The sequence below is a fragment of the Rhizobium sp. CFBP 13726 genome (assembly GCF_014841925.1).
Classification (GTDB): Bacteria; Pseudomonadota; Alphaproteobacteria; order Rhizobiales; family Rhizobiaceae; genus Neorhizobium; species Neorhizobium soli.
Genome location: NZ_JACYUU010000002.1, coordinates 902,715 through 1,360,001 on the forward strand (window position 1 = coordinate 902,715; position 457,287 = coordinate 1,360,001).

421 protein-coding genes, 2 tRNA genes, 4 pseudogenes and 2 riboswitches (2 of these 429 running past the window's edge) are annotated in these 457,287 nt (G+C 61.2%); of the genes and pseudogenes, 160 read left to right on the forward strand and 267 right to left on the reverse strand.

All coding sequences use genetic code 11. From position 1 onward, the window contains the following. The 13 genes from IFT66_RS11575 to IFT66_RS11635 all read right to left on the reverse strand — a co-directional run. On the reverse strand, window positions 1-307 hold the start of the coding sequence (locus IFT66_RS11575) for a substrate-binding domain-containing protein (protein WP_192077674.1). The gene continues 659 nt to the left of window position 1, outside the view; the window shows 307 of its 966 coding nt (coding positions 1-307); it begins with the start codon at window positions 305-307; its stop codon lies off the left edge, out of view. Between the two features lie 228 nt (window positions 308-535). Beyond that, window positions 536-1,534, reverse strand: a complete 999-nt coding sequence (locus IFT66_RS11580; RefSeq protein WP_192077675.1) for an ABC transporter permease — start codon at window positions 1,532-1,534, stop codon at window positions 536-538. Further along, a complete protein-coding gene (locus IFT66_RS11585; protein WP_192077676.1) occupies window positions 1,531-3,060 on the reverse strand; it encodes a sugar ABC transporter ATP-binding protein in 1,530 nt (509 codons plus the stop codon). Before IFT66_RS11585 ends, IFT66_RS11580 begins: the two co-directional genes overlap by 4 nt. A gap of 191 nt (window positions 3,061-3,251) precedes the next feature. Next, window positions 3,252-4,343, reverse strand: a complete 1,092-nt coding sequence (pqqE, locus tag IFT66_RS11590) for a pyrroloquinoline quinone biosynthesis protein PqqE (protein WP_342344774.1) — start codon at window positions 4,341-4,343, stop codon at window positions 3,252-3,254. A gap of 74 nt (window positions 4,344-4,417) precedes the next feature. Then, on the reverse strand, window positions 4,418-4,717 hold the full coding sequence (gene pqqD, locus IFT66_RS11595; protein WP_113111905.1) for a pyrroloquinoline quinone biosynthesis peptide chaperone PqqD: 300 nt from the start codon (window positions 4,715-4,717) through the stop codon (window positions 4,418-4,420). Continuing rightward, a complete protein-coding gene (gene pqqC / locus IFT66_RS11600) occupies window positions 4,714-5,538 on the reverse strand; it encodes a pyrroloquinoline-quinone synthase PqqC (RefSeq protein ID WP_192077677.1) in 825 nt (274 codons plus the stop codon). Before pqqC ends, pqqD begins: the two co-directional genes overlap by 4 nt. Next, window positions 5,510-6,427, reverse strand: coding sequence for a pyrroloquinoline quinone biosynthesis protein PqqB (gene pqqB, locus IFT66_RS11605; RefSeq protein WP_249406425.1), 918 nt, complete (start codon window positions 6,425-6,427; stop codon window positions 5,510-5,512). The genes pqqC and pqqB overlap by 29 nt, the downstream gene beginning before the upstream one ends. Before the next feature lie 20 nt (window positions 6,428-6,447). Further along, the gene (pqqA, locus tag IFT66_RS11610) at window positions 6,448-6,543 is read right to left on the reverse strand and encodes a pyrroloquinoline quinone precursor peptide PqqA (RefSeq protein WP_062461193.1); all 96 of its coding nucleotides are present in this window, start codon (window positions 6,541-6,543) and stop codon (window positions 6,448-6,450) included. 215 nt (window positions 6,544-6,758) lie between these two features. Beyond that, window positions 6,759-8,069 (reverse strand): xylose isomerase, encoded by a 1,311-nt coding sequence (xylA, locus tag IFT66_RS11615; RefSeq protein WP_062461195.1) that lies wholly within the window; start codon window positions 8,067-8,069, stop codon window positions 6,759-6,761. A 133-nt stretch (window positions 8,070-8,202) separates the two neighbouring features. Continuing rightward, window positions 8,203-9,657, reverse strand: coding sequence for a xylulokinase (gene xylB, locus IFT66_RS11620; protein WP_192077679.1), 1,455 nt, complete (start codon window positions 9,655-9,657; stop codon window positions 8,203-8,205). Between the two features lie 97 nt (window positions 9,658-9,754). Further along, a complete protein-coding gene (locus IFT66_RS11625) occupies window positions 9,755-10,780 on the reverse strand; it encodes a LacI family DNA-binding transcriptional regulator (RefSeq protein WP_192077680.1) in 1,026 nt (341 codons plus the stop codon). A 158-nt stretch (window positions 10,781-10,938) separates the two neighbouring features. Continuing rightward, complete coding sequence (locus tag IFT66_RS11630; protein ID WP_092659696.1) at window positions 10,939-12,552, reverse strand: DHA2 family efflux MFS transporter permease subunit; 1,614 nt, start codon at window positions 12,550-12,552, stop codon at window positions 10,939-10,941. A gap of 58 nt (window positions 12,553-12,610) precedes the next feature. Next, the gene (locus tag IFT66_RS11635; protein ID WP_192077681.1) at window positions 12,611-13,810 is read right to left on the reverse strand and encodes an HlyD family secretion protein; all 1,200 of its coding nucleotides are present in this window, start codon (window positions 13,808-13,810) and stop codon (window positions 12,611-12,613) included. A gap of 134 nt (window positions 13,811-13,944) precedes the next feature. Here IFT66_RS11635 and IFT66_RS11640 point away from each other — a divergent pair, with 134 nt between their 5' ends. Together IFT66_RS11640 and IFT66_RS11645 are read left to right on the forward strand one after the other, a co-directional pair. Continuing rightward, window positions 13,945-14,649: a TetR/AcrR family transcriptional regulator gene (locus tag IFT66_RS11640; RefSeq protein WP_062461212.1), complete on the forward strand. Its 705-nt coding sequence runs from the start codon at window positions 13,945-13,947 to the stop codon at window positions 14,647-14,649. 98 nt (window positions 14,650-14,747) lie between these two features. Continuing rightward, window positions 14,748-15,509 (forward strand): TerC family protein, encoded by a 762-nt coding sequence (locus IFT66_RS11645; RefSeq protein ID WP_062461215.1) that lies wholly within the window; start codon window positions 14,748-14,750, stop codon window positions 15,507-15,509. Between the two features lie 83 nt (window positions 15,510-15,592). Here the strand turns inward: IFT66_RS11645 and IFT66_RS11650 are convergent, their stop codons facing one another. Next, on the reverse strand, window positions 15,593-16,135 hold the full coding sequence (locus tag IFT66_RS11650) for a glutathione peroxidase (protein ID WP_192077682.1): 543 nt from the start codon (window positions 16,133-16,135) through the stop codon (window positions 15,593-15,595). Between the two features lie 240 nt (window positions 16,136-16,375). On the opposite strand from IFT66_RS11650, the gene IFT66_RS11655 reads away from it, so the two are divergent. The 3 genes from IFT66_RS11655 (at window position 16,376) to lysS (ending at window position 21,489) form a co-directional block, all read left to right on the forward strand. Beyond that, window positions 16,376-18,148, forward strand: a complete 1,773-nt coding sequence (locus IFT66_RS11655) for an SLC13 family permease (protein WP_113111912.1) — start codon at window positions 16,376-16,378, stop codon at window positions 18,146-18,148. 177 nt (window positions 18,149-18,325) lie between these two features. Beyond that, on the forward strand, window positions 18,326-19,783 hold the full coding sequence (gene gltX / locus IFT66_RS11660) for a glutamate--tRNA ligase (protein ID WP_092659691.1): 1,458 nt from the start codon (window positions 18,326-18,328) through the stop codon (window positions 19,781-19,783). 206 nt (window positions 19,784-19,989) lie between these two features. Then, window positions 19,990-21,489 carry a lysine--tRNA ligase gene (lysS, locus tag IFT66_RS11665; protein ID WP_192077683.1) on the forward strand — a complete coding sequence of 500 codons (1,500 nt, stop codon included), beginning with the start codon at window positions 19,990-19,992 and terminating at the stop codon, window positions 21,487-21,489. 441 nt (window positions 21,490-21,930) lie between these two features. Here the strand turns inward: lysS and IFT66_RS11670 are convergent, their stop codons facing one another. The 3 genes from IFT66_RS11670 to tal form a co-directional block, all read right to left on the reverse strand. Beyond that, on the reverse strand, window positions 21,931-23,373 hold the full coding sequence (locus IFT66_RS11670; protein WP_192077684.1) for a hypothetical protein: 1,443 nt from the start codon (window positions 23,371-23,373) through the stop codon (window positions 21,931-21,933). 246 nt (window positions 23,374-23,619) lie between these two features. Further along, on the reverse strand, window positions 23,620-25,326 hold the full coding sequence (locus tag IFT66_RS11675) for a methyl-accepting chemotaxis protein (RefSeq protein WP_192077685.1): 1,707 nt from the start codon (window positions 25,324-25,326) through the stop codon (window positions 23,620-23,622). A gap of 152 nt (window positions 25,327-25,478) precedes the next feature. Continuing rightward, a complete protein-coding gene (gene tal, locus IFT66_RS11680; RefSeq protein WP_113111915.1) occupies window positions 25,479-26,444 on the reverse strand; it encodes a transaldolase in 966 nt (321 codons plus the stop codon). A 173-nt stretch (window positions 26,445-26,617) separates the two neighbouring features. Here tal and IFT66_RS11685 point away from each other — a divergent pair, with 173 nt between their 5' ends. Then, on the forward strand, window positions 26,618-27,601 hold the full coding sequence (locus IFT66_RS11685; protein WP_192077686.1) for a sugar-binding transcriptional regulator: 984 nt from the start codon (window positions 26,618-26,620) through the stop codon (window positions 27,599-27,601). Here the strand turns inward: IFT66_RS11685 and IFT66_RS11690 are convergent. From IFT66_RS11690 to IFT66_RS11710, 5 genes are all read right to left on the reverse strand, one after another. Beyond that, window positions 27,598-27,969 (reverse strand): type II toxin-antitoxin system RelE/ParE family toxin, encoded by a 372-nt coding sequence (locus tag IFT66_RS11690; protein WP_192077687.1) that lies wholly within the window; start codon window positions 27,967-27,969, stop codon window positions 27,598-27,600. The two genes, IFT66_RS11685 and IFT66_RS11690, sit on opposite strands and share 4 nt — an antisense overlap. Next, window positions 27,911-28,105: a ribbon-helix-helix domain-containing protein gene (locus IFT66_RS23935; protein ID WP_348271499.1), complete on the reverse strand. Its 195-nt coding sequence runs from the start codon at window positions 28,103-28,105 to the stop codon at window positions 27,911-27,913. The genes IFT66_RS11690 and IFT66_RS23935 overlap by 59 nt, the downstream gene beginning before the upstream one ends. Before the next feature lie 54 nt (window positions 28,106-28,159). Continuing rightward, window positions 28,160-28,768 carry a dual specificity protein phosphatase family protein gene (locus IFT66_RS11700; RefSeq protein ID WP_244476232.1) on the reverse strand — a complete coding sequence of 203 codons (609 nt, stop codon included), beginning with the start codon at window positions 28,766-28,768 and terminating at the stop codon, window positions 28,160-28,162. A 94-nt stretch (window positions 28,769-28,862) separates the two neighbouring features. Then, window positions 28,863-29,759 carry a methylated-DNA--[protein]-cysteine S-methyltransferase gene (locus IFT66_RS11705; protein ID WP_192077688.1) on the reverse strand — a complete coding sequence of 299 codons (897 nt, stop codon included), beginning with the start codon at window positions 29,757-29,759 and terminating at the stop codon, window positions 28,863-28,865. A 66-nt stretch (window positions 29,760-29,825) separates the two neighbouring features. After that, window positions 29,826-30,323, reverse strand: a complete 498-nt coding sequence (locus IFT66_RS11710; RefSeq protein ID WP_113167014.1) for a DUF2244 domain-containing protein — start codon at window positions 30,321-30,323, stop codon at window positions 29,826-29,828. Between the two features lie 21 nt (window positions 30,324-30,344). Here IFT66_RS11710 and nth point away from each other — a divergent pair, with 21 nt between their 5' ends. Then, window positions 30,345-31,115: an endonuclease III gene (gene nth / locus IFT66_RS11715; protein WP_192077689.1), complete on the forward strand. Its 771-nt coding sequence runs from the start codon at window positions 30,345-30,347 to the stop codon at window positions 31,113-31,115. Here the strand turns inward: nth and IFT66_RS11720 are convergent. After that, on the reverse strand, window positions 31,097-31,825 hold the full coding sequence (locus IFT66_RS11720; RefSeq protein ID WP_192077690.1) for a sulfate transporter family protein: 729 nt from the start codon (window positions 31,823-31,825) through the stop codon (window positions 31,097-31,099). The two genes, nth and IFT66_RS11720, sit on opposite strands and share 19 nt — an antisense overlap. Before the next feature lie 139 nt (window positions 31,826-31,964). Between IFT66_RS11720 and IFT66_RS11725 the strand changes: the two genes are divergently transcribed. Then, a complete protein-coding gene (locus IFT66_RS11725; RefSeq protein WP_192077691.1) occupies window positions 31,965-32,615 on the forward strand; it encodes an NAD(P)H-binding protein in 651 nt (216 codons plus the stop codon). Window positions 32,616-32,623: 8 nt separating this feature from the next. Here the strand turns inward: IFT66_RS11725 and IFT66_RS11730 are convergent, their stop codons facing one another. The 13 genes from IFT66_RS11730 to IFT66_RS11790 form a co-directional block, all read right to left on the reverse strand. Beyond that, window positions 32,624-34,216, reverse strand: coding sequence for an FGGY-family carbohydrate kinase (locus IFT66_RS11730; RefSeq protein ID WP_192077692.1), 1,593 nt, complete (start codon window positions 34,214-34,216; stop codon window positions 32,624-32,626). A gap of 73 nt (window positions 34,217-34,289) precedes the next feature. After that, window positions 34,290-35,000, reverse strand: a complete 711-nt coding sequence (locus tag IFT66_RS11735) for an HAD-IA family hydrolase (RefSeq protein ID WP_192077967.1) — start codon at window positions 34,998-35,000, stop codon at window positions 34,290-34,292. Window positions 35,001-35,019: 19 nt separating this feature from the next. Continuing rightward, the gene (locus IFT66_RS11740) at window positions 35,020-36,504 is read right to left on the reverse strand and encodes a mannitol dehydrogenase family protein (RefSeq protein WP_192077693.1); all 1,485 of its coding nucleotides are present in this window, start codon (window positions 36,502-36,504) and stop codon (window positions 35,020-35,022) included. A 45-nt stretch (window positions 36,505-36,549) separates the two neighbouring features. Next, on the reverse strand, window positions 36,550-37,554 hold the full coding sequence (locus IFT66_RS11745; RefSeq protein WP_062461262.1) for an ABC transporter ATP-binding protein: 1,005 nt from the start codon (window positions 37,552-37,554) through the stop codon (window positions 36,550-36,552). Window positions 37,555-37,565: 11 nt separating this feature from the next. Continuing rightward, on the reverse strand, window positions 37,566-38,390 hold the full coding sequence (locus IFT66_RS11750; protein ID WP_192077694.1) for a carbohydrate ABC transporter permease: 825 nt from the start codon (window positions 38,388-38,390) through the stop codon (window positions 37,566-37,568). A gap of 11 nt (window positions 38,391-38,401) precedes the next feature. Then, entirely contained in the window at window positions 38,402-39,274 is an 873-nt protein-coding gene (locus IFT66_RS11755; protein ID WP_062461269.1) for a carbohydrate ABC transporter permease, read from the reverse strand. A 177-nt stretch (window positions 39,275-39,451) separates the two neighbouring features. Continuing rightward, a complete protein-coding gene (locus IFT66_RS11760) occupies window positions 39,452-40,768 on the reverse strand; it encodes an ABC transporter substrate-binding protein (RefSeq protein ID WP_113111925.1) in 1,317 nt (438 codons plus the stop codon). Window positions 40,769-40,921: 153 nt separating this feature from the next. Continuing rightward, on the reverse strand, window positions 40,922-41,875 hold the full coding sequence (locus tag IFT66_RS11765; RefSeq protein ID WP_062461275.1) for a sugar-binding transcriptional regulator: 954 nt from the start codon (window positions 41,873-41,875) through the stop codon (window positions 40,922-40,924). A 74-nt stretch (window positions 41,876-41,949) separates the two neighbouring features. Then, window positions 41,950-42,396, reverse strand: a complete 447-nt coding sequence (locus IFT66_RS11770) for a type II toxin-antitoxin system PemK/MazF family toxin (protein ID WP_113167286.1) — start codon at window positions 42,394-42,396, stop codon at window positions 41,950-41,952. Between the two features lie 9 nt (window positions 42,397-42,405). Further along, complete coding sequence (locus IFT66_RS11775) at window positions 42,406-42,663, reverse strand: type II toxin-antitoxin system Phd/YefM family antitoxin (RefSeq protein ID WP_192077695.1); 258 nt, start codon at window positions 42,661-42,663, stop codon at window positions 42,406-42,408. Window positions 42,664-42,675: 12 nt separating this feature from the next. Then, window positions 42,676-42,870 carry a hypothetical protein gene (locus IFT66_RS11780; protein ID WP_192077992.1) on the reverse strand — a complete coding sequence of 65 codons (195 nt, stop codon included), beginning with the start codon at window positions 42,868-42,870 and terminating at the stop codon, window positions 42,676-42,678. A 99-nt stretch (window positions 42,871-42,969) separates the two neighbouring features. Further along, window positions 42,970-44,817: an ABC transporter ATP-binding protein gene (locus IFT66_RS11785; RefSeq protein WP_192077696.1), complete on the reverse strand. Its 1,848-nt coding sequence runs from the start codon at window positions 44,815-44,817 to the stop codon at window positions 42,970-42,972. A 76-nt stretch (window positions 44,818-44,893) separates the two neighbouring features. Further along, window positions 44,894-46,057 carry a M20 aminoacylase family protein gene (locus tag IFT66_RS11790; protein WP_192077697.1) on the reverse strand — a complete coding sequence of 388 codons (1,164 nt, stop codon included), beginning with the start codon at window positions 46,055-46,057 and terminating at the stop codon, window positions 44,894-44,896. 321 nt (window positions 46,058-46,378) lie between these two features. Here IFT66_RS11790 and IFT66_RS11795 point away from each other — a divergent pair, with 321 nt between their 5' ends. From IFT66_RS11795 to IFT66_RS11805, 3 genes are all read left to right on the forward strand, one after another. Further along, a complete protein-coding gene (locus IFT66_RS11795; RefSeq protein WP_192077698.1) occupies window positions 46,379-48,088 on the forward strand; it encodes a peptide ABC transporter substrate-binding protein in 1,710 nt (569 codons plus the stop codon). 170 nt (window positions 48,089-48,258) lie between these two features. Next, window positions 48,259-49,269, forward strand: coding sequence for an ABC transporter permease (locus IFT66_RS11800; protein WP_062582030.1), 1,011 nt, complete (start codon window positions 48,259-48,261; stop codon window positions 49,267-49,269). Then, window positions 49,262-50,188: an ABC transporter permease gene (locus IFT66_RS11805; RefSeq protein ID WP_092659653.1), complete on the forward strand. Its 927-nt coding sequence runs from the start codon at window positions 49,262-49,264 to the stop codon at window positions 50,186-50,188. Before IFT66_RS11800 ends, IFT66_RS11805 begins: the two co-directional genes overlap by 8 nt. A 414-nt stretch (window positions 50,189-50,602) precedes the next feature. Here the strand turns inward: IFT66_RS11805 and IFT66_RS11810 are convergent, their stop codons facing one another. Together IFT66_RS11810 and IFT66_RS11815 are read right to left on the reverse strand one after the other, a co-directional pair. Next, a complete protein-coding gene (locus IFT66_RS11810) occupies window positions 50,603-51,544 on the reverse strand; it encodes an HWE histidine kinase domain-containing protein (protein ID WP_244474087.1) in 942 nt (313 codons plus the stop codon). Window positions 51,545-51,925: 381 nt separating this feature from the next. Further along, window positions 51,926-52,720: a response regulator gene (locus tag IFT66_RS11815; RefSeq protein ID WP_062461304.1), complete on the reverse strand. Its 795-nt coding sequence runs from the start codon at window positions 52,718-52,720 to the stop codon at window positions 51,926-51,928. A 168-nt stretch (window positions 52,721-52,888) separates the two neighbouring features. Here IFT66_RS11815 and IFT66_RS11820 point away from each other — a divergent pair, with 168 nt between their 5' ends. Both IFT66_RS11820 and IFT66_RS11825 read left to right on the forward strand, forming a co-directional pair. Further along, complete coding sequence (locus IFT66_RS11820) at window positions 52,889-53,071, forward strand: NepR family anti-sigma factor (protein WP_062461941.1); 183 nt, start codon at window positions 52,889-52,891, stop codon at window positions 53,069-53,071. Then, window positions 53,068-53,634 (forward strand): RNA polymerase sigma factor, encoded by a 567-nt coding sequence (locus IFT66_RS11825; protein WP_062461307.1) that lies wholly within the window; start codon window positions 53,068-53,070, stop codon window positions 53,632-53,634. Before IFT66_RS11820 ends, IFT66_RS11825 begins: the two co-directional genes overlap by 4 nt. Window positions 53,635-53,871: 237 nt before the next feature. On the opposite strand, the gene IFT66_RS11830 is transcribed toward IFT66_RS11825, so the two are convergent. The 21 genes from IFT66_RS11830 to IFT66_RS11930 form a co-directional block, all read right to left on the reverse strand. Beyond that, entirely contained in the window at window positions 53,872-54,321 is a 450-nt protein-coding gene (locus IFT66_RS11830) for a hypothetical protein (RefSeq protein ID WP_062461309.1), read from the reverse strand. A 2-nt stretch (window positions 54,322-54,323) separates the two neighbouring features. Beyond that, window positions 54,324-54,674 carry a DUF883 family protein gene (locus IFT66_RS11835; protein WP_062461311.1) on the reverse strand — a complete coding sequence of 117 codons (351 nt, stop codon included), beginning with the start codon at window positions 54,672-54,674 and terminating at the stop codon, window positions 54,324-54,326. Between the two features lie 256 nt (window positions 54,675-54,930). Further along, window positions 54,931-56,328 (reverse strand): amidase, encoded by a 1,398-nt coding sequence (locus IFT66_RS11840; RefSeq protein WP_192077699.1) that lies wholly within the window; start codon window positions 56,326-56,328, stop codon window positions 54,931-54,933. Between the two features lie 32 nt (window positions 56,329-56,360). After that, a complete protein-coding gene (locus tag IFT66_RS11845) occupies window positions 56,361-57,179 on the reverse strand; it encodes an ABC transporter permease (RefSeq protein ID WP_192077700.1) in 819 nt (272 codons plus the stop codon). Next, complete coding sequence (locus tag IFT66_RS11850; RefSeq protein ID WP_192077701.1) at window positions 57,176-58,126, reverse strand: ABC transporter permease; 951 nt, start codon at window positions 58,124-58,126, stop codon at window positions 57,176-57,178. The genes IFT66_RS11845 and IFT66_RS11850 overlap by 4 nt, the downstream gene beginning before the upstream one ends. Before the next feature lie 282 nt (window positions 58,127-58,408). Beyond that, window positions 58,409-59,935, reverse strand: a complete 1,527-nt coding sequence (locus IFT66_RS11855) for an ABC transporter substrate-binding protein (RefSeq protein WP_192077702.1) — start codon at window positions 59,933-59,935, stop codon at window positions 58,409-58,411. A gap of 90 nt (window positions 59,936-60,025) precedes the next feature. Next, entirely contained in the window at window positions 60,026-60,775 is a 750-nt protein-coding gene (locus IFT66_RS11860) for an ABC transporter ATP-binding protein (RefSeq protein ID WP_192077703.1), read from the reverse strand. Continuing rightward, window positions 60,772-61,620, reverse strand: coding sequence for an ABC transporter ATP-binding protein (locus IFT66_RS11865; protein WP_192077968.1), 849 nt, complete (start codon window positions 61,618-61,620; stop codon window positions 60,772-60,774). Before IFT66_RS11865 ends, IFT66_RS11860 begins: the two co-directional genes overlap by 4 nt. Before the next feature lie 40 nt (window positions 61,621-61,660). Then, entirely contained in the window at window positions 61,661-62,590 is a 930-nt protein-coding gene (locus tag IFT66_RS11870) for an ABC transporter permease (protein ID WP_062582012.1), read from the reverse strand. Next, complete coding sequence (locus IFT66_RS11875; RefSeq protein ID WP_430256745.1) at window positions 62,587-63,627, reverse strand: ABC transporter permease; 1,041 nt, start codon at window positions 63,625-63,627, stop codon at window positions 62,587-62,589. Before IFT66_RS11875 ends, IFT66_RS11870 begins: the two co-directional genes overlap by 4 nt. Window positions 63,628-63,670: 43 nt before the next feature. Next, window positions 63,671-65,329: an ABC transporter substrate-binding protein gene (locus IFT66_RS11880; RefSeq protein ID WP_192077704.1), complete on the reverse strand. Its 1,659-nt coding sequence runs from the start codon at window positions 65,327-65,329 to the stop codon at window positions 63,671-63,673. Between the two features lie 67 nt (window positions 65,330-65,396). Beyond that, a complete protein-coding gene (locus tag IFT66_RS11885) occupies window positions 65,397-66,446 on the reverse strand; it encodes a dipeptidase (RefSeq protein WP_184654465.1) in 1,050 nt (349 codons plus the stop codon). 245 nt (window positions 66,447-66,691) lie between these two features. Then, window positions 66,692-67,369, reverse strand: coding sequence for a phosphoribosyltransferase (locus IFT66_RS11890; protein ID WP_192077705.1), 678 nt, complete (start codon window positions 67,367-67,369; stop codon window positions 66,692-66,694). Between the two features lie 9 nt (window positions 67,370-67,378). Next, complete coding sequence (locus IFT66_RS11895) at window positions 67,379-69,178, reverse strand: adenine deaminase (RefSeq protein ID WP_192077706.1); 1,800 nt, start codon at window positions 69,176-69,178, stop codon at window positions 67,379-67,381. Further along, window positions 69,175-70,107, reverse strand: a complete 933-nt coding sequence (locus IFT66_RS11900) for a nucleoside hydrolase (RefSeq protein WP_192077707.1) — start codon at window positions 70,105-70,107, stop codon at window positions 69,175-69,177. Before IFT66_RS11900 ends, IFT66_RS11895 begins: the two co-directional genes overlap by 4 nt. 12 nt (window positions 70,108-70,119) lie before the next feature. Continuing rightward, the gene (locus IFT66_RS11905; protein ID WP_192077708.1) at window positions 70,120-71,157 is read right to left on the reverse strand and encodes an ABC transporter ATP-binding protein; all 1,038 of its coding nucleotides are present in this window, start codon (window positions 71,155-71,157) and stop codon (window positions 70,120-70,122) included. Next, a complete protein-coding gene (locus IFT66_RS11910) occupies window positions 71,150-71,932 on the reverse strand; it encodes an ABC transporter permease (RefSeq protein WP_192077709.1) in 783 nt (260 codons plus the stop codon). Before IFT66_RS11910 ends, IFT66_RS11905 begins: the two co-directional genes overlap by 8 nt. Next, window positions 71,929-72,774, reverse strand: coding sequence for an ABC transporter permease (locus IFT66_RS11915; protein WP_192077710.1), 846 nt, complete (start codon window positions 72,772-72,774; stop codon window positions 71,929-71,931). The genes IFT66_RS11910 and IFT66_RS11915 overlap by 4 nt, the downstream gene beginning before the upstream one ends. Before the next feature lie 129 nt (window positions 72,775-72,903). Beyond that, the gene (locus IFT66_RS11920) at window positions 72,904-73,926 is read right to left on the reverse strand and encodes an ABC transporter substrate-binding protein (protein WP_192077711.1); all 1,023 of its coding nucleotides are present in this window, start codon (window positions 73,924-73,926) and stop codon (window positions 72,904-72,906) included. After that, window positions 73,923-75,002, reverse strand: coding sequence for a LacI family DNA-binding transcriptional regulator (locus tag IFT66_RS11925; RefSeq protein WP_062461364.1), 1,080 nt, complete (start codon window positions 75,000-75,002; stop codon window positions 73,923-73,925). The genes IFT66_RS11920 and IFT66_RS11925 overlap by 4 nt, the downstream gene beginning before the upstream one ends. Window positions 75,003-75,214: 212 nt before the next feature. Then, window positions 75,215-75,664, reverse strand: coding sequence for an Rrf2 family transcriptional regulator (locus tag IFT66_RS11930; RefSeq protein WP_062461367.1), 450 nt, complete (start codon window positions 75,662-75,664; stop codon window positions 75,215-75,217). Between the two features lie 129 nt (window positions 75,665-75,793). Between IFT66_RS11930 and IFT66_RS11935 the strand changes: the two genes are divergently transcribed. Next, a complete protein-coding gene (locus IFT66_RS11935) occupies window positions 75,794-76,717 on the forward strand; it encodes an NAD(P)/FAD-dependent oxidoreductase (protein WP_192077712.1) in 924 nt (307 codons plus the stop codon). 70 nt (window positions 76,718-76,787) lie between these two features. On the opposite strand, the gene IFT66_RS11940 is transcribed toward IFT66_RS11935, so the two are convergent. Continuing rightward, on the reverse strand, window positions 76,788-77,705 hold the full coding sequence (locus IFT66_RS11940; protein ID WP_192077713.1) for a LysR family transcriptional regulator: 918 nt from the start codon (window positions 77,703-77,705) through the stop codon (window positions 76,788-76,790). 110 nt (window positions 77,706-77,815) lie between these two features. On the opposite strand from IFT66_RS11940, the gene IFT66_RS11945 reads away from it, so the two are divergent. Then, entirely contained in the window at window positions 77,816-78,991 is a 1,176-nt protein-coding gene (locus IFT66_RS11945) for an acyl-CoA dehydrogenase (protein WP_192077714.1), read from the forward strand. A 253-nt stretch (window positions 78,992-79,244) separates the two neighbouring features. Here IFT66_RS11945 and IFT66_RS11950 read toward each other — a convergent pair whose 3' ends face one another. From IFT66_RS11950 to IFT66_RS11960, 3 genes are read right to left on the reverse strand one after another with little or no spacing between them, the layout of a single operon-like run. Next, window positions 79,245-79,634, reverse strand: coding sequence for a limonene-1,2-epoxide hydrolase family protein (locus IFT66_RS11950; protein ID WP_192077715.1), 390 nt, complete (start codon window positions 79,632-79,634; stop codon window positions 79,245-79,247). A 48-nt stretch (window positions 79,635-79,682) separates the two neighbouring features. Further along, complete coding sequence (locus tag IFT66_RS11955) at window positions 79,683-80,285, reverse strand: NADPH-dependent F420 reductase (protein ID WP_113112319.1); 603 nt, start codon at window positions 80,283-80,285, stop codon at window positions 79,683-79,685. A gap of 29 nt (window positions 80,286-80,314) precedes the next feature. After that, entirely contained in the window at window positions 80,315-81,073 is a 759-nt protein-coding gene (locus tag IFT66_RS11960; RefSeq protein ID WP_192077716.1) for an SDR family oxidoreductase, read from the reverse strand. A gap of 109 nt (window positions 81,074-81,182) precedes the next feature. Between IFT66_RS11960 and IFT66_RS11965 the strand changes: the two genes are divergently transcribed. Together IFT66_RS11965 and IFT66_RS23735 are read left to right on the forward strand one after the other, a co-directional pair. Then, window positions 81,183-82,109, forward strand: coding sequence for a LysR family transcriptional regulator (locus IFT66_RS11965; protein WP_192077717.1), 927 nt, complete (start codon window positions 81,183-81,185; stop codon window positions 82,107-82,109). 223 nt (window positions 82,110-82,332) lie between these two features. Then, on the forward strand, window positions 82,333-82,458 hold the full coding sequence (locus IFT66_RS23735) for a hypothetical protein (protein WP_274604813.1): 126 nt from the start codon (window positions 82,333-82,335) through the stop codon (window positions 82,456-82,458). 136 nt (window positions 82,459-82,594) lie between these two features. On the opposite strand, the gene IFT66_RS11970 is transcribed toward IFT66_RS23735, so the two are convergent. Continuing rightward, window positions 82,595-83,332, reverse strand: a complete 738-nt coding sequence (locus IFT66_RS11970; RefSeq protein WP_192077718.1) for an SDR family oxidoreductase — start codon at window positions 83,330-83,332, stop codon at window positions 82,595-82,597. Between the two features lie 94 nt (window positions 83,333-83,426). Here IFT66_RS11970 and IFT66_RS11975 point away from each other — a divergent pair, with 94 nt between their 5' ends. From IFT66_RS11975 to IFT66_RS11985, 3 genes and pseudogenes are all read left to right on the forward strand, one after another. Next, a complete protein-coding gene (locus IFT66_RS11975; protein WP_192077969.1) occupies window positions 83,427-84,332 on the forward strand; it encodes an AraC family transcriptional regulator in 906 nt (301 codons plus the stop codon). Between the two features lie 228 nt (window positions 84,333-84,560). After that, window positions 84,561-84,728, forward strand: a pseudogene (locus IFT66_RS11980) (acyl-CoA dehydrogenase); the annotation flags it as partial. A 233-nt stretch (window positions 84,729-84,961) separates the two neighbouring features. Next, complete coding sequence (locus tag IFT66_RS11985) at window positions 84,962-85,387, forward strand: winged helix-turn-helix transcriptional regulator (RefSeq protein ID WP_062456648.1); 426 nt, start codon at window positions 84,962-84,964, stop codon at window positions 85,385-85,387. Window positions 85,388-85,536: 149 nt separating this feature from the next. On the opposite strand, the gene IFT66_RS11990 is transcribed toward IFT66_RS11985, so the two are convergent. Then, on the reverse strand, window positions 85,537-86,481 hold the full coding sequence (locus IFT66_RS11990; protein ID WP_192077719.1) for an aromatic alcohol reductase: 945 nt from the start codon (window positions 86,479-86,481) through the stop codon (window positions 85,537-85,539). 283 nt (window positions 86,482-86,764) lie between these two features. Here IFT66_RS11990 and IFT66_RS11995 point away from each other — a divergent pair, with 283 nt between their 5' ends. Together IFT66_RS11995 and IFT66_RS12000 are read left to right on the forward strand one after the other, a co-directional pair. Beyond that, window positions 86,765-87,361, forward strand: coding sequence for a cupin domain-containing protein (locus tag IFT66_RS11995; protein ID WP_192077720.1), 597 nt, complete (start codon window positions 86,765-86,767; stop codon window positions 87,359-87,361). A gap of 195 nt (window positions 87,362-87,556) precedes the next feature. After that, the gene (locus IFT66_RS12000; RefSeq protein ID WP_192077721.1) at window positions 87,557-88,993 is read left to right on the forward strand and encodes an NAD-dependent succinate-semialdehyde dehydrogenase; all 1,437 of its coding nucleotides are present in this window, start codon (window positions 87,557-87,559) and stop codon (window positions 88,991-88,993) included. 105 nt (window positions 88,994-89,098) lie between these two features. Here the strand turns inward: IFT66_RS12000 and IFT66_RS12005 are convergent, their stop codons facing one another. After that, on the reverse strand, window positions 89,099-89,563 hold the full coding sequence (locus IFT66_RS12005; protein WP_192077722.1) for a hypothetical protein: 465 nt from the start codon (window positions 89,561-89,563) through the stop codon (window positions 89,099-89,101). A gap of 345 nt (window positions 89,564-89,908) precedes the next feature. Next, window positions 89,909-90,280, reverse strand: a complete 372-nt coding sequence (locus IFT66_RS12010) for a VOC family protein (protein ID WP_192077723.1) — start codon at window positions 90,278-90,280, stop codon at window positions 89,909-89,911. Window positions 90,281-90,352: 72 nt separating this feature from the next. Between IFT66_RS12010 and IFT66_RS12015 the strand changes: the two genes are divergently transcribed. Continuing rightward, window positions 90,353-90,799, forward strand: coding sequence for a MarR family winged helix-turn-helix transcriptional regulator (locus IFT66_RS12015; protein ID WP_174197024.1), 447 nt, complete (start codon window positions 90,353-90,355; stop codon window positions 90,797-90,799). Between the two features lie 71 nt (window positions 90,800-90,870). Here the strand turns inward: IFT66_RS12015 and IFT66_RS12020 are convergent, their stop codons facing one another. Further along, window positions 90,871-91,770 (reverse strand): AraC family transcriptional regulator, encoded by a 900-nt coding sequence (locus tag IFT66_RS12020; protein WP_249406426.1) that lies wholly within the window; start codon window positions 91,768-91,770, stop codon window positions 90,871-90,873. Window positions 91,771-91,839: 69 nt separating this feature from the next. On the opposite strand from IFT66_RS12020, the gene IFT66_RS12025 reads away from it, so the two are divergent. Then, complete coding sequence (locus IFT66_RS12025) at window positions 91,840-92,691, forward strand: SDR family oxidoreductase (protein WP_342344765.1); 852 nt, start codon at window positions 91,840-91,842, stop codon at window positions 92,689-92,691. Between the two features lie 69 nt (window positions 92,692-92,760). Here IFT66_RS12025 and IFT66_RS12030 read toward each other — a convergent pair whose 3' ends face one another. After that, on the reverse strand, window positions 92,761-94,782 hold the full coding sequence (locus IFT66_RS12030) for a DEAD/DEAH box helicase (RefSeq protein WP_192077725.1): 2,022 nt from the start codon (window positions 94,780-94,782) through the stop codon (window positions 92,761-92,763). A 440-nt stretch (window positions 94,783-95,222) separates the two neighbouring features. Between IFT66_RS12030 and IFT66_RS12035 the strand changes: the two genes are divergently transcribed. Then, the gene (locus tag IFT66_RS12035) at window positions 95,223-95,804 is read left to right on the forward strand and encodes a DUF1349 domain-containing protein (RefSeq protein WP_192077726.1); all 582 of its coding nucleotides are present in this window, start codon (window positions 95,223-95,225) and stop codon (window positions 95,802-95,804) included. Window positions 95,805-95,816: 12 nt separating this feature from the next. On the opposite strand, the gene IFT66_RS23550 is transcribed toward IFT66_RS12035, so the two are convergent. The 9 genes from IFT66_RS23550 to IFT66_RS12080 all read right to left on the reverse strand — a co-directional run bounded on the left by IFT66_RS23550 (window position 95,817) and on the right by IFT66_RS12080 (window position 107,335). After that, window positions 95,817-96,293 (reverse strand): hypothetical protein, encoded by a 477-nt coding sequence (locus IFT66_RS23550; RefSeq protein ID WP_249406427.1) that lies wholly within the window; start codon window positions 96,291-96,293, stop codon window positions 95,817-95,819. A 225-nt stretch (window positions 96,294-96,518) separates the two neighbouring features. Next, entirely contained in the window at window positions 96,519-97,538 is a 1,020-nt protein-coding gene (locus tag IFT66_RS12045; protein WP_192077727.1) for a sulfate/molybdate ABC transporter ATP-binding protein, read from the reverse strand. Next, window positions 97,535-98,413: a sulfate ABC transporter permease subunit CysW gene (gene cysW / locus IFT66_RS12050; RefSeq protein WP_192077728.1), complete on the reverse strand. Its 879-nt coding sequence runs from the start codon at window positions 98,411-98,413 to the stop codon at window positions 97,535-97,537. The genes IFT66_RS12045 and cysW overlap by 4 nt, the downstream gene beginning before the upstream one ends. 4 nt (window positions 98,414-98,417) lie before the next feature. Further along, window positions 98,418-99,242, reverse strand: a complete 825-nt coding sequence (gene cysT, locus IFT66_RS12055) for a sulfate ABC transporter permease subunit CysT (protein WP_192077729.1) — start codon at window positions 99,240-99,242, stop codon at window positions 98,418-98,420. A 261-nt stretch (window positions 99,243-99,503) separates the two neighbouring features. Continuing rightward, window positions 99,504-100,487: a thiosulfate ABC transporter substrate-binding protein CysP gene (cysP, locus tag IFT66_RS12060; protein WP_192077730.1), complete on the reverse strand. Its 984-nt coding sequence runs from the start codon at window positions 100,485-100,487 to the stop codon at window positions 99,504-99,506. 557 nt (window positions 100,488-101,044) lie between these two features. Continuing rightward, window positions 101,045-102,130 (reverse strand): enoyl-CoA hydratase/isomerase family protein, encoded by a 1,086-nt coding sequence (locus IFT66_RS12065; protein WP_199864808.1) that lies wholly within the window; start codon window positions 102,128-102,130, stop codon window positions 101,045-101,047. A gap of 178 nt (window positions 102,131-102,308) precedes the next feature. Continuing rightward, the gene (locus tag IFT66_RS12070) at window positions 102,309-105,488 is read right to left on the reverse strand and encodes an efflux RND transporter permease subunit (RefSeq protein WP_192077731.1); all 3,180 of its coding nucleotides are present in this window, start codon (window positions 105,486-105,488) and stop codon (window positions 102,309-102,311) included. A gap of 25 nt (window positions 105,489-105,513) precedes the next feature. Beyond that, on the reverse strand, window positions 105,514-106,683 hold the full coding sequence (locus tag IFT66_RS12075) for an efflux RND transporter periplasmic adaptor subunit (RefSeq protein ID WP_092659558.1): 1,170 nt from the start codon (window positions 106,681-106,683) through the stop codon (window positions 105,514-105,516). Between the two features lie 49 nt (window positions 106,684-106,732). Next, window positions 106,733-107,335, reverse strand: a complete 603-nt coding sequence (locus IFT66_RS12080; protein ID WP_062461428.1) for a TetR/AcrR family transcriptional regulator — start codon at window positions 107,333-107,335, stop codon at window positions 106,733-106,735. Between the two features lie 167 nt (window positions 107,336-107,502). Between IFT66_RS12080 and IFT66_RS12085 the strand changes: the two genes are divergently transcribed. Continuing rightward, complete coding sequence (locus IFT66_RS12085; protein ID WP_342344766.1) at window positions 107,503-109,461, forward strand: hybrid sensor histidine kinase/response regulator; 1,959 nt, start codon at window positions 107,503-107,505, stop codon at window positions 109,459-109,461. Between the two features lie 109 nt (window positions 109,462-109,570). Then, window positions 109,571-109,855 (forward strand): BON domain-containing protein, encoded by a 285-nt coding sequence (locus IFT66_RS12090; RefSeq protein ID WP_062461431.1) that lies wholly within the window; start codon window positions 109,571-109,573, stop codon window positions 109,853-109,855. A gap of 63 nt (window positions 109,856-109,918) precedes the next feature. On the opposite strand, the pseudogene IFT66_RS12095 reads toward IFT66_RS12090, so the two are convergent. Further along, window positions 109,919-112,226 (reverse strand): annotated as a pseudogene (locus IFT66_RS12095) (glucose/quinate/shikimate family membrane-bound PQQ-dependent dehydrogenase); the annotation flags it as partial. Between the two features lie 221 nt (window positions 112,227-112,447). Between IFT66_RS12095 and IFT66_RS12100 the strand changes: the two are divergent. After that, a complete protein-coding gene (locus tag IFT66_RS12100) occupies window positions 112,448-113,176 on the forward strand; it encodes a glutathione S-transferase (RefSeq protein ID WP_192077732.1) in 729 nt (242 codons plus the stop codon). Between the two features lie 160 nt (window positions 113,177-113,336). On the opposite strand, the gene IFT66_RS12105 is transcribed toward IFT66_RS12100, so the two are convergent. Next, on the reverse strand, window positions 113,337-113,801 hold the full coding sequence (locus IFT66_RS12105; protein ID WP_430251871.1) for a sigma-70 family RNA polymerase sigma factor: 465 nt from the start codon (window positions 113,799-113,801) through the stop codon (window positions 113,337-113,339). A 246-nt stretch (window positions 113,802-114,047) separates the two neighbouring features. Here IFT66_RS12105 and IFT66_RS12110 point away from each other — a divergent pair, with 246 nt between their 5' ends. The 3 genes from IFT66_RS12110 (at window position 114,048) to IFT66_RS12120 (ending at window position 115,310) form a co-directional block, all read left to right on the forward strand. Continuing rightward, window positions 114,048-114,269 (forward strand): hypothetical protein, encoded by a 222-nt coding sequence (locus IFT66_RS12110; protein ID WP_192077993.1) that lies wholly within the window; start codon window positions 114,048-114,050, stop codon window positions 114,267-114,269. Window positions 114,270-114,463: 194 nt separating this feature from the next. Continuing rightward, window positions 114,464-114,643 carry a hypothetical protein gene (locus IFT66_RS12115; RefSeq protein ID WP_062461446.1) on the forward strand — a complete coding sequence of 60 codons (180 nt, stop codon included), beginning with the start codon at window positions 114,464-114,466 and terminating at the stop codon, window positions 114,641-114,643. Window positions 114,644-114,809: 166 nt separating this feature from the next. Further along, window positions 114,810-115,310 carry a YciE/YciF ferroxidase family protein gene (locus tag IFT66_RS12120; RefSeq protein WP_062461448.1) on the forward strand — a complete coding sequence of 167 codons (501 nt, stop codon included), beginning with the start codon at window positions 114,810-114,812 and terminating at the stop codon, window positions 115,308-115,310. Window positions 115,311-115,523: 213 nt separating this feature from the next. Here IFT66_RS12120 and IFT66_RS12125 read toward each other — a convergent pair whose 3' ends face one another. Beyond that, window positions 115,524-115,763, reverse strand: a complete 240-nt coding sequence (locus IFT66_RS12125; RefSeq protein ID WP_139283771.1) for a hypothetical protein — start codon at window positions 115,761-115,763, stop codon at window positions 115,524-115,526. 165 nt (window positions 115,764-115,928) lie between these two features. On the opposite strand from IFT66_RS12125, the gene IFT66_RS12130 reads away from it, so the two are divergent. Beyond that, window positions 115,929-116,294: a DUF2934 domain-containing protein gene (locus tag IFT66_RS12130; protein ID WP_062461451.1), complete on the forward strand. Its 366-nt coding sequence runs from the start codon at window positions 115,929-115,931 to the stop codon at window positions 116,292-116,294. 379 nt (window positions 116,295-116,673) lie between these two features. Beyond that, window positions 116,674-118,149, forward strand: a complete 1,476-nt coding sequence (glgA, locus tag IFT66_RS12135; protein WP_062461454.1) for a glycogen synthase GlgA — start codon at window positions 116,674-116,676, stop codon at window positions 118,147-118,149. An 89-nt stretch (window positions 118,150-118,238) separates the two neighbouring features. Here glgA and IFT66_RS12140 read toward each other — a convergent pair whose 3' ends face one another. Together IFT66_RS12140 and glgX are read right to left on the reverse strand one after the other, a co-directional pair. Next, entirely contained in the window at window positions 118,239-118,943 is a 705-nt protein-coding gene (locus IFT66_RS12140; RefSeq protein ID WP_192077733.1) for an SDR family oxidoreductase, read from the reverse strand. Window positions 118,944-119,117: 174 nt separating this feature from the next. Next, complete coding sequence (glgX, locus tag IFT66_RS12145) at window positions 119,118-121,193, reverse strand: glycogen debranching protein GlgX (protein WP_062461460.1); 2,076 nt, start codon at window positions 121,191-121,193, stop codon at window positions 119,118-119,120. Window positions 121,194-121,381: 188 nt separating this feature from the next. On the opposite strand from glgX, the gene IFT66_RS12150 reads away from it, so the two are divergent. Next, complete coding sequence (locus IFT66_RS12150; RefSeq protein WP_192077734.1) at window positions 121,382-121,648, forward strand: hypothetical protein; 267 nt, start codon at window positions 121,382-121,384, stop codon at window positions 121,646-121,648. Window positions 121,649-122,312: 664 nt separating this feature from the next. Then, window positions 122,313-122,873, forward strand: a complete 561-nt coding sequence (locus IFT66_RS12155; protein WP_062461469.1) for a type 1 glutamine amidotransferase domain-containing protein — start codon at window positions 122,313-122,315, stop codon at window positions 122,871-122,873. 110 nt (window positions 122,874-122,983) lie between these two features. Here IFT66_RS12155 and IFT66_RS12160 read toward each other — a convergent pair whose 3' ends face one another. The 7 genes and pseudogenes from IFT66_RS12160 to IFT66_RS12190 form a co-directional block, all read right to left on the reverse strand. Next, window positions 122,984-124,009, reverse strand: coding sequence for a DNA topoisomerase IB (locus tag IFT66_RS12160; protein WP_062461960.1), 1,026 nt, complete (start codon window positions 124,007-124,009; stop codon window positions 122,984-122,986). Window positions 124,010-124,094: 85 nt separating this feature from the next. Next, window positions 124,095-125,815 (reverse strand): annotated as a pseudogene (locus tag IFT66_RS12165) (HWE histidine kinase domain-containing protein). 175 nt (window positions 125,816-125,990) lie between these two features. Then, window positions 125,991-127,874, reverse strand: coding sequence for a malto-oligosyltrehalose trehalohydrolase (gene treZ / locus IFT66_RS12170; RefSeq protein WP_192077735.1), 1,884 nt, complete (start codon window positions 127,872-127,874; stop codon window positions 125,991-125,993). 134 nt (window positions 127,875-128,008) lie between these two features. Then, entirely contained in the window at window positions 128,009-129,100 is a 1,092-nt protein-coding gene (locus IFT66_RS12175) for an ABC transporter ATP-binding protein (protein WP_192077736.1), read from the reverse strand. A gap of 6 nt (window positions 129,101-129,106) precedes the next feature. Then, on the reverse strand, window positions 129,107-129,988 hold the full coding sequence (locus tag IFT66_RS12180; protein ID WP_062461481.1) for a carbohydrate ABC transporter permease: 882 nt from the start codon (window positions 129,986-129,988) through the stop codon (window positions 129,107-129,109). Next, entirely contained in the window at window positions 129,985-130,911 is a 927-nt protein-coding gene (locus IFT66_RS12185) for a carbohydrate ABC transporter permease (protein ID WP_082471979.1), read from the reverse strand. Before IFT66_RS12185 ends, IFT66_RS12180 begins: the two co-directional genes overlap by 4 nt. 163 nt (window positions 130,912-131,074) lie before the next feature. Beyond that, the gene (locus tag IFT66_RS12190) at window positions 131,075-132,331 is read right to left on the reverse strand and encodes an ABC transporter substrate-binding protein (RefSeq protein ID WP_062581941.1); all 1,257 of its coding nucleotides are present in this window, start codon (window positions 132,329-132,331) and stop codon (window positions 131,075-131,077) included. A 248-nt stretch (window positions 132,332-132,579) separates the two neighbouring features. On the opposite strand from IFT66_RS12190, the gene IFT66_RS12195 reads away from it, so the two are divergent. Beyond that, window positions 132,580-133,668: a LacI family transcriptional regulator gene (locus tag IFT66_RS12195; protein ID WP_113111850.1), complete on the forward strand. Its 1,089-nt coding sequence runs from the start codon at window positions 132,580-132,582 to the stop codon at window positions 133,666-133,668. 285 nt (window positions 133,669-133,953) lie between these two features. Here the strand turns inward: IFT66_RS12195 and IFT66_RS12200 are convergent, their stop codons facing one another. From IFT66_RS12200 to IFT66_RS12220, 5 genes are all read right to left on the reverse strand, one after another. After that, window positions 133,954-135,459: a tripartite tricarboxylate transporter permease gene (locus IFT66_RS12200; protein ID WP_062581938.1), complete on the reverse strand. Its 1,506-nt coding sequence runs from the start codon at window positions 135,457-135,459 to the stop codon at window positions 133,954-133,956. A 12-nt stretch (window positions 135,460-135,471) separates the two neighbouring features. Beyond that, window positions 135,472-135,933 (reverse strand): tripartite tricarboxylate transporter TctB family protein, encoded by a 462-nt coding sequence (locus IFT66_RS12205; protein ID WP_062461489.1) that lies wholly within the window; start codon window positions 135,931-135,933, stop codon window positions 135,472-135,474. A 258-nt stretch (window positions 135,934-136,191) separates the two neighbouring features. Continuing rightward, window positions 136,192-137,175, reverse strand: a complete 984-nt coding sequence (locus IFT66_RS12210) for a tripartite tricarboxylate transporter substrate-binding protein (RefSeq protein WP_062461492.1) — start codon at window positions 137,173-137,175, stop codon at window positions 136,192-136,194. 231 nt (window positions 137,176-137,406) lie between these two features. Next, complete coding sequence (locus tag IFT66_RS12215) at window positions 137,407-138,795, reverse strand: sigma 54-interacting transcriptional regulator (RefSeq protein WP_174197044.1); 1,389 nt, start codon at window positions 138,793-138,795, stop codon at window positions 137,407-137,409. Next, the gene (locus IFT66_RS12220; protein WP_446737883.1) at window positions 138,792-140,633 is read right to left on the reverse strand and encodes a sensor histidine kinase; all 1,842 of its coding nucleotides are present in this window, start codon (window positions 140,631-140,633) and stop codon (window positions 138,792-138,794) included. Before IFT66_RS12220 ends, IFT66_RS12215 begins: the two co-directional genes overlap by 4 nt. 129 nt (window positions 140,634-140,762) lie before the next feature. Here IFT66_RS12220 and IFT66_RS12225 point away from each other — a divergent pair, with 129 nt between their 5' ends. The 3 genes from IFT66_RS12225 (at window position 140,763) to IFT66_RS12235 (ending at window position 143,064) form a co-directional block, all read left to right on the forward strand. Next, window positions 140,763-141,239, forward strand: coding sequence for a DUF4126 family protein (locus tag IFT66_RS12225; RefSeq protein ID WP_062461499.1), 477 nt, complete (start codon window positions 140,763-140,765; stop codon window positions 141,237-141,239). Window positions 141,240-141,252: 13 nt separating this feature from the next. Continuing rightward, a complete protein-coding gene (locus IFT66_RS12230; protein WP_342344775.1) occupies window positions 141,253-142,632 on the forward strand; it encodes an FAD-containing oxidoreductase in 1,380 nt (459 codons plus the stop codon). Between the two features lie 210 nt (window positions 142,633-142,842). Continuing rightward, window positions 142,843-143,064 (forward strand): hypothetical protein, encoded by a 222-nt coding sequence (locus IFT66_RS12235; protein WP_062461504.1) that lies wholly within the window; start codon window positions 142,843-142,845, stop codon window positions 143,062-143,064. Between the two features lie 14 nt (window positions 143,065-143,078). Here IFT66_RS12235 and IFT66_RS12240 read toward each other — a convergent pair whose 3' ends face one another. After that, window positions 143,079-143,585 carry a ferritin-like domain-containing protein gene (locus IFT66_RS12240; protein WP_062461507.1) on the reverse strand — a complete coding sequence of 169 codons (507 nt, stop codon included), beginning with the start codon at window positions 143,583-143,585 and terminating at the stop codon, window positions 143,079-143,081. Window positions 143,586-143,738: 153 nt separating this feature from the next. Here IFT66_RS12240 and IFT66_RS12245 point away from each other — a divergent pair, with 153 nt between their 5' ends. After that, window positions 143,739-145,277, forward strand: coding sequence for a phospholipase D-like domain-containing protein (locus tag IFT66_RS12245; RefSeq protein ID WP_062583051.1), 1,539 nt, complete (start codon window positions 143,739-143,741; stop codon window positions 145,275-145,277). Here the strand turns inward: IFT66_RS12245 and IFT66_RS12250 are convergent. Then, on the reverse strand, window positions 145,248-146,198 hold the full coding sequence (locus IFT66_RS12250; protein WP_192077738.1) for a lysylphosphatidylglycerol synthase domain-containing protein: 951 nt from the start codon (window positions 146,196-146,198) through the stop codon (window positions 145,248-145,250). The genes IFT66_RS12245 and IFT66_RS12250 overlap by 30 nt on opposite strands. Before the next feature lie 61 nt (window positions 146,199-146,259). Here IFT66_RS12250 and IFT66_RS12255 point away from each other — a divergent pair, with 61 nt between their 5' ends. Next, window positions 146,260-147,033 carry an endonuclease/exonuclease/phosphatase family protein gene (locus IFT66_RS12255; protein WP_192077739.1) on the forward strand — a complete coding sequence of 258 codons (774 nt, stop codon included), beginning with the start codon at window positions 146,260-146,262 and terminating at the stop codon, window positions 147,031-147,033. Here the strand turns inward: IFT66_RS12255 and IFT66_RS12260 are convergent. Together IFT66_RS12260 and IFT66_RS12265 are read right to left on the reverse strand one after the other, a co-directional pair. Continuing rightward, complete coding sequence (locus IFT66_RS12260; RefSeq protein WP_342344767.1) at window positions 147,030-147,854, reverse strand: phosphoribosyltransferase; 825 nt, start codon at window positions 147,852-147,854, stop codon at window positions 147,030-147,032. The genes IFT66_RS12255 and IFT66_RS12260 overlap by 4 nt on opposite strands. 142 nt (window positions 147,855-147,996) lie before the next feature. Next, on the reverse strand, window positions 147,997-148,551 hold the full coding sequence (locus IFT66_RS12265; RefSeq protein WP_192077740.1) for a helix-turn-helix domain-containing protein: 555 nt from the start codon (window positions 148,549-148,551) through the stop codon (window positions 147,997-147,999). A gap of 95 nt (window positions 148,552-148,646) precedes the next feature. Between IFT66_RS12265 and IFT66_RS12270 the strand changes: the two genes are divergently transcribed. Together IFT66_RS12270 and IFT66_RS12275 are read left to right on the forward strand one after the other, a co-directional pair. Then, entirely contained in the window at window positions 148,647-150,011 is a 1,365-nt protein-coding gene (locus IFT66_RS12270; RefSeq protein WP_199864810.1) for an LLM class flavin-dependent oxidoreductase, read from the forward strand. 88 nt (window positions 150,012-150,099) lie between these two features. Beyond that, the gene (locus IFT66_RS12275) at window positions 150,100-151,302 is read left to right on the forward strand and encodes a pyridoxal phosphate-dependent aminotransferase (protein WP_192077741.1); all 1,203 of its coding nucleotides are present in this window, start codon (window positions 150,100-150,102) and stop codon (window positions 151,300-151,302) included. Window positions 151,303-151,334: 32 nt separating this feature from the next. Here IFT66_RS12275 and IFT66_RS12280 read toward each other — a convergent pair whose 3' ends face one another. Further along, window positions 151,335-151,640, reverse strand: coding sequence for a hypothetical protein (locus IFT66_RS12280; RefSeq protein WP_192077742.1), 306 nt, complete (start codon window positions 151,638-151,640; stop codon window positions 151,335-151,337). Window positions 151,641-151,719: 79 nt separating this feature from the next. Beyond that, window positions 151,720-152,097 (reverse strand): winged helix-turn-helix transcriptional regulator, encoded by a 378-nt coding sequence (locus tag IFT66_RS12285; RefSeq protein WP_192077743.1) that lies wholly within the window; start codon window positions 152,095-152,097, stop codon window positions 151,720-151,722. Window positions 152,098-152,205: 108 nt separating this feature from the next. Here IFT66_RS12285 and IFT66_RS12290 point away from each other — a divergent pair, with 108 nt between their 5' ends. Further along, a complete protein-coding gene (locus IFT66_RS12290) occupies window positions 152,206-153,267 on the forward strand; it encodes an SDR family oxidoreductase (RefSeq protein WP_062581917.1) in 1,062 nt (353 codons plus the stop codon). Between the two features lie 51 nt (window positions 153,268-153,318). Here the strand turns inward: IFT66_RS12290 and alaE are convergent, their stop codons facing one another. The 3 genes from alaE to IFT66_RS12305 all read right to left on the reverse strand — a co-directional run bounded on the left by alaE (window position 153,319) and on the right by IFT66_RS12305 (window position 156,338). Further along, window positions 153,319-153,783 (reverse strand): L-alanine exporter AlaE, encoded by a 465-nt coding sequence (alaE, locus tag IFT66_RS12295; protein ID WP_113111843.1) that lies wholly within the window; start codon window positions 153,781-153,783, stop codon window positions 153,319-153,321. A gap of 75 nt (window positions 153,784-153,858) precedes the next feature. After that, window positions 153,859-155,115 (reverse strand): DUF763 domain-containing protein, encoded by a 1,257-nt coding sequence (locus IFT66_RS12300; protein WP_192077744.1) that lies wholly within the window; start codon window positions 155,113-155,115, stop codon window positions 153,859-153,861. Window positions 155,116-155,141: 26 nt separating this feature from the next. Continuing rightward, window positions 155,142-156,338: an aminotransferase gene (locus tag IFT66_RS12305; protein WP_192077745.1), complete on the reverse strand. Its 1,197-nt coding sequence runs from the start codon at window positions 156,336-156,338 to the stop codon at window positions 155,142-155,144. Window positions 156,339-156,428: 90 nt separating this feature from the next. Here IFT66_RS12305 and IFT66_RS12310 point away from each other — a divergent pair, with 90 nt between their 5' ends. Continuing rightward, window positions 156,429-157,088 carry a sulfite oxidase-like oxidoreductase gene (locus IFT66_RS12310; protein WP_192077746.1) on the forward strand — a complete coding sequence of 220 codons (660 nt, stop codon included), beginning with the start codon at window positions 156,429-156,431 and terminating at the stop codon, window positions 157,086-157,088. A 457-nt stretch (window positions 157,089-157,545) separates the two neighbouring features. Here the strand turns inward: IFT66_RS12310 and IFT66_RS12315 are convergent, their stop codons facing one another. The 3 genes from IFT66_RS12315 to IFT66_RS12325 are packed head-to-tail and all read right to left on the reverse strand — an operon-like array spanning window position 157,546 to window position 161,328. After that, a complete protein-coding gene (locus IFT66_RS12315) occupies window positions 157,546-159,837 on the reverse strand; it encodes a xanthine dehydrogenase family protein molybdopterin-binding subunit (protein WP_192077747.1) in 2,292 nt (763 codons plus the stop codon). Further along, on the reverse strand, window positions 159,834-160,832 hold the full coding sequence (locus tag IFT66_RS12320; RefSeq protein WP_192077748.1) for an FAD binding domain-containing protein: 999 nt from the start codon (window positions 160,830-160,832) through the stop codon (window positions 159,834-159,836). The genes IFT66_RS12315 and IFT66_RS12320 overlap by 4 nt, the downstream gene beginning before the upstream one ends. After that, entirely contained in the window at window positions 160,825-161,328 is a 504-nt protein-coding gene (locus tag IFT66_RS12325) for a (2Fe-2S)-binding protein (protein ID WP_192077749.1), read from the reverse strand. The genes IFT66_RS12320 and IFT66_RS12325 overlap by 8 nt, the downstream gene beginning before the upstream one ends. 263 nt (window positions 161,329-161,591) lie before the next feature. Here IFT66_RS12325 and IFT66_RS12330 point away from each other — a divergent pair, with 263 nt between their 5' ends. From IFT66_RS12330 to IFT66_RS12340, 3 genes are all read left to right on the forward strand, one after another. Then, window positions 161,592-162,239: a TetR/AcrR family transcriptional regulator gene (locus IFT66_RS12330; protein WP_192077750.1), complete on the forward strand. Its 648-nt coding sequence runs from the start codon at window positions 161,592-161,594 to the stop codon at window positions 162,237-162,239. A gap of 79 nt (window positions 162,240-162,318) precedes the next feature. Continuing rightward, a complete protein-coding gene (locus IFT66_RS12335; RefSeq protein ID WP_192077751.1) occupies window positions 162,319-163,425 on the forward strand; it encodes a carbohydrate kinase in 1,107 nt (368 codons plus the stop codon). Window positions 163,426-163,520: 95 nt separating this feature from the next. Beyond that, window positions 163,521-164,444 carry a pseudouridine-5'-phosphate glycosidase gene (locus IFT66_RS12340; protein ID WP_192077752.1) on the forward strand — a complete coding sequence of 308 codons (924 nt, stop codon included), beginning with the start codon at window positions 163,521-163,523 and terminating at the stop codon, window positions 164,442-164,444. Between the two features lie 101 nt (window positions 164,445-164,545). Here the strand turns inward: IFT66_RS12340 and IFT66_RS12345 are convergent, their stop codons facing one another. Next, window positions 164,546-165,148 (reverse strand): DUF2026 family protein, encoded by a 603-nt coding sequence (locus IFT66_RS12345; protein WP_192077753.1) that lies wholly within the window; start codon window positions 165,146-165,148, stop codon window positions 164,546-164,548. A 210-nt stretch (window positions 165,149-165,358) separates the two neighbouring features. Here IFT66_RS12345 and IFT66_RS12350 point away from each other — a divergent pair, with 210 nt between their 5' ends. Further along, on the forward strand, window positions 165,359-166,000 hold the full coding sequence (locus IFT66_RS12350) for a SatD family protein (RefSeq protein ID WP_113111834.1): 642 nt from the start codon (window positions 165,359-165,361) through the stop codon (window positions 165,998-166,000). Next, complete coding sequence (locus tag IFT66_RS12355) at window positions 165,997-166,401, forward strand: hypothetical protein (RefSeq protein WP_062581889.1); 405 nt, start codon at window positions 165,997-165,999, stop codon at window positions 166,399-166,401. The genes IFT66_RS12350 and IFT66_RS12355 overlap by 4 nt, the downstream gene beginning before the upstream one ends. Window positions 166,402-166,437: 36 nt before the next feature. Here IFT66_RS12355 and IFT66_RS12360 read toward each other — a convergent pair whose 3' ends face one another. The 11 genes from IFT66_RS12360 to IFT66_RS12410 all read right to left on the reverse strand — a co-directional run bounded on the left by IFT66_RS12360 (window position 166,438) and on the right by IFT66_RS12410 (window position 181,249). Then, window positions 166,438-167,811, reverse strand: coding sequence for a M20/M25/M40 family metallo-hydrolase (locus IFT66_RS12360; RefSeq protein ID WP_192077754.1), 1,374 nt, complete (start codon window positions 167,809-167,811; stop codon window positions 166,438-166,440). A gap of 10 nt (window positions 167,812-167,821) precedes the next feature. Next, window positions 167,822-169,624, reverse strand: a complete 1,803-nt coding sequence (locus IFT66_RS12365; protein ID WP_192077755.1) for an adenine deaminase — start codon at window positions 169,622-169,624, stop codon at window positions 167,822-167,824. A gap of 174 nt (window positions 169,625-169,798) precedes the next feature. Beyond that, entirely contained in the window at window positions 169,799-172,138 is a 2,340-nt protein-coding gene (locus IFT66_RS12370; protein WP_192077756.1) for a Wzz/FepE/Etk N-terminal domain-containing protein, read from the reverse strand. A 93-nt stretch (window positions 172,139-172,231) separates the two neighbouring features. Then, entirely contained in the window at window positions 172,232-173,134 is a 903-nt protein-coding gene (locus IFT66_RS12375) for a UTP--glucose-1-phosphate uridylyltransferase (protein ID WP_062461568.1), read from the reverse strand. A 47-nt stretch (window positions 173,135-173,181) separates the two neighbouring features. Next, window positions 173,182-174,144, reverse strand: coding sequence for a glycosyltransferase family 2 protein (locus IFT66_RS12380; RefSeq protein ID WP_192077757.1), 963 nt, complete (start codon window positions 174,142-174,144; stop codon window positions 173,182-173,184). Next, window positions 174,141-175,073 carry a glycosyltransferase family 2 protein gene (locus tag IFT66_RS12385; RefSeq protein WP_192077758.1) on the reverse strand — a complete coding sequence of 311 codons (933 nt, stop codon included), beginning with the start codon at window positions 175,071-175,073 and terminating at the stop codon, window positions 174,141-174,143. The genes IFT66_RS12380 and IFT66_RS12385 overlap by 4 nt, the downstream gene beginning before the upstream one ends. Beyond that, the gene (locus tag IFT66_RS12390) at window positions 175,070-176,089 is read right to left on the reverse strand and encodes a glycosyltransferase family 2 protein (RefSeq protein ID WP_062461576.1); all 1,020 of its coding nucleotides are present in this window, start codon (window positions 176,087-176,089) and stop codon (window positions 175,070-175,072) included. The genes IFT66_RS12385 and IFT66_RS12390 overlap by 4 nt, the downstream gene beginning before the upstream one ends. A gap of 13 nt (window positions 176,090-176,102) precedes the next feature. Next, window positions 176,103-177,296: a glycosyltransferase gene (locus IFT66_RS12395; RefSeq protein ID WP_192077759.1), complete on the reverse strand. Its 1,194-nt coding sequence runs from the start codon at window positions 177,294-177,296 to the stop codon at window positions 176,103-176,105. A 22-nt stretch (window positions 177,297-177,318) separates the two neighbouring features. Next, complete coding sequence (gene exoK / locus IFT66_RS12400) at window positions 177,319-178,224, reverse strand: endo-1,3-1,4-beta-glycanase ExoK (RefSeq protein ID WP_192077760.1); 906 nt, start codon at window positions 178,222-178,224, stop codon at window positions 177,319-177,321. Next, complete coding sequence (locus tag IFT66_RS12405; protein ID WP_244476238.1) at window positions 178,221-179,375, reverse strand: acyltransferase family protein; 1,155 nt, start codon at window positions 179,373-179,375, stop codon at window positions 178,221-178,223. The genes exoK and IFT66_RS12405 overlap by 4 nt, the downstream gene beginning before the upstream one ends. 389 nt (window positions 179,376-179,764) lie before the next feature. Next, window positions 179,765-181,249 (reverse strand): lipopolysaccharide biosynthesis protein, encoded by a 1,485-nt coding sequence (locus tag IFT66_RS12410; protein ID WP_062461581.1) that lies wholly within the window; start codon window positions 181,247-181,249, stop codon window positions 179,765-179,767. Between the two features lie 109 nt (window positions 181,250-181,358). Between IFT66_RS12410 and IFT66_RS12415 the strand changes: the two genes are divergently transcribed. Continuing rightward, window positions 181,359-182,342: a glycosyltransferase family 2 protein gene (locus IFT66_RS12415; RefSeq protein WP_192077761.1), complete on the forward strand. Its 984-nt coding sequence runs from the start codon at window positions 181,359-181,361 to the stop codon at window positions 182,340-182,342. 45 nt (window positions 182,343-182,387) lie between these two features. Beyond that, on the forward strand, window positions 182,388-183,350 hold the full coding sequence (locus IFT66_RS12420; RefSeq protein WP_192077762.1) for a polysaccharide pyruvyl transferase family protein: 963 nt from the start codon (window positions 182,388-182,390) through the stop codon (window positions 183,348-183,350). Here the strand turns inward: IFT66_RS12420 and IFT66_RS12425 are convergent. Beyond that, window positions 183,341-184,372 (reverse strand): glycosyltransferase family 2 protein, encoded by a 1,032-nt coding sequence (locus IFT66_RS12425; protein ID WP_192077763.1) that lies wholly within the window; start codon window positions 184,370-184,372, stop codon window positions 183,341-183,343. The genes IFT66_RS12420 and IFT66_RS12425 overlap by 10 nt on opposite strands. Before the next feature lie 102 nt (window positions 184,373-184,474). After that, window positions 184,475-184,756, reverse strand: a complete 282-nt coding sequence (locus tag IFT66_RS23740; RefSeq protein ID WP_192077977.1) for an exopolysaccharide production repressor protein — start codon at window positions 184,754-184,756, stop codon at window positions 184,475-184,477. Window positions 184,757-185,498: 742 nt separating this feature from the next. Between IFT66_RS23740 and IFT66_RS12435 the strand changes: the two genes are divergently transcribed. From IFT66_RS12435 to IFT66_RS12450, 4 genes are all read left to right on the forward strand, one after another. Further along, window positions 185,499-186,179 (forward strand): sugar transferase, encoded by a 681-nt coding sequence (locus tag IFT66_RS12435; RefSeq protein ID WP_192077764.1) that lies wholly within the window; start codon window positions 185,499-185,501, stop codon window positions 186,177-186,179. Window positions 186,180-186,330: 151 nt separating this feature from the next. Next, entirely contained in the window at window positions 186,331-187,698 is a 1,368-nt protein-coding gene (locus tag IFT66_RS12440) for a polysaccharide biosynthesis/export family protein (RefSeq protein ID WP_082471974.1), read from the forward strand. A gap of 10 nt (window positions 187,699-187,708) precedes the next feature. Continuing rightward, the gene (locus IFT66_RS12445; RefSeq protein WP_174197073.1) at window positions 187,709-189,022 is read left to right on the forward strand and encodes an O-antigen ligase family protein; all 1,314 of its coding nucleotides are present in this window, start codon (window positions 187,709-187,711) and stop codon (window positions 189,020-189,022) included. A gap of 34 nt (window positions 189,023-189,056) precedes the next feature. Continuing rightward, window positions 189,057-190,082: an acyltransferase family protein gene (locus IFT66_RS12450; protein WP_192077765.1), complete on the forward strand. Its 1,026-nt coding sequence runs from the start codon at window positions 189,057-189,059 to the stop codon at window positions 190,080-190,082. A 33-nt stretch (window positions 190,083-190,115) separates the two neighbouring features. On the opposite strand, the gene IFT66_RS12455 is transcribed toward IFT66_RS12450, so the two are convergent. The 3 genes from IFT66_RS12455 to IFT66_RS12465 all read right to left on the reverse strand — a co-directional run bounded on the left by IFT66_RS12455 (window position 190,116) and on the right by IFT66_RS12465 (window position 193,156). Next, window positions 190,116-190,271, reverse strand: a complete 156-nt coding sequence (locus IFT66_RS12455; RefSeq protein WP_092659468.1) for a hypothetical protein — start codon at window positions 190,269-190,271, stop codon at window positions 190,116-190,118. Window positions 190,272-190,312: 41 nt separating this feature from the next. Further along, a complete protein-coding gene (locus tag IFT66_RS12460) occupies window positions 190,313-191,008 on the reverse strand; it encodes a superoxide dismutase (protein WP_062581865.1) in 696 nt (231 codons plus the stop codon). 102 nt (window positions 191,009-191,110) lie between these two features. Further along, window positions 191,111-193,156 (reverse strand): NAD(+) synthase, encoded by a 2,046-nt coding sequence (locus tag IFT66_RS12465; protein WP_192077766.1) that lies wholly within the window; start codon window positions 193,154-193,156, stop codon window positions 191,111-191,113. 275 nt (window positions 193,157-193,431) lie between these two features. Between IFT66_RS12465 and IFT66_RS12470 the strand changes: the two genes are divergently transcribed. Then, on the forward strand, window positions 193,432-193,650 hold the full coding sequence (locus IFT66_RS12470; protein ID WP_062461605.1) for a hypothetical protein: 219 nt from the start codon (window positions 193,432-193,434) through the stop codon (window positions 193,648-193,650). Window positions 193,651-193,674: 24 nt separating this feature from the next. Beyond that, complete coding sequence (locus IFT66_RS12475; protein ID WP_192077767.1) at window positions 193,675-194,325, forward strand: hypothetical protein; 651 nt, start codon at window positions 193,675-193,677, stop codon at window positions 194,323-194,325. A 5-nt stretch (window positions 194,326-194,330) separates the two neighbouring features. On the opposite strand, the gene minE is transcribed toward IFT66_RS12475, so the two are convergent. From minE to IFT66_RS12510, 7 genes are all read right to left on the reverse strand, one after another. Beyond that, on the reverse strand, window positions 194,331-194,594 hold the full coding sequence (minE, locus tag IFT66_RS12480) for a cell division topological specificity factor MinE (protein ID WP_062461607.1): 264 nt from the start codon (window positions 194,592-194,594) through the stop codon (window positions 194,331-194,333). Then, window positions 194,591-195,406, reverse strand: coding sequence for a septum site-determining protein MinD (gene minD / locus IFT66_RS12485; RefSeq protein WP_062461610.1), 816 nt, complete (start codon window positions 195,404-195,406; stop codon window positions 194,591-194,593). Before minD ends, minE begins: the two co-directional genes overlap by 4 nt. Window positions 195,407-195,459: 53 nt before the next feature. Further along, entirely contained in the window at window positions 195,460-196,263 is an 804-nt protein-coding gene (minC, locus tag IFT66_RS12490; RefSeq protein WP_062461613.1) for a septum site-determining protein MinC, read from the reverse strand. 91 nt (window positions 196,264-196,354) lie between these two features. Continuing rightward, on the reverse strand, window positions 196,355-198,007 hold the full coding sequence (locus IFT66_RS12495; RefSeq protein ID WP_192077768.1) for a urocanate hydratase: 1,653 nt from the start codon (window positions 198,005-198,007) through the stop codon (window positions 196,355-196,357). Window positions 198,008-198,337: 330 nt separating this feature from the next. Beyond that, window positions 198,338-199,426 carry a DUF917 domain-containing protein gene (locus tag IFT66_RS12500; RefSeq protein ID WP_192077769.1) on the reverse strand — a complete coding sequence of 363 codons (1,089 nt, stop codon included), beginning with the start codon at window positions 199,424-199,426 and terminating at the stop codon, window positions 198,338-198,340. 12 nt (window positions 199,427-199,438) lie between these two features. Beyond that, the gene (locus tag IFT66_RS12505; protein ID WP_192077770.1) at window positions 199,439-200,677 is read right to left on the reverse strand and encodes a Zn-dependent hydrolase; all 1,239 of its coding nucleotides are present in this window, start codon (window positions 200,675-200,677) and stop codon (window positions 199,439-199,441) included. A 4-nt stretch (window positions 200,678-200,681) separates the two neighbouring features. Then, on the reverse strand, window positions 200,682-202,058 hold the full coding sequence (locus tag IFT66_RS12510) for a dihydroorotase (RefSeq protein ID WP_192077771.1): 1,377 nt from the start codon (window positions 202,056-202,058) through the stop codon (window positions 200,682-200,684). Between the two features lie 173 nt (window positions 202,059-202,231). On the opposite strand from IFT66_RS12510, the gene IFT66_RS12515 reads away from it, so the two are divergent. Next, window positions 202,232-203,446 carry a LysR family transcriptional regulator gene (locus IFT66_RS12515; protein WP_192077772.1) on the forward strand — a complete coding sequence of 405 codons (1,215 nt, stop codon included), beginning with the start codon at window positions 202,232-202,234 and terminating at the stop codon, window positions 203,444-203,446. Here the strand turns inward: IFT66_RS12515 and IFT66_RS12520 are convergent. Then, a complete protein-coding gene (locus IFT66_RS12520) occupies window positions 203,418-204,737 on the reverse strand; it encodes an Nramp family divalent metal transporter (RefSeq protein ID WP_062581848.1) in 1,320 nt (439 codons plus the stop codon). The two genes, IFT66_RS12515 and IFT66_RS12520, sit on opposite strands and share 29 nt — an antisense overlap. A gap of 222 nt (window positions 204,738-204,959) precedes the next feature. Between IFT66_RS12520 and tsaA the strand changes: the two genes are divergently transcribed. Beyond that, window positions 204,960-205,487: a tRNA (N6-threonylcarbamoyladenosine(37)-N6)-methyltransferase TrmO gene (gene tsaA / locus IFT66_RS12525; protein ID WP_192077773.1), complete on the forward strand. Its 528-nt coding sequence runs from the start codon at window positions 204,960-204,962 to the stop codon at window positions 205,485-205,487. Between the two features lie 3 nt (window positions 205,488-205,490). On the opposite strand, the gene speB is transcribed toward tsaA, so the two are convergent. The 6 genes from speB to argH (IFT66_RS12555) all read right to left on the reverse strand — a co-directional run bounded on the left by speB (window position 205,491) and on the right by argH (IFT66_RS12555) (window position 211,581). Next, window positions 205,491-206,543, reverse strand: coding sequence for an agmatinase (speB, locus tag IFT66_RS12530; RefSeq protein ID WP_192077774.1), 1,053 nt, complete (start codon window positions 206,541-206,543; stop codon window positions 205,491-205,493). A gap of 21 nt (window positions 206,544-206,564) precedes the next feature. Continuing rightward, window positions 206,565-207,443, reverse strand: a complete 879-nt coding sequence (locus IFT66_RS12535; RefSeq protein WP_192077775.1) for a polysaccharide deacetylase family protein — start codon at window positions 207,441-207,443, stop codon at window positions 206,565-206,567. 145 nt (window positions 207,444-207,588) lie between these two features. Then, window positions 207,589-208,422: an ABC transporter substrate-binding protein gene (locus tag IFT66_RS12540; protein WP_192077776.1), complete on the reverse strand. Its 834-nt coding sequence runs from the start codon at window positions 208,420-208,422 to the stop codon at window positions 207,589-207,591. 50 nt (window positions 208,423-208,472) lie between these two features. After that, window positions 208,473-209,243, reverse strand: coding sequence for an amino acid ABC transporter ATP-binding protein (locus IFT66_RS12545; RefSeq protein WP_062581839.1), 771 nt, complete (start codon window positions 209,241-209,243; stop codon window positions 208,473-208,475). A gap of 8 nt (window positions 209,244-209,251) precedes the next feature. After that, the gene (locus IFT66_RS12550) at window positions 209,252-210,124 is read right to left on the reverse strand and encodes an amino acid ABC transporter permease (protein ID WP_192077777.1); all 873 of its coding nucleotides are present in this window, start codon (window positions 210,122-210,124) and stop codon (window positions 209,252-209,254) included. Continuing rightward, a complete protein-coding gene (gene argH / locus IFT66_RS12555; protein ID WP_192077778.1) occupies window positions 210,121-211,581 on the reverse strand; it encodes an argininosuccinate lyase in 1,461 nt (486 codons plus the stop codon). Before argH (IFT66_RS12555) ends, IFT66_RS12550 begins: the two co-directional genes overlap by 4 nt. A gap of 159 nt (window positions 211,582-211,740) precedes the next feature. Here argH (IFT66_RS12555) and IFT66_RS12560 point away from each other — a divergent pair, with 159 nt between their 5' ends. Both IFT66_RS12560 and IFT66_RS12565 read left to right on the forward strand, forming a co-directional pair. Further along, window positions 211,741-212,646 carry a LysR substrate-binding domain-containing protein gene (locus tag IFT66_RS12560; protein WP_192077779.1) on the forward strand — a complete coding sequence of 302 codons (906 nt, stop codon included), beginning with the start codon at window positions 211,741-211,743 and terminating at the stop codon, window positions 212,644-212,646. Window positions 212,647-212,874: 228 nt separating this feature from the next. Then, entirely contained in the window at window positions 212,875-214,308 is a 1,434-nt protein-coding gene (locus IFT66_RS12565; protein WP_192077780.1) for a family 16 glycosylhydrolase, read from the forward strand. Here the strand turns inward: IFT66_RS12565 and IFT66_RS12570 are convergent. Further along, on the reverse strand, window positions 214,239-215,231 hold the full coding sequence (locus IFT66_RS12570) for a hydrogen peroxide-inducible genes activator (RefSeq protein ID WP_192077781.1): 993 nt from the start codon (window positions 215,229-215,231) through the stop codon (window positions 214,239-214,241). The genes IFT66_RS12565 and IFT66_RS12570 overlap by 70 nt on opposite strands. A gap of 138 nt (window positions 215,232-215,369) precedes the next feature. Between IFT66_RS12570 and katG the strand changes: the two genes are divergently transcribed. Next, window positions 215,370-217,574 (forward strand): catalase/peroxidase HPI, encoded by a 2,205-nt coding sequence (gene katG, locus IFT66_RS12575; protein ID WP_192077782.1) that lies wholly within the window; start codon window positions 215,370-215,372, stop codon window positions 217,572-217,574. A gap of 54 nt (window positions 217,575-217,628) precedes the next feature. On the opposite strand, the gene IFT66_RS12580 is transcribed toward katG, so the two are convergent. Genes IFT66_RS12580 through coxB form a run of 5 tightly spaced genes read right to left on the reverse strand, consistent with a single transcriptional unit; the run spans window position 217,629 to window position 223,276 of the window. Then, window positions 217,629-218,681 carry a c-type cytochrome gene (locus IFT66_RS12580; protein ID WP_249406429.1) on the reverse strand — a complete coding sequence of 351 codons (1,053 nt, stop codon included), beginning with the start codon at window positions 218,679-218,681 and terminating at the stop codon, window positions 217,629-217,631. After that, a complete protein-coding gene (locus IFT66_RS12585) occupies window positions 218,678-219,319 on the reverse strand; it encodes a cytochrome c oxidase assembly protein (RefSeq protein ID WP_192077783.1) in 642 nt (213 codons plus the stop codon). The genes IFT66_RS12580 and IFT66_RS12585 overlap by 4 nt, the downstream gene beginning before the upstream one ends. After that, complete coding sequence (locus IFT66_RS12590) at window positions 219,316-219,699, reverse strand: hypothetical protein (protein WP_062461668.1); 384 nt, start codon at window positions 219,697-219,699, stop codon at window positions 219,316-219,318. Before IFT66_RS12590 ends, IFT66_RS12585 begins: the two co-directional genes overlap by 4 nt. After that, window positions 219,696-222,212, reverse strand: a complete 2,517-nt coding sequence (gene ctaD / locus IFT66_RS12595; protein ID WP_192077784.1) for a cytochrome c oxidase subunit I — start codon at window positions 222,210-222,212, stop codon at window positions 219,696-219,698. Before ctaD ends, IFT66_RS12590 begins: the two co-directional genes overlap by 4 nt. Further along, a complete protein-coding gene (coxB, locus tag IFT66_RS12600) occupies window positions 222,209-223,276 on the reverse strand; it encodes a cytochrome c oxidase subunit II (protein WP_192077785.1) in 1,068 nt (355 codons plus the stop codon). Before coxB ends, ctaD begins: the two co-directional genes overlap by 4 nt. A gap of 217 nt (window positions 223,277-223,493) precedes the next feature. Between coxB and ku (IFT66_RS12605) the strand changes: the two genes are divergently transcribed. Both ku (IFT66_RS12605) and ku (IFT66_RS12610) read left to right on the forward strand, forming a co-directional pair. After that, window positions 223,494-224,411, forward strand: coding sequence for a non-homologous end joining protein Ku (gene ku / locus IFT66_RS12605; protein WP_192077786.1), 918 nt, complete (start codon window positions 223,494-223,496; stop codon window positions 224,409-224,411). Window positions 224,412-224,425: 14 nt separating this feature from the next. Then, the gene (ku, locus tag IFT66_RS12610) at window positions 224,426-225,232 is read left to right on the forward strand and encodes a non-homologous end joining protein Ku (RefSeq protein ID WP_192077787.1); all 807 of its coding nucleotides are present in this window, start codon (window positions 224,426-224,428) and stop codon (window positions 225,230-225,232) included. Window positions 225,233-225,598: 366 nt separating this feature from the next. Here ku (IFT66_RS12610) and ligD read toward each other — a convergent pair whose 3' ends face one another. Then, window positions 225,599-228,283, reverse strand: a complete 2,685-nt coding sequence (ligD, locus tag IFT66_RS12615; protein WP_192077788.1) for a DNA ligase D — start codon at window positions 228,281-228,283, stop codon at window positions 225,599-225,601. Window positions 228,284-228,436: 153 nt separating this feature from the next. Between ligD and IFT66_RS12620 the strand changes: the two genes are divergently transcribed. Further along, on the forward strand, window positions 228,437-228,871 hold the full coding sequence (locus IFT66_RS12620; RefSeq protein ID WP_192077789.1) for a winged helix-turn-helix transcriptional regulator: 435 nt from the start codon (window positions 228,437-228,439) through the stop codon (window positions 228,869-228,871). Window positions 228,872-228,910: 39 nt separating this feature from the next. Here the strand turns inward: IFT66_RS12620 and IFT66_RS12625 are convergent, their stop codons facing one another. Beyond that, entirely contained in the window at window positions 228,911-229,660 is a 750-nt protein-coding gene (locus IFT66_RS12625) for an SDR family oxidoreductase (RefSeq protein ID WP_192077790.1), read from the reverse strand. 219 nt (window positions 229,661-229,879) lie between these two features. Between IFT66_RS12625 and IFT66_RS12630 the strand changes: the two genes are divergently transcribed. After that, entirely contained in the window at window positions 229,880-230,389 is a 510-nt protein-coding gene (locus IFT66_RS12630) for a disulfide bond formation protein B (protein WP_192077979.1), read from the forward strand. A 10-nt stretch (window positions 230,390-230,399) separates the two neighbouring features. Here IFT66_RS12630 and IFT66_RS12635 read toward each other — a convergent pair whose 3' ends face one another. Both IFT66_RS12635 and IFT66_RS12640 read right to left on the reverse strand, forming a co-directional pair. Continuing rightward, window positions 230,400-230,957 carry an HNH endonuclease gene (locus IFT66_RS12635; RefSeq protein WP_062461688.1) on the reverse strand — a complete coding sequence of 186 codons (558 nt, stop codon included), beginning with the start codon at window positions 230,955-230,957 and terminating at the stop codon, window positions 230,400-230,402. 101 nt (window positions 230,958-231,058) lie between these two features. Further along, window positions 231,059-231,712 carry a DNA-3-methyladenine glycosylase family protein gene (locus IFT66_RS12640; RefSeq protein ID WP_192077791.1) on the reverse strand — a complete coding sequence of 218 codons (654 nt, stop codon included), beginning with the start codon at window positions 231,710-231,712 and terminating at the stop codon, window positions 231,059-231,061. 33 nt (window positions 231,713-231,745) lie between these two features. On the opposite strand from IFT66_RS12640, the gene gluQRS reads away from it, so the two are divergent. Then, window positions 231,746-232,645: a tRNA glutamyl-Q(34) synthetase GluQRS gene (gluQRS, locus tag IFT66_RS12645; RefSeq protein WP_174197098.1), complete on the forward strand. Its 900-nt coding sequence runs from the start codon at window positions 231,746-231,748 to the stop codon at window positions 232,643-232,645. Here gluQRS and IFT66_RS12650 read toward each other — a convergent pair. Further along, entirely contained in the window at window positions 232,568-233,548 is a 981-nt protein-coding gene (locus tag IFT66_RS12650; protein WP_244476240.1) for a YihY/virulence factor BrkB family protein, read from the reverse strand. The two genes, gluQRS and IFT66_RS12650, sit on opposite strands and share 78 nt — an antisense overlap. Window positions 233,549-233,657: 109 nt before the next feature. Between IFT66_RS12650 and IFT66_RS12655 the strand changes: the two genes are divergently transcribed. From IFT66_RS12655 to IFT66_RS12685, 7 genes are all read left to right on the forward strand, one after another. Then, window positions 233,658-234,491, forward strand: coding sequence for an SDR family oxidoreductase (locus IFT66_RS12655; protein WP_192077792.1), 834 nt, complete (start codon window positions 233,658-233,660; stop codon window positions 234,489-234,491). Between the two features lie 28 nt (window positions 234,492-234,519). After that, window positions 234,520-234,723 carry a twin transmembrane helix small protein gene (locus IFT66_RS12660; RefSeq protein WP_062461700.1) on the forward strand — a complete coding sequence of 68 codons (204 nt, stop codon included), beginning with the start codon at window positions 234,520-234,522 and terminating at the stop codon, window positions 234,721-234,723. 33 nt (window positions 234,724-234,756) lie between these two features. Then, the gene (locus IFT66_RS12665; RefSeq protein ID WP_062461703.1) at window positions 234,757-235,329 is read left to right on the forward strand and encodes a cob(I)yrinic acid a,c-diamide adenosyltransferase; all 573 of its coding nucleotides are present in this window, start codon (window positions 234,757-234,759) and stop codon (window positions 235,327-235,329) included. 48 nt (window positions 235,330-235,377) lie between these two features. Beyond that, window positions 235,378-236,124 (forward strand): rhomboid family intramembrane serine protease, encoded by a 747-nt coding sequence (locus tag IFT66_RS12670; protein ID WP_192077793.1) that lies wholly within the window; start codon window positions 235,378-235,380, stop codon window positions 236,122-236,124. A gap of 140 nt (window positions 236,125-236,264) precedes the next feature. Next, the gene (locus tag IFT66_RS12675; protein ID WP_062461709.1) at window positions 236,265-237,011 is read left to right on the forward strand and encodes an electron transfer flavoprotein subunit beta/FixA family protein; all 747 of its coding nucleotides are present in this window, start codon (window positions 236,265-236,267) and stop codon (window positions 237,009-237,011) included. A gap of 18 nt (window positions 237,012-237,029) precedes the next feature. Further along, window positions 237,030-237,959 (forward strand): electron transfer flavoprotein subunit alpha/FixB family protein, encoded by a 930-nt coding sequence (locus IFT66_RS12680; protein ID WP_192077794.1) that lies wholly within the window; start codon window positions 237,030-237,032, stop codon window positions 237,957-237,959. Between the two features lie 180 nt (window positions 237,960-238,139). Continuing rightward, window positions 238,140-239,009, forward strand: a complete 870-nt coding sequence (locus tag IFT66_RS12685) for a 3-hydroxybutyryl-CoA dehydrogenase (RefSeq protein ID WP_249406430.1) — start codon at window positions 238,140-238,142, stop codon at window positions 239,007-239,009. A gap of 93 nt (window positions 239,010-239,102) precedes the next feature. Here the strand turns inward: IFT66_RS12685 and tlpA are convergent, their stop codons facing one another. Beyond that, the gene (tlpA, locus tag IFT66_RS12690) at window positions 239,103-239,795 is read right to left on the reverse strand and encodes a thiol:disulfide interchange protein TlpA (RefSeq protein WP_192077796.1); all 693 of its coding nucleotides are present in this window, start codon (window positions 239,793-239,795) and stop codon (window positions 239,103-239,105) included. Window positions 239,796-239,817: 22 nt separating this feature from the next. On the opposite strand from tlpA, the gene argH (IFT66_RS12695) reads away from it, so the two are divergent. The 4 genes from argH (IFT66_RS12695) (at window position 239,818) to IFT66_RS12710 (ending at window position 245,766) form a co-directional block, all read left to right on the forward strand. After that, window positions 239,818-241,218: an argininosuccinate lyase gene (argH, locus tag IFT66_RS12695; protein ID WP_192077797.1), complete on the forward strand. Its 1,401-nt coding sequence runs from the start codon at window positions 239,818-239,820 to the stop codon at window positions 241,216-241,218. 92 nt (window positions 241,219-241,310) lie between these two features. Next, window positions 241,311-241,517: an LPS translocon maturation chaperone LptM gene (lptM, locus tag IFT66_RS12700; RefSeq protein ID WP_062581790.1), complete on the forward strand. Its 207-nt coding sequence runs from the start codon at window positions 241,311-241,313 to the stop codon at window positions 241,515-241,517. Between the two features lie 33 nt (window positions 241,518-241,550). Further along, on the forward strand, window positions 241,551-242,819 hold the full coding sequence (gene lysA, locus IFT66_RS12705) for a diaminopimelate decarboxylase (RefSeq protein ID WP_192077798.1): 1,269 nt from the start codon (window positions 241,551-241,553) through the stop codon (window positions 242,817-242,819). A gap of 136 nt (window positions 242,820-242,955) precedes the next feature. Further along, entirely contained in the window at window positions 242,956-245,766 is a 2,811-nt protein-coding gene (locus tag IFT66_RS12710) for a TIGR02302 family protein (RefSeq protein ID WP_192077799.1), read from the forward strand. A 16-nt stretch (window positions 245,767-245,782) separates the two neighbouring features. On the opposite strand, the gene IFT66_RS12715 is transcribed toward IFT66_RS12710, so the two are convergent. From IFT66_RS12715 to IFT66_RS12725, 3 genes are all read right to left on the reverse strand, one after another. Further along, a complete protein-coding gene (locus tag IFT66_RS12715; RefSeq protein WP_192077800.1) occupies window positions 245,783-246,160 on the reverse strand; it encodes a response regulator in 378 nt (125 codons plus the stop codon). A 155-nt stretch (window positions 246,161-246,315) separates the two neighbouring features. After that, window positions 246,316-246,858, reverse strand: coding sequence for a hypoxanthine phosphoribosyltransferase (gene hpt, locus IFT66_RS12720; protein ID WP_192077801.1), 543 nt, complete (start codon window positions 246,856-246,858; stop codon window positions 246,316-246,318). Between the two features lie 41 nt (window positions 246,859-246,899). Next, the gene (locus IFT66_RS12725; protein ID WP_192077802.1) at window positions 246,900-247,601 is read right to left on the reverse strand and encodes a hypothetical protein; all 702 of its coding nucleotides are present in this window, start codon (window positions 247,599-247,601) and stop codon (window positions 246,900-246,902) included. 207 nt (window positions 247,602-247,808) lie between these two features. On the opposite strand from IFT66_RS12725, the gene ftsE reads away from it, so the two are divergent. The 4 genes from ftsE (at window position 247,809) to IFT66_RS12745 (ending at window position 251,222) form a co-directional block, all read left to right on the forward strand. After that, the gene (gene ftsE, locus IFT66_RS12730) at window positions 247,809-248,468 is read left to right on the forward strand and encodes a cell division ATP-binding protein FtsE (protein WP_062461741.1); all 660 of its coding nucleotides are present in this window, start codon (window positions 247,809-247,811) and stop codon (window positions 248,466-248,468) included. Then, a complete protein-coding gene (locus IFT66_RS12735) occupies window positions 248,461-249,537 on the forward strand; it encodes a cell division protein FtsX (protein WP_430257767.1) in 1,077 nt (358 codons plus the stop codon). The genes ftsE and IFT66_RS12735 overlap by 8 nt, the downstream gene beginning before the upstream one ends. Before the next feature lie 73 nt (window positions 249,538-249,610). Beyond that, complete coding sequence (locus IFT66_RS12740) at window positions 249,611-250,345, forward strand: YdcF family protein (protein WP_062581780.1); 735 nt, start codon at window positions 249,611-249,613, stop codon at window positions 250,343-250,345. Between the two features lie 82 nt (window positions 250,346-250,427). Further along, window positions 250,428-251,222 (forward strand): lysophospholipid acyltransferase family protein, encoded by a 795-nt coding sequence (locus IFT66_RS12745; RefSeq protein WP_062581778.1) that lies wholly within the window; start codon window positions 250,428-250,430, stop codon window positions 251,220-251,222. A 10-nt stretch (window positions 251,223-251,232) separates the two neighbouring features. Here IFT66_RS12745 and IFT66_RS12750 read toward each other — a convergent pair whose 3' ends face one another. Continuing rightward, window positions 251,233-251,751 carry a gamma-glutamylcyclotransferase gene (locus tag IFT66_RS12750; RefSeq protein ID WP_062583033.1) on the reverse strand — a complete coding sequence of 173 codons (519 nt, stop codon included), beginning with the start codon at window positions 251,749-251,751 and terminating at the stop codon, window positions 251,233-251,235. Window positions 251,752-251,804: 53 nt separating this feature from the next. Between IFT66_RS12750 and IFT66_RS12755 the strand changes: the two genes are divergently transcribed. Beyond that, window positions 251,805-252,809: a DUF2125 domain-containing protein gene (locus IFT66_RS12755; protein ID WP_062581776.1), complete on the forward strand. Its 1,005-nt coding sequence runs from the start codon at window positions 251,805-251,807 to the stop codon at window positions 252,807-252,809. A 15-nt stretch (window positions 252,810-252,824) separates the two neighbouring features. On the opposite strand, the gene IFT66_RS12760 is transcribed toward IFT66_RS12755, so the two are convergent. The 3 genes from IFT66_RS12760 to IFT66_RS12770 form a co-directional block, all read right to left on the reverse strand. Then, window positions 252,825-253,754 (reverse strand): prephenate/arogenate dehydrogenase family protein, encoded by a 930-nt coding sequence (locus IFT66_RS12760; protein WP_113111787.1) that lies wholly within the window; start codon window positions 253,752-253,754, stop codon window positions 252,825-252,827. Between the two features lie 19 nt (window positions 253,755-253,773). Then, window positions 253,774-254,877, reverse strand: a complete 1,104-nt coding sequence (hisC, locus tag IFT66_RS12765; protein ID WP_192077803.1) for a histidinol-phosphate transaminase — start codon at window positions 254,875-254,877, stop codon at window positions 253,774-253,776. A gap of 80 nt (window positions 254,878-254,957) precedes the next feature. Continuing rightward, the gene (locus tag IFT66_RS12770) at window positions 254,958-255,719 is read right to left on the reverse strand and encodes a class I SAM-dependent methyltransferase (protein ID WP_113111785.1); all 762 of its coding nucleotides are present in this window, start codon (window positions 255,717-255,719) and stop codon (window positions 254,958-254,960) included. Between the two features lie 88 nt (window positions 255,720-255,807). On the opposite strand from IFT66_RS12770, the gene gloB reads away from it, so the two are divergent. Continuing rightward, on the forward strand, window positions 255,808-256,578 hold the full coding sequence (gene gloB / locus IFT66_RS12775; RefSeq protein WP_192077804.1) for a hydroxyacylglutathione hydrolase: 771 nt from the start codon (window positions 255,808-255,810) through the stop codon (window positions 256,576-256,578). Window positions 256,579-256,582: 4 nt separating this feature from the next. After that, window positions 256,583-256,999, forward strand: a complete 417-nt coding sequence (locus IFT66_RS12780) for a cupin domain-containing protein (RefSeq protein WP_192077805.1) — start codon at window positions 256,583-256,585, stop codon at window positions 256,997-256,999. A gap of 21 nt (window positions 257,000-257,020) precedes the next feature. Here the strand turns inward: IFT66_RS12780 and IFT66_RS23745 are convergent, their stop codons facing one another. From IFT66_RS23745 to IFT66_RS12790, 3 genes are all read right to left on the reverse strand, one after another. Beyond that, window positions 257,021-257,146, reverse strand: coding sequence for a hypothetical protein (locus IFT66_RS23745; RefSeq protein WP_274604815.1), 126 nt, complete (start codon window positions 257,144-257,146; stop codon window positions 257,021-257,023). A 227-nt stretch (window positions 257,147-257,373) separates the two neighbouring features. After that, window positions 257,374-258,261 (reverse strand): aromatic amino acid exporter YddG, encoded by an 888-nt coding sequence (gene yddG / locus IFT66_RS12785; RefSeq protein WP_113111781.1) that lies wholly within the window; start codon window positions 258,259-258,261, stop codon window positions 257,374-257,376. A 28-nt stretch (window positions 258,262-258,289) separates the two neighbouring features. Next, window positions 258,290-259,066 (reverse strand): DUF3108 domain-containing protein, encoded by a 777-nt coding sequence (locus tag IFT66_RS12790; protein ID WP_192077806.1) that lies wholly within the window; start codon window positions 259,064-259,066, stop codon window positions 258,290-258,292. Window positions 259,067-259,322: 256 nt separating this feature from the next. Between IFT66_RS12790 and rpmB the strand changes: the two genes are divergently transcribed. Together rpmB and IFT66_RS12800 are read left to right on the forward strand one after the other, a co-directional pair. Beyond that, window positions 259,323-259,625: a 50S ribosomal protein L28 gene (gene rpmB / locus IFT66_RS12795; protein WP_192077807.1), complete on the forward strand. Its 303-nt coding sequence runs from the start codon at window positions 259,323-259,325 to the stop codon at window positions 259,623-259,625. Between the two features lie 107 nt (window positions 259,626-259,732). Next, the gene (locus IFT66_RS12800; RefSeq protein WP_192077808.1) at window positions 259,733-260,374 is read left to right on the forward strand and encodes a queuosine precursor transporter; all 642 of its coding nucleotides are present in this window, start codon (window positions 259,733-259,735) and stop codon (window positions 260,372-260,374) included. 35 nt (window positions 260,375-260,409) lie between these two features. On the opposite strand, the gene IFT66_RS12805 is transcribed toward IFT66_RS12800, so the two are convergent. From IFT66_RS12805 to IFT66_RS12820, 4 genes are all read right to left on the reverse strand, one after another. Further along, window positions 260,410-261,369 (reverse strand): esterase-like activity of phytase family protein, encoded by a 960-nt coding sequence (locus tag IFT66_RS12805; protein WP_192077809.1) that lies wholly within the window; start codon window positions 261,367-261,369, stop codon window positions 260,410-260,412. A 44-nt stretch (window positions 261,370-261,413) separates the two neighbouring features. Further along, the gene (gene cobT / locus IFT66_RS12810; protein ID WP_192077810.1) at window positions 261,414-263,330 is read right to left on the reverse strand and encodes a cobaltochelatase subunit CobT; all 1,917 of its coding nucleotides are present in this window, start codon (window positions 263,328-263,330) and stop codon (window positions 261,414-261,416) included. A 52-nt stretch (window positions 263,331-263,382) separates the two neighbouring features. Then, the gene (cobS, locus tag IFT66_RS12815; RefSeq protein WP_062583028.1) at window positions 263,383-264,375 is read right to left on the reverse strand and encodes a cobaltochelatase subunit CobS; all 993 of its coding nucleotides are present in this window, start codon (window positions 264,373-264,375) and stop codon (window positions 263,383-263,385) included. Window positions 264,376-264,437: 62 nt separating this feature from the next. Continuing rightward, the gene (locus IFT66_RS12820; RefSeq protein ID WP_174197116.1) at window positions 264,438-265,085 is read right to left on the reverse strand and encodes a J domain-containing protein; all 648 of its coding nucleotides are present in this window, start codon (window positions 265,083-265,085) and stop codon (window positions 264,438-264,440) included. A 116-nt stretch (window positions 265,086-265,201) separates the two neighbouring features. Here IFT66_RS12820 and IFT66_RS12825 point away from each other — a divergent pair, with 116 nt between their 5' ends. Further along, window positions 265,202-265,483, forward strand: coding sequence for a BolA family protein (locus IFT66_RS12825; RefSeq protein WP_092659377.1), 282 nt, complete (start codon window positions 265,202-265,204; stop codon window positions 265,481-265,483). A 7-nt stretch (window positions 265,484-265,490) separates the two neighbouring features. Here the strand turns inward: IFT66_RS12825 and IFT66_RS12830 are convergent. The 3 genes and pseudogenes from IFT66_RS12830 to IFT66_RS12840 form a co-directional block, all read right to left on the reverse strand. Next, window positions 265,491-266,354: pseudogene (locus IFT66_RS12830) on the reverse strand (transporter associated domain-containing protein); the annotation flags it as partial. Between the two features lie 20 nt (window positions 266,355-266,374). Further along, window positions 266,375-267,505: a 3-dehydroquinate synthase gene (aroB, locus tag IFT66_RS12835; protein ID WP_192077812.1), complete on the reverse strand. Its 1,131-nt coding sequence runs from the start codon at window positions 267,503-267,505 to the stop codon at window positions 266,375-266,377. Continuing rightward, window positions 267,502-268,107: a shikimate kinase gene (locus tag IFT66_RS12840; protein ID WP_192077813.1), complete on the reverse strand. Its 606-nt coding sequence runs from the start codon at window positions 268,105-268,107 to the stop codon at window positions 267,502-267,504. The genes aroB and IFT66_RS12840 overlap by 4 nt, the downstream gene beginning before the upstream one ends. Before the next feature lie 145 nt (window positions 268,108-268,252). On the opposite strand from IFT66_RS12840, the gene IFT66_RS12845 reads away from it, so the two are divergent. The 5 genes from IFT66_RS12845 (at window position 268,253) to IFT66_RS12865 (ending at window position 272,202) form a co-directional block, all read left to right on the forward strand. After that, complete coding sequence (locus IFT66_RS12845; protein WP_092660944.1) at window positions 268,253-268,411, forward strand: hypothetical protein; 159 nt, start codon at window positions 268,253-268,255, stop codon at window positions 268,409-268,411. A 26-nt stretch (window positions 268,412-268,437) separates the two neighbouring features. After that, window positions 268,438-269,379 carry a site-specific tyrosine recombinase XerD gene (xerD, locus tag IFT66_RS12850; RefSeq protein WP_062461803.1) on the forward strand — a complete coding sequence of 314 codons (942 nt, stop codon included), beginning with the start codon at window positions 268,438-268,440 and terminating at the stop codon, window positions 269,377-269,379. 64 nt (window positions 269,380-269,443) lie between these two features. Continuing rightward, a complete protein-coding gene (locus tag IFT66_RS12855) occupies window positions 269,444-270,397 on the forward strand; it encodes an acetyl-CoA carboxylase carboxyltransferase subunit alpha (RefSeq protein ID WP_092659372.1) in 954 nt (317 codons plus the stop codon). Window positions 270,398-270,601: 204 nt separating this feature from the next. Further along, complete coding sequence (locus tag IFT66_RS12860) at window positions 270,602-271,960, forward strand: L,D-transpeptidase family protein (RefSeq protein ID WP_192077814.1); 1,359 nt, start codon at window positions 270,602-270,604, stop codon at window positions 271,958-271,960. 5 nt (window positions 271,961-271,965) lie between these two features. Beyond that, complete coding sequence (locus IFT66_RS12865; protein ID WP_342344768.1) at window positions 271,966-272,202, forward strand: sulfurtransferase TusA family protein; 237 nt, start codon at window positions 271,966-271,968, stop codon at window positions 272,200-272,202. A gap of 46 nt (window positions 272,203-272,248) precedes the next feature. Here the strand turns inward: IFT66_RS12865 and IFT66_RS12870 are convergent, their stop codons facing one another. Together IFT66_RS12870 and IFT66_RS12875 are read right to left on the reverse strand one after the other, a co-directional pair. Continuing rightward, window positions 272,249-273,418, reverse strand: coding sequence for a CobW family GTP-binding protein (locus IFT66_RS12870; protein WP_192077815.1), 1,170 nt, complete (start codon window positions 273,416-273,418; stop codon window positions 272,249-272,251). 30 nt (window positions 273,419-273,448) lie between these two features. Then, window positions 273,449-274,543, reverse strand: a complete 1,095-nt coding sequence (locus IFT66_RS12875; protein WP_446737885.1) for a D-alanyl-D-alanine carboxypeptidase family protein — start codon at window positions 274,541-274,543, stop codon at window positions 273,449-273,451. Between the two features lie 169 nt (window positions 274,544-274,712). Here IFT66_RS12875 and IFT66_RS12880 point away from each other — a divergent pair, with 169 nt between their 5' ends. Next, on the forward strand, window positions 274,713-275,903 hold the full coding sequence (locus IFT66_RS12880) for a M20 aminoacylase family protein (RefSeq protein WP_192077817.1): 1,191 nt from the start codon (window positions 274,713-274,715) through the stop codon (window positions 275,901-275,903). A 55-nt stretch (window positions 275,904-275,958) separates the two neighbouring features. Further along, window positions 275,959-276,035: transfer RNA gene (locus tag IFT66_RS12885), tRNA-Arg, on the forward strand. A 341-nt stretch (window positions 276,036-276,376) separates the two neighbouring features. On the opposite strand, the gene IFT66_RS12890 is transcribed toward IFT66_RS12885, so the two are convergent. The 3 genes from IFT66_RS12890 to IFT66_RS12900 form a co-directional block, all read right to left on the reverse strand. Next, entirely contained in the window at window positions 276,377-276,754 is a 378-nt protein-coding gene (locus IFT66_RS12890; RefSeq protein WP_062461818.1) for a DUF982 domain-containing protein, read from the reverse strand. A gap of 377 nt (window positions 276,755-277,131) precedes the next feature. Further along, window positions 277,132-277,668: a DUF2937 family protein gene (locus IFT66_RS12895; protein ID WP_092659360.1), complete on the reverse strand. Its 537-nt coding sequence runs from the start codon at window positions 277,666-277,668 to the stop codon at window positions 277,132-277,134. A gap of 148 nt (window positions 277,669-277,816) precedes the next feature. Next, entirely contained in the window at window positions 277,817-279,049 is a 1,233-nt protein-coding gene (locus IFT66_RS12900; protein WP_192077818.1) for an FAD-dependent oxidoreductase, read from the reverse strand. Between the two features lie 100 nt (window positions 279,050-279,149). Here IFT66_RS12900 and dxr point away from each other — a divergent pair, with 100 nt between their 5' ends. After that, complete coding sequence (dxr, locus tag IFT66_RS12905) at window positions 279,150-280,334, forward strand: 1-deoxy-D-xylulose-5-phosphate reductoisomerase (RefSeq protein ID WP_113111747.1); 1,185 nt, start codon at window positions 279,150-279,152, stop codon at window positions 280,332-280,334. A gap of 123 nt (window positions 280,335-280,457) precedes the next feature. On the opposite strand, the gene hemA is transcribed toward dxr, so the two are convergent. Next, window positions 280,458-281,672: a 5-aminolevulinate synthase gene (hemA, locus tag IFT66_RS12910; protein WP_062581729.1), complete on the reverse strand. Its 1,215-nt coding sequence runs from the start codon at window positions 281,670-281,672 to the stop codon at window positions 280,458-280,460. A gap of 466 nt (window positions 281,673-282,138) precedes the next feature. Here hemA and IFT66_RS12915 point away from each other — a divergent pair, with 466 nt between their 5' ends. The 5 genes from IFT66_RS12915 (at window position 282,139) to IFT66_RS12935 (ending at window position 291,765) form a co-directional block, all read left to right on the forward strand. Continuing rightward, window positions 282,139-282,402, forward strand: a complete 264-nt coding sequence (locus tag IFT66_RS12915; protein ID WP_062462576.1) for a glycine zipper domain-containing protein — start codon at window positions 282,139-282,141, stop codon at window positions 282,400-282,402. A 183-nt stretch (window positions 282,403-282,585) separates the two neighbouring features. Beyond that, a complete protein-coding gene (locus IFT66_RS12920) occupies window positions 282,586-284,511 on the forward strand; it encodes an autotransporter assembly complex protein TamA (protein ID WP_192077819.1) in 1,926 nt (641 codons plus the stop codon). 17 nt (window positions 284,512-284,528) lie between these two features. Continuing rightward, window positions 284,529-289,019 carry a translocation/assembly module TamB domain-containing protein gene (locus IFT66_RS12925; RefSeq protein ID WP_192077820.1) on the forward strand — a complete coding sequence of 1,497 codons (4,491 nt, stop codon included), beginning with the start codon at window positions 284,529-284,531 and terminating at the stop codon, window positions 289,017-289,019. 295 nt (window positions 289,020-289,314) lie between these two features. Next, on the forward strand, window positions 289,315-289,794 hold the full coding sequence (locus tag IFT66_RS12930) for a chemotaxis protein CheW (RefSeq protein WP_062462566.1): 480 nt from the start codon (window positions 289,315-289,317) through the stop codon (window positions 289,792-289,794). A gap of 213 nt (window positions 289,795-290,007) precedes the next feature. Next, window positions 290,008-291,765, forward strand: coding sequence for a methyl-accepting chemotaxis protein (locus tag IFT66_RS12935; protein WP_184654580.1), 1,758 nt, complete (start codon window positions 290,008-290,010; stop codon window positions 291,763-291,765). A gap of 46 nt (window positions 291,766-291,811) precedes the next feature. Here IFT66_RS12935 and fdhD read toward each other — a convergent pair whose 3' ends face one another. From fdhD to IFT66_RS12960, 5 genes are all read right to left on the reverse strand, one after another. Then, window positions 291,812-292,645 carry a formate dehydrogenase accessory sulfurtransferase FdhD gene (fdhD, locus tag IFT66_RS12940; RefSeq protein WP_192077821.1) on the reverse strand — a complete coding sequence of 278 codons (834 nt, stop codon included), beginning with the start codon at window positions 292,643-292,645 and terminating at the stop codon, window positions 291,812-291,814. Continuing rightward, window positions 292,645-293,529, reverse strand: a complete 885-nt coding sequence (locus IFT66_RS12945; RefSeq protein ID WP_192077981.1) for a LysR family transcriptional regulator — start codon at window positions 293,527-293,529, stop codon at window positions 292,645-292,647. Before IFT66_RS12945 ends, fdhD begins: the two co-directional genes overlap by 1 nt. Before the next feature lie 195 nt (window positions 293,530-293,724). Next, a complete protein-coding gene (locus IFT66_RS12950) occupies window positions 293,725-294,849 on the reverse strand; it encodes a mandelate racemase/muconate lactonizing enzyme family protein (protein WP_192077822.1) in 1,125 nt (374 codons plus the stop codon). 170 nt (window positions 294,850-295,019) lie between these two features. After that, on the reverse strand, window positions 295,020-296,519 hold the full coding sequence (locus IFT66_RS12955; RefSeq protein ID WP_192077823.1) for an aldehyde dehydrogenase family protein: 1,500 nt from the start codon (window positions 296,517-296,519) through the stop codon (window positions 295,020-295,022). 16 nt (window positions 296,520-296,535) lie between these two features. Further along, on the reverse strand, window positions 296,536-297,681 hold the full coding sequence (locus IFT66_RS12960; protein WP_192077824.1) for an iron-containing alcohol dehydrogenase: 1,146 nt from the start codon (window positions 297,679-297,681) through the stop codon (window positions 296,536-296,538). A gap of 111 nt (window positions 297,682-297,792) precedes the next feature. Between IFT66_RS12960 and IFT66_RS12965 the strand changes: the two genes are divergently transcribed. Beyond that, window positions 297,793-298,689, forward strand: coding sequence for a LysR substrate-binding domain-containing protein (locus IFT66_RS12965; protein WP_174197128.1), 897 nt, complete (start codon window positions 297,793-297,795; stop codon window positions 298,687-298,689). A gap of 73 nt (window positions 298,690-298,762) precedes the next feature. On the opposite strand, the gene IFT66_RS12970 is transcribed toward IFT66_RS12965, so the two are convergent. The 7 genes from IFT66_RS12970 to IFT66_RS13000 all read right to left on the reverse strand — a co-directional run bounded on the left by IFT66_RS12970 (window position 298,763) and on the right by IFT66_RS13000 (window position 306,642). Then, complete coding sequence (locus IFT66_RS12970; protein WP_062462547.1) at window positions 298,763-299,170, reverse strand: F0F1 ATP synthase subunit epsilon; 408 nt, start codon at window positions 299,168-299,170, stop codon at window positions 298,763-298,765. Between the two features lie 74 nt (window positions 299,171-299,244). Continuing rightward, a complete protein-coding gene (gene atpD / locus IFT66_RS12975) occupies window positions 299,245-300,675 on the reverse strand; it encodes a F0F1 ATP synthase subunit beta (RefSeq protein WP_062581713.1) in 1,431 nt (476 codons plus the stop codon). 23 nt (window positions 300,676-300,698) lie between these two features. Next, window positions 300,699-301,586, reverse strand: coding sequence for a F0F1 ATP synthase subunit gamma (locus IFT66_RS12980; RefSeq protein ID WP_062581712.1), 888 nt, complete (start codon window positions 301,584-301,586; stop codon window positions 300,699-300,701). Between the two features lie 29 nt (window positions 301,587-301,615). After that, window positions 301,616-303,145 (reverse strand): F0F1 ATP synthase subunit alpha, encoded by a 1,530-nt coding sequence (gene atpA / locus IFT66_RS12985; RefSeq protein WP_192077825.1) that lies wholly within the window; start codon window positions 303,143-303,145, stop codon window positions 301,616-301,618. After that, the gene (locus IFT66_RS12990) at window positions 303,145-303,711 is read right to left on the reverse strand and encodes a F0F1 ATP synthase subunit delta (protein ID WP_113111740.1); all 567 of its coding nucleotides are present in this window, start codon (window positions 303,709-303,711) and stop codon (window positions 303,145-303,147) included. The genes atpA and IFT66_RS12990 overlap by 1 nt, the downstream gene beginning before the upstream one ends. A 261-nt stretch (window positions 303,712-303,972) precedes the next feature. Next, window positions 303,973-304,356: an AGROH133_08824 family phage infection protein gene (locus IFT66_RS12995; RefSeq protein WP_062462528.1), complete on the reverse strand. Its 384-nt coding sequence runs from the start codon at window positions 304,354-304,356 to the stop codon at window positions 303,973-303,975. Between the two features lie 66 nt (window positions 304,357-304,422). Beyond that, window positions 304,423-306,642: a primosomal protein N' gene (locus IFT66_RS13000; RefSeq protein ID WP_192077826.1), complete on the reverse strand. Its 2,220-nt coding sequence runs from the start codon at window positions 306,640-306,642 to the stop codon at window positions 304,423-304,425. A 148-nt stretch (window positions 306,643-306,790) separates the two neighbouring features. Between IFT66_RS13000 and IFT66_RS13005 the strand changes: the two genes are divergently transcribed. After that, the gene (locus IFT66_RS13005) at window positions 306,791-307,789 is read left to right on the forward strand and encodes a hypothetical protein (RefSeq protein ID WP_207105885.1); all 999 of its coding nucleotides are present in this window, start codon (window positions 306,791-306,793) and stop codon (window positions 307,787-307,789) included. On the opposite strand, the gene IFT66_RS13010 is transcribed toward IFT66_RS13005, so the two are convergent. Then, entirely contained in the window at window positions 307,745-308,689 is a 945-nt protein-coding gene (locus IFT66_RS13010) for a GNAT family N-acetyltransferase (RefSeq protein WP_192077828.1), read from the reverse strand. The genes IFT66_RS13005 and IFT66_RS13010 overlap by 45 nt on opposite strands. A gap of 139 nt (window positions 308,690-308,828) precedes the next feature. Between IFT66_RS13010 and IFT66_RS13015 the strand changes: the two genes are divergently transcribed. Continuing rightward, window positions 308,829-309,764 (forward strand): tyrosine recombinase XerC, encoded by a 936-nt coding sequence (locus IFT66_RS13015; RefSeq protein WP_192077829.1) that lies wholly within the window; start codon window positions 308,829-308,831, stop codon window positions 309,762-309,764. 78 nt (window positions 309,765-309,842) lie between these two features. Next, window positions 309,843-310,913: a TraB/GumN family protein gene (locus tag IFT66_RS13020; RefSeq protein ID WP_192077830.1), complete on the forward strand. Its 1,071-nt coding sequence runs from the start codon at window positions 309,843-309,845 to the stop codon at window positions 310,911-310,913. Between the two features lie 92 nt (window positions 310,914-311,005). Here the strand turns inward: IFT66_RS13020 and lpdA are convergent, their stop codons facing one another. From lpdA to sdhC, 13 genes are all read right to left on the reverse strand, one after another. Then, on the reverse strand, window positions 311,006-312,412 hold the full coding sequence (lpdA, locus tag IFT66_RS13025) for a dihydrolipoyl dehydrogenase (protein ID WP_192077831.1): 1,407 nt from the start codon (window positions 312,410-312,412) through the stop codon (window positions 311,006-311,008). A 31-nt stretch (window positions 312,413-312,443) separates the two neighbouring features. Beyond that, window positions 312,444-312,857, reverse strand: a complete 414-nt coding sequence (locus IFT66_RS13030) for an MAPEG family protein (protein WP_192077832.1) — start codon at window positions 312,855-312,857, stop codon at window positions 312,444-312,446. 15 nt (window positions 312,858-312,872) lie between these two features. Next, window positions 312,873-314,129 carry a 2-oxoglutarate dehydrogenase complex dihydrolipoyllysine-residue succinyltransferase gene (gene odhB, locus IFT66_RS13035; RefSeq protein WP_192077833.1) on the reverse strand — a complete coding sequence of 419 codons (1,257 nt, stop codon included), beginning with the start codon at window positions 314,127-314,129 and terminating at the stop codon, window positions 312,873-312,875. A gap of 61 nt (window positions 314,130-314,190) precedes the next feature. Further along, window positions 314,191-317,190, reverse strand: a complete 3,000-nt coding sequence (locus IFT66_RS13040; protein ID WP_062581691.1) for a 2-oxoglutarate dehydrogenase E1 component — start codon at window positions 317,188-317,190, stop codon at window positions 314,191-314,193. A 243-nt stretch (window positions 317,191-317,433) separates the two neighbouring features. Further along, complete coding sequence (gene sucD / locus IFT66_RS13045; RefSeq protein ID WP_174197137.1) at window positions 317,434-318,336, reverse strand: succinate--CoA ligase subunit alpha; 903 nt, start codon at window positions 318,334-318,336, stop codon at window positions 317,434-317,436. 15 nt (window positions 318,337-318,351) lie between these two features. Continuing rightward, entirely contained in the window at window positions 318,352-319,545 is a 1,194-nt protein-coding gene (gene sucC, locus IFT66_RS13050; RefSeq protein ID WP_113111732.1) for an ADP-forming succinate--CoA ligase subunit beta, read from the reverse strand. Between the two features lie 34 nt (window positions 319,546-319,579). Further along, on the reverse strand, window positions 319,580-320,542 hold the full coding sequence (gene mdh, locus IFT66_RS13055) for a malate dehydrogenase (RefSeq protein ID WP_062462492.1): 963 nt from the start codon (window positions 320,540-320,542) through the stop codon (window positions 319,580-319,582). Between the two features lie 173 nt (window positions 320,543-320,715). Next, window positions 320,716-321,879, reverse strand: coding sequence for a cell division protein ZapE (zapE, locus tag IFT66_RS13060; protein WP_062462489.1), 1,164 nt, complete (start codon window positions 321,877-321,879; stop codon window positions 320,716-320,718). Window positions 321,880-321,900: 21 nt separating this feature from the next. Next, window positions 321,901-322,440, reverse strand: coding sequence for a protease inhibitor Inh/omp19 family protein (locus IFT66_RS13065; protein WP_062581681.1), 540 nt, complete (start codon window positions 322,438-322,440; stop codon window positions 321,901-321,903). A 201-nt stretch (window positions 322,441-322,641) separates the two neighbouring features. After that, window positions 322,642-323,421, reverse strand: coding sequence for a succinate dehydrogenase iron-sulfur subunit (locus tag IFT66_RS13070; protein ID WP_062462483.1), 780 nt, complete (start codon window positions 323,419-323,421; stop codon window positions 322,642-322,644). Window positions 323,422-323,438: 17 nt separating this feature from the next. Further along, window positions 323,439-325,292, reverse strand: coding sequence for a succinate dehydrogenase flavoprotein subunit (sdhA, locus tag IFT66_RS13075; RefSeq protein WP_113111731.1), 1,854 nt, complete (start codon window positions 325,290-325,292; stop codon window positions 323,439-323,441). Between the two features lie 6 nt (window positions 325,293-325,298). After that, the gene (gene sdhD, locus IFT66_RS13080) at window positions 325,299-325,679 is read right to left on the reverse strand and encodes a succinate dehydrogenase, hydrophobic membrane anchor protein (RefSeq protein ID WP_062462477.1); all 381 of its coding nucleotides are present in this window, start codon (window positions 325,677-325,679) and stop codon (window positions 325,299-325,301) included. Window positions 325,680-325,691: 12 nt separating this feature from the next. Then, window positions 325,692-326,084: a succinate dehydrogenase, cytochrome b556 subunit gene (gene sdhC / locus IFT66_RS13085; RefSeq protein ID WP_062462475.1), complete on the reverse strand. Its 393-nt coding sequence runs from the start codon at window positions 326,082-326,084 to the stop codon at window positions 325,692-325,694. A gap of 285 nt (window positions 326,085-326,369) precedes the next feature. Between sdhC and IFT66_RS13090 the strand changes: the two genes are divergently transcribed. Then, window positions 326,370-326,864, forward strand: a complete 495-nt coding sequence (locus IFT66_RS13090; RefSeq protein WP_192077834.1) for a hypothetical protein — start codon at window positions 326,370-326,372, stop codon at window positions 326,862-326,864. A gap of 5 nt (window positions 326,865-326,869) precedes the next feature. On the opposite strand, the gene IFT66_RS13095 is transcribed toward IFT66_RS13090, so the two are convergent. Genes IFT66_RS13095 through tsaD form a run of 5 tightly spaced genes read right to left on the reverse strand, consistent with a single transcriptional unit; the run spans window position 326,870 to window position 330,379 of the window. Then, window positions 326,870-327,514, reverse strand: coding sequence for a class I SAM-dependent methyltransferase (locus IFT66_RS13095; RefSeq protein WP_192077835.1), 645 nt, complete (start codon window positions 327,512-327,514; stop codon window positions 326,870-326,872). A 7-nt stretch (window positions 327,515-327,521) separates the two neighbouring features. After that, window positions 327,522-327,962: an EVE domain-containing protein gene (locus tag IFT66_RS13100; RefSeq protein ID WP_062462467.1), complete on the reverse strand. Its 441-nt coding sequence runs from the start codon at window positions 327,960-327,962 to the stop codon at window positions 327,522-327,524. Between the two features lie 7 nt (window positions 327,963-327,969). Beyond that, a complete protein-coding gene (locus tag IFT66_RS13105; RefSeq protein ID WP_062462464.1) occupies window positions 327,970-328,263 on the reverse strand; it encodes a YciI-like protein in 294 nt (97 codons plus the stop codon). A 20-nt stretch (window positions 328,264-328,283) separates the two neighbouring features. Next, window positions 328,284-329,285: an NAD(P)H-dependent glycerol-3-phosphate dehydrogenase gene (locus IFT66_RS13110; protein ID WP_446737887.1), complete on the reverse strand. Its 1,002-nt coding sequence runs from the start codon at window positions 329,283-329,285 to the stop codon at window positions 328,284-328,286. Next, complete coding sequence (gene tsaD / locus IFT66_RS13115; RefSeq protein WP_192077836.1) at window positions 329,282-330,379, reverse strand: tRNA (adenosine(37)-N6)-threonylcarbamoyltransferase complex transferase subunit TsaD; 1,098 nt, start codon at window positions 330,377-330,379, stop codon at window positions 329,282-329,284. The genes IFT66_RS13110 and tsaD overlap by 4 nt, the downstream gene beginning before the upstream one ends. A 66-nt stretch (window positions 330,380-330,445) precedes the next feature. Here tsaD and hemC point away from each other — a divergent pair, with 66 nt between their 5' ends. The 6 genes from hemC (at window position 330,446) to IFT66_RS13145 (ending at window position 336,486) form a co-directional block, all read left to right on the forward strand. Beyond that, a complete protein-coding gene (hemC, locus tag IFT66_RS13120; protein ID WP_192077837.1) occupies window positions 330,446-331,375 on the forward strand; it encodes a hydroxymethylbilane synthase in 930 nt (309 codons plus the stop codon). Window positions 331,376-331,379: 4 nt separating this feature from the next. Next, window positions 331,380-332,093, forward strand: coding sequence for a uroporphyrinogen-III synthase (locus IFT66_RS13125; protein WP_192077838.1), 714 nt, complete (start codon window positions 331,380-331,382; stop codon window positions 332,091-332,093). 83 nt (window positions 332,094-332,176) lie between these two features. After that, a complete protein-coding gene (locus tag IFT66_RS13130) occupies window positions 332,177-333,544 on the forward strand; it encodes a COG4223 family protein (RefSeq protein WP_249406432.1) in 1,368 nt (455 codons plus the stop codon). 21 nt (window positions 333,545-333,565) lie between these two features. Next, entirely contained in the window at window positions 333,566-335,191 is a 1,626-nt protein-coding gene (locus tag IFT66_RS13135; RefSeq protein WP_192077840.1) for a heme biosynthesis protein HemY, read from the forward strand. 27 nt (window positions 335,192-335,218) lie between these two features. After that, a complete protein-coding gene (locus IFT66_RS13140; RefSeq protein ID WP_192077841.1) occupies window positions 335,219-335,713 on the forward strand; it encodes a tellurite resistance TerB family protein in 495 nt (164 codons plus the stop codon). A 5-nt stretch (window positions 335,714-335,718) separates the two neighbouring features. Beyond that, window positions 335,719-336,486 (forward strand): glutamine amidotransferase, encoded by a 768-nt coding sequence (locus IFT66_RS13145; protein ID WP_192077842.1) that lies wholly within the window; start codon window positions 335,719-335,721, stop codon window positions 336,484-336,486. 1 nt (window position 336,487) lies between these two features. Here IFT66_RS13145 and IFT66_RS13150 read toward each other — a convergent pair whose 3' ends face one another. After that, window positions 336,488-337,723, reverse strand: a complete 1,236-nt coding sequence (locus tag IFT66_RS13150) for an MFS transporter (protein WP_192077843.1) — start codon at window positions 337,721-337,723, stop codon at window positions 336,488-336,490. Window positions 337,724-337,865: 142 nt separating this feature from the next. On the opposite strand from IFT66_RS13150, the gene IFT66_RS13155 reads away from it, so the two are divergent. Next, window positions 337,866-338,159, forward strand: a complete 294-nt coding sequence (locus IFT66_RS13155) for a YggT family protein (protein ID WP_062462428.1) — start codon at window positions 337,866-337,868, stop codon at window positions 338,157-338,159. 147 nt (window positions 338,160-338,306) lie between these two features. Here the strand turns inward: IFT66_RS13155 and ppa are convergent, their stop codons facing one another. The 4 genes from ppa to IFT66_RS13175 form a co-directional block, all read right to left on the reverse strand. Further along, complete coding sequence (gene ppa, locus IFT66_RS13160; RefSeq protein ID WP_062462425.1) at window positions 338,307-338,840, reverse strand: inorganic diphosphatase; 534 nt, start codon at window positions 338,838-338,840, stop codon at window positions 338,307-338,309. 115 nt (window positions 338,841-338,955) lie between these two features. Next, the gene (locus IFT66_RS13165) at window positions 338,956-339,462 is read right to left on the reverse strand and encodes a GNAT family N-acetyltransferase (RefSeq protein WP_062462422.1); all 507 of its coding nucleotides are present in this window, start codon (window positions 339,460-339,462) and stop codon (window positions 338,956-338,958) included. A 199-nt stretch (window positions 339,463-339,661) separates the two neighbouring features. Then, window positions 339,662-341,485, reverse strand: coding sequence for a translational GTPase TypA (gene typA / locus IFT66_RS13170; protein WP_192077844.1), 1,824 nt, complete (start codon window positions 341,483-341,485; stop codon window positions 339,662-339,664). A gap of 150 nt (window positions 341,486-341,635) precedes the next feature. After that, window positions 341,636-343,726, reverse strand: a complete 2,091-nt coding sequence (locus tag IFT66_RS13175; protein ID WP_192077845.1) for a M3 family metallopeptidase — start codon at window positions 343,724-343,726, stop codon at window positions 341,636-341,638. A gap of 188 nt (window positions 343,727-343,914) precedes the next feature. Here IFT66_RS13175 and IFT66_RS13180 point away from each other — a divergent pair, with 188 nt between their 5' ends. Further along, window positions 343,915-344,418 carry a MarR family winged helix-turn-helix transcriptional regulator gene (locus IFT66_RS13180; RefSeq protein WP_192077846.1) on the forward strand — a complete coding sequence of 168 codons (504 nt, stop codon included), beginning with the start codon at window positions 343,915-343,917 and terminating at the stop codon, window positions 344,416-344,418. 37 nt (window positions 344,419-344,455) lie between these two features. Then, window positions 344,456-345,631 carry a multidrug effflux MFS transporter gene (locus IFT66_RS13185; RefSeq protein WP_192077983.1) on the forward strand — a complete coding sequence of 392 codons (1,176 nt, stop codon included), beginning with the start codon at window positions 344,456-344,458 and terminating at the stop codon, window positions 345,629-345,631. Between the two features lie 56 nt (window positions 345,632-345,687). On the opposite strand, the gene IFT66_RS13190 is transcribed toward IFT66_RS13185, so the two are convergent. From IFT66_RS13190 to IFT66_RS13200, 3 genes are all read right to left on the reverse strand, one after another. Further along, on the reverse strand, window positions 345,688-346,911 hold the full coding sequence (locus IFT66_RS13190) for an argininosuccinate synthase (RefSeq protein ID WP_062581647.1): 1,224 nt from the start codon (window positions 346,909-346,911) through the stop codon (window positions 345,688-345,690). A 111-nt stretch (window positions 346,912-347,022) separates the two neighbouring features. Next, window positions 347,023-347,325, reverse strand: coding sequence for a type II toxin-antitoxin system RelE/ParE family toxin (locus IFT66_RS13195; protein WP_192077847.1), 303 nt, complete (start codon window positions 347,323-347,325; stop codon window positions 347,023-347,025). Then, window positions 347,315-347,566, reverse strand: a complete 252-nt coding sequence (locus IFT66_RS13200; RefSeq protein WP_249406433.1) for a type II toxin-antitoxin system ParD family antitoxin — start codon at window positions 347,564-347,566, stop codon at window positions 347,315-347,317. Before IFT66_RS13200 ends, IFT66_RS13195 begins: the two co-directional genes overlap by 11 nt. A gap of 150 nt (window positions 347,567-347,716) precedes the next feature. Here IFT66_RS13200 and IFT66_RS13205 point away from each other — a divergent pair, with 150 nt between their 5' ends. After that, window positions 347,717-348,574 (forward strand): SDR family NAD(P)-dependent oxidoreductase, encoded by an 858-nt coding sequence (locus IFT66_RS13205; protein WP_192077848.1) that lies wholly within the window; start codon window positions 347,717-347,719, stop codon window positions 348,572-348,574. A gap of 71 nt (window positions 348,575-348,645) precedes the next feature. After that, complete coding sequence (locus tag IFT66_RS13210) at window positions 348,646-349,287, forward strand: LysE family translocator (protein WP_062462396.1); 642 nt, start codon at window positions 348,646-348,648, stop codon at window positions 349,285-349,287. 55 nt (window positions 349,288-349,342) lie between these two features. Here the strand turns inward: IFT66_RS13210 and IFT66_RS13215 are convergent, their stop codons facing one another. The 3 genes from IFT66_RS13215 to IFT66_RS13225 all read right to left on the reverse strand — a co-directional run bounded on the left by IFT66_RS13215 (window position 349,343) and on the right by IFT66_RS13225 (window position 352,723). After that, a complete protein-coding gene (locus IFT66_RS13215) occupies window positions 349,343-350,413 on the reverse strand; it encodes a hypothetical protein (protein WP_342344770.1) in 1,071 nt (356 codons plus the stop codon). A 306-nt stretch (window positions 350,414-350,719) separates the two neighbouring features. Beyond that, window positions 350,720-351,958, reverse strand: coding sequence for a 23S rRNA (adenine(2503)-C(2))-methyltransferase RlmN (rlmN, locus tag IFT66_RS13220; protein WP_192077849.1), 1,239 nt, complete (start codon window positions 351,956-351,958; stop codon window positions 350,720-350,722). A 237-nt stretch (window positions 351,959-352,195) separates the two neighbouring features. Then, on the reverse strand, window positions 352,196-352,723 hold the full coding sequence (locus tag IFT66_RS13225; protein WP_062462391.1) for an invasion associated locus B family protein: 528 nt from the start codon (window positions 352,721-352,723) through the stop codon (window positions 352,196-352,198). Between the two features lie 417 nt (window positions 352,724-353,140). Here IFT66_RS13225 and IFT66_RS13230 point away from each other — a divergent pair, with 417 nt between their 5' ends. Continuing rightward, window positions 353,141-353,704, forward strand: coding sequence for a sigma-70 family RNA polymerase sigma factor (locus IFT66_RS13230; RefSeq protein ID WP_062462388.1), 564 nt, complete (start codon window positions 353,141-353,143; stop codon window positions 353,702-353,704). Window positions 353,705-353,722: 18 nt separating this feature from the next. Here the strand turns inward: IFT66_RS13230 and IFT66_RS13235 are convergent, their stop codons facing one another. From IFT66_RS13235 to IFT66_RS13250, 4 genes are all read right to left on the reverse strand, one after another. Further along, window positions 353,723-354,124 (reverse strand): YkvA family protein, encoded by a 402-nt coding sequence (locus IFT66_RS13235; RefSeq protein ID WP_062462639.1) that lies wholly within the window; start codon window positions 354,122-354,124, stop codon window positions 353,723-353,725. Between the two features lie 64 nt (window positions 354,125-354,188). Next, window positions 354,189-354,506: a 4a-hydroxytetrahydrobiopterin dehydratase gene (locus IFT66_RS13240; protein ID WP_092660928.1), complete on the reverse strand. Its 318-nt coding sequence runs from the start codon at window positions 354,504-354,506 to the stop codon at window positions 354,189-354,191. Window positions 354,507-354,526: 20 nt separating this feature from the next. Then, complete coding sequence (gene thpR, locus IFT66_RS13245; protein ID WP_092659293.1) at window positions 354,527-355,114, reverse strand: RNA 2',3'-cyclic phosphodiesterase; 588 nt, start codon at window positions 355,112-355,114, stop codon at window positions 354,527-354,529. A gap of 66 nt (window positions 355,115-355,180) precedes the next feature. Continuing rightward, window positions 355,181-355,831, reverse strand: a complete 651-nt coding sequence (locus IFT66_RS13250; protein ID WP_192077850.1) for an arylesterase — start codon at window positions 355,829-355,831, stop codon at window positions 355,181-355,183. Window positions 355,832-355,906: 75 nt separating this feature from the next. Between IFT66_RS13250 and IFT66_RS13255 the strand changes: the two genes are divergently transcribed. The 4 genes from IFT66_RS13255 (at window position 355,907) to IFT66_RS13270 (ending at window position 360,741) form a co-directional block, all read left to right on the forward strand. Further along, on the forward strand, window positions 355,907-356,617 hold the full coding sequence (locus IFT66_RS13255) for an ABC transporter ATP-binding protein (protein ID WP_113111718.1): 711 nt from the start codon (window positions 355,907-355,909) through the stop codon (window positions 356,615-356,617). Next, complete coding sequence (locus tag IFT66_RS13260) at window positions 356,614-359,157, forward strand: ABC transporter permease (RefSeq protein WP_192077851.1); 2,544 nt, start codon at window positions 356,614-356,616, stop codon at window positions 359,155-359,157. Before IFT66_RS13255 ends, IFT66_RS13260 begins: the two co-directional genes overlap by 4 nt. Before the next feature lie 156 nt (window positions 359,158-359,313). Continuing rightward, a complete protein-coding gene (locus IFT66_RS13265) occupies window positions 359,314-360,060 on the forward strand; it encodes a Bax inhibitor-1/YccA family protein (protein WP_062581634.1) in 747 nt (248 codons plus the stop codon). A gap of 123 nt (window positions 360,061-360,183) precedes the next feature. Beyond that, window positions 360,184-360,741, forward strand: a complete 558-nt coding sequence (locus IFT66_RS13270; protein WP_192077852.1) for a GNAT family N-acetyltransferase — start codon at window positions 360,184-360,186, stop codon at window positions 360,739-360,741. A 6-nt stretch (window positions 360,742-360,747) separates the two neighbouring features. On the opposite strand, the gene IFT66_RS13275 is transcribed toward IFT66_RS13270, so the two are convergent. The 4 genes from IFT66_RS13275 to acnA form a co-directional block, all read right to left on the reverse strand. Continuing rightward, on the reverse strand, window positions 360,748-361,137 hold the full coding sequence (locus IFT66_RS13275; protein ID WP_062462366.1) for a DUF2794 domain-containing protein: 390 nt from the start codon (window positions 361,135-361,137) through the stop codon (window positions 360,748-360,750). Between the two features lie 326 nt (window positions 361,138-361,463). Continuing rightward, a complete protein-coding gene (locus IFT66_RS13280; RefSeq protein WP_062462362.1) occupies window positions 361,464-362,231 on the reverse strand; it encodes a DUF1223 domain-containing protein in 768 nt (255 codons plus the stop codon). A 177-nt stretch (window positions 362,232-362,408) separates the two neighbouring features. Beyond that, window positions 362,409-363,146, reverse strand: a complete 738-nt coding sequence (locus IFT66_RS13285) for a sulfite exporter TauE/SafE family protein (protein ID WP_062462359.1) — start codon at window positions 363,144-363,146, stop codon at window positions 362,409-362,411. 226 nt (window positions 363,147-363,372) lie between these two features. Further along, window positions 363,373-366,066 carry an aconitate hydratase AcnA gene (acnA, locus tag IFT66_RS13290; protein WP_192077853.1) on the reverse strand — a complete coding sequence of 898 codons (2,694 nt, stop codon included), beginning with the start codon at window positions 366,064-366,066 and terminating at the stop codon, window positions 363,373-363,375. A gap of 281 nt (window positions 366,067-366,347) precedes the next feature. Between acnA and ccmA the strand changes: the two genes are divergently transcribed. Genes ccmA through IFT66_RS13315 form a run of 5 tightly spaced genes read left to right on the forward strand, consistent with a single transcriptional unit; the run spans window position 366,348 to window position 369,261 of the window. Beyond that, a complete protein-coding gene (gene ccmA, locus IFT66_RS13295) occupies window positions 366,348-366,992 on the forward strand; it encodes a heme ABC exporter ATP-binding protein CcmA (protein WP_192077854.1) in 645 nt (214 codons plus the stop codon). Further along, complete coding sequence (ccmB, locus tag IFT66_RS13300) at window positions 366,992-367,651, forward strand: heme exporter protein CcmB (protein ID WP_192077855.1); 660 nt, start codon at window positions 366,992-366,994, stop codon at window positions 367,649-367,651. Before ccmA ends, ccmB begins: the two co-directional genes overlap by 1 nt. A 41-nt stretch (window positions 367,652-367,692) precedes the next feature. Next, on the forward strand, window positions 367,693-368,463 hold the full coding sequence (locus IFT66_RS13305) for a heme ABC transporter permease (RefSeq protein WP_446737891.1): 771 nt from the start codon (window positions 367,693-367,695) through the stop codon (window positions 368,461-368,463). Between the two features lies 1 nt (window position 368,464). Next, a complete protein-coding gene (ccmD, locus tag IFT66_RS13310; protein ID WP_192077856.1) occupies window positions 368,465-368,650 on the forward strand; it encodes a heme exporter protein CcmD in 186 nt (61 codons plus the stop codon). After that, window positions 368,647-369,261 (forward strand): DsbE family thiol:disulfide interchange protein, encoded by a 615-nt coding sequence (locus IFT66_RS13315; RefSeq protein ID WP_192077857.1) that lies wholly within the window; start codon window positions 368,647-368,649, stop codon window positions 369,259-369,261. Before ccmD ends, IFT66_RS13315 begins: the two co-directional genes overlap by 4 nt. Window positions 369,262-369,297: 36 nt before the next feature. Here IFT66_RS13315 and IFT66_RS13320 read toward each other — a convergent pair whose 3' ends face one another. From IFT66_RS13320 to IFT66_RS13350, 7 genes are all read right to left on the reverse strand, one after another. Beyond that, window positions 369,298-369,873, reverse strand: a complete 576-nt coding sequence (locus IFT66_RS13320) for a DUF2585 domain-containing protein (RefSeq protein WP_446737903.1) — start codon at window positions 369,871-369,873, stop codon at window positions 369,298-369,300. 8 nt (window positions 369,874-369,881) lie between these two features. Continuing rightward, entirely contained in the window at window positions 369,882-370,532 is a 651-nt protein-coding gene (locus IFT66_RS13325) for a septation protein A (protein WP_192077859.1), read from the reverse strand. Window positions 370,533-370,587: 55 nt separating this feature from the next. Then, a complete protein-coding gene (ftsY, locus tag IFT66_RS13330; protein ID WP_192077860.1) occupies window positions 370,588-371,964 on the reverse strand; it encodes a signal recognition particle-docking protein FtsY in 1,377 nt (458 codons plus the stop codon). A 16-nt stretch (window positions 371,965-371,980) separates the two neighbouring features. Next, window positions 371,981-373,267, reverse strand: coding sequence for a tRNA (N(6)-L-threonylcarbamoyladenosine(37)-C(2))-methylthiotransferase MtaB (gene mtaB, locus IFT66_RS13335; protein WP_192077861.1), 1,287 nt, complete (start codon window positions 373,265-373,267; stop codon window positions 371,981-371,983). Beyond that, the gene (dapF, locus tag IFT66_RS13340) at window positions 373,264-374,184 is read right to left on the reverse strand and encodes a diaminopimelate epimerase (protein WP_192077862.1); all 921 of its coding nucleotides are present in this window, start codon (window positions 374,182-374,184) and stop codon (window positions 373,264-373,266) included. Before dapF ends, mtaB begins: the two co-directional genes overlap by 4 nt. A 112-nt stretch (window positions 374,185-374,296) precedes the next feature. Then, the gene (locus IFT66_RS13345; RefSeq protein WP_092659269.1) at window positions 374,297-374,884 is read right to left on the reverse strand and encodes a biliverdin-producing heme oxygenase; all 588 of its coding nucleotides are present in this window, start codon (window positions 374,882-374,884) and stop codon (window positions 374,297-374,299) included. Between the two features lie 63 nt (window positions 374,885-374,947). After that, window positions 374,948-376,021, reverse strand: coding sequence for an MBL fold metallo-hydrolase (locus IFT66_RS13350; protein ID WP_192077863.1), 1,074 nt, complete (start codon window positions 376,019-376,021; stop codon window positions 374,948-374,950). Between the two features lie 406 nt (window positions 376,022-376,427). On the opposite strand from IFT66_RS13350, the gene ffh reads away from it, so the two are divergent. From ffh to trmD, 5 genes are all read left to right on the forward strand, one after another. Next, window positions 376,428-378,005, forward strand: a complete 1,578-nt coding sequence (gene ffh / locus IFT66_RS13355; protein ID WP_113165678.1) for a signal recognition particle protein — start codon at window positions 376,428-376,430, stop codon at window positions 378,003-378,005. A 12-nt stretch (window positions 378,006-378,017) separates the two neighbouring features. Continuing rightward, a complete protein-coding gene (locus tag IFT66_RS13360; RefSeq protein WP_062462309.1) occupies window positions 378,018-378,332 on the forward strand; it encodes a chorismate mutase in 315 nt (104 codons plus the stop codon). Between the two features lie 57 nt (window positions 378,333-378,389). Continuing rightward, window positions 378,390-378,755, forward strand: coding sequence for a 30S ribosomal protein S16 (gene rpsP / locus IFT66_RS13365; protein WP_062462306.1), 366 nt, complete (start codon window positions 378,390-378,392; stop codon window positions 378,753-378,755). A 131-nt stretch (window positions 378,756-378,886) separates the two neighbouring features. Then, complete coding sequence (gene rimM, locus IFT66_RS13370) at window positions 378,887-379,453, forward strand: ribosome maturation factor RimM (RefSeq protein ID WP_192077864.1); 567 nt, start codon at window positions 378,887-378,889, stop codon at window positions 379,451-379,453. A 5-nt stretch (window positions 379,454-379,458) separates the two neighbouring features. After that, window positions 379,459-380,139 (forward strand): tRNA (guanosine(37)-N1)-methyltransferase TrmD, encoded by a 681-nt coding sequence (gene trmD / locus IFT66_RS13375; RefSeq protein ID WP_092660922.1) that lies wholly within the window; start codon window positions 379,459-379,461, stop codon window positions 380,137-380,139. On the opposite strand, the gene IFT66_RS13380 is transcribed toward trmD, so the two are convergent. Next, window positions 380,136-380,882 (reverse strand): sulfite exporter TauE/SafE family protein, encoded by a 747-nt coding sequence (locus IFT66_RS13380; RefSeq protein ID WP_062462303.1) that lies wholly within the window; start codon window positions 380,880-380,882, stop codon window positions 380,136-380,138. The genes trmD and IFT66_RS13380 overlap by 4 nt on opposite strands. 270 nt (window positions 380,883-381,152) lie before the next feature. Here IFT66_RS13380 and rplS point away from each other — a divergent pair, with 270 nt between their 5' ends. From rplS to IFT66_RS13395, 3 genes are all read left to right on the forward strand, one after another. Then, the gene (gene rplS, locus IFT66_RS13385) at window positions 381,153-381,689 is read left to right on the forward strand and encodes a 50S ribosomal protein L19 (RefSeq protein ID WP_062462300.1); all 537 of its coding nucleotides are present in this window, start codon (window positions 381,153-381,155) and stop codon (window positions 381,687-381,689) included. Window positions 381,690-381,893: 204 nt separating this feature from the next. Then, window positions 381,894-382,691 (forward strand): transporter substrate-binding domain-containing protein, encoded by a 798-nt coding sequence (locus IFT66_RS13390; protein WP_192077865.1) that lies wholly within the window; start codon window positions 381,894-381,896, stop codon window positions 382,689-382,691. A gap of 40 nt (window positions 382,692-382,731) precedes the next feature. Further along, complete coding sequence (locus tag IFT66_RS13395; protein ID WP_113111702.1) at window positions 382,732-383,568, forward strand: amino acid ABC transporter permease; 837 nt, start codon at window positions 382,732-382,734, stop codon at window positions 383,566-383,568. Between the two features lie 25 nt (window positions 383,569-383,593). Here IFT66_RS13395 and IFT66_RS13400 read toward each other — a convergent pair whose 3' ends face one another. Beyond that, window positions 383,594-384,622, reverse strand: a complete 1,029-nt coding sequence (locus IFT66_RS13400; RefSeq protein WP_062462292.1) for a sensor domain-containing diguanylate cyclase — start codon at window positions 384,620-384,622, stop codon at window positions 383,594-383,596. Window positions 384,623-384,951: 329 nt separating this feature from the next. Here IFT66_RS13400 and leuC point away from each other — a divergent pair, with 329 nt between their 5' ends. After that, window positions 384,952-386,361: a 3-isopropylmalate dehydratase large subunit gene (leuC, locus tag IFT66_RS13405; protein ID WP_174197170.1), complete on the forward strand. Its 1,410-nt coding sequence runs from the start codon at window positions 384,952-384,954 to the stop codon at window positions 386,359-386,361. A gap of 211 nt (window positions 386,362-386,572) precedes the next feature. Next, a complete protein-coding gene (locus IFT66_RS13410) occupies window positions 386,573-387,403 on the forward strand; it encodes an EamA family transporter (protein ID WP_192077866.1) in 831 nt (276 codons plus the stop codon). 15 nt (window positions 387,404-387,418) lie between these two features. On the opposite strand, the gene IFT66_RS13415 is transcribed toward IFT66_RS13410, so the two are convergent. Beyond that, the gene (locus tag IFT66_RS13415) at window positions 387,419-387,970 is read right to left on the reverse strand and encodes a L,D-transpeptidase family protein (protein ID WP_192077987.1); all 552 of its coding nucleotides are present in this window, start codon (window positions 387,968-387,970) and stop codon (window positions 387,419-387,421) included. 123 nt (window positions 387,971-388,093) lie between these two features. Between IFT66_RS13415 and IFT66_RS13420 the strand changes: the two genes are divergently transcribed. After that, on the forward strand, window positions 388,094-388,774 hold the full coding sequence (locus IFT66_RS13420; protein WP_062462280.1) for a response regulator transcription factor: 681 nt from the start codon (window positions 388,094-388,096) through the stop codon (window positions 388,772-388,774). 24 nt (window positions 388,775-388,798) lie between these two features. Beyond that, window positions 388,799-389,254: a cyclic nucleotide-binding domain-containing protein gene (locus tag IFT66_RS13425; RefSeq protein ID WP_062581597.1), complete on the forward strand. Its 456-nt coding sequence runs from the start codon at window positions 388,799-388,801 to the stop codon at window positions 389,252-389,254. Between the two features lie 12 nt (window positions 389,255-389,266). On the opposite strand, the gene IFT66_RS13430 is transcribed toward IFT66_RS13425, so the two are convergent. The 6 genes from IFT66_RS13430 to tesB form a co-directional block, all read right to left on the reverse strand. Continuing rightward, window positions 389,267-390,070, reverse strand: a complete 804-nt coding sequence (locus IFT66_RS13430) for an exodeoxyribonuclease III (protein ID WP_192077867.1) — start codon at window positions 390,068-390,070, stop codon at window positions 389,267-389,269. Between the two features lie 111 nt (window positions 390,071-390,181). Further along, complete coding sequence (locus IFT66_RS13435) at window positions 390,182-390,841, reverse strand: outer membrane lipoprotein carrier protein LolA (RefSeq protein WP_062581593.1); 660 nt, start codon at window positions 390,839-390,841, stop codon at window positions 390,182-390,184. A 93-nt stretch (window positions 390,842-390,934) separates the two neighbouring features. After that, window positions 390,935-393,619 carry an FtsK/SpoIIIE family DNA translocase gene (locus IFT66_RS13440; protein WP_192077868.1) on the reverse strand — a complete coding sequence of 895 codons (2,685 nt, stop codon included), beginning with the start codon at window positions 393,617-393,619 and terminating at the stop codon, window positions 390,935-390,937. Between the two features lie 224 nt (window positions 393,620-393,843). Beyond that, a complete protein-coding gene (locus IFT66_RS13445; RefSeq protein WP_192077869.1) occupies window positions 393,844-395,205 on the reverse strand; it encodes an ammonium transporter in 1,362 nt (453 codons plus the stop codon). A 28-nt stretch (window positions 395,206-395,233) separates the two neighbouring features. Continuing rightward, complete coding sequence (locus IFT66_RS13450; RefSeq protein WP_062462263.1) at window positions 395,234-395,584, reverse strand: P-II family nitrogen regulator; 351 nt, start codon at window positions 395,582-395,584, stop codon at window positions 395,234-395,236. A gap of 210 nt (window positions 395,585-395,794) precedes the next feature. Further along, entirely contained in the window at window positions 395,795-396,682 is an 888-nt protein-coding gene (gene tesB, locus IFT66_RS13455; RefSeq protein WP_062581589.1) for an acyl-CoA thioesterase II, read from the reverse strand. Window positions 396,683-396,796: 114 nt separating this feature from the next. On the opposite strand from tesB, the gene IFT66_RS13460 reads away from it, so the two are divergent. Next, a complete protein-coding gene (locus IFT66_RS13460) occupies window positions 396,797-398,011 on the forward strand; it encodes a ubiquinone biosynthesis hydroxylase (protein ID WP_192077870.1) in 1,215 nt (404 codons plus the stop codon). Window positions 398,012-398,037: 26 nt separating this feature from the next. Here the strand turns inward: IFT66_RS13460 and IFT66_RS13465 are convergent, their stop codons facing one another. From IFT66_RS13465 to IFT66_RS13480, 4 genes are all read right to left on the reverse strand, one after another. Next, complete coding sequence (locus IFT66_RS13465) at window positions 398,038-398,226, reverse strand: Trm112 family protein (protein ID WP_062462256.1); 189 nt, start codon at window positions 398,224-398,226, stop codon at window positions 398,038-398,040. A 14-nt stretch (window positions 398,227-398,240) separates the two neighbouring features. Further along, the gene (locus tag IFT66_RS13470) at window positions 398,241-398,915 is read right to left on the reverse strand and encodes an LON peptidase substrate-binding domain-containing protein (RefSeq protein WP_062462253.1); all 675 of its coding nucleotides are present in this window, start codon (window positions 398,913-398,915) and stop codon (window positions 398,241-398,243) included. 162 nt (window positions 398,916-399,077) lie between these two features. Further along, window positions 399,078-400,091, reverse strand: coding sequence for a thioredoxin (gene trxA / locus IFT66_RS13475; protein ID WP_192077871.1), 1,014 nt, complete (start codon window positions 400,089-400,091; stop codon window positions 399,078-399,080). Between the two features lie 81 nt (window positions 400,092-400,172). Next, window positions 400,173-400,670 carry a prolyl-tRNA synthetase associated domain-containing protein gene (locus IFT66_RS13480; protein WP_062462247.1) on the reverse strand — a complete coding sequence of 166 codons (498 nt, stop codon included), beginning with the start codon at window positions 400,668-400,670 and terminating at the stop codon, window positions 400,173-400,175. 50 nt (window positions 400,671-400,720) lie between these two features. Between IFT66_RS13480 and IFT66_RS13485 the strand changes: the two genes are divergently transcribed. Both IFT66_RS13485 and IFT66_RS13490 read left to right on the forward strand, forming a co-directional pair. Beyond that, complete coding sequence (locus IFT66_RS13485) at window positions 400,721-400,933, forward strand: hypothetical protein (protein WP_162734794.1); 213 nt, start codon at window positions 400,721-400,723, stop codon at window positions 400,931-400,933. Beyond that, window positions 400,934-401,008 (forward strand) — tRNA-Gly (locus IFT66_RS13490). It abuts the gene before it with no gap. Window positions 401,009-401,136: 128 nt separating this feature from the next. On the opposite strand, the gene IFT66_RS13495 is transcribed toward IFT66_RS13490, so the two are convergent. Next, the gene (locus IFT66_RS13495; protein WP_192077872.1) at window positions 401,137-402,159 is read right to left on the reverse strand and encodes an aldose epimerase family protein; all 1,023 of its coding nucleotides are present in this window, start codon (window positions 402,157-402,159) and stop codon (window positions 401,137-401,139) included. A 121-nt stretch (window positions 402,160-402,280) separates the two neighbouring features. Then, entirely contained in the window at window positions 402,281-403,204 is a 924-nt protein-coding gene (gene metA / locus IFT66_RS13500) for a homoserine O-acetyltransferase MetA (RefSeq protein WP_192077873.1), read from the reverse strand. 62 nt (window positions 403,205-403,266) lie between these two features. Next, window positions 403,267-403,344, reverse strand: a riboswitch (SAM riboswitch). Window positions 403,345-403,462: 118 nt separating this feature from the next. Here metA and IFT66_RS13505 point away from each other — a divergent pair. From IFT66_RS13505 to IFT66_RS13535, 7 genes are all read left to right on the forward strand, one after another. Beyond that, window positions 403,463-404,113 (forward strand): thiamine diphosphokinase, encoded by a 651-nt coding sequence (locus tag IFT66_RS13505; protein ID WP_192077874.1) that lies wholly within the window; start codon window positions 403,463-403,465, stop codon window positions 404,111-404,113. A gap of 7 nt (window positions 404,114-404,120) precedes the next feature. After that, on the forward strand, window positions 404,121-405,935 hold the full coding sequence (locus tag IFT66_RS13510) for an ABC-F family ATP-binding cassette domain-containing protein (protein ID WP_192077875.1): 1,815 nt from the start codon (window positions 404,121-404,123) through the stop codon (window positions 405,933-405,935). Between the two features lie 168 nt (window positions 405,936-406,103). Beyond that, window positions 406,104-406,577, forward strand: a complete 474-nt coding sequence (locus tag IFT66_RS13515) for a response regulator (protein ID WP_062462225.1) — start codon at window positions 406,104-406,106, stop codon at window positions 406,575-406,577. Between the two features lie 167 nt (window positions 406,578-406,744). Next, window positions 406,745-406,852: riboswitch (TPP riboswitch) on the forward strand. 42 nt (window positions 406,853-406,894) lie between these two features. Next, entirely contained in the window at window positions 406,895-407,917 is a 1,023-nt protein-coding gene (gene thiB, locus IFT66_RS13520) for a thiamine ABC transporter substrate binding subunit (RefSeq protein ID WP_192077876.1), read from the forward strand. 15 nt (window positions 407,918-407,932) lie between these two features. Then, the gene (locus IFT66_RS13525) at window positions 407,933-409,555 is read left to right on the forward strand and encodes a thiamine/thiamine pyrophosphate ABC transporter permease ThiP (RefSeq protein ID WP_192077877.1); all 1,623 of its coding nucleotides are present in this window, start codon (window positions 407,933-407,935) and stop codon (window positions 409,553-409,555) included. Next, on the forward strand, window positions 409,548-410,222 hold the full coding sequence (locus IFT66_RS13530) for a thiamine ABC transporter ATP-binding protein (protein WP_192077878.1): 675 nt from the start codon (window positions 409,548-409,550) through the stop codon (window positions 410,220-410,222). Before IFT66_RS13525 ends, IFT66_RS13530 begins: the two co-directional genes overlap by 8 nt. Window positions 410,223-410,435: 213 nt before the next feature. Next, window positions 410,436-411,950 carry a M48 family metalloprotease gene (locus IFT66_RS13535; RefSeq protein ID WP_113165693.1) on the forward strand — a complete coding sequence of 505 codons (1,515 nt, stop codon included), beginning with the start codon at window positions 410,436-410,438 and terminating at the stop codon, window positions 411,948-411,950. A gap of 105 nt (window positions 411,951-412,055) precedes the next feature. On the opposite strand, the gene IFT66_RS13540 is transcribed toward IFT66_RS13535, so the two are convergent. The 5 genes from IFT66_RS13540 to IFT66_RS13560 all read right to left on the reverse strand — a co-directional run bounded on the left by IFT66_RS13540 (window position 412,056) and on the right by IFT66_RS13560 (window position 418,321). Continuing rightward, window positions 412,056-412,919: an RNA polymerase factor sigma-32 gene (locus IFT66_RS13540; protein WP_062462213.1), complete on the reverse strand. Its 864-nt coding sequence runs from the start codon at window positions 412,917-412,919 to the stop codon at window positions 412,056-412,058. A gap of 298 nt (window positions 412,920-413,217) precedes the next feature. Further along, window positions 413,218-413,793 (reverse strand): CarD family transcriptional regulator, encoded by a 576-nt coding sequence (locus IFT66_RS13545; protein WP_062462212.1) that lies wholly within the window; start codon window positions 413,791-413,793, stop codon window positions 413,218-413,220. Window positions 413,794-414,178: 385 nt separating this feature from the next. Beyond that, a complete protein-coding gene (gene fdxA, locus IFT66_RS13550; RefSeq protein ID WP_062462209.1) occupies window positions 414,179-414,517 on the reverse strand; it encodes a ferredoxin FdxA in 339 nt (112 codons plus the stop codon). Window positions 414,518-414,699: 182 nt separating this feature from the next. Continuing rightward, window positions 414,700-415,107, reverse strand: a complete 408-nt coding sequence (locus tag IFT66_RS13555) for an RNA-binding S4 domain-containing protein (RefSeq protein ID WP_192077879.1) — start codon at window positions 415,105-415,107, stop codon at window positions 414,700-414,702. A 4-nt stretch (window positions 415,108-415,111) separates the two neighbouring features. Beyond that, window positions 415,112-418,321: a helicase-related protein gene (locus tag IFT66_RS13560; RefSeq protein WP_192077988.1), complete on the reverse strand. Its 3,210-nt coding sequence runs from the start codon at window positions 418,319-418,321 to the stop codon at window positions 415,112-415,114. A gap of 375 nt (window positions 418,322-418,696) precedes the next feature. Here IFT66_RS13560 and IFT66_RS13565 point away from each other — a divergent pair, with 375 nt between their 5' ends. Beyond that, on the forward strand, window positions 418,697-418,852 hold the full coding sequence (locus IFT66_RS13565; protein ID WP_082471964.1) for a DUF3309 family protein: 156 nt from the start codon (window positions 418,697-418,699) through the stop codon (window positions 418,850-418,852). A 40-nt stretch (window positions 418,853-418,892) separates the two neighbouring features. Continuing rightward, window positions 418,893-419,147 carry a glycine zipper domain-containing protein gene (locus tag IFT66_RS13570; RefSeq protein ID WP_062462199.1) on the forward strand — a complete coding sequence of 85 codons (255 nt, stop codon included), beginning with the start codon at window positions 418,893-418,895 and terminating at the stop codon, window positions 419,145-419,147. Window positions 419,148-419,210: 63 nt separating this feature from the next. Here IFT66_RS13570 and phbB read toward each other — a convergent pair whose 3' ends face one another. Next, window positions 419,211-419,939: a beta-ketoacyl-ACP reductase gene (gene phbB / locus IFT66_RS13575; RefSeq protein WP_192077880.1), complete on the reverse strand. Its 729-nt coding sequence runs from the start codon at window positions 419,937-419,939 to the stop codon at window positions 419,211-419,213. An 81-nt stretch (window positions 419,940-420,020) separates the two neighbouring features. Beyond that, window positions 420,021-421,202, reverse strand: a complete 1,182-nt coding sequence (locus IFT66_RS13580; RefSeq protein WP_192077881.1) for an acetyl-CoA C-acetyltransferase — start codon at window positions 421,200-421,202, stop codon at window positions 420,021-420,023. Window positions 421,203-421,432: 230 nt separating this feature from the next. Here IFT66_RS13580 and phaR point away from each other — a divergent pair, with 230 nt between their 5' ends. Then, window positions 421,433-422,029: a polyhydroxyalkanoate synthesis repressor PhaR gene (phaR, locus tag IFT66_RS13585; protein WP_174197184.1), complete on the forward strand. Its 597-nt coding sequence runs from the start codon at window positions 421,433-421,435 to the stop codon at window positions 422,027-422,029. A gap of 91 nt (window positions 422,030-422,120) precedes the next feature. Here phaR and rpmF read toward each other — a convergent pair whose 3' ends face one another. The 4 genes from rpmF to mtgA form a co-directional block, all read right to left on the reverse strand. Next, window positions 422,121-422,306, reverse strand: coding sequence for a 50S ribosomal protein L32 (gene rpmF / locus IFT66_RS13590; protein WP_062462189.1), 186 nt, complete (start codon window positions 422,304-422,306; stop codon window positions 422,121-422,123). Window positions 422,307-422,474: 168 nt separating this feature from the next. Continuing rightward, window positions 422,475-423,122, reverse strand: coding sequence for a glutathione S-transferase family protein (locus IFT66_RS13595; protein WP_192077882.1), 648 nt, complete (start codon window positions 423,120-423,122; stop codon window positions 422,475-422,477). A gap of 14 nt (window positions 423,123-423,136) precedes the next feature. Further along, on the reverse strand, window positions 423,137-423,859 hold the full coding sequence (locus tag IFT66_RS13600; protein ID WP_092659218.1) for a DUF1868 domain-containing protein: 723 nt from the start codon (window positions 423,857-423,859) through the stop codon (window positions 423,137-423,139). Window positions 423,860-423,970: 111 nt separating this feature from the next. Next, complete coding sequence (gene mtgA, locus IFT66_RS13605) at window positions 423,971-424,717, reverse strand: monofunctional biosynthetic peptidoglycan transglycosylase (protein ID WP_174197186.1); 747 nt, start codon at window positions 424,715-424,717, stop codon at window positions 423,971-423,973. Between the two features lie 131 nt (window positions 424,718-424,848). Here mtgA and IFT66_RS13610 point away from each other — a divergent pair, with 131 nt between their 5' ends. Next, entirely contained in the window at window positions 424,849-425,763 is a 915-nt protein-coding gene (locus IFT66_RS13610) for a polyprenyl synthetase family protein (RefSeq protein ID WP_192077883.1), read from the forward strand. Window positions 425,764-425,812: 49 nt separating this feature from the next. Beyond that, the gene (locus IFT66_RS13615; protein WP_192077884.1) at window positions 425,813-426,454 is read left to right on the forward strand and encodes a LysE family translocator; all 642 of its coding nucleotides are present in this window, start codon (window positions 425,813-425,815) and stop codon (window positions 426,452-426,454) included. Window positions 426,455-426,479: 25 nt separating this feature from the next. On the opposite strand, the gene IFT66_RS13620 is transcribed toward IFT66_RS13615, so the two are convergent. From IFT66_RS13620 to IFT66_RS13630, 3 genes are all read right to left on the reverse strand, one after another. Next, entirely contained in the window at window positions 426,480-427,139 is a 660-nt protein-coding gene (locus IFT66_RS13620) for an OmpA family protein (protein ID WP_113111677.1), read from the reverse strand. 114 nt (window positions 427,140-427,253) lie between these two features. Then, window positions 427,254-428,504: a flavodoxin-dependent (E)-4-hydroxy-3-methylbut-2-enyl-diphosphate synthase gene (gene ispG, locus IFT66_RS13625; RefSeq protein WP_192077885.1), complete on the reverse strand. Its 1,251-nt coding sequence runs from the start codon at window positions 428,502-428,504 to the stop codon at window positions 427,254-427,256. 105 nt (window positions 428,505-428,609) lie between these two features. Further along, a complete protein-coding gene (locus IFT66_RS13630; RefSeq protein WP_174197189.1) occupies window positions 428,610-429,803 on the reverse strand; it encodes an MFS transporter in 1,194 nt (397 codons plus the stop codon). 219 nt (window positions 429,804-430,022) lie between these two features. Here IFT66_RS13630 and IFT66_RS13635 point away from each other — a divergent pair, with 219 nt between their 5' ends. Next, complete coding sequence (locus tag IFT66_RS13635; protein ID WP_192077886.1) at window positions 430,023-430,934, forward strand: DMT family transporter; 912 nt, start codon at window positions 430,023-430,025, stop codon at window positions 430,932-430,934. A 20-nt stretch (window positions 430,935-430,954) separates the two neighbouring features. Here IFT66_RS13635 and pyc read toward each other — a convergent pair whose 3' ends face one another. Both pyc and IFT66_RS13645 read right to left on the reverse strand, forming a co-directional pair. Continuing rightward, window positions 430,955-434,416: a pyruvate carboxylase gene (pyc, locus tag IFT66_RS13640; protein ID WP_192077887.1), complete on the reverse strand. Its 3,462-nt coding sequence runs from the start codon at window positions 434,414-434,416 to the stop codon at window positions 430,955-430,957. A 100-nt stretch (window positions 434,417-434,516) separates the two neighbouring features. Continuing rightward, complete coding sequence (locus IFT66_RS13645; protein ID WP_062462620.1) at window positions 434,517-435,254, reverse strand: helix-turn-helix transcriptional regulator; 738 nt, start codon at window positions 435,252-435,254, stop codon at window positions 434,517-434,519. Window positions 435,255-435,569: 315 nt separating this feature from the next. Between IFT66_RS13645 and IFT66_RS13650 the strand changes: the two genes are divergently transcribed. Then, on the forward strand, window positions 435,570-437,345 hold the full coding sequence (locus IFT66_RS13650) for a glucan ABC transporter ATP-binding protein/ permease (RefSeq protein ID WP_062581549.1): 1,776 nt from the start codon (window positions 435,570-435,572) through the stop codon (window positions 437,343-437,345). A 380-nt stretch (window positions 437,346-437,725) separates the two neighbouring features. Here IFT66_RS13650 and IFT66_RS13655 read toward each other — a convergent pair whose 3' ends face one another. After that, window positions 437,726-446,221: a GH36-type glycosyl hydrolase domain-containing protein gene (locus tag IFT66_RS13655; RefSeq protein ID WP_192077888.1), complete on the reverse strand. Its 8,496-nt coding sequence runs from the start codon at window positions 446,219-446,221 to the stop codon at window positions 437,726-437,728. A gap of 261 nt (window positions 446,222-446,482) precedes the next feature. Between IFT66_RS13655 and IFT66_RS13660 the strand changes: the two genes are divergently transcribed. Next, entirely contained in the window at window positions 446,483-447,652 is a 1,170-nt protein-coding gene (locus IFT66_RS13660; RefSeq protein ID WP_244631498.1) for a M20 aminoacylase family protein, read from the forward strand. Window positions 447,653-448,036: 384 nt separating this feature from the next. Here the strand turns inward: IFT66_RS13660 and IFT66_RS13665 are convergent, their stop codons facing one another. The 5 genes from IFT66_RS13665 to IFT66_RS13685 all read right to left on the reverse strand — a co-directional run bounded on the left by IFT66_RS13665 (window position 448,037) and on the right by IFT66_RS13685 (window position 454,386). Then, the gene (locus tag IFT66_RS13665) at window positions 448,037-449,011 is read right to left on the reverse strand and encodes a threonine ammonia-lyase (RefSeq protein ID WP_184654653.1); all 975 of its coding nucleotides are present in this window, start codon (window positions 449,009-449,011) and stop codon (window positions 448,037-448,039) included. An 88-nt stretch (window positions 449,012-449,099) separates the two neighbouring features. Beyond that, the gene (locus IFT66_RS13670) at window positions 449,100-449,912 is read right to left on the reverse strand and encodes an endonuclease/exonuclease/phosphatase family protein (protein WP_192077889.1); all 813 of its coding nucleotides are present in this window, start codon (window positions 449,910-449,912) and stop codon (window positions 449,100-449,102) included. A gap of 25 nt (window positions 449,913-449,937) precedes the next feature. Continuing rightward, window positions 449,938-451,398, reverse strand: a complete 1,461-nt coding sequence (locus tag IFT66_RS13675) for a phospholipase D-like domain-containing protein (RefSeq protein ID WP_062462148.1) — start codon at window positions 451,396-451,398, stop codon at window positions 449,938-449,940. 72 nt (window positions 451,399-451,470) lie between these two features. Further along, the gene (locus IFT66_RS13680; protein WP_192077890.1) at window positions 451,471-452,826 is read right to left on the reverse strand and encodes an aminotransferase; all 1,356 of its coding nucleotides are present in this window, start codon (window positions 452,824-452,826) and stop codon (window positions 451,471-451,473) included. A gap of 126 nt (window positions 452,827-452,952) precedes the next feature. Further along, a complete protein-coding gene (locus IFT66_RS13685; protein WP_192077891.1) occupies window positions 452,953-454,386 on the reverse strand; it encodes a M20 family metallopeptidase in 1,434 nt (477 codons plus the stop codon). Window positions 454,387-454,883: 497 nt separating this feature from the next. On the opposite strand from IFT66_RS13685, the gene IFT66_RS13690 reads away from it, so the two are divergent. Together IFT66_RS13690 and IFT66_RS13695 are read left to right on the forward strand one after the other, a co-directional pair. After that, window positions 454,884-456,479, forward strand: a complete 1,596-nt coding sequence (locus IFT66_RS13690) for an ABC transporter substrate-binding protein (protein ID WP_192077892.1) — start codon at window positions 454,884-454,886, stop codon at window positions 456,477-456,479. 156 nt (window positions 456,480-456,635) lie between these two features. Continuing rightward, window positions 456,636-457,287 carry the 5' portion of an ABC transporter permease subunit gene (locus IFT66_RS13695; RefSeq protein WP_062462141.1) on the forward strand. Its footprint extends 353 nt past the window's final position, so the window shows 652 of its 1,005 coding nt (coding positions 1-652); its start codon is at window positions 456,636-456,638; its stop codon lies beyond the right edge, outside the window.

Below are 457,287 nucleotides of genomic sequence, written 5' to 3' on the forward strand. Positions count from 1 at the left end.
CCGGATCGCTCGGCAGGATGACGAGCGCATCGATGCCCTGTACCGCGAGATCCTGCACTGCGTTTGCCTGGCTCGCCGGATCCGCCGAAGTCTTCACGATGATGGTGAGCCCCTTGTGCTCGGCCATCAGAAGTTTCGCGACGCGTTCGGCATGGAACACCACGCCAGCCGTCCAGCCATGGTCGGCCGCCGGAATGGACACGCCGATCGTGACCTTCTTCGCCTCCTGTGCAAGCCCGAGGCTTGGTGCGGCGGCAACCGACGCTGCAAGACCTGCAACGCCGAGACCGAATGTTCTTCTATGCATGTTCTCTCTCCCAGAGTTTAAGGGGTCATCCTCCCGAAACCGGACCCGCCCCAGAGGCCCGGCCAAACCATTGGTCTCAGCGACCCGAAACCCCTCCCCGCCCTCCCCACAAGGGGGCGGGCTTAATCCAGCAGCTATCGCCAACACTCGATCGAGGCAGGCGACTGCGGCAAGTCTTCTCCCCCTTGTGGGAGATGGCCGGCAGGCCGGAGGGGATCCCGTAACCTCTTACTTTCGCATCAGCGACCTCTGCACCAGCATGGCGATGATGATGATCGCGCCCTGGATCGCCCCGATCAGATACTCCGACACGAAGTTCGACAGGATCATGATGTTGCCGACGATTTCCAGAATGAAGGCGCCGCAGATCGTGCCCCAGATGCGACCCACCCCGCCCCGAAGTGCCGTCCCGCCGACGACGACCGCGGTGATCGCCTGCAACTCCCACAGGATGCCTGTCGTCGCGGAAGTCGATCCCAGCCGCGGCACGTAGATCATGACAGCAACAGCCACGCAGAGCCCCTGCACCACATAGGCGATGGTGCGCACCTTGTTGACGGAGATGCCCGAATAGCGCGCCACTTCCTCGTTCGACCCGACGGCGATCACGTGCCGGCCGTAGCGGGTGCGGTAGAGCACGAAGGCTGCAAGTGCCGCCGTCACGAAGATCACGATGATCGGGATCGGCACGCCGAACACGTCGCCGAAATAGACCGGCCGGTAAAGCTGCTGCAACTGCCGGTCCTTGAGCGTGATCGCGCCGCCCTGGGAAAGCCAGGTCGTCAGGCCGCGATAGATGCCCATCGTGCCGAGCGTCGCGATAAACGGCTCGATCCGCCCGAGCGTGGTGATAAGCCCGTTCGCCAGCCCGCAGGCAGCCCCCAGAACCAGCGCCACCGCCATGCCGGCCATCAGCATCAGCATCGGATCTGCAATCACGCCGGAATTCATGAACAGGATCATCAGGCTCGCGACAAAGGCGACCATCGCTCCGACCGAGAGATCCAGTCCCCCGGCCGAAATCACATAGGTCGCCCCAAGCGCGATCACCGCGATAAAGGCGCTGCGGGTGATGACATTGGTGAGGTTGGCCAGCGACACGAAATTCGGGTTGGCGAAATAGCCGAGCACCAGAAGCAGCGCCAGCGCCACAAACGGCGCGATGGCCGCCATGTCCAAGTCGCGCGAAGTCTTCGGCGCCTTCGTCTCGGTTACGACCGCACTCATGCCGCCTCCCCCGCGCCGACATTGACACCGGTTGCAAGCTGGACGATCTCGTTTTCCGTCATGTGGTCTCCCTGAACTTCGCCGACGATCCGGCCGCCGCGCATCACCAGGATGCGGTCGCAGATGCCGATCAGCTCCGGCATTTCGGAAGAGACGACGATGATCGAGCGCCCTTCCGCAGCCAGAGCGGCGATGAATTTGTAGATCTGTTCCTTGTTGCCGATATCGATGCCGCGCGTCGGCTCGTCGATGATGACGACCTGCGGATCGAGCAGCATCATCTTGGCAAGCAGCAGCTTCTGCTGGTTGCCGCCGGAAAGCTGTCCCGCGAGGATCGTCTTCGTGCCGGTGCGAATGTCGAAATCCTCGATCGCCTTGTCGAGCGCCTGCGCTTCCCGCTTGCGATCGATCTGCAGGCCGCGGATGAACTTGCCGAGCGAGGCGAGCGTCAGGTTTACGGTGAGGTCCTTGGTCAAGAGCAAGCCCTTGCCCTTGCGATCCTCGGAGAGATAGGCGACGCCCGCCTTGAGGCTCGAATGTACGTCGGTAAACTGAACCGGCCGGCCCCGCAGCGTCACCTTGCCCTTGGCCGGTCGAAGCCCGACAAGCCCTTCCATGAGCTCCGTGCGACCGGCGCCGATCAGTCCGGCAAAGCCGAGGATTTCGCCCTTGTGCAGGGTGAAACCGGCATTGCGGGCATAGCCCGGCACGTCGAAGCCTTTAACCTCGAGCACCGTTTCGGGCGCGATGGCCGCCTGCCGGTCCGGATAGAGCTTTGCCACGTCGCGACCCACCATCAGCCGCGCCATGTCGGCCGGTTCCAGCTCGCTTGTCGGGTGCGAAGCGACCAGCCGCCCGTCGCGCAGCACCGTCACGCGGTCGGCGATCTCCTTTACCTCCGGCAGCCGGTGCGAGATGTAGAGCACGCCGACGCCCTTGGCGCGGATATCGGTGATGACCTTCAACAGCGCTTCGGTTTCGTGCGGCGTCAGCGAAGCCGTCGGTTCGTCGAAGATGACGATGCGATGCGGCACCAGCAGGACCCGCGCGATCTGCACCAGCTGGCGCTGCGCGATCGAAAGCCGCGAGACGATGGTCTCGGGATCGATATCGGCGCCCAGATCGCGGATCGCCTCTGCGGCGCCCGTGTTCATCGCACGGTCGTCAAGCGCGATGCCCTTTCGAACCTCGCGTCCGAGATAGATGTTCTGCGACACCGTCAGATCCGGTGCGAGAAGGATCTCCTGATGCACCAGCACGATGCCGTGTTTTTCCGCATGGACCGGCCCCGAAAAGCTGACGACCTGTCCGTCGATCGCAAGTTCGCCGCTTGTCGGCTGATGGTTGCCGGCAAGGATCTTCATCAATGTGGATTTGCCGGCGCCGTTTTCGCCGATGATCGCGTGGACCTCTCCGGCACGAACAGTGAGCTCGATATCCTTGAGGACTTCGACAATGCCGAACGTCTTTGAAAGGCCGCGCGCATCGAGCAGAGGCGCAGCCGTATGCCCGGGCGCATCAACCATGCACCGGCCTCAAAATCAGAAGCGTCGTGAAGCAGCCGCAACGCGGCACGCCCACAACACCTGCCTCCTCGCAAGTGGTGTGATGCACTGAAATTCCTCCCTGAATTTCAGGCTATCGAAGAATTTGAGGTACGTAAAGCAGTTTCAGCTCATGAGCTTCGTTCACATTCGCGACACCACCGGAAGTGGCGTTAGCGGCCGCGATAGACGAATTCAGGGGGCTCGGCGCGGCTGTCGATTTCCGCCTGCTCGACCAGAAGGCCCCGCAGCGGCGACAGGATGCAGACCGGGTCGGTGGTGGCGGCATCGCCGGCGAGAGCCATCGCCTGGCAGCGGCAACCGCCGAAATCGACGCCCTTGCGATCGCAGGACCGGCAGAGGTCCGGCATCCAGCTATCGCCCCTGTAGGCGTTGAAGGCCTGGCTGTCATACCAGATGTCGGTCAGCGACATGTCGCGCACAGTCTCGAAGTTGAGCGACGGAATGCTTTCGGCCGCATGGCAGGGCAGAACCTTGCCCGATGGCGTCACATTGAGGCCGGTGCGTCCCCAGCCGCCCATGCAGGCCTTCGGAAAGGTCGAATGGTGATCGGCCGGCACATAATCGATGACGATGATGCCTTCCAGCCGTTTGCGGGCTTCTTCGACGAACGCATTGGCGTGCAGCACCTGTTCCTTGGTCGGCATCAGCGCCTTGCGGTTCTTCTCGGCCCAGCCGTGAAACTGCACGGTGGCAATCTCGATGCGGCGCGCGCCGAGTTCGACGGCGAGATCGAGCATGGCGCCCAGCTCGTCCATGTTCTGCTTGTGGCAGACGGCATTGACGGTGAGCGGAATGCCGGCCGCATGCGTCCACTCGGCCACCGCAATCTTGCGATCGTAACCGCCTTTGTAACCACCCACCTTGTCGGCCAGAACAGGCGTCGCGCCCTGGATCGAGAGCTGCAGATGGTCGAGCCCGGCTGCGGACAGCTCGGCGATGCGCTTCTCGTTGAGGCCGATGCCGGACGTGATCAGGTTGGTATAGAGCCCGGCCTTGGCGGCAGCCGCCGTCAGCTCCACCAGATCGCGCCGCGATGCCGGTTCGCCGCCCGAGAGATGCAGGTGCAGCACGCCAAGCGCTGCTGCCTCCTGAAACACCCGGATCCATTCCTGCGTGGAAAGCTCGGTGCTGATCCCTTCGAGCTCCAGCGGATTGGAGCAATAGGGGCAGGCCAGCGGACAGCGATGCGTCAGCTCCGCAAGCATGGCGATCGGTGCCGGGACACGGATACGACCCGTCACGCCGTCCCGGTCGGTCCATTCGCTCGTTCTGTCGGTGGTCTTCGCACTTGTCCGCGCAATGCTGACATGCTCGTTCACGATTTCAACTCCAGCATGCGCCGCTTGGAAAACTCGTCGACGAAAGCAATCACGTCGACCAGGATCTGCTCCTTGGGCGCTTCGAATTTTACGGAGAATTCCTGCGCGATCGCATCGAGATCACGCTCGCCGTCGAGCGCGTTGACGATCATCACAGCGATCTCGTCAAGCGCCAGCGCCCGTTCCGGCGCAAGCAGAACCGTCTGGCCGCGCACGGGGTCTTCGCGAAGCCGCACACCGCGGGCAAGCTTCGCAATCGTCTGCGCCGTCACAGTGACTGCTGAAGGTTCGCTCATTCCGCAGCTCCCCGCACAGGCTCTCTCAGGGCAGGCTGATCGAGAGCGCCGATGACGCCCTCCTTGCCATCCCATCCACCCGGCGGCAACAGGGCGGGAGAGACATAAGCGCTCTGCAACGCATCAAGCTGCGCCCACAGAACATCGGTCTTGAAGGTCAGCGCGGCCGCGGCCGCATCCTGCTTTTCCAGCGTGTCGGCATGGTCGAGCACGTAGTTGAGCCCGAACTCGACATCGACCGGCGCCTCGTCGAGCCGCTTGCGGAAATAGGAGAGCGCGTCTTCATTGGCAAACGCATAGTGCTCGAGCAGACCGGCGATGCGGTTCTTGTGGATCGTCGGCGCAAAAAGCTCGGTTAGCGAAGCGGCAACGGCGTCGAGCATCGGCATGTCGCGCACGAAACGCACATAGGCATCGCAGGCAAACCGCGTGCCCGGCAGAACGCCGCGGTTAGACGCAACGTAATCCGGATCGAGCCCGACGGCTTCGGCAAGCTTCAGCCAGCGCCGGATACCGCCGCCCTCTTCGCGGCCGCCGTCGTGATCCTCGATCCGCTTGCGCCAGGCGCGCCGGATCGAAATGTCTTCGCAGCGCGACATGAAGGCGGCATCCTTCAGCGGAATACGGCTCTGGTAGTAAAAGCGGTTGATCACCCAGGCGCGCACCTGCGTCATCGAGCATCCGCCACCATGCAGCATGCCGTGAAACGGATGCTTGTCGTGATAGCGCGCAGCACCGATGGCGCGCAGCCGGGCTTCAAAATCGGTTCTGTTCAGGGCAACATTCTGTGCTTCAGGCAAGTTCGATCTCCATGCCGTCATGGCCGACTTCGAAGCCGGCGTCTGTGACCGCGCCCCGCTCCGGGCCTTGGCGCCAGATCGGGTTCGTATTGTTGATATGGACATAGACCATGCGGCCTATGCCAAGTTTCGACAGCGCTTCGAGGCTGCCGCCGCCCCCGGCGTCGTCGCCAGTAATCGGCATGTGCCCCATTCTCTGGCCGGTCTTGATGCCGGTGCCGACGCGGATCATCTCGTCGTCGGTAAACACGGTGCCGTCGAAGAACACGAGGTCGGCGCCGCTTATGCGCTCGCAAAGCCAGTCCGGAAGCGTCGCACAGCCCGGAATATAGTAGGCGCGCTTGCCGTTTGCCACGAACTCGACGCCGATTGTCTGCTCGCCTTCGAGACCAAGCTCAGGTTCGCCATCCTCGAGAAACAAGGCGACCTTTCCGGGCACTGCAAAGATGCGCGCCTCAAGCCCATCGAGCGGTGAAAAATCCTCGTCGAGACGGATCGTCTTGCGCGCCACGAAATCAGGATCCAGGACTCGGAAGACCGGGCTCGCATCGAGAACGGAGCCGATCGCGGCCGTCGAAAACAGTGAAAACGCCTGCTTCTCGCGTATCGTCAGGAGACCGCCGATATGATCCACATCGGCATTGGTGATGACGACGCTTTGGATCGGGCTGTGGCGGAGGGCTTTCGGATGAAGATGCGGCGTCTGCTGGATTTGCTGGCGAATATCCGGCGAGGCGTTGAAGATCGCCCAGGTCTCTCCGTCAATACTGACGGCGAGAGACGACTGCGTCTGCGGCAGGATCCCCGAAGACGGATCGCGGGCGGCGGCGCAGTTGGAACAATTGCAGTTCCACTGCGGTAATCCGCCGCCGGCTGCAGAGCCGAGCACCAGAAACCGGAGACCGGTCATGGGTCCCGTGCTCGTCATGATTAAAACAGAACCGGCTCGCTGCCGTCTGCAGGTGCGTAACGGTTGATTTCCATTCCGCAGCTTACTTCGACAAACTTAGGTGCAGTCCACTTCATGTCATTCTCCTTCGTGTCGTTGGAGGCCTTTGCCGACCGCTTTCGCGACCGAGGCCTCGGCAGAACTCACGTTTGAAAGGGTCGCAGGATGATCCCGTTCGCCAAGCCTTAACATAAGCACGGGATCAAACGTTTCCAGCCCCGAAATGTTGCGCTGAAGGTCAGCATTTCGGGGCCGTTCACAGCTTTGTCACAGCACGATGGGGTAGCGTTGATCAGACGTAGCGGTTTATCACGTTTTCGAGATATTCCTGGCGTCCGGACTTCGGCTCGGGATTGATCCCTTCCTTCTCGACGCGGGCAGCGATTTCGTCGAGCTTGTACTCGCCGCGCAGCATCTTTTGCGCCTCCGGGCTGTCCCACTTTTCGTAGCGCGCATCGAGCGGCGTCTTCAGTGCACCGTCGTCGATCATCTTCGCCGCTGCCTTCAGGCCACGGGCGCAGCAATCCATACCGCCGATATGACCGATCAGCAGATCTGCCGGATCGAGCGACTGGCGACGCAGCTTGGAATCGAAGTTGGTGCCGCCGTTCTTGAACCCGCCACCGGCGAGAACGTGATAATAGGCCAGCGCCATTTCCGGCACGTTGTTCGGGAACTGGTCCGTATCCCAGCCGGACTGGTAGTCGTTGCGGTTCATATCGATCGAGCCGAAAATGCCGAACGTGTTCGCCATGGCGATTTCATGCTCGAAGGAATGGCCGGCAAGAACCGCATGGCCCTGCTCGATATTGACCTTCACTTCCTTGTCTAGCCCGTGTTTCTGCAGGAAGGCATAGACGGTGGAAACGTCGTAGTCGTACTGGTGCTTGGTCGGCTCCTGCGGCTTCGGCTCGATCAGGATCGTGCCTTCAAAACCGATCTTGTACTTGTATTCGACGACGAGGTTGAGGAAGCGGCCCATCTGGTCCAGCTCGCGGGTGAAATCGGTGTTGAGGATCGTCTCGTAACCCTCGCGACCGCCCCACAGGACATAGTTCGCACCGCCGAGACGCTTGGTGGCGTCCAGGCAGGTTTTGACGGTCGCCGCCGAGAAGGCGAAAACGTCGGGATCGGGATTGGTGGCAGCGCCGGACATATAGCGGCGATGCGAAAACAGGTTCGCCGTGCCCCATAGAAGCTTCACGCCGGTGTCGGCCTGCTTCTTTTCGAAGTAGTCGACGATCTCGTTGAGGTTCTTCGTGTTTTCCGCAAAGTTTGCGCCTTCCGGGCGCACGTCCGCATCGTGGAAGCAGTAATAGGGCGAACCGAGCAGATCGAAGAATTCGAACGCCACGTCGGCCTTCAGCTTGGCCGCCTGCATGCTGTCGTCGAACCACGGACGCTCGAATGTCTGGCCGCCGAAGGGATCGCCGCCCGGCCATGTGAACGTGTGCCAATAGGCAACGGCAAACCGCAGATGCTCTTCCATCCGCTTGCCGCCGACCATCTCGTCCGGATTGTAGTGCCGGAATGCCAGCGGATTGGTGCTGTCAGGACCTTCGTACTTGATCTTGGTGATATCGCCGAAAAAGCCTGTGCTCATGGTGGTTTCCTCCTTGGTAGAAACTTGGTTCTGGTAAGTGCGCCATGGTGAGGTACGTACCTCACTGTAGCCGGTAAAGCGTGGTTCGAGTTGCCCGACTTGGGGGGAGGAGATGTCTCCTCCCCTTTGCCGGTTAGTTCATCAAGCCGCGAATTGCAGGATAGGCAGCCCGGTAGCGCTGGTATGCCGCCTCATAGGCGTCGTGAAGGCCGGCTTCCGGTTCGATCACCGCTTCCGTTTTCGGAGCGGAGCAGACCGCAACCGGATCGGCACCGGTCGCCGCGATCAGCCCGAGCCGGGCCGCGCCGAAGGCCGCACCGAAATCGCCGTCGGCCGGAATATCCACGGGAACGCCGAGCGAAGTGGCAATCGACGACAGCCAGTAACGCGAGCGCGAACCGCCGCCGATTGCAGTGACGCGGGAGATCGAGGTTCCCGCGGCTTTCAGCGCTTCGAGATTGTCGCGGATCGCAAAGGTCACCCCTTCCAGCACCGCCTGGGTCAGCACCGCACGGCTGCTCTCATGTTCGAGCCCGAGAAATCCGCCGCGGATGACGGCATCGTTATGCGGCGTGCGCTCGCCGGAAAGGTAGGGCAAGAAGGTGACGCCGGTCGGGGCCTTGAGGCCTTCACCGAGTTCGGCAACCAGATCGGCAGCAGGCTTGCCGGACACTTTCGAATGCCAGTTGAGCGCATCCGTCGCCGACAGGATGACGCCCATCTGGTGCCAGGTCTTCGGCAGCGCGTGGCAGAACGCATGCACGGCACTTTCCGGCTTCGGCAGATAGGAAGCATTGGCGGCAAACAGCACGCCGGATGTTCCCAGCGAGACGAACGCATTTCCCTCGGCGACCGTCCCCATGCCGCAGGCCGATGCCGCATTGTCGCCGGCACCGCCGGCCACGACCACATCGCCGGCAATCCCCCATTTCGACTTCAGCTCGCCCCGCAGGCGACCGGCTTCCTCGGTGCCCTCGACCAGCGACGGCATCTGATCCTCGGTAAGATCGGTCGCTGCCAAGAGTTCCGATGACCACTTGCGCGCGCCTGTATCGAGCCAGGACGTGCCGGCCGAATCGGACATTTCGGAAATGTGCTCACCCGTCAGCCACAGCCGCAGGTAATCCTTGGGCAGCAGGACCTTGGCGACCTTCGCAAAAATCTCGGGCTCGTTGTTCTTCACCCAGGCAAGCTTCGGCGCAGTAAAGCCCGGAAAAACGATATTGCCGGTGATGGCCCGGAAACGCGGATCCGCATCGAGCGCTGCCGCCTCCTTAAACGAGCGTGTGTCGTTCCACAAAATGCAGGGCCGCAGCACCTTGTCGTCGGCATCGAGCAAGGTCGCACCATGCATCTGGCCGGAAAGGCCGATGCCTTTGACTGCGGCAAGCTCCTTGGGAAACTTCGCCTTCAGCCCGTCGATCGCCTCTTCGCAGGCGCGGATCCAGTGAGCCGGCTCCTGTTCCGACCAACCCGAATGCGGGCGCGATACGTCGAGCGTCCCGTTCCCCGAGCCGATGATCGTCTGATCGCCGTCGATCAGCATCGCCTTGACGCCGGAAGTGCCCAGATCGAGACCGAGATACATGCTTGCCTTCTCCTGTTGCTGCCGCGTTTCGGCAGATCTTTGTTTCGTCACACGTCGTGTTCGGTCCGCTTGAAATGGTCCGGAGCACGATTGCCCGTCAGGGCAGGTTATCCTTCAAGAATATGTCGATACGAATGCGCTCCTGTGCGGCGATCACGGGAAGCCCGTCCGCCTTCGCCTTCAGCACCCTTATGGCGCTGCGCACTTCATGGCCCGCATCCTGGTTCAGCACCGCATCGACGACACCGTCGGCAAGCGCTGCCCGCGTCGATCGCGTCAGCTCATGCGCGATAATCACAGGTCTGCGTGCTTCCGGCAGGCTGCGCACAGCCTTCAGGATGCCGCGATTGCCGGCGCCGAGGCTGTAGAGCCCGCTCACATCCGGATAGCGGCGAAACAGACCCGTCACCAGGTCCTCGGCAATAGCAGGATCGTCGCGCGCTTCGATCACCGGAAGGATCGCAAGCCGCGGAAAATCCTCCGATAGCACAGACAAAAACCCCTCCAGCCGCTCGCGGTGATCGCGCACCAGCATCGATCCGGCAACCATCGCCACCCGCCCGTCGCGACCGCTGAGAAACCTTCCGAGGAGATTGGCCGCCGTGCGCCCGGCCGCGTGGTTGTCGACCCCGGCAAAGTGGTGCCGCTGCGAGCCCGGCAGATCGGACACCAGCGTCACGACGGCAATGCCCGCCTCCCGCAACCGTGCGACCGCTGCCTGAACTTCGGTGCTTTCCACCGCCACGAACGCGACGCCGTCAGGCCTGTCGGCAAGCACGCCGTCCAGCATGGTCGACAAGGCCTGCCCGTCGAAAGGCGGCACGTCGACGACGCGGATACGAGTTCGTTCGGCGCCGGAGCGACCAACCGCCTGCTCCACCTCTTCGCGCAAGCCGATCATGAACGAGTTGTCGTTCTCAGGCAGAACGAAGGTGAAGGCGTAAGTCCGTCCCTTGGCAAGGTTCGCCGCCGCCACGTCGCGCACGTAGCCGAGGACGGCGATCGCCTCCTCGACCTTCTCCTGGGTGATGCGCCGCACGCCCGGCCGACCGTTCAGCACACGGTCGACGGTCGCCAGGCTGACGCCGGCGCTACGCGCGATATCGTGTACGGTTGGCTTCATGCGGTCCTCCGCCGATCTTCGTAACGAAGTTTTTGAGGTACGTAAATCAGATTTATTTCATCACGCTCCGCCTTGCGAATCGCAAAGGGGCCGCCGCGGATTGCGACGACCCCTCTGCAGGCGGTGGTTCTTTGAAATCTTAAGCGCGAAGTCCGCGATCAGTGGCCGCTGCCACCCCCACCGCCCTGGGGTGCTGGCTTTTCGATGGCGGCAACGCCGAGGATCATCATCGCAAACAGCACGGTCAGGATCAGGAAAACGTCCGAGAACGACATCACCACGGCCTGCTTGGTCACCAGCTGCACCATCTGCCGGATCGCGCCGGTCGCGCCATCTAGACCGTAGGTGTTCAGATTGGACGCCATCGAGTCGAGCTGGTCGGAAGCGATCCGGTTGCCCCAGTCGAGATGCTCGCGCAGCCGCTCGTAATGCACGTCCTGGCGGTTGGACAAAAGCGTGCTGATGATCGCAAGCCCCACCGCGCCACCAAGGTTGCGGGTCAGGTTGAACAGGCCGGACGCCCCCCGGATGCGGGCCGGAGACAAAGTGCCAAGCGCGATATTATTGATCGGCACCATGCACATCATCAGGCCAAAACCGCGCAGGATCTGCGGGATCAGAAGCTCGTAGAAGTCCCAATCGGCGGTGATGCCGGTCATGATATAGGTGCCGGAGGCAAAGCTGATGAAACCGATCACCATCATCGCTCTCAGGTCCATCTTGGTCGACAGCTTGCCTGCGATCGGCGCCGTGACGAACATGGCAAGACCCGAGACGAACATGGTCTCGCCGATCATCTGGCTGTCGTAACCGCGGATGCGGCTGAGATAGACCGGGTAGATATAGGTGAGCCCGTAGAGCCCGATACCCATCACGAAGGAGAAGATCGAGCCGAACGCGAAGTTCCGGTTCGTAAACGCCGTCAGGTCCACGACGGGAAATTCCGAGGTAAAGGCGCGATAGAAGAAGACCAGGCAGCCAAGCCCCGATGCGATGGCACCGATGACGATCATGTGGTCGTTGAACCAGTCGTTGGAATTGCCCTCTTCCAACACATATTCGAGGCCGCCGAGGAACACGCCCATCGCGGCAAGGCCCCACCAGTCGAACTTCTTGAACAGCGACAGTTCCGGCTTGTCGAAATCGATGAACCGCCAGGTCAGGATCGTCACGAAGATGCCGGGAATGATGTTGACCAGGAACAGCCAGTGCCACGAAAACGCGTTCGAGAGATAACCGCCGACCGTTGGTCCGATCGTGGGCGCAAGCGTCGCGATCAGCCCGATGATCGGCGAGACGAACGCCCGCTTCGATGGCGGGAAAATGGTGAAGGCTGCCGCAAACACAGACGGAATCATACCGCCGCCGATAAAGCCCTGGATCGCGCGGTAGACGATCATCTGGTCGATATTGGATGCGGTCGCCGCAAGCGCGCTCGCAGCCGTAAAGCCGGCAGCCGAGAACGCAAACAGATAGCGCGTCGAGACGATGCGCGCCAAGGTGCCAGAAAGCGGGATCATGATGACTTCGGCGATCAGATACGACGTCTGCACCCAGCCGATCTCGTCCGAACCGGCCGAAAGACCCGCCTGAATTTCAGACAGCGACGCAGACACGATCTGGATGTCGAGGATCGACATGAACATGCCGACGACCATCGCGAAAAACGCGATCAGCCGGCCGGTCGGCATCTTCTCGTCCACCTTGGGAGCAGACGATGCCTGTGCCGCGGACGATATCGATCCTGCAGTTGTCGTTGCGCTCCCAGCCATGGGACCACCTCCGCCCCGATGGGGCTGTTAGGCCAAAGCCCAGTTACGTCTTAAGGTGTTACTTCTTGGGTGCGGTGCGGATGTCGACGTCGACGACAACGCTCAGACCCGCCCTGAGACGACCGCTGTCGAGCGCATCCTGCGGCAGGGCGATCCTGACCGGAACGCGCTGGATGATCTTGGTAAAGTTGCCCGTCGCGTTTTCCGGCGGCAGCAGCGAGAATACCGAGCCGGAAGCCGGCGCAAGCGATTCTACCGTCCCGATGATCGGCTCCTCGCTATAGGCATCTACATGCACTTCCACCTTGGAGCCGATCTCCAGATGCTGGATCTGCGTTTCCTTGAAATTGGCGTCGATATAGAGCTGGCGCGTCGGCACCAGCGCCATCAGCCGCTGTCCCGGCGAAACGAGATCGCCTTCCTGCACCGAGCGATTGCCGACAATCCCGTCATAGGGCGCCTTCAGAACGGTAAAGGACAAGTCGCGGGCCGCTTTGTCGCGCTGCAGTTCCAGCGTCCGGACCTGGCCTTCGGCTTCCTTGCGCTGCGCTTCAAGAATGGTGATGTTGGCTTCTGCCGACTTGATCGACGCATCGCCGCCGACAAGGTTGGCCTTGGCCTGATCGAGCGCAATCGTGGCGCTGTCGAGATCGGCGGTCGTGCCGACCGACTTGGCGGCAAGCTCGGTCTGGCGCTTGAGCGTGATCTCGGCACCGCGGACCGCTGCCTGCAGTGCAACCTTGGAGGCCTGCGCCTGGGCAAGGGTTGCCTGCGCACCTTCGACCTGTGCATCGATGCGAGTCAGCGACAGCTTTCCGGTTTCGATGGCGGCATTGGCCTGATCAAGCGCGTTCTGGTAATCGCCATTGTCGAGCGTCGCCAGCACATCGCCGGCCTTGACCTGCTGGTTGGCGGCAACATTCACCTTGGAAACGAAGGCTGTGACCTTTGGGGAAATCGTGGCAATATCGCCTTCGATATAGGCATCGTCCGTCGACACCATGAACCGGCCCGTCGTCCACCACTGATATCCATACCAGCCGCCACCGGCGAGCAGCGCCAGCACGATGATCGGCAGGATAAGGCCACGCTTGCTCTTCTTTGCCGGTGCGTCGGCCTTGGCTTCGGGCGATGGCGTTGCAACAGGTGCCGCAGGTTTCTCGGCAGCCGGCGACGCGTCGTCGCGCGCCGTGTCATCGGCATTCACATCTTCGTTTTTTACGGTGCGCAGCGCGCCGGCATTCTTGGAGGCCGTCATTGTCGTAACCATCTTTGAAAAGCGAAAACCGATCGAACCGATCAGTTCGGAGCGTTGACATAAAGCCTTCGATCACACATATCAAGACCACATCGAACCAATCGGTTCGAAAAAAACCGGAATGCTGAATTATAATGCCGAAACCGTTAAAGAGATCCGCGCCGCGAGACACGTCCCCCCGCACTGCAGGGCGTTTTGCTGCGGGCGAGGATCCAGCCAAGCGCAGCCAGATTATGGAAGGCGCGACGCGGGTTTTCATGAAGCTTGGTTTCGAAGCCGCAAGCATGAACGACATCACGCGCGAGGCCGGCGTTTCGAAGGGAACGATCTACGTCTACTTCCAGAACAAGGAAGATCTGTTCGTCGCCATGGTGGAACAGGAGCGCGCCGCCTTCCTCGCCACTGTTCGGTCCGTTCTGTCGACCAACGGCAATGTGGAAAAGAGCCTCTACGATTTTGGCGTCTCGTTCCTCAGCCACATGACGGAAGAGAAAATCATCACCGCGATGCGCACCGTGCTTGGCGTCCGCGAGCGTATGCCGGACCTGTGTCGGCGCTTTTTCCGCGGACCCGAAAATCTGCGCACCGTGATGCGCGACTTTCTCGCCCTCCACGTCGAGGCCGGCAGGCTGAATATCGACGATATCGAACTTGCCGCAGGCCAGTATATCGACCTCGTCAGCGGCGGCTATTTCAAGGTTCGTCTGTTCGGGTCGATGGAAGACGCCCCGTCAGACGAGGAAATCCACCGGACCATCCAAGGTGCAGTCCGCGTTTTCATGGCGGCCTATGGTTGTCATAACAAACCCGTGATCGATAATGGGGCTGATTCCGCCTGATTCTGGTCGGTCCATATTCAACCTACTCTTGTTTTTAATGGGTCGATCCCCAAATGCGGCGGGAAATTGCGCCCTTTGATTGAAAACAGGAGAGATGGATGGACATTGCAGCGCTGGTAGCAGACCCGACGGCCTGGGTAGCGCTCGTTACACTTGTGGTCATGGAAGTGGTGCTTGGCATCGACAACCTGATCTTCATCTCCATCCTCACCAACAAGCTGCCACCTGAGCATCGGGAAAAGGCACGCAAGATCGGTATCGGCCTGGCGCTGGTCATGCGTCTTGGTCTGCTCGGCACCGTTGCCTGGATCGTTCAGCTTACCAATCCGGTCTTTGAAGCCTTCGGTCACCCCTTCTCCTGGAAGGACATGATCCTGATCGCCGGTGGTCTGTTCCTCGTTTACAAGGCGACCAAGGAAATCCACCATTCCGTGGATGTGGTCGACAACAAGGAAGACATGGTCGGCGCCGGCAAGGAAGTCGTGCAGATGAGCTTCAGCGCCGCCATCGTGCAGATCCTGATCCTCGACCTGGTTTTCTCGATCGACAGCATCATCACCGCAGTCGGCATGACGCCGCATCTGCCGATCATGATCGTGGCCGTCGTCGCCGCTGTCACCGTGATGCTTCTGGCAGCAACCCCGCTCGCCAACTTCATCGAGAGAAACCCGACCATCGTCATGCTGGCTCTCGCCTTCCTGCTGATGATCGGCGGCACCTTGATCGTCGAAGGTTTTGGCGTGCACGTTCCGAAGGGCTATATCTACGCCGCCATGGCCTTCTCGGCCGGCGTCGAGGCCCTCAACATGTTCGCGAAGGGCGCCCGCGCCAAGAAAAAGGCCTCCGGTACGCTGCATTGACGTTGCCACAAACATCGACACGCAAAGGGCGCCCGCGAGGCGCCCTTTTTTTGTGTTCAGTCCAAACGCCTGGTCCCGGCGGATCACCGCTCGGACAGTTCCCGGTCCAGCGCTTCGAGCAGCCGGTTATCGTCTGCGGTCACGTCAGGCGCGAAGCGTGCCTTGATCCGACCATCGCGTCCGATCAGAAACTTTTCGAAATTCCAGACGATCTCGCCATCTTTGATGTCCATGCCGCGGCCGCGCAGGCGCGCCTTCATCGGACCGTCGCCGGTGGTGGGCACCGGATCTGCGGTCAGCGCCTTGTAGAGCGGATGCTTGGCATCGCCCTTGACGGAAATCTTTGAGAAGATCGGAAACTTCACGTCATAGGTCAGCTGGCAGAATTCGACGATTTCCGTATCCGAGCCGGGCTCCTGCCCCATGAAGTCGTTGGCCGGAAAGGCTGCTATGACAAAGCCCCTGTCCCGCTTTTGCTCGTAGAGTTTTTCCATCCCTTCATACTGCGTGGTCAGGCCGCATTTGGACGCGACGTTGACCACCAGCATGACTTTTCCACGGTATTCGGCAAGCGTCGTGTTCCGGCCGTCGGCAAGCTTGACGGGGATGGCAAGGATATCGGTCATGACGGCTCCGGGGGCTTTGGCGCAGGGGAATTGGCGCAAACAACTGCAGTTGATATCGTCTACTTATGCGTCCACCACGGTTTGTCCAGCAGACACGCCCTGAGCGGCGATAGACGCCTTTTGCGAAACGTCATCAGACTTTGCAACATTTGTGGCACTGGGGCATTCTAGGGCACGATCTTATCACCACGCCGATCATCGCCTCTCGCTGCATCCCATTTCCAGCGCCCCCGGAGCCACATGACAACCCAGCAGATCCTTGCCTTTTCCGTCATCGCCGTGATGATGGCCGTCTTCATCTGGGATCGCTTCCGCTACGATGTGGTCGCCTGCTGTGCGCTCGTCGTGGCGGTGACGGTGGGGATCGTTCCGGTCGACCAGGCGTTTTCCGGCTTCTCGGATGATATCGTCATCATCGTCGGCAGCGCGCTGGTCGTTTCGGCAGGCGTTGCCCGCTCCGGCATCGTCGACATGGCGATCAAGAAGTTCTTCCCCAACCTCAACACGCTGCATACCCAGCTGGCACTGCTGATGATCGTCGTCGCCGTGCTGTCGGCCTTCATCAAGAATATCGGCGCGCTTGCCATCATGATGCCGGTAGCGTTCCAGTTCGCCCGCAAATCCGGCGCCTCGCCGTCGAAATACCTGATGCCGATGGCTTTCGCCGCTCTGCTCGGTGGCCTGATGACGCAGATCGGCACCTCGCCCAATATCGTCGTGTCGCGGATCCGCCAGGAACTGACCGGCGAATCCTTCACGATGTTCGACTTTACCCCGATGGGTGCGATTCTCGCCTTTGTCGGTATTACTTTTCTTCTGTTCTTCCACTGGTTGGTGCCCAGCCGCACAAAGCAGAACGATTCCCTCGAGGAAGCAGTCGAGATCACCAACTATACGTCCGAGGTGATGATTACCCCGCTGTCGACTGTTCTTGAAAAAACGGTCGCCGAGCTGTTGAAGATCGGCGATGGCGAGGTGATTGCCAATGCCGTCCTGCGCGGTCCATCGCGCATGGCGCCGTTCCCGGACCTCATCCTGCGTGAAAACGATGTCGTGCTGCTCGAAGGCCCGTCAAAGGCGCTCGACCGGATGGTCTCCGGCGGCAGGCTGCAGCTCTCCGGCAAGCCGCTGATGGAAAACGGACAGGCCCAGGCCGATGTCATCTCCATCGAGGCGATCATCACCCAGGATTCCCCGCTCAAGGGGCTTTCCGCCAAGGAACTGGCGCTCTCCTACACCCGTGGCGTCAATCTTCTGGCAATCAGTCGGCATGGCGAACGCCTCAAGCAGCGTCTTGGCACCATCACCCTGATGGCCGGCGACGTGATCGTGTTGCAGGGCAGCCGCAAGAACATGCCGACGGTGATGCAGGACTTCTCGCTCTTGCCGCTCGCTCAGCGCGAAGTGCTGCTCGGCACGCGGAGGCAGGCCTTCATTCCACTGATCATCCTGGCACTGGCGATGGGCACGACGGCCGTCGGGCTTGCCCCTGTGCCGGTCGCTTTCTTCGCGGCCGCTCTCGGTATGGTGGTTTTCCGCGCCATTCCGCTGACCGATTTCTACAAATCCGTTGATGGCCCGATCCTCGTCATGCTGGCGGCGCTCATCCCGGTTTCGGATTCTCTGCGAACCTCCGGCGGTAGCGAACTGATCGCCGGATGGCTCGGCCAAGCGGCGGCGACCTTGCCCGCCTGGGGCGCGATCGGCCTGATCCTCGTCACCGCCATGGCCGTCACCCCCTTCCTCAACAACGCAGCAACCGTGCTGGTCATGGGGCCGATCGCCGCAAGCTTTGCCACCAATCTCGGCTTTCGCCCCGAGCCCTTCCTGATGGCGGTGGCGATCGGCGCCGGCTGCGATTTCCTCACCCCCGTCGGCCACCAGTGCAACACACTGGTGTTCGGCCCGGGGGGCTACAAGTTCTCCGATTATCCGCGGCTTGGCCTGCCTTTGTCGTTCCTGATCATCGTCGTCAGCGTCCCGGCCCTCCTCTATATCTGGCCGGTGAATTAGTCCTCCCCGCGCTCAACGGACCCAGGCTTACCCCGCCCCTCAATGAGGGACGGGGTGGCGGCCGTTTTCGCCAAAAACCTTGACGCTCCCGCCTGAATATGGCCTAAGCCTGCGCCAATCCCTATTCAAAGGCACAGGCTTTGCGCAGCCATGCGCGCCGTGGAAAGAGCAGTATCCATGATCAATCCGACCCCTCGCGTCCGCATCGCCCCATCGCCCACCGGCGAGCCCCATGTCGGCACCGCTTATATCGCCCTCTTCAACTACCTGTTCGCGAAAAAGCACGGCGGCGAATTCATCCTGCGCATCGAAGATACCGACGCGACCCGCTCGACGCTCGAATACGAGCAGAAGGTGCTGGACGCGCTGAAATGGACCGGGCTTACCTGGGCGGAAGGTCCAGATATCGGCGGTCCCTACGGCCCCTACCGTCAGTCGGACCGCAAGGACATGTACTGGCCGCACGCCCAGGACCTGCTAGACAAGGGCCACGCCTTCCGCTGCTTCTGCACGCCGGAGCGTCTGGAGCAGATGCGCGAAGGCCAGCGCGCCGCCGGCAAGCCGCCGAAGTATGACGGTCTCTGCCTGAAATACTCGGCCGAGGAAGTCACCGAAAAGATGGCGGCCGGCGAACAGTCCGTCGTGCGTATGAAGATCCCGACCGAAGGTTCGTGCGATTTCACAGACGGCGTCTATGGCGATGTCTCGATCCCGTGGGATTCGGTCGACATGCAGGTCCTGATCAAGGGCGACGGCATGCCGACCTATCATATGGCCAACGTCATCGACGACCATCTGATGAAGATCACCCATGTGGCGCGCGGCGAAGAGTGGCTGGCATCGGTTCCCAAGCACATTCTTCTCTATCGCTATTTCGGCTGGGAAGCGCCTGTCTTCATGCATCTCTCCCTCATGAGAAATGCCGACAAGTCGAAACTGTCCAAGCGCAAGAACCCGACCTCGATCAGCTATTACTCGGCGCTCGGCTACCTGCCGGAAGCCCTGATGAACTTCCTCGGCCTGTTCTTCGTGCAGATCGCAGAAGGCGAAGAGCTTCTAACCATGGATGAGATGATCAGCAGCTTCGATCCGGAAGCCCTGTCCAAGGCCGGCGCCATCTTCGACCTGCAGAAGCTGGACTGGGTCAACGGCCGCTGGCTGCGCGAAAAGCTGTCGCCGGAAGAGTTCGTGTCGCGCACGCTCGAATGGGCGATGGAAAATCAGCGCCTGATCGAGGGTCTGAAGCACTCGCAGAGCCGCGTTTCCAAGCTCGGCGACCTACCGAACCTCGCAGGCTTCCTGCTCGCCGCCGACGTCAACCTGACACCGGCCTCGTTTGCGGGTCTCAAGACCTCGCCGGAAGACACGCTTGCCATCATCACCATGGTCCAGGCCGACATCGAGAAGATGATCGAGTGGAACGTCGAGGCGATCGATGCCGAACTGCGCTCTGTTGCCGACAAGCTCGAAAAGAAGCTGCGCGTCGTCACCCCGCCGCTGTTCATCGCCATGTCCGGCTCGCAGCGATCGCTGCCGCTGTTCGATAGCATGGCAATCCTCGGCCGCTCGGTCGTGCGCCAACGCCTGAAGATCGCCGCCGCCGTGGTGTCATCCATGGTGGGTGCGCAGAAGTAACAACTGCGGAGGCGAGGTCTCACCTTCGCCTCGCTCATTCCTGTGCTTGTCACAGAAATCCAGCCACGGCGCGTCTGCGCCGTGAAAGAATGAAAAGAGTATTCCGCGCCCAAATACTTGGCCGCACTGGATTCCTGTGACAAGCACAGGAATGAGGGATACGGAAGCGAAGCTCGCCGCGGCAGCGCCGTTACAGGAATAAAACCATGACCGAGAACACCAAGACCGAAACCGCCCTCTCCTCCGACGCCACAGAAGTGCGCGCCCAGAAACTGGCAAAGCTGCGCGAAACCGTCGGCGACGTCTATCCGGCGCATTTCCACCGCACCATGACCAATGCGGAACTGGCGGAAAAGTACAAGGATCTCGAGGCCGACGTCGAAACCACCGATGTCGTCACGGTTGCCGGCCGCGTCTTTTCCTCGCGCAATTCCGGAATGTTCATGGATATCCATGACGCCGGCGGCAAGATCCAGATCTTCTCCCACAAGGACGTGACGCCCGAGGAAGCCCGGGCGATGCTGGCGTTGATCGATCTCGGCGACATCATCGGCGTCACAGGCATCGTGCGCCGCACCAAGCGCGGCGAACTGTCGATCAGCGCCCGCGAAATCACCATGCTGACGAAGTCGCTTTTGCCGATGCCGGAAAAGTGGAACGGCATTGCCGATGTCGAAATCCGCTACCGCAAGCGCCACCTCGACATCCTCAGCAACGAGGAAAGCAAGCTTCGCTTCCAGCAGCGCTCGAAGATCGTGTCGGGCATTCGCCGCTTCATGGAAGACGACGGCTTCATGGAAGTCGAAACGCCGATGCTGCATTCCGTCTATGGCGGTGCCACGGCCGAACCCTTCAAGACCCACCACAACACGCTGAAGCTCGACATGTACCTGCGCATCGCGCCGGAACTGTTCTTGAAGCGCACGCTGGTGTCGGGCCTCACCGACAAGGTGTTCGAGATCAACCGCAACTTCCGCAACGAAGGCGTCTCCACCCGGCACAATCCTGAATTCACCATGATGGAATGCTACTGGGCCTATGCCGACTACGAGGACATCATGGACCTCGTCGAACGCCTGTTCGCCGACCTTGCCATGAAGATCCACGGCTCGACCGAGTTCGCCTATGGCGACAAGCAACTGTCGTTCAAGGGCCCGTTCAAGCGCGTGCCGATGCCAGACGCCGTCAAGGAAGTCACCGGCATCGACTTCCTCGCCATGAAGACCGACGAGGAAGCCCGCACTGCAGCCAAGGCCGCCGGCTTCGAAGTCGAGAAGGACTGGACCTGGGGCGAATGCCTCGCCTTCATCTTCGAGGAAAAGGTCGAGGCCACGCTGATCCAGCCGAGCCACGTCACCCATTTCCCGAAGGACATCTCGCCCTTTGCCAAGGAAGTCCCGGGCGAACCGCGCCTCGTTGAACGTTTCGAGACCTATTGCAACGCCTGGGAACTGGGCAATGCCTTCTCGGAACTGAACGACCCTGAAGAGCAGCGCAAGCGCATGGTCGAGCAGCTCGAGCAGGCCCATGCCCGCGGCGAGAAGGACAAGCAGCTCGACGACGAATTCCTCGACGCCATCGACCAGGGCATGCCCCCCGCCGGCGGCCTCGGCATCGGCGTCGACCGCCTGATCATGCTGCTCACCAACGCCCCGTCCATCCGCGACGTCATCCTCTTCCCGGCCCGCCGCGCCAAGGCGGATTGATCAGACAGACCTGCTCCTCTCCCCTGAAACAGGGAGAGGGTCAGACTGCCGACAAACGCTGAATAAGCTTGTTTGGCGAGAGGGACACCACACTCTCCCTCATCCCCGCCCTTGTGGCGGGGAGCCAGCGACACGACGTCCGTCGGGTCAAAGACTCTCTCAGCTCAAGGACTTGAGCTGACGGGATCCCCGCCAAAAGGGCGAGGATGAGGGGAGGTTGCGAACCGCATCGGTTCCAAAGTGACATCAAGAGTTGTTTGATAAAACCATTGTCAGCAGCCTGACTCCTCTCCCTGAAACGGGCAGAGGATTAGTGGATCTTCTCGCAAGTTCCGACCATACGCAGCAACAGCCAACATGCTGTCCCCGCCCCGCCGCGCCAACGGGGCTCGATGGCACGGGCCTCTCTGGACGATGGAGCAACCGGCAGGTTGCTTTTTTTTAGGGCTTGCTGGCCGAACCAGCCTGTTGCGCCCGCAGCTTCTCAAGCCACGCGGCACCGGCCGCATCCGCGGCATTGGACCCGCCTGCTGCCGCGCCCGGCTGATCCGACTCGACCGTAGCGGCTGGTTCAGCGGCCTTGTCGTCATGCACGGCGTCGGCAACCGAAGGCCCGCCGGAACGGATCTCGTCGTTGCCATCCTGCTTCGACCAGCGCTTGCCGCCCTCGGCAGAGGTGCGGGGCTCTGGCGCGGGCTCGGTCTTTGGCGAAGCCGGCTCTGCCGAGGCTTCGTCATGTGTGGCATCCGGCGCCGCGTCCGGAGCCTTGTCACTGGAACCGAAGAGCATCTCCTTCATGGAAGAGACAAAACTCTTCTCTTCGGTCGGTGCAGGTGTTTCTGCCGGCGCAGAGACAGGCTCGCCCTTTGCGGCGTGCTCTTTCGAACCGTCGGCTGTGTCATCCGCCGCTGCGGCTGGAGCTGGTGCATGACCATCCTGCTTCGCGTCGATTGGATGCTCGCCGCCTTGCGGTGCAGCGTGCCCCTCGCCGTCCGGCGCATGCGCGGCCGCAGCAGGCGCTGCTTCCTCTTTCGAACCGAAGAGCATGCCGGTGACCGAACTCAGGAGACCGCCGCTTTCCTTCGCGGCAGGTTCCTCGCCATGGCCCGCGGCCGCGGCCTCACCATGTCCTTCGGCGGGCGCGCTGCCGTGCTCCGCTGCCGGCGCCTCTCCTTCAGCTGCAGGTGCGTCATGCCCACCGGAGGCTTCGCCATGTCCCGCTGGTTCATGCCCCTTGGCAGGCTTCTTGTCATGCCCCGTGGCCGCGCCGTGTCCTCCCGCAGCTGCAGCCTCGGCCGCGGCGATCGCCACCGGGTCGATACAGTCGGTCTTGTCGGTGAGACTTGCTTCGAGATGCTCGATATCGGCGAGCGGCATATCGATGCGCTGGCCGTAATACTCGCCCTTGGATGTCGCAGCACCCTCGACATAGAACGCGGAATAGGGTTCCCGCGCCGCGCCGTCAGGTGCCTTGGAAACATCTGGAATGTAGACGACCTGCGCGCCGATCATGCGACCGCGCATTTCGGCGCGGTCCTTCGGACCCGCCTTGTCGACCATCGCCACCTGGACGATGTCGGCCTTTTCCTTTTCCTGGATGGATTTTGCCACGCGCAACGCGGTGCGGATGCGTGCCATGCCGTCACCAACGCCATCCGCCGAGGCGACCTCGTCGGCATTCACATAGCGGCGCACCCAGGTGCGTCCGTCGCGCTTGGTCGTGAACGTCTGCAACACAGAACAGGTCAGGCCGTTGAGATCCGCGTAGGACGGGCCGAAAAGCTTTTCCTTGCCCACGAACACGGCCGCCGCGCCGCTGCCGGCGCAGAGCACGGAAACACCGCCGACGACCGCGAGCAGCTTCTTCGATAGCCGGATCTTCACGCGCCGAACTCCGGCATCTTCACCCCATCACGCACAACAAGACATGGAATACTCAAGCCGCAGTCTGCGCTACTCTGATTGAAGAAGCTTTAAGCCTGGGCTTTTCCTTCGCCCAACGCCTGTCCCGGAATGAGGCTCACGAGGCGCATCCACGCGACGGCCGGCCCATCGCCCATCATGCCTGACCTTCAGACGACAAAAGGCCCGCATGACGCGGGCCTCTCCACCGGTCCGCTCGCTGTTGCGTCAGGCGGCCCTGCGGCCGCCGCCGGCACGCGGTGAACCCGTTTCGCGCATTTCGCCGCGCCTGTTGAGCTTGAAATGTCCGACCAGTTCCGACAACAGAGCCGCGCCGCTTGCAAGCTGGCGGCTGATGCCGGTCGTGTGCTCCACCATCGCCGCGTTCTGCTGCGTCATCCGGTCGAGCTGCGAAACCGTCTGGTTGATGTCGGACAGGCCACCCGACTGTTCCTGCGCCGCAGTGGCCAGCGACTGGACATTCTGGTCGATCGAGGCGACAAAACGTTCGATTTCGTGCAGCGCGGCGCCCGTCGCGTCGACAAGGCGCACGCCCTCCGTGACCTGCCGGCCGGAATTCTCGATCAGTCCCTTGATCTCCTTGGCGGCTTTGGCGGAACGCTGCGCCAGTTCACGCACCTCCTGTGCCACAACCGCAAAGCCCTTGCCCGCCTCGCCCGCACGGGCCGCCTCGACGCCAGCATTGAGCGCCAGAAGATTGGTCTGGAACGCGATCTCGTCGATCACGCTGATGATCTTGGTAATCTCGGACGATGCGCCTTCGATCCGCTTCATCGCCGTGATGGTTTCCTGCACCACGCAGGAGGACGTGGTCGCAGATTGCAGCGCGCCCTTGACCAGCTTGCGGGTTTCCTCCGCATTGGTGTTGGAGGACCTTACCGTCTCCGTCACCTGCTCCAGCGCCGCCGTGGTTTCTCGAAGCGACGCTGCCTGCTCCTTGGTGCGGGCGGACAGCTGGTCGGCCGCCACCTGCATGTCTTGGCTGCTGTCGTTGAGGCTGGAAGTCTGCTGCAGGACCCCCATCAGCGTCTGTTGGAACGCCCCGATCGAGGCGTTGAAGTCCCGGCGCAGCGGCTCGAATTCCACGATGAAGGGCGTATCCAGCGTCTGCTGGATATTGCAATCGGCGAGACGTGCAAGTCCGGTGCCGAGATCGTTGACCACCCTTACCCGTTCGCTCACATCCGTTGCGAACTTGACGACCTTGAACACCCGGCCGCTGTCGTCGATGATCGGGTTGTAGGATGCCTGGATATAGATCTTCTCGCCGGTCTTGGTGATGCGGGTGAACTGATCGGCCGAAAAGGTGCCGCGTCCGAGCTTCCTCCAGAACTCCTGATAGTCCGACGAGCGCGCATAGTCGGGTTCGCAGAAGATAGAATGGTGCTTGCCGACGATCTCATCGAGACGGTAGCCGACGGCGGCACAGAAATTGTCGTTGGCGTTGAGAATCTCGCCTGTCGGCGAAAATTCGATGATCGCCTGCGCCCGCGACAGTGCCTCAAGCTTGCCCCGGTCCTCGAGCGCCCGCTTGCGCGCTTCCGTGATGTCGGTCGCAAACTTCACGACCTTGTAAGGCTTGCCGCCTTTCAGAATCGGATTGTAGGTGGCTTCGATCCAGATCTCGCGGTTGCCTTTGCCCACGCGTTTGTATTTGCCCTGATCGAACGCGCCTGTGGAAAGCCGTGCCCAGAACGCCGCGTAATCCGAGGAAGCTGCATCGGCCGGATCGACGAACATGCTGTGATGCCTGCCGACGATCTCGTCCAGGCGGTAGCCGAGCGCATTGCAGAAGTTTTCGTTGGCATCGAGTATAATGCCCTTCAGGTCGAATTCGATGATCGCCTGCGACCGGTTGAGGGCCTTGATCACGGCGGCGTTGGACAAGATACGGCCAAAAGAAATCCCAGCCATCGATGCGCTCCAGCTTCAAAGTGATTTGTAGGCTGAAAGATCTAGGAGTTCCGGCTAAACGTTCGGTTAACCCTGTGCCTCGGCCGTGCACATTAGGAAAACGAAAAAGACCCGCACGAGGCGGGCCTTCTCATTGGAAAACGTTGAGGAAATCAGGCCGCGGCGCGGACCAGTTCCTTCTTCACGAGCTCGCGGAGCGCGCCGAGATCCTTGTTGAACGCCCGGATACCGTCCGAAAGCTTTTCGGTCGCCATCTGGTCTTCGTTGAGCATCCAGCGGAAGGTCTTTTCGTCCATCTTGATCGGCGCGGCCGGCTCGAACTTTTCAGGCGAAAGCTTGCGCTCCAGCGTGCCTTCCGCCTTGTCGAGCTCGTCGAGCAGGTTCGGCGAAATCGTCAGGCGGTCGCAACCGGCAAGAGCTTCGATCTCGCCGACATTGCGGAACGAGGCGCCCATGACGATCGTCGAGATGCCGTTCGCCTTGTAGTAATTGTAGATCGAACGCACCGAGACGACGCCCGGATCGGTCTCGGACGTGTAGTCTTCACCGGTCGACTTCTTGTACCAATCGAGAATGCGCCCAACGAAAGGTGAGATCAGGAACGCCTTGGCGTCCGCGCAGGCAACGGCCTGGGCATGGCTGAACAGAAGCGTCAGATTGCAGTCGATGCCTTCGGCCTGCAGGACTTCGGCAGCCTTGATGCCTTCCCAGGTGGAGGCAAGCTTGATCAGGATGCGTTCGCGCTCGATGCCGCGATCCTTGTAGGCTGCAATGATCTTGTGCGCCTTGGTAATCGAACCTTCGGTATCGAAGGAAAGGTCGGCGTCGACTTCGGTCGAAACGCGGCCGGGGACAATTCCAGCAAGCGCCGCGCCTACGTCGATGGCGAGCTTGTCAGCCACGGCAACCGTGATCGCGTCGTCGCTGCCGCCCTGTTTGCGGCCCCAGGCAACCGTTTCCTGGAACGTGTCGGCAAATGCCGGCGAACCGATCGCCTTTAGAACGATCGACGGGTTGGTGGTGCAATCGACCGGCTTGAGGCGGGTCACCGCCTCGATGTCGCCCGTGTCGGCGACGACCGTTGTCATGGAACGAAGCTGCTCTAGTTTCGACGTCATCCGAATAAATCCTTGTTAAGCGAATACAAACGCTCGGGGCGTCGTATGGTTTCTGGATCGCTGTTGACCGGATAACAACCCTTCAGGGTAAAGAAGTCAAGACATTTGTCCTTCACAATTGACATATGTTTCACGTCAGCCCTATGGTCCTGAATGAAAAAGGACATCAGAATTTGGCCAAGCTGAGACGCGATACCCACACCGCATATTCGGAAGCGTCCTCCCTGCGGCTTCGCGCTGCCTGGCTCTACTACAACCAGGGCCTGACGCAGAAGGAGGTAGCCGAGCGGCTCGGCATCAGTCGCTCGACCGTCATCCGCCTTCTCGACGAGGCAATGAAACGCTCCGAAGTGCAGATCTGGATCTCGGAAGGCATCGACACCTGCGTCGAGCTGGCGACCAAGCTGGAACGCGCCTACGGACTGGATGAGGCGGTCGTGGTGCCCGCCCCGCGCGACAACAGCGCCGATGCACTGGCCGGCGCCGTCGGTCTGGCGCTCGGCCAGTTCCTGTCGGAAGCAATCCAGAACGACATGACGATCGGCGTCGGCTGGGGCCGCACGATGACGGCAGCGCTTTCGAGCTTCCGCCCGCCCCGTCGCGAACGCTGCAAGGTCGTCTCGCTGCTCGGCGGCATCGTCGCTGTCCACCAGACCAACCCGATCGACTTCACCTGGCGCTTTGCCGGCCAGCTGGGCGCCGAATGCTTCATGTTCCTCGCCCCGCTTCTGGTCGACAGCGTCGCCACCAAGCGGGCGCTGATCGACAAATGCGGCCTCGATGCCGTCTATGACCTCGCCGAGAATCTCGATCTCGCCGTCGTCAGCTGCGGTGATATCGGCCCGCATTCGACCTCGCTGTCGGAAGGCTTCATTTCAGCCACCGAACTCGAGCGGCTGATCGCCGCCGGCTGCGTCTGCGACACGATGTTCAATTTCCTCGACGAGGAAGGCCGGTCCGTCGATCAGAAGCTCAACGAGCGGGTCATGTCCGTCGACCTCGATACGCTCGCCAAGGCAAAACACATCGTCCTCTCCTCCGGCGGCACACACCGCGCCATCGCCATCCGCGCCACCATCCGCCGCATCGGCTGCAACACCCTCATCACCGACGAAACCGCCGCAGTGGAACTGCTGCGGCTGGCGGAAGCGGATTAGGACGGGCCTGCCTCATCGCCGAATGCGGGCGGGAGATGCCTGTCGGGATCGACAGCGTCATGAAGCACGCGACCGATCCCGATAAGCGACGGCTTAAGATACCGATAGAGAATGAAGGGGCGAAGCTGCACGACCAGTCCGCTTGCGTGCTTAGCCCTCGTCCGGCTATGCCTGAGATGGAAGCTGCGTATGCCTGCCCCAAGCTCCGCCCTATCGATTGAGTCCGGCCGGGTCGGGTCTTGCGACAAATCGCGAAAGGCAGTCACGAGAAGCTGTTCGTCACGGCGCCTTGCGCCGCGTCCGAAGTTCTCATCCGTATAGGCAATGATCTTGGTGATGTCGGCCTGGGCAGATAAGCCGCAGTGCATCGCCCACGATTTCGCTGGCGTTCTGATAGCGTCCCGTTTCCAGAAGCCGCGCGATCACCTGCTGGTGGTGCTCTGTCAGAACGACGTTGCATGTTGGCATGTTGGCTCCTTGGAACTGGCCGAGATCCCAGCGCATTGGGCACGACCCGCCAACTGCCGGCAGAGTTTCCCAGCCTCGGCCGCAACGACGTCAGAGATCGATATCCGTTGTCAGCAATGCAATCCTGTCGCGCCAGGAATGGTGCTCGAGCCGCTCCCATGTCCTGTCCATGGCATAGGCCGACGAGATGACCGGAATGCCGATATGGCCGAAGTACAGGGAAAGCTGGCGCTCGGCGATCTCTTCGGACATGCCGGCAATCTCGCTGCTGTAAAGTCCGGCGGCAAGGCCGGTGCGGTCGGAACCCGAGCGGCAATGGATCAGGATCGGCTTCGGTGCGTCCCGCATCATCGTGACAAGCCGGTCCGCCTCCGCTTCGCTCAACTGCCTGGAAGCCGACATCCGGAAATCGAGATGCGTCAGGCCAAGCCTTTTTGCGGCGGAGACCTCCTCGGCATACCATCCGGCCTTGTCGTCCTCGCCGCGCAAGTTGACGATGGTGCGGATGCCGTAGGTCTTTGCATAGGTCTCGATATCGGCGGCACCCGGCTGGGCAGACCGGTAGAGCTCGCCGTCGATCACCGTATGGAAATTGCCGCTGAGCTGCAGATACCCGAGATAGGCCCCCAAACCCAGAGCGGCAGCGAAAATCGCCGAGGCTCCCATGCGAAACCAGCTTCTGACGCGTGACTGTTCCATGCTGCCGTCCGTTGAAGTGCAGGATGGCAATCATTTCGGCCTGTTTGCTGACACGCACCTGAAGGACGGCAGGTTGTCGGGCGGACTGTGCGGCTCAGGCGTTGCCTGTCTCCCAGCCCAGGATCGCCCGCTTGCGGGTCAGACCCCAGTGATACCCGGTCAAAGCCCCGTTCTTCGCCACAGCCCGGTGGCAGGGCACGACGAAGGAGATCGGGTTGGCGCCGATTGCGGCACCCACTGCCCGGCTTGCCGTCGGCTGGCCGATATCGGAGGCGACGGCGGAATAGGTGACCGCCTTGCCGAACGGGATCTTCAACAGGCTTTGCCACACCTTGAGCTGAAAATCGGTCCCGATCAGAACGACGTTGAGCGGCCGGTCCGCAGACCATTGGCCCCGGTTGAAGATGCGGCCGATATAAGGCGCCGTCGCTTCTTTGTCCTCGACATAGGCGGCATTCGGCCAGCGCCTCACCATGTCCTCGAAGGCCGGTTTTTCGCCGCCGAGATCGGAGAACGCTAGTCCCGAAAGCCCACGCTCCGTCGCCATGACCAGCGCCATGCCGAATGGCGACGGATGGAACCCGTAGCGGATCGTCAGACCCGCGCCCCTTCCCTTCCATTCGCCCGGCGACATCGCCTCATGGGTCACGAACAGATCGTGCAGGCGGCCGGGTCCCGAGAGACCGAGTTCATAGGACGTCTCCAGAAGCGGCAGACCTTCCTGGCCAAGCAGCCGCTTGGCATGATCGAGCGTCACCGCCTGCAGGAACGCCTTGGGCGATAGGCCCGCCCAACGGGTGAACACCTTTTGCAGCTGCGTCGGCGACTGGCCAAGTTCGGCCGCGATCGTTTCGAGCGAAGGCTGCGCGCGATAATCGAGCGTCAGCATCTCGATGACACGCCGCACGGTTTCATAGTCGGAGCCATCAGGCGTCACGTCGATGCCGGGTGCGGACATGTCGGGCCTGGAAAGCGAAGCAAGAGCGTTCATGGCAATCTCCCTGTGCCCTATAGATGCACGCTCGATCCCATCAGAGCCACCCGTTTCTTGTCGGGGTCACAATCGTCTTGTGACGGTCGCCAGCGCGCCCCGAAATGCCCTCGCAAAGCTCTCACGATCGTCCGGGTTCAGAAAGGAACCGATTTCGGTCTGCCGTCCCTCACCCGAGACCTGCATCGCCGTAATCCCAAATTCCTCGTGCCTGCTGACGTTGAATCGCGCCCAAAACGGGTTGTAGCGATGCTCCACCATCCGCCCCGTTGGTGAAAATTTCCGGATCGACAGATTGGTCCTCGACACCGTGACTTCCTCGCGCTGCCGGCCGGAACGGTAGCTGAGTTTCAGCGCGCCATAGAGAAGCAGGAAATCAAAACCGAGGAACAGCCCGATCGGCCAGGCGCCGGTCGCCAGGAAGAAAAGGCCGTAGAACAGGCAGACGGCACCCGATATCGACAGCACGACGAAAAACCCGCGTCGGCCAAGCGACCGATAGGGCGTCAGTTCGGCTGCAAAGACCGGTTTCTCATCGATCGGCTGCGCGTTGATTTCCGTCATGGGGCGAGACTATACAGTGTCATGGCCCTTGCGAAAATCAAATCCACGAAAACCCCGGCGACAAAAAGCAGCACCACCAAAGGCCGGAAGCCGAAGCGCTTCAAGCCCGCCTATACGCCTGACGAAATGGTGGAGATCTTCCGCCGCTTCTCGGTGCAGCGGCCGGAGCCGAAGGGCGAGCTCGAGCACGTGAACCCGTTTACGCTCGTCGTTGCCGTGGCGCTGTCGGCGCAGGCAACCGATATCGGCGTCAACAGGGCGACCCGCGAACTGTTCAAGATTGCCGACACGCCGGAAAAGATGCTGGCGCTCGGCGAGGACGGCGTGATCGCCCATATCAGGACGATCGGCCTCTACCGCAACAAGGCCAAGAACGTCATCGCGCTCTGTCGCATGCTGATCGACGAGTTCGGATCCGAGGTGCCAAGCACGCGCGAGGACCTGGTGCGCCTGCCGGGCGTCGGCCGCAAGACGGCCAATGTGGTGATGTCCATGGCCTTCGGCATCCCGACGCTTGCCGTCGACACGCATGTGTTTCGCATCGGCAACCGCTGCCTGATGGCGCCCGGTAAAACGCCGGATGAGGTCGAGGAGCAGTTCCTGAAGGTCATTCCCGACCAGTATCTGTTCCACGCCCATCACTGGCTGATCCTGCACGGCCGCTATACCTGCAAGGCCCGCAAGCCCGAATGCGAGCACTGCGTCATCGCCGACCTCTGTCGGTCGCCCGAAAAGACCTGTCCCATCCCAGCACCGCTGGTCGAGCTACCGCCTCAGGTGATCGGCGTCTGAAGCCGGAAGGACGGGTCGCGCTTCGATACCTTCTTGTGCAGATGCACCATCAGCCCGGCCGCAAACAGCGGCGTCAGCAGGTTGACGAAGGGGATCGCCAGGAAGCCGGCGATCAGCAGGCCCGCCATGAACACGGTTGAGGAATGCTTCGAGCGGAACGCCCGCGCCTCGGCGGGAGGGCGGAACCGCATCGCGGCGAACTCGAAGAATTCCCGTCCCAGCAGATACCCGTTCACCAGGAAGAACGCAATCAGGTTGACGCCGGGAATGAACAGCAAAAGCAGCGCGATAATATTGCCGATGATCACGATGCCGAGAAACTGGATCGACCCCAGGATCGCCTGACCGAGCGGCATTTCCCGGCCCGGCACGTCATCGGGATAGTCGCGCTTTTCGATCACCGCCGCCACGTCGTCGAGAAACAGGCCGGCAATCAGCGCAGTGATCGGCGCGATCAGCAGAGCCAGCACCAGCGCCAGTCCGATGCCGGCCGCGATCGCCGCAAACAGCGTCAGCCATCCCGTCCAATCAGGCACATCCGGAAAAAAGGCGGCAAACCACGGCCAGAGGTAGAGAGCGAAGAGCTCGCGCAAGCCGAACCACAACCCGATCAGGATCAGGAATGTCAGCCCCAGCGTCTTCCAGAAGGCCGATCTCGTCTCGGGCGCAAACAGGTTGATCAGCGATAGGCGTGCGGCGTCGAGGATCATCGGCGTCTCCAGGTTAGGCTCGCAGCATGTAGGTCAACCATCGCCCGGGAACAAGCGCCGGTGGATATAGGAATCCGGCTGCGAGGAACGTATACTCACGGCATACACCCGCACCGACGTGGTAGTGACGGAGATCCGCATGACAAGCCTGCTGCTCCTTGGCGCGACCGGACTGGTCGGCGGCCACGTCCTCGAACTGGCGCTCAAGGACGACCGGGTCACCCGCGTCATCGCGCCCACCCGCCGGCCGCTGCCTCCGACCGCCTTGCCCGCCCATCCGAAGCTCGAAAATCCCATCACCGATCTCAGCCGCGGCCTTCCCGAGGCGGACTGGTGGGCCGTCGATGCGGTCATTTCGGCGCTCGGCACCACCCGGGCAAAGGCGGGATCGGACGAGGCCTTCCGTCTGGTGGATTACGCCACGCCTCTCGGTGCGGCCCGGCGCGCGCATGAACGAGGTGCAACCCGTTTCTCGCTCGTCTCGTCCACCGGCGCCAATTCGAAGTCCAGCCTGCTTTACCTGCGCACCAAGGGCGAGCTTGAAGATGCCATCCGCGCCATCGGCTTTTCCACGCTCACCATCGTCAGGCCCGGCCTTTTGGGTGGCGACCGCAGCGAATTCCGGCTCGGCGAACGGCTTGCCAGCATCGCGCTGAAGATCGCCCATCCCATCCTGCCGCGACGGCTGCGCATCAGCCCGGCCCATGTGGTGGCAAAAGTTCTGCTGGATGCGGCAATCGGCGGTGAAAAGGGAGAGCGCATCGTCGAGGCGGATCAGCTTTCGGGATGAGTTGCAGCTTAGTCCAGCGACCGCAGCTCTTCGCGGTGACGGATCATCGCGAGGAACCGCCGGTAGTCGCGCTCATAAAGGTCTCGTCCCGTGCTGGGTAGCCGCTCGCTGCCACCGCTGTTCATCGCATGTCCGGCATCAAGCAACGAGCCATGCAGACCGCCCGCAACCGCGGCAGCCATGGCCGTTCCGAGCAGAACCGCATCGCGGTTGTGCGGGATGACCACCTTGCAGCCCGTGACATCCGCATAGAGTTCCACCAGCAGCGGGTTGTTCACATGCCCGCCGGTCACGTGCAGCGTCTCGAACCGGTAACCAAAGTCAGCCATCGCATCGAGAATATGACGGATGCCGAGCGCGATCGACACGCAGGTCCGCCAATAGCGGCGGCAAAGCCCGTCGAAGGACGTATCGAGCGTCAATCCGCTGATGACGCCGGTCGCATGCGGGTCCGCAAGCGGCGACCGGTTGCCGTGAAAATCCGGCAGAATGTGCAGATCCGGCGCGATCTCCTCGCCGCCCGCCGCCGCACGCATCTCGCCGACTCGGGCGATGATTCTCTCATGCAGATCGGTGGTCGGCTCGCCGCCGGCTGCGTGCATCATGACGATATGATCGAGCAGAGCGCCCGCCGCCGACTGTCCGCCCTCGACCAGCCAATGGTCGGGCAGTACCGCCTCGTAATACGGGCCCCAAAGGCTGCGACCGGGTTTCGGCTCCCTGGTGAAGGCGACGATGCAGCTCGATGTACCTCCGATCAGCGCAACGCTCGTCTCCAGCGACGAGCCTGGAAAGCTTTTCGCCCCAACACCGCCAAGCACGCCATAGGCACCCGCGTAAGCGTCGATCATTCCCGGCGCGACCTGAACGCTGGTATCGAGGCCAAGTTCGGCCGCCGCCTTTTCGCTGAGCGGTCCGATCGAGCCGCCGACACCGATCGTATCGTCCGGCAGACCGCCCTTCTCAATAAGGTCGTCGAGCCCGGCAAGCGCCAGATAATCCGCGCTCCAGCCCGGCGTCTCATGCGCCAGGTAATTCCATTTGGCCGTCAGCGTGCAGCGCGAACGCGACGCGGAACCTGTGGCTTTCCAGGTCAGGAAATCGGCAAGATCGAAGAAATAACCGGCCCGGCTCCAGCTGTCTGGAAGGTTCTGCTTCAGCCACATCAGCTTGGGCATTTCCATTTCCGGCGAGATCGATCCCCCGGCGAAATCGAGCACCGCATGGCCGCTTCTTGACAGCGTCTCCGCCTGACTGATCGCCCGGTGGTCGTGCCAGACAATCGTATCCTGATGCGCGTTGCCGCTGACAGATACGCTCAGCGGTGCGCCGTCGCGGTCCCTCGCCACAAGCGAGCAAGTCGCGTCAAAGCCGATGGCCCCCACCTGGGATGCAGAAATCCCAGCCTCGGCCAACGCCGCTTTCACGGAGATGCAGGTTGCGGACCAGATGTCTTCGGAGGAATGTTCGGCGTGCTTATCCCGTGGGCGGAACATCAGGATCGGATGTTTGGATTTCGCAATCAGCGTTCCGTCGCGGCCGAACACGCCGGCACGGGCGCTTGCCGTGCCGATATCGACCGCAACGAGAAAATCACGCATCCCGATTTGTTTCCTGTCCCTGTAAGTCGCGCAGACTGTCCCCGTCGCGTCCCGCCAGCCTGAAAGCCGAGCTTCAGGTGTTCGCGGAAACCGAACCGTTGCGATCCTCGATATATTTTTGGACAAGGTGGAGCAAATCCGGCATCGCGTCAAACACGACGTCGGGCGATAGCGCCTCGATCCGGTCACGGTATCCGGAAGTGTGGGTGTGCGATCCGCCGGTAAAGGCGAATGACGCCATGCCCGCCCGCTGGGCCGCCTCGATGCCCGCGGGGCTGTCTTCAATGACGATGCAATCTTCCGGCGCGAACCCCATTTCGCTTGCTGCCATCAGAAAGAGGTCCGGCGCGGGCTTGCCGTTCTTCACCATTGTGGCGCTAAAGATATGGGGATCGAGCTTGTCGATCAGGCCGGTGATCGTCAGCGACAGCCGGATGCGGTCGGGATTGCTGGAGGATGCGACGCAGGCTTGAAGCCCGAGCGCCTCGAGCGTTTCGGCGATGCCGGGGATCGGCTTCAGCTCGGCCTTGAACAGGCTGTAGAGATCGGTGCGCATACCCTCGAGAAATTCCGGCCCGGTGTGGAAACCGTATTCCTCGTCCATGACCTGGCGCATGGTCGCCAGGCTGCGGCCGAGGAAGCGCTCATAGGCTTCCTCCTCGGCCATTTCGATACCGTGGCGGTTGAGCGCAGCCACCAGAACCCGCACCGACAACGGCTCGCTGTCGACAAGGACGCCGTCGCAATCGAAGATCACGAGATGGCGTGGTTTGATTGCGCTAATTCCCGTCACGGTGTTCACCTCAATCCTTGACGAGCTGGTCGTCGAGATAGAGCTGCAGCGTCTTGGCCGTGCCCTCTGTCCATAGCGTCTTCAGCGCATGCGCAAACCGCTTGCGGAACAGATCCGAGGAAGAGACCTCGCCGAAGATCTCGTCGAACACCAGGAACGCGTTAGGATCGTCCTTGGCCTTGATCGCTGCGGCCTGCAGTTTTTCGGCACTCGTATCATTGAACACGATCTGGCGACCGCTGTCCGACGTGCCCGCAAAATAACGGCACCACAGCGCCGACACAAGCGACAGGCCGACGATATCGAGGCCCTGGTCCAGCCGGTCGCGGGTCGATGGCAGGATGAACTTCGGCTGGCGGTTGGAACCGTCCTGCGCCAGCCGCGGAATGGTGTCGCCGATCTTCGGGTTGAGGAAGCGGTGCTCGATCAGGTCGAAATAGTCGTCGAGGCTCGTATCTGGAACCGGCGGCACGATCGGGATGATCTCTTCCTTCTCGAGCTTTGCAAGGAAGGCCCGGATCAGCGGATGCTCCATTGCCTCGTGCACGAAATGGATGTCCAGCAACTCGCCGGGATAAGCGATCGTCGCATGGCCGCCGTTGAGGATGCGCAGCTTCATCAGCTCGTAGGGCGCGACGTCGGGCACGAACTGAACGCCGACTTCTTCAAGCGCCGGACGGCCGAGCGGGAAATGATCTTCCATCACCCACTGCTTGAACTCTTCGCAGAATACCGGCCAGTTATCGTCGATATTGTAGTCATTCTTGAGGATATCGACTTCGCGCGGACCGGTGGCCGGCGTGATGCGGTCGACCATCGAATTCGGGAAGGCGACATTGTCGTGGATCCAGGTCGCAAAATCCGGATCCGACAGCTTGGCGAGACCAACGACGGTGTTTTCCGTCACGTGGCCGTTGCCCGGAATGTTGTCGCAGGACATGATCGTGAACGGCGCAAGGCCGCGCGAACGGCGAAGCTTGAGGCCGGCAAGGATCAGCCCGAACACCGTCTTCGGCGCATCAGGGTTGCTGCCGTCTTCCACCATAGCCGGATGGGCCGGGTTGAAATGGCCGGACGCGTCGATGAAATAGCCGCCCTCGGTGATCGTCATGGAGACGATGCGGATGGTCGGATCGGCCAGCTTCTCGATCAGCGCCTGCTTGTCGTCAGGCGCAATGATGTCGATCATCGGCGCGGTCACGCGGGCACCGGTCTTGTTGTTGTCCTGCTCCACGACGGTGGTGAGGAAATCCTGCGCCTTCAGCTTGTCGCGCATGGCGGCATCGGACGGCATCACGCCGGCGCCGATGATGGCCCAGTCGTGGCCCTTGCCGATGTTGAACAGGTCGTCCAGGTAGATCGCCTGGTGGGCGCGGTGGAAGTTGCCGACGCCGAAATGCACGATGCCGGGGGAGAGCGTCTTCGGATCGTAGGTGGGCACGCCAGCGGTCGCTGCGGCATCCTTGAGAGTTGCCAACGAAAGCTTCACAGTCATTTTCTCATACTCCGATTGGCCTGCTGTTCAGGCCTTTGGGATCATTCAGGCCCGGATCGCAAGACCCTTGTCGTCGAAGCGATGCAGTTTGGTTTCATCCGGCGTCAGGTAGACCGTGTCGCCGTAGCTCGCGCCGAACTCGCCGCCGGCACGCGCCGTGATCGGGCCGATACCATCGACGTCGAGATGCAGGAACGTGTCGGCGCCCAGATGTTCGGCAACCGAAACCCGGCCTTTCCACAGACCGCTGTCCTTGGAAAGCCCGATATGTTCGGGACGAACGCCCACGGTCTTGCCGTTTTTCGCCTTGGCGTAGTCACCTTCCAGCAGGTTCATCTTCGGCGAACCGATAAAGCCCGCGACAAACAAATTACGCGGCGACTTGTAGAGCTCCAGCGGCGAACCGACCTGCTCGATATTGCCGCGGTTGAGCACCACGATCTTGTCGGCCATGGTCATGGCTTCGATCTGGTCGTGGGTAACGTAGACCATCGTGGTCTTCAGCTGGTTGTGCAGGTCGCTGATCTCCAGACGCATCGTGCCGCGCAGTGCCGCATCGAGGTTGGAGAGCGGCTCGTCGAACAGGAAGGCCGAAGGTTCGCGCACGATCGCACGGCCGATGGCCACGCGCTGGCGCTGGCCGCCCGACAGCTGACCGGGGCGACGCTCGAGATAATCGGTGAGGTTGAGGATGTGCGCCGCATCGGCGACCTTCTTGTCGATCGCCGACTGTTCCATCTTCGCCATCTTGAGCGGGAAAGCGATGTTCTTGCGCACGCTCATATGCGGATACAGCGCATAGGACTGGAACACCATCGCAAGGCCGCGTTCGGCCGGAGCGGCGTCCGTCACGTCGCGACCGTCGATCTTGATCTGGCCGCCGGTCACGTCTTCAAGCCCCGCAATGAGACGCAGAAGCGTGGACTTGCCGCAACCCGAAGGTCCGACGAACACGACGAACTCGCCGTCGTTGATTTCGAGATCGATCGACGGAATGACCTTGGCTTCGCCGAACGTCTTCGAGACTTTGGAAAGAGTAATGCTGCCCATAAGAGTGATCCTTACTTAACCGCGCCAAACGTGAGGCCGCGAACGAGTTGCTTCTGGCTGAACCAGCCGAGGATGAGGATCGGCGCGATGGCCATGGTCGAGGCCGCCGAAAGCTTTGCCCAGAACAGACCCTGCGGCGAGGAGAAGGAGGCGATGAAGGCCGTCAGCGGAGCCGCGTTTGTCGTGGTCAGCTGGATCGTCCAGAACGCTTCGTTCCAGGCAAGGATGACGTTGAGGAGCAGCGTCGAGGCGATGCCGGGAACCGCCATCGGCGTCAGCACGTAGACGATTTCCTTCCACAGGTTGGCGCCGTCCATCCGTGCCGCTTCCAGGATTTCGCCCGGAATTTCGCGGAAGTATGTGTAGAGCATCCACACCACGATCGGCAGGTTGATCAGCGTCAGCATGATGGTGAGGCCGATGCGGCTGTCGAGCAGGCCGAAGTTGCGGAACAGGATGAAGATTGGCAGCAGCACCGCCACGGCCGGCATCATCTTGGTCGACAGCATCCACATCAGGATGTCCTTGGTACGCTTGCCGGGCGCGAACGCCATCGCCCAGGCCCCGGGGATCGCGATGATCAGCGCGAGGATGGTGGAGCCGACCGACAGGATCACCGAGTTCATGAACGGCTTGAAATAGTCGCGCTGCGTCTGCACCGTGATGTAGTTCTCAAGCGTGCCCGATGGGATCAGGCTGAAGCCGGCGATCGCTTCCTGCTCCGTCTTCAGGCTGGTGATCAGCGCGTAGAGGATGGGGAAGAAGATCAGGAGTGCGACGACCCAGGCCAGGATTGTCCAGCCGATCTTCGCTCCGGTTGTTACTTTGCGAGCCATGATCGTTCCTCCTACTTGTCCAGGTTCTTGCCGACGGCGCGCATCAGGAAGAAGGCGACGATGTTGGCAAGCACGACGGCGATGATACCACCCGCTGCACCCCCGCCGACGTCATAGCCGAGACGTGCAGTGCGGTAGATGAGGAAGGTGAGGTTGGTGGACGCATAGCCCGGACCGCCATTGGTGGTGACCAGGATTTCAGCGTAGATGCCGAGCAGGAAGATCGTCTGGATCAGGATGACGACCGTGATCGCGCGCGAAAGATGCGGCAGCGTCAGGTAGATGAAGCGGTTGAAGAAGTTGGCGCCATCCATTTCGGCTGCTTCGCGCTGCTCGCTGTCGAGCGACTGAAGCGCCGTCAAAAGGATAAGCGTCGCAAACGGCAACCATTGCCAAGCGACGATGATGATCACCGCAAACAGCGGATACTGGGCAAACCAGTCGATCGGCTGAACCCCGAAGAACCGCGCGAGATCCGCCAGCACGCCGTAGCCCGGATGCATGATCATGTTCTTCCAGATCAAGGCCGCCACCGGCGGCATCACGAAGAACGGCGAGATCACCAGAATGCGCACGATACCCTGGCCGAAGATCGGCTGGTCGAGCAGAAGCGCGATCGCGACACCGCCGATGACGGTAATGCCGAGCACGCCGAGCACCAGCAGCATCGTGTTCCAGATCGACTGGAAGAAGGCCGGATCGGTGTAGAAATACTGGTAATTGAAGAAGCCTGCGAAGCTCACGTTCTGCGGCGTCAGCAGGTTGTAGTTCTGGAACGAGTAGTACAGCGTCATTGCGAGCGGTACGGCCATCCAGACCAAAAGAACGATGACGGAGGGCGCCATCATCAGGCGTGCCAACGTCTTGGTATTTTGCGTTGCCATCTTTGAGGCCCCTCCCCGGAGGTAAGCGCGCCGCACGCGGCCAGAGGAGGACGCGAAGGCATGATCTTGTTTTTATAGGGTAGCGTGCTGGAACAGCGAGATGCAGTTCAGCATCCAATCGTCATCCTGTGATCTGCTGCCCGGCACGGATGCCGGACAGCAGTGTCTTGACCAAGCTTACTTGATGTAACCGGCGCGGGTCATGTCGCGGGTTGCCGTTGCCTGAGCGGCGGCAAGCGCGTCATCGACCGTGGACTGGCCGGCGACAACAGCCGAGAACAACTGACCGACCGTGGTGCCGAGAGCCTGGAATTCAGGGATCGCGACGAACTGGCCACCGGTATAAGGCACCGGCTTGACGGTTGGCTTGGTGATGTCGGCAGCGTCCATGGCAGCAAGCGTCGGAGCTGCGAAGGCGGCGGCCTTCTGGTAGTCCGCGTTCTTGTAGAGCGAGGTGCGCGTGCCCGGAGGAACGTTGGCCCAGCCTTCCTTGGCAGCAACAAGCGTCGTGTATTCCTTGCTGGTTGCCCAGGAGATGAACTTCTGAGCCGATTCAGCCTTCTTGGACGATGCCGGAACGGCAAGGTTCCAGGACCAGAGCCAGTTGCCGTGGTTGGCGACGCCTTCCTTGCTTGGGAAGAGCGCATAACCGACCTTGTCGGCAACTTTGGAGTCCTTAGGGTTCGACACGAACGATGCAGCGACGGTCGCGTCGATCCACATGCCGCATTTGCCCTGCTGGAACAGCGTCAGGTTTTCGTTGAAGCCGTTGGAAGAAGCGCCCGACGGGCCGGAATTCTTCATCATGTCGGCGTAGAAGGTAAGTGCTGCCTTCCATTCCGGCTGATCGAACTGCGGCTTCCAGTTTTCGTCGAACCAGCGTCCGCCGAACGAGTTGGTCAGCGCCGAAACGAAGGCCATGTTCTCGCCCCAGCCGGCCTTGCCACGAAGGCACATGCCGCTGATGTCGGCCTTGCGGTCGGTCATCTTCTTGGCAGCGTCAGCGATGAATTCCCAGGTCGGGGTTTCCGGCATTTTCAGGCCGGCTTTTTCGAACAGGTCCTTGCGGTACATGATCATGGCGGATTCGCCGTAGAACGGTGCCGCATAGAGCTTGTTTTCAACCGAAAGACCACCGCGGATCGCCGGCAGCAGGTCGTCCATGTCGTACTTGTCGCCGAGACCTTCGAGCGGCAGAAGCCACTTCTGCTTGGCCCAGATCGGAACTTCGTAGTTGCCGATCGTGACGATGTCGTACTGGCCGCCACCGGCCGCGATATCCGTCGTCACGCGTTCGCGCAGGACGTTTTCTTCGAGCGTGACCCACTCGACCTGGATGTCCGGGTTCGCCTTGGTGAACTCGGACGTCAGGCCCTGCATGCGGACCATGTCGCCGTTGTTGACTGTCGCAATGGTGAGGGTTTCGGCAGATGCAGTCGTGGCCACAAAGGCCAGAGCTGAGCAGGCGCCCAGCAGAATAGTTTTCATAGTCATATCTTCCTCCCGAGAAGATGGAATGCGAGCATTCGCTTTGCTCATGGGCAATTACCCACATAAAGCTAGCGCAAGTCAATGGGAATTCATCGCTGCGATGCAACCGAAAGCGACAATTCACTGAAATTTCAGGCAGAATTCTATCTGCCGCGCTTAAGCAGTAAGCAGATACCGCGCTGCGGCCTCGTCGGTGATGATGCCGTTGAGCAGTCCGCCTTTCAGGGCTGCGCGCATGGCGACCCACTTCTTCTTGCCTTGGGCAATGCCAATGACACAGCAGGTCTCGCGCGACGGGATCGGCACGGAGGCCACCCGGCCGTTGACGGCACTGTCGAGCAACTCACCCTGCTGATCGTAAATCCAGCCGCAAATTTCACCCGCGGCACCGCGATCCACCAGCGACACCATTTCGTCGCGATCCAGAAATCCGTCGACGCAAAGCGGCGCATCGACGCCGAGTTCGCCGATCCCGACAAAGGTGACGTCGGCTTGTGCCCCGAGCGCAAGTGTCGAGCGCACGAGCGCCTGGTCATGCAGCGTGTCGCGCTCCTCGATGGAGGCACAAAGGACCGGCAGCGGCATGGGAAAATGCCGCGCCTTGATGGCATCGGCCATCGAGAAGATGACGTTGTAATAGGCGGCCGACCCGTCCGGCCCGATATTGCCGGTCAGCGACACGATACGGTGCTGCGGGCATTCCATCGGCGGCAGCTGATCGACAGCGGCTTTCAGCGTCCGACCTGTCCCGACGGCGATGATGATCGGATCCGGCCGTTTCAGCCAGCGCTCGATCTCGCCCGCCCCGGCTTCGGCAATGCCGACGGTGGACGAGCTGCCGCCCGGATCGCTTGGCACGATTTCCGCATGCTTGAGATCGTATTTCTTGCGCAGCCCTTCAGCGAGTTCGAGACAGGCGGAGATCGGATGGTCGAGCCGGACCTTGATCAACCGCTCGGCAACCGCAAGCGACACGAGCCGCTGGGCCGACTGGCGGGAAATGCCCATGGCATTGGCGATCTCGTCCTGGGTCCTCCCCGCGACGTAATAGAGCCAGCCCGCGCGCGCAGCATCGTCGAGCCGGCCTTGGGTGTCACTCCGCTTAGCCATGGCAGTAAATCTCCTCTGGTCGATTTGCTGACATGTTTTTTGAGGGGCTGTCAAATGGCGATGGGGAAGGAGTGTCATTCCTCCGCTTTGACGGCGACGTCGCGATTGACCGCTTTCGCCCGTCCATCGCGAATTGATTGACGTATTCCGTCAAGAACATCGATCATCATGGCTTTCGGAAGAAAGCCGTAGGCGAAGCCCTGGCCTCGTCCGACCGGCCGCACGTCTGGCCCAGGCCATGTGAATACGTTGAGATCGTCTGTTTTCACCCAGGAAGGTTGCGCGTCTAGGCCAAGACGCCGTTTGGTTTCTGGTGGCAGCTCAACCGCATACTTCATATCTGTCGGCGGGCTGTGCGTGATCGGCGCGACATATAAGAGTAACCGACCTGCTTCAGATCTGACCGCCAGCACAACAGCGCAGGGCCGATCTTTTCCCTCCTCCTGCCCACGGAGGACCTCGTTCCGCCACAGATAAGCGTACCGAATAACAAGACCTGGGCGGGGCTCTGAAGTCAGCAGAGCCCTCCTTTACTTGTATTCATGATCGAACCGAGCTGTTTCTTCCGGAATTTCAACCAAATCCAGGGCGGCAATGACCTCGTCTGGCAATTCCCATGGATAAACGGCTTGCCTGTCATCATAAACCTTGAGCCGTTTGTATTCTTCAGCAGACATGATGACGACGCTGTCCTCGCCCTTCTTCTCTATCGAGACGGGCTCACGCTGCGCCAGATCGAGATAACGCTCGAAGTCATCCTGCAACTGGCTGGCTGTGATCGTGACCATGTACGATCTGTCCTATTGTTTGTTTTTCATATCGGCTTGCACTCGAATCCTGCTGGCGACATAGGCAATTGCCTGATCCGGCGAAAAACCCTCCCGATCGAACATTTCGAACATGGCTAAGTCGTCAGCGTCGAGAGGGTTACCCTCGATCATCTGCAAATGCGCTGCTTCCAGTGTCCGCTGGCGGATATCATCCCTGTCGCTCATGCAGCCATCATACTGCAGATCGCGAAATCCGACAAATGATAGATGCGAGGCGGCGCCCCAGTTGGCGCCGCCTTCGCGTTCGTTCCGGGCCGTCCGACGTCAGGCCACCTGCACGACGTGGCCTGCGCCGACTTCGCGATATTCCCGCACCGGCGGCACGAAATCGACCGATCTGATCGGGCTCTTGATCTCTTCGGTGGAAAGGTTGCGCTTGATCCGGCGTCGCGAGGGATCCGGCACCGGCACCGCCGACATCAGCTTCTTCGTGTAGGGATGCTGCGGGTTTTCAAACACCGCCGCGCGCGGGCCGATCTCGACGATTTCGCCCAGATACATCACCGCCACCCGGTGGCTCACGCGCTCCACCACGGCCATGTCGTGGGAGATGAACAGGAAGGCGAGGTTGAGAGACTGTTGCAGGTCGAGCAGTAGATTGCAGACCTGCGCCTTGATCGACACGTCCAGCGCCGACACCGCTTCGTCGGCAACGATCACCTTCGGATCGAGCATCAAAGCTCTGGCGATCGCGATGCGCTGCCGCTGGCCGCCGGAAAATTCGTGCGGAAAGCGCCGCATCATGTCGGCCGAAAGTCCGACCTTTTCGAGAAGGTTCGCCGCCTTTTCGCGCGCCTGTGCCTTGGTGCCGAGCTTGTGTTCGATAAACGGTTCGGCGACGGCAGACCCCACGCTCATGCGGGGGTTGAGCGAGGCGAACGGATCCTGGAACACCATCTGGATCGACCGGCGCATGGTTCGAAGCGCATGCTGGTCGAGGCTCATCACGTCGTAGCCGTCCACCTGAACGGTACCGCTGGTCGGCGTGATCAGCCGCGTCACGGATCGTCCGGTGGTCGACTTGCCGCAACCGGATTCACCCACCAGCGCAAGCGTTTCGCCGGCATAGAGATCGAACGAGACCTTTTCCACCGCATGCACTGCCCCGGACTTGCGTCCGAGAAGGCCGGAATGGATGTCGAACCGCGTCGTCAGGTCCTTCACGTCGAGGATCGGCGTCTTGCCCTTGGCAACCGTGTCGAACACTTCGCCCAGAACCTGCTGTTCGCCTGTGTTGACATCGATCAGCGGAAACCGCATCGGCAGCTTGCTCTGCCCCATCGAGCCCAGCCGCGGCACGGCCGAAAGAAGCGCTCGCGTGTAGGCATGCTGGCCGCGGTGGAAAATATCGCCGGTCTGGCCGGTTTCCACCGCATCGCCACGGAACATCACGATCGTCCGGTCAGCCACTTCCGCCACAACGCCCATGTCATGGGTGATGAACAGGACAGACATGCCCTCTTCTTCCTGCAGCATCTTGATGAGGTCGAGGATCTGCCCCTGGATCGTCACGTCCAGCGCCGTCGTCGGCTCGTCGGCAATCAGAAGCTTCGGCTTGGCCGCAAGCGCCATGGCGATCATCACGCGCTGGCGCATGCCGCCGGAAAACTGGTGCGGGTATTCGTCGAAACGGCTCTTGGCGTTGGGGATGCGAACCTTCTCGAGAAGCCGTATCACCTCCGCCTTTGCCTCGGCCTTGGAGATGTTGGTGTGAACCGTCAGCGCCTCTGCGATCTGCTTTCCAATCGGGAAGATCGGATTGAGCGAGGTCATCGGCTCCTGGAAGATCATCGAGATGTCGTTGCCGCGCACCCGCCGCATCTCCTCCTCCGGCAGGGCCAGAAGCTCCTTGCCCTGAAGAAAAACCTGCCCCTCGATCCGGCTCGAATTCTTCTGCAACAGCCGCATGATCGACAGCGACGTCACCGATTTGCCGGAGCCGCTTTCGCCCACGATCGCAACCGTCTCGCGCGGTGCCACATCAAACGAGATGTTGCGCACAACCGTCTTCCATTCGTCGTTCACCTTGAACGACGTCGTCAGGTTCTTCACAGACAGGACCGGAGTGACCGATCCGCCAGACTGTTCCATCGCAGGTCCGGAAAGCAGCATGCATGTTTCCTTGATTTGGGCGGCCCCGTCGCGACTGGTGGCGGCATCGCGAGGGGCCGGTCGGAAGAGGATACGATCAGGCGGCGAGCGCCGTCTCGGCAAGCGAAACCCAGTAGCTCACGCCGTAGGGAATGGCCTCGTCGTTAAAGTCGTAGGCCGCGTTGTGAAGATTGGCGGTATCGCCATTGCCGAGGAAGATGAAGGCCCCCGGCCGCTGCTCCAGCATGTAGGAAAAGTCTTCAGCGCCCATATGCGGTGCTGCATTGGCTTCGACCTTGCCCTGGCCCGCCACTTTCGAGGCGATCCCGACGGCAAAATCGGTCTCGTTGTCATGGTTGAAGGTGACCGGATAGCCGCGATTGTAGACGACCTCGGCCGTAGCACCATGTGCGATTGCGGTTGCCTCAGCCACTTCCTTCAGGCGCTTTTCGGCAAAGTCGCGGGTTTCCGGCAGCAGCGTGCGCACGGTACCGGCCAGCGTCACGAAGGCCGGGATGACGTTGCTCGCCTGGCCGCCATGGATGGAAGCGACGGTGACGACGAGGGATTTGAGCGGATCCGTCTCGCGCGAAACGACCGACTGTAGCGCGATCACCACGTGCGACGCGGTCAGTACCGGGTCGATCGAAAGATGCGGCTGGGCGGCATGGCTGCCACGGCCGGAAATGGTGATCTCGAAAGTATCGGCCGCCGCCATGATGCCGCCCTTGCGGATCGAGAAACTGCCGACCGGGAGCGCCGGTGCATTGTGCATGCCGTAGACTTCCTTGATGGAAAACTTGTCCATCATGCCGTCCTCGATCATGGCAAGCGCGCCCGCGCCGCCTTCTTCGGCGGGCTGGAAGATGACAGCAACCGACCCTTTGAAATTGCGGGTTTCGGAAAGATACTGCGCAGCACCCAGAAGCATTGCGGTATGTCCGTCATGGCCGCAGGAATGCGCCTTGCCCGGTGTTTTCGAAGCCCACGGCACGCCCGATGTCTCAAGAATCGGCAGCGCATCCATGTCGGCACGGAAGCCGATAACCGGGCCATCGCCCTGGCTGCCCTTGATGATGCCGACGACGCCCGTCTTGCCGATGCCGCTCTCAACCACGTCGCAACCGAAGGCTTTCAGCTTCTCGGCAACGAAGGCGGATGTGTAGTGAACGTCGTAGAGAAGCTCCGGATTCTCGTGCAGATGGCGTCTCCATTCTGCAACCTGATCCTGCATTTCGGCGACGCGATTGATGACAGGCATTTGGACAATCCTTTAGATTTCTTAGCATTTCTGGTCTCGAAGGCTTGGATATTGCGACGGCTTCGTTTGAATTTGCAAGCGTCAATTTTCGCCCTTGAACACAAAATAGGCCTATGCTTAGATGGCTCAAAATTTGATCACCTCGGCATATTGCGGGTATCAAATGTAATATACGACTTACTTTTCAGGAGGATGCGGGAATTCTAATCTGCGACGCGCCAGGGAAGACAGGGCGCCATGCAGCTCGACGGCATCGACACCGGCAAACGGGCGATCCGGGCACTAAAATCGAGACAAATCAACATCAAGGGGAATAGCAGCATGAAGAAGTTGAAGCACCTATTGGTCGGCACGGTGGCCGTGCTCGCCCTGGGTGGCACCGCAGCCCACGCCGAGCGCGGCACCGACGGAGACCTGAAGGCCCTGTTCTGGCAGGCGGTTTCCACGCTGAATCCGTATCTTTCGGCCGGCACGAAGGAAGTCTATGCGTCCTCGATCGTGATTGAGCCCCTCGCCCGCTACGACGAGAAGGGTGAACTGGTTCCGTGGCTCGTGACCGAGATCCCAACGGTTGAAAACGGCGGCGTGGCAAAAGACCTTCTCAGCATGACCTGGAAGATCAAGCCGGGCGTCAAATGGTCCGACGGCACGGCGTTTACCGCTGAAGACGTGATCTTCACCTGGAAATACTGCACGGCGCCGGATGGCGGCTGCGCCCAGGCGGCTCAGTACGAAGGCGTCAAGAACGTCGAGGCGATCGACCCGAACACCGTCAAGATCACCTTTACCGAGCCGAAGCCCTACCCCTATTCGGCTTTTGTGGGCGCCCAGTCGCCGGTCATCCAGGCCAAGCAGTTCAAGGATTGCGTCGGCGCCAAGGCTCCCGGCTGCACGGCCGCCAACTTCGGTCCGATCGGCACCGGCGCCTTCATGGTCGCCGATTTCAAGCCGAACGACGTCATCACCTTCAAGGCCAACCCGAACTACCGCGATCCGGCAAAGCCAGCCTTCGCGTCGATCACCCTGAAGGGTGGCGGCGACGCTGCCTCTGCTGCCCGCGCCGTGCTTGAAACCGGCGAATACGATTACGCCTGGAATGCCCAGGTCGAGCCTGAAGTGCTGCAGACCATGCTCGCTGCCGGCAAGGGCCGTCTTGAAATCTCGTTCGGCACCCAGGTCGAGCGTATCAACCTCAACCACTTCAATGCAGATCCTTCGCTGGGCGCCAAGCGCTCCACCAAGGAAGCCGGCCCGCATCCGTCGCTCAAGGATCCGGCCGTTCGCCGTGCACTGTCGCTTGCCATCGACCGCGACATCATCGTCGAGGCCGGCTACGGCCAGTCCGGCAGGGCCACCTGCAACATCCTGCCCGCTCCGGAAGTCGTTGCTTCCACCAAGAACGACAGCTGGTGCCTGAAGCAGGATATCGAGGGCGCCAACAAGCTGCTCGAAGATGCCGGCTGGAAGAAGGGTGCTGACGGCATCCGCGCCAAGGATGGCGTACGCCTTTCCTACCTCTACTCCACCTCGACCAACTCGGTTCGCCAGGCGACCCAGGAACTGGTAAAGGCGATGTGGGCGGAAATCGGCGTTGATGCGGAACTCCGCAACGCGTCTGCCTCCGTCTTCTTCGGTGGCGACCCGGCAAGCCCGGACACGTTCCAGAAGTTCTATGCCGACGTTGAAATGTACACCAACAACTTCGATGGCACCGATCCTGAAAAGTACATGGCGGAATGGCTGTGCGACAAGATCCCCGGCCCGGCAAACGGCTGGCAGGGGCAGAACATCCCGCGCTACTGCAACCCTGACTACGACAAGCTGGTCAGCGAACTGTCCAGAACCGCCGATCTCGACAAGCGCGCAGCAATCGCCAAGCAGCTCAACGACATGCTGACCGAGGAAGGCGCACATATCGCGCTCGTCCACCGCGGTGACCAGTCGTCCTTCGCGCTCACGCTCGACGGCATCAAGATGAACTCCTGGGACAGCCAGGTCTGGAACATCGCAGACTGGTCGCGCAAGAAGTAAGGAGACAGCCGGCAACCCTCAGCGGTTGCCGGCGCTCTGTCTCACTCTTCGTATGGCATGATCTTCCCGGGGCTCATCGGCCCGGGAAAATCTGATGCGGCACATCAGGACTTCGCGCCCTATCACCGCATTCTGCGGCATGATCCGGCGTCGTCTGGAGAAATTCGTACATGTTCACATACACGTTGCGACGATTGTTCTTCGCAATACCGACCCTGCTGATCATCAGCTTCGTCATCTTCGCGCTGCTCGATCTGGCACCAAACGATCCGACTGGCGACCTGCCCCTGACGATCCCGCCGGAAGTCCGCGCACAGATCCGTGCCTCGCTCGGCATGGATCAGCCCTTCCTCCTGCGCTATCTCTACTGGCTGCAGCAGTTCTTCATCAACGAGCCGCTGAATATTCTCGAACGTCTGACAGGCTGGCAGTTCGGCGATGGTCAGCGCATGCGTGTCCTGTCCTGGGCAACCCGGAGCCCTGTCGTCGACCTCATTGTGCAGCGCCTGCCGCAGACGCTCTGGGTCGTTGGCCTCGCCTATCTGTTCGGCATTCTGATCGCCGTTCCGATCGGCGTCATCTCCGCCTACAAGCAGTATTCGATCTTCGACCAGGTCGGCACGTTCGTATCGATGGTTGGCTATTCTGTGCCCACATTCTTCACCGGTGTGCTGTTGATCGTTATCTTCTCGTCCTACCTGCAATGGTTCCCATCGGTCTACGACACCAATCTGCAGGTCACGAGCTTTGCCACCTTCGTCGCGCAGGCAAAGCAGATGGCAATGCCGGTGGCGGTTCTGGCGCTTTACAACGCGTCGCAGATCACCCGCTTCGTGCGCGCATCCATGCTCGACAACCTGCATCAGGATTATGTCCGCACCGCCCGCGCCAAGGGCGTCAAGGAAAACGTCGTGCTGCTCGTCCACGTTCTGCGCAACAGCCTGATCCCGGTCGTGACGGTGATTGCGCTCGGCGTACCCACGATCTTCTCCGGCGCCATCATCACCGAACAGATCTTCCGCGTGAACGGGCTGGGCCAATTGCTGATCGTCGCCGTCCAGGGCGCCGATATTCCTCTCGTTCAGACACTGACCTTCATCTTCGCGGTGCTGATCGTACTCTTCAACCTAATCGCCGACGTTCTCTACGGCATTCTTGACCCGAGGATCCGGTATGACTGACGCGACAATCGCAAACCCCGCACCCGCCAGGGCGTCATCCCCAACACGCTCCGCGATGGCCGACATGTGGCGGCAGTTCCGAGCGCATAAGGGCGGCGTCGCCGGCCTCATCGTCTTCACCTTCATCGTTCTGGCTGTCTATGTCGGCCCCTATATCCACAGGGTCGCGCCCAACCAGCTGAACATCCGCGAGAAGAACCAGTGGCCGTCGCTGGCGCATCCGTTCGGAACCGATAATCTCGGCAAGGACATGCTGGCCCAGGTTCTGGCCGGCGGCCGCATCTCGCTTGCGGTCGGCATCACCGCCATGCTGCTCGCGCTCTTCCTTGGCACGCTGGTGGGGGTCCTCTCGGGCTACTTCCGCAGGCTGGATGGGCCGTTGATGCGGTTGACGGACCTGTTCCTGGCCCTGCCGCTTCTGCCGCTTCTGCTCGTGATCCTGCTTCTGTTCCGCGATACGCTGCGCGCAGCCTTCGGACCGGAGACCGGCATCTTCATCCTGATCGTGGTCGTCATCGGCGTCACGAGCTGGATGCACACGGCACGTATCGTGCGTGGCGATGTGCTTGCGGTCAAAAGCCAGGAATTCATCCTGGCGGCGAAATCGAGCGGCATGCGGGAATACCGGATCGTGCTTCGGCATATTCTGCCCAACGTCCTGTCCTCGATCATGGTGTCTGCGACGCTCGGCATTGCCTCGGCCATCATCACGGAATCGTCGCTGTCCTTCCTCGGCCTCGGCTTCCCGTCGGATTTCCCGACCTGGGGACGATTGCTGTTTGACGGCGCCAACTTCCTGCAGCTGACGCCATCACGCGTGCTATGGCCAGGCCTTGCGATTTCTGCAACGGTTCTGAGCGTCAACTACATGGGCGATGCAATCCGCGATGCGCTCGATCCAAGAACCCTGAAGCGCTGATTTCAACGCTCCAGATACGACCCGGAACGGCGGCGAAAGCCGCCGTTTCCCGTTGCGTCGTCCGCTCTCATTTTTTCTTCGATTTTTTGAAAATCTGCCGGAACCTAATTCCCGGACGCCCGTTCTACTGATGTCTGAAGGCGACCCCCCGTCCCCCGCCCTACAAAGAGCCTTCGGACATACTCTTCAATCCCCCTCGAAGAGAAGAACTGGCTCGGCTCCCTAGTGGAACCGAGCCAGCTCCGTTTTGGGCAGCCGCTATCGCCGGCACGACTTGTTCCCTTGTGACGTGAAAACATTGCGCCGAGCAACGAGCCCCGCATGGGGCTATCCCGGTGGCTCGACATTCGCGAACAGCCCGATGCTTCGATCATCGGGCCTTCGCGTCATGTGAGGAATTGGTAGGCCCGACCTTCAGTCGCTGGCGCCTTCGAGCGGAAAGCTCAGGCGGTACTGTATGCGATCGTTGGAGATCACATATCGTGCCTTTCCGTTGACGGACGCAGGTACCACCCGTTCGAGAACCGTGCTGCCGAAATGCGATCGCATCCCATCCTCGCTGACGTCGACGCTGTCGTTTTCTATCAACGCCTCGTCCCAGACGATCTCAAGAACGTCATGCCCATCCACGTGCACCCGGTTGGCCGCCACTTCGATCGGCAGGCGGCTGCGCATGACGGAGCCGTGACTGACGGCGTTGACCACCAGCTCGTGCAGCGCCAGCCCCACATGCAGCGATGCATTGGGCGTCAGCAGGACGTTGTCACCGCCCATGCGGACGAGATGCTTGTTGTCGGGAAGATACTTTTCGGTCTGTTGTTGAACCAGATCGAACAGATAGGCGCCGCGCCAACTCGAATCGGTGATCAGGTCCTGACTCTGCGACAGCGAATAGAGCCGCCCCCGGAACTTGTGCAGGAAAAGATCGAGCGACCCTGAATAGCGCGCCGTCTGCAGCGCGATGCTCTGGATGATCGCAAGCAGGTTCTTGGAGCGGTGACTGACTTCGCGCAGCAAGGCCCGGAGCAACCGCTCACGATGCCGCTCTTCCGAACGGTCATTGATCGTGGTGACCAGATGCAGGTTCCCGCCTTCGACGCCGACGGCCTGGACGCGGAATTCGAAGACCTGGTCCGAACCCGCCGTGACCTCGATATGGCCTTTGCGGCCAAGCTCGGTCATTTCCGATTTCAGCGTGTGGAGTTTCGCAGCCACGTCGTCGCCGAACAGGCTTGCATCGCTTGGCGCGTCCACGCCTTGAAGCGACCAGACCTGAGGCAGGTTGGCAACGAGAAGGTAATTCTGCTGGGTGTCCTGGATAATGATGCATGCGCCGAGATCAATCAGCGCTGGCATGAAAAACTCACGCAACTTGTCATCACTCTGACCAGCTTGCTGCCATGTCAGCGGATGCGTCACTTGGTAAACTCCGTTGCGACTTCCAGGCGAACGGAAGTCTGAATATAGACTTCCGCAACTCATTCAAGTTCAAAATCTTATAAAGTGTCGGTCTTGTCGAAACAACCCAACCCTTTGGTAATCCTTAGCTCTAACGAGACGTACCAACCAGGCCAAATCTCTTTTTCAATATCCGCAGGTAAGTATCCCACGGACGCCTTAAATCAAGGGAAGACATCGCTCGGCATCATAACGGGAAAGCAAGCGGGGCGTTCCGATATCCCAGAACGCCTCTCTTTGGGGTTTGTTCCTGCCTAAAATCGATCGATGGCAGATAGATCAGGCAGCAGCCTTAACCGCGTCATTGAAGAACAAGGCCTGGCTGATCAGAGCCTTCACCATATCCGGATTGAAAGGCTTGGTGACGAGGAAAGCAGGCTCAGGCCGCTCGCCGGTCAGCAGACGCTCCGGGAATGCCGTGATGAAGATCACAGGGACATTGGAGGACTTCAGGATCTCGTTGACCGCGTCGATGCCGGAGCTTCCGTCCGCCAGCTGGATATCGGCGAGAACCATCTTCGGCTGCGATGTCTGGAACAGCGATACCGCTTCCTTGTGGGTACGGGCGATACCCGTGACGCGGTGACCAAGGTCCTGTACCATCTGCTCGATGTCGAGCGCGATCAGCGGCTCGTCTTCGATGATCATGATATCGGTCGCGACCTGGCGGGAAATTTCGCGCGAGGCTTCATCGAGAAGCTTGTTCACTTCACCAACGCTGATATCGAGAACCTCAGCCGCTTCCTCGATCGTGAAGCCTTCGACCGAAATCAGAAGGAAGGCATGACGGGACTGCGACGGAAGGTTCGAAAGGTTAGCCGCTGCGCGCTGTTCCCAAGCAAACGGCGAGTCGATCGGCCGGATCTCGATTGAAGTGGAACCAAAAATTGCGACAAACAGTTTGTAAAGCGATACACGATCCTTAGACGACTCCGGAAAGATGGAGACGTCCGCGATCAGGGCCTCGAGGACCGCCGCGACATAGGCGTCTCCCGATGTCTGCGATCCGGTAACGGCCCGCGCATAGCGGCGCAGATATGGAAGATGAGACGCAACGCGTGAGGTCAGTGACATAAAAAAATACTCCCCGGGACCCAATGAGGGCAATTGACGGACTAATAACGTGGGTACTTAAAAAAAGTTCCGCAAGGGTGGAACTTTTTTTCGATCCGCGAATTGTGAGGTGACGATATCGAACAGGCCATTTGAGTGATGAGTGACGACAACACAAAAAAAGATGACATGACAACAAGCCAATCTCAAGAAGCAAGGCCTGGGTCAGTGTCTCCCAACGCCTCGATCTCTCGCAAACTGCGTGAATTTTATGACGCAGTCCAGGAGGAGGGTATCCCCGATCGCTTCCTCGATCTGCTCGAACGGCTCGACCATGCCGAGCGCAACGCCAAGTCGGTGGATGCGAAATGAGCAAGGAAGAAGACAACGACGATCGCATTTTTAAGCGCGACCTTTTGGCATCGCTGCCGAACCTGCGCGCTTTTGCCGTCTCGCTGACCGGTCGTCACGACAAGGCCGATGACCTTGTCCAGGACACGATCATGAAGGCGTGGGCGAACCAGAAGAGCTTTACGGCCGGCACCAACATGCGGGCCTGGCTGTTCACGATCCTGCGCAACGAATTCTACAGCCAGATGCGCAAGCGTGGCCGCGAAGTGCAAGACAGCGACGGCCTGTTCTCCGAACGCTTTTCCGTGCACCCCGAACAGTACGGTCGCCTCGACCTGCAGGACTTTCGTGCAGCGCTCGACAAGCTCCCGGACGATCAGCGCGAAGCGATTGTTCTCGTCGGCGCAGCAGGCTTTGCCTATGAGGAAGCGGCGGAGATCTGCGGTTGCGCCGTCGGCACGATCAAGAGCCGTGTCTCGCGCGCTCGTACCCGCTTGCAGGAGCTGCTTGGCGTATCCGGCGAGGTCGATTATGGCCCGGATGCCGGTGACGCAGCCATCACGTCCCGCGCCTTCGGCGGCTGAGGGTTCGGCGAACTGCATGTAAACTCATAGACGCCGCCTTCACGGGCGGCGTTTTTGTGTGTTTCGCGTAGCGCCAGACAACTGCCCTTCCCCGTGTTTGCAGTATTTTGCATAGCACAGGTCCATTCGCTCCGCGCGAGCGTCGACCAGAGCCTCATGACAATCCGACAAGACACAAAAAAAGCTGCCGGAATTTGTCCGGCAGCTCGATGATCGAAAGACGAGTAACGGCTGGTGTTACTCTCCAGGATTTGTAAAGCGACGACGCGTCCTGCCACCGCTCAGGGCGAGGAAGCCGAGGCCCCCCGCGATCGATGCAAACATCAGGGGCTTCGACTTCAGAAGAAGCGGAACCGCTGTGAGTGCTGCCGTCAAAGCCAGCGTCTTGCCGCTATTGGCGGCCACTGCCTGCTTCTTGCGCTTGACTTCCGCTCTCGCGGTGAGCGTCACCGAAAGGTAGAAAATCACGGCCAGCAGCAGTGCGCCGCCTGCAACCACCAGAAGCGCTATGGGAAGGCCCCAGAACTGCGACAGATGAACGGCAAGTGCCGCAACGCCCAGCACATAGGCCGTCAGCACGAAAAGTGCAGCCAACCCATACAGCATGATGTTGCGCTTCAGCCGCTCCGTAAATGCCGCGATATCCATCGCGGCAAACGAAGCGATAAGGGGACCAAGGCCCATCATCTTTAGCGACGCGACAGAAGAGCGAAGACGAAGCCAACGCCGGCTGCGATCGCGATCGACTGGATCGGTGCCTTGCGGATCTTCGCTTCCAGGTCGCGCTCGAACGAGATCGCCTGCTCGCGGGCAGCTTCAACCATCTGCATGGACGCATCGGTCGCATCGGATGCGGCGCGACGGGCCTTGCCCTTCACTTCACTCGCCGTGCTGCTGCCGACGGCGCCGACGGTCTTGGCAAGCGACGAGATATCTTCGCGGAGCTGCTGCAGCTGCGCTTCGATGTCAGACGTCGTAGCAGCACCGGCGGCGGTGCGAGCGCGGGCAATTTCGGCATTCGTGGAAGTAGCTGCGGCCATGGAGATCTCCTGTTTCTACGGATCTTGGCGCCGCGCGGAAGGCGCGGGCTTTGCGGAAAGGTTCAAACGACATGCAAACTGTGAGGTTTGGCGAAGATCGGGATATCAGGCCCGGTCATGTTCGAAAGGTTGCCTCTCGCACATCATACTCCACCAGACGCAAAGTGCACGCATTCGTCTGCCAAAATGAAACGCGGCGAAACCGTGAAGGTTCCATCGCCGATTTTTGCGCTCGGACCGTCACTCGATGCGCAGATCAGGGCGTAAGTCTCGGGTCTGGCCAGTTGGTCACGCCGCCGGTCCACTGCTCAAACGCATGCGACAGCTTCAGAACGAGCAAGTCTGCGAACCGGGGCCCGACGATCTGCAGCCCGATTGGCATTCCGCTGCGGGAGAAACCGCAGTTGATCGAGGCGGCCGGCTGCTCCGACATGTTCCACGGCACCGTGTAGCCGATATGCTCGAACGGTTTCAAGGGATCGTTGGTCGGCGATGCCCAGTCGGCCGGATAGGAGACGATTGGGTTGGTCGGCGACAAAACCGCATCGACGCCGGAGAAGAGTCTCGCACAGGCCTTGCGCATCTCGATCGTCTGGTTGAAACCGCGCACCGCCTCGACGCCGGAAACCGAAGCCCCGCCCTTTGCCCATTCGAAGATGTAGGGCAGGATCTGCGCCTTGCGCTCGTCCGGCATCGCCTCGATATCGCCCCAGAACCGCGCCCGCCAGAAACTGTCGAGCCCGTCCAGCATCGTCCGCGTCATGACGGGCGCAACCTCCACGATCTCGGCCCCCGCCGCCTCGAACCGCTTTGCCGCAGCCGTCACCGCCGCGCGGACCTCGTCGTCGAGAGAGATCCCGATGCCCGCATCCAGCATAAGCCCGATCTTCATCCCCTTGACGTCGATGTCGAGATCCACCCAGTCGAAGGCGTTGGGCGGCAGCGATGTCGCGTCGCGCCAGTCGGGGCGCGACAGGGTCGCCATGGCGATCGCACTGTCTTCCACCGTCCGCGTCATCGGCCCGGCACAGCGCCCGACAAAGAACGGATCGACCGGAATGCGGCCCTGGCTGGGCTTGAAGCCGAAAAGCCCCGTCCAGCCGGCCGGCAGCCGGATCGAACCGCCGATATCGGTGCCGATATGCAGGGGTCCGAAGCTCGAAGCCGCAGCAGACGCGGCGCCGGCGCTGGATCCGCCCGGGTTCTGCGTCAGGTCCCAGGGATTGCGGCTTAAGGGGTGAAAGCTGGAAAGCCCTGACGACAGCATGCCGTAATCGGGACATGTGGTCTTTGCGAAGATCACCGCGCCGTCCTCGCGCAGCCGTGCAGCGGCCGGCGCATCGCTGGCCGCCGCCGTCAGCTCCGTCGCGGCGGTCCCGAGCGGCACCGGATGCCCTTTCGTGGCGATCAGTTCCTTGATCGTCACCGGAATGCCGTCGAGCATCCCAAGCGTCTCGCCCTTCGCCCAGCGCTCGGTGGAGGCTTTCGCCTGTTGCCGTGCGCTTTCCGGATCGTAGAGGTAGAGCGCCTGAACTTGGTGTTCGAACGCCGCAACCCGTGCCTCGACCACCTCCCAGTATTCCAGCGGCGAAAGCTTCTTCTGCGCATAAAGAGAAAGAATGTCCCGGATCGTCAGTTTCAAAAGGGCGTTCATGAAAAGTCTTTCACTCAGGTCGTCGTTTAAAATCAGGGTGTCGAGCGCGGATCGAGAAGGTCGCGCAGACCATCGCCGAGCATGTTGAGGCCCAGCACCGCGATCGCGATCGCCAGACCCGGCATCAAGGCGAGCCAAGGCGCTTGTCCAAGGAACGTCTGCGAATCCGCAAGCATACGCCCCCAGGTCGGGTTCGGCGGCGGCATGCCGAGCCCGAGATAGGAAAGCCCCGCCTCGGTCAGGATCGCGAGACCGAGCTGGATCGTCACCTGCACGATGATCTGGTTCGAAATATTGGGCAGGATGTGGACGAACGTGATCTTCAGCTTCGAACGCCCCATGCCGACAGCCGCCGCCACATAGTCGCGCGTCCAGATCTGCCGTGCCGCGGCCAGCGTGAGGCGTGCGAAGACGGGCACCATGAACGTGGCAATAGCGATGACCGCCGTGAACCGGCCTGATCCGATAAAGGCGCCGAGCATCATTGCCGACAGGATTGGCGGAACCGCGAAGATGATATCGCAGCCGCGCATCACGATCTGCTCCACCCAGCCGCGCCGCATCGCCACCACCGTGCCGACAGCCGTGCCGATCGTGGCACCGATCGCCACCGCAAGCAGCGCCGTCGACAGCGAATTCCAGGCGCCGACCATCAGCGCGGAAGCCACATCGCGTCCGAACTGGTCGGTCCCGAGCAGGCCGAATTCGAACGGCGGTTTCAGCTTGTGGATGATGTTCATCTTCGACGGCGGATAGGGCGTCCAGACCAGCGATAGCAGCGCCACCAGAAACAGGAACAGCGTCACGACAAGCCCGGCCAGAAGAACGGGACGGCGCAGCAGATGCCTCATTTCACCCCCACCCTCAGCCGAGGATCGATCACCAGGTAAAGGAGGTCGACGAGGAAGTTGACGACGATGACAAGGGCCGAGAAAAACAGGACGACGTCCTGCATCACAACGATGTCACGCTGCGCCAGCGACTGGTAGGCGAGCCGACCGAGACCCGGCAGGTTGAAGACGTTTTCGACCAGCACTGCACCGGCAATCAGGAAGGTGAACTGCATGCCGATCATCGTCACCACGGGCACAAGCGCATTCGGCACCGCATGGCGCCAGAGGGCTGCCCCCTCGCCCAGTCCCTTGGCACGGGCGGTGCGCACGTAATCCTCGTTCATCACGTCCAGCACCGCGGCCCGCGCAACCCGCGTCAACACCCCCGCCTGCGGCAGCGCCAGCGCGATCGCCGGCAGCAGCAGCGCCTGCAGCCCGGCCAGCAGTCCCGCGTCCCAGCCCGGAAATCCACCCGCCGGCATCCAGCCGAGCAGCGTCGAAAACAGGATGATCGACAGCAACCCCACCCAGAAGGCCGGCACCGCGATACTGACATAGGACACCGCGCCGACAATGGCGTCGAACATGCCGTTATGCTTTTTCGCCGCCTGCACGCCGAGCGGAACCGCGATCCCGACGGAGAGCAGAACCGCCATCAACGCCAGCGGCAGCGTCAGCGTCAACCGCTCCGCAATCAGCCCCGCGACCGGTACGCCATAGGTATAGGACTGCCCGAGATCGCCCTGAAAAACACCCCATAACCAGGCGAGATAACGCACCGGCAGGGGCTGATCGAGCCCCATCTGGGTTCTGAGCGCCGCCAGCGTTTCCGGGCTTGCCGACGTCCCGAGCACAATCGCCGCGGGATCACCCGGCAAGAGATCCATGACGACGAAGATCAGCAGCGACACGACGAGAAGCGTGACGATGAGCGACAGGATGCGGCGGATAAGGATGGAGATCATGGGCCGCACCCTCCAACATCCACCATGCCTACGCCAGTCGCCCCTCCCCACCCTCCCCACAAGGGGGAGGGCTTAACCCAGCCGAACCGCCGGGCCACGATCGAGGCAATCGGGTGCCGCATACCTTCTCCCCCCTTGTGGGGGAGATGGCCGGCAGGCCAGAGGGGGATTTCAGTCATCCGCGATTAAGCCCCATCTTTCCCAAGGCCACCTCATCGCAAAGCTTAACGCCTCTCGCGTTGTCGGAAACGTCACCGGCGCAGATCACGGCGAGACGCATCGTCATTCTTCCCAGAACACCTCGGTCAGCACGTTCGATGGGATCGGCTCGTTCTCCCACAGCCCCTTCAGCTTCGCGTCCCATATGCCGAGCTTCGGCATTACGAACAGGAACAGTGCCGGCACGTCCTCTGCGAGGATCGTCTGCGCCTCGCCGTAGAGCTTGTCCTGTTCCGCAGGATCGGCGGTCGCCTCGACCTTGGCGAGGATCTCGTTGAAGGCGGGGTTCTTGTAGTGGAAGTAATAGGGGTCGCGGGCGTAGATATCGATGTCCATCGGCTCCGCATGGGCAACGATGGTCATGTCGTAGTCGCCGGCTTTCAGCACGTCCGATACCCATTTTGCGGGAAACTCGGTCGTTTCGATATTCATCGTGACGCCGATTTCGGCAAACATCGCCTGCAGGATCTGCGACGAGCGCTGCGCATAAGCCATCTGCGGCGCCTTCATGGTGAAGGAGAAGCCGTTCGGATATCCGGCCTCGCTCAAAAGCGCCTTCGCCTTTTCGGCGTCGTAGGGGTAGACGCCGGTTAAGTCCTTGAAGCCGCGGTCGTTCGGCGTGTAGTGGCTGCCGATCGGCGTGCCGTAACCCGACCATGCACCTTCGACAACGGTCGCACGATCCACCGCCATCATCAGCGCTTGGCGAACCTTCTTGTCGTCGAATGGCTTGCGCGAATTGTTCATGCCAGCCACGACCTTGAGCTCGGTATTGCCGATCACGGTCGTGAGCTTCGTGTCGCCCTCGAAGGAGGAGACCAGTTCCGGCGCGCCGAACTCCGGAAACGCGTCGACATCGCCGGCCTTCAGGGCCGCTGCCTGCGCCTGCGGATCGGCGATGAACCGGAAAACCGCTGTCTCGAGCTTCACCGAAACGGACTTGTTCCAGTAGTCAGTGTTCTTCGCCAGATCGACCTTCGAGCCCTTCTGCCAGGACACGAACTTGAACGGACCGGTGCCGACCGGCGTCGTCTTGTTGTCGGCAGCGGATTTCGGCTCGACCATGACAGATGCCGGCCAGCCGAGCCAGTAGAGCAGGCTGCCGGCCGGCTGCTTCAGCTTCAGCACCAGCGTTGCGGCATCGGGCGTCTCCACCGTCTCGATCGAGGCGAAATAGCGCTTCTGCGGATTGACGCTGTCGGCGCCGCGAGCCCGGTCGATCGTGAATTTCGCAACGGACGAGTCGAAGGCGACGCCGTTGTGGAAGGTCACGCCCTTCCGCAGCTTGAACGTATAGGTCTTTCCGTCCGGGGAGATCTCCCAGCTTTCCGCAAGCTGCGGCTGCACCTTGCCAGCGCTGTCGACCGTCGTCAGGCCCTCAAAGATATTCTGCCAGCTCACCTGGCCGATCGCCACAGGGGCGGCAATCGTCGGATCGAGACCGATGGGTTCGATCGTCATGCCGATCGTGACCGACGTCTTTGCCGCGGCAAACGCCCCGCTTCCCACCGAGGCGGCAAGGCCAAGCGCAACAGACGCCGCAATCACGCTCCGGCGCGAAAACACACCCCAACCAGCAACCGTCTCCATGGCATTGTTCCCCTGCTTATTGATCTCTTAACCGCGATCTTACGGGCATTTCGCAGGTGCACAATAGCATTCTGCCGCCCGCCACAAGGATTAGCCGCGGCTGAAGCCTTCGCTCGCCACCAGCAGCTGTCGGGTGTAATCCGCCGAGAATTCGCGGTTTTCCAGCGCCTGCGCCGGCACGGTTTCCACCACCTTGCCGCTCTTCATCACCGCAAGACGGCCGCACATATGGCTGATCACACCGAGATCATGGCTGACCATCACAAAGGTCAATCCGCGGTCGCGCTTTGCCTGCTCCAGCAAATTGAGGATTTCCGCCTGGATCGACGCATCGAGCGCCGAGGTCGGCTCGTCCAGCAGCAGGATCTTCGGCTCGAGGATGAGTGCCCGGGCAATCGCGATCCGCTGGCGCTGGCCGCCGGAAAGCTGGTGCGAATAGCGGAAGCGGAAACCCGCTCCCAGCCCGACCTCATCCAGCGCGCGGGCAATCCGCACATCGACATCGGTAAAGCCATGGATCGCCAGAGGCTCCAACAGCAGCCGGTCCACCGTCTGTCGGGGATGCAGCGATCCGTAAGGATCCTGGAACACCATCTGGACGGTGCGGTAGAATTCCTTCGTCCTGCTTTGCCCCGAATAGGATTTTCCCGCGACCATCAGCGTGCCGGCGTCAAATGCTGCCAGCCCGGAAACGGCGCGCAACAGCGTCGATTTCCCCGAGCCCGATTCACCGACGATCCCGAAGCTTTCGCCCTCTTCCACATCCATGCTGACATGATCGAGCGCGGCAAAGTCGTCATAGGTGACGAGCATGTCCCTGATGGAGATCATGGCACTCATAGCGACCACTCCGGCTTGCGGTCGAGCACCGGCAGCGGATGCCGGTTCGAGCCTATCGTCGGAAGGCAATTGAGAAGCCCAAGCGTATAGGGATGGCTCGCCTTGGAAAGATCGGCAGACGCCAGTTCCTCCACCACCCGTCCGGCATACATCACCAGCACCCGGTCGCAGAAGGAGGAGACCAGACGCAGATCGTGAGACACGAAGATCAGCCCCATGCCGCGCTCGGACACCAGCTTGTCGAGAATGTCGAGAACGTCGAGCTGCACGGTCACGTCGAGCGCGGACGTCGGTTCGTCAGCGATCAGAAGCTCCGGCCCGCAGATCAGCATCATTGCGATCATCACCCGCTGCCCCATGCCGCCGGAAACCTCGTGCGGATAGAGATCGTAGACGCGGCCCGGATCGCGGATCTGCACCGCTTCCAGCATCGCAATCACCCGCTCCTTCGCCTGCGCTCCCGAGACTTTCTCATGGGTCTTCAGCGTTTCGACGATCTGCCGGCCGATGGTCATGACCGGATTGAGCGAATATTTCGGGTCCTGCAGAATCATCGCGATCTGCTTGCCGCGAATGTGCCGCCGCTCCGATTTCGGCATCGACAGCAAATCGCGGCCTCTGAATTCCAGCTTGTTCGCGGTGATCTTCGCATGCCCCGCCGTCAGCCCCATGATGGCGCGACCGGTCTGCGATTTGCCGGAACCGGATTCACCGACAATGCCGAGACGTTCCTTGCCGAGCGTGAACGAGACGCCGCGCACAGCGGTTACCTCGCCGGTGCGGGTCGGAAACGTCACGCGCAGGTCGTCGACCGCAAGTAGCGGCGCTTCGGTGGTACCAGTCATGTTGACGGAAGGATTGCCCATCATCATTGGCCTTTCTCCGTCATTGTCCGGCCTCCTTCGGATCCAGCGCATCGCGCAATCCATCGCCGAGAAGGTTGAAGCCGAGGCTGACGATCAGGATGGCGATACCGGGCATGGCCGCCACCCACCACTGGTCGAGAATGAAGCGGCGACCGGATGCGATCATCGCGCCCCATTCCGGCAGCGGCGGCTGTGCGCCGAGCCCCAGAAAGCCGAGGCCGGCGGCAGTCAGGATGATGCCCGCCATATCGAGCGTGACGCGCACGATCAGCGACGACATGCAGAGCGGCATGACATGGCGCAGCACAATGCGGAATGGCGAAGCACCCATCAGCTTCACGGCCGAAATGAATTCCGAGTTGCGGAACGTCATCGTTTCGGCGCGGGCGATACGCGCATAGGGCGGCCAGGATGTGACCGCGATGGCAAGCACCGCGTTCTCGATGCCGGGTCCAAGCGCTGCGACCAGTGCAAGCGCCAGCACGAGCTTCGGAAAGGCGAGAAAGATGTCGGTGATCCGCATCAGGACCGCATCCACCCAGCCACCGGCATATCCGGAAACCGTGCCGACGATCAGCCCGACCGGCGCGGCGATGACCGCAACCAGCACCACGACAAACAGCGTCAGTCTCGATCCGTAGAGCAGCCGCGAAAGGATATCGCGGCCCTGGTCGTCGGTGCCGAGCAGGAAGCCGGCCGAACCCGGCGGCAGCAGCCGCGAATTGCGCAGGTCGCCCTGCACCGGGTTATGCGGCGCAAGAACGTTGGCGAAGATGGCGATGAAAATCAGGCCCAGAATGATGAACAGGCCAAGCAGTGCCAGCCGGTTTTCGGAAAACTGGCGCCAGACCACATAGGCACGGCCGACACGGGCCTGATGCCGGGAGGTCGGCCGGTCGGACAAAAGCCACGCCCGGCTATAGGGTTTCAACGGTTCAACGACACTCATCGGCGCGTCCTCGGGTCGAGCGTCCGATAGAGAAGATCGGAAAACAGGTTGATGGCGACGAACACCATGCCGATCACAAGTGTGCCCCCGAGCACCGCGTTCATGTCGGCATTTTGCAGCGAGTTGGTGATGTAGAGGCCAAGCCCCGGCCAGGAGAAGATGGTTTCGGTCAAAACCGAGCCTTCAAGCAGTCCCGCATAGGAAAGCGCGATGACGGTGATCAACGGCACGGCCGCATTACGCAGCGCGTGGAACCAGATGATCCGCGTTTCCGACAGGCCCTTGGCACGCGCCGCAACCACGTATTCCTGCGAAAGCTCAGTCAGCATGAACGAGCGCGTCATGCGGCTGATATAGGCGAGCGAGAAATAGCCGAGCAGGCATCCGGGCAGGATGATGTGACGGAACAGGTCCCAGACCACCTCCCACTCCCGCTGCCAGATGGCATCGACCAGAAAGAAGCCGGTCACGGACGTGAACGTGTATTCGTAGGCGATGTCGATGCGGCCGGGATAGGCGACCCAGCGGAGCTTCGCATAGAACACCACGAGCGACAGCAGTCCCAGCCAGAAGATTGGCACCGAATAGCCGATCAGGCCGATGATACGCACGATCTGGTCGGCGATCGAGCCCCGCTTGACGGCCGCCAGTACGCCGAGCGGCACGCCGATGACGGCGCCGATCAGCGTGCCGATCGTGGCAAGCTCGATCGTTGCCGGAAACACCCGGGCAATATCGGTCATGACAGGGTTCGTCGTCAGCACCGAGGTGCCGAAATCACCGGTCAGCGCCTGTTTTATGTAGATCCAGAACTGATGATAGAGCGGCAGGTTGAGGCCCAGTTCCTCGCGCACCCGTTCCACCACATGGGCTGGCGCCCGGTCACCGACGATCGCCAGCGCCGGATCGATCGGCACCACACGGCCGATGAAAAAAGTAACGGCCAACAGGCCAAGGAAAGTGGTCGCCGCGGTGATCAGAAACCGCAGCGTACCTTTGACAATGGAGGGAGCACGGCGCCTGTTGCGCCGTGTCACAGTCGTTACATCGGGAAGCGTCAAGGAAATCGTCCCCTATCGGCTATTCCTTCGAGACCGGAGCAACGAAGTTGGTGTCGAAGCTCGGGCCGAGCTTGTAATTCTTCACCTTGGATGAATAGCCGGCCACTTCCGTCTGCTGGAAGACGATCACGAACGGGCTGGTGGCCAGAACCTTTCTCTGCAGGTCCTCGTAGGTGGCCGCGCGCTTGGCGGCATCCTTTTCGAGAAGCGCTCCCTTGCTGGCGTCAGACAGTTCCTTCGGCACGTCCCAGGCATTGCGCCAGGCGAGCGTCTTCGTCGTGCCCGTATCGGCATTGTCAGGATTGACGGTAAACGTCTCGGCATTCGAGTTAGGGTCGAAATAGTCCGAACCCCACTGGCCGATATAGATGTCGTGGGTGCGGGCGCGGTACTTGGTCAGCGTCTGCTTGCCGTCGCCCGGAATGATTTCCAGCTTGATATTCGCCTGCGCCAGCGTCTGCTGCACGCTTTCGGCAATGCCGGTCACCGGCTGCGTGTTGCGCACGTCCATGGTCACGGTAAAGCCATCAGCCAGACCCGCCTTGGCCAGCAGTTCCTTCGCCTTCGCCACATCCAGCTTGTAGGGGTTGTCGGAGAGCGCGCCGAGCTGGCCCTTCGGCAGGAAGGTCTGGTGAATTTCGCCGATACCCTTGATCAGCGTCGCGCCGATCGCATCATAGTCGACGAGATACTTCATCGCCTCGACCACTTCCGGCTTGGCGAGGTTCTTGTTCTTCTGGTTGAGGCTGAAATAGTAGACGGTGCCCTTCGGCGCTGAGGTGAGCGCGATGCCCTCCTTCTTCGACACGGAGTCCATGTCGTTCGGCTCGAGATTGCGGGCGACATCGATGTCGCCATTCTCAAGCGCAAGGCGCTGGCCGGAGCTTTCCTTCATGTGGCGGTAGATGACCCGCTTCAGCTTCGGCTTCTCGCCGTAATAATTGGGATTGGCTTCCATCACGACGGCTTCGTTGGCGCGCCATGCGACCACCTTGAACGGGCCGGACCCCGCATAGCCGGTCTTCATCCACTCATTGCCAAAATCGGTGTCGAATTTGTATTCGGCCGTCGGGGTGACGGATTTCGCATGCTCCATCACCACCTTCTTGTCGACCACCGCGGTCACTGTTGCTGTCAGCACGTTGAGCACGAAGCTCGGCGCATAGGCCTTGTCGACCACGAAGGTAAACGTGTCGGCGCCGGATGCCTTCGCCTTCTCAGTGACGTTGTCGGCCTTCAGGCCGAACTGGGTCAGAAGGAACGCCGGCGACTTGTCGAGCTTGACGGCGCGCTCGAACGAGAAGGCGACGTCTTCTGCGGTGATCGGGTTGCCGGACGCAAATTTCAGGTTGGGCTTCAGCTTGAACGTATAGGTCATGCCATCGTCGGACACCGTCCAGCTGTCGGCGAGATCGCCGATCACCTTCGACGTGTCGGACGGATCGAGCGTCACGAGCTTGCTATAGCTGTTGGCGGTCACTTCAGCCGCCGAAAGCTCGAAAGCTTCGCCCGGATCGATGCTGATAATGTCGTCGATCGCAAAGCCTTCGACCAGCGTATCGGCCGGCGTTGCGGCCATCGCCTCTCCGGAAAGACCATAGGGTGCGGCAAACGAAAGCAGCGACAGCGCTGCGGTCGCCGACAGCATTCGAAGAGTGTGGGAGCGAAGATGAAGCATGTGATTTCCCCTGTTCCGTACGTTGCGGAAGCCTGTTTCTAACCCGTTCGAAGCCCGTCTTCCGAGCCTATTCCTGCCAAGCCTTGCCCAGAACCCTCAACCAGTTTTCACGGCAAAGCTTTGCGAGATCCTCGTCAGCGTATCCCTCAGTTTTGAGGGCCGCAACCAGATTTTGATTGCCTGCAGCATCGCTGATCTGCTGCGGTATCGTGGCGCCGTCGAAGTCCGATCCGAGCGCCACGCAGTCGATCCCCATCCGCTCGACCATGTAGTTGATGTGGCGCACCATGTCGGAAAGCGGGGTCGCCGCATCGTCGCGCCCGTCGGGCCGCAGCATGGTCACCGCATAGTTCAGCCCGGCAAGACCGCCGCTTTCCTTGATCGCATCCATCTGCCTGTCCGTCAGGTTGCGGGCGACCGGCGTCAGCGCATGCGCGTTGGAATGGCTGGCGATCAGCGGCTGGTCGCTGGTCTTCGCCACATCCCAGAACCCCTTCTCGGTAATATGCGAAAGGTCGATCGCGATGCCGAGCCGGTTGCATTCCTTGACCAGCCGGAAGCCGGCATCGGTGAGCCCCGGCCCCGTATCGGTCGTCATCGGAAAGGCGAACGGCACGCCATGGCCAAAGATGTTGTGGCGGCTCCAGACGGGACCGAGCGACCGCAGGCCCGCCGCATGGAACACGTCGAGATTGACGAGATCCGCATCGATCGCCTCACAGCCCTCCATATGCATCACGGCGGCAAAGACACCGTCCTCGACCGCCTTGCGGATTTCGCTGACGGACCGGCACAACCGCCAAGCCCCGGCCCGGTCGAGCCGCAGTGCGATGGACGCCATTTCCAGTGCGATATCGAGCGACGGCGCATAGTCGAGCGGCGCTGCCAGCGGCGTCGCATAATGTCCGTCCGCATCCGGATCCGACAGAACCAGATCGCCCGAGGGAATGTAGATGGCGCAGAGCCCACCTGCGAGACCGCCCTTTTTCGCGCGCGGCGCATCAATATGCCCCCCCGCCGTCCCCCCGGCAAACTCCGCCACCGGATCCCCACCAGCCTTCATGTTCCGCCAAAGCCGCAAAAGCACATCGTTATGGCCGTCGAACACCAATTGCATGATTTCATTCCCGATATCGTGATTGTCAGAAGCGGTGGGTGATCGCGATCCTATCCCGCCGGCCGTGTTTCGCAAGGTGGAAATGCGCTCTGATGCACCTGTCGAAATCATAGCCAATCAAGAGCTCCCCGCATTGCGGACGCGATGGCACTGGATTCCTGTGACAAGCTCCCTCATCACTTTGCTCGTCACAGGAACCCGGCCGCGCGAAGTCCTTCGCGTGAGAGAACACTTTTGGACTGACGTCACACCCCCCACAACCCCTCGCCCGCGTTAACCAGCAGCGGCGTCCCGAACACCCCCACCGCCCTCTCCCGCCACTCGGCGCCATACCCATCCAGCCTGTCATGCCAGCGCACCGATTGCAGCATCGCCGCGCCGATTGCGACCGGCTCGATGCCCTGCGACGCCAGCAGCGAGAGACCGGCGACGATCGAGGTACCGGAGGAAATGACGTCGTCCACCAGCACCACGCGCTTGCCCGTGGTGAGAGGCAGCATGCGCGGATCGACATAGAGGCGCTTCACCTGGTCGGGCGTGGTGATCGACGATAGCGGCACCGACATCGCCTCGTCGTACCAGAATTTCCTGGAGGTCCCCAGCGGAACGTAGCGCGGCAATCCCAGCGCGCGGGCGACGGCTGAGGCGAGCGTCAGGCCAAGCGTCGGCAGGCCGACGATCACCTCGGGGCGGTAGGGTTCGAGTTTCTTTGCGAGATCCGCGGCCAGCGCATCCTGCACCTCGAAACTCGCCTGGTTGATGATCAGCGAGGCGAGTGCGTGTTTGCCGTCGGCGAGCGGCCGGATCGGCAGGCGCAGCTGTTGCCCGTCATCGAGACTGACGGGAAAGAACCCTGAAAACGGCGCCTCGCCCGAAAACGTGCCCGCCGGATGGATATCCTGCCAGAAGTCGTGCGGCTGCATGAACGCCCCTTATCCGAGAATTTCGAGAACGGGGCTTTCCAGCACCTTGCCTGTTGCGACATCGGCGATGCCCCTGTCGGTCTGGTGCGGACCGGGATTGCAGGCAAGCGTCGCGCCAAAGCAGGCCTTGAACACAAGATAGGGCGGCGTCCAGTCGACGATGCCGTCCATCGCGGCGCGGATGGCACGAAAGCCGTCTGCTACCTCTTCCATCGGCGCTTCCGAAACGAGACCCGAGAGCGGCAGCGGCAGCAGCACGTCCACCTTGCCGTTGATCGCCACCGCCATGCCGCCGCCGGCAGAAATCACCGCATTGGCGGCAACGGCCATATCGACTGGATCGGCGCCGAACACGGTCAGGTTATGGCTGTCATGCGCAAGCGTGGTGGCAAAGGCGCCGCGCCATGTGCCCCAGCCGGTGAGGAACCCGACGCGGGTGCGGCAGTCCGCCCGACCGTGGCGGTGGGTCACGGCAATCAGCGTCGCACCGTCGGGCGGCACCACGAAACCATCGACGACATCGGCATCCGCGCTTCCCCAGCGGGTAAACCGTGGCCGGTCGATCGTGGCGAGGCGCACCATTGCGCCCTCCGACCGAACCCGGAAATCGTCCGGCTGCAAAGGCTTGAGCTTGACCGAAGCTGTGAGCGGGGCCGGATCGGTCGGTTTGATCTCGACCGAAATCGCTCCGCGGCAGCCAACTTCCGTACCGCTGGCCAGCACATGCCGGGCGCGAAATTCCGTGAGATCCTCGAAGATGGCGATATCGGCACGACGCCCGGCGGCGATCAGGCCGAGATCGGCGCGGCAGATGCGCTGGGCCGCGTTCAGCGTTGCGGCCTGAAGCGCCCATTCCGGCTTCATGCCGTAGCGCACCAGCCTGCGCACCACATCGTCCAGCCCGCCGCCATCGACGAGATCGTCGGGAAACACGTCGTCGGTGCAGAGCGTCAGCGTCTGCGGCAGACGGCCGAGTTCGCCAAGCGCTGCGACGAACTCCGGCAGAAGATGGTCATGGCTGCCGCGCAGCTCCACCGTCAGTCCGGCGCGCAGCTTGGCGATCAGGTCTGCGCCCGAAACAAGCTCGTGGTCGGAGGTGATGCCGGATGCCATGAAGGCATTGAGATCCGCATCGGCAAGGCCGCGGGCATGGCCGCAGACCAGCTTTTCCGCAGCCAGCGCCACTTGGACGATCTCGCTCATGCGCGGGTCGCGATCGATCACGCCGCGCATGTTCATCACTTCGGCCAGACCGGCGATCTTCGGCCAGTAAAGCATTTCCTCGATCGCATCAGCTTCGAAACTGGCGCCCGCCATTTCGAGCCCCGGTGCAGACGGTACGCAGGACGGCGCAAGAACCAGGCACCGCAGCGGCAGGCACTTCACTGCCTCGACCGCCCAGCGCACGCCATCGACACCGTTGACGTTGCCGAATTCGTGCGGATCCCACACGACGGTTGTGACGCCGCGCGGCAGCACGGTTTGTGCGTAGGTGGCCGGCGTCACCATCGAGCTTTCGATATGCATATGCGTATCGATCAGCCCCGGCGACACAAAGGCACCGCCGGCATCGATCACCCGGTCGGCATCGCTGCGGCTAGCAGGCGCGTGGACGCTGGCGATCAGCGGCCCGACAATGCCGATATCGGCCGCGCGGAGTTCGCCCGTCACCATGTCGACGAGGGTGCCGCCGGTGATCAGGATATCGAAAGGCGCATCGCCGCGGGCAGCGATCACGGCCCGGTCGCGCAAGCCCGCATCGGTAAACCCGTAGATGTCAGTCACGATGGTCTTCATCTCGCCGCTCATGACCACGTTGCCTCCGCCTTGAGGGTTTCAAGGATCGTATCGCGCGCCTTTTCGACGTCTATCTCGGCCGCATAGGATCCGTTGAAACCGCTAACCTTGGCCGCCCGGGTCTCCACCACGGTCCGCCCACGCGTCACGGTACCGGCGGTTTCCATGTCGATGCGCGCCTCGCGCCAGGTGACGTGATCCGGATAGGCGAAGGCGAAAGCGGCAACCGCATCGTAAAGCGCCATCGCCGGCCGGCCGCGGCTGGTGGCGATCTCGACGAAGCCGGCCAGGAGATCGGCCACCAGCGTCGCATTGCGTCCGCCGGCAGCCCGGATCGGCGCCACATCGTCTGGAAAGCACAAAACCTTGCGGCAGATATCGAGATCGACCATCCTGAGCGGGATCTGATGCGCAAGCACGATGGCCACAGCTTCCGGATCCGCCCAGGCGTTGAATTCGGCAGATGCTGTCTGATTTCCGGCCGTCAGGCTGCCGCCCATCCAGGTGAGATCGGTGATCTTGGCGGCAAGATCCGGCCGTGCCAGTGCAACGGCTGCGATATTGGTGAGCGGGCCCATCGCCAGGATCCGGCGTGCGTCGCCGTCGCTCTTCTCCAGCCACCGGCACAGCGCCTCGAATGCATCGTCGTGAAATGTGTCGGGCATGTCCGGCAGGTGCAGACCGGTGCTTGGCATGCCCTCATTGCCCAGCACGTCCTGCGCCGTCTCAAGCCTGCCCATCACCGGAAAGGCGCGGCCCGCGTGAACCGGGAACGGCCAGACGAAGGCCGCACAGGCACCGGCCGCATTGCCGCGCACCCGTTCAATCGGTGCATTGCCGAACACAAGCGAAACCCCGTCCACGCCGAGGCCCGCATGCGCCGCGACCATGATCGCCGCGATGTCGTCGAACCCCATATCGGTATCGATCCAGATGCCCATGGCTATATCTCCTCAGGCAATGCGCGAAAGTTGCGCGGCCTTGTGTACCGGCAGGTCGAAAGACAGGTCCGAGCCGGACACATGCACCGGTTCGGAAGCATCCACCTCAGCCTTGATCGGACCGAGCGCGCTGTCCAGCAAATATTCGCGGGAATGGCCGGCAAACGATGTGCCGCGCACGGTTCCGCGAAACGGACCGGTTCCAAGCGTCACCATGCGCGGACGCCAGGCGAGACCCGCAGCCTTAGGCGCCTCCAGGCCGGGTGCGACCGAGAGCGGAACGCTGCCGTTGTCCGTCTTCAGCCCGCCGCCTTCCAGCGCAAAGATGTTCTCGAAACCGACGAAATCCGCCACGAAGGAGGAGGTCGGCCGATTGTAGATATCTTCCGGCGTGCCGATCTGCTCGATCGCGCCGTTCTTCATGACGACGATACGGTCGGCAAGCGACAGGGCTTCCGCCTGGTCGTGGGTGACGAAGATCATCGTCACGCCGGTCTCGCGCTGCACGCGCTGCAGTTCGGTGCGCATTTCCAGCCGCAGCCGGGCATCGAGATTGGACAGCGGCTCGTCGAGCAGCAGAACCTTCGGCTCCATCACCATCGAGCGGGCAAGCGCCACGCGCTGCTGCTGGCCGCCGGAAAGCTCGGCCGGCTTGCGGTCGGCAAATTTTGCCAGACCGACGGAGGTGATGCCGGACTGCACCTTGGCATCCAGTTCGGCGCCTTTCATGCCCTTCAGCCGCAACCCGAAGGCAACGTTTTCGTAGACGGAGAGATGCGGGAACAGTGCATAGGACTGGAACACCAGCCCCACGGCACGCTTGTTCGGCGCCGTGCGCGTCATGTCCTCGCCGTCGAGGATGACCTTGCCGGATTTCACAGGCAACAGCCCGGCGATTGCCCGCATGGTCGTCGTCTTGCCGCAGCCGGAGGGGCCGAGCAGCGCGATGAGTTCGCCACGCCGGACCGACAGGTCGAGATCGGCAACGGCCACGCTGTCGCCATAGGCAAGCGTCAGCTTTTCAAGCGAGAGATAGGATTGATCAGACATAGCGGGAAAATCCGAGAAAGCGTTCAGCAGCAAAAACGATGCCGATGGACAGGAAGGCGAGCAGCGACGAGAGCGCCGCAACCGACGGATCGAAGACGATTTCCATATAGGCCATCATGTCGATCGGCAGCGTGCGCACGCCGGGACCGGACAGGAACAGCGATACGGGCACCTGGTTGAACGAGGTGACGAAGCCGAGGATGAAGGCCGAAAGAATGCCGCCCTTGATGTTGGGCATGACCACCCGGAAGAAGGCACCAAGCCGGGACGAGCCCAAAAGCACCGCCGCCTCCTCGATATCCGAGCGCAGGTTGTCGAGGCTCGCCGAAACCACGCGCACCGCATAGGGCAGGATCAGCGCGGTATGGGCGAGAAACAGCGCAAGCGTGATGCCGACGCCGAACGGCACGACCACGTAGCGCAGCAGCGAAAGGCCGACGATGATGCCGGGCACGATGATCGGCGCGGAAACGATGGTGCGGATGATTTCCGCCCCCGGCAGCCGGTAGCGCGACAGCGCGTAGGATGCGGGAATGCCGAGCACCAGCGCTGCCGCCGTGCCGCCGATCGCCAGAAACATCGACATCGCGAACGAGGCGCGGAAACTCTCCACCGTGAAGACCTTGAGGATCCATTGCAGCGAAAAGCCCTGCGGCGGAAAGGCCAGCGTCTCGCCGGCCGAAAACGAAGCCGTGACGATGATCAGAAATGGCCCGATCAGGAAGGTCGCGAGCAGAAACAGGGTGGCGGGGACGAACAGGCTGCGAGCGGTCATCGGGCGGCCTTTCTCTGCGTGTTGCGCGCCGTTGCCACCCGCTTCAGAAGAAGGTTGGCGGCAAAGCTCATGACAATCAGGATGCAGGCGATGACGCTTGCGGCGACGAAATTGTTGCTGACGGCAACCTGCTGGTACATCAGCGTTTCCAGCATCAGCACCTTGGAGCCGCCAAGGATGGCCGGCGTGATATAGGCGGTGAGGCAACCGGTGAAGACCAGCGTTCCGCCGATGACAAGCCCTTCCTTGGTGAGCGGCAGGATCACCTTCCAGAACACCTGAAACCAGTTGGCGCCGAGCACCCGTGCTGCTGGAACCGCATCCTTCGGCATATTCTCGAGCGCCGAGATCAGCGAGATGATCATCAGCGGCAGGAACAGCTGCAACAGGCCGATAAAGATCGCCGTTTCGGAAAACAGGATACGCAGCGGCGCCTCGCTGAGCCCCAGCGCCTGCAAGGCCTGGTTGACGATGCCGGTCCGGCCGAGAATGACGATCCACGCATAGGTGCGCGCAACCGGCGAAATCATCAGCGGCAAAACGACCAGCCCGGTCATGCGCCCCTTGGCGGCGGGCGACAGGCTGACAATGGAAAACGCCGCCGCATAGCCGATCACCGCCGAAACCACCGTCACCAGCGCGCCGAGCTTCAGCGTGCGCAAAAACACCGCCTGGTTGAGCGGCGAGGAAAAGAACTCGCCATACGCCGCAAGCGTCCAGCCGCCATCAAGGCTCCTGAACCCGTCAGACAGAAGGATCAGCACCGGCACCAGAAACACCGCCGCCGCGAAAATCGCGGCAGGCAGCGCCAGTGCAAACGCCTCGGCCCGGTTTTGAAACATGCGTGGTCTCCGGTAATCGTCGGACTGTGTCTCGTCATCATTCCCGCGCGCTTCGCAAGCCGCGCCCTTTCAGCCCGGAACCAGGGCCGAAAGGTATGCGACGCCGCAAGACGCGCGTTTTGCTGAAGCTTACTGGCCGACCTTGTCGTTCCAGGTCTTGATCCAGCCCGCGCGGTTATCGAGAGCGATCGCAGACGGGATGAACTTGAGGCTTTCGGCGGTTGCCTTGCCGAAGGTGAGATTGCCGGCGATCTCGTCGGACACCTTCACCTCGCTGTTGGCAGGGCTATCCACCAGCTTTTCGGCAAGCTTGGTCTGGATCTCGGTCGACAACCAGAAATCCATGAACTGCAGCGCCAGGTCGCGGTTCTTGGAACCCTTGGTGACGACCATGACATTCATGCCGCCGGCCTGGCCTTCCTTAGGCGTCGCCCATGCCATCGGCAGGCCGAGCTTGGTAAACGGCGCCCAGGCGAAACGACCGGCGGGCGCTGCCCAGATCTCTTCCTGCTTCATCAGCTGCACCAGCTGCGAGGATTTCTCGTAGAAGGTGACGATCTCGTCCTTGTTCTCGCCGATCGTCGCGATCGGGGCTGCAAGGTCAGGCGTATCCTTCCCCAGCGCCTGGCCGAGCATATAGAGCGTTGGTGCCGCGCCATTGGTGGTGATGTTCGGAAACGCGATATGGCCGACATATTCCGGCTTGAACAGATCCGCCCAGCTTTCGATCTTCATCTTGTCGGACCGGTAGACGATCGAGTTGGCGTAGAACGTGTAGCCGACGCTCTTGCCGTCCTGGTTGGGATCCTTGGCGATGTCGTACAGCGCGTTGAAGCTCTTGAGCTTGGCCGTATCGATCGTGTCGGTCAGATCCTTGCGGGACGCAGACAGCGCATCGGCCATGGAGACGACGGCCATGTCGATGACCGGATTGGCCTTGTTGGCCTCCATCTTGGCCACCCGCTCGACGCTGTTGCCGGTCTCGACCACCAGCTTGCAGCCGCAGATCGCCTGGAAGGGATCATAGACGATCTGCTTGTACTCGTCCTGCGCCAGCGCATAGACGGAAATGGTCAGCGTCTTTTCCTGGGCCTGGGCAAGGCCTGTCGTGGCAAGCAAAACTGCGGCGGATGCGGTAATCAGGGTCTTCATGGGTCATTCCCTTCCAAGGCTGGGGATGCGGGTGAAAATTGGGGGCTGGAAACGGATGCGGTGGTCTGGCGGGCAACGAGTGTCATCGGCACGCGATCGGTCTTTGCAACGGCTGTGACGCCGACCGTTATGGTCGCGGCATCAGGCTCGGCCGCATCATCGCCGATCACGCCGACCAGCGCGCCGACGGCAATCTCGGCAATCGCCGCCATATCCTGGCGCACGGTGGTAAGGCCCGGCGAAACCACCGACGACCAGACGAGATCGTCGAAGCCGGTGACGCTTGCCTGCTGCGGAATGCGGATGCCGGATTGCTGCAATTCGGTCAGCGCACGCAGCGCATGCAGATCGCTCGTGGCGGCAAAGGCGGTAAAGCCGAGCTCGACCTTCTGCTTCAAACCGAGCGAACAACCGGCTCCCGCCAGTGCCTCAAGCTTTTCGATCCAGATCGTCTCGAAGCGGGCACCCTTCGGCAGGCGCGATTTCATGCCGCCGATGCGATCGTTCTGAACGTTCGAGAGCGGATTGGCGCCGATCAGCACGAAATTCCGGTGCCCGAGCCCGACCAGATGATCGGCGACCACCTGGCCACCCTGCCAATGATCGGAAGAAACCGTGTTGCCTGGAGTCGACGGGCTGTCGATGACGGCGACCGGGCAACCGAGGTCGGCAATGCGGGTACCGAGCCGCGGCACGATGACGATCCCGTCGACCTGGCGCTCGACCAGCCGCTGGATCGCAAGCGTCTGCATCGAACTGTCGCCACGGCTGTCGGCGATCAAAACGCCGTAACCGGCATCGGCTGCAGCATTCTCGATCGCCTGGGCAATCTGCGGGAAAAGCGGATTGGCAATATCGGGAAGCACCAGCCCGATGACGCGGCTGCGCCCCGTGCGAAGCGCCCGCGCCGTCACGCTCGGCACATACCCAAGCTCCTCGGCCTTCGCCCGTATCTTCGCCCCAAGCTCCGGCGAAACCCGCCCCTTGCCCGACAACGCATTCGACACGGTGGCCGCCGACACGCCAAGGGCGCTAGCTATCGCAGTCATGTTCGAACCGGGGCGGATGGGAGCCATCGAGGCGCTCTGATTAATCGTTTAATCAGAAAAGCAGAAAACGGATGAGGAGTCGAGTCCTGCCGGATGGTTGCAAACTCACGCCCTGGGCGGCCAGAGCGAAAATCCGGCACCACAGCATGGGCTTGGGGCACACCCAGCGTGAAGCAGAGGGCTTGGTCTACAGAGGGGTCAATCCGCGGCCGAAGACATGGCTGGGGTGTCGCCTGCGGTCATGGCGTGCATCGTTGACCGCCGTCCTGTTCGCTCGAGCCTTGAAACCCGTTGGCGATATCGGCAAGCGTTACCCCGGCAAACCTCTTGCGCAGCAGGTCCTCTGCTTCGTTGAAGACGTCCGTCAAAGTCCCGTTGACCGCCTGTTCGATCGGACATCCCGGCATGTCGTAAGCGGGTCCAACCGCAAAGATCGACGGTTCTCCGACCGCCCGGTAGATATCGAGAAGCGTCAGCTCCTCGAGAGGACGCGCCAGCGTCCAACCGCCACCATGCCCTTTTACGGAGCTGACATACCCTTCGTCGCGCAGTCCCGCCATGGTGCGCCTAATGACGACAGGGTTGGCGTCGAGCATCTGTGCGATCATCTCGGATGTCATCGCCCCGTCATGTCGCCCCATATGGATCAACACATGCAGCATGCGCGATAGCCGACTGTCCTGCCTCATCCTCTGCTCCCCCTCGTGCTTTCCGCGCCGACACTAGCACGATCGTCATTCACGATACAATCGAAGTGTCATGAGGCTTGACCCGACTTTTCACGATACTTATGTTGTTGCGAGAAAAAGGAGAAAGTCATGAGCGACACGATCTACGACGTCATCATCATCGGAGGCAGCTACGCTGGGCTGTCGGCTGCGCTTCAACTCGGCCGCGCGCGTCGAAAGGTCCTGATGATCGACGAAGGCCTCAGGCGCAATCGGTTCGCATCCCACTCGCATGGCTTCCTCACCCAGGACCATGTCGATCCCGCTGAAATTGCAGCCGAGGCCCGGTCACAGGTCATGGAGTACCCAACGGTGGATTGGGTCTCGGGTCGCGCAGATACCGTTCAGCGCAACGGTGAGAAAGGCTCCGGAGCGGCTCATGTCACCGTTTTGGTGAGAGACACCCGTTACCGTTCGCGCCGGCTGATCCTGGCGCTGGGCGTACGCGACATTCTTCCCGACATCGAGGGGCTGAAGGAGCGTTGGGGCAAAAGCGTGTTCCATTGCCCCTACTGCCACGGCTACGAACTCAACCAGGGCAAGATCGGCGTCATCGCCGGCTCGGCGCTCTCGATGCACCATGCGCTGATGCTTCCCGACTGGGGACCGACAACCCTGCTTCTCAACCAGGCATTCGAGCCGGATAGAGATCAGCTTCAATCCCTCGCAGCGCGCGGCGTCGTCATCGAGCGCTCCCCCGTGAAGGCCCTCACCGATCGCGCCGATGTGGAGCTTGTAGATGGAAGAACCCTGTCTTTCTCCGGCCTGTTCGCACTTGCTCCCTTCGAGGTCTTCACCTCGATCGCGCAGCAGCTCGGCCTCGACATGGAGCAAGGCCCCCTTGGCGCCACCATCAAGACTGATGCGATGAAGGAAACCAGCCTGCCCGGCGTCTTCGCCTGCGGCGACGCCGCGCGGCCGATGGCCTCAGTTGCACTCGCGGTCGGCGATGGAAGCCTGGCGGGCGTGGCTGCTCACCGGTCGTTGCTGTTAGCGACCATCAACGATGAATAGGTTCAAGGAGCGACGGATGGATTATGATGAAGGGGCGAGACGCACCGTTCCGCCACCCCTCCCCGCCCACTCACCACCCCACCACCTCCTGCCCATACCGCGCCACCTCCTCCAGCAGCCACTCCCGAAATGCCACGACCGGGCGGAAATCGCGTTTGCTGAGAGGTGCCACCGCGTAATAGGCGCTGGGACTTCTGACTTCATGCGGGAAGGCTTCGACGAGCTGGCCGCTCGCCAGTTCGCTGTCGATCAGGAACAGCGGCATGAGCGCGACGCCGAGCCCCGCGATCGCTGCCTGCGCAACGCTTGAGAACTGTTCGAAGCGCATCGCCTGGGAGGGTGCCGTGTCGATGCCAAGGCTCGCGAACCAGTGGCTCCAGGCGCCGGGTCGCGATGCCATGTGCAGAAGCGGCAGCCGCAGCAGGTCCTCGCCCGCGCGGATCGGATGGCTGGCCAGAAACTCCGGCGAGCAGACCGGCGCCACCATTTCGCTCATCAGATAGGTGCACTCGGCCCCCGGCCAGTCGGGCGTGCCCACATGGATCGCCATGTCGATGCCTTCGCGGTCGAAATCGAATACACCGATGCGGGTCGCGAAATTCAGCGTCACCTGCGGATGCCGGGCCACGAATTGCGGAATGCGCGGCATCAGCCAGCGGGTGCCGAATGTCGGCAATATCGCAAGGTTCAGCTGGTCGCCATGCCGTTTGCTCATGGCGGCAAGAGAGGCGGAGCGGATCTGAGAGAGCGCCACGCTGATCGACTTGGCATAGTCCGCCCCGGTCTCGGTCAGCACCACGCCGCGGCTGGTGCGCTCGAACAGCGGCATGCCCAGCTGCTCCTCAAGCCCGGAAACCTGCCGGCTGATGGCCCCTTGCGTCAAAGACAGCTCTTCGGCCGCCGCCGAAAAGCTGCCGAGCCTGGCAACGGAATCGAAGGCGGCGAGCGCCGAGGTGGACGGCAGAAGCTTTCGCGACAGGGTGAGCATGCGCTATGACTATAGATCATGGCGGTTTGAGTAAACGGGTCTTGCCCTTCAGCGCCCCACGACGATAATCGCCATCAACAGAATTGCTGAAATCCGGAGGCCTCAGAAGCATGGCGTTTAACTGGAACGATCCCTTTCTCATCGAAGACCAACTGAGCGACGAAGAGCGGATGATCCGCGATGCGGCCGCTAGCTTTGCGAAGGCCGAACTCGCGCCCCGCATCAACGATGCCTATCTCGATGAGACCACCGACAAGGACCTGTTCAAGCTGATGGGCCAGACCGGCCTTCTCGGCGTGACGCTGCCCGAGGAATATGGCGCCGCCAACGCTTCCTACGTCGCCTACGGCCTCGTCGCCCGCGAGATCGAACGCATCGACAGTGGCTATCGCTCGATGATGAGCGTCCAGTCCTCGCTGGTGATCTATCCGATCTTCACCTACGGCTCCGACGAGCAGAAACAAAAGTACCTGCCCGGCCTCGTCTCCGGCGATCTGATCGGCTGTTTCGGCCTGACCGAACCGGACGCCGGCTCCGACCCCGGCGGCATGAAGACCCGCGCCGAAAAGATCGAAGGCGGTTATCGCCTCCGCGGCGCAAAAACCTGGATCTCCAACGCCCCGATCGCCGACGTCTTCGTCGTCTGGGCGAAATCGGAAGCCCATAACAACGAGATCCGCGGCTTTGTGCTCGAAAAGGGCATGAAGGGTCTTTCGGCCCCGAAGATCGGCGGCAAGCTTTCGCTGCGCGCCTCGATCACAGGCGAAATCGTCATGGACGGCGTGGAAGTGACCGAAGATGCCATCCTGCCCAACGTGTCGGGCCTGAAAGGCCCGTTCGGCTGCCTCAACCGCGCCCGCTACGGCATTTCCTGGGGCGTGATGGGCGCTGCCGAAGACTGCTGGTTCCGCGCCCGCCAGTATGGCCTTGATCGCAAGCAGTTCGGCAAGCCGCTCGCCGGCACCCAGCTCTACCAGAAGAAGCTCGCCGACATGCAGACCGAAATCACACTCGGCCTGCAGGCTAGCTTGCGCGTCGGCCAGCTGATGGACCAGCGCAAGATGGCCCCGGAAATGATCTCCATCGTCAAGCGCAACAACTGCGGCAAGGCACTCGACATCGCCCGCCAGGCCCGCGACATGCACGGCGGCAACGGCATCCAGATCGAATACCACGTCATGCGCCACGCCCAGAACCTGGAAACGGTCAACACGTATGAAGGCACGCATGATGTGCATGCGCTGATCCTCGGCCGTGCGCAGACGGGGATTCAGGCGTTTTTCTGAGGCGGGATTTTGGTGAACCATGCCCGGCGCGCGGATGCGTGCCGGGCTTTTTTTGTGCGAGATGGGGATGGGGGGGGCTGGTTCTCACAAGAGGCGGCCATGGCTGCGACCTAGAGAAAAGACCGAGTTGGCGTCGTAAGCGGACTGTCCGAAGGCTAGGTGCCGAAGGGCGATATCGGACTTCGAATCATGTGATGGTACTTCGGTCCAACTTTGACCCAAAGGCAACCTCTTGTCGGAGGTCGTGATCCGACTATTTGCCGATCTGGTTCAATTGCCGGTCGAATTCCGCCGGATCGAAATAATCACGCCAGACGGTGATCATGCCGTTCTCCACGGTCACTGTCCCCATGACGGGCAGCGTGATCCGTCCGCCGTTTTCGTGAAGGAAGATGTCGATCCGCTCGTTCAGCACGACGTTTCCCGCGGCCGCGATGTGCACCACCTTCCAGTCGACAGTAAACTTGTTGCCGATGCCGAAATCGCGGTGAAATTTTCGAACCTTCTCGCGGCCGGTGATATCGGGAAAGGGCACGTTGTCGTAGAGGACGTCTTCGGCGAGCATGGCGATGGCCTCGTCGATCCGATTGGCGCTCCAGTGGTCGAAAAACGTCTGTGCTATTTCGATGGCTGTGGTGGACATAGCGGGCTCCTGAATTGTTGAAGAGACGGCGCGGAAGATTGTTAAACCTTAGCCGAATTTGACGAGGTTGTGCGCCGGCAACGGGCCGCCCGGAAACTGGACGAGGCGGCTTCCAACGGCGAGGTCACCGAGATCGATGCCGAAGAAGTCAAGACGGTCGATCAGCGCGCCGATCTCCGCTTTGGCCGATGCATCATCGCCGGAATAAAACAGCACGCGTCTGCCGCCTTCGCTGGTCGGGTCACCGGCGAGCACAGCGGCTGACAGATGGTTGAACGCCTTTACGACCCGAGCACCAGGAACCATCTCGACGAACACATCCGACGACGTCCGGCCGCCGAGGTCTGCGGGCTGGAACAGTGGCGCTTCGATCGGGTTGTTGGTATCGACGACGATCCGACCGTTCCAGTTGGGCAGACCGGCCATCGCCGCAGGAAGCTTCGACCAATTGACGGCGATGAAGACGATGTCTTTCGATGCGGCTTCCTCGCGCGAGCCGGCGGTAATCGATGGGCCGAGCGAGGCGACGAGTTCCGCAAGCGTTTCAGGGCCGCGGCTGTTGGAAAGCGTGGCTGCGATGCCCTTCCTTGCGAGAGTTGTCGCAATGGCGCGACCAATGTTTCCAGCGCCGATAATTCCGATGGATGTCATGGATTTGTCTCCTTGTTGAAAATGGTCGATCAGGCTGTCTGTCCGCCGTCGACGTTGAGTGTTGCTCCGGTAATGTAGCTGGCGTCCGGGCCGGCGAGGAAGGCGACCGCCGCGGCAATGTCTTCGGGCTTGCCGTAGCGCCCAAGCGCCGCAAGTCCTTTTAAAGTGTCTGCAAAGGGGCCGTTTGCCGGGTTCATGTCGGTGTCGATTGCACCGGGCTGAACCAGGTTGACGGTAATGTTGCGCGGGCCGAGATCACGGGACCAGCCGCGCGTATAGGCGCCCACTGCAGCCTTTGTTGCGATGTAGTCGGCTGCACCTGGAAAGGGAATGTGAACTGCGCCCGTTGTCCCGATCGAGACGATCCGTCCGCCGTCCTCCATCAGAGGAACTGCGGCGCGGACCGCGGCCGCGACACCCTTGACGTTGATGTCGATCTGTCGATCGAACGCCGCGATATCTGCGTCCGGGTCGCCGACCCCGCCGGTGACGAAGACACCGGCCGAATTGACCAGGATGTCCAGCCGGCCGAACGCTTCGTGCGCCTGTCGCACAAGGTCTGCGACCTCGGACGCATTGGCCTGATCCGCCTTGATTGCCAGAGACCGATGCCCAAGGGCTTCGACCACGCGCACGATCTCCTCTGCCCTGTCGCCGGAAGTTGAATAGCTGAACACCACATCTGCCCCGTCATGGGCAAGGCGCTTGACGATGGCTGCGCCGATGCCCCGCGACCCGCCGGTCACGAGAGCAACCTTGCCGAGAAGAGGCTGAGAATTCCGTGTCATCTGTTTGCTCCTTGCGATGTCTGATGACGCAGATATGAACGATCCAATTCCCTTTGATTAGCTGGAATTGACTTGTTATATCTTCAACGATCACTTGAAGGGTGCGGCGATGGAGACACTGGCGAATCTTGAATCCTTCGTGCGGAGCGCCGAGCACGGCAGCTTCTCCGAAGCGGCCAGACGCATGTCGCTCACCCCGGCCGCCGTCAGCCGCAACGTCGCCATGCTGGAGCGCAACCTCGGTATCCGGCTGTTCCATCGCTCGACGCGCAAGCTGGTTCTCACCGAGGCGGGCGAAAGCTTCAGGCTGTCGGTCGCCGATAGCCTGGACACCATCCAGGCTGCGATCGGAGGTGCGGCTGTGCAGGGTGAGCCGAAGGGCGTGCTCAAGGTCAGCCTGCCGCCTACCCTCGGCGTGCTGCATATCCTTCCCCATCTGCCTGAGTTTCTGAAGCTCTATCCGGGTGTGAAGCCGGAATGTCATTTCGATGCCAGACCCGTCGACCTCGTGGCCGATGGCTATGATGCAGCGATCGGCGGAGGCTTCGATCTGAACCCGGGCATTGTCGCCCGAACGCTCGCTCCGGTGCACATCATTGCGGTGGCATCACCGGGCTATATGGCAGGTCGCGTGCCGCCGTTCGACCCGGCGGGGTTGAAGACGCTGGATAGCATCGTGATGCGTTTGAGGCAGAGCGGACGCATCCGCCAATGGACGATGCGCGATGCGGCTGGCCGTCAGGCGGCTGCGGAGTTATCCGAAACTCTGGTCGTCAACGATCCCGCCGCCATGCTCAGCGCTACCGTTCTAGGGGTAGGCGTCGCCCTAGTTCCGAAAGCAGACGCCCAGCCTCATCTCGAGGCCGGGCGTCTGGTCCGACTGTTGCCGCAGTGGTATTCCGACGCAGGCGCGATTTCGGTGTACTTCGCAAGCCGATCACAGCTCCCTGCAAAGACCCGTGTCTTCATCGATTTTGTGGCAGCTCTGGCAGAGCGCAATCGCTGGCCAGAGCAGTTTGCCGGCAGTCTCGGGTAACCGCATTTGGCGCACTGGGGACATGACGCCGCCGCCGAGACGATGGCTGCTTTTGTGCAGGTACGGCGACGACCTCTATGGCCGACAAAAGGGCGCATAGCGGCAACACAACAGCAACCATACATGTCCTCCACCCTCACCACCCACGCCGCTTTTCGTCATTGGCCATCCCCCACCCTTCGGTGTATCACAAGTCCCTGCCGCCGCTTGGGCGTGGCGATGCATGAACAATGCACGGAACGAAAAACCCGATCACCCGCACAGCGAACCCGAAGCGGCTTTCGATGTCGGCGATCGGCTCCGGCTGGTGCGCCAGGCCCACGGGCTGTCGCAGCGGGCTTGCGGTTAAGGGCGGCGTCACCCCCTCGGTCGCCTCGCTGAATAAGATCCTGGAACGTTCGGGTGTTTCAAGAATTCTACGAGCCGGGCGGCCGGTTTGGGGTGGAAGCGCCATACGGTCCTCACCCGTACAGCGTTTCGGCCACCTATCCCTGTGCGGTCGGTCGCAGCACGATCTCTCCCACATCGACATTCGAGGGCTGAGCGATCGCAAACGCAATGGCATCAGCTATGGCGGATGCCGGGATCGCCGTGGCCTTCATGCTGGCTTCCCCTTGTGCCCGCATCGCGGGGTCGGTCATCGAGGATGGGAGCTCTGTGTCGACGTACCCAGGTGAAATGCCCGTCACGCGCAGCAATGGGCCAGCCTCCTGACGAAGCGCTTCGGTGATTGTCCTCACGGCGTTCTTCGACCCTGCATAGACAGCCATCGTCGGAACGATCTTGATTCCCGCTGTTGACAGTGTGTTGACGAAGTGGCCGAAGCCCTGACGACGAAAGAGCGGCAAGGCGGCTGCGATCCCGTAAAGGACGCCCTTGACGTTGACGTCTATCATCGCCTCCCAGTCCTCGACCCTCAGGGCGTCCAGCGGCGAGATCGGCGCTATCCCGGCATTGCTCACGAGAACATCGAGTTTGCCAAATTTTTCGACCGCAAGGGCCACAAGTCCGTCAACGTCCTGACGACGCGTGACGTCGGTGACGATAAAGCATGCCGTCCCACCCCGTGACACGATAGAACTGCACAGGGCTTCCAACCGGTCGGCACGCCGCGCACCAAGGACAAGGATCGCTCCCCGTTCCGCCAGATGCAGGGCCGTGGCCTCGCCAATGCCGCTGCTTGCCCCGGTGATCGCAACGACTTTTCCCTCGATACCCATCATGCTCAATCATCCTTTTCTTGAAGGCTGATCTTTGCATGACGAATTGAGGCGATCTATGCTGGAAAGACTTTGAAATCGTCGTGATCGGCTCAATCTGATGGACCCGCTGTCCGAAGTCTTTTCCCTCATCAACATACGAGGCGCACGCTGCACACGGTTCGAGGCAAGCGGACGATGGTCTTACCGCTTTCCTGCCAAGCCTGCAGTCAAGTTCGGCGCAGTCCTGGCCGGTGACTGCTGGATCGACTTCGGCGAAGGGCAACGTCACCAGCTTGCCGCAGGGGACTGTTTCCTGCTGGCCAACGCGCCAAGCTACGTCCTGGCGAACGATGATCACATACTTTCCGAAGATGGATTGGCGGCATTCGATTGGGCGCAATCTGACGTCGCTCGCCACGAAGTCAATGACACCGTGTTGATCGCTGGCACCTTCAGTTTTCAAGAATCCGATGCTGACCTGCTGCTGGATTCGCTGCCAACCTTTCTGCTGATTCCGTCGCGCAATGCTTCGGCAACCGTCGTTCGCTCCACGCTCGCTATTCTCGATATCGAAATCAAGGGGACGCAGATCGGCGCCGCCGTCCTCACCGACAGGCTTGTCGATATTCTTCTCGTCCAGGTCTTGCGGGCGGCATTGATCCAGGACGATGGCGACAATTTGGGCTGGATCAGCGCACTGGCCGATCCGCGGATCGGCAGGGCAATCGGGTTGATGCATGGCGATGCTGCCTATCCTTGGAGCCTGGAAACTTTGGCAGCATCGGTAGCGATGTCACGATCGGCCTTTTCCAAACGATTCAAATCTTTGGTGGGTCTGGCGCCACTTGATTACCTTCTCCGCTGGCGGATGCGGCTGGCGCGAAATGCGTTGCGCCGTGGATCAACCGTCGCGACCGTTGCCTCAGAGGTCGGGTATTCTTCAGAAAGCGCTTTCGGGCACGCGTTCAAACGAATTTACGGAATAGCCCCCCGACGATACTGGCGAAGCGTCGAGCCTTAAGCGTCAAACCCTTCATCGCGCCCCCTTCGTCCCACATCCCCTCACCACCCACGCCGCTTTTCGTCATTGGCCATCCCCCACCCTTCGGTGTATCACAAATCACTGCCGCTGCTCGGGCGTGGCGATGCATGAAGGCGCGCGCGAAGAATGCACAGAACGGAAAAACCGGAAACCGATAACCCGCTGAGCGAACCCGAAGCGGCGTTCGATGTCGGCGATCGGCTCCGGCTGGTGCGCCAGGCCCGCGACATGCACGGCGGCAACGGCATCCAGATCGAATACAACGTCATGCACCACGCCCAGCACCTGGAAACGGTCAACACGCATGAAGGCACGCATGATGTGCATGCGCTGATCCTGGGCCGTGCGCAGACGGGAATTCAAGCGTTCTTCTGAGGCGGATTTGTTGCGAACCATGCCCGGCCCGCCACTGCGTGCCGGGCTTTTTTCGCGATATGCGGATGGGGTGGCAGCTTTGCGCCAACAGTTGATGTCCTCGGCCATCGGTGAGACCAACGACGCGGATCTCCCTGCCGACTTTTATGAACGTTCCTACACGTCGGGGAGACAGGTGAAATGCCCTTGGAAGGCTGGTAATACGACAGGCAGCAATACCGGAGGCAAGAGCAATGACCAGAGAAGAAATTCTTAGCTATTCCCAAGCGGTTTGCGATGGTCTTCGTGAGGACGACGATGGGGTGAGACGCGAGGTTCTCACCCATGCGGGAAGCCGTTGGTCGCTCGGCGTCATACACACGCTCGGCGTCTATGGCAGGCTTCGCCACGCAGACATCGGAAAACGAATGCACGGCGTAACGCAGCGGATGCTCACGCGCACGCTACGCCAACTCGAAAGAGATGGTCTCGTCACGCGTCACGATCTCGTTGAGGTGCCGCCTCGGGTGGAATACGAACTGACCGAACTGGGAATGGGTCTTCTCATTCGCATGATCCCGTTGTGGACGTGGGTCGTGGAGAATTCCGAGCAGTTTCGAACGTCACGCGAGGATTTTGATGCCCGTCCGCCAGAAAAGCCCTCCTGGCAGACGTTTTAGCAATCGAGACATGCGCCCGCTCCGCTGGTGTCGGCGGCACGGTGTTCGACCTCGTAATGATATTGTTTCGGATCAACTCTCATTGGGAGCGCGGCTATACCGCGCTCCCGGTCTGTTATCTTCCATTGATCTGCATCTCAGAGGCCATGTCACTTGCCGCTCAGGTTCGCGTTGATCCAATCGGACACATCCGTCACCTTGATGCCTTCGCGCGCGTTGAATGTGCCTGCCTTGTCCCATGCCATTCCTCGCCCAATACCAAAGGCTGCCCGGTACTTGCGCATCATGTTTTGGGGGTCATTTGCCAGTTCTTCCATAAGGACGGGCACAGTCCATACGGACCGGCTGAAGGGCCGGTTCAAACCCGCCTCCAGCTTGTCGGCAAGCTCGCCATAGGTGACGGTGTCGCCCGCCAGGAAGACGATCTCGTTGCTGATGGTCGGCTCGTAGAAGACGATTTCAGCGGTGAGCACGCCGATGTCGTCGGGCGTCGTCAGCGTGACAGCGGTATCGGAGCTGCCAAGAGCGTTGACTGCGTTCTTTTCCAGATCAACGACGCCGAATTCCGGTTCGAAAAGATAACTCATGAACATGCCGGTGGAGATGATGACCCAGTCCATCTTGCTTTGGGAGCGAAGGAGTTCGCGCACATCGAGTTGAGCGTCGAAGATGTCCTGCGGACCGCCTCGACCAATTGCCTCGAAATCGACACCAAACTGCCAGGGGAAGTAGCGCGGAATACCGGACTGTAACGCCGCCTTGGCCAGCTTCATCGGCGTATTAATCCCAGCCGCGTAGCCAGCGCAGCCAATCACGGTATCGTACTGTGCAAACAGAGATGCGAGTTCATCGATCGAGCTATTGACCAGATCACCTGTGACGATCTCGATATCCAATTCGCGGATCTCGGCGACGTCGCGCTGTTTGGCGATCGAGTCTGATTTTGTGGCACTGGCGCGAAGCAAAACACTTATCTTTGCGTCTTCAATGCCCTTGGCGCGACGGGCCAGATTGCGAAGGACGGGCATGCCGAGTTCCCCGGCCCCGAGCACGAGAATGTTTCGTGACTTCACATTGGAAACTGTCTGGTTCATCAATTTCAATCCTTCAAAACGCTACGTCACCGCTACTTGGCAAGGCGGAACGACGAAGGAAAGAAGGTACACGGATGATACTGCAGCGAAATAGAAGGACAACACTCCCGCTGCATTCCTCTTGCGCACATAACCGTCTGCCCGCCCCCTCCTCGCAAGCACTCACCCCCTCCCCCTCACCACCCACGCCGCTTTTCGTCATTGGCCATCCCCCACCCTTCGGTGTATCACAAACCGCTGCCGCCGCTTAGGCGGTGGCGATGCATGAAGGCGCGCACGAAGAATGCACGGAACGGAAAAACCGGAAACCGACAACCCGCACAGCGAACCCGAAGCGGCGTTCGATGTCGGCGATCGGCTCCGGCTGGTGCGCCAGGCGCACGGGCTGTCGCAGCGGGCCCTGGCGGTGAAGGCCGGTGTTACCCATTCGCTGGTGTCGCTGATTGAAAAGAACAAGGTCAGCCCCTCGGTCGCATCGCTGAAGAAGATCCTGGAAGCGATCAACTATCCGATGACCGATTTCTTCGCCCTGACGCTGCCGCCCGTCGACCAGATCTTTTACCGGGCCGATGAACTGACGCCTTTGTCGACAGGCGCGCTGACGCTGTTGCAGGTGGGCGATGCCAAATCCCACAGCGTGCAGGTGTTTCACGAATTCTACGAGCCCGGCGCCGATACCGGCGAAACCATGCTCAGCCACGAGGCGGAGGAAGGCGGCGTCGTTGTTGCCGGCGAACTGGAAGTCACCGTCGGCACGCAGACCCGTATCCTGAAGCGCGGCGATGCCTATCTGTTCGACAGCCGCCTGCCGCATCGCTACCGAAATGTCGGAACTGTGCGCTGCGAGGTGGTCAGCGCCGTCACGCCTCCCTATCTATAGAGCACGCGGGGGCACGGCAGCTGAAAACGCTGCCCGGTTTAATCGATATAAGTATGACTTATTCGATGCCCGCCGTTGATTGTCTCCCGTCTTTGTCTTAACTCAGGCACCGGAACATTTGACACCTCTGCCGGCGGCCGGACGAACCTCCTCGGCCCCTGCCCTTGCGCGAATTCACGAACGAAAGTGGACCCTATGCAGACCTATCCCGACGTAAAGCTCTTCATCAACGGCGAATGGCGCGATGCGATCGCCGGCGAGACGATCGAAGTCACCGATCCCGCGACCGACGAAGTGATCGGCAAGATTGCCCACGCCCGTAAGGCGGATCTCGATCTGGCGCTCGAAGCGGCCGACAAGGGTTTCAAGATCTGGCGCGACACCGCGCCCTTCGACCGTTCCAAGATGATGCGCAAGGCAGCCGACCTGCTGCGTGAGCGCGCCGATAGCATCGCCTTCATGATGACCCGCGAACAGGGCAAGCCGCTTGCCCAGTCGAAGATGGAAATCATGGGCGCCGCCGATACGATCGACTGGTTTGCCGAAGAAGCCCGCCGCACCTATGGCCAGATCATTCCGGCCCGTTTCTCCGGCGTCAACCAGATGACGATCAAGCTGCCCGTCGGCCCGGTCGCGGCGTTTACGCCGTGGAACTTCCCGATCAACCAGATCGTCCGCAAGCTTTCCGCAGCGGTTGCCACCGGCTGCTCGATCATCGTCAAGGCACCTGAGGAAACTCCGGCATCGCCTGCCGAACTGATCCGCGCCTTTGCAGATGCCGGCGTACCTGCAGGCGTCATCGGCCTCGTTTACGGCATCCCGTCGGAAGTTTCGGAATATCTCATTCCGCATCCGGTCATCCGCAAGATCTCGTTCACCGGCTCGACGCCGATCGGCAAGCATCTCGCGAGCCTCGCCGGCAAGCACATGAAGCGCGCAACGATGGAACTCGGCGGCCACGCACCGGTCCTGATCTTCAATGACGCCGACCTCGACAAGGCGATCGAAGTGACTGCCATGTCCAAGTTCCGCAACGCCGGCCAGGTCTGCGTCGCACCGACCCGCTTCCTGATCCAGGACGGCGTCGCCGACAAGTTCCTCGAAGGCTTCGTAAAGGCTGCAGAAGCCCTCAAGGTCGGCAACGGCATGGACGCCGGCACCACGATGGGCCCGCTTGCCAACGAACGCCGCATTCCGGCCATGGAAGCGCTGATCCAGGACGCCGTCTCGTCCGGCGCCGAACTGAAGACCGGCGGCAAGCGCATCGGCAACAAGGGCAACTTCTTCGAACCGACGGTTCTTGCCAACGTGCCGACCTCTGCCAAGATCATGAACGACGAGCCCTTCGGCCCGATCGCCATCGTCAACCGCTTCTCGACCTATGAAGAAGCCATCACCGAGGCAAACCGCCTGCCCTTCGGCCTCGCGTCCTACGCCTTCACCGGCTCGGTCAAGACCGCCCACGCGCTCGGCCGTGAAGTCGAAGCCGGCATGCTGACCATCAACCACAACGGCCTCGCGCTGCCCGAAGTCCCCTTCGGCGGCGTCAAGGATTCCGGCTACGGCACCGAAGGCGGCTCCGAAGCCGTCGCGGCCTATCTGGAAACGAAGTATGTCAGCCAGATGAACTGATCGGCTGATTGGTGAAATGCGAAACGGCCGGGGTGAGAACTCCGGCCGTTTTTTTGTGTCGTGGCGGTGGTGCCGGTTCAGGCAGGCGTATTGGGCTGAGGGCTTTTAAGCCTGGGCCTCGGCGCCGGAAGTTTCGGCCCGATACTGCTGCATAGTCTCCATGGCCTTCTCGAGCATCGTGAGCGTGTCCTCGTCGTTGCGCGAAATCGCTCCCTCGATACCTGCGCGAACCTTTTCCGTAAAATCAACGCATTCGCCATCATCGGAAGCCTGCAACTCGCCGGCAGTGCCGCCATCCACCGGAATTTTCATCGTCATCGCCATAAAGGGAAGGCCTTCATCAAGCGACATATTCCCGCTGTGGATCTGGTCATTGCACCAGTCCTGCATTTCCTGGCGGGTCATGCTGGTAAAATCAGTCTGCTCGGCACCCTCTGCATCCGACTGGGACGTACCCGCTGTGGCCGAGTTCAGCGCGGCCGAAAACGATGCCGAGGTGTCGTCAGAAGCCGCAGATATCTGAGTGCTCTGGCTTGCGTAGAGGCGACTTGTTGATGTGTCGGTTTTCATTGTAGCAATACCTTAAGTATAGAAATGGTACTGCACTATCGAATGCAAAGCTTGCGCCAAGCATTTTGACGTCCTGGACTTGGATAGAGACCTAAATCAACAATATTTTCGAATATTTCATAATAATCGTATGAAAATTAGAAGAGTTGCCCTGAACTTAGCTTAACGTGTTCATATTGCTTCCACTTCCTTCTCGCGGAAAATAGAAAATGGCAGGCCTTCGGGCTTTTCGGGCGCCGTTTTAGAGCGAAGTGCGTTCATCGAACGCACTTCGCTTTAGTCTTATGACGCTAAAGCATTTGATACGCCTCAGACCGCCGTCACCCTGACGGCCAAATGCTCTCGTCACAGCGGTGAGACGTTATGCGCCGTTATCGTATATCCAAATGGATCGACGAATGCGAAGTAGCGCCCGAACGGCCCGTCTTTGGGCGGGAATACTATCTGCACATCCCTCTCGGAAAGATGCGCGTGCAATTCGTCAGCGTCGTCACAACCAAACCAGATTGCAACGCCCGTTCCGAGCTTTACCGTCTCATCAAAGTCCTCGATCGGCGTGCGAACGGCGAATGGAATAGGGTGGGTTTCGAAAACAATCGCGCCGGGAGGTCCTTTCGCCGAGGGCGTAAGCCCGACGACATCCCGATAGAAGGTGAGTGCGGCGTCCAGATCCTTCGTCTGGATGCCGATGAAATCCGGTCCAATTAATCGAGCCATAGGCTGCCTATCCTTTTCAATGAGACCCGGTATTATCAGGGTACTGACATCTTATATTATAAGGGCCCTGATATGTCTACTCTCATGGATCCACCGGTCGATGACACATACCGTTCGCTCGGATACGCGCTGAAGCGAGCGCAGCAAGCGCTGCGGGGCCATCTCGACAACAAGCTGAGAGATATCGGACTGACGACCCCACAATATTCGGTACTGGCGGGATTGGAGTTCAGCGCGGGCTTATCAAGTGCGGACTTGGCCCGGCGCGCCTTCGTGACACCGCAGACGATGCAGTCCATCATAGCCACACTCGAACGGGACGGCCTGATCAAGCGCATGGCTCATCCGGTACGCGGCCGGGTTCTCACAACCGAACTGACACCGAAGGGCCGAACCGCATTGTGTGCGGCCCATAAAATCGCCGGTGACGCCGAAACCATCGCCCGAAATGCCGTAGCACCTGACAACCCGGAGATCATATACGCGGCCCTGCTCCGTATAGCAGAGGCAATGCGTTAAACTGATTGGTCGAACCTAACGCCCGACCATAGCTCCCTGCCGCTCACTACCGCAGCCAGAGAGCCACCCACCTACTCCCTCATCAACCCACCATACCCCGGCGGCCCCACCGTCGAGATCATCCGCAGATTCCTAATGTCGCGGGCGGGTGGCGATCCGAACATTCTTGCGTATTCCCGGGTGAACTGGGACAGGCTTTCATAGCCGACGGCGAGTGCAACGGCTGCCACATCGCCGGGTCTCGCAAACAGCATGCCGCGCGCCTCGTAGAGCCGGATCCGCTTTTGATACTGGATCGGCGACAGGCCTGTACTCGTCTTGAAGCGCCGCTGAAAGGCGGATGGGCTCATGTTTGAAGCGGAGGCAAGCTCGTCCACGTGGAAGGTGGTGGCATAGTCCTTGCGCAGCCGGACCAGCGCGTTCCTGATCTGCGCGAACCGATCGTCGATGCTGGCGACTTGCCGCAGCACGGCGCCTTGCGGGCCGCGCAGCAGTCGGAACAGGATTTCCCGTTCCAGCAGGGGTGCCATCACCGCAATCTCATCCGGCTGCTCCATCAGGCCTAGCATCCTGAACCAGGCGTCGATCAGCCTGTCGCTTGCGTGACTGACGCAAAAACTGGGCGTGTCGGCCGACACAGCGGGGCCGGGATCGTCCAGCAGCAAGTCGGCGATCATCGCCCGATCGAAGATGAGCCTGACCGCGAGATAGGGGCCCCTCGCACTCGCATGAACGATCTCGCCGATGACAGGCAGCGCCACGGACGCGATGAATGTCTGCCCGGCCGTGTAATTCATCACCTGGCTCCCGATCAGCAGGCGCTTCTCGCCCTGCAGGATCAGGCTAACCAGAGGCTGATAGATTTCGGGAAACAGCTCGGTCGGTTCGGTCACCTTGAGGATGTCGACACGGGGAATGCCCGTGGTCGTGAGCACGCCTGCAGCGCGTTCTTCCACAATCTCCCTCAACATCCCGATGGCAGCGCTCATGAGCAGAGATGTGGCACGGCTTTCCCTCCAGAGCAACGCATTAGCAGGAATGTGCAAATTTCAGACCGGATCGGACACGCGACGGGATCGCCTCCGGTCTACGGATACTCACCAGCGCTGCCTTGTTGCGATGCTGCGCGGGACACCATTTTACTAGGGAATATGCAGATGGAAATCAAAGACGCGGTTGTAATCGTCACCGGCGCTTCCTCGGGTATCGGCGAAGCGACGGCGCGCGCTGCGGCCTTGTCCGGCGCGCGGGTCGTATTGCTGGCCCGCAGACAAGATCGCATCGAAGCGCTGGCACGGGAGATCGGCAATGATGCGCTGGCGGTGGCATGTGATGTCACGCGCCCGGAGCAGGTTGAACACGCCGTCCAGGCCGCCGTTCAGAAATACGGTCGCATCGATGTTCTGGTCAACAACGCCGGACAGGGCCTGCATGCCACGATCGAAGAGATCGGCATTGATGATTTCAAAGATGTGCTCAATCTCAACTGCGTCGCGCCGCTGGTCATGATGCAGGCGGTCATTCCCCATATGCGCAGGCAAGGTGCCGGCAGCATCGTCAATGTCAGCTCGGGTGCAACGCTTGCCACCTATCCGGGCTCGGCCGCCTATACCAGTTCCAAGGCAGCGCTGAACATGCTTTCAAGTGTCGCGCGCCTGGAGCTTGCCGATGCCGGTATTGCCGTCTCGATCATGCATCCGTTCATCACCGCGACCGAGTTTTATGGCGCTGTCAGGTCTGGGCTGGAATCCGCCAAGGAGCAGGAAACCCAGACATCATCTTTCGCACACCCGCCGGAACGTGTGGCAGACATGATCCTTGAGCTTGTGCGTAGTGGCAACGCGCAAGCCGACCTCGTCCCGAAGGACTATGGCGGCAGCTTTGAGGGCTAGGGGATGTAACCTGCCCGCCAGGTATCCCAATAAGCAAACGGGGGACGAAACCTCGCCCCCCGCTATCAACTACTTGCGCTTGTCGAACCCGCCCTTGGGGGCCGGCTTCTTGAATGGCTTGTCGCCGCCAGCCTTGTTGAACGGCTTGTCGCCCGGCTTCTTGGCGAAGCTGGACTTCGGCTTTTCGCCCCAGACTTCGTCATCGACGCGGCGATCGACATTGGCGCCGGCGGGCTTGGCTTTCCAGTCCTTGCGCGGCGCATCGCCGTAAGGCTTGGCTCCGGCCGGCTTGTCCTTGTTGAAAGGCTTGTCGCCGTAGGGCTTGTCTTTGTTGAACGGCTTGTCGCTGCGCGGGCCATCCTTGCTGAACGGCTTGTTGTCCTTGTAGGGCTTGTCGAGACGCGGGCCTTCGCGCTTGACGAAGCCTTCGTCATCGCCGCGCGAGAACTTGCTGAAATCCGGAACGCCATCCAGGCGCGTCACGCGCACGCCGCGTTCCATCATTCCGTCCTTGCCGAGCTTGGCCATGAACTTGTCGGCATGGGCGGCGGCGATTTCCACGAAAGTCTCGTCGGCCTGCATCTTGATCGCGCCGATCTCGTGCTTGGTGAGATCACCGGCGCGGCAGATGGTGGGGATCAGCCAGCGCGGTTCGGCGCGCTGCTTGCGACCGACCGACAGCGAGAACCATACGGCTGCGCCAAAATCGCCACGCGGCGTCAGCGGCCGCGGTGCGGAATCATTGCCGCCTTCGCGGGGCTTGCGGGTCTCCAGCGACACTTCGGTAATGTCTTCCGGCGCCGAATTCTTGCCGCGATAGAGGCTGACGAAGGCGGACGCCAGCTTCGTCGCGTCAAAACGCGCCACCAGCTTGTCGATCAGGCCCTGTTCTTCCTCGTCCTTGGCGATCTCTTCAAAGATCGGATCGGCAAACAGACGTTCCTCGTCGCGCGCGGTCACCTCTTCGGCCGATGGCGGGCGGGCCCAGGTGGGCTCGACCTGCGCGCCGGCGAGAAGACGCTCGGCCTTGCGGCGCTGGCTGACCGGAACGATCAGGGCGCTGACGCCCTTGCGCCCCGCACGGCCGGTGCGGCCCGAACGGTGCAGCAGCGTTTCCGAATTGGTCGGCAGATCCGCATGGATGACGAGTTCGAGGCCTGGCAGGTCGATACCGCGGGCAGCGACGTCGGTTGCGATGCAGACGCGGGCGCGGCCATCACGCATGGCCTGCAGCGCATGGGTGCGCTCGGTCTGCGTCAGCTCGCCCGAAAGGGCCACAACGGAGAAATTGCGATTGGCAAGACGGGCATGCAGATGGTTGACGGCAGCACGCGTCGAGCAGAACACGATTGCGTTCGGCGCCTCGTAAAAGCGAAGCGCATTGACGATCGCATGCTCGCGGTCCGACGGCGTGACGACCAGCGCGCGATATTCGATATCCACATGCTGCTTCTGTTCGGATGCGGTTGCAATGCGCACGGCATTGCGCTGGTAGCTCTTGGCAAGCTTGGCAATGGCCGACGGAACGGTTGCCGAGAACATCAGCGTGCGGCGTTCGGCAGGGGCTGCCTCGAGAATGTATTCGAGATCTTCGCGGAAACCGAGATCGAGCATCTCGTCGGCTTCGTCGAGCACGGCCACGCGGATTTCCGTCATGTCGAGCGCGTTGCGGCGGATATGGTCGCAGATACGGCCAGGCGTGCCGACGACGATATGCGCGCCGCGTTCCAGCGAACGACGCTCGGCGCGGATATCCATGCCGCCGACGCAGGAGGTGATCACGGCGTCCGCTTCGGCGTAGAGCCAGTCAAGTTCGCGCTTCACCTGCATGGCAAGCTCGCGGGTCGGCGCGATGACAAGTGCGAGAGGTGCAGCAGCCCGGCCGAATTTCTCACCATCGTCGAGCAGCGTGCGCGCCATGGCCATGCCGAAGGCAACCGTCTTGCCGGAGCCTGTCTGGGCGGAAACGAGCGCATCGGCGGTTTCGAGCGCAGGATCGAGCATGGCCAGCTGGACGGGGGTTAGCGTCTCATAGCCGCGCTTTTGCAAAGCCTTCGCGATCGCCGGGGCGGCGCCGTTGATATCGGTCATCAAATCTGTCTTTCGGATATGTCGGGCTCAAAGGCCCCATGGCTGCAACGATCGCAGCCGAACGTTTGCGCCGTCCCTATAGGCTTCGGCGCGAAAAGTCAAAGGATGGGTGGCCGCGGGGTTACGGTTGGTCGCGAGTAGATCTGTCCCTCACCTCGACCGATGTCATGACGCGGAGCTGAGTTCGGCCCGAATGAGAGAGGAATGCCCTAACGTTTTATGCCCCGCCACGACCACTCCTGCGCCGCGCAGAAGCTCTGCTGCTGGCCGAAGGAAGAGTAATCGTCGTACGCTATCATTCCACATTCTCCTCGCAGCTCTTGGCACGACGCAGAAATTCTCTGTCAGTCCTTTTTGGTTGGCAGTTCATGCGCTCTAGCAATAATCTCTCGACGAAATATGCGGCAAAGCAAGTCCGCCGGTTGTCATAGGAGTTACTATTGCAGAGCCTTAAGAATGGACGGTGGCTCAATCAGCCCGCAAATTCAGAAGCTTCGGATCTCGGACTCTCTGTCACGACTGACGCCAACACGGATTTCTGGCGAGAGACACATTATGGCTTTGTCCGCGACAACGGCCACTTCTACGCATTCAAGGCCGAAGGCGATTTCACCGCCCAGGTTCGAGTCCAGGCCGTTTTTGAGCATCTTTACGACCAGGCTGGCCTCATGGTCAGGCTTGACGAAAGACGGTGGGTCAAGACCGGGATCGAGTTTTCGGACGGCTATGGCTTGCTCGGCAGTGTGCTGACGAATGACGCCTCCGACTGGGCCACGGGACGATACGACGGCGACCCATCAGATTTTTGGATAAGAGTGACCGTCCGGAGCGGCGTTCTCAGAATACAGGCGTCAGGCGATGGAAAGACTTGGCCACTCGTCCGCCTTTGCCCATTCCCAAAAGCGGATCATTATTTTGTTGGCCCGATGTGCTGTACGCCCGAAAGAGCAGGCCTGGAGGTAAGATTCAGTGAGTGGCAGATCGGTCAGGCCCTGGGCAAAAACCTCCACGACCTGTCATAGCCGCCAGAGCGCTTAAATTTCCGTGCCGAGAGCAACATACTGATCGAGACGCCTGAGCCATTTGCGCTCGATGGCCGCCTCGATGTCGATTTCGTTTGCGCGAAGATACAAAACGAACTGCCCGAACAAGTCGGCCGCTTCGTTTTCCAGGGCTTCGCGGGTACCGCCTGAACCATCGGCATTTGGCTTCGCCCGACCGGTGATCAGGAGATGCTCAGCGGTCAATTCGCCAAGTTCCTCGGTCAGCTTCAAAAGATACCAGTCGGCGCTCCGTTCAATGGCATGCACCCTGGCATAGAGGTCCCCGACGTGACCAATCCGGTCACTCAGCTCCTTGAAGGTCGCACTCATTCTGTCCTCGGCAATCGTAGAGAGACGCAGTTTGTCGACGCTACCACCGATTTGCGACAGGAGCGCTGCGATGACCGCAAATGGCGGATTAGAAAAGTCGCCAATCTCAACGTTTGAAAACTGACGCTTCACGTTCACTGACGACGGTCATGCGTCCGGCAGATGATGATGCCTCGTGATCATCCGCAATGACCGCGTCTTGCGATGGCAGACGTCTGACTTCCCTCATACCTGTGCTCGTCACAGGAATCTAGCAGCGTCGCGTCTGCGGCACGGGAGGGCCTTTTCACGCGAAGGACTTCGCGTGACTGGATTCCTGTGACGAGCACAGGAATGAGGGGTGTGGATGGGAAACGTTACCCCCTAAACCGCAAACACCTTCGCCCGCCGCAGCGTCACAAACCCGCCCTCACCGGCTGAAATCTGGCGTTCCGGTTCCACGTCGAATTCCAGCTGTTCGCCGGTTCTCGTTACCGCCAGCACGCGTCGGCTGTCGGGGCGGTCGAGGACGCGGGAGATCGTTGCGGCAATGCCGGGTGCCTGCGCCGACCAGTCGAGATCTGCGGGGCGGGCGTAGAGTTCGGCCTTGCCGTCTGGTATCCCCAGTGCATCCACCGAAAGGCCGCCGGCATGGGCGCGGCCGTCGCGGACCTGGGCTGAGAGCACGTTGGCATCGCCCAGGAACTTCATCACGAAGGCCGATTGCGGATCGCGGCAGACTTGCTGCGGCGTGCCCTGCTGCACGATCTGGCCGTCCTTCAGGATCACCACCCGGTCGGCGAGATCGAGTGCTTCCTCCTGGTCATGGGTGACGAAGATCGTGGTGATGCCGAGTTCGGAATGGATCTCGCGCAGCCAGCGGCGCAGGTCGTGCCGGACATTGGCATCGAGCGCGCCGAACGGTTCGTCGAGCAGCAGCACCTTCGGATCGACCGACAGCGCCCGTGCAAGCGCCACGCGCTGCCGCTGGCCGCCGGAAATCTGCGCCGGGAAACGGTCGCCTAAACCATCCAGCCGCACCAGCCGCAACAGATCCGTGACGCGGGCATCGATCGCCGCCTTGTCGCGCTTCACCTTGGAAACCTTCATGCCGAAGGCGATGTTTTGCGCCACCGTCATATGCGGAAACAGCGCGTAATGCTGGAACACGAAGCCGACGCCGCGGTCGCGCACCGGAATGTCGGTCGCATCCTGATCGCCGAAATAGATGGCGCCGCCATCGGCATATTCGAGCCCCGCCACCATGCGCAGGATGGTCGTCTTGCCAGAGCCGGAGGGGCCGAGCAGCGCCACCAGTTCGCCGCTTTCGATATCGAGCGACACGCCCTTCACGGCACGGAAGGTGTCGAAGGTTTTGACGACGTTTTCGAGACGGATCTTCATGCTGTTTTCTCTGCCGGAATGGCGGTTTTGCGGACGCGGCCCGCACCCTGGCGCTCGAGCGCGACCTTGGCGATGATGGTAAGGACGGCGATCAACGCCAGGATGGAAGCCGACGCGAAGGCGCCCGCCGCCTGATAGTCGTGATAGAGCAGCTCGATATGCAACGGCAGCGTATTGGTCTGGCCGCGGATATTGCCTGATACGACCGAGACGGCGCCGAACTCGCCCATCACGCGCGCATTGCAGAGAATGACACCGTAAAGCAGTGCCCATTTGACATTCGGCAGCGTCACCGAAAAGAAGGTGCGGAAGCCGGATGCGCCAAGCGAGGTCGAGGCCTCCTCGAGATCGCGGCCCTGCGCCTGCATCAGCGGAATGAGTTCGCGGGCAACGAAGGGTGCGGTCACGAACATCGAGGCGATGATGATGCCCGGCACCGCAAACAGGATCTTGATCCCGTAGGCATCGAGAACAGGCCCGAACAGGCCCTGCAGGCCATAGACGAACAGATAGGCGACGCCGGCAACGATGGGCGAGACCGAAAACGGGATCTCGATCACCACCAGCAGAAACCGCCGCCCCCAGAAATCGAACTTGGTGATTGCCCAGGCGGCGGCGATGCCGAAGGCGGTGTTGACGGGAACGGCGATCAGCGCCGCCACAACCGTGAGCATGATCGCGTGTCGGGTATCCGGATGGAGGATCGTATCGCGATAGACCGCCCAGCCCTTCGAGAATGCCTCGACGCCGATGATGATCAGCGGCGCGACGATGACGAAGGCGACGAGCACCAGCACGATGCCGATCAGCGTGCGGCGGAACACCGTGTTGTCGCCGACCCGCGGCGGTTTGCGATGGGAGGAAACGGCGCTCATGGTCTTATCCCTTCACCGTGTAACGCAGCGCCCGCGACTGCAGCCAGTTGGTAACGGCCAGCATCGTAAAGGCGGCGAGCAGCAGCACCGAGGCAATGGCGGCGGCCGCCTGGTAATCGTATTCTTCGAGCCGGATAAAGATCAGCAGCGCTGTGATTTCCGTCGACATCGGCTGGTTGCCGGCGATGAAGATGATCGCCCCGAATTCGCCAAGGCAACGGGCAAACGACAGCGAGAGGCCCGCCAGCAATGCCGGCGCCAGCAGCGGCAGGATGACCTTGGCAAAGATCGTCCAGTCGGACCCGCCGAGCGATTGCGCCGCTTCTTCCAGCGCCGGATCAAGATCTTCCAGCACCGGCTGCACCGTGCGCACGATAAACGGCAGCGAAGTGAAACACATGGCGATCATGATGCCGAGCGGCGTATAGGCGACCTTGATGCCGTAACCTTCCAGCACCGAACCGAACCAGCCATTGTTGGCAAACAGCGCCGTTAGCGCAATGCCGGCAACCGCCGTTGGCAGCGCAAACGGCAGATCGACCATCGCATCGATGATGCGGCGGCCGGGAAACCGGTAGCGGGTAATGACCCAGGCAAGTGACAGCCCGAAAAACAGGTTGAACACGGTGGCACCAAGCGCCGACAGCACGGTCACCCGGTAACTGGCAAGCGCCCGCGACGAGGAGACGATCCGCCAATAGTCTTCAGGCCCCAGGCTCGCGGCCTTGATGACAAGCGCCGCCAGCGGCAGCACGACGATCAGGCCGACATAAAACAGGGTCACGCCCAGCGATAGCGGCAAGCCAGGCAGGACATTGCGTCGTCTCAAATGATCAGTTCCTCGTTTTCAACTGCAACAAAGTCTTCAACAGCAAGAACCGGCGGACGAATATCCACCGGTCTGGTTTCGCAGTTCTTTAGCGTCCCCCATTCTTGTGGCGGCCACAGGACCCGACGCGTGCCGGGTTGAAGGGTTTTTTCAGCCTAAGGACTTAGGCTGGCTGGATTCCTGTGACAAGCACAGGAATGAGGGTGAATGGGTAGCAATCCTTGAGAGACAACTCACCTCAGCCAATCAACCCCAGTCCAATCAGCGGCTGCCGTAGAGCTTGTCGAGCGTGCCGCCGGAGGCGAAGTGTTCGGATTGGATCTTGGCCCAGCCGCCGAACACATCGTCGACCTTGAAGAGGCGGATTTCGGGGAACTGGCTCTTGAACTCGGCCGCGACCTTTTCGTTATGGACGCGGTGGCCGAATTCGGCGGCGATCTTCTGGCCTTCCTCGGTGTAGAGGAATTCCAGATAGGTCTTTGCCAGCGCTTCCGTGCCATGCTTCTTGGCGACCTTTTCGACAACGGCGACCGGGAATTCGGCGAGCAGCGAGACCGACGGAATGACGTTTTCGACCTTGTCCTTGCCGAACTGCTTTTCGATGCCGCGGGTTTCGGCCTCGAAGGTGATCAGCACGTCGCCCTGGCCGCGTTCGACGAAGGTCGTCGTGGCGGCGCGGCCACCGGTATCAAACACCGGCACGTTGTCGAAGATCTTGGTGATATAGGCCTCGATCTTCTCGGCATCGTCCTTGAACTCTTCCTTCGCCCAGGCTGTTGCCGCCAGATAGGTGTAGCGGGCGTTGCCGGATGTTTTCGGGTTCGGGAAGATCGCGTGGACGTCGTCACGGGCGAGATCACCCCAGTCCTTGATATTCTTCGGATTGCCGGCGCGCACAAGGAAGGCCGGGAAGGAATAGAAGGGCGAGGCGTTGTTCGGAAACGCCTTGTTCCAGTCCGCGGCAACAAAACCCTGCTTTGCCAGGAAATCGACGTCGGTCGACTGGTTGAAGGTGACGACGTCAGCCTCGAGCCCCTCGACGATCGAGCGTGCCTGCTTGGACGTACCCGCATGCGACTGATCGATCGTGACGCCCGGATGCGCCTTCACGAAGGCCTCGTTCTCGGCCACGAACAGCTCGCGGGCGACGTCATAGGAAGCGTTGAGCAGTTTCTGCTCCTGCGCAAACGCCGGCTGCACGAAGAGGGCGGCAAGTGCCGTGCCGAGGATAAGAAGGCGGTTCATCAGTGTCTCCGGAATGGGAAGTTGAGGCGACACTACCGGGAGTATCGGTAGACCGCGAGGAACCGCCCTCTCCTGCAGGTGATACACGGAGAAATTTCATCCATTTATCGCAGCATTCGGCGATGGTTTTGCCGGAAGGCGCCAAAGCGCAGTGGATCGCCCCGATCCGGGGGGCAAAGAAGATACGGCTGTTTTGGGCCGTGAGGACGAAACGGGCAGCATGTTTTTGTTAAGCCCCTGAAAGACAAGCGAAGAAAAATTCGTCGTAGCCTTTTTCATCCTCACGCCTGAAAGCCACGCGATAATGCCGTCGTCATCGGATGGGAAACCGTTTTCGCGAACCGGTCCCCGACGGTTCAGCGCTTCTGAGGACGAAGCTCGGTTTCCGGTGATGGTCGAACGACATGCGGTCTCTCGGGAACTGACATCTCCCGAAAATATCGCAGGAAACTCGATCGGGGCAGGCAGATCATCATCTCCCTCATACCCACGATACCGCTGCCTGCCCCACTCCCGTTTCAACCATGCCGGTTTCGCCGGTGTGGACGGTTTTGCTGCTACAACCGATGATCGGCAAACAGGACCGGGTGATCGGCTGCAAGATAAGGAGCAAGATCGGCTTCCGTCACCTCAGCAGGGCTTGCCGGTTGCCAGCGCGGGTTGCGGTCCTTGTCGATCACGGCGGCCCGCACGCCCTCGTAGAAATCATGGTGTTTCAGCAGTTCGCAAGCGGCGGTAAATTCCCGCTCCAGGCATTCGACGAGGCTTGAACTGTCACGGCCGAGACGCAGAAGTTTCAGCGTCAGCTTGAGGCTGGTCGGCGAGCGTTTCGACAGAGTCTCGAGGGTTCGGGCGGCGAACCCGCCTGTCTCCCGGCTGAGCGCTGCAAGGATCTCCTCGACCGTATCATGCGCAAAGGTCCGGTCGATCACGTCACGGTTCCGCGCAAGCGTGCCACCTTCGCCAGACACGGCAAAAGCATCGATCACGGCCTGCACTGCCTCAGCCTCTGAGTCTCCGGGAAGCTGTCCAATTGCGGCGACGAGATCATCCAACTTCTCTGATGGCACGAACGAATCCGCCAACCCGGCATGGATCGCATCGGCACCGTCAACCACGTCACCGGTCAGGCCCATCCAGGTTCCCGCCTCGCCGGGCGCCCGGGGCAGCAGCCACGTCGCGCCCACATCCGGCACATAGCCGATCCCGGTTTCAGGCATGGCGAGTTTCGTGCGCTCGGTAACGATGCGGTGGCTGCCATGCGCCGAAATGCCGACACCGCCGCCCATCACAATCCCGTCCATCAGCGCCACATAGGGCTTCTCATAGCGCGAGATGCGATAATTAAACGGCATCTCCTCCCGCCAGAACCGCGTCACCTCGGGGTCGGACGCCCGCCCTGCCTGATGAATGGCCCGGATATCGCCACCAGCACACAGGCCACGCTCGCCCTCGCCCCTGATGATGACGCAGGAGATCTCAGGGTCAGCGGCGCAGCGGTCGAGTATCTCATCGAGCGCCCGCACCATGGACAGATTGAGGCTGTTCAGCGCCTTCGGCCGGTTGAGCGAGACCACCGCAGCAGACCCGCGGCGACTGAACAGCACCTCGGCTTCAGTTGCAGGTTGCACTGGATTGGCCATTGTGTCCTCCATCCTCTACCCCACCGACCCTCATTCCTGTGCTCGTCACAGGGATCCAGCCGACACGCGTCTGCGTGGCGAAAGAGGGTTTGCAGCCCCAAGGACTTGGGGCAGCTGGATCCCTGTGACAAGCACAGGGATGAGGGAGATTATGGCGCTGTCCCACCGGGAAAGCCCCTCACTCCGCCGCCATCGGCATATCATGCTTGTCCTCGAACAGCTCGCCCTGGTTGGCGGGCGTCTCGGACTTGTCGTCTTTCTTCGCCTTCGGCTCGCGGCCGAAGAAGAGGGAGTAGCCGGCAGGCAGCACGATGATGGTGAGGACGGTGGCGACTAGGATGCCGCCCATCATGGCATAGGCGAGCGGTCCCCAGAACAGGCCGCGCGAGATCGGAATCAGTGCCAGCACCGCCGTGAGCGCGGTCAGCATGATCGGCCGGAAACGCCTGACGGCGGCGCCTACGATCGCTTCCTGGCGATGCATGCCCGCCGCGATATCCTGGTCGATCTGGTCGATCAGAATGATCGAGTTGCGGATGATGATGCCGAGCAGCGCGATGACGCCGAGGATGGCGACGAAGCCGAACGGTGCACCGGTGATCAGAAGCGCCATTGCAGCGCCGATGATGCCGAGCGGACCGGTCGACAGAACCAGCATCGCCTTGCCGAAATGCTTGAGCTGCATCATCAGGAGCAGCATGATGACAAGCAGCATGATCGGGGCCTTTGCCGCGATCGAGGCCTGGCTTTCGGCCGCATCTTCGGCGCCGCCCTGGATGTCCACGGAATAGCCGGCCGGCAGGGCCGCGCGCAGGTCGGCCATCGAGTTATAGAGGTTTACCGAGGCCTGCGTCGGCTCGACGCCGTCAGGCAGGGTTGCCTTGACGGTAATCGTCGGCAGACGGTCGCGACGCCACTCGATACCCTGTTCGAGGACAGGCTCGACACGGGCCACCTGCGAAGCTGGCACAAACGTGCCGAGATCGGTCGGAATATAGACCGACTGGACGGCGGCCAGCAGGTTGCGGGTGGCATCCGGCTCGCGCACCACGATCGATACGGTCTCCTCGCCATCGCGGAAGTCGCTGATCGGAGCGCCTGACGTTGCGGCCTGCAGCATCTGCCGCACCCGCTGCGACGAGACGCCGAGCGCACGCGCGCGGTCCTGATCGATGACGAGCTTCATGCCCGCGACCGGCTCCATCCAGTCGTCGTGAATGGCGCCGAAATCTGGCTGCTGTTCGTAACGTGCCTTGACCTGGTCGGCGATGCGGCGGACTTCCGCCTTGTCCGGGCCAACGACGCGCATCTGCACGGCCCAGCCCGTGGGCGGGCCGAGGAAGAGACGGTCGACCTTGCCGCGCACCGTCGGGAATTCTTCGGCGAGAATCTTTCGCAGCTTGACGATCATCCGCTCACGCTCTTCAAGACCGTTCGACATGATCAGGAGCTGGGCGTAGTTCGGGTTGCGCAGCTGCTGGTCGAGCGGCAGGAAGAACCGCGGCGCGCCCTCGCCGATATAGGTGGCGACAAAGCTCTTGTCGGGGTCGTCGAGGATCCGGTCTTCGAGCGCCTTGGCCTGACGTTCCACTTCCTTGATCGCGGTGCCCTCCGGCAGCCACATGTCGACCAGGATTTCCGGTCGCGACGACTGCGGGAAGAAGCTCTGCGGAATGAACTGAAACGACCAGAGGCTGGCTGCAAACGCGCCGAGCGTGGCGATGAGCACGATCGCCTTGTGGCGCACGGACCAGCCAACCGCATGGCGCACGCCGCGATACATGCGGGTATCATAGGCATCGTGATGATCGCCGCTGCCCGCATGGCTCCGCTGCTTGAGGATCATGTAGCCGAGCCACGGGGTGAAATAGACGGCCACGAACCAGGATACGACGAGCGCGATGCCGACGACGTAGAACAGCGACCGTACGTATTCGCCGGCGGTCGAATCCGCGAAGCCGACCGGGATAAAGCCGGCGGTGGTGATCAGCGTCCCGGTCAGCATCGGGAAGGCGGTGGAGGAATAGGCAAAGCTTGCCGCATCGAGCCGCTCGAACCCCTCCTCCAGCTTTCTTTCCATCAACTCGACGACGATCATCGCATCGTCGACGAGCAGTCCAAGCGCGATGATCAGCGCGCCGAGCGAGATACGCTGCAGCTCGATGCCGAGATAGAACATGATGGCAAGCGTTGCCGACAGAACCAGCGGAATGGCGATCGCAATCACGATGCCCGAGCGCCAGCCGATCGAGATCAGCGACACGACCAGCACGATGACCAGCGCTTCGAGAAGCGCCTGCGTGAACTCGCCGACGGCTTCGGTGACGACCTCAGGCTGGTTGGAGATCTGCTCCACCTGAACGCCGACCGGCAGCGTCTCCTCAAAGCGCTTGTAGGTTTCCTCCACTGCATGACCGACGTCGGTCACTTTGTAGCCGTTCGCCATCACCACGCCGAGCTGCACGCTGTCATGGCCGTTGAAGCGGAACTTGCGCTGATACGGATCCTCGAGACCTTCCTTCACCGTGGCGATATCGCCGAGACGGAAGACCTGGTCGCCGGCGCGCAGCCGCAGCGCCTTGATATCATCTGGCGTGGTCACGCCACCCTCGACCGAGATCCGCACCGAACGGTCCGCGGTTTCCACCGAGCCGGACGCATCGACATCGTTCTGGCCGGCCAGCGCGGTGCTGATGTCATTGACGGTGAGGCCGCGCTCGGCAAGCGCCTGCGACGACACGTCGATGAAGATCTTCTGCGGCTGGTCGCCGAGGATCGTTGCCTTTTCGACGCCGGGCGTGGCCAGCAGCATGTCGCGGGCCTGGATGGCGTATTGCTTCAGCTCCGGATAGCTGTAGCCCTCGCCGGTAATGGCGTTGAGGGTGATATAGGTATCGCCGAACTCGTCGTTGAAATAGGGCCCGTAGATACCGGACGGGAGATCCTGGCGAATGTCGCCGATCTTCTTGCGCACCTGGTAGAAGGCATCTGCAACGTCCTGCGCATTCGTGTCGCCCTTCACCTGGATCGTGGTGATCGAGATGCCGGCGCGGGTGTAGGATTTGACCCAGTCGAGATGCGGGGTTTCCTGCAGCTTGCGCTCGATCTTGTTGACCACCTGGTTCTGCATGTCCTCGATCGAGGCACCCGGCCACTGGGCCTGCACGACCATGACGCGGAAGGTAAAGTCCGGATCTTCCTTCTGGCCCATGTTCATGATGCCAAGCGCACCCATGACGATGATGAGACCGAACAGAAAACGCGCGATGCTGGGATGGCCGATGGCCCAGCGGGACAGGTTGAAACTGCCCTTTTCCTTCTGCTTTTCCAGCGGATTGGCCTGATGATCGGAACTCATGATCTTGATCCTCTAACCGGAAATATCAGGGCTGGACGGAAGCGGTGGACTGGCTCGACACCGAGCCGAAGCGTGTCGCGACCGTTTCCGGCAGCTTCACCTTCATATCGTCCTTCATGAACTGGGTGCCGGCCGAGACGATGAGATCGCCTTCGGCAAGGCCTTCCGAGATGCGCACGCCGTCATCGGAAAAATCCGCCACCTTGACCGGACGCGACGCGACAATTCCCTTGCCGCGATCGACCACCCAGACGATCGGCTGGTCACCCTTCTTGGAAAGCGCTGCAAGCGGAATGGCAAAGGCCTTGACCGCGTTGCCGGCGACAGCCTCGATCGATGCGGTCATGCCGAGCAGGATCTTCGGGTCGGCGGGAAGGCTCACCCGCACCGCGAACGTGCGCGACTGGGCATCGGCGCTCTGCGCGACTTCACGCACCTTGCCGTCGATCACGAGATCGGCAGACGACCAGATCCGCGCCTTGACCCCGTCGCCCGGCTTGAAATGCGAGACATCCATTTCCGGAACCGCGATCTGGACTTCCTTCTCGCCATCCACAGCGACCGTGACGACGGAAGTGCCGGTGCTCACCACCTGGCCACGATCGGCGCTGACGGCCGTGACGATACCGTCGCGGTCGGATTTGAGTTCGGAATAGGCAACCTGATTGCGGGCCTTTTCGAGCGCAGACTGCGCTGAATCCCGTTGTGCCAGGGCCTGCTCGCTGCTGAGCTGTGCCTGTTCCAGCTGCGATTTCGACGTGACGTCCTTGGCCGCAAGCGTTTCCGCGCGGCGCAGCGCCAGACCGGAGATCTCGACCTGCTTGGTGGCCGATGCGAGATCGGCTTCGGCGCTGCCGAGATCAAGCTTGTAATCGGTGGAATCGATCCGAGCGAGCACTTCGCCCGGCGTGACGCGGTCGCCTACATCCACAAGCCGCTCGGTGATCTTGCCCGCGACCCTGAAGCCGAGATTCATTTCGGTGCGGGCACGCACGGAACCGGAATAGACGAGCTTGCGGCCCTCATCCGGCGCACCGATCTGCGTCACCTTGACCGGCCGCACGATCTCCGGCGCCTCGGCCTTTTTCTCTTCGGAACATGCCGCGAGCGAAAGAAGCGCCGCAGCGACTGCAACGCCTTTCAAGGCGGAAGAAAATTGACGGGCTGCGACGAAAGACTTTCCTCGGAAAGACATGATCCCACTCCATAAGGCGGGTTACGGTGAGCGCGACAAGCGCAGGTTCTTATTTCAGCGCCCTGAGGGCGAAGTCGACGACATCGGCCGGCGCGGCGCGCCGGGTTTCAAACAGACATTCAGCAATGATCTGCGGGTGACACAGCGTAACCGTGCAATCACAGAGGCATTCTGCGGCAAGCTCAGCGTCCTGTGCGCGGAACTCTCCCATTGCAATCCCCTCCTCGACGAGGCCTGCGACGATCGCTCGAAGCTGCATGATATGGTCTTCGATCACCGACCACTGTTCCTCGATCGCTACGACAACCATCTCGTGGACCTTGTTTTCGTGCAGCAGCGTCTCGACCGTGATGCGGTGCTGCTGCAGAAAATGGTCACGCAGTCGCTCGGTGGCACTGACAGCGCGCTTTGCATTCTCCCAGGCAACGGCTCGGCTCGCCTCGAGCATCCGGTTGGCAAGCGCCTTGTGGATCTCGGATTTCGACCCGAAGAACCGGTAGATATTGGCCGGCGACATGCCGAGATCCTTGGCGATGTCGGCCACTGTCGTCTTGGCGTAACCGTAATGCTTGAACAGTCGCTCGGCCGCTTCGAGGATGCGGACCACGTTTTCCTGGCGTGTATCCTCGGGAGTGCTGACGGGAACGTCCATAACGTAATGGCTTTCAATTAACGACTGACGAATTTCATTTTTCGTCACTATTCATCTTTAACCTCATTGTGTCAAGGCACTCGTATTTTTCTGCAATGCAAGGCATGGTGGACCCACTGGCGCCTCGAGACGTAAGCTCGGGGTACATCGCATATTGAGTTTGGGCGGTGGGAAAGTTGAAGACCGTGCAGGAAGGCCATCAGGTATCCCCGTTTAACGAGGAGCGGTATCGGCTTCTGATTGATTCCATCACGGATTACGCGATCTACATGCTGGATCCGAAAGGCCACATCGCCAGCTGGAATCCGGGCGCCCGGCGCTTCAAGGGGTTCGAGGAATCCGAAATCCTCGGCCAGCATTTCTCCAGATTCTATACGGAAGAAGATCGGCTTGACCATCTGCCGGAACGCGCACTGAGGATTGCTGCGGCGGAAGGCCGGTTCGAGAACGAAGGCTGGAGGGTTCGCAAGGACGGCAGCCGTTTCTGGGCGCATGTCATCATCGATCCTATCCGCGACGGCGATGGCCAGCTCCTCGGCTTTGCCAAGGTCACCCGCGATCTCACCGAGCGCAGGAATGCCGAAGCAGACCTGAAACGCAGCGAGCGGCAGTTCGAAGTCCTGGTGCAAGGGGTCAGAGACTACGCGCTCTACATGCTCGATGGCAAGGGCAATGTCAGCAACTGGAACCACGGTGCCGAACGCATCAAGGGCTACCGCGCCGAGGAGATCGTCGGCGAGCATTTTTCGACCTTCTACACGGTGGACGACCGCGCCGCCGGCGAACCGACAAAAAATCTTGCAACGGCTCTGCGGGACGGCCGCTTCGAGGGCGAGGGTTGGCGCCACCGCAATGACGGCACCCGTTTCTGGGCGCATGTGATCATTGACGCGATCCGCGACGAGACCGGAGAGCTGAAAGGGTTCGCCAAGATCACCCGCGACATCACGGAAAAGATCGAGGCGCAGAAGGCGCTGACCGTCGCCCGTGAGGATCTGTTTCAGGCGCAGAAACTGGAAGCGATCGGCCAACTGACTGGCGGCATCGCCCATGACTTCAACAACCTGCTGATGGCGGTCCTGGGAAGCCTTGAAATCCTCAAGAAGAGATTGCCGGACGACCCGTCGCTAATGCCGCTTCTGCAAAACGCCATTCAGGGCGCCGAGCGCGGTGCAGCGCTGACACAGCGCATGCTGGCCTTTTCGAGGCGGCAGGAACTCCACATGGCCCCGATCGGCGTTGCCGGTCTGATCGATGGCATGATGAATTTCTTCGAGCGTTCGCTGAGATCTGACCTCACAATCAGAACCGACATTCCCGACAGCCTGCCCCCGGTTCTAAGCGACGCTGTGCAGCTCGAGAGCGCGCTTCTGAACCTCGTCGTCAATGCCCGTGACGCGATGACAACAGGCGGAACCGTGACGATCACCGCCATTGATGTGCACTTCGCGCAAGGCGACGACAGGCTCCAGCCGGGTCACTACGTCAAGATCAGCGTTTCCGATACGGGCGAAGGCATGGATCCGGAAACGCTTGCCCGCGCTACCACACCGTTCTTCACCACCAAGGGCGTCGGCAAGGGAACGGGTCTCGGCCTGCCCATGGTGCAGGGCCTGACCGAGCAGTCGGGCGGCCGGCTTTCGATCGACAGCGAAGAGGGCAAGGGAACCACGGTTTCCCTGTTTCTGCCCGTTGCCCGTCTTGAAGACTGCCCGGAGGAAAAGAAGCCCGCCTCGGATCTCCCTGCGGCGCGACCAAAGGAGAGGCTGACGGTGCTCGCCGTCGACGACGACGCGCTGGTGCTGATGAACACATCCCTGATGCTGGAGGATCTCGGCCACACGGTGATCGAAGCCCATAACGGACGCGAAGCGCTGGCTGCGCTAGCCCGCACGGATACGATCGATCTCGTCGTCACGGACCATTCCATGCCGGGAATGACCGGAAGCGAACTCGCGTCGGAGATCAACCGCCAGTGGCCCGGCCTGCCGGTGGTGCTGGCCACCGGCTATGCCGAACTGCCGCCCGGCGAGGACGACCGCCTGCAACTGCCGCGATTGCCGAAGCCGTTCTCCCAGAACCAGCTGGCGGACGTGATCGCCACCATGCTCGGAAGCGCGAGCTGAACCAACGGCTGTGCGCCGCGTTGTATCTCCTGATGATCCGCAGGTGCCGCGCGAGGGTCGTTTCGCCCTCATCTCCTGCCGGACGCGACGACATCAGGGAGAACGTCACATGGTATTCAAACATCCGCAGTTTAACGAAACCGCTCCGGAGATCGAAGTCGAGTTCCCGGCTTACGCCCAGCTGGAAGGCAAGGTCGCCGACGCGCTTGCCTCGGCCGGCGGCATTGATGCAAGCGAAGTGACCGTCACCGTCACCGGAACCTCCATTGCTCTCGCAGGCCGGGTCGCCGACGCCCGCGAGATCGCCCGCGCCGAGGAAGTGGTCCGCAGCGTTGAAGGCGTGACCGAGGTGCGCAACAGCATCACCGCCGAAGCCGGCAGCCATCTCACCTGAGGGTTCGAAAGCCTTCAATGCAAAAAGCCCGGAAGCAGACGCTTCCGGGCTTTTTTTTTGGCNCGGGTGTGGTGCCGACCGAGCCGTGGCCGCCTGCGACCATGACGACGAACTGGCGTCCGTCCTCGACCGCGTAGGTCATCGGCGTCGCCTGACCGCCGGCCGGAAGCCGGGCTTCCCACAGCGTCTTGCCGTTCTTCAGGTCATAGGCACGCAGGTAGTTGTCGACGGCGGCACCGAGGAAGGCAACGCCACCCTTGGTGATCATCGGGCCGCCGATGCCGGGAACGCCAACCTTGAACGGCAGCGGCAGCGGGGTCATGTCGTGGACAGTACCGTTGCGATGCTTGTAGGCGGTCTTGCCGGTGCGAAGATCGACGCCGGCGACATAACCCCATGGCGGTGCCTGGCAAGGAATGTTCAACGGACCGAGGAACGGACCCATCAACACGCCGTAAGGTGCGCCGTCATTGCGGTTGAGGCCCTGTTCCGAACCCTTTTCGTCCTGACCCTTCGCCGGGATATCCGCACGCGGAACCAGCTTGGAGGTAAAGGCGAGATAGGTCGGCATGCCGAACATCACCTGGCGTTCCGGATCGACTGCGACGGAGCCCCAGTTGAACGTGCCGAAATTGCCGGGATAGATGATCGAGCCGTTGAGCGACGGCGGGGTATAGCGACCCTCGTAGTTATACTGGTGGTACCAGATGCGGCACACCATCTGGTCGAGCATCGAAACGCCCCACATGTCGCTTTCCTTCAGCGGCTCCGGCTTGAAGGAGACGGCCGAGGTGGGCTGGGTCGGTGCGGAAAAGTCTTCCGGAATGGCACCCTTCGGAGCAGGCTCTTCGGTGATCGGGAAGATCGGCTCGCCGGTGCGACGGTCGAGAACGTAGATGTCGCCCTGCTTGGTGGGGCCAACCAGCGCCGGCACCACGGAATTATCCGGGCGCGACAGGTCGATCAGCACCGGCTGCGCCGGCACGTCCATGTCCCAGAGATCGTGATGCACCGTCTGGCGAACCCAACGGTCGGCACCGGTATTGATGTCGAGCGCAACGATCGAGGACGAGTATTTCTCGACGCTTTCCGAACGGTTCATGCCGAGCTGGTCGGGCACCTGGTTGCCGAGCGGAATGTAGACGAGGCCGAGTTCCTCATCGACCGAGAACACCGACCAGCTGTTGGGCGAATTGGTCGTGTAGGTCTGGCCCTCGGCAATCGGCTGGGTCTGGCTCGGATTGCCGGAATCCCAGTTCCAGATCAGTGCGCCGGTGTTGACGTCGAAGGCGCGGATGACGCCGGACTGTTCCTGCGTCGAGTAGTTGTCGTTGACGGCGCCGCCGATGATGATCTTGTTGCCGACGATCGCAGGCGGCGATGTGGAATAGTAGTAGCCGGCCGGATTGTGCTGCATGCCGGTTTCCAGACGCAGCGTGCCGTTCTGCGCAAAGGCCGGGCAGACCTGACCGTTGGCCGCATCAAGCGCGATCAAACGGGCATCGGATGTCGGAAGATAGACGCGCTCGGCGCATGCGGAACCGGCAGCGGCCGCCTGGTCCTTGTAATAACTGACGCCGCGGCAGGTCTGGTGCTGGCGGTCCGGGTTCATGCCCGAATTCGGGTCGTAGCGCCACTTCTCCTTGCCGGTCGTCGCATCGAGCGCGATGGCGAGATTGTGCGGCGTGCAGAGATAAAGCGAGCTGCCGACCTTGAGCGGCGTGACCTGATAGGTGGTCTCGCCCACGTCGTCCGGTCGCTTCACGTCACCGGTCTGGTAGCGCCAGACTTCCGTGAGGTTGGCAACGTTGTCCACATTGACCTGGTCGAGCGGCGAATAGCGCTGGCCATAGGGGGTGCGGCCATACTGGTGCCATTCGCCATCCGGCACATCACCGCCGAGCTTCGGGGCGGCTGCGACCGACTGGTCCGGCAGCTCGCCGCTCTGGTCGTAGGGATCGAAGAACATCGAGGCGACGGCGACGACCACGGCAATGACCGAGGCGATGGCCAGCGGTACGGCACTGGCGCTGTATTGCATGCCGGATGGGCTGAGAAAGCCGAGCGGCTTGCGGATCCACGGTGTCAGCAGCCAGAAGCCGAGGACGATGATGAGACCGCCGCGCGGGCCGAGCTGCCACCAGTCGAAACCGACTTCCCAAAGCGCCCAGACGAGCGAAACGATGACAATACCGGCATAGACATGCAGTGCCGCGCGTTTCCGAAGGAAAAGCAGAATGGCGGTCAGCACGAAGGCAAGGCCGCAGATGAGATAATAAACGCTACCCCCCAGCATGACGAGCTGTCCGCCGCCGATGGCGAGAGCGAGCCCGAGCAGGGTGAAGATGATGGCGGTGATCTTGAGAGCCATGGTGGTTTCCGTTCCGAACTGAAGACGGGCATTATAGGTGGCAAGCCGGACATTCAGCCGGTGTCGCGTGGTAATCTAGCGCTCTCCGGAGATGTTCAAGATACGATACGGAATGCCAGCCGTGCAGAAGTGCGAGAACAAACGGGCGCTCTGCTCGTTCGGAAAGAGAACGCCGCAGCGATCGACGGCGACCCACTCAAACAGGGATTGCAAGCACAGCCATGGCATATGAACTCTACTACTGGGACGGCCTGCAGGGTCGCGGCGAATTCGTCAGACTGGCGCTGGAAGACGCCGGTGCGGACTATCTCGACGTGGCGAGAACCACGGACGGGTCCGAAAAGATGATGAATTACCTGAAGGGTAGCCAAGCCTATCCCGACCTGCCATTCGCTCCGCCGTTTCTGAAAGACGGCGAGATCGTCGTCTCGCATGTCGCCAACATCCTGCACTATCTCGGCCCGAAGCTCGGGCTTGCTCCCGATGACGAACGGTTGCGTGTGTTTGCGCAGGGTCTGCAGCTGACGATCACCGACTTCGTGGCCGAGGTTCACGACACCCACCATCCGATCAGCACCGGGGACTATTACGAGGATCAGAAGCCGGAGGCCAAGGCGCGCACAAAGGCGTTTCTTGCGCAGCGGGTGCCAAAGTTTCTCGGTTATTTCGACGGCGTGATCGGATCAAACCCGACCGGCGAAGGCTGGGCTGTCGGCGGCGCCATCACCTATGTGGACCTGTCGCTCTTCCAGATCGCCGAAGGGTTGACCTACGCTTTCCCGCGAGCGATGGCATCGCTGGACAGCCGCTATCCGAATGTGGCGAGACTTCGCGACGCCGTTGGGAAAAGGCCGAGGGTCGCTGCCTATCTCAAATCGGACCGCCGCATCGCTTTCAACGAGAACGGCATCTTTCGCCACTATCCCGAACTCGACGAGGATCCGGCATAGGCGCTTTGGCGCCTTGACGTTTCTGGCTAGATAAATGCGAAGACAGGAGCGACCGTGGCTATCATGATCGCGGTCGCGATCAGTACGAACTTCATGTCCTTGCGCTCCTGAGCATTGATGGCTGCCTCTTCGGGCAGCCGCGTTTGGATGACGAGCGGGGTTATCTTGCTTCCTCCCCCAGTTCCTGAAGGATCTGGTGCCGTGCGCGATTAAGACGGCTCTTTACCGTTCCAACAGCGCAGCCGCAGATTTCAGCTGTTGCCTCGTAGCTCTCACCGAGAATGGCAACCAGTGTCAGTACCTCGCGGTAATGGGGAGGCAGCTTTACGAGAGCGTCGCGAACTTCCTTCGCCCTGATTGCCATTTCCTGCGAAGCAGCTATCGGCGTATCGCCCGACACGTTTTCTTCGAGCCCTGGAGCCTCGCGGCCTAAAATCTTGGATCGGGTATAGAACGTGTTGCGCATGATGGTGAAGAGCCAGGACTTCAGCCGCGTGCCGCGCTCGAACTTGTCGAGGTTGGCCAGCGCCTTCATCAGTGTTTCCTGCACGAGATCGTCGGCGTCCGTCGTATTGCGGCAGAACGTACGCGCGAAGGCACGAAGCGCCGGTATAAGCTTCACGATATCTGCCCGCGCAGGATCGCCATTCAACTGTGATTCAGACACCGTTGCCTACCTCTCCCAAGTCTCGACGGCCGGATTGACTTCTGCAAACGCGTGCCCCTTCATTTTGGTTCCGCCCTCTCAACCCCACCCGGAGATTGCCGGCAGATCACCTTGAAAATATGGGGCTCTGGCCGGCCTGCCGGAACAAACTGAAGCAGCAAGCCGTTTTTTCAGCATCATCGGCAACGCCAAGGAGGGAATGTCATGAGCTTTACCGACAAAACCAACGACAACGACCAGAACAGCGCACAGAGCGACGAGTGGAAGGCCAGGAAGGCTGAGCAGTCGGCGCGCGAAAAGGGCACCGACGCTGACCTCGAACAGCAGCTCGACGAGGGCCTGGAAGATACGTTTCCGGCGAGCGATCCGGTCGCCGCAACAATAACGTCCATTCCGGCCGGCACCCCGGAGCCGCCGAAGAACTGATACCGACCCGGACCATTGGAACAAAGTGGGCGGCCTCCGAATAGGAGGTCGCCCTTTTTCATTCTTCGCTGTGACTTTTTCGGGATATCCGAAATTAATCTTATTGGTATAAGAGGTTTCTAAAGGGCTCAGGGAATGCGGGCGAAAGCGTCCGGCAGAGGGTGTTTTCGGTGGCGGTGACGTCAGAGGTCGGAATGAAGAAGCAGAGCAAGCCGGTGGAAGAAAAAGACGCGAGTTTCGGACGCAGCGTCAACCGCAAGGTTTCCGTTCTGTTGGCGGAGATCGAGAAGGAAGACGTGCCCGATCGCCTGCTCGGTCTTGCCCTGCAGCTTCAGAAGGAATTGTCCGAAAAGCTCGACGGTAAAGGCAGCTGACCGCCTGACCTCGAGATGAGCGCCCGCCGGCGCATGCGCGAACATCTGATCTGCGGATCAACCGCAAGCTGTCGCCCCATCTCGACCTTTTTCACAAATATGTGAGGAACTTTCAGCTTCTGCTTTGGTTCATTGGGTGCGAATTCGACTCTCAAGGAGATCCACCATGGCTAAAGACAAAACCCTCGAAGACCTGTTCTACGAAACGCTGAAGGACATCTACTACGCCGAGCGCCAGATCGTGAAAGCGCTGCCGAAAATGGCCCGCGGTGCCCAGGATCCGAAGCTGAAGGCCGCTTTCGAGACCCATAAGGAAGAGACCGAAGGCCAGATCGAACGCCTGAAGCAGGTTTTCGAACTGATCGGCAAGCGCGCCCAGGGCAAGACCTGCGACGCGATCGAAGGCATCCTGTCCGAAGGCGAGGAAATCCTCGAAGAATTCAAGGGCACATCGGCTCTCGACGCCGGCCTTCTGGCCGCTGCACAGGCAGTCGAACACTATGAGATCAGCCGTTACGGCACGCTGCGCACATGGGCGACCGAACTCGGCCTGAAGGACGTGGCAAAGCTTCTCGACGAGACGCTTGCCGAAGAAAGCAAGACCGACGAAGCGCTGTCTGCACTGGCACAGTCCACCGTCAACGCCGCTGCCAAGAAGGCAGCCTGATCGCGCAGCGACAGACGCCCGGTCACCAGATCGGGCGTTTCTTCGCGAACGTGACGCCAGAAAAAAGAAAAAGTCCGGCACATGCCGGACTTTTTTGGATTGATTTGCGGTCTGCGACATCGGCGCCCGGACTATCGCCAAAACAAAACGCTCCGCAGTCCCACAGGATTGCGAAGACGTATGAATGACGTGGCAGCTAGAAAATGGTGTCAATCAACTATGGTAAGCGGCTTTCGGAATGCCGGATTTCGGCAGCATTTCGATCGGAGCCATCTTTCCATCCACACCAAGCCTGCGGAAAACTCCGGCATGGAATCGTCCACGCCGCAGCAGTTGGACCTTCGCCGCCTCCACGGCAAGTTCCACTGTATGGAAGTACGAAGTTGAATGTACCCCGTCAATTACATAGACCCAGCCCGTTGCGTCTGGAACAATATCGCAGTAGTTTTGCATTGCAGCGTCTCCTCCCGGCGGTCTCGAACGCGTAACTCCTCGAATAGTTCCGTCCGGTCGGTTGTTTGTGCCAACACGATTTGAATCAATCGAATTTCTGTCGTGAAATCCATGGAACTTATTCCCAACAAGGTCGTTTCGGCTTTTGGGTGAATGGAGACAAAGATGGCTGATTCCGAACAAGACTGGATCAAGCACCGCGCGTATGCGCTCTGGGAGGAAGAGGGGTATCCTTCAGGCAAAGATACGGAGCACTGGGAGCGCGCAAAACTGGAGTTTGCGACGTTGAAGCCGACTGCGTCGGCACCGGCCGCCCACGAACAGCCTGCAGCATCCGCGCCGAAACTGCCCACCGCAAATGCCAAGGATTCCACCGCCAAAGCAGCTAAGCCTGCCAAGTCAGCGGCGGCGGGGTCCGAAAAATCGAAAAAAGCGCTCGCCTCCGAGGCCTCAAGCGAAAAGAAGTCCGTGCCGGTTTCTCCGGCCCCGGTTCCCGCGGGCAAACAGCCTGCCAAGAAGCGGTCCCGATAGGCCGGGCTGGCCTTTGACGCCAGCCGGGTCACGCAGACAAGAGCGGACATGACGGGCCGCGGCAGTCTCTGCCGCGGGGTAATCATTACATCTGAAAGACGGCAATGGCTTTTGCGTATTCGTGTATTTCTCTGACTGGTTTTCCCATTTCGGCGGTCGCTGACACAGGTCTCCCCTCCGGCACTGATGTGAAATGGCATGGACAAGGGTGGGAGTTGGCATGATGGACGCGTACGGCCCCTTGGATGGCCCCATCGAAATAGCATCAGTTGATGACCCGGTTGCCAGTCAGAGTACTGACCGTTCGCACTCGTCGGACGCCGTTCCCGGGCGTAGCACGCAGCGGAGCCTTGGGGGACGCAGTGGGGAAAATTTCGCGATGAAAGTATTGTCGGTCACCTCGGAAATCTTCCCGCTGGTCAAGACCGGCGGATTGGCCGATGTGACAGGATCGCTGCCGAAGGCGCTTGCTGCCCTCGGGATCGATACCATAACGCTCATTCCGGGTTATCCGAAAGTGATGGCCCAGGTAAGCTCCGGCGTGACGCCGCTTGCTCTGTTCGACGACCTGCTCGGTACCCGCGCGTCGCTGCTGCATGTGAAAATCGAAGGCCTGAACCTGTTCGTGCTCGACGCGCCGGAACTCTATGACCGGCTTGGCGGACCTTATGTGGACGAGCATGGCAACGACCATCACGACAACTGGCGGCGCTTCGCAGCTCTGTCGAAGGCTGCGGCGGAAATCGCCGGTGGGCTTCTGCCGGGTTTCGTACCCGATGTCGTTCATACCCATGACTGGCAATCGGCGATGACGTCGGTCTACATGCGCGAAATGGGCTGCGCGATTCCGAGCGTGATCACCATCCACAACATCGCGTTCCAAGGCCAGTATTCCGCAGACATCCTTCCCGCGATCGGCCTTCCCAGCTCGCTGTTTTCAATCAACGGGATCGAATATTTCGGTGGCATCAGCTACCTGAAGGGCGGATTGCTGACGGCCGATGCCATCACCACGGTCAGCCCCACCTATGCCCGGGAGATCCTCACGCCGCGTTTCGGCATGGGCCTTGACGGTGTCCTGAACGAGCGCGTGACCGTGTTGCGCGGCATCGTCAACGGCACAGACCTCGACATCTGGGACCCGGCAACGGATCCGCATATTCCGCGCAATTACGATGTCTCCTCGCTAAAGCGCAAGCGCGACAACAAGACCGTATTGATGGAAAAGTTCGGGCTCGACCCTGAAGGCAACGGACCGATCTTTTCCGCCGTCAGCCGCCTCACCTGGCAGAAGGGTTTCGACATGTTCGCCGATACGGCGGACGAGGTCATCCACAATGGCGGCCGTATCATCGTGTTCGGCCAGGGCGACAAGGATATCGAACAGGCGCTGCTGGATACGGCTGCGCGCTATCCCGGCAAGATGGCCGTCCACATCGGCTACGACGAACCGACCGCGCATCTCATCCATGCCGGTTCGGACGCGATCGTGCAGCCATCGCGGTTCGAGCCCTGCGGCCTGACGCAGCTTTACGCGCTTCGCTACGGCACCGTGCCCGTCGTCTCGCGCACCGGCGGGCTGTCGGAAACCATCATCGATGCGAATGATGCGGCGATGTCGGCACGGGTTGCGACCGGCTTCCAGTTCCACCCTGTGACGACCGACGGACTGCGTCTCGCGCTGCGCCGGGCCATGCACGCCTACCAGGAACCAAAAATGTGGGCCCGGCTGCAGAACCAGGCGATGAAGGCGAAATTCTCATGGGAGCGCAGCGCCCAGCAATACGCCACCGTCTACACCAACCTGGTGCGCAAGGCCGGCAACTCCTCCGCGGATCGACGAGCGAGCTACTGATCCGGCAGGTGCCGTGATCGGCACCTGCGTCGTTTGATTCCTTGACGAACACGGCGCACACAGCGTTCGGCTAACGAGAACCGCAGGTCTTAGACCGACCGCGTCAAACCACCGTCCACTTTCAGGTTCTGCCCGGTGATGTACCCGGCACCTTCGGATGCCAGGAATGCCACGGTTGCGGCGATTTCCTCGCTTGTGCCGTAGCGCTTCATCGGCACGCTGTCGCGCCGGTCATCGGTTGCCGGCAGGCTGTCGATCCATCCGGGCAAAACGTTGTTGATGCGCACATTGTCGGCCGCATAGGTATCTGCAAAGATTTTCGTATAAGCGGCGAGCCCGGCGCGAAACACGGCCGATGTCGGGAACATTGCAGAGGGCTCGAAGGCCCAGGCAGTCGAGATATTGACGATAGAGCCTGATTTCTGAGCCTGCATGATCGGCGCCACCAGCCGCACCGGACGGATGACATTGAGCAGATAGACATCGAGGCCGGTATGCCACTGGTCGTCGGTGATTTCGACGATCTGCGCACGTGGTCCATGGCCGGCGCTGTTGACCAGCACGTCGATCCGTCCCCATGCCTCCATAGTCGCATCAACGAGCCGCTTGAGATCGTCGTTGGACTGGTTGGAGCCGGTGATGCCGAGCCCCCCGAGTTCCTGCGCCAAGGCCTCGCCCTTACCTGAAGAGGACAGGATCGCCACCTTGAACCCATCGGCCGCGAGCTTCTTCGCAGACGCCGCTCCCATACCGCTTCCGCCCGCTATGACGATCGCTACCTTTTCTGCCGACATGCTGTGCTTCCCTTCCCTGCATCGTGGTGTGAACAGAGACATAGCATGAGGAAAAGCTGTCATCGAATGAGTTCGGCTGAAGGCTGGTGAGTTCTGCCTTTGGGGCATACCACCCAAACGAAAAACCCCGCCGGAGACCGGCGGGGCTTGGAGATCAGAGTATTCAGGCTGCCATCACGGACGGCGGAACAGTGCCAGGCTGCGGCCTTCGAGTTCGAAGTCCCGTTCCTTGGTGATCACGAGACCCTTCTTGGAATAATCCGACGTGGTCATCTCCAGCACCCAGCCACCTTCGCCGAACTGCGGGATCTGGAACGGCACGTTGCCTTCGAACGGGTTGAACAGCAGCAGCACGTCGTGCCAGATGCCTTCTTCTTCCTTCAGGTCGCCACGGCCAATGTAGAGACCGATCGTCGAGCCTTCGTCCCACTGTTCGGAGGTCTGGAAACCACCGCCGGCGTTGAACCACTTGATGTCCATGCCATCGCGCCAGTTCTCGCGGCGCAGCAACGGCTGCTCGTGCCGGAGCTTGATGATCTGGCGGGTAAACTCGCGCAGCTGCTCATTGCTTTCCGGCAGGTTTTCCCAGGCAACCCAGGAGATCTCGCTGTCCTGGCAGTAGCCGTTGTTGTTGCCGAGCTGGCTGCGACCGAACTCGTCACCGGCCAGAAGCATCGGCGTGCCGTGCGAGAACATGAGCGTGGCGAGGAAGTTGCGCTTCTGGCGCTCACGCACCGCGTTGATGCCCTCGTCTTCCGTCGGGCCTTCCTCACCGTAATTGTAGCTACGGTTGTCGTTATGGCCGTCGTTATTGTCCTCGCCGTTCTCGTCGTTGTGCTTCTCGTTGTACGAAACCATGTCGTTCAAGGTGAAGCCGTCATGGGCGGTGATGAAGTTGACCGATGCCCAGGGACGACGACCGCGCTGATCGTAAAGATCGCCGGAACCGAGAAGGCGCGCCGCAAAGTCCGTCGAGACGTTGTCGCCCTTCCAGTATTCGCGCACCGTATCGCGGTACTTGTCGTTCCATTCGGCCCAGCCAGGCGGAAAGCCGCCGACCTGGTAGCCACCCGGACCGATATCCCAAGGCTCGCCGATCAGCTTGACCTTGGAAAGGACCGGATCCTGAGTGATCGCATCGAAGAAGCCACCGCGCTCGTTGAAGCCTTCCGGCTCGCGACCGAGAATGGTGCCAAGATCGAAGCGGAAGCCGTCGATGTGCATGGCTTCAGCCCAGTAGCGCAGCGAGTCGGTGACCATCTGCAGAACGCGCGGATGCGAGGTGTTGACCGTATTACCGGTGCCGGTGTCGTTGATGTAGTAACGATGCTGGTCGGGCATGGTGCGGTAGTAGGAGAAGTTGTCGATGCCCTTGAACGACAGGGTCGGTCCAAGCTCGTTGCCTTCGGCGGTGTGGTTGTAGACCACGTCGAGAATGACCTCGACGCCGGCATCGTGGAAGTTCCGCACCATCTCGCGGAAACCCTGGATGCCCTTCGGCCCGAAGTAGCGCGAGGCCGGCGAGAAGAAGTTGAGGGTGTTGTAGCCCCAGAAATTCTTCAGGCCACGATCGAGCAGGTGCTGGTCGTCCGGGAAGGAGTGGACCGGCAGCAACTCCACCGAGGTGATGCCGAGGTTCTTGATGTAGTCGACGGTCGCCTTGTGGCCCATGCCTTCGTACGTGCCGCGCAAGTCGATCGGAACGCCGGGGTTGAGCTGGGTAAAGCCCTTCACGTGCGTTTCATAGAGGACTGTCTGTGGCCAGCTGATCTTCGGACGGTTGTTGTCGTGCCAGTCGAAATTCGGGTCGATGACAACGCCCTTCGGCGTGTAGGGACCGCTGTCGCGTTCGTCGAAGGTCAGGTCCTTGTCTTCGGCAAGGAGGTCATAGGCAAAGTGTGCCTCGTTCCACTCAACGTCGCCGAACAGTTCGCGTGCATAGGGGTCGATCAGCAGCTTGTTGGGGTTGAAGCGATGGCCGTTTTCCGGGTCATAGGGGCCATGCACGCGGTAGCCGTAAAGAGCGCCGGGCTTCAGGCCGGGGATATAGCCGTGCCAGATCTCGTGGGTGTATTCCGGCAGCTCGAGGCGGGCGATTTCCACCTTGCCGCTCGGGTCGTACAGGCAAAGTTCGACGCGCTCGGCATGCGCCGAGAAAATCGCGAAGTTGACGCCATCGCCGTCGTAATTTGCACCCAGCTGAAGCCAGGAACCCGGGTGAACGACAAAGTGGCTCGATTTCGTATCCATATTTCCCCGCTGGTCATACCAATTGAAACTTTCGCCTATAGAAGGTGCGAGGCTGCAATTCGTTCCAGAGGCCCTGCAATTTAGGAGGTTTCGCAAGTTGCCCGCGAAATTTTGAGGGCGGCACGCGTTTCCGGATGGGCCGCCTCCCCTATCTCTCTAATGGTACCCATAACAACAGGGAGAAGACCATGACGACCATGCCCCCGGAAGAGCTCGAAGGCCGGCTGAACGCGCATCGCGAACTGATGATCGATCTGATCGCTGCAATGATTGGCGGCGAGCTGACGACCACCCGTTTCGTGCAGCGGCTGCGTGACGACGCCACGTTCAAGGACAACGAGGAAGATCCCGGTTTCTCCCCCGATGGTGCCTTCGCGATCGAAAACGCCATGGCCCGCGAAGTGCGCTCGGTGCTGGAAGCTGCACGTGCAAGGGCAGAAGCCGACAAGAGTTAATCAAATTTTATGAATAAGGCCGTTTCGCCGCATTTGTGGCCATTTCGTGGAACCATGATTCCGTATCGCAGTTGATAGGCTTTAGGAGTGTGGCGGGAGGCAATCATGGTCAAGGAATGGATCGAGGCTGCAGGTTTCGTGATGGTCATCGCGGCCTGTTACATGATGGTCGTTCCGATCTAGCGATCGACCGGTCATCCCATTGACTGACACCAGCGACACATGACTGTGGCTGGCCTCTTCGCTGACGCCAACCTTTTATCGGCGAGACTTCCTGTGAGCTTGGCGCGTTCGAGTCGTTCAGTAACGTACTATTACATCGTGTAAGATCTGGAACGAAATGACACCGGTCGGGTTGGACATCCAGTGACCGGGCGAAAAACCTTGTGTTCACGACGGGAGATCCATCATGCATCACGTTCTGACAATGCTGAAGAACCGGTTCCTTTCGCATCGCAGCTTCGGCCATCCAAAGCATCTTGCGGCCAAAAGCCCGCAAGAGCTTAGGGTCCTTGTGCCCGATGCCGTCGTACTGCCGCTTCCCAGAACAGCGCGAGAGGAGATCAGTGTCCCCGCGTCTATCAATGGCAGGGATCTCTCGACTGGCCGCCTTTAACCGGGCCGGCCCACGACAACAGTCCATGACAATAAAAAGGAGTGAAACATGGCTGACATGAAGTCCGCTTCCATCCTGATTCTTGCAACCGACGGCTATGAGCGCTCGGAGCTCCGGTTTCCGCTCGATGAACTGCGCAAACGTGGTGCTGACGTGAAGATCGCTTCGATCAAGTCTGGAGAGATCAGAAGCTGGGACGAGACCGACTGGGGTGACTCTGTCGCGGTCGACCTTGAAGCGAAGGACGTCAAGGCAAGCGATTTCGATGCGCTGGTTCTGCCCGGCGGACAGATCAATCCCGATGTGCTGCGCAAGGATGAAACGGCGATCAGCGTCGTGCGAGATTTTGTGGCGAGCGGCAAGCCTGTTGCTGCCATCTGCCATGGTCCATGGCTGCTGATCGAGGCGGATGCCCTGCGTGGCCGCAAGGCGACATCCTACCCGTCGATCCGGACCGACGTTCGCAATGCAGGCGCGTCCTGGCAGGACGAAGCCGTGGTCTGCGATAACGGCATCATCACATCGCGGTCACCCGACGACCTGCAGCAGTTCGTCGACAAGATCGTCGAGGAAGTCAACGAGGGCCGTCACAACAGACAGGCCGCTTGATTGCAGAATGACTGGTAACGAAAGCCCGCTCCGCCATGGTCGGTGCGGGCTTTCTCTTGTCTGCGTGCCACGAGATCATACGCTGGCTGATGGAGCGAGAACCGGTCCGGTCAGGTCTGTTCCTGCTTCAGGAATGCCAGAAGCCGGCGCTCGTTCATGCGCAGACCACGGCGGCCGTCCGTCGGCAGGGTCTTCGCGTTCATGATCTTTTCGAGCGGCGAGACATCCTCGGCAAGGCTCAGGATCTGCGGATGGATATAGCTGGTGCGGCAGACGGCTGGCGTGTTGTGCAGCGCTTCAGAAGCTGCGTTGCACAATGCCTTGATCTTGGGACGGTGGCCGTCCTCAGCCATTGTATTCCAGGCTGACATGAAGGCTGCGAGGCTTCCGCCCCAGGTGCGGAACGTCTTTGCCGTGACCGGAAAACCGGCGGCCTTGGCAAGATACGCGTTAAGCCGGCCAGAATCGATCGGTCGCGGCGTACCGTGTTCATCGGGAAACGAAAACAGCTGGCGTCCCGGGAGGTCGGCGACGTCTTCCAGGATACGTTGCAGACGCGGATGTTTCAGCGTGTGCTGCACCCGCTTGCCACCCTTGGCGGTGAATTTCAAAAGGATACCGTCGCCGGACAAAACCATGTGCCGCTTCAGAAGCGTCGTTGCGCCGTAGGTGCGGTTTTCCTTGGCATAGGCGCGGTTGCCGACCCTCAGATGCGTCATGTCCATCAGCGCCACAAGTGCGGCGATCACCGCCTCGGACTTGTCGAGACCATGCGACAGATCGCGGGCAGCTCTGGACCTGATGCGCGGCAAGGCCTCGCCAAACTGGGCAAGCTGGTCGAACTTGCGCTCGCTGCGGAAATTCTGCCAGTCCGTGTGATAGCGATACTGCTTGCGGCCGCGGCTGTCATAGCCGGTTGCCTGGAGATGGCCGCTGGCATCAAGGCAGATCCAGACGTTTTCGTAGGCTGGGGGCAGGCCGAGTGCGGAGATGCGGGTATGGTGGTCATCCTCAACCAGCAAGCCACCATCCGGCAACCGATAACTGAACCCCTTGCCGCGTCGTTCCCGCCGAATGCCGGGTTCGGTATCGTTGACATAGGTGAGGCCGATCGTCTTGAGAGACTCGACGTCAATTTCAATGGTGCTGACTAACGTATCCATAACCGCTAAACTGAGATGGATATCGCTTCGTTCCCAGGCATTGAAACACCCAGAGAACTTAAAGAGGAACGTCGCGCAAGCCTTCCGAAGCGTCCGGGCGCTCCAGGTTGGCACGCGGTACCGTCATCCGCCAGACCAGGCCGCCGGGCCGGAAATCAATATCGACAGTGCCGCTGAATGCAGCGGTCGCGTGGCGCTTGATGATGGTCGTGCCGAACCCGGTGCGGGTGGGCGGCTTTACCGTCGGGCCGCCGCTTTCTTCCCAGACCAGAAGCAGGTTCACACCACGGCTCTCGCCGTCTCCATCCGAGACCGTCTCCTCGGCGATATCGCTCCATGAGATCCGTACCGTACCATGGGGTACAGACAATGCGCCGTATTTGACGGAATTGGTGGCGAGTTCATGCAGCACCAAGCCGAGATTCTGAACTGCACCCGCCTTCAGCACAAAATCCTCGCCCTGGATCTGGACGCGGTCCGCCGCTTCCGCAAACGTGCTCATGTGGATCTCGACGACCCGATGCATCGGAACACCGCCCCATTGCTCTTCGGCGAGAGCCTCGATCGATTTCCCCAGCCCCTGGAGGCGGGTGCTGATTGCCCTCTGGAACTCGTCCATCGGCGTATCCTTGCGTGCCAGCTGGCGCATCATCGCCTGGACGAGCGTGAGGATGTTCTTTGTCCGGTGAACCAGCTCGTGCAGGATGAGATGGATACGGTCTTCCGCCTGGCTCCGGTCGAACGAGGCGTTCGAAAGCGCGACGGCGATCTGGTTCGCCTCGGTGATCTTGGTCTCCACCGGCGAGACGATTTCGCCCTTGCCGATCCGTTCGGCCATGTCGGCGATCTGCCTAATCGGGATCCGCAGCTGCCAGGCGACGAGGTAGGCGACGACCATGGCTATGGCGAGAAAGACGATGCCGCCCGCAACGAGCTGCCGCCAGGTGGAGATAATGTTTTCCTGCGCGGACGCGATCGGCCCCCAGACGACGGTCTTCCAGGCCCAGCCGGTAATCTGCGCATAGCCGTACATCTGTTTGCCCGCACCATCGACATCTTCGATCGTGCCGCGAAAACCGGTCATCAGCCGAAGAGTTTCGCTGGGAAACCTGGCGCCCTCCGCCATCTTTGCGGCACCGACCGAGGTGACGACCTGACCGCTGCCATCGAGGACCGCGGCAGACCAGCCATCCGGCAGGCCATCGACGGAGGTAGCTTTTGCAGATCCTCGGCATTCTGCGTGATGATCATCGCAGCGCCCGAGGCGTTTGTCTTCTCAGACAGCGGCATCGCGACGTTGAAGACCCACTTTCCGCTGGTCGTGCCGCGAAACATGCTGGAGGCTTCCGTCAAGCCGCTGCGCAGCATGGATTCGAGCGCTGGCATGTTGGCGGTCTTGCCGAGCGGCGTATCGAAGGGGACGCGGGTATTCAGCCGAAGCTGTCCGTCCCGGTCTGCGACGATCACGAAAAGCTTGGTGGAACGCAGGCTCGACCGGGTCCGCTCGTGGAAGGCGCGAAGGTCACCGGACTCCAGCTCGGGAGAACTGACCAGCAGGCGCAGCGTCGTTGCCATGTCCTGCAGCTCGCGGTCGACCGCACGAGCGATCATCTGGGCGTCTTCTGCCGTATTCGAGGAGAGCATGTCCCGTTCGTGCTCTTCCAGCTGCAGCATGAGAAAGGCGCCGAAGACAAGCAGCGGTAAAGCCACGCCCACGACGAGCGCGATCAGATAAGCCCCGATCGGTGCCGTCGGGAAGAGCCGCGCAAACCTAGCCATCCCGCACGACCGTTGCGCGGGAAGGTTGGCAGGCAGCAGAGCCGCCGCGCTGGTGATCCATTCTTAGCCCCGTCCCTTGGCTTTGAAAGCAACGCCATGAGTTCTAGCGGCTTTTGGAACACTGGCCAAGGACTTGGTGATGCGGCCGTCACCTTTCCGATGAATATTCGAATATTCAGTGCCGCGAAATCGCGGCAAGCAGCGACGTTGCCGGCATGACGAGCGGCCCAGTTCCATCGGCAACGACGGTTTCCGGCACCCGGTGGATCACAAACCCGGAAATGCCAGGTGCTTCGACCTCAGACGCGTTCAGATTGGCACGCAGTTGCACGAGACGATCCGACAGCTGCCAGTCGATTGCGATCGTCTCCGGCGCGGAGGCAAGAACGCGACCGACGCTGTGAGGCATGCCGGAAAGCCCCGGAACCACGTGCTCGCGCCGCTTTCCGATCAGATCCCGGATCTTCCCGTAGGCGGCAGAGCCCTCCGCCGTGTCGCGACGCTCCCAGCGCAGTTTCGATTTCTCGAACGCTTCCGGCGCATTCGGATTGTCCAACTGCCAAGGTTCTGTGACGCCTTCCGGCAGGCCGCCGAATTTTTCCGCCTCGATCAACCGGTTGGCCCAGGTGGTCATGGCGATGTCGCCCTCGTAATCGGCAAAGAACGCGAACGGCTGCACTTCCCCATATTCCTCGCCCATGAACATCATCGGCACCTGCGGCGACAGAAGCAGCATTGAAGTCATGACGTCGAGAAGCCCCGGCTCCGACAGGGAGATCAATCGTTCGCCATGGGCGCGATTGCCCACATGATCATGGTTCTGCAGGAAGTGGATATACGAAGTGAGCGGCGAAGATCCGCCCGCGTCCGCGTCTGACCTCGCGTCTTGCTCGTCATCGTCCCGCGACGGCATGCCGCCATGCGCGAGGCAAGCGGCGAGCTTGGCGACCGGCTGCGCGGCAAAAGGTCCGGCATGGCCCACGGCCTCGCCTGTCGCGATCACATGTGCGGCGTGGTAGGCGTCGTTGTTCCATCCGGCCGCAAACGCATCCGGCGTACCGCCACGTTCCGGGTTGCGCAGGATGGCGCGATGGTCCTCCATCACGAGATGGCGCCGCCGACCCGTCGTTTCGGAATGAACGCGCTCTGCAAGTTCGACGAGAATGTGCTTCTCTGACGTTTCATCCAGGATTTCGTCCACCGCATCGATGCGAAGGCCGTCGAGATTGAACTCTTCCAGCCAGTAGAGCGCGTTTTCGATGAAGAAAGCACGCACGGCTGGTTGGGCAAAGTTGATCGACGGACCCCACGGCGTGATAAACTGCGGATCGAAGAAAGACGGGATGTTCGAGACGATCAGGTTTCCAGCCGGGCCGAAGTGGTTGTAGACGACATCCAGCATGACCGACAGGCCGACCCGGTGGGCGGCATCGACGAAAGCCTTCATGTCATCAGGCGAACCGTAGGCGTGGTGCGGGGCATAGGGGAGCGCGCTGTCATAGCCCCAGCCGCGATCGCCCGGAAATTCGCTGACCGGCATCAGCTGAATGACAGTGAAGCCGAGATCGGCAAGGTCGGCGAGACGCGACGCTGCGGCGCGAAACGTGCCCTCGGACGTGAAGGTGCCGATATGCATCTCGTAAATCACAGCCTCTTCCCAGGCATGCCCCTTCCAGGCCGGCATGTTCCAGCGGTAGAAGGCCGGATCGACGATCATCGAGTGGCCATCATCGCCACCGTCCTGCGCTCGCGATGCGGGATCCGCGAAGGCCTTACCGTCGGGCATGACGAACTGGTAGGGCGTGCCGGGCTCGACGCCTTCGACGGTCAGCGTGAACCAGCCCTGCCCGGCCGGCAGCATTTCGCGGTTGCGGCCGGCGATGCGGAGGCGCAGGCGCTCGATGTCCGGAGCCCAGAGGCGGAACAGAACGCTGTTTTCGCCGACATGTTCGGCACCCCAGGATTTGGGGAAGGATCGGCGCACGGGCGCGCCGGACGAGACGTGGCCGGACGCGGTCCGGCGCGAATCGTAGGGCGTGAAATCGCGGGTCAGCGACATGGCATCTCTCCCTTGTTTCAGTCACAAGGGAAACACGGGGCGGACAGGAATAGTTCCCTATTGCCCCGTAACGACCGGATTCGGGATAGGAAAATTGTCTTTTGTCAAGTCAATTTTCTGGCCCGATCATGGACTTAGCCGATGCGGTTGCCGCTTTCCGGATCAAACACGACGGCCTTGTCGAGATTGAAGGCGAAGCGGAATGTCTGGCCAAGCGTGACCGGTACTTCGGCGCGAGCGCGTCCCGTGAAATTGACCCCGTCCATCCGCCCGGTCACGAACGTGTCGGAGCCGGTCGGCTCGACCATCGTTACCTGCGCATCAACGAAGGCAATCGCATGGGCTGTCGGATCGGCAAGGCCGGAATCGGTGATCGCTTCGGGGCGCAGGCCGAGAATGACATCCTTGCCCGCGGGCAGAACGGATGTCACCGTCGGCGGCACGGCAACCGTCGTCGAACCGCCGAACAGGGCGACGCCCCCGGAGACGACCTTGCCTTTCAGCATATTCATTGCCGGCGAGCCCATGAAATCGGCGACAAACAGATTGGCCGGCAGATTGTAGATTTCGGCAGGCGTTCCGACCTGCTGTACGATGCCTTCCTTGAGGACGACGATCTTGGTCGCAAGCGTCATCGCCTCGATCTGGTCGTGGGTGACATAGACGATCGTCGCATTGGTGTTCTGGTGCAGCGCCTTGATCTCGGCCCGCACCTCGACGCGCAGCTTTGCATCGAGGTTGGAGAGCGGTTCATCGAACAGGAACACGCGCGGCTTGCGAACCAGCGCCCGGCCCATGGCGACGCGCTGACGCTGGCCGCCGGAAAGCTGGCTCGGACGACGCTTCAGGAGATGCTCGATCTGCAGGGTCTTTGCCACGCTTGCGACGGCCGTTTCCCGCTCCGCCTTGTCGATGCCGCGCATCTCCAGCGCAAACGCGATGTTCTCCTCCACCGTCATGTTCGGATAGAGCGCGTAGGACTGGAACACCATGGCGATATCGCGCTTGGACGGATGCAGGTCCGTCACCACCTCGCCATCGATGACGATGTCACCGGATGTCGGTGGCAGCAGGCCGGCAATGGCGTTGAGCAGCGTGGACTTGCCGCAGCCGGACGGGCCGACCAGCACCAGAAAGCCGCCCTTTTCCAGATCGATGTCGATGCCCTTGAGGATCTCGACATTGCCGATCTTCTTGCGGATATTCTTGATCTCGAGAAAGCTCATATTGGATCAACCCTTGACTGCGCCGGCCATCAGGCCACGCACGAAATAACGTCCGGCGACGACATAGACGAACAGCGTCGGCAATGCCGCGAACACGGCGGCGGCCATGTCGACATTGTATTCCTTCACGCCGGTGGAAGACGAAACGAGGTTGTTGAGCGCCACCGTCATCGGCGATGCCTCGCCCGACGAGAACGAGACGCCGAACAGGAAGTCGTTCCAGATATTGGTGAACTGGTAGATGACCGTGACGACGATGATCGGGCCGGAGCTTGGCAGAAGAATGCGCCAGAAGATCTTGAAGAAGCCGGCGCCATCCATCATCGCAGCCTTGACCAGCTCGTCCGGAAACGCCTCGTAATAGTTGCGGAAGAACAGCGTGGTGAAGCCGAGGCCGTAGACCACATGGACGAAGACGAGGCCGGCGGTGGAGTTCGACATGCCCATCGCACCCAGCAGACGCGCCATCGGGATCAACACCGCCTGGAACGGGATGAAGCAGGCAAACAGCATCATCCCGAACACCAGCTTGTGGCCGGGAAAGCGCCACTTGGTCAGAACATAGCCGTTGAGCGCCCCGAGCAGCGTCGAGATGGCCACAGCCGGAACCACCATCTTCAGCGAGTTCCAGAAATAGCCCTTGATGCCGACGCAGGAGACGCCGATGCAGGCCTCGCCCCATGCCTTGACCCATGCGGCGATCGACGGATCTGACGGCAGCGCCAGCATGTCGCCGCCGCGGATTTCATCAAGAGACTTCAGCGACGTGGTGAGCATCACATAGAGCGGCAGCAGATAGACGGCGGCAAGGATGATCAGTGCGCCATAGATGAAATAGCGGACGGTGCGGACCGAGCCGGCGCTGACATTTTCAGGGATCGCGCTCAATGGTTCTTCTCCCGAAGCTCGGAATAGAGATAGGGGACGATGATCGCGGTAATGCCCATCAGCATCATCACGGCGCTGGCCGAGCCCACATTCATCTGGTTGCGGGTAAACGTGTAGGAATACATGAAGGTCGACGGCAGTTCGGTGGCATTGCCCGGCCCGCCGCCCGTGAGCGCGATGACAAGGTCATAGGACTTGATCGCCATATGCGCGAGCACGATGAAGGCCGACAGGAAGACCGGGCGCAGCATGGGAATGATGATGCGGCGATAGATCGAGACCGTTGATGCGCCATCAATCTGGGCCGCCTTGACGATCTCGCCGTCGATGCCGCGCAGGCCCGCCAGAAACATCGCCATGATAAAGCCCGAGGCCTGCCAGACGCCGGCAATGACGACGGTGTAGATCGCCATCTTTGGGTTGACCAGCCAGTCGAACTTGAAGCTTTCCCAGCCGAGATTGTGCATCGTGTTCTCAAGCCCGAGGCCCGGGTTGAGGAACCACTTCCAGGCCGTGCCTGTCACAACGAAGGACAGCGCCATCGGATAAAGAAAGATCGGCCGAAGCACGCCCTCGGCGCGGATGCGCTGATCCATCAGGATGGCGATGAAAAGCCCGATCGCGGTGCAAAGCACGATGTAGAGAACGCCGAAAATGGCGAGGTTCTGCATCGCCACATACCAGTTGGGCTGCGACCAGAGCCGGTAATAGGCATCGAACCCGCCCCATTTGTAGATCGGCATCATCTTCGACGTGGTGAACGACAGATAGACTGTCCACAGAATGAAGCCGTAGACGAACACCAGAATGATGGCAAAGGACGGCGCCAGAACGAGCTTCGGCAAGCCATTGCGCAAGCCATCGGCCATGGACCGCCGCGGCCTGGTCGGCGTCACCATCGGAGCCGGTTCGATTGTCGTCATGGGGGATCTCCGGCGGAACAAGAAACGGCGACAGCCAACCTCCCCCTTGAGGGGGGAGGTCGCCGCGAAGCGGCGGGTGGGGGTGACGCTTCAGATCTGCAAGGATCACCCCACCCCGGACCTCTGGTCCGACCCTCCCCCTCAAGGGGAGGGTAAAGTCACATTACTTCGCGGCAGCAACCGCTTCCGGCAGACGCTTCAGCGCGGCATCCGTGGTCAGCTGGCCATTCAGATGCTGGGTGATGACGTCAAGCATGGCTTCCTTGACAGCGGCCGGCTGCGCATAACCATGAGCAAGCGAGCCCATCAGCGTGCCCTTGGACGAGGCTTCCGCCAGATCCTTCATGCCCTTCTTGGCGCAATCGTCGAACTTTTCGTCCGAGACGTCGGTACGGGCAGGCACGGAACCCTTGACCGTGTTGAAGGCGATCTGGAACGCGGGATCTTCGACGGCGGATGCCATCTTCATCTGTGCGTCCTTCTGCTCTTCACCCACGTCGAACATCATGAACTGGTCAGCGTTGAACAGGACGGAGCCCTGTGTGCCGGGGAAGCGCATGCAGACAAAATCGGTGCCGGGGGTCTTCTTGGCGCGCAGCCATTCGCCCTTCGACCAGTCGCCCATTTCCTGAGCGCCGGCCTTGCCTTCGATGACGAGCGCGGTGGAGAGGTTCCATTCGCGGCCGGAGAAGTTGGGATCGAAATAGGTGCGAAGCTTCGACATATCGTCGAACACCTTCTTCATCGTATCACCCGACAGCGCCGTCGGATCGGCGTCGAGCACGGCCTTCTTGTAGAAATCAGGACCGCCGACGGAGAGAACCACGGCTTCCCAGAGGGTGCCGTCCTGCCACGGAACGCCGCCATGGGCGAGCGCGGTGATGCCCTGCGCCTTGAAGGCGTCGAGCATGGTGAACAGCTCGTCCATATTCGTCGGCTGCTTGCCGCCGGCCTTGTCGAAGGCAGCCTTGTTCAGCCACAGCCAGTTGGTGGAGTGAATGTTGACGGGGGCAGCAACCCAGTGGCCATCATACTTGGAAAACGCCTGCAGCGCTTCCGGAATGACCTTGTCCCAGCCTTCCTTGGCGGCGAGATCGTCAAGATTGGCGGCGACGCCCATCTCGGACCAGTCGCGCAGGTCGAAACCGAGCAGCTGGACGGCGGTCGGCGGATCGCCGGCGGTCACACGGGCGCGCAGCGCCGTCATCGCGGCAGAACCGGCACCACCGGCAACCGGCATGTCTTTCCAGCCGATACCCTGCTTGGCCAGGTTTTCCTTAAGCACGTTGAGCGCCGCGGCTTCGCCGCCGGACGTCCACCAGTGCAGAACTTCAACCTGTTCGGCTGCCTTTGCGGCGCCAGCGGTCAGCGCAATCATAGCCGCACCGGCGGCCAGTTTGCCGATCAAACGAATAGTCATTGAAATATCTCCCTCAAAGCCGGGCTCCTCTCCGGACATCGATTTATAACGATATAACTGATGTAAGTGTCAACCCCGTAGGGGACAGAATTTCAGTGATGTCAAAGATCCGGCATCACCCTGTTATCAAACGATAAAAGCGATCTTTCCCGTTTGCGACGGTGAAGAGTTGATTTGCACTTGCCGAATTTGCGGCGTTTTGCAACGATACAAACAGGGCGCCTGGAGGGGCGCTGGAGGAGACAGGAATGCCGCTTGACGACCGGGATGACCGGGGTGAGGACATCGACCCGGATACGCTGCAGCAGGGACGCCCGGCGCGGCCGCACGCGAACCGCTTGCCCCGCGATACAGCCCAGAAGAAACCGACGCTGAAGACCGTCGCCGAACTGACCGAGCTTGCGGTCACGACCGTATCGAGGGCGCTCTCCGACGATCCCCAGATTGCGCTCGAAACCCGCATCCGCGTGCGCCAAGCGGCCGAAGATGTCGGCTATCTGCCGGATCGCGCGGCGCAGCGGTTGCGCACCGGACGCACCAACGTGATCAGCCTCGTCCTTGATCCGCACGAGGAAATCCTCGGCTATGGCACCTCGATGATCCGCGGCATGAGTGCGGCACTGCGCGGCACCAGGTACCACTTGGTCATCACGCCGCATTTTTCAGACACGCCGCAGATCGATCCGGTCAAGCATATCGTCCGCAACCGGATGGCCGACGGCATCCTGTTCAGCCGCACCGAAGCCGCCGACGAGCGCGTGAAATTCCTGATGGAACAGGGCTTTCCCTTCGTGTGCCACGGCCGCACCGAGCTTGCGACGCCGCATCCTTACGTGGATTACGACAATTACGCCTTTAGCTATCGTGCCGCGAAAAGCCTGATCAATGCTGGCTGTCGGCGGCTGTTCATCATCCTGCCGCCCGCCCAGTTCACCTTCGCCCATCACATGCGCCACGGCTTCATGACGGCGGTGCGCGAGGAAGGCGTCGCCTTCGAGATTTCCGACCGTGTCTCGCTCGACAGCAAGTCCGACGCGATCCGCGACCATGTGGCGGAACGACTGGCGGCCGACGACGCGCCCGACGGCTTCATCTGCGGCGGCGAAGTCTCCGCCATGGCCGTGATGTCGGCGGCCTACGACACCGGCCGCATCATCGGCCAAGATGTGCGCCTGGTCGCCAAACAGACGTCCGGCCTGTTCGACCAGGTCCGCCCCCGCATCGAAACGATCTACGAGGACCTCGCGGAGGCGGGTCGTCTTATGGCCGCGCTGCTTCTGAAGCAGATGGGTGGAGAGGTGCCGGTCGAGGAACTGCAGGCGCTGCAGACGGTGTAATGAAGGGGACTTCGGCAGCCCCAACCTCCCCTCATTTTTGTGCTCGCCACAGGAACCCAGCCGACGCGTCCGCAACCCCCGCCCCCCTCATTCCTGTGCTTGTCACAGGAATCCAGTAGCGCCGCGTCTGCGGCGCTGAAGGGTCTTTTCACGCGAATGACTTCGCGTGGCTGGATCCCTGTGACAGGCACAGGGATGAGGAGGAGAGGAAACGCTTCCCCTCCTCCCCCAAGATCTACCGGCAACTCATACTCGTCCGCGACGGCCTGTAAGAGCCGCCACCCCTCAATCCTCTTCGACAAACACCTCTTCGCGCTTCTTGCGGACGCTTGGCAGGAAGACGACGATGAGCACGATGGCGGCAAGCGCGAGCAGGCCGGCGCTGATGGGGCGGGTGATGAAGGTGGTGGCGTCGCCGCGCGAGAGGATCATTGCGCGACGCAGGTTTTCTTCCAGGAGCGGGCCAAGAACGAAACCGAGCAGAAGCGGTGCCGGCTCGCAGCGCAGCTTCAAAAGCACGTACCCGAGCAGACCGAAGAAGGCGACGGCATAGAGATCGAAGACGTTGGAATTGACGCTGTAGACCCCGATGGCGCAGAACGCCATGATGATCGGGAAGAGCACGTAATAGGGGATCGTCAGAAGCTTTACCCACAACCCGATCAGCGGCAGGTTGAGGATCACAAGCATCAGGTTGCCGATCCACATGGACGCGATGATGCCCCAGAACAGCGCCGGCTGTTCGACGGCAACGTTCGGACCTGGAACGATGCCCTGGATGATCATCGCGCCGACCATCAGCGCCATGACCGGGTTGGCCGGAATGCCGAGCGTCAGGAGCGGGATGAACGAGGTCTGTGCACCCGCATTGTTGGCCGATTCCGGCCCGGCAACGCCGGCGACCGCGCCGTGGCCGAATTCTTCCGGATGTTTCGATACCTTCTTCTCGACCGTATAGGACGCAAATGCCGCAAGGATCGCGCCGCCGCCCGGCAGGATGCCGAGGATGGAGCCGATCGCCGTGCCGCGCAGAACGGGGCCGACCATCGCCTTGAAGTCCTCGCGCGACGGCATCAGGTTGGATACCTTCGCCATCAGCACGGTGCGGGTCTTTTCGCTTTCGAGATTGCGCAGGATTTCAGCGATACCGAAGACGCCGACCGCGACCGCGACGAAGTTCAGACCGTCGGCATATTCCCGTATTCCGAGCGTGAAGCGCGGCGTGCCGGTGTAGATATCGGTGCCGACGAGGCCAAGCAGCAGGCCAAGGCAGACCATGGCAAGCGCCTTGATGATCGACCCGTGAGCAAGCGCGATCGACGAGACGAGACCGACGACCATCAGCGAGAAATATTCCGCCGCACCGAACTGCAGGGCGATCGAGGTCAGCGGCGGCGCGAAGATCGCCACAAGAAAGGTGGAAACCGTGCCGGCAAAGAACGATCCGATGGCAGCGATGGCCAGCGCCGGTCCCGCCTTGCCCTTGCGCGCCATCTGGTAACCGTCGATGGCGGTGACCGCCGACGAGGATTCGCCCGGCATATTGATGAGGATGGCCGTGGTGGAGCCGCCATACTGCGCGCCGTAGTAGATGCCGGCCAGCATGATCAGCGACGACACGGGTTCGAGCTGGAAGGTGATCGGCAACAGCATGGCGATCGTCGCGGTTGCGCCGATGCCGGGCAGGACGCCGATCAGCGTGCCAAGCAGCACCCCGATGAGGCAGAAGAACAGGTTCTCGATCGACGTGGCGGTGGAGAAACCGAGGGCGAGATTATTGAATAATTCCATGAACCGAGCCCCTTACATGCCCAGCCACGGCCCGAACCGCCGGAACGGCAGACCAAGACCATAGCTGAAGACGAGAACCGAAAAGACCGTGAGCAGAGCCGCCAGGATGACGGCCATCAACGGCTTCATCTTGTGCGAGGCGAATGCCGCGATCAGCGCCGTAAAGAAGATCGCCGGCACGAAGCCTAAACCGCGCACGGTGAGACCAAAGAAGATCGGTGCCGGCAGGATGAAGGCCATTCCGCGCCAGGCAAGCGCACCCACCGGTTCGCCGTGAACGCGAATGGCCTGGAAGACGATCACGCCGCCCAAGAGCACGAGAACGCAGGCGAGGATGAACGGAAAATAGCCCGGCCCCATGCGAAGCGCCGTGCCGAGTTCCAGTTCGATCGATTGATAGGCAAAGAACAGGCCGGTCAGCATGAGCGCCAGCCCGCAGACCAGATTGGTCCTGTCGATATTGAGTGAATTCATGATGGCTCCGAAATATTGGAAGAGCTCTGCGGATCTGCGCCGCGGGTCGGCATGGTCGCTAGCAGGAGTGTCGCTTGCCGGTGGGGTCCTTGCAGACGTTCGCGCCGATCAGCGGTCGATCTGAGCGATCAGCTTGCCGGCAATTTCTCCCCCGCGGGGGAGAAGGACGAAAGGTTGCGGGCTCCAAGGCCGATCGAGCAGAACCCCTCACCCTGCCCAGAGAGGGGCCAGGGTGAGGGGCAGTGCCGTGACGAGAGATCAGTCGGCGTACTGGCCGGCTGCCTCGATGACCGGCTTCCAGCGGGCGATTTCGCTTTCCAGCTTGGTCTTCAGCGCCTCAGGCGTGGCGTCGGCTTCCGGCGAAGGCTTGGTGCCGAGTTCGCCGAAACGGGCAACGACGTTCGGGTCTTTGAGTGCCACCTTGAGTGCCGCCGACAGCTTGTCGTTGGCTTCCTTCGGCGTGCCCTTCGGCGTGTAGATGCCGTGCCAGATGCCCACTTCCATCTGCGGATAACCGGCTTCCTTGACGGTCGGCAGGTCCTTCAGGATGTCGAGGCGGTCAGCGGAGGTGACGGCGTAGGCCTTTACCGTGCCGCCCTGGATCTGCTTTGTCGTATTGGTGGTCTGGTCGCACATGATATCGACCTGTCCGCCGAGGAGATCGGTCATGGCCGGGCCGGTGCCCTTGTAGGGAACGGTCACGAGCGGCGTTTCGATCGAGCTCATGAACAGCATACCGCAGAGATGCGACGCAGCGCCGATGCCGGCATTGGCGACCGTCACCTTGTCCTTGTTCGCCTTGGCGTATTCGATCAGTCCCTTGAAATCGGTCGCTTCCATGTCCTTGCGGGCGAGAAGCGTCATCGGCACTTCCGTGACGAGGCCGACATATTCGAACGCGTTCAGCGTGTCATAGGCGAGCTTGCGATAAAGCGTGGCGCTGGTCGCCATGCCGATATGGTGCAAAAGCACGGTGTATCCGTCCGCTTCCGCATTGGCGACGCGTCCGGCACCGAGCGAGCCGCCGGCGCCGCCGACATTTTCGACGACGATCTGCTGGCCGAGATCCCGCGACATGGATTCGGCGACGAGACGTGCAACCGTATCGGTCGGGCCGCCGGCCGCAAACGGTACGATCATCGTGATCTGGCGTTCCGGATAGCTCTGCGCATTGGCAGAAGCCGAAAACAGCGACATTGCGGCCAGAGCCGTTGCGCCGATCATGGCGTTGACGATTTTCATGAATTGTCCTCCCGAGCGTGAAAATCAGCATGCAAACTGGTGTGCTGGCGATAGTCCTCCCTCGCCAGCCTCGGTGCCATTTGCAGTGGTGATTTCACTGGCCGCAATCAGGCGGGACGCAGCGTTGCTAAGTTTATCGCTGGCGTGCAATGCAGCATGGGTGGATTAGGGAACAATCACATCAAAGCCTGGGTGGAAATCCACCCAGTGCGGGGTTTGGGATATGTTCCGTCACCCGTTCAGATCGTCCTGCAGCATCTGGTCGGCCGAGATCAGGCGCTTGTCGAGCCCGTGTTTCTGCATCTTTTCGTAGAGCGTCTTGCGCGAAATGCCGAGCGATTCGTAGACAGGACGCAGGGCACCGCCATGCGCGGCAATTTCTCCGGCGATCAGGCTGCGCTCGAAGGCTGCCACCTTGTCGGCCAATCGCCCGGCCGGATCGCGAAGCCTGCCGTTGGAATCTGTCGACGGAAGATCGAGACCCAGCACCAGCCGGTCGGCGGCGTTGCGCAACTCGCGGACATTGCCGGGCCAGGCCTGGTCGCCGATCGTCGCGATCACGTCGACGGGAACGTTGAGATCGTCACGGCCGTAGCGGGCGGAGGCTTCGCGAACCAGCTGCAGAAACAGGAGCGCGATATCGGCCCGACGCTCCCGAAGTGACGGCACATGGATGGTTGCGACGTTGAGACGGTAGAGAAGATCGGCCCGGAACCGGCCGGCAGCGACTTCCGCCTCCAGATCCACCTTGCTGGTGGCGATAAAGCGGACGTCGAGGGCCACGGTTTCGTTCGAGCCGAGCCGGGTGATGACACGCTCCTGCAGGACGCGCAGGAATTTCGCCTGCAGGTCGAAGGGCATCGAGCCGATCTCGTCGAGCAGGATCGTACCGCCGCGGCCATGTTCGAACTTGCCGTAGCGCGGCCTGATCGCACCGGGAAAGGCGCCCGCCTCGTGGCCGAACAACTCGCTTTCGATCAGCGTTTCCGGAAGTGCTGCGCAATTGATGGCAATAAACGGCCGGTTGGCGCGCGGGCTGACATCGTGCAGCGCCCGCGCCACAACTTCCTTGCCGGCGCCGGTCTCGCCGATGATCAGCGTATCGGCATCGGTGGCGCCGATCGCGCGGATCCGGTAGCGCAGGTCGACCATCACCTGGGTGCGGCCGGGCATGCGGGTTTCCAGATCGTCGCGCTTGCCGGCCACCGCCTTCAGCCGGCGGTTTTCCATGACCAGCGCGCGGCGATCGAGCGCCCTTCGGATGACGCCGGCCAGATGCTGCGGCGTGAACGGCTTTTCGAGGAAATCATAGGCGCCCTCGCGCATCGCCTTGACCGCCAGCTGCACATCGCCGTGGCCGGTGACGAGAATGATCGGGATTTCCGCATCGAGTTCGCGCACCCGCTGCAGAAGCGTCATGCCGTCTGTTCCGGGCATGCGGATATCGCTGACGATAACGCCCTCGAAGCCGAAACCGGCGAGTTCGAGAACATGATCGGCATTGGAAAAGGTCTGCACCGAGAGCCCGAACAGCTCCAGCGCCTGGGCGGTGGATCGGCGCAGCTCCTCTTCGTCGTCAACCAGCAAAACCCTTTGCGCCGCATCCCTTGCTTCGCTCACTCGGCAGCCTCCATCAGGTTTTCATCGGCAATGTCGAGCTCGATGGTGAACACGGCCCCCCCATCGGGATCATCGGTGACGGAAAGGCTACCACCGAAATCCTTGACGATGTTGTAGGAGATCGACAACCCGAGGCCGAGACCCTTGCCGATGCCCTTGGTGGTAAAGAACGGGTCGAAGATGCGCTCGCGAATCGACGCCGGCACACCCGGCCCGCCATCGCGCACCTGCACCGTGATGGTATCGTGGGTTCTTGATGCCGAAACGGCGATGCGCCGGTCGGGTAGTCCCTCGACGGCATCTGCCGCATTGCCGATGACGTTGACCAGCACCTGCTGCAGACGGATCGAACCGGCCCTGACCTTCGGCAGGTTTGCCGGGATGTCGACGACGAGATCCGCATCGGCCGCCTTCAGCCGCGCCGCGACGATTTCCAGCGTGTCGTCCATCACCTCCTGCAGCGAGACGGCGCCGAGCTTCTCGTTCGGCTTGCGCGCGAAGTTGCGCAGATGCTTGCTGATCGAGGCCATGCGATCGATCAGCGCTGAAATGCGCCGCACGTTGTCGCGTGCCTCTTCCGTGCGGTCGAGATCCATCAGCACGCCGGCTGTCTCTGCATAGGTTTTGGCCGCGGCGAGCGGCTGGTTGAGCTCGTGCGACAGCGCCGCCGACATCTGGCCGAGACCGGCAAGCTTGCCGGCTTGGATGAGATCGGCCTGGGTCTGGCGCAGCCGCTGTTCGGTCGCCCGGCGCTCGGCCACCTCCTCCTCGATCTGGGCGTTGACGCGGGCAAGATCGGCGGTGCGCTCGGCGACCCGGTGTTCGAGCGCATTCTGCGCTTCCGCTTGGAGATGCATGCGCTCGGCAAGCCGCGCCCGGCGCTGCAGGATGACCGCAAGCCCGAGGACGGCGAGACACAAGGACAGAAGCAGGGCAGCGACGGTGGTCTTTGCCTGGGCATGCACGGACCCGGTATCCATCAGCACGCTGACGGTCCAGCCGGCGTCGGGCATCGGTTGCGACACGACGAGATATTCCCGGTCGCCACCGTTGTCGGCAATCGTCATCACCTCGTGGCCGGCGAATTCGCCGCGCCGAACCGGCAGCTCGCGCAGTTTCGCATCCGCATAGCGCCGCGAGGTCTGGGTGCGGGCGATGCGCCCCGGCGACAGCGGCAGGGTCGTGGCATAGAGCCATTCCGGCCGGCTGGTCATGAAGATGATGCCCTCGGGGTCGGCAACGAAGATGCGGTCTTCGGTGCCCTGGTCGGTCCCCTTCCCCCAGCTGTCCTCGACCAGATCGATATCGACCTTGAAGACGATGACGCCACGGATCACTCCGGCGATCTCGATCGGCGACGAGAAGTAGTAGCCGCGTTTGAGCGACGTCGTGCCGAGCGCATAAAAGCGCGACTGGCGGCCCTTAGCAGCCTCCTGGAAATACGGACGGTAGGAAAAGTTCTCGCCGATGAAACTGACGTCGCTGTCATGGTTGCTGGCGGCAATGGTCTGCCCGTCCATCGTCATCAGATAGATGTCGGAGGATTTGAGGAGCGCGTTGGTGTCTTTCAAATAGGCGTTGGTGGCGGCCTGCAGGGTTGTGTTGGACGGATCGAGCACGAAAGCCTCGACATTCTGCTGGTCGGCGATCAGGGCCGGCAGCGCCTCGTAGCGCTTCAGGTGCCCGTCGAGACCGGAAACGGCAAGCCTCAGCGTGGTGTTGGCCTGCGCCTTCGCCTCCTCCATGTAGCCGCTCGCGATCATGCCGGCGCCCTGGACATAGATGCCCAGACCGATCATGACCGCCACGCCCGCCGCTGCAAGAATTGCGTATCTCACCAGATGCCGGGCTCCTCCTCCCAACTCGTCCTCGGTCGTCACCTTAAAATCCGGCACTGGCGAATTCCACTAAAACTTGCGAAGACTTGATTTCACCGGCATCCGTCGGCGGCGGCAAAGGGAATCATCATGAGTTACATGCTTGCACTCGTCATCGGCGCGGTGGCCGGGCTTCGCGCCATGACGGCACCGGCGATCGTCAGCTGGGCGGCCGGTCTCGGCTGGCTCGATCTCTCCGGCACCTGGCTCGCCTTCATGGGCTCCAAATGGGCCGTGCTGATCCTCACGCTGATCGCCATCGTCGAATTCATCACCGACCAGTTGCCATCGACGCCAAGCCGCAAGGTGCCGCAGCAATTCGGTGCACGCATCTTGACCGGCGCGCTATCGGGTGCTGCGATCGGAATGCCCTACGGCTACTGGCTGGCCGGCCTCGTCTCCGGCATTATCGGCGCCGTGATCGGAACGCTGGGTGGCGCCGCAGTGCGGGCAAAGCTTGCCGCCCATTTCGGCAAGGATGCACCGGCAGCCTTTATCGAGGACGGCGTGGCCGTCGTCGCAGCCCTGATTGTCATCCTGCTTTTGCCGGGAACGCCGGCCGCCTAACGGAGATCTGAGCATCATGCAGACATTCGACGCGATCATCATCGGCGCCGGCCAGGCCGGGCCATCGCTTGCCGGACGCTTCAACGACGCGGGCAAGACCGTCGCCATCATCGAGCGCAAGCATGTGGGCGGCACCTGCGTCAACACCGGCTGCAAGCCGACCAAGACGCTGGTGGCGAGCGCCTACGCGGCGCATCTCGCGCGCCGGAGCGCCGATTACGGCATCGGCATCGGCGGCGAAGTCACGATCGACATGCCGGCCGTGATGCGGCGGGCCCTGAAAGTGACGATGGACAGCCGCGGCAGCAACGAGAGCTGGCTGGAAAAGATGCCCCATTGCACGCTGATCCGCGGCCATGCCCGCTTTGAGAGCGCTAACACGATCCGCGTCGGCGACGAGCTGCTGACGGCACCGCAGATCTTTCTCAATGTCGGCGCGCGCGCCACCATTCCCGATTTCGAGGGCGTCAACGACATCCCCTACATGACCAACAGCGACATCGTCGGGCTGGACCGGGTGCCGGACCATCTGGTGATCATCGGCGGCAGCTATATCGGGCTGGAATATGCGCAGATGTATCGCCGCTTTGGCGCCAAGGTGACCGTGGTGGAGCGCGGCGAGCGTATCGTCAGCCGTGAGGACGCGGAGATCTCGCACGCCATCCACGAGATGCTGGAAGCCGAGGGGATCGTTATCAGAACCGGCGCCGACTGCATCCGCTTCAGCAAGACGGACGACGGCATTGCAGTCGGCCTCAGTTGCGACGAAGGCGAGCCTGAAGTCATCGGCTCCGACGTGCTGCTGGCGGTCGGACGCCGTCCCAACACCGACGATCTCGGGCTCGACAAGGCAGGCGTAACGCTCGATGAGCGCGGCTACATTGAGGTGGGCGACGATCTGTCGACCAATGTCGAGGGCATCTGGGCGATGGGCGACTGCAACGGCCGCGGCGCGTTTACCCACACCGCCTACAATGATTTCGAGATCGTTGCGGCCAATCTGTTCGATGGCGAAAGCCGCAAGGTCTCCGACCGTCTGCTCGGGTATGCGCTCTATACCGACCCGCCGCTCGGCCGTGTCGGCATGACCGAACACCAGGCGGTGAAGGCTGGCCACAAGGTTCTCGTCGGCACGCGGCCGATGAGCCAGGTGGGACGCGCCGTGGAAAAGGGCGAGACGATCGGCCTGATGAAGATCGTGGCCGATGCGCAGACGAAAAAGATCCTGGGCGCCGCCCTTCTCGGCACCGGCGGCGACGAGGCGATCCACGGCGTGCTGGACATGATGAATGCCGGAGCGACTTATGATGCCCTGCGCTGGGCCGTGCCCATCCACCCCACCGTTTCGGAACTGTGGCCGACCGTGGTCCAGTCGATGAAGCCGGCAGGCTGACGAAACCATCCGGAATGACGGGGCGTTCACGCGCTGCGGCGCGCTCACTGACAATCCCGTCATTACAGGAATTTAACCTTCTCCCTCCCTTTGCAACGGGGGGGAGTTTGCTTAGACTTCACCCATCGTCGGCACAATCGAAGGCCGCCGGCGACGGGAAGACATCAGAGCGATCTCCCCCAACATCCATTCCACGACGGGAGGCCACAGATGAATACACCTGCATTCAATGCGGCAATGGAACCGCGGGAACTGGATTTCCTGCAGCACGTCTTCGATGCCGCCTGCGCCGAACGCGGCTTGTCTGGCGAAAGCACGGCGGCAAAGAACCTCGCGGCCGAGATCATCGATCTCTACCAGCACGGCGCCTGCGACGAAGGCGCCCTCCAGCATCGGCTGGACCTGTCAGGTCTTCTGAAAAGTCAGGACTGAAGCAGAGGCGTCTCCTACCGCTTCGCCTGGAGATCCCGCTCGTCGCGCATCAGGAATATCCGCGTGATGCTGTCGATATTGTCGTTCAGCCATTCCGCCATGTCTTCTTCCTCGGACAGGATGTGTTCGAAGACGGCGACGGCTTCCGGTTCGTCCAGTTCGTCAGCGGCAGCAATCAGCACCTTGTAGGTAGCGATTTCCGTGTGCTCGAATGCGAAGGCAGTCGTCATCGTCTTGATGACCTCGTCGCTGACCAGCAATCCGCCGACACCTTGGGCCGTCGCGGCAAGCTTGGCGGTCATGTCCTTGAAGGTCGGCGTCGTCACGGCGAACTTCTCCAGCATCTCGGTCAGCGCCGCGACGTGGCCGCGGGTTTCCTCGAGATGCTCCAGAACGCGGTCCTTGAGATCCGGGTAGCTTTCGATCCGGCGTGCCTGCGCTGTCAGAAGCGTGACTGCCTGTTCCTCCATCGCATGGGCATTGCGTAGCCAAGTAATGAAATTGTCACGCGCATGCGTCATGTTCACGTCCTCCTCGTTACGTCTTCCCCCGGGTCGATTTGGTACGCAACGACTGTAAACCCGTCAACGTCCGCGATGTTCCAGCGTCCCTGGAACATCTTGCAGCTTAGCGCGTTGATGGGCCACGCAATTGACGGGGGTCAAAAGGTGGACGTGTCTAATTTTTCTTCAAAAACTTCGCCGAGCCAGACAGGCTCTTCCGCACTTTCGTCCTGGCGCCGGTCGGAGCCATCCGGCCGTGCGATCATTCGACCCGGCCGCAACGTCTGGCGCAGCGCCGAGGCCGAGCGCGTCGGCTTCCTGATCGATGGCGAGGAATACTACCAGCGCCTGGACGACGTGTTGAAGCAGGCCGAACGGTCCGTGATGATCCTCGGCTGGGACTTCAACCCTGGTATCAAGCTGCGTCCGCGCGATCCTGATTGCCCGACGCTTGGTGCTACGCTGCGCCGCATGGTCGAGGAAAAGCCGGAACTGGAAATCCGCATCCTCGTCTGGGGCATGGGTCCGGTCTATTCCGGCAAGAGCCTGAAGATGTTCGGCAAGATGGACTGGAACGACCATCCGCGCATCGAATTGCGCTTCGATTTCGAGCATCCGCTGCGTGCCAGCCATCACCAGAAAATCGTCGTGGTCGACGACAGGACCGCCTTTGTCGGCGGCATCGATCTGACCGCGCGCCGCTGGGACGACCGTGGGCATGCCTGCATCAACCCGGCCCGCACCTCTCCCGACGGCACGACCTATGGTCCCGTTCACGACATGCAGACGATCGTCACCGGCGATATCGCCCGGCTGATCGGCGACGTGACGCGCCGCCGCTGGAAGAAGGTGACGAAGATCGAGCTCGAACCGGTCACGGTTGCGGGCGAAGCCGCCTGGCCGCAGGATCTCGAACCCAATCTCACCAATTGCCGCAGCGGACTTGCGCTGACCGAACCCTGGAAATGGAAGGGTCGCCGCGGTCATCGCGAGGCGATCAAGCTCACCCATGATGCGCTGAAGGCAGCCGAGCGGCACCTCTATATCGAGACGCAGTATCTCGCCTCCTTCGGCGTGGCGCGCACGCTTGCCCGCAAGCTCAAGGCAGCGCAGGGCCCGGAAATCGTCATCATCGTGACGCGCGAATCCCACGGCTTTCTCGAAAAGCTGATGATGGGCAACAACCGCACCCGCCTGATCCGCCGCCTGAAGCGCGCGGATCGCTACGGCCGGCTGCGGATCTACTACGCCACGACCCCGGATGCCGATGGCAACGATCGCGAGATCATCGTCCATTCCAAGCTGATCGTGGTCGACGACCGCTTCGTGCGGGTTGGCTCGTCCAATCTCAACAACCGGTCGGAAGGGCTCGATACGGAATGCGATATCGCGCTCGAGACCGTCGAGGCTGCGTCGCAAAAGGCAATCCTTGATCTGCGCGACGATCTTCTGGCCGAGCATCTCTGCGCCAACAAGGAAGACGTGTCCCGCATCATTCAGCAGACCGGATCGATGCTGGCGGCGATCGACATCCTGAACGTCAACCCACGTTGCCTGCGGCCGTTCGAGGTGGATACGCTGAAGGGCGAGATCACCTCGCTGATCGGCACCGGCATTGTCGATCCGAAACAGCCGTTCTGGCCGATCCCGGAGATCAAGTCCGGGATCAGGAAGCTGTTTTCACGCCTTTCCTTCCGCCGCGCGGCCTGAATAGGCACTTCCCTGACGCCGGTAATAGGCCTCGCTTGCGATCAGCACCGGTACGCCGATCGCGAGCGGCACGAAGAAGTAGAGGACGCGGAAGGCGATCAGTGCCCCGATCGCCGATGTGCCCGGCAACAGGTTCAGCATGACCGCTTCCAGCACGCCGAGACCGCCCGGCACGTGGCTGACCAGCGCGCCGAGATTTGCGGTCACGTAGGCGCTGGCGACCTGCAGGAATCCGACATCGGTAAACGCAAGCAGCAGCTGGCGGATCGCGGAGGCGACACAGAGGAAATTCAGTGTGCCGACGATGATCTGGCCGATCGCGAGCGACAGATCCGGCGGCGTGAAACGCCACGAGCGGACGGGCAACGGCCGGCGCACGAAAGCGCAAAGCAGTAGATAGGCAGCCGGCACGGCCAGACAGGCGAAACCGATGGCGGCCCTCTCTCCCCTGCCAAGGCCGAAGAAGTCGTCCGATCCATTGACATCGAGCAGCATGGCAATGCCGCCCAGTGTGGCAAGCCCCAACCCAACAGTCGCGCCGCAAAACACGATGACCTTGGCAATGTCCTGAGGCTGAAGGCCCCAGCGGGAGTAGAACCGGTAACGGACCGCGCCGCTGCTGAGCGCTGCCATGCCGACATTGTGGCCGATCGACAGGCTTGTGAAGGACGCGAGTGCCGTCTTATGGTAGGCAAGCGGCTTGCCCGCATAGCGCACGCCAAGCGCATCGAACATGCCAAGGCAGGCATAGGAGAGAATGACGAAGCCGAACGCGGCCACCAACCGAATGCCGGCGATGGACAGCACGGACTCCTCGATTTCGTCCCATGTGTAGCGTTGCAGGCTGCGGTAGACGAGGAGTGCGGCAAGGCAGACCGCGGCAACCACAAGACATTTGATGAGGGGCCGCCAGATCTTCATTCCATCTCCATTCATGCTGTGCAGGGTGGAACGAAATGACTGTCCAAGGTGTTCCCGCGCTATGATCGATGCGCTTCCCAAACCGCCCTCCGACACCTCGCCTCAAACTTCCTCCCGGCGCCGCCTGAAAATCCTGAGCTACAACGTGCATAGCTGCATCGGCGCCGATCGACGGCTCGATCCCGCGCGGATCGCCGACGTCATCTCGGAGTTGAAGCCTGATATTATCGGCCTGCAGGAACTGGATGTCGGCCGCTCGCGCACCGGTGGCGTCGATCAGGTCGATATCATCGCCCGCGAGGTGGAGATGGACTACCATTTTCACGCGGCGCTGCATGTGGCCGAGGAACGCTACGGCGACGCCATTCTGACATCCCTGCCGCTGAAAGTGATCAAGGCCGACATGCTTTCCTCGATCGGCGAGCAGCGCGGCGCAGTCTGGGTGGAAATCGACGTCGGTGGCAAACCGCTGCAGGTCTTCAACACCCATCTCGGACTCCGCGGTAAAGACCGGATGGCGCAGATGACGGAGCTGACGGGCCCGGACTGGCTCGGCGGCCTCGAGAAGGAAAACCCGGCGCGCATTCTGATCGGCGACTTCAACTCGACACCGATCACGAGGACCTACCGGCATGCGGCCAAGCGCCTGACCGATGTGCAGACGGCGCTTGTCAAACCGTGGCGGGCAACGTTTCCGTCCCGCTTTCCGCTGCTTCGGCTCGACCACATCTTTGTTTCCGACAGCATCAAGGTGATCGATGCGGAAGTGGTCTCGACACCGCTGACGCGGCGGGCATCCGACCACTTGCCGTTGTTGGCGACGATTGAAATCTAGTTGAGCAACCGCTCCGACCGTCTGGCTTCCTTGAGCAGCCGGACGACGTCCTGATCGGTGGTTTCCGGGAAATCCTCGTAGTGGTCACCCACATCGCCGAATGTTGGCGGGATCGACAGGCAGACCACGTCTTCAACCTTGTCCCTGATTGCATCGAGCGTGTCCTGCGAGGCGACCGGTAAGGCAAGGGTAATGATCGCGACACCCAGCTGCCTGAGCGCGTGGATGCTGACCTCCATCGACCCGGCATCGGAAAGCCCCTCATCGATCAGTATGACGTGACGCCCGGCAAGATCGTGCTCGTCGGCGTGATCCTCGCCGAAATACATCCGGTGATGGCGGTCGACCTCGGCGATCTGATGCTGCCGCTCCGTGTTAAGATAGCCAGGAGGCAGGGGAAAGCGCCGCACGCTTGCCTCGTCGATATGGACGATTGGTTCTTTGGCGTCGACAACGGCGCCGATGTTAAATTCCGGGTGGCCGGGGGCAGCGATCCTGCGCAGGATCAAGAGATCGAGATGCAGTCCAAGCCGCTGCGCCACTTCGAACGCCACCGGCACGCCGCCGCGCGGCATGGCGACCACCACGGGATCGCCGGCGACAGAGGACAAGGATTGTGAGATTTGCAGTGCCTCGGTCAGCTGCCGGCCGGCATCACTGCGATCGGCAAACTCGGGCGTTGCCGTTTCCGCCTTGCGGGCCTGCACCCGTTTCCAGAAATGACCCAATCCCAGCATCGCATCCTCCTCCCAGGCTTCGATCCGTTCTTGCGGTGTAACCGACAGGATATCGGATCGTTCCGGGCAAGAAAAGGATTTCACACTTTCTGCGGGAACAAACCGCTAGGGGTTCGTGTTCACGGACTTGTAGGTCGCATCCATCAGCGCGACCGGCAAAGTCACAATCTCCCCAACTGGCGCTTCCTTCGGGAAGCGCCTTTTTCACGTCTGCCGTTCTGCTCCGTTACCTTCGGGAAAGCGCCACAACGTAACGCGCCGGGACCTTACCGGGATTGAAGAAGACGCAGTCGGCGGGCGGCCCCAGCATGAGACAATCGCCCTCCTTCAGAGAATGCCGCACCGTGCCTTCGATGAAATCGAGCGCGCCCGCGAGAAGCCAGATCTGCTGATGCTGGAAGGCGAAGGCGGAGGCCGGATAGGGAACGCGCACGGCAGGCGGCAGCAGAACCTCGATCAGTTCGAGCGGCGCATTGGGCGGCGACAGGGCCCGGCGGGTATAGCCGGTCTCGGGATCGGTCCAGACCGGCTGGCCCGACTGGACGCGCAGCCGCTCCTCCCCGCCTTCCGCCAGTGCCAGAAGCACCGACAGCGGCAGGCCGAAAGCGCCGGACAGCCGGCCGAGCACGGCGGCCGATGGACTGGCCTCGCTGCGCTCGATCTTGCTGATCATCGCCTTCGACACGCCGGAGCGTTCGGCGAGTTCCGCAAGCGACCATTTGCGTGTCTCGCGTTCCGTTCTGAGCCGCGATGCGATGGCATCTCCAACATCTGCTTCCATGGCTTTATCCGCTTGCCTCCGAACGATCGTCTTCTATAGTGGACGATAGGAACTTATAAGAGACGCACCAGATCTGCAACGCGGAGGAATGCTCTTTGCGCGAAATCCGATTCAACGCCTTCGACATGAACTGTGTCAGCCATATCCAGCACGGATTGTGGACGCATCCGCGCGACCAGTCCAACCGTTACACCGAACTCGCCTATTGGACGGATTACGCCAAACGGCTGGAAGCCGGCCTGTTCGACGGGATTTTCCTGGCAGATGTGGTGGGCGTCTACGACGTCTATGGCGAAAGCCCGGATGCGGCCTTGAGGGGCGCCGTGCAGGTGCCGGTCAACGATCCCATGCTGCTGGTGCCGGCCATGGCGGCGGTGACGAAGCACCTCTCCTTCGGTGTGACGGCGAACCTCACCTACGAGCAACCCTTCCTGTTTGCCCGCCGCATGTCGACGCTCGATCACCTGACCGGTGGTCGGATCGGCTGGAATATCGTGACGGGCTATCTCGACAGCGCGGCGAAAGCGATCGGCCTCGACGCGCAGATGGCACATGACGACCGCTACGATCTCGCCGACGAATATATGGACGTGATCTACAAGCTGCTGGAAGGCAGCTGGGACGACGATGCCGTCGTGTTCGATCGCGCCGCTGGTATCTACGCGGATCCGGCCAAGGTTCGAAAGATCAGCCACGAAGGCCGGCAGTACCGGCTGGACGCCATGCATCTGTCCGCCCCCTCCCCGCAGAGAACGCCGGTTCTCTATCAGGCCGGCTCTTCCACCCGCGGCCGCGCCTTTGCCGCAACCCACGCCGAATGCGTCTTCGTCAACGGCCAGAAGATGGAAGGCGTGCGGGACCTCGTCCACGACATCCGCGCCCGCGCGCTCAGCGGCGGCCGAACCGCCGATGACCTGAAAGTCTTCGTCGGCGCAACCATCATCACCGGCCGCACGGAAAAGGAAGCGCAGGAAAAATTCGAGGATTACCGTAGCCATGCCAGTTCCGAGGCAGCACTTGTGCATGCCAGCGCATCGCTCGGAATCGATTTCGCGCGCTATGATCTCGACGAGCCGATCCAGACCGGCAAAAGCGATGCCATCGTCTCCAATGTCGAGGCGATGACCCGCAGCGCCGGACCGCAATGGACGAAGCGAAAGCTGCTGGACCAGATGATTCTCGGCAGCCGCCAGATGCCGATGGTGGGCTCCGCCGAACAGATCGCCGACCGCCTGCAGGAGTGGATGGAGAAAGCCGATGTCGACGGCTTCAACCTGTCGCGCACCGTGGTGCCGGAATGTTTCGACGACGTGATCGAGCTGGTGATCCCCATTCTGCAGGAACGCGGTGTCTACAAGACCGGCTATCGCGAAGGCACGCTGCGCGAAAAGCTGTTCGGTGCACTGAGACTGCCGGCCCGGCATGTGGGCGGTCGTTACCGGACGGGAAACAAGGATTGAGCGCCAGCACCATCGCCGCGCCATTTGCTCCGGCGCGGCGTATTTGCTAGAGGCGGCCCATCCTAATCCTCGAACATGAGGCCTATTCATGCGCTATGCCACGATCACCGACCGTCTCGCCCATCTCGGTTCAGGCCGCTGGGCGCTGCATCTGACCGCAAGGCGCATGAAGGCCGAGGGGGAGGACGTGGTCGAGCTGACGATCGGCGAGCCTGATGTGGTGCCTGACCGAGCGCTGCTGGATGAGGCCGCGCGCGCCATGTATGCCGGTCGCACCCGCTATTCCAACGGCCGCGGCGAGCCGGATACGCTGAAGGCGCTTGTTGCGAAATATTCGAAACGCCGCCCCGGCGTGACGGAAAAGAATTTTCTCTGCTTTCCCGGCACCCAGAGCGCGCTCTACTGCGTCATGACCGGCCTGGTTGGCGCTGGCGACGGCGTGCTGGTCGGCGATCCGCTCTACGCGACCTATGAGGGCGTCATCGCCTCCACCGGCGCGCATATGATCCCCGTGCCGCTGCGGCCGGAGAAGAAATTCCACATGCAGCCGGACGATCTCGAACGTGCCGTGACGCCGGAAGCGCGGGTGCTGCTTCTGAACACGCCGCACAACCCGACCGGTGCCGTTCTGTCAGCCTCCGAAATCGCAAGGATCGGCGAGATCTGCCGCAAGCACGATCTCTGGATCATCTGCGACGAGGTTTATGAACAGCTGATCTTCGACGGCACCAGCTTTGCCTCACCCTTTGACATGGCGGAACTGGCGGAGCGCACGATCGTGGTCTCGTCCATCTCCAAGTCGCATGCGGCACCCGGTTTCCGATCCGGCTGGGCAGCCGGCCCGGAGGAATTTTGCGAACGTCTGCTGCCGGTGTCCGAAATCATGCTGTTCGGAGTGCAGCCCTTTATTGCCGACATGACCGCCATGGCGCTGTCTGAAAACTTCCCGACAGCCGACGTGATGCGCGCCAATTATCACAGGCGCGCCGCGATCGTCGAAACTGTGCTGAAGGGCAACAATCTGGTCAAGCCGATGATGCCGGAAGGTGGGATGTTCATCCTGCTCGACGTGACGGCAACAGGCCTCGGTGGCGAGGAATTTGCCTGGGAACTGCTGCGCGAGGAAAAGGTGGCAGTCATGCCCGGCACGTCCTTCGGCGATCAGGCGGCAGGCTTTCTGCGCATATCGCTGACGGTGCCTGATGATGTGCTGGAGGGAGCGATCCGCCGCATCGGCGAACTCGCCGGCCGGATCGCGGCGCGCGAAGAAGCGCCGCCGCATATCCAGTAGTCTCTCACCCGCGGCGACCGCGGGTGGAAGTCTCAGCCGCCGATGTCGCCGGCGTCGGCCTCATGATCGCTCGGGACGCCGGAGCCTTCGGCTCCAGCCGCCTTGCGGGCGCGATTGAGTTCGACGGTTGCCGCATCCGTCTTGCGCACTGACCCATCCTCGCCGGTACCAAAGCTCTTCTCGACCTTGTGGTCAGCCTGTACATCCTCAGCCGCATCGGCGGCCGGGTGGATGCTATCCCTTGAGTGTTCGGAAACCTTGGGCTGGCTGCTGCCGAACCGGGTCGCTTCCTTGGAAGCCGTATCGGCTGCGGGGTCGACGTCTTTTTGGTCTGACATAGCAAGTCTCCCTTGTTCCCAAGGAGAACACGGTCCGGCCACCATCGTTCCATCCGAACTGGGAGGCCCAATCCCTGATCTAGGCTTCCTCGCCCTTCTTCGCTTTGAGCGCGTCCAGCGCATCGGCATTGTCTCGACCCCAACCGTAGAGCAGATCGATCAGCTCGACGAAGCGCTTGCCAAGCGGGGTCAGCGTATAATCGACTGCCGGCGGCACCGTGCCATAGACGCGCCTGATGACAAGACCCGAGGCTTCCATGTCACGCAGGGTCTGGGTCAGCATTTTCTTGGAAATGCCGGGCAGGCTGCGCAGGAGAACGCCGGTGCGCGCACAGCCCTCCAGCCGCGTATCCAGCACATGCAGGATCATGCTCGTCCATTTCGAGGAGAAAAGGTCGAGGACGCGGCGCGGTGCGCAGTCTTCGCGCCATTCGTTGTCAGGTGAGCCTGGCTGCATGATCTGTTCCCCATCTGGTTACGTCAGGGTGCCTATGTCCCATTCGGGTGCCTTCTGGCACAGTCTGCCGCAAGACACTAGATCACCGTCAGAACGACAGGAGCAATTATGACGAAAAAAGCATTGATCGTGGGCGCAAGCGGCATCGTCGGCAGCGCAACAGCAAAGGTTCTGGGTGACGACGGCTGGCAGGTTCTCGGCCTTTCGCGCACACCGCAGCAGCAGACTAACGTGACACCGGTGGCGGCGGATCTTCTCGATCCGGCCTCGCTTTCAAAAGCGCTGGCGGGTCTTGATCCCTCGCATGTGTTCATCTCGAGCTGGCTGCGACAGTCGACCGAAGCCGAAAACATCCGCGTTAATTCGTCGATGGTACGCAACGTCCTCGACGCGCTGTCTCCGGCCGGTTCGGTGAAGCACGTGGCGCTGGTGACGGGCCTCAAGCATTACCTCGGCCCATTCGAAAACTACGGCAAGGGCGCCCTGCCGCAGACGCCGTTCCGCGAGGAACAGGGCCGCCTCGAGGTCGATAATTTCTACTACGCCCAGGAAGACGAAGTGTTTGCGGCAGCCGCCCGCGACGGCTTTACCTGGAGCGTCCATCGCCCGCACACGATCGTCGGCAAGGCTGTCGGCAATGCCATGAACATGGGCACGACGCTTGCCGTCTACGCTGCCATCTGCAAGCACACCGGCCGCCCCTTCCGCTTCCCGGGCGTCGAGATGCAGTGGGAGGGTCTGACCGACATGACCAGCGCCAACCTTCTCGCCCGCCATCTCCTCTGGGCTTCCACGACACCGGGTGCAGCCAACGGCGAATTCAACGTCGTCAATGGCGATGTCTTCCGCTGGAAGTGGATGTGGAGCCGCATTGCCGCCTGGTTCGAGCTGGAACCCGCCACCTTCGATGGCACCGTACAGCCGCTCGAAAAGCAGATGGCCGAGGATGCTGCGATCTGGCGCGAGATTGCCGAGCGCCACAATCTGGCCGAACCGGATATGAACCGCCTCGTCTCGCCGTGGCATACGGATGCCGATCTCGGACGCCCGATCGAAGTCGTCACCGACATGTCGAAAAGCCGTCGTCTCGGCTTCCTTGAATACCAGCCGACCGACGATGCCTTCTTCGATCTGTTTGAAGATCTGCGCGCAAACCGTCTGATCCCGTAAGGGAGCGAGCGCCGATAGAATCATGTGCCCGGGCGTTCTTCCCGGGCGCATTCACGTGTTGAGCGACATTGGCTTCGTTCCGCCCGGCGACAGACCGAAGCGGCGCCTGATGAAGTTGAGGAAGGCTCCGTAGGGCCGACCCGATGCCAGCATGATCACGATCACACCCAGTGTTCCCCGCAAAAGCTCAGCGCTATCAGCCCCGGTGATGGCGAGGATTGCGGCATAGAGCGGCACCTGGAAGCTGACGAGCGCGAGCGTATCCCACAGGATCTGCGACATGCGCCCGGGGCCGGCAAAGCGCATCACCCAGTCTCGCCAGAGCCCGTATGGACGTCCCGACGGAACCATCAGCACGGCACCGAGAAGGCGCGCGTCAAAAACCTGCTCCCAGCTCATTCCTGCAACGAACCGCTCGTTGATGATGCCGGTCGTGGTGAAGAACAGGATGAGGGCTAACGTATCGGCCGCGAACGATCGCCACCCGGCGCTTCGCGTCTCCGTTTCATGCGTCAAATTGCTGGTCTCCCGGCCATCTCTGGAACGAGGTGCCTTCAGTTTCGGTGGATATGGGACGATCGCAGAAGGCAACTATCCCGTCCGTTTATCGTCTTCCGCCGCCGGCTCCCAGCCGAACACACTGCGTCCGCCCCATTCGTGCGAGTGGGAAAATTCGCCGGCGACGATTTCCTTGAGGTCGGGGCCGGTCACGTATTTTTCGAGCTGGCGGGCTTGGTCGTCGAGGCGGCGCAGTGCCTGCATTTCCTCGTCGCGGCCAAGCCTTGCCTTGCCGACGGCCGATTTCATCACCCTGATCGTCTCGTCATAGACCCGGATCGGTACCGGGAACGGATGCCGGTCCTTGCCGCCATGGGCGAGCGAAAACCGCGCCGGATCGGAAAAACGGCAGGGTGCGCCGTGCACGACTTCGGCGACCAACGCGAGCGCTGACACCGTCCGGGCGCCGACGCCCGGCGTCAGAAGCAGATCCTCGAAATCCTTCGGCCCACGATCGGCAGCGGCGGCAAGCGTGCCATGCAGGCGTCTCATGTTGACGTCTTCCTGACGGACGTCGTGATGGTCAGGCATGATCAGATGCGGCAATATCGGCTGCGACAGATCCTTCTTGCGCTGCCGGCCCGGATCGATGGCGATCACCTCGCGCACGATGCGGTCTGGGCCGAGCGATGCGAGCAGATCGAGCTGGCCATGGCGCGAGGCCTCTGCCCGGTGATCGGCGAGGTTGACGATGTCACCCTGGCCGCGGCCCTCGATCGCTGCATGCGGCGAATCCACGAAGCTTTTCAGGCCCTGTGACTGCCAGTGATAGCGCCGCGCCTGTTTCCGGTCGCCGTTCATGCCCTGCTGGACGACGACCCATTTGCCATCGTCGGTGACGATGAAACCGTGCAGATAGAGATCGAAACCATCCTGAACGGCGGCGCTGTCGACCTTGGCGACGAGCCGGCTGGTCTTGGCAAGCGCCAAACCATCGATGCCGACGCGGTTGCCGATGGCGATCAGTTCGTCCGGCGTCTGCCGCGAATTGCGGCCGCGACCGCCGCAGACATGAATGCCGAGTTCGCCCGACATCGGCGTCAGCCCGCGTTTGAGCGCGCCGATGACGCTGGTGGTGATGCCGGACGAATGCCAGTCCATGCCCATCACCGACCCGAAGGATTGAAACCAGAACGGATGCGCCAACCGGCTGAGCAATTCGTCACGGCCGTAATGCAGGACGATGGCTTCGGTAATGACGGCACCGAGCTTGGTCATGCGGTCGCCCAGCCACCGGGGAACCCGGCCACCATGAAGCGGAAGATCGGCGCTGCCTGCTCTTTGAACCATGGTTCCTTATAGAGCCGGCCGCCGCTTTACGACAGCGAAAAGTTCCGCAAACGTTCTTCCAGAAGACCGATGGTTTCGACATCCGCATTGGCGAAGGCAAACCGCAGATAGCCATCCTGGCCTTGCCCGAAATAGACGCCGGGGATGCAGCTGATGCCGGCGCGTTTGGCGAGCTGTTCGGCAACCTCGGCCGAGCGCCTGCCCGGGAAAGGATGCCGAACGAAGGCGAAATAGGCGCCGATCGCATCGAGTTTCCAGTCGGAGACACTGCGCATGACGGCTTTCAGCGCTTCGGCGCGGCGGCCGATTTCCTGGCGGTTTTCCTCGCGCCAGGCGGCGAGCAGCGGCAGCGCTTCGGCAACGGCTGCCTGGGCGGCACGCGGGGCGCAGATCTGCAGATTGTCCATGATCTTGGCGATCTGACCGATCGCCGCCTCGCCGGCGGTGATGGCGCCGAGCCGGTGACCGGGAATGCAGAAGGATTTGGAAAAGCTGTAGAGGCTGATCAGCGTTTCTTCCCAGCCGGACTGCGAAAACAGGCCATGGGCACGACTTCCGGCTTGCGGCAGAAAATCGCGATAGGTTTCGTCGAGGATCAGCCAGATGCCTTTTTCCTGGCAGAGCTTGAAGATCGCCTCGAGCAGCGACGGCGGATAGATGGCGCCGGTCGGATTGTTGGGCGACACCAGCGCCAGCGCCTTCACCCCATCCGTCATCGCGGCTTCGAGCGACACCAGATCCGGCAGGAACCCGTTTTCGGCAGAACAGGGCACGAAGGCGGTGCCGATGCCCATCATGGCAAGCGTCGTTTCGTGGTTGAAATAGAACGGCTCGGTCATCAGGATGGTGCTGCCGGGGCCCGCGACCGTCATCGCCGCGCAGACGAAAGCCTGGTTGCAGCCGGAGGTGATGTGGATGTTTGCCTCGCCAAGCGCTGCGCCATAGACCTCGGAGACGTGGCTTGCATAGGCGGTGCGCAGAACCGTCTCGCCCTCGATCGGGCCGTAGCCGGTATAGGCCTTGGACGACGCCGTCTCGCCCAGAAGCCGCAGCATATCCGGATGGGCGGGATAACCGGGCACCGCCTGCGACAGGTCGATCAGCGGCCCCAGAGCCTTGTCATAGGCACGACCCCAGGCCGCGACGGCTGGAACCGGTGGCAGGGACAGTTGTTCGATCAAGGGGTTGAAGCGGGCATTCAGGCGCGGATGGGAGGCGGGCATGGGGTCTCGACGAAATCTTGGGAAGGGGCATCAGGAATTGATTGCCCTTGTTGTTTATCAGATTATCCTCGGAGGCAAGGAGAACCACTTATGGACGACAATCTTCCGCAGGATTCCAAGCTCACCAGCACCAAGCGCAAATGGGCCGATGAGGGAAAATTCCTGACCGGCCGGCATGCGCGGCCCGATACCGACCGCCTGCCGCCCGGCCAGCATCTGGTCAAGAACTGGCCGGTGCTCGATCTCGGCCAGCAGCCCAGCATTTCGCCGGCGCAGTGGAAGCTCGACATCTACGGCCTCGTCAACAAGCCGACGACCTTCAACTGGGAAAGTTTCCAGGCCCTGCCGCAGACCGAGATGCGCTCCGATATCCACTGCGTGACGACCTGGTCGCGCTACGACAACGACTGGAAAGGCGTTTCCACCCGCGACCTGCTAGATGCCGTTGAGCCGACCGACAAGGCGACCGCAGTGATGCTGACCGCCTATGACGGCTACACGACCAACGTTCTCCTCTCCGATTTCGCCGTGGCCGACGCACTCATCGTCACCCACTGGGATGGCAAGCCGCTGACCGAGGAGCATGGCGGACCGGTGCGCCTCGTCGTGCCGCATCTCTACTTCTGGAAAAGCGCGAAATGGCTGAAACGGATCGACTTCCTCGGCATCGACAATGCCGGCTTCTGGGAAAAGAACGGCTACCACATGCGCGGTGATCCCTGGGCCGAGGAAAGGTATTCGGAGGATTGAGCGGCTGCGGCCTATCCCGTTGCTTTGCCTGAAAGAATATGCAACGAAAAGTTGATCACCCGTCCGTTGCTCCAGGAATTTTCATGCGTCCGATAGCCCTATTCTTACTGAGCTTTCTCGTTGTCGGCTGCAGTCCTGGCGAAAGAATTGGAGAGGTCCTGATCAGGACAGATGCGGCGGGAAAAATGGCCACAGTTTCCATGAGGAAATCGACTGGAAATCCCAAGGCAGATGCCCGCGTCATGCTGTATGCGCGCACTACGTTTCCGTCCAGAGTGCCGGATGCAAAGCCTAACTCAAGCTATACCCACTCGGTCCTTGGTGATCCGAAAAGAAGTTCTGGCGACGTAAGGGTGTGGGGACCTCTTGGGTTGCGGTAACGCCGCAAGCGACGTTCAAGCCAGCCGATACCGCAAAGTGTGAGAAAGGCTGCCGCCAGAGGCGACAGCCCATAAGATCACATCAGTTTTTCCAGCGTGATCGGCAGGTCGCGGATGCGTTTGCCTGTCGCGTGGAAGACGGCGTTGGCGATTGCCGGGGCGACGCCGACGATGCCGACTTCGCCCACTCCTTTGCCGCCCAGCGTGGATGCATCAAGATCCGGCACGCCGACCGAGATCACCTCGATATCCGGAATGTCGGCATTGGTCGGCACCAGATAGTCCGCCATGTTGCTGTTGATGGTGCGGCCGTTGCGCGGATCGACGACACCTTCCTCAAGCAGTGCCTGGCCGATGCCCATGATGATGCCGCCCTTCCACTGGCTTTCCACCAGCTTCGGATTGTAGAGGCGGCCGCAATCGAAGGCAGAGACCATGCGCGACACCCGGATCGTCCCGAAATCCTCATCGATCCGGACTTCGACGAAATGGGCAGCCCAGCTGTGCATCGAGAGGTCGCCCGAGGTCGGCCCCTGCACTTTCGACATGGTGGTCCAGGCCTGTTTCTGATCATCAGGCGACTGCGCGTTTTCGGCAAGCGTGTTGCGGCGGATCTCGAGCTCATTGCGGCCGAGAGCCTGCATCAGCTCCTGCAGCGACAGCGATGGTCCACCGCCGCGTGATGCCTCGATCCGCCCGCCAACCAGCGAGAGCGTGTTGGCGCCGGTATCGCGGAACGGCGAGCCGGTCTCGTTGAGCGCAAGGCCGATCAGTTCGTCGCGGGCTGCGATCGCGGCCTTGTGCACGGCACCGGTGATGGATCCCGCCAGCATTGATCCGCCGGCGATCGATGAGCCCGGCATGCGGCTGTCACCCAGGAGCACGTCGACCTCTGAGACCGGCACGCCGAGCGCTTCTGCTGCCGTCTGGGCAAGGATCGTATAGGTGCCCTGCCCCATGTCGATCGAGCCGCTGACCACCTCGACGCGACCGTTCGCGAGGACGCGGATCATCGCTTCCGACGGTGCCCGGATGACCGGGAACGTGCCGCAGCCGATGCCCCAGCCGATCAGCGTCTTGCCGTCCCGCATCGAGCGGGGCTGATGGCTGCGCTTTTCCCAGCCGAAGGCGGCAGCCCCTTGCGTCAAGGCTTCGCGCAGCATCCGCGTCGACCACGGCTTGCCCGACTGATAGTCGTGATCGGCATAGTTCTTCAGCCGCAGTTCCAGCGGATCCATATCCAGCTTGTAGGCAAGCTCTTCCATGGCGCTTTCGATGCCGTAGGCGCTCGGGTTCTTGCCCGGTCCCCGAAGCGCGCCCGGTGTGACGGTGTTGACCGGCACGACGCGCGACTGGGAGGAGAAGTTCTCCACCTTGTAGAGGATGGGCGTCGCTGCTCCGGTCTGTTCCGGGTAATCCATATAGACTGACGTCTCGGTCCGGCCGCGGTGGACGATCGCCTGCAGCACGCCGTCTTCGGTGGCGCCGAGCGCGATCGTCTGCCGGGTTGCCGCACGACCGCCATAGCTGGTGAAGTTCTGCGGCCGTGTGACGGCAAGCTGGACCGGCCGGCCGAGCTTTCTCGCTGCCGCAACCGCCACCGCGCCATAGGCGAGCGGCTGCCCCTTGGAGCCGAAACCGCCGCCGATATAGGGCGAGATGATCCGCACCTTTTCATAGTCCATGTCGAACCATTCGGCATACATGCGGGCCATGCCGTGCGACCACTGGCTCGGTTCCCAGATTGTCAGCTCGTCGCCGTCCCACTTGGCCGTCAGCCCGTGCGGCTCCATCGCGCAGTGATATTCGCGCGGCGTGCTGTATTCGCTTTCGATCCGGACCGGCGATGCCGCAAGGGCTGCTTCCGCATCTCCCCAGCCGATGGTGAGATTGTCCATCAGCTTGCCTTCGCCAGCCGCGGGGTCGTCGATGCTCATGACCGGCGACGTTTCCTCATAGGTGACGACAACAAGCTTTGCGGCCTCTGTCGCCTGTTCGCGGCTTTCGGCAATCACGGCTGCAATCGACTGGCCGTTGAACTGCACCTCGCGCGGCAGCGGATGATAGGGCTTGTCTTCCGGCCGGTTGCCCTGCCAGTCGGCGGAAACACGCAATCCGAGATCGTCTTCCGGTGTCAGCACCATCAGCACGCCGGGCGAAGCCAACGCTCTGGTCGCATCGACGCTGACGACGCGGCCTGCGGCAATCGTGCTCTGCACGAGGGCCGCGTGGGCGAGGTTATCGATCGGGTATTCCAGCGCATAGGTGGCAGCACCTGTGAGCTTGAGGCTGCCTTCGAACCGGGTCAGACGTCCGCCGACCATGCCGTCGGAGGCATCGCCGTGTTTGCGGGGGGGCATAATAGTCATGCGAGACCTCCAGATTTGTCCGTCGAGACCGTCTCGATCGCCCGGGCAATGACCCGTGGCGCAAGATCGATCTTGTATGTGTTATCGCCCTGCGCAACGGCGCCCTCCATGGCAAGAAGGCTCGCCGTCTTGATGGTCGAAGCGTCGAGCACTTTGCCGATCAGTGCCTGTTCGACGGCGCGCGCCCGCAATGGCTTGGTGGCAACGCCGCCAAGTGCCACGCGGATATCCCTGACCGTGCGGCCATCGTCCTCCAGTTCCAGGCCGACCGCAGCGCTTGCGGCCGCAAACTCGTAAGACTGGCGATCGCGGACCTTCAGGTAGGTGGAGTTTTTCGCGGCAGCGCTTTTGGGGATCGACAGGCCGACGATCATCTCGCCGGGCTGAAGCACGGTTTCCCGGTCCGGGGTATCGCCGGGCAGGAGGAAGAACTCGTCGAATGGAACCCTGCGGGAACCGAGATCGACGACGGCATCGAAGGCGACAAGCGCCACAGCCAGATCGCCCGGATTGGAGGCGAGACAGTGCTCGCTGGTGCCGAGAACCGCATGGTTGCGGGTGATGCCGCCAAGCGCCGAACAGCCGGAGCCGGGATTGCGCTTGTTGCAGGCCGGAAACGTGCCGGGATCGCGGAAATACGGACAGCGCGTGCGCTGCATCACGTTCCCGCCGATCGTCGCCATGTTGCGCAGCTGCGCCGACGCCGCCAGCAGGAGCGATTCCGAGACAGCCGGGAGTTCCGACTTGATCCCCGCATGATCGGCGACGTCAGACATGCGCGAAAGCGCGCCGATGGTGACCGAGCTGGGTGTGACCTCGATGCCGGAGAGACCTTTGAGATGGGAGATATCGACGACCGTCTCCGGCTCGGCAACGCCGCATTTGGCAAGGTCGATCAGGGTCGTGCCGCCCGCCAGAATGGATGCCCCTGCCTGCAGCACCGCCTGGCGGGCCTCATCGAGGGTGGCGGCGCGAAGATAGGAAAAATCACGCATCGGCCATCTCCTTATTCGAGGGAACGACGGCCTGCGCCGCCTGGCGCACCGCAGCCACGATGCTGTTATAGGCGCCGCAGCGACAGAGATTGCCGGACATATATTCGCGGATTTCCGCATCCGATCCCGCATGACCCTCACGGATACAGGCGACTGCCGACATGATCTGGCCCGGCGTGCAATAACCGCACTGGAAGGCGTCCTGCTCCAGGAAAGTCGCCTGAACCGCATGCAAGGTTCCGTCGGCCCCGGACAGTCCTTCGATCGTTTCTACCTGACGGCCTTCGACCTGGGCCGCCAGGGTGAGACAGGATAGTACCCGTCTGCCATCCACATGGCAGGTGCAGGCGCCGCACTGGCCCTGGTCGCAACCCTTTTTGGTTCCGGTGAGAACAAGATGGTCGCGCAGCGCATCGAGCAGCGTCACGCGCGGCTCGACATCGAGGTCGTAACCCTTGCCGTTGATATCGAGGTTGAGGTGAATGGTTCGTGTCATGACAGGCTCCTGCAATCTTCACGAAGAGAATTTCAAAGAATTAGGCTGGACCGGCCGTCTGGCGAGGGCATGGGTCCCTGATATCGTCTAAACGCGCGCCGCCGATCGCGGTCGATAAGGCGGAGCGACATCTTTCGACATGACATCCGGCCGCCTTCTGATCTAAAAAGACATATGCGCCGCCTCAAACGGAGGCAACTCCGTTTAAACTAGCCGCTCGCTGAGATCAGTCAAGGCTGGATTTCGAAAACATCCGTTTCAGGATGCCGGAAACCAGGATTACGACCCCAGAGAGCCTAACCACTGGAACAGGATTTCGGGCTTTGGCCACGCCGAAAAATGCACAGACCCCGGCTCCGAAACTTCGCGCGGACGCTCGCCGCAACCGCGACAAGCTGGTCGAGGTGGCAGCGCAGGCATTTGCGGAAAAGGGCGTCGAGACCTCATTGGAAGAGATTGCCCGCCAGGCCGGCGTCGGCATCGGCACGCTCTATCGGCATTTCCCGACCCGCGAACATCTGGTCGAACTCGTCTATCGCCGCGAGCTGACGGCACTGGCGGCAGCCGCGGACGAACTTGCCGCCAACCATCCGGCCGACAAGGCACTGGAGCTCTGGATGCTGCGCTTCGTGGGCTATATGGCGACCAAGCGCGGCATGGCCAACAGCCTGAAAATCATCGCCAGCTCCAACACCACACTGTTTTCCGAAGGCTTCGGAACGATACGGCATGCGCTCGACAGACTTCTAACAAACGGCCGCGAGGCCGAGCTCATCCGCAGCGATATCGGCCAGGCGGATCTGATGCATGCCATGTCGAGCATCTATTCCATTCCGGATTCGCCCGAATGGCGCGCCAGCGGCAATCGGCTGATCATGCTTCTGATGGACGGTCTTCGGGTGCGCAACTGACGGCGTGAAGCGCGCGCAAAACAACTGTTGACGCGATGAACAGTTGTTTATAAACCGTGATCCTTCACGGGAAGCCACGATGGACGATCTGACCAGCCAGGAAGCCGCCGTTCTCGGCATTATCAGGGACAATCCCTTTGCCGGACAGCAGGAGATTGCCGAGATGCTGGGGCTCGCCCGCTCCACGGTGGCGGCGCATATCGTCCAGCTGATGCAAAAGGGCCATGTTCTCGGCCGCGGCTATGTGATGCCGCAGCCGTCGCGCGCGATCTGTCTCGGCGGCGCCGTTCTCGACCGGAAATATCACGCGAAGCAGGAGATCGTGCCGGGTACGTCGAACCCGGTCGACAGCACCCGCTCGATGGGTGGCGTCGCCCGCAACGTCGCCGAAAACCTCGCCCGCCTCGGCACGCAAACCGGCTTCATCTCGATCGTCGGTGACGACGAGGGCGGCCGCACGCTGATGACCTATATGCGCGAGCGCGGCATCGACGTCAGCCAGATGATCATCAGCACTGAGCGACCGACGGCCGAATATGCGGCAATCCTCGATCCGCGCGGCGATCTTTCGCTCGGCATTGCCGACATGGGCATATTCGATCTGCTGCGGCCCGAACATCTCGACCGCGTCTGGCCGCATCTGGCTTCCGCAAGCTTCGTGTTCTCCGACTGCAATCCGCCGGCCGAGACGCTGGCAGCGCTGATCACGCGCAGGCGCGACGCGCGCTTCCGGCTGGCGATCGACGCCGTCTCGACGGTAAAGGCCATGCGCCTCCCTAAGGATTTGACCGGTATCGACCTTCTGTTCATGAATATCGATGAGGCGAACGCCATTCTCGGACTGTCGGCCCGCGAGACGATCGACGACGCGCTGAAGGCGGCACACGGCCTGCAGGCAGCCGGCGCCCGCGAGGCGGTGGTGACGATGGGGGCAGCCGGCATCGCCGTTGCCGGCATCGATGCGTCAGCCAGTTTCGAAGCGGTCGAAGCAAAAGCGATCGACATGACCGGCGCCGGCGACGCGATGATTGCCGGAACCCTGCACCGGGTGATTGCCGGCGACGACATCCACACCGCTGCCCGCATCGGCGCGCTGGTTGCGACGCTCACCACAGAAAGCGCTGCAAGCGTCCACCCCGAACTCTCCGAGGCCTTTTTGCAGGTCCATATGCACCGTTTGTCCTGAAGCACGTGAGTGCTTCCAGTGTTTAATCCCAACGCAGGTCCAGACGCAAAACCGCTCCACGGCTTTGCCGGAACTGCTTCCAGAAAGGAAATCCCATGTCTCTGCTGAAGCCGAAACTCAGCCAGGAAGTTGCAGACGCTCTCGCAAACGGCGGCGCCATCGTGGCGCTCGAATCGACCATCATCACCCATGGCATGCCCTACCCGGCCAATCTGGAGACGGCGCTATCGGTCGAGGCAGTCGTGCGTGAAAACGGCGCCGTGCCTGCTACCATCGCCGTCATCGACGGTGAACTCCGCGTCGGTCTGGAACGGGACGAGCTGGAAAATCTGGCTCAGGCCAAGGGCGTGGTCAAGGCTTCCGGCCGCGATCTCGCGGTTGCCATGGTGCGCGGCCAGACGGCGGGCACGACGGTGTCCGCCACCATGCTTCTGGCAGAGCTTACCGGCATCGAGATCTTCGCAACCGGCGGCGTCGGTGGCGTACATCGCGGCGCCGAGCAGACATTCGACATCTCCGCCGACCTGACCGAGCTTGGTCGCACCAAGACGGCCGTCGTCTGCGCCGGCGTGAAATCGATCCTCGATATCGCAAAGACGCTCGAATATCTGGAAACCCAGCGCGTGCCGGTCATTGCCTACGGCACCGAGGACTTCCCGGCCTTCTTCACCCGCCAGAGCGGCTACAAGGCCGATCACCGGCTGGATACGGCAGAAGAGATTGCAAGCGCCATGCATTTCCACCACCAGCTCGGCACCGGCACCGGCCTCCTGATCGCCAACCCGATCCCGGAAGAAGCCGCCCTGACCCCTGACTTCATCGACGGCACGATTGCCGATGCGGTGCGCGAAGCAGATGAGCGCGGCATCGGCCGCAAGGAACTGACCCCGTTCCTGCTCGCCCGCATCAACGAGCTGTCGAAGGGCGAAAGCCTGAAAGCCAATATCGAGCTGGTCCGAAACAACGCCCGCCTCGCCGCCAAGATGGCCGTGGCCTATGCGGCGCTGAAGAAGGGCTGACATCACGTGCGGCGGGGTGCGACAGCATCCCGCCCTCTAACGCCCCCGTAGCGGAGCTGGCCGCTATCGGCGAACCTGTCCCGGCCCGCAAGCCTCCGCCATCACCAGGCGCCCGAAAGCGCGTTCCCCAGCAACGGCACGCTTTTTCCCGGCTCGCTTGCGATGGACAGTGAATTCGGCATCTGCTTAGGCGACTTCCGGAACCAGTTTGCGGCAACCGAGGCCAGATCACCGATCATGGCGTGCTTGTGCCAATCCGCGAACCGCCTTGCGCTCGCCTCCGGCTCCGACTGATAGAAGAAATCGCCGGATTGCTCGAGATCGTTGATGCTTGAAGCCATTGATGACAGCGGCCGCTGGAACATCTTCGAAGGCACCCGAAGCTCGGAAGCGCTCTGCGATAACGCCGGCGCCATGAAATCGATCGCCCAGCCGTCGGCCTCCACCCAGCAATGAAAATTCTCGCCGGCACCCGTGACATACCCGTCTTCGCGCTGATCTGCGAAGAGAATGCGGGTGCCGCCGAGGTTATAGGCAGCCAGCCCACTCTTCGGCGTGGCCGTGACCCCGTAATGCTGGCGCAGGATGAACGCGCCGAACGTGCTGAAATACATTCCGGCAACGGCGGTATTGGCGTTCTCGTTGACGAGCAGGCTGTTGATGACCCGGTAAATGCGGTGATAGTCGCTCTGCTTGATCAACATGATCCGTAACCTGCCCGTTCCTGATATGGCACCCTGCCTAGGCGGCCAGCGCGGCAATGTAAACTGCAGCGTTGCAGTGGGGTTTGAACCGGTTGGAAAGGGGCAGGAGCTTTGAACCAGATTGGGGTCAATTTTCTGATTGACCCTTTTTTGGGTAAATCGTAGATTTGACCCATGATAGGGTCAAACAAAAATCCACTTGCGATCATCATGGGTGATATCGTTCAAAGCGAGATCAGCCCATCTATCGAACGCCTCCATGAACAATTTAACGCAGCGATCGACCGTCAGAACACCGAATCTGCTCGAATCCTGGCCTCGCCGCTTACGATCACCTTGGGAGACGAGTTCCAGGGTTTCGCGACCTCGCTTGCTGGTGCGATGCGGATTGCCCGCAAGATTCGATACGATTTGATGCGCGATTCCATCGACTGCCGGTTTGCAATCGGAGTTGCCGCGTTGAAAACGCCGCTCAACCCAGAGCGCGCCTGGAACATGATGGGGACGGGTCTCGCCGCCACGAGGGCGAAGCTCAACGAGAAAGCGGCCACCACCTATTACCGGTTCCACATTCCAGGCTATCAGGTGCTCGAGACCCTGCTGGAGGCAGGCGGCGCAACGCTGACCGCCATCGAACGTCGATGGACGCCGACCCAGCGTCACGACATCCAGGCCTTTCTGGCGGGAAAGACGGCAAGCGAGATCGCGAAACTACGCAATGTTTCCGTGCACAGCATCTACAAGGTCAGAAACTCTGGAGACTTTGATCTTTACCTGCTTCAATGGAATGCCATTCAAGAGGCCCTTGCCGAACTGGACGGTTCCTTGTCGCTCGAAAGGCAGCACGCATGATCCACGCACTCGTCTATACGGCTGTCGCACTGGGCTTGCTGACTTACGGAGGCAACTGGCTATGTCGCAAGCTTTTCGATCTGACCGGCCTGAAGGACATGGTCTCGGAAAGTCCTCCCTCGACCATCAGCGCCGGACGAGTGATCGGCATTCTGGAGAGGCTGATACTCGCGGCCGGGATCGTTGTTCACAGTTGGGAGATCCTCGCCGCCGTGATAGCACTGAAAACGGTCGCCAGGTTCCAGAAGCTGGATCAGCGTGAATTCGCCGAATATTTTCTGGTCGGATCCCTGTTCAGCGTCCTATGGGCACTTATTATAACCAGCGCATGGGCAGCCTACGACCACAGCCTCGGCATAGATCTTCGACAGACCATTGCCAACATGCTGGTGATCGACTGAGCGGTTTGGCGAAATCCACCATCCCTGCCCTACCATTCACCCCTTCATCTCACCCAGCTTCGCCAGCAGCGCAGCACCGGTGCGGATGCCGGCGTGGAAGAGGTCGAGCTTGAGGTTTTCGTTGGGGGCGTGGTTTGCCTGGTCGGCATTGGCATAGGGCACGACGAAAGCGGGCTTGCCGAGGATTTTGGTGAAGACGTAGTCCGGGAGGCTGCCGCCGAGGCTTGGGTAGAGTAGTGGCTCGACGCCGCGGGCAGCAACGATCGCTTCGCGGATCACGGATGCGAACGGGCTGTCCATCGGCGTTTTCGATGGCAGCATGGAGTTTTGCGGCACGAACTCCACGTCGGGTGCGTGCTTTTCAACATGCGCCCGGACTTTTTCGAACACGTAGTCCGGCGTCAGGCTCTCGACGAGGCGGATATCGCATTTGGCATAGGCTTCGCTCGGGAGAACCGTCTTCTGCCCGGGCCCGCCATAGCCGCCATGCAACCCGTTGATGGTGAGAGTCGGCTGGAACATCAGCCGCTCGTAATAGGGACGATCCACCGGCTCTTCGATCGCCGTCATGCCAAGCTCGGCCTTGATCTTGTCGACATCGAGCGGCAGCGCGGCCATCGCCTGCAGTTCCAGATCGGTCGGCGGCACCACCGGATCGTAGATGCCATCTATGGTGATCTCGCCGCGGTCGTTCTTCATCGTTGCGAGAAGATGCACGAGCTTCCAGATCGCATTCGGCATGACGCCGCCGAAATTGCCGGAATGGGCATCGCGGTTGGCAGTCTTCGCCCGCAGCTCGAACGAAGCGACCCCGCGCACGCCGAACGTGACGACCGGTCGGCCGCTGTCGTGCAGCGAGCCATCCGAGGTGACGACGAGATCGGCATTGAGCTTGTCGGCATGCTCGGCGACGAATTCCGCCATATGGGGACTGCCGATCTCCTCCTCGCCTTCGAGCAGGAAGATGACATTGCAGGGCAGTTCGCCGACCACCTTGAGATAGGATTCGATCGCCAGCAACTGGGCGAAATGCTGGCCCTTGTTGTCGCCGATGCCGCGCGCATAGATGCGGCCGTCGCGGATCTCCGGCTCAAAGGGCGGGCTTTTCCAGAGTTCCAGCGGCTCGGGCGGCTGCACGTCGTAATGGCCGTAGAGCAGCACGGTCGGCTTGCCGGGCTGGCTCTCCATCCGTCCGATCACCATCGGGTGGTTGCGGGTGGTGATCGTCTGGGCCTGCATGCCGAGGCCATTGAGGATGCCGACGAGGATATCGGCGGCTTCCGTGATCCCCTCGTTGGAGGCGCTGATCGACTTGTGCTTCACATACTCCATCACCCGTTCGACAAAACTGTCGCTGTTGGCATCGATATGGGCGAGAACGCGGGCGAGATCGGTGTTTTCAGGTGTCATTCTCAAAAACTCATGCCGGTTCGAACAGGGTCTGGATCTGCATTTCCGGCACCAGCACGAGGCCCTTGTCGGTAATGCGGATATCCGGAATGACCGACAGCGGAATGAGGTTGAAGCCCATATAGGCGATCGTGCATTCGGCCTTTTCCCATTCGAGCTTCAACGCCTTCACCTCGTCGGCGACCTCGTGGACGCGCTTGTCGGACAAGAGCCCCGCGATCGGCAGCGGCACCATGGCGGTCACCTTGCCATCCATCACCACGCAGACGCCGCCTTGGACCGCCTCGATGGCATCGAGCGCCACCTGCATGTCGCGTTCATTGGTGCCGGCGACGATGATGTTGTGGCTGTCATGCCCGACCGAGGAGGCGACGGCCCCCTTCTTCAGGCCGAAGCCGTTGAGCAGACCGTGCGCGACATTGCCCGGCGATTTGCCGTGACGTTCCACGACCGTGACAAAGCAAAGCCCGTGGCGATCGAACTGGGTCTGCCAGTCGTTGGCGGGCTTGAGCGTGACGGTGACGTGGCCGAGCGTGATGCCCGGCAGCTCCGTCTTGATCGTGTGGGCAATGACGGTCTCGGTCGGCAGGTCAGGCGTCAGCTTGAGGTTCTTCGGCAGCTTGACCGTGTGATAGGCGGCCTCCGGATAGCGATAGGGTTTGGACAAAGCCTCATCGAGAACAGGCGTGATCTTCTTCTGGTCAACGACCAATTCGCCGCCATACCAGGTGCTGACCGGCTCCAGGTTATCGGACAGGAGCACCAGATCGGCACGTCGTCCGCCGCCGAGACCGCCGATCTCGTTTTCCATGCCGAAGCGGGTCGCGCCATGCAGCGAGCCCATCGCCCAGGCCTGTTCCGGCGTCATGCCGTATTTGACCGCCTCGCGGGTGACCCAGTCCATTCCGAAGGCGAGCAGATCCTCGGCGTCGCGGTCGTCGGTGCAGACAGCGACGCGCTTGTGCGAGGCGCCAAGCTCGGTGATGGTCTTGATCGCCTGTGGCAGCGAATGCCAGGGCGTGGTCGGCGGGCCGCCGCGCAGGAACAGCCAGACGCCCGCTTCCAGCAGATCGTCGGCAATATCGCGGTCGATCGCCTCATGGGTGTCGGTGACGCCGGAGGCCGCATAGGCCGCGACGAATTCGCGGCCATAGACATGGCCCGATACGGGACGGCCGCGCGACAGTGCGGCAGCGAGGATCGCATGGCTGCGTTCGTCGCCCATCGCGACGGGAACGAAATCCATCTTTTCGCCGAGCGCTACCGCTTCCGGCCATTTGTCGAACAGCGCCGCGATCTTGTCCGGCGTCAGGTCGCCACCGGCGGTTTCCAGTTCCGGCGAGGTGGCGGGAACGGTGCTCGGCACCGTCAGGAAGATCGACAGCGGCGCCATGCGCGCGTCTTCCAGCATCGCCTCGACACCGGCGACATCCATGACATTGCCGATCTCGTGGCTGTCGCAGAAGATCGTGGTGGTGCCGTTGAGAAGGGCAGCCTCCGCATAGGCGCAGGCCGTCACCATCGAGGATTCGATATGGATATGCGGATCGACGAGGCCAGGCGCCAGAATGCCGCCCTTGGCATCATAGATCTTCGCCGATGTTCCCTTGTAGGAACCGGTGGGCTTAACCGCGGCGATACGCCCGCCGGAGAGCCAGATTTCCCGCCCCGGCAGGATGCGTTCCGAATAGGTGGAGAGCATCCGTGCATCCCGGATGACCAGATCAGGCTCGCGCCGTGCCGACGCGACGTCGGCAAGCAGCCGCGTCATGGATGCCAGCGATTGAACGGAGAAACGGTTGAGAGTGCTCATGAAATCGGCCTCGCTGATCATCGGACTGGCGACATGGTAGGGAATTTTGTTCCCGCACGGAAGCGTGGATTGGCGCAAATCTCGAAAATGGACAGGTCAAACCATTGAAACGCAAAGGCCGCCGGTTCCAGGGGAGCGGCGGCCTTCGATCATGCTTTGGGAACTTGCCGCAACTTAGCGCGGCACGCCGGGAATGGCATCCTTGTAATAGGATGAATAGCTTGAATGCAGGCGCTCTGGCGCGCCCGGATCGGCATATTTGCGCAGCTCGCCCATCTCGGTCTTGTTGAGAATGACGCCGATCGTCTTTGCGGCAATCTGCGGTTCCGACTGAAGCACGCTCTGCACGGCCTTGACCGGCGTGACACCCCATTCGGTGACGAAGATGAAGCCATCGACATAGGGCTCGAAGGCCTTCGCATCGATGACCGGGATCAGCGGTGCCAGGTCGACGATGATGACGTCGAACGTGTCCTTGATGCTTTCGAGGAACTGGCTCATGCCGGTCGAGGCGAGAAGCTCCGATGTATGGGCAAGCTGGCGGCTGCGGGTGGTCATCGGCAGGATCGTCAGGCGCGAGCGGCGGTCGACGCGGGCGGCCGCCGTCCACGGAACCTTCTGCAGCACGACGTCGATCAGGCCGACATCCGGTTCGCTCGCCAGCATCTTGGACAGACCCGGATTGCGCAGATCGCCATCGATGACCAGCGTGCGAACGCCGTTGGATGAGATGAGGCCGGCAAGGTTGGCGGCAACCATCGACTTGCCTTCGCCGGGAAGGCAGGAGACGACGCCGATGACCGAGCATTTGCGACCCTGCAGCACGATATCGGCGGCAAGCTTGGCATTGCGCAGCGTTTCGGCAAACTGCGAGCGCGGTGCTTCGACGGCGACACGCATCTTGCGGCGAAGCGCGATCGGATCGCCCTCCGGCAGGATCTGGCCGTCGATGGCGTCGGCGGGCTTGTCGGAGCCGTTGTCGTCGGTCTGGGCGCTGCCGATCTTCGGAAGGTATCCGAGGAAGCGGACGCCGAGCTTGTCCTGAACGTCGGCACCGGTGCGGAAGAAGCGCTCGCGGAATTCCAGGAGTGCAGCGATCGCGCCACCGAGCAGCAGGCCAAGCACGACTGATAGCGCCATGGTGAGCGTCTTGCGCGGGCTGGACGGCGAGATCGGCACGCCGGCTTCCGAGATGACGCGGGCCTTGGCGATCGGCAGCGATTGCAGCTGCGACGCCTGTTCGAACCGCTGCAGATAGGACTGGTAGAGCGTCTTCAGAGCATCGGCGCGCTGCTGCAGTTCCTGCAACTGCACCATGGAGACATTGGCATCCTGGTTGCGGCCGGCCACGCTTTCGATGCTGGCGCGCAACGACTGCTCGCGCGAGCTTGCGACATCCAGCTCGTTGCGGAACGAACCGGTCAGCTGCTGCAACTCGCGCAGGATCTGTTGCGCCAGGTCCTGCTTTTCGGAGCGGAGCGCTACTGCCTGCGGGTGATCGGCGCCGAACTGCTCGACCACGCCCTTTTCACGATCGTTGACCGTCGTGTAGCGCTGGCGAAGGTTCTGCAGCACCGTGTTGTCGGTATCGCGGTTGGCAACGACGGCGTTTTCGACGGCTGCTTCCGAGCCCTTGTCGATGATCACCTTGTACTGGTTGTAGCGGGCCTGGGCGCTGGCGACTTCGGCCTGCGCCGAGATCAGCTGGGTATTGAGATCGGACAGCTGCTGGGCCGACATCAGCTCGCCGCGCGGCGATACGAGGCCGTTGTCGCGTTTATACTGCTCGACCGTCAGCGATGCCTGCTGTGCGCGGATGTTGAGGTCGTTCAAACGTTCCTGGAGCCACACGGAAGCGCGCTCGGTCGCGTCGAAATTGGCATTGAGCTCTTCCGTCAGGAAGGAACTGGCATAGGTCTTGGCAAGCTGGGCGGAAAGAACCGGGTCTGGCGAGCGGACGGAGAGCGAGATGACCGAGCTGCGTCCGACGCGCTCGACGGTGATCGACTGCTGAAGGATGGCGGCAGCCTTTTCACGGCGTCCGGCGCGCACCTGGTCTTCGCTCGGCAACGGGCCGCCTGATGAAACCAGCGAGACAACGCTTTTCACCATGTCCTTGGCAAGATCGACCGGCGATTTGGGCGGATCGACGATCAGGTCGTTTTCCGCAAACTTGCCCTTGTCGACGACGCTGAGCGCCAGCGCCTTGGATTTCAGGATCTCGACCGAACTGGACATGCGGTTGTCGATCTGCTGCGCGGTCTGGCCTTCGGTTTCCTCTTCCGCATAGCGGGACAGGTTGTCGTCCACCAGGATCTGCGTCGCGGCCGTGTATTTCGGCTGCGCCGTAAACAGATAGGCTGCCGCAAGCGCGACCATGGCGACCACGCAGATGATGATCACGCCAAGCCGACGCATGGCTGCCGACCACAGCTTGTCGAGGTCGATGAACGTGTCAGTTTCTTTTTGCTCGTTCGGGAAGATGTTCATCGGCCTATAATTAACCTGGTCCATGGCTTTGTCCGCTTTCCGGAATTGTAGAGAGGAACGGCAGAAATGGACTGCCGTTCCTCGGGCTTTGGTCTGACTGCGACGTTGGAGCGGCCCTTAAGCCGCCTTAACCTTCGATTCGTGGTTGGCGAGAAGCTCCTTGACGGAGTGATAGATCTCCTCGCCCATATCGCTCCGCAACATCGCGAAGGCCACATTGGCTTCGATGAAACCGCGCTTGGAACCGCAGTCGAAGGTCCGTCCGGTATAGGGCTGTGCGTGGAACGGCTGCTTCTGCAGCAGTTTCTGCATGCTGTCGGTCAGCTGGATCTCGTTGCCGGCTCCGCGTTCCTGGCTTTCCAGCAGTTCGAAGATCTGCGGCTGCAGGATATAGCGACCATTAAGGTAATAGTTCGACGGTGCATCGGCAGGTGCTGGCTTTTCGACCATGCCGGTCACTTCGAAGCCGTGCTGCTTGCTTTCGCCGATCGCGACGACGCCGTAGCTGGACGTCTCCTCGGGCGCACACTGCTCGACGCCGAAGACGTTGCCGCCGACTTCCTCGTAGAGATCAACGAGGCCTGCCATGCAGCCGCGGGCGCCATAGGACACCATATCTGGCAGAAGCAGCGCGAAGGGCTCGTTGCCCACCAGTTCGCGGGCGCACCAGACGGCGTGGCCGAGACCGAGCGGAACCTGCTGGCGGGTGTAGCTGACGGTGCCGGCGAGCGGCAGCATCTTTTCGAGCTGCGTCACCTGAACCGTCTTGCCGGCGCGGGTGAGGCTGGCGATCAGTTCGGGATTGCTGTCGAAATAGTCTTCGATCGCAGTCTTGTTGCGGCTGGTCACGAAGATGATGTGCTCGATACCGGCCTGCATGGCCTCATCCACCGCATACTGCACGACGGGCCTGTCGACGATCGTCAGCATTTCCTTTGGCATTGCCTTGGTGGCCGGCAGGAACCGTGTTCCATTGCCTGCAACCGGAATGACCGCCTTGCGAACAGGTCTCATTTCCATAGTGTCGTTGTCCTTTCCGGGACGCCCCCGCCCCGTCGATCGGATTGTCAAGAAACGCCGGCAGCTCTTGCGAACCGGCGCATACGGACGGCAATCGGCATGCGCAGGTGCTTGAGCGCCCGCGGGTTGTCGATTGCCGTTTTCAGAATCCCGCCGAATGATCGTTTCTTGATCTCGTCGACGAGTGTGAGGAAGGAGGCCGCTTCGCGAATGCTCTGCGTGCGGCGCAGCTGTGCTGCCATCGCCTGCCGTTCGAGCGTGAAGCGGCCGAGGAACTTCTCGTCGCCGGCAAGCATCGCCGTGAGATGTTCGGGTTTGAGCACCCGCGAGATCGAACCGTGGCGCAGATGGTAGACGTAACCGGCCTCGGGCTCGATGGCGCAGACGCCGCCGCTCGCGATCGCAGATGCAAGCAGGATGTAATCCTCGCCGATCCGCAGGTTTTCGTCAAACCGCAGACCGTGCTCGTTGAGGAAATCGCGGCGGAAAATCGGCTTCATGTAACCGAAATTGAACGTGCTTTCGAAGATGATGTTGGATTCGATGAAATCGGCGAGCTCAAGCGTGTTCCGCGCTTCCAGATCGGAGCGCGAAAACATCGCCGTCGGCTGGCCGCCTTCGAGCGGGACGACGTCGATATTGTCGACCACGATCCGTGCATCCATCGCCTCGGCGCGTGCGATCATCCGCTTCAGGCGCTGCGGATGGATCGTGTCGTCGGCATCGAGCACGGCGATCCAGCGGCCGGTTGCCGCATCGAACCCGGCATTGCGCGCGGCCGCCGGTCCGCCATTGACGGGCTGGACGATGAGCTTGACGCGATCGTCGCGATCGCGGCAGCGAAGCGCAAGCTCGCGGGTGCCGTCGCTGGAGCAGTCGTCGACGACGATCACTTCCAGGGAGACGTCGACCTGGGCAAGCGCGCTATCGATCGCGCTTTCCAGCGTCTCCTCAGCATTGTAGGCGGCGATGACGAAGCTGACATCGGGTGCGGTGACAACAGATGTCATGTGGCCTCCACCATGCCGTACTGGCGGATCTCGCGCATGCCGAGCGTCCCCATGACCGAACCGGCGTGCAGTGCTGCGCGCAGGGCATAGCGCGTGCGGGTGACCGGAATTGCGACAGTTGCGATGGTGACCACGGCGCAATGGCCAAATTTCAGCCCGGCGATTGCTGCTTTCTTGAACCGCGACAGACCGGCACTCTTTGCGGCAACGATGCGGCCATGGGTCTGGCCGGAGCGGAAGCGGCGTTTGGCAAGCCACGAGAAGCTGGCGCGCTTGTGCGGCACCGGCTCTTCCAGCATGGCCTCGCGGGCAAACTCGATTTTTCCGCCGGCATCGGTCAGCTGAGTGAAATAGTGCGTATCCTCGCCACCGCTCTGGCCGAGCGACAGCGCGAACTTGCGGGCCGCAAGCTTCGGTGAGCGCATGTCGAGAAGCACGTTGCAGGTATAGCCGGTGACGATACGGCCATCGACCCACACGGGATTGGTCGAGTGGAAATCACCGCTGCGCATCCAGGCCGGCACATTATCCGGATAGATGGCGCGGACAGGGCCTAGAACCGCATCGGCCGACGTCGCTTCGGCGCGGTCGACAAGCGCTGCAAGCCAGCCAGGACCGGCTGTCTCGTCGTCGTCGATAAACGCCAGATAATCGGCCTGGCAGGCAGCAAGGCAGGCATTGCGCGCAATCGAGATGTTCGATTTCGGGCAATGGACATACTCGATCTCGAAGGGCGAGACGGCTTTCAGCCGCTCCACCAAGGCTTGCGCGCTTGGCTCCGCGTCATTGTCGGCGACGATCAGCCGGACCTGCGTGTGTTCAGGCACGTCGAGCGCGAACAGCGACCGCAACGTGACCTCCAGTTCCGGGCGCCGATAGGTGCAGATGCCGATATCGATGCGGAGCTTGCCGCTGCCAGCCACGATCATGCACGCCTCCTCGATTTGATGCCGATCAGTTCCAGCCAGAAGCCTGCCGACCAGGCGAAGTGCATGATCATCGCGGACACCGCAGCAAGCGGGCCGAGCGGGTTATTTTGGCCCACAGCCATCCAGACGCCGTAGCCGAGGCAGGCGACCGCCCAGACAACCAGCGGAATTGCCGCCCACCAGTAGAGGACGGCAAGCACGGCGCCGATCACGACCGGTGCGACCGCCAGCGGAATGGCCTGGCGGATCTTGGGGATCGACCGATGCTTCAAAAGGTTCTTCGCCCGGCCGCGGCCATAGCCGAGATACTGCCGGAACAGCGCCGACGCACTGGAGCGCGGATAGTAGGTCATGTAGGTCTTGCCGGTCATCCAGATGCGGAAACCGGATTGGCGAAGGCGGAAATCCAGTTCCGCATCCTCGTTATGGCTGAAGCTCTCGTCGTAGCCGCCGACAGCCTGAAACGCGAAGATGCGCATCAGGGCGTGGTGGCCGTGATCGACCCACTCGCCGCCGCCGCCGGCCCGGTGCTTGGAGCCGCCATTGCCGAGCTTGGAGTTTTGCGCCGCAGCCGTTGCCCGCTGGAACAGGCCAAAGCCGACCGTTTCCATGCCGACCACAATGGAATCCGCCTCAAGCGACACCGCTTCCTGCAGAAGCGTCCGGCAATAATCGTCGGGATAATCGCCATGCGCGTCGATGCGGATCAGATATTCGAACTCCGCGCCGAAGCGCTGGACGGCGAGATTGATCGCCGCACTCTGGATGCGCTTGGCATTGTGCATCAGCGCCACGTTCGGCAGTTCCTGAGCGACGCGAAGGACGATCTCCTGCGTGCCATCCTTGCTGCCGCCATCGGCAACGACGATCATGTCGCTGGCCGAGCTACGCTGCTGGTCGAGCTTGCGCAAAAGCGGCTCGATGGTCTTTGCCTCATCAAGGCACGGAACGACGATCAGTGTCCGGATCAAGGACAGGTCGCCATGGGAAACATCGGCATTCGAAGGCACACGCATGACCTATCTCACCTCACGACTGCACGGTTGAAACGGCCGGTACCGACGGTACGGCCAGCGAAATATTGCGATTGAGCCCCGCAAGCCTGTCGACCAGCGCGCGGCAATCGTCAGCATCAGTGACCCACTGGCTGCGATCGACGGCCGCAAGCCGGGTGAACCGATCGAGGTAGAGTGCGTCGGTCATGCCCGAGAACAGGGTTTCCAGATCGGAAGGCGTCGCGTTGTCGAGAAGGATGCCGATATCGCGCTTAGCCACAAAGCGGCCGGTCTCGGTGCGCGACAGCGCGATGGGGACCGCGCCATGCAGCCCGCCTTCATAAAGACGGTTCGGCAAAAGCCACTCGGAGTTCAGACCTTCCTCGAAGAAATCGATCGCCCAGGTGAACTGCACCTCGTTGTAGATCTCTGCCAGATCCTCCGGATTGCGGTAGGGACCCTCGAAACGCACGAACGGCGCGTTCTTCACCTGCGCGTCGAAATCGGCAAACTCGCTATAGGCCGGCCGTCCGCGGATGATGACCTCGACCCTGCCGTTCATCTTCTCGGCAAAGGCTGTCAGGATATCGAGCGACTTGCGGCAGCGGATCGCACCGAACCATCCGATCTTCCAGGGTTCACCCTGCTTCGGAAGACGCGGTTGCGGCTTTGCGGCGGACGCTTCGCCCAGCTGCAGGACCTTGTTTTCGAGCAGAAGGACCGGAAGATCGAGCCCGGATTTCGGCTTGAAGAAGTTTTCGACAAAGGCCGGCGAGCTGGTGATCAGCAGCCGGGCCGACTTTGCGAAATGCCGCTGCACGGCACGCAGCACCCGGCCCTTGGCACCCTCGTCGAGCAGCAGGCGGTGAATATCGAGACATTCGTAGACGACGGGCACGTCGCCGCCGAACAGCGACGCGGCCCCCTCGGCGAGAACCAGCATTTCCAGATTGCGGGCGATGATGACATCCGGCATCGGAACGCCGACAAGCCTCTTTTGCAGCTGCATCCGGGCAGCAATCACGGCCTTGATGCGCTGGCTGAACTGTCCGTCCTGCGTTGAACCGAGATCGATGGAGCGCACGCCGTCTTCCTGGCCCAACAGGTTTCCCGCACGCCTGAAGCCTGCCACCGTGACGCTGGCGCCGCCGGTCTTCAACGTCAGCACCCGCCGGCGAATGGCCGGGTCGGCAAGATCATGGGCCAGATAGAGGACCTGCAGTGTCACTTCGTTCAACTCCCTGTCGAGATTAGTCGAGCGTGCAAAGCACGGATTGCGGGAAAGCGCAGTCTTCGCCGAGCGCCGTATAGGCGATGCGGTCGACTTCCATCGTGGTGGGACCGGAATAGGCGAACGGGCCCATCCAGGATTTCAGCGTATCACTGCCCCACAGGCTCAGAAAGATCTTCTGGGCGTTCTGCGGGATCTTCGACGGATCGGTAACTTCCTGCACCAGCTTGCCGTTGAGGAAGTAGCGCAACCGCTCCGGCTCCCAGATGAAGGCGTAGTCGTTGAAGCCCTTGTCGGCGCCACCGGCGACGGGAACGATCTTCTCGTTCTTGCCCTTGCCATTGATATACTGGTTGAGCTGAACCTGATCGACATTCTTGCCGAGCACCTCGAAGTCGATCTCGTCCCACGGCTTTTTGTCGGTCGGGCCGATATAGGTGAAGAAGGCTGAGTTGAGGCCAGGACCGGTCGCCGACTTGTAGCGCGCCTCATAGGTACCGTAACCGAAGCGGGCGCGGGTCTGGATCTCGCCGCAGACGTTCTTGCGGTCCTTGTTCTGGCGCTCCTCGAAGGTGAGCTTGAGATTGCCGCCATCCGTCGTGACCTGGCGCTGCGACCAGGTGCAGTTCTGATGGGCGCCGTTGTTCCAGCCGTTCGAAACGAACCAGAACGACCGGTCGAGCCGATCGAAATTTTCGACGAAGGACGTGCCCTTGGCATCCGGCTGCGGCTTGCCACCCGGGTGGGGTTTGCCACCCGGATGCTTGCTGGCTGCCTGATCTGGAGCATTAGGGGCTGTCCCGGGAGGCGCCGGAGGCTGAGGCGCCTGGGCAAAAGCTGGAGCGCAGGCGAGCACCGTCAACGCGGCGAATGCCGTTGCAGCGGCTCGGAAAGCGGGTCGAATCTGTCTGGCTGGTGCCGTCATGTTTCACCTCTTCTGTGGGTCAGGGCGGGCTCGCGGCCATGCGCGGAATGCCCGGACGAATTGGAGTTCTGTGTCTGCGCAAGCTTTGCCTTGCGGCCGCGACTGCCCGTCAGCGTCTGATAAAGGCCGGGCATAAGGCGCGACACCAGCGCATTCGAAATCACTAGGATCACGAGGGCCGAGGAAATCGCGCCGACATAGAACAGCGGGTAAAGCTGATCGCCCGCAATGCGGTTCCAGACCATCCACATCACCACCAGCAGCGGGTAATGGGCGCAGAAGATCCAGAAGCTGAGGCTGCCGGTGGCGGCCAGCCGTTTGCCGAGCGTCGAGCGGATAGCAAGTGCCGACATCAGCCAGAATCCGCCCGCACCGATGATCGACAGCGCGTTGCGCAGAAGCTCAAGCGACCAGGAATAGTCCGGTCCCGTCTGATAAAGCGCGATCGACAACAGGACGGCGGCGGCGACAACCAGTGCCGTTCCGGGAATGGCGAAACGGTCGAGCGCCGAGAGATCGATCCGGTTCAAAGCGAGGAAGATGCCGAAGGTAAAGGAGAACAGGATCGACTTCTTCAAAACGATGAAGAGCGTGAGATCCGGCAGGATCGCCACCACGAACAGGATGACCAGCGTCGGCACCGCAGCCTTGCGCACGAAGAAGGCGAGGATTGGCGACAGGGCGATGCAGACGACAAGATCACGCAGGAAATAGAGCGGGATGTCGACGGGAAAATTCTCGCTCGCAAACGCATAGTTCGCCAGTTCACGGGAGGATGCATTCCACAGGTCCGGGAAATACCCGATGCCCATGCCGGCGCGCTGCACCAGAAGGACGACGGCGAACAGGCCGAGGTTCCACAACAGGAACGGCACAAGCACGGTCCGCGCCTTGGACTGCATGACCTTGCCGTAGTCGAAAGCATCCCAGCCACGGCGAAACAGCAGATAGCCGGAAATCGCGCTGAGGCACGGCACGCCGATACGAAACAGGCTGTCGCCAAAAAACACGCGGAGCCAATCGAAGAAACCGTTCTGGCCGAGGAACGGGCTGGTCTGCGGATCGAACGGGACGTGGACGAACACGATGCCCGAGATCAGAAGGATGCGCATCAAATTGATACGGGAGGAAATGGTTTGATCAACAGTCAAACGAACTACCCTTTTTGGGCGGCGCCTCCCGTCACCACCGTTTCAATCAGAGCAGACTTTGAGCCCGCATTTTCGAGTGCCAAGGATCAGGTGCAGTTTGGCACAAAATGTGGCGGCGCAGCGAAAAGCCGGGATCCGCCCGGCCCGCAGCGGCATCCCGTTACCCGTTCCATTCGCGAGTTCTACTTTCGCGAGTGCTGAAACGCTATGGATTCCGGGGGGATCACTGATTTCCTATGCTGCACTGCACAACATAGAAAAAAATCAATTCGTCGTGAAAATAACTTCGACCTCAGACGATGCTCAATCAAATCGGTTCGCATCCTCGCCCGATTGCGGCGCGATTAAGGCGAAAATGCGTCTCAACGATGAGGCAAGGGCATCCTTCGTTATGCAGGAGGTGCGTCCGCAACCGCCCCACCACGACGCCGCTTGACCATGCCGATTATTTTTTTGACGAGCGCCCTTTCCGTCACGAGGAACATCGCGCCGTAGAGCACGCCGCCCACGACAGCGCCAACAAGGAGCTGGAGATAGGGACTGGTGAGCTGTGCTTCGAAGGTGGAAAGGGTCAACCGGACCCCGACGCCCATGACGAGCGAGGTGAGCATCGACCGGCTGCTGGTCATCAGACCCCAAAAGAACGGAATGCCGTCGACCCGGAACACGGCCCAGGAATAACCGACCAGCGTGATGGCGTTGACGACGCAAAGCGCCACCATGGCATCGACAAGGCTGCCATAGGTGGCACCGAGGATGATGGCGAGTGTCGTTGCAATGGCGCGCAGCACCGCCGACCAGAACAGAACCCGGCTTTGGCCCGTGCCCTTCAGATAGGGGATGAACGTGCTGCAGGGCGTTACGATCGCCTTCGACAGCGCGAGCAGGCCAAGCACCGGCCAGGCATAGGCCCATTGCGGCCCGAACAGCACCAGCATGGCCGGTTCCGCCACCGCCCACAGCCCGAACATGGCTGGCGCCAGCACCACCGTCATTACCTGAGTGGACAGCATCAGGGCGTCGGTGCGGCGCTTGCGGTCGTCGCCCATCAGGCTAAAGGCGGGGAACAGCACGCCCATTACCGCCGACAGCACGACCTGATTCGGAATGCTGGCAAACCGGTTGGCGGCCGAATAGGCACCCGCATCGGCAAGCGTCAGCATTCGCGCGATCACCACCATTGGCGCCTGGAAAGTCACGAAATTGGCGATCTCGGACCCCATCAGCCCTGAAGAATAGCGCACCAGCGGCCCCATGCGATCCGGCTTGATGACAAAACGCGGCACGTAGCGCGTGATCGAGTAGAGGCCGACAAGCCGGATCACCGCCGAGGAAAACAGCTGCACGACCAGCGCCCAGATGCCGAACCCCATGAAGGCGAGCGCCAGGGCGACCAGCGCCGCCGTGGTTTCCGATACGGTGCTGAGGATCGCGTCCTTGCTGAAATTCATCTCGCGGGCGAGCAGCGAATAGGCGACATCGGCCGTCAGCTGCAGCGGAATGAGAAAGGCCATGATACGCAGGAGATCGGCGCTCTGGGCCGCACCCATCCAGCTGCCGATGCCGTTTGCACCGAGGAAAAGGATCACCGACATGATCAAAGACATCGCGAGATTGGCCCAGAAAACGGTGTGCACCGTATCCATGCCACTGTCCCGATCGACGATCAGCGCCGACGTCAAACCAGCACCACCGATCATCGCCAAAAACTGTACAACGGTGAGTGCGACAGCCACCGTTCCGAAATCTTCCGGGGTCAACAGTCTTGCCAATATCGGTACAGTGACAAATTTCAGCCCGAATGTGGCGGTCTTTGACAGCACACTCCAACCGACATTTGTCGTGATCGTCTTCACGCCTTGGGTTGGAGCCATCTTCGAATTCCTATTGTTGGATACTGATTGAGAGCCAGCGTGAAGCCGCAATCCAAGCCGTCCAGGCGGCTAGCGGTTTGCAATTCTTGAAAAAAGCAGGGGCAGAAACATGGCGACATTCACCGTAATTATTCCATTTTATCAACGGGAACCGGGTATCCTTACCCGGGCCCTGCAATCTGTTTTCAGCCAGAGCTTCGTGGATTTTGATATCATCGTCGTGGACGACGAGTCACCCCATAACGCAAAAATCGAACTTCGGGACGCCGATCCGACCTGGCTCGAGCGCATCCGAATCATCGAACAAAAGAATGGCGGGCCGGGGGCGGCGCGCAATACCGGGCTGGACGCGGTGCCCGCCGAAACGCGTTTTGTGGCGCTTCTCGACAGCGACGACGTGTGGCTTCCGGATCATCTCACCAACGCATTCGAGAGTATGAGCCGCTTCGGCGCCGAGTGCTACTGGGCCTCGATGCAGGCGAGCGAAGAGTTCTATTACCACTTCGGCATGGCGCAGCTGGAAAAGACCGAAGGCGGCACGCGGCTATCGGAAAAGCCGCTCATCATCGAGCTTCAGGACCTGGCAAGCGTCATGCTGCGCAACTGGAGCTTTCTGCATCTCACCTGCATGGTGATGTCCCGTCCGGTCTTCGAGGCTGTCCGCTTCGAGCCCGAATTGAGGCTGGCCGCCGAAGACGTGCTGTTCTTCTGCGACTGCATCCTGAAATCGAAACGGACGATCCTGTGCGACGAGCCGGGCGCTGCGCGCGGCATGGGTATCAACATTTTCCATTCGATCGACAACCAGTCGCCGGAATTCCTGCGCCAGCAGTTCAACACCTGGGTCGCGCTCGATACGCTGGAACAGCGTTTCAGCAACAGGCCGGGCGACGTCGCGTCGATTGCAGGCTACAAGAACACCGCAAGACGGCAGGCCCTGTGGGGCCAGGCCGGGCGGATGAAGCGGCGCCAGAGCCCGGAATTCGGCCTTCTGGCCAAGTGGGTGATGCGCGATCCGGCACTCATCCGCGCGGCCTTCGAACTGGGCGCGGGAAAACTCGGCATGGGTGCGCGCGAGCGCTCGGCGACGTAAACTTCGCATTCTTTACAAAGACTTCACTCCCATCAGGAGGCTTGCATGCAACCTTATTACTGGGCATCCCACCACGGCAATTTCGGCGACGACCTCAATCTGTGGCTCTGGGATTATCTTCTTCCGGGCTTTCGCGACGTCCACGCCGATACGATGCTGGTCGGCGTCGGTACCGTTCTCAACCCCGTCCTGCTTCCGCCCGGGCAGAAGAAACTGGTGATCGGCAGCGGCTATGGCTATGGCGAGGCACCCGATATCAATGATCCCGAATGGGACGTGCGCTGCGTGCGCGGACCATTGACGGCGGCGAAGCTCGGTCTTCCCCTCGACAGAGGGATCACTGACCCCGCGGCCCTCATCCCGGACATGCCGGAATTCCAGAACCTGCCAAAGATCCACAAGAAGACCTTCGTTCCCCATTGGGAATCGGCGGAATTCGGTATGTGGCAATCGGTCTGCGAGCCCGCCGGACTGACTTGGCTCGACCCGCGCGGCGAGGCGAAATCGGTCATCCGGGCGATTGCCCAGTCCGAGATGATCGTTGCCGAATCCATGCATGGCGCGATCCTGGCCGATGCATTCCGGGTGCCCTGGATTGCGGTCAGCACATCCAGATCCATCAACAATTTCAAGTGGAACGACTGGGCGCAGTCCGTCGGTGCGACCTATAACCCGCACTTCGTGCCGGTTTCAACGCGCGCCGAGGCGGTCGCCAAGAAAACCAAGTTCTGGGGAATGAGCTTCGACGGCGGCGGCGGCCAGCAGCAGCCGGCCCATCACGAACCTACAAGCGCGGATGCGTCGGTGATGACGCGGACGTCTGCGCCGACAGCTCCTGCTCAGTCAGGCCTTCGCGGCATGGCGAAGCAGGTCCTTGCGGCACCGTCGATCCTGGCGCTCTGGCAGGCCAGCCGGACCGAGCCACAGCTCAGCCCGGATGGGATGCTCCAAGACAAGAAGCAGCGTTTTCGCGCTGTTCTGGACGAGATCCGCCGCGACTACTTCTGAACGGCGGCAGGGTCCGCTGCGGCCGGAACCCCGGCAAGCAGATAGCGCATAGCATGCGGCGTGGCGACCGGAACCGGTCCGCCACGTCTTGCCTCCATCTTGTCCAGCAGGATCGCCTGCGCGACATAGGGCAGGAACTGCGGCCGGCCGAACATGTAGCTAGCGGCTGCGACAATCCCCGAATTAGACTTGGTATCAAGGAAGGCGCGATGCTCGTAGCGTTCCCGGATGTGGTCGCGGTGACGGGTAATTACCGCCCTTGCCTGCGTCGGCAGAAGCGGATCCGACAGGATCGCCTCATCCGCTTCGAATAGCGTTTTCAGATCATGGGTCCGGTGGCGGCTGCTGAGCGAATCGGCCCTGACGACGGCGCCGTAGCCGCAATGCTCGATCACCTTGTAGCGCGCACCCTTGGCCAGAGCCCGCAGATAGAGATCGTAATCCTCGCCAAGCCTCAGGCCCTCGTCGTACCGAAGACGATGGGCATCGAGGAACGAGCGACGAATGATCGGCTTCAGAAACCCTGTCTCGCCGCGCGGCTTTCCGCGCTCGGAAATATTGCCCTCGACGAATTCGATGAGCGAGATCGTCCGCGCCCTCGATTCGAACTTTTGGGGCGGCACTGCGGCGGCAGGATCGGAGATGAAGGCGATGTTGTCGGCCAGCATGTCCCAGTCGCCGAGCGCCAGCATTGGCTCGAACCGTCCGGGAAAGAAGAAATCGTCCGCATCGAGAATGGCGATCAGCGGCGCACTGGAAGCGGCGATCGCCCGGTTTCTCGCAGCAGACGGGCCCTGGTTCTTCTCCAGCGAGATGATCTGCAGCCGCCCGCTGCCATCATCCACACTGCGGGCAGCGCCGGCCGTGTCGTCGCTCGAGCCGTCATCGACCACGACGACTTCGCTGACAAGCGCTTCCTGCAACGCGGACCGGACGGCGGTGGCGATCGTGTCTGCTGCGTTCTTGGCTGCGATGACGACGCAAATCGTCTGAACATCGGGGTGGGCCGTTGCGCTCTCCATGAGACTGTCTCCATCGTTCGTCGTGCGAGGACCTGAACGCAGGAAGATGGCCTCCATATGGAAGCACTGCAACAAAAACCGAAATGGGACTGAGAGCGCCGGCTAGATATCCCGGGCAGGCAGGTGTGACGTCACGTCGGACGGAAGGTTGGAAACCTCTCTGGAGCGCGCAGCGACGGCGGTATCTGTCCGACCCCTGCTACCCGCAAGCTTCTCGCGGTGAACGAGGTAAACGATGCCAACGAAATAACCCATCTGGATAATAACCGCGCAGAGGAGCGTGTGTATAAATGCTGTGTAGACGGACCCGCTGATGAAAAAGGACGCGAGCGCGAAAACGACCAGGACGCAAAGGATACTTATAAATACGCGCGGCGCATACATGATCGCCCTCCCGAGCAGCTTATAGTTCTTGGCTTCTAGACGCAGGCTCCTCCCTGCACCGTCACGATAGGACCGGCAGTAGTCGGATGCAAGCAATACAGCATCTGCTATGCCGAGTATTAATGAAACTTTCGTAAGGTTTGCCGGTTCCCTGCCCCGCCTTGGCAGTTCCTTGCGAATAGCGTGAATGGTTTCTTACCTTGGTACCACAGCCCCCAATCGCATTTCCGCCACAATTTGGACGTGAAGCTCGCCGTCTGGAACATTCCGCTGCTGGATGTCGCGGAGTCGGGGTCACCGGCGTTCAACTTTTGTTACAAAGGTAACGAGGCCCGACCAAGCCATATTGCGCTGCATCATTGTATTGCGGTGCGAAATGCGTAGGCCTTTGGTCTGATACGCAAGCTACTTCCTGGCCCTGCTCAAAGAAGCAATCACAGGTTTAGCTCTGGACTGGCCCTGCGCAGAAGCCCCCCAATACGCTAATGGCACGGGTATTATTCTAACTCCGGGTATAGTTGCCAGAAAAGAACAGTAGACCTGGGGTGGCTATTCAATCGATTGTAAAAAAATCGGAGTGCTGATCGGATTTCGGCGCACATCGACCCGCATCGGGACAGCGCTCCCGGAAAAAATTGGCTGGCATCAAATTCCGAACACAGACTTATTATCAAATTGTCGACGAAAAGACCCGCCGAAAGGCATCACCGACTATCGCAAAACCTAAATGGAGTTACCCTCTATGAAGTCAGCGACACGTTCGGCTAGTTCGCCGTTTGTAGACTCCGACCAGGCCTTCGGTACCCTCCCGATCGGTGGCCTCGCTAAACGCAGCTTCGATATGACCGCAGCTGCCTGCGCGCTGATCCTGTTCAGCCCGCTATTTCTGATGCTCATGGCCCTGGTGAAACTCACCGATAAGGGCCCGGCCTTTTATGGCCATAGCCGCATTGGCCATAACGGACGCATTTTCAAATGCCTCAAGTTCCGGACCATGGCGACCGACGGCGACGAATTGCTGCGCAACTATCTGCGTGACAATCCGCATGCCGCGGAAGAATGGCGTCTGACGCGCAAGCTGAAAGACGACCCACGCGTGACGTCTGTAGGCAAAGTCCTGCGCAAGCTCTCTCTCGACGAGCTGCCGCAGTTGCTCAACATCGTGCGTGGCGAAATGAGCGTGGTTGGACCGCGTCCGGTCGTGGACGAGGAACTGAAAGTCTATGACGCGTTTGCCGTCTATTACCTTCGCACCCGTCCTGGCCTCACAGGCCTGTGGCAGATCAGCGGTCGCAACGATGTGTCCTACGAGACGCGCATCGCTTTCGACACGCAATACGTCCAGAACTGGTCGCTGGTTCGCGACATCGCCATCATTGCAAAGACCATCCCTGCCGTCTGCTTTGCCCGCGGCAGCTATTGATCTGAGTTTCTTTTGATAGCCTGAGAAATCCTGGTCGGTCACCGGCCGCAAGAAAAACCAAGAACAAGTCACCAGACGAACTCAACAGTCGAAACAAGCGCGAGCCGACCTCCCACGGATTTGCGTTTGAATGCGATTGAAGGACCCGTAGATGTTGAAGAACGATCATTCGAAAAGCGGTTCGCCGGCGCTCCTTTTTGCAGCCGGCGCCCTGCTGCTGAGTTCAGTCGCGCCAGTCCTGGCGCAGGACAAAGCCCCGAAGACCACACAACAGACCTCCACTGAGGCCGAAACCGCAACACCTGGCAAGGCTGCGGCACCCAAGACCCCTGCAGCGGTTGCCGCAAGCGGTCCCGCCAGCGGCGGCTATAAGCTCGGCGTCATGGACAAGCTGCGCATCCGCGTGGCCGAATGGCAGCCGGCCGATGGCACGGTGCGCGACTGGGACGTGGTCGGCGGCGAATACACGGTAGGCCCGTCCGGCGCGCTGTCGCTTCCGTTTATCGGCGATCTCGACGCAGCCGGAAAGACGACCGCCGAAGTTGCCGGTCTGATCGGCCAGCAGCTGCGCGACAAGTTTGCGCTTCGAAACCTGCCCTCTGCCTCGGTTGAAATCAGCCAGTACCGGCCGGTCTATCTCGCAGGCGACGTCACGACCCCGGGAGAGTTTCCCTACTCCCCGAACCTGACGGTGCTGAAGGCGGTAAGCCTTGCTGGCGGCTTGCGCCGTTCCGACGCGGGTCAGCGCTTTGCCAAGGACTTCATCAACGCGCAGGGCGACGTTGCCGTCTACGACAACCAGCGCGGCCGCCTGATTGCCCGCCGGGCACGGCTTGTGGCCGAGGTTTCCGGATCGCGCGATCTGCCGATCCCGGCGGAGCTGAAAGACGTGCCGAATGCCGCGCAGCTGATTGCCAGCGAGACATCGCTGATGAAATCGCGCCGCGACCGCTATGAGCTGCAGCTGCAGGCCCTCAACGAGCTGCGCAGCCTTCTCGAAAGCGAAGTGAAGTCGCTCGCGCAAAAGACAGAGACGCAACAGCGCCAGCTCGATCTCGTGTCGGAAAACCGGGACAAGATGTCCCGGCTCACCGAACAGGGTCTGGCTACCAGCAGCCGCCTCCTGACCATCGAGGAGCGCACGGCCAGCATCCAGTCGACCCTGCTCGACATCGACACGTCGACCTTGAAGGCAAAGCAGGATATCAGCCAGGCGAACCAGGACGAGATCAACCTGCGCAACGACTGGGAAGCAGACCGGGCAAAGGAGCTTCAGGATACCGAAGCGGAACTTGAAAAGCTCGGCCTGCAGCTGACCACCAGCCGCCAACTGATCTCGGAGGCAGTTGCACAGTCTGCCGAGGCGCTGCGCTTCGACCCGAGCAAGACAGCCGCGACGATCAAATACACCGTCGTGCGCGACGAAGGCGACGGCCCCAAGGAAGTGGCCGTCGACGAGAATGCCCGTCTGATGCCGGGCGACGTGGTGAAGGTGACCTCCGAACTGCTGATGCAATAGGGGTAACCGGATGAAGATTGCCAAGTCGTCCCTGATCGACCCGGAGAAGAACGAGATCTACGGGATTGCCGCTGTCGCGCTGTCCTTTTTCGTCTTCGCCTATTCGAGCAGGTTCGGGCAGATCTCGATCCTTGCCTATTACGGTGTATGGTTCCTCCCGGTCGTGACCGACTACCGACGGGTGCTGGGCCGCTATTCCCGTTTCCTCTGGATCTTCTCCTTCGGCATCTTCTGCTTCATCTCCGCTTTCTGGTCGCCAGCCTTTGGCGTGTCGCTGCGCACGGCCATCCAGTATCTGACGCATATCGTCTGCGCATTGATTGCCATGCGGATGCTCAGCACCAAGACGCTGCTGCGCGGCGGCCTGATCGGAACCGGGATCGTGCTCGTCTATTCGATCCTGTTCGGCACCTATCTGATGGACGCGATGGACAATACGTTCAGCTTCGTCGGCGCATTTTCCTCCAAGAACCAGCTGGGTTTCTTCGCGTCGCTCGGCGTGATCTTCTCCTATGCGGCGGTGATGCTGTTTCGCATGCGCGGCATCTGGATGATCGGTGCCGGCGGCAGCGCGCTTCTGTCGGCCTATTGCCTCCTCGCCTCGCAGTCTGCGACCTCTGTCATCACCACGGCCGGTGTCGTGGCGCTCTGCATCGGCCTGCAGGGGTTCATGTTCTTTTCGCCGAAGCACCGACGCGGCTTCTTTGCGATTGCGCTCGTGTTCGGGCTTGCCGGCATCGTCGGTGCGCTGCAGTTTGGCGCGATGGATGCGATCCTCGGCGTGTTCGGCAAGGACTCGACCCTGACGGGCCGCACCTATCTGTGGCAGCAGGGCATTGCCGCCGCTGCACAGTCTCCCATCATCGGCATGGGCTACCAGGGATATTGGGTTCCAGGCGCCTCCGAGGCCGAACGCCTCTGGCAGGAATTCTTCATCACCGGCCGCAGCGGTTTCCATTTCCACAACACCTATATCGAAAGCATGGTGGAGACTGGAATCATCGGCACGGGCCTGCTTGTCTTCATCCTGATCGCCTGCCTCACCGGCCATCTGAAACGGCTGCTGACCATCTCGCGCACGCCGGAATCGCTGCTGTTTGTCGGCCTGTCGACCCTGCTTGTGATTCGGTCCTTCGTGGAGATCGACATCCTCAACCCATACCAGGTCGGGTCTTTCCTGTTCTACTTCATGGCCGGTCGTCTGACGCTGGCGGTGAGGCCGGTCAAGGCAAAGGCGGACCGCCCTCAATACGGTTTCATGCCGAATTCACCCACGGGGCCCGAGCGCGGGCAAAATGGCGAACCGGGCATTCCGGCAGGCTGACACGCCCGAACGGGCGTCGAAGGACGTGAAGACAATGCCTACTCTCTATTCGATCCAGTATCTGAGAGCCTTTGCGGCGCTGGCCGTGGTGCTGTTTCATGCCGGCGAGAAAAGCGGCCTGCACTTCACCATCGGTGCGGCGGGTGTCGACGTGTTCTTCGTCGTCAGCGGCTTTATCATGATGGCGATCAGCGACGCCCGCTCGGCAAGTCCCGGCAAGTTCTTCAAAAACCGGCTGCTGCGCATCGTGCCGATCTACTGGGCGGCGACGCTTCTGATGATTGCCGGCGCCCTTGCCGGTGCGTTTCCAAACCTCGTGCTGAGCCTGCCGCATGTGCTGGGTTCGCTGCTGTTCCTGCCCGTTGCCTCGCCCAGCACGGGCGCACTGTGGCCTGTCCTCGTGCAGGGCTGGACGCTGAACTACGAGATCTTCTTCTACGCCGTGTTTGCGCTCACCCTGTTTGCGCGCCCATCGGCCCGGCTTCCGTTGCTGGCGCTGGTGTTCGGAACGCTTGTCGCAATCGGCCTCGTCATGCCGCCCGAAAATCCGTCGGTTGGCTTCTACACGGCCCCGGTCATTCTGGAATTCGTGGCAGGTGCAGCACTTGCGAAACTCTGGCAGCGCGGCGCGGTCCCGCCGGCCACGATCGGGCTGGCGCTGATCTGCCTGTCGATCGCCGGGTTCGCGGCGATCCAGATTTTCAAGCTTGAATTCGATGCGTGGTCCTGTGGACCGCTTGCGATCATGCTGGTGACCGGCGCGCTCAGCCTTGAAAGGAGCTGCTCGGTCCCAAAGATCCCTGCCCTCGCCTATCTCGGCGATGCGTCATACTCAATCTACATCTGGCATACGTTTGCGGTCTCGGTCGCCGTGAAGATCCTGTCGTCTGCATCCCTGCCGCCTGTCGCGGCAACCACGATCGCCGTGGTCGCCGGCACGCTGGTCGGCGTCCTCGCCTATGAGGCGCTGGAGCGGCCGATGCAGGCACTGGTGAGGGGAAAGCGGACGGGCCTGTGGCGCCTTCCGGCGAAGCAGACAGAAAGACAGCCGGTCCCTTGACCGGCCGTCCGTTCTTCGTGGTGAGCCGCTAACTCAGGCGTATTGCGGCGGATCGTCGTTTTCATCCGGGTTCGGCACCGGATCTTCATCCGGCAACCTGTCGGGCTCCGGCTCACCGATCGGAGGGACCGGCGGAGCGGGTGTTGGCGGGATTGGGCCGGGTACGGGTTCAAATGGATCCTGGGCCATGGGCACTCCTCTCTCTGTTGACTAAAGGGAACATCGCAGCCTCAGGCGGCCATGCGTTCCTCGACCGAACGCCAGTTCACGAGCTTGTCGAGGACGGCGCGGATATGCTCCGGCTTTCGGTTCTCGTAATCGACGTAATAGGCATGTTCCCATATATCGATGCCGAGATAGGCGGGACGTCCGACAGCAATCGGGTTCTTGCCGTCCTCATAGCCGATCAGTGCCAGCTTGCCAGCGTCATCACGAGTGAGCCACACCCAGCCTGTGCCGAAGACCGTATCCGAGATATCGACGGCGCGCTTGATAAAGCCATCATAGTCGCCGAACGTCTCGTTGATCGTCGTCGCAACCTCGCCCTGCGGCCGGTTCGGGCCACCGGGTACGAACTGATCCCAGTAGGCCACATGGTTCCAGGCCTGGGCGGCATTGTTGAAGATCTTCTTGTCCGCATCGGCATCGGACTTGGCTGATTCCACAACGATCGCCTCAAGATCCATGTCGGCATACTTGGTGCCGGTCGACAGCGTGTTCAGCTTGTCGAAATAGGCCTTGTGATGCTTGCCGTAATGCAGGCCCACGGTCTTTGCGGAAATGACGGGTGCCAGATCGCCCTCGCCGAATGGCAGCTTCGGCTGTGCAAACGGCGCGGCGGCCCGTGCAATATTGGGAATTGGAAACACCGCAGCGGCCGCTGTGAAAGCGGTTGCGGTGAGAACGGTTCGACGGTTGAGTTCCATGAATTGAGCTCCTTCCCTGTTACCTCTAGGAAGGAACAACCCCTGAAGCGTGGATCGGTTTCCCGATTCCGCCTGACAATTGCGTGTTGTGAACCGCCGAGATCATACGTCCGGCACGTTGTCCTTCAGCTCCTTGATCCAGATCCGGCCATTGCCATCCGACGGTGCCCGCCAATCGCCGCGCGGCGACAGCGATCCGCCCGACGTCACCTTCGGGCCGTTTGGCGATGCAGAGCGCTTGAACTGGCTGATGGTGAAGAAGCGGAACAGGAACGTCTCCATCCAGCGCTTGATCACGGGCAGATCGAACTGCCGCTTCTTCTCCTCCGGGAAATGCGACGGCCACGCGCCAGCGCCGGCATCCTTCCAGGCCTGCAGCGCCATATAGGCGATCTTCGACGGCTTCAGGCCGAAGCGGGTGAGATAGTAGAGCGTGAAATCATGCAGATCGTAGGGACCGATCTTGTCTTCCGTGCTCTGCATGGCCCCGTCGGCGCCCGCCGGCACCAGTTCCGGCGAGATCAGCGTATTGAGAATGCGCTGCAGCGTTGCGTTGGTTTCGTCATCGAAGCTCTCGGCCTCGATGACCCAGCGGATGAGGTGCTGGATGAGCGTCTTCGGCACCGAGGCATTGACGTTGTAGTGGCTCATCTGGTCACCGACGCCGTAGGTCGACCAGCCGAGCGCGATCTCCGACAGGTCGCCGGTGCCAAGCACAAGCGCGTTGCGCTGGTTGGCGGCACGGAACAGGAAATCGGTTCGCAGGCCCGCCTGCACGTTTTCAAACGTCACGTCATAGACCGGCTCGCCGCCGCTGAACGGATGTTTGAGATCGTGCAGGAGCTGGGTGGCGAGAGGCCTGATATCCACCTCTTCGGCCGTAATGCCCATGCCGCGCATCAGCGCCCAGGCGTTCGACTTGGTGTCGTCGCCGGTCGCAAAGCCCGGCATGGTAAAGCCGAGGATATCGGTGCGCGGCCAGCCGAGCTGATCATAGGCCTTGGCTGCAACCAGCAGCGCATGGGTCGAATCGAGGCCGCCTGAAATGCCGATGCAGAGCCGCTTGATGCCGGTCGATTTCAACCGCTTCATCAGGCCCTGGACCTGGATGTTGAAGGTCTCGTAGCAATCCTGGTCGAGCCGTTTCGGATCTGCTGGCACGAACGGATAGCGCTGGATGGCCCGCTCCAGATCAAGCGTTTCTTGCGGCCGCTCGAAGTCGAACAGGACGCGCCGGAACGTCTTGCCTGCCGTCAGATGCAGCGTTGCGGCATCGTTGAACGTGCCGGTGCGCATTCTCTCGAGACGCAGCCGCTCGACATCGATATCGGCGACGCACATCTGCGGGCCGGCCGGAAACCGCTCGGTCTCGCCCAACAGATCGCCCAGTTCGTAGATGCAGGCCTGGCCGTCCCAGGCGAGATCGGTGGTGGATTCGCCGGGGCCTGCGGCCGAATAGAGATAGGCGGCAAAGTTGCGCGCCGACTGGGTGGCGCAAAGCAGCTTGCGCATCTCCGCCTTGCCGACGGTGATGTTACTGGCCGACAGGTTGGTGAGGATCAGAGCACCGGCCATCGCGCCGAAATCGCTCGGCGGCGCTGGCAGCCAGACGTCTTCGCAGATCTCCACGTGGAAGATGAAATCGCGGATATTTTCAGCGCCAAACTGCAGATCGATCCCGAAGGGCACCGATTGTCCGGCAACCGAAATCATCATGTCGCGCACGCTCCGGCCGGATGCGAACCAGCGCTTCTCGTAGAATTCGCGGTAATTCGGGATATGGGTCTTCGGCACCACACCGAGAATGCGGCCTGCATGGATGACGACGGCGCAGTTGAACAGACGTCCTTCGTGACGCAGCGGTGCGCCGACAAGAAGCACGGGAAGCAGCGCCTTGCTTTCCTCGACGATCGTAGCAAGCGCGCTTTCGACCGCATCGAGTAGAACGTCCTGGCCGAGCAGATCGTCGATCGAATAGCCGGAAATGCCAAGCTCCGGAAACACCATCAGCGCAACGCTGCGCGCGTGACCTTCACGGGCGAGGTCGAGCGTCGCACGCGCGTTGAAGTCCGGGTCGCCGAGTTCGCAGACGGGCGTGCAGGCGGCCGCGCGAATGAAGCCGTGGCTATAGGGCGAATGGAAATTCATCTGGCACTCCGAAGGCATGGTCATTGGCCGCGATCGTGACGTCTCGCATTTGCGACTGCCCGAGACGCCTACCTAAATCATTGGCCTGTATAGCACCTCTGTAAACACGCGCCAGCATAGCGACATCAGAATCGGGTGACGTTGGAAATGGCGACGGCGATTGGCAAAATCGAATTTCCGTGACAGCTTGTCCGAACGTGTGACCGCACACGGTTTTTCCCGCATGCAATTTTTCAAGAAAGCCAGATTCAAACGTCATATTTTGGAGCGTTGTCATGTCCGTACTGGATGATCTTCTTCGCCAGAAAGCTGAGATCGAGGCACGCATTCTCGATGCCCGGGCGCAGGAAATCGATCGCCTCAAGCTGGAATTTGCCTTCCTCGCGCTCAAGCTGCGGGAGCTGAACGGTCTGCCGAAGCCGCTTGTGGACCTGTTCACCGACAAGGGAGGAACGTTCAACTCATTCCGGGCGCTGAACGTCAAGAAGCCATAGCCGCCAGCGTCAGAGGACCCTGCGATGGACCTGGCGCAGCTTGCGAAAGACTTAGCTCTCACCGAGCGGACACGACTGAAGATACTGCGTTCGGGCTTCACCGTCAGCGGACACAAGCTCTGGACGGATGAGGAAGACCTGATCTGCCGGATCTTTCATCCCGATTACTTTGCCATAAGCCAGGTTCTGCATGCCCGGTCGAAAAAGGCCATACAGACACGCTGCCAGAGACTGGGTCTTGCACCACGCCGGCAGGCCTGGGGATGGTCGGCCCGGCAGAAATTGCGCAGGCTCTATCCCGACGCAGACCGGAAAGAGATCTGCGACGCGTTTCCGGGCGTCAGCTGGGACCGGATCCAGGCGGCGGCCCGCTATTACGGTTTTCGCCGCAGCCGGAAGCCCTACAAGCTGACAGGCATTCCGGCGCTCGATCAGCTGCGAAGCCGCTGCTACGCGATCCGGTGGATCATGCGCGATATGGATGAAGAGGCCGGCACCGGCCAGTATTTCCAGACCCGCGGATACAAGAGCCGCTACCCGGATTTCAAAGCCATCGACAAGGGCGTCCGGGCGCTCGGCGGCCATCTGGAAGTCCGCTGGGACGACGCAAAAGGCGGGCATGTCCCGCCGGACATACCCGCCTTTCAAACCAGCCTTGGGAGGCTAACTCGTTAGGTCGTTCAGGCTGCGGCCTGGGCGCTCGCATTGAGCGGGATCTCGACGTCGATCTCCAGGATAGTGCAATGTTCGTCGCGATCCATCTTTACCGTTACGCGGTCGGCGTCCAGCTGGACGTGTTTGGCGATGACGGCCAGAATTTCCTCGCGCAGCACGGCGACCAGATCGGTGCCGACAACCATGCGTTCATGAGCAAGCAGTACCTGGAGACGCTCGCGGGCCGCGGGCGCCGATTTCGGCCTGTTGAAAAGGCGGAACATGTTCATGCGGCCTTCCTTCCGAAGATCTTGCCGAAGAGACCGCGCTTTTCGCCCGGGATGGTCATTGGCAGGACCTCGCCGGCGAGACGCCGCGCGGCATCGAAATAAGCCTGGGCCGGAGCGCTCTTGGCGTCGGCCAGCGTCACCGGTGCACCGATGTTGGAGGCACGCAGCACATCCATGCTTTCCGGAATGATGCCGATCAGCGGGATCGACAGGATTTCCAGAACGTCGTCCACCTTCAGCATGTCGCCACGCTCGGCACGGTTGACGTCGTAGCGGGTCAGCAAAAGATACTTTTCCATCCGCTCGCCATTTTCGGCCTTGAGCGTCTTGGAATCGAGAAGACCGATGATGCGGTCGCTGTCGCGCACCGAAGAGACTTCCGGATTGGTGACCACGACGGCCATATCCGCATGGCGCATGGCAAGCGTTGCACCGCGCTCGATGCCGGCAGGGCTGTCGCAGATGATCCAGTCGAAGTAGCGCTTAAGATCGGCCATCACGCGCTCGACACCTTCGGATGTCAGGGCATCCTTGTCGCGTGTCTGCGAGGCGGGCAGCAGGAACAGGTTGTCGAGGCGCTTGTCGCGGATCAGGGCCTGCGGAAGCTTGGCATCACCCTGGATGACGTTGACGAGGTCGTAGACGACCCGGCGCTCGGCACCCATGACGAGGTCGAGGTTACGCAACCCGACATCGAAATCGACGACGACGACCTTTTCGCCGCGGCTGGCGAGCGCCGCGCCGAGGGCCGCGGTCGAGGTCGTCTTGCCGACCCCTCCCTTGCCCGAAGTCACAACTATGACTTTCCCCATACCAATCTCTCCTGTGTCCTGCCGGCCCGTTATCATTTGCTTTTTTTCATTTCTTAACTGAGCGTTTCTGCCATTATGATGTCGCCGTCGAGCCAGAGCTGGACCGGCTGCCCGCGAAGGCTTGCGTCCATGTCCTCGGCCATCTTGTAGATGCCGTCGATCGCGACCAGTTCGGCCTCGAGCTTGCGGCAAAAGATCCGAGCCGTTGCATTCCCCAATGATCCAGCCATGACTCGGCCGCGTATTGCGCCGTAGACATGCACCGAACCGCCGGCAATCACTTCGGCACCGGAGGCAACCGAACCGATAACGGTCACGTCACCTTCCGCGAAGATGACCGACTGACCGGAGCGAACCGGCTCGTTGATCACCAGCGACTGGATGACCGGCCGGACCTCGGCAACCTTGATCGGCTCGTTGCGGAGCTGACTGTCGGTATCCGTTTCCGGCTGCTTGGCACCTTGCTTGGTAGCAACGCCAACTTGTCCGGAGCTTTCTTGAGCCGACTTATCCTCGGACTTTTCCGGGACTTCGAAATCGGATGCAGCCTTGCCGCCCCGCATCGCCGGCGGCATGCCGGGGCCAAGCATCGACGGGCGAGCGCCTTCGATACCCATGATCCGGACATTGCGTTCGGCCAGTTGTTCGAGCAGGTCCTTCAGCTCGATCTTGTCGATCGAAACCTCGGAAATATCGAGCACGACCGGCCGGTCGAGAAAGAAGCCGGCCGAGCGGGCAGCCAGATCGTCAAGGCGCGCGAGCCAGTTGTCGAGCGGCAGATCGGGGGACAAGACGACCGCCAAAAACGAGCGGCCCTTGATACGGATTGAGCGAGCGTCTGTTAGCACTTTGGTCATCTACGTAAACAAATCGTTGACGTTAGATGTAGCGCCGGGGTGGTTAACAAAAGGTTAACGCACCCCTCCAAAGCTTTAACGAAGACCCCTTCTAGGTCAATTTCAGCCCCGCCGTTTCGGCAGCCTCGATCGCCTCGTCATAGCCGGCATCCGCATAGCGGATAATGCCGAGCGAGGTGTCGTTGGTGATCGAATGTTCAAGCCGTTCGGCGGCTTTTTCCGTGCCGTCGGCAATGATCGTGACACCGGCAGATGTCATGTAACCCGCATAGCCACCACCGCCCGAATGGATGACGACGAGATCGGCCATCGACGCGCACATCGTCATCGCGTTGATCAGCGGCCAGTCGGCGATCGCGTCCGATCCGTCCTTCATGTTCTCGGTCATGATATTGGGATGCGCCATGGCGCCTGCATCGAGATGGTCGCGCGAAAAGGCAATCGGCCCGGCAAGTTCGCCGCTTGCGACCAGCGCGTTCACGGCCAACGCGAGCTTGGTGCGTTCGCCATGCCCGAGCCAGGCGATGCGTGCTGGCAAGCCTTCGAAGGGCACGTTTTCGCGCGCCAGCCGGATCCAGTTGGTGACGATGAAATTATCCGGGAAAAGCTCGAGCACGAGATCGTCGATGCGGGCGATATCGCTTTCCTCGCCCGACAGCGCCATCCAGCGGAACGGCCCGATCGCCTTGCAGAAGAGCGGCCGCAGATAGGCTTCGGTAAAGATCGGAATGTCGAAGGCGTTGGCAACGCCGCCTTCGCGCGCCTGGGTGCGGATCAGGTTGCCGTTGTCGAACACTTCCGCACCCTTTTCCTGCAGGCTCAGCATGGCGCGGACATGATCGGCGATCGAGGCGCGGCTTGCCGCCATCAGCTGGCCCTGGCCCTCCTTGCGAAGCCGGCGGACTTCCTCAAGGCTCATCCCCTTGGGGACATAGCCATAGACGAGATCATGCGCCGAGGTCTGGTCGGAGACGATATCGGGCACGATGCCGCGTTTGACGATCTGCGGGTAGATGTCGGCGGCATTGCCGACGAGGCCGATCGAGACGGCACGTTTGTCGGCTACCGCCGCATCGATCATCGCAAGCGCCGTATCGAGATCCGGCGCGACCTCATCGAGAAACCCGATCTCACGGCGTTTGGCGACCCGCTCCGGATCGATATCGACCACCAGGATCGCAGCGCCCGCCATGCGACCGGCAAGCGGTTGCGCGCCGCCCATGCCGCCGAGGCCGGCGGTCAGGATGAAGCGACCGGCAAGCGTGCCGCCGAAGCGCTTCTCGGCAATCCGCATGAAGATCTCGTAGGTGCCCTGAATGACGCCCTGGCTGCCGATATACTGCCACGCTCCGGCCGTCAGCCCGCCCCAGCAGATCAGACCCTTTTCCTGCAGCGCGTAGAAATACTCGGCCTTCGCCCACTGCCCCACGATGTTGCAATTGGCCATGATGACGAGCGGCGCCTTGTCATGGGTCTTGAGCAACCCGACCGGCTTGCCGGACTGGATGATCAGCGTCTGATCCTCGTCCATCGTCTTCAGTGCTCTAACGATCGCCTCATGCGCCGCCCAGTTGCGCGCCGCCTTGCCGAGCGCCGCATAGACGATCAGATTGTCCGGATCCTCGCCGACTGAGAGCACGTTTTCGAGCAACCGCAACAACGCCTCCTGCCGCCAGCCCGTGGCGCGAAGCTCGGGGCCGCCGGGGATCGGGAATTTCGGATGGCGCGGATTGGGCTTGGGCATGGCGTGATCTCCTGTCTCGTGAGGATTGCCTCACCCAATGTAGTGCCGGGCCAAGAAAGACCCCCTCTGGCCTGCCGGCCATCTCCCCCACAAGGGGGGAGAAAACCAGCGGTACTCTCCCTGCCCCAATCGAGGCACGTCGCCTCTCCCTGCTCGCGGGGAGAGGGTTAGGGTGAGGGGCAGCCAGGCCCCCTCTGGCCTGCCGGCCATCTCCCCCACAAGGGGGGAGAAAACCTGCGGCACTGTCGTGTCCCCAAAAGGCTGTGACGGTGCGGCAGGTTAAGCCCCTCCCCCTTGTGGGGAGGGGTTTGGGGCGGGGACTTTTCTACCCTATCCCAGCGCATAATCCGCAATGCTAATCCCCAGCGCCGCCTCGCAGATCGGGTAGACCGATGGGTCCTTGACGCTGGAGGACAGCGGAATGAGTGTCTTCGGCACATGGAGCAGAAACACCGGCATACCGACCTGCAGCTGACCGACGCTCATCGGTTCGCCCTGCGGCGACAGCGTCGCGATGATGTCCGGGAAGGTTGCGAGCCGGTTGCCGCCGGCATCGTCCACCGCCATGTATTCGTTCATGACATGCAGCGTGATCGCCCCGTCGCCTGACCCAAGCGTGATCGTGCCGACATCGAAGGCTTCCTTCGTATAGACCACCGATTTGGCCGTTACCTCGGCCTCTGCCAGGATCGTGCCGCCGGTCGTCCTGACGATCGCGTCGATGACGGCGGATCCACCCTTGGCATCGGCCTCTATGATCGCCTCGCCAAGCGTCAAAGCAAGGCTGATGCCGCCGAGCGCTGCATTGTTGCGCACATAGGAGGCCCGCAACGGATTGCGGCACGAGGCGATGAAGCCGCCGGACATGTCGGACGCGGTGCGCAGGATCGGCGAGACCTTGGCGGTGGCGCCGCGCACGACGAGTTCAATATAGCGGTTTTCCGCCCGGTTGCCGCCGACTGCGGTCTGGATCATCTGCTGCGGCGCATTTGCCATGCCGATCGAGCCCATGTCGCCGGTCGGATGGGCGCGCACGTCGCCGACAGCATCGAGCACCTTGGTGCCGAGGATGGCCGATGGCAGCCAGCCGTTGAGCGTCGAGGATTTGCCGTTCTGGCCGATCATCAGCGCGGTAACCTTTTCGCCCAGCGCATCCTGCAGCAGCTGCACCGCCTTGACGTAGTCGATGCCCTGCATTTCCCAGGCGGTGGTCGAGGCCGGTGCGCCGATCGCGGCAGCCGTCGCCACCCAGTCGTCGTCGGAAAGTTCGTCGATGGACACGAGTTCGGGCCTGCCAACCGAGACGGCGGCATAGCCGAGCATGCGGCCGTGATCCGACCAGCCGCCGCCGCCGGCCGCATAGACCGAGCCGCCGCGCACCGCCGCCTCGACATCCTTCTCCGTCAGTATGCGACCCATCCCGGGCTCCCTTTATCGTTTGTCCAGTTCCAGCACCGCTTCAAAGAGAACGGCAGCGCCGAGCGCGATATCGTCGTTGTCGGACCATTCTTCCGCCGCGTGGCTGCGGCCATCCTTGCTGGCGATAAAGATCATCGCCGCCGGCGCCACCTTGGAGAGGAAGGCCGCATCGTGACCGGCGCCCGACACCATCGGCCGGCTGGTCGCGCCGATCCGCTGCGCACTTTCGGCAAGCACGCCGGTGACCATCTCAGACATCGGCGTCGGAGCCGCATGCGACACCCGCCGCGGCTCGGCGATCGTCACGCTGCGCTCCGAGGCCGTCTGTCCACAAAGCACGGTGACGGAAGCGACGAATTCATCCATCACCGCGTCATCGACGGCGCGCGCATCGATCAGCATGCGGACATGCGAGGGGATGACATTGGCGGCGTTCGGCTCCATCGAGAACTCGCCGACCGTGCCGGCGAAATAGCTTTTGCCCGACGCAAGCTCCCGCGCGATCTCCTCGATACCGAGCACGATGATCGATGCGGCCCCCAGCGCATCATAGCGGGCATTCATCGGCGTGGTGCCCGCGTGATCGGCGCGGCCTTCCGCCAGGATCTCGAACCGGGAGATGCCGGTAATGGCGCCGACGATGCCGATATCGACGTTTTCGCGCTCCAGCACCGTGCCCTGCTCGATATGCAATTCTAGGAAAGCCTTGATATCGTTGCGCTTGAAGATCACGTCCGGATCGCCGCCGACCTGACGGATGCCGTCTGCGAGCGTGACGCCATCGGTGCTGCGCTCCAGCCATTCCGGCGGGCGAACGCCGGTCATGCCGCGGCTGCCGATGCAGGACACGCCGAAGATCGAAACTTCCTCGGCGAGAAAATCGACGATTTCCAGATCGTGTTCGAGCGCGATGCCGGCATCCTTGAGCGAGCGCGCCACTTCGAGACCCGCGATGACCCCGGCAATGCCATCGAACCGGCCGCCGTTCGGCACTGTATCCGTATGCGAGCCGAGCATGATCTTGCCCTTGCCCTCCACCGTTCCCTTGCGGCGCCCGGTCAGGTTGCCGGCGGCATCGATCTCAGTTTCGAGCCCGGCCTCGCGAAAGATCCTCTCGACATAGGCGCGGCCTTTGAGAAACATCGGCGTGAAGGCCCGGCGCGTCCAGGGCCTGTCCGGTTCGGTGATAGCAGCCAGCGCTTCGATATCGGCAGCGATCCGGTCGGCGTTGACGGCGAGATTGGAGGTCATGCGATCAAAAATCCTGAAGTGAAAGGTTGGCCGGGGGACGCACGAACCGGCCGGTGCCGGGCTGCGCCAGCACCTTCGATCCGTCATAGGCGAGTGTGCCGCGAAGATAGGTTCCGGCCACCTTGTAGGGCAAGGTCATTCCGTCATAGGGCGACCATCCGACGACGTTGTTGCCGGTCTTCGACGCGTCGAACACATGCTCTTCCGCCGTCAGCACCGCGATATCCGCATGCTTGCCGACCTCAAGCGCGCCCTTGACGTGATCGATGCGGAAATGCCGGGCGGGATTGAGCGCCATCAGCTTCGCGGCCCAGGTGAGCGACACGCCGCGTTCCAGCGCGCCCTTGATAAACAGTGGCACCATCGCTTCGAGACCCGGCAGGCCGGAGGCGTTGGCGAGCATGTCCGGATTGGTCTTGCGGTCGAGCGACCAGCTGACGTGATCGGTGGAGAGAAGCGTGACATTGCCGGCCGCCAGATGCCGCCAGAGCTTTTCCACCTCCGCCCGCGGCCGGATCGGCGGATTGCATTTCGACTTGCCGCCGAGCCTTCTCGCATCGGTTTCCTGGTCAAGCGTCAGGTAATGGATCAGGCATTCGACCGTGGCGCGATGCCCTTGCGCGCGGTAGCCGGCGGCGATCTCGTAACCGCGACCGAGCGAGCAGTGCACCACATGGGCCGGACAGCCGGTGGCCGCACCGATCTCGTAGATCTCGGTCATCGCCAGAAGCTCGGTCAGCGGCGGACGCGACATCTCGTGGGCACGGTAATCGGTGATGCCGGATGCCTTCACCTCAGCCATCGCCCAGCGCACATATTCATCATTCTCGTTGTGGACGCCGGCCGTCAGGCCGGTTGGCGCGATCGCGGCAAAGCACTCGGCCATCAGCGGCGCGAAGATGCGCGGAAAACGCTTCGGGTCTGTCCCGAAGGTGGAGAACTTGAAGGCCGCGACACCGGCTTCAACCTGTTCGCGGATGCGCACCGCGCCCTCCTGCGGATCGACGGTGCCATAGAGCGCGAAATCGACCCGCGCTTGGCTTTCCGCATGAGCGGCCTTGCTTCGCACGGCATCCGCCGAGCAGACCAGATTGCCCTCGTCATAGGGCATGTCGACGATGGTGGTGACGCCGCCGGCAGCAGCCGAGCGGGTCGACCAGATGAAATCCTCCTGGTTCTTCTGCGAAAGCGAATGCACCTGCGCATCGACGGCACCCGGAAGGATCAGCGACGCGCCGAGATCGTGGCTTTCGCGCGCGGACGGCATCTGGCCCTGACCGACTGACGCAACCAGCCCGTCGCGGACCGCCACATAACCTTCGGGAACGATGCGGTCGGCAAGGACCAGCGTGCCTTTCAGAACAAGATCGAAATCCGACATCGGCCTGTCTCCTTGAAGCCTTGAAGCCTTGAGCCCTTTAGCCTTGGGGCGCGCGTTCGATCGGAACCGCTTGGGGGCAGACTAGGAGAATTTGATCGGCAGAGGGATATCCCATATCGTGAACGCACGATATCATTGCTGTCATCCTCTTATATGCTCACCCGGAAGCCGTCATGGACCTTGCCTCGCTGCTGATCGCCCATCATGTGCTCGCCTTGGGCGGCATCCGCGAAACGGCGAAGGTGCTGGACCGACCGGTCTCCAGCGTCTCTGCCGCGCTGGCACGGTTGCAGTTTCATATCGCCACACCGCTGACGACGACATCCGGCAACCGCATCCAGCCGACGCTTGAGGGCGTGCGGATCGGCCGCGATCTGCAGCGAGCTGCCATGCTGGTCGGCGAGCTCTCGGGTCTCGGCGACAAAGACGGCTCGCCCGAAGACGGAGCCCGGCTTTCCGTACCGCTTCTGGCGCTGCAGCGTTTCCTCGTGGTCGGCCGCAGCAGCAGCATAAGGCGGGCGGCGCAGGAGATCGGCATCGGCCAGCCGCAGCTGACGCGGCAGATCCGCAGTCTGGAGCGCGATCTCGGCCTTCCCCTTCTCGACCGGGCGGCCGCCGGCGCCGTTCCCAATGCGAGCGGGCAACGGGTGATCGCTCTCGGAGAAGAGCTCGAAGCGATCTGGCTGAAGATTTCCGATCATGCCGGCGACCGTTTCCGGCGTGCCGCATCGACGACCCGCGTCGGTTCCGTGACGCCGCTTGGACGCGAAAGCCTGATTGCCCGGATCCTCGCAAAACTTGCCGCCGACTGGCCGAAGCACATGCCGCGACGGCCGCTCTATATTTCCAGCACCAATGCCGAGGAGCTGCTGTCCGGCATTACCGACCGGACCTACGATCTCGTGCTGGTCGACACGCTCGACATGCCGCCCGGCGTCGAACACCGGGTGATTTCGCGGAGCGGACTTGCCATGGTTGGAGCCGCTGATGTGATCGCCGACCACCGCGGCGATCTGCGGCAACTGCTCCTGCGTCATCCGATAGCGCTGCCGAGCCTCAAGAGCGGGTTGCGGCAGAAATTCGGGTTGCTGACCGAGGACATCCTGACCCCGGACGAACGGGCGGGACTGTCCTTCGTCGAAATCGATTCCATTCCCGTCATCGCCAACCTCGTCAGCGATCACGGCTATATCGCGCTTCTGCCGCTCTGGGCCATTCCACAGCCGGACGAGCGGATGGCGGCGATCGCGCTTCCCGAGGCCTACGACATGCATCTGTCGCTTGCGTGGAAAAAGGGAGCGGCAGCCGAGACGATCGCTCGCACGGCCGAACACATCCTGGGCTCGATGCCTTTTCCGGTTACAGGACGAAATCCACCAGCAGCTTGATGTTGAGGGCGCCGATGACGATGGCGATCAGCCAGGCAAAGGCACGCAGCCAGAGAGGTGCAACGAACACGCCCATCTTGCGCTTGTCGGACGTGAACATCACCAGCGGGAAGACTGCGAAGGACAGTTGCAGGCTGAGCACGACCTGCGTCAGGATCAGAAGCTCCGCCGTGCCGCCATCGCCGTAAAGGATGGTGACCGCTGCCGCCGGAATGATGGCGATGCCGCGGGTGATCAGCCGGCGCACCCAGGCTGCCAGCCGGATATGCAGGAACCCTTCCATGACGATCTGGCCGGCAAGCGTCGCCGTCACCGTCGAGTTCAGGCCGCAGCATAGGAGCGCGATACCGAACAGTGTCGGCGCGATGGCATAGCCGAGAACAGGTGAGAGAAGATTATGCGCATCGCCGAGTTCCGCCACCGCCGTATGGCCGTTGGCATGAAAAGCGGCGGCCGCCAGAATGAGGATCGATGCGTTGATCAGAAGCGCGAACATCAAGGCGACGGTGCTATCGATCGTCGCGAACTTGATCGCCTCCCGCTTCTCCTCGACGCTGTCTCCGTAATTGCGGGTCTGGACGATGCCGGAATGCAGATAGAGGTTATGCGGCATGACGGTGGCGCCGAGAATACCGAGCGCCAGATAGAGCATGTTGGGATTGGTGACGATCTCGGTGGTCGGCGCAAAGCCACGAATGACCTCGCCCCAGTTCGGGTCCGCCATGGCGATCTGGATGGCGAAACAAGCGGTAATGACGCCCAGCAAACCGATGACGAAGGCTTCCAGGAACCGGAATCCGAGCTTCTGCAGGTAGAGAATGAGGAAGACATCGAGCGCGGTGATGAGAACACCGATTTCCAGCGGAATGCCGAAGATCAGGTTGAGACCGATCGCGGTGCCGATCACCTCGGCGATATCAGTGGCGATGATGGCGATTTCGGCAAACAGCCAGAGCATGTAGGCGACGGGACGCGGGAATGCGTCGCGACAGGCCTGGGCGAGATCGCGGCCGGAAGCGACCGCCAGCCGGGCGCAGAGCGATTGCAGCACGATCGCCATGATGTTCGACAAGAGTGCGACCGACAGGAGCAGGTAACCGAACTGCGAACCGCCGGCGAGCGACGTCGCCCAGTTGCCCGGATCCATGTAGCCGACGGCGACGAGATAACCCGGACCGAAGAACGCGAACGCCCGCCGGAGCTTCGATCCCTGTCCGCGCACCGGGATCGAGCGATGAACATCCATCAGCGAGGCATCACCGCCGCTTTTGAGCCAGCCGCTGGAATTCATTCGGGATCGGATATCCATCGTCGATCGTGCTCTCGTTGTTGCAATTGCAATTCATTCGCACATAAAGATCGTAGTTGCAAATTATTCGCAATAAGAAATCCGGAAACAGGGAAACTGTTCCGCGCAGCTTCATATTTTGCGAAACAGCAGTATTTCGGCCATGCTGGGGAGATCTGGTTGCTTCGCGAAACGTGGAGCAGAACCAGTTGATCGGAGAATGACATGGCGCAGGATAATGGCATCCGCGAGAACGAGGTTCAGGTGACGCCGCCGGAGGCGAACGATGCGGGGCTGATCTTCATCGGACGCATTTCGACCCCCTGGACCGCACGCAGCGAAACGCCGCGTCAGGGCAGCCATACCGGACCGATCTGCCGGATCGAGATATTCGAGCCCTGGGTTGCGGCCCTGAAGGGCGTCGAGACATTCGAGAGGCTGGAAATCCTCTACTGGCTGCATCAGGCGCGCCGCGATCTGGTTCTGCAGAGCCCCGCCAGCAGCGGCAAGGTGCACGGCACCTTCTCTCTGCGCTCTCCTGTCCGGCCGAACCCGATCGGGACGTCGATCGTGGTTCTTGAAGGCGTAGAGGGCAATGTGCTTCTGGTGCGCGGCATGGATTGCCTCGATGGCACGCCACTTCTTGATCTCAAGCCCGATCGGAGCCTGTTCAAGCCGATCGTGTCGCCGCAGCCAGGCGAAGCCGAGCCTGACAGTAACGCACCGACGGCGCATTACTGTCAGAAGGCTTAGAGCTCAGCCCTTCAGTGCAGGGCTGAAGCGGATCAGGCTGAGGATCTCGAACAGCATCTGCGCGCCCGCATGCGCCGTGTTGGTCGTCGTATCGTATTGCGGCGCCACTTCGACGACGTCGCCGCCGACGAAATTCAGACCTTTGAGCCCGTGCAGGATATCGAGCGCCTGACGGCTGGTGAGCCCGCCGATTTCAGGCGTGCCGGTGCCCGGCGCATAGGCCGGATCGAGGCTGTCGATATCGAAGGACAGATAGGTCGGGCCATCGCCGACGATCTCGCGCGCCTTGGCGATGACGGCGTCGATGCCCATCGTGCCGATCTCTTCGGCATGAATGACGGTCATCCCGCTTTCGAAGGAGAACTCCCACAGATATTCGGCCGCACCGCGAATGCCGATCTGGATCACCCGTGTCGGATCAAGCACGCCGTCGAGAACCGCGTTGCGGAACGGGCCGCCATGGTGGAACTTGGTGAGATCGTAGGCGCCGCCCGTATCGCAATGGGCGTCGATATGGATCATCCCGACCGGACGGTCGCGGCCGACCGCCTTGAGGATCGGATGCGTGATCGAATGATCGCCGCCGACCGACAACGGGATCACGCCCGCATCGATCACCTTGTTGAAATGCGCCTCGATATCGTCATGGCTCATCTCCAGCCGGTAGCGGCTGCGAAACGGCACGTCGCCGATATCGGCCACCTTCATCTCGAAGGTCGGCGCGGTCTTCAGCACGTGATTATAGGGACCGACGCGCTCGATCGTGCGCAGTGCCCGCGGCCCAAAGCGGGAGCCCGGACGGTTGGTGACGCCGAGATCCATCGGCACGCCGATCAGCGCTACCTGAAGATCGCCGAAATCCGGATTGTCCGCATCGATGTGGACGAGCGGCGCATCGAGAAGCGTCGGAACGCCCGCATAGGGGGCCGAGCGCGTGCCGCTTGCGGAAAAGATCCGGTCGGCGACGGCGCGAAATTCCGGATCATGGATGCTGCCGCCGTGGCCTTCGCCGTATTTTGCTCGAAGCTCTTCCAGCTTTTTCGTGTCGAACGTCATGTCGGTTTCTCCAGGTCTTTCTTAAAGCTCTGCGCGGGCCGCTTCCAGCGCGTCGAAATGGTGCGATATCTCGGCGCCCGTGGCAATCCAGACATCGGTTCTGCTTTGCACATGGATCAGGAAATCGCGCAGCAGATGCCAGCGCATCGGCCGTCCCGAAACCTGCGGATGGAGGACCAGCGTCGTGACGCCGCCCCAAGCATGTGTCGCCTCGAATTCGTCAATCCACAGCTGCAGCACCGCGTCGCGTCCGAAGATCGGCCGTGAACTGGTGCGGCTCGTCATGCCGAAATTCCAGTCGTCGAAGGCGAAGTTGACCGGGATCTCGATCAGACCGCGCTCGCCGCCATGATCCGCATGCCTGTAAGGCAGGATATCGTCGCGGAAGGAGCTGGAATAGCGCATGCCGGATTTCGAGAGATAGGCGAGCAGTTCCGGGAAATTCTCACCCGATGGTGCGCGGTAGCCGATCGGCCGCACGCCTAGCACCTGCTGCAACGCCTCATAGCCGCGATCGATTTCCTCGAAAGCCTCATCCAGCTTGTCGCGGTCGGGCAGCTTATGGAGATAGCCGTGATGGCCGATCTCGTGGCCAGCTTTCAGGATCGCTTCGCACTGGGCGGGATGCGCCAGTGCCGTCCAGCCGGGAATGAAGAAGGTCGCCGGCAGCGACAATTCATCCATCAGCGACACGATTTTCGAAATGCCGACGCGGGCGTCGTAGCCGCCATGCGACGTCGTAACCATGCGATCGACATTGGAAGGATTGTTGCCGATCCAGGCGGTTTCCGCGTCCACGTCGAAGCCGATGAAGAGAGCGCTTTTCGCGCCGTTCGGCCAAACCATGGCGGGTGTGACAGGCGCCGGATTGAGCGGACGGGGAGAAAGGTCGAAGGGCATTATAAAACCTCCGGTCGGGAAGAATGCAAAGCCGGGCCACCGCTGAACAGATAGCCCGGCTTCCGATGCAAAACGGACTGGTCCGCCGACCGTCCGGCCTGAAGGAGATCAGGCCGGAGGCACCCGTTTTGCAAAACGTGAAAGCTTACTTCTGGGCTTCGCTGTTGACGTAGATGCCGTCGAGGGCAGCCGATTCCAGGTTCCACTTGGCAAGGATCGTCTTGTATTCGCCGCTGGCCATCAGGGCCTTCATCGCGCCGATATAGGCGTCACGCAGTTCGGTGTCCTTCTTGGAGAAACCGATGCCCTGGTAGATGGCAGTGAACGGCGCGCCGATCGAAACATACGCACCCTTCTCGAGCGTCATCAGGTAGGGAACGGTTTCCGAACCCTGGACGGCGGCATCGACGCGGCCCTGCTTCAGCTGGGTGCGGGCATCGGCCGAACCTTCGGTGCCGACGACCTTGACGGCCGGCAGGCCCTTGGCTTCGCAGTTGGCCGCGCTCCACTTCGCCGTTTCGTCCGGGAAGGACGTGCGGCGGCTCATGCCGACATTCTTGCCGCAGAGATCGGTTTCGGACTTCAGTTCATCCTTGCGGGCCGCCGTCGTGTAGAACTGGGCGCCGGACTTCATGTAATCGACGAAATCGAGAGCGTCGCGGCGCTTCGGCAGATCGCTCATGCCCGAATGGATGATGTCGACGCGGCCGGTGGCAACCGACGGGACCATCTGTTCAAAGCCGATATCCGACCACTCAACAGTCACGCCGAGCTGCTTGGCAAGCGCCAGACCAAGATCGATATCGAGGCCCATCAGCGTGTTGGTGGCCGGGTCCTTGTATTCCATCGGCGGATAGTTCGGCGTGTTGGCAACGACGATCTTGCCGGCGGTCTTGATACGCTCCGGCAGAGCCTGAGCTGAAACCGAGTTGGCGGCAGCAACGGCTGCGAGGGCGACGATTGCGAATGTCTTGGTCATGATATCCCCTGTTCTCTTGTTTTTTGTCGACTGGTTGAACGTGAAGGCGGTCAGTTATGGACCGCCCGGATGAATTCCGCGGTGCGCGCGCTTTTCGGCGCCGACAAAACTTCCGAAGCGGGTCCCGTTTCCACGACCTTGCCCGCTTCCATGAACGTGACGGTGTTGGCAACGTTGCGTGCAAACCCCATTTCATGGGTGACGACGATCATGGTCATGCCGGACGCTGCCAGATCCTTCATCACATCGAGCACTTCAGACACGAGTTCCGGATCGAGCGCCGACGTCGGCTCGTCGAACAGGATGAGGTCGGGCTGCATGCCCATGGCACGGGCGATCGCGACGCGCTGCTGCTGGCCGCCGGAAAGTTCGGAAGGGTAATGGTTCGCCTTGTCGGACAGGCCGACGCGGGCGAGAAGCGCAAGCGCATCCTCGCGCGCCTTGGCGACCGGCTGGCCGAGAACCTGGACCGGTCCTTCCATGACGTTTTCGACAGCCGTCTGATGCGGAAACAGGTTGAAGCGCTGGAACACCATGCCGATGCGGCGACGCTGGCGGGATATTTCCTTGTCCGCCAGTTCATGCAGGTTGTCGCCTTCGCGGCGATAGCCCATCAGCTCGTCATTGACCCAGATCGCACCCTCGTCCATCCGCTCCAGAAGGTTGATGCAGCGCAGGAACGTGCTCTTGCCGGAACCGGAGGGTCCGACGATGCAGGCGACTTCGCCGCGCCGGACTTCGAGGCTCACCTTGTCGAGCGCCTTGAACGCATCGAAGCTCTTGGTGACGTCGATTGCCTTGACCAGAATATCTTTCGTCATGTCCAACCTCACATCGATGCTCTGATAGATTTCGATCCGCGCCCGTAATAGCGCTCGATGCGCTGCTGGATGACGGACAGAACGGACACCACGACGAGATACCAGAAGCTTGCCACCAGCAGCAGTTCGAGAACGCGGGTGTTGGCGTAGTAGATGACCTGCGCATTGTGCAGGATTTCGGAAAACTGGATGACGCTGGCAAGCGAAGTGAGCTTGACCATGCCGATCACCTCGTTGCCGACAGGCGGCACCATGACGCGCATGGCCTGCGGCAGAACGATGCGGCGCAGCATCTTCATCTGCGTCATGCCGATCGTGCGGGCCGCTTCGTACTGGCCGCTATCGACCGACAGAAGACCGCTTCGCACCACTTCCGACGTATAGGCGCCCTGCTGGATACCGAGACCGAGCATGGCCGCCACAAACGGCGTCATGATATCGACGGTGCGGAATTCGAACAGGCCGGGAATGCCGAGCGTGGGGAAGATCAGCGCCAGATTGAACCACAGCATCAGCTGCAGCAGTGCCGGCGCGCCGCGGAAGATCCACAGATAGCCGATCGCGATCCACGACAGGACCGGATTGCCCGAGATCCGCATGATGGCGATCACGACGCCGAGCACGATGCCGATCGCCATGGCAGCAACCGTCATGACCAGCGTGTTGACGAGGCCCTGCAGAATGACGGGCGCAAACAGGAAGTCGCGCACATAGGACCATTCGATCTGACCGACGCTGAAGGCGCGGATAAGCGCTGCCATCAGCAGAATGACGATGCCGGCGGCCACATTGCGGCCGATATGCCGCTTCGGCACCAGCTTCAGATTGGCAACTTCGTATTTTGCACTGTCGTCTACAGCAACGGTCGTGGATGCGCTCATCGTGTGCCAGCCTCCGCAGAGTTTGCGGCATTAGCCGTCTTTGCGACGATCTCTTCCATCGCGAACTGACGGCGGGTGTCGATCGCTGCCTCGAACCGGCCGATCTGGTCGCGGACCGCAGCGGGTGCCGTGCAGCCGTAACCGGTGCGGCTGGCAAGCGCATGTTCGAGCGTGATCGCTTCGAGCAGGCCGGGGCCGAGACGCGGATCGATCTTCGGCAGATCTTCGGCGGTGAGGCCTTCAAGATCATAGCCGCGCTCTTCGCAGTAGCGCACCACGGCGCCGGTGATTTCGTGGGCTTCGGCAAAGGTGACGTTCTGGCTGACCAGCCAGTCGGCCACTTCCGTCGCCAGCGTAAAGCCGCGCGGCGCTTCTGCCTTCAGTTTCTCGACGTCGAACTCCAGTGTCGCGACCATGCCGGCAAAGGCGGGCAGGATGAGCTGCAGCGTATCGATCGTCTCGAACAGGACCTTCTTGTCCTCGGCGAGATCGCGATTATAGGCGAGCGGCATCGCCTTCATCGTGGCAAGAAAGCCCGTGACATTGCCGATCAGCGTACCGGACATGCCGCGCGTCAGCTCGGCGATATCAGGGTTCTTCTTTTGCGGCATGATCGACGAGCCGGTGGAATAGCTGTCATGCAGGCGCACCCAGGAGAACTGCTTGGAGCTCCAGATGCAGATTTCCTCAGCCAGACGCGACAGGTTGACGCCGATCAGCGAGGCGATGAACAGGAACTCGGCGACGATATCGCGCGAGGCGACCGAGTCGATCGAGTTCTCGGCAGCGGCCGAATACCCGAGCTCAAGTGCCGACAGGTCCGGCCGATTGACGATGCCGGAACCGGCAAGTGCTGCCGCACCGAGCGGCGACCGGTCGAAGCGGCGGTCGAAATCGCCAAAGCGTTCGAGATCGCGCAGCAGCGACTGCGCATGCGCCATCAGGTGATGACCAAGCACGACGGGCTGCGCCGGCTGCAGATGGGTGAAACCGGGCATGACCGTTTCGACATGGCGTGCCGCCTGCTCGCGGATCGCGTCCTCGACCTCGATCAGGCCGGCGGAGAGTTCGCGTGCCATGCGGCGGAGATAAAGACGGGTGTTGTTGGCGGTCTGGTCGTTGCGCGACCGACCGGCGCGCAGCTTGCCGCCGAGAGCGCCGAGACGGGCCATCAGCAACCGCTCTAGAAACGTATGCACATCCTCGTCGCCGGCGACAGGCGTTTCACGGCCTGCCGCGACATCGGCCTCGATCGTGTCGAGCGCCGAACGGATGGCCGAAAACTCGGCGGCATCCAGCACGCCGGCGCGCTTCAGCTCGGACGCATGCGCCCGGGAGCCGGCGATGTCTTCGCGATAGAGACGGAAATAGGAGGCTGGTGCCCGTGAAAGATTGGCCAGAGCTTCGGAAGGGCCGGACTTGAAACGTCCACCCCAGAGCTGTGCGGATGCCGACATGAGCAAACCCTTCTGTTCAGATAATGGGCAGGGATCCCATGTGCACCACGAATGGGCAAGCGAACTTATTTCCTTGGCCCTATGACAAAAACGACTAGCGCAAAACGGCGCGCTGGCGATAATGGATCGAACGCATCCCGACAAAACAGCGAGACCCTGATGGAGCAACGTCGCAGGCGCCTGCCGTCCACCGCATCGCTTCAGGTTCTGCTGGCGGTGGCCGAACGCGGATCGACGAGTGCTGCCGCGGAAACGACGGCGCTCTCCCAGAGTGCTGTGAGCAAGCAGCTGCTGGCACTTGAGGAACTGATCGGCAGCCCCGCCTTCCTGCGCACGCCGCGCGGCATGGTGGCGACCGAGGCCGGCCGCATCTATATCGACCACGCGCGCACGGCACTGAAAGCAATGGAAGACGCCGCGCTTCTGGTGGCCCGGCTGAAACCCGGCCCCGGCGTGCTGCGCCTGCAGGTCCTGCCGATTTTCGGCGATCGCTGGCTGTTGCCGAAGTTTCATCTGTTTGCGGAACAGCATCCCGATATCGAGGTGCAGTTCACGACCTTCATCTCGCCGTCGCAGTCTGAAGTCCCGGACGGCATTTTCGAGTTTGCGGCGACGCCACAACACCGGGACAACAGCACCTATCTCTTCGGTCACGACGTGCTTCTGGTGAGCGCGCCGAACTATTTCGCCAAGGCCGGAACGCCTTGTGACATCGACGACCTCGCCGAACACGTGATGCTCGAACATCCCCAGACGCCGTTTCACTGGCAACATTTTGTAGCTCATCACAACCGCGACGGGGCCACTGTTCGCCACATTACCCGCTTCGGCTATTACACGATGGTGATCCGCGCCGCACTTGCCGGCCAGGGCTTGGCACTGATCCCACGCGGCCTGATCCTCGACGAGATTGCTACCGGCAGGCTCATCAATCCGGCCGGCCTCGGTTACCGGAGCGATTTCGGCTACTGGTTCAGCACGCCCCATATCCATTCCAGCCCGTCCATGCTGACATTCAAGACATGGCTGACCGCGCAGCTGGGACCTGAACTTGATCGCCCGTAACCGCGACTGTCCACAGCCAGATCTGGCACACCTGCCCCATACCCGCACGCTTCTGTCGCAAAAAAGGACGGCCCGAACAGTCGCGTCCAGAAATGGGAACAGCTTGTTCAGCCCGCCAGCGGTTCGCGCTGTGCGGTGCAGCATCGACGCGGTAGCCTGAAACAGGGAGCTCTAACGAAACGGAGGAGAAGACCAAAGGTCAACGTTTTTCAAACAGGAGACACTTTGATGACCAAAACCGTTTTGAACGCCCTTGGCGAAACCTTGTATTACAGCGGCACATCCAAAGCCTGGATTTCGGCGACGGGTGCCGGCAACGCACTCTCAGGCACAGCGGCCAATGATTCCATGTACGGCGACAGCGCCGTCAACGTGACCATGAGCGGCGGCGCCGGCGACGACGTCTATTACCTCTATTCCAGCATCAACCGGGCCGCTGAAGCGGCAGGCCAGGGCATCGATACGGTCGATACCTGGATGAGCTACACGCTGCCGGACAATATCGAAAACCTGCGCGTCACCGGTGACAACCGCTTCGCCTTCGGAAACGATCTTGACAACATCATCTCGGGCTCGTCCTCGCGCCAGACCTTCGATGGCGGCGACGGAAACGATGTGCTGACCGGTGGCGGCGGGGCCGACACATTTATCGTCGCCAAGGGCAATGGCAGCGACCTGATCACCGATTTCAGTGCCGACGACAAGATCCGCCTCGATGGCTACAGCTTCACCTCCTTCGAACAGGTGGGCAACAGCCTGACCCAGGAAGGCGCAGACCTGCGGCTCGATCTCGGAAATGGCGACAGCCTCGTCTTTGCCGGCACCACAGCCGACGAACTCTCTGCCGACCAGTTTGCACTCAGCCTCGACCGCTCGGTCCTGACGCAAACATTCGGCGACGAGTTCAATTCGCTTTCCCTGAATGACGGCACAAGCGGCACGTGGGACGCGAAATTCCACTGGGCGCCGGATGAAGGCAGTTCCCTGTCGACCAATGGCGAAGACCAGTGGTACGTGAACCCGCTCTATGAGCCGACGTCGGACTACAGCCCGTTTTCGGTCGCCAACGGCGCCCTGACGATCACCGCGCAGAATACGCCGGATGCGATCTCCGACGAGGTCAACGGCTACGATTACGTGTCCGGAATGCTCAACACCCAGTCGACATTCTCGCAGACCTACGGCTATTTCGAGATGCGCGCCGACATGCCGACCGACCAGGGGACGTGGCCCGCCTTCTGGCTGCTGCCCGAAGACGGCTCATGGCCGCCGGAAATCGACGTGGTGGAAATGCGCGGCCAGGACCCGAACACGGTGCATGTTTCGGTGCATTCCAACGAGACCGGCAAGCAGACGACCGAGACCTCGGCGATCAGCGTGGCCAGCACCGAAGGCTTCCACACCTACGGCATGCTGTGGACCGAAGAGGAAATCGTCTGGTATTACGACGACGTGGCAATCGCCAGCGCCGAAACGCCCTCCGACATGCATGAACCGATGTACCTTCTGGTCAATCTGGCCGTCGGCGGCATGGCCGGAACGGCGGGCGATCTGTCTGACGGAGCCGAGATGGTCATCGACTACATCCACGCCTACTCGATTGACGACGATGCCGCACCTTCGTCGTCCGTATCGAGCGCTTCGGAAGCCGGCCTCGTATAGGCCGTCTGTTGCTGCCGCATGATGGCGGCCGCACCAAGCACCACGTCCGCCACCTGCAGCAGCTGCTTGGCAAGCGGCGTCGAATTGCGCCAGATCATGCCGATGCTGCGGGCCGGCGGCGGTGAATCGAACCGCGAAATGGAGACCCGCGCCGAGCGGGTCTCGACCGGCACCGCCATTTCCGGAATAAGCGTGACGCCGATGCCGGCACCGACCATCTGCACCAGCGTCGACAGCGAGCTTCCCTCCATGATTTCCCGAGACAGGATCTCGCGCGGGCGGTTCGACCCGATGCCGCAAAAGGACAGCGCCTGATCGCGGAAACAATGTCCCTCCTCAAGAAGGAGAAGCCGCATTTCCTTCAGCGCATCCGGCTCCGGCACCGGCTTCGCCCCATCCTCACGGCTGCGCACCAGCACGAATTCCTCGTCGAACAGTTTGAGCTCCGTCAGTGAAGGCTCGGAGACGGGCAGCGCCACGATCGCCACATCGAGCCCGCCCTGCATCACTTCCTGCACCAGTCTGGTCGTCTGCGTTTCGCGGATCTCGACCCGGATACCGTCGAATGCCCGGTTGAGCTCGTTGATGACAGACGGCAGCAGATAGGGTGCCACGGTCGGGATGACGCCGATGCGAAGCCGTGACAGAAACCGGTCCCGCGAGGCGCGGGAGAGATCCGCGAGTTCGTCGGCGGCCCGGACGATGTCGCGTGCTCTGAGCGCAAAAAGCTCTCCGAACGCGGTCAGCCGGACGTCGCGCGTGCCCCGGTCGAACAGGGCGCGACCGACTTGATCCTCGAGTTCCTTGATCTGCATCGACAGCGCAGGCTGAGAGATGGCGCAGGCTTCAGCCGCCTTGCGGAAACTCGCGTCGCGCGCCAAAGCCTCGAAATAGCGGAGCTGTTTGAGAGTAAAATTGGTCATAAGGTGAAATTATCGCAACCATCAGGAAATCCAACTTAAATTTATCGAAATGTTCCTGTAGGACTTGAGACACCGGGTTGCGACACACAATCCTCCCCTTTTCATGCAATGCACGACAGACAATCTAAGGAGAATGTCATGGACACGAAAACTGACACTGCGGGCAAGTGTCCCGTTGCACATGGCCAGAACCCCCAGGGCAATACGCCTCGCGGTCGCTCGAACCGCGACTGGTGGCCAAGCCAGCTAAACGTTCAGATTCTGCATACCCACACGGCACTGGCCAACCCGCTGGGCAAGTCGTTTGATTATGCCGAAGAATTCAAGACGCTCGATCTCGACGCCGTGAAGCAGGACCTTCATGCGCTGATGACCGATAGCAAGGACTGGTGGCCGGCCGATTTCGGTCATTACGGCGGTCTTTTCATCCGCATGGCCTGGCACAGCGCCGGCACCTACCGCATCACCGACGGCCGCGGCGGCGCCGGCATGGGCCAGCAGCGTTTCGCACCGCTCAACAGCTGGCCTGACAACGTCAACCTCGACAAGGCTCGCCGCCTTCTGTGGCCGATCAAGCAGAAATACGGAAACAAGATCTCCTGGGCCGACCTGATGATCCTGACCGGCAACGTCGCGCTGGAATCGATGGGCTTCAAGACCTTCGGTTTTGCCGGCGGCCGTGCCGACGTGTGGGAGCCGGAAGAACTTTATTGGGGTCCCGAAGGCAGCTGGCTGGGCGACGAGCGCTATAGCGGCGAGCGCGAGCTGGCCGAACCCCTCGGCGCCGTGCAGATGGGTCTCATCTACGTCAACCCGGAAGGCCCGAACGGCAATCCGGACCCGCTGGCCTCGGCCCGCGACATCAGAAGCACCTTTGCCCGCATGGCGATGAACGACGAGGAAACCGTGGCGCTGGTCGCCGGCGGCCACACGTTCGGCAAGACCCATGGCGCCGGCGATCCGTCGCTGGTCGGAACCGACCCGGAAGGCGGCGAGCTGGAATCGCAGGGCCTCGGCTGGGCGAGCAAGCACGGCACCGGCATGGGCGCCGACACGATCGGCAGCGGCCTCGAAGTCACCTGGTCGCAGACCCCGACCCAGTGGAGCAACTACTTCTTCGAAAACCTGTTCGGCTTTGAATGGGAACTGACGAAGAGCCCGGGCGGTGCCCACCAGTGGCAGGCAAAGAACGCCGACGCTTCTGTACCGGACGCGCACATTCCCGGCCGCAAGCATGTGCCAACCATGCTGACGTCTGACCTGGCGCTGCGTTTCGACCCGATCTACGAGCCGATCTCGCGCCGCTTCCTCGAAAACCCGGCCGAATTTGCCGACGCGTTTGCCCGCGCCTGGTTCAAGCTGACCCACCGCGACATGGGACCGAAGGTTCGCTACCTCGGCCCGGAAGTGCCCGCCGAAGACCTGATCTGGCAGGACGTCATTCCGCCGGTCGATCATCCGCTGATCGACGATGCTGACATCGCCAACCTCAAGGAAAAGGTTCTGGCAACAGGTCTTTCGGTTCAGGAACTGGTGTCCACCGCTTGGGCTTCGGCTTCCAGCTTCCGCGGTTCTGACAAGCGCGGCGGTGCCAACGGTGCCCGCATCCGTCTGAGCCCTCAGAAGGACTGGGACGTCAACCAGCCGGAACAGCTTGCCAAGGTTCTCCGTCAGCTGGAAAACATCCAGACCGCCTTCAACACGGCCCATGCCGGTGCAAAGAAGGTCTCGCTTGCCGACCTGATCGTGCTGGCTGGCGCTGCCGGCGTTGAAAAGGCGGCGAAGGCTGCTGGTCACGATGTCGTCGTGCCCTTCTCGCCCGGCCGAATGGATGCCTCCGAGGCGCAGACCGACGCCCTGTCGTTTGCAGCACTCGAGCCGCGCATCGACGGTTTCCGCAACTACGTGAACGAAAAGCGCACGCAGTTCATGCAGGCGGAAGAAGCACTGGTCGACCGCGCCCAGCTTCTGACCCTGACGGCACCGGAAATGACCGTTCTGGTCGGTGGCCTTCGTGTTCTGAACGTCGGCACCCCTGAGCATGGCGTGTTCACGAATGCCAAGGAAACGCTGACGAACGACTTCTTCGTCAACCTCCTCGACATGGGCACCGTCTGGGCACCTGTCGCCGGCGAGCGTGGCGTCTATGAAGGTCGCGACCGCAGCACCAGCGCACAGAAGTGGACTGCCACCCGCGCCGACCTCATCTTCGGCTCGCATTCGCAGCTGCGCGCGATTGCCGAGATCTATGCCCAGGCCGATGCCAAGACGAAGTTCGTCAAGGATTTCGTTGCCGCATGGGTGAAGGTGATGAACGCAGACCGTTTCGACCTGCGCGCCTAAAAACAAACCGGCCGGACGCAACACCCGTTGCGACCGGCCGATCTCTTTCAGGCGTCAGCGCTGGCTGAAGAAAGCCGAGAGAGCATCGATATCGTCGTCCTGAAGATATTTCGCAGCATTCACCATCAGATGGTTCGATGACGTGCCGCCACGAGCGCCGCCTCGAAACAGATCGAGCTGCTGCTTCAGATAGGCGGCATTCTGACCCGAGAGTGTCGGATAGGCGGGATTGGCACCATCCTTGTCATGACAGCTGAGACAGACGGGGATCTTGTCCGCGGACCTTCCCCTTTCGGCAAGCTCGCGGCCTCTTTCCACAAGCGCCTGGTCCTTCGGCGGCATATCTCTCTTGGGACTTTGCTGACCGGCATAATAGCGCGCCAGTTCCGGCAGGCTTTCCTCTGAAAGCGTGCCGACCGCGACACCCATGATGCCGCTCGGCCGCCGGTTGTCGTGATAGGCCTTGAGGCTTTCCAGCAGATAGGTCTCCGACTGTCCTGCGAGGCGCGGAATTATGCTGCCGTCGTTGAGTTTTGCCTCCGCATGACAGCTTTCGCAGGTGATCGGCAGCGGCGATACTTCGCCGGCGGTTCCCATGCCGTGCAGCCCTGACGCGGCGATATAGGCTTTGCCATCCATCTCAGGCAGTTTGCGCAGAAACGCCACCATCGCCCAAACTTCGTCGTCGCGCGTCTGCACCGGCCAGGCCGGCATGCCGGTAAAGCGAACGCCGTGCTTGACGATCTCGAACAGTTGCGCGTCGGTCCAGGTCGGCACGACTACTTTCAGATCCGGCGGCGGCGGCAGCATCGACAGCACAGCATCGGACCGGCCCTGTGCCGGCGACCCGTGACAGGTAGCGCATCCGCTTTCGAAATGGCCGGCGCCTGCAGGCACCAGGGCCGGATTGTCGAGCGGTGGCGGATCGACGGACATTGAGGCAGTGCTGACCGAATTGCGCATCACCCAATGCAGGAACCAGTCGGTCGCTGCCCAGTGTCCCGACGAGGCGCGCACGCTGATCAGGCCCGACCAGGCGACGCCGAAGCCGAGGATCGGCGCAAGGATGGCAAGAATGATCAGATGCTTCCAGCGGATCGTCATCATGCGTTCCCCTCAAGCTCAGGAGCCGGATCATGCCTCAGCATGCCGGCGAGCAGCGCCACGCCGCCTGCAAGATAGACGATAGCACCAACCAGCAGCATCACCACACCGCCTGTCTGTTGATCGTTGAGCGCGGTGAGCGGAATGCCGAAACAGCTGACCTCCCCATCCCCATAAAGCGGCCGCGGCGACAGCGACAGAAGCGCGCCGAGCAGCGTCATATGCATCGAGGTAAACAAGAGGCCGAACGTGCCGGCAAGTCGACGCGCCTCGCGTCCCGATGCCGCACCGCCGAGACAGGAGAGCCACAGCGTCAGCCCGGCCGTGAGAAATACCATCTGCTCGAGAGCGGCGAACGGGACCGACCCTTCCGATAGCTCGCGCATGGCCGGAATATGCCAGCCCCAGACGGCAAACAGTTCCAGCACCGAGGCGAGCATCGGTGTGAGCCAGAGATGACCGGCCGTGAAATCGAAGCGGCTTCCGGAAATGCCAAACGCGATCAACGGCGACGCGATGGCAACCACACCCATATGCGCGACCATGTGCACCGAGAACGAGCCACGATCGGAAAACGGCAGGATGCCGAACCAGAGCAGACCGAGGACCAGCGCTCCCGAGATCAGCGCAAGGCGTTTCATGGCTGGCACTCCGCAATGAAGATCAGCGGAATGGCCGCATAGACGACCGACACGAAGCTCAGGCCCGACAGAAGCAGCGTTGCAAACCCTTGGAACAGCGTGCGCGACGAGCGCGTCGGTTCGTCATGCGGCGCGTCCTTGGCACCGAACCCCCACTGGCGCCAGGCGAGATAGGCCGAAAGCACGATCATCGCGAGCGCGGCGAGTGTCACGACGACAAGCACGATCCGGACCGTGTCGAAGCTAAAGGACGCCGGCAGACGCTTGGCGCAGAAAACCGCGACCGTCGCGTAACAGATGATGAAATGCAGCGCCCAAACCACTGGCGCCGTAAACAGGGTCCAGAGAGTTTCGACCTCGCGGGGGATAACGCTCTTCATGATGCCACCAGCGGAAAGAGACCGAGCACGCCGAACGTGACGACGGCGGTAAACGCCATGAAATGCCAGTAGAGCGTGACGTTGCGGATATCCTGATCGTATTCGCCTGTCATGTTGCCGGTGAGGCTGCGGGCAAGGCAGTAGAGCTGCATCACGACGCCGACCACGCCGTGGATGACGGTCCAGAGGGCAATCACCCAGACGGTGGCCGGATAGACGTTGGAAGTCGGGTCCATGCCGGTAAGATATGGACCGGCGAGACCGGCAAGCGAGGCGGCGATGGTAACGGCTGCGGCTGCAACGAGGGCAAAGCGGCAACCCGTTGGGCCCTTCTCGTTCAGCTGCCGGGCCAGCATCGTCAGGCCCCAGGCCGCTAGATAAAGCAGTAGTGCCACCATCGGCCAGAACACGCCGGGCCCGGCACTGACGCCGGTATAATCGTCATGCACCGTCCAGTAGAAGAAATAGCCGAAGATCAGGCTGGCAAAGGCGGTACCGTCACCGACCATAGTGATGAACATCGCCCACCATCCGACGGACGCGGGGCCTGAAACATAGACCGGCAGGCTGAGGCCCAGCCCGACATCGGTTTCAGCCGTCTCCGGAATCTGTGCCGTGCCCGTCCACAGCCAGTAGATGATTGCGATAAAGGTGATGATGGCGCAGATGACGGTGGGGATCCACCAGTGGAAGGTGAGCGCGATAAACACGCCACCCAGCGACAGGGCGGCTATGATGGTGACATAGGACACACCGCCGACGCGCAGGCACTGCAGCGGCTTGGCATCGAGCACCGACGTGACCAGCGTCTCACGCCTGCCGGATTTCGCATCCGGCAGATAGAACCGGCCAGCCTCGATATCGGCCTGCAGGTTGGGCTGGTCCCAGAGCGGATAGCGGCTGGTGATGATGGGCACGGAGCGCATGCCCCAGCTCTCATCCGGATCGTTGGTCCATTCCAGCGTGCCGGAATTCCACGGGTTGAGATTGCGCTCTGCCGGCTTGGGTTTCGGGCGGAAGATGTCGATCACGAAGGTGGCGACACCGGCTGCAAAGATGAAGGCGCCGATGGTCGAGACGAGGTTGAAAATATCCCAGCCGAATTCTTCCGGGTAGGTGAAGACGCGTCGCGGCATGCCCCGCAGCCCGGAAAAATGCATCGGGAAGAACGCGGTGTTGAAGCCTGTGAACATCAGCCAGAACGACACCTTGCCCCAGGTATCCGACAGCTTTTTGCCGGTCACGAAGGGGAAGTAATAGTAGATGCCGGCGACGATCGGGAAGAACATGCCGCCGATCAGCACGTAATGCAGGTGGGCCACGATGAAATAGGTGTCATGCGCCTGCCAGTCGAACGGAACGAGGGCCACCATGACGCCGGTCAGCCCGCCGATCACGAAGATGATCAGCCCGCCCGCGCCAAACAGCATCGGCACCGAAAAGATCACCCGGCCCGCAAGCATGGTGGCGATGAACACGAAGATCTGCACCCCGGTCGGGATCGCCACCGCTTCCGATGCCGCCGAGAAGAAGGCGAGCGAAATCTGCGGCAGGCCGGTCGCAAACATGTGGTGGACCCACAGCCCGAAACTCAGGAAACCCGTACCGACAGCCGCCAACACGATCCAGGAATAGCCAACGATCGGACGCTGCGAAAATGTCGGCACGATCATCGCCATCAGCGCGATGGCCGGCAGGAAGACGATGTAGACTTCCGGGTGGCCAAAGATCCAGAACAGATGCTGCCAGAGCAAGGGATCGCCGCCGCGCGATGGATCGAAGAACGGCCAGTTGAACATCCGCTCCATCTCGAACAGGATGTCGCCGGCAATCAGCGGCGGGAAGGCAAACAGGATCATCCCCGCGACGATCAGGAGATACCAGGCAAACATCGGCATCATGTTGATGCGCATGCCGGGCGCGCGGCATTTCATGATGCCGACGATGATCTCGACGGCTGCGGCAATCGATGCCACCTCGATGAAGGAGAGGCCGAGCAGCCAGATGTCGGCGCCGATGCCGGCATATTCCTTGTCGGTCGCAAGCGGCGGATACATGAACCAGCCGGCATTGGGTGCCGCGTTGAAGAAGATCGAGCCGCAGACGAAGATGCCGCCGAGAAGGAAACTCCAGTAGCCGAAGGCCGAGAGCCGCGGGAACGGCAGTTCGCGCGCGCCGAGCATGGAGGGCAGAAGAAAGATCGCGATCGCCTCGAAGATCGGCACCGCGAACAGGAACATCATGACCGTGCCGTGCAGGGTGAAGACCTGGTTGAACAGCTCGGCCGACATGAAATCATTGTTGGGAACGACCAGCTGCAGCCGGATCAGCAGCCCGAGAACGCCGGCAAACAGCATGAAGACGAATGCCGTGACGCCATACCAAAGCCCGATCTCGCTGTTGTTGACCGAGGTCCAGTAGCGCCAGCCCTTTGGCGTTTCCCAGGTATCGCGCAGCCTCTTTTCCTGGGCGGCGCGCTCCTCGGGCGAGAAATTTCCGAGTTCAACGCTCATCGAAGCCCCTTCAGATACTGTGCAATGCGATCGGTTTCGGCTTCAGGCAACATGTTGTAATGCGGCATCCGCACGCCGGGCTTGATGCCGGCGGGATCGCGCAGGAAGCGGGCGATATCGGCGGTCGAATTGCCAAGCGTTCCGGCCCCGACCGAACCGCGTTCGCCGAATGCAGTCAGATCCGGGCCGATGACGCCGCGCGCCTCGGTGCCGGAAATCGCATGGCAGGCGGAACAGCCGTGTTTCAGAAACAGCGCCAGTCCCTCGGCATCGCCGCCACCGGAAGCGCTGCGGCGGGAGGCGAGCCAGGCGTCATAGGCCGGCTTTTCCATCACCTCCACGGTAAAGCCCATCAGCGCATGCGAGGTGCCGCAGAATTCGGCGCAGACACCGCGATAGGAGCCGGGCTTGTCACCCTCCAGCGTCAGCACGTTGCGACGACCAGGGATCATGTCCATCTTGCCGCCGAGCACCGGGATCCAGAACGAATGGATGACATCGGGTGAGGTCAGCTGAAACGCCACCCGCTCGCCGACCGGCATGCGGATCTCGTTGGCGGTCTCGAAGGCGACAGAGCCGTCCGGATCGAGATAACGGACCCGCCACCAGTACTGCTCGCCCGTGACATCGATCTGTTGCAGCCCCTCACCGCCTCCCGAGAAAAACGGACGGACATTGGGCATCAGCCACATGGCGTAGGATAACAGCGCGCCAAGAACGATGCAGGGCATCACGGCGCCGCCCCATAGGATCAGCTTGCCCGCCCCCTGTTCGGAATGGGCGTTCTTCTTGCGCGCCGCATAAAACAGAAGCGCCACGACGCCGACCCAGATCACCGCGCCGCCGATCAGCATCGCGAAGAACAGTGTCGCGACACCCGCGGCTTCCCGTCCCGCGGGATCAAGCACCGACTGCACGCCGGAGCAGGAAACCATCAGCGGACAGAGGAGAATTAGGGAAAGGACTGCTTTCGCCGCAGGCAGAAGGGCGCGGACGATGACATCGTCGAAATAGGTTTGAGATCGGGTTGGCCGGCTGTCGCCGGTCACGCGGTCATCGTTCATTCTGCTCTTCACCCCCGGCTCGAACAGGCGCAATGCATCACTTCTAATTTTGTTCCCACCCCAAACGAATTTTTTTACCCGGTGAAAACGATGAGCGTTAAGGGCCGCGTCGCATCGAACTTCATGACAACCGCTCGCGAAAAGGAACTATCGCCCTCTGGCTCCGTTACGTCACCTTCGTTGACGATCCCGCCGTCAAGCAAGGGAGCAGGTTGATATGAGTGCACCACGTGCCAACTGGAAAGGTGATATCAAGTTCGGCGAGGTGAGCTGCCCTGTCGCGCTCTACACAGCGGTTTCATCGTCGGACCGTATCAGCTTCAACATCCTCAATCGCAAGACCGGAAATCGCGTGCGCCGCGAGTTTGTGGACAGCGAGACAGGTGACCCCGTCGAGCACGACGACCAGGTGAAGGGCTACGAGACCGGCAGCGGCAAATACGTGGTGCTGGAACCCGAGGAAATCGCCGCCGCTATCCCCGAGAGCGACAAGACACTCGATATCGACGCGTTCATTCCATGCTCGGAAATCGACGACATCTATTTCGACAAGCCCTATTATCTCGCGCCCCAAAAGCTCGGCGAGGAAGCCTTTGCGCTTCTGCGCGACGGCATGAAGGAGGCGGGCGTCGCAGCGATCGCCAGCACCGTGCTTTTCCGGCGGTTGCGGACAGTGCTGATCCGTCCCCACGGCGACGGGCTGATCGGCACCACGCTCAATTTCGATTACGAGGTCCGCTCGACGGACAAGGCCTTCGAAGACGTGACAGAGGTCAAGATCGACAAGGAGATGCTCGAACTCGCCTCCCATATCATCGGCACCAAGAAGGGTAGTTACGACCCGACCAAGTTCGACGACCGGTATGAAGAAGCGCTGGCCGAACTGGTGAAGGCGAAGCTCGAGGGCAAGAAGATCCCGAAGCGGAAGGCCCCGACAGCCTCCAAACCATCCGATCTTCTGCAGGCCCTGCGTGAAAGCGCCGGCATGGGCGGCAAGTCCGGATCAACGGACAAGCCAAAGGCAAAGACCAAGGCGAGCGCCAAGCCGAAATCCGCCAACACCAACAAGACGCCGCGCAAGACTGCCAAGTCAGCACCATCATCCTCGACAAGCACGCGCCGCAAGGCCGGTTAAGGGAAACGACAGCCATGGCGATACGTCCCTACTGGAAAGGCTATCTGAAGCTTTCGCTCGTCACCTGCTCCGTCGAGATGACACCGGCGACATCGGAAAGCGAGAAGGTGCGCTTTCACACGCTGAACCGCGAAACCGGCAACCGCGTGCAGAGCCACTACGTCGACTCGGTGACCGGCAAGCCCGTGCGCGATGACGATGAAGTCAAAGGCTATCAGCGCGGCGAAGACGACTACGTGATGCTGGAAGACGAAGAGCTCGACAATGTCGCGCTCGAAAGCACCAAGACCATCGATATCTCGACCTTCACGCCACGCGCCGAAATCGACTGGATCTGGCTCGATACACCCTACTATCTGACGCCCAACGAGAAAGTCAGCGAAGAGGCATTCTCGGTGATCCGCGCCGCCATGGACAGCCAGGAGATGGTTGGCATTTCGCGACTGGTGCTCGGCCGGCGCGAACGGGCCGTGATGATCGAGCCCCGCGGCAAGGGCATCGTGCTCTGGACGCTGCGCTTCGGCGACGAGGTGCGCGAAGCCAAGGACTATTTCGACGGACTGGACAAGGCCGAGCCCGAGAAAGAAACGCTGCCGCTGATCCGCAAGCTGATCGAACAGCAGACCCGCCCCTGGGACGCAAAATTCGTGACCGATCCGGTGCAGGACAATCTGCTCGACATCATCAAGTCGAAAAAGAAGCAGCGCCGGCCGACACCGAAAAAGGCCGAGAAGGAAGAGTCGGACAAGCCCAGCAACGTCATCGACATCATGGATGCGCTGAAACGCTCGCTGGCGGCAGACAAGCGGAAAAGCAAGTAGGCTAACGGCTTTTGGGGAACGGTGGCCTCAGGCTGCTGACAACCACTGAAGAAGCTACTGCTCAGGATGCAGGCGATACCGCGGTCGCGCAGGCCTTGAAAGTCCCCCAGCCGCGCGTTGCTTGACGAGAGCGACGCCCCACTTCCCTCATCCTCACCCTTGTGGCGGGGATCCAGCGACACGACGCCTGTCGGGTCGAAGACTCTTGTCAGCTCAAGGACTTGAGCTGACTGGATCCACGCCACAAGGGCGAGGATGAGGGGCGTTTGGGACTAGGCTCACTTTTCCAATTGACTGTAGAGTTGTTCGATAACAGCATTGTCAGCTGCGTGAGTAGGCCGAACGCCGGCCTACTGTCCTCACCACTCAACCTCGAGCCTCAACCTTCTTCAACCGCTTGATCGCCTCGGCAAGCGGCCGTTCGGCGTCGCAATAGTCTTTCCACGCTTCGCTTTTCGCAATCAGCGCCGTCACCGTATGAATGGTGAAGCGGTGCGGGTCGAGGTCGGCTTTGACCTGGGTCCAGGTGAGCGGCATGGAGACCGTCGCACCCTCGCGCGCACGCGGCGAAAGCGGCGCGACGGCTGTCGCCATGCGGTCGTTTCGCAGATAGTCGATGAAGATGCGGCCTTCACGCAGCTTCTTCGACATCTTGGTGAGATAGAGATCGGGATCGTCCTGCGCCATCAGGTTGGAAACCCGGTGCGCGAAATCCTTGGCTTCATCCCAGGTTAGTTCCTTGCGGCCGCCCGTCTTCAGCGGCACGACCACGTGCAGGCCCTTGCCGCCCGTCGTCTTGCAAAAGCTCATCAGCCCCAGTTCGTCGAGCCGATCGCGGATTTCCCGCGCCGCCTCGACTACCTTCGGAAAGGCGACATCGGGAGCGGGATCGAGGTCGAAGACGAGCCTTCCGGGAACCTCGGGCTTGTTCGGCTGGCAGTTCCATGGGTGCAGTTCCAGCGATCCGACCTGCGCGAGAGCTGCCAGTCCCTCGATGCGATCGACCTGCAGATAGGCCTTCTTGTCGCCATGGACCTTGACCAGTTCCAGAAGGTTCGATGTGCCCTGCATGGCATGCCGCTGGAAGAACTGCTCGCCGCCGATCCCGTCGGGCGCGCGGATGACCGAGCAGGGCCGACCCTTGATGTGCTCTATCATCCAGCCCGCGACCGATTCGTAGTAATGGCCGAGATCCTCCTTGGTAACAGGCGTGTCACCGTTCTGGGCATCGCTTGGCCAGAGCGGCTTGTCGGGATTGGAGAGCATCACGCCCATCACTTCCGCCTTGCCGCCCCTGCCGCGCGGCACCTTCGTGGGTTTCGCGCCGCTGGCGGTCTTTTCCGCCTTTGGCTGCGGCGTCTCCTGATCCGGTGAAGCCGGCTTTTCCGCCTCAACTTCATCAGCCGGCTTGTCTTCGCGCAGGCCCTTGAATGCCGCCTGGCGCACCTGACCATCATTGGTCCAGCCCGCGAACTGGATCTCGGCAACCAGCTCCGGTTTCACCCAATGCATGTCCTTGGTCTTCTTCGGCGCTCCGATACCGGTAAACGGACTTTTCTCGGCTGAAAGTGGTTCGAGCTTGGACATCAGATCCGCAGCCCTGCCCGCACCAAAACCGGTTCCGACGCGTCCGACATAGACGAAATGGTTGTCGCGATAGACCCCGGCGAGAAGCGAGCGGAACTTGCCTTCGGTTGTCGCATAGCCGCCGATCACCACTTCGTGGCCGGCCCGGCACTTGGCCTTGACCCAGGTGTCGCTTCGCCCCGACCGGTACGGCGCGTCCGCCTGTTTCGAGACGATGCCTTCGAGCGAGAGACGGCAGGCGGAACGCAGAACCGCATCGCCACCGGTTTCGAAATGGTCGACATAGCGGATCCGGGCGCCCGCTTCCACCTCGGCAATCAACTGCGAAAGTCTCGATTTGCGCTCATCGAGCGGCATGTCGCGCAGGTCTTGGCCCTCGTGGAAGAGGAGATCGAAGGCGAAATAGACGAGGTCGTCTGTCTTGTCCTCGGAAAGTGCCGCCTGCAGCGCTGCGAAATCCGGCGCACCGTCATGATCAAGCGCGCAGATCTCTCCGTCGATCACCGTATCCGGCAGAACTTCGGCATCCTCGGCAATCTGCGAAAACCGATCCGTCCAGTCGAGCCCCTTGCGGGTCCGGAGGATCGTCTTGCCCTCCTGCACGCGCATCTGAACCCGATATCCATCGAATTTGATCTCATGCAGCCAGCCTTCTGCCGATGGTGGACGGTCGCGGATCTGGCAGAGCTGCGGTGCGATGAAATCCGGCATCTTTACCGAAGCAGGCTTGGCCTTATCTGCACTCTTGCCCTTATCTGCGCCCTTGTCCTTGGCCTTGCCGCGCCGTTCTTCAGCCGCCAGTCCTTCGCTGCTGTCCCAGACCGCATCCGCATCGACCGCGCTGCTGGTCAGCATGAACGGCTTCGGCTTGCGCCCCTTGCCCGCAGCGATCGTCGCCATGTCGCGACCGGAAGCGACCGACGTCTCGGTCTCCTTCAGGACCGCATCGCCATCCTTGTCGACCGAGTGATCGTCGTGATGCTTGATCAGCAGCCAGTTGGTGCGCTTGCCGCCATCGCGATCCTTTTTCATCCGCACCAGCACGAAGCCGCCGTGCAGCCGTTCGCCATCAAGGATGAACTTGAAATCGCCCTTGGCGAGCGCCTTTTCGAGTGGGAGCGCGCCATCGACTTCCCAGTAACCCCGGTCCCACAGCATGACCGTGCCGCCGCCATACTCGCCTTTCGGAATGGTCCCTTCGAAATCGCCGTAATCGAGCGGATGATCCTCGACCTCGACGGCGAGGCGCTTGTCCTGCGGATCGAGCGAGGGGCCGCGGGTCACCGCCCAGGACTTGAAAACGCCATCCATTTCCAGCCGCAGATCGTAATGCAACCGCGTCGCATCGTGCTTCTGAATGACGAAGCGGCCGCGCTTGGACGGCCGCACTTCAGCGGCGCCGCTCGGCTCCTTGGTCTTCTTGAAATCACGCTTGCTGCGGTAGGTTGAAAGAGTATCGGACATGGAACGCTCCCGGCACGGCTAGGGAGTCCGAATGTCCCACCGGCGCAATAGTTCCACAACGCACGGTGGATGGATCGAAGGCGCTCGTCTTGCTGCCTAACTCTCTTTTCGATACAAACGCACTCAAGGTTCGAGCCCAAGGAAAACGCCACCATGAGCATCCAGCAGAAGCCGGTCTTCACGGCCGACGACGTGGCGCGGGCAGAGAGCTACAAGGCCCGCGATTATCCTGACAATGTCGATCCCAAGGTGGAAGACCTCGTCCGCCAGATGATCTCGGGCTTTGCCGACAAGTGGACGGTCGTCATCCTCGATACGCTGTGGGACGAAGGTATCTTGAGGTTTTCCGACCTCGCCCGCCGCGTCACCGGCATCAGCCAGAAAATGCTGACCCAGACGCTCCGGCGCATGGAGCGCGACGGTCTTGTCATCCGCAAGACCTATGCCTGCGTGCCGCCGAAGGTGGAATACAGCCTCTCGCCGCTCGGCCTCACACTGGGTGCCGCCTTTTGCAATGTGTGGATCTGGGCAGTCGAAAACCACGATGAGGTGGCGAAGGCCCGGACAGCATTCGACGGCGAAGGTTGAAGGCGCCAACGATATCGGCGCCTCCAGAGATTGCAGCCTTCAGCTCGGGTTGATCATCGCAAAGACCTGATCGAAATTGCCGGTGGCTTCGGCCGTGCGCTGCCGCATCACCCGCTGAACCATCACTTCTGACGGCGTCGGATCGGCGCAGAGCAGCCCGACGGACTCGGACACGAAATCGGCAAGCGGCATGGCCGTCGCGAACTTCGACTGTCCCGGCGTCAGCTCCGTCGCCACCTGCGGCGGCGCAAGCTCCACCACGGCGATCTTGGTGCTGCGCAACTCGTGCCGCAGGCTTGTCGTCCACGAGTGAATAGCCGCCTTGGTGGCGCTGTAGGTCATGGAATCGGTGCGCGGCACGAAGGCGAGACCCGAGGACACGGTGACGATCGCCGCTTCCGGCTTCTGTCGCAGATGCGGAAGCAGGGCCGAGGTCAGCCAGATCGGCGCGAGAAGGTTGGTGGTGATCGTCCGCTCGGCCACATCGACGTCATAAATGTCAGCAAGCACGTTCTCGCGCTCCATGATCCCGGCATTGTGGATGACGACGTTGAGATCCGGATGATCCTTCACGACCGAAGCGGCAAACTCGTTCAGGCCGTCCTTGTCCGTGACATCGAGCTGGTATCCGGAAAGCGCCGGATTTTCCTTCAGCGTTTGATTCAGACTCGCCTCGTTGCGCCCGGTGACGATCACCTTCGCGCCGCGTTCGGAAAGGGCGATGGCGAGACCGCGGCCGATGCCGGAATTGCCGCCGGTGATCAGGATTGTTGCTTTCGTGAAATCCATTTGCATTCTCCAATGCTGCTGATGCGCTTCAATATCATCCATAGTAACTTTTAGTAAGAAGGCACCTTTTCGTAAGAAATGGGAAATCGGATGGGGCCATCACGGCAATGTGCCGCACACGCCCTGCCTGACAAGGGGCACACGGTTTACAGGATGGCCGGTTCTGATTTACAGCTGCGCCCGAAATCTCGTCGGGAATACAAGGATAAGCCGATGGCGCTGACAGCTTCCACCACCCATGCCCGCAAAGGCCTCGGCCATGCGGTCATCGTCACGCTCGGCATGGCGGCAACCGTCGGCACAGCGCTCGGCTTCCAGTATCTCGGCGGCTATATTCCCTGTGCGATGTGCCTGCTGCAGCGCGAACCCTATTACTATGCAATTCCGGTCGGCATTCTTGCGATGGGTGCCCTGGCCTTCGGCATGCCCGCCTGGATCGGCCGCACGCTTCTGATCCTCGTCGGCCTGATGATGCTGGTTGGCGCCGGCATGGGCGTCTATCACGCGGGCGTCGAATGGGCCTTATGGGAGGGTCCCGCAAGCTGCGGCGGCGGCGCGGGCGTCACCACCAATGCCGGCAGCCTTCTCTCCGATCTCAACACGGTGCACGGACCATCCTGCACGGAAGCAGCACTCCGCGTGCTCGGTCTGTCCTTTGCAGGCTGGAACGTGATCGCCAGCGTCATCCTCGCGGCCATCGCCTTCATCGGTGCCAAGAAGGCCGCGTAAGCCGTAACTCTTACGGCTGCAGCTCGGAATCCCAGTAAAGATAATCCATCCAGCTTTCGTGCAGATAGTTGGGCGGAAACAGCCGGCCGTTGTTATGCAGGTCCTGCACGGTCGGCGCATAGGGCTTCTGGTGCGGGAACATGCCGGCCTGCTTGGGAAGCTTGCTGCCCTTGCGCAAATTGCAGGGCGAGCACGCCGCCACGACATTCTGCCAGGTCGTTTCGCCGCCATGAGCGCGCGGAATGACGTGATCGAAGGTCAGATCGTCATGATCGCCGCAATACTGGCACTCGAACTTGTCGCGCAGGAACACGTTGAAGCGCGTGAAGGCGGGATTGCGGGTCGGCTGGATATAGGTCTTCAGGCTGACGACGCTCGGCAGTTTCATCGAGAAGCTGGGCGAACATACCGAATGATCGTATTCGGCAATGATGTTCACACGGTCGAGGAAAACCGCCTTGATCGCGTCCTGCCAGGACCACAACGACAAGGGATAATAGCTCAGTGGCCGATAGTCAGCGTTCAACACGAGCGCCGGTAAGGCCTGCGGGGAGACTGCAATCGTCAAATGACGCTCCTAACGGATTCGGCATCTATCTCCTCTATATTAGGACCGTTGTTACAGGATTGTGAAGCCCTTTAAATACAGGCGGCTTCGTCACTCAAACTTCATAAAATCGGAGAGACGTCGCGCTTGGTCCGGACCCCGTAATAGGACCAGAAAAGCCTCGTCGCGACCGAGCGCCAGGGACGCCAGATGAGCGCGATGGCGGCGAGCTGCTTTTCTGTCGGGCGCGCTTCCATGCCAAGCCCATCGGCAACCGCTGCCTGCAGCGCCACGTCACCTACCGGAAAGAAATCCGGGTGGCCCGCGGAAAACATCATGTAGCACTCTGCCGTCCAGGGACCGATGCCGGGAAGTGCGATCAGCTGTCGTGTCGCCTCTGATGCCTCCAGTCCCGCGATGGCATCGAGATCGAAGCCCTTCTGCGCAATCGCCGTCGCAAGATGCATCAGCGTCGCAGCCTTGGCCCGCGATAGACCGAAGCTCGCCACGACCTCGGGATCGAGCGCTGCAAAAGCCTCTGCTTCGGTGGCACCAACAGCTGCCATGCGCTTCCAGATCGCGTCGGCGCTCGCCCGCGAAACCACTTGCGAGACGATGATGGAGGCAAGGCCGGCAAAACCCGGTTCGATCAGCCGCAGTGGCAGCTCGCCGGACATCTCGATGATGGGGGCAAGGCGCGGATCGGCGATCACCAGTTCGGCGAGCCCCTCATTGATATCCGATCGGTCGCGGATGATCCGCACGGTTTTCTCCATGGTTGCGCATCACAAATCATGGCACAAGGAGGCATGCCAGCCGCCCAAATCGCCACCAATCCTGATAGACCAATCCTGCGTTTCGCGCCAAGCCCGAACGGACTGCTGCATCTCGGCCATGCGCTTTCGGCCATCCTCAACCACGACATGGCCCGGGACATGAATGGCCGCTTCATGCTGCGGATCGAGGATATCGATCTTGCCCGTTGCACGCCTGACTACGAGGACGCCATCTACCGCGACCTTCACTGGCTTGGCCTTTCCTGGGAAGAACCGCCGCGCCGCCAGTCCGAGCATTTCGAGACCTACCGCCAGGCACTTGCTGAATTGATGGAGATGGGGCTCGTCTATCCGGCCTTCATGACGCGCGGCGAGGTGAAGGCAAGGGTCGCAGATTTCGAGGGCGATGGCGCGACATGGCCGCGCGACCCGGATGGGTCACCGCTCTATCCTGATCATGACCGGTACCTGAGCGAGACCGAGCGAAAGACGCTGATCGAAAGCGGCCTCCGCCACAGCTGGCGGCTCGACATGGACAAGGCGCTGGCGAGAGTTTCGGACGCTTTGACATGGCGGGAGATAAGCGACGGCGCCGAAAAGCTCGTTCCGGCCGATCCGGCAGCCTGGGGCGATGTCGTCCTGTCGCGCTCCGATGCTCCGTCGAGCTACCATCTCTCCGTCACCGTCGACGACGCGGCGCAGGGCATTACCCACGTGGTGCGCGGCATGGATCTCTATCACGCAACCTCGGTTCACAGGCTTCTGCAGGAACTGCTCGGCCTGCCGCAGCCGATCTACCACCATCATCGGCTGATCCTTGGCACAGACGGGCGAAAACTGTCGAAAAGCGAGGGATCAACCGGGCTTGCGGCCCTGCGCGACGCGGGTCTCAGCCCGCTCAACATTTGCGGCCTCCTCGGCCTTAAGGGCTAGAGCCGAAGCATCGCCCCGGCGGCGACGCTCTTTCCGGACGCGGGAGAAGACCGAATAGATCCGGTACTTCATCAACGCCGCATTGAACTCGGCGCCGAGCATGAAGATCACGCCCACCATATAAAGGAAGATCAGCACGATCATGATCGACGCCAGACCCGCATAGGTCGCTGCGTAATTGGCGAAGGTCGAAAGATAGGCCGCGAAACCGAAGCCGAAGCATGTCCACAAAAGCACCGTCAGCGCCACACCCGGCATGATGTCGATCAGCCGGCGATCTCCAGCCGGAAGGTATTTGTGCGACCCGAGCAGGCCGATCATCAGGAGAAATGCCGTGCCGACGAGACCCCAGTTGGCGGCCGCGTTGAGATCGCTGATCAGCCACGGAAAACGGGTCTGGGCAAACCGCGATGCGACGGGCACCGCCAGCAGAAGAATGCTGATGACCGCAAAGATCACCACCGCCAGGATGACGTAACCCAAACTAGCAAGACGCGTCACATACCAGGGCCGCGTTTCGGTAACACGGTAGGCGCGGTTGAGCGAGATGCGCAGCGCCTCGACGCCGTTCGACGCAAAGTATGCAGCGGCCAGCACCGACACGGTCAGCAACCCGCCGCGCGGAATTTCCAGCACCCGCTGCAGTTCAGACGCGATCGGATCGGCGACATCGGCCGGCCATGTATCGAACAGGAGATGTACAGTCGTCTGCGAAAACCCGCCTGCACCGAGAAAGCCGGCAAGTGCCGTGCCGAAGATCAGGAATGGGAACAGCGCCAGTAGCCCCGACAGCGCAACGTGGCTCGCCATCGCCCACCCATCATCCTCCGAGAAATGCCAATAGGCATCCCAAAGCACCTTGAACGCCAGTCTCGGCCACCTGACCGGGGAGTTTTCTTCCAAAGACGACATCTCCCTAGGAGCTTAAGTGCAGGATCAGTTGAGGCTTGTGGCGAAATATGGAAGGTAGGCGGCAACTTGTACAGAGAGACCTTAACGGTATGCAATCGGCATGACAGACGGAAGAACGATTATCGTGACAGGCTGTTCCTCAGGGATCGGCGCTCACTGTGCCCGCGCGCTGAAATCCGAGGGATGGCGGGTGTTCGCGACCGTGCGCAAAGAGGCCGATCTGGCAGCGCTGGAACAGGACGGCATCGAAGCCCTGCTGATGGACTACACCAAGCCTGAGACGATCGCGGCGTTGGTCGACACCGTTCTCGCCCGCACAGGCGGACGCATTGATGCGCTCTTCAACAACGGCGCCTATGGCCAGCCAGGTGCTGTCGAAGACCTTTCGACCGACGTGCTGCGTCTCCAGTTCGAGACCAATCTGTTCGGCTGGCATGACCTGACGACCCGCATCATCCCCGTCATGCGGCGACAGGGTCATGGACGCATCGTCAACTGCTCCTCCATTCTCGGCATCGTTCCCTACCGCTACCGCGGCGCCTACACCGCCTCGAAATTCGCGCTGGAAGGTCTGACCGTGACGATGCGGATGGAGCTGCACGGAAGCGGCATCCATGTGAGCCTGATCGAGCCCGGACCGATCGACACGCAGTTCACGGCCAACGCGCTCGCCAAGGTCAAGGAGCATATCGACCTGGTCAATTCGCCGCATGCCGAACAATACAAGCGGCAATTGCAGCGGCTGGACGGGAGCGGGCCGGTCAACCGCCACAAGCTGGGTCCGGACGCCGTTCACACGGTACTGAAGCATGCCTTGACCGCAGACAACCCGAAGCCACATTATCTGGTGACGAAGCCGGCCAAGCAGGGCGCGTTCCTGAAACGTATCCTGCCGGCAGCGCTCTTCTACAAATTGATGCAACGGATCGACTGATCGCCCGCAAGCGGAAAGCAAAACCTCGATGGCCACCTTTACCACCGTTCTGACCGTGATCGTCATCGGCCTGGTCGTGCTCGTGCTGATCAAGGGCCTGTTCAACATGGTGAAGGGCACCGATGCCAACCGGTCGAACAAGCTGATGCAGTTGCGTCTGCTGCTCCAGGCCGTGGCCGTCATCCTCATCATGTTCACGCTCTGGCTGACCGGCGGCGGCCGGCCGAGCTAGAGCAAATGCCGAACTAAGGAAATTACAGTCTTCATGGTCAAGCTCAACAAGATCTACACGCGCACCGGCGACGACGGGACGACAGCACTGGTATCCGGTCCGCGACGCGACAAGCACGATATCAGGGTCGAGGCCTATGGCACGGTCGACGAGGTCAACTCGACGATCGGCATGGCGCGGCTTCATACGGCAGGCATGGGCGAGGTCGATCAGATGCTGTTTCGCATCCAGAACGACCTTTTCGATCTCGGGGCCGATCTTGCAACGCCAGACACCGGCGAAAAGCCCGAATACGAGCCTCTGCGCATCATCGAAGCGCAGGCGACACGTCTCGAAACCGAAATCGACACGCTGAACGCGGATCTCGAACCGCTGAAATCCTTCGTCCTGCCCGGTGGCTCGCCGGCATCCGCCTATCTGCATCTCGCCCGCACCGTGTCGCGGCGTGCAGAACGGCTGATGGTCGAGCTTTCACGACATGAGGCGATCGGCCCGGCTGCGCTCAAATATATCAACCGCCTGTCCGATTTCCTGTTTGTCGCGGCCCGCGTCGCAAACGAGAACGGCAGGACAGACATTCTGTGGGTGCCCGGCAAGAACCGCTAGGCGAAAGCGCGACCAAGGCGCGACGGACGGGAGGAGAGGAAGCGACGCATGTTCATTCCGCTGCATGATGCCGTCGCGCTGAAATACATCCGTGTGCAGTGGGTGACGATCTCGCTGATCGCCGCGAACGTGCTCATGTGGCTGTTCACGACCCTTGCTCCGTCGGAAACGACGGAGATCGCTTCGCTTGGTCTCGGCTTCATTCCGGCGATCATCTTCGACTATGCGGTGCTCGACCCCTCTGCCATCCTGGTCCCCGAAGACGCGACCTTCGTCACCTATGCCTTCCTGCACCTGGATTTCTGGCACCTTGCATCGAACATGCTGTTTCTCTGGGTGTTCGGCGATAATGTCGAGGACGCCCTGGGGCATGTACGCTTCCTGATATTTTACCTGCTTTGTGCCGCAGCCGGCGCCCTTGTGCACGGCCTGGTCGGCCCGATGTCCGAGGGGCCGCTGATCGGCGCATCGGGCGCGATCTCCGGTGTCGTCGCCGCCTATTTCCTTTTGCATCCGCGCGTTCGGGTATGGGTGCTTGTTCTGTTTCGAATTCCGCTGCCGCTACCCGCTTTCGTGCCGCTGACGCTGTGGATCGTCCAGCAATTCGTAATGCTTTGGCTGGAAGCCGATAGTGCGGTGTCCTGGGGCGCCCATGTCGGCGGAATTCTGGCGGGCGCCGCACTCGTGATCGTGATGCGCCGCCGGGGCGTACCTCTGTTCGACCGCGAGATCGTCACGCCGAAGGCCGTGCTGCACAAGCAGAGCATATCGCAAGAGACGCGACCGGCCGAATAGGCCTATGAGAAAACCGCAACCCAGATGGGAAAATCCACGTTGTCATCAGGGCAAAAATGGGTATCCATGTCGCCCACTGACAAATGGATAAGCCGCAAATGTCGCAATCTGCGGCTGGAGAAAAGTCAAGGAAGGACCCCATGAAGATCCTGGTGCCTGTAAAGCGCGTCGTCGACTACAACGTGAAGATCCGCGTCAAGCCGGATGGATCCGGTGTCGAGCTTGCCAACGTCAAGATGTCGATGAACCCGTTCGACGAAATTTCCGTCGAGGAAGCCCTGCGCCTGAAGGAGGCCGGCAAGGCCGAGGAAGTGATCGTCGTATCGATCGGTCCGGCAAAGGCTGAAGAAACGCTGCGCACGGCGCTTGCAATGGGCGCCGATCGGGCGATCCTGATCGAGACCGACGAGACGGTCGAACCGCTTGCCGTGGCGAAGCTCCTGAAGGGCGTCGTCGACGCCGAACAGCCGGGCCTGATCATCGTCGGCAAACAGGCGATCGACGACGATTCCAACCAGACCGGCCAGATGCTGGCGGCACTGCTCGGAACCGGGCAGGCAACCTTTGCCTCGAAGATCGAACTTTCGGCCGACAAGGCCGTGGTCACCCGCGAAGTCGACGGCGGCCTGCAGACCGTCGAGGTCAAGCTTCCGGCCGTCGTCACCACGGACCTTCGCCTCAACGAGCCGCGCTACGCGTCCTTGCCGAACATCATGAAGGCGAAGAAGAAGCCGCTCGACAAGAAGACGGCAGCGGATTTCGGCGTCGACATCGCCCCTCGCCTCAAGGTTCTAAAGACCGAGGAGCCGGGCGGCCGCAAGGCAGGTATCAAGGTAAAGTCCGTCGAGGAACTGGTCGGCGCCTTGAAGACCGCCGGCGTGATCTGATTTTAGGGAGATAAACTCATGGCCATTCTTCTTCTGGCAGAACACGACAATGCCAGCCTCAACGACCAGACCGCCAAGGCGCTGACGGCAGCGTCACAAATTGGTGGCGACGTCCACGTTCTGGTCGCCGGTTCGGGCGCACAGGCCGCAGCCGATGCGGCAGCGAAACTCTCCGGCGTCTCCAAGGTTCTGCTTGCAGACGACGCAAGCCTTGCCAACAGCCTTGCCGAACCGCTTGCAGCACTCATCGTGTCGCTGGCCGGATCCTACGACGTCATCATGTCCTCGGCGACAGCGTCCGCCAAGAACGTCATGCCGCGCGTTGCTGCGCTGCTTGATGTGGCGCAGGTTTCCGAGATCATCGAGGTGATTTCGCCCGATACGTTCCGTCGCCCCATCTATGCCGGCAACGCCATCCAGACCGTCCAGGCAACCGATGCCAAGAAGGTGATCACCGTGCGCACGGCATCCTTCGCGGCAGCCGACGAAGGTGGTTCTGCTTCCGTGGAAACCGTGGCCGCCGCAGCAAACCCTGACGTCTCGTCCTTCGTATCCGATGCACTCGCCTCCTCGGACCGTCCCGAACTCGCTTCCGCCAAGATCATCATCTCCGGTGGCCGTGCACTCGGTTCGTCCGAGAAGTTCCAGGAAGTCATCCTGCCCGTCGCCGACAAGCTGGGTGCGGCCGTTGGCGCTTCGCGCGCAGCGGTCGACGCAGGCTATGCTCCGAACGACTGGCAGGTCGGCCAGACCGGCAAGGTGGTTGCGCCGCAGCTCTACATCGCGGTCGGGATTTCCGGTGCCATCCAGCATCTGGCCGGCATGAAGGATTCCAAGGTCATCGTCGCGATCAACAAGGACGAGGAGGCCCCGATCTTCCAGGTGGCCGACTTCGGTCTCGTGGGCGACCTCTTCGAGATCCTGCCGCAGCTCGAAAAGGCCCTGTGAGGCCAACCGGCTTTTTCGCACCGCAGTTCGGCGACGCGAAAATGCTGGCAAAAAACACGCTAGCAGACTAGAAAAATGCCGGGCTGTCTCAGGCAACCCGGCATTTTGCTGTGAGACGCCGTACGGTTATGATGAATGCGAGACGCGGGCGAAAACCGGACCCAGGGAGCGAGTGAGATCATGAAGAATATCGGCGTCATCGGCGCAGGCCAGATGGGCTGCGGAATTGCACATGTTTCGGCGCTCGCCGGCTATCACGTGCATATCTATGATCTCTCCAAGGACCGGATCGAAGGCGCACTTGCAACGATCAATGGCAATCTCGCCCGCCAGGTTTCCAGCAACAAGCTTTCCGACGAGGATCGCAACGCAGCCCTTTCCCGCATCACCGGCTCCGCCGATGTCAACGACCTCGCACCGATGGATATGGTCATCGAAGCTGCGACCGAAGACGAAAGCGTCAAGCGCAAGATCTATGCGCAGGTCTGTCCGGTTCTGAAGCCCGAGGCGCTTCTCGCCACCAACACCTCGTCGCTCTCAATTACCAGGCTTGCCGCCGCGACCGACCGGCCGGAACGGTTCATGGGCATCCATTTCATGAACCCGGTGCCGCTGATGAAGCTGGTGGAACTGGTGCGCGGTATCGCCACTGACGAGCCGACCTTCCGGGCTGCCAAGGAATACGTGGTCGCTCTCGAAAAGACCGCGACCGTTGCCGAGGACTTCCCCGCCTTCATCGTCAACCGCATCCTGCTGCCGATGATCAACGAGGCGATCTATACGCTGTACGAAGGCGTCGGCTCGGTCGAGGCGATCGATACGGCCATGAGGCTTGGCGCCAACCACCCGATGGGACCGCTGCAGCTCGCCGATTTCATCGGCCTCGACACCTGCCTGTCGATCATGCAGGTGCTGCATGACGGCCTCGCAGACAGCAAATACCGCCCCTGCCCGCTTCTCGTCAAATACGTAGAAGCCGGCTGGCTCGGCCGCAAATCCGGCCGCGGCTTCTACGACTATCGCGGCGAAGTCCCGGTCCCGACGCGGTAGGGATCAGCCTTGTGGCGGTTCGCTCGTCACCCGCTTGACTGGACGCTAGAAGGGGTCGACTGAGGTGAAGGGCAAGCCCTTCATCCGCAGCCCTCAAGCGCCCTTGGCGGCCGTCACCAGCGCCTTCGCGTCGTCGCTGTCCCATGCGGCGGGGCCGTTCATGGCGCCGATCAGGCAGCCCTTCTTGTCGAGGATCAGCGTTGCCGGCAGGCCGAAGGCGAGGCCTTCCTTTTTCAAGGCGTTGAACGTGCCCATCGAACTGTCGCGGTAGAAGCCGAGCTTGTCGATCTTGTACTCTTCAAGAAAGGTCTTCGGCTTCTCGTCGCTGCCGGTATCGATGTTGATGGCGACGACCTCGAAATCAATGCCACCCATCGCCGCCTGCAACCCGTTCAGCGCCGGCATCTCTTCGCGGCAGGGCACGCACCAGGTGGCCCAGAGGTTAAGCAGCACCGTTTTGCCGGCGAGATCGGCCGTCGTCATGTCCTGCCCCGCCGGTCCCTTGAAGGACAGGGAGAGCGGGCGCGGTGGCTGTGCCTCGACCATGGCGGCAACCTGGCCCTTGGAGAAGGCACCGACGGACTTTGCGAGTTCGGCCGAGCCCTCGCATTGGCCGGCCGACGGGGAGAGTGAGGCCTCTGCCGCCCCATCCAAACCCCCACCCGAACCATTGCCAGACCCCATGTTCGTCACGTATACGGCGACAGTGCCGGCGACGATCCCGAGGACGGCGGCAATCAGGATCAATCGGACAGACGGAAGGCCAAGCGGTCTTTTGGACGTCATCAACTACTCCAGGACTGAATTCATGGCCGACACGAAGGACGCGACATCTTCCAACCAGATGTGGGGCGGGCGCTTCGCTTCCGGGCCGGATGCGATCATGGAGGAGATAAATGCCTCGATCGGTTTCGACAAGAAGCTGTTCGCCCAGGATATCCGCGGTTCGATCGCCCATGCGACGATGCTGGCGGAACAAGGCATTATTTCGCACGAAGATAAAGACAAGATCGTTTCCGGCCTGAACACGATCATGTCAGAGATCGAAAGCGGACAGTTCCAGTTCTCGCGCAAGCTCGAGGACATTCACATGAACATCGAGGCGCGGCTGGCAGACCTGATCGGTCCCGCCGCCGGTCGCCTCCACACCGCCCGCTCCCGCAATGACCAGGTCGCGCTCGATTTCCGCCTCTGGGTCAAGGAAGAGCTCGTCAAGACCGAGAAGATGCTGACGGGCCTGATCGCCGCGTTTCTTGACCGCGCCGAAGAGCATGCAGATACGGTCATGCCCGGCTTCACCCATCTGCAGACGGCACAGCCGGTCACCTTCGGCCATCACTGCATGGCCTATGTCGAAATGTTCGGCCGTGACCGCGCCCGCGTTCGCCATGCGATCGAACATCTCGACGAAAGCCCGATCGGTGCCGCAGCGCTTGCCGGCACGCCCTACCCGATCGACCGCCACATGACGGCAAAGGCCCTCGGCTTCCGCGAACCGACCCGCAACTCGATCGACACCGTTTCCGACCGCGATTTCGCGCTGGAATTCCTGTCGGTTGCTGCCATCTGCGCCGTGCATCTGTCGCGTCTTGCCGAGGAAATCGTCATCTGGTCGACGCCGCAATTCGGCTTCGTGCGCCTGTCCGACGCGTTTTCGACCGGCTCCTCGATCATGCCGCAGAAGAAGAACCCGGATGCCGCCGAACTGGTGCGCGCCAAGACCGGCCGCATCAATGGATCGCTGGTAGCGCTGCTGACCGTCATGAAGGGTCTGCCGCTCGCCTATTCCAAGGACATGCAGGAAGACAAGGAACAGGTCTTCGACTGCGCCGAGAACCTGGAACTGGCGATTGCCGCCATGACCGGCATGATGCGCGACATGACCATTCGCGCCGACAAGATGCGCGCCGCTGCCGGTGCCGGCTTCTCCACCGCGACCGACCTTGCCGACTGGCTGGTTCGCGAAGTCGGCCTGCCCTTCCGCGAAGCCCACCATGCGACCGGCCATGCTGTGGCGCTGGCGGAGAAAAAGGGCTGCGACCTCTCCGAACTCACGCTTGAAGAACTGCAGGCGATCAACCCCGCCATCACCGACAAGGTCTTCGACGTTCTCTCGGTGGATGCATCGGTTGCCAGCCGCGTCAGCTTCGGCGGCACGGCGCCCTCCGAGGTGCGCAAGCAGATTGCCTGGTGGCGCGAGAGAAACTGACGCCTGCGCGACGAATGAAGCGGCAAGGATACTGCACAAGCGCGCGGAACTTCGCTATGAAGTCTGCGTGACCGTGCCGGAGAAGGAAGAGAATGTCGAAATCCCTGGTGAAAATCGCCCATGTCAGCCTGATCCTGGGCGTCGTCAGCCTCGTTGTCGCCGGTTGCGGCCGCAAGGGCGACCTCGACCGCCCCAGCACGCCCGTCGAACAGCAGAACATCCGCAAGAGCAGCAAACCCGGTGACGCCAACAAGGAACCGGTTGCCGAGCGGCCGTTCGTCCTCGACCCGCTTCTGTAGTTCCCAGACCCCTTCAGTTTTCCGAGTTTTGACGTGAATCATTTCCACTACATCGACGGCGTCCTTCACGCCGAAAACGTCGCCATCCCGGAAATCGCAAAAGCCGTCGGCACGCCATTCTACGTCTATTCGACAGCCACGCTGGAGCGCCATTACAAGGTGTTCGCGCAGGCGTTTTCCGATGTGGATGCGATGGTCTGCTACGCCATGAAGGCGAACTCCAACCAGGCAGTCCTCAAAACCCTGGCAAAGCTCGGCGCCGGCGTCGACGTCGTCTCGGGCGGCGAGTTGCGGCGCGCGCTGGCGGCCGGCATTCCCGCATCCCGCATCATGTTTTCGGGCGTCGGCAAGACCGTTGCCGAAATGGATCTGGCGCTCGAGGCCGGGATCTACTGCTTCAACGTCGAATCCGAGCCGGAACTGGAAGTGCTGAACCTGCGCGCTCTCAAAGTCGGCAAGCGCGCGCATGTCTCCTTCCGCATCAACCCGGATGTGGATGCGGGCACCCATGCCAAGATTTCGACGGGGAAGAAGGAAAACAAGTTCGGCATCGCTTACGACCGGGCCCGTGACGTCTATGCCCATGCGGCAACGCTTCCCGGCATCGAAGTCACCGGCATCGACATGCATATCGGCAGCCAGATCACCGAGCTCCAGCCGTTCGAGGATGCCTACCGGCTCCTGCGCGAACTCGTCGATGTCCTGCGCGGCGATGGCCACACGATCAGCCACGTCGATGTCGGCGGCGGTCTCGGCATTCCCTACAAGGACGACAACACCCCGCCGCCGCTGCCGGATGCCTATGCGGAAACGATCAAGCGGCAGCTGCGCACGCTCGACTGCAAGATCGTCACCGAACCCGGCCGCCTGATCGTCGGCAATGCCGGCATTCTGGTGACCGAGGTCATCTATGTGAAGGATGGCGGCGAAAAGACCTTCGTGATCGTCGATGGCGCGATGAACGATCTGATCCGCCCGACACTCTACGAAGCCTATCATTCGATCCGCCCCGTCGTGGTACCGCCGGCCGATGCGCCGCGGATCAAGGGCGACGTTGTCGGTCCCGTCTGCGAGACCGGAGACTATCTGGCGCTCGACCGCGAGATGGCGGAACCGAAGCCCGGTGACCTGATCGCCGTCGGTTCTGCCGGTGCCTATGGCGCCGTGCAGGCCGGCACCTACAATTCCCGCCTGCTGGTGCCGGAAGTGCTGGTGAAGGGCTCCAAGTTCCACGTGATCCGCCCGCGCGGCTCCTATGATGACCTGATCGGACTGGATTCCGTGCCTGCATGGCTCGGCTAGCCCCGCGCAGAAACGTTCACTTTTGCGGCAAACCGCCTGGAAATATCGGGGCCGGCATGTCGCCGCCCTCGTCTTCGCCACAAACATTGTTATGTTGATAGCTTGATTTGGGCCGCCACGATCGGAGACGGACCGCATGAGCTTGATCCGCAAAGGTGCATTCGAAACACATCCGGCGCTCGCAAGACGCGTCGCGTTGAAACGGTCGTTTGCCCGTTTCGTGCTGTTTTCCGAACGCCTTCTGCCAAAGCTTCTGGCTCCGCTCGCGGTCGTCGCCCTGTTTTTCTCCGTCTCCTGGTTCGGCCTTTTCCGCGTCACGCCCGATCTGCTGCGCTGGATCCTGCTCGGCTTTTTCACCTTTGCGTTCCTGACCTCCCTCCTTCCCTTGGCGCGACTTCGTTGGCCCGACGCTGCCGATGCGGATCGGCTGCTGGAAGAGCGCAATGGCCTGCCGCACCAGCCCGTCGCTGTGCAGGAAGACCAGCCGGCGTTCGAGACGCCGTTTGCCCGCGCGCTCTGGAAAGAACACCAGATCCGCATGGCCGAGCGGATCGCAGCGCTCGATACGGGAATGCCGCGCCCGGATATTGCCAGCCATGACCGGTTCGCGCTGCGCGCCGTGCCGGCGCTCGTGTTTGCCGTGGCGCTCGGCTATTCCTTCTCGAATGGCGGCGGTTCGCCTGCGGACGCATTCCGTCCGGCACCGCTTGCGGCAAGCACCAACCCTGACCTGCGCATCGACGCCTGGCTGACACCACCATCCTACACCGGCCGCGCCCCGATATTCCTGACCGGCCGCGACACGGCGCCCGCAGCCGCGGGCGATACGGCCGGCAACACGGCATCTGTGCCACAGAATTCCGGCCTGACCGTGCGCGTAACCGGTGGCGAGGGCGAGGAAGCGGTCGTCTTCACGCCGAAATCCGGCGGAGAGCCGCTGACGCTGATCACCGAGGAAGCGCGCAAGGCAGCCGAAGAGGCGAGCAAGCAGGCACAGGGCAACACCGCAGGCACACCCGCGCCCGAGGGCCAGCAGGCCAAGCCTCAGCCACCTGTCAAACAGCCGCAGACCGCACAGACCGTGCCGCCGCGCAGCTACGCCTTCAATGTGGACGAAAGCGGCGAACTCACCGTCAACGGTCAGACATGGACCTTCGACGTCATTCCCGACCGCCCCCCGGAAATCGCTTTCGACGGCCAGCCGAAGCGGTCCGTCAATGGCGCGCTGGAAATCGGTTTCCGTGGCAAGGATGATTACGGCATTCGGGAAGCCCATGCGCTGATCGAGCCTGTCGGCCCTGTCGACCCGGCGGCCACGCCGCTTTACCCGGCGCCAGAATACCGCCTCGACCTGCCGCGCCAGAACCGCGGCCAGGAGGTTAAGGCCCTGACCAGCCGCAGCCTGGTCGAGCATCCGCTGGCCGGAAAGCGCGTCAGGATTACGTTGATCGCCAAGGACGGCGCCGGTCAGACTGGCCGCAGCCCCGCCCATGAAATGGTAATGCCGGGCCGCGGCTTCTCGGAACCGCTGGCGGCAGCCGTTGCCGAACAGCGCCAGGTTTTCGCGCTCGACACGCGCCAGGTGCCGCGCGCGATCGAGCTCAACGACGCGCTGGCGATCCGTCCCGACGAGACCATTCCGAACCTTGGCCACTTCCTGGCAATCCGCTCGGCCCGCGAGCGTATGAAGATTGCCCGCAACGAGGAACAGCTGAAGGACGCCGCCGACTACCTCTGGGAAATCGCGCTCGGCATCGAGGACGGCGATCTTTCGGCCGCCGAACGCCGGTTGCGCGATGCCCAGCGCAATCTCTCCGAAGCGCTTGAAAAAGGTGCCGGGGATGAGGAAATCGCGGCCCTCATGAAGGAACTGCGTGAGGCCATGCAGCAGTTCATGAACGAGCTTGCGCAGCGCATGCAGAACGCACCGCAGGGCCAGCAGAACATGCAGGCGCAGAATGTCATTCGCCAACGCGACCTGCAGAACATGATGGACCAGATCGAAAACCTCGCTCGATCCGGCAATCGTGACGCGGCCAAGGAAATGCTGTCGCAGATGCAGCGGATGATGAACAACCTGCAGGCAGGACGCCCGCAGCGCGGTCAGCAGGGCCAGCAGCAGCAGCAAAACAGCCAGATGCGCCAGCAGATCGACAAGCTCGGCCAGATCATGCAGGAACAGCAGCGGCTTATGGACCAGACATTCAAGCTGGACCAGGCATTGCGCGATCGCGTGCAGCGCGGCGACCCCGATCCGCAAAGCGGCGAACAGGGCGAGCAGCAGCAGGGCCAGAACGGCCAACCGGGTCAGCAGGGCCAACCGGGTCAGCAAGGCCAGCAGGCACAGCGCGGGCAGCAGGGCCAGCAAGGTCAGGGCCAGAACGGCCAGGGCGGCGAACAGAATACCGACCAGATGACAGCCGAACAGCTGCGTGAGGCGCTGAAGAACCTGCGTGCCCAGCAGGAAGGCCTCGGAAAACAGCTCGGCGAGCTACAGCAGGCCCTGAAGGGCATGGGCATGGATCCAGGCCAAGGCTTCGGGGAAGCCCAGAGTCAAATGGGCAGCGCCGGCAAGGCGCTCGGTGACGGCCAGGGCGAACAGGCCGTCGAAGGCCAAGGCAACGCGCTTAACGCGCTTCGCCAAGGCGCCCAGAGCATGATGCAGCAGATGATGCAGGCGATGCAGCAGGGTCAGGGCCAGGGCGAAGGCCAGCAGGACGGTCAGGGACAGGGCATGGCCAACCAGGGCGGCCAGAACGGTCGCGATCCACTGGGTCGCCCCCGCGCAACGTCAGGCCCGGACTTCGGCGATCAGGTGAAGGTGCCGGATGAAATCGACGTGCAGCGTGCCCGCGAGATCCTCGATGCGATCCGCGAGAAGCTGGGCAACACCCTGTCTGGCGATGCCGAGCGTCAGTATCTCGAGCGGTTGCTCGAGATCCGGTAAATCGGCTGCCGGTCGATCAGGCAGCGCAGGAGGTCTGCACGGCGAGCGCCATGGCGACCGCCTTGCGGATTTCGGGCAATGCGAACGGCTTCTGCACCACATCGACGATCTTCAACGACAGGTCGTCGCAGCGTTCGCGCTGTTCGGCATAGCCGGTCATCAGCAGGATCTTCATGTCGGGATACTGGGCGGCGGCTTCATGCGCCAGCGCAATGCCGTCCATAACAGGCATGCGGATATCGGAAAGAAGCAAATCGAACGAGCCCTGCTCCAGCTTTTCGAGGCCTTCGGCGCCATCGCCGGCCTCATGCGTCTCATGGCCATCCATCCGGAGGGCGCGCGCAACAAACATGCGCAGCGTGTGTTCATCCTCGGTAATAAGGATCTTGGCCATAGCGATCATCGCTCCCATTTTGTGTATCAATCCGGGAGCAATTCACCAGAGTTTGGTTGTCGAGGAGTAAACAGGCGAGGCTCAAACCGCGCCATGGTTAACACCTTGCGACCGAGCGGCGGCAGATTTCTGCCCCCACCCGAACCCAAGTCAACTCATGCGTCGCCGGTCACGACGCCGACGAAAGGCAGTTCGCGGAACGCGTAGGCGACATCCATGCCGTAGCCGACGACGAAGTAGTCGGGGCATTCGAAGCCGACATAATCCGCTTCCAGATCTTCCTTGCGCTTCACCTTCTTGTCGAGAAGGACGGCCAGCGAGACATGGCGGGCGCCACGCTCATAGAGCAGTTCCTTGGCGAATTTCAGCGTGCGGCCGGATTCCAGGATGTCGTCGATCAGAAGAACATCGCGGTCCTTCACGTCGCTGTCGATATCCTTGACGATGCGAACGCCCTGCGAGACCGTGCCGGTGCCGTAGCTCGAAAGTGTGATGAACTCCACTTCCGGTGCAAGGCCCGTCTCATGCAGCGCGCGCAGAAGATCCGCTGCGAAGATGAACGAGCCCTTCAGGACGGCGATGACGAGCAGATCCTTGGTGGGACCGGTCGCAATTTGCGCAGCGATTTCGTGATTGCGCACGGCGATCTGTTCGGCAGTGAAAAGCGGCTCGATGTTTTTGCCGCGGACGACGGGCATGCGGATACTCCTGATAGATCGGAAGCGCCGCGATAGCACAATCAGAGGCGGGACGCATCCCGTTCCGCAAAGGTGAGGCGCAAATCCGGGAGTTTTCCGCCGGGATGCGGCACCCGCGCCGAAAACCCGCGGCTGTGGCCGGCAGCAATGGCGGAAGCCGGCGGGGCAATCAACGTCGAGGCGACCAGCGTGTCGCCGGCCATGAATTCGGCCCGGATCGCGGGCATGGTCTTTGCGTCACTGGTCCGGTTCTCGACGATTCCGTTGATCAGTAGAACCCGCATGCCATCCGCATCGCGTGGCGTCATGGTGATGTGAGTAATATCGAGCGATGGCTCGGCTTGGGCTTCTCCGCTGTCGTTGAACAGGAACGAGAAGCCACCGGCACTCGCAAACACCAGCACGAAAGCGGCAGCCACAAGAGCGCAGAACAGATCGGCCGAAAGCGTATTCAGCACGCGCTCGACCTTGCCGACGAAGCCATTCGGCACCGGGGCCGGAGCACCGGACCTCACCCTCTCTGCAGGCTTACCGGTCGCCCGGTTCTTGGTCCTGTTGTCTGAATTGTCGTTGTGCGAACGCGGTCTGGACCGCTGCCACCCGCCATCAGTCACGGGCACGAACTGCGCATCCACCACGGGACCACGCGCCTTCACCCGGCCCTTGGGGCCTGTTGTGATTTCGGGCGGCAGGATGTCCATGCGGACAATCGTCTTGCCGGCGCGGCTGCTGAACGTGTTCATCGGACCTCTTCGGCGCCGCTTGTCCCCCGATATCGAAAGAGGCGGCCATTGAAACGAATCCCCCCTAGTCGTAAATTCGATTGGTTAACCGTTTGCAAACAGCGCCCGAAATAAGCCCTTTTCGGCCGGCGTTTTACCTTTCGTTTACCTTCATCGTTAAGAGATGGTCAGGTGCGAATCTGAAGGGTTCAGGGATTTGGTCTTCCGTTGATTCATTTCGAAAATGTTGGATTGCGATACGGCATGGGCCCGGAGATTCTCCGGGACATGACGTTCGACATCCCGAAACGGTCATTTCAGTTCCTGACCGGCCCATCGGGTGCCGGCAAGACGACGCTTTTGCGCCTGCTTTTCACCTCACTCTACCCCACCCGCGGCATCATCCGCATGTTCGGCCGCGAGCTGTCGCAGATCCCGCGGAGCGAGCTGCCGATGCTGCGCCGGCGAATCGGCATCGTCTACCAAGACTTTCGCCTGCTCGACCATCTGACCACCTATGAGAACGTCGCCCTGCCGCTTCGGGTGCGCGGCAAGGACGAGGCGTCCTATCGCAATGACGTGATCGAGCTCCTCAAATGGGTCGGCCTCGGCGAGCGCATCAATGTGCTTCCCGCGGTGCTTTCAGGCGGCGAAAAGCAGCGTGCGGCGATTGCCCGTGCGCTGATGGACCGTCCGGAAATCCTGCTCGCCGACGAACCCACCGGCAATGTCGACCCGCCCATGGCCCGCCGGCTGCTCAGCCTGTTCCTCGAGCTCAACCGGCTCGGCACCGCCGTCGTCATCGCGACGCACGATCTGGCGCTGATGGATCAGGTCGATGCACGGCGGATGATCCTCACCGAAGGGCGGCTCGATATCTATGAATGAGCCGCGCCCTCCCAAGAAGACCAAACCGGCTAAGACGGAGAAAGCACCGGCACCGGCAAACGCTTGGCAGGAGAAAGGCGCCGAGACAGCGACCGACCAGGGTCCGCGCCGCGCCTCGATGCGCGTGCGCCCGACAGCCCCGATCCTGCCTCCCTCCAATATCCAGGGCAATGCGCTGATGGTGGTGATCGCCATCATGGCCTTCCTCGCATGCCTGACGCTCGGCGGGGTCAGCATGGTTCGCGCCACCGCGGCCGGCTGGCAGAGCGAGATCGCCCGCGAAATCACCATCCAGATCAAGCCGGACGATGGCCTCGACATGGATGCGGCGCTGAAGAAGGCGCGCGATGTCGCACTCACCTTCGTCGGCACCCGCGACGGCACGATCATGGACGACAGCGCCACCGCCCGGCTGCTGGAACCGTGGCTCGGCACCGGCCTCGATCTTGCCGACCTGCCCGTGCCGAGGCTGGTCATCATCACAATCGACGAGCAGAACCCGCCGGATTTCGGGGCCATGCGTGACCTCCTGAAGACCGAAGTGCCGCAGGCCTTCCTCGATGACCACCGCACCTGGGTCGATCGGCTTGTGTCGATGGCCCGCACCACCGTGCTGATCGGCATGGGCGTGCTGATCCTGGTCTTTACCGCGATGATCCTGACCGTCGTCTTTGCCACCCGCGGCGCCCTCTCCGGCAACCGGCATATCATCGAAGTCCTGCATTTCGTCGGCGCCGAAAGCGGTTTCGTCGCCCGCGAATTCCAGAAGCATTTCCTAAAGATCAGCATCAAGGGATCGGCAGCCGGCGGCGCGCTGGCCGCACTGCTGTTTGCGGCCGCCAATCTGTGGCAGTCGAATTCCCGCGCGACGCCCCAGAGCGAGCAGGCGACAGCCTTGTTCGGTTCCTTCACGATCGGATTCGGCGGCTATCTCGGGATCTTTGCGACGATCCTGGTGATCGCCCTTCTGACGACGCTGACCGCCCGCCTGACTGTGATGAAAACGATCGACGAGATCGACCTGATCCGCTCCGATCCGGCACGGGCGGATGGCGCGCCGAAATCATAACCCGCACGTGTTTTTTGAAGTGAACCCGTTGTGGGACTAGGCGACAACGAAATCTAGGTCTATCAACGAAATCATGACACTCGGCCAGACCCCTCCCGATGTGACGGACGACCGGACTTCGGACCGGAGACGAAGGGCTTTGCTCTCGCGCCGGAGCACGTTTAGACGAATAGCAAGACGGATCGTCATGGTGGCGTTTATCTGCGTTGCGATCGTCGTCGGCGGCTTCCTCTGGTTCGCGGACGCGGTCACATCGTTGCGAGCGCCCGATGGCGTCAAGGCCGATGCAATCGTTGTTCTGACAGGTGGATATCTGCGCATAGAACAGGCGCTCGGTCTGCTGCGCGACGGGGCCGGCAGGCGGCTTCTGATTTCCGGCGCGCATCCATCCACCACGCCGACGCAGATCCGCAAGGTCACGCAGGCCTCGCCCGATCTCTTCAAGTGCTGCGTCGATATCGGCTATGATGCGATCGATACGATCGGCAATGCCAACGAGATCTCGCGCTGGATCCACGACAACGACTACAAATCCGTGCTCGTCGTGACCAACAACTACCACATGCTACGCAGTCTGCACGAACTGCGCCGCGCAGATCCCGCGACGGAATTCATTCCCTATCCGGTCATCAATGCAGATCTCGCTCGCCGCGCCTGGTTCGCCGAGCCGGATACGCTGCGCACGATGCTGTCGGAATACGTCAAGGTGGTGCTGGCAACCATTCGCGACTGGGTGGGCATGCAGAAGGGCAGCGGGCTTCGAACCGACGGCGATCCGACCGGGTCGGTGCCGAAAAAATCTCCCTGATCTGAGCAGGCCGTCGATCTCGCGCTTTTGTCCGCTCGAGTTCTCGTGTAGGCAACGGGCAGTCTGCAAGAAAGCCCGTTCCATGCTTCTCATCCGCTCCGTCGTGTTCAATACCGCCTTCTACGCCAACATGATCCTGCGGATGATCGTGTTTGCTCCCTATTATTTCCTCGCATCGCGCAAGGCCGCATTCAGCGTTCCCAAGGGCTGGGCTTCGTCCAGCAACTGGCTGATGGGCAAGATCGTCGGTGCCACTTTCGAAATCGAGGGCCTCGAGAACATTCCGGAAGGCGGCTGCATCTTTACGCCCAAGCACCAGTCTGTGTGGGACACCTTTGCGCTGATGCCCCACTATCCCGACCCGGTCTATATCCTGAAGCGCGAGCTTCTGTGGATCCCGTTGTTCGGATGGTACCTGGCCAGGCAGCGGATGATCCCGGTCAATCGCGGCGCCCGCGGCAAGGTCATGGTCGAGGTGATGAAGCGCACCAAGGAAGAGATGGCGAGCGGCCGCCAGCTGATCATCTACCCTGAGGGAACCCGTCGCTCGCCTGGCGCCGAGCCGGACTATCGTTACGGCATCGCCCGCATCTATCGCGATGCGAAGGTTCCGGTCGTCCCGGTCGTTGCCCATTGGGGCCTGTTCTGGGGACGCCGCAAGCTGGTAAAATATCCGGGCCATTTCAAAGTCCGCATCCTTCCGGCCATCCCGCCTGGAATGGAGCCGGATGCCTTCTACAAGCACCTGATCGAAACGCTGGAAACCGCAAGCGACCAGTTGCTGGTCGAAACCGTGGCGGCGAACCCGCATCTGCCGCTGCCGCCGACGGCGTCGAAACGTCTGGCGGAACTGAAAGCGCAACAAACGCCGGTTTGAGCGGGGAACTTCAGGCCGCAAGCGCTGCGGCAACCCCTTCCAGCCACAGGTCGCGAATACCGATCTGGGCGAGATGCTCGACGGTGTTGAACACATAGGCATCGTTTGGGCCGGACTGGCCGGCCGCCTGACGCACGATGCCAGCTGCTTTCTCGACATCCATCGCACCGGCATATTGCCGGTGCGAACGATCGACCACATAGGTGACGGCCTTCACCTGCCGCCCGTCCATCAGCGTGATCGGCACGATCTTTTCGAGATAGACATTGGTGACAAGTTCGCGACGACGCAGATACTCGATCGCATCGTCCCATGCGTCACCTGCCACCCGGAAGGCCGCACCCCTGCACGATCCGCCACGATCGAGCCCCATGACCAGACCCGGACGATCCGGCGTTCCACGGTGCACTGTCGACCAGATGCACAGCGACCGGCGAAAGCCGTAAACGCGGGCCTGCGCCTTCTCTTCGAACGGAAAGCCCGGGTTCCACATCAGCGATCCGTAGCCAAACACCCAAAATTCGTCCATATCGCACGCCATGCCGTCATCGAGATTTGCGAAAAGACCTTTGGGAGAACAACATGGCAGCGTCAAGCCGAAGCGGCGTCAGCAGAAAACTATGGATCCTGGCGAGTGCCGTCATTCTGGCGATAGCCCTTTATACGGCAGGCTGGTTCTATGCCGCATCGGTCCTGAAGCAGAACACGCTGGCGCTCCTGGGCAGCCAGCAGAAGCGCGGCATCGTCGCCGAATGCACCGATGCCGAATATCGCGGCTATCCTTTCCGGATAGGCCTGTTCTGCTCCAAGGTGACGGTGGATGACCGTGAAAACGGCATTTCGGGCACGTTCGGCGCTTTGCGCTCGGCAGCCCAGGTCTATGCGCCTGGTCACATCGTCTGGGAACTCGACGCACCCTCTGAAGTCCGCACCAGCCATGGCTTCTCCGTATCCACCACCTGGAAATCGCTGCAATCCAGTATCGCTGCCAAGCTGAAAGGCGTCGAGCGGGCGTCAATGGTCATCGAGGGCTCGCGCGCAAGCGTCGTTTCCGCGACGAACACCCAGCCCTTCGACATCACCACCGACCGGACGGAAATCCACCTGCGCCAGAACGGCGACGATCTCGATGCCGCGATCTCGCTCGACGGCACCTCGACGACAGCCGAGGGCATGGCAGAGCTTCTGCCCAAGCTCAACGCTCTCGTGGACGTGACGCTTGCCGGTCGCGCCGGCATGATTGACGGCAGCGATCCGAACGGTACAGCACTCTACAATACCAAGGGCGAGCTTCGTTCCCTGAAGGCCGATCTCGGCGAGGGACGGGTTGCCACTATCTCCGGCCCCTTCTCCTTCGATGACGAAGGGCGCATGTCAGGCAAGCTCAAACTGCGCGTGGAAAAGATCGACGCGTGGCAGCAGAGCCTCGGCGAAGTGTTTCCGGATCTCGCATCGACCATCAAGACCGCGGCAAACATGCTGGCAGCGCTCGGCGGTGGTGAAAATGCCTCGCTCGACATCACCATCCGGCGCGGCAAGGTTCTGGCCGGCGGGCTGATCCAGATCGGCGAAATTCCGCGGATCTAGTGCAGACAGACCTGCTTATTTCTTCACATCCAGTGCGTGCCGGCCAAAGTCCGGCGCGTCCACATCCTGGCCGGCCTGAACGATGGAGCGGCGGATGGTGCGGGTGCGGCTGAAGAGTTCGAACAGCTTGTCGCCCTCGCCCCAGCGGATTGCCCGCTGCAGGTAGGCAAGATCTTCCGAAAACCGGGCCAGCATTTCCAGGATCGCATCCTTGTTGTGCAGGCAGACGTCCCGCCACATGGTGGGATCGGAGGCCGCAAGACGCGTGAAATCGCGGAAACCGGAGGCGGAATACTTGATGACTTCCGATTCGGTGACCGTTTCCAGATCATCCGCCGTGCCGACGATATTATAGGCGATGATATGGGGCAGATGCGAAACGATCGCGAGCACCTTGTCGTGGTGTTCGGGATCCATCTCGTCGATGCGCGAACCGAGCGCCACCCAGAAAGCCTTCAACTGCTCGAGCGCCGCCTGATCCGTTTCCGGCAGCGGCGTGAAGATGCACCAGCGATCGCGAAACAGACCCGGAAAGCCCGCATCCGGACCGGACTTCTCGGTACCGGCCAGCGGGTGACCGGGAATGAAATGCACGCCATCAGGCATATGCGGCGCCATCTGCGCGATAACCGAAGCTTTGGTTGAACCCACATCGGTGACGATCGCACCTGGCTTGAGGCTGCCCGCAATCTGCTTTGCGACCGTTTCCGACGCACCAACGGGAACGGAGACGATGACGAGATCGGCATCCTTCACCGCGTCAGCTGCAGACGCGGTATATTCGGTGCCAAGCTCCAGCTCTTCGGCTCGCTTCAGCGTGTCGGCGCTGCGTGTCGAGATGACGACGTGATTGGCGAGCCCGAGCTCCTTCACGTCGCGCGCAATAGATGAGCCGATCAGGCCGATGCCGATCAGAGCGATCCGATCGAACTGCGGATGGGTCATGATGTCGGTCCCGTTGCTGTCAGCGTGCCAGAAATTCGCCGAGCGTTTCGATAACGCCGCGATTGGCCTCTTCCGAGCCGATCGTCATGCGCAGCGCGTTCGGCAGGCCATAGCCCTTGACGACCCGCAGGATATAGCCACGGCTGGTGAGGAAGGCATCGGCATCCGGCGCACGCTTGCCGTCCAGATCAGGGAAGTGGATCAGCACGAAATTGGTGACCGACGGCGTGACCTTGAGCCCGAGCGTCTCGAACGCATGGGTCAGCTTGTCGAGCCAGAGCGTGTTGTGCTCGACGGCCTTCTCGACGAACGCCCGATCGCGGATTGCCGCAGCACCTGCGGCAATCGCCGGCGCATTCAGGTTGAACGGTCCGCGAACACGGTTGAGCGCATCGAGGATCGCGGCCGGGCCGTACATCCAGCCGATCCGCAGCGCCGCAAGACCATAGGCCTTCGAGAAGGTCCGGCACATCACGACGTTCTTGCTGTTCGAAACGAGCTCAAGACCGGCCTCGTAATCGTTCTTCTTCACGTATTCCGCATAGGCCGCGTCGAGAACGAGGATGACGTTTTTCGGCAGGCCGGCATGCAGGCGGCGGATGTCGGAAACCGGGACATAGGTGCCGGTCGGATTGCCCGGATTGGCGATGAACACCATCTTCGTGTTTTCCGTCACAGCCGCGAGGATCGCGTCGACATCGACGGTGCAATCCTTCTCCGGCACTTCGATCGCCTTGGCGCCGGCACCGGTGATCTGGATCTTGTAGACCAGGAACCCGTGCTGGGTGATGATCGCCTCGTCGCCGGCACCGAGATAGACATGGCACAGCAGGCCGAGCAGTTCATCCGAACCATTGCCGCAGATGATGTTGGCAGCGTTCAACCCGTGCACCGAGCCGATCGCTTCGCGCAGCGCCAAGGCCTGGCCATCCGGATAGAGTTCGAGGTGACCGGCTGCCTCGCGAAAGGCTTCGATCGCAGCGGGGCTCGCACCAAGCGGCGTTTCGTTGGACGAGAGCTTGAACACGCGCGCAACGCCGGGAGCATGATCCTTGCCGGGCACATAGGCGGCGATATCCAGAATGCCTGGACGCGGAACGGGCTCACTCGCAACGATGCTCATCGATTGGACCTTCTCGGTAATGTCTGTGGGCAGGGTATGCTCAGGCATTAAAGCTCAAAAGGCCCAATGTCGAGCCGGTTTTAAGAGCCTTTGGGTGTCTCGGGCTGCGTCCGCGTCGTCGGCACGCCGCGCGGTGCCATGACCGGCACGAACACACGTCTCGACGCGCGGGCTGCCACCGGCAGACCCTGATACAGCCGCTTTTGCGCCTCCAGCACGATGACGCCGGAAAACACCGGCCAGAAGCGGCGACCGATACGATCGAACACCTGCCGCATCTTCATGATCGTCCGCGCTTTTGACGGCGGAAAGAACAACGCCTCGGCGCTGGCGCCCGGCGTGAAGTTCGTCTCGCGCATCAGCGTCGTCAACTGCCCGCGCGAATAAGGGCGACCGGAGCCGAAGGGCGTATGTTCCATGCGGGCCCAGACGCCGCGACGGTTGGGAACGACGATCACCAGGCGCCCGCCTGGCGCCAGCACCCGCCAGATTTCCTTCAGCGTCTCACGCGGATTTTCGGCAAATTCCAGCGAATGCACCAGCAGCACGCGATCGACCGAACTGTCCGGCAGCGGCAATTCCTCGTCGAACACCAAAGCCGTGCTCGAAAGCTCGCCCGGCGGCCAGTTCACCGCCCCCTGCCCGGCCGGCATGAAAGCGAAGGTGCGCTCGGTATCGGCCCGGAAGTGATCGAGATAGGGCACCGCGTATCCAAGCCCGACCAGACGCTCCTCCGGCAGGCGCGCCCAGAGCGACGACAACGCCACGACGATCGACTGCTCGGCGAACCGGCCAAGGGCAGAATGATAGAACTCACGCAGATCGACGATATCGACGGACAAGATTAATTGCTCGCTGAAGGTGGTTGGACTTCAAGGCACCAGTCTCTACATTGTCTGCCAAGTGGAATTGAGCAAGAGGTGAGGCAGAATGAAGCCGTTGGAACTCGAAGTTTTTCCCTGCCGGAGCGATAATTTCGGCGTTCTCGTGCACGATCCCGAAAGCGGACTGACCGCTTCGATCGATGCGCCGGAAGAAAAACCGATCATCGAGGCCGCCGCCCGCCGCGGCTGGACGATCACCCACATCTTCACCACCCATCACCACACCGACCATGTGGAAGCAAACCTTGTGCTGAAGCAGAAGTTCGGACTGGAGATCATCGGCCCCGTCAACGAGGCGGTCGCGATCCCCGGCCTCGACCGGACAGTTGCAGATGGCGATGAGTTCCATTTCGGCGACCATCTCGTTCGCGTCATCGAAACGCCCGGGCACACGGCCGGCCATATCTGCTTCCATTTTCCGGACGACAAGATCCTGTTTGCCGCCGACACGCTGTTTGCGCTCGGTTGCGGCCGCCTGTTCGAGCGGCCCGCTGCCGACATGTGGTCTTCGCTGCAGAAGCTAGCTGTTCTACCGGATGAGACGGCGATCTATTTCGGCCATGAATACACGCTCTCCAACGCACGTTTCGCGCTGACGATCGATCCGGACAACGAGCGGCTGAAGACCCGCGCCGCCGAGATCGAAGAACTGCGCGCCGACGGAAAGTTCACCATTCCGACGATGATGGGCCTGGAAAAGGAAACCAACCCGTTCCTGCGCCCCGCCGATCCCGCGATCCGCCGCAACCTGATCATGGAAGGCAAAACCAACGAGGAAGTGTTTGCCGAAATCCGCAAGCGCAAGGACAATTTCTAAAGCGATGACTGCGCAAGAGATCATCACCATACTCGGCATGCAGCGCCACCCGGAAGGCGGCTGGTATGCGGAGACGTTTCGCGATGGCGACGGCACCGGGCGCGGCGCCTCGACAGCGATCTACTATCTGCTGCAGGCCGGCGAGAAATCGCACTGGCATCGGGTGCGCGATGCAGCGGAAGTCTGGCACTATTATGCCGGCGATCCGCTGCTTCTGAAGATCTCGGATGGAACGACCGTCGAGGAAATCCGGCTCGGTGTGGATCTATTGAACGGCGAGCGTCCACAGGCGGTAGTGCCGGCCGATGTCTGGCAGGCAGCAGAACCCCTCGGCGCCTATACGCTGGTGGGCTGCACCGTGGCGCCGGGATTCGAGTTTGCGAGCTTCGAGATGGCAGCGCCTGGCTGGGAGCCGGGTTAAGGGCGCTGGAAAAGGATCGGCTTATTCAGCAGGAGGAAGCTTGCGTTTGCGCTCTTCACTCTTCACGAAAAAATACGCGTAGGCAGATCCAACCGCCGCGATCGAGAGCGGCAAAACGATGAATGCATAGATCTGCAAGCCAGTCATAGCAGCCTCCGTAAAATGAACCTTCCTACGAAATGTAGTATGCCTGCCGTGAAAAGCCAACAGGGGCCGGCGATTGAAAGCACCCATAAGTTCCCGACCGAGCTTGCCGGCGCATAGATCGCCGCCGCGATCGGCGCGAAGACGCCGACTGTCAGGGAGGACGTGGACGCACGATCAAATGCGTTGGCGACATATTTTACGCGTTCGTTGTCTGCCGCCGACATACTTTACTCCACCGGAAGCTGAACTGGTTTCCTCGGCCGCAGCATATCACGTGCAGCGAGCACCGCTCCACCGGTGATCAGCACGCAGGCCGCGAGAATGCGCCAGTCCGGTTCGGCAAAGCCCGAAAGCACCAGGATCAATGTCGAGAGCAGCGGCGCGGCATAGCTTGCGGCGCCGATCACCTGGATATCGCCGTTCTTCACGCCATAATCCCATGCGTAGAAGGCGGCGCCAACCGGCAGCAGGCCTAGGCCGACGACCGCCGCCCACTGGCTGGCGTCTGCCGGCCAGATCGTGGTCTCCAGTGCCAGATGGCACACAAGCGACAACAGGGACGTGGCGAGGCAGAACCCCGTCACCACATCGGTCGAGACACGGTCGAAGCTGCGGGTAAGCAGCGAGTACCCCGCCCAGGTGAAGGCGCAGATAAATGCCGTGCCATAACCCAGCGTATAGGCACCGTCGAACGACAGGCCGTTGCGCGAGACGATGGCAATCGTGCCGCAAAGCCCGGCAACCGCACCGGCGACGTGGTACCAGCGCAGCCGCTCGCCCGGCAGGAGCGCCGAGCCGACGACGATGAGCAGCGGCCAGAGATAGGCGATCAGACCCGCCTCGACCGCCGGCGCATTGCGCAGCGCGGTAAAATACAGAAAGTGGTAGCCGAATAATCCGCCGATCCCGATGATCCACACCTTGGCGGGCTGTTTGAGCAACCGGATGCGCTGCGGCCTGAAGGCGAACAGGATCAGCCCCGGCAGGCTGCCGATCGCAAACGTCATCGCATTCATCTGGAACGGCGGAACCTTGCCGGATGCCGCCGTCATCAGCGCCAAAAGCGACCACATCAGAATGGCCGTAAAACCGATCAGCGTACCCCGGATCTTCACTATGCCTCCTTCGGCATGAGCCGATCTGCTAATCGCCAATCTTCACGGCCGTCACGTAGAGCGGCCCCATCCTGGTCGGGATACGGGCATAGACGGGAGCATATACATTTGCGCCCTCGGCCTTGGCAAACCAGATTTCCATCGGCGTCTTGCGCAGATACTCGATATCTGTGCGTCCGCGACGGAACCCGGATTTGGGCGTATAGCGGATCGAGCAGACGATGGCCTCTCCCTTGAACCCTTCCGCCGCAAACGGCTTGGTGCCCATCGGCGACAGCACCAGATCCATGCGCGATTCACCGTCATAGATCGGCAACCGGTTCGGGCAGATCTTGGCATCCGCCGGAAAGATCAGGCCGCTCAACGGGTCGAGCACGGCGCGAAGATCCTTGTCCGTCACGGGCACCCAGTTTTCCCGGTTGCGACGCGGCGGCGGGGTGACCTTCGTATCGGTCACATTACCGTTGCTGTAGGAGATATCGTAGACGCGCTTCCTCTTTCCGACATTGTAGACAAGATTATAGCGGTCAGCCTGCAGCTTCTGGCCCTCGATGCGACCCGTCACGCTGGTTTCCGCCGAAACCTTGCTGATGATATCGGCGATACCTGACGATTTGAACGTTCCGTTGATCTTGTACTGGCCGCCGTCGAATTCGCTCGAAAAGCTCGCCGTCGCGATCGGCAATATCCCGAGCGTGATACTGTAATGGCTGACCTGCCGGGTTTCGGCCGCCATCGAAGGCGTTGCTGCACCGAAACTCACAAGAGAGGACAGGGCGACGGCGAAATATGTGCGAGAAAACATGAACGGCCCTGACGGATGAGATGGAAGCGACTTGCCTGGCGATAGTGACTGACCATAATGGCAAGAAAACAGCGACGCGCCAGCCGCAAAAGCACCAAGCGACGCCTTGAGAGTCGGAAACACAAGGTTTTGGCTTGACGCGCCGGACCTCACTGACTATAGAACCGCAACTTTCCAATCAGGACCAATTGGATCGGCATGTCGGGCATTGCCCGGAAATTGCTTCCGATTGCAGAATAGAACAAAGGTGTATCCCATGTCTCGTGTATGCGAACTGACCGGCAAGGGCGTAATGACCGGCAATAACGTCAGCCATGCCAACAACAAGACCCGTCGTCGGTTCCTGCCGAACCTGTGCCAGGTCACTCTGATCTCCGATTCGCTCGGCCAGCGCTTCCGTCTGCGGGTTTCCGCTCACGCGCTTCGCTCCGTTGAGCATCGCGGCGGTCTCGACGCGTTCCTTCTGAAGGCCAGCGAGACTGAGCTTTCGATGCGCGCTCGTCTGCTACGTCGCCAGATTGCCAAGAAGACTGCAGAAACAACGACTGCTGCTGCTTAATCAGCGCCTTCGACATCACCGGCTTTGAAGAGGGCTTGACCGGATAACCGGACAAGCCCTTTCTCATGGCCATATCCGCAACTGGTGGCATACCCCAGGATAAAAAAATGCAAGCGAAACGCTATACCCTTATCTATGCCCTGCTCATGGCAGCGGTCGTCGTCGCCTCGAACTTCCTCGTGCAGTTTCCTGTCACCGGAAGTCTTTTCGGAGTAGCCCTAGGCGATCTCCTGACCTGGGGCGCTTTTACCTATCCCTTCGCCTTCCTCGTCACAGACCTCACCAACCGCCAGTTCGGAACGACAATCGCACGACGTGTGGTTCTCGTCGGCTTTATCTTCGGTGTGACGCTGTCGCTCTGGGCATCCGCCCCGCGCATCGCGATCGCGTCGGGCACCGCCTATCTGGTCGGCCAGCTGCTGGATATCTCGGTGTTCAACCGCCTGCGTCGCCAATCCTGGTGGCAGGCACCTCTTGCCGGCTCCCTGCTCGGCTCGGCGCTCGATACGCTGCTGTTCTTCTCGCTGGCATTTGCCCCGATCTTCGCCTTCCTCGGCGCCAATGACGACTTTGCCGTCGGCTGGTCTCCGATCCTCGGGGCGCTTTCGACAGAAGCACCGCGCTGGATCTCCTGGGCGCTCGGCGACCTCGTGGTCAAGATCCTGGTCGGGATCGTGCTGCTGCTGCCCTACGGCGCGCTGATGACCGTGTTGCGGCCGATGCCGCAGGTCACGGCAAAGAGAGCTTGACATCATCAGAGGGGAGCCTGGCGCTCCCCTTTTTTTTATTCCGACAGCCGGAATTCCAGCATCAGGTTGCGCTGCAGGAAATTGCCGTTGTCGTCGGAGACGAGGATGAGATGCGGGCGGCCGTCGGGCGCCTCGATCACGTCGAGACCTTCCATATTGTCGATCGCGGAGGTCATGTCCGCTTCGAGCAGGACTTCGCCGTCGATTTCGGCACCCGGACGGATCTGCGCGCCATCGAAGCGACGGATGCGCATGCCGAGGCCGCCGAGAAAGCTGAAGCGGCGCTCCAGCAGCAGGAAGTCACCATTAGGCAGAAACGCGCCATCGGTTGCGTCATAGGGGTCGTGACGGACGATCTTGAAAACGCCCTTCAGCGGTCCTTCGAGAATGGCTGCAAACATGTTGCCATTTTGATCGAGGCTGTGTTCCGTCACCGTCACGAGCGAACCCTTGAGCGGGCTGTCTATAGGCGAGAGCGCCAGCGTTTCCATGCCGGCATTCATCCGCAATTCCCTACGGGGAAAGACGAAGTCTATGGTGCGCGTCGGGCCTGAAGCCTCGAAACCGGGATCCGGATAGGTTTCGATGCGGTGCAGCTGCTCGAAGCTTACCATTGCCTCGCCCTTACGCAGGGCAAGACCCTCCGCATCCGAATGGAACTTCGACCCCGGCCGCCCGCCCCTGTAGAGCAGTGGCGACACCTGCAGGCGGCTGAGACCCGAGAGACGGCCCTCCGCATCCCGTTCGATCTGCCCGGTCAGCCAGTGACCGGTATCGAGCACCGAAACAAAACTCTTACCGTCCGGACGGAATCGGATCGCGGATAGCGATTGCAGCATGCTGTCATTTGAGGAGAACTGCAGCCCGCCCAAAAATTCGAGCTTGCCGAAACGGGTGGCGTCAGAGCCCGTCTTGAAACGGGAAATGGTATGGACACTCGCCCCTACATCAGGACCTGCGGCACCGGCCGGCAGAGCGGCCAGTGCAGTCGACATCAGAGCCGCAGCTACGGCGACGCGGAAGGACTTCACCGAAGCCCTCAGCCTGCCCGTCGCATACGGCCACCGCGGGCGCCACGGGCGCCCTGTGCCGACGACTTATCGGCAAAGAGTTCGGCCAACTGCTCGGTCATCGCACCTGCCAACTCGTCTGCGTCGACGATGGTCACGGCATTGCGATAGTAGCGCGTCACATCATGGCCAATGCCGATCGCCAGAAGCTCGACAGGCGACTTGGTCTCGACCTGTTCAATGACGGCGCGCAGATGCCGTTCCAGATAATTGCCCGGATTGACCGAAAGCGTCGAATCGTCGACCGGCGCGCCATCGGAGATCATCATCAGGATCTTGCGCTGTTCCGGCCGCGCGATGAGGCGGTTATGCGCCCACATCAGCGCTTCGCCGTCGATGTTTTCCTTGAGCAGGCCTTCTCGCATCATCAGACCGAGATTGCGGCGCGAGCGGCGCCATGGCGCATCGGCGGACTTGTAGACGATGTGGCGCAGATCGTTGAGACGGCCAGGCGTCGCAGGCTTGCCGTTCGCAAGCCAGTTCTCGCGGCTCTGGCCGCCCTTCCAGGCTTTGGTGGTAAAGCCGAGGATCTCGACCTTCACGCCGCAGCGTTCCAACGTGCGCGCAAGGATGTCGGCGCAGGTTGCCGCAACCGTGATCGGACGGCCGCGCATGGAGCCGGAATTGTCGATCACCAGCGTCACGACCGTATCGCGGAACTGCGTATCGCGTTCTTTCTTGAAGGACAGCGGCTGCATCGGATCGATGATCAGGCGCACCAGGCGGGCCGGATCGAGATAGCCCTCCTCCAGGTCGAAATCCCAGGAGCGGTTCTGCTGCGCCATCAGGCGGCGCTGCAGCCGGTTGGCCAGACGGCCGACGGCGCCCTGCAGATGCGCAAGCTGCTTGTCGAGGAATGCGCGCAGCCGCTCAAGTTCGGCTTCGTCGCACAGTTCTTCGGCGGTGATTTCCTCGTCGAATTCCTGCGTGAAGATGTGATAATCCACCTTCTCGTTGAAATCGTCGAACGGGCTGTTGGGGCGGCGGGTTTCGCCTGGCGTCTCGGAGTGATCGTCGCTTTCGTCGGACATCTCCTCGTCCGACATTTCGGCGCCGTCCATCTCGCCTTCGTCCATGTCGTCGTCGGCAACGTCGCTCTGTTCGGCGGGCGCGGCGTCCGATCCGGCTTCTTCCTCGACTTCCTCGTTCTCGGTCTCGCCGCTGCTCGGCTGTTCCTCGTCGTTCTGGTTGTCGATGTCTTCAGGCTCGCTGTCGTCGCTGGCGAGATCCTCGGCCATCTGCATGGATGACAGCATGCGGCGCACGACCTTGGAAAAGGCCTGCTGGTCCTCGATGACATTTCTCAGATTGTCGAGATCGCCCGACGCCTTGTCCTCGATGAACGGACGCCAGAGGTCGAGCACCTTGCCGGCGCTTTCGGGCGGCTTCACGCCGGTCAGCTTCTCGCGAACCAGCATGGCGATCGCTTCGCCGATGGGTGCGTCTTCCTGACGCTCGATGCCGGTGAAATTCGCCTTGGCGTATTTTTCCTGATGCATCGAGTTGAGGTTGGAGGCAACGCCTATCATTCGCAGCGCGCCGATCGATTCGATCCGGGCCTGCTCGACCGCATCGAACACGGTGCGCGCATCCGATCCCTGGGGCGCCAGATTGGCATGCACGGCCGTATCGTGGCAGGCAATCCGCAGCGCCATGGAATCGCCGAGACCGCGGGTGACGGCGAGCTCATGGGCCGTCGGACGCCTGGAGATTTCAGGCAGACGAATGCGATCACCGGCAAGGCCAGGGCGCTCGTTGGCGAACGACACCTCGACCTCGCCATTGGCGGCAATCGACCGGACGCAGCCGGTGATCGCCCGGCGCAATGGCTCGATATCGACCATGCCGCTGGACTTGGGCTTCGAATTGTCTCCACGACCTGACATGGCCTGCATTTCCTTCGCTTGGCGCGTTAGGTCACGCCCCTGCCGACGTTCATTAAGCGCCAAGAACCATGTTCGCGGCACTTTCCTTGAGCTCGACGCCGAAGGCGCGCTGATACTGTTCGGCCACCAGCGTGCGCTCAAGCTCGTCGCACTTGTTGAGGAAGGTGATGCGGAAGGCGAAGGCGACATCACCGAAGATCTCGGCATTCTCTGCCCAGGTGATGACCGTACGCGGGCTCATCACGGTCGACAGGTCACCGTTTATAAAGGCGGAGCGGGTGAGATCAGCCACGCGCACCATCTTTGACACGGTCTCGCGACCTTCCGCCGTCTTGCCGAACGACTTCACCTTGGCGGCAACGATATCGACTTCCTTCTGGTGCGGCAGGTAGTTCAACGTGGTGACGATCGACCAGCGGTCCATCTGTGCCTGGTTGATCTGCTGGGTGCCGTGATAAAGGCCGGTCGTATCGCCCAGACCGACCGTGTTGGCGGTCGAGAAGATGCGGAATGCAGGGTGCGGACGAATGACGCGGCTCTGGTCGAGGAGCGTCAGGCGGCCCGACGATTCCAGCACGCGCTGAATGACGAACATCACATCCGGGCGGCCCGCATCGTATTCGTCGAACACAAGTGCGACATTGTGCTGGTAGGCCCAGGGCAGGATGCCGTCCTTGAATTCGGTAACCTGCTTGCCGTCCTTCAGCACGATCGCGTCCTTGCCGACGAGATCGATACGGCTGACGTGGCTGTCGAGGTTGACGCGCACGCAAGGCCAGTTGAGGCGTGCCGCAACCTGCTCGATATGGGTCGATTTGCCGGTCCCGTGGAAACCGGACACCATGACGCGTCGGTTATGGGCAAAGCCTGCAAGAATGGCGAGTGTCGTGTCGCGGTCGAAAAGGTAGTCCGGATCGAGGTCCGGAACATAGGGGTCGCCGTGGCTATAGGCGGGAACCCGCAAATCGGAATCAATGCCGAAAACTTCCCGGACGGAGACTGTGGTGTCGGGAAGGTTGGAAATGTCTAAGTCGATCTTGCTCATCATAACTCCAGGGCACGGGCAAATGTCCGGCCTTCATCCTCGCTGCCATATGTTTTTACGGCTTAGCAGAAACCCGCCTGCTTCAACAACTGGTATGCTTGAATGACGGCGCGAAAACGGTCTTCAGACCCGCGGTCTCCGCCATTGGCATCCGGATGGTGCTTCTTGACCAGTTCCTTGTAACGCCGCTTGATATCCGTTGAATTCGCGTTTGCCGTCAGTTCCAGCGTATCGAATGCCTTGGCTTCCAGCGTTTTCAGCTTGCGTCCCTGCGTCTCGAACCGTCCACCGGTGCCCGCACGGGCCTGGGAAACAAAGCCGAACGGATCTTTGAAACGCTGCTGCGCGTAAGCAGTTCCGCTGGCACCGCCTGCACTGGAACGCGCGCTCGAATGCAACGGCCCGTCTTTCGCCGCCTTGTTGACGCCAACTGTCCATGTGGGGCGATGACCGGTGATCGCCTCCTTCTGGTAGCGCGCAATCTCGCCATCCGACAGGCCGGAGAAATAGTTGTAACCCTTGTTGTATTCCTTCACATGCTCGAAGCAGAACAGGAAGAACTGTCCTTCCGCATTTCGACCCACGGGCGCGCGGTGGGCGCCGGGCTTGTCGCACCCGTCCCACTGGCAGGTCGGAGCCTGCGCAGCCGTTTCCTGCTGCCTGTTCCGGCGCGTCCGGATACGGTCGAAATATTTGGAATCGAGTTTCATAAGGCTCCTATTATGGGGCCGCCGAGAAGTCGGGACAAGAATTGACAAACCGGTTTGTTGCTGGTTTCTGAGATGCCCTTCTGCGTCGCCCTGTCTGCCATCAAAGGAAGCCGAACATGACCGTAAGAGCCCGCATCGAAGCTACGCTTCGCGACAACCTTGCCCCCGATCGGCTCGAGGTGATCGACGAGAGCCAGCATCACGCCGGACATCAGCCGGATATTACAGGAACCGGCGAGACCCATATGCGGGTGCGGATCGTGTCTCCGGCATTTGCGGGAAAGAGCCGTATCGACCGGCACCGGGCCGTGAATGCGCTGCTGAAGCCCGAACTCGACGCAGGCCTGCACGCGCTGGCGGTGGAAGCCGCGGCACCGGGCGAAGCGACGCGCTGGTAGCGGAGACTTATTCGCCGGGTAGAGCCGTCTCGACTGCCGGGCGGATCCTCAGCCGCGTGATGCGGTTCTTCTCGCGCTTCAGGACGATGAAGCGCTTGCCGTGGAAGGTGAAGGCCTGGCGCTCTTCGGGGATCAGCTTGGATTCGTGGATGACGAGGCCGGCAATGGTCGTCGCCTCCTGATCGGGCAGGCTCCAGCCGAGCGCCCGGTTGAGATCGCGGATCGGCACCGAGCCATCGACGAGGATCGAGCCGTCCGCTTCCTGGCGCACGCCGCGGACCTCGATATCGTGCTCGTCTGCGATATCGCCGACGATTTCCTCGAGAATATCCTCCAGCGTGACGATGCCCTGCACCTCGCCATATTCGTCGACCACGACGGCGAAATGCACCTTGCGCTTCAGGAACGCTGCAAGCTGGTCCTTGAGGCTGGTACTGTCAGGCACAAACCACGGCCGCTGGGCGATCTTCACGACATCGACAGGGGCCCCGTCGGCCTCCACGTCGGCAAGTGTGCGCAACAGGTCCTTGGCATGCAGCACGCCGATGATGTTTTCGGTCGAATTGCGCCACACCGGCATGCGGGTATAGGGGCTTTCGAGCACGGTGCGCACGAGAACCTCAGGCGGATCGTCGGCGTTCAGCGCGCGCATGACGGTGCGATGCCGCATAACGTCGGAGACTTCGAGCTCCTGAAGCTCGAACAGACCGCTCAGCCGGTTGCGGTCCCGCTGCACCGGATCGCGCTCCCGGTGCCTGGCCTCGAGTGCGGAATGCAGATCGTCGCGGTCCGCAAAGACCAGCGTTTCCGGCGACAGCGTCAGGCCGGACATGCGAAGCAGGCGGCGGATGACCGCGTTCAGCAGGCGCGATGGCAGGCTGCGTTTGGCGCTCATCGGCTCCGCTTTTCGTCAAGGAAGCTCAGCACTTCGGAAGACGGCACATCATCAGCGACGAAGGACTGGCCGATCCCGTGGGTGAGGATGAAGGTGAGCTTGCCGCTCTTGACCTTCTTGTCCTGCGCAATCGCATCGAGAAGCCTCTGCGTCGGCGGCAGTTCGCCCGGAATATCGCTGATCCTGGTCGGCAGGCCGACGGCTTTCAGATGCGCCTCGACGCGGCTTGCATCATCAGGGCTTGCAAGGTTCATGCGCGCCGAAAACTGGTAGGCCAGCACCATGCCGATCGCGACGCCTTCGCCATGAACGAGGCGCTTCCCATCATATTCGACGGCGGCTTCCAGCGCATGGCCGAACGTGTGGCCGAGATTGAGGAGCGCACGACGGCCGGTCTCGCGCTCGTCTTCGACCACCACATCGGATTTCGACTGGCAGCTTCTGGCAATCGCCTCGATCCGCTCGGGCTCGCCTGAGAACACGGCCTTCCAGTTCTTTTCCAGCCATTCGAAGAAATCCGGCTGGTCGATCAGCCCGTATTTGGCGACTTCGGCATAGCCTGCGCGAAACTCCCGCTCCGACAGCGTGTCGAGTGCTGCGGTATCGGCGAGAACCAGATCCGGCTGGTGGAAGACGCCGAGCAGGTTCTTGCCGTGACGGGTGTTGATGCCCGTCTTGCCGCCGACGGACGAATCCACCTGCGCCAGAAGCGAGGTGGGGATCTGCACGAAGCGCACGCCGCGCCGCACGATGCCTGCGGCAAAACCTGCGAGATCGCCTATCACGCCGCCGCCAAGCGCGATCACGGCATCGTTACGTTCGATCCGGGCCGACAGAACCATGTCGCACACCGTTGACAGGTGTTCGAGGCTCTTGGTCTTTTCGCCGGCCGGCAGCGTCAGCGACACGGCTTCGATACCGTCGGTCTGCAGACTGTCCATCAGCGCTTCGAGATAGAGCGGCGCCACATTTTCGTCCGTGACGATGGCTGCACGGCGACCTTTCAGCCGCGAGGTGATCTCGCCGCCGGCGCGCTCGATGAGGCCGGGGCCGATCAGAATATCGTAGGCGCGCCCTTGGAGCAGCACATGCACCAGGCGTTCGGAAGCACGGGAGGTTTCGTTCATGGCATGTCACCTGTCTTTGCAAGGCCGGCCTTGGGAAGCCCGGCCAGCGCTTTTAGCACCTCGTTGACCATCACGTCCTTGCGGACATTATGCGACAGCACGGTGAGATCGGCTTCGGCATAGATCGGGTAGCGCTGGATCATCAGGTTCTCCAGCGTCTGCTTCGGGTTTTCGGTTTTCAGAAGCGGGCGGTGATCGCGCCGGTTGACGCGCTCCCACAGAACATCCAGATCCGCTTTCAACCAGAGCGAAACGCCGCCGGCCTTGATCTGCGCGCGGGTCGCCTCGTTGATGAAGGCACCGCCGCCGGTCGAGACCACCCGCGGTCCCTGCTTCAGCAACCGCTCGATGACCCGCGTTTCCAGCGCCCGGAACTCCGTTTCGCCGTATGATGCGAAAAGCTCCGAGATCGTCATGCGGGAGACTTTTTCGATTTCCGCGTCCGTATCGACGAAGGGCACGTTGAGAGCCTGGGCGACCAGCTTTCCGATCACCGACTTGCCCGCTCCCATCAGGCCGACAAGGGTCAGGTTGCGGCCATCGAGTGCCGCGCTCGCCCGCTGCTTGAGGGACTGTTCCGCAATGGATGCAACTTCGTTCATCGTCTCGTCCGTTTGCGAAACGGTATCGACAAATGCGGGATGGGCGTCAAGCCGCGCGGCGCCTGAAACACCGCCCTCACCGTTTCTTCTTGTCGATCTATAAACATTTACGGATATAGTGCAGCGCAACGAAGCGGAGTTCTCGATGCCTACCCTGTTCCGGTTTCTATTCGTGCTCGCGGTGATCGCTGGCATCATTTACGGAAGCATGGTGGCACTGGTCTTTCTGGTGGAGCCGCGCGAACGCGATGTCACGGTGCGCGTGCCCTCCGAACGGCTGAACCCGCCCGCCCAGAAGCCCTGACCGCCTGACAAGGATAGGACGAACCAATGGCCGACCTGTCTCGCGCTCACATCGAAGCCTTTCTGGAAATGATGAGCGCCGAACGCGGTGCGGCGATGAACACGCTCTCCTCCTATGAACGCGATCTGGAGGACATGCATTCCTTCCTCGCAACCCGCAAATCGACGCCGTCGTCTGCGCAAAGCGGCGATCTGTCGGCCTATCTCGGCCATCTCGGCAAGCAGGGCTTTGCCGCGTCCTCGCAGGCAAGACGCCTTTCTGCCATGCGGCAATTCTACAAGTTCCTCTATGCCGAAGGCCTGCGCACCGACGATCCGACCTCCATTCTGGACGCGCCGAAAAAGGGGCGCTCGCTGCCCAAGATCATGACTGAGGCAGACGTGACCCGTCTCTTAAGTCTTGCCATGGAGGAAGCGGCACAACCGGGACCCGATCAGATTTCCCGCGCCCGCATGCTGGCGCTGCTCGAGCTTCTGTATGCAACGGGGATGCGGGTGAGCGAACTCGTCTCACTGCCGGCAAAGGTGCTGGACCAGGAAGGCCGGTTCCTGATGGTGCGCGGCAAGGGCAACAAAGAACGGCTGGTGCCGCTCTCCCGCTCGGCCATCGCCGCGATGAAGGTTTATGGCGAAATGCGGAGCAGCCGCGAAAAAGATGCGGACAGCATCTGGCTCTTCCCTTCCAGCAGCAAGGAAGGTTATCTTCCCCGCCAGGTTTTCGCCCGCGACCTTAAGGGACTGGCGGCGCGGGCGGGCTTAAAAACCGCTGCGATCTCGCCGCATGTGATGCGCCACGCGTTTGCAAGCCATCTTTTGGCAAACGGCGCCGACCTTCGCGTGGTGCAGGAACTGCTTGGACATTCAGACATTTCCACCACTCAAATATACACGCATGTCCTGGAAGAACGGCTTCGCCAGACGGTGCAAACACATCACCCTCTTGCAAAACAGGCCAAAAACCGGGATTAGAAGCCCCGATCGAAAATTGGAACGCTACGTTCCTCAAGAGAAAAACAACCGGAAACCGGATCTCATGCAAACGTATCTCGACTTCGAAAAGCCAATCTCTGACCTCGAGGGCAAGATCCACGAGCTCAAGAAGCTCACGGACGAGAATGAAGGCATAGACACGACCGACGAGATTACCCGCCTTGAAGGCCGGGTGAAGGAAGCGGTCAAGGACATCTATTCCAAGCTCGGCGCCTGGGAGAAGACGCAGGTTGCCCGCCATCCGCAGCGCCCGCATTTCGTCGATTATGCCGCAAAGCTGTTTACCGATTTCACGCCGCTTGCCGGCGACCGCAATTTCGGTGAGGACGCGGCGATCCAGGCAGGCCTTGCCCGTTTCAACGGTATGCCTGTCGCGCTGATGGGCCAGGAAAAGGGTCACGACACCAAGAGCCGCCTGAAGCACAATTTCGGCAGCCCGCGTCCTGAAGGCTATCGCAAGGCGATCCGCATCATGGAAATGGCCGACCGCTTCGGTCTTCCGATCATTTCCCTGATTGATACGGCAGGCGCCTATCCGGGCGTTGGCGCGGAAGAGCGCGGCCAGGCGGAAGCCATCGCCCGCTCGACGGAAATGTGCCTTGGCGTGAAAGTCCCGTTGATCTCGATCGTCATCGGCGAAGGCGGCTCCGGCGGTGCGATTGCCATCGCCACCGGCAACCGGGTCTACATGCTCGAGCACTCGATCTATTCGGTCATCTCGCCGGAAGGCGCCGCCTCCATCCTGTGGCGCGATTCGACCCGCGCCCGTGAAGCTGCGACTAACATGAAGATCACCTCCGACGACCTGAAGGGTCTCGGCATCATCGACGAGATCATTCCGGAGCCGATCGGCGGCGCGCATCGCGACCCGGAAACCGTTATTGCTGCCACCGGCAAGGTGATTGCTTCGGCTCTGGAAGAACTTGGGAAGCTCTCCGGCATCGAGTTGCGCAACCAGCGCCGGCAGAAATTCCTCGATATCGGCCGCAACCTGTAGGATTAGGCGTAAAACCGATCGTCTGCCCCTGAAATTGCCAAAATCGCCGGTATAGGACTTTGGGAATTGCCGGTGTGCGGTGAAAACCGCGGCGGTTTTGCTAGACAGCCGCGTGCAAGCGTTTAAGAAGATGTAAAGCTTACCGTCTTATTGATCGTGTCTCGTACGGTTTTGTTCGCCATTCCTGATATGTGGTTTGTCTCGATGCGCCTGAAACACATCGCCTTCGCCCTTCTTGTCGCAACGGCCCTTACCGGCTGTAACGATACGCTGGACTCTGCAAAGATCGATCTCTCGACCGTCAAGAACAAGAAGGAGCAGCCTCTTCCTTCCAGCATCGTTGCCGAGATGCAAAAGAGGAACATGCCGCGCCAGTCGCCGATCATGATCCGCATCCTCAAGGAAGAGGGTAAGCTCGAGATCTGGAAGGCGAAGGCCGACAACCGCTTCGACGTCATCAAGAGCTATGACATCTGCGCCTGGTCCGGAAAGCTCGGACCGAAGGTGAAGGAAGGCGACCGTCAGGCGCCGGAAGGCTTCTACAGCCTGACCCCTGCGCACCTGAACCCCAATTCGCAGTATTACCTCGCCATCAACACCGGCTTCCCGAACCGCTATGACGCCGCCAACGGCCGCAGCGGCACCAATCTGATGATCCACGGCGCCTGCTCGTCGTCGGGTTGCTACTCCATGACCGACGAACAGGTTCTGGAAATCTACGCCTTTGCACGCGACGCCTTCAAGGGCGGCCAGACCTCGATCCAGCTGCAGGCGCTTCCCTTCCGCATGAGCGCGGAAAACATGGTGCGCCACCGCGACAACCAGAACTACGACTTCTGGAAGATGATCAAGACCGGCTACGACAATTTCGAAGTGACGAAGCGCCCGCCGGAAGTGAACGTCTGCGAAAAGAAGTACGTTTTCAACCAGCAGACCGACAGCAACGGCAAGTTCGCACCGGCCGCCGCCTGCCCGACCATGTCGACGCCGCCGACGCTGGTATCCGCACTGTCGTCCTATTCCAAGACCTACGACCTCGCCTATCAGAAGGCGATGGACAAGTATGACGGCAAGGTCTGGTACGAACCGACGGAAGCCGAGCGCAAGGCCGTCGTTGCCGGCAAGCGCAAGGGCCGTGAACTCGCCTATGCACCAACAGGCACGTCGCTGGAAGCCGGCAAGCTGCTGAGCCAGTCGGAATTCAAGCAGATGATGGAAAAGCGCATGGCCGCAACCGGCGAGAAGCCGGCGACCACCGTGCTTGCCTCCGCTGGCCCGACGTCTGCCCGTACAGCCTCGATCAACGAGCGCATGATGGTAAAGCAGGACCGCCTGCCTGCAACGACGACCGGCTCGATTGCCAATACGCAGTTGCGTGGCGCCCAGACCGCCAGCGTTCCATCGGCGCCGGCACCACAGGCTGCAACGCCGACCGTTCAGACAGCGCAGGGCACGACCGTTGCCGTTCCTGTGCCGGAACAGAACCCGCTTGCCTATACGGCAACACAGCCGGTGACCGAGACCGCCAAGAAGCCCGCCTGGAAGTTCTGGTCCAAGGACTGACGCCAGTGCGTGGGGAAGCCCTCGGAGAGACCTATGATCTTCGCGGGCTGAAATGCCCCCTGCCCGTGCTGAAGACCCGCAAGCGTCTGAAGTCCATGGAGACGGGCGCGTCTCTTACCCTGGAAACCACCGATCCGCTTGCAGGCATCGATATCCCGCATTTCTGCAGCCAGGACGGCCACGTCCTGCTCTCGTCCGAGCGGACCGAGACGGGCCACAGGTTCGTGATCCGCAAGGGTTGATCCCGGCGACAGGCTCAAGCGTGTGCCGGTGCCGGACGGCGCAGCCTTAGAACTGCATTCCCGGCACAGCGAGCGGATTGTCTTCGAGCGCCGCACGATCCGGACGATCAATCTGCGGCTTGCCCGTGAAGGCCGCGAAAAGATCCTGCACGAACGCTTCCGGCAGATGCTGGGTGATCAGCACCATGCGCGTCAGCCGATCGGAGCCCTCGGGCCATTTCGCCAATCGTTCCGGCGGATGGAAAATGCTTTGCACCCCGTGCAGCACCAGCGGGCGCTCAAGATTATCCGACATCGCCACGATCGCCTTCATGCGCAAAAGCTTCTCGCCATGCGCCGAACGCAGCAGATCCACGAACATGCTGAGCGCCATCGGCTCGATCGGCTTGTCGTGGACGATCGAGAAGGAGCGGATGTTGGCGCCGTGCCGGTTTACATCGTGATGATGGTGGCCGTGATCATGAGGATCGTGCTTATGGTCGTGATGGTCGTGCCCGTGCCCATCGTGCCGGTGCCCATGAGCCGCGTGCGCGTGATCGTGCGCCACCTCTTCCCGCAGCCAGCGGCCGACATCGGCGATCTTCGTTTCCGGATCGTAGAGCCCGTTGACGAGGATCGCGGCGGCACCGGTGCTTTCGTCATCGCCATCGACGATGGGTGCCCGCGGGTTGAGCGCGCGCAGCCGGGCCCGGAGCGCCTCGCTCTCCTCCGGTGTCGACATGGAAAGCTTGGAGAGAACCAGCCGGTCGGCGACCGCAGCCTGCTTGACCGCTTCCGGATGACGATCGAGCGTCGAGATACCGTTGACCGCATCGACAACGGTGACGACGCCGTCCAGCTCGAAATTTTGCGCGATGACGGGATTGCCCATGACCGACTGCATGACAGGCGCCGGATCGGCAAGGCCTGTCGTTTCGATGACCACCCGGTGGATCGGCTTCAGCCGCCCGGTCTGCACGCCGTCCATCAGCGTGGCGAGCGTATCGATCAGCTCTCCGCGCACGGTGCAGCACAGGCAGCCGTTGGAAAGTTCAAGCAGCGCATCGCCCGAGCTTTCGACCAGGAAATTGTCGATGCTCACATCGCCGAATTCGTTGATGATGACGGCCGTGTTGCTGGCGGCGGGATCCTTCAGGATCCGGTTGAGAAGCGTGGACTTGCCCGCCCCCAGAAAGCCGGTGAGGATGGAAACCGGAATGCGACCGCTAAAGGACATGTTTTAGTACCTTAAAGTTCAGCCAGCTCTTTAGAGATTGGCTGGGCGCGGCTGCGGGATCGGCACGGACTTTGTGCCCGTATTGGCATCCGGTACGTCTTCGCCGCCGAGGATGAGGCTTGTCACCGCATATTGCGGCGGACGCGTCATCTCGTGGATAAAGGGCGAATGCAGAACGGTGCGCCCGGCATCGTCGCGATTTTCACTGCGGACTTTGGCAGCCTTCGGATTGCAGATCTCGGCGCTGACATCATTCACCTCGGCCGTGTTTCCATAGGGCGGCAGCGAGGCGAGCGGCACGCCTTCGTTTGCCTGGGAGGTGAGCCCCTGCTGCAGAAGGTTCGCAGTATCATCCGCACGGCCGGCGAGACTGTCGGACCCGAGCACGACCGAAATCACCGTGCGGCCGTTGCGGGTGGCCGAGCCGATCTGGTTGAAGCCGGCGGCACAGATGAAGCCGGTCTTCATGCCGTCGGCCCCATCAAAGCGGCCGATCAACGTGTTGAAGTTCGGATACTGCTTCTTGCCGGTATCGATGCCTTCCAGCGAGAAATAGCTCTGGTACTGCGGAAATTCCCGCTTCAGCGCCAGCGTCAGCACGGCGAGATCGCGCGCCGTGGTAAACTGGCCCTTGCCCGGCAAGCCATGCGGATTGATGAAATGGCTCGATGCCATGCCGAGCCCGTGCGCTTCGGAATTCATCATTTCCACGAACTGATCGAGCGAACCACCCACCGTTTCGGCGACGGCCACGGCGATATCGTTGGCAGACTTGACGAGAAGGATCTTCATCGCATTGTCGAGCGTCAGCCGCGTGCCCGGTTTGAAATACATCTTGCTGGCCGGCTGGTCCGTCGCCTTCTTGCTCATCACCACCTGGGTTTCGAGCGAAAGGCGGCCGGTCCTGATCGCCTTGAACACGACGTAGGCCGTCATCAGCTTGGTGAGCGAGGCCGGATACCATTTCAGGAACGCATCCTGATGGGCGATGACCCGCCCGCTCTTCACATCGACGATCAGCCGCGGATTGGCCGCAGCGCTGCCGGCGGAAACGAGGAGGCCTAGTGCCGCAATGGCGGAGACCACCCGAACGGCGGTCGCGGATTTCAGATGCAAGAATGACAAGAGCGTTCCTCGTCGCTGGAGCCGGGAATGGAGGCCCGAAACGTTTGGCGCATATGTGGCCACTGTGGCCAAGCAATGGCAAAGATGATTGATTACGTCAATCAGGCGAGGCACACTCCCTTCGGGAGGATGGGTCACAACCTTATGAGCAGCAGCACAGGAAATCCGAATGCCCATCTTGAACCGCGCCGCCGAACTTCAAGGCGAAGTTAGCGAATGGCGCCGACATCTCCACGAAAACCCTGAGATTCTCTATGACGTCGTTGAGACCGCAGCCTTCGTAGCCGCTAAGCTGAAGGAATTCGGCGTCGATGAGGTCGCGACCGGCATCGGCCGCACCGGCGTTGTCGGCATCATCAGGGGCAAGGGCGGCGCAGACGCGGGTACAGGCGCAAACGCCAGCGGACGCACGATCGGTCTGCGCGCCGACATGGATGCGCTGCCGCTGACCGAGCTCACGGGCAAGCCATGGGCCTCGAAAACCCCTGGGAAGATGCATGCCTGCGGCCATGACGGGCACACATCCATGCTGCTGGGTGCTGCAAAATACCTCGCCGAAACCCGCAATTTCGACGGCACCGTGGCGCTGATCTTCCAGCCCGCCGAAGAAGGCGGTGCCGGCGCGCTGGCGATGATCGAAGACGGCATGATGGAACGCTTCGGCATCGACGAAGTCTATGGCATGCACAATATGCCGGGCATTCCCGTCGGCCAGTTCGCGATCCGCAAGGGCGGCATCATGGCAGCACCCGACCGCTTCACCATCACCATCAAGGGTCGCGGCGGCCACGCGGCCCAGCCTCACAAGACGATCGACCCGATCTTCATCGGCTCGCAGCTGGTGGGCAGCCTGCAGGCAATCGCCGCCCGCAATGCGGACCCCGTCCAGTCGGTGGTGATATCAGTGACCCGCTTCGATGCCGGAACGACACACAATATCATCCCCGACAACGCGATCATCATGGGCACCGTGCGCACGCTGAACGAGGACACCCGCGATCTCGCCGAAAACCGCATCCGCCAGATAGTCGAAGGCTTGGCACGCGCCCACGGCGCCGGCTGGTCGATCGACTATGAGCGCAAATGCCCTGTCACCTCCAACCACGACAGCGAGACCGACCACGCAATCGGCGTCGCCTCATCGATCGTCGGCGCCGCCAATGTGGATGCCAACGTCGAACCGACCATGGCCGGCGAAGACTTCGCCTTCATGCTCAAACGCCGCCCCGGCGCCTTCATCTTCATCGGCAACGGCGATACGGCAGCGCTGCACAACCCCAACTACGACTTCGACGACGAAGCCCTCGCCTACGGCATCTCCTACTGGGTGAAGCTCACGGAGCAGCGCCTGTCACCATAACCCGCAGAAAAACACTTGGCTAAACGCATCACCTTTTGTATGGGTTTTGCCGAGTGGTCCCATAGCTCAGCAGGATAGAGCGCAAGATTCCTAATCTTGAGGCCATTGGTTCGAATCCAATTGGGATCACCACATTTGCAGGACTTTTGGGGCGTCCGCGTTCCCGGCGTTCCCACAAACTGATCATTCGCTGGCTGATTACGTCCGAGTTCGCTCAGCCGTTACCCGCGACGTGATGCGTTGCTGCACAGTAAGAACAGCTCAGCACCACAACCATCCGCTACCGTCGAAATACGCAAACTCAGAACCGCGGCGAGAACTCGTAGTTGCGAAGGATTTGCTTCGACCCAAGCCATCGTAACTGCTTTGCTGCGGCCATGCTCAACGTCTCGATTTTGGCCAGGCTTGAATTTTCGCATGGCTCTTTCAACACACAATAGAGCGCCTGCAAAATTCATCAAACAGCGGATCAACTAAATCCCGACCTCGACGAAATTTATACTGTTTAGCTCGAATTTATTTAACGTTGCCTCGAGACAAGATTGAAGATCGGTGTCCAAGGCCATTCTGATTGCGCTGATCATCTCTGCCTCGAAAGCATCGATGCTGTCGTAAGCGATCAGGTTGGACGACGAAGCCGCCTTACACAGCACTTCGACAACGCGTCTTTCGTTCGTGAGGCCCCTCAATGCTCCAGCGCAGGCGACCACGGCATCATGGTAAGCTGCGTCCCGGGAACCCGGCCACGCTTCGATCAAATACTTCGCCGCCTCCTTCGTGCTTTTGATACGCACAAAGGTCTTGGTTTCCCCCCGCAACTCGATGGTGACGACGTTGTCCCATTCAGCCATGGCTATGCTCGCCCAATCCGCAAGTAGAGCTAATTTAGCGGGCAATACTTGAGCGGGGCTGGTGACTGTCGTGTGGAAAAGAGGACCTGGCGATGTAGTAGATCAGCGCCACCGTACGAGATCGACTTGAAGTCGATACCTATAGAAAGCGGGTAATTGGCCAACGTGTAGCGCCAGCAGGTCAAACTCTTATACCAGTGTACGATGTCCACATATTGCGCCACGCCTTTCATTTCCCGAAGGCCGCTCCCGTGGCTGAGAACGCGCGCTTTCGGAAGGATGTCGCGTTTTTCCCTACGAAAATTCCGTGTTCCCGGGATTACGTTCTCGGAGATTTCGCCGTCCATTCGGGATCACCACTTCCGCGCCCTCCTCGTCTATACTTGCGGCGTGGCCTGCTTCCTGGCGCGGTTTGTGCGCAATGGGCGGGTCGCCCCCTTGAGCACGAAACCGAGAATGCCGGCGGCGACCCAGCCGGCGAAGAAGCCACCGCCGGCCCAGGTGAGGCCTGCGGCGTCGATCGGCACGGCCGGCACATAGTCGCGCCATGTGTTGGTGAAGGTCATGGGGTCGGCGTTGCGCATCACCACGAACGGCTTGATTGGCAGCGAGGCCTTGATCAGTTCATCCTGCTGCGTCAGCAAAGTCTCGTAACGCTGAAAGATGCCGCGCATCGTGTCGCCTTGGTCGCGCAGGAAGGTTTCCGGCGAGCTCGAATAGACGTTGAGCGCTTCTTGCCGGCCAAGACCGTGGTGGTTGGCCTGGGTGTCGAACTGGGTGATCATCACCTTCAGCTCATCGAGCGCGCCGCCGATGCGCTGGCGGTATTGCTGGGCAAACTCGGGCGCCTGAGAGAAAAAGAGGCCGCCTAGTATCGCTGCAGCCATCGTCAGCATTCGTCCGAACATCAGCATCGCATCACCCCGTTCGTGGACCCCTTTCACAACGGGAGATACCTGGAAAGGTTGCGGGCAGGAATACTGGTGGCATTTTGAGGTGCCTCAAAGTTGCGCTTTACCCGCTGCGCCGACCTCGTCGATCTGAAAAACTACGGCGACCGGTTCAGGTCTTGCGGACATGCTCCATACGGAAGCCGAGGCCCATCAGTCGTCCCGAGAGATGGGCGAGAAGCGGAAAGCGGGCGATGCCGCGGATAAAAGCTGGCGGGCCTTTGCGTTTTTGCGCATCGACCTCATCGCTGCGGCGGCTCGAGCGCATCATCAGCTGCAGTTTCTGCGTGGCGCGCGTCGGAAAGCTGCGGCGCTTTTCCACGGCCGCGAGATCCGCATCCGAGAGCCTGTTTTCCCGCAGCGGCTTTGCCAGAATGTTTGCCGTCGCCACCGCATCCTGGATGGCAAGGTTGACGCCAACGCCGCCGATCGGCGACATCGCATGCGCCGCATCGCCGATGCAGATCAGGCCGCTGCGCCACCATTGTGTCAACCGGTCGATCCGCACGGTCAAAAGGCTGACGTCGTCGAAGGAGGAGATCTCCTCCATCCGCGCGGCCGGAAGCGGCGAAACATCCACCACTCGCTGACGAAAAGCCTCGATGCCTTTTTCGCGGATGTCTGCATAGGTCGTGCGACGGACCACATAGCCGCATTGCCAGTAGTCACCCCGGTCGATCAGCACCAGACCCTGGCTTGGACCGGCATGCCCCATCACCTCGTTCGGATCATCCTTCTGCTTGGAAAGCTTCATCCACAGGACTTCGCTCGGCTCTCCAAAACTTTCGACGGTGAGACCGGCCCTGTCTCGGATGATGGAATTGCGGCCATCGGCCCCGACGACGAGTTGCGAGCGGATGGTCAGCGGACCATCCGGCGTTTCGACGCAGAGGCCGGCAATTGCGTCCTTCTCCTCAATGAGCCCGGTTACCTTGGCATCCATGATCAGCTTGAAATTGGGATAGCTTTGCGCCTGCCTTGCCATGAAATTCAAAAAATCCCATTGCGGCATGAAGGCGATGAAACGGTTCTTGACCGGGAGACGGGAGAAATCCGCCATGGTGATCGTCTCGCCGCCCATCTGCGCGGAAAGCTTTGGCGCCCTTGTGTGCGGCAGTGCCAGAAAGTCGTCGATCAGGCCGAGCTCTGTGATCACTTCCAGCGTCGAGGGATGGATGGTATCGCCACGGAAATCGCGCAGGAAATCCGCGTGCTTTTCGAGCACGACCACATCGACGCCGGCCCGCGCCAGAAGAAAGCCCAGCATCAGGCCCGCCGGCCCTGCCCCGGCGATGACACACTGGGTTTCGATCGTCTGGGTCTCGATCGTCTGCATATCCGTCATGACCTACCGGGCTCTTCGAAAGTTCGGAGTTGAGCGCTTACACTTGTGAGCCGCCGCTTTCTCTTTTAGACCAGCGGTCACCGTAAAGACAGGACATACCATGGCCGAAACCGGCAAGCGTCGCATCAGCATTCTTGGTTCCACCGGCTCGATCGGCGTCAACACGCTCGATGTCGTGAGCCAGCTTGGTGGGCGCGACGCATTCGATGTCGTGGCAATTACCGGCAACGCCAATGTCACATTGCTGGCCGAGCAGGCGATAGCCTGCGGCGCAGCGCTGGCCGTAACCGCCGATGATGCCCATTACGACGCGCTGAAATCAGCACTGTCAGGCACCGGGATCGAGGTCGCGGCAGGACGCGCGGCGCTGATCGAAGCGGGTGCACGACCATCCGACCTGGTGATGGCGGCAATCGTCGGGACTGCCGGCCTTGCGCCGACGCTTGCTGCGGCGGAGCGCGGAGCAGACATCGCCCTTGCCAACAAGGAGTGCCTGGTTTCCGCCGGCGAACTCTTCGTTCGGGCGGTGGCCGAGGGCGGCGGTCGACTGATCCCGGTCGACAGTGAGCACAGCGCGATCTTCCAGTCGCTGGAAGACGACCAGCACCATGCGGTGGAACGCATCGTTCTGACCGCGTCCGGCGGACCGTTCCGGACATGGAGCCGCGAGGAGATGGCCGGCGTCACGGCAGAGGTTGCCCGCGCCCATCCCAACTGGTCCATGGGACTGAAGATCTCGATCGGCAGCGCCTCGATGTTCAACAAGGCGCTTGAAATCATCGAGGCGAAGCACCTGTTCAATATCAGGCCGGACCAGATCGAGGTGATCGTGCATCCGCAATCCATCATTCATTCCATGGTGGGTTACCAGGATGGATCCGTCATTGCGCAGCTCGGCAGTCCGGATATGCGCACCGCCATCGGCTATGCGCTGACCTATCCCGAGCGGCCGAAGCTGAATGTGGACCGGCTCGATTTCGCCAAGCTGGCAAGGCTCGATTTCGAGGCGCCGGACGAGGTTCGGTTTCCGGCACTCAGGCTTGCCCGCACTGCGCTGGAGCGCGGCGGCGCGCAGGGCGCGATCATGAATGCCGCGGAAGAGATGGCGTTTCATGCCTTCTGCGCCGGCAGGATCGGCTTTCTCACCATGGCGGATGTCGTCGAAGACGTGATGGACGCGATGATGGGTCACGCGGCAACAACGATGGACGCCGTGTTTGCAGCAGACGCTGAAGCACGCCGCGTTGCCGACGAAATCATCGACAAACGGGAAATGGCCGCCTAAGCGCCGAAAGCCATCGGCGGGACGGCCGCGTGATCAGACAAGTTCATTGCGTGATGTGAAGACGGGGCGACTTGGAGCGCCCGGCATCCCCGTGACACGCACGGGGATGAGGCAAACGTCGTGTCAGGCGACCTGGCGTGCCAATGCGCAGCGCGACCACAGCTGATGCAGCGAGCTGACCAGATGTTCCAGATCCGCATCCGTATGCAGCGGCGTCGGTGTGATGCGCAGGCGCTCGGTCTTTTTCGCAACCGTCGGATAGTTGATCGGCTGGACATAGACGTCGCAGGTGTCAAGCAGGATGTCGGAGATCCACTTGCACTTGGCCGCATCGCCGACCATGACAGGCACGATATGGCTTGGGTTGTGCATATGCGGGATGCCCTGCTGGTCGAGCATCATTCGCAGTTTCTTGACGCGATCCTGGTGACGCACGCGCTCGAACGGGCTTGCCTTGAGGTGGCGGATCGAGGCGATCGCGCCGGCCGCAAGTGTCGGTGGCAAAGCCGTGGTGAAGATGAAACCGGATGCGAACGAACGGATGAAGTCGCACAGCGCCGTCGATGCCGCGATATAGCCGCCCATGACGCCGAAAGCCTTGCCAAGCGTACCTTCGATGATCGTCAGACGGTCCATCAGGCCTTCGCGTTCGGCAATGCCGCCGCCGCGCGGGCCGTACATCCCGACCGCATGAACTTCGTCGAGATAGGTCATCGCACCGTATTTGTCGGCAAGATCGCAGATCTCCTTGATCGGCGAGATATCGCCGTCCATCGAGTAGACGCTCTCGAACGCGATCATCTTGGGCGCCTTCGGATCGGCTGCCGCAAGCTTTGCTTCCAGATCGTTCAGATCGTTATGCTTCCAGATCACCCGGTCGCATTTGGCATAGCGGATGCCCTCGATCATCGAGGCATGGTTCAACGCGTCGGAAAAAATGATCAGACCGGGGATCTTCTGGCCAAGCGTACCCAGCGTCGCCCAGTTGGAGATATATCCGGACGTGAACACGAGCGAGGATTCCTTGCCGTGAAGGTCCGCGAGCTCCTGCTCCAGAAGAACATGGTAGTGGGTGGTGCCAGAAATATTCCGGGTGCCTCCCGCACCCGCGCCACAGTGATCAATGGCCTCGTGCATGGCCTCGATCACGGCCGGGTTCTGGCCCATGCCGAGATAATCGTTGGAACACCAGACGGTAACCTCTCTCGGTCCCTCGGGCGTATGACGCGTCGCGCGCGGAAAACTTCCGCGATGCCGCTCGAGATCGGCGAACACGCGGTAGCGGCCTTCCGAATGAAGTCCGTCCAGTTCGCTTTTGAAAAATGCCTCGAAATCCATGTCACACTCCAGAACCTACCCCGGTTTTGGGTCCGGTTTCGCCATGCGTCAAGCCCGAATAGGTCAATTTGCCCCGACCTGCGGCGAAAAGTCCGAATTTTTGGAACAATTCCAATGAAGCGAAACTACCATTGAAATCTGCCAAAATCGTTACGAGTCAGGCGACCCCGAAAAGACGAAAGACTTTCCGAACAATCGGCTCGAGCTGGCGTGATGCGACTTCCCCCACCTTCTCATCATTCCCCAAGTCGGCCAGCCGATCAATACCCATTTCATACCGGCGAAACCTGACTGAAAGCGGATTTTTGCCACAGCCATCGAAGAATGAGATCAGAATGTGTCTTGCTTATATGGACTATTTGAAGAGCCGGCCTATTGTTCATCGGATGCACAAAAGCCCGGCGTGCGCACCTGCAAGGGTTTCGCCGGACACAATCAATCGGCAGGAACTACTCAGGAGGAATTCATGAAAAAGGCTTTGATGCTTCTCGTGCTCGGCGCATCTCTCGCGAGCTGCACCGCGACTGAAAAGGGTGCCGGTATCGGCGCTGCATCCGGCGCCATCATTGGCGGCGCAGTTACCGGTAACGTCCGCGGCGCAGCAGTCGGCGCAGCCATCGGCGGCGTTTCCGGTGCGGTCATCGGCAACGTGTCGGAACAGCCGGGCCAGTGCTATTATCGCGATCGCTACGGCCGTCGCTACATCGACGATTGCCCGCGCCGTTACTAATCGGAGCGGCGCTCGACGAGCACCGCAAGACTGTGGCCCTGGAGCATGCTCCAGGGCTTTTTCATTTATGAAGACATACTTATCGACGAGACGGGGGTACCCCGTTAAACAATTTGCGGCTACACAAGACCAGGAGCTGGTCATGATGGCCGGGGCGGTGATAAGTCGGCAATAAGTTAGCGTATGCAGAACGTAAGCAGCGGGCGGAAGAAGATGAATTACCGGAGGACCGGTTCCGTCGCAGCGATTGCGGCCGCCCTTCTTTGTTCGCCTGCGCTCATCGAGAGCGCCTACGCTTTTAAGCTTTTCGGCATTACACTGTTTGGCGACGACGAGGACAAGGTCGAGGTGATCGACCCGGTCCGCTACGACGCGACTCTGGAAGCCGGTGATGCGGACAAGAAACTCAAGGATCGCCTGGAAACCGCGGCATCGCTGATCGCCGACAAGGACGAGCCTGTATCCGGTGATCTCGGCATCGTCATCAAGGCCCGCGAAGACCGGGACCGCCTGGTTGCTGTTCTCTACGAAGAAGCCCGGTATGGCGGGGTCGTCCGTATCTCTGTTGCCGGAACGGATATCGACGCGCTGCCACCCAACCCCACCTTCGACCACTCATCACCCGTTCCCGTGACGGTTCAGATCGAACCCGGACCGGTTTTCAAACTTGGCTCGGTGCGGTTCGACAAGGATGCGACCGGTCGCAACCCCGCGGACTACGATCTGGAGCCTGGCGGCGAAGCCGGCTCGCGCGTGATTCTGAAAGCCGGCGAAAAGCTGCTGGTCGACGTCAAGGCAGAAGGTCGACCGCTTGCCAAGCTGACCGAACGGCGGGTGACCGCCGACCATCGCACCAACACGGTCGATGTCGTGCTCGGCGCCATCTCGGGCCCGATCGCACCGTTTGGCATGGTCACGGTCAAAGGCTCGCGCACAGTCGACCCAGCCTTCATCAAACGCTATTCCCGCCTCGACAAGGGCGGCCGCTATTCACCGGTGCAGCTGAAAAAGGCCAATGACCGGCTGCGCGAGCTCGGTGTGTTTTCGAGCGTCACGATTCAGGAATCCGACGCCCTTGCGCCGGATGGATCGCTGCCGCTGATGATCGAGGTTTCGGACGGCAAGCAGCGGTATTTCGGCTTTGGTGCCGAATACTCTTCGCTCGATGGAGCGGGTCTCTCGGGTTACTGGGGGCATCGCAATCTGTTTGGCCAGGCCGAATCGCTGCGCGTGGAAGGCAAGGTCTCCGGCATCGGCGCAACGACCGACGTCACCACATTCGACTATTCCGCCGGTATCGTCTTTACCAAGCCGGGCTTTCCCGTGCCTGAGGCAACGTTCGAATCGCGCCTGGAAGCCAAAAGCGAAAATCCAGACGATATCTACGACGCGCAGTCGATCGCCTATTCGGCCGGCTTTTCCTACGAACTCAACGACACCGACAAGCTCACCGCCGGCGGTGAAGTCGCGTATATTCTCGCCGACGATGCCTTCGGAAAGAATGAGTACCTGACGTTCAGCGTGCCTGTCGGCTTCGAACGCGACGCGCGTGACAACAAACTGGACCCAACCGAAGGTTACCGCGCAACGCTTTCCGCCAAGCCTAGTTATGAGTTCTTCAATCAAAGCATTTTCTCGTCTTTCGAGGGCTCGATTTCCGGGTATCTCGGATTGGGTGCAGAGGATCGGGTCGTGTTTGCAGGCAAGCTGAGTGCGGGGACGCTGGTCGGCGCCGACGAGCTGCAGGACATCCCAGCCACCAGGCGCTTTTATGCCGGCGGCGGCGGATCGGTGCGCGGCTATTCCTATCGCGAAATTTCGCCTTATAACGGCGATGACGAAGCGCTGGGCGGACGATCCTACACTGTGGCCTCTTTTGAAATGCGCGTAAAAGTGTCAGATAGCATCGGCATCGTACCGTTTCTCGACGTCGGTACGGTTTCGACCGAAATCGTGCCTGATTTTTCTGATATAAGAGCTGGAGCGGGGATCGGGTTGCGTTACGCCACTCCTTTCGGGCCGATCAGGCTGGACGTCGCGCTTCCGTTGCGACGCTATGACGACGGTAGCCAGTATGGAATTTATGCCGGCATTGGCCAGGCATTCTGAAAGGTAAAGTTGCCAGCATGACGCTTTTCGTTCGCCTGCTGAGATGGGTCTTCAAGGCCGCGATTGCCGCGGTCGGGGTCCTTTTCGTCATGGCGCTCGGCGTCGTCCTGTTCGTTGCATTGACGCCGTTCGGCGGAAACATTGCGGCAGAACGGATCTCGGCGCTGGTGTCCACCCCGGACCGCAAGGTCAGTTTCTCTCGACCGGAAGGTCTGCTGTCGGGTGATCTGCGCATCGACAGCCTGACGCTGTCGGACAAGGACGGTGCCTATGCCGAAATCGGCGGCATCGAGGTCGACTGGTCGCCATCGGCGCTGGTCTCCGGCGTGTTCCGCGCAGACCGGGTTTCCGCAACGACCGTGAACTTCATTCGTCCGCCGCAGCCTGATGCGACCATAACGACGCAGAGCACGACAAAGTCGTCCGGCTCGCCGCTGCCGGTCGGCATTCGGGTCGCGCAGATAGATCTGCCGGATATCAACCTGTCGCAGGCCCTCTCCGGACGCGATTTTGCGCTGTCGGTGAAGGGCTCGATCGATGCGACCGGCCCCAACATCTCGCTCAAGCTGGAAGCAACCCGCAAGGACGAGATGGATGCGAAGGCATCCGCAGATATCGTCTACGCACCGTCGGAAAACCGCCTGCAGCTGAAGGCCTCGGTCTCCGAACCGCAGGGCGGACTGCTCGCCCGACTGTTGCGCCTTCCCGGCGCTCCTGCCGTCGCATTGGGGCTGGATGGCGAAGGACCTCTCTCGAACTGGGCCGGCCGTCTCGTCGGCAATGTCGATGGCGCACCTGTCATCTCCGTCGATGGAAAACATGTCCTGGTCGACAACGGCGCCCACCGCGTGGAAATCATCGGTGGCGGCCAGCTTGCAACGCTGATGCCGCCAGCCTTCCGGTCGCTGGTCGAAGGTACAACGGACATCAATGTGGCCGCCATCTACGCGCCTTCGGGTCGCGTCGACATCCAGCGCGGCGACCTCACCTCCGGCGCCGTGAAGATTACCGCCAAGGGCGCATGGGACCCGAACGGCGACAACAGCCTGACGGCCGGCGTTTCCGGCACCAAGGGCCCGGTCTCGATCGCGTGGCCGATCAACGGCCAGGAGAGCCGCTTCTCCATTGATACGATCAATTTCACCCTGACCGGCGCCGCAGCCTCTGCCCGTTTCAATGCGACGGCAGCGCTGAATTCCGCCGAACTTCCGCAAGGCCGGTTCGGCCAGGTGCGGCTGCAGGCTGAAAGCGAGGATCTCGACCTCATCCAACGGGCCGGCAGCATCCGCAGCCGCCTGACAATTGGTCAGATGAGCTTCGTCAATCCCGACCTCAACCGTGTGATCCGCGGGCCGCTGACGCTCGACGCACCACTTCGGCTGGCACCACCGGCCATCGGCCTGGATGCAGCGACGCTCGAAAGCGCCGGCATCAGCGGCACGGTCAGCGGCGCATTCGATACGTCGAAGCAGACAGTCACCGGCAATTTCCGCATTTCGACCAATGCCTCGGTCCTGCCGCCGTCGCTGGCACCGAAGTTTGAAGGCGCAATTGCCGCCGAAGGCTATGTCGACGCCTCCTCGGCAAACCGCATCAGCCTGGAAAACGTCACGCTGAAATCGAACGCACTCGAAGCCCGCGGCAACGTGCTCTATGAAAACGGCACGCTGGTCAGCCACCTTGCCGGACGCCTTCCGGACATCAAGCGCTGGCTGCCGGATGCCGAAGGCGCCGCAGGCTTTGACATCACCACCAGCGGCCCCACCACGGCACTGGCCGTCAAGGCCGTCGTCAACTCCGCCGAGGCAAGGCTCGTCGGCCGCAAGCTCGAAGATCTGAGCTTCACGATCAATGGCACCGCCAATCCACAGGCGCCGCAGGGCACGATCGTCGCCAAGGGCACTCTGGACAGCCAGCCGATCCGCATCAATGCCGATGTGCAGTCGGCGAACGGCCAGACGTCTGCCCCCAATATCGTCGCCGAAATCGGCCCGAACCGCCTGAACGGCGCACTGACCTTCTCGCCGGAATTCCTTCCCACCGGGGAAGTCACATTCAACTTCCCCGATGTGGCACTTCTTGCCGCACTCGCAGCCCAGCAGGCGCAAGGCGACCTTCGCGGTTCGGCGACCTTTGCCAATGTCGACGGCAAGGCGAGCGCTGTCGTGAAGGCCGAAGGTTCCTTGCTGAAGCGAGGTGCTATCGAGATCGCCCAACCCAAGGTCGACCTGACGATACCGGACCTGAAGGCGATTGCGGCTGCCGGTTCGATCAGTGCGGCGCGCATCGGCAGCGGCACCAACGTCATCGATAACATGCAGTTGGGTATCACCCACGGTGGTACGACGACGGACTTCAAGCTGTCCGCGACCTACGACAATGCGCCACTCGAGGGTGCCGGCGCGATCCAGACCGCGGACGGGCTTGCTGTCGAGATCAACAGCTTCAATGCGACGCCACGCAAGATCCCCGTGCGCCTCGCTGCCCCAACCCGGATCGTTGTCGAGAACGGCAACGCGCGGTTTACCGACTTTACCATTGCCACCGGCAACGGCCGTCTTTCTCTGAACGGGACCGCCGGCACGGCGCTTGATCTTTCCGCCAAGATCACGTCCCTGCCGGCCAGCCTGATCAACACGTTCGTACCCTCGATCAATGCAGCCGGCGTCATTTCCGGCACGATCAATGCAACGGGCACGACCTCTGCCCCGGCGATCAAATATGATTTGGAATGGAGTGATGCACAGCTTCGCCAGATGCGCGACGCTGGCATCGCACCCTTTCGACTCCAGGCTGCCGGAAGCTTCGCCGACCGTACAGTCACACTAGACCGCACCCGTCTCACGGGATCCGATGGTCTCGAATTGACCGCCGACGGACGCGTGATCCTCAACGCCGACGGCGCGCCGGCGCTCGACATCAATGCCAGGGCCAGATCTGTCCCGGCCAGTCTCGCAAATGCCTTCGTACCGGGCCTCGGCGCAAAAGGCGCGATCTCCGGGACCGTGGTGGCAACCGGAAGTCCCCAGGCGCCGGCCGTTCGTTACGATCTGCGTTGGGCGAACGCCTCCGTCAGCCAGTCGACATCCGCAGGCGTTGCTTCGGTGGATGTGACTGCCAAGGGTACCTATGAGGGTACGCGCGTAACCGTCGACCTCGGTCTCACCGGCGGCGGCGGTATTTCGCTCACCGGTGGCGGCGCTGTCTCGCTCGAAGGCGACAAGGCGCTGAACCTCAAATTCGATGGGCGCTTTCCGTTTTCCATACTCGCGGGCCAACTTGCCGCCCAGGGCTTCGTGCTGACAGGCACCGGCAATGTCGATCTCGGCATTCGCGGAACGGCCAAGGCACCGCTTCTCTCGGGCAGCGTCACCTCCTCAGGGGCGAAGTTCGTCGATGCCAGGCGCAATCTCGCCATCAACAATCTCGCTCTCAACGTTCGGCTCGACGGCACCCGCGCCACGATCGAGCGGCTGGGCGGAACGCTTGCAAGCGGCGGCACCGTCGCCGTGACAGGCTCCGTAGAGACGACCGAGGGCTTTCCGGCCGATCTGCGCATCGTCCTCAACAAGGCGAGCTATGCGGACGGAAACCTGTTTGCGGTCACCGCTGACGGAGATCTCACGATCAACGGCCCGCTGCTGTCGGGCCCGGCGCTGAAGGGCAAGGTGTCGCTGACCAAGGCTGCAATCACCGTGCCGGCCCGGCTTCCGTCATCACTGTCATCGATCGATATCCGCCACCGCAACGCCCCACGCGACGTTGTGCGCCAGATGGAGGAAATCCGGCCGAAAAGCGCAAAGGGTGCCAGCGAGCCGATTGCACTCGACCTGCAGATCCTGGCACCGAACGGTATCTTCGTGCGAGGCCGCGGTATCGACGCCGAGCTCGGCGGCGACCTGACGATCAGGGGCGACGCAGTCACCCCTGTCATTTCCGGTGGCTTCGACATGCGTAGAGGCCGCATTGTCATCCTGTCAAAGCGGCTGGACTTTACCGAAGGCAAGATCACCTTCGGCGGCGGTCTGGTACCGATCCTCGACATGGAAGCAAACACGAGCTCCGGCCAGACGACGATCACTGTGAACATTACCGGCGTTGCCAACGATCCGACGATTTCCTTCTCCTCCGCCCCTGCCCTGCCGCAGGACGAGGTTCTGGCACGACTGATCTTCAACCAGTCGATGTCGCGTCTGTCGCCGCTGCAGATTGCACAGCTGGCCGATGCCGTGACCCAGCTTGCCGGCGGGGGCTCGACGTCGCTACTCGAAAAGCTGCGCAGCAACCTCGGCGTCGATGACCTCGACATCAGCACAGACGATACGGGCCAGACGACGGTATCGGTGGGGCGCTACATCAACAAGCGCACCTACTTCCAGGTCGAGCAGGGCGGCCAGAACGGCGCTCAGGCCACCATCAATCTGGATGTCGGGCGTGGCGTCAAGCTGAAGGCCGGCGCCGGCAGCGAAGGCGGCACCGCAGGCGTATTCTACGAAAAAGAATACTGACCAGGTGACGTAGAGCCACCCACAGCCCACCAGACGGGAAACATCCGACTGCCCTGAACGTGGCCGGAAACCGGGCGCAGCAAGAGCTGCCCTGCCTGCGGAGACATGCCAGAACATTAGCGAACTGGTGAGCAAGTTTAGAATTGCGAAATACTCTTCGCATACAGTTAGAGAATTGAAACTTGCCATACGGTTTGCAGCACCGTTGCGGAAAGGTCAGCAGCGCCAGCTGAAAGCCTTGAACCGGACCTGCCGCTGTCGCCGTAAAGGCCTGCACGAACCGGGAAGAACTTTGATGTCCGCGACGATCAACTCGAAGACTTACAGTGGCGATACGCTTGAGATCATCGCCTTCCGCCTTCACGATCAGGAGTTCTGCGTGAAGACAACCACCATCCGCGAAATCCGCGGTTGGGCCCCGTCGACACCGCTCCCGCATGCACCGGCCGACGTCATCGGCGTCATGAACCTGCGCGGATCCGTCATCCCGATCATCGATCTGGCCTTCAAGCTGGGCATGAAGAGCACTGTCGCCAACGAGCGGAGTGCGATCGTCGTCGCCGAGGTGCATAACATGGTCATCGGCATGCTGGTCGATCGCGTGTCCGACATCCTGACCATTCCCGCAAACACGGTTCAGCCGGTTCCGGAAGTCTCCGCTTCGTTCGACAAGTCATTCTCGGAAGGTATCATCGCCAACGAAAACGGCATGATCTGCTTCCTCAACCTGTCGAAGATGTTCAAGGGCACCGAAGTAGAAGAACTCGCTGCCTAAACCATTCCCGCGATTTGAACAAAGGCCGCATGACTTAGTCATGCGGCCTTTGTCGTTTGCTTCGTAATACTTGCTCACAATCCGGTTTCATCCATCACTTTTTAATATTTATGCCTTCTAATATTACCCCGGGGCGACGACCATCCCGCTGTTGGGAAAAGGCGTCAAAAGTACGCAGCCAAGTGTCCGACGCGGCGCGGCAAGGGGATCATCATGCTGGGATTGGGTAAAGCCGGGGATGTGGCGCGGATCTTCGACGCCATATCGCGTTCGCAGGCCGTTATTGAATTTGATCTGACCGGCACCATCCTGGATGCCAACGAGAATTTCTGCCAGGCGCTGGGGTACACGCTCGCAGAAATAAAAGGCAAGCATCACCGCATGTTCTGCGAGCCCGCTTTCGTTGCGTCCGACGAATACCGCTCTTTCTGGAAAGACCTCGCTGCCGGCAAGTTCGAGGCGCGGGAGTACAAGCGGATCACCAAATCAGGCGGGGAAATCTGGATCCAGGCCTCCTACAACCCGGTCATGCGCAACGGCAAACCATACAAGGTCATCAAGTTCGCGACCGATATCACGGCCACGAAGCTGAAGGCAGCCGACGACGCGAGCAAGCTTTCGGCAATCAGCCGGTCGCAGGCCGTCATCGAATTCACACCACAGGGCGAAATCCTCGACGCCAACGAAAATCTCTGCAACGCTGTCGGCTACGATCTGGCCGAGATCAAGGGACGCCACCACCGGATGTTCTGCGAGCCTGGCTATGCGGCGTCACCTGCCTATGCGGAATTCTGGAAGAAGCTGTCGGAAGGCGAGTTCATTGCCGACGAGTTTGTCCGCTACGGAAGGGGTGGCCGCGAGATCTGGATCCAGGCCGCCTATAACCCGATCCGCGATCTCAACGGCAAGGTCACGAAGGTCGTCAAGTTTGCAACCGACGTGACGCCGCGCATGAACGCAATCGGCATGCTGAGCAAAGGCCTGCGCAATCTCGCGGACGGCAAGCTTGACCAGGCACTCGATACGCCCTTCGTGCCGAGCATGGAAACCACCCGAAGCGACTTCAACGAGGTCGCCGCCAAGCTGACCGATGCCATGCGCACCGTGGCGCAGAATGCAGCCGGTATTGCCGCGGCTTCAACCGAAGTCCGTGACGCATCTGGAGAGCTCGCAAAGCGCACCGAGCAGGCGGCAGCCGCACTTGAGCAGGCCGCAGCAGCCCTTGAGGAAGTGACGCGCACCGTCACCGATTCCAGCAGCCGCGCCGACGAGGCCGGCAAGCAGGTCAGGGCCACCAAGGAAAATGCCGAGCAATCCGGCCTTGTCGTGCGCAGTGCCATTTCGGCGATGGACGAGATCGCCGCATCGTCGAACGAGATCAACAACATTATCGGTGTAATCGACGACATCGCCTTCCAGACCAACCTCCTAGCCCTGAACGCCGGTGTCGAGGCGGCGCGCGCGGGTGAAGCGGGCAAGGGATTTGCCGTGGTTGCTCAGGAAGTGCGCGAACTCGCTCAGCGTTCGGCCAAGGCCGCCAAGGAAATCAAGACTCTGATCAACACCTCGGCACATCAGGTCTCCAGCGGTGTCGAACTGGTCGGGCGCACCGGCAGATCATTGCAGGAAATCCTCGTGCAGGTGGCAAGCATCCATGAAAATGTCGGCGCGATCGTCGAGGCATCCCGCGAACAGGCAACCAGCCTGCGAGAGATCAGCAGCGCGGTCAATCACATGGACCAGGCGACCCAGAAGAACGCCGCGATGGTGGAGGAAACCACCGCTGCCAGCTATTCACTGGCCAACGAGGCCGATAGCCTGAAGGCTCTGCTCAGCCAATTCGATATCGGCTCCGTCACCTCACAGGTCCGCAGGCCGGAGTCGAACTATACGCCGGCAGCAGCCAACGTGGCGCCGCTGCGCATGGTTCAAGGCAATCTGAAAACCGCCGGTGGCTGGGAAGATTTCTGAGACACACCCTCAAGAGCAGCCGGGGCGGCGTTCAGGCAACCTCGGCTTACTCGAAACGGATCCGGTGCGGATGCGAGAAGATCTCGAAATCCTCGCCGCGTGAGAGTGCGACAAGGGTCATGCCTGCGGCGTCCGCCGTGCGGATGGCCAGTGCGGTCGGCGCCGATATGGCGATCAAGACTGGGGCACCGAGAATGGCGGCCTTCTGCACCATTTCTACCGAGATGCGGCTGGTAACGACGACGACGCCTTCGGCGCCCGTGCGGCCTGCGCGCATCACGGCGCCCGCAAGCTTGTCGAGCGCATTGTGCCGACCGACATCCTCGCGCACCGCAACCAGTCCCTCGCCGAGGACGTAGAAACCGGCTCCGTGAACCGCGCGAGTCTGGGCATGCAACGGCTGGGCGGAATTGAGCGCGTTGCTGGCACGCGCAATGTCGGCGGCTGACAGAAGCATGTCGACACCGGAGACATCAGGCACCGGACGCATCGCCTGCTCGATCGATTCGATGCCGCAAAGGCCGCAGCCGACGGGTCCTGCCATATGGCGTCGTCTGGCGCGCAGAGCATCTTCCTTGTCTTCGGCAAGCGTGACCTGAACATCGAGACCGTCGCCCTCCTGGAGCACCTCGATCCCTTCAATCTCGGCGATGGAAGCAATGATGCCTTCCGTCAGCGTGAAACCGGCCGCGAAGTCCTCGAGATCGGCAGGCGTGCCCATCATCACCGCCTGGGTTGAGCCACCGTAGGAAAAGGCGATCGGCACCTCTTCGGGTACGAACCGGCTCGTTTCCTTGACGAGCCCATCGCGATAGGACGTTTCAGCCAGCGAAACGGTCGGCGCGATGCCGCCCTTGTGTTCATCATTCAACGTGGACATCAGGACTTTCCGAGCAGGCGCGCTTCATGGAGCAGCGCTGAAACCAGTGGCGTATTGGGTTCACGATGCGGAGCAACGAGACCAACCGTATGGCTGACATGCGGCTCCACGATCGGAATGGTTCGGATATTGTGCGAGAAGCCGAAGGACTCGGCCACGTTCTGCGGCATGATGCTGGCCCAGCGGCCGGTACCGACATGCGCCAGCAGCGTCACCATCGAATTGGATTCAAGCATCGGCCTCGCCGTCACGCCGGCTTCCGCGAGGTGCTGGCTTATAATCCGGCGGTTCTGCATATCCGGCGTCAAAAGGCAGAGCTGCAACCCGGCCATTTCGGTCCAGGTCACCTGTTTACGGTCGGAAAGAGGCGTGCCGTCGGCCGTGACGAGATTGTAGCTTTCTGAATAGAGCGGAATGCTGACGACACGACCGAGCGGCTCGTTGTCGAGATAGGTAATGCCCGCATCGATCTCGAAATTGTCGAGCTGCGTCAGGATCTGCAGCGATGTGCGAGACACGACCGAGAACGTCACATCCGGATACCGGGTCTGGAAAGGCCCCGTCAGGCTGGGCACCATGGCAAGCGCCGTCGGGATGACGGCAAGACGGATGTGGCCCGCAAGCCCCTTGCGCGCGGCGCGCATTTCCTCGCGCATCGTGCGGGCGTCGCCTACAATGCGTTTTGCCCATTCCAGCACGCGCTGTCCCTCGGGCGTCAGGCCCTGATAGCGCGAACCGCGCACCACGAGCTGGACGCCGAGACTGTCTTCGAGGTGCCGGATCGCCGCCGACAGGGAAGGCTGGGCAATGCCGCATTCCTCGGCCGCCCGACCGAAATGGCCTTCCCGTGCCAGCGCAATGAAGAATTCCAGCTTGTCGATCAAAGCCCGCTCCCACACGATATGGCTCTGAATTGCCGGAACTTCCGGCGCCACATCCTATCAAATCACTCTGCCGGCAACTTATAGCGGCAAAAGAAATCGATTGCGCAGGAGATTTCGGCGTCGTCAATCACCTCTTCGTTGGTCGACGCTGGTAGACCGCAGGCTCTGCGAACTCAGGGTGCAGACGGCCTGGGATCAGGCAATCCGGGTTGACGCGAGACGATCCTCGTCCAGCACGATGCCGAGACCCGGCGCATCGCCGAGTGTCAGCCAGCCGTGACTGTGCTTCAGCGGCGAAGCCATCGGATAATCCCGCCGCGCCCCGCTCCATTCCGGATTGTCGTAAGGGTATTCGAGGAAAGGCGCATCCCCCACGCCGGCAGTCAGATGCGCGTTGGCGAGCACGCCGATTCCGTTGGTCCAGCTGTGCGGCGTAAACGTCACCCCCGCCTCCCGCGCCTGATAGACGAGGCGCCGGCAACCGGTAATGCCGCCCACCAGCGCAACATCCGGCTGGATCACGTCAAACGCACGCTCCTCGATGATATCGCGGAATTCCGAGAGCTCGCGGGTCATCTCGCCGCCCGCGATCCTCACCGACGTCGCCTCCTTCAACGCTCGCATGCCCTTGCGGTCGGACCGGAACAGCGGTTCTTCCATCCAGTAGATGTCGAGCCTTTCCAGTTCCTTCGCAACCGCAAGTGCATCCTTGAACGTCCATGGCAGTGTCGTATCCCAGGGCATGCGCCAGCCCTGATTGCAGTCGACCATCAGTTCCAGGCGATCGCCGACGCGGGCACGGATCGCTCCCAGCGCCTTGATGTCATCCCGCCAGCTCGACCGTCCGCCGGCAGAGGACGAGAAGCGCACCTTCATGGCCGGAAAGCCTTCCTCGACGTAACGCTCCGCCTGATCCGCCATCGCCTGTGGATCGCGCAGCACGCCCGAGGATGCGTAGAGGCGCACCTTGTCCGAGCGGCCTCCGAGCATGCGCCAGACGGGCTCTCCATTGATCTTACCCGACAGATCCCAAAGCGCCAGATCCAGCGGCCAGCAGCGGCCATAGTGAAAGTTGATATGCGAGAGCACCTCGTAGTGCCGCTCCAGATGGCGAGGGTCCTGGCCGATGAACAGGTCCTCGTGACCCTTGAAACCCTTCATCAGGTCGCCCGAGCCGATCCCCTCCCGGCCCTCGTCGTCCCTGACGCGCACGATCGTGGCGTCGAAATGATGCCGCGGCCTGCCATCCCAGCTCGCCTTGAAGGCTGGATCGAGCGGCAGGCGATGATGGGTGATCTCGATCGATGCGATACGGCTCATGGCTTTCCTCCGCTGATGTTGCCGGACTGACGAAGACCCCTCCCCACCCTCCCCACAAGGGGGAGGGCTTTAACCCGCCGCAACGCCGGAGATCAATTCCAGACGAGCGACCGCCACGAGTCTTCTCCCCCCTTGTGGGGGAGATGGCCGGCAGGCCAGAGAGGGCCTTCCTACCCAAACTGCTGCCAGATGGTTTTGTAGTCGCAGTATTTGTCGATCGCATGCACCGAGCGGTCGCGTCCGAAACCGGATTGCTTGAACCCGCCGAAGGGTGTCGAGAAATTCGCCATGTCATAAGTGTTGATCCACACGGTGCCCGCATGGATCGCTTCCGAAATGCGGTGAGCGCGGTCCATGTCTTTGGTGAAGACCGCGCCGGCCAGACCGTAGATCGTATCGTTGGCAATCCGGAGAGCTTCTTCCTCCGTATCGAAGGGAATCACACCAAGGACGGGTCCGAATATCTCCTGCCGCGCCAGGCTCATGTCGTTGGTCATGTCGACAAAGACACCGGGCGAGATATAGAAGCCGCCCGTCTCGGAAAGCACGCGTTCGGCGCCGAAGACGCGTTTGGCACCCTCCGTCTCTCCGGCAGCGATCATGCCGAGTACTTTTTCCATATGCGCTTCATCGATCAGCGCGCCGATCTGGGACGAAGGCTCGAACGGATGGGCCAACGCGATATCGCTTGCCGTCACCGCCTCGATCTTTGCGATGAGCTTCTCCTTAACTGAGCGCTGCACCAGAAGGCGGGTCGCGGCATGGCAGGTTTCGCCGGCATTGTAGAAGCATCCCCACGCGGCGGCAGATGCTGCGGCATCAAGGTCTGCATCCTCGAACACGACGATGGGCGACTTGCCACCGAGCTCAAGCGCCACGCGCTTGACGTTGGATTGGGCTGCATACCCCATGATCAGCTTGCCGACTTCGGTCGAACCGGTGAACGCGATCATGTCCACATCCATATGCAGCGCCAGCGGCTTGCCCGCCTCTTCGCCGTAGCCGGTGACGACGTTGAACACGCCGGCCGGAAGACCGGCTTCCACCGCCAGTGCCGCAAGCCGGAGCGCCGAAAGCGACGACTGTTCGGCCGGTTTGAGGACGACGCTATTGCCGGCCGCGATTGCGGGACCGAGCTTCCAGGCATCAATGATCATCGGGTAGTTCCACGGCGTGATGACACCGATCACGCCAAGCGGCACTTTTCGCACCAGGGCCCGGGCATTTGGCCCGGTCGGTGCGACCTCGTCATACTGCTTGTCGATCATTTCGCCGTAATACTGGATGCCATCGGCGCAGAGGCGGACATCGACATTGAGCGAGGCCAGAACCGGCTTGCCGACATCGAGCGTTTCCAGCATCGCCAGCTCTTCCGCATGGGCACGAATGAGTTCGGCCCATCGGAGCATGATCTTCTTTTTCTCGAGCGGCTCCTTCTTGCGCCACACACCGCTTTCGAAGGCTGCGCGGGCAGACGCGACGGCGGCGTCGATATCTACGCCGACCCCGCGCGCGAGTGCCACACCCGGCTTGCCGTCCATCGGGCGTGGACGGGTGAAGGTCTCGCCTGACTGCGCCGGGCGGTAGTCGCCTTCTATGAAAAGACGGCCTTCGAGCTTGAGCGTGGAAAGCGCGCTTTCCCAATAGTCGCGGGTATAGGTCGTGGTCATCGGAGTGTCCCTGTTCCTAAAGCGTCTTCGGCAGCGCCATGATCGTGTTCGCGATGGCATCGATATCGGCGTCCGAAACTTCGCGAACGGTCGAGCGCCGCATCGGCTGGTTTTCCGGCGCCAGCATTTCGGCGGCAAGGTCTGCACCCGAAAAGGCCTCGAACGCCTTCGGCAGCGAGCGCTGCACTCCGCAGCGATCCATGAGGTCGAAAACGAACCCGGGCAGCGCCTGCGCATCGGCAAGGCCCAGCACCCGGGCCGCATCGTTCAGGTCCGGCGTGTCGACATCGCACAGCCAAGAAAGCGTCGCCTCGAAGCCGAGCGCTGTGGCAAGCCCGTGATGAACCGGCGCAAGCCCGGCCAGCGCATGACTGATATTGTGGGCGATAGCCGTGCCGCAGTTGTCGATCGCGATACCGGCATAGCAGGAGCCCAGCAGCACCTTGCCGCGCGCATCGAGATTATCAGGAGCCTTGACGGCCGTTTCCAGCGAGCCTGCCACAAGCCGCATGGCCTCATGGGCATAGAGTTTCGCGCCGGCATGGGTGTTGCGGTTCGTTGCCGCCTCGAAAGCGTGAATAAAGGCATCCAGGCCGCACCACGCCGTCAGGTGCGGCGGAAGCGAAATGGTGAGCTCCGGGTCGAGGATGACGAGATCAGCCTTGGTCTCCCCTCCCCAGATCCACAGCTTCTTGCCTTCCGGCCCGGCAAAGATATTGGTCGCAGACGTTTCCGAGCCGGTGCCCGCCGTCGTCGGCACCATGATCTTCTTCAGGGGGTTGCGTGGAAGCGGATTGGCGGCCAGCGCATAATGCATCGGGTCCTCGCCGGACGCGGCGCAGCAGGCAGCAATCTTGGCGATATCCAGCGCCGATCCACCGCCGATACCGATGACAAGATCGGAACCCTTTGCGAGTTCACTTGCCGCGCGAAGATGCGCGAGTTTGGGTTCGCCCGAGAAATCGCAATAGTGTCGCGGCTCGATCCCGGCGGCGACCAACTCATCCGCAAGTGCTGCGGCGATACCTGTCGACGCCAGAAACCCGTCCATGACCACGGTTGCGATCGCCACGTCTTCGAAGCCCTTGGCCGCGGAGGCGAGATCGCCAAACAGGCCGGAGCCGAAGCGGATATCTGGTACTGATGACGTCTGAAACTGCATGACGGAAACACCCTGACAGGAACGCTAGCCGTGAGTGTGCAACACAATTTCACATCTTCAAATCCATCAGTTTTTCAGGCTTAATGATGACTTCAGATCATGGAGACGTCGATGCTGGACAGAATTCCGCTGGAAGCCTTCCGCGTCTTCGATGCCGCCTGCCGGCTCATGAATTTCTCCCGCGCCGGTCGTGAGCTTCATATCACCCAGGCCGCCGTCAGCCGGCGTATCCAGGGGCTGGAAGACCAACTCGGCGCAAAACTCTTCACGCGGCGCGGCCGCAATCTCAGCCTGACATCGGAGGGAGACCGGCTTGCCCAAAGGGTGCGCGCAACGCTGGAATATCTGGAGGAAAGTCTGGAGCCGTTCCGGGGCGGCGGAAGGGAAACCATCTCGATCGCCGCCAGCAGCTCGGTGTCCCATCTGTGGCTCGGCAAGCGCCTGAAGGATTTCGACAATGAGAGCCCGTCTGTCTCCGTGCGTTTGCTCACAACCGACGTGCCGTCGGAACTGGCCTCGGAAGCCAACGACCTCGTCATCCTCTATGCCGCCGGCGAACACCCGCGGTGGAACCTCACTTTGTTGATCCGGGAAAGCCTCGTCCCCGTCGCCTCCCCCGCCTATGTGGAAAGACGGGGGCTGGATGCAGCGTCGCTGACGGCAGACGCCATGACACAGCTGGACCTGATCGATTACGAGCGGGCCAACGCCCACTGGATTTCGCTCAGGCAATGGTTCGCGCGCCTGCCGAAGCCACCGAAGGCGGCAATCAAGCCGCGCCTGTCCTTCTCAACCTACTCACTGGCGATAGATGCCGCCCTTCGAGGCGAGGGCGTGACGCTTGGCAGCAGAGGATTGATTGCCGAGGAGCTGGCATCAGGAACACTGGTGGAACTTGGCACCGCCCAGCTCGATACGGGCTATGGCTACTATCTCGGCATGCCACGCTATCGCTCGCTCACACCGGGCGCCGCTCGCCTCCACCAGCACCTGCTCGGAAACCCATAGGCACCGAAAGCGCAAAAACGCGAAAGGCGGCCCGATGGACCGCCCTTCGTAAATTATATCGGACTCTGAAAAATCAGGCCGGAACGACGATGCCGTTCAGATGTGTCAGTTCGGACAGGAACTGTTCAAGCTTCGTCTTGTGCTCGTCGCTGTTGGCGTTGTCGATGGCAGCCTGCGTGGCATCGATGCGCTTCTGCAGCGTGTCCTGGTTCAGTTCGGTTACCGGCACAGCGGATTCCGCCAGCAGCGTGCAGCTGTCCTGGACGATATCGGCAAAACCGCCGAAGACGACGTATTTGGTGACCTGACCCGAGGCAAGCTTCACGGACACGACGCCCGGCTTGATCGTCGTCATCGTCGGCGCATGGTTGGCAAGCACCGTCATTTCGCCAAGCGTTGCCGGGATCACCACTTCGGAGACATTCTCCGACACGAGCAGGCGCTCGGGCGATACCAGTTCAAATTTGAAAGCGTCGGCCATCAAGGTCCACTTCCCTCGAGTGTTTCAAGCAGGAATGGCGCGCCGGATCATGTCCCGCGCGCCGTCTTATAGGATCAAGCAGCTTCGGAAAGCTTCTTGGCCTTTTCAATCGCTTCTTCGATCGAGCCGACCATGTAGAAGGCAGCTTCCGGCAGGTGATCGTATTCGCCGGCAACGAGGCCCTTGAAGCCCTTGATCGTGTCTTCGAGAGCGACCAGCTTGCCCGGCGCACCGGTGAAGACTTCGGCGACGAAGAATGGCTGCGACAGGAAGCGCTCGATCTTGCGGGCGCGCTGAACGGTCATCTTGTCCTCTTCGGACAGTTCGTCCATGCCGAGGATGGCGATGATGTCCTGCAGAGCCTTGTAGCGCTGAAGCGTCGTCTGAACCTTACGAGCGATCTCGTAGTGCTCTTCGCCGACAACCAGCGGGTCGAGCATGCGCGAGGTCGAGTCGAGCGGATCCACAGCCGGGTAGATACCCTTTTCAGCGATCGAGCGCGACAGAACCGTCGTTGCGTCCAAGTGGGCGAAAGAGGTTGCAGGAGCCGGGTCGGTCAAGTCGTCGGCGGGAACGTAGATGGCCTGAACCGAGGTGATCGAACCCTTGGTCGTGGTGGTGATGCGTTCCTGCATCTGACCCATGTCGGTCGCAAGCGTCGGCTGATAACCAACGGCCGAAGGAATACGGCCGAGAAGAGCCGACACTTCGGAACCTGCCTGGGTAAAGCGGAAGATGTTGTCGACGAAGAACAGAACGTCCTGGCCCTTGTCGCGGAAGTCTTCAGCGATCGTCAGACCCGTCAGAGCGACGCGAGCGCGGGCGCCCGGCGGTTCGTTCATCTGGCCGTAAACGAGAGCTGCCTTCGAGCCTTCGCCGCCGCCATGCTTGTTCACGCCGGATTCGATCATTTCGTGGTAAAGGTCGTTGCCTTCGCGGGTACGTTCACCCACGCCAGCAAATACCGAGTAACCACCGTGCGCCTTGGCGACGTTGTTGATCAGTTCCATGATGAGAACGGTCTTGCCAACGCCGGCGCCGCCGAACAGGCCGACCTTACCGCCCTTGGAATAGGGAGCCAGCAGATCGACAACCTTGATGCCGGTTACCAGGATCTGGCCTTCGGTCGACTGCTCGACGTAGGACGGTGCTTCCTGGTGGATCGAGCGCTTGCCCGACGTGATCAGCGGACCAGCTTCGTCGACCGGCTCGCCGATGACGTTCATGATGCGGCCGAGCGTCTCAGGACCAACCGGAACGGTGATCGGAGCGCCGGTATCGGTAACGCGCTGACCGCGAACAAGACCTTCGGTCGAGTCCATGGCGATGGTGCGAACCTGGTTTTCACCAAGATGCTGCGCGACTTCGAGAACGAGGCGGTTGCCGTTGTTCTCTGTTTCAAGCGCGTTGAGGATCGCCGGCAGTTCGCCGTCGAACGCCACGTCGACGACAGCGCCGATAACCTGGGTCACTTTGCCGAGGGACGTGCCCGTTGCGGTAGCCATGATTATTACCCTCTTTCTTTACCTCAGAGCGCTTCCGCGCCCGAAATGATTTCGATGAGTTCCTTGGTGATCTGTGCCTGACGCTGACGGTTGTAGGAGAGCGTCAGCTTGTTGATCATGTCACCGGCATTGCGCGTCGCGTTGTCCATTGCAGACATCTGCGCGCCATAGAAGGAAGCGTTGTTTTCAAGAAGTGCACGGAAGATCTGCACTGCGATGTTCTTCGGCAGCAGGTCTTCCAGGATTTCCTGTTCGCTCGGCTCGTATTCGTAAAGTGCGGCAGAACCGGCATCCGGCTGTGCTGCATCCCTGACGTCGAACTTTGCGGGGATGATCTGCTGGGCAGTTGCCACCTGCGCGATAACCGACTGGAAGCGCGCAAAGAAAAGCGTCGCAACGTCGAATTCGCCGGCGTTGAACAGCTCGAGCACCTTGTGGGCCACTTCGTCGGCCTGGACGAAACCAAGCTGCTTGACTTCGCGGAAGGTCACGTAGTGGACGATGTTGTCCTTGAACGTACGGCGAAGCACGTCGTTGCCCTTGCGGCCGACGGTCAGGATCTTGACCGTCTTGCCCTGTGCAATCAGCTTCAGCGCATGCTCGCGTGCCAGACGGACGATCGAGGAGTTGAAGCCCCCCGCCAGACCACGCTCGCCGGTCGCAACGATCAGGAGATGAACCTGATCCTTGCCAGTCCCGGACAAGAGAAGCGGTGCTTCGGCATTGCCGGCATTGGCAGCCGTGAGGCTGGCCAACACCTTGGTCATACGCTCCGCATAAGGACGGGCAGCCTCGGCCGCCTCCTGTGCACGGCGCAGTTTCGCAGCGGCGACCATTTTCATCGCCCTGGTGATCTTCTGCGTCGCCTTGACGGAGGCGATCCGGTTTTTCAGATCCTTAAGTGAAGGCATCCGTTATCGGTCCTCGATCTAGATCCGTTTTAGGCGAAAGACTTGGCGTAGCTGTCGAGAGCTGCCTTGAGCTTTGCCTTCGTGTCGTCGGAAACCTGCTTCTCGCTGCGGATCGTTTCGAGAACCGCCTTGCCTTCGGAACGAAGGTAGGAGAGCAGACCCTGCTCGAACTTTCCGACATCGGAAACCGCGATCTTGTCGAGGTAGCCGTTGACGCCAGCAAAGATCACCGCAACCTGCTCTTCGGTCTTCAGCGGCGAGAACTGCGGCTGCTTCAGAAGTTCGGTCAGGCGTGCACCGCGGTTGAGCAGGCGCTGGGTCGAGGCGTCGAGGTCGGAGCCGAACTGCGCGAACGCAGCCATTTCACGATACTGGGCAAGCTCGCCCTTGATCGAGCCGGCAACCTGCTTCATCGCCTTGATCTGCGCGGCCGAGCCAACGCGGGACACCGACAGACCGACGTTAACGGCCGGACGGATACCCTGGTAGAACAGGTCGGTTTCAAGGAAGATCTGGCCATCGGTGATCGAGATCACGTTGGTCGGAATAAACGCCGAAACGTCGTTACCCTGGGTTTCGATGACAGGCAGAGCCGTCAGCGAACCGGCGCCACGCTCGTCGGAGAGCTTGGCAGCGCGCTCGAGAAGACGCGAGTGCAGATAGAAGACGTCGCCCGGGTAAGCTTCGCGGCCCGGAGGACGACGCAGCAGCAGGGACATCTGACGATATGCAACGGCCTGCTTGGAAAGGTCGTCATAAGCGATCAGCGCGTGCTGACCGTTGTCGCGGAAGTATTCGCCCATCGCGCAACCGGCGAACGGAGCAAGATACTGCATCGGTGCAGCGTCGGATGCCGTCGCAGCGACGATGATCGAGTAAGGCAGTGCGCCGCGTTCTTCGAGAACCTTGACGAACTGGGCAACCGTCGAGCGCTTCTGGCCGATAGCCACGTACACGCAGAACAGCTTGTCGTTTTCCGGGCCGTTCTCGTGAATGGCCTTCTGGTTCAGGAACGCGTCGAGAATGATCGCGGTCTTGCCGGTCTGACGGTCGCCGATGACGAGCTCGCGCTGGCCGCGGCCAACCGGGATCAGAGCATCGATGGCCTTGAGGCCGGTCGACATCGGCTCATGAACCGACTTGCGCGGGATGATACCTGGAGCCTTGACGTCGACGCGCGAACGGCGGGTCGCGTTGATCGGGCCCTTGCCGTCGATCGGGTTGCCGAGCGCGTCAACGACGCGGCCGAGCAGTTCCGGACCGACAGGAACGTCAACGATGGCGCCGGTCCGCTTGACGGTGTCGCCTTCCTTGATGTTACGGTCGGAGCCGAAGATAACCACGCCGACATTGTCGGATTCGAGGTTCAGCGCCATACCGCGGACACCGCCCGGGAACTCGACCATTTCACCAGCCTGGACATTGTCGAGGCCGTAAACGCGAGCGATACCGTCACCGACGGACAGAACCTGGCCGACTTCAGAGACTTCGGCGTCCTGGCCGAAGTTCTTGATCTGGTCCTTGAGAATTGCGGAAATTTCCGCTGCACGGATATCCATCAGCCGACCTCTTTCAATGCAAGCTTAAGGGTGGAAAGTTTGGTGCGAAGGGACGTATCGATCTGACGCGACCCGACCTTGACGATCAGGCCACCGAGGATCGACGGATCGATCGTAACGGCGATTGTCACATCCTTGCCGGTGACGCCCTTCAGCGCCGACTTAAGTTCAGTTTCCTGCGCTGGGGTGAGCGCGTGGGCAGACGTTACCTCTGCGGTAACCTCGCCACGATGCTCGGCAGCGATTTGGCGGAAGCTGCGGATCATGCCCGGAAGCGCAAACAGACGGCGATTTCCGGCAACGACCTTAATGAAGTTCAGAACGGCACCGGAGATGCCAGCCTTTTCGGCAACGGCTGTCACCGCGTTCTGCTGATCGTGGGCGGAAAACACCGGGCTTGCAACCAGACGCCGAAGGTCTTCGCTCTCATCCAGCAACGCCTGAAACCGATCGAGATCGGCGCTGACTTTATCGATGGAACCGGTTTCGAGCGCGAGCTCGAAAAGCGAAGAAGCGTAACGCTCTGCGACACCGGAAATAAGCGGGGACGTGTCAGCCACGGGCACAGTTTCCCTGAATTGCCATCCAAGCGCTGCGCCCTTTTTTAGAGGATCAGCAAGACCTTGAAAATATTTGATTTTTAATCAGAACCAGCGAGGCCTCCACCCCACCCTTTCCGACTTTCGCGGTCCGTCTAGCATAGGATGTAGGGACTCGCAACACGGGAGAGGCGGGAAAACGCCCCTGGGACTAGAGCTTGAGTCGTTTTTATGTCGGACACCGCTGGAATTGACCGCGTCTGAGATGAACACTCTTGATTGGAAAGCTCAGAGATAGCCGAAGACATAGGCGAGCGGGCCGGCTGAAAGGACAACTTGTAGTAGGAAAATCAGCGTGTTTTTCACAGTTGCGCCACGATCGAAAGCAAACGAGACCAGCCTTCCGAATGCCCCCAGACCAAGCACGATGCCGAGCACCATATAGAACCAGTCCTGGGCAAAGATGATCGGCACGACGCCGAGGCCGACATACTGAGCGCCGGCGGCCCGCACGGAACCGTAACCCTCCGGCCGGACATCGCCGACACGGAACGCCGAAAGCCGCAGGCAGGGGCCGGGAAACAGGAGGATGAGGAGCCCGATGAGAGCCGTCGCGGCAGCGCAGACAAACGCCAGCTGCTCGCCGGTCTCGGTGGGGAAATACAGTTCCATGGAATCCTCGAATCGTTCCTGTGCGGCGATTTTATCGAAAGCGGTAAACAACTCGCAAAGATAGGATCAGAGAAAACTCTGCGGATCGATATCGAGCTGGATCTGGACCGTACCACGGACCTTCGGGCCGGCAGACATCATCGCCTTCAGAAAAGCCTGCATGTCGGAATTGCGCCGTCCGTGCACCAGAAGCCGGAATCGATGGCGGCCGCGTACCAGCGCAAGCGGCGCTTCCGCGGGGCCGAGCACGGAAATACCGGTCACCCGCGGCGCGGCAGCCCGCAATCCGCGTGCATGGGTTTCCGCATCGGCCCGCGTATCGGCCGAAACGATCAGCGACGCAAGCCGCCCGAACGGCGGCAGGATCGCCTTTTCGCGCTCCGCAATCTCACGCTCGTAGAAAGCACCCGCATCGCCGGAGACGATCGCCTGCATGACGGGATGCTGCGGCTGGAAGGTCTGGATCAGGCCGTGGCTCTTCAACCCCGTTCGCCCGGCGCGGCCCGTTACCTGGCTCAGCAGCTGGAACGTCCTCTCGGCCGCCCGCGGGTCTCCGTTCGACAGACCGAGATCCGCGTCGACGATACCGACCAACGTCATCAGCGGAAAGTTATGGCCCTTCGCCACCAGCTGCGTGCCGATCACGATATCCACATCGCCCTTGGCGATCGCATCGAGCTCCATCCGCAGCCGCTTGACGCCGCCAAGCAGGTCCGACGACATCACGATCGTGCGCGCTTCCGGAAAATGCTTCTCCACCTCTTCGGCGATCCGCTCCACGCCCGGCCCGCAGGCAACGAGGTGGTCGAACGTGCCGCATTCCGGGCAGGCTTCCGGCGTATGTTCGTGATAGCCGCACTGATGGCACTGGATCTGGTTTCTGAAGCGATGCTCCACCAGCCAGCTCGAACATTGCGGGCACTGGAAGCGGTGGCCGCAGACCCGGCAGAGCGTCAGCGGCGCATAGCCGCGACGGTTGAGAAACAGCAGCGACTGCTCACCGCGCTCGAGCGCCTTCTTCATGCCGCGCAGGAGAATGGGCGAGAGGAACCCGCCGCGCTCCGGCGGATGGCGGCGCATGTCGACGAGATGAAGGTCCGGCAGTGCCGCATCCCCAAAGCGGGTCGGCAGGTGGACCGTCGTGTAGCGGCCCGAGAGCCCGTTGACCTGGCTTTCGACTGAAGGCGTTGCCGACACCAGCACGATCGGGAAATCGCCGATCCGGGCCCGCACCACCGCCATGTCGCGGGCATTGTAGAACACGCGATCTTCCTGCTTGTAGGCAGGGTCGTGCTCTTCGTCGATGACGATCAGCCCGAGATCCTCGAACGGCAGGAACAGAGCCGAACGGGCCCCGGCAACCACCCTCACCTCGCCCGTCACGACGCCGCGCCAGACCTTTTCGCGGATACGGGGGGAAAGATCCGAATGCCATTCGGCAGGCTTTGCCCCGAACCGCTGCTCGAACCGATCGAGAAAACTCGACGTGAGTGCGATTTCCGGCAACAGGATCAGAACCTGCTTGTCTTGTCGGAGCGCCTGGGCGATCGCCTCAAAATACACTTCCGTCTTGCCGGACCCGGTGACGCCATCGATCAGCGAGGCGGCAAATCCGCCAGCGCGGACAGAAGCGACGATCTCTTCGGCCGCGCCTTTCTGAGGTCCCTCGATACGGGGCGCGGTGTAATCCGGGTCAGGCCGTGCCACGACAGGCGGCGGCGGCAGGAAAATCGTGTCGAACACACCCTGCTTGATCAATCCGTCGACGACACTCAGGGACACGCCGGCCGCATGCGCAAGGCCGCTGCGGGTCCAGGGCGCTTCCTGCTCCTTCGCAAGGTCGAGCACCCGGGTTCTGGCCGGTGTCAGTCGCGCCGGCTCGCCGCCGATAAAGCGCAGCCCCTCCACCATCGGTTCCGGATCGAGCGCTGCCGGAGCCCGGATCGCCATGCGGGCCACGAAACCCGGCGGCGACAGCGTGTAGGCCGAGACCCAGTCGACGAAATCGCGCATCTCCTTGGAAAGCGGCGGGCAATCGAAAGCGAGCGTGATCGGCCGCAGCTTCTTCGGGTCGAGCGTGCTGTCGTCTGCGCCATCCCAAACGACGCCGATCATCTGGCGCGGACCGACCGGCACCTGCACCACCGAACCGGGCACAACAGTCAGTCCCTCGGGCACGGCATAGCTATACGGACCCGGCACCGGCAAAGGCACCAGGACCGGCACGACGGCCGCGACGGGCTTATCGAGGAGCGGACCGAACAGGTCGGACGAATCTGTGTCCATGGCGGGACCATGCCCAAAACCGGAACGAAAGGGAACCGCTGTTTGGCGCTCCCCGCCGTTGACGACACACATCGCGGCGTGAAATTTAGGTTGTATCGTAAATAAAAATTAACTATAGGTAGAGTCCTAACCGGAGTGGGGGCTACGGATGTTCTGCAAGTCGATGACGACGCTTGTCGTGCCTGCTATTCTGCTGGCCGGCTGCAATATTCATCCTCTGCCAGAGGATTTCTCCAAGCCGGATACGACCTACCAGATTGTCGCCAAGGTGCGCTGCGAGGCGCGCGATGCCATCCGCGAGATCGCCACGGAGCTACTGCGCGAATACGGATCCCCGGCGGAGAAGCAGCTCTCCGCAGAGCTTCTAGCCGGGACGGTAACCTATGCCGATGCTTTCACACGCCGCTACAGCCCGGACATCAGTCTCTATTTCGACCGCTATGCCAAGTCGTTCATCGCGTACGACTTTCAGCTCAACATGACGGAAATGGACAGCCACGGGTTTTCGTTGGGCCTGCTCAACCCGTTCTCGAACGGCACCCGCAGTCTCGGACTGGGCAGCAGCGTCGATCTGTCCCGCCAGAACAACCGCAGCTTTCGCGTTACGGATGAATTCGCGAAGCTGGCGACTGAGGTCAACGACCTATACTGTGCCCCGAAAGCGAGAGGCGGCAACCTCATCTACCCGATCGTCGGACGGATCGGCTTGAAGGAAACGCTCGAAACATTCGTGTGGCTCAACGAGAAAGGCAATCTCAAAGCCCCGAGCGGCACCGACGTGATCACCATGGCCGATACGCTGGAATTCTCGACCACGCTGAAGGGAAATATCGATCCGAAGATCGAGCTCAACCCGGTGACCTCAGGTGTCACGATATCGAGCCTCGGCATGACGAATTCCGCGTCGCGCATCCACAAGCACCGGCTGCTGTTTGCACTCTCCATGCCGACGCTGACGGAAGAGAAAGAGAAACTGAGACAAAAACCGAAGCCGCAGAAGATGACGCCGACGGCGCCCGCGCGGCCGAGGCAACAGCCTGCGACATCGGCAGTGTCTGCGACCGAAGAGCGGGCGATCAAAGAGCTGGATCGCCAGCAGTATCTACGCCTGAACCGGGGCCTGGAGCGCTTCCTCGAGGACTACTGATTGTGGCGCAAACTGCGCATCGCCGTCGGCTGCGAGAGCGAATACCGTATGCCGCTCCAGCGCCTTGGTGACCTCGACGACGTCACCCTCCAGCTGGTCCGGTTGGATCATGTGTCCGATGGTGAAATCGAACTGGTTGCCCTTCTTGTTGAGGAGTTCATGGAACACCGTCATGTCGCGCAGCTCGGTCGACCATTTGGCAAGCCAGTAGAACAGCCCGGAATTGCGCGCCGTCATGTGGATCGGTAGGATCGGCAGATTGTATTTGCGGGCAAGTCCGACGGCCGAGGTCTTCCACGGGCGTTCGTTCAGCCGGCCATTTTCCCAATAGGCGATGCGGCCGGAGGGGAACAGGATCATGACCTTGCCCTCCTCGACCGCCTTGTTGGTGAGAACCAGGGTCTCGCGTGTCTTGAGTTTGCTCTTGTGATCGTCGCGCCATTCGACGGGAATGATCATCTCGGCGAAACGCGGATTGACCCGCACCGCATCGCGGTTGGCAAACACCATCAGGTCCGGCCGGCGTGATTTCAACAGGTCGAACACGGCGACACCGTCAGCGATGCCGGTCGGATGGTTGCTGACGAGGATGAAACCGCCCTTTTCCGGGATCCGCTCCTCGTTTTTGACCGAAAGCTTCAGCTTCAGATGGTCGCTCAAATATTCGAAACACTGGTAACCGGACTTCGGCGCGATATCGTCGGCGAACTCGATCGCCCGGCCGTAGCGTAGCAGCGTATAGAGAAACGGACGCATGACCGGCCAGAACGGATTGCCGACGATCCGCTTGCCCCGCTCGGCGATCAGGGTATCGACGATGTGGCCCGGACGCCCTTGAGATACGCGTGCGATGGCTTCGGCGACCTGGCCGAAGCTCGTCATGGAATCACGGCGGTCCATTAAAACTCCCTTGAAGCGGGTCCCCACTGGAGCAGGCCCGCATGATATTACGATGGCAGGGTTACCGTGCCCTTAGGGATTCCGTAACGATGCTGGGAGCAATCTGGGGCGGCATGCCACGGAAATCAACGTCGCCCTCATGAACGAACTGCTCATTATCGCTGCCCCCGATCTCCTCGAGAGGCGCCGCGAATGGCTGGAAAGCCTGAGTGGAGAGCGCCGGCTCTCGCCCAACACGCTTGACGCCTATGAGCGCGACACCCGGCAATTCCTGACTTTTCTGACCACGCACCTCGCCGGACCACCGACGATTTCGGACATCCATACGCTGCGTCCGGCAGACTTGAGAAGCTTTCTCGCAGCCCGGCGCCGCGAAGGCTCCGGCGCGCGCTCGCTGGGCCGTCATCTGGCCGGACTGCGCTCGTTCCTGCGGTATCTGGAGCGCAAGGGACTGGTGAATGCCGCAGCAGCCGGTGCCATCCGTGCCCCGCGTCAGCCGAAATCGCTGCCGAAGCCGCTGACCGACACCCAGGCTCTGAACATCGTCACCTCAGAGGCGCAACTGCACGAAGAGCCGTGGATCGCGGCACGCGATGCCGCCATCCTGACGCTGCTTTATGGCTGCGGCCTGCGCATTTCGGAAGCGCTGGGCCTGACGCCCGCCGATGTCGATGCAGGCGCAACCTCGCTTCGCATTCTCGGCAAAGGTGGCAAGATGCGGATCGTGCCGCTTCTTCCGGTCATCCTCGAAGCTGTCGAAACCTATCGGAAACTCTGCCCCTACCATCTCGCCGCCGATGCGCCGATGTTCCGCGGTGCGCGCGGCAAGACACTGCAGCCGGCGATCATCCAGCGCGAGATGCAGAAGCTCAGAAGCGCGTTCAATCTGCCCGACAGCGCGACGCCGCATGCACTGCGTCACTCGTTTGCGACCCATCTTCTCGCCGGTGGTGGCGATCTGCGCACGATCCAGGAACTGCTGGGACATGCCAGCCTTTCCACCACGCAGGTCTATACGGGCGTCGATACGTCGAGACTGCTCGAAGTCTACGACCGCGCCCATCCAAGGGCATGAACCCATCCTTAACCACATCGGTTAAGCCGCTGTTCGAGCAGTCCCGCTAGGGTGAGCCCAACAATTGGGACCGATGACATGATCCGCAGCATTTTCGCCGGCACAATCCTTCAACGCGCCCAGACGGCTGCGCTTTGGTTGCTTGCCGCCCTGCACGTTCTGCTGCTGGCCTCGGTCTGCCTCGTGATCACCTCGCTTGCCGCACGCGCGGAGACGCCGGCCTGCACCGGGCGGGACCTGATCGCGGAGATGAAGGCCAACGATCCGGCCGCCTATCGGCAGGTTGTCGCAGAGGGCGAAAAAATCCCCAACGGCCGCGGCATCTTCTGGAAAATCGAGAAAGCCGGCCTCCCCCCGTCCTACCTTCTCGGCACCATGCATGTGACCGATCCACGCGTTCTGAAAATGCCTGAGGGCGCAGATGCCGCGCGCGAGGAAGCAAAGACTATCGTCGTCGAGTCAGACGAAGTGCTCGACGAGCAGAAGGCAATGGCCGGCATGCTGTCCAAGCCGGAGCTGACGATGTTTACCGATGGCACCTCGATCGAGAGCCTGCTGACGAAGGATGATCTCGCACTTCTCAGCGATGCCCTGAAACAGCGCGGCGTGCCGCTCGCTGCCGTCTCAAGAATGAAGCCCTGGCTGCTGATGGGCCTCGTCTCGATGCCCGCCTGCGAGATGGCCCGCAAGACCCAGAACACCCCTTTCCTCGACAAGCAGCTGGCGCTGGATGCGGCGAAAGCCGGCAAGTCGGTGAAGGGGCTTGAGACCTTTGCCGAGCAGCTTTCGACGTTGGCTGCCATTCCGGTCGATATCCACATGAAGTCGCTGATCGAGGCGATCAAGCTCGGTCCCAAGCTGGACGACGTGTTCGAGACGATGACCGGCCTTTATCTCTCCGGCGACGTAGGCATGACCATCCCCTTCCTCAAGACCGTCGTGCCCGAGGGCGAGGATGATGAAAGCGGTTATGCCGAATTCGAGGAACTGGTGGTGCGCAAGCGCAACCTGCTGATGGCCGAACGCGCGGCACCCATCCTCTCAGAAGGCGGCGCCTTCATCGCCGTCGGCGCACTGCACCTGCCGGGCGATGACGGCCTGGTCGAGCTCTTGCGCAAACAGGGTTTCACAGTCACCGCTGTGAACTGAGCCCTCTGGCGAGGGACGTACGCCCGTCAACCGGACATAAAAAAACCGGCCCTGTTACGAGGCCGGTTTCTTCTGAGCGATATTGTCGCCGATCACATATGGATCGGCTTGGCAAAGGTCGCGAGTGCGGCTTCCTTGACGGCTTCCGACAGGGTCGGATGCGCGTGGCAGGTACGGCCGAGATCTTCGGAGGAGCCGCTGAATTCCATCAGCACGGCAATCTCGTGGATCATGTCGCCGGCGCCGAAGCTGACGATATGGCCGCCGAGAACGCGATCGGTTTCCTTGTCGGCGAGGATCTTGACGAAGCCGTCGGTGGCGAGCATCGCGCGGGCGCGACCGTTCGCCGTGAACGGGAACTTGCCGACCTTGTAGGCGATGCCTGCAGCCTTCAGCTCTTCTTCCGTCCGGCCGACCGATGCCACTTCCGGCTGGGTGTAAACGACAGACGGAATGACGTCGTAATTCACGTGTCCGTGCTGGCCGGAGAGGATTTCTGCGAGCGCGACACCCTCGTCTTCGGCCTTGTGCGCCAGCATCGGGCCCTTCACCACGTCGCCGATCGCGTAGATACCGGCGACATTGGTCTTGTAGCCGCCGTCGATTTCGACACGACCGCGATTGTCGAGCGCAACGCCCGCTTCTTCAAGGCCAAGGCCTGCGGTATACGGCTTGCGGCCCGTCGAGATCAGCACGACATCGGCTTCGAGGCTGACAGCTTCGCCACCCTTGACCGGTTCATAGGTAACCTTGGCGCCGGATGCCGTCTTCTCGACGCCCGTGACCTTGGCTTCGGTGCGGATGTCCATGCCCTGCTTGGCCATCATGCGCTGGAACTGCTTGGAAACGTCTGCATCCATCGAGCCGAGCAGCTTGTCGAGATATTCGATCACGGTGACCTTGGCGCCGAGACGCGACCAGACCGAACCGAGCTCCATGCCGATGACACCGCCGCCGACGACGATCATGTTGGCCGGGACCTTGTCGAGCGTGAGACCGCCTGTCGAGGAGACGATGACCTTCTCGTCGATGTCGACATTGACGCCCGGGATGCCCGCGATGTCGGAGCCGGTGGCGATGACGATGTTCTTCGTCTCGATTTCCTGGACCTTGCCGTCTTCACCGGTCACCGAAACCTTGCCGGCCGAAACGACCTTGCCGGTGCCGATGAAACCGTCGATCTTGTTCTTCTTGAACAGGAAGGCGACGCCGTCGGTGTTCGACTTTACCGTCGCATCCTTGTGGGCCATCATCTTCGAAAGGTTCAGCGTCGGTGCCGGAACCTCGACGCCCAGTTCTTCCACTCCATGCGCCACATGCGCAAACATTTCCGAAGCATGCAGCAGCGCCTTGGACGGAATGCAGCCGATGTTGAGGCAGGTACCGCCGTAGGTGGAGCGCTTTTCGACGACAGCGACCTTGAGGCCGAGCTGGGCCGCCTTGATTGCGCAGACATAGCCGCCCGGGCCGGATCCGATTACGACAACATCATAAGCCATCAGACTATCCTTTTGATTGAGCAGGAGGCGGTCACACGAACAGTGCGATCATCATCAGCGCAAGGCCGACGAGGCTGACCAGCCATACAAGCGAGCGGACATAGGGAATGCCCTTGAGATAAAGTGGAATGTAGACGATACGCGCCACCAGCCAGACCGCGGCCCCGAACAGGCCAAAGCCCGACGAATCCCCTGTGAGGATCATCGCCAGCAGCAGGCCGATAAAGGCGGGATAGGTTTCCTGGTAGTTTCGCGAGGCGCGGGCCGCACGACCGGCCATCACGCTCTGGGGTTCGTTATCGCCGTCCCGCGGACCGGCATTCCATGCCGTGCCGCGATCCTTGGTGGCGAAATTCCCCTGCAGCAGAACATGCACGAGAAGCAGGACGACGCTCAGGCACAGAAGTACCAGAAGATAGGTCGCATTGGCTGAAGCGGCGTCCATTTTGCTCTCCGCAAATTACAGATCGAGAACCAGACGTTCCGGATCTTCGAGGCTTTCCTTGACGCGCACGAGGAAGGTGACCGCCTCCTTGCCATCGACGATGCGGTGATCGTAGGACAGCGCCAGATACATCATCGGACGGATCACGACTTGGCCGCCGATCGCAACCGGACGCTCCTGGATCTTGTGCATGCCGAGGATACCCGACTGCGGCGCGTTGAGGATCGGCGACGACATCAGCGAACCATAAACGCCACCATTGGTGATGGTGAACGTGCCGCCCTGCATGTCGGCCATCGACAGCGTACCGTCACGGGCAGCCTTCGCGAGACGACCGAGTTCCTTTTCGACGCCGGCGATCGAGCGCTGGTCGGCATCGCGGATGACGGGAACAACGAGGCCCTTGTCGGTGCCGACGGCCATGCCGACGTGGCAGTAGTTCTTGTAGATCAGGTCAGTGCCGTCGATCTCGGCGTTGACGGCCGGCAGTTCCTTCAGCGCGTGCGTGACCGCCTTGGTGAAGAAGCCCATGAAGCCCAGCTTCACGCCGTGCTTCTTCTCGAAAACGTCCTTGTATCGGTTGCGAAGGTCCATCACAGCCTTCATGTCCACCTCGTTATAGGTGGTGAGCATGGCGGCGGTGTTCTGCGCATCCTTGAGGCGCTTGGCGATCGTCTGGCGCAGACGCGTCATCTTCACACGCTCTTCGCGCGATGCATCGTCAGCCGACGAAACCGGGCGGGGAGCTGCCGGAACCGAAGCCGGTGCGGCGGGAGCAGCCGGGACCTTGGAAATGGCAGCGATCACATCGCCCTTCAGGACCTGACCGCGCTTGCCCGAACCGTCGACATCCGAGGTGGAGATGTTGTTGTCGGCGGCAACCTTGGCGGCAGCCGGTGCTGGCGGCATGGACGAACCACCAGCAGGCGCTGCGGCGGCAGCAGGTGCCGGGGCAGCAGGTGCAGGTTCGGCTGCTTTCGCCGGAGCGGCTTCCGCCGGCTGTGCAGCAGGAGCGGCAGTGCCGGCAGCAGCGCCGCCGGCCGAGATCTGGCCGAGCAGCGCGTCGAGGCCGACGGTCTCGCCGTTCTGGGCGACGATCTCTGTCAGAACGCCGGATGCTGGAGCTGGGACTTCGACGGTAACCTTGTCGGTTTCCAGTTCGACCAGCGGCTCATCGGCCTTGACCGTGTCGCCGACCTTCTTGAACCAGGTGCCGACGGTTGCCTCGCTGACGGACTCGCCGAGGGTAGGGACGCGGATTTCGGTGGCCATGATCTATTTTCCGTGTTTGTCAGATATCGTTTCGGAGCAATTGGTGGAGACGGCTGAAAAATCAGCCGCCGAGAGCGTCTTCGAGGAAGGCTTCCAGCTGTGCCAGATGCTTGGACATCAGGCCGGTTGCAGGCGATGCTGCCGCCGGACGGCCCGTGTAACGGACGCGCTGATACTTGGCATCGATATGCGCCAGAACCCATTCCAGATACGGATCGATGAACGACCACGACCCCATGTTCTTCGGCTCTTCCTGGCACCAGACCATTTCCGCATTGCGGAAGCGGCTGAGCTCGTTGATGAGCGCCTTGGCCGGGAACGGATAGAGCTGTTCGATGCGCAGCAGGTAGATGTCGTCGATGCCGCGCTTTTCGCGCTCTTCCAGCAGATCGTAATAGACCTTGCCCGAGCACATCACGACGCGACGGATCTTCGCATCCTTCTGCAGCTTGATCGGACCGTCCTTGATCATCTCCGCGTCGTCCCACAGCAGGCGGTGGAACGAGCTTTCGCCTGCCATTTCCGCCAGTGTCGAGGTTGCGCGCTTGTGGCGCAGCAGCGACTTCGGCGTCATCAGGATCAGCGGCTTGCGGAAGTCGCGCTTCACCTGACGGCGCAGGATGTGGAAGTAGTTTGATGGCGTCGTGACGTTTGCGACCTGCATGTTGTCTTCGGCGCACATCTGGAGCCAGCGTTCCAGGCGGGCGGAGGAGTGCTCCGGACCCTGCCCTTCGTAGCCGTGCGGCAGAAGGCAGACGAGACCCGACATGCGAAGCCATTTGCGTTCACCCGACGAGATGAACTGGTCGAACACGACCTGCGCGCCGTTGGCGAAGTCGCCGAACTGGGCTTCCCAGAGCGTCAGCGCGTTTGGACGCGCCAGCGAGTAGCCGTATTCGAACCCGAGCACTGCCTCTTCCGACAGCATCGAGTTGATGACTTCGTACTTGCCCTGGCCAGCCTGAAGATTGGAAAGCGGGATGTAGCGCTCTTCGGTTTCCTGATCGTAGAGAACCGAGTGACGCTGCGAGAACGTGCCGCGTTCGCAATCCTGACCCGAAAGACGGATCTTCGTGCCTTCGACGGTCAGCGAGCCGAACGCCAGCGCTTCCGCCATGGCCCAGTCGATACCTTCACCGGTCTCGATCATCTGCGCACGGTTGTCCATAAAACGCTTGATCGTGCGGTGGGCGTTGAAACCTTCCGGAATGGTCGAAAGCTTGCGACCGATCTCTCTCAGATCCTTGATCGGCATCGCGGTCTTGCCGCGGCGCTGCTCGTCCGCATTGTCGGCGGAGCGAAGACCCGACCACTGGCCGTCAAGCCAGTCGGCCTTGTTGGGCTTGTAGCTCTGGCCGGCCTCGAACTCGGTTTCGAGATTGGCACGCCAGTCGGCCTTCATCTTCTCGAATTCGCCTTCGGTGATGACACCTTCGCCGATCAGACGTTCGGCATAGATCTCCGCCACTGCCTTGTGCGCGCGGATGACCTTGTACATCTTCGGCTGCGTGAACGCAGGCTCGTCGCCTTCGTTATGGCCGAACCGGCGGTAGCAGAACATGTCGACCACGACCGGCTTGTGGAACTTCATACGGTATTCGATGGCGATCTTGGCCGCGTAGACGACCGCTTCCGGATCGTCGCCGTTGACGTGGAAGATCGGTGCCTCGATCATCTTGGCAACATCAGACGGATAAGGCGACGAACGCGAGAAGCCAGGATTGGTGGTAAAGCCGATCTGGTTGTTGATGATGACATGCATCGTGCCGGCCACGCGGTGGCCGCGCAGACCCGACAGGCCGAGAATTTCAGCCGTCACGCCCTGGCCAGCAAAGGCCGCATCGCCGTGCAGAAGCAGCGGCAGAACCTTGGCGCGCTCGGACAGCGGAATGATGTTGTCCTTGTCCCAGACCTTGGTCAACATGTCCTGCTTGGCGCGGGCCTTGCCCATGACGACAGGGTTGACGATTTCGAGGTGAGACGGGTTGGCAGTCAGCGACAGGTGAACCTTGTTGCCGTCAAATTCACGGTCCGACGAGGCACCCAGATGGTACTTCACGTCGCCCGAACCCTCGACTTCGTCGGGCTTGAACGAACCGCCCTTGAACTCGTGGAACACGGCGCGATGCGGCTTGCCGAGGACGTTGGTCAAGACGTTCAGACGACCGCGGTGGGCCATGCCGAGGATGACTTCCTCAAGGCCTTCCTGACCGCCGCGCTTGATGATCTGCTCCAGCGCCGGGATGAGCGACTCGCCGCCATCCAAGCCGAAACGCTTGGTGCCCTTGAAGCGCACGTCGAGGAACTGCTCGTAGCCTTCGGCTTCGACCAGCTTCGAAAGGATCGCCTTCTTGCCTTCAGGCGTGAACGTGACGCCCTTGGCAGGACCTTCGATACGCTCCTGGATCCAGCCCTTTTCCTCGGGGTTGGACATGTGCATGAATTCGACACCGATGGTCGAGCAATAGGTGCGCTCGAGGATCTCGATCATTTCGCGAACGGACGCGTATTCAAGGCCGAGAACGTTGTCGATGAAGATCTTGCGATCGTAATCGCTCTCTTCGAAGCCGTAGGACTTCGGCGACAGCTCGTTGTAATCGTCGACCGGGCTCGCGATCCCGAGCGGATCGAGCTTGGCATGAAGGTGGCCGCGCATGCGGTAGGCACGGATCATCATGATGGCGCGCACGCTGTCGCGGGTCGCCTGCAGAACGTCGGTCTGCTGCACCGGCTGGCCGGTCACTGCAGCGGATGCTTCCGCCTTCGCCTTGACCTTAGTCTCGATCGCCTTTTCGACGATCGGCCAGTTGCCGTCGAGTGCCGAGATCAAATCGCCATTGGCAGGGATCGGCCAGTTCGAACGTTTCCAGGAGGCGCCCTGCGCGGCCTTCCTGACATCTTCGGGGCTGTCTGCCAGCGCCTTGAAAAAGGCCTGCCATTCCTCGGAAAGCGACGTTGGATCACTTTCGTAGCGCCCATAGAGCTGCTCGATATAGGCAGCGTTCGCACCATCGAGGAAAGACGTGATAAGGAACTGTTCGTTGGCTTCTTGCCGTGCCATTGCTTCCCGCGGGCGCCGCGCCCGCCTCCTGACCTGATCGGCACCGGATGAATTGACCGGAAACCGCATTCTCTGACGTATGGCTCGATACCGCTGCGAGCGGCGCCGCTCTTTAGTAGACCTACCTCGGGTAGACCTACCCTTGAGCGACTTACCCGCAGGTCGCATGCAGCAACCCGCGGGTCATTTGATGTCTGGTCCATCGCCGTCTATCTATCGGCGATGGGTGACCTTTATGTGGCGTTAGCCCTTGAGGACTTCAACCAGCGTCGTGCCGAGACGTGCTGGCGAAGGCGAAACCTTGATGCCCGCTGCTTCCATGGCAGCGATCTTGGATTCCGCATCGCCCTTGCCGCCGGAAACGACAGCGCCGGCATGGCCCATGGTGCGGCCCTTCGGAGCGGTCCGGCCGGCGATGAAGCCTGCCATCGGCTTCTTGCGGCCCTTCTTGGCTTCGTCGATCAGGAACTGTGCCGCTTCTTCTTCAGCCGAGCCGCCGATTTCGCCGATCATGATGATCGACTGCGTGGCTTCGTCTGCGAGGAACATTTCCAAGATGTCGATGAACTCGGTGCCCTTGACCGGATCGCCGCCGATGCCGACAGCCGTCGTCTGGCCGAGGCCTTCGTTGGACGTCTGGAACACGGCTTCATAGGTCAGCGTGCCGGAGCGCGACACGATACCGACCGAACCCTTGCGGAAGATCGAGCCCGGCATGATGCCGATCTTGCATTCTTCCGGCGTCAGAACGCCCGGGCAGTTCGGGCCGAGCAGGCGCGAGTTGGAACGGTCGAGGCGAGCCTTGACGCGAACCATGTCCATGACCGGAATGCCTTCGGTGATGCAGGTGATGAACGGGATCTCGGCTTCGATCGCCTCGATGATCGCGTCAGCAGCCCCTGCCGGCGGAACGTAGATCACGGACGCATCGGCGCCGGTCTTTTCCTTGGCTTCGGCGACGGTCGCATAGATCGGCAGGCTTTCGCCCTTCGAACCGGTCCAGGTTTCGCCACCCTTCTTCGGATGGATACCGCCGACCATCTGCGTGCCGTAGTAAGCAAGCGCCTGTTCGGTGTGGAACGTGCCGGTCTTGCCGGTCAGGCCCTGAACCAGGACCTTGGTATTCTTGTTAACGAGAATAGACATTATCAGGTCCCCAAATTAGGCTTTGATCGCCGCGACGATCTTCTTGGCAGCGTCGTCGAGATCGTCAGCAGCCGTGATCGCAAGACCCGATTCGTTGAGGATCTTCTTGCCCAGCTCGACATTGGTGCCTTCGAGGCGCACGACGAGCGGAACTTTGAGGCCGACTTCCTGAACCGCTGCGACAACGCCTTCGGCGATGACGTCGCACTTCATGATGCCGCCGAAGATGTTGACGAGGATGCCCTCGACCTTCGGGTCAGCCGTGATGATCTTGAAGGCAGCCGCGACCTTCTCCTTGCCGGCGCCACCGCCAACGTCGCAGAAGTTTGCAGGCTCTTTGCCGTACAGCTTGATGATGTCCATCGTCGCCATCGCGAGACCGGCACCGTTGACCATGCAGCCGATGTTGCCGTCGAGCGCCACGTAAGCGAGGTCCCACTTGGACGCTTCGATTTCCTTGGCGTCTTCTTCCGACTCGTCGCGCAGCGCCTTGACGTCGTCATGGCGGAAGATCGCGTTGCCGTCGAACGACATCTTGGCATCGAGAACGCGCAGATGATCGTCCTTCATGACGATCAGCGGGTTGATCTCGAGGAGCGCCATGTCCTTCTCGTTGAAGGCCTTGTAGAGCAGCGGGAACAGCGACTTCGCATCTTCCGCAGCAGCACCCGACAGCTCAAGCGCCGAAGAGATCGCAGCGATGTCTGCTTCAGTCACGCCGGCTTCCGGATCGATCGCGATCGTGTGGATCTTCTCGGGCGTGTCGTGAGCGACAGCTTCGATGTCCATGCCGCCTTCGGTCGAAACGACGAAGGCAACGCGACCAACCGAGCGGTCGACGAGCAGCGAGCAGTAGAGTTCGCGGGCAATGTCGGCGCCATCTTCGATATAGAGGCGGTTGACCTGCTTGCCGGCGTCGCCGGTCTGCGCGGTTACCAGCGTGTTGCCGAACATTTCCTTGGCGTGGCTCTTGGCTTCATCGATCGAGAAAGCCAGGCGAACGCCGCCCTTGGCGTCCGGTCCGAGTTCCTTGAACTTGCCCTTGCCGCGGCCACCAGCGTGGATCTGGCTCTTGACCACGTAAAGCGGACCCGGCAGCTGCTTCGCAGCAGCTTCTGCTTCTTCTGCGGAGAAGATTGCAACACCTTCCGCAACCGGTGCGCCATAACCCTTCAGGAGGGCTTTGGCCTGATATTCATGAATGTTCATCGAGGTATCCTTAAATCCGTGCGCCCGAAGGCGATTACTTCAGCGCAGGCGCGATATTGATGCAGGCTTCGCAGAGAGCCGAAACAGCGCCGACCGACTTCTGGAAGGCAGCTTCTTCGTCCTTGTTGAATTCAACTTCGATGATCCGCTCGATACCACCGGCACCGATGATCGTGGGAACGCCGACATACATGTCCTTCACGCCGTACTGGCCGGACAGGTAAGCAGCGGCAGGCAGAACGCGCTTCTTGTCCTTGAGGAAGGATTCGGCCATCTCGATCGCCGAAGCAGCCGGAGCGTAGTAGGCAGAACCGGTCTTCAACAGGCCGACGATTTCTGCGCCACCGTCACGGGTGCGCTGGATGATTTCTTCGAGACGCTCGGCAGTGACCCAGCCCATCTTGACGAGATCGGTCAGCGGAACGCCGCCGACAGTCGAGTAGCGGGCGAGCGGCACCATCGTGTCGCCATGGCCGCCAAGAACGAAGGCCGTGACGTCCTGGACGGAAACGTTGAACTCTTCCGACAGGAACAGGCGGAAGCGAGCCGAGTCGAGCACGCCGGCCATGCCGACGACCATGTTCTTTGGCAGGCCGGAGAACTTCTGCAGCGCCCAGACCATCGCGTCGAGCGGGTTGGTGATGCAGATGACGAATGCGTTCGGGGCATATTTCTTGATGCCGGCGCCGACCTGTTCCATCACCTTCAGGTTGATGCCGAGCAGATCGTCGCGGCTCATGCCGGGCTTGCGGGCAACGCCGGCCGTGACGATGCAGACGTCAGCGCCTTCGATGGCGGAATAGTCGCTAGCACCGGAAAGCTTGGCGTTGAAGCCTTCGACGGGACCGGACTGGGCAATATCGAGGCCCTTGCCCTGCGGGATGCCGTCGGCAATGTCGAAAAGGACGATGTCGCCCAGCTCCTTCAGGCTGGCAAGATGTGCCAGCGTGCCACCGATCATGCCCGAACCAATAAGTGCAATTTTCTTGCGCGCCATCGAAAAGCTTCCTCTCAAGACTTTACCTGCGTCAAGTCATAGCAGGTTCACGTGCGGCGCCACCGATAGCGCCATATCGGAAAAATCGCAATCGATTATTTCGGAGTGATATTTTTCAATCGGTTAGATATCAATTACCTTACGTAAACGTAAGAACTTCTGTCATGAAAGTGTCAGGCTTCTTGACGCTTTGCGTTGTGCAGAGCGAGGTAATCGGCGCTCCGCATCTCCCAGAGACGGGAGATTGTTCGATCGAACTCGAACCCCTCGGTGCCGCGCTTCTCCAACAAAAGCTGATCCGGTTCGCTCGCGGCGGAGACGTAGAGTCTGACCGAATGGTCGTAGAACGCATCGACGAGATTGATGAAGCGCTTGGTTGCGTTGCGCTTTTCGGGTCCGAGCTGCGGGACGTGCTCAATGAAGACAGCGTCAAAGCGATCGGCGATCGCCAGATAGTCCGACGCGCCTAGCGGTTTTTCACACAAGTCCGAAAAGCTGAACCGTGCAGCCCGGCCGGACGCCAGCGGCACTTTGATGGTGCGACCTTTCATCGGCAACTCGACAGGGCTCGCCTTCTCGCCGTCGATCACCTGATGCCAGGTGTTTTCGATCGCGAGATCCGCTTGGGGGCTGAGAGGCGTCACATAGACGGGCAGGCTCGCCAGCTTCTGCATCCGGTAGTCGGTTGGCGAGTCCAGCGTGACGACATCCACGTAGCGGCCGAGCAACGCGATGAACGGCGTGAACAGACCGCGGTTGAGGCCATCCCTGTAAAGATCGTCGGGGGCTACGTTCGATGTCGCGACGAGAACGCATCCAAGGCCGAACAATTCCGTGAACAGACGTGCAAGGATCATGGCATCGGTGATATCGGTCACCGAGAATTCGTCGAAGCAGAGAAGTTCCGCTTCTGCGAACAGGGCCGCAGCGATCGGCGGCACCGGATCTGCCTGTTTCGTCTCTCCGCGTTTCAGCTTTTGACGGTGCTCGTGGATACGTCCATGCACGTCGGCCATGAATTCGTGAAAGTGCAGACGCCGCTTTTTTGCGATGGATGCCTTCTTGAAGAACATGTCCATCAGCATGGTCTTGCCGCGACCGACGCTGCCATGCACATAAAGTCCGCGGATTTCCCGCGGCTTGCCACCACCGCGGGCAAACAGCCAGCCGAGAGCACTCGTCTTCTTGGCTGGCTTCGTGTCTCTGAAGCATTTGAGAATGTGGTCGAGCTTGGCGGCCACCTGCATCTGCGCAGTGTCCGGAGTCAGCACCCCGGACGCCGCCAGTGCCTTCAGCTCTTCACCGACGCTCGATGTGTAGTCCGGGATCGGCTCCACCCTGCCGCCTCCGCAGACCGTTTACCGGCTGAGACCGAGAGGCTGGCCCGAATTGGTGGTGCCGTCGAAACGGGTATCGCCGCTCTTGTAGACGCGGCCGATGACGTCGCCGGCGCGGTTCTTGAACTGAACCATCTTGCCCGACACTTCCCACGAACCCATCGTCGTCAGTTCGCCGGAGCAGCCACGGGTGCCGCCGCGCGATCCGCTGCCGAGATTGGTCAGCGTCAGGAACATGTCGCAGGACGAGCCGCCATTGGCAACGCGCCAGTTGCCGACCATCTGCTGCTTGGTAATATCAAGAGCATTGGCAGGAGCCGCAGCATTCGGATCGACGGATGCCATCTGCTGGCCACCCTGAGGCGCCGTCGGATATTGGGCTGCACCACCCGGAGGTGGAAGCTGGCCGCCCTGCACACCCTGAACAGGCTGTGCCTGAAGCGGCGCGGGCCGGGACGGCTGTGCTGGCAGATCAGCATAAGAGGAGGTATTGGACGTCCGCTGGCAACCGGCAAGAGCCAGCGCAAGAACAACGCCTGTCGCCACATATCTGAACTGCATCACAAAACTCCTGCTTTCAGCCGCATCTCTGCATGGAACTGATCCATTCAATTGAGACGGAATTACCGTAAAAGGACTTAGTTAATCAAGTCATACCGGCGCTATTTGGCGAAGGCACGACAACTGTCACGATTACGCGAGCTGTTTTAATCTAAAAATCCCGACCGTGCGTCTGCAGGGTCGGGATACTGTAAGGTTTTACTAGACGCGGCGCTCGACCATCATCTTCTTGATTTCGGCAATCGCCTTGGCAGGGTTCAGACCCTTCGGGCAGGTCTGCGCGCAGTTCATGATCGTGTGGCAGCGATAGAGCCGGAACGGATCCTCGAGGTTGTCGAGGCGCTCGCCCTTGGCTTCGTCTCTGGAGTCGATCAGCCAGCGATAGGCCTGAAGCAGAACAGCCGGACCGAGATAGCGGTCGCCGTTCCACCAGTAGCTGGGACAGGATGCCGAGCAGCAGGCGCAGAGAATGCACTCGTAGAGACCGTCGAGTTTCTGACGGTCGTCGTGGCTCTGCTTCCATTCCTTGGCAGGCGTCGGCGAGACGGTCTTCAGCCAGGGCTCGATCGAGCGGTGCTGGGCGTAGAAGTTTGTCAGATCCGGAACCAGGTCCTTGACCACAGGCATATGCGGCAGCGGATAGACTTTGACCGTTCCCTTCACGTCATCCATGCCCTTGGTGCAGGCAAGCGTGTTGGTGCCGTCGATGTTCATCGCGCAGGAACCGCAAATGCCTTCGCGGCACGAACGGCGCAGTGTCAGCGTCGGGTCGATATTGTTCTTGATGTAGAGAAGACCATCGAGAACCATCGGGCCGCAATCGTCGATATCGATGTAGAACGTATCGATGCGCGGGTTCTGGCCGTCATCCGGGCTCCAGCGGTAGACGCGGTATTCCCGGACGTTCGTGGCACCATCCGGCTTTGGCCAGACCTTGCCTTCGGTCATCTGGGAATTCTTGGGCAGAGCGAGTTCAACCATGTTCCAGTTTCCTCAGATCAATACACGCGCGCTTTCGGCTCGATCTTGTAAGGATCGATGCCGTCGGCGATCAGGTCCGTGTGGACCGGGCGATAGTCGAGCTTCACGTCGCCCGCGTCGTTGACCCAGGCAAGCGTATGCTTGCGCCAGGTCACGTCGTCGCGGCCGGAAAACGCGCCGTCCGTATAGTCCTCGCGTGCGTGAGAACCGCGGCTTTCCTTGCGCGCTTCGGCGCCGTAGACCGTGGTGATCGCGTTCGCCATCAGGTTATGCAGTTCGAGCGTTTCGACGAGATCCGAGTTCCAGATCATCGAATGGTCGGTGACCTTCACGTCGCGCATTTCGCCCCAGATCGCCGACATGCGCTTGCAACCGGATTCGAGCGATTCCTGGGTGCGGAACACGGCGGCATCATCCTGCATGGTGCGCTGCATCTTGTCGCGCAGGATCGCCGTCGGCGTGGAGCCGCTGGCGTGGCGCAGGCTGTCGAAGCGGTCCATGATCTTGTCGCAGGCGGCCGTGTTCAATGCCGGGATCGGTCCGACGCGGTCGATCACCTGGCCGGCGCGGATGGCGGCGGCACGACCGAACACGACGAGATCGATCAGCGAGTTGGAGCCGAGACGGTTTGCACCGTGCACCGACGCGCAACCGGCTTCACCCACGGCCATCAGGCCAGGCAGGATGCGTTCCGGATTGTTGCTGTCGGCATTCAGCACCTCACCCCAGTAATTGGTGGGAATGCCGCCCATGTTGTAATGCACGGTCGGCAGAACAGGGATCGGCTCGCGCGTCACGTCGACGCCCGCAAAGATCTTGGCGCTTTCGGAAATGCCGGGAAGGCGTTCGTGCAGGACGGCCGGATCGAGATGGTCGAGATGCAGGAAGATGTGGTCCTTGTTCTTGCCGACGCCGCGACCTTCGCGGATTTCGAGCGTCATGCAACGCGAGACCACGTCACGGGAGGCGAGATCCTTGGCGGATGGCGCATAGCGCTCCATGAAGCGTTCGCCCTCGGAATTCACGAGGTAGCCGCCTTCGCCGCGTGCACCCTCGGTGATGAGACAGCCCGAACCATAGATGCCGGTCGGGTGGAACTGGACAAATTCCATGTCCTGAAGAGGCATGCCGGCACGCGCCACCATGCCGCCACCGTCGCCGGTGCAGGTATGGGCAGAGGTTGCCGAGAAATAGGCGCGGCCGTAACCGCCGGTCGCCAGAACCACCATCTTGGCAGTAAAGCGATGGATCGTGCCGTCGTCGAGGTTCCAGGCAACGACGCCTGTGCAGCGACCATCATCCGACATGATCAGGTCGAGCGCGAAATACTCGATGAAGAATTCCGCGTTGTGCTTCAGCGACTGGCCGTAGAGCGTGTGCAGGATGGCGTGGCCGGTGCGGTCAGCGGCAGCGCAGGTGCGCTGCACCGGCGGGCCTGCACCGAAATTCTGCATGTGGCCGCCGAACGGGCGCTGGTAGATCTTGCCTTCTTCGTTGCGCGAGAAAGGCACGCCGTAATGTTCGAGTTCGTAAACGGCTTTGGGTGCTTCCATGACCATGTACTGCATGGCGTCAACGTCGCCAAGCCAGTCGGAACCCTTGACGGTGTCATAGAGATGCCACTGCCACGAATCGGGCGTCATGTTCTGCAGCGAGGCGGCAATGCCGCCCTGCGCTGCGACCGTGTGCGAACGGGTCGGGAAGACCTTGGTGATGCAGGCCGTCTTGAAGCCCTGTTCGGCCATGCCGAGCGTGGCGCGCAATCCTGCACCGCCGGCACCCACGACGATCACGTCGTAGGAATGGTCGACATAGGTATAGGCCTTGCCGGTCTGAGAGGCGCCTGAAGCGATGGGGGTGACGGATGCCATGACGGATTATCCTACGAAAGCGATCTTCAGAACGGCGAACAGACAAAGCCCGGCGATCAGGATCGAGAAGAATGTGTTGAGCATGACGAACAGGACCTTCGCGAACTCGCTGTGCACGTAGTCCTCGATGATGACCTGCATGCCGAGCTTCATGTGGATGATGCCCGAGATCACGACAAGGCCCATGACAACAGCGACGAACGGGTTCGACAGCGCCTCGACCACTTCGGCAAACGGCTTGCCGGCATAGATGATCATGAAGATCACGAAAAAGGTCATCAACGGCACGTTGGCGACGGCGGTCATCCGCTGACGCCAGAAATGTTCCGTGCCGTCTTTGGCGGAGCCCAGTCCGCGGACCTTACCGAGCGGGGTGCGCATATCCATGGAAGCTGTTCCTTAGCGAACGATGAAGCCGACCACCCAGACCAGCACGGTCAGACAGAGCGATGCGATGATGTTTGCGATGGCGAGCTTGGTCGAAAATTCCTTCTCGAAGCCACGGCCCAAGTCCCACATGAAGTGGCGGAAGCCGCCGAGCATGTGGTGGATCAGCGCCCATGTATAGCCGAGAAGAACCAGCTTGCCGGGAATGCTGCCAAGCGCCCAGTTGGCCCAGTCGTAGTAAGCCGGGCCGCTTGCTGCAGCGATCAGCCACCACGCGACAAGGATCGTGCCGAAATACAGAGCGCCACCGGTGATACGGTGAACGATCGACATGACCATTGTGGGGATTGGCTTGTAGATTGAGAGATGCGGCGACAGAGGCCGGTTGTTAGTCACATTCGCCATCAGAACCTCGCGGCGTCGTAATGCGTCAAAGAGCGGGAGCCCTTGGCAATGCACGCTGCCGAGAAAATGTGCATTGCATCATTCGCGTGGTTTAATCTTGGAATTCCCCAACGACAAGAACAATTCTAAACGATCGAGAATTTAATCGATTGTGTTTTTCTCAAGGTCTCGGGTTTGCCAGATCGCGGCACGATATCTGGCAAACCCGAACAATTGGTTTCTTGCCAGAAACCCGCTTTCGCTCCATGTTAATGTTTCGTTAACCTGTGTGTCGCGGAGTTCGTCATGATCAGTCACCGGATCAAGCCCCTTGTCATCGCCGCAGCAGTGCTTGCAGCCTTCGCATCAGTCGCTTCTGCGGCAGATCGCAGGCATCACCATCAGGGCTATGCCGACCGTGGATACGACAGAGGCCATCGCCACCAGTTCGTCGAAAACAATCGCTGGGATCGCCAGGGTGACGGACGACGCAACCGTCCTGCCGAGATCAACCGGATGACCCGTACTTATGCATCGGGTCGCTTTGATCGGGGCTCGTCATCCTTCACGCGCGGGATTGATACCTATGCAGGTTCGATCCAGGCCTACTCGGTCCCTGGCAATGGGACCTATCTTGTGCGCGACGATATCTACTGGCCGCAGCAGGAACGCCGCAGTCTGGCACTCGCCCCGAAAGCCAAGGTGATCGATGTAGCGCAGGAGATGGGCGGCAACGCGGTGGCCTCGAACAAATCCTGCTCGTTTGAAGCCGGCGTCTGCGTCATTCGCGGCGGCCGATAGTCGTCTCAGGCGAACTGCCACACGGTCGTCTTTTTGACCTCGCTGTCTTCAAGTGCCCGGGTGACGGGTACCTGGTAGACGGCCATCTCGGTAAGCCGATCCTTGGGGCAGTAGCTCCTGCCGGGATCACCGACCAGAACGACCTTTCCCGCTTCCGATAACCGGGTAAACCACGGTATCAACAGATCGGCCATGCCGCGATCGTAGAACACGTCGCCGGCGAGCAGCACATCCGCCTCGATCTCTCGCCCGATCAGATCTTGCGACGTGAAGGATATAGAGACGTCGTTCTCTGCAGCGTTGAGCCTTACCGCCGCTTCCGTCCAGGGATCGATATCGGCGGCCAACACATGCGCTGCGTCAGCCTGTTTTGCCGCAATCGCCACCAGCCCGGATCCCGATGCGAAATCCAGCACCCGCTTGCTGGCAACTGTATCGGGATGGTCGAGAATATAGCGGGCGAGCCCCTGCCCGCCGGCCCAGGCAAAGGCCCAGAACGGCGGCGGCAGACCGACTGCCTGCAACTCTTCCTCGGTCTTCAGCCAGAGGTCATGCGCCTCGGTCGCCAGATGAAGCCGGATCTCCGGAACATGCGGCGGCGCGGTCACATCCGTGTTGGCGAGGATGAAGGTCGCAGGGTCGGTTTTCAAGGACGCGTCAGTCCGGTGAACGGGGCGGGTTCTTGACACCACCCAAGCGGCAGATCTCGAGATATTCCTCTTCCGTCACCGGCTGTACGGAAAGCCGCATCGAGGTGACCAGCGCCATCTTTTCGAACTGCGGATTGGCCTTGATGTCCTTCAGCGTGATCGGCTTCGGCACATCCTCGACGGCGCGAATATCGACGCAGTCCCACTTCGGATCGCCCTTGGCCGAGGAATCGGGATGCGACAGCGCGCAGACCTCGACGATGCCGACGATCTCCAGCCCCTCGTTGGAGTGGTAGAAGAACCCCTTGTCGCCAATCTTCATGGCCCGCATGTTGTTGCGGGCCTGATAGTTGCGCACGCCGGTCCATTCCTCGCCAGCTTTTCCCTTGGCCTTCTGCTGCTCCCAAGACCAGACATCCGGTTCGGATTTATAGAGCCAATAGGCCATGGTTATCTCACTCCGCAGGCTTGTTGATCGTCCAGTTCCACGGCTTCACATCGACCGTCTCGAACAGGCCGGCGAGGTAATAGGGATCGGCCTCGGCAAGCGTGCGGGCAGCCGCCATATCGGCGGCTTCAACCACGACCAGGCTGCCATTCGGCTTGCCTTCATCGTCCAGGAAAGGACCGGCAAACTTCAGCGTGCCGTCGGCATTCAGCTTGTTGAGATGTTCGAGATGGACCGGACGGGTTTCCATCCGGACGTTGAGATGGCCGGGCTTGTCGGTGCAGAGGAAGGCAAACAGCATCGTTCTCTCCTTGGGTTGATCTATTCCGTCGTGATCGGGCGGGTCATCAGGCGTTCCATCGCGTCAGCCACGCCAAGCCGTCCGTCGATGATCGCGGCAACGGCCTCCGTCACCGGCAGATCGACGGAGTGGGTCTGCGCGAGCTGGGCAGCGACCGACGCGGCAAAGGCGCCTTCGACCAGCGGTCCGCTGGACGCCGATGCCGGCTGCCCCTGCCCGAGCGAAATGCCGAAGCGCAGATTGCGGGACTGGTGGCTGGTACCGGTAAGCACCAGATCGCCGAGACCGGACAGGCCCCGCACCGTATCCGCCTTGCCGCCCATCGCCTCGACCAGACGCGACATTTCCGCAAGTCCGCGCGAAATGAGCGCGGCACGGGCCGAATCACCAAGGCCTGCGCCCTCGACGATGCCGCAGGCAATCGCCAGCACGTTCTTCATCGCGCCGCCGAGCTGCACGCCGATCCGGTCGGACGAGGCGTAAAGCCGGAAGGTGCGGCTGGACAGCACGGTCGCCAGACGCTCAGCGAGCAGTTGGTCCTCCGCCGCAAGCGCCATCGCCGTCGGAAGCCCGCGCGCCATGTCGAATGCAAAACCGGGGCCGGAGAGAACCGCGATCGCGTGGCTCGGAAGCGATGCCTCCAGAACGTCCGTCAGCAAAAGCCCTGACACGCGGTCTATGCCTTTGGCACAGGTAACGACCGCCGCATCCTTTGCGAGATACGGACCGTAATACCGCGCCGCATCGCTCTGCGCCTGCGAAGGCATGGCAAACAGCACAATGCTCGCATCCGAGATGGCGTCGGGTTCAGCGGAGAATTCGAGCGCATCCGGCAACGTCACGCCGGGAAGTGCCGCGTCATGCACACGGTCGTTTCTGAGATCGGCCATCAGGCCGGTATTGCGGCCGATCAGCGTTACCGGGTGACGACCTTCGAGCGCGATGACGGCTGCGAGTGCCGTACCGAAGGCCCCGGCCCCGATCACGACGATCCGTTCTTGCGGCATCTCTGCCCCGTTCATGCCTTGGCACCCCGTTTGCCGGAGCCAAGCAGCGTCTGCGCATTGGCATCCAGCGGCCAGCGCGAGCGCGGCGCGACATCCATGCCGTCGAACGGCATGTCTTCGGCCAGCCGTTCAAGCCCTGCCCAGGCAATCATCGCTGCATTGTCGGTGCACAGCTTCATCGGCGGCGCGATAAAGCGAAATCCGTGTTCGATGCAGAGCGCCTGCAGCGTTCGGCGTATCTCCTGGTTGGCGGCAACGCCGCCGGCAACCACCAGCGCAGGACCGACATCCAGATGGCCGAATTCCTTGGCAAACCGCGCAAGTCCACGCCCGATCCGGTCGCGCAGCGTTCGCGAGATCGCCTTCTGGAACGAGGCGCAGATATCGGCGATATCCTGCTCGGACAGCGGCGCGATCTCGGTCGCAGCCTGACGCACGGCGGTCTTGAGACCGGAGAACGAGAAGTCCAGCCGGGCTTCGCCGACCAGCGGCCGCGGCAATTGAAAACGATCGGGATCGCCCGTCAGCGCCGCCTTCTCGACGGCGGGACCGCCCGGGTATGGCAGGCCGAGCAGCTTTGCCGTCTTGTCGAAGGCTTCGCCCAGAGCGTCGTCGATCGTGGTGCCCCAGCGCTCATAATCGCCGACGCCACGCACCAGAACCAGCTGCGTATGCCCGCCGGAGACCAGCAGCATCAGATAGGGGAACGACAATCCGTCCGTCAGCCGCGCCGTCAGCGCATGGCCTTCGAGATGGTTGATCGCCATCAGCGGCTTGCCGGTGGCGCGCGCAATCGCCTTCGCCGTCATCAGTCCGACGATCAATCCGCCGATCAGTCCGGGGCCGGAGGTCGCCGCCACCGCATCAATCTCATTGAGCGAGACGCCAGCGCGCGAAAGCGCCTCCTCGATCAGGCCGTCCAGCGCCTCCACATGGGCGCGCGCCGCAATCTCGGGCACGACGCCGCCATAGGCGCTGTGCTCGTCGAGTTGCGAGAAGACGACATCGGACAGGATTTCGCCACGACCGTCCTCGTGGCGCACGACGATTGCGGCCGCGGTTTCGTCGCAGCTTGTTTCAATGCCGAGGATGCGAAGAAATGCCGCCATGACCTATCGTTGATTGAAGAGGAAAACAGGTTTACGAGGGCTTCCGGTAACAATGGAATGACGCGGATGCAAACAAAACCTTTCCGGATAGGAACGCGGGGCAGCCCGCTGGCGCTCGCCCAGGCGGCCGAAACCCGTGCACGGTTGATGGCAGCCCATGACCTTCCCGAGGAAATGTTCGAAATTGTCGTCCTGTCCACGACCGGCGACCGCATCACCGACCGGGCGCTGAGCGAGATCGGCGGCAAGGGCATGTTCACGCTGGAGCTCGAAGAAAAGCTCTCCTCGGGAGATCTCGACTTCGCGGTGCATTCCTCCAAGGACATGCCGACCAAGCTTCCGGAAGACCTTTACATCTCCGCCTACCTGCCCCGCGAGGATATCCGCGACGCTGTCATCGGCCGCACGGCGCCGAGCCTCAAGGCTCTGCCTGACGGTGCGACCGTCGGAACCGCATCGCTTCGGCGTCAGGCGCTGGTGCGCCGTCTTCGCCCCGATATCCAGGTTGCGATTTTTCGCGGATCGGTCGGCACGCGCCTGCGCAAGCTCAACGAAGGCCATGTGGATGCAACGCTTTTGGCCTATGCCGGGCTGAAGCGGCTGGCCCGCGAGGAAGTTGCGACCGAACTCCTCGACCCCGTCGATTTTCCGCCAGCCCCTGCACAGGGCGCGATCTGCCTCGAGAGCCGCATTGGCGACACGGCCATCGATGACCTGCTGAAAGCAGTCAACGACTGTCCCACCTATGACGCGGTCAGTTGCGAGCGCGCATTTCTGGCAGCCCTCGATGGCTCATGTCGGACACCGATCGGCGGGTACGCGATCTGCGACGGAGATCACCTGAAATTTTCAGGCCTGATCCTGACGCCGGACGGATCGACCGAACATGCGGTCGACATCAGCGGCCGACGGGCGGATGCTGAAACGCTTGGTCGCCAGGCCGGAGAAACCGTCCGCGCCGCTGCCGGACCGGGCTTCTTCGAAGGCTGGGTCTGACGCCATGCGGGTCATCGTTACCCGCCCTGACCATTCCGCCCGGCGAACCGCAGCACGGCTCGAAACCCTCGGCCATCAGCCTGTCTTCCTGCCGCTCACTCGCGTTGAGCATAACCTGGAGATCGCCCGAGAAGCGCTGTCCGAACCCCATTCCGCGCTTGTCGTGACCAGCGCCGAAGCCGTTCGCGCGCTTGGCGAACTTGGACATGAAATCCGCCCTCGCCTGTCCACGCAGATATACGCCGTCGGCGAAGCGACCGGCGAGGCAGCACGCACCCTCGGCTTTACCGATATCCGCTGCGGCGATGGCACCGGGCATGATCTGGTGGAGAGGATCGCCCAGGATGTCGGCGAAACATTCAGTCTCCTCTATCTTGCCGGCAATCCGCGTTCGCCGGATTTGGAGGACGGGTTACACGCCCGCGACATCGCCTGCAAATCGATCGAGATCTACCGGATGGTCAAGGTCGGCTACCGGACCGAGATAATCGAACCGCTTCTGACCCGCCCGGCGGCCGACGCAGTCCTTCTCTATTCGCGCCACAACGCCGCGCTGTTCTTCGAACTCGTGCAGCCGTTTGCAGCCTCGATCGAACATTTGCAGGTCATCTGCCTCAGCAAAAACGTCGCTACCGCGGTGCCTGAAAAATTTCATCCTGCTATCTTCGTCGCTGAAACACCCGACGAAGACGCACTTTTCGCGTTTCTTTCACCATAGTGCCAAGCCAAATTCTCTCGCTCCCCTTTCCTTACCCTGCCCCACCAACTACTTTCCCTGAGCAGATGCGAAAAGAGGTCGAGATGGTAACGGAAAAACCACCCCGCCGATCGATGGCGGAGAAAGAACCGGTCACGATCGACCTGACGGCCGATGGCGCTGGCGTGGTGGCCGAGCCCGTGCGCAGCAATGACAGCGACATCCCGGAAACCGCTTCGGAAAAAGTCGAAGCTTCTGAGACGACGGATGCCATCCCGCTGGCCGGCGAGCCGGTGACATCGACCGTGCCTGAAGAGAGCGACACGTCCCATGTGATCGGCGAGCCGGATAGCTCCCATGGGCGAGACGAGCCAGGTGTGACGGGAACAGCCGATCCGGTTGTGACCGAGCCGGACGCACCGATTGCGACAGACGCTGCTCGTGACGCTGCCCCCTCGCCGACCGAGGAATTCACCCCGTCGCCCACGCCCGGTTTTGACGAACCTGCCGCTAAGCATGAAACCTTTGACAAGGCATCGGACGCCCAGCCAGCCACCCGCTCCGGTGGGACCTCGGCGTCCACGCTGATTGCTGCCGGCATTTTCGGCGGCATCGTCGCGCTTCTGCTGGCGGGCAGCATGCAGTATGCCGGTTATCTTCCATCATCGACCCCCGCAGCATCCGGCTCGACCGAACTGTCGGACGAAATCGAAGCTCTTCGCCAGGATATCCAGACGCTGCGCAGCCAGCCGGCGTCTCCCGATACGGAACTCGCAAGCCGCGTTCAGGCGCTGGAAAGTTCTGTCGCGCAGAATTCCGGCGGTCCGACCGAAGAAAGCTTGAATGCCCTCCAGCAGCAGCTGGCAGATACCAAGGCTGCGGCAGCCACGCAGACGGCCGAGCTTTCCCGTCGGCTGGAAGCGGCCGAGGCCCAGATCAACGATCGCGGCCCGGAACAGCAGGTTGCCCGCGCCGTCGCTGCTGCCGGATTGAAGGCCGCCATCGATCGTGGCGGCTCGTTCGAGGCAGAGCTTCAGGCCTATACGAACATTGCCGGCGACGATCCCGCGATCGCCGAGCTCAAGACATTCGCCGCAGACGGTGCACCTTCGCGTGAACAGCTGCAGAGCGAGTTTCCGGCCGTCGCCGATGCGATCATCCAGGCGTCGGTGCCAGCGGATCCGAACCAGGGCATTGCCAGCCGGCTTCTGTCTTCCGCCATGTCGGTGGTCAAGGTTCGCCGTGTCGGTGATGTCGAGGGCGAGACGGTCGACGCGATCGTCTCCCGCATTGAGGACCGGTTGCGCAACGGCGACCTTCAGGCCGCCGCCCAGCAGTGGGATACGCTGCCGGAAGCCGCAAAATCCGCATCCGCCGAGTTCAAGCGCAAGCTCGACGCTCGGGTACAGGTCGAAAATCTCGTGAGCGGAACTCTTTCGCGCGCGCTTGCTGGCACGAAATCAGGCTCTTAAGGCTGAAGAAGAAAGAAACGGATGATCATCAGGCTCTTCATTTTTCTTCTCGTGGTTCTGGGCCTCGGCTGGGGCTTTTCCTGGATTGCGGATCGCCCAGGGCTGATTTCCATCACCTGGCAGGACCATCTGATCGAAACCAGCATCATGGTGGCCGCCACCATGGTCGTGGCGCTGATTGCGGCTGTCATGATCGTCTGGTGGATCATCGGCGTCATCTGGACATCGCCGCTGTCGGTGCGGCGCTATTTCCGCACCCGCAAGCGTGACCGCGGCTATCAGGCGCTCTCGACCGGCCTGATTGCGGCCGGCGCCGGCAACGCGGTTCTCGCCCGCAAGATGAGCATCCGCACGCGCGGCCTGCTCAGCGCCGATCAGGAACCGCTCATTCACCTTTTGGAAGCCCAGGCAGCCCTGATCGAAGGCCGCCATGCGGACGCACGTGCGAAGTTCGAACAGATGGCCGAAGATCCGGAGACCCGGGAACTCGGCCTGCGCGGCCTTTACATGGAAGCACGCCGCCTCGGCGCCAACGAGGCTGCCCGTCAGTATGCCGAAAAGGCCGTCGAGAATGCGCCCTACCTGCCCTGGGCAGCCCAGGCGACGCTCGAATCGCGCAGCCAGTCCGGCCGGTGGGACGATGCCATCCATCTTCTCGATCAGCAGCGGGCGGCAAGCGTGCTCGAACGCGGCGAAGCCGATCGGCTGAAGGCTGTGCTTCTGACCGCCAAGGCAAGCGAACGCCTGGAAGGCGACCCGAACGGCGCGCGTGAAGATGCAAAAGCCGCCCTGAAGCTCGCCAAGGGCCTCGTCCCGGCCGCAATCATCGCCGCCAAATCCTATCTGCGCGAAGACAATGTCCGCAAGGCAGCAGGCATCCTCGAAAGTGTCTGGAAGCTCGAACCGCATCCAGATGTCGGCCGGACCTATGTCCGCGCCCGCAGCGGCGACAGCACGCTCGATCGCCTGAAGCGCGCCGAGAAACTCGAAGCGCTTCGTCCCAACAACATCGAATCGCTTCTGGTCGTTGCCCAGGCTGCCCTCGATGCGCAGCAGTTCCCCAAGGCGCGCGCAAAGGCGGAAGCCGCAGCCCGCATGCAGTCGCGTGAGGCGGCCTATCTTCTGCTGGCTGACATCGAGGAAGCGGATACCGGCGATCAGGGCCGCGTCCGTCACTGGATGGCGCAGGCGCTGCGCGCCGGCCGTGACCCTGCCTGGGTTGCCGACGGCATCGTGTCGGAGAAGTGGCTGCCGCTTTCGCCGGTCACGGGGCGCCTCGATGCATTCGAGTGGAAAGTTCCGTTCGGCCAGATCGAAGGCCCCGTCGAAGACGGCACACTTGCGGCCGACCAGGCGATCGCAACGCTTCCGGCAATCACGGTTCGCGAAGAGGTTACGCCGCCTGTCGAGACGCCGGAAAATCGCAGCACTGATCAGGTTGTTGCGGACGCACAGCCCGTTGTGGTGCCGCAGGAGGACTTAGCTGTTGCAGCAAAAACACCTAAGCCCATGAATGTGACAGCGGAACAGCCTCCGGAGGCAGAAAAGCAGGACGAGCCCGTTCCCTTTTTCGGCCGTCCGCCCGATGATCCCGGTGTCAAGGACGCAAACGCCGAGAAGTCTCCAACGAGGCTCCGGCTCTATTAGAAAAACCGGAGAAGGCCAAAACCACCTATGCTCGATCGCATCCAGGCCTTCCTCCACACGCTGACCGCCCCGCACCATACGGATGAATTTGCGCCGGATGACCCGCGCGTGGCTTTCGTTGCGCTCTGTTTCCAGGTCATGGAAGCCGATGGCAACATGTCCGTAGAAGAGCAGCAGAAATTCCGCGACCTGATGCGCGATCGTTACGATCTGAGCCCTGAAGGGTTGCAGTCGCTTATCGAGGCGGGCCGGCAGGCTGGAAGCGAAGCTGTCGACTATTACCGGTTCACCTCCGATCTCAGAAAACATCTGGTCGACGAAGAAGACCGCATCGAGCTGCTCGGTATCCTCTGGGATATCGTCTACGCGGACGGGCAGCGCAGCGAGATCGAGGATCATGTGATCTGGCGTATCGCCGATCTCCTGGGCGTTTCCGCCCGAGACCGGGTTCTACAGCGGCAGGAAGCGGCCGCACGCACCTCGGCTCATCTGGTTGGAGGCGAAGCGGAAGAACAGGTGTGAGCGCGATGAGTACGCCTTCCCGCCCCTCCGCCAAACTCCCCATCCTCGCGATCCTTCACCAGGAAACCTCCTCCGCCGGCCGTGTCGGCCAGATGCTGGTCGAAAAGGGCTTTGCGCTGGATATCCGCAGGCCAGCACTCGGCGATCCCCTTCCCGATACGATGTCCGCCCATGCTGGCGCCGTCGTGTTCGGTGGTCCGATGAGCGCCAACGACCCGGAGCCGTTCATCAAGACGGAGATCGACTGGATCGACGTGCCGCTGAAGGAGAACAAGCCCTATCTCGGCATCTGCCTCGGTGCCCAGATGCTGGTGCGCAATCTCGGCGGCCGCGTCGGGCCGCAAAAGGGCGAGGTGACGGAGATCGGCTGGTACCCGCTGCGCGCCACGGAGCATGGCCGGCTTCTGATGCACTGGCCCAAAATGGTCTACCACTTCCACCGCGAAGGCTTCGACCTGCCGCGGGGCGCAAAGCTTCTGGCGGAAGGCGACGCCTATCCGCATCAGGCGATCCGCTACGGCGAGAATGCCTGGGGCGTGCAGTTCCATGCGGAACTCACGCGCGCCATGATGCATCGCTGGGTGGTGCACGGCGCCGAACGTTTTAGCATGCCGAATGCGCAGCAGGGAAACCAGCATCTCGAGGGACGGATGATCTTCGACCACGCGTTGAAGGACTGGCTGTGGACCTTCCTCGACATCGTCTTCGACCGGCCAGCCGCCGAGGCAAGCCGACCGGCCGTGCCAGCCTACCCCGCACCGATCAACGGATAACTCAGCGCTGCGGCGCTTCCAGATTGTCGATCTTGCGCAGCTTCGGAAAGCCGAGCGACCAGATGACGGCGACCGCCAGCGTGCCGATGCCGCCGATGACGACGGCAGGGACCGCGCCGATCGCGTGCGCCATGGTGCCGGCCCGGAACTCGCCCAGCTCGTTCGATGCGCCGACGAACACCATGTTGACGGCGTTCACACGGCCGCGAACCTCGTCCGGTGTCCAGAGCGCGATCAGCGTCTCGCGGACATAGACCGAGATCATGTCAGCCGCACCCATCAGCATCAAGGCCGCAATCGAGATCCACGGGGTGGCCGAGAGGCCGAAGATGAGCGTTCCGAGACCGAACAGCGCCACGCCGATGAACATCGCCGTACCCGCATGGTGCCGGATCGGATGGATGGCAAGCCAGACCGCAACGCCGATCGCGCCGATGCCGGGCGCTGCGCGCAGCAGGCCGAGGCCCCAGGGGCCAAGCTCCAGCACGTCGCGGGCAAAGATCGGCATCAGCGCCACGGCGCCGCCGAGCAGCACCGCAAACAGATCGAGCGAGATCGCGCCGAGCACGATCTTCTCGCCGGCGATGAAGCGGAAACCGGCCAGCATCTCATCCCAGCTGACTTTCGAGGCAGGAGTGCGCTGCGCCGGCTTGGGGATCATAAACACGAGGATGGCGGCAACCGTCATCAGAAAACAGGCGACCGAATAGGCCGCAATCGAGCTGGCGCCGTAGAGTAGCCCGCCGAACACCGGCCCGAGGATCGATGCCGTCTGCCAGGACGACGAGTTCCAGGCGATGGCGTTGGGGAGGTCTTCTTCCGGCACGAGGTTGGGTCCCAACGACTGCACCGCCGGCCCCATGAAGGCGCGCTCGATGCCGAACACGACGAGGATCGAAAATACGAGCCACGGCGTGAACGAGTCGGTGATGGTGAGCGCCAAAAGCGCCGCCGAACAAAGCCCGCCCACGACCATGCAGATCGCCATGATCATGCGTCGGTTGTAGCGATCGGCGACCGAACCCGTCACCAGGATCAAAAGCAGCGACGGCAGAAACTGGAAAAGCCCAATCAGACCGAGATAGAGCGGATTGCGCGTCTCGTCATACATCTGCCAGCCGACCGACACGCTGACAATCTGGATCGCGAAGGCTGCGAAGAACCGGCTGAGAAAGAAACGCGTATAAGCTGCGTGACGAAAGGCGGCGAAGCGATCACCCGATGTGGGTATGGACATGGAACCTGTACTTTCAGCGAAGCCGGAAACCCACGATATGCACACGCCGCCGTTAAACATCCTGCGACGCGGGCCATAGACGGCACTTGCCCGTTAGTTCGCCAATGTCTACATGTCTGTCAACAAAGAAATGGAGACGTGAATGCTCGCCCTGTTTCAGACCATTGACTTGGCCTTGAACCTTTACACCTGGATCCTGATCGCCAGCGCCATCTTTTCATGGCTCTTCGCCTTCAACGTGATCAATTCGAGCAACCAGTTTGTCGATGCGATCGGCCGGTTTCTCTTCAATGTCACCGAGCCCGTCCTCGCGCCGATCCGCCGGGTCATGCCGAACCTCGGTGGTATCGACATTTCGCCCATCATCGTGCTTCTGATCATCTTCTTCATTCGCTCGCTGATGTGGACCTCGATCTATCCTGCTCTCGCAGGCTGAAGCCAAAGACTTTCAGCACGGACACGGTCGGCCCGCGCTGGGAAATTTCCCGCGCGGGCCGTTTTTGTTTTGGGCTTACGAGCGGAAACAAAAAATCCCCCGGCTCGAGACGAACCGGAGGATTTTGGAAGCGGTCAGCGGTAAAGATTACTTCTGAGCGTTGAAGCGTTCGATCGCCGCGACGATCATTTTCTTGGCGACGTCAACGTCCTTCCAGCCTTCGATCTTCACCCACTTGCCGGGCTCCAGATCCTTGTAATGCGTGAAGAAGTGCTCGATCTGCTTCAGCGTGATCTCTGGCATATCGGTGTAGTTCTTGATCTTGTCGTAGCGCTGGGTCAGCTTCGGAACCGGCACGGCAATGATCTTCTCGTCCTTGCCTCCGTCGTCTTCCATCACCATCACGCCGATCGGGCGGACATTGATGACGCAACCGGGTACCAGCGGGCGGGTGTTGCAGATCAGAACGTCGATCGGATCACCATCCTCGGACAGCGTATGCGGCACGAAGCCGTAATTGCCTGGATAGGTCATCGGTGTGTACAGGAAACGGTCGACGATCAGCGCGCCGGCTTCCTTGTCCATCTCGTACTTGATGGGCTGGCCGCCGACAGGTACTTCAACGATTACGTTGACGTCTTCAGGCGGATTCTTGCCAACAGAAATTGCATCGATGCGCATAGTCTTCCCCGATGAGGTTTACGAACTTGTGAACCGTCGATAGCGGGAATTGGCTGGCAAGGCAACACAGGTTTGCCGCCAAGGTTAAGTCGTGGCGCACCTTTCCGCCCCGAAGTCAGTGCCAGACGAAACCAATCTTCTTCAGGGACTTTCCGTCGAAGTCCTCCATGCCCTCTGCCAAATCCGCCCCGCCATGGGATCGCAGAAAGCGGACGGCATGCTCGCTGTCTTCCAGGCACCAGACGACCAAGCCCTTGCAGCCAAGCGATTTCAAAAGCCTGCGGCTTTCGCCGAACAGGCGGCGGCCAAGGCCGACGCCCTGATATTCCGGGCGCAGGTAAATCTCGTAGATCTCGCCGTCATAGGGAAGCGCACGGGCGCGGTTGAGGCCGATCGTCGCATAACCCGCGATAACGCCACCGATATCCAGAACCAGAAGCGTCGCCGGCCCGCGGACGGCCTTGCGCCACCACCCCTCGCCGCGGCGCTCCAGCATCTGGATCAGCGGCTTGTGCGGAATGAGGCCGGCATAGGCTTGCGACCATGCCTGGCGGTGCACCTCGGAGATAGCCGGGGCGTCTTGCGGCTCCGCACGCCTGACATCGATCGATAACGTTTTCATAACGCGATTCTAGGTCCTGCCATGGGCTCTCCGCCATTCCCGAGACCCGGGTAAAGTGGATTGCCCACAAGCTTCTCATGTGGACGATGGCAAGGAGGTTAACGCATTTTTTACCTTCGCCACAAGCGTGGCCCAGACCAAGCCACAAAAAAACCCCGGCATTTCTGCCGGGGTCTTGGATGGTCTCAGAAGCGCGATGTTAGAGAGCGGCCTTGGACTTGTCGAAGCGCTTGCGGTCGTTTGCGTCAAGATAGATCTTGCGCAGGCGGATCGACTTCGGCGTGACTTCCATCAGTTCGTCGTCCTGGATCCAGGACAGCGCGCGGTCGAGCGTCATGCGGATCGGCGGCGTCAGGCGAACAGCTTCGTCCTTGCCGGCCGAGCGGATGTTGGTCAGCTGCTTGCCCTTAAGAACGTTGACTTCGAGGTCGTTGTCGCGGGTATGGATGCCGATGATCATACCGGCATAAACCTTTTCGCCTGGCTCGATGATCATCGGGCCACGGTCTTCCAGGTTGAACATCGCGTAGGCGACGGCTTCACCGGACTGGTTCGACAGGAGAACACCGTTGACGCGACCGACGATCGCACCCTTGTAAGGCTGATAGTCGTGGAACAGGCGGTTCATGATCGCCGTGCCGCGCGTGTCGGTCAGAAGTTCCGACTGGTAACCGATCAGGCCGCGGGTCGGCGCGTAGAATACCAGGCGAACGCGGCTGCCGCCGGACGGACGAAGCTCGACCATCTCGGCCTTGCGCTCGGACATCTTCTGCACGACGATACCGGAATGCTCTTCGTCGACGTCGATCACGACTTCTTCGATCGGCTCCAGCGTCTGGCCGGTTGCTTCGTCCTTGTGCATGACGACGCGCGGACGCGAAACGGCAAGCTCGAAGCCTTCGCGACGCATGGTCTCGATCAGAACGGCAAGCTGCAATTCGCCGCGGCCGGACACGAAGAACGAATCCTTGCCGTCAGACTCTTCGATCTTCAGCGCAACGTTGCCTTCGGCTTCCTTGAACAGGCGGTCACGAATGACGCGGCTGGTGACCTTGTCGCCTTCGGTGCCAGCAAGCGGGCTGTCGTTGACGAGGAATGACATGGTAACGGTCGGCGGATCGATCGGCTGAGCCGTCATCGCTTCGGTAACCGAAGGATCGCAGAACGTGTCAGCAACCGTACCCTTGGAAAGGCCAGCGATGGCGACGATGTCACCTGCATGGGCTTCTTCGATGGCGGTGCGCTCGATACCGCGGAATGCGAGGATCTTGGAGATACGGCCCGTTTCAACGGTCTTGCCGTCCTGCGCCAGAACCTTGACGGCCTGGTTCGGCTTGATCGAGCCGGATGCGATGCGGCCGGTGATGAGACGACCGAGGAAGGGGTTGGCTTCGAGAAGCGTACCGATCATGCGGAACGGGCCTTCGCCGACATTCGGCTCCGGAACGTGCTTCAGGACCAGATCGAGCAGTGGTGCAAGACCTTCATCCTTCGGACCTTCTGGGTTGACGTTCATCCAGCCATCACGACCCGAACCGTAGAGGATCGGGAAGTCGAGCTGCTCGTCGGTGGCGTCGAGGTTCGCGAAGAGGTCGAAGACTTCGTTGATGACTTCTTCGTGGCGACCGTCCGGACGGTCGATCTTGTTGATCGCGACGATCGGGCGAAGACCAACCTTCAGCGCCTTGCCGACCACGAACTTGGTCTGCGGCATCGGGCCTTCCGAGCTGTCGACCAGAACGATGGCGCCATCCACCATCGACAGGATGCGCTCGACTTCGCCACCGAAGTCGGCGTGGCCGGGAGTGTCGACGATGTTGATGCGAACACCCTTCCACTCGACCGAAGTTGCCTTGGCGAGAATGGTGATGCCGCGTTCTTTTTCGAGGTCGTTCGAATCCATCATGCGCTCGACGGTGCGCTGATTGTCGCGGAACGAGCCGGACTGCTTCAGAAGTTCATCAACAAGGGTCGTTTTGCCGTGGTCGACGTGCGCGATAATCGCGATATTCCGCATAGCCATTTTTAGATCTCGGATGTTTCGGGGCGCAGATCGACGGACCGCACCTATTTCGTTGGCGCGCTCATACCCTGTTTTTCGCAAATGCGAAAGGGGGCGAGCGCGATCTGCGATCAACGCCCGCTCTTCATCTTTTAAAGATAATGGCTTTTGTCAGCCGTCTCCGCCCGAAAGCTCGGCCATGATGGAGAGGCCCCGCTTCTTCAACATTGCGGTCGGATCCGGCAGTTTGCCGCGGAAGGCTGCATAAGCTTCTTCCGGATCGATCGAGCCGCCGACCGAATAGATATTGTTCTTGAGCTTGCGCGCCGTCACCGGATCGAAAGCATTGCCGACCTCCTCGAACGCGGCAAATGCATCCGCATCAAGGACTTCCGACCACATGTAGGAATAGTAGCCGGCCGAGTATCCGTCACCGGCAAACACGTGCTGGAAGTGCGGCGTGGCGTGGCGCATGACGATCGAGGCCGGCATGTCGAGCTCGGCCAGCACCTTGGCCTGCACCGCCATCGGGTCTTCGACCGTGCTTTCCTGGGTGTGGAAAGCCATATCGACCAGTGCCGACGAGGTGAATTCCACCGTTGAGAAACCGGCGTTGAATGTCTGCGCGGCAAGAACCTTGTCGAGCAGCGCCTTCGGCATCGGCTCGCCGGTCTTGTAGTGGACGGCATATTTCTCGAAGATTTCCGGCACCGTCAGCCAGTGTTCGTAAAGCTGCGACGGCAACTCCACGAAATCGCGCGAGACGCCAGTGCCCGAAACCAAGGGATAGGTCACGTTGGACAGCATGCCGTGCAGCGCATGGCCGAATTCATGAAACAACGTGCGCGCATCGTCGAGCGACAGAAGCGCCGGCTTGCCTTCGGCAGGCTTTGCGAAATTGCAGACATTGTAGATGATGGGCAGCTCACCTTGCATGCCGTTCTTCAGCGTCAGCTTGTGCTGCGACTGGAACGAACTCATCCAGGCGCCGGAGCGCTTCGAGGAGCGGGCAAAATAATCGCCGAGGAAAAGCGCTTTCAGATTGCCGTCCTCGTCATGGATCTCGAATACGCGGACATCCGGGTGATAGACCGGCAAGTCCTTGACCTCGACGGCCTTGATGCCGAACAGGCGCTCGGCCACATCGAAGGACGCCTCGATGATCTTCTCGATCTGGAGATAGGGCTTCAGCTCACTCTCGGAGAAAGAGAACGTCCGCTCGCGCAGCTTTTCGGCGTAGTGGCGCCAGTCCCAGGGCATGACCGGATGATTGCCGCCCGCTTCCGAGATCAGACCTGAAAGACTTGCCTCTTCCTCCAGCGCTTTGGTGCGGGCCTTCTGCCAGACCTGGCCGAGCAGACCGTTTACCGCCTTCGGTGTCTTCGCCATCGTGTTGTCGAGCTTCAACGCGGCGTAATTCTCATAGCCGAGCAGCTTGGCCTTTTCGGCCCTCAGCGCCAGCGTTTCGCGAACGATCGCGACATTGTCCCGCTCGCCGCCATTTTCGCCGCGCGCCACCCAGGCCTTGAACGCCTGTTCGCGCAGATCCCGGCGGGTCGAGAAGGTCAGGAACGGTTCGATGATCGAGCGCGACAGCGTGACGAGATAGCCTGAGCCCTCGCCGCGCTCCTTGGCAGCTTCCGCCATCGCCTCTTTCACAAAAACCGGCAGACCCTCGAGATCGGCTTCTTCGGTCAGTTTCAACGACCAGGCCTTTTCGTCGCCGAGAACATTCTGGCCGAAGCTCGCCCCGAGACCGGCAAGCGTCTCGTTGATGCTCGACAGCCGCTTCTGCTGGTCCTCAGGCAGATTGGCACCCGATTTGACGAAGCCCTTCCAGTGACGCTCCAGCACCCGCTGCTGCTCGACGGTCAGATCAAGGTCGTCCCGCTTCTGCCAGAGGGCGTCTATACGCGCGAACAGTTCGGCATTGGTGCCGATCTTCGAATAGTGGCGCGACATTTTCGGCGCGATTTCGCGCTCCAGCGTCTGGATCGTATCGTTGGTATGCGCGCCCGCCTTGCCCCAGAAGATCGACGAAACGCGCGACAGCTCGTCACCGGCGATTTCCAGTGCAACGATCGTGTTTTCGAATGTGGGCTCAGCGGAATTTCCCGCGATCTCAGCGATTTCCGCCTCGTGCAAGGCGATGGCGGCATCGAAGGCCGGCGCGAAATCCTCGTCCTTCACCTGATCGAAGCGCGGCAGGCCATGATGCCCGTTCCAGTCGACAAGCGCGGAATTCGCTGAGAAAGTTGCCATTGGGTCGTCCTTCACTGTGCTGCTTCGATACCGTCTAATTGCGTAGAGCGACCATATATAGGCAGGCACGGCAAGAGCTTCATCCGCTGATGCAGATTTTTGGAACGCACATCGTTGCGAAATCGCCCGGCACACGGTTTCCAGGCATTTCGATTTGCGTCGTCGGGGAAAGATAGTAAGGCTGCCTTATGAAGCTCGCGAACGAACATCGCCCGGAAACGCCAGGCTTGGTCGCCCAGGGTGAAACCCTCGGCTTCCTGATCGCCGATGCCGCGAGGCTTCTGCGCACGGCTTTCGAGCGGCGCATCGCCCAGGCGGGCCTCGGCCTTACCGCCGGCGAAGCACGAGCACTGATCCATATCGCCCAAGTCGATGGCAGCCGCCAGCTCGACATCGCGTCGCGCATGGGCGTCGAACCGATGACGCTCTGCGCCTATCTCGACAGGCTTCAGTCGCTTGGCCTCATTGAGCGGCAGCAATGCTGCGCCGACCGACGGGCAAAGCGCATCATGCTGACGCCGACCTCTGCCGACATGCTGGCGTCAATCCAGCAGGAACTGCGCGCCATCATCACCTGCGCCACCGAAGGGTTGGATGCCGAAACCGCGAACCTCCTCGGACACGCCATGAAACTTTTCAACGGCAACCTGCAGAGCTTCAATTCGTCTCAGGCCGCAATTGATGACAGCTGATACGCAGGCCGCCTCCGCAACGACACCTCCTAATCGAATGACCGCGCTGCGAACCACGCTGCTCGGCGCCCTGCTGACGGCAATCGGCCCGGTCTCGATGGCGATCTACACGCCAGCCATGCCAGAACTCGTGAAGGCCTTCGGCACGTCGGAAGCGGCAATCAAGCTCAGTCTGACACTTTACTTCGGCGGCTTTGCCGTCGCACAGCTCCTGGCAGGACCGGCCTCAGACGCATTCGGTCGCCGGTCCGCGAGCATCGCATTCCTGCTGATCTATCTCGTCGGCTCGCTGATGGCGGTCTTTGCGCCCTCGGTCGACTGGATCCTGGCCGGACGGCTGGTGCAGGGGATCGGCGCGTCCGTTGGTATGACCGTTGCCCGTGCCGCGGTTCGCGACCAGTTCGTCGGCTTCGAAGCCACCCGCATCATGAACATGATCGGCATCATGCTGGCGGTGGGTCCGGCGATCGGCCCCACGATTGGCGGCCTGTCGCTGTCAGTATTCGGCTGGAAATCCGTCTTCGTGCTGATGGTCATCTTCGGCGTTATCGTGCTGACAAGCTGCCTGCTGTTCCTCAAGGAAACAACGGTTCCCGACCGCAGCCGGCTCAGACCCTCGATCCTCGTTTCGACCTACTTCTCCCTTCTCACCGACCTGAGGTTCCTTCTTCCGTCTCTTGTCCTCGGTGGCGCGATCGGCGCGCTCTACGCCCAGGGAACGATGCTTCCCTTCGTGCTGATCGGTGAAGTGGGGCTGACCCCGACGCAGTTCGGCCTCGGCATGCTCATCCAGACCGGCGCTTTTCTCAGCGGGTCGGTTGCACTGCGGCTTGTGTCCGGGCGCATCAGCGGGCCGACGACGGTGGTGATCGGGCTCATGTTCAGCGGTATCGGGGGCACGATGATGGCCCTCTCCGTCCATCTGCTGCCACCGTCCTTCCTGTCGATCATGCTACCGGTCGGCGTCTCCACCTTCGGCATCGCGTTCATCTCACCCTACACGGTGACGGTCGGCCTTGCGCCCTTCCCAAAGACGGCAGGCTCCGCTTCCGCACTGATGGGTTTCATCCAGATGGGCGGCGGCTTTGTCGGCGGCCTACTCGCCGCTGTCTTCGGCGACCCGCTGACGGCGATCGGCACGATAACTCCCGCCATGGAATATATCGCCGTCGGAAGCTACGTCGCCTACCGGATCATCAACCGCCGCCAATAAAAAGGCCCGCCTCCGTTTCCGGAAGCAGGCCTTGATACCGTCTGGCGCGAAGGCGCTTAGCGGAGCTGGTTGCGCTTGGCGAGCGTGCGCAGGCGCAGTGCATTGAGCTTGATAAAGCCGGCTGCATCCTTCTGGTCGTAGGCGCCCTGGTCGTCCTCGAACGTGACCAGCTGGTCGGAATAGAGCGACTTCGCGCTCTCGCGGCCGATGACCATGACGTTGCCCTTGTAAAGCTTCAGCGTCACTTCACCTTCCACATGCTCCTGGCTCTTGTCGATCATCGCCTGCAGCATCTCGCGCTCCGGCGAATACCAGAAGCCGTAATAGATGAGCTCGGCATATTTCGGCATCAGCTCGTCCTTGAGGTGAGCTGCACCCCGGTCGAGCGTGATCGATTCGATGGCGCGGTGAGCGGTGAGCAGGATCGTGCCGCCGGGGGTCTCGTAGATGCCACGCGACTTCATGCCGACGAACCGGTTCTCGACCAGATCGAGACGGCCGATACCGTTGTCGCGACCGTAGGTGTTGAGCGCAGCGAGCAGGGTTGCCGGAGACATCTCGACGCCATTGATCGAGCAGGCATCGCCCTTGCGGAAGCCGACCTTGATGGTTGTCGCCTGATCCGGCGCAGCTTCCGGCGAAATCGTGCGCATATGCACGTATTCGGGAGCCTCGACCGCCGGGTCCTCCAGAACCTTACCCTCGGAAGACGAGTGCAGCAGGTTGGCATCGACCGAGAACGGCGCTTCGCCCTTCTTGTCCTTGGCAACCGGGATCTGGTTCTGTTCGGCAAACGTCAGAAGGTCTGTGCGGCTCTTGAACGCCCAGTCGCGCCAGGGCGCGATGACCTTGATATCCGGGTTGAGCGCATAGGCTGACAGCTCGAAGCGGACCTGGTCGTTGCCCTTGCCGGTCGCGCCATGTGCGATCGCATCGGCACCGGTCTTGCGGGCGATCTCGATCAGATGCTTGGAAATCAGCGGCCGGGCGATCGACGTGCCGAGCAGGTAGACGCCTTCATAGACGGCATTGGCACGAAACATCGGGAAGACGAAGTCGCGGACGAATTCCTCGCGGACGTCCTCGATATAGATCTCCTTGATCCCGAGCATCTCGGCCTTCTTGCGCGCCGGTTCCAGCTCTTCGCCCTGACCGAGATCGGCGGTGAAGGTCACCACTTCCGCGTTGAGTTCGGTCTGCAGCCATTTCAGGATGATCGAGGTGTCGAGGCCGCCGGAATAGGCGAGGACGACCTTTTTTACGTCTTTCGGAAGTGCCATGTCGAATTGTCCGTCTGCGGGTGGTGGCGGTTGGATCAACCGTCGTGTCTGGGATGGCGCACTTTTAGCGAGTTTCAAAAGCCGCGCAAGAAAAACCCGGAAGCGACCGCGTCAGAGATGGCGCGACAGGTTCATGCGTTGATGCAGGATGCGGATGATGACGACCTGGGCGCCTCTCTGTCGGTAGACGATCCAGTGGGAGCCACACGAGCACGTCAGATAGCCTTGGTGAATTTGGTCGATCGGCTTGCCCCGCTTGCGACCACTCGCAATGGCTTGCACAGTAGAGATGATGTCGCCGTAATAGGCGTCCGCTTGGGCAAGAGACCAGGTTTCGAACGTGTATCGCCAGATCTCAGCGAGGTCACGTCTCGCGCGCGGCGCAAGCTTGTAACGCTTGGCTTCACCGGACATGTTTGCGATGCATTTCTTCCAGAAACTCATCGGAATCGAACGGCTCTGGCTCACCAGAATCTTCGCCTTCTTGGATTGCCGCGCGGATGGCCTCCAGCGAGGCCGCGTCGCTTTCCTGCAGCATCCGCAGAGCGTCCTCGATCACTTCGCTGGCGGAGCCATATCGTCCGTCTTCGACCTGCTTTTCAACAAAGGCGGCCAGTCTTTCGTCAACTTTGATAGATCCAAGTTCGCCCATCATGCCGGCTCCGGTTCGGTCTCGCGTCATGTTGACGGATCTGCTGTAGCATACCATATCGCGCCGAGCCGTTGAACACCTTTGGGTCTCAGAACAGCCCGAACCTTCGAACGCCAAAACCTTTCAACAGAAGCGTCAAAGAGGAGACTTTCCATGTCCATCACTCACCCTGCTCTGAAGGAAGACAATGTCGCCGTCGTCACCGGCGCCGCCTCCGGTATCGGCCTTGCCGCTGCCAAGGAATTTGCGAAACTTGGCATGTGCGTCGTCCTCGCGGATCTCGAGGGCGACCGGCTTTCAGAGGCCTGTCGCGAGGTTGCCGCCCTTGCCGACGATGGCGAGGCCGATATCGTGGCAATCGGCACCGACGTCTCGAAGCCGGCCGAGATCGAAGCTCTGGAACGTGCCGTTCTGCAGCGCTTCGGCCGGGTGCACGTGCTCATGAACAATGCCGGCATCCAGCCCGGCAGCAGCCTGTTCGGCCCGCAGGTCAACTGGGACAACGTTCTGGCCGTCAACCTGATTGGCGTCGTCAATGGCAGCAGGACCTTCGGCCCCGGCATGATCGCACATGGCGAACCGGCCCTCATCATCAACACCGGGTCGAAGCAGGGCATCACCACGCCGCCCGGCGATCCCGCCTACAACGTCTCCAAGGCAGGCGTGAAGGCCTTTACCGAAGCCCTGCAGCACGAGTTACGCAACACGCCCGAATGCAAGGTCAGCGCTCACCTTCTCATTCCGGGCTTCGTCTATACCGGCCTGACCAAGGGAGACCGCACCGAAAAGCCCGATGCCGCCTGGACCTCCGAACAGACGGTGCAGTTCATGCTGGAAAGCCTCGAACGCGGCGATTTCTACATCCTTTGCCCGGACAACGACGTCGACCGCAAGACGGACGAGCGGCGTATGGCCTGGGCGATCGGCGACATCATCGAAAACCGTCCGCCTCTGTCGCGCTGGCATCCGGACTTTGCGGATGCATCAAAAAAATTCATCAGCGGCAGTTGATCGACAGGTTTGGCAGGACTTCGAAAGCCGGATAAAAAGCGACAACCGTCATCCGGCTTTCGAGGACATCAATGGAATTCCTGCCAAGCCTTGCATCGCTTCTGGCCTTCACCGCAGCCGGCCTGCTTCTGGCGCTGACGCCTGGGCCTGATATGACGCTGTCGATCAGCCGGGCGCTTGCGCAGGGGCGCAGATCGGCACTGTTCGTGGTGCTCGGCACCAGTCTCGGCGTCGTCTGCCACACGCTTCTGGTCGCCTTCGGCATCTCGGCGCTGATTACCGCGTCGCCCACCGCCTTCTTCATCCTGAAAACAGGCGGCGCCGCCTATCTGCTGTGGCTGGCGATCCAGGCGATCCGCTTCGGCTCCAGCTTCTCCGTCGAAACCGTGGAGCGCGCAACGGCAAGCCCGCTCGCAAATATCTCGATCGGCTTCTGGGTGAATATCCTCAATCCGAAGGTGATCATCTTCTTCATGACCTTTCTTCCGCAGTTCGTGACGGCGACAGATCCGCATGTGACGGGCAAGCTGGTCTTCTTCGGGATCTTCTTTATCGCCATCGGCATGCCGGTGAACCTGATCGTCGTGCTTGCCGCCGATCGGCTTGCGAACTGGCTGCAAAGAAATCCGAAAGTCCTGCGCGGCCTCGACTACACCTTCGCCGGCGTGTTCTCGGTCTTCGCCGTGAAGATCTTCATGACGCAGTCGAGATAAGGTCGCCCCTTCGTTTCAAACTACCTTCGCTTCGCGTCGAAGGACGACTCTTCTGTTACTCCCCCTGGCCGCGGGTGGGCGGGGCACCAATTCCGATGTCGGACTGCGGGCCATGCGGGTATTCGACGCTGTGGGAATGGGTGGTCTTTTCGGCCGCCACCGGCCCGGAAAAGCCTCCGGCACCATAGAAGGCGAGATGCAGGCCCCAATAGCCACTCATGAAAACCACGATGGCGACAGCCAGCCCGGCAGGGATGGCCGAAAGCTTCTGCTTCAGTCCGGGCAGCAGCCCGTCTGCCCGGTTCTGATCGCAGGCCACCGCCACCAGGATGGCGGTGATCAACCCGTGGCCGATCAGATCTATACGCCCGAACGGCAAGACGGCCGAGGTGAAGATGACGATCATTGCCATGGCCGAAAGGCGACGGATAAGCGCGGTCCAGAGAAGACCGAAGCCCATGGTGAATTCGGCGATACCGGCCATGGGAATAAAGACATCGCGGGGCATGCCCATCGTGAGAAAGGGCTTTTCCACCACCAGCGGATAGAACCATTCGGGATAGGCAAATTTTTCGAGGCTCGACCACATCAGCGCGATAGCTAGCCCCCAGCGCAGCACTTCAAAACGGTGGACACGCCAGTCGTCTTTCATCGGCTCGATGATCAGGTAGGCGGCAACGCCGAGCCCGAGCGCCAAATAGTCGAACAAGTGGAAGAGATCGTAGTCCCGCGCCGCGAGCAGCCATAGGGCAACAATTCCAAGGCCGGCGAAAGGCATGGTCCGCCGCGAGAAGATCAGGGCAGCGATCAGCAACTGCAGCCAGGACACCCATTCGGCAGGCGTCTTCAGGTCCGGCGTCAGGTAAACGCCACCCGTGGCAAAGATCGCGACGAAGAACGAGCCAATGACGACGCTGACATAATCGTCGATCCTCGACCAGAGCGGCGAGGTAAAGCGATCAAGCGCTTCGAAGATCAACGGTCCAAAACGGCTGGTTTCGATCGCCCGGGCTGCGGCGAAACAAACGAGAACGAGTACGATCGCCACCCAGAACCAGATATCGCGCAGAACAGTTTCGACCGGCTGGAGAGGCGCACCCACGATGTAGGGTGCGAACCATTTCACATGCGCTTCTGCGGTTGTGGAAATTAAGGCAGCAACTATCGCTCCGCCTGTTAGTGAGACATAAAATGCAGACTTCCTAATGGGATGCTGAAACATGGCGGCATCTTCCGGTTGCACCTGGATGAGCCACATCGATATCAGATTATTGCAGTCTGCATATGACCCCTACAACGGAATCAAGCGCATTTGCGGCGCGCAAGGGGGCATTTTTGCCGCCCCTCGAGCGCTCGGTGTCAGAAACGAAAGGACTGATGAGAGTTTCCAGGCTTCGAGCCGGTTCAGCCAGCAATCGAAGCCCTCCCGGCGTCAGTCGTCTTCGCCATGGCCGGCGATCATCATCGCTTCGAAGGCGAGGCGATCGGTCTTGCGCATGCGCTCCGATTCCGACTTCAGCTGGCCACAGGCGGCGAGAATGTCGCGGCCGCGTGGCGTGCGGATCGGCGAGGCATAGCCTGCCTGGTTGATGAAGTCGGCAAACTTGGTGATCGTCTCCCAGTCCGAGCACTGGTAATTGGTACCGGGCCACGGGTTGAACGGGATGAGATTGATCTTCGCCGGAATGCCCTTCAGCATCTGGGTCAGCAGCTTGGCATCCTCCAGGCTGTCGTTGACGTCCTTCAGCATCACATATTCGAACGTGATGCGACGGGCGTTGGACAGGCTCGGATACTGGCGGCAGGCTTCCAGCAATTCCTTCAGCGGATACTTCTTGTTGATCGGCACCAGCATGTCGCGCAGTTCGTCGCGCACCGCATGCAGCGAGATCGCCAGCATCACGCCGATCTCCGTGCCGGTCCGATAGATTTCCGGCACGACGCCCGACGTCGACAGCGTGACACGACGCTTCGAGAGCGAAAGTCCGTCGCCGTCGGTCGCGATCAGCAGCGCCGTCTTGACGCTTTCGAAATTGTAGAGCGGCTCGCCCATGCCCATCATGACGACGTTGGTGACCTTGCGGTCGCCGGTCGGCACGAAAGCGCCGGGCGGCGTGTCGGCACCGGGAAAATCACCCAGCCGGTCGCGCGCCAGAAGCAACTGGCTCAGAATTTCCTCGGCCGTCAGGTTGCGCACGAGGCGCTGGGTGCCGGTATGGCAGAAGGAACAGGTCAGCGAACAGCCGACCTGGCTCGATATGCAGAGCGTGCCACGGCCCTCTTCGGGAATGTAAACCGTTTCGACCTCGACCGGACGACCGGCACCGCGCGGCGGAAAGCGCAGCAGCCACTTGCGGGTGCCGTCGTTGGAAATCTGCTCTTCCACCACTTCGGGACGCGCAATGGTGAAATGCGTCTTCAGCATTTCGCGCATGTCCTTGGCGACATTCGTCATCGCGTCGAAATCCGACACGCCGCGAATGTAGAGCCAGTGCCAGAGCTGGCTGACACGCATGCGCGCCTGTTTTTCCGGTATGCCCTTTTCCCTCAGCGCCGCGCTCATATGCTCGCGCGACATACCGATCAGCGACGGCTTTTCACTGAACAGGTCCGGATTGGCGACGAGCGGCTTCTTGATGGCGACAGGCGCAAAGGCCTCGGAGACCGACATTTCTTCATATCCCGTTCGAATAACATGCCTTCGCCCAGCGCAGGTTTCGCGCATCGCCGTGGCATGTCTTTCTGTGAAATCATGGCGTCCCGGGTAAGCGACTTTCCGAGGAACGGTCGCGCAGGACTAATCTTGACGGGCGCTTTATCATCAAAACGACGCCACGTCACTATTCTTCGTCAAACGCAAAAGGCCGGTCGATGACCGGCCTTCCAATGCGGTGGTGGAAATCTCTGCTTACTTGCAGGATTCGACCTGCTTCAGAGCCGCTGAAATGCCCTGCAGCGAATAGGCGTAGGACGTCTTGGTGCCGCGACCGGATACGGCGCTGACGCTCATCTTCTGACCGGTCCGCATCGCTGCAACGAGAGCCGGTTCTTCGGCGGCGTTCTCGACCCAGGCGGCCTTGTCCTTGGTGAACATCGTGAAGTTCTTGTTGTCGATCGTCACGGTGACCTTGGAATTGGTCTGCATCGTGTAGCCCATCATCGCCTGCGGTTCGTAGGAGATGTTCTGGCCCGGGCGCTGCGACACGATGAAGAAGATATCGCCGTGATCGACGCTTGCAGGCTCCTTGGTCGTCGGGACGGACAAGACGTAGCAGACCGTAGCCGCGCCCTGCTTGTAGGAATACGCACCCCACGCCTTGAACTGCTGGATGCGGTTCGGCGTCTGGGCGGAAGCGGTACCCGTGCCGGCGCCAAGTCCTGCGCCAATTCCGGCGAGAGTAAGCGCCAATGCGATTGCGACGGTTCTAGCGGCCATGATCTCCTGCCAATTTTCGTAATTTCAAGGGCCCGAGCCGGGCCAGTACGGACATGCCTTCTCGGCGTCATGTCTGGGCGTCATATGCGGCGTCCCAACGGTCGGGTCCCATTTTGACTTCATTCCGGTTACCAAAGAGTCAACACTATCGGTTGGATGCTGAATATGTAGTGAACCGGGATGTGGTCGAATGCGGCGCAGGGTTGAGTTTGATGATGCCCGTTCCAGACGTCGAGTTTTCTGGGCGCATCACTCAACAACGATTTGGGCAAGAGTTTGTCCGTCCGATGACGCAGGCCGCAGCACTTTGAAACTACGTATAAATCCTGCTTAAAACCGCTACCCGTTTTTCTACCGATACGGTAGGATAGTCGCAAAGCTGACGCCTACTCACAAAGAAAGCCTACTGCCGGTTAGATGCTAGGGGACGAGAGAGACCGCTTCGCCCGCCTGGTCAGGGCAGTGGCTGCAACGCGTGATCAAGACGCGTTCACTGCGCTTTTTGATCATTTCGCGCCACGCCTGAAATCCTGGCTGATGAAGCGCGGCATGAATTCGGACGAGGCAGAAGAACTCGTCCAGGATGTCATGACCATCCTTTGGCATCGTGCCAGCCTCTATGATCCCGCAAGATCAAGCCTGTCGACCTGGCTGTTCCGGGTCGCACGAAACCGCCACATCGATGCCAAACGCCGCGCCCGAAACCGCAAGTTTGACGGCCAGGAGACATTTCTTGCCTTGGCGGAGGTACCGGGCGTCGACACCTTGTTTGAAAGCAAGGAGCGCGACGAGAGGGTCCGTGATGCACTTTCTCAGATTCCGGACGAGCAGATGAAGCTGGTGCGGGCGGCCTTTTTCCTGGGTCAGTCCCATTCCGAAATCGCCGCTTCGACCGGGCTTCCGCTGGGCACCGTAAAGTCGCGCATCAGGCTGGCGTTCGAGCGCCTGCGGCGAGCACTGGAAGAGACTTCACCGAACTGAAGCGGCGGGGCGGCCGGATCAGCCGCTCGTCTTCATTCCGGCTGCAATATCGGGGTGATCGGCAAGCGCGCTGTCTGCTGCGTCGTAATGTCCGTCGTTGATATGGCCCTGGATCATGCGCAGGGCCGCAGCAAGAACCGCGATATCATCGCTGAACCCGACGACCGCAAAGAAATCCGGGACGATGTCGATGGGGAGAATGAAATAGGCGAGCGCTGCCAGCAAGGTCCCGCGAACGCGCAAGGGTGTTTTTCGGTCTACGGCACAGTAATAGGCGGCGACCAGATCGCGGCTGAATGGAATTTGCCGCGCAGCTCGCCGCATCGTCGGCCAGAACCTGGCACGCACCTGCTTTTCCCGGCGATCCTGCGTTTTTTCGTCGCCGGGCAGAAGGATCTCGCCGATCTTGACGTCATCCACGCTCATTCCGTCACTCCAGATGCTCGCTTCAATGCATCAGCATATGGGAATGCCGGTGTGAAGTTCAATTCCGGGGCGTGACGATCCGTGCGCGAAATGCCTCGTCCATGGCTCGCGCCAGCTTGAAATCACGATCTGTCAGCCCCTTCTTCGCGTGGGTGGTGAGCTGCACCTCGACACGCGAATAGCTGTTGGACCAGTCCGGATGATGGTCGAGTTTTTCAGCCGCCAACGCGCATTCCGCCATGAACCCGAAGGCTTGGCGAAACGACGCAAAGACAAAGCTCCTCGTGATCGCGTCGCCATCAGGGCCCATCGTCCAGCCATCTAGAGTGGCGATCTCGCGCTCGATCGCTTCTCTGTCCAGCACCTCATAGGCCATCAGCATACCTTCGCCAGAGACTAGAAACGGTGCTCGGCTGTTTCCATCTCGTCCTGGGCATAGCCGTAGCTGAGCTCGCGCAGCGGGAAGATTTCCTCCGTCAGGTAGGGCCCGCCACCGCAGGATTCCTTGGAAGACATCAGCACGAAACGCGGAACGACAAAGGGCGCGGTGTGAAAATTCCCGCGCCCTGAAAGGTAATGTACGACTTCATCGAGTCGGCAGTGTTTGAGACGTGCCAGAGTGACATGCGGCGTGAATTTCCGCGGATCCGGCGCCAGTCCGAGACGCTGGCAGATCCGCTCGGTTTCCCCCTGCAGCGCGTGAAGTTCGGGCGACGGGGAGACGCCGGCAAAGATGGAATGCGGCTTCTTCGATCCGAACGAACCGATACCTGTCAGCTTTAGCTGGAATTCCGGACGGTCGATCCGGTCCAGCCGGTCGACGATCTCGTCTGCGGTCCGTCCGTCGATGTCGCCGATGAAGCGAAGGGTGATGTGATAGTTCTCCACATCGATCCACCGTGCGCCGGGGATGCCGCCACGGAGCAGCGACAGGCTCATGGCGACATTGCGTGGAACTTCGAGGGCGATGAAAAGTCTCGGCATAGGGACCTCCTCGAATCTTTTGCAGATGCTAACAGCGGAACATGCAACTCGCTTCCGCGCAAGATATTATTTTTGCTGACTACCGATGTCCCCAAGGAAGGCTTCGACGGAAGGAAGGCTCTTTTCGACCATGGCCGCGACACCCTTTGCGTTCGGATGCATGCCGTCTTCAAGCTGCATTCCGGCAACCGTGGTCACGCCATCAAGGAAGAACGGGTAGAGCGGCAGCGCGTGTTTCTTGGCGAGCCTTTCGTAGATCGGGTTGAACTTCTGCGCATAGTCGCTGCCCATGTTCGGCGGCGCCATGATGCCAACCAGATAGATCGCGATGTTGCGCGCCTTCAGCCGCGTGATCATCGCATCAAGGTTCTTTTCCGTCTGCTCGGGTGCGATGCCGCGCAGCGCATCGTTGGCGCCAAGCTCCAGGATCACGCCATCCGTACCGTCAGGGACCGACCAGTCGATGCGTCCAAGCCCGCCGGAACTGGTATCGCCGGACACGCCGGCATTGTTGATCGCCACATTGAGGCCCTTCGCCTTCAGCGCTGCCTCGAGCTGGGCGGTGTAGGATTCTGCCGGCGCCAGCTGATAGCCGGCCATCAGACTGTCTCCAAAGCCGACGATCTGGAGGGTCTTGTTCTGGGCGAAAACCGGGGCTGAGGTCAGTGCTGCCAGTATCATGACGAGGAATTGAAGCGGTCTTGCTTTAAAACGCACGATCGGTCTCCTAGATTTGGGCTTAACCGCAGCGCGGCATGAATTGCTCTTGAAGCCTATATAGGACGGTCTGCATTGACTAAAACCATCATCACGCTGCGAAAAGCCGATCTCACCCTCGGCAGCGCGGCGGCATCCGTTCACGTTTTGAAGAGCATGGATCTTGACGTCGACACAGGAGAAGCGGTCGGCATCGTTGGTCCCTCCGGTTCCGGCAAATCGACACTGCTGATGGTGCTGGCCGGCCTTGAACGCCTCGACAGCGGCGAGATCGTCATTAACGGCCAGGCGCTTCACAACCTTTCCGAAGATGCGCTGGCGGATTTCCGCGGCCGCAATATCGGTATCGTCTTCCAGTCGTTTCACCTCATCGCCAACATGACCGCGCTCGAAAACGTCGCAGTCCCGCTGGAGCTTGCAAACGCGAAAGATCCGTTCGAGATCGCCCGCCGCGAGCTGACAGCGGTTGGCCTGGGTGAACGGCTGCACCACTATCCCGGCCAACTCTCAGGCGGCGAGCAGCAGCGCGTGGCGATCGCCCGCGCACTCGCCCCCTCGCCTGCCGTGCTGATCGCGGACGAACCGACCGGCAATCTCGATACCGAGACCGGGCGCCAGATCGCCGACCTTCTGTTTTCCAAGCAGGCCGAGCGCGGCATGACGATGATCCTCGTCACCCATGACATTTCGCTCGCTGCCCGCTGCTCGCGCCAGATCCGCGTCCGCTCCGGCGAAATCATCGACGACGGAGCAGGCGCTCCAGCCGTTCAGGTCGCATCCGTATGATGGTCGCGGTCCCTCGGCTGAAAATTGCACTGCGCCTGGCATTGCGGGAAATGCGCGGTGGCCTTAGCGGCTTCTACATCTTCCTCGCCTGTATCGCGCTTGGCACCGGCTCGATTGCCGCCGTCAATTCCGTTTCGCGCGCCATTACCGAAGCCATTGCCGGCCAAGGCCAGCAACTGCTTGCCGGCGATATTCGTTTTGAGCTGAACAACCGCGAAGCGACCGAACAGGAACGCGCCTTCTTGAGCGGGCTCGGCCAGATGTCTGTCTCAACCGGCCTTCGCTCCATGGCCCGCAAGCCGGATGGATCCGAACAGGCGCTGGTCGAGGTCAAGGCCGTCGACGGCGCCTATCCACTCTACGGAGAGTTTAAGGCCGAGCCAGCCGCGCCCCTGCAGGAACTCGTCGCCAAACAGGGCGAGACCTTCGGCGCGCTGGCCGCACCGCTTCTGCTCGAGCGCCTCGGCATAAAGACCGGCGACGAACTGTTGCTCGGCAATATCAGGCTCGTCCTGCGCGGCACGATCGCGTCGGAACCGGACGCGGTGTCCGATGGCTTCGGCTTTGCGCCCCGCCTGATGGTCAGCCGGGAAGCGCTGCAGGCGTCGGGCCTGATGGCAAACGGCAGCCTTGTCGAACACGCCTACAAGATCAAGCTGCGTGATCCTGCCAGCCGGGCCGGGTTGGCCGATCGCGCCAACCGAGAGTTCCCGGCCGCCGGCTGGTCGATCCGAAGCAGCGACCGCGCAGCCCCGTCGCTTACCGAAAACGTCGAGCGCTTCTCGCAGTTTCTGACGCTGGTCGGCCTCACCGCGCTGATCGTCGGTGGTGTCGGCGTGGCGAACGCCGTGCGGGCCTTCCTCGATGCGAAACGCACAACGATCGCCACGTTCAAATGCCTCGGCGCACCCGCAACTGTTGTCACGCTGATCTACCTGTTCCAGATCATGGTTCTGGCAGTGATCGGCATTCTGGCCGGCCTCGTCATCGGCGCCGTTTCGCCCATCGTGGCACTGCGCTTTCTCGAAGGCGTGCTTCCGGTACCGGATGGCATCAACATCTATCCGTCTGCGCTTGGGCTCGCCGCCCTGTTCGGTCTGCTGATCACCTTTGCCTTCGCCATTCTGCCGCTTGGACACGCGCGCGAGGTCCCTGCCACAGCTTTGTTCAGAGAACAGAGTTTCGACACGGGCCGGCTTCCATCCTGGCCGTATCTGGCAGCCGCAGGCGCAGCACTCGCCGCTCTCGCAATCCTTGCGATCTTCTCGTCCGAAAATCACTTCGTCGCCTCGGTCTTCCTCGGCGCAGTCGCCTGCGCCTTCGTGTTGCTGCGGCTGGTTGCAGCGCTCATCTCGTGGCTTGCCCGTCGGGCTCCGCGCGTCAGTTCGCCGGCCTTGAGGCTGGCGCTCGGCAATATCCACCGTCCCGGCGCCCTGACGCCCTCGGTCGTGCTCTCGCTCGGCCTCGGTCTGGCACTCCTGGTGACGCTGGCGCTGATCGACGGCAACATGCGCAACCAGCTGACCGGCAACATCGCCCGCAACGCGCCGAACTTCTTCTTCGTCGATGTCCAGAGCGCCGAAGTCGATGGTTTCCGCAAGCTGCTGCAGGAGCAGGCACCCGGCGCCAAGCTGTTCGAGGTGCCGATGCTGCGGGGTCGCATCCTCGCCTTCAACGGTCAGGATGTCAGTCAGATGAATGTTCCGGCAAAGGGCCGTTGGGTCCTGCGCGGCGATCGCGGCATCACTTACGCCAAGAACAAGCCGGAAAGCTCGACCCTGACGCAGGGTGAATGGTGGCCGGCCGACTATGACGGCGAGCCTCTCGTTTCATTTTCGGCGGAAGAGGCAAGCGAACTCGGACTGAAACTCGGTGATACGGTCACCGTCAACGTGCTCGGCCGCAACATCACCGCCAAGATCTCCAGTTTCCGCAACGTCGAATGGGAATCGCTGTCCATCAACTTCGTCATGGTCTTCTCGCCCAACACGTTCCGCGGCGCGCCGCATGCCTGGCTTGCGACCCTCACCGATCCATCGGCAACGGCGCAGCATGAAGCGACAATCCTGCGCTCCGTCAGCAATGCCTATCCGACCATCACGAGTGTTAGGGTCAAGGATGCGATCGATATCGTCGATCAGTTGATCGGCCAGCTGGCAACCGCGATCCGGGCAGCGGCCGCCATGGCGCTGATCGCTTCGGTGCTGGTGCTTGCCGGGGCGCTTGCGGCCGGAAACCGCGCCCGTACCCACGATGCCGTGATCCTGAAGACGTTGGGGGGAACGAGATCCATGCTCATTCGTGCCTTTAGCTACGAATACGTGATCCTCGGCTTCGCCACCGCCGTGTTTGCGCTTCTGGCCGGCGGCGTATCCGCCTGGTTCATCGTGTCGCGCATCATGCGCCTTCCCTCGACCTTCCTGCCGGATGTGGCGATCATCACGGTTGTGGCCTCGCTGGTGCTGACCGTCGGCATCGGGCTTATCGGCACGTGGCGGGTGCTGGGCCAGAAGGCGGCGCCGGTCCTCCGGGAATTGTGATCGGGAGCTTTGGGATCCATTGCGTTCCTTCCCCCTTGTATAGGCGTGGTTATCGCCTCATATTTGATGGTAGGCTTGCTGGGCTCCGCAGCGGCGCCTGGGTCTGACCGTTAGGGCCCGACACCGTGACAAATTCCGGAGCTTGAAGAGGATACTATGGCTGACTTCAACAACTATCAAAACCGAGCCGCCCAGACGGGTGCGCAGTCCGGTGCGATGATCGATGAAGGCCTGCGCGCCTATATGCTCAAGGTCTACAACCTGATGGCACTCGGCCTGGCAATCACCGGCATCGCGGCATTCGCGACCTGGCAGATGGCCGTCGCCGATGGCCAGCTGACCCCCTTCGGCCAGCTGCTGTTTGCAAGCCCGCTGCGCTGGGTCGTGATGCTGTCGCCGCTCGCCGTCGTGTTCTTCCTGAGCTTCAGGATCAACAAGATGAGCGTAAGCGCCGCCCAGGCAACCTTCTGGGGCTACGCTGCCCTGATGGGTCTTTCGCTGTCGTCGATATTCCTGGTCTTTACCGGCCAGAGCATCGTGCAGACGTTCTTCGTGACCGCAGCTTCGTTCGGCGCTCTGTCGCTCTACGGCTACACGACGAAGAGAAGCCTGTCGGCAATGGGCTCGTTCCTGATCATGGGCCTGTTCGGCCTGATCATCGCCTCGATCGTCAACATCTTCCTGGCGTCTTCGGCACTCGGCTTCGCGATCTCCGCGATTGGCGTGCTGATCTTCGCAGGCCTTACCGCCTACGACACGCAGAAGATCAAGGAAATGTACTACGACGCGGATGATGCGACGGTCATGGGCCGCAAGGCGATCATGGGCGCCCTGACGCTCTACCTCGACTTCATCAACCTGTTCACCTTCCTGCTTCAGTTCATGGGCAACCGTAACAACTGATCCACGAAGTGGAAGACAGACCAGACGACAAACAAGAAGGCGGCCGCAAGGTCGCCTTTTTTGTTGCCCGCCGGGAGGCTGCGTCATAGGCTTGCTGCCTCACCTCAAGCCCCAAGTCCTGCCATGCCCCAGCACCTTCGCGACGTCACAACCGACGACCTGCCCGCCATCACGGCCATCTACCGGGACAGTGTGCTGAACGGCACCGCAAGCTACGAGATCACCCCGCCTGATCTGAAAGAGATGACCGCGCGCTTCCACGCCATCCGCGAGAAGGGCTATCCTTACATCGCCGCCATCGACGACGCCGGCGTCCTCATCGGCTATGCCTATGCATCCGCCTTCCGCACGCGGCCGGCCTATCGCTGGCTGGTAGAGGATTCGATCTATCTCTCTCCGGGGGCGCGTGGAAAGGGTGCCGGGAAGGCACTGCTGCAGGAACTGCTCAGCCGCTGCACAGCGCTCGGCTTTCGCCAGATGGTGGCCGTGATCGGTGGCGCAAGCCCCGCATCCGTCGCGGTCCACAAGAGCCTAGGCTTCGAAATGACCGGTACGCTGAAAGGCACCGGCTTCAAGCACGGTCAGTGGCTGGACACGGTCCTGATGCAGATTGCACTCGGCGAGGCTAGGAATACACCGCCTGACCCGACGGTCTATCCCGGTTCGCTGTTCACCGAGTGAACCAGTTCAGTCGATGAGCTTCAGCGCCTTGTCGAACACTTTCAACACCTGTGGCAGCTCGTGACCACGCTTCAGGATCACGCCGTTCGTGTTGATGACGGAATAGGCACCCTGCTTGTTGGCAAGCTTGGGGTTCTTCTCGATCCTGAACAGCGGCAGCTCGCCCGATCGCTTGAAGATCGAAAAGACGGCCTTGTCCTTCAGGTGGTCGATCGCGTAATCCTTCCACTCGCCCTCGCCCACCATCCGACCATAGATCCACAGGATGGAGTCGAGCTCTCGACGGTGAAATGTCACGGGCGCAGGATCGAGGCTCTGTCGGTATTCGCTGAGATTGACGACGACGGCAGCATCGTGAGGCCGGTGGCCCCTCGGAAATTCAGGCTGATCGGTCATCAAGACTCCCAATCATAGATGTCAAAGCAGTGACAGTGTGCCCCGACATTTTAGAAATTGCAACGCTGCCATACCAGGTTACCGGCTGCCGCGATGTTTTCTGAGAAAGCCGTATTTCGGTCAAAACAGCGCCCGAATTGCAAGCGAGATTGCAGATGTTGGTTTGGCGCGTTCTTTAGCGCCATTTGGCCCGGTTCGGTTCGCTGACCCTTACCCCCAGCCCCCCAGTGGATTTGGACCGGGCCGCCAACAAACTTCCCGTCGAAAAGAATGAGCGCGCGGCGCTCCGCGACCAGCTTGCTGGTGAGCGGTGTTGGTATGCCCTGTCAGTCGTCCAGCTTCTTGCGCCCGGCCATCAGGATTGTTGCGCCGATGATCTCGGCCGGCTCGCCATTCGGGCCCGATGCCTGAAGCAGGATTGCGCAACCGTCCTTCTTGGACTTGCCCATCAGCTTGCCTGGCAGCTTCAGCGACATGGTCTGGCCGTTCCACATGCCAACGGACTGCACGTCGTAGACGCTATGCCAGTAATCCATGTTCTTGCCGCTGTTTTCGCCCTTCGTCACCTCGACCTGCTGCTTCTTCGTGAAGTAGGCGACGACGACTTCGGCCTCGGCCGGTATCTGTGCATTGCCGGCGCCGATCTCGATCTCGATCTCGTCTCCGTGCATGGCAGCCGAGACGGGAACAACCAGCCCCTCTCCCTTGCTGCGCATACCATCGACCTTGGAGTTGATGCCGACCAGGTCCGTACCTTTGACATGGTCGCGACCGTTGATGATGGCCTGCGGCGTGTACACGCCGCTGCGGCCCATCGTCTTGGCATAGCCGTACTGACGCTCGGTATTCTCTTTGGAGGCAAGCGTATCGGTCCAGCCGAGATAGTTCCAGTAGTCGACGTGATAGGACAGCGCCACGACGTCGCCTTGGGCCACAAGCTGGCTGAACGTGGTGTCGGCAGGCGGACAGGAGGCACAGCCCTGCGAGGTGAACAGTTCCACGACGCCCTTCGGGGCCTTCGATTCCCCTGCCGAAGCCGAGCCTGCTATCAGCAGACCGGCAACGAGGACCATGGAGCGAAAACGAAGCAGCATGAATGGCAAACCCTTTGATAGGTTGTTTGTTATCCACGATTGCGAGGGGCAATCAAGGCCATAACGGTGGGACGCCGGATAAGTAACCGCGGCACCGGTTCAAGAGGAAGTCACGAACGGGTGAGGATCCGACATGTGATCGCTCTCTGCGATCGCGTGTCCGGCCCGTTCCGCCTGTTAGAAAAAGCTCAGCAATCCCTGGGTCAGGTAGACCGCGCCGACGCCGGTCACCACCCATCGGGTCCAGCTCCGAAAATTGGCGTCCGTCATCTTTTGCAGGATACCATTGCCCGCCCGAGCGCCCAGGATGGCGATCGGCGCGGCGATCAGCACCGCCACCATGTCGACGGTCGGAAGGTTCGAAGCGGCATCCCAGTAGAAGGCGATCTTTGCCAGATGCGAGATCGTCTGGATCGACGCCTTGGTGGCGATGACCTTGCGCCGGTCCATCTCTGTGCGAATGAAGAAGATATCGACCGTCGGACCTGCCACGCCGACGCTGATCGTCATGCCGCCGGACAGCAGTCCAGCCAGAAACGCATGCGAGGGACGGGACGCATCGAGCTGCAGCCTGTTGACCGGCAACCAGACGAGAACAGGCATCAGGCCGACACCGATCAGAACCACGATCAGGCTTGGCATATAGCTCGTCAGAAACAGGATGAGGGCGGAAACCGCCACACCAGAGCACAGGATCGAGAGGATCTTCCAGTCGATATAGGCACGGGAGAACCAGGCGCGGGATCCGTTGGAGACCATCTGGATGACGCCCTGGATCGCGATGGCGGTGCCGACCGGATAGAGAAACAGCAGGACCCACAAGAGGATCAGCCCGCCCGCCATGCCGAAAATCCCAGACAGAAGCGACGTCAGGAAAACCGTAACGGCCATGCCGATAAAAATGATGAGGGACAAGGAATGAAGACCTTAACGTCGGTGGCCAAGGCGAAATGCTCACCACCGCATCCCCGTGCTGGTCAGGGGAATTGAGCGACCCGGCACATGCAAGGTCGGAAAACCGGTTCTCCAGCCCAGGAGTTTGGGCTGACGAAGTCTTGCGAAAAGCACATCCAGGCGGGTGAGCCGATCGCCGTCAAAGAATGTCCACCCGCCGGTCTGACCGGCGGGTGGAGGATTTTTATTAAGCGACAAGATCGCGAAGAACGGTCTGCAGAATGCCGCCGTTGTTCATGTAGATCACCTCGTCCAGCGTATCGATGCGGCAGAGGATGTTGATTTCCTTCACCGAACCGTCGCCATAGGTGATCTTTGCGATCTTCCACTCGCGCGGCTTGATATCGCCTTCGAGACCGACGATCTCGACCGTCTCGTCACCCTTGAGGTCGAGCGAAGCCCAGGTCACGCCCTCTTCGAAGACGAACGGGACGACGCCCATGCCGACCAGGTTGGAGCGGTGGATACGCTCGAACGACTGGGCGATGACTGCCTTGACGCCGAGCAGGTTGGTGCCCTTTGCAGCCCAGTCACGCGAGGAGCCGTTGCCGTATTCGACGCCGGCGAAGATGACCAGCGGCGTGCCCTCGTCCTTGTACTTCATGGCCGCATCGTAAATCGACATCTCTTCCTTGGACGGATAGTGGATGGTGTAGCCACCTTCCTTGCCGTTCGGGCCGAGCATGTGGTTGCGGATGCGGATGTTGGCGAACGTGCCGCGCATCATGACTTCGTGATTGCCGCGACGCGTGCCGTACTGGTTGAAGTCGGCAACGGCGACGCCGTTCTCCGAAAGGTAAGCACCAGCTGGCGAAGCAGCCTTGATCGAACCGGCCGGCGAGATGTGGTCGGTGGTGATCTTGTCGCCGAACAGGCCAAGCACGCGTGCGCCGTAGATGTTCTTGAGACCGGTTCCCGTCTTGCCCATGCCGACGAAATACGGCGGGTTCTGCACATAGGTCGACTTGTCGTCCCATGCATAGGTGTCGCCGTCAGGGATCTGGACTGCCTGCCAGTTCTCGTCGCCCTTGAACACGTCCGCATACTTGCTCTCGAACAGTTCGCGGGTGACGTATTTCTGGATGAACTCCTGGACTTCCTTGGAGGTCGGCCAGACGTCCTTGAGGAAGACCGGCTGGCCATCGCTGCCGATGCCGAGCGGTTCCGTGGTCAGGTCCTTGCGCACCGAGCCGGCCAGCGCATAAGCGACGACGAGCGGCGGCGAAGCCAGGTAGTTGGCCTGGACGTCAGGCGAGATACGGCCTTCGAAATTGCGGTTGCCGGAGAGAACGCCGGCAGCAATCAGACCCTTGTCGTTGATCGTCTTGGAGATCGGCGCCGGCAGAGGACCGGAATTGCCGATGCAGGTCGTGCAGCCGAAGCCGACGAGGTTGAAGCCGATCGCATCGAGCGAATCCTGCAGGCCGGACTTGGCGAGATATTCGCCAACAACCTGGGATCCCGGTGCAAGCGAGGTCTTGACCCAAGGCTTGGACGTCAGACCCTTGGCGACTGCGTTGCGGGCGAGAAGGCCTGCAGCGATCAGCACCGATGGGTTGGACGTGTTGGTGCAGGACGTGATGGCGGCAATCGCCACATCGCCATGGCCAAGATCGTAATCCGTGCCTTCGACCGGGTAGCGGTTTTCAAGCTGGCCGGGCTTCTTGTAGTCGGTGTCCATCGAGCCGGCGAAACCGGAGGCGATGTTCTCGAGCGAGATGCGACCTTCCGGACGCTTCGGGCCGGCCATCGAAGGCACGACGTCGTTGAGGTCGAGTTCCAGTGTGTCGGTGAAGACCAGCTCGGCACCGTCGGTGTCGCGCCACATGCCCTGAGCCTTCGAATAGGCTTCAACGAGCGCAATGCGCTCCTTGGTGCGACCGGACATGTGGAGGTAGCTGACGGTTTCGGCATCGACCGGGAAGAAGCCGCAGGTTGCGCCGTATTCCGGACCCATGTTGCCGATCGTCGCGCGGTCTGCGACCGGCATGTTATCCATGCCTGGGCCGAAGAATTCGACGAATTTGGAAACCACGCCCTTCTTGCGCAGCATCTGCACGACTGTCAGCACGAGGTCGGTCGCCGTAACGCCTTCCTTGAGCTTGCCGGTCAGCTTGAAGCCGATGACTTCAGGCAGAAGCATGGAGACAGGCTGGCCGAGCATCGAGGCTTCCGCTTCGATACCGCCGACGCCCCAGCCGAGAACGCCAAGACCGTTGATCATGGTCGTGTGCGAATCGGTGCCGACGCAGGTATCCGGATAAGCGACGGTTTCGCCGTCCTCTTCACTGGTCCAGACCGTCTGGCCGAGATATTCGAAGTTCACCTGGTGGCAGATGCCGGTGCCGGGCGGAACGACGCGGAAATTCTTGAACGCCTGCTGGCCCCACTTGAGGAAGCGGTAACGCTCGCCGTTGCGCTCGTATTCGAGCTCGACGTTGCGGGCAAAAGCGGTCGGCGTGCCGAATTCGTCGACGATGACCGAGTGGTCGATGACGAGATCGACCGGAACCAGCGGGTTGATCTTTTCAGGATCGCCGCCGAGTGCCTTGATGCCGTCGCGCATGGCTGCGAGATCGACGACTGCCGGAACGCCGGTGAAGTCCTGCATCAGCACGCGGGCTGGACGATAAGCGATCTCAGCCTCGGCCAGACCCTTGTTGTTGAGCCATTCGGCAACCGACAGGATCTGGTCCTTGGTAACGGACTTTCCGTCTTCGAAGCGCAACAGGTTTTCAAGCAGAACCTTCATCGAGAAGGGCAGCTTGGAAACGTCCGGCAGACCATTCTGCTCGGCTTTCGGAAGGCTGTAATAGACATAGTCCTTACCGCCTACGGTAAGGACGGAGCGACAATTGAAACTGTCGACAGATTTAGCCACGGATAAACCCCGCTGATGTAAGAGCCAACACGCGCGTGCGGACGCCTATGCACTTCATGCACATCAGGATGCGGGTACGACCATTTCCGCTGTCCGCACGAAAGGACTTTTGAAGATCCTCAAGTTCGGCGCTAGATGAAAATCACGCCGGCCGCTGGCGTGTTGCGATGCTTATAGATAATTTCTAAGAAGCGTTCCAGACACTTTGACGCAGGTCGCCAAACATTTTTTGGCAGCGATGTGATCGAAGGCTTAATCCGGCCCGAAAAGGCATAGACCATATGCGGCTGATTGCCGAAAATCTGAGCGCCCGGCGCGGCGAAGATCTGATCTTCCGGGGCGTCTCCTTCGCACTGTCTGGCGGCGAAAGCCTTGTTCTGACGGGGAAAAACGGATCAGGAAAATCCACGCTGCTGCGCGTCGTCGCAGGCCTCCTGCGCCCCGAAAGCGGCACCGTCACCTGGCAGGAGGACACGGCCGAAAAGGGCATGCGGGTCGCCGAAGCCTGTCACTACCTCGGTCACCGCAACGCCATGAAAGCCGAGCTTTCCGTGCATGAGAACCTGACATTCTGGCAGCAGTTTTTCGGCCACTCGCCGCACGGCGACCGTCTCTCGGTCGATGAAGCGGCCGATGCGGTCGGGCTTTCCGACATCACCCACCTGCCGTTCGGATATCTTTCCGCCGGCCAGCAGCGCCGCATGGCATTTGCCAAGCTTCTCGTCTCCTATCGGCCGGTCTGGATCCTCGATGAACCGACCGCGGCACTCGACGTGAGTGCGGAACGCGTGTTCACCGGGCTGATCGAATCACATCTCCGAAACGGCGGCATCCTGATCGCCGCCACCCACCAACCGCTCGGGCTGGAGAACGCCCAGGAATTGCAGATGGCGGGTTTTGCCAGCTTTGCGGAGGAGGTCTGGTGATGACCGCTCTCCTTCTGCGCGATCTGAAGCTCTCCGTGCGTGCCGGCGGTGGCGCGCTGATCGGCGTCTTGTTCTTCATCACGGTTGTCGCCGTCATTCCCTTCGGTGTTGGTCCCGATCTCAACCTGCTGTCTCGAATCGGTCCGGCGATCGTCTGGATCGGAGCGCTTCTCTCCGCCCTGCTCGGCCTCGACCGGATGTTCCAGACCGACCGCGAGGATGGATCGCTGGACGTGATGCTAATGCAGGAACATCCGCTGGTTCTGACCGTGCTCGTCAAATGCCTCGCCCACTGGATCGGCAACGGCCTGCCGCTGGTCATCGCCTCGCCGCTGCTTGGCCTTTTCATGAACATGGACGAAGTGGCGATCGGCGCCACCATGCTGACGCTTCTGGTCGGCACGCCGGCGCTCACCTTCATCGGTGCCGTCGGCGCAGCTGTGGCGGTCACCCTGCCGCGCGGCGGGCTGCTTGTCTCGATCCTCGTCCTGCCGCTTGCCGTGCCGGTGCTGATCTTCGGGGTCAGCGCTTCCTATGCGGCGGTGGAGGATCCTGCTCCATTCCTGCCGCCTTTTCTGATACTGGTGGCAATCACGATGTTTTTTGCAGTGCTTGGGCCCCTTGGCGCAGCGCTCGCTTTGCGAAACGCCGACGATTGATTAGATGGAACCTCTTCTCGTCTTGAAGTAGAAAAGCCCTGATGTCCGAAAGCCTTGCCATCACCAAATTCAGCGATCTCGCCAACCCGACCCGGTTTCTCGGCCTGGCGTCGCGCGTCCTGCCCTGGCTGTCGGCGGTGACCGCGATTCTATTTGCAGCAGGCCTCTATCTGAGCTTTGCCGGCGAAGGCGACTATCAGCAGGGGCTGACGGTTCGCATCATGTATGTGCACGTGCCCGCGGCATGGCTGTCGATGATGTGCTACACGGTGATGGCGCTTTCGGCGATCGGCACGCTCGTCTGGCGCCATCCGCTGGCGGACGTTGCCCACAAGACCGCCGCCCCGCTCGGCGCCGCTTTTACGCTGATCGCTCTTGCCACCGGCTCGCTCTGGGGCAAGCCGATGTGGGGAACCTGGTGGGTCTGGGACGCGCGGCTCACCTCCGTCTTCGTGCTGTTCCTGATGTATCTCGGCCTGATCGCGCTCAACCGCGCCATGGATGATCCGGGCAAGGCCGCCCGCCTTTGCGCCATCCTCATTCTGGTCGGCTTCGTCAATATTCCGATCATCAAGTTCTCGGTTGACTGGTGGAACACGCTGCATCAGCCGGCAAGCGTCATTCGCATGGGCGGATCGAGCATCGACGGGTCTTTCCTGCGGCCGTTGCTTGTGATGGCACTAGCCTTCACCATGCTGTTCTTCACCCTGCATATCGCCGCCATGCGCAACGAGATCTGGCGTCGCCGCGTGTCGGCGCAGCGCCGGATGGCGGCAAGAATGGCCGGCCAGACGGTTGAGAAGAGCGCCTGACATGAGCCACACATTCTATATCGCCATGTCCTATGGAATTGCCGGCCTCATCTCGCTCTGTCTGATCGCCTGGGTCTGGCTCGATGGCCGCGCCCGCCGCCGGGAACTTGCGCAGCTCGAGGCCGCCGGCATCCGCCGCCGCTCGGCAACGGCAACGGCAACGGCGCCGGAAGGCGGCAAGGCATGAGCGCCGAACCCTCGTCCTCGCAGGATACCCAGCCGAAGCGCCGCGGTCTCGCCCGTTACGCCTTCGCGCTCATCCCGCTCCTTGCCTTTGCAGGCTTTGCCGCAATCGCCGGCAAGATGCTATACGACCAGGATGTCAACGGACGCGACATCTCCGCCATTCCGTCAGCCCTGATCGGCAAGAAAGCGCCGTCGCTTGCGCTACCGCCTCTCGAGGGCTCGCAGACCGCGGCGCTGACCTCCTCGGCCATTTCAGGCAAGCTGACGCTGGTCAATGTTTTCGCCTCCTGGTGCGTCCCCTGCCGGCAGGAACATCCGATCCTGAAGCAACTGGCTGAAGACAGCCGGCTCACCATCGTCGGCATCAACTACAAGGACCGCAACGACAACGCGCTTCGCTTCCTCGGCGAGCTCGGAAACCCCTACAAGGCGATCGGCATCGATCCGAACGGCAAGTCCGCGATCGACTGGGGCGTCTACGGCATTCCGGAAAGCTATCTCGTCGGCCCCGACGGCACGATCCTCTACAAGAAGGTCGGCCCCTTCGACACCCGCAGCGTCACCCAGGATCTGCTACCGGCAATCGAAAAAGCGGCAGCGGGAAAAGGCTAAATCAGCGCTTGCTCGCGCTAAACCTTGTTCAACGCCTCAAACCGCGTTTTGCCAGACCTTGATGGCCTCCACAGGCCAGACCAGCATCAGCACGTTGAGGACGAGGTTGTCGCGGATTAGCCAGCCGGTGAAGAGTTCGAAGAACAGGGCGATGCACACTGTCACCCAGACGGGTGCACGTGCGGCAAATAGGAAGCCGAGCGCCATGAACACCGTATCCATCGCCGAGTTGATGATGCTGTCGCCCGAATACCCCAGCGCCATCGTCGCGGTCCGGTAGCGGTCGATGATGACGGGCGAATTTTCGGCGATCTCCCACGCGGCCTCGAGGAGGACGGCAAGCGAGAGCCGGGCCGGCACCGACGCCCGGCGCAGGATCAGCCAGCCGAGCCCGTAGAACAGAAAGCCGTGGATGATGTGGGACGGCACATACCAGTCCCCCAGATGCTGGGAATTGCCTGACGAATTCACATCAGGCTCGAACAGTTTGATATAGCCGCATTCGCAGATCGGAACGCGGCCCATCGCATAGAGAATGGTGATCTGCGCCACAAACAGCGCCAGCGCTGCGACAAGCCAGCGCCGTCCGGATGAACCGCTTGGCGGAAGCACCAGGGCAGTCACGCCTCGGAACCTGATTTCGGCTCTTCGACGGAGTGGCGCATGATCAGCGGCATCTGCGAAAGGGTGAACAGGATGGTGATCGGCATCGTGCCCCAGACCTTGAAGTTGACCCAGGCCTCGTCGGAGAAATTGCGCCAGACCACTTCGTTGAGGACGGCGAGAAACAGGAAGAAGATCCCCCAGCGCAGGGTGAGCTTTCTCCAGCCCTCTTCATTCAGGCTGAAGGCGGCATTGAAGACATAGCCGAGCAGCGACTTGCCGAAGAAAAGCCCGCCGAGCAGCACCACGCCGAACAGCGTGTTGACGATGGTCGGCTTCATCTTGATGAAGGTTTCGTCCTGCAGCCAGATCGACAGCGACCCGAACACCATGACGACCACGCCCGACACGAAGGGCATGACCGGCAGATGCTTGAAGACGATCTTGGAGATCACCAGCGAGATCACCGTGGCGACCATGAACAGCGCGGTTGCCACCAGAAGCGGGCCGCCGACGGCCGAAAGTGCCGGGAATTTCTGCACCAGCCATTCGCCGCGCAGGTTGCCGAAGAAGAACACCAGGAGCGGCCCGAGCTCCAGCGCCATTTTCAGGCCCGGATGCTGCTTTTCTTCCTTGGTCGGCTTGGTGTCGCTTTCAATCGTCTGCATGGGGTCCAACTTCAAAGCCAGCGGTTGCCTGGAGCAAAATCGTTTCTGTGTGTCATCAATGCGGCGCGGGCGCTAGCCCGGCAATCGCTTCGGCGAAATCCTTGGCCTCGAAAGGCTCGAGATCGTCGACCCCTTCGCCGACGCCGACGAAATAGACCGGCAGCTTGTGCTTGGCGGCGATCGCGACAAGGATACCGCCGCGCGCGGTGCCGTCGAGCTTGGTCATGATCAGACCGCTGACGCCGGCGATATTGCGGAAGATCTCGACCTGGTTCATCGCGTTCTGGCCGGTCGTCGCATCGAGCGTCTGCAGCACCGTATGCGGAGCGTCCGGATCGAGCTTGTTCAGCACCCGCACGATCTTTTCGAGTTCCGCCATCAACTCGGTCTTGTTCTGTAACCGGCCTGCGGTGTCGATGATCAGCACGTCCGACTTGTTGGCACGCGCCTGCTCGAAAGCGTCATAGGCAAGGCCTGCCGCATCGGCGCCGAGCTTGGTGCCGATGAACTGCGATCCCGTCCGGTCGGCCCAGATCTTCAGCTGTTCGATGGCAGCGGCACGGAACGTATCGCCGGCGGCCAGCATCACCTTCAGCCCCGAGCCCGAAAGTTTCGCCGCAAGCTTGCCGATCGTCGTCGTCTTGCCGGTGCCATTGACGCCGACCACGAGAATGACATGCGGCTTGTGGCTGAGATCGAGCTGCAACGGCTTGGCAACCGGCGTCAGCACCTTGGTGATCTCAGCCGACATGATGCGCGACACATCCTCGCCGGTCACGTCCTTGCCGTAGCGCTCGGAAGACAGCGTGCCGGTGATCCGCATTGCAGTCTCGACGCCGAGATCGGCCTGGATCAACAGGTCCTCGAGATCCTCGAGCGTCTGGTCGTCCAGCTTGCGCTTGGTAAACAGCGCCGCGATCTGGCCGGTGAGCTGCGACGAGGTCCTTGACAGACCTTCGCGCAGACGCTGGAACCAGGTGAGTTTGGCCGGCGGTACGATGGTGACGGTTTCCGGTGCCGCACTGGCAGTGGAAAAGCCCTTGGGAAGAACGGGCGCCGGCAGCGGGGCGGAATCAACATCTGCCGCCGCTTCGGCTTCGAGCAGCGACAGCGGCACGATGCCTAGTTCGGAGGTTTCCTCGACACCCGGGAGAATGGCAATGTCGTCCTCTGCGGCGGGCTCAGAAAGGGGCTCTTCGACGCCAGCCATATCGGCAGGCGCATCCGACGCCGGTCCGCCGGCAGTCTCCATCTCGATCGCAGCCACCGGATCGATGGCGGCGACAGGCAGGTCTTCCGCGCGCGTCTTTGGTTCCAGCTCCGCCCGGACGGCTTCCGCTTCTGTGATCGGTGCCGGAGCGCGATCTTCGACCTGCTGTTCGGGGGGGACGTCGCCGAAGGTGAAGACGCGTTTGATGAAACTCAGTGCCATAAGAAATCCGTTCCGGTCAGGCCGCCCGCTCTGTGGCGGGAGCGGCCATGACCCGCATGTCGAGATGTTTGCCGTTATGGCCAGTTATCATAATGCGCTGGATGTCCCGGGGAACCAGCCCCGGCACGGCGACCAGCGAAAAGTTTTCGGTATGCGCCAGGCCGTTGTTTTCAACGATGACGATCTGTTCGGTCCCCACCATGCGGTCGAGGTGGGCATTATGCAACGCTTCACCCGTTGCACGAAGTCGCGCGGCGCGCTCCTTGACCAGTGCCCGGTCGAGCTGCGGCATCCGCGCGGCCGGCGTTCCGGGACGCGGGCTATAGGGGAAAACATGGAGAAAGGAAATGCCGGCGCCTCGCGCAAGCGTCGCCGAATTTTCAAACATCTCTTCCGTCTCGGTCGGAAAACCGGCGATCATGTCGGCGCCGAATGCGATCTCGGGCCGTAAGCGCCGTGCCTGTTCGACAAAGTCCAAGGCTTCGCGGCGACTGTGGCGGCGCTTCATCCGCTTGAGGATCATGTCGTCGCCATGCTGCAGGGAAAGATGCAGATGCGGCATGAAGCGCGGCTCGTCGGCGATCAGATCCCAGAGGTGGTTGTCCGCTTCGATACTGTCGATCGACGACAGCCGCAGCCGCAGGATCTCAGGCACCTGCTTCAAAAGCGTCTTCGCAAGAAGCCCGAGCGTCGGCTGGCCGGGAAGGTCGGCGCCGTAGCTGGTGGCATCGACGCCGGTCAGCACGATCTCGCGATACCCGCCTTCGACAAGCCTGCGCGCCTGTTCGACGACCGCGCCCATCGGCACCGAACGGGAATTGCCGCGACCGTAGGGAATGATGCAGAAGGTGCAGCGATGGTCGCAGCCGTTCTGGACCTGGATGAAGGCCCTCACGTGACCGTCGATATGACGGATCATCTGTGGCGCCGTCGCCTTGATGCTCATGATGTCGTTGACGCGCAGCTTTTCTTCCGACGACACGCCGAAATCCGGAAGCGCGCGGTAGGACTGGCTGTTCAGCTTTTCCTCGTTGCCGAGCACCATGTCCACTTCGGGCATGTCGGCAAACGCCTGCTTTTCGGTCTGGGCGGCGCATCCCGTGACGACGATACGGGCATGCGGATTGTCACGGCGCACGCGGCGGATCGTCTGGCGGGCTTGGCGCACCGCTTCGGACGTTACCGCACAAGTATTGACCAGCACGGCATTGTTGAGCCCGGCCTTTTCGGCCTCCGCCCGCATCACTTCCGATTCGTAGGTGTTCAGCCGACAGCCAAAGGTGATGACCTCGACGCCACTCAATGGACCTTCGCCCCTTGGTAAGCGCCCTGCCCGACTTCCTCGTCACGCGAAAATTCACCGGTGACCGGATCGACCTTGCCGGACCATTCCCATTCCGCAGGGCCGGTCATCACCACGTGATCGTCTTCACGCCACTCGATGACGAGCGGCTGCCGGGTGGGCGCTGAGGCAACGTCGATGGTCACGGTGCGACCCGTGCGGCCGGTGCGCGCAGCGGACACGCCGGCGGCACAGGCGGCGGAGCCGCAGGCAAGCGTCAGCCCCGCGCCGCGTTCCCATGTGCGGGTGCGCAGCGATGTTTCCGATGTCACCTGCGCCAGCGTGATATTCGCCTTTTCAGGAAAGATCGGATGGTTTTCGAGAAGCGGTCCGAACCGTTCCAGATCGAAGTTCATGGGATCGCGATCAACCCAGAAGATCGCATGCGGATTGCCGATCGCCATCGCAGACGGCGAATGCAGGATCGGCGCATCGATCGGGCCGATCTGCAGCTCGATCCGGCTGGTGTCGTAGAATTCTTCCGACAACGGGATCTTGTCCCAGGCAAAGGCCGGCTTGCCCATATCGACCGAGATCGTGCCATCCTCGTGTTCACGGGCATTGAGAATGCCGGCGACAGTCTGGAAGGTGAAAACCTTGCGGCCGGTCTCGGAGCTCAAGGCCTGCACGACGCAGCGCGTGCCGTTGCCGCAGGCCTGCGCCTTGCTGCCGTCGCAGTTCAGGATGTCGATAAACGCATCGGCACCCGCTATCTTCGGATCGTGGATCGCCATGATCTGGTCGAACTGGGTCGCAGCATCCGCGTTCAGCGCAACGGCTGCTTCCGGCGTAACCTTGTCGATGCGACCGCGCATGTCGATGACCAGGATCTTGTTGCCAAGCCCGTTCATGCGCGCAAATTCGACCTGTTCTGCCATGATTGCCAACCCGTGCGGTAATTTACCGGTCATCGGCCGTATATGGCGGAAAACGCCATGAATTGCCAGTAGCGCGCGCAACTTGTGCGGCGAGCGCCATCATCCGATCGTGTCATCCGAAGATCTGGTCGACCAGCGCATGCACCCGGCGGAACGCCGCCCTGGCACCCTCGGCCGCCTCGAGTTCCTCCGCCTCGGTCAGCAGAAGCTCGTTATAGGCCGAAACGAAATTGCGCCAGTGCAGGCCGCGGCCGTCCGTGTGGCCGGCCAGATGCCGCGCACCGAAATCGTCCGACAACCCGAGCTTTGCTGCTTCCTTGCGCAGGAAAGCAGCGCCGAGATTGGAGCCTTCGGCGACGTAGAGCCAGCCGAGCGCGGTCGCAGGATTGAGGGGGCCGGTCGTCGATCCCAGCTGTTCCGGCACGCCGCCGAGATCCGCAATGTCATGGCGAAGCGCTTCCAGCCGGCAACGCTCGGCAAGGCCGGGCAGCAGCCGGTTGAGTTCGGCGGCCGCGTAAAGCGGCGCGACATCGGCGTGAAACCGATGCTGGACGTCGAGAAACAAGGCATAGCGCTCGCGATTGGCGAATGGCTCCGCCCGCATGATCCGCTTGTCGAGCGTATCATGCGTACCCGCTGTCTGCGCCTTGAGGCGCTGGATGCGAGTAGCGTCCGTCAGGCGGTCCAGTTCGATCTGCATATCTTGCCCCATTCACTCATGTTTCCGCATCAAGCAAACTGTGGAGCGGCTCGTCAAGCTCCGTCACGCCGGAACGTCGAAAACCTCACCTGCCCGCATCGGCCGGAATCGTTCACGCGCAATACCACGACTGTCGAGCGCCGCAAACAGCGCCTCGACCGGCTGGTCGATGCCCTCGTCCGTCAGCTTGACCGTGCCCCAATGATGCCCGGCAACAAAGGAGGCTCCGCAAAGCTGCATACCTTCGACGGCTTCCTGCGGATCCTGATGCTGCGCCTTCATGAACCAGCGCGGCTCATAGGCGCCGAACGGCAGGTTCGCGAGGCGGAAAGGACCATGCTTACTGCCCGCGGCGCGATAGTTGACGCCCTCGTGAAATCCGGTATCGCCCACATGATAGACCTTGCCGGCCGGCGTTTCAAACACGAAGGCCGCCCACAACGCCTTGCGCCGGTCACCGAGACCCCGCGCCGACCAGTGATGGCAGGGCTCGCAGTGAAACACGACGCCGGGCGCGACGGTCTCGCTGCCGCCCCGGTCCATGACCGTGATCTTCGCATCCGGCACCTTGGAGCGGATGATCGCATCATTGCCGAGCGGTGTGATGAAATGCGGCTTGTCGCGGCCCTCAAGCACCCACAGCGTCTCGAGATCCATGTGGTCGTAGTGATTGTGGGTAACGAGCACGATATCAATCGGCGGCAGATCACCGATGCGGATACCCGGCGGATTGACCCGCTTGGGCCCGGCGAAGGAGACCGGACTGGCACGCTCCGACCAGACCGGATCGGTCAGAATATTGACGCCGGCAACCTGGATCAGCAGCGACGCATGGCCGACCATGGTGACGACAAGACGATTGCCGGTCACGCGCGTCTCCGGCACGGCCTGCGGAAACGGGCTGGCAAACGTGTCCGGCCAGGGAATATTGCCGTTGCCGAACTTCCAGCGCAGGAGATCGAGAGTTCCGCGCGGCTCCTCTCCGCCGGGATTGAAGAAATGCGTTCCGTCGAAGTGATCGGATACCGGCCCGGAATAATAGCTGTTGGCTGCCATGGCACCTCTTGCGGTCAACCCGCCGGCAAGGGCTACCACTGCGCCGATCCCGGACCATTTGAGAAAATTGCGACGTTTCATGAGGTCTGTTCGATCACCAGGGTTTGCAAGAGCTGCGCCATCAAGGCCACCTCTATCTAGGTACGCATATATCCCCTATAGAATACGGCAATTCGCGCACGGGCGGAAGCTTGCGGCAACATCAGATCTCCGGCATCTCGTCAGCGGACGCCCTCGCCCGCGGCAAAACCCCGGCGCGCCTTGACTTCCACCCCCATTTCCTGTTTAAGCCCGGCAATCTGCTGACAAGTCCGAGAACTTGGAGCCGCCGACCGGGAGCCGAACTATTCGGAAACCCGGAGGTCAACACCCGACAGCGCGTGGCGCCCTCGGGTGCTATTTGGCTTTGCGTACTCCTTGGTGCCTTGTATTTGCCGGCGAAAGAACCGACGTTTTTGGGCACCCGGAAACGAAGAAGGAATACACGATGTTCGAAAACCTCCAGGACCGTCTTGGCTCCATTCTGAATGGACTGACCGGCCGTGGCGCATTGAGCGAAGCGGATGTATCCGCCGCCCTGCGCGAGGTTCGCCGTGCGCTTCTGGAAGCCGACGTGGCGCTGGAAGTGGTGCGCGCCTTTACCGACAAGGTTCGCGAAAAGGCCGTCGGCGCCGAGGTTCTGAAATCGATCAAGCCCGGCCAGATGGTCGTCAAGATCGTCCATGACGAACTGGTCGAAATGCTCGGGACCGAAGGCGTCGGCATCAGCCTGCATGCCGCGGCCCCTGTTGTCATCATGATGGTCGGTCTGCAGGGTTCGGGTAAGACCACGACCACAGGCAAGATCGCCAAGCGGTTGACCGACCGCGAAAAGAAAAAGGTGCTGATGGCGTCGCTCGATACGCGACGTCCGGCAGCTCAGGAACAGTTGCGCCAGCTTGGCGTCCAGACCGGCGTCGATACGCTGCCTGTTATCGCCGGCCAGTCGCCGACCGATATCGCCGCGCGCGCCGTGCAGGCTGCAAAGCTCGGCGGCCACGACGTCGTCATCCTCGACACCGCCGGCCGCACGCATATCGACGAACCGCTGATGGCCGAAATGGCGGAAATCAAGCGGAAGTCCAATCCGCATGAAATCCTGCTGGTCGCCGACTCACTAACTGGCCAGGACGCCGTCAATCTGGCCCGCAATTTCGACGAACGCGTCGGCATTACCGGCCTCGTGCTGACCCGCATGGATGGCGATGGCCGCGGCGGTGCAGCACTTTCGATGCGCGCCGTCACCGGCAAGCCGATCAAGCTGATCGGTGTCGGCGAACGGATGAACGAACTCGAGGAGTTCCATCCCCGCCGCATCGCCGACCGTATTCTCGGCATGGGCGACATCGTCAGCCTCGTCGAAAAGGCAGCTGAAAACATCGACGCGGAAAAAGCCGCGGCGATGGCCAAGAAGATGCAGTCGGGCAAGTTCGACCTGAACGACCTCGCCGACCAGCTGCGCCAGATGAAGTCGCTCGGCGGCATGGGCGGCATCATGGGAATGATGCCCGGCATGGCCGGTATGAAGGACAAGCTTGCCGCGTCCGGCATGAGCGACAAGATGTTCGACCGCCAGATCGCCATCATCGGCTCGATGACGAAGGCCGAACGCGCCAACCCGGATATGCTGAAGCACTCCCGCAAGAAACGCATCGCAGCCGGCTCCGGCACGGACGCGTCCGAAATCAACAAGCTGCTGAAAATGCACCGCCAGATGGCCGACATGATGAAAATGATGGGCGGCAAGGGCAAGGGCGGCATGATGAAGCAGATGATGGGCGGCCTTGCCGGCAAGATGGGTCTTGGTGGCATGGGCGGCGGAATGGGTGGAATGGGCGGCATGCCCGATCTTTCCAAGCTCGATCCCAAGCAGCTGGAAGCCCTGCAGAAGCAGGCTGAAGCTGCCGGCATGAAGCCTGGCTCCATGCCGGGTCTCGGCGGTGGAATGCCGGGTCTTGGCGGCGGAAAGCTCCCCGGCCTCGGCGGCTTCCCCGGTCTTCCCGGCCTGCCTGGCAAGAAGAAGTGAGGGGAGGACGCGATGGTTGACCCTGAGATCAAGGCAAAGCTTTCAAGCTACCGCCAGTCGATCGACAATATCGATGCGGCACTGGTGCATATGCTGGCGGAACGCTTTCGCTGCACCAAGGAAGTGGGCGTCCTCAAAGCCCAATACGATTTGCCGCCGGCAGACCCGGCGCGCGAGGAATACCAGATCGAACGCCTTCGCCGTCTGGCGGACGACGCTCATCTGGATCCGGATTTCGCCGAGAAGTTCCTGAACTTCGTCATCAAGGAAGTCATCCGGCATCATGAAGCCATCGCCGCCGAACACGGCGGTAAGGAAACTGCTTAAACAATAACGACACGGCCCGCCGGGACGGCGGCCCAGACAAACCTAGGAGTGAATACAATGCCCTTGAAGATCCGTCTTGCCCGTGGTGGCTCGAAGAAGCGTCCTTACTACACGATCGTCGTTGCTGACGCCCGTTCGCCGCGTGACGGCCGCTTCCTGGAAAAGGTCGGTTCGTGGAACCCGATGCTTGCCAAGGACGACGCAAAGCGCGTTGAAGTCAACGTAGAGCGCGTTCAGCATTGGCTCGACAACGGCGCACAGCCGACCGACCGCGTTCTGCGCTTCCTCGCAGAAGCCGGCGTTGGCCAGCGCGATGCCAAGAGCAACCCGGAAAAGGCAAAGCCGGGCAAGAAGGCTCAGGAACGCACTGCCGAGCGCGCAAAGAAGATCGAAGACGCCAAGGCAGCTGCTGCCGCGGAATAAGATCCGCTTCTTTTGATTCGACGGGTGGTGCGGCAACGCACCGCCCGTTTTGCTGTTTTCATTCCGCCGAGACTGTTTTCATTTCACTGTGTTGCGCTTAAATGGGCGCGAAGAAACCGGAGCCTTCCCGCATGACCAAGCTCGAAAACCCAGTTCTGATGGCAACGATCGGCGCTGCCCAGGGCCTGCGGGGCGAGGTGCGGGTGAAATCCTTTACAGAGGATCCGACGGCGCTCGGCGACTACGGCAACCTTTACACCGCGGACGGCCGCGTCTTCGAGATCCTCGATATCCGCGAAGCGAAAACAGTCGTCATCGTCCGCTTCCGCGGTATCAACAGCCGCGAGGATGCAGAAGCGCTGAACGGCATCGAGCTGTTCGTCGACCGTGACAACCTGCCGGACGAGGAACTGGACGACGACGAATTCTATTACGCCGACCTCGAGGGCTTGGAAGCCGTCGACAAGGACGGCAAGAGCTTTGGCACGGTCAGCGCCGTGTTCGATTTCGGCGCCGGCGATCTCCTGGAGCTGAAAGGCCCCGGCCGTCGTCCGTCGCTCATTCCGTTTACCGAGGCAGCCGTTCTGGAGATCGATCTCGAAGGCGGCAAGATCCTGATCGATCCCGAAGCTGCGGGCCTGATCGAAAACACGGACGAAGACGGCGCGAACTCGAATTTTCCCCGCAAGGACAAGTGACCGCGATGCCGTTTCGCGCCACGGTGCTCACCCTCTATCCGGAAATGTTTCCCGGCCATCTCGGCTTTTCCCTCTCCGGCAAGGCAATGGAACGCGGGCAGTGGTCGCTGGAAGCGATGCAGATCCGTGATTTCGCCGAGGACAAGCATCGCACCGTCGATGACACGCCGGCCGGCGGCGGCGCCGGCATGGTGCTGAGGGCGGATATTCTGGCAAAGGCGATCGATTCCCTCGCGGACGACAGCCGCCCCCGCCTGCTGATGAGCCCGCGCGGAAAGCCGCTCAGCCAGAAGCGCGTTCGCGAGCTTGGCGATGGCGAGGGCGTGGTGATCGTCTGCGGACGTTTCGAAGGCGTCGACCAGCGGGTGATCGATGCACGCCAGCTCGAGGAAGTGTCGATCGGCGACTATATCCTTTCGGGCGGCGAGCCGGCAGCCCTGACCCTGCTCGATAGCGTCGTGCGCATTCTGCCGGGCGTGATGGGCAATGCCCTGTCCGGCACCCACGAAAGCTTCGAGCACGGCCTGCTCGAACATCCGCATTATACCCGCCCACAGGTCTTCGAAGACCGGGAAATCCCCGCTATTCTGACCTCCGGCAACCATGCCGCGATCGAGAAATGGCGGCTCGAACAGTCGCTGCGGCTTACTCGGGAACGCCGCCCGGACCTGCTGAACGAGAGCTAGCCGGTCACGAAATAGTAGACGGTGAGGCCTGCGCCGACCGCCACCACGCACCAGCGCAGCACTGCCTGCGGAACGCGCCGTGCGAGCCACACGCCGCAATAGCCGCCAAGCGCGCCGGCCGGCATCATGATGATCGTTTCCGGCCAGGCAATCACGCCGCCGCCGACAAAGACGACGATCGCGACGCCGGCAATCAGCGCCGCCAGCATGTTCTTCAGCGCGTTGAGATGGTGATAGCTGCCGCCGGTCGTCATACCCAGCACCGCCAGCATCATGATCCCCATTCCGGCCCCGAAGAACCCACCATAGATCGATGTCAGGAACTGACCGATGACCGAAAGCGGCGAGTTGGCAGGGCGCTCGGACGAGGCTTTCGGCTTAAGCCATGGGCCTGCCGCAAACACGGCGGTCGCGGCGCCCAGGAGCCACGGCACGACCTGGCGAAACGCGTCATTGTCGAGCGCCAGCAGGATCAGCGCTCCCAAAATCGAGCCGATGACGGAGACGATTGCGAGCGCCAAAGCACTTCGCCAGTGGCTGGCAATCTCGCGGCGATAGGCAAGCGTCGAGGTGACATAGCCCGGAAACTGCACGATCGACGATGTTGCATTGGCCGAGATCGGCGGCACGCCGGCAAGCGTCAAGGCGCCGAAGACGAGAAACGTCCCGCCGCCGGCAATCGCGTTGGCGGCGCCCGAGAAAAAGCCGGCAGCGGCCAACAGCACCACCATGGTGATCGACATGAATCCTCCCGAATTCTTTTCGGTCAGCCTTTAGACCTGCTATAGAGAGGCAGCAAGCGGCGAAAACGCCACCGATCGCCACAAAATTGCGGCATGCCCGATGACAAGCGCATGCCTTTCGTGTAATGGCGCGAACGGAAATGGGAAAACTGTCCCGTCTGCCAGCAACAAAGAATGGCGAAACGCTCTGCCGCAAGGCAGATCCAGAGGCTTTGACCAACGGATCCTAAGAGCGCTCTGGCTGTTTCAGAAAAACCTGAGGTTTGACACATGAACATCATCCAGCAGCTTGAGGCCGAACAGGTCGCCAAGATCGAAGCCAAGCGCTCGCTTCCAGAATTTTCCCCGGGCGACACCGTCCGCGTCAACGTCCGCGTGACGGAAGGCACCCGTACCCGCGTACAGGCCTATGAAGGCGTTTGCATCGCCCGTTCCGGCGGCGGCATCAACGAAAGCTTCACCGTTCGCAAGATCTCCTACGGCGAAGGCGTCGAGCGCGTATTCCCGGTCTACTCGCCGCTCGTCGAAGGCGTCGAAATCGTTCGCCGCGGTCGCGTCCGTCGCGCCAAGCTGTACTACCTGCGCGATCGTCGCGGTAAGTCGGCTCGTATCGTCGAGAACACCGGCACGCGCGCACGCAAGCTGAACGAAGCCGAGCGCGCTGCAGTTGTCGAAGAAAAGGCACGCATCGAAGCTGAAAAGATCGCAGCAGCACAGGCTCTCGCCGCCGACAAGGCAGCAGCAGAAGCCGCTGAAGCGAAGGCTGCGGAAGAAGCAAAGGCTGCAGAAGCAGCATCTGCTGAATAAGATTTCCCTTCATGGGATGAGAAAAGGCGGCCGGTTGGCCGCCTTTTTTATTGCCTGCGATTGCCCTTGGGCATTGATATCGATCCCATGCAGTTGCGTCTGCAAAGCCAAACCCAGCGATCTTCGTCTGAGGGAATGGTTGTGCTTGTCTTCCCGCAGAAATTGGTGAGATTTGGCTGAGATATTTCTCTTGAGGATCGCCCCATGCTGAAAAGACGTTTTGTCATTGCCGCCCTCGCAGTTGCAAGCCTGGCACCGGTCACTGCTTTTGCGCAAAACCTGCCGGACCTGAAGGCCCGATCGGTCGTCGTCGTCACCGAAAACGCCTACCCGCCCCTGCAGTTCGTCGATCCGAAGACGGGCAAGGCGATCGGCTGGGAGTATGATGCGATGAACGAGATCGCCAAGCGGTTGAATTTTAAGGTCGAGTACCAGAACGTCAGCTGGGACGCGATGATCCAGGCCGTGTCCGATGGCCAGTACGACATCGGCATGACCGGCATCACCATCAAGGATGAACGCAAGGCACAGGTCGACTTCTCCGATCCCTACCTGCGCTCCGAACAGTTCATGCTGGTGCGTGGCGACGAAACCCGCTTTGCCGATGAAAAGGCCTTTGCGGCCGTAGACGGCGCACTGATCGGCGCCCAGCCGGGCACATCGCCCTTCTACACGTCAGTCTACAGCATCCTCGACGGCAACGAGCAGAACCCGCGCATCAAGCTGTTCGAGACCTTTGGCGCAACCGTGCAGGCGTTGAAAGGCGGCGACGTCGATCTCGTGCTGACCGACAGCGTCGCGGCCAAAGGCTATGTCGACGCGTCGAACGGCGGGTTGAAGGTGATCGGCGGCCCGCTCGGAGCCGAAGATTTCGGCTTCATCTTCAAGAAGGGATCGGATCTGGCCGCCCCCGTCAACGCCGCGATCGCCGCGCTGAAAGCCGACGGCACGCTGGATGCCCTGAACAAAAAGTGGTTCCTCGACTACAAGATGGGCCAGTGACCATCAGGATGGCAGGCACCGCGGACAGGGTCGAAACCTGATGACCTTTCAGACCCTGCCGACATCGGGCGGCGATGGTGATCGTCCGTGGTGGCTCGCAGCCGTCGTCGTCATAGGCCTCGCGCTCGCAGCCGTGATCGTCGTCAACGATCTCTATGCCCAGGTTTTCGCCACCGTCTCGCGCGGCATCTGGGTGACGGTGTTCGTGACGGTCACGGCCTTCGTGCTTGCCACCGCTCTGGGGCTGGCCATCGCCCTTGCGGGCCTTTCCGATCGCCTGGCCCTCCGGCAAGCGGCGCGCTTCTATGTGGAAGTCGTGCGCGGCATCCCGATCCTGGTGCTTTTATTCTACATTGCCTTTGCCGGCGCACCGGCGATCGTCGGTTTTTACAATGTCCTGATCACGCCATTGGTCGACGGCGGCTGGCTGGAGCCGATGCAGGTCCGCGATCTGTCGCTGATGTGGCGAGCGATCATTGCGCTGACGATCGGCTATTCCGCCTTTATCGCCGAGATCTTTCGCGCCGGTTTCCAGTCCATCGATCGCGGCCAGGTCGAAGCGGCCATGGCGCTCGGGCTGACGCGGGGTCAGCGCTTTCGCCTTGTCGTGTTTCCGCAAGCGATACGGGTGATCTTCCCACCCCTCTCGAACGACTTCGTTGCCATGGTGAAGGACAGTTCTCTCGTTTCGGTTCTCGGCGTGGCCGATATCAGCCAGGCCGGCAAGATCTATGCGTCCGGCTCGTTCCGGTTTTTCGAAACCTATTCGATCGTCGCCTATATCTACCTGATCCTGACGATCGGCTTGTCGATTGCCTTGCGGCAAGTCGAAAAGAGGATGCGGGAACAGGGGATCAGAAAGGCAAGCCGTCGATAGAAGGCATCGCCCGCATTCGCCGCCGTCAGGAGGACCTGAGGACGAACCTGTCGCGGCCGGAGGCCTTCGCCTCGTACAGCGCTTCATCCACGGCCTGCAACAGGCTGAGGCGATCCGACCCTGCATGCGGTGCGAGGGCAGCACCCACGCTCAGACGTGCATTGACGATATGCCTGCCCACGGCAAACGGGCTGCGGAACCGTTTCACGAGGCGTTCCGAAAGACCGGCCAGCGCATTGGCATTGGCAAGGTTCGGTACGAAGACGGCGAACTCGTCGCCACCCATCCGGACGGCAATTTCCTGGACACCGAGGCATTCGGTAATGCGTTGCGCCGCCTGCTTCAGCACTTCATCGCCCGCGGGATGGCCGAGCGTGTCGTTGATCGTCTTGAACCCGTCCATATCCATGTAGAGAACGCCGACCGTCTGCTGCGCCGAAAATGCATCGGCCAGCATGCCGTCGACGATCGAGACCAGCGCCGCGCGATTGTAGAACCCGGTCATCGGATCGGTGATTGCGGCCAGCCGGAGCTTTTCCTCGGCAAAACCCATCACATGATTTGCCTTCTGCAGCCGCAAAAGACCGCTCGCCACCTCGGCGAAATGCATGAGATTGGCAATCTCCCGGTCGCTGAATTCGCGCGGCTCCGTATCGAGAAGGCAGAAGGCACCAACAGGAAGACCCGGCTCCAGCGCGACCGGCGCACCGGCATAGGACCTGAAACCCGGCTCGCCCAGCACATAAGGAAGATCGCGCAGTTCCGGATGCCGGGCAAGATCGGGAACCACCACGACCTCGTTGTCGAACACGACACGGGAGCAGATCGAAATGTCGCGCGGGCATTCGCTCGTTCGAATGCCAACTTGGCAGGCCACCCGATGCCAATCGGCGTCGACGATGTTGACGGCCGCATAAGGCGTCGTGAACACATCCTTGGCAAGCTTCACCAGCGCCTCGAGCTCCGGCGTGGAGGGTCCGTCGGCGGAAATCAGGGCCCGCACAGAGAGCAGGCGTTCAGCCTCGTTGTCGGGAAGCTGGGCTGGCAAAGCCATTCTCGTCTCCTCTTTCAGGCCCGGGAGGCGCTGCAGACCGACCCCCGATAAGGGGGATCCTTTAGTAGCGTTCTCGCATGTACGTTTTCTGGAGGCAATTGCCGAGAATTCAAAAAACTGCTACACCCTTTGCCATGGGATCGAAATTCGGATGTCTCGCGAACCGCATGATCGTGCTGCAGGACCACAAGCGTCTGCCGTCACGCTTTTTTGCGCGCGTATCCGGCGCTCTATGCAGCCGACTTAGCTGACCGGGCAGACATGTCCGGCGCGGCCTAAGATGCCGCCTCTATTTCCCCACCCATTCTCAATCTTATTGGACCGCAGCCATGAGCGCACCTCGTACTTTGTATGACAAGATCTGGGACGACCACGTCGTCTCCCGCGATGAAAACGATACCTGTCTTCTCTATATCGACCGTCACCTGGTGCATGAGGTGACGAGCCCGCAGGCCTTCGAGGGCCTGCGCCTTGCCGGACGCAAGGTGCGCTCGCCGCAGCGCACGCTCGCCGTCGTCGATCACAACGTGCCGACCTCGCCTGACCGTCACCTCGGCATCAAGAACGAGGAAAGCCGCATCCAGGTCGAGGCGCTGGCCGAAAACGCCAGGGATTTCGGCGTCGAATACTTTTCCGAAAGCGATGTCCGCCAGGGTATCGTCCATATCGTCGGGCCGGAACAGGGTTTTACCCTGCCAGGCATGACGATCGTCTGCGGTGACAGCCATACCTCGACGCACGGCGCCTTCGGTTCGCTGGCGCACGGCATCGGCACGTCGGAAGTGGAGCATGTTCTCGCCACCCAGACGCTGCTGCAGACCAAGGCGAAGAACATGCTGGTCCGCGTCGACGGCAAACTGCCGGCGGGCGTCACGGCAAAGGACGTCATCCTGTCGATCATCGGCGAAATCGGCACCGCCGGCGGCACCGGACACGTCATCGAGTTTGCCGGCGAGGCGATCCGGTCGCTCTCCATGGAAGGCCGCATGACCGTCTGCAACATGACGATCGAAGGTGGCGCTCGTGCCGGCCTGATCGCTCCTGACGAGACGACGTTCGAGTATATCAAGGGCAAGCCGCGCGCGCCGAAGGGCACCGCCTGGGATATGGCCGTCGACTACTGGAAGACGCTGCACACGGACGAAGGCGCCCATTACGACAAGGTCGTGGTGCTGGACGCAGCCGCCCTGCCCCCGATCGTTTCCTGGGGCTCCTCGCCCGAGGACGTGACCACGATCGAAGGCACGGTGCCGGATCCGGACCAGATCAAGGACGAGAACAAGCGCACCTCCAAATGGCGCGCACTCGAGTATATGGGCCTGACGCCGGGCACGAAGATGACCGACATCACCATCGATCGCGTCTTCATCGGCTCCTGCACCAACGGACGCATCGAGGATCTGCGCGCTGCGGCAAAGATGGTCGAAGGCAAGACCGTGGCGCCCACTGTCTCGGCCATGGTCGTTCCGGGCTCCGGCCTCGTCAAGGAACAGGCGGAAGCCGAAGGTCTCGACCGGATCTTCAAGAATGCCGGTTTCGATTGGCGCGAGCCGGGCTGCTCCATGTGCCTTGCCATGAACGACGACCGCCTCAACCCCTATGAACGTTGCGCTTCGACCTCGAACCGCAATTTCGAGGGCCGTCAGGGCTCCAAGGGCCGCACCCACCTCGTCTCCCCCGCCATGGCCGCCGCCGCCGCCGTCGCCGGCCGCTTCGTGGATATCCGCGACTGGAAATAGGCTGAAGGCTCTTCATGCCAGACAAGCGAAGCCGCTGGATGTGAAAGCATCCGGCGGCTTTTTGCTTCGATGAACAGCGCTCACAGCCGGTTCAGGAAAACACGTTTGATCTTTCGGGACGCGTCAATACGGTAGATTTTTAAGGAGATCGGCCGGCAATGCCTGTCGGCCCGCTCCGTCTTTTGCCGCGCGACTGAAGGATCGCCAAGCAATGAGCCCGACCGTCATCGCGCTGGCGCTCACCGCCGCCGTCATGCATGCCAGCTGGAATGCATTCCTGCGCTCGGGCGCCGACAGGCTGTGGTCGATCACCGTGATGGGCATCACGGGTATTCTCGCCGCTCTCCCGGTCATGCTATGGTTTCCATGGCCAACGGCTGCAGGCCTCGGGTTTATCTTCGCCTCTTCATTGCTGCAGGTGGCCTACAGCATCTTCCTCGTCTTCGCCTACCGGCTGGGCGACCTCGGACAGGTCTACCCGATCGTACGCGGCTCCGTGCCGCTTCTGGTGTCACTCGGCGGCTTCCTGATGATGGGACAAACGCTCACCTCTTCCCAGATTCTCGGCGTAATCCTGGTAGCGGCTGGCATCATGAGCCTCTCGACCGGCAGCCAGCGCGCGCCGACCACGTCCATTTTGTGGGCGCTGCTGACCGGCCTGATCATCGCCACCTACGCGACGGTTGATTCCATCGGCGTACGCGATCTGCCCGATCCAGGTGCCTATGCAGCCTGGGTGCTGTTCACCTATGGCGTGCTGCTGATTGTCGCGTATACGCTGATGCGGGGGCGCTTGCGCCTGGACATCCGCGAGCGGGAAACCCGCAAGGCCCTGCTGGCCGGCATCTTCGTTCTGATCGCCTATGGCGTCGTCATCATCGCCTACTCCATGGGACCTGCCGGTCCCATCACCGCAATCCGCGAAACGAGCGTGGTCTTCGCGATGATCATCGGCAGGCTGTTCCTCGGCGAGACACTCACACCGAAGCGCATCGTGGCAGGGCTCATCGTGGCGGCCGGCGCGATTGCCATCGGCCGGTAGCCCATCCGAAAAGCCTCACCCCAAAACCCGCACCACCGTCCCCTTGCGCAGAAACGGCAGCAGCCGCTTCATGTCGCGCGGGTGAACCGCGACACAGCCGGCTGTCGGCAGGTAGCCTGGGCGGATCAGGTGGAAGAAGATGGCCGAGCCGCCGTGGCGCTTGCGCGAGGTGATGTTCCAGTCGAGCACGAGGCAGATATCGTAGAGCTCGTCCGCCCGCTTCATCTCCTCATGACTGGGCTTGAACGGGGCCTTCACCAGGCGGTTGTAGGCCGGGTGCTTCGGCTCGTCGCACCAGAGCATGTCGCGGCCGATGCGGCGAAGCGGAAGCCGCGTGGCCGGCACCGAAAGACGGTCGCCGCGGATGAAGCCGCTGATGATCCGCATCGCGGCAATCGGCGTTCCTCCGTCGCCTTCGCGCTTGAAGGCGGTCGTTCCGGATCGCCCCAGTGCTGCCTGAACGGTGATCCCGCCGCATGTCACGATGGCACGCCGGCGGTCACGCGGCGCGGTACGAACTACGACGACGGGTCCGGTTTTGTGATCTTTCTCGCGAAAACGATGCATTTCACTCACAAGGTTTTGCTTTGAATATGATTTCGTTTGAATTCATAGCGGGTTGGGTTTTACATCGAAGATCCCTAGATACGTCTTACAAACGCAATAGGCGCTACGGAAGGCAAGAACTGCATGGCGAGAACGATACTGCTGGTCGATGACGACGATGATCTGCGCGAGACCCTTGTGGAGCAGCTCGGCTTCTACGACGAATTCTCGATCCTGCAGGAAGCCAATGCAACCAAGGCGGTCAATACCGCCAAGGCGACCCAGGTCGATCTTCTGATCATGGATGTCGGCTTGCCGGATATGGACGGCCGCGAGGCGGTCAAGGTTCTGCGCAAGAACGGCTTCAAGGCCCCGATCATCATGCTGACCGGCCACGATACCGATTCCGACACAATCCTCGGCCTCGAAGCCGGCGCCAACGATTATGTGACGAAGCCGTTCCGCTTTGCGGTCCTGCTGGCGCGTATCCGCGCCCAGCTTCGCCAGTACGAACAGAGCGAGGACGCCACGTTCACCGTCGGCCCCTACCTGTTCAAGCCGAGCCAGAAGCTTCTGACCACGGACGATGGCAAGAAGATCCGTCTGACCGAAAAGGAAGCGGCGATCATCCGCTATCTCTATCGCGCAGGGCTGAAGGTCGTCACACGCGATATTCTTCTGGAAGAAGTATGGGGCTATAATTCCGGCGTTACAACGCATACACTGGAAACCCATGTCTATCGTCTGAGACAGAAGATCGAGCGCGACCCCTCGAATGCTGAGATTCTGGTGACGGAAAACGGTGGATACAAGATCGTTCCTTAACCCCGAAGACCGCAAACCCGTAAAATGGCACTGTCCGACGATATCCGGCTTCTGTCGCAAGTGCCGCTTTTCAGGGAACTGGATGGCGACCAACTGCGGCTGATTGCGTTCGGGGCGGAACGACGCTCGACATCCGGCGGCCAGGAGCTGTTTCGCGAGCGTTCCCCCGCCGAATCCGCCTTCATCGTCTGCAAAGGCAGTTTCGACCTTTACTCGACCACCCGCGACGGCACCGTTCGTCTCGACAAGACGGTTGGGGCCGGCACGCTTCTATCCGAGCTCGCGCTGGTGACCATGGTCGAGCGCAAGTTCACGGCGATCGCCGCCGAGGATTCCGAAACGCTCAGGATCGGCCGCTCGCTGTTCGAACGCCTGCTGGAGGAATACCCTCAGGTGGGGCGATTGATCGAAAACCGGATCCGCGACAACATCGTCAGCCTCGCCAAGGCAGCACTCGCCATGCAGCACCGGTTCCGCTGAGACGACTGCTCCTTAGAACTTGAACACTGCCGTCACCGGAACGTGGTCCGATGGCTGGGTCCAGCCTCGGGCTTCCTTCAGCACCTCGATCCGGTCGAGAAACGGGCCAAGGTTCGGCGATGACCAGATATGATCGAGACGGCGACCCTTGTTGGCGGCTTCCCAGTCCTTGGCGCGGTAGCTCCACCAGGTGTAAATCTTTTCCGGCTCCGGCGTGTACTGGCGCATCAGATCGAGCCAGCCGCCCTTGGCGATGATCTCCTTCATGCCCTCAGTCTCGACCGGCGTGTGACTGACGATCTTCAGAAGCTGCTTGTGCGACCAGACATCGTGCTCCAGCGGTGCGATATTCAGATCGCCGACGAGGATCGAGGAAATGCCGGGCGTCGCATCGGCCTGCAAAACCTTCATCTCTTCGACAAAATCCAGCTTGTGGCCGAATTTCGGATTGATCGTCCGGTCCGGCTCGTCGCCTCCCGCAGGCACGTAGAAATTATGCACCCGGATGCGCCGGGTACCCGTCCCGAAAAGCGCCGAGATGTGCCGGGCATCGCCGACATTGCAGTAATTCTGGCGGTGATCTTCCGAGAGCGGGATCCGCGAGGCGATAGCGACGCCGTGATAGCCCTTCTGGCCGTGCACGATGATATGCTCGTAACCGAGGTCTCTCAGCGGCTGGTAGGGGAACTCAGGCTCCTGGCACTTGATCTCCTGCAGGCAGAGAATGTCCGGCTGGTTGCGGGTAATGAACTGCTGCACGATCGGCATGCGAAGCCGGACCGAGTTGATGTTCCAGGTGGTGATGGAGAATGTCATGCCTGCCCTCGCTGATGGGCATCACCTCTAGGCAATTTCGCATAGCAGGAAAAGCAAAAAGGGCCGCGTTTCCGCAGCCCTCCAAAAGCGATCCGTCCTAGTCGATATGTCTTACTTCACCTGATCATAGGGGATGGTGAACACTCTCTCGTCCATCGCCACGCCGTTGCGGACGTTATAGACCATCACGGACGTATCCTTGTTCTGGGCGTCGGTGATCGTCCACTGGCGAAGGTCGAAGGTCTTGGTGTCGAACATCATGGTGATAGTCGAGTCGCCGAAGATCGACTTGTTGCCGAGCACGATCGTCGTCAGGTCGGTTTCCTCACGCACGCTGCGCACGGTCGCGGATGTCAAATCGATGCGCTCGGACAAGAGCAGGCTGAGCGGCGTCTTCGACAGCGGGTAGATATCCCAGGTCTTGAGCTTGACGTTGCCCACGACCACGTTGCGACCATCGGCAATCACGCGCAGCGGCGACGGATCCTCGAAGTTGAAGCGCAGCTTGCCGGGGCGTTCGATAAAGAACTTGCCGCCGGTCTGTTCACCGCGCGGCCCGAACTGAACGAACTCGCCCATCATCGTCTTCACCGACGAGAAATGGTCGGCGATCCGCTGAGCCGAGGCACCGGCTGCGGCCTGCGCCAGAACGGGCTTGGCCGCTCCCGCAACCAGCAGTCCGGCAACACCGCCGGCAAGGCCGAGCGAGAACTGGCGACGGCCGAGAAGTCCGGTCATGCTTTTGGAAAGAGTGGTCTTTTGTTCTGTCATTCTGGTCTCCTTCCGTGTTTCTGTTGTGGAAACACGGCGTCTTGATGGCCGCTTGCGCCGGATCACGAACCCCTGAAGACCGCTTTACCGGCCTTACCGATCCAGCACATCCGCTTCGGTCGGCACGAGGATCTCGCGCTTTCCGGCATGGTTGGCAGGGCCGATCAGGCCCTCCTGCTCCATCCGCTCGATCAGCGATGCCGCACGGTTGTAGCCGATGCCGAGACGGCGCTGGATGTAGGATGTGGAGGCCTTGCCGTCTTTGAGCACAACCGCCACCGCCTGGTCGTAAGGATCGTCCGAGTCGGAGAGGTTGGAAGTGCCGGCAGGTCCTGCGCCCTCGCCATCCTCGTCGTCATCAGCCGTGATAGCTTCGAGATATTGGGGCGACCCTTGAGTTTTCAAGTAGGCGACGATCTCTTCGACCTCGGTATCGGAGACGAAAGGCCCGTGGACACGCTGAATTCTACCGCCGCCCGCCATATAGAGCATATCGCCCTGGCCCAGCAGCTGTTCGGCACCCTGCTCGCCGAGAATGGTGCGGCTGTCGATCTTCGACGTCACCTGGAAGGAGATACGGGTCGGGAAGTTGGCCTTGATCGTGCCGGTGATGACATCGACCGAGGGGCGCTGCGTCGCCATGATCACATGGATGCCGGCCGCACGCGCCATCTGCGCCAGACGCTGGACAGCGCCTTCGATATCCTTGCCGGCCACCATCATCAGGTCGGCCATTTCGTCGATGATGACGACGATATAGGGGATCGGCTGCAGGTCGAACTCTTCCGTCTCGTAAACCGCCTCGCCGGTCTGGCGATCGAAACCGGTCTGGACGGTACGGGTCAGAACCTCGCCGCGCTCCATCGCCTGCTCGACGCGCGAGTTGAACCCGTCGATATTGCGCACGCCGATCTTCGACATCTTCTTGTAGCGCTCTTCCATCTCGCGGACGGTCCATTTGAGCGCGACAACGGCCTTCTTCGGATCGGTGACGACGGGAGACAGGAGATGTGGGATCCCGTCATAGACGGAAAGCTCGAGCATCTTGGGGTCGATCATGATCAGGCGGCACTTCTCCGGCGTGTAACGATAGAGAAGCGAGAGGATCATCGTGTTGATCGCGACGGATTTACCCGAACCGGTGGTACCGGCCACGAGAAGATGCGGCATCTTTGCGAGATCGGCGACAACAGGCTCGCCCCCGATCGTCTTGCCGAGTGCCATGGCAAGCTTTGCCTTGCTGGTTTCGAAATCCTTCGAGCCGATCATTTCGCGCAGATAGACGGTTTCGCGGATGCGGTTCGGTAGCTCGATCCCGATCGCGTTGCGGCCGGGAACGACCGCGACACGGGCAGCAATGGCGCTCATGGAGCGGGCGATATCGTCGGCAAGTCCGATCACGCGGGACGACTTGATGCCCGGCGCAGGTTCCAGTTCGTAAAGCGTGACGACCGGACCGGGACGGACGTGGATGATCTCGCCCTTGACGCCGAAATCCTCCAGCACGCCTTCCAGCATGCGGGCGTTCTGCTCCAGCGCTTCGGCCGAGAGCGACGCATCGCGGGCAATCGCCTTCGGTTCGGCCAGCAGATGCACGGAGGGCAGCTGGAACCCTTCCGGCGAAATGAACGAGCCCTGCGCATCGCGACCGACGCGGGCGCTGGGCTTGGGAGGCGGTGCCGCCGGAACGACGCGCGGAGAGCCGTTGCCAGCAGATTTCGAACCGCGCGAGGCCGCGAAGTCCTCACCGTGGTCGGAAAGGATGTCGGCCGGGCGACGCGGATTGTCGGCCGTATCGAGCGATGGGTCGTTGTCGTCGTCATCCTCGTCATGCGAGGGCATCGGTGGTGCCGAGACGATCCGGCGCGGCGAAAGGACCCGCTCCGGTGCGCCATCGAGCGAGGGCTCCATCCGGCCTCTGCCACCGGCAGACTCCTGCTTGGCACGCACGGGCTCGTTGAGAGTGCCGAATTCGTCGTCGTTGAAATCGTAGGGCTGGTCGAAACCGACACGCGACCGCGGCTTGGCGCCGGTCAGACGGCGCAGACGTGCCTGAGCGATATACCAGTAATGGGCCAGCGCACCGAATGCCAGGAAGCCCCCGAAGAGGCCATTGTCGTCGCCGTCATCGTCCTCATCCTGCCGGTTGCGCGCGGAGACGGCGGCAACAGGCGCATCGTCGTCATCGCTTTCGGTCTCGACGGCTTCGCCGACAAAGCCTGACGCAAACAGCATCAGCCAAATGCAGGGAATGGTGAAGATGCAGCCGAGCACGGTTGCGACCATGCCGGTCGGATAGGCGCCGACGAACAGAGCCGGAAAGCGCAGGATCATGTCGCCGATCACGCCGCCAATGCCGTTCGGGATTGGCCAGGTCGCCGGTGCCGGAAAGCAGCCAAGCGTTGCCGATGCCAGAAGCGTGCCGCCGCCCCATGCTGCAAGCCGCGCCGGAATGCGATCGTAACGACGCCCGGAAATCAGAGCGAGTGCCAGGGCAAGGATCGGGAGCAGCGCAAAGATGCTGGCAAGCCCGAGGAACTGCATCATCAGGTCGGCGAAGGCTGCGCCCGAAAAGCCGAGGATATTGGCAGGCGGGTTGTCGGTGGCGTAGGAGAAACTCGGATCTGCGACATTCCACGTGGCAAGGGCTGCCACCGCCAGCGCCAGCAGCGTGAAAATGCCAAAGCCTGTCAGCGCGAGCGCCTGTCGCCAGACAAAGGCCGTGAGTACCAGGCGGGTGGATCGATTTGCCATAGCCGCCGAACTGCTTCTGCCCATCTTGTCTGCCCGCCGTCCTGAAAAACCGCCTGTTTCATGAACCGGCAGGTTTCGGCCGGTCACGCAATTCCAGGCAGAATACCCCCGCGATGGTTAACGCGGCTTTAACCAAGATTGATCGGCTGGAATTCGCTTGGCAAAACGCAAAAGCCCGGACCAAAGGCCCGGGCTTGAGTGATGGCCATCAGAGATTGACGCTGCCTTCGAGAGGCAGTTGCAGCCTCTTACGAGTGGTAGGCAGCTTCGCCGTGCGAGGCGAGATCGAGACCTTCGCGTTCTGCTTCCACGGTGACGCGCAGGCCGACGACGAGATCGACGATCTTGTAGATGACCAGCGAGCCGATACCGCACCACGCGATGGTGACGAGAACGGCATAGACCTGGGTCATGAACTGACCGCCCATCGTGACGCCTTCGGCATAGCCGATACCGCCGAGCGAGGCGGATGCGAAGATGCCCGTGGCAAGAGCGCCGAACAGGCCGCCGATGCCGTGGACGCCGAACACGTCTGCCGTGTCGTCATAGCCGAACTTGTTCTTGATGACGGCAACGAAGAAGTAGCACAGCGGCGAGACGATCAGGCCCATGACGATGGCGCCCATCGGACCGGCAATGCCGGCAGCCGGCGTGATGGCGACGAGACCGGCGATCATGCCCGAGACAGCACCGAGCAGCGAAGCCTTGCCGCGGGTGAAGGTTTCGACGACGCACCAGGAGAGGACGGCTGCAGCGGTTGCAACAAAGGTGTTGACCGTTGCGAGCATTGCGCCGCCCGAAGCTTCGAGGTTGGAGCCTGCGTTGAAGCCGAACCAGCCGACCCAGAGCATTGCAGCGCCGACCAGCGTCAGCGTCATCGAATGCGGAGCCATCATGTCCTTGCCGTAGCCGGTGCGCTTGCCGACCATGATCGCACCGATCAGACCTGCAAGACCTGCATTGATGTGAACGACGGTGCCGCCGGCAAAGTCAAGCGCGCCCCAGCCGAAGATCAGGCCGTTTGCGTCCCAGACCATGTGGGCGATCGGGAAGTAGACGAAGGTAACCCACAGGATGCAGAACAGGATCGAAGCCGAGAACTTGATGCGCTCGGCGAAGGCGCCAATGATCAGTGCAGGCGTCAGAGCCGCAAAGGTCATCTGGAACATCACGAAGATGAATTCCGGAATGACCACGCCGTCGGAGAAGGTTGCAGCCGTCGAGTCCATGTTGACACCCGACAGGAACATTTTCGCCGTACCACCCCAGAAGGCGGAGGTGCTGCCGCCGAAGGCAAAGGAATAGCCGTAGGTGACCCAGATGATCATGATGGCGGCGCCGGCAACGGTGCACTGCATCAGGACCGACAGCATGTTCTTGGTGCGGACGAGGCCGCCGTAAAACAGGGCGATGCCCGGCATCAGCATGAACAGCACGAGAAGCGTGCAGATGAACATGAACGCGGTGTCGCCCTTGTCGGCAACCGGGACCGCGGCCGCGGCAGCAACTGCCGGTGCGGCAGCGTCCTGCGCAAAGGCGACGGCGGGCGCGGCGAAGGCCGCAGCCGCGGCACCGAGGCGCCCGAGAGTGGAAAATTTGGTGAATTGCATAGCTTGAAGACTCCCCTGTCAGCCGTTCTTACAGCGCTTCAGTATTGGTTTCGCCGGTGCGGATGCGCACGGCCTGCTCGATCGAATAGACAAAGATCTTGCCGTCGCCGATCTGGCCGGTCTTGGCGGAAGAGGCGATTGCTTCAACGGCTTTTTCGACGAGGTCGGTCGGAACCGCGATCTCGATTTTCAGCTTCGGCAGGAAGCTGACCGCATATTCCGTCCCACGGTAGATTTCCGTGTGTCCCTTCTGGCGTCCGTAGCCCTTTACTTCGGTCACGGTAAGGCCTTGGATACCGACAGCGGTGAGGGCTTCGCGCACCTCATCCAGCTTGAATGGCTTGATAATGGCCATTACAATTTTCATCTGGCTTCCCATCCTTTGTTGCTCGGCTCGGGGCCGATTCTCCTGGATCACTGCCTGATCAAGAGCAGCGACTGACATGACACATTCAAGGGTCATGCCAGTTTGAGAAGCCATATTAAGCTATTGATAAGAATGACCCTTTCAGAACGTCGCCAAATAACGGGCAACGCGTCGGCCAAATTACGGCGAAAACTTGTGCAGTTTTCTCAAAATGCCCAAATATTATTCATTTGCTCTTTTACGAATCAAACCTTCTTGCGCGACGGATGCGACGAGCTCGCCGGATCGACTGTAGATTGCGCCGCGGGTCATGCCGCGCGCGCCGGATGCGCTGGGACTGTCCTGCGAATAGAGCAGCCAGTCGTCGAAACGGATCGGACGGTGGAACCACATCGCATGGTCGATGCTCGCAGCCTGGATGGTTGGATCGAAGATCGAGGTGCCGTGCGGATAGAGAGATGCATCGAGAAGCGTCATGTCGGAGAGATAGGCAAGCAGCGCTGCCTGGATCGCCCGGTCGTCCGGCACCGGGCCGGTGGTCCTCACCCAGATATCCTGGCGCGGCTCCAGCTTCTCCTTGGACAGATAATGCGCAAGCGACGTCGGCCGCATCTCGATCGGACGCTCGCGAGACCAGTAGCGGCGCACGGCATCCGAGCCGTGCTTCAGGAACATCTGCTTGAATTCGCTTTCCGGCATCAGCTCTTCCGGCATGGCGACGGGCGGCATCGACATCTGATGGTCGTAACCGCCTTCGTCGATCTGGAACGAAGCGGACATCGAAAAGATGGCATGACCATGCTGGATGGCGACAATCCGTCGCGTGGTGAAGCTCGACCCGTCCCTGATACGCTCCACTTGGTAGATGATCGGCACCAGCGGATCTCCAGGCCGCAGGAAATAGGCATGCAGCGAGTGCACGAAGCGATCGCTGGCCACCGTCCGCTGTGCCGCAACCAGCGCCTGGCCGATCACCTGTCCCCCGAACACTCTCTGCCATCCCGTGTCGGGGCCGGTCCTGCCGCGAAACAGGTTCTCCTCCAGCTTTTCGAGGTCGAGTACGGTCAGCAGTGCGCTGATGGGATCGATCGGGGTAGAAGAACTCGACATTAAGACGGACTCCGGCGGTAGGAAGCGGGCACTTGATGATCTATATCTAAGGCTAAGCGTTTCGAGCTCAAATGGAAACGCCACGAAGTGTTTGACGTGCTCGGGAGTTTTTCAATGCTGGACATGCTGGTTGTGGGTGGTGGTTATGTGGGCCTTGCGGCGGCGGTCGCGGTCAAGCAGGCGGCGCCGCATCTGGAGGTCCAGGTCGTCGAGGCCGCACCGGCCGGTGTCTGGGAAAAGGACGAGCGAGCCTCCGCGATCATCGCGGCCGCCAGCCAGATGCTCGACATCCTCGGCACCTGGGACGAAATCTTGCCGCACGCCCAGCCGATCAACCGGATGATCGTCACCGACAGCCGGACATCCGATCCGGTCCGCCCGGTCTTTCTCACCTTCGACGGCACGATCCAGGCAGGCAGGCCGTTTGCCCATATGGTGCCGAACGTCGCGATGGTGCGCGCCCTGCGCGGTGCCGCCGAACGGCTCGGCGTATCGATCCGTCACAGCCTTTCCGCCACCGGCTTCGAGACGACCGCAACGCATACGACCGTGAAATTTTCCGATGACTCGACCGAGGAAACCCGCCTTCTCGTTGCGTGCGACGGCGTGCGCTCGAAGCTGCGCGACATGGCCGGTATCCGCACTGTCAACTGGACATACGACCAGTCCGGCATCGTCGCAACGGTTGCCCATGAACGCGACCACGATGGCGTGGCGGAAGAGCATTTCCTGCCGTCCGGCCCGTTCGCCATCCTGCCGCTCACCAACAATCGCTCGTCACTGGTCTGGACGGAGCGCACCGATGCCGCCGAGCGCCTGATGGCATCGGACGACCTGATCTTCGAGGAAGAGCTGCAGCGGCGCTTCGGCCACAAGCTGGGCGAGATCCGGCTGGTCGGCGGTCGCAAGGCCTATCCGCTCAGCCTCACCCTGTCGCGTGCCTTCGTCGCACCGCGCTTCGCGCTTGCCGGCGATGCCGCCCACGGCATTCATCCGATCTCCGGCCAGGGTCTCAACCTCGGCTTCAAGGATGTGGCAGCGCTTGCCGAGACCGTCGTCGAGGCGGATCGCCTCGGCCTCGACATCGGCTCGCTCAATGTGCTCGAGCGCTACCAGTCGTGGCGGCGTTTCGATACGTTCCGGATGGGCGTGACGACGGATGTGCTGAACCGGCTGTTTTCCAACGACGTCACGCCAATCCGCATCGCCCGCGATTTCGGCTTGGGCGTCGTGGAGCGGCTTCCGAAGATCAAGGATTTCTTCATCGGTCAGGCCGCCGGAACGACGGTGAAGGACAACCCGAAACTGCTGAGCGGCCGATCGATCTGAAGGTTGCTCACGGCTCGATCTGAAGGCTAGTCCTCGAGCTTGCGGGCTTCCGACATGAGCATGATCGGGATCCCGTCGCGGATCGGATAGGCAAGGCGCGCGCCTTGCGACACGAGCTCGTTGTTTTCGCGATCGAGCGACAGCCTGCCCTTGGTCATCGGGCAGACGAGAAGATCGAGCAGTTTCGGATCCACCTTGCTGAGTTTTTCGTCCATGACCGGCCTTTGCCCTACTGCAGCACGTTCGCTGTCCCGGATCCCTGCGCAAGCAGGATCTCGGTGATTGCGATCAACGTATCAGCCCGGCTCTTCAGATCCGGTGCCTCCAGAAGCGCCTGCTTCTCGGCAGGGCCAAAGGGCGACATCATCGACAGCGAATTCACCAGCGTCCGGTTTCCGGCCCGCTCGATGCTTTCCCAGTCCGCCTCCAGCTTGTTGGCGTCGAGATAGGCCTTGAAGACCCGCAGCAGTTCCGGACGGTTGACGGCTTTTTCGTCATCCTCGTCGGTCAGATCGGACAGGAACGGCGCGTGTCTGAATTTGCGGAACGGATGGCCGCCACCGATCTCATCGAGCAGCCTGAAGCGGCAGATCCCGCTGAGCGAAATGATGTAGCGGCCATCGCCGGTTTCGGCAAAGGACGTGATCCGGCCGGCGCAACCGATCGACGACAGCGCCGAGCGCCCGCCGCCGAGCGGCTCGTCCGGTTCCATCAATGATGGCTGCACGATGCCGATCAACCTGTCGCCCGCAAGCGCTGCATCGAACAGGGACAGATAACGCGGCTCGAAGATATTGAGAGGAAGCTGGCCTCCCGGCAGGAGCAAAGCCCCAGTCAGCGGAAAGACCGGGATCGTTTCCGGAAGATCCTCCCGCTTCAGATAGCGCGCGTTTCCCACATGCATTGGTCCGATACCTCCCAGACCACATTCACCGGACAAAAATGTCTGTCCGAATCTGGCCGTTGTCCAAACCTGGCCGTTCAGCCAAACCTATAAAACTAATGTGGGGCATCGTCGCCGGAACGCAAGGCTGCGATCCGGCTTAGCGATCAATCGGCAACACAATCAGGAGAACAGGATCGACGAAAGGCGGCGGCGCCCGGAAATCGTAGCCGGATCTTTCGGGCCCCAGACCTCGAAGAATTGCAGCAGCTGGCGGCGCGCGCCATCGTCGTCGAACGTGCGGTCCTTGCGCATGATGGTCAGCAGATGATCGGCCGCCTTTTCGCGTTCGCCCTGGACGTTGAGTATCTTGGCAAGGCTCATGCGGGCCTCGTGATCGTCAGGGTTGGCTGCAATCTGCTGCTCGAGTGCGACAGGGTCGCCCAGCTTGCGGGCTTCCTCGATCTGCTCCAGCTTCTTGGCAACCGCCTGAACCGCAGGATCAGCAGACATCTCTTCCGGCAGGGAGGCGAGCATCTCTGCGGCGCGGGCCGTTTCGCCCATGCCGATCAGGCACTGCATCATGCCGGCCGCAGCCTTCGGGTTTTCCGGGTCAGCCTGCAGGACGGCGCCGTAGAGCTGTGCGGCACCCTGGATGTCTTCCTGACCGAGCAGGGTTTCTGCTTCGCCGAGCACCGCCTCGATCTCGGCGGCCTGGTCCATGCCCTCGGGGCCTGCAACCTTTTCGATGAACTCGCGGATCTGGCTTTCCGGAATGGCGCCCATGAACCCGTCGACCGGACGGCCATCGGCAAAGGCGATCACGGCCGGGATCGACTGGATCCCGAGCTGTCCCGCGATCGAGGGATGGTCGTCAATGTTCATCTTGACGAGCCTGACGCGACCCTGGGCTTCGTTGACGACCTTTTCGATGACGGGCGTGAGCTGCTTGCACGGACCGCACCAGGGCGCCCAGAAATCGACGAGAACCGGCTGGCTGCGCGATGCCTCGATCACGTCCTTGCCAAAGCCTGCGGTCGTCGTGTCCGAGATATAGCTACCGGCAGCAGCAGGGGCAGAGGAAGCCGCGGGCGCTGGGGCCGCTGCAGGCGTCGAACCGAAGTTCACCGTCGCGTTCTGGCCACCGTAGTTACCGGCGCCGTAGGAGCCACCATAAGGATTGTTCGTGCCGCTCATGAAAGTGTTCTCCCGGAAAAAGTCCAATCGGCACACGGCCGATGCGCATTATGTCTTACTCTGAATTGCAAAGATCGTATGTCAGCCCGTCACTTTCAAGACAAGCGGCGTATGGCCCGTCGCCTCCAGAAAGCGGATAAGATCGTCGCGACCGATCGACGTCGTCGCATCGTTTGAGAGTGGATGGCCATTGATCACCTCTTCGCGCATGAGGTCTTCGTCGAGCACGAACGTGACGTTGTTATCCGTGTCGTTCAGCGCGCCGAACACGGTGACGGAGCCCGGCACGACGCCGAGAAATTCCAGCATCTTTTCAGGATTGCCGAACGAGACGCGACTGGACGCACCGATCACCTTGTGGACGGTCTTCAGATCGACGCTGGCATTTTCTTCGACCGTGATGACGAAGAACTGGTCCTTCTTGTCTTTGACGAACAGGTTCTTGGTATGCCCGCCCGGGATCTCGTCACGCAGACTGGCTGATTCCGATACCGTAAACACCGGTGCATGCGCTTTCGTCTTGTGGGCAATATCGAGGCTATCGAGAAAGGCGAACAGGTCTTCTGCAGTTTTTGGCATGATCGATCTTGGCTGCTCTTGAGGTGTTGGCCCCGGCCGGCGGGGTAAGGATGGCGGACTATAGACAGATTGTTCCGACCGGCCAAGATGCACGCCTGGGCGCAAACCCTTGTTTCGCAGGGACTTTCAAAGCGCCTGAAAAATTCTTCATCGAGATCGTCATTTCCCTGTTGCATTTAAAAAAAGTCTGGGCCATATACCGCCCGTCGCCGGCAACGAGCGGCACCGACGATCCAGACTACCACCGGGTCGACGGTTTATGAGCGGGTGTAGCTCAGTGGTAGAGCACAACCTTGCCAAGGTTGGGGTCGAGGGTTCGAATCCCTTCGCCCGCTCCAAATTCTCCCAAAAAAACAAAAAGTAATAACGACGGCGCGGCCGGGCCAAGGCTCAGCATTGTCGGTCCTATGTCCGCCACCAGTAGCGGGACAGAGGCCACCTTGTGGCAGCCTCCGCTCTCACGGCCTCAGCTCTTCGAAAACACGTAATCGGTTTCCTGTCGCAGGGTTTCGCCGGGGCGAAGCACTGCATTGGGGAAAGTCTCGTGGTTGATGGCGTCCGGCCAGACCTGGGTTTCCAGGCAGAAGCCGGCGTAAGGCGCATAGTGGCGGCCTTCCATGCCGGGCACCGGCAAGGCGAGCTTGAAGCCCGCGTAGAACTGGATCCCCGGCTCCGTGGTGCGCACTTCGAGCTGCACGCCGGAATACAGGCTGCGGGCAAGCGCGATTGAGCGCTTGGCGGTCCTCTCCTCCGAAAGGCAGTAGTTGTGATCGAACGGCACTTGCTCGCCATCGGCACCGGTCCGCTGGATCGGACCCATCTCGCTCAGGTCGAACGTGGTGCCGGCAAGCGGCATCAGGACGCCGGTCGGCACCATCCGTTCATCCACCGCCGTCAGCTCAGCCGCGGCGATCATCATGTCGTGGCCGAAAATGTCGGGACGACCGTCTAGATTGAAATAGGAGTGCTGGCAGACGTTGGCGGGCGTCGGCTGGTCGGTCACCGTGTCGTAGATCACCGAAAGCACCCCGTCTTCCATCAGCTGGTAGGTCGCGGTGACGGTGCAGTTGCCGGGATATCCGGCGCGTCCGTCCGGGTCGGTGATCTGCAGCACGAGTCGGTCTTCCGCGTGATCGACGATCGACCAGATGCGCCGGGCGATACCGTCGGATCCGCCGTGCAGATGGGTTACGCCGTCTTCGTTGAGTTCCAGCTGGTATTCTGTGCCGTCGATCGAGAAGCGGCCATCGCCGATGCGATTGGCACAGCGACCAGGCGTGGCGCCGAAATACGGAGAATAGGCCTCATAGTCCGCAAAATTGTCGAACCCCAGCACCAAAGGCGGCTCGTGGCCGGCAAGCCGCAGATCCTGAATAACCGAGCCCCAGGTGAGAACCTGGGCTGTCAGCCCGCCGCCCGACAGCGTGATCCGATGCACCGCCTCGCCGCTCTTCGTCGTGCCGAAAATCTCGAATTCATGACCCGTCATAACCCATCTCCCGAATGTTTGCGGCAAACTGCGTGATTTCGGTCAAAGCTGCAACGAGGCCAGCGGAAAAATCCGTCAGGCTATCATCCAGCAAGGATGACGGGGCAGAAACCGGTCTCGGTCACTCGGTGCCGATTTTTTCGAGGTCGTAAGGCGTCGTCTGGTAGATCTCGTTAATCCAGTTTCCAAACAGCAGATGCGCATGACCGCGCCAGCGGTTGAGCGGAGCCAGCGTATCGTCGTTGTGCGGAAAATAGTCGTGCGGCATCTTGATGGGGATGCCGGCATCGACATCGCGGAAATACTCGTCGGCAAGCGAGGTGGAATCGTATTCGACGTGGTTAAACATGAACAGCCGCCGTCCGGCCCGCTCATGCACGAGGCAGAGGCCCATTTCGTCTGATTCCATCAGGATCTCGAGGTCACTGCCGGCCTTTTCAACATCCTCCCGACGAACTTCCGTCCAGCGCGACACCGGCACCTGGAAATCGTCGGAGAAGCCGTTGAGGTAGACGGAGGCCGGCGACAGGTTGCGGTGGCGATAGACCCCAAACGCCTTTTCCTTCAGCCCGTGCTTCGGAACGCCGTGGAAATGATAGATGGCGGCCATCGCCCCCCAGCAGACATTCATGGTGGAATGCACGTTGGTGGTGGTCCAGTCGAAGATTTCCTTCATCTCCTGCCAGTAGGTGACATCCTCGTATGGCAGGGTTTCCACCGGCGCGCCGGTGATGATGAAACCGTCGAACTTGCGGTGCTTCACCTCTTCCCACGTCTCGTAGAACGACAGGAGATGATCTTCCGATGTGTTCTTGGCCTTGTGGCCGCCGATGCGGACCAGCGAAAACTCGACCTGCAGCGGCGAGGCGCCGACAAGGCGCGCCATCTGCACCTCGGTCTTGATCTTGTTGGGCATGAGGTTGAGAAGCCCGATCTGCAGCGGCCGGATGTCCTGGCGCACGGCCATCGTTTCGGTCAGTACCCGCACGCCCTCGGAAACGAGCGTATTGAAGGCAGGCAGCGTATCGGGGATCTTGATCGGCATCTCTTCAACCCAAAAACAAAAAGCCGGCACGAAAAATCGCAGCCGGCCCGTGGGAAGTTTTTGAAACTCTTCTCGCGGCCCTTTAGCGACTTTTTTTACGTGGCTGCAAGCCGGCCGGCCAAATCACCACGGAATTTCGACTTTTCAAATAATCCTTGCCACGCCCGCCGTCAATGGGAGCAAAAATGACCGCTTTCGCACGAACAGTGCGACACGCGCCTTTCCCTTGCCAGCCGCTTTAGGATAAGGGCATGAGCAATGGCCAACTCGACCTTCACGATCCTGCTCGGCGGTGACCTCACCGTAACCGACCGACTGCAAAAGGCAGTTGCCGCAAGCCGCTTCATCGCGGCAGACAGCGGCATGCGCCATGCAGAGGCGCTGGGTGTGATGCCGGAGCTCTGGGTGGGCGATTTCGATTCCTCCGACGCAGACCTGATCGAGCGCTATCCCGATGTCGAGCGCCGGACCTATCCGCCGGAAAAGAACGAGACGGACGGCGAGATTGCGACGGCCGAAGCGATCGAACGCGGCGCGACGCGGCTCATTCTGATAGGCGCGCTGGGCGGCGAACGGTCCGACCACGCGCTCCAGCATTTTCTGCATGCGATGAGCCTTGCCGAGCGCGGCCATGACGTTCTTCTCACATCCGGCGAGGAAGAGGCTGTGCCGTTTCTCACCGGCACGATGACACTCGACCTGCCCAAGGGCGCGTTGTTTTCCGTCATCGGTTTTACGGGCCTTACAGGCCTGGACATTCTTGGCGCGCGCTATCCACTCAAGGATTACACGCTGCCCTTCGGTTCTTCCCGCACCGTGTCCAACGTTGCAGAAGGGCCGGTCCAATTCCATTTACGTGACGGCAGGGCGATGATCCTTGCCCGTCCAAACGATTTTTCCGGAGCATAGACGCCGCATGGCACCGCCTATTCTGAAACTCGACGATATCGTTCTAACCTTCGGCGGCACGCCGCTTCTCAACGGAGCTGCCCTGCAGGTAGAGCCCGGCGACCGCATCTCTCTCGTCGGCCGCAACGGTTCCGGCAAATCGACGCTGATGAAGATCGCCGCCGGCATGGTGGAAGCGCAGTCGGGCGAGGTTTTCCGGCACCCCAATGCGACGATCCGCTATCTCGAACAGGCGCCGGATTTCGCTGGTTACAAAACCGTGCAGGCCTATGCGGAAGCGGGGCTTGGACCGGGCGACGACCCCTATCGCGTCACCTATCTCCTGGAGCATCTCGGCCTGACAGGAGAGGAAGATCCGGTCAGGCTTTCGGGCGGAGAAGCCCGACGTGCAGCACTTGTCCGCGTCATGGCGCCGGAACCTGATATCCTGATGCTGGACGAGCCGACCAACCATCTCGATCTGCCGACCATCGAATGGCTGGAAGACGAGTTGCGCAAGACCCGCAGCGCGCTCGTCGTCATCAGCCATGACCGTCGCTTTCTCGAAAAGGTATCCAACGCCACCGTCTGGCTCGACCGCGGCACCTCCCGCCGCCTGTCGCGCGGTTTCGGCCATTTCGAAGCCTGGCGCGATCAGGTTCTCGAAGAGGAAGAGATCGAGCAGCACAAGCTCGGCAAGGCGATCGAGCGCGAAGAACATTGGATGCGCTACGGCGTGACCGCAAGGCGCAAGCGCAACATGCGCCGCGTCGGCGAGCTGCAGTCCATGCGTGCCGACTACCGCGGCCACAAGGGGCCGCAGGGTTCCGTTCAGGCCTCCGTCGCCGAAGGTCGCGAGTCCGGCAAGCTGGTGGTGGAAGCGGAAAACATCACCAAGACCTATGACAAGCCGATCGTCGCGCCATTCTCGATCCGCATCCATCGCGGCGACCGGATCGGCCTGGTCGGCCCGAATGGTGCTGGCAAGACGACGCTGCTGAAGATGCTGACGGGCCAGCTCGCCCCCGACGGCGGCTGGATCAAGCTCGGCACCAATCTCGAGATTGCCACGCTCGACCAGAAGCGCGAGGACCTCGATCCCGCCGACACGCTGTCCCATTACTTGACAGATGGCCGCGGCGAAACGCTGCTGGTCAACGGCGAACAGCGGCATGTGGCGGGCTACATGAAAGACTTCCTGTTCCAGCCGGAACAGATCCGCACGCCGATCAAGAACCTCTCCGGTGGCGAGCGCGCGCGCCTGATGCTGGCCCGCATGCTGGCAAAGCCGTCGAACCTTCTGATCCTCGACGAACCGACCAACGACCTCGACATCGAGACGCTCGACCTGCTGCAGGAAATCGTCGCGGGCTATGCCGGCACCGTCATTCTCGTCAGCCATGACCGCGACTTTCTCGACCGCACCGTGACCTCGACGATCGCTCCGGTAGACCCGGATGCGCCGGATGGACGCTGGATCGAATATGCAGGCGGCTATACCGACATGCTGCAGCAGCGCAAAGGCATGGCCGACGAAAAGCGCCGCGCCGATAAGGCGGAAAAGGCAAAGACCGAAGGCAGTGCGCCCGGTGTCACCAAGGCGAAGGGCAAACTTTCGTTCAAGCAGAAATTCGCGCTTGAAAATCTACCCAAAGAGATGGCGAAGGCACAGGACGAGATCGCCACGTCCGAACGGAAGATGGCCGATCCCAAACTCTTCGCCAAAGACCCGTCGGCGTTTTCAAAGCTTGCCGCAGAGACGGCAAAACTACGCGATCGTGTCGCCAAAATGGAAGAAGAATGGCTGGAGCTTGAGATGCTCCGAGAACAGATTGAAGGATAGTTAAAGAATTCCTATACTTAACAAATAAATATCCACCGTTTTATTTGTCGCGAGCCGGAACAAACATTCCCCGGTGACGTTCGGCATCCATCAAGTGGTCGAAATGCGTAGTGCGGTATGAATGCCGACATGCCGACCAGATGGAAACAAAACGGTTAGGAATGTCCAATGCTGACTAATGTGATGCGTCGTCGGCTGGCGAGTGATGCAATGGAACAGCGCGTTCTGATCGTCGAGGACGAATTCCTGATCGCGCTTGATGTTGCCGAGACTGTCGAGAGCATGGGTCTCAAGGTTGCAGGCTTTGCCAGCGCCCGCAAGCACGCCCTGTCGCTCGGTGCATACGCCGATATCGCGCTGGTCGACGTCAATCTCTCCGACGGCCGGACCGGTCCGGAAATCGGGCGCGAACTCGCTGCCGAATACGGCCTGACGGTCATCTTCATGACGGCCAATCCGGAAGACGTGAAAGACGGCGTCGAAGGATCGCTCGGCGTTCTGACCAAGCCGGTCATGCCGCATGTGGTGGAGCAGACAATCGATTATGCCATCGCCAACCGTCTTGGCGGCATGGCGATCGTGCCGCGTGACCTCAAGATATTCCGCAACGACTCCCAGTCAGGCTACGCGCTCAACGCCTGAACCTTGTTGTCAAAGAACTACTAGCAAGAAAGCCGTCCGGCACGCCGGGCGGCTTTCTTGCTATCGAGACTGCTATCGCACGATGCCTTTCGGTCCTTTGGCCCTGAACGCAAGACGGCAGGGTTCGACACCACTTGCCAGACAATTCCTTCACCGTTACATCTACTCCCGCTCTAACGGGGTGCTGCGCGGTAACGTGCGGCTGAGAGGCTTTCAGCCAACCCGCGGAACCTGATCCGGCTAACACCGGCGGAGGGATTAGACGGCTCACGCTCAGCGCCTATTCCCCTTGTAGATTGATTTTGAAGGAGGCGTTGATGCGCAAACTCTTGCTATCGCTCACCGTGGCTGCGGCCACCATCATCCTGTCGCCGGCCGCCAAGGCCGAAGACAAGGTGCTGACCATCTACACCTACGAAAGCTTTACTGCCGAATGGGGCCCCGGCCCCAAGGTGAAGGCCGCTTTCGAAAAGACCTGCGCCTGCAAGGTCGAATTCGTGGCTGTCGCCGATGGCGTAGCCCTTCTGACCCGGCTGAAGCTGGAGGGCGAGACGACCAAGGCCGATATCGCGCTCGGCCTCGATACCAACCTGATTTCGGAGGCCAAGGCCACCGGCCTGTTCGAACCGCATGGACTGCAGGCATCGTCCGGCAATGGCGGCATCAACGTTCCCGGCAATTACGCCGACGATACGTTCCTGCCCTATGACTACGGTCATTTCGCCGTCGTCTACGACACGAAGACCATCAAGAACCCGCCGAGGAGCCTGAAGGAACTGGTGGAAGGCGATCCTTCGCAGAAGATCGCGATCGAAGATCCGCGCACCTCGACACCCGGCCTCGGCCTGCTTTTGTGGATGAAATCAGTCTATGGCGACAAGGCGCCGGAAGCCTGGGCAAAGCTGAAGGGCCGCATCCTGACCGTCACGCCCGGTTGGTCGGAAGCCTACGGCCTGTTTACCAAGGGCGAAGTGCCGATGGTGCTGTCCTATACGACCTCGCCTGCCTATCACATGGTGGAGGAGAACGAGAACCGTTACCAGGCGGCCGCGTTTTCCGAGGGCCATTACGTGCAGATCGAAGTGGCCGGCATGCTGAAGGGCGCCCGTGACAAGGATCTCGCCCGTGACTTCCTCAAATTCATGGTGTCGCAGGGTTTTCAGGACGTGATCCCCACTACCAACTGGATGATGCCGGTGACGAAGACGTCGCAGCCGCTGCCCGACGCTTTCGGCAAGCTGGTCATGCCGGAAAAGACATTCCTGATGGGATCCGACGAAGTCGCGAAGAACCGCCAGGCATGGATCGACGAATGGCTGAACGCCATGAGCATGAACTGATCGGCTGAACCGGGCATGCTGCTGACCGCTGCCGAGCGAAGACGGGGGATTTCGGGCGGGGTGATAAGCCTTGTCGCGATCGCGCTTTTCGTCGGCATCGCGGTCTCGGCCCTGCTGCTCTGGGATGCGCCTGAAACGCCGGGGCGATTGTTCTCGGCCTATACCGCACGCATCCTGCAGTTCACGCTCTGGCAGGCGGCACTCTCCACCCTTTTCTCTGTATGCCTGGCCCTTCCCGTAGCGCTGTCACTCGCAAGACGGCCCCGTTTCGTCGGTCGTGTCTGGATCGTGCGGCTGATGGCGCTGCCGATGGGTCTGCCGGTTCTGATCGGGGCGCTGGGTCTGATCGGCATCTGGGGCAGGCAGGGCGCGGTAAACGGCCTCCTCTCGACGCTCGGACTGGAGCAGCCGATCAGCATTTACGGGCTGAACGGCATTCTTCTGGCCCATGTCTTCTTCAACCTGCCGCTGGCCGCCCGGCTGTTTCTCGTCGCGCTTGAGCGGCAGCCGGCGGAATACTGGCTTCTCTCGTCCAGCCTCGGCATGAAGCCCCTGTCGATCTTCCGTTTCATCGAAGCCCCGGCCCTGATCCGGGTCGTGCCGGGCATTGCCGGGCTGATCTTCATGCTCTGCGCCACCAGTTTCACGCTGGTCCTCATCCTCGGTGGAGGGCCGGCGGCAACGACACTGGAAGTGGCGATCTACCAGTCGCTGCGCTTCGATTTCGATCCGCCCCGCGCCATCGGACTGGCGGTACTGCAGATCGCCGTGACGGGCCTGATCCTCGCCGCACTCGCGTTTCTCCCCGCCCCCGACGGCACGCATGTGACTGCCGGCAGAGCCACCCGCCGCTTCGATGGACGCACATGGGGCGCAAGGCTGTGGGACGGCTCGACCATCCTTGCCACGACGCTGTTTCTCGTCCTGCCGCTTGCCTCGATCTTCCTAGCCGGCATCAAGGCCGATCTCTGGCGGCTGGCCTCCAGCCCCGCATTCCTCAACGCCGCCTATACAAGCCTGTCGATCGCGCTCTTGTCAGGGCTGCTGGCCGTCAGCGTGGCTCTGGCGATCATCCATGCGCGCATTGCCATGAGAGACCTCCGTCATCCCGGCATGCTGGCACGTGGACTGGCGGCAATGCTTGGCGCAACGTCGTCGCTGGTGCTGCTGGTGCCGCCGGTCGTGATCGGGACCGGCTGGTTCCTGCTGCTTCGCCCGTTTGGCGATGTCTCGCGGTTTGCCCCGGCACTGGTCGCCGTCATCAACATGCTGATGGCGCTGCCCTTCGTGATGCGGGTGCTGGAACCGGCGATCGAGGATCATCGGCGGCAGACGGCACGGCTGGCAGCGAGCCTCGGCATTTCAGGCTTTTCGAGACTGCGGCGGATCGACCTGCCCTTCCTGATCGGCCCTGTCCTGACGGCACTGTCGTTTGCCATGGCGCTCTCGCTCGGCGATCTCGGAGCCGTGGCCCTGTTCGGCTCCACGGAACTGACGACCCTGCCCTGGCTCGTCTACAGCAGGTTGTCGAGCTACCGAACGAACGACGCCGATGGGCTTGCCCTGCTTTTGGGCATGATATGTCTGGCGCTCACGATCCTCGGAAGTCTGAGCCGGCGAAAGGGATACGATGGCTGACGGCATCCGCCTGGAAAAGACTGCGCTGCAACTCGGCACCAAACGGTTCAGCTTCGATATTGCCATGACCGACGGCGCGATTACCGCCTTGACCGGTCCGTCGGGATCGGGAAAATCGACCTTATTGAACCTCATCGCAGGCTTCGAGATACCGGAGTCCGGCCGCATCCTGATCGCGGGCGAGGACGTGACCCACGCGCACCCCTCAAAGCGGCCGATTTCGCTGGTGTTCCAGGACAACAATCTGTTCGCCCATCTCGACCTCGTCACCAATATCGGCCTCGGCGTCGATCCGTCCCTCAAGCTTTCCCGTGAGGACAGGGTGAGAATTTCGCAGTCACTCGAGCGTGTCGGGCTTGCAGGATTCGAGACGCGCAAACCGGGAACGCTGTCCGGCGGCGAGAGGCAGCGCGCGGCATTTGCGCGGGTGCTGGTGCGAAAAAGACCCGTCCTTTTGATGGACGAGCCGTTTGCGGCGCTTGATCCTGAACTCAGGTCTTCGATGGCGTCGCTGCTCCTGGACCTGCACCGCGAAACCGGCAATACGGTGGTGATCGTCAGCCACGACCGCGCCGAGGTTCAAAAGCTTGCCGATGTGGTGGTTGCCGTCGACGATGGCACCATCGTCAACTCCGCCGCAAACACGGCTATTCCCTACGCCCGCTAGAGGCCAGTCGACGGAGCGTCGTCACGAATAGAGACAGGCGAAAACCAACGTTATCGCAGTGCCACAATTTGGTCTTGCGGCGATGTCATCGCCTTGGTTTATCAGAAGTCAATTGCAAACGCGCCGGCTGAACCTATCTCTTTTATCTGTGCATGCGATGCGAAAATCGGTACGAAGCGAAGGTGAACAGGACTGACGGTGCAGAAGACACGGATCAAAACACGCGAGGACGCGACACCCGGCAGGACCGGGCAGACCAGCGCACCGCGCCGTTGGAGACGCTTTGCCGTCGTGTTGCTCGCAGGTGCAGCACTCGCAGGCTGTCAGTCCGTGTTCGACCAGGCCTATACGCCGAACGTTTCTCCATCAGACTCTCCGCAGATCGTCGACGAAGTTCAAAAGAACGATCCGCGGGCGCAGATGGGTGCACGCGAGCATCCCCGTATCGTTGCAAGCTATGGCGGCGAATATCGTGACGCAAAGACCGAACGGCTGGTTGCTCGGATTGCCGGTGCGCTGACCGCTGTTTCGGAAAATCCGACGCAATCCTTCCGCATCACTATCCTCAATTCCCCGGCGATCAATGCCTTCGCCCTGCCCGGTGGCTATCTCTACGTCACGCGTGGACTGCTGGCGCTCGCCAACGACGCTTCGGAAGTTGCGGCCGTGCTGTCGCACGAGATGGGACACGTCACCGCCAACCACGGCATCGAACGCCAGCGGCGCGAGGAAGCTGAAGTAATCGCCAGCCGGGTGGTCGCCGAGGTGCTGTCCAGTGACATCGCCGGCAAGCAGGCGCTTGCCCGCGGAAAGCTGAGACTTGCGGCGTTCTCCCGCCAGCAGGAACTGCAGGCGGACGTGATCGGTGTGCGGATGCTGGGCGAAGCTGGCTACGACCCTTACGCCGCTGCGCGCTTCCTCGATTCGATGGCGGCCTATGCGCGCTACTCGGCGGTTGATCCCGACAGCGACCAGAGCCTGGACTTCCTGTCCAGCCACCCGAACTCCGCCCAGCGCGTCGATCTAGCCCGCAGGCACGCCCGCAATTTCGGCCAGGAAGGCGTCGGCGACAAGGGTCGCGACTATTTCCTCGCCGGCATCGATGGTCTTCTCTATGGCGACAGCCCACAGGAGGGCTATGTCCGCGGCCAGACCTTCCTGCACGGGGGCCTTGGAATACGCTTCGACGTTCCGCCGGACTTCCGCATCGACAACAAGGTGGAAGCGGTTCTCGCGACAGGACCTGGCGAAACCGCGATCCGTTTCGACGGCGTCGCCGCTGGCGACACCAGCAGCTTGCCCAACTATCTGACCAGCGGCTGGGTGGCCGGGCTTCAGCCGGAAACCGTGCGCGAGACGACTGTCAACGGCCTGCCGGCCGCGACCGCACGCGCATCCGCCGAACGCTGGGATTTCGACGTGACCGTGATCAAGGTCAACGACCAGATCTTCCGGTTCCTGACGGCGGTTCCAAAGGGCAGTCCCGCGCTCGACACGACCGCACAGATCCTGCGCAACAGCTTCCGCCGCATGACACAGCCTGAAATCGCGTCGCTGAAGCCGCTCCGCGTCCGCGTCGTAAGCGTTGGGCCGCAGGATACGATGGCATCGCTGTCAAGCCGGATGATGGGCACAGACCGCAAGCTGGACCTGTTCAAGCTGATCAACGCCATTCCGGTCGGCGCGACATTGTCGCCGGGCCAAAAGGTCAAAATCATTTCCGAATGAGGCTTGTATAAAAGCTTCAAAGCGCGAGGGCCGTTTCAAGGGCCTGCGCGCTTTGAAGCATCGTGTCGAGATGTCGCGACCGCCAGAGCGGCGCGGGCACAGTGTTTAGGACACAAGCGCCATCTGCGGATTTGCGGTGACGAGTGCCGACTTCAGCTTCTCGATCGCGCGGCTTTCGATCTGGCGCACACGCTCCTTGGAAATGCCGAGCTTGGCGCCAAGCGCTTCCAGCGTCGCACCGTCGTCAGTGAGCCTGCGGGCGCGGATGATCATCTTTTCGCGGTCGTTGAGCTTTGTGAGGGCACCCTGCAGCCATTTCAGCCGACGCTCGCCATCGATCATGCCGGAGACCTGTTCGTCCGGCAGTGGTTCGCCGCTGGCCAGCATGTCGAGGCGTTCGCCACTGTCGGCATCACCGGAAATCGTTGGAGCCTGAAGCGACGAGTCATTGCCGGAGAGACGGGCATCCATGGTCTGCACGTCGGAAACGCTGACGCCGAGTGCGACGGCAATTTCCTCATGGATGGCCTGGGCCGTGAGGTTGGAGTCGCCGCGGGCAAGTTTTGCGCGCAGGCGGCGCAGATTGAAGAACAGCGCTTTCTGGGCTGAACTCGTACCACCGCGTACGATCGACCAGTTGCGCAGGATATAGTCCTGCATGGAGGCACGGATCCACCAGCTGGCGTATGTGGAAAAGCGGACATCGCGGGCCGGTTCGAACCTTGCCGCAGCCTCGAGCAATCCCACATAACCTTCCTGAACGAGATCGCTCATGGGTAGACCGAACCCACGGAATTTCGACGCCATCGCGATGACGAGACGCATGTGGGCGAGTGCAATCTGGTTTCGAGCACCCTGATCCTGGCGGTCTTTCCAACGGATTGCCAGATCACGCTCTTCCTCGCGGGCGAGATACGGAGCCGACATCGCTATCTTGATCATTGTGCGGTCTGCGGACATGGCTGTCATAGTGTTCTCCGTGGTGCCGTGATCGACAAAGGGCAGAACCAAAAAAAAACGCTGAATTGCGGGATTACCGATATTCCAGCCTTGATTTTTACGAATTTCTGCCGATGTCCCTCAAGTGTCTCGCGGAGGTCTTGGACCGGTTAGGCAATCGCCCCGCTATTGGTTAGGACGGAGAACACGCAGCACGATGCAGCATTAAATTCGCCGTTCCGGCGGGTTAACGCGCTTGTGTTGTAAAGGTTCCAACAAAAAACCCGGCACTAGGCCGGGTTTTTGGTGTTGTCTTTCAGAGACAAAATCAGGCTGCTTCTTCTTCCTGAGCTTCATCTTCCTCAACTGTCTTGCCGCGCTTGGGACCCTTGGCAAGGTTGACCTCGATCAGGCGAACAGCTTCCGTATCGGACATCTTGTTGACGGCGGCAATTTCGCGCGCCATGCGATCCAGCGCCGCTTCATACAGCTGACGCTCGGAATAAGACTGCTCGGGCTGGTTTTCGGCGCGGAAAAGATCGCGCACCACTTCTGCAATGGAAATCAGATCACCGGAATTGATCTTGGCATCATATTCCTGTGCGCGACGCGACCACATCGTGCGCTTCACGCGGGCCTTGCCCTGGACCACCTTCAATGCACGTTCGACGAAATCCGTCTCGGAGAGCTTGCGCATGCCGATGCTCAAGGCCTTGGCGACCGGAACCTTCAGGCGCATTTTGTCCTTTTCAAAATCGATCACGAAAAGCTCGAGCTTCATGCCCGCGACTTCCTGTTCTTCGATAGAGGTGATCGTGCCGACGCCATGCGCAGGATAAACAATCGATTCACCAGTTCTAAAGCCCTGGCGTGCGGGAGAATTCTTTTTCAGTTGGGTCGTCATTCGATTCACAAACTCCCTTTGACTCACCCGTTTTATCGGGTCTGGGGAAACCGGGTCTGTCAGGCCCGGATGAGACGGGGGAAACCGTCGGGTCACTCCATACTGATCCGACAACGCGCGCAAAAACAGACCAACTCGCGAAACGGCGACGACAACATCAAAGTGTTGCAATGTCACGGGGAACGCGGGGAGCGATCTGTTTCTTTCGTGATGTTTTTCGGGCACGCGAGTGCCACCTTGTGGAACAGTGAGTAAGCTCTACCACAAAAAAGTGCGGAAATCAATAATTTGCTTTTATTCTTGCAAGCCGCATGACAGTCGGACAGTGCCCAACCAAAAGACAGCTGATTCGAGCGGGTGACGGGCGCACCGTCACCATCCGGGTTTAATCGCCGGAACCTGGCTCTGCCGAGAAGTACTTTTCATACTTGCCCTCTTCGCCGTCCATTTCCTTGGCCTCCGGAAGAGGATCCCGCTTCACGGTAATGTTCGGCCAGATCTGCGCGAAGTCGGAGTTCACCTTCAGCCACTTGTCGAGACCCGGTTCCGTGTCAGGCTTGATGGCCTCAGCCGGACATTCAGGCTCGCAGACGCCGCAATCGATGCATTCGTCCGGGTGAATGACCAGAAAGTTCTCACCTTCGTAGAAGCAATCGACCGGGCACACTTCGACACAGTCTGTGTATTTGCAGCGGATGCAATTGTCTGTCACGACGAATGTCATGCGAAACTCCGAATATCGCAGATTGCGGCACGCTGCCGACGAAAGGTGCGGCAGGCGAAAAGCCGGCAGACTTCAGCACTCAAGGAAGTCATGCTTTTCGAGTGTCACCTAATGCCTTTGCTGCAACTGCGCAAGAATAAACCGTGCGTAAAAACCGGGTCTTGAGGGCGGATTTTCTAAACCTAGTTTTCGCCCGCTTCGGGAAACAGGCGTTCGGTCTCCCGCCTTTCCTTCTTCGTCGGACGCCCGGAGCCCGGCAGGCGTTGCGCCTGCTCGAACGCCGTCAACTTCTGGCGTTCCTCCGGAGGCGGCGTCAGATCTTCGTAGAGAAGCCGCGCCTCTTCGAATGGACCCCGCCGATCACCACCGGACTTGACGACCAGAACCACATCGCGCCGTTCCAGCTTGATGTCGAGGCGGTCCCCGGTCTTGACCTGATAGCTCGGTTGAGAAACCAGCGCGCCGTTTATGCGGATGCAGTTGGACTGGATCAGCGACTGCGCGATGGAGCGTGACTTTGCCATGCGCGCGAAAAAGAGCCACTTGTCGATGCGCTGTCGCGAACCTGCATGCAGCACTTTTTCAACCATGCGCCTACTTCTTCATCTGCTCCTTGAGAGCAGCAAGCTTGGCAAAGGGCGAATCCGGATCGATCGGCTTTTCCTTGCGCGGTGGCTTGGCCTCAAAGCGAGCGGGCTGCGGTCCCTTGTTACGGTCCGGACGATCGTTACGATCTCCGCGCTCGGGACGATCGCCCCGGTTTTCAGGCCGACGGTTGTTGTTGTCGCGGTTCGGACGACCACCGTCACGGCGCTCGCCATCCCGACGACCATCGCGGCGGCCTTCCTTGGGAGCGGCTTCGCCCTCGGGGCGGGCTTCCTGGGTACGGCCTGCTGAGGCAGCACCGGCATTGCGCTGACCCTGGCCGTTACCACGGCGATCACCCTGCTGTGGCCGACCACCCTGGCGCTGGCTGTTCTCGCGACCGCCACCCGGGCGCCACAGGAGAACAGGCTTTGCTTCTTCGGGTTCGACGGCAGCGGCAGATTCAATCGAGGCGGCTGTCTCGGCCTGAGCGTCCGGCTCGGCCGTTGCAGGTGCTTCAACGGTTTCAGCTTCCATGGACGCGGCGACGTCAGGCGCCGCAGCTTCTTCACTTGCAGCGTCTTCTGCAGGAGCAGCGTCTTCTGCAGAAGCAGCAGCCTCGGCAGGCGCCGCAACCTCAGCGGAAGCTTCAGTTGCTTCGACCTGATCGCCTTCGGCAGTCGGTGCGGCCTCGTCTGCTGCAGCCGTTGGCGTGGCAGGGGCAGCCGCAGCTGGCTCCTGGCCAACCAGGAATGCCTGCGCCTCTTCAGGCTTCACGGCATCGGCGCGATAGCCGAGGCCTTTCAGAATTTCTTCCATATCGTCAGGCGTTGCGCCGAGGATCGACAGCATGGCTGTCGTCGTCACGAAGCGGCGACCGTCATAGGCGCCTTCCGGACGCGGGCTGGAGCCCGGCTTCCACTGCAGCAGCGGACGGATGAGATCGGCCAGACGCTCGAGAATGTCGATACGAACGGCACGCTTGCCGAGGAAGCGGAAACCGGCGAGCTTGTAGAAGGTACGCTCGAAAGCAGGATCCGCGACGACCGATGTGCGGCCGGCAGCAAGCGCCGGAATAAGATCGCCGTAACCCGGCTTGTCGATGCCGTCGTTCTTCAGCGCCCAGAGAAGCGTGATAAGCTCGGCCGGAGCAGGCTTCAGCAGCGCCGGCATGAACACATGGTAGGCGCCGAAGCGGATGCCGTAGCGGCGCATCGAAGCGCGCGCATCCTGATCGAGCGTCTTCACGTCTTCGGCAACATCGCGCCGGAACATGACGCCGAGGTTTTCGACCAGCTGGAAGGCCAGGCCCTTGGCGAGACCCTGCAGGTCTTCAGCGCGCGACAGATCGTCCAGCGGCTTCAGCACGGTCGCAATGTGATGGTTCACGAAACGCTCGATGCGCGCAACGACGTGTTCGCGGGCATTGCCGGTCAACTGCTCGTCGGCAAGCAGGATCAGGCGCGGGCGCATGATATGGTCGCTTGACGCAAGCCGGCCGACAGGTTCGCCGAGCCAGCGCACGGAACCGTCCGAGCCGACAGCAAGGTCGTTGTTGCCGGATGCATAAAGCCGCGCGGCGCGTGCCTCGAACTCCAGCGCAAGCGCCTTTTGCGCGGCACCCTGGACGGCCTTCGCATCGGGACCCTCCGTGCCGGCTATAGGCGTGAATCGGAATCCAGCCAATTGCCCCACATGATGGCCTTCGACGAAGACATCCCCATTCACACTGATTTCAGCTTCCAGCATCGCATTCTCTCTTAGGCGCTTCATGAGCACAGATGTCCTGCGATCAACAAAGCGTTTCGTCAACCGTTCATGTAACGCGTCCGACAACCTATCCTCGATTTCCCGTGTCTTTTCTTGCCAGTGTGTCGGATCGGCAAGCCAGCCAGGGCGGTTCGAAACATAGGTCCAGGTACGAATCTGCGCGATTCGGGCCGACAGGGTGTCGATTTCTCCGTCGGTCCGGTCGGCGCGGCGAACCTGTTCTGCCATGAATTGCTCGTTCACCGTGCCGAAGCGCACAAGATCCGAGAAAAGAGTCGAAATGAGGTCTGCGTGTTGCGCAGGGGCAATCCGCCGATAGTCCGGCAGAGCGCAGGCCTCCCACAATTTTTCCACCCGCTCCGGCGTTGTCGCCGTATCGCGGATTTCTGCGTAGCGCGACAGATAGTCGAGCGCCTGGATATCGATTGCCGGCAGCGCGCGGGCAAGCCCCGCCACGGTCGGCGGCCGGTCGAGACTGGCGCGCAGAGCGGCAAGCGAGGAATAGTCGACGCTTTTCGTGCGCCACTGCAGCACTTTCACCGGCTCGAAATGATGACCCTCGATCCGCTCGACCAGTTCGTCGTCGAAAGGCTGGACCTGCCCGGTGACACCAAAGGTTCCGTCACGCAGGTGGCGGCCCGCACGCCCGGCAATCTGCGCCATTTCGGACGGATTGAGATTGCGGAACTGATAGCCGTCGAACTTGCGATCCTGAGCGAAGGCAACGTGATCCACATCGAGATTGAGGCCCATGCCGATCGCATCGGTTGCGACGAGATATTCCACATCGCCTTCCTGATAGAGAGCGACCTGTGCATTGCGGGTGCGCGGGCTCAAGGCGCCAAGCACGACAGCCGCACCACCGCGCTGGCGGCGGATCAGTTCGGCGATCGCATAGACCTCTTCCGCAGAGAAGGCGACGATCGCGGAACGCTGCGGCAGGCGGGTGATCTTTTTCTGACCGGCATAAAACAACTGCGAGAGGCGCGGCCGTTCGACCACGGTGATCCCGGGAAGCAGCCGTTCGAGGATCGGCCGCATGGTGCCGGCGCCCAGCAGCAACGTCTCCTCGCGTCCGCGAAGATGCAGGATGCGGTCGGTGAAGATGTGCCCGCGCTCGAGATCGCCGGCCAGCTGTACCTCGTCGATAGCGACGAAGGCGGCCTTTGTCTCGCGCGGCATCGCCTCGACGGTGCAGACGGAAAAGCGCGCCATATGCGGCGTGATCTTTTCCTCGCCCGTGATCAGCGCGACATTGTGATAACCGACCTTCTCCACGACACGCGTATAGACCTCGCGTGCAAGCAGGCGAAGGGGCAGACCGATGACGCCGGAACCGTGCGCAACCATGCGCTCGATGGCATAATGGGTCTTGCCGGTATTGGTGGGGCCTAGCACGGCCGTGACGCCGCGGCCGCTGAGAATCATGGGCTGAGAATGCAAAGCCAGTTCCTGCTTATCCGCCGATGCGATCCTCCACGGAAACGCAATCGCAGTATCAGATGGCCATGCTCGACGATAAACGCAAGCCGATATGTTGTCCTCGACAAGGCGAGACCACGATTTCCAGGATCAACATGTGTACGATACGCACGCCAGTTTCGTTCGAACAAACGTGAACGAATCGGCGACGATTGCGGATTCCGGAGCGTTCCCGATCTGTTTCGAACATTACCCGGCTTTCCGACGCATGGCCAAAGTGTAACCCGTTAACCACACTTCACGGGCGAGCTAGTGGTGAGTGGAACAAAAGTTCCCATGCTACGTTTTCTCGGCAATCCCAACCGGACATGTCGAGCCGGGAGGTCAGCGGAGTACAAGCCTATGCTCGGAACCATCCTACTTATCGTACTGATTTTGCTTTTGATCGGCGCGCTGCCGAATTGGGGGCACAGCCGGAACTGGGGTTATGGTCCGTCCGGCGGTCTCGGCCTCGTTGTGCTGATTATCATCATCCTCCTGCTGATGGGCAGGATCTAAAAGCGGCGAAGCCGCACGTTACCAAGGGAAGGAAAGTGACATGAAAAAAGTTTTGCTCGTCGGCGCTCTCGTCGGAATGCTGGCATCCTGCACATCCACTGAAAAGGGCACTGCAATCGGTGCTGCTTCAGGCGCCGTTATCGGTGGCGCTGTGACCAACAGCTGGGGTGGCGCTGCAGTCGGCGCTGTCGGCGGCGGTCTGGTTGGCGCTGCTATCGGCGAATCGCAGAAGCGCAACGGTTACTGCGTCTATCGCGACCGTTATGGCCGTACATACGAAGCGCGTTGCCGCTAAGTCCTGCGTTTAGTCGCAGAATAGAAACCGGCGTCCCATGGGCGCCGGTTTTTTTGTATCCGCTTACCCGGCGAAATACTGACCGCCATTTGCGCTGAGCGTCGAGCCGGTAATGAATCCGGCTTCTTCAGAGGCCAGAAACAGCACGCAGCGGGCGATTTCTTCCGGTTCGCCCAACCGTCCGACAGGTATCTGCGGGATGATCTTCTCATCCATCACCTTTTGCGGGATGGCACGCACCATGTCGGTGCCGATATAGCCGGGGCAGATCGCATTGACGGTGATGTTCTTCGAGGCCCCCTCTTGAGCCAGCGCCTTGGTGAAGCCGAGATCGCCCGCCTTGGCGGCAGAATAGTTCACCTGCCCCATCTGGCCCCTCTGGCCATTGATCGAGGAGATGTTGATGATGCGGCCGAAGCCGCGCTCGCGCATGCCGGGCCAGACCGGATGGGTCATGTTGAACAGCCCGGACAGGTTGGTATCGATGACCTCCTTCCACTGCTGTGGCGTGATCTTGTGAAACATGCCGTCGCGGGTGATGCCGGCATTGTTGACGAGGACGTCGATCGGCCCGAGCTGCGTTTCGACTTCAGCGATGCCCTTCACGCAGGCATCGTAATCCGACACGTCCCACTGGAACACCGGAATGCCCGTCGCCGCGTGAAACTCAGCGGCCTTTTCGGTATTGCCCGCAAAATTTGCGGCGACCGAATAGCCTGCCGCTTTCATGGCAGTGCTGATCGCAGCCCCGATGCCGCGCGTGCCTCCTGAAATCAACGCGATACGCGCCATGTAAACTTCCTTTCATACCGTCGCCGCCGTCAGCGTAACGGAGCTGCTCACGCCGATAACGTGGGCAGCTGCCACCCAGTGCTAGAGCGCTTCCAGACACATGGCGACGCCCATACCGCCCCCGATGCAGAGCGTCGCAAGCCCCTTTTTCGCGCCACGGCGCTTCATTTCGAACAGCAGCGTATTGAGAATTCGCGCACCCGACGCACCGATCGGGTGACCGATGGCGATCGCTCCGCCGTTGACGTTGACGAGCGACGGATCGAGGCCCAGATCCCGCGTGACCGCGCAGGACTGTGCGGCAAACGCCTCATTCGCTTCGATCAGATCCACATCGCCGATTTTCCAACCGGCTTTTTCCAGCGCGCGACGCGAAGCCGGGATGGGGCCGGTTCCCATGATCTGCGGATCGACGCCGGCGGTGGCCCAGGAGACGATGCGCGCGAGCGGCGCAATGCCACGACGACCGGCTTCTTCCTCCGTCATCAGCAACGCCGCAGCTGCGCCATCGTTAAGGCCGGATGCGTTGGCGGCAGTCACTGTGCCTTCCTTGTCGAAGGCCGGCCGAAGCTTCGCCATCCCCTCCAAAGTCGCACCGGCACGGATGTATTCGTCGTTCTCAACGCAAACATCGCCCTTTCGGGTCTGGATCAGGAACGGAACGATCTCGTCCCTGAAGCGGCCAGCAACCTGCGCTGCCTCCGCTTTGTTTTGCGAGGACACCGCGAACTGATCCTGTTCCTCGCGCGACAACTGCCACTGTCGGGCGATGTTTTCAGCGGTGATGCCCATGTGATAGCCGTAGAACGCGTCGGTCAGGCCATCCTTGATCATCGTATCGATCATCTTGAAATCACCCATCTTCACGCCGCCGCGCAGATGTGCGCAATGCGGGGCCATCGACATGGATTCCTGGCCTCCCGAGACGATGATTTTGGCGTCGCCGAGCGCGATCTGCTGCATGCCCAGTGCGACCGCACGAAGACCGGAACCGCAGAGCTGGTTGACGCCCCAGGCCGTCGCCTCCTGCGGCACCCCGGCCTTCATCGCCGCCTGGCGGGCGGGGTTCTGTCCCTCGCCGGCAGGAAGGACCTGGCCCATGATGACCTCGTCCACTTCACCCGCCTCCACGCCACCGCGCGCCAGCACCTCCTTGATCACCGCGCCACCGAGTTCGTGTGCGGGGACGTTTGCAAATGCGCCATTGAACGAGCCGACGGCCGTTCGTGCTGCGGCTGCGATAACGATGGATGGATTGGACATGATGTCTCCTCTTTCCGTTTCTTGGCACCGAGACTGGCAAAGCCTGTGCGCCCTGTCAAACGCCCGGTTTTCGCCCGAAAAACCCGATTTTTCATCGATTTGCTGCGCAGCATGGTGATCCATCGCGGCGCACAAATCGATTGTCAGTTGCGCCAATTTAAGCTTACATTCGAGGCGGGAGAAGATGCCAAGCACTAATAATCGCGCGAATGGCGAAGTGGAGGGAAATCATGGCAAAGACCGAAGGTGACGTGACGATCAAGAAATACGCTAACCGGCGTCTCTACAACACCGGAACAAGCACATACGTGACGCTCGAAGACTTGGCTAAAATGGTCAAGAAGGGCGAGGTATTTACGGTTCAGGATGCCAAGACGGGCGAGGACATCACGCACTCGGTTCTGACCCAGATCATTTTCGAGCAGGAGTCCAAGACGGGAAACACGCTTCTGCCGGTGTCCTTCCTGCGACAGCTGATCTCCTATTACGGCGATCAGATGCAGATGGTGGTGCCGACCTTCCTCGAACACTCGATGAAGACGTTTACGGACCAGCAGGTGCAGATGCGCGAGCAGATGACGAGTGCGTTTGGCGACACGCCGATCGCCAAGAACCTGCATCTTCCGATGCAGATGATGGAAGAACAGGTGCGGCGCAATACGGACATGTTCCGTCAGGCCATGCAGATGTTCGCGCCCTTTGCCGGTGCCGCGACGCCGCACCAGTCCGCCCCACCATCGGGCAAGAAGGCGGAAGCCAAGGACATCGACGAACTGAAGGAGCAGCTCCGCGCGCTTCAGGGTCGTCTCGACAGCATGAGCACCTGAACGGCACCTGCTGCGGGAAGAAACGCGCCTTACCGAGCGCACAACAAAAAAGGCCGGCAAAGCCGGCCTTTCAAGCAATCATCAGAAAAGCTTATGCGCTTTCCTTCGGCGTCAGAACCTGACGGCCGCGGTACATACCGGTCTTGAGATCGATATGGTGCGGACGGCGCAGTTCGCCGGAGTTCTTGTCCTCGACAAATGTCGGGGTCTTGAGAGCGTCAGCAGAGCGGCGCATACCGCGCTTCGACGGGCTCGTTTTTCTTTTAGGTACAGCCATTTTCGTTACTCCACTTCGTGCAAAACAGGGATTTCCGGCCGGAACTGAGGCCGAACATTCCATGTCTCGATCTCGGAAATTTGGCGCGCTTATACATGCCAACCGGGTACTTGACCAGTCCCTGCAGGGATATTGGCGGGATTTTTTCGCAAACCACGCCGAAACACCTCAGGCCTCGTCTTCTTCGACGATTGCTGTCTCCTGAAGGGCCGCTTCCTGCCATGAAACCCAGGCCGGATGCGACGTCATTGCCTCCATATACGCAAGCGTGTCGGCGTCGTCTACCAGATCATAGACCGCAAAGCGATTGACGACCGGTGCGAACATCGCGTCCGCTGCGGTAAAGTCGCCAAACAGGAACGGACCGCCGGATTTTGCCCGCAGTTCCCGCCAGATGGTTTCGATCCGCGCGACGTCGTCCATCACCCCGTCGGGGAGATCGATGCGGCGCTTCGGCCGGCGAAAATTCATCGGGCAGGCATTGCGCAGCGCCCGAAAGCCAGACAGCATCTCCATCGAGATGGAGCGAGCGACGGCACGATCCGCAGCTGACGTCGGCCAGATCCCGCTTTCCGGAAACAGCTCGGCTGCGTATTCGATGATCGACAGCGACTGCCAGACGCGCACGTCGCCATGATGCAGAACCGGCACCTGGGCATTGGGCGAGATCGTCTTGTAGCGTGGATTGCCTGCCGGATAATCGAACGGGATTAGCACTTCCTCGAAAGGAACGCCGGCAGCGGTCAGCGCAATCCAGGGCCGGAAGGACCAGGACGAATAGTTCTTATTTGCGATATAGAGGACGAATTTTTCCATCGGCGCAATTTCCATCAGGTCTCGGAATCGAAAATCATCAGTTCGTGGAAATGGTTCATGTCCTCGAACGAGCAGAATGCCGGCGGCCGCAATTCCAGAACAGGAACCGCGCGCTTGATCTCAGCAGTCACCTCGTCGAGCATCGCCTGCCAGGCCGGCAGCGCTGCATCCGACAGGCGCTCGATCACATAGGCAAAGGTAATGTGAAACGCATAGTCGTCGTGATCCGGATGGCGATAACCGAGGAGCCGCGCCAGCGCATCGCGCCAGGCCTTCATCGCCCTGCAATCATTCTCGGACCTCCCCTCGACCACGAGACCCGACGGCTTGGCGCTTTTCACGGTGACCTGGAACGGATCCAGCGTCGAGAAACCTTCGAGCCGAGCCGCCATGATTTCCGTCATGTCCTCGATCGGCGTTTCGAGCGGCATATCGTCCGGCCAGAAGCGAGGCTTGCGGCGATGCTCGATGACACCCTGGAACAGCGTCATGTGCAGGCTGGTGATCGGCGTGAAAAGAAAACGCTCAGCTTCCGGCATCTCGAGATAGCGCGCGCGTGCCGACACAAGCAGCGCCTGCGTTGCCGATCCTTTTTCCAGATGGCAGACGATCGTGTTGCCGGGCTCGGGCAGAAAGCCGCCTCGCCGTCCGTAACGCGTTCCGAGCCGCGGCGGCGGTTTTGGATTGTGCGTCGCCGAGTATTTGAGGAGATCGGGCGAAATCAGTCTGGCATCCATCGGCGGTCCACTTTCTGCGTAAACGCACTCACAAAGCGTGCTCGACGCGCTCTTACGCCAGCGTCGATACTGACAGATGACATGAGGGACGTTTAACGCTTAGTTTTGACGTCACCCATAAATGCATTTGATGTAATCGCTGGATGCGCGGGCGCGCCGTTCCACGACACCCGCCAGCCGCTGCATTCCGCGGCCGGGCTTGCTGGCGACCCGCGTATGCGGATTGGGAAGTGCGACGGCGAGCAACGCGGCCTGACGGGCACTCAGCTTGGCGGCTGGCACCTTGAAATGATACTGCGCCGCCGCTTCAGCCCCGTAGATACCAGGTCCCCATTCTGCGACGTTGAGATAGATTTCCATCAACCGCCATTTCGGCCAAATGAAATCCTCAGCCAGCGCCAGCGGCAGTTCCAGCCCTTTACGGATGAAGGAGCGGCCGTTCCATAAAAACAAGTTTTTGGCCGTCTGCATCGGAATGGTGCTCGCGCCACGCGTTGCCTCGCCGTCCAGTGCATCCTGCACGACGCCGCGCATCTGGCGCCAGTCGACGCCGCCGTGGAAACAGAACTGGCCGTCCTCCGACATCATCACGGCCCGCACGAGATTGGGCGAGATGTCCTCGATATTAACCCACTGGCGGTCATACCCGCGCAGAAGAAACAGTTCCGACAGCATGAGGGTGGACACCGGCCGCGTGAATGGCAGCGCATAGACCGGGATGAGAAGATAGGGCAGCACCACCAGCGCAATGACGAACAGGATGACGCGCCGGAGCCACGTGGTGTTAGGCAGGCGAAACCGTCGTGCGGGCCTCACGGGTTCGTCTTCTTCGGCATGCTGTTCAGGTGCGATATCCAAGGTGCTTCTACCCGCCCGTTTAAAGTTTCATAGCCGGTGGCGCTTTCGAAGGCCAGTCCACCGGCTGAAACTTCGGCAATGCTGGTAAATCGACATTGCCTGTATCGTCGCCCCATGCCAAACAGCCCGGCATGAACACGACCGATCCTGCATTCGAAAGCCGGTTGAAAGACAGCGCAGTCGCCACCGAGGCGCTGCTTGTGTCGCTTCTTTCGGATCAAACGTTGCCCGACGAAGTCACGCGCCCGGCCCATCTGATGGCCGCGATGCGCCATGGTTCGCTGAATGGCGGAAAGCGCCTGCGACCGTTCCTGCTGCGCGAAAGCGCGCTTCTGCTTGGTGGGAACGAACAGGCCGCCATGCGCATCGGTGCCGCACTCGAATGTCTGCACTGTTATTCGCTGATCCACGACGACCTGCCCGCCATGGACGACGACGACCTTCGCCGTGGTCAGCCGACGGTCCACAGGGCATTCGACGAGGCGACCGCGATCCTTGCCGGCGATAGCCTGCTGACCTACGCCTTCGACATTATCGCAGCGCCTGAGACAGCTTTGCCAGACCGGGCGAAGACGGAACTGGTTCTGGCCCTTGCCCGCGCAGCCGGTTCCGGCGGCATGGTGGGTGGCCAGGCATTGGATCTGGCTGCGGAGAAATCGGCACCTGATGAGACAGGCATCACCACACTGCAGGCGATGAAGACCGGTGCGTTGATCCGCTTCGCCTGCGAGGCAGGTGCCATCATCGCCGGTGCAGATCAGGAACACCGTCAGCGCCTCAGAAAATTCGGCCAGGTCATCGGGCTTGCTTTCCAGCTTGCTGATGATCTTCTCGACATCACCTCCGATGCTGAGACCATGGGCAAGGCGACCGGGAAGGATGCCGCCCGCGGCAAGGGCACGCTGGTTGCCATGCATGGCACAGACTGGGCGGAAAAGAAGCTCGATGCGCTGACGGCAGAGGCCGTCGACCTGCTTGCGCCCTACGGTGAAAAGGCATTTATTCTGCAGCAGACGGCGCGCTTTATCGCCAGCCGTCAGAACTGACGAGACGGGACAAAGGCAAGCCTCCCGGATCAACCCCGAGGAGTAAAGCATGCCGGATGTTTTCGCCTACCTGCCCTATATCTGGCCGGCCTATCTCGCCTATCTCATCGCCGTCCTCAGCCCCGGACCTGCCAATTTAGCCATTATCGGAATGGCGATTTCGCATGGCCGTCGAAACGGAGTGATTCTTGCGTTGGGCGTCTTCTGCGGCTCGCTGACCTGGGCCTGCGCTGCCGCACTCGGGCTCGCCGCCATCCTGCGCACCTACGCGATCGCGCTTGAGATCATGAAAATTCTGGGCGGGCTCTATCTGATCTATCTTGCCTGGAAGGCGTACCGCTCGGCGCGGACGCCGGATATCGAGACCGCATCGAGCGAGAGCAGAACGTCCTACTCAGCAAGGCAACTCTGGCTGCGCGGCTATGCCATCCACGTCACCAATCCGAAGGCGATCTTCGGCTGGCTGGCGATCATCTCGCTCGGCCTGCCGGCGGATGCACCGCCTTCGGCAATCCTGCTGATCGTCGGCATCTGCTCGACCTCAAGCCTGGTCATCTTTACCGGATATGCGGTTCTGTTTTCGACGCGCCACGCCCTTCGCGGCTACAAGGCCGCGCGGCGCTGGATCGAAGGCACGATGGCGGTGTTCTACAGCATTGCCAGCGTGAAACTGCTGACGAGCCGGATCTGACCGGCTCGTCGATATCTGTCCGAACTCAGCCCTGTTCGATCGGTGCGATCGAGACTTCGACGCGGCGGTTCTGGGCGCGACCATCCGGCGAGGCGTTGGAAGCGACCGGCTGCGACGGGCCGTAGCCCATGGTCGAGACACGGCGCTGATCGACGCCGCGACCACCGAGATAGTTGGCGACCGAGACGGCACGGCGTTCCGAAAGCGCCTGGTTGTGCTGCAGGCTGCCGGTCGAATCCGTGTGACCGTTGACGTCGATATAGGTCTTGCCGAACTTGTTGAGCACGATCGCAACCGAATCGAGCGTGGCATAGAACGGCGGGATCACCTGATCCTGATCGGTGGCAAAGGTGATGTTCGACGGCATGTTTAGAATGATGCGGTCGCCGTTGCGGGTCACCGATACGCCGGTTCCCTGCAGCTGCTGGCGCAGTTCGGCTTCCTGGCGGTCCATGTAATTGCCGATGGCGCCACCGGCGAGGCCACCGATCGCAGCGCCGATCAGCGCATTGCGACCCTTGTTGCCGCCGCCGATCAACAGACCGCCGACCGCGCCGAGACCGGCACCGATGGCAGCGCCACCAGCCGTATTCGACATTTTCTGCTGACCCGTATAGGGATCGGTCGTCGTGCAGGCAGAGAGATACGTCGCGCAAGCTGCGACGATAGCAATTTTTTTCAACATATGAATCAGTTTCCCCGTCGTCCGTAGTACCCCTCATTTACCATGAAATACGGCAATAGCGAGGAGAGGCCGCGGCAGCCGGGATAAGGAATTATCCCTATCCGGGAATGACGCTTACTCGGCGGCGGTTTTCTGGCCGAAGCGGTTCTCGATGTAATCGATGACCAGCTTTTCGAAATCCTGAGCGATATTGGGACCGCGCAGCGTCATCGCCTTCTGGCCATCGATGAAGATCGGAGCGGCAGGCGATTCGCCGGTGCCGGGCAGCGAGATGCCGATATCGGCATGCTTGCTTTCGCCGGGGCCGTTGACGATGCAGCCCATGACGGCGACGTTCAGGGCTTCGACGCCCGGATACTTTTCGCGCCAGATCGGCATGTTCTTGCGGAGATCGTTCTGGATGTTCTGGGCAAGTTCCTGGAACACCGTCGACGTGGTGCGCCCGCAGCCGGGACAAGCGGCGACCACGGGAATGAACTGGCGGAACCCCATGACCTGAAGGATTTCCTGCGCAACCTGCACTTCGCGGGTGCGGTCGCCATTCGGTTCCGGTGTCAGCGACACACGGATCGTATCGCCGATCCCGTGCTGCAGGACATAACCCATGGCAGCCGACGAGGCGACGATGCCCTTGGTGCCCATGCCAGCCTCTGTGAGGCCAAGATGCAGCGCGTGGTTGGAGCGCTCGGCCAGCATCGAATAGCAGGCAATGAGATCCTGCACCTGGCTGACTTTTGCGGAGAGAATGATCCGGTTGCGCGGCAGGCCGATGTTTTCCGCAAGCTCGGCCGAAATCAGCGCCGACTGGACGATCGCCTCATGCATCACCTGGCGTGCCGAAAGCGGCGAACCGGCTTCGGAATTGCGGTCCATCAGCGTCGTCAAAAGATCCTGGTCGAGCGAGCCCCAGTTGACGCCAATGCGGACAGGCTTGTCGTAACGGATCGCCATCTCGATGATGTCGCCGAACTGCTTGTCCTTCTTGTCCTTGAAACCGACATTGCCCGGGTTGATGCGGTATTTTGCGAGCGCTTCGGCGCAGGCCGGATGATCGGCCAGAAGCTTGTGGCCGATATAGTGGAAATCGCCGATCAGCGGCACGTCGAGGCCGAGGCGCAGCAGACGCTCGCGCACCTTCGGCACGGCGGCAGCGCTCTCGTCGCGATCGACGGTGATGCGGACGATCTCGGAGCCTGCCTTGTAGAGCGCCGCGACCTGGGCGACGGTCGCATCCACGTCAGCCGTATCGGTATTGGTCATCGACTGGACGACGACAGGCGCACCACCACCGACGATCACACCGCCGACATCGACGGCAACCGTGGCGCGGCGGGGCTTCGGATCATAATCAAGCGGTGCGTTCATGGGATTGTCTCGTTGCCTTTGCCCTGGGGCTAACTGGGGGCATAAACCGTCTTTCAGGTGGCGTATGACCGCCGGCTTGTCAACCAGCGGCCATGAATAGTTGGGTCAGTGATGCGCGCCGTCCGCGTGCCGGGCAAGGCTTGAGAGAAGCAGCGTCACCAGGATCAGCACCGACAATCCCGCGAAAATGCTGCCAAGTCCCGTATGCTCCGCGATAAAGCCGATCGCCGACGGTGCAACGAGAATTCCGGAATAGCCCATCGTGGTGACCACGGACAAACTGACGCCCGCTGCCATGCCCGGCAGATTGCCGGCCGCGGAAAACAGGATCGGCACGATGTTGGAAATGCCGATGCCGGCGAGAGCAAAGCCTGCAATGGCCATTGTCGAACTGGTCGCAAAACCGATCGTCAGCATGCCCAGCATGGCGATGACGCCGCAGACCCGAAGCGTATTGACGGCACCGAACCGGTCGCGGATGAGATCGCCTGCAAAACGCATTGCCGCCATCGTGAACGAGAAAGCCGCAAAGGCGAAGCCGGACAGCGTCAGCGAGGCCGACAGCTCGTTGCGCATGTAAAGCGCGCCCCAATCAAGAATGGATCCCTCGGGGATCATGCAGAACAGCGCCATGATTCCGAGCAGCCAGGGAAGCGGTGACGACGGCAGGCGGCGTCCGGCCCCGGCCGCCCTCTCCTCCGGATGCGGCGCATCCTGAAGCACCATTTTCCAGGCGACGGCGATCATGACGGCGGCGACGACGGTTACGAAAAGCGCATGCGGAAGAACGCCGATCCGTTCAAGAAGAAAGCCACCGGTCGAGGCGCCGAGCAGGCCGCCGAGGCTCCAGAACGCGTGGCAGGATGACATGATCGCGCGGCGCATGCCTTTCTCAGTCGCAACGGCATTGGCATTCATTGCCACATCCATCGCGCCGATCAGGCCGCCGAACAGAAACAACGCAACCGCTCCGCTCCAGATGCTGCCAATCAGCGACAGCAGAAGAAGCGTCGGCGTCAGCAGGACCGCGGTGACCTTGGAGACAATGCTCGATCCGAACCTTGCGATCTGGCTGCCGGCGATCGGCATCATCACGATGGAGCCTAACCCGAAAATCAGGATCATCACGCCGAGCGACTTTTCGCTCAGCTCCAGACGTGCCGCAAATTCCGGGATCTTTGGCGCCCAGGCACCGATCATGAAGCCGTTCATCAGAAACAGCAGCGATACGCCGATCCGCTCCGGTGTGATGAAAGCACGTCGGGTCTTGGCTTCCGCCGGCGAAGACAAATCGTTCATCAGGTTGCTTCCTCCAGGCGCTGAAATTTATTTAAATCGATTTAGATTGCAATCTTCCGCGCTCAGCATGAGTTTCACGATTTATGTCTCCGGTTCACGCTTGTCACCCCTTAGCAACGACGGATGGAGCGCGACGAAGCTGATTGCAATCGCTGCAGAACGCCTTAAGCATTCGGATATGCAATGATATGAGGCGTCGGTATCCGGCGTGTGACTTTCTTGAAATCCAGCATCGGCAGCGGCATTCTTCTCGTCAGCACCTCCTACTTCGTGTTCACGCTTCATGATGCGGTGATCAAGCTGCTGGTGGTCGATGTCGGCGTCTGGCAGATCATTTTCTTCCGAAGCCTGACGGTTCTGATCGCCTGCCTCGTCATCGGGGGACGCGGTTTCATCCCGCGCGTTGTCCGCTCGCCGATCGTGCGGCCGATGATGGTGCGCAGCGTGATCCTTCTCGCCGCATGGGTTTCTTTCTACACCGCAGCCAAGTCCCTGCAATTGGCCGAACTGACGACGATCTATTACGCCAATCCGATCGCCGCCACCCTGCTTGCTATTCCGGTTCTGCGCGAAAAGGTGCCAGCGGTCCGCTGGGTGGCGATCATCCTCGGCTTCGTCGGCGTGGTGATTGCCGCAAATCCGGCCGGGTTGACACTTTCGCTCCCGGTCGGTCTCGCGCTCCTCGCGGCAATCCTCTGGGCCATCGGCAGCGTTCTCTTGCGCAAGACGGCGATGAACGAGAAGACCCTTGTCCAGATGACGCTCACCAACTTCTTCTTCGTGGTGATGACCTTCGTCATGGCCGTGCTGACATGGCAGCCGGTCGATCTGAAAAGCGGTGCGCTTCTGGCGCTCGTCGGCATTCTCGGCGGCACCGCCCAGGCGACGCTGTTCGAGGCGATGCGACGGGCGCCGGTCTCGGTGCTTGCCCCGTTCGAATATTCCTCGCTGATATGGGCGTTCGTGCTGGGCTACGCCATCTGGCAGGACATTCCCGCAAGCAATGTCGCCGCCGGTGCCGCACTGATCTTCTGCGCCGGACTGCTGATCGTCGCCAGCGAGCGGCTGGCGGCGAGGCGCTATCGCCTCGCTCAACCTGCGGACGGCCCGGACGGACCGACGGACGCCTGAGTCGTCAAGAGTTTGACCCGTCAGGACCCGTAGACGACGAGCAGATCCTTGGCGTCGATCTGGTCGCCGGCCTTGACCAGCACTTCGGCAAGCGTGCCGTCCTTTTCGGCGTGCAGCGCGGTTTCCATCTTCATCGCTTCGATGGAGACAAGCACGTCACCGGCCTTGACCGCCTGACCCGACGCCACGAAGACGCGGGAAATGACGCCCGGCATCGGCGCGCCCAGATGCAGGGGATTGCCGATATCGGCCTTTGCCCGCACAGCCGAACCGCTTCCGCCATGGGCCCGGTCCGGAACCTTGATGCGGCGTGGCTGCCCGTTCAGTTCGAAAAAGGCGGTGACCATGCCCTGCGCATCCGGCGCACTCGTCGCCTGGTTGACGATGACGAGCGTCTTGCCGCGTTCGATATCGGCAAACAGCTCTTCGCCATCCGCAATCCCGTAGAAATAGGCATGCGTCGGCAACACGGAGACCGGACCGTAGGTCTCCGACGCCAGGGCGAAGTCGGTGAACACTTTCGGGTACATCAGATACGAGGCGAACTCGAAGTCGTCGACCTTGCGCTCCAGCTTGTCCTCGATCGTCTTGCGCTCGGCATCGAGATCGGCGGGGGCCAGCAGCGAACCGGGAACGTCGGTATAGGGCTGATCGCCCTTCAGCGCTTTTTTCTGGAGCGCCTGCGGCCATCCGCCCGGAGGCTGGCCGAGATCGCCCTTCAGCATCGACACGACCGAATCCGGGAAGGCGATGTCCTTGGCCGGGTTTTCGACGTCGGCCACGTTCAGATCCTGGCTGACCATCATCAGCGCCATGTCGCCCACCACCTTGGACGACGGCGTGACCTTGACGATATCGCCGAACATCCGGTTCACATCGGCATAGGTCTGCGCGACCTTGTGCCACTTGCTCTCGAGACCGAGCGAACGGGCCTGTTCCTTGAGGTTGGTAAACTGGCCACCCGGCATTTCATGCAGGTAGACTTCCGAGGCCGGACCCTTGAGATCGCTCTCGAACGCCGCATACTGGCCGCGCACCGCTTCCCAGTAGAACGAGATCTTGCGGATCCATTCCGGATCAAGCCCGGTATCGCGGTCTGTTCGCGACAGCGCTTCGACGATCGAACCGAGGCAGGGCTGCGACGTGTTGCCCGACAGCGCATCCATCGCCGCATCGACGACATCGACGCCGGCATCGACAGCCGCAAGCACGGTCGCAGCCGAGATGCCCGACGTATCGTGCGTGTGGAAATGGATCGGCAGCGAAGTCGCTTCGCGCAATGCCTTGAACAGGACGCGGGCGGCAGCAGGCTTCAGCAGGCCCGCCATATCCTTCAGCGCGATGATATGGGCGCCGGCCTTTTCGAGCTCTTCCGCCAGTGCGACGTAATATTTGAGGTCGTATTTCGGGCGCGCCGAATTCAAGAGATCGCCGGTATAGCAGATCGCGGCTTCGCAGAGCCGGTTCTCCTCGTTCACCGCATCCATCGAGACGCGCATGTTGTCCACCCAGTTGAGGCAGTCAAACACACGGAAGACATCGATGCCGCCCTTTGCGGCCTGTTGGACGAAGTATTTGACGACATTGTCGGGATAGTTCTTGTAGCCGACGCCGTTTGCGCCGCGCAGCAGCATCTGCAGGAGAATGTTCGGCGCCGCCTCGCGGATCAACGCCAGCCGTTCCCACGGGTCCTCGGTCAGGAACCGCATCGACACGTCGAAGGTGGCACCACCCCAGCATTCCAGCGAGAACAGGTTCGGCAGCGCGCGTGCATAGACCCCGGCCACGCGGGCGATGTCATAGGTCCGCATGCGGGTAGCGAGCAGCGACTGGTGGCCGTCGCGCATCGTCGTGTCGGTGATCAGCGCCCGGCTTTCGCCCCGCATCCACTCGGCGAATTTCTTCGGGCCGAGCTCATCCAGCTTCTGCTTGGTACCGGCGGGAATATCGCCGTTGATATAGGGCAGAACAGGCTTTGCGGCCTTTGCCGACGGTGCCGGACGACCCTTGGTTTCCGGATGACCGTTGACGGTGACGTCGGCAAGATAAGTCAGAAGCTTGGTGGCGCGGTCGGCGCGCTTCACCTGTTCGAACAGTTCGGGCGTCGTATCAATAAACCGCGTCGTATAGGAATTGTCGCGGAATTTCGGGTGGGTAATGATCGCTTCGAGGAAGGTGAGGTTCGTCGCGACGCCGCGGATGCGGAACTCGCGCAGCGCCCGGTCCATGCGGGCGATCGCTTCCAGCGGCTGCGGCGCCCAGGCCGTGACCTTGACCAGCAGCGGATCGTAGAAGCGGGTGATGATCGCGCCCGAATAGGACGTTCCGCCATCGAGACGGATGCCGAAACCCGACGCCGAGCGATAGGCGGTGATGCGGCCGTAATCGGGTATGAAATTGTGCTCCGGATCCTCAGTGGTGATGCGGCACTGCAGCGCATGGCCGTTCAGCCGGATGTTCTCCTGCGCCGGAACACCTGATTCCGGCGTGCCGATGGCAAAGCCGTCGAGGATGTGGATCTGCGCCTTGACGATATCGATACCGGTGACGACTTCGGTCACCGTGTGCTCCACCTGGATGCGCGGATTGACCTCGATGAAGTAGAACTTCCCGGTGTCGCTATCCATCAGATATTCGACCGTGCCGGCGCCGACATAGTTGGTGGCGCCCGCGATCTTCAGCGAATAGGCGGCAAGTTCAGCCCGCTGGTCCTCGGACAGATAAGGCGCCGGAGCGCGTTCCACGACCTTCTGGTTGCGCCGCTGGATCGAGCAGTCACGCTCGAACAGATGCACGACGTTGCCATGGGTATCGCCAAGGATCTGGCTTTCCACATGGCGGGCCCGCTCGACCAGCTTTTCGAGATAGACCTCGTCCTTGCCGAAGGCCGCTTTCGCTTCGCGCTTGGCCTCGACCACTTCCCTGGCGAGGTCCTTCGGATCGCGGATGGCACGCATGCCGCGACCGCCGCCACCCCAGGATGCCTTGAGCATGACCGGATAGCCGATCTCCTCGGCCATCTTCGCCACGACCGCCATATCATCAGGCAGCGGTTCGGTTGCCGGCACGACCGGTACGCCGACCGAAATCGCAAGATTGCGGGCCGCCACCTTGTTGCCGAGCTGGCGCATCGTATCGGGCCGCGGGCCGATGAAGATGATGCCGGCCTCGTCGCAGGCATCGACGAATTCAGGGCTTTCCGACAGAAGGCCGTAGCCTGGATGGATCGCATCGGCGCCCGAGAGCTTGGCAACCCGGATCACTTCCGGGATCGACAGGTAGCTCTCGATCGGGCCGAGGTCTTTTTCGAGATGCGGACCGCGACCGACCTGATAGCTTTCGTCCGCCTTGAACCGGTGCAGCGAGAGCTTGTCTTCTTCCGCCCAGATCGCCACCGTCTTGATGCCGAGCTCATTGGCGGCACGAAAGACGCGGATGGCGATTTCGGAGCGATTGGCGACGAGAATTTTCGATATCGGCAAGACAAGCCTCCCCAGGTGCCTCGAATGGTGCACCGCAAGAGATCAACATCTCCCGCATTAGGCAAGGGCTATTTGGTCGATAGCCGGCGTCACGGACGCTTCAGGTCACCAGCCCATGGCGAAATGCCATGGCCACCACATGCTGTCGGTTCTTCGCTTTCAGCTTTTCCTGGAGGCCGTTGATATACCAGTCGACCGTGTGGTTGGAGATGTCGAGCGACCGTGCGATCTCATGCGATGTCATGCCGTCGGCAAGAAGCGCCATGACTTCCATCTCGCGACGGGTGAGCTGGGTATCCAGTCTGGCCGAGGCCTCGAGCGCCGTCGCGTCGCCGGCGATCTCCAGCAGTCTCCAGAAAATGCGCTTGGCGGCCGTGTCGAACAGTGAGATCTCGGTGGGCGATAGATCGATCGGTTTGCCGCCGATGATCATGTTGCCGAGAAATCCGTTGCGTCCATGGATCGGAAACACGTAGCCGTCGTCGAGACCATGGCGGCCCGCTTCCTGCATCATCCGGTCCATCCGCGAACGATGCGGATCGGACTTCAGGGCAAGGATCGAATCGCGCCAGCGGAACGGGCGATGGGCCGCATTCAGCATCCGCATGACAGGGTCGATGACCGTATATTTGCGCGCGCGATAGACCTCGACCCAGCTGTCCGGCCAGCGGGAGATCAAGGTCATTCCCTCGGGATCCGTTTGCCCTTTTCTCAGGACGATTGCATAGAATTCGAAACCGTAGGTTTTCAGGAGTGACGCAAGATTGTTCGCCACTTCCTTCGTCGTTCGTGCCTCTTCAACCAATACAAGCAACTGCACAACAAATTGGATGCTCAAATTCGCCCCCAGACCGTCTCCCCGACGATCGGCTTTATTCTTATAAAACACCGACGCCGGCATAGAACCCGACCGCCCGCTTAACATAGTTATCATTTATACCACGTACATGCCGAAATCTTGTGATTGACGCAGCGATCAGGATCGGCATCAGCATACCGCATCGGTAACCTAACTACGGGCGAACCCTTGCTCTCACTGGATTATTTTCGGAAAAGAAGTTCACCGGCTAGGTTCGTCTCGGATTCGCCCTGTCCTTGCCATAACTATGCTGCCAATCGTTTCATGCCTGCACTTCAATAGGAGTTGCGCCCGTTGACGCTCTTCCAAGTTTACGCCCGAGCTTTGCAATATCTGACGAAGAACCGCTGGCGGGTCGCCGCGGTCGTCGTCGCCAACATTATTCTGGCCATCATCACGATTGCCGAACCGATTCTGTTCGGTCGAATCATCGACGCGATCTCCTCCAAGAGTGACGTCACCAACGTTCTGCTTCTGTGGGCGGGCTTCGGGGTCTTCAATACCGTCGCATTCGTGCTCGTTGCACGCGAAGCCGACCGTCTGGCCCACGGGCGCCGCGCTTCGCTGCTGACGGAAGCCTTCGGACGCATCATTTCCATGCCGCTGTCCTGGCACCACCAGCGCGGCACGTCGAACGCCCTGCACACGCTGCTGCGTGCCTCCGAAAGCCTGTTCGGTCTGTGGCTGGAATTCATGCGAACGCATCTCGCGACCGCCGTTGCAATCCTGCTGCTGATCCCGACCGCCATCTCGATGGATTGGCGCCTCAGCATCGTGCTTCTGATCCTCAGCATCTTCTACTGGATCATCGGCGTTGCCGTGATGAAGCGCACGAAGGAAGGCCAGGCCGCGGTCGAAACCCATTACCACCAGGTTTTCAGCCATGTCAGCGATTCGATCAGCAACGTCTCTGTGATTCACAGCTACAACCGCATCGAAGCCGAAACTTCGGCCCTCAAGAACTACACCAAGGATCTGCTGAAGGCGCAGTATCCGGTGCTGGACTGGTGGGCTTTGGCCGGTGGCCTTAACCGCACGGCATCGACGGTCTCGATGGGCGTGATCCTTGTGATCGGCACTATGCTGGTGCAACAGGGCAAGATCCGCGTCGGTGACGTCGTCGCCTTTATCGGCTTCGCCAACCTTCTGATCGGCCGCCTCGATCTTCTGCGCCAGTTCGCAACCCAGATTTTCGAAGCCCGCGCCAAGCTCGAGGATTTCTTCGTTCTGGAAGATTCCGTCGAGGAGCGCGCCGAACCGACGGATGCACGCGATCTGGGAGATACGGTCCGGGGCGAAGTGGAGTTCCGCGACGTCTCCTTCGGCTTCTCCAACACGAGCCAGGGCGTTCACGACGTATCGTTCATCGCGCAAGCGGGGGAAACGATTGCGATCGTCGGCCCGACCGGTGCCGGCAAGACGACGCTGATCAATCTCCTCCAGCGGGTCTATGATCCGCAGCAGGGCAAGATTTTGATCGACGGCGTCGATATCGGCACCATCACCCGCAAGTCACTGCGCCATTCCATCGCGACCGTGTTCCAGGACGCGGGCCTGCTTAACCGCTCGATCAGCGACAACATCCAGCTGGGACGAGAAGGTGCAACGCGGGAAGACATCGTCCGGGCGGCAGAAGCGGCCGCTGCGGCCGAATTCATCGAAACGCGTCTCAATGGCTACGACACGACGGTCGGCGAGCGTGGCAACCGCCTGTCGGGCGGCGAGCGCCAGCGTATCGCCATCGCCCGTGCGATCCTGAAAAACGCACCGATCCTCGTTCTCGACGAAGCAACCTCGGCGCTTGATGTGGAGACGGAACAGCGCGTGAAGGCGGCGATCGACAAGCTGCGTCAGAACCGCACCACGTTCATCATCGCGCACCGGCTCTCCACCATCCGCGACGCAAACAAGGTCATCTTCCTTGAGGGTGGGCGGATTGCCGAAATGGGCACCTACGACCAGCTGAGCCGCAGCGGCGGCCGCTTTACGTCGCTCCTCACCGCCAGCGGCATCGTCATCGACGAGGACGAGGAAGGCCACAAGCTCCCGGTACCCGCCGAGCACGCCTAAGCTCTCGACCACTTATACCGATCGAACATCAGACTCCTCGCCTCCAGAAATGGAGGCGGGGGTTTTTTGTGAGGTAATGCGGGACCACCGCTTTTTCGCGTGATCTTCTGCGTACGCGGCTTTGCAGGTGCTTGCCATACCAAGTGCGTGCGGCGCGGGTTGGGTCCCGACCTGTTCCTGCCGGGATCCATGCCGCGCATTGTGAGCGGCATCCCGATCGGCTGGCACGATACGTGGACATCATAGCAGGACATCGCCCCTCCCCCGGATCGGCCGACACGTCTCCTCACCGGGCACAAACCAACAAAAAACCCCGCTGCCATTGCTGGAAGCGGGGTTTCTGTTTGGGATACCATCAGGACGTTCGACGTCCGGCGGGATCAGCTTTCTGCGGGCGGAGCCGGCAATGCGCTGGTCGTCGGCGCCGCAAGGTTCAAGCCGTTGACCGGATCGACAGCGACGCCACCGATCGACGCCTTGCCGTCCTTGACCACAATCTCGTGGGTGACACCATCGAGGGTAAGTTCGGCGGTAAAGCCGTCCCAGCCGCTCGGCAGGACCGGATCGACAAACAGCGTATCGCCAGCACGGCGGATGCCGAGAATGCCTTCGACCGCGGCGCGGTAGAGCCAGCCGGCGGAACCCGTATACCAGGTCCAGCCGCCGCGGCTCTGATAGTCGCCGGCACCGTAGACGTCGGCTGCAACCACGTAAGGTTCGACGCGGTAGGTTTCGGCGGCATCCCGGTCAAGCGCATGGTTGATCGGGTTGAGCATCTGGAAGCACTTCCAGGCATCGTCGCCGCGCTTCAGCCGGGCGAGCGCGAGCACGACCCAGATTGCACCATGGGTATACTGGCCACCGTTTTCACGCACGCCGGGTGGATAGGCCTTGATGTAGCCCGGATCCCTGCGCGTGTCCTGGAACGGCGGGGTGAAGAGGCGGATGATACCCGCATCCTCGTCCACGAGCTTGTCCATGACCGCGTTCATAGCCTGCTCGGAACGATCCGGCCTGCCTTCGCCAGACAGCACACTCCAGGACTGGCCGAGCGAATCGATGCGGCATTCGTCGCTCTTGGCCGAGCCGAGCGGAGAACCGTCGTCGAAATAACCGCGGCGGTAATACGCACCGTCCCAGCCATCCGATTCCAGCGCAGCCTTCAGCGTATCGATATGCTTGCTCCAACGATCGGCACGCGAACGATCCTTGCGGGCTTCCGCATAGGGCAGGAAGTTTCGAAGCGCAGCCGCCAGGAACCAACCGAGCCAGACGCTCTGACCACGACCGGCCATGCCGACACGGTTCATCCCGTCGTTCCAGTCGCCACCGAGAATGAGCGGAAGATCCAGGTCTCCGGTCCGCTCAACAGCGAGATCGAGCGCGCGTGCTGCGTGTTCATACAGATCGGCTACCTCGTTGGAGATCTCCGGCTGGATAAAGGCGTCGTGCTTGTTCTTTTCCAGCAACGGTCCGGTGAGGAACGGCAGCTTCTCATCGAGCATCGACAGATCGCCGGTCACCGAGACATACTGGTGGATCGCGTAGGCGAGCCACACCACGTCGTCGGAGATCGTCGTGCGAACGCCGGCGCCGGTGTTGGGAAGCCACCAGTGCATGACATCGCCTTCGCGGAACTGCCGCGACGCCGCATTGAGGATCTGCTTGCGGGCAAGCGACGGCTCATGCAGCAGGAACGCGAGCGTATCCTGCAACTGGTCGCGGAAGCCGAAGGCACCCGATGCCTGGTAGAAGGCGGTACGGGCCATGATGCGGCAACCGAGTGCCTGATAGGGCAGCCAGTGATTGACCATGTTGTCGAGCGACTTGTCCGGCGTCGAGATCTTCAGGCGGCCGGTGAAACCGCTCCAGAAGCTGCGGTTCTCCGAAAGGATATCCTCGAACCGGTCGCCGCGAAGCGCCAGTGCAAGGCTTTCCGCCTCCTGCTTCGTTGCAGCATCGCCGAGGAAGAAGGTGACCTCGGTCTCTTCGCCCGGCGCCAGTTCGACGTCGTAGGCAAGTGCTCCGCACGGGTCGCCGTCGAGATCGAGCGAGCCGCTGAGGCTTGAACCGGAAACGACCGCTGCCGGCAACTGAACCGAACCGAACTTGCCGACAAACTCCCGACGGCTTGCCGTAAAGCCCGACGGTGTCTCGTGCATGCCGAGGAAGGCAAAGCGCGAGAAGTTGATGCTGAACGGGTTGGTCGCAAACAGCGTGCCCGTCGCCTCGTCACGGCTGGACAGGATGAATGGCGAGGTCTTGGCAGGATTGGTGCCCAGCAGCCATTCGACATAGCCGTAGATGCGCAGCTTCTTCGTTTCCGAACCGGTGTTGCGAAGCTTCATATGCGAAAGCTTTGCGGACCGGTTGCGGTCCACCGTCTGGGTCAGCGACAGCTTGACGCCATCTTCCTCGGTCGAGAACACCGAATAGCCGAGGCCGTGACGGGTTTCGAACACGGTTTCTGGACGACGCGACAGAGCCGCGAACGGCGTGACCACGGTGCCCTTGTCGATATCGGCCACGTAGAAGCCTTCACCGGGACGGTTGATGACGAGATCGTTGGTCCACGGCGTCATCTGGTAGTCGCGCGAGTTCTGCGCCCAGGTAAAGCCTGCGCCTTCCGCGGAAACGTGGAAGCCGAAATTGTCGTTGGAGATGACGTTGATCCACGGATGCGGCGTCGACTGGCCGCCGTTGAGGCGCACGACATATTCGCTGCCATCTGCGGAGAAGCCGCCAAAACCGTTCCAGAATTCGACGCCGGCCGGACCTTCGCTGGTCTCGACGGGAGCGGAATAGATCTCGCCATTCAGCAGCGGACGGCGATCTACTTCGATCTCCTGATCCTTCGGCGGGGCGAAGATCGTGCTGGTCCGGTTCAACTGGTCGCTGATGCGGCCGTTGCGCGCATGAAGCACGACGCGGGACGCGGCAATCAGACCATCGGCACCGGCGCCTTCGATCAGGTCGCGGCGCAGCGTGAAGACATGCTGGCGTCCACCTTCCTGGCCCATGCGGGCAGACATGTGTTCGATCGACGTCTGCACATCCTGCGCACCGTCTGCGGCCCGCTCGTTGAAGATGACGAGATCGGACACGACGCCGCGCGAGCGCAGGTACTGCTGGGCAAGGATAGCTTCCTTGGCAACCGGCATGTCGTTTTCGTCATTGATGCGCAGCGTGAAGATCGGCAGGTCGCCGGACACCGCCGACGGCCACAGCCCCGACTGTGCCTGCATGCCGGCCTTCAGCGTCGGCTGATCGGCCCGAAGCTGCATGTCCGGATAGACCAGATAGCGGGCGAGATGCTGGAAGGCCGCGGCATCCTGCGAAGTGACGCCGAGATGGCGCATCTGCACCTGCGTCCGGGTCCAGGCCTGGGTCAGTTCGTTCTGGAAGGTTTCGGCATGACGATAATGTTCGATCGCCTTGTCGAGATCCTCGCGCCGTGGCGCGGCGATCGTCCAGAAGATAACGCTGACCTTCTTGCCCGCCGGCACACGAACCGTGCGGCGCAGCGACAAGATCGGATCGAGCGTAAAGCCGTCGGTATTCGACAGCGACGCACCCGGATCGAAAGCGGCTGCTTCCGACAGCGTGCGACCCCGGCCGAGGAACTTGCGACGGTCTGTCTCGTATTCGGTCGGTCGCGAAGACCCGGCATTGTCGGCGGCAAGATGTGCCACGATCATGTCGGGATCGCTGAGGTCGCGCTTGTTGCGCCAGGCGCGGATGACGTCGCCACGCTTGCCGATCTCGGTGCGGATAAACATGCGTGAGAACACGGGATGGCCACTGTCGCCATCGTCGCCGGCAATCACAGGCTCCATGTAGGAGGTCACTTCGATGAAGCGGTCCTCGTCGCCCATGTTGAGCAACGTCACGCGACGGCCTTCGGCATCGTGTTCGGTGCCGACGATGACTTCGACCGTGCTGGTCAGTTCGCCGACCGTCTTGTGGAATTCGGCCTTTTCGTCACCGAACACCGTCTTGGTCTGCTCGCCTTCGGCGCGGCGCGGTTCGGCCGTGGTGGACCACCACTCGCCGGATGTCGTGTCGCGCAGGAAGATGAACTGCCCCCAGCGGTCTTCGGTCGGATCCGCCTTCCAGCGGGAAACCGAAAGGTTGTTCCAGCGCGAATAGCCGGAACCGGTCGCCGTCAGCATCAGCGAGTAATGGCCGTTGGAGAGCAGAACCAGTTCGCGGTCCTTGGTGGCCGGGTTGGTGACCGTGCGGATTTCCGGACGCAGCAGTTCGCCGCCGCCGGTACCTGGCTTTTCCTCGTGCTTGGCGCTCATCACTGGAATGTCGCGCGGTGCCTTTTCCTGAAGCAGCAGTTCCGCCGCCTCGATTACAGGATCGGCATGGAAGAGTTCGCGCAGCAGGCCGTTCATGACGACGTTGGCAACGGCTGCAATCGACATGCCATGGTGGTGGGCATAGTAGTTGTAGACGACCGCACAGCGCTTGCCTTCCGGCACACGGGTCGGCGTGAAGTCGACCGCATCGTGGAAGCCGTAGATGCCGAGTGCGCCAAGCTTGCGCAACTCGTTGAGGTTTTCGACGGCCGCGATCGGATCGTACTGGCTGGCGAGTATCGAGGCATAGGGTGCGATAACGGCATTCTGGCCGAGACCGCGCTTCAGACCCAGCGTCGGCACACCGAAGTTGGTGTACTGATAGTGCATCTGATGATCGAGCGCGTTGAACGCGGCTTCCGAAATGCCCCATGGCGTGCCGAGACGGCGGCCGTGGTTCATCTGTTCCTTGACGATCAGATTGTTGGTCTGGTTGAGGATACCACCCTGACGCTCCTGCATGACGAGCGGCGGCATCAGGTATTCGAACATTGAACCCGACCAAGAGACGAGCGCACCGCGCGCGCCGATCGGCACGACGTGACGGCCAAGCTTGTACCAGTGTTCCGTGGGCAGATCACCCTTGGCAATCCCGAACAGGCTGGTCAGACGCGCTTCGGACGCGAGAAGGTCGTAGCAGGCCTCGTCGACCTCGTTGCTTTCGACCCGGTAGCCGATCGACAGAAGGCGGCGGTCCTTGCGGAACAGGAACTTGAAATCCATCCCGAAGGCGATCTTGCGGGCACGGTCACGCAACACGGCGAGACGGTCTCGCAGTTCCTCGATATTGCCGTTGTCGAACGTGCTGTCGCCGATATGCGCTTCGCAGACGGCAACCAGCGACGCTGCCCACTTGGTCACTTCCTCGCTCTGCGCGGAACGCACCTCATGATCGAGATTGTGCGACAGCTTCTGGATGTCGCGGGCAAGCACCGACAGGTTGATGATGCGGATCGAGGCAAACTCGTGCTCGCGCTTGACGGCGGCGAGCGCGTTTGAGAAGCCGATGATACGCTCCTCGAGACGGCGGCGCAGCGGACGGACGGTCTTGCGATCGTCCGGCAGCGACTTCAGCGTTTCTTCGAGAATGCCGACGACATCGCCGAGACCATCGAGATTGCCCTGGAGATGCGCAGAAGGCGCTTCCGCCCAGACACGGCAGGCCGACGAAATGGCGATCAGATGGCCAGCGAAATTGCCGCTGTCGACCGACGACACATAGCGCGGCATCAGAGGCTTCAGGGTATCGGTGTGATACCAGTTGTACATATGGCCGCGGAACTTGTCCGCACGCTCGACGGTCGCAAGCGTCTGCTCGATCCGTTCGATCGTTTCGGTAAACGAGATCCAGCCGAAATGCCGCGCCGAGACGATCGACAGAAGGTAGACGCCGATATTGGTCGGAGACGTCCGCTTGGCGATCGAGGGATTTGGCTTTTCCTGGTAGTTGTCAGGCGGCAGGTAGTTCTGCTCGGCCGTGACGAAGGTTTCGAAATAGCGCCAGGTCCGCCGCGCGATCTTGCGCAGCTCGACCGAGACGTTCTCAGGTACGAACAGCTTGTCTTCGGTCTCGGCGGACTGGCTGACATACCAGGCAACCAGCGGCGAGAAGATCCACAGGATGGCGAACGGAATGCCGACCAGGAACGCGTTGTCGCCCGGCAGTGCCGCAAGGATTACCGAGAGAACGGCAATCGCCGGCGCATGCCACATGGCTCGGTAGTAATCGGTGGGGCTGCCCTGGGCGCCGGACTGGATCGAGGCCGCGGTCTTCCATTCCAGCATCAGCTTGCGGCTGACGAGCAGGCGATAGAGCGAACGGGCGATCGCATCGGTCATGATGCAGGCGGAATCGGCGATGAACACGATGCGCAGTGCGACCTGCGCATTGGTGGAGCGCACATCCGACCAGACCGAATAGAAATGGGCGCTCGTGACATTGTCGCTGGAGCGCGGAAGAAGGTTGGTGAGAAGCGAGATGGTCGGCGCCACGAACAGCGAGAAGATCAGCAGGATCTGCCAGATCAGCGCACCGAGCGGATCCATGAAGTACCAGCCGAGAATGGAGGCGAAGAACCAAGCGATCGGGGTCAGCGACCGGCGCAGGTTATCGAGCATCTTCCAGCGGCCAAGAGCGCTGACGCCACGCTTGGCTTCAAGAATGTACGGCAGGAGCTGCCAGTCGCCACGCGCCCAGCGATGCTGGCGGGAGACCTCGACCTCGTAGCGAACCGGGAAATCCTCGACCAGCTCGACATCGGTGATCAGCGCGCAGCGCGAGAACGAGCCTTCGAGAAGGTCGTGCGAGAGGACGGCGTTTTCTTCGATACGGCCCTTGAGGGACGTCTCGAACGCGTCGACGTGATAGAGACCCTTGCCGGTGAACGAGCCTTCGGCCGTCAGGTCCTGATAGACATCGGAGACCGCAAAGACATACGGATCGAGACCGCGGCCGACCGAAAACACGCGCTGAAAGACCGAAGCTTCCTTGCCTGTCGTCAATGACGGCGTCACGCGGGGCTGCATGAGACCATAGCCGCGGACGACCTGATGGGTTTCAGGATCGAGCACGGGACGGTTGATCGGGTGATGCATCTTGCCGACCAGCTTGGTCACCGCGTCGCGGATCAGGCGCGTATCGGCATCGAGCGTCATCACATACTGGACATTCTCCGGCACCATGTTGGCGCCCTGGAGATAGGTCGTATCCCGGTCGCCGCGCAGAAGAAGGTTGAGTTCGTGGAGCTTGCCTCGCTTGCGCTCCCATCCCATCCAGGCGCCTTCGTTCGGGTTGAACAGGCGGCGGCGGTGCAGGAGATAGAAGCGGGTTCCCGCCTCTTCCATGTAGCGGGTATGCAGCGCTGCAATTTCGCGCTTGGCATATTCGAGGATTTCGAGATCGGCTTCCTGTTCCTCGAACTTGGCATCGCGCCAGTCGCTGAGGAGGGCGAAATAGATCTCGCCCTTGGGGTTGGCCAGATAATGGACTTCCAGATTGCGGACGAGTTCATCGACCGTGTCGCGGTCGGCGATCAGGCAGGGCACCACGACCAGCGTGCGCGCCTCTTCGGGAACGCCTTCCTTGTATTCGTATCCGACAAGACGGGCCGGTTTGACGAAATAGGTCACAACCGTATTGAACAGACCGGTGGCACCTTCCGACGCCGGCAGGGCGAACATCAGAAGCAGGAAGAACACGACCACCAGCGGAATGGCTGCCGCCACGAGGTAGTAGCCGGTGATGGCGAGCGCCACGAAGGTTAAAAGCATAACCGGGCCGCCGATGGCGAACCAGCCGAGCTTGCGGTAGGCGCGCACAGCCCGCTGCAGAAGCGGCGGCTGGTAGCCGACGGCCGTTTCCAGCTCCTTGCGGCGGCGCCCGACGATAAAGGCGCCGACATTGGTTTCGCGCTCGTCCGGATCGTGCGCCCGTGCTGCGATCGCAAGATCGACGGCAGCCTGGGTCACCTCGGCTTCGCTGCGCTTGGCCACGCGCGCGATCTTCTCGATGCGGCTGCGGAAGGCATTGCGCGAGCCGAAATCGAGCGCTTCGTAATCCGTGTGCTCGCGGAAGATCTTGTCGATCTGCGAGACCTCTTCGAACCAGACGCTCCATTCCGTATCGTCGATCAGGCGCAGGCTCTTGATGATGTTGCCCATCGTCACGTTGCCGGACGACAAGCGGCTCTGTTCCGCCTGCATCACGGTCTCGACAGCCTTGCCGGACGCGACCAGCCTCTTTTCGAGCCACTCGATGGCGAAGCCGGAATTTTGCGAGGCATTGCGCAGGCGATAGAGGAACTGGCTGGTAAATGTGTTGTCGTCGGTGAGGCCTTCGAGGCTCTTCAGAAGCTCACCACCGGCAGTCTCGTCGTTGAGACGGATGATCTCATCGGCGGCATCGTTGGCGCGGCGGCGCATGTTGCGCGAGCGATCGACACGGCTGGCAATGCGGCGGAGGTTCTCGATGAGAACGAAGCGGATGAACGATGGCAGCGCCCAGAGTTCACCGATCTCCAGCGGCTCGTCGGTCTGGTAACCCTCGACCATCTCGGCCAGCGTTTCGCGCGAAATGCTGCTGTGGGTGTGCGCCACATAAAGCCATGCCAGCGAGAGAACGCGAGGGATTTCCTGGCTGCCGATCTTGGTCGTCGGCAACTGCTTGAAGAATTTCTTCGGGAAGTCGCGGCGGACTTCCTGGATTGCTTCCTCGACGATGTAATAGTTGTCGAGCAGCCATTCCGCGGCAGGCGTGATCGAGGCACCCGCATCGACATCCTGCGCGGCGGCGCGATAGACCCTCAGAATTTCCTTCTCGTTTTCCGCGTGGCGCGTGAAAAACTCGAATTTCATGAAGCCCGGCAGATCGGCTGCACCTTGCCGACCCAGCGTTTCTCCACATTGCCGAAGATCATCAGCCGTAAAATACGTCGCGCGGATCGAATCGTTATGATCGATCTGCTTGCTTTCCGTTTCGCGGGTAGAAGCCGAAGGCTGAATATCAGGGGACATGGATGAACTTCTGAATGAATTTCGTTTCACGAACTAAGATGCGAAGCATGAGATAGAGAGCGATCCTTATATTGCAAATCGTGGATCAATCGCTATCGCATCTGCTCACGCAGTAAGACATTGTCGGCTCTAGGGCCAACAGCCTGAATAAATGCTGAATGCGAGGCTGTTCATTTGCCTGAACGATGATGGCACTGCTAAACGTGAACGATACGAGTGAGCAGCTTGGACGCGTTTGCAGGCAGATAGGGTGATGGAACGATGACGATCAAGTTTACCAACGACATGAGCGAAGTTGTGGCAACCCGCCGCTTTCTGCATCAGCATCCCGAACTTGGCCTCTCAGAATTCACCACTTCGGACTATATCGCGGCAAAGCTTGAGGAATTCGGTTACGCCGTCACCCGCGGCCTCGGCAAGACCGGCATCGTTGCGACCCTGAAGAACGGATCGAGCGATCGATCGGTCGGCATTCGCGCCGATATCGACGCGCTTCCGATCGAGGAAGAAACCGGCGCGGACTATGCAAGCCTCAACAAGGGCGTCATGCATGCCTGCGGTCACGATGGCCATACCGCCATGCTTCTGGGTGCCGCAAAGATACTCGCACAGCGCAAAAACTTCGACGGCACACTCAATCTGATCTTCCAGCCGGCAGAAGAAAATTTCGGCGGCGCCAGGCTGATGATGGAGGACGGACTGTTCGATCGCTTTCCCTGCGACGCCGTCTTCGGCCTGCACAATGACCCAGGCCTGCCCTTCGGCAAGATCTTCGTCAAGGAAGGGCCGATCATGGCGGCGGTCGACGAATGCCGTATCGTCGTCAACGGCCGCGGCGGCCATGGCGCCGAACCTCAGGATGCCGCAGACCCGATCGTCGCCGGCGCCAGCATCATCATGGCGCTGCAGACTGTCGTTTCCCGCAACATCCATCCACTCGATCCGGCCGTCGTCACGGTCGGCGCATTCAACGCCGGCATCGCCAGCAATGTCATTCCGGAGCGGGCAGAAATGGTTATCACCATCCGGTCCTTCGACCCTGCCGTGCGAGACAAGCTGGAGGAACGGATCCGCGGTGTAGCAGTTGGCCAGGCGGCAAGCTACGGCATGACAGCGACGATCGAATATACCCGCGGCTACGACGCGACCGTCAACCACAAAGCGGAGACGGACTTTGTCAGGGACCTGGCGAAGAAGGTTGTCGGCCCGGAAAACCTTGCAGAAATCGAACGGCCGATGATGGGCGCCGAGGACTTCGGTTATTTCCTTGCAGAGAAGCCAGGCACCTATTTCTTCTTAGGCACCGCAAGAACCAAGAACGATCCCCCGCTCCATCATCCGAAATTCGACTTTAACGACGACGCCTTGCCGATCGGGACGAATTTCTGGGTGGAACTGGCCGAAGCCTATCTGCCGACGACACAGGGCTGAAACAATAAGCCTTCCGATCCGGGCGCGGATCGGAAGGCTTCGTTGCTATTGAAACCTTGAATTTCGGATACGTGTCAGGCGAGAATACCGAGCGTGACTGCACCGATGAACACGAAGGCGGCAGTCACAAGGCCTGCATATGCGACCCACTGCCACCTGCTGACGACGCCCGCCGCGCGGTGAGGGAATGCCCGAGTATGATGCTGGATCGGCTGCATGCGAACCTCCCGGTTTTGTGTCTCTTCCCATGTAGTTTAGCTTAACTCTACCAAGCTGATAGAGATAACTTTCTCCTGAGCACCACGTTCCTTGGAAAATACTTTTTTCTTAACGCCCCAACGTGCCGGTTAACGGTTTATTATGCCTGCGGCCTAAAACGAGACCTCAGGCGGCAAACCTGTCGAGCGCCAGGCGGAACACGTCCGGGTCGATATTGCCGCCTGAGCAGACCGCAATCACCGTCTCGCCAAGGCTCTCGCCATGGAAAAGCGCTGCCGCCAGCGCAACCGCGCCGCCCGGTTCAACGACGATCTTCAGACGGTTGAAGGCAAGCGCCACCGCATGCAGCGCTTCATCTTCCGTCACCACTATGCCCGGGCCGCAGAGACGCGACATGATCGGAAAGGTAATCGTGCCAGGCTGCGGCGTGACGATCGCGTCGCAGAGCGAACCCGATTGTGTGGCGTTCTTCTGGATCGTTCCGCTCGCAAGCGAACGGGTCACATCGTCAAAGCCTTCAGGTTCGCAGGGATGCACGGTAAAGCCCGGTGCACGTGCTTCGAGCGCCAGCGAAATCCCGGATATGAAGCCGCCCCCGCCGGTCGGCACCAGAACACTGGCCTGCGTGATCCCCTCTTCCGCAGCCTGTTCGGCGATTTCCAGACCTGCCGTCCCCTGCCCGGCGATGACAAGCGGCTCGTCGAATGGCTTGATGAGGGTCAGGCCTCTTTCGCTCGAAAGCTGCCGGCCGATCTCGTCACGATCCTCCCTGGCGCGATCGTAGAGCACCACTTCGGCGCCGTAGGCCCGCGTGTTTTCAATTTTGATGCGCGGCGCATCGGCGGGCATGATGATGACGGCCGGAATGCCATGCATCCTGGCCGCCAGCGCCACGCCCTGCGCATGGTTCCCGGACGAAAAGGCGATAACGCCCTTCGCGCGAACGTCCGCCGGAAGATACGAAATTGCCGACCACGCGCCACGGAACTTGAACGAGCCGGTCTGCTGCAGGCATTCGGGTTTCACGAAGATGCGCCGCCCGGCGATGTCATCCAGAAATGACGAGGACAGAAGCGGCGTGCGGCGGGCATGGCCGGAAAGACGGCCGCGCGCGGCTTCGATCATAGCAATATCGGTCATCGGGAAATCCTTGGGGACGAACAGGCGAGACCCCGAACCTATTCGCCGATACTGCAGGCGTAAAGATGCCGACGGCCGACAAGTGCCGCTATCCTTCAGCCGTTGCACCGAGTTTCACCACCGTCTTGATTGGAAGATGGTCGGACGCGAGCCGCGCAAGCGGCGTGTCATGGGTCACGACCCTCTCGATCAGGCCCGGCCGGTTCGCCATGATCCGATCGAGTGCCAGCACCGGCAGGCGCGACGGAAAGCTTGGAACCGCCGGCGGCAGGCCGAATACGGTAGCGAGTGTGTTGAGCGCCGAGCGGTCACCCAGCCGCCACTCGTTGAGATCGCCCATCAGCACTGTCGGATGCTCGTCGCGGGAGCCGACGATGTCGAGCAGCATGCGCGCCTGCTGCTGACGCGACCGGTTGAGAAGACCAAGATGCGCCGCAATCACGCGAAGTGTGCTGCCATCCTTCATCTCGAGTTCGGTGATCAGCGCCCCGCGCGGCTCCAGCCCCGGCAGTTTGACCTGATGCACGTCGCGGACGAGACCTTCGCGGAAAAAGATCACATTGCCGTGCCAGCCATGCGCCTTGGCGACGCCGGAGATCGGCACCGGAAGCAGCCCCGTTTCACGCTCCATCCAGCCAAGATCAAGCAGTCCGCGACGTTCGCCAAACCGGCTGTCCGCCTCCTGCAGAGCAATCACATCCGCGCCGATTTCGCGGATCACGTGAGCGATACGGGCCGGATCGAACTTGCGGTCGATGCCGACGCATTTATGCACGTTGTAGGAGGCGATCAGCATGCCGCTGTCTCTGTCATGCACGGAATGAACGCCTTCGCCCCGGTTCTTGCGGGCCTTGATCGATGCCAGGATGCTGGCCGGAAGGTTGGGACGTTTCTGATGCATGATATCGCGCTTCGGTCTTGCCGGTTTAAAGATAGGGCGATCCCAACCAAAGAACTTTCTCGATCAGGCGAACGGGAAACGGCCGTGATCTCAGGCTGTGAAGCGTCACCTCGGTCGAAGAGGAAATCATCAAGTCTATCCTTCGTTCCAAAGTTCGCGCAAAAGCCTCGTCCAGCACTTCCAGATCCACCTCGAAATTCAGCCGCAGCGAACGCGGATCGAGATTGGAAGACCCCACGTAGGACCAGCGGCTGTCGACGGTCAGAAGCTTGGAATGATTGAAGGCGCCGCTTGCCCGCCAGATACGGCAGTAGTTCTTCAGCATCTGGTCGAACTGCGCCGTCATCGCCCGATCGACAAGCGTCAGGTTGTTCGCGCCGGGCACGACGATATCAACCCGCACACCGCGCCTTGCCGCCGTAACCAGCGCGGTAATCAGCTCCCGGTCCGGCAGAAAATAGGGCGACACGATGCGGATCGATGACCGGGCGACGGAAAATGCGCCCATCAGCATCTTGTGGTTGGTCTCGACGCTACGGTCCGGTCCGGTCGAAACGACCCGGGCGATGACCGCCTTGCCGGGTTCCGCCGCGGGCGCGACAAGCTCCCACGCATCATCTTCCAATGTCTCGCCCGTGGTGAACTGCCAGTCGGCGGCGGCAACGGCAAAAAGGTCGGCCACCAATGGCCCGGTAACCTTGAAATGCGTATCGAGCGAAAACCCATCGCCATTGAATTCGCTCGAGAAACTTTCGCGGATGTTGATGCCGCCGGTAAACGCGACGCGGCCATCCACGACCAGGATCTTGCGGTGGGTTCGAAGGTTTGCGTAAGGCAGCCGCAAGCCGACGATGACGTTGCCGTTGAAGACGCTGACCCCGACGCCGCCATCGCGCAGCATGCCGAGTACGCTTGGAACCGAGTAGCGGGCGCCGACCGCATCGATCAGCACACGCACTTCCACACCCCGCTTTACCGCAGCAATCAGGGCCTCGACAAACTGGCGTCCGATCCTGTCCCGATCGAAGATGTAGGTTTCCAGAATGACGCTCTTCTTCGCCTTGCGGATCGCACCCAGCATGGCGGCATAGGCGGCGTCGCCGGTATCCAGCGAAAGAATGGAATTTCCGGATGTGAGGTGATGGGAAGTCACCCGGTCTCCCAGCGTCTTCATCGCGCGGAACCGGTGACCAAAATCCTTGATGATCAGTGCATCTGTCGCGTCGTAGGAGGCAAAATGCGCCCACTCGCGGCCCTGCAGCAGCGCGCGGCGATCACTGATGACCGTTCGGCGGATGCGATTGACGCCGGCAAGCATATAGAGCGACGCGCCGATGATGGGCGACAGGACGATGATGCCGACCCAGCCAATCGCCGAGCGCACCTCTTCCTTCGTCATGGCCGCATGGATCGCGGCCGCCGTGCCGGCAACGAGCGAAAAGACGAACAGGATGTGCGGCCAGTAGGTATGGAAGAGGTCAAGCATGAGGCGAATATATGCACCCCATCGCTTTGGGCAATCGGAGCCGGACAAAGGTTAGCCCGGCTCCTGATGACATCAGGCGTCGAGCTGCTTTTTCAGCACGTCGAGCGACGCTTCGAATGTGTCGAACAGCACGTCCAGCTGTGACTCATTGATGATGAGAGGTGGGCAAAGCGCCAGCGAGTCGCCGATCGCACGGCTGATCAGCCCCTTCTCGACCATGATCGAAAACAGTTTCGGGCCGAGCTGACCGGTGGCAAACCCTTCGCGCGGAGCAAGTTCGAGTGCACCGATGAGACCGATGCCACGCGCTTCGATCGCCAGCGGATGACCTTCGAGTTCCTTCAGGCGCGACTGGAATTTTGGCGCAAGCGCCCGGACGTTTCCGACCAGATCGCGCTCTTCGATGATCGCGATATTCTCAAGCGCAACGGCCGCCGCAACCGGGTGGCCGGCGGCGGTGACGCCGTGTCCGAACGTGCCGATCTTCGCGGATTCGTCCGCGATCGGGGCGTAGACGTTCTCGTTGACGAGAAGCGCCGAGATCGGCTGGTAGGACGAGGAGATCTGCTTCGACAGCGTCATGAAATCCGGCTGCAGATCGAAAGTCTGCGTCCCGAACATGTTGCCGGTGCGGCCAAAGCCGCAAATCACTTCGTCGGCGATGAACAGGATGTCGTATTTCTTGAGGATGGCCTGGATGGCCGGCCAGTAACCGGCAGGCGGCACGATCACGCCGCCAGCACCCATCACCGGCTCGCCGATAAAGGCTGCGACGGTTTCGGGGCCTTCGCGCAGGATCAGGTCCTCGAGTTCCTTGGCACACCGTTCGACGAAGGCAGCCTCGCTCTCGCCCTCAAGCTTGAAGGCGCGGTAATGCGGGCAGGATGTGTGGAAGATGCCGGGCAGCGGCAGATCGAACGACCGGTGGTTGTTCGGCAGACCGGTCAGGCTCGCGGAAACGGCGGTCACGCCGTGATAGCCCTTGATCCGGGAGATGATCTTTTTCTTCTCCGGCTTGCCCATGGCGTTCGACCGGTACCAGATCATCTTGATGGCCGTATCGTTGGCTTCCGAACCCGAGTTCGTGAAAAACGCCTTCGACATCGGCACCGGCGCCATCTGCACCAGCTTTTCGGCAAGCTCGATCGACGGGCCGTTCGCCCGCGATGTGAACGTATGGTAATAGGGCAGCTTGCTCATCTGCCGCGTGGCGGCCTCGACCAGCCGGTTTTCACCAAAGCCGACAGCGACGCTCCAGAGGCCGGACATGCCTTCGATGTATTTCTTGCCGTTGTTGTCGTAGACGTAGATGCCTTCGCCGCGTTCCATCACCAGCGCACCGTCGCGCTCCAGAGCGCGGGCGTTCGTGTAGGAGTGCATGTGATAAGCCTTGTCGCGGGCTTCCATGGAATTGGGCTGTACCGTCACGAAGGGCCTCCTCTGCACCTGACTGATTTTGGCGTCATTCTTACGGCGAAACGCCAATCTTGGACAGCGCAAAACACTGTCCAAGAACTTCTCCGTTCGAAATAGTTGACACGACGGCTTACATGTTCACTTCACCGTCATTGCGGCGACCGGCGGCTCGGTACCGGCAGGCATCGGGCTGATATAGGCCTGGCCCTTCAGCCGCTTTCTCAGATCCATCCAGGCAGCCTCGCGCAGCTGCTCGCTTTCGAGCGCCGCCAAACCGGTGGCGGCCATCGCTTTGGCAACCGACACCATGCCCTTGTGGGCAAGCTCGCTCTTGCCCTGCGCAACCACCTGCCAGGTATGAAGCTGGGTGCCGATGGCAAGCGTTGCGCCATAGGCCTGCACGGTCGGCACCACCCAGCTGACATCGCCGACATCGGTCGAGCCGCCCATCTGACGAAGCTCGCCATGCGCCGGAAGCACGAAATCCGCCAGCGGAACATCGCGTTCGTCAAGCCGCTCCTGGCGCCAGCTCGCCGCGATATCCTCGGGCGTCAGCGTCGCACGGATCTTGGCCGCAAATTCCTGGTCGGCGGCATCAAAAGGCGGCGGGCCGAGGCTTTCCCAGACATCCTGCATCGCGTCCATCAGCGGCGTGTTGACGACGAGGTTGGAAACGCCGGCAAGGATCGTGCTTTCCACCTTCGTTTCGGTCATCAGCGCCGCACCTTCAGCGACCTTCTTGACCCGCTCGATCAGAGGCAGCAGGCCCGGCAATTCGGGTGCGCGAATGACATAGCGAACCTTGGCATGCGCCTGGACGACGTTTGGCGAAATGCCGCCGCTGTCGAGAACTGCGTAGTGGATCCGGCAATCGGATGGCATGTGCTCGCGCATATAGTTGACGCCGACACTCATCAACTCGACGGCATCGAGCGCACTGCGGCCAAGTTCCGGAACCGCCGCGGCATGCGCCGCACGCCCGGAAAAGGTGAAATCGACACGGCAATTGGCAAGCGATGTCTCGCGCTGGACGCCTGCGAAATTGCTGGGGTGCCAGCTGATGGCGATATCGACATCTTCAAACGCACCGGACTGCACCATGAACGCTTTGGCAGCCCCGCCCTCTTCCGCCGGGCAGCCGTAATAGCGCACGCGTCCCGGCGTTCCGTTGGCTTCGAGCCAATCCTTGAGAGCCGTGGCTGCAAGAAGCGAGGCGGAACCGAGAAGATTATGGCCGCAGCCATGGCCGTTTGCGCCGGCAGTGATCGGATCGTAAGCGGTTTCGCCCGCCTTCTGGCTCAACCCTGCAAGAGCGTCGAACTCCCCGAGAAAGGCAATCACCGGTCCACCTTCCCCAGCCTCGCCGATCAGCGCGGTCGGAATGCCGGCCACGTTATCGGTGATCCGGAACCCTTGCGTTTCCAGCATTTCCCGATGCGCTGCCGCGGACAGGGTTTCCATGTAGCAGGTTTCCGGCGTCTCCCAGACGCGGTCGGACAGCTCCCGGAAAACCTCGGTCTTGCGGTCGATAAGAGTTAAGATGTGGGGAAGATTGGAATTTACGGTCGTCATAATATGCGCCTCGATCAAGCATTCGGTCCTGAAGGCGCCAAACCCTAACCGTTTCCCGCCCAATGACAATGGACCGGCAGCTTAAAAAATAAGCGCGGCTGAAAAAATCAACACGCTGTGCTCGGCAACGCAACGCGTGAAACTTGGTATCTCGACAAGTGCATCATAATCGCTATGCTCGCGCCCGACGTCACAGGAAGACCAAGGATACCGCAGAAGACGATAACAATTTTGCGTAAATAAGGCCGACGCCGTGAGTTCATGCTCATGAAAGCCGAATACTTGGAAATCCGTCGTCAATTCGAGAAAACATGGGTTGAGTGCCGAAAAGGTATCGGAGATCCGTCGAAGACTGAAGAATACGGTCAGCAAACAAAAGATTTGCGACCAGGAGGTGAGACACACAAGCAGGATTGACGCGCACGTAAGCGTATCATCAAATTCAAAACACGGCCTAGCCTGGCAGTTAGCCGGCTCAAGGTCATTGGGAGACCGATATGAAATACAAGCTCGCCCTTGCCACAGCCCTGCTGTCGGCAACAATTTTCGCAGGCGCTGCGAACGCCAAGACCTTCGTGTATTGCTCCGAAGGTTCGCCAGAAGGCTTCGACCCCGGCATGTACACCGCCGGCACGACGTTCGACGCTTCGGCCCACCCGATCTACAACCGCCTGCTCGAGTTCAAGCCTGGCACGACGCAGCCGGAAGCCGGTCTTGCCGAGAGCTGGGACATTTCGTCCGACGGCACCGTCTACACATTCAAGCTGCGCCCGAACGTGAAGTTCCAGACCACGGAATTCTTCACCCCGACGCGCGCGCTGAATGCCGATGACGTGCTCTTCTCCATCGGTCGTCAGATCGACGAGAAGAACGCCTGGAACAAGTACATCAACGGCGCTTCCTGGGAATATGCCGACGGCATGGGCTTCCCGAAGCTGATCAAGTCGATCGAAAAGGTCGATGACCTGACCGTGAAGATGACCCTGAACCGTCCGGAAGCACCTTTCCTCGCCAACTTGGCCATGCCGTTCGCTTCGATCCTGTCGAAGGAATACGCAGACAGCCTCGACAAGGACGGCAAGAAGGAACAGCTGAACCAGAACCCGGTTGGCACCGGCCCGTTCACCTTCGTCGCCTACCAGCAGGATGCCATCATACGCTTCAAGAAGAACGCCGACTACTGGGGCACCGCGCCGAAGATCGACGACCTCGTCTTCGCGATCACCAGCGACGCTGCCGTTCGTTACCAGAAGCTCAAGGCCGGCGAATGCCACCTGATGCCTTTCCCGAACGCCGCTGACGTCCAGTCGATGAAGTCGGACCCGAACCTTCAGGTTCTGGAGCAGGAAGGCCTCAACATCGCCTACCTCGCCTACAACACGACCCAGGCTCCGTTCGACAAGCCGGAAGTGCGCATCGCGCTCAACAAGGCGATCAACAAGAACGCGATCGTCGACGCCGTCTTCCAGGGCATGGCAACGCCTGCAACCAACCCGATCCCGCCGACGATGTGGTCCTACAACAACTCCGTCAAGGACGACACATACGATCTCGAAGCCGCCAAGAAGATGCTGGCCGATGCTGGCGTCAAGGACCTCTCCATGAAGGTCTGGGCGATGCCGGTTTCGCGTCCCTACATGCTGAACGCGCGCCGCGCCGCTGAAATCATCCAGGACGATTTCGCCAAGATCGGCGTCAAGGTCGAGATCGTTTCCTACGAATGGGCAGAATACCTGCAGCGTTCGAAGGCAAAGGACCGCGACGGTGCTGCCATGCTCGGCTGGACCGGCGACAACGGTGACCCGGACAACTTCCTCGACACCCTGCTGGGTTGTGACGCCGTCGGCGGCAACAACCGCGCTCAGTGGTGCAACAAGGAGTTCGACGAACTGGTGAAGAAGGCCAAGGTCACGTCCGACATGGCCGAGCGCACCAAGCTTTATGAGCAGGCGCAGGTCGTCTTCAAGAAGGAAGCACCTTGGGCAACCCTCGATCACTCGCTTGCTATCGTCCCGATGGCAAAGGGTGTGACCGGCTTTACCCAGAGCCCGCTTGGCGACTTTACGTTCGAGACCGTCGATATCGCTGAGTAATCCAGCCTAATCACAACTTTTTGCCGCGGGGAGCGTTGCGTTTCCCGCGGCATTTTCTTATGAGACGCCCAAAAATGCGGCGCGACGCCGAAATGGCTCGGTTCGTGGCTTGACACGGTTTGAAATCGACCGGAGCCCCTTCCACAAAGGCTTACAATGTTTGGTTTGCTACTGCGGCGCCTCGCCGTGCTGATCCCGACCTTCCTCGGGGTCTCGATCATCGCCTTTTCCTTCATCCGGCTCCTGCCGGGCGATCCGGTCATGCTCTTGTCCGGTGAGCGCGTCATGTCGCCCGAGCGGCATGCGCAGATCAGCGCCCAGCTTGGCATGGACCGCCCGATGGTCATCCAGTATTTCGATTATCTCGGCGGCGTGCTGACGGGTGACTTCGGCTCCTCGATCGTCTCCAAGAAGCCGATCCTCGACCAGTTCTGGGCGCTGTTTCCAGCGACCGTCGAGCTGTCCATCTGCGCAATGATCATCGCCGTTGCGCTCGGCATTCCCGCCGGCGTCATCGCCGCCATGAAGCGGGGTTCGATCTTCGACCAGGGCCTGATGGGCATCGCGCTGGTCGGCTATTCGATGCCGATCTTCTGGTGGGGCCTGCTGCTGATCATTCTGTTTTCCGGCACGTTGCAGTGGTTCCCGGTTTCGGGTCGCATCTCGCTTATGTTCTACTTCCCGCAGGTCACCGGCTTCATGCTGATCGACTCGCTGCTGTCCGGGCAAAAGGGTGCCTTCTCCTCGGCCATCAGCCATCTGGCGCTGCCGTCGATCGTGCTTGCCACCATCCCGCTTGCCGTCATCG

What these genes read in the sequence shown, in the direction of transcription:
- IFT66_RS11580 (WP_192077675.1), bottom strand. Translation starts at nt 1,534, where the DNA reads ATGAGTGCGGTCGTAACCGAGACGAAGGCGCCGAAGACTTCGCGCGAC.
- IFT66_RS11585 (WP_192077676.1), bottom strand. Translation starts at nt 3,060, where the DNA reads ATGGTTGATGCGCCCGGGCATACGGCTGCGCCTCTGCTCGATGCGCGC.
- pqqD (WP_113111905.1), bottom strand. Translation starts at nt 4,717, where the DNA reads ATGAGCGAACCTTCAGCAGTCACTGTGACGGCGCAGACGATTGCGAAG.
- pqqC (WP_192077677.1), bottom strand. Translation starts at nt 5,538, where the DNA reads ATGACGGCATGGAGATCGAACTTGCCTGAAGCACAGAATGTTGCCCTG.
- pqqB (WP_249406425.1), bottom strand. Translation starts at nt 6,427, where the DNA reads ATGACCGGTCTCCGGTTTCTGGTGCTCGGCTCTGCAGCCGGCGGCGGA.
- pqqA (WP_062461193.1), bottom strand. Translation starts at nt 6,543, where the DNA reads ATGAAGTGGACTGCACCTAAGTTTGTCGAAGTAAGCTGCGGAATGGAA.
- xylA (WP_062461195.1), bottom strand. Translation starts at nt 8,069, where the DNA reads ATGAGCACAGGCTTTTTCGGCGATATCACCAAGATCAAGTACGAAGGT.
- xylB (WP_192077679.1), bottom strand. Translation starts at nt 9,657, where the DNA reads ATGTATCTCGGTCTCGATCTGGGCACTTCCGGCGTCAAGGCGATGCTG.
- IFT66_RS11625 (WP_192077680.1), bottom strand. Translation starts at nt 10,780, where the DNA reads ATGAAGCCAACCGTACACGATATCGCGCGTAGCGCCGGCGTCAGCCTG.
- IFT66_RS11630 (WP_092659696.1), bottom strand. Translation starts at nt 12,552, where the DNA reads ATGGCTGGGAGCGCAACGACAACTGCAGGATCGATATCGTCCGCGGCA.
- IFT66_RS11635 (WP_192077681.1), bottom strand. Translation starts at nt 13,810, where the DNA reads ATGACGGCCTCCAAGAATGCCGGCGCGCTGCGCACCGTAAAAAACGAA.
- IFT66_RS11640 (WP_062461212.1), top strand. Translation starts at nt 13,945, where the DNA reads ATGCCGAAACCGTTAAAGAGATCCGCGCCGCGAGACACGTCCCCCCGC.
- IFT66_RS11645 (WP_062461215.1), top strand. Translation starts at nt 14,748, where the DNA reads ATGGACATTGCAGCGCTGGTAGCAGACCCGACGGCCTGGGTAGCGCTC.
- IFT66_RS11650 (WP_192077682.1), bottom strand. Translation starts at nt 16,135, where the DNA reads ATGACCGATATCCTTGCCATCCCCGTCAAGCTTGCCGACGGCCGGAAC.
- IFT66_RS11655 (WP_113111912.1), top strand. Translation starts at nt 16,376, where the DNA reads ATGACAACCCAGCAGATCCTTGCCTTTTCCGTCATCGCCGTGATGATG.
- gltX (WP_092659691.1), top strand. Translation starts at nt 18,326, where the DNA reads ATGATCAATCCGACCCCTCGCGTCCGCATCGCCCCATCGCCCACCGGC.
- lysS (WP_192077683.1), top strand. Translation starts at nt 19,990, where the DNA reads ATGACCGAGAACACCAAGACCGAAACCGCCCTCTCCTCCGACGCCACA.
- IFT66_RS11675 (WP_192077685.1), bottom strand. Translation starts at nt 25,326, where the DNA reads ATGGCTGGGATTTCTTTTGGCCGTATCTTGTCCAACGCCGCCGTGATC.
- tal (WP_113111915.1), bottom strand. Translation starts at nt 26,444, where the DNA reads ATGACGTCGAAACTAGAGCAGCTTCGTTCCATGACAACGGTCGTCGCC.
- IFT66_RS11690 (WP_192077687.1), bottom strand. Translation starts at nt 27,969, where the DNA reads ATGCACTGCGGCTTATCTGCCCAGGCCGACATCACCAAGATCATTGCC.
- IFT66_RS23935 (WP_348271499.1), bottom strand. Translation starts at nt 28,105, where the DNA reads ATGCGCTGGGATCTCGGCCAGTTCCAAGGAGCCAACATGCCAACATGC.
- IFT66_RS11700 (WP_244476232.1), bottom strand. Translation starts at nt 28,768, where the DNA reads ATGGAACAGTCACGCGTCAGAAGCTGGTTTCGCATGGGAGCCTCGGCG.
- IFT66_RS11705 (WP_192077688.1), bottom strand. Translation starts at nt 29,759, where the DNA reads ATGAACGCTCTTGCTTCGCTTTCCAGGCCCGACATGTCCGCACCCGGC.
- IFT66_RS11710 (WP_113167014.1), bottom strand. Translation starts at nt 30,323, where the DNA reads ATGACGGAAATCAACGCGCAGCCGATCGATGAGAAACCGGTCTTTGCA.
- nth (WP_192077689.1), top strand. Translation starts at nt 30,345, where the DNA reads ATGGCCCTTGCGAAAATCAAATCCACGAAAACCCCGGCGACAAAAAGC.
- IFT66_RS11720 (WP_192077690.1), bottom strand. Translation starts at nt 31,825, where the DNA reads ATGATCCTCGACGCCGCACGCCTATCGCTGATCAACCTGTTTGCGCCC.
- IFT66_RS11725 (WP_192077691.1), top strand. Translation starts at nt 31,965, where the DNA reads ATGACAAGCCTGCTGCTCCTTGGCGCGACCGGACTGGTCGGCGGCCAC.
- IFT66_RS11730 (WP_192077692.1), bottom strand. Translation starts at nt 34,216, where the DNA reads ATGCGTGATTTTCTCGTTGCGGTCGATATCGGCACGGCAAGCGCCCGT.
- IFT66_RS11740 (WP_192077693.1), bottom strand. Translation starts at nt 36,504, where the DNA reads ATGACTGTGAAGCTTTCGTTGGCAACTCTCAAGGATGCCGCAGCGACC.
- IFT66_RS11745 (WP_062461262.1), bottom strand. Translation starts at nt 37,554, where the DNA reads ATGGGCAGCATTACTCTTTCCAAAGTCTCGAAGACGTTCGGCGAAGCC.
- IFT66_RS11750 (WP_192077694.1), bottom strand. Translation starts at nt 38,390, where the DNA reads ATGGCTCGCAAAGTAACAACCGGAGCGAAGATCGGCTGGACAATCCTG.
- IFT66_RS11755 (WP_062461269.1), bottom strand. Translation starts at nt 39,274, where the DNA reads ATGGCAACGCAAAATACCAAGACGTTGGCACGCCTGATGATGGCGCCC.
- IFT66_RS11760 (WP_113111925.1), bottom strand. Translation starts at nt 40,768, where the DNA reads ATGACTATGAAAACTATTCTGCTGGGCGCCTGCTCAGCTCTGGCCTTT.
- IFT66_RS11765 (WP_062461275.1), bottom strand. Translation starts at nt 41,875, where the DNA reads ATGGCTAAGCGGAGTGACACCCAAGGCCGGCTCGACGATGCTGCGCGC.
- IFT66_RS11775 (WP_192077695.1), bottom strand. Translation starts at nt 42,663, where the DNA reads ATGGTCACGATCACAGCCAGCCAGTTGCAGGATGACTTCGAGCGTTAT.
- IFT66_RS11780 (WP_192077992.1), bottom strand. Translation starts at nt 42,870, where the DNA reads ATGAGCGACAGGGATGATATCCGCCAGCGGACACTGGAAGCAGCGCAT.
- IFT66_RS11785 (WP_192077696.1), bottom strand. Translation starts at nt 44,817, where the DNA reads ATGCTGCTTTCCGGACCTGCGATGGAACAGTCTGGCGGATCGGTCACT.
- IFT66_RS11790 (WP_192077697.1), bottom strand. Translation starts at nt 46,057, where the DNA reads ATGCCTGTCATCAATCGCGTCGCCGAAATGCAGGATCAGGTTGCAGAA.
- IFT66_RS11795 (WP_192077698.1), top strand. Translation starts at nt 46,379, where the DNA reads ATGAAGAAGTTGAAGCACCTATTGGTCGGCACGGTGGCCGTGCTCGCC.
- IFT66_RS11800 (WP_062582030.1), top strand. Translation starts at nt 48,259, where the DNA reads ATGTTCACATACACGTTGCGACGATTGTTCTTCGCAATACCGACCCTG.
- IFT66_RS11805 (WP_092659653.1), top strand. Translation starts at nt 49,262, where the DNA reads ATGACTGACGCGACAATCGCAAACCCCGCACCCGCCAGGGCGTCATCC.
- IFT66_RS11810 (WP_244474087.1), bottom strand. Translation starts at nt 51,544, where the DNA reads ATGCCAGCGCTGATTGATCTCGGCGCATGCATCATTATCCAGGACACC.
- IFT66_RS11815 (WP_062461304.1), bottom strand. Translation starts at nt 52,720, where the DNA reads ATGTCACTGACCTCACGCGTTGCGTCTCATCTTCCATATCTGCGCCGC.
- IFT66_RS11820 (WP_062461941.1), top strand. Translation starts at nt 52,889, where the DNA reads ATGACAACAAGCCAATCTCAAGAAGCAAGGCCTGGGTCAGTGTCTCCC.
- IFT66_RS11825 (WP_062461307.1), top strand. Translation starts at nt 53,068, where the DNA reads ATGAGCAAGGAAGAAGACAACGACGATCGCATTTTTAAGCGCGACCTT.
- IFT66_RS11830 (WP_062461309.1), bottom strand. Translation starts at nt 54,321, where the DNA reads ATGATGGGCCTTGGTCCCCTTATCGCTTCGTTTGCCGCGATGGATATC.
- IFT66_RS11835 (WP_062461311.1), bottom strand. Translation starts at nt 54,674, where the DNA reads ATGGCCGCAGCTACTTCCACGAATGCCGAAATTGCCCGCGCTCGCACC.
- IFT66_RS11840 (WP_192077699.1), bottom strand. Translation starts at nt 56,328, where the DNA reads ATGAACGCCCTTTTGAAACTGACGATCCGGGACATTCTTTCTCTTTAT.
- IFT66_RS11845 (WP_192077700.1), bottom strand. Translation starts at nt 57,179, where the DNA reads ATGAGGCATCTGCTGCGCCGTCCCGTTCTTCTGGCCGGGCTTGTCGTG.
- IFT66_RS11850 (WP_192077701.1), bottom strand. Translation starts at nt 58,126, where the DNA reads ATGATCTCCATCCTTATCCGCCGCATCCTGTCGCTCATCGTCACGCTT.
- IFT66_RS11855 (WP_192077702.1), bottom strand. Translation starts at nt 59,935, where the DNA reads ATGGAGACGGTTGCTGGTTGGGGTGTGTTTTCGCGCCGGAGCGTGATT.
- IFT66_RS11860 (WP_192077703.1), bottom strand. Translation starts at nt 60,775, where the DNA reads ATGAGTGCCATGATCTCCATCAGGGACATGCTCGTCACCTATGACGAC.
- IFT66_RS11865 (WP_192077968.1), bottom strand. Translation starts at nt 61,620, where the DNA reads ATGACTGGTACCACCGAAGCGCCGCTACTTGCGGTCGACGACCTGCGC.
- IFT66_RS11870 (WP_062582012.1), bottom strand. Translation starts at nt 62,590, where the DNA reads ATGAGTGTCGTTGAACCGTTGAAACCCTATAGCCGGGCGTGGCTTTTG.
- IFT66_RS11880 (WP_192077704.1), bottom strand. Translation starts at nt 65,329, where the DNA reads ATGCTTCATCTTCGCTCCCACACTCTTCGAATGCTGTCGGCGACCGCA.
- IFT66_RS11885 (WP_184654465.1), bottom strand. Translation starts at nt 66,446, where the DNA reads ATGCAATTGGTGTTCGACGGCCATAACGATGTGCTTTTGCGGCTTTGG.
- IFT66_RS11890 (WP_192077705.1), bottom strand. Translation starts at nt 67,369, where the DNA reads ATGCAGCCGCACGACTTCTGGCAGGATATCCATCCGGCGGGCACGTTT.
- IFT66_RS11895 (WP_192077706.1), bottom strand. Translation starts at nt 69,178, where the DNA reads ATGAGCGGCGAGATGAAGACCATCGTGACTGACATCTACGGGTTTACC.
- IFT66_RS11900 (WP_192077707.1), bottom strand. Translation starts at nt 70,107, where the DNA reads ATGGGCATCTGGATCGATACCGATATGGGGTTCGACGACATCGCGGCG.
- IFT66_RS11905 (WP_192077708.1), bottom strand. Translation starts at nt 71,157, where the DNA reads ATGTCTGATCAATCCTATCTCTCGCTTGAAAAGCTGACGCTTGCCTAT.
- IFT66_RS11910 (WP_192077709.1), bottom strand. Translation starts at nt 71,932, where the DNA reads ATGACCGCTCGCAGCCTGTTCGTCCCCGCCACCCTGTTTCTGCTCGCG.
- IFT66_RS11915 (WP_192077710.1), bottom strand. Translation starts at nt 72,774, where the DNA reads ATGTTTCAAAACCGGGCCGAGGCGTTTGCACTGGCGCTGCCTGCCGCG.
- IFT66_RS11920 (WP_192077711.1), bottom strand. Translation starts at nt 73,926, where the DNA reads ATGAAGACCCTGATTACCGCATCCGCCGCAGTTTTGCTTGCCACGACA.
- IFT66_RS11925 (WP_062461364.1), bottom strand. Translation starts at nt 75,002, where the DNA reads ATGGCTCCCATCCGCCCCGGTTCGAACATGACTGCGATAGCTAGCGCC.
- IFT66_RS11930 (WP_062461367.1), bottom strand. Translation starts at nt 75,664, where the DNA reads ATGAGGCAGGACAGTCGGCTATCGCGCATGCTGCATGTGTTGATCCAT.
- IFT66_RS11935 (WP_192077712.1), top strand. Translation starts at nt 75,794, where the DNA reads ATGAGCGACACGATCTACGACGTCATCATCATCGGAGGCAGCTACGCT.
- IFT66_RS11940 (WP_192077713.1), bottom strand. Translation starts at nt 77,705, where the DNA reads ATGCTCACCCTGTCGCGAAAGCTTCTGCCGTCCACCTCGGCGCTCGCC.
- IFT66_RS11945 (WP_192077714.1), top strand. Translation starts at nt 77,816, where the DNA reads ATGGCGTTTAACTGGAACGATCCCTTTCTCATCGAAGACCAACTGAGC.
- IFT66_RS11950 (WP_192077715.1), bottom strand. Translation starts at nt 79,634, where the DNA reads ATGTCCACCACAGCCATCGAAATAGCACAGACGTTTTTCGACCACTGG.
- IFT66_RS11955 (WP_113112319.1), bottom strand. Translation starts at nt 80,285, where the DNA reads ATGACATCCATCGGAATTATCGGCGCTGGAAACATTGGTCGCGCCATT.
- IFT66_RS11960 (WP_192077716.1), bottom strand. Translation starts at nt 81,073, where the DNA reads ATGACACGGAATTCTCAGCCTCTTCTCGGCAAGGTTGCTCTCGTGACC.
- IFT66_RS11965 (WP_192077717.1), top strand. Translation starts at nt 81,183, where the DNA reads ATGGAGACACTGGCGAATCTTGAATCCTTCGTGCGGAGCGCCGAGCAC.
- IFT66_RS23735 (WP_274604813.1), top strand. Translation starts at nt 82,333, where the DNA reads ATGAACAATGCACGGAACGAAAAACCCGATCACCCGCACAGCGAACCC.
- IFT66_RS11970 (WP_192077718.1), bottom strand. Translation starts at nt 83,332, where the DNA reads ATGATGGGTATCGAGGGAAAAGTCGTTGCGATCACCGGGGCAAGCAGC.
- IFT66_RS11985 (WP_062456648.1), top strand. Translation starts at nt 84,962, where the DNA reads ATGACCAGAGAAGAAATTCTTAGCTATTCCCAAGCGGTTTGCGATGGT.
- IFT66_RS11990 (WP_192077719.1), bottom strand. Translation starts at nt 86,481, where the DNA reads ATGAACCAGACAGTTTCCAATGTGAAGTCACGAAACATTCTCGTGCTC.
- IFT66_RS11995 (WP_192077720.1), top strand. Translation starts at nt 86,765, where the DNA reads ATGCACGGAACGGAAAAACCGGAAACCGACAACCCGCACAGCGAACCC.
- IFT66_RS12000 (WP_192077721.1), top strand. Translation starts at nt 87,557, where the DNA reads ATGCAGACCTATCCCGACGTAAAGCTCTTCATCAACGGCGAATGGCGC.
- IFT66_RS12005 (WP_192077722.1), bottom strand. Translation starts at nt 89,563, where the DNA reads ATGAAAACCGACACATCAACAAGTCGCCTCTACGCAAGCCAGAGCACT.
- IFT66_RS12010 (WP_192077723.1), bottom strand. Translation starts at nt 90,280, where the DNA reads ATGGCTCGATTAATTGGACCGGATTTCATCGGCATCCAGACGAAGGAT.
- IFT66_RS12015 (WP_174197024.1), top strand. Translation starts at nt 90,353, where the DNA reads ATGTCTACTCTCATGGATCCACCGGTCGATGACACATACCGTTCGCTC.
- IFT66_RS12020 (WP_249406426.1), bottom strand. Translation starts at nt 91,770, where the DNA reads ATGTTGAGGGAGATTGTGGAAGAACGCGCTGCAGGCGTGCTCACGACC.
- IFT66_RS12030 (WP_192077725.1), bottom strand. Translation starts at nt 94,782, where the DNA reads ATGACCGATATCAACGGCGCCGCCCCGGCGATCGCGAAGGCTTTGCAA.
- IFT66_RS12045 (WP_192077727.1), bottom strand. Translation starts at nt 97,538, where the DNA reads ATGAAGATCCGTCTCGAAAACGTCGTCAAAACCTTCGACACCTTCCGT.
- cysW (WP_192077728.1), bottom strand. Translation starts at nt 98,413, where the DNA reads ATGAGCGCCGTTTCCTCCCATCGCAAACCGCCGCGGGTCGGCGACAAC.
- cysP (WP_192077730.1), bottom strand. Translation starts at nt 100,487, where the DNA reads ATGAACCGCCTTCTTATCCTCGGCACGGCACTTGCCGCCCTCTTCGTG.
- IFT66_RS12065 (WP_199864808.1), bottom strand. Translation starts at nt 102,130, where the DNA reads ATGGCCAATCCAGTGCAACCTGCAACTGAAGCCGAGGTGCTGTTCAGT.
- IFT66_RS12070 (WP_192077731.1), bottom strand. Translation starts at nt 105,488, where the DNA reads ATGAGTTCCGATCATCAGGCCAATCCGCTGGAAAAGCAGAAGGAAAAG.
- IFT66_RS12075 (WP_092659558.1), bottom strand. Translation starts at nt 106,683, where the DNA reads ATGTCTTTCCGAGGAAAGTCTTTCGTCGCAGCCCGTCAATTTTCTTCC.
- IFT66_RS12080 (WP_062461428.1), bottom strand. Translation starts at nt 107,335, where the DNA reads ATGGACGTTCCCGTCAGCACTCCCGAGGATACACGCCAGGAAAACGTG.
- IFT66_RS12090 (WP_062461431.1), top strand. Translation starts at nt 109,571, where the DNA reads ATGGTATTCAAACATCCGCAGTTTAACGAAACCGCTCCGGAGATCGAA.
- IFT66_RS12100 (WP_192077732.1), top strand. Translation starts at nt 112,448, where the DNA reads ATGGCATATGAACTCTACTACTGGGACGGCCTGCAGGGTCGCGGCGAA.
- IFT66_RS12110 (WP_192077993.1), top strand. Translation starts at nt 114,048, where the DNA reads ATGAGCTTTACCGACAAAACCAACGACAACGACCAGAACAGCGCACAG.
- IFT66_RS12115 (WP_062461446.1), top strand. Translation starts at nt 114,464, where the DNA reads ATGAAGAAGCAGAGCAAGCCGGTGGAAGAAAAAGACGCGAGTTTCGGA.
- IFT66_RS12120 (WP_062461448.1), top strand. Translation starts at nt 114,810, where the DNA reads ATGGCTAAAGACAAAACCCTCGAAGACCTGTTCTACGAAACGCTGAAG.
- IFT66_RS12125 (WP_139283771.1), bottom strand. Translation starts at nt 115,763, where the DNA reads ATGCAAAACTACTGCGATATTGTTCCAGACGCAACGGGCTGGGTCTAT.
- IFT66_RS12130 (WP_062461451.1), top strand. Translation starts at nt 115,929, where the DNA reads ATGGCTGATTCCGAACAAGACTGGATCAAGCACCGCGCGTATGCGCTC.
- glgA (WP_062461454.1), top strand. Translation starts at nt 116,674, where the DNA reads ATGAAAGTATTGTCGGTCACCTCGGAAATCTTCCCGCTGGTCAAGACC.
- IFT66_RS12140 (WP_192077733.1), bottom strand. Translation starts at nt 118,943, where the DNA reads ATGTCGGCAGAAAAGGTAGCGATCGTCATAGCGGGCGGAAGCGGTATG.
- glgX (WP_062461460.1), bottom strand. Translation starts at nt 121,193, where the DNA reads ATGGATACGAAATCGAGCCACTTTGTCGTTCACCCGGGTTCCTGGCTT.
- IFT66_RS12150 (WP_192077734.1), top strand. Translation starts at nt 121,382, where the DNA reads ATGACGACCATGCCCCCGGAAGAGCTCGAAGGCCGGCTGAACGCGCAT.
- IFT66_RS12155 (WP_062461469.1), top strand. Translation starts at nt 122,313, where the DNA reads ATGGCTGACATGAAGTCCGCTTCCATCCTGATTCTTGCAACCGACGGC.
- treZ (WP_192077735.1), bottom strand. Translation starts at nt 127,874, where the DNA reads ATGTCGCTGACCCGCGATTTCACGCCCTACGATTCGCGCCGGACCGCG.
- IFT66_RS12175 (WP_192077736.1), bottom strand. Translation starts at nt 129,100, where the DNA reads ATGAGCTTTCTCGAGATCAAGAATATCCGCAAGAAGATCGGCAATGTC.
- IFT66_RS12185 (WP_082471979.1), bottom strand. Translation starts at nt 130,911, where the DNA reads ATGACGACAATCGAACCGGCTCCGATGGTGACGCCGACCAGGCCGCGG.
- IFT66_RS12190 (WP_062581941.1), bottom strand. Translation starts at nt 132,331, where the DNA reads ATGACTATTCGTTTGATCGGCAAACTGGCCGCCGGTGCGGCTATGATT.
- IFT66_RS12195 (WP_113111850.1), top strand. Translation starts at nt 132,580, where the DNA reads ATGCCGCTTGACGACCGGGATGACCGGGGTGAGGACATCGACCCGGAT.
- IFT66_RS12200 (WP_062581938.1), bottom strand. Translation starts at nt 135,459, where the DNA reads ATGGAATTATTCAATAATCTCGCCCTCGGTTTCTCCACCGCCACGTCG.
- IFT66_RS12205 (WP_062461489.1), bottom strand. Translation starts at nt 135,933, where the DNA reads ATGAATTCACTCAATATCGACAGGACCAATCTGGTCTGCGGGCTGGCG.
- IFT66_RS12210 (WP_062461492.1), bottom strand. Translation starts at nt 137,175, where the DNA reads ATGAAAATCGTCAACGCCATGATCGGCGCAACGGCTCTGGCCGCAATG.
- IFT66_RS12225 (WP_062461499.1), top strand. Translation starts at nt 140,763, where the DNA reads ATGAGTTACATGCTTGCACTCGTCATCGGCGCGGTGGCCGGGCTTCGC.
- IFT66_RS12235 (WP_062461504.1), top strand. Translation starts at nt 142,843, where the DNA reads ATGAATACACCTGCATTCAATGCGGCAATGGAACCGCGGGAACTGGAT.
- IFT66_RS12240 (WP_062461507.1), bottom strand. Translation starts at nt 143,585, where the DNA reads ATGACGCATGCGCGTGACAATTTCATTACTTGGCTACGCAATGCCCAT.
- IFT66_RS12250 (WP_192077738.1), bottom strand. Translation starts at nt 146,198, where the DNA reads ATGAAGATCTGGCGGCCCCTCATCAAATGTCTTGTGGTTGCCGCGGTC.
- IFT66_RS12255 (WP_192077739.1), top strand. Translation starts at nt 146,260, where the DNA reads ATGATCGATGCGCTTCCCAAACCGCCCTCCGACACCTCGCCTCAAACT.
- IFT66_RS12265 (WP_192077740.1), bottom strand. Translation starts at nt 148,551, where the DNA reads ATGGAAGCAGATGTTGGAGATGCCATCGCATCGCGGCTCAGAACGGAA.
- IFT66_RS12275 (WP_192077741.1), top strand. Translation starts at nt 150,100, where the DNA reads ATGCGCTATGCCACGATCACCGACCGTCTCGCCCATCTCGGTTCAGGC.
- IFT66_RS12280 (WP_192077742.1), bottom strand. Translation starts at nt 151,640, where the DNA reads ATGTCAGACCAAAAAGACGTCGACCCCGCAGCCGATACGGCTTCCAAG.
- IFT66_RS12285 (WP_192077743.1), bottom strand. Translation starts at nt 152,097, where the DNA reads ATGCAGCCAGGCTCACCTGACAACGAATGGCGCGAAGACTGCGCACCG.
- IFT66_RS12290 (WP_062581917.1), top strand. Translation starts at nt 152,206, where the DNA reads ATGACGAAAAAAGCATTGATCGTGGGCGCAAGCGGCATCGTCGGCAGC.
- IFT66_RS12300 (WP_192077744.1), bottom strand. Translation starts at nt 155,115, where the DNA reads ATGGTTCAAAGAGCAGGCAGCGCCGATCTTCCGCTTCATGGTGGCCGG.
- IFT66_RS12305 (WP_192077745.1), bottom strand. Translation starts at nt 156,338, where the DNA reads ATGCCCGCCTCCCATCCGCGCCTGAATGCCCGCTTCAACCCCTTGATC.
- IFT66_RS12310 (WP_192077746.1), top strand. Translation starts at nt 156,429, where the DNA reads ATGGACGACAATCTTCCGCAGGATTCCAAGCTCACCAGCACCAAGCGC.
- IFT66_RS12315 (WP_192077747.1), bottom strand. Translation starts at nt 159,837, where the DNA reads ATGACTATTATGCCCCCCCGCAAACACGGCGATGCCTCCGACGGCATG.
- IFT66_RS12320 (WP_192077748.1), bottom strand. Translation starts at nt 160,832, where the DNA reads ATGCGTGATTTTTCCTATCTTCGCGCCGCCACCCTCGATGAGGCCCGC.
- IFT66_RS12325 (WP_192077749.1), bottom strand. Translation starts at nt 161,328, where the DNA reads ATGACACGAACCATTCACCTCAACCTCGATATCAACGGCAAGGGTTAC.
- IFT66_RS12330 (WP_192077750.1), top strand. Translation starts at nt 161,592, where the DNA reads ATGCCGGAAACCAGGATTACGACCCCAGAGAGCCTAACCACTGGAACA.
- IFT66_RS12335 (WP_192077751.1), top strand. Translation starts at nt 162,319, where the DNA reads ATGGACGATCTGACCAGCCAGGAAGCCGCCGTTCTCGGCATTATCAGG.
- IFT66_RS12340 (WP_192077752.1), top strand. Translation starts at nt 163,521, where the DNA reads ATGTCTCTGCTGAAGCCGAAACTCAGCCAGGAAGTTGCAGACGCTCTC.
- IFT66_RS12345 (WP_192077753.1), bottom strand. Translation starts at nt 165,148, where the DNA reads ATGTTGATCAAGCAGAGCGACTATCACCGCATTTACCGGGTCATCAAC.
- IFT66_RS12350 (WP_113111834.1), top strand. Translation starts at nt 165,359, where the DNA reads ATGGGTGATATCGTTCAAAGCGAGATCAGCCCATCTATCGAACGCCTC.
- IFT66_RS12355 (WP_062581889.1), top strand. Translation starts at nt 165,997, where the DNA reads ATGATCCACGCACTCGTCTATACGGCTGTCGCACTGGGCTTGCTGACT.
- IFT66_RS12360 (WP_192077754.1), bottom strand. Translation starts at nt 167,811, where the DNA reads ATGACACCTGAAAACACCGATCTCGCCCGCGTTCTCGCCCATATCGAT.
- IFT66_RS12365 (WP_192077755.1), bottom strand. Translation starts at nt 169,624, where the DNA reads ATGAGCACTCTCAACCGTTTCTCCGTTCAATCGCTGGCATCCATGACG.
- IFT66_RS12370 (WP_192077756.1), bottom strand. Translation starts at nt 172,138, where the DNA reads ATGGACCAGGTTAATTATAGGCCGATGAACATCTTCCCGAACGAGCAA.
- IFT66_RS12375 (WP_062461568.1), bottom strand. Translation starts at nt 173,134, where the DNA reads ATGGAAATGAGACCTGTTCGCAAGGCGGTCATTCCGGTTGCAGGCAAT.
- IFT66_RS12380 (WP_192077757.1), bottom strand. Translation starts at nt 174,144, where the DNA reads ATGACATCTGTTGTCACCGCACCCGATGTCAGCTTCGTCATCGCCGCC.
- IFT66_RS12385 (WP_192077758.1), bottom strand. Translation starts at nt 175,073, where the DNA reads ATGATCGTGGCTGGCAGCGGCAAGCTCCGCATCGATATCGGCATCTGC.
- IFT66_RS12390 (WP_062461576.1), bottom strand. Translation starts at nt 176,089, where the DNA reads ATGCGTGTGCCTTCGAATGCCGATGTTTCCCATGGCGACCTGTCCTTG.
- exoK (WP_192077760.1), bottom strand. Translation starts at nt 178,224, where the DNA reads ATGACGGCACCAGCCAGACAGATTCGACCCGCTTTCCGAGCCGCTGCA.
- IFT66_RS12410 (WP_062461581.1), bottom strand. Translation starts at nt 181,249, where the DNA reads ATGGCTCCAACCCAAGGCGTGAAGACGATCACGACAAATGTCGGTTGG.
- IFT66_RS12415 (WP_192077761.1), top strand. Translation starts at nt 181,359, where the DNA reads ATGGCGACATTCACCGTAATTATTCCATTTTATCAACGGGAACCGGGT.
- IFT66_RS12420 (WP_192077762.1), top strand. Translation starts at nt 182,388, where the DNA reads ATGCAACCTTATTACTGGGCATCCCACCACGGCAATTTCGGCGACGAC.
- IFT66_RS12425 (WP_192077763.1), bottom strand. Translation starts at nt 184,372, where the DNA reads ATGGAGAGCGCAACGGCCCACCCCGATGTTCAGACGATTTGCGTCGTC.
- IFT66_RS23740 (WP_192077977.1), bottom strand. Translation starts at nt 184,756, where the DNA reads ATGTATGCGCCGCGCGTATTTATAAGTATCCTTTGCGTCCTGGTCGTT.
- IFT66_RS12435 (WP_192077764.1), top strand. Translation starts at nt 185,499, where the DNA reads ATGAAGTCAGCGACACGTTCGGCTAGTTCGCCGTTTGTAGACTCCGAC.
- IFT66_RS12440 (WP_082471974.1), top strand. Translation starts at nt 186,331, where the DNA reads ATGTTGAAGAACGATCATTCGAAAAGCGGTTCGCCGGCGCTCCTTTTT.
- IFT66_RS12445 (WP_174197073.1), top strand. Translation starts at nt 187,709, where the DNA reads ATGAAGATTGCCAAGTCGTCCCTGATCGACCCGGAGAAGAACGAGATC.
- IFT66_RS12450 (WP_192077765.1), top strand. Translation starts at nt 189,057, where the DNA reads ATGCCTACTCTCTATTCGATCCAGTATCTGAGAGCCTTTGCGGCGCTG.
- IFT66_RS12455 (WP_092659468.1), bottom strand. Translation starts at nt 190,271, where the DNA reads ATGGCCCAGGATCCATTTGAACCCGTACCCGGCCCAATCCCGCCAACA.
- IFT66_RS12460 (WP_062581865.1), bottom strand. Translation starts at nt 191,008, where the DNA reads ATGGAACTCAACCGTCGAACCGTTCTCACCGCAACCGCTTTCACAGCG.
- IFT66_RS12465 (WP_192077766.1), bottom strand. Translation starts at nt 193,156, where the DNA reads ATGAATTTCCATTCGCCCTATAGCCACGGCTTCATTCGCGCGGCCGCC.
- IFT66_RS12470 (WP_062461605.1), top strand. Translation starts at nt 193,432, where the DNA reads ATGTCCGTACTGGATGATCTTCTTCGCCAGAAAGCTGAGATCGAGGCA.
- IFT66_RS12475 (WP_192077767.1), top strand. Translation starts at nt 193,675, where the DNA reads ATGGACCTGGCGCAGCTTGCGAAAGACTTAGCTCTCACCGAGCGGACA.
- minE (WP_062461607.1), bottom strand. Translation starts at nt 194,594, where the DNA reads ATGAACATGTTCCGCCTTTTCAACAGGCCGAAATCGGCGCCCGCGGCC.
- minD (WP_062461610.1), bottom strand. Translation starts at nt 195,406, where the DNA reads ATGGGGAAAGTCATAGTTGTGACTTCGGGCAAGGGAGGGGTCGGCAAG.
- minC (WP_062461613.1), bottom strand. Translation starts at nt 196,263, where the DNA reads ATGACCAAAGTGCTAACAGACGCTCGCTCAATCCGTATCAAGGGCCGC.
- IFT66_RS12495 (WP_192077768.1), bottom strand. Translation starts at nt 198,007, where the DNA reads ATGCCCAAGCCCAATCCGCGCCATCCGAAATTCCCGATCCCCGGCGGC.
- IFT66_RS12500 (WP_192077769.1), bottom strand. Translation starts at nt 199,426, where the DNA reads ATGGGTCGCATACTGACGGAGAAGGATGTCGAGGCGGCGGTGCGCGGC.
- IFT66_RS12505 (WP_192077770.1), bottom strand. Translation starts at nt 200,677, where the DNA reads ATGACCTCCAATCTCGCCGTCAACGCCGACCGGATCGCTGCCGATATC.
- IFT66_RS12510 (WP_192077771.1), bottom strand. Translation starts at nt 202,058, where the DNA reads ATGTCGGATTTCGATCTTGTTCTGAAAGGCACGCTGGTCCTTGCCGAC.
- IFT66_RS12515 (WP_192077772.1), top strand. Translation starts at nt 202,232, where the DNA reads ATGGACCTTGCCTCGCTGCTGATCGCCCATCATGTGCTCGCCTTGGGC.
- IFT66_RS12520 (WP_062581848.1), bottom strand. Translation starts at nt 204,737, where the DNA reads ATGAATTCCAGCGGCTGGCTCAAAAGCGGCGGTGATGCCTCGCTGATG.
- tsaA (WP_192077773.1), top strand. Translation starts at nt 204,960, where the DNA reads ATGGCGCAGGATAATGGCATCCGCGAGAACGAGGTTCAGGTGACGCCG.
- speB (WP_192077774.1), bottom strand. Translation starts at nt 206,543, where the DNA reads ATGACGTTCGACACGAAAAAGCTGGAAGAGCTTCGAGCAAAATACGGC.
- IFT66_RS12535 (WP_192077775.1), bottom strand. Translation starts at nt 207,443, where the DNA reads ATGCCCTTCGACCTTTCTCCCCGTCCGCTCAATCCGGCGCCTGTCACA.
- IFT66_RS12540 (WP_192077776.1), bottom strand. Translation starts at nt 208,422, where the DNA reads ATGACCAAGACATTCGCAATCGTCGCCCTCGCAGCCGTTGCTGCCGCC.
- IFT66_RS12545 (WP_062581839.1), bottom strand. Translation starts at nt 209,243, where the DNA reads ATGACGAAAGATATTCTGGTCAAGGCAATCGACGTCACCAAGAGCTTC.
- IFT66_RS12550 (WP_192077777.1), bottom strand. Translation starts at nt 210,124, where the DNA reads ATGAGCGCATCCACGACCGTTGCTGTAGACGACAGTGCAAAATACGAA.
- argH (WP_192077778.1), bottom strand. Translation starts at nt 211,581, where the DNA reads ATGTCGGCATCCGCACAGCTCTGGGGTGGACGTTTCAAGTCCGGCCCT.
- IFT66_RS12560 (WP_192077779.1), top strand. Translation starts at nt 211,741, where the DNA reads ATGGAGCAACGTCGCAGGCGCCTGCCGTCCACCGCATCGCTTCAGGTT.
- IFT66_RS12565 (WP_192077780.1), top strand. Translation starts at nt 212,875, where the DNA reads ATGACCAAAACCGTTTTGAACGCCCTTGGCGAAACCTTGTATTACAGC.
- IFT66_RS12570 (WP_192077781.1), bottom strand. Translation starts at nt 215,231, where the DNA reads ATGACCAATTTTACTCTCAAACAGCTCCGCTATTTCGAGGCTTTGGCG.
- katG (WP_192077782.1), top strand. Translation starts at nt 215,370, where the DNA reads ATGGACACGAAAACTGACACTGCGGGCAAGTGTCCCGTTGCACATGGC.
- IFT66_RS12580 (WP_249406429.1), bottom strand. Translation starts at nt 218,681, where the DNA reads ATGATGACGATCCGCTGGAAGCATCTGATCATTCTTGCCATCCTTGCG.
- IFT66_RS12585 (WP_192077783.1), bottom strand. Translation starts at nt 219,319, where the DNA reads ATGAAACGCCTTGCGCTGATCTCGGGAGCGCTGGTCCTCGGTCTGCTC.
- IFT66_RS12590 (WP_062461668.1), bottom strand. Translation starts at nt 219,699, where the DNA reads ATGAAGAGCGTTATCCCCCGCGAGGTCGAAACTCTCTGGACCCTGTTT.
- ctaD (WP_192077784.1), bottom strand. Translation starts at nt 222,212, where the DNA reads ATGAGCGTTGAACTCGGAAATTTCTCGCCCGAGGAGCGCGCCGCCCAG.
- coxB (WP_192077785.1), bottom strand. Translation starts at nt 223,276, where the DNA reads ATGAACGATGACCGCGTGACCGGCGACAGCCGGCCAACCCGATCTCAA.
- ku (WP_192077786.1), top strand. Translation starts at nt 223,494, where the DNA reads ATGAGTGCACCACGTGCCAACTGGAAAGGTGATATCAAGTTCGGCGAG.
- ku (WP_192077787.1), top strand. Translation starts at nt 224,426, where the DNA reads ATGGCGATACGTCCCTACTGGAAAGGCTATCTGAAGCTTTCGCTCGTC.
- ligD (WP_192077788.1), bottom strand. Translation starts at nt 228,283, where the DNA reads ATGTCCGATACTCTTTCAACCTACCGCAGCAAGCGTGATTTCAAGAAG.
- IFT66_RS12620 (WP_192077789.1), top strand. Translation starts at nt 228,437, where the DNA reads ATGAGCATCCAGCAGAAGCCGGTCTTCACGGCCGACGACGTGGCGCGG.
- IFT66_RS12625 (WP_192077790.1), bottom strand. Translation starts at nt 229,660, where the DNA reads ATGGATTTCACGAAAGCAACAATCCTGATCACCGGCGGCAATTCCGGC.
- IFT66_RS12640 (WP_192077791.1), bottom strand. Translation starts at nt 231,712, where the DNA reads ATGGAGAAAACCGTGCGGATCATCCGCGACCGATCGGATATCAATGAG.
- gluQRS (WP_174197098.1), top strand. Translation starts at nt 231,746, where the DNA reads ATGCCAGCCGCCCAAATCGCCACCAATCCTGATAGACCAATCCTGCGT.
- IFT66_RS12655 (WP_192077792.1), top strand. Translation starts at nt 233,658, where the DNA reads ATGACAGACGGAAGAACGATTATCGTGACAGGCTGTTCCTCAGGGATC.
- IFT66_RS12660 (WP_062461700.1), top strand. Translation starts at nt 234,520, where the DNA reads ATGGCCACCTTTACCACCGTTCTGACCGTGATCGTCATCGGCCTGGTC.
- IFT66_RS12665 (WP_062461703.1), top strand. Translation starts at nt 234,757, where the DNA reads ATGGTCAAGCTCAACAAGATCTACACGCGCACCGGCGACGACGGGACG.
- IFT66_RS12670 (WP_192077793.1), top strand. Translation starts at nt 235,378, where the DNA reads ATGTTCATTCCGCTGCATGATGCCGTCGCGCTGAAATACATCCGTGTG.
- IFT66_RS12675 (WP_062461709.1), top strand. Translation starts at nt 236,265, where the DNA reads ATGAAGATCCTGGTGCCTGTAAAGCGCGTCGTCGACTACAACGTGAAG.
- IFT66_RS12680 (WP_192077794.1), top strand. Translation starts at nt 237,030, where the DNA reads ATGGCCATTCTTCTTCTGGCAGAACACGACAATGCCAGCCTCAACGAC.
- IFT66_RS12685 (WP_249406430.1), top strand. Translation starts at nt 238,140, where the DNA reads ATGAAGAATATCGGCGTCATCGGCGCAGGCCAGATGGGCTGCGGAATT.
- tlpA (WP_192077796.1), bottom strand. Translation starts at nt 239,795, where the DNA reads ATGACGTCCAAAAGACCGCTTGGCCTTCCGTCTGTCCGATTGATCCTG.
- argH (WP_192077797.1), top strand. Translation starts at nt 239,818, where the DNA reads ATGGCCGACACGAAGGACGCGACATCTTCCAACCAGATGTGGGGCGGG.
- lptM (WP_062581790.1), top strand. Translation starts at nt 241,311, where the DNA reads ATGTCGAAATCCCTGGTGAAAATCGCCCATGTCAGCCTGATCCTGGGC.
- IFT66_RS12710 (WP_192077799.1), top strand. Translation starts at nt 242,956, where the DNA reads ATGAGCTTGATCCGCAAAGGTGCATTCGAAACACATCCGGCGCTCGCA.
- IFT66_RS12715 (WP_192077800.1), bottom strand. Translation starts at nt 246,160, where the DNA reads ATGGCCAAGATCCTTATTACCGAGGATGAACACACGCTGCGCATGTTT.
- hpt (WP_192077801.1), bottom strand. Translation starts at nt 246,858, where the DNA reads ATGCCCGTCGTCCGCGGCAAAAACATCGAGCCGCTTTTCACTGCCGAA.
- IFT66_RS12725 (WP_192077802.1), bottom strand. Translation starts at nt 247,601, where the DNA reads ATGAACACGTTCAGCAGCCGCGCCGGCAAGACGATTGTCCGCATGGAC.
- IFT66_RS12735 (WP_430257767.1), top strand. Translation starts at nt 248,461, where the DNA reads ATGAATGAGCCGCGCCCTCCCAAGAAGACCAAACCGGCTAAGACGGAG.
- IFT66_RS12740 (WP_062581780.1), top strand. Translation starts at nt 249,611, where the DNA reads ATGACACTCGGCCAGACCCCTCCCGATGTGACGGACGACCGGACTTCG.
- IFT66_RS12745 (WP_062581778.1), top strand. Translation starts at nt 250,428, where the DNA reads ATGCTTCTCATCCGCTCCGTCGTGTTCAATACCGCCTTCTACGCCAAC.
- IFT66_RS12750 (WP_062583033.1), bottom strand. Translation starts at nt 251,751, where the DNA reads ATGGACGAATTTTGGGTGTTTGGCTACGGATCGCTGATGTGGAACCCG.
- IFT66_RS12755 (WP_062581776.1), top strand. Translation starts at nt 251,805, where the DNA reads ATGGCAGCGTCAAGCCGAAGCGGCGTCAGCAGAAAACTATGGATCCTG.
- IFT66_RS12760 (WP_113111787.1), bottom strand. Translation starts at nt 253,754, where the DNA reads ATGACCCATCCGCAGTTCGATCGGATCGCTCTGATCGGCATCGGCCTG.
- hisC (WP_192077803.1), bottom strand. Translation starts at nt 254,877, where the DNA reads ATGAGCATCGTTGCGAGTGAGCCCGTTCCGCGTCCAGGCATTCTGGAT.
- gloB (WP_192077804.1), top strand. Translation starts at nt 255,808, where the DNA reads ATGAAGCCGTTGGAACTCGAAGTTTTTCCCTGCCGGAGCGATAATTTC.
- IFT66_RS12780 (WP_192077805.1), top strand. Translation starts at nt 256,583, where the DNA reads ATGACTGCGCAAGAGATCATCACCATACTCGGCATGCAGCGCCACCCG.
- IFT66_RS23745 (WP_274604815.1), bottom strand. Translation starts at nt 257,146, where the DNA reads ATGACTGGCTTGCAGATCTATGCATTCATCGTTTTGCCGCTCTCGATC.
- IFT66_RS12790 (WP_192077806.1), bottom strand. Translation starts at nt 259,066, where the DNA reads ATGTTTTCTCGCACATATTTCGCCGTCGCCCTGTCCTCTCTTGTGAGT.
- rpmB (WP_192077807.1), top strand. Translation starts at nt 259,323, where the DNA reads ATGTCTCGTGTATGCGAACTGACCGGCAAGGGCGTAATGACCGGCAAT.
- IFT66_RS12800 (WP_192077808.1), top strand. Translation starts at nt 259,733, where the DNA reads ATGCAAGCGAAACGCTATACCCTTATCTATGCCCTGCTCATGGCAGCG.
- IFT66_RS12805 (WP_192077809.1), bottom strand. Translation starts at nt 261,369, where the DNA reads ATGTCGACTGCACTGGCCGCTCTGCCGGCCGGTGCCGCAGGTCCTGAT.
- cobT (WP_192077810.1), bottom strand. Translation starts at nt 263,330, where the DNA reads ATGTCAGGTCGTGGAGACAATTCGAAGCCCAAGTCCAGCGGCATGGTC.
- cobS (WP_062583028.1), bottom strand. Translation starts at nt 264,375, where the DNA reads ATGAGCAAGATCGACTTAGACATTTCCAACCTTCCCGACACCACAGTC.
- IFT66_RS12820 (WP_174197116.1), bottom strand. Translation starts at nt 265,085, where the DNA reads ATGAAACTCGATTCCAAATATTTCGACCGTATCCGGACGCGCCGGAAC.
- IFT66_RS12825 (WP_092659377.1), top strand. Translation starts at nt 265,202, where the DNA reads ATGACCGTAAGAGCCCGCATCGAAGCTACGCTTCGCGACAACCTTGCC.
- aroB (WP_192077812.1), bottom strand. Translation starts at nt 267,505, where the DNA reads ATGAACGAAACCTCCCGTGCTTCCGAACGCCTGGTGCATGTGCTGCTC.
- IFT66_RS12840 (WP_192077813.1), bottom strand. Translation starts at nt 268,107, where the DNA reads ATGAACGAAGTTGCATCCATTGCGGAACAGTCCCTCAAGCAGCGGGCG.
- IFT66_RS12845 (WP_092660944.1), top strand. Translation starts at nt 268,253, where the DNA reads ATGCCTACCCTGTTCCGGTTTCTATTCGTGCTCGCGGTGATCGCTGGC.
- xerD (WP_062461803.1), top strand. Translation starts at nt 268,438, where the DNA reads ATGGCCGACCTGTCTCGCGCTCACATCGAAGCCTTTCTGGAAATGATG.
- IFT66_RS12855 (WP_092659372.1), top strand. Translation starts at nt 269,444, where the DNA reads ATGCAAACGTATCTCGACTTCGAAAAGCCAATCTCTGACCTCGAGGGC.
- IFT66_RS12860 (WP_192077814.1), top strand. Translation starts at nt 270,602, where the DNA reads ATGCGCCTGAAACACATCGCCTTCGCCCTTCTTGTCGCAACGGCCCTT.
- IFT66_RS12870 (WP_192077815.1), bottom strand. Translation starts at nt 273,418, where the DNA reads ATGTCCTTTAGCGGTCGCATTCCGGTTTCCATCCTCACCGGCTTTCTG.
- IFT66_RS12880 (WP_192077817.1), top strand. Translation starts at nt 274,713, where the DNA reads ATGCCCATCTTGAACCGCGCCGCCGAACTTCAAGGCGAAGTTAGCGAA.
- IFT66_RS12890 (WP_062461818.1), bottom strand. Translation starts at nt 276,754, where the DNA reads ATGGCTGAATGGGACAACGTCGTCACCATCGAGTTGCGGGGGGAAACC.
- IFT66_RS12895 (WP_092659360.1), bottom strand. Translation starts at nt 277,668, where the DNA reads ATGCTGATGTTCGGACGAATGCTGACGATGGCTGCAGCGATACTAGGC.
- IFT66_RS12900 (WP_192077818.1), bottom strand. Translation starts at nt 279,049, where the DNA reads ATGACGGATATGCAGACGATCGAGACCCAGACGATCGAAACCCAGTGT.
- dxr (WP_113111747.1), top strand. Translation starts at nt 279,150, where the DNA reads ATGGCCGAAACCGGCAAGCGTCGCATCAGCATTCTTGGTTCCACCGGC.
- hemA (WP_062581729.1), bottom strand. Translation starts at nt 281,672, where the DNA reads ATGGATTTCGAGGCATTTTTCAAAAGCGAACTGGACGGACTTCATTCG.
- IFT66_RS12915 (WP_062462576.1), top strand. Translation starts at nt 282,139, where the DNA reads ATGAAAAAGGCTTTGATGCTTCTCGTGCTCGGCGCATCTCTCGCGAGC.
- IFT66_RS12920 (WP_192077819.1), top strand. Translation starts at nt 282,586, where the DNA reads ATGCAGAACGTAAGCAGCGGGCGGAAGAAGATGAATTACCGGAGGACC.
- IFT66_RS12925 (WP_192077820.1), top strand. Translation starts at nt 284,529, where the DNA reads ATGACGCTTTTCGTTCGCCTGCTGAGATGGGTCTTCAAGGCCGCGATT.
- IFT66_RS12930 (WP_062462566.1), top strand. Translation starts at nt 289,315, where the DNA reads ATGTCCGCGACGATCAACTCGAAGACTTACAGTGGCGATACGCTTGAG.
- IFT66_RS12935 (WP_184654580.1), top strand. Translation starts at nt 290,008, where the DNA reads ATGCTGGGATTGGGTAAAGCCGGGGATGTGGCGCGGATCTTCGACGCC.
- fdhD (WP_192077821.1), bottom strand. Translation starts at nt 292,645, where the DNA reads ATGTCCACGTTGAATGATGAACACAAGGGCGGCATCGCGCCGACCGTT.
- IFT66_RS12950 (WP_192077822.1), bottom strand. Translation starts at nt 294,849, where the DNA reads ATGAGCCGTATCGCATCGATCGAGATCACCCATCATCGCCTGCCGCTC.
- IFT66_RS12955 (WP_192077823.1), bottom strand. Translation starts at nt 296,519, where the DNA reads ATGACCACGACCTATACCCGCGACTATTGGGAAAGCGCGCTTTCCACG.
- IFT66_RS12960 (WP_192077824.1), bottom strand. Translation starts at nt 297,681, where the DNA reads ATGCAGTTTCAGACGTCATCAGTACCAGATATCCGCTTCGGCTCCGGC.
- IFT66_RS12965 (WP_174197128.1), top strand. Translation starts at nt 297,793, where the DNA reads ATGCTGGACAGAATTCCGCTGGAAGCCTTCCGCGTCTTCGATGCCGCC.
- IFT66_RS12970 (WP_062462547.1), bottom strand. Translation starts at nt 299,170, where the DNA reads ATGGCCGACGCTTTCAAATTTGAACTGGTATCGCCCGAGCGCCTGCTC.
- atpD (WP_062581713.1), bottom strand. Translation starts at nt 300,675, where the DNA reads ATGGCTACCGCAACGGGCACGTCCCTCGGCAAAGTGACCCAGGTTATC.
- IFT66_RS12980 (WP_062581712.1), bottom strand. Translation starts at nt 301,586, where the DNA reads ATGCCTTCACTTAAGGATCTGAAAAACCGGATCGCCTCCGTCAAGGCG.
- atpA (WP_192077825.1), bottom strand. Translation starts at nt 303,145, where the DNA reads ATGGATATCCGTGCAGCGGAAATTTCCGCAATTCTCAAGGACCAGATC.
- IFT66_RS12995 (WP_062462528.1), bottom strand. Translation starts at nt 304,356, where the DNA reads ATGGAACTGTATTTCCCCACCGAGACCGGCGAGCAGCTGGCGTTTGTC.
- IFT66_RS13000 (WP_192077826.1), bottom strand. Translation starts at nt 306,642, where the DNA reads ATGGACACAGATTCGTCCGACCTGTTCGGTCCGCTCCTCGATAAGCCC.
- IFT66_RS13005 (WP_207105885.1), top strand. Translation starts at nt 306,791, where the DNA reads ATGTTCTGCAAGTCGATGACGACGCTTGTCGTGCCTGCTATTCTGCTG.
- IFT66_RS13010 (WP_192077828.1), bottom strand. Translation starts at nt 308,689, where the DNA reads ATGGACCGCCGTGATTCCATGACGAGCTTCGGCCAGGTCGCCGAAGCC.
- IFT66_RS13015 (WP_192077829.1), top strand. Translation starts at nt 308,829, where the DNA reads ATGAACGAACTGCTCATTATCGCTGCCCCCGATCTCCTCGAGAGGCGC.
- IFT66_RS13020 (WP_192077830.1), top strand. Translation starts at nt 309,843, where the DNA reads ATGATCCGCAGCATTTTCGCCGGCACAATCCTTCAACGCGCCCAGACG.
- lpdA (WP_192077831.1), bottom strand. Translation starts at nt 312,412, where the DNA reads ATGGCTTATGATGTTGTCGTAATCGGATCCGGCCCGGGCGGCTATGTC.
- IFT66_RS13030 (WP_192077832.1), bottom strand. Translation starts at nt 312,857, where the DNA reads ATGGACGCCGCTTCAGCCAATGCGACCTATCTTCTGGTACTTCTGTGC.
- odhB (WP_192077833.1), bottom strand. Translation starts at nt 314,129, where the DNA reads ATGGCCACCGAAATCCGCGTCCCTACCCTCGGCGAGTCCGTCAGCGAG.
- IFT66_RS13040 (WP_062581691.1), bottom strand. Translation starts at nt 317,190, where the DNA reads ATGGCACGGCAAGAAGCCAACGAACAGTTCCTTATCACGTCTTTCCTC.
- sucD (WP_174197137.1), bottom strand. Translation starts at nt 318,336, where the DNA reads ATGTCTATTCTCGTTAACAAGAATACCAAGGTCCTGGTTCAGGGCCTG.
- sucC (WP_113111732.1), bottom strand. Translation starts at nt 319,545, where the DNA reads ATGAACATTCATGAATATCAGGCCAAAGCCCTCCTGAAGGGTTATGGC.
- mdh (WP_062462492.1), bottom strand. Translation starts at nt 320,542, where the DNA reads ATGGCGCGCAAGAAAATTGCACTTATTGGTTCGGGCATGATCGGTGGC.
- IFT66_RS13065 (WP_062581681.1), bottom strand. Translation starts at nt 322,440, where the DNA reads ATGCAGTTCAGATATGTGGCGACAGGCGTTGTTCTTGCGCTGGCTCTT.
- IFT66_RS13070 (WP_062462483.1), bottom strand. Translation starts at nt 323,421, where the DNA reads ATGGTTGAACTCGCTCTGCCCAAGAATTCCCAGATGACCGAAGGCAAG.
- sdhA (WP_113111731.1), bottom strand. Translation starts at nt 325,292, where the DNA reads ATGGCATCCGTCACCCCCATCGCTTCAGGCGCCTCTCAGACCGGCAAG.
- sdhD (WP_062462477.1), bottom strand. Translation starts at nt 325,679, where the DNA reads ATGGATATGCGCACCCCGCTCGGTAAGGTCCGCGGACTGGGCTCCGCC.
- sdhC (WP_062462475.1), bottom strand. Translation starts at nt 326,084, where the DNA reads ATGGCGAATGTGACTAACAACCGGCCTCTGTCGCCGCATCTCTCAATC.
- IFT66_RS13090 (WP_192077834.1), top strand. Translation starts at nt 326,370, where the DNA reads ATGATCAGTCACCGGATCAAGCCCCTTGTCATCGCCGCAGCAGTGCTT.
- IFT66_RS13100 (WP_062462467.1), bottom strand. Translation starts at nt 327,962, where the DNA reads ATGGCCTATTGGCTCTATAAATCCGAACCGGATGTCTGGTCTTGGGAG.
- IFT66_RS13105 (WP_062462464.1), bottom strand. Translation starts at nt 328,263, where the DNA reads ATGCTGTTTGCCTTCCTCTGCACCGACAAGCCCGGCCATCTCAACGTC.
- IFT66_RS13110 (WP_446737887.1), bottom strand. Translation starts at nt 329,285, where the DNA reads ATGAACGGGGCAGAGATGCCGCAAGAACGGATCGTCGTGATCGGGGCC.
- tsaD (WP_192077836.1), bottom strand. Translation starts at nt 330,379, where the DNA reads ATGGCGGCATTTCTTCGCATCCTCGGCATTGAAACAAGCTGCGACGAA.
- hemC (WP_192077837.1), top strand. Translation starts at nt 330,446, where the DNA reads ATGCAAACAAAACCTTTCCGGATAGGAACGCGGGGCAGCCCGCTGGCG.
- IFT66_RS13125 (WP_192077838.1), top strand. Translation starts at nt 331,380, where the DNA reads ATGCGGGTCATCGTTACCCGCCCTGACCATTCCGCCCGGCGAACCGCA.
- IFT66_RS13130 (WP_249406432.1), top strand. Translation starts at nt 332,177, where the DNA reads ATGGTAACGGAAAAACCACCCCGCCGATCGATGGCGGAGAAAGAACCG.
- IFT66_RS13135 (WP_192077840.1), top strand. Translation starts at nt 333,566, where the DNA reads ATGATCATCAGGCTCTTCATTTTTCTTCTCGTGGTTCTGGGCCTCGGC.
- IFT66_RS13140 (WP_192077841.1), top strand. Translation starts at nt 335,219, where the DNA reads ATGCTCGATCGCATCCAGGCCTTCCTCCACACGCTGACCGCCCCGCAC.
- IFT66_RS13145 (WP_192077842.1), top strand. Translation starts at nt 335,719, where the DNA reads ATGAGTACGCCTTCCCGCCCCTCCGCCAAACTCCCCATCCTCGCGATC.
- IFT66_RS13150 (WP_192077843.1), bottom strand. Translation starts at nt 337,723, where the DNA reads ATGTCCATACCCACATCGGGTGATCGCTTCGCCGCCTTTCGTCACGCA.
- IFT66_RS13155 (WP_062462428.1), top strand. Translation starts at nt 337,866, where the DNA reads ATGCTCGCCCTGTTTCAGACCATTGACTTGGCCTTGAACCTTTACACC.
- ppa (WP_062462425.1), bottom strand. Translation starts at nt 338,840, where the DNA reads ATGCGCATCGATGCAATTTCTGTTGGCAAGAATCCGCCTGAAGACGTC.
- IFT66_RS13165 (WP_062462422.1), bottom strand. Translation starts at nt 339,462, where the DNA reads ATGAAAACGTTATCGATCGATGTCAGGCGTGCGGAGCCGCAAGACGCC.
- typA (WP_192077844.1), bottom strand. Translation starts at nt 341,485, where the DNA reads ATGGCTATGCGGAATATCGCGATTATCGCGCACGTCGACCACGGCAAA.
- IFT66_RS13175 (WP_192077845.1), bottom strand. Translation starts at nt 343,726, where the DNA reads ATGGCAACTTTCTCAGCGAATTCCGCGCTTGTCGACTGGAACGGGCAT.
- IFT66_RS13180 (WP_192077846.1), top strand. Translation starts at nt 343,915, where the DNA reads ATGAAGCTCGCGAACGAACATCGCCCGGAAACGCCAGGCTTGGTCGCC.
- IFT66_RS13185 (WP_192077983.1), top strand. Translation starts at nt 344,456, where the DNA reads ATGACCGCGCTGCGAACCACGCTGCTCGGCGCCCTGCTGACGGCAATC.
- IFT66_RS13190 (WP_062581647.1), bottom strand. Translation starts at nt 346,911, where the DNA reads ATGGCACTTCCGAAAGACGTAAAAAAGGTCGTCCTCGCCTATTCCGGC.
- IFT66_RS13195 (WP_192077847.1), bottom strand. Translation starts at nt 347,325, where the DNA reads ATGTCCGGTGAAGCCAAGCGTTACAAGCTTGCGCCGCGCGCGAGACGT.
- IFT66_RS13200 (WP_249406433.1), bottom strand. Translation starts at nt 347,566, where the DNA reads ATGATGGGCGAACTTGGATCTATCAAAGTTGACGAAAGACTGGCCGCC.
- IFT66_RS13205 (WP_192077848.1), top strand. Translation starts at nt 347,717, where the DNA reads ATGTCCATCACTCACCCTGCTCTGAAGGAAGACAATGTCGCCGTCGTC.
- IFT66_RS13210 (WP_062462396.1), top strand. Translation starts at nt 348,646, where the DNA reads ATGGAATTCCTGCCAAGCCTTGCATCGCTTCTGGCCTTCACCGCAGCC.
- rlmN (WP_192077849.1), bottom strand. Translation starts at nt 351,958, where the DNA reads ATGTCGGTCTCCGAGGCCTTTGCGCCTGTCGCCATCAAGAAGCCGCTC.
- IFT66_RS13225 (WP_062462391.1), bottom strand. Translation starts at nt 352,723, where the DNA reads ATGGCCGCTAGAACCGTCGCAATCGCATTGGCGCTTACTCTCGCCGGA.
- IFT66_RS13230 (WP_062462388.1), top strand. Translation starts at nt 353,141, where the DNA reads ATGCTAGGGGACGAGAGAGACCGCTTCGCCCGCCTGGTCAGGGCAGTG.
- IFT66_RS13240 (WP_092660928.1), bottom strand. Translation starts at nt 354,506, where the DNA reads ATGGCCTATGAGGTGCTGGACAGAGAAGCGATCGAGCGCGAGATCGCC.
- thpR (WP_092659293.1), bottom strand. Translation starts at nt 355,114, where the DNA reads ATGCCGAGACTTTTCATCGCCCTCGAAGTTCCACGCAATGTCGCCATG.
- IFT66_RS13260 (WP_192077851.1), top strand. Translation starts at nt 356,614, where the DNA reads ATGATGGTCGCGGTCCCTCGGCTGAAAATTGCACTGCGCCTGGCATTG.
- IFT66_RS13265 (WP_062581634.1), top strand. Translation starts at nt 359,314, where the DNA reads ATGGCTGACTTCAACAACTATCAAAACCGAGCCGCCCAGACGGGTGCG.
- IFT66_RS13270 (WP_192077852.1), top strand. Translation starts at nt 360,184, where the DNA reads ATGCCCCAGCACCTTCGCGACGTCACAACCGACGACCTGCCCGCCATC.
- IFT66_RS13275 (WP_062462366.1), bottom strand. Translation starts at nt 361,137, where the DNA reads ATGACCGATCAGCCTGAATTTCCGAGGGGCCACCGGCCTCACGATGCT.
- IFT66_RS13280 (WP_062462362.1), bottom strand. Translation starts at nt 362,231, where the DNA reads ATGCTGCTTCGTTTTCGCTCCATGGTCCTCGTTGCCGGTCTGCTGATA.
- ccmA (WP_192077854.1), top strand. Translation starts at nt 366,348, where the DNA reads ATGCGGCTGATTGCCGAAAATCTGAGCGCCCGGCGCGGCGAAGATCTG.
- ccmB (WP_192077855.1), top strand. Translation starts at nt 366,992, where the DNA reads ATGACCGCTCTCCTTCTGCGCGATCTGAAGCTCTCCGTGCGTGCCGGC.
- IFT66_RS13305 (WP_446737891.1), top strand. Translation starts at nt 367,693, where the DNA reads ATGTCCGAAAGCCTTGCCATCACCAAATTCAGCGATCTCGCCAACCCG.
- ccmD (WP_192077856.1), top strand. Translation starts at nt 368,465, where the DNA reads ATGAGCCACACATTCTATATCGCCATGTCCTATGGAATTGCCGGCCTC.
- IFT66_RS13315 (WP_192077857.1), top strand. Translation starts at nt 368,647, where the DNA reads ATGAGCGCCGAACCCTCGTCCTCGCAGGATACCCAGCCGAAGCGCCGC.
- IFT66_RS13325 (WP_192077859.1), bottom strand. Translation starts at nt 370,532, where the DNA reads ATGCAGACGATTGAAAGCGACACCAAGCCGACCAAGGAAGAAAAGCAG.
- ftsY (WP_192077860.1), bottom strand. Translation starts at nt 371,964, where the DNA reads ATGGCACTGAGTTTCATCAAACGCGTCTTCACCTTCGGCGACGTCCCC.
- dapF (WP_192077862.1), bottom strand. Translation starts at nt 374,184, where the DNA reads ATGGCAGAACAGGTCGAATTTGCGCGCATGAACGGGCTTGGCAACAAG.
- IFT66_RS13345 (WP_092659269.1), bottom strand. Translation starts at nt 374,884, where the DNA reads ATGCAGATCGAACTGGACCGCCTGACGGACGCTACTCGCATCCAGCGC.
- IFT66_RS13350 (WP_192077863.1), bottom strand. Translation starts at nt 376,021, where the DNA reads ATGAAACGTCGCAATTTTCTCAAATGGTCCGGGATCGGCGCAGTGGTA.
- ffh (WP_113165678.1), top strand. Translation starts at nt 376,428, where the DNA reads ATGTTCGAAAACCTCCAGGACCGTCTTGGCTCCATTCTGAATGGACTG.
- IFT66_RS13360 (WP_062462309.1), top strand. Translation starts at nt 378,018, where the DNA reads ATGGTTGACCCTGAGATCAAGGCAAAGCTTTCAAGCTACCGCCAGTCG.
- rpsP (WP_062462306.1), top strand. Translation starts at nt 378,390, where the DNA reads ATGCCCTTGAAGATCCGTCTTGCCCGTGGTGGCTCGAAGAAGCGTCCT.
- rimM (WP_192077864.1), top strand. Translation starts at nt 378,887, where the DNA reads ATGACCAAGCTCGAAAACCCAGTTCTGATGGCAACGATCGGCGCTGCC.
- trmD (WP_092660922.1), top strand. Translation starts at nt 379,459, where the DNA reads ATGCCGTTTCGCGCCACGGTGCTCACCCTCTATCCGGAAATGTTTCCC.
- IFT66_RS13380 (WP_062462303.1), bottom strand. Translation starts at nt 380,882, where the DNA reads ATGTCGATCACCATGGTGGTGCTGTTGGCCGCTGCCGGCTTTTTCTCG.
- rplS (WP_062462300.1), top strand. Translation starts at nt 381,153, where the DNA reads ATGAACATCATCCAGCAGCTTGAGGCCGAACAGGTCGCCAAGATCGAA.
- IFT66_RS13390 (WP_192077865.1), top strand. Translation starts at nt 381,894, where the DNA reads ATGCTGAAAAGACGTTTTGTCATTGCCGCCCTCGCAGTTGCAAGCCTG.
- IFT66_RS13395 (WP_113111702.1), top strand. Translation starts at nt 382,732, where the DNA reads ATGACCTTTCAGACCCTGCCGACATCGGGCGGCGATGGTGATCGTCCG.
- IFT66_RS13400 (WP_062462292.1), bottom strand. Translation starts at nt 384,622, where the DNA reads ATGGCTTTGCCAGCCCAGCTTCCCGACAACGAGGCTGAACGCCTGCTC.
- leuC (WP_174197170.1), top strand. Translation starts at nt 384,952, where the DNA reads ATGAGCGCACCTCGTACTTTGTATGACAAGATCTGGGACGACCACGTC.
- IFT66_RS13410 (WP_192077866.1), top strand. Translation starts at nt 386,573, where the DNA reads ATGAGCCCGACCGTCATCGCGCTGGCGCTCACCGCCGCCGTCATGCAT.
- IFT66_RS13415 (WP_192077987.1), bottom strand. Translation starts at nt 387,970, where the DNA reads ATGCATCGTTTTCGCGAGAAAGATCACAAAACCGGACCCGTCGTCGTA.
- IFT66_RS13420 (WP_062462280.1), top strand. Translation starts at nt 388,094, where the DNA reads ATGGCGAGAACGATACTGCTGGTCGATGACGACGATGATCTGCGCGAG.
- IFT66_RS13425 (WP_062581597.1), top strand. Translation starts at nt 388,799, where the DNA reads ATGGCACTGTCCGACGATATCCGGCTTCTGTCGCAAGTGCCGCTTTTC.
- IFT66_RS13430 (WP_192077867.1), bottom strand. Translation starts at nt 390,070, where the DNA reads ATGACATTCTCCATCACCACCTGGAACATCAACTCGGTCCGGCTTCGC.
- IFT66_RS13435 (WP_062581593.1), bottom strand. Translation starts at nt 390,841, where the DNA reads ATGACAGAACAAAAGACCACTCTTTCCAAAAGCATGACCGGACTTCTC.
- IFT66_RS13440 (WP_192077868.1), bottom strand. Translation starts at nt 393,619, where the DNA reads ATGGGCAGAAGCAGTTCGGCGGCTATGGCAAATCGATCCACCCGCCTG.
- IFT66_RS13445 (WP_192077869.1), bottom strand. Translation starts at nt 395,205, where the DNA reads ATGCAATTCACCAAATTTTCCACTCTCGGGCGCCTCGGTGCCGCGGCT.
- IFT66_RS13450 (WP_062462263.1), bottom strand. Translation starts at nt 395,584, where the DNA reads ATGGGAAGCCAGATGAAAATTGTAATGGCCATTATCAAGCCATTCAAG.
- tesB (WP_062581589.1), bottom strand. Translation starts at nt 396,682, where the DNA reads ATGTCGAGTTCTTCTACCCCGATCGATCCCATCAGCGCACTGCTGACC.
- IFT66_RS13460 (WP_192077870.1), top strand. Translation starts at nt 396,797, where the DNA reads ATGCTGGACATGCTGGTTGTGGGTGGTGGTTATGTGGGCCTTGCGGCG.
- IFT66_RS13465 (WP_062462256.1), bottom strand. Translation starts at nt 398,226, where the DNA reads ATGGACGAAAAACTCAGCAAGGTGGATCCGAAACTGCTCGATCTTCTC.
- IFT66_RS13470 (WP_062462253.1), bottom strand. Translation starts at nt 398,915, where the DNA reads ATGCATGTGGGAAACGCGCGCTATCTGAAGCGGGAGGATCTTCCGGAA.
- trxA (WP_192077871.1), bottom strand. Translation starts at nt 400,091, where the DNA reads ATGAGCGGCACGAACAATCCTTATGGTGGCTCCTACGGCGCCGGTAAC.
- IFT66_RS13480 (WP_062462247.1), bottom strand. Translation starts at nt 400,670, where the DNA reads ATGCCAAAAACTGCAGAAGACCTGTTCGCCTTTCTCGATAGCCTCGAT.
- IFT66_RS13485 (WP_162734794.1), top strand. Translation starts at nt 400,721, where the DNA reads ATGGCGGACTATAGACAGATTGTTCCGACCGGCCAAGATGCACGCCTG.
- IFT66_RS13495 (WP_192077872.1), bottom strand. Translation starts at nt 402,159, where the DNA reads ATGACGGGTCATGAATTCGAGATTTTCGGCACGACGAAGAGCGGCGAG.
- metA (WP_192077873.1), bottom strand. Translation starts at nt 403,204, where the DNA reads ATGCCGATCAAGATCCCCGATACGCTGCCTGCCTTCAATACGCTCGTT.
- IFT66_RS13505 (WP_192077874.1), top strand. Translation starts at nt 403,463, where the DNA reads ATGGCCAACTCGACCTTCACGATCCTGCTCGGCGGTGACCTCACCGTA.
- IFT66_RS13510 (WP_192077875.1), top strand. Translation starts at nt 404,121, where the DNA reads ATGGCACCGCCTATTCTGAAACTCGACGATATCGTTCTAACCTTCGGC.
- IFT66_RS13515 (WP_062462225.1), top strand. Translation starts at nt 406,104, where the DNA reads ATGCTGACTAATGTGATGCGTCGTCGGCTGGCGAGTGATGCAATGGAA.
- thiB (WP_192077876.1), top strand. Translation starts at nt 406,895, where the DNA reads ATGCGCAAACTCTTGCTATCGCTCACCGTGGCTGCGGCCACCATCATC.
- IFT66_RS13525 (WP_192077877.1), top strand. Translation starts at nt 407,933, where the DNA reads ATGCTGCTGACCGCTGCCGAGCGAAGACGGGGGATTTCGGGCGGGGTG.
- IFT66_RS13530 (WP_192077878.1), top strand. Translation starts at nt 409,548, where the DNA reads ATGGCTGACGGCATCCGCCTGGAAAAGACTGCGCTGCAACTCGGCACC.
- IFT66_RS13540 (WP_062462213.1), bottom strand. Translation starts at nt 412,919, where the DNA reads ATGACAGCCATGTCCGCAGACCGCACAATGATCAAGATAGCGATGTCG.
- IFT66_RS13545 (WP_062462212.1), bottom strand. Translation starts at nt 413,793, where the DNA reads ATGACGACCCAACTGAAAAAGAATTCTCCCGCACGCCAGGGCTTTAGA.
- fdxA (WP_062462209.1), bottom strand. Translation starts at nt 414,517, where the DNA reads ATGACATTCGTCGTGACAGACAATTGCATCCGCTGCAAATACACAGAC.
- IFT66_RS13555 (WP_192077879.1), bottom strand. Translation starts at nt 415,107, where the DNA reads ATGGTTGAAAAAGTGCTGCATGCAGGTTCGCGACAGCGCATCGACAAG.
- IFT66_RS13565 (WP_082471964.1), top strand. Translation starts at nt 418,697, where the DNA reads ATGCTCGGAACCATCCTACTTATCGTACTGATTTTGCTTTTGATCGGC.
- IFT66_RS13570 (WP_062462199.1), top strand. Translation starts at nt 418,893, where the DNA reads ATGAAAAAAGTTTTGCTCGTCGGCGCTCTCGTCGGAATGCTGGCATCC.
- phbB (WP_192077880.1), bottom strand. Translation starts at nt 419,939, where the DNA reads ATGGCGCGTATCGCGTTGATTTCAGGAGGCACGCGCGGCATCGGGGCT.
- IFT66_RS13580 (WP_192077881.1), bottom strand. Translation starts at nt 421,202, where the DNA reads ATGTCCAATCCATCCATCGTTATCGCAGCCGCAGCACGAACGGCCGTC.
- phaR (WP_174197184.1), top strand. Translation starts at nt 421,433, where the DNA reads ATGGCAAAGACCGAAGGTGACGTGACGATCAAGAAATACGCTAACCGG.
- rpmF (WP_062462189.1), bottom strand. Translation starts at nt 422,306, where the DNA reads ATGGCTGTACCTAAAAGAAAAACGAGCCCGTCGAAGCGCGGTATGCGC.
- IFT66_RS13595 (WP_192077882.1), bottom strand. Translation starts at nt 423,122, where the DNA reads ATGGAAAAATTCGTCCTCTATATCGCAAATAAGAACTATTCGTCCTGG.
- IFT66_RS13600 (WP_092659218.1), bottom strand. Translation starts at nt 423,859, where the DNA reads ATGGATGCCAGACTGATTTCGCCCGATCTCCTCAAATACTCGGCGACG.
- IFT66_RS13610 (WP_192077883.1), top strand. Translation starts at nt 424,849, where the DNA reads ATGAACACGACCGATCCTGCATTCGAAAGCCGGTTGAAAGACAGCGCA.
- IFT66_RS13615 (WP_192077884.1), top strand. Translation starts at nt 425,813, where the DNA reads ATGCCGGATGTTTTCGCCTACCTGCCCTATATCTGGCCGGCCTATCTC.
- IFT66_RS13620 (WP_113111677.1), bottom strand. Translation starts at nt 427,139, where the DNA reads ATGTTGAAAAAAATTGCTATCGTCGCAGCTTGCGCGACGTATCTCTCT.
- ispG (WP_192077885.1), bottom strand. Translation starts at nt 428,504, where the DNA reads ATGAACGCACCGCTTGATTATGATCCGAAGCCCCGCCGCGCCACGGTT.
- IFT66_RS13630 (WP_174197189.1), bottom strand. Translation starts at nt 429,803, where the DNA reads ATGAACGATTTGTCTTCGCCGGCGGAAGCCAAGACCCGACGTGCTTTC.
- IFT66_RS13655 (WP_192077888.1), bottom strand. Translation starts at nt 446,221, where the DNA reads ATGTCCCCTGATATTCAGCCTTCGGCTTCTACCCGCGAAACGGAAAGC.
- IFT66_RS13660 (WP_244631498.1), top strand. Translation starts at nt 446,483, where the DNA reads ATGACGATCAAGTTTACCAACGACATGAGCGAAGTTGTGGCAACCCGC.
- IFT66_RS13665 (WP_184654653.1), bottom strand. Translation starts at nt 449,011, where the DNA reads ATGACCGATATTGCTATGATCGAAGCCGCGCGCGGCCGTCTTTCCGGC.
- IFT66_RS13670 (WP_192077889.1), bottom strand. Translation starts at nt 449,912, where the DNA reads ATGCATCAGAAACGTCCCAACCTTCCGGCCAGCATCCTGGCATCGATC.
- IFT66_RS13675 (WP_062462148.1), bottom strand. Translation starts at nt 451,398, where the DNA reads ATGCTTGACCTCTTCCATACCTACTGGCCGCACATCCTGTTCGTCTTT.
- IFT66_RS13685 (WP_192077891.1), bottom strand. Translation starts at nt 454,386, where the DNA reads ATGACGACCGTAAATTCCAATCTTCCCCACATCTTAACTCTTATCGAC.
- IFT66_RS13690 (WP_192077892.1), top strand. Translation starts at nt 454,884, where the DNA reads ATGAAATACAAGCTCGCCCTTGCCACAGCCCTGCTGTCGGCAACAATT.